At 71.5% G+C, this 442,730-nt stretch carries 354 protein-coding genes, 1 tRNA gene, 1 rRNA gene and 6 pseudogenes (1 of these 362 only partly in view); 162 read left to right on the top strand and 200 right to left on the bottom strand.

Going from position 1 to position 442,730, the window contains the following annotated elements:
• Positions 1–284 (bottom strand): 16S ribosomal RNA (locus ACIP4Z_RS08410); the annotation flags it as partial.
• Between the two features lie 585 nt (positions 285–869).
• Entirely contained in the window at positions 870–1,430 is a 561-nt protein-coding gene (locus tag ACIP4Z_RS08405; RefSeq protein WP_355346088.1) for a MarR family transcriptional regulator, read from the bottom strand.
• 116 nt (positions 1,431–1,546) lie between these two features.
• On the opposite strand from ACIP4Z_RS08405, the gene ACIP4Z_RS08400 reads away from it, so the two are divergent.
• Positions 1,547–2,998, top strand: coding sequence for an MFS transporter (locus ACIP4Z_RS08400; RefSeq protein ID WP_401306035.1), 1,452 nt, complete (start codon positions 1,547–1,549; stop codon positions 2,996–2,998).
• Positions 2,999–3,179: 181 nt separating this feature from the next.
• On the opposite strand, the gene ACIP4Z_RS08395 is transcribed toward ACIP4Z_RS08400, so the two are convergent.
• Both ACIP4Z_RS08395 and ACIP4Z_RS08390 read right to left on the bottom strand, forming a co-directional pair.
• Positions 3,180–4,940 (bottom strand): SpoIIE family protein phosphatase, encoded by a 1,761-nt coding sequence (locus ACIP4Z_RS08395; RefSeq protein WP_401305969.1) that lies wholly within the window; start codon positions 4,938–4,940, stop codon positions 3,180–3,182.
• Positions 4,941–5,053: 113 nt separating this feature from the next.
• Positions 5,054–6,421, bottom strand: a complete 1,368-nt coding sequence (locus ACIP4Z_RS08390) for an NAD(P)/FAD-dependent oxidoreductase (RefSeq protein ID WP_401305967.1) — start codon at positions 6,419–6,421, stop codon at positions 5,054–5,056.
• A 309-nt stretch (positions 6,422–6,730) separates the two neighbouring features.
• Between ACIP4Z_RS08390 and ACIP4Z_RS08385 the strand changes: the two genes are divergently transcribed.
• On the top strand, positions 6,731–7,657 hold the full coding sequence (locus tag ACIP4Z_RS08385) for a TetR/AcrR family transcriptional regulator (protein ID WP_401305965.1): 927 nt from the start codon (positions 6,731–6,733) through the stop codon (positions 7,655–7,657).
• A gap of 292 nt (positions 7,658–7,949) precedes the next feature.
• Positions 7,950–10,106, top strand: coding sequence for a sigma-70 family RNA polymerase sigma factor (locus tag ACIP4Z_RS08380; RefSeq protein ID WP_401305963.1), 2,157 nt, complete (start codon positions 7,950–7,952; stop codon positions 10,104–10,106).
• 150 nt (positions 10,107–10,256) lie between these two features.
• Here the strand turns inward: ACIP4Z_RS08380 and ACIP4Z_RS08375 are convergent, their stop codons facing one another.
• The 5 genes from ACIP4Z_RS08375 to ACIP4Z_RS08355 all read right to left on the bottom strand — a co-directional run bounded on the left by ACIP4Z_RS08375 (position 10,257) and on the right by ACIP4Z_RS08355 (position 22,146).
• Complete coding sequence (locus tag ACIP4Z_RS08375) at positions 10,257–11,006, bottom strand: DsbA family protein (protein ID WP_391041504.1); 750 nt, start codon at positions 11,004–11,006, stop codon at positions 10,257–10,259.
• Positions 11,007–11,128: 122 nt separating this feature from the next.
• A complete protein-coding gene (locus ACIP4Z_RS08370) occupies positions 11,129–14,383 on the bottom strand; it encodes a BTAD domain-containing putative transcriptional regulator (protein ID WP_401305960.1) in 3,255 nt (1,084 codons plus the stop codon).
• An 866-nt stretch (positions 14,384–15,249) separates the two neighbouring features.
• Positions 15,250–18,567: a dTMP kinase gene (gene tmk, locus ACIP4Z_RS08365; protein WP_401305958.1), complete on the bottom strand. Its 3,318-nt coding sequence runs from the start codon at positions 18,565–18,567 to the stop codon at positions 15,250–15,252.
• Positions 18,568–18,881: 314 nt separating this feature from the next.
• Positions 18,882–21,716, bottom strand: a complete 2,835-nt coding sequence (gene topA / locus ACIP4Z_RS08360; RefSeq protein ID WP_391130041.1) for a type I DNA topoisomerase — start codon at positions 21,714–21,716, stop codon at positions 18,882–18,884.
• A 235-nt stretch (positions 21,717–21,951) separates the two neighbouring features.
• A complete protein-coding gene (locus ACIP4Z_RS08355) occupies positions 21,952–22,146 on the bottom strand; it encodes a hypothetical protein (RefSeq protein WP_355346115.1) in 195 nt (64 codons plus the stop codon).
• Between the two features lie 203 nt (positions 22,147–22,349).
• On the opposite strand from ACIP4Z_RS08355, the gene ACIP4Z_RS08350 reads away from it, so the two are divergent.
• Together ACIP4Z_RS08350 and ACIP4Z_RS08345 are read left to right on the top strand one after the other, a co-directional pair.
• Entirely contained in the window at positions 22,350–22,832 is a 483-nt protein-coding gene (locus ACIP4Z_RS08350) for a TM2 domain-containing protein (protein ID WP_355346118.1), read from the top strand.
• Entirely contained in the window at positions 22,825–23,274 is a 450-nt protein-coding gene (locus tag ACIP4Z_RS08345; protein ID WP_401305955.1) for a DUF2752 domain-containing protein, read from the top strand. The genes ACIP4Z_RS08350 and ACIP4Z_RS08345 overlap by 8 nt, the downstream gene beginning before the upstream one ends.
• 133 nt (positions 23,275–23,407) lie before the next feature.
• On the opposite strand, the gene ACIP4Z_RS08340 is transcribed toward ACIP4Z_RS08345, so the two are convergent.
• The 5 genes from ACIP4Z_RS08340 to bldG form a co-directional block, all read right to left on the bottom strand.
• Entirely contained in the window at positions 23,408–24,952 is a 1,545-nt protein-coding gene (locus ACIP4Z_RS08340; RefSeq protein ID WP_401305953.1) for a methyltransferase, read from the bottom strand.
• 201 nt (positions 24,953–25,153) lie between these two features.
• Positions 25,154–25,729, bottom strand: coding sequence for a small secreted protein (locus ACIP4Z_RS08335; protein ID WP_355346124.1), 576 nt, complete (start codon positions 25,727–25,729; stop codon positions 25,154–25,156).
• A gap of 212 nt (positions 25,730–25,941) precedes the next feature.
• Positions 25,942–28,329 (bottom strand): sodium-translocating pyrophosphatase, encoded by a 2,388-nt coding sequence (locus tag ACIP4Z_RS08330; RefSeq protein WP_355346127.1) that lies wholly within the window; start codon positions 28,327–28,329, stop codon positions 25,942–25,944.
• 349 nt (positions 28,330–28,678) lie between these two features.
• A complete protein-coding gene (locus tag ACIP4Z_RS08325; protein WP_355346130.1) occupies positions 28,679–29,092 on the bottom strand; it encodes an ATP-binding protein in 414 nt (137 codons plus the stop codon).
• A gap of 79 nt (positions 29,093–29,171) precedes the next feature.
• The gene (gene bldG, locus ACIP4Z_RS08320; protein WP_031520166.1) at positions 29,172–29,513 is read right to left on the bottom strand and encodes an anti-sigma factor antagonist BldG; all 342 of its coding nucleotides are present in this window, start codon (positions 29,511–29,513) and stop codon (positions 29,172–29,174) included.
• Positions 29,514–29,673: 160 nt separating this feature from the next.
• Here bldG and ACIP4Z_RS08315 point away from each other — a divergent pair, with 160 nt between their 5' ends.
• On the top strand, positions 29,674–32,172 hold the full coding sequence (locus ACIP4Z_RS08315) for a DEAD/DEAH box helicase (protein ID WP_401305950.1): 2,499 nt from the start codon (positions 29,674–29,676) through the stop codon (positions 32,170–32,172).
• Positions 32,173–32,244: 72 nt separating this feature from the next.
• On the opposite strand, the pseudogene ACIP4Z_RS08310 reads toward ACIP4Z_RS08315, so the two are convergent.
• From ACIP4Z_RS08310 to ssd, 7 genes and pseudogenes are all read right to left on the bottom strand, one after another.
• A pseudogene (locus ACIP4Z_RS08310) lies at positions 32,245–32,430 on the bottom strand (Rv3654c family TadE-like protein); the annotation flags it as partial.
• A 62-nt stretch (positions 32,431–32,492) separates the two neighbouring features.
• Positions 32,493–32,864: a TadE family type IV pilus minor pilin gene (locus tag ACIP4Z_RS08305; protein WP_401305948.1), complete on the bottom strand. Its 372-nt coding sequence runs from the start codon at positions 32,862–32,864 to the stop codon at positions 32,493–32,495.
• Complete coding sequence (locus ACIP4Z_RS08300) at positions 32,851–33,234, bottom strand: DUF4244 domain-containing protein (RefSeq protein ID WP_401305946.1); 384 nt, start codon at positions 33,232–33,234, stop codon at positions 32,851–32,853. Before ACIP4Z_RS08300 ends, ACIP4Z_RS08305 begins: the two co-directional genes overlap by 14 nt.
• A 108-nt stretch (positions 33,235–33,342) precedes the next feature.
• On the bottom strand, positions 33,343–34,107 hold the full coding sequence (locus ACIP4Z_RS08295) for a type II secretion system F family protein (protein ID WP_401305944.1): 765 nt from the start codon (positions 34,105–34,107) through the stop codon (positions 33,343–33,345).
• Between the two features lie 35 nt (positions 34,108–34,142).
• A complete protein-coding gene (locus ACIP4Z_RS08290; protein ID WP_401305942.1) occupies positions 34,143–35,363 on the bottom strand; it encodes a type II secretion system F family protein in 1,221 nt (406 codons plus the stop codon).
• Positions 35,364–35,640: 277 nt separating this feature from the next.
• On the bottom strand, positions 35,641–36,795 hold the full coding sequence (locus ACIP4Z_RS08285) for a TadA family conjugal transfer-associated ATPase (protein WP_401305940.1): 1,155 nt from the start codon (positions 36,793–36,795) through the stop codon (positions 35,641–35,643).
• Positions 36,792–37,901, bottom strand: a complete 1,110-nt coding sequence (ssd, locus tag ACIP4Z_RS08280; protein WP_401305938.1) for a septum site-determining protein Ssd — start codon at positions 37,899–37,901, stop codon at positions 36,792–36,794. Before ssd ends, ACIP4Z_RS08285 begins: the two co-directional genes overlap by 4 nt.
• Positions 37,902–38,340: 439 nt before the next feature.
• Here ssd and ACIP4Z_RS08275 point away from each other — a divergent pair, with 439 nt between their 5' ends.
• Positions 38,341–39,186 (top strand): HAD family hydrolase, encoded by an 846-nt coding sequence (locus ACIP4Z_RS08275; protein WP_401305936.1) that lies wholly within the window; start codon positions 38,341–38,343, stop codon positions 39,184–39,186.
• Between the two features lie 327 nt (positions 39,187–39,513).
• Here ACIP4Z_RS08275 and ACIP4Z_RS08270 read toward each other — a convergent pair whose 3' ends face one another.
• Positions 39,514–40,371, bottom strand: coding sequence for an oxidoreductase (locus ACIP4Z_RS08270; RefSeq protein WP_355346152.1), 858 nt, complete (start codon positions 40,369–40,371; stop codon positions 39,514–39,516).
• A gap of 106 nt (positions 40,372–40,477) precedes the next feature.
• Here ACIP4Z_RS08270 and ACIP4Z_RS08265 point away from each other — a divergent pair, with 106 nt between their 5' ends.
• The gene (locus ACIP4Z_RS08265; RefSeq protein WP_401305933.1) at positions 40,478–41,551 is read left to right on the top strand and encodes an ATP-binding protein; all 1,074 of its coding nucleotides are present in this window, start codon (positions 40,478–40,480) and stop codon (positions 41,549–41,551) included.
• Here ACIP4Z_RS08265 and ACIP4Z_RS08260 read toward each other — a convergent pair.
• On the bottom strand, positions 41,532–42,854 hold the full coding sequence (locus tag ACIP4Z_RS08260; protein ID WP_401305931.1) for a hypothetical protein: 1,323 nt from the start codon (positions 42,852–42,854) through the stop codon (positions 41,532–41,534). The genes ACIP4Z_RS08265 and ACIP4Z_RS08260 overlap by 20 nt on opposite strands.
• Before the next feature lie 242 nt (positions 42,855–43,096).
• On the opposite strand from ACIP4Z_RS08260, the gene ACIP4Z_RS08255 reads away from it, so the two are divergent.
• The 6 genes from ACIP4Z_RS08255 to ACIP4Z_RS08230 all read left to right on the top strand — a co-directional run bounded on the left by ACIP4Z_RS08255 (position 43,097) and on the right by ACIP4Z_RS08230 (position 51,069).
• Complete coding sequence (locus tag ACIP4Z_RS08255) at positions 43,097–45,325, top strand: SulP family inorganic anion transporter (RefSeq protein ID WP_355346161.1); 2,229 nt, start codon at positions 43,097–43,099, stop codon at positions 45,323–45,325.
• A gap of 87 nt (positions 45,326–45,412) precedes the next feature.
• Positions 45,413–47,371: an acetate--CoA ligase gene (acs, locus tag ACIP4Z_RS08250; RefSeq protein ID WP_355346164.1), complete on the top strand. Its 1,959-nt coding sequence runs from the start codon at positions 45,413–45,415 to the stop codon at positions 47,369–47,371.
• 238 nt (positions 47,372–47,609) lie between these two features.
• Positions 47,610–49,001, top strand: a complete 1,392-nt coding sequence (nhaA, locus tag ACIP4Z_RS08245; protein WP_401305928.1) for a Na+/H+ antiporter NhaA — start codon at positions 47,610–47,612, stop codon at positions 48,999–49,001.
• 45 nt (positions 49,002–49,046) lie between these two features.
• Positions 49,047–49,610 (top strand): phage holin family protein, encoded by a 564-nt coding sequence (locus ACIP4Z_RS08240; protein WP_355346170.1) that lies wholly within the window; start codon positions 49,047–49,049, stop codon positions 49,608–49,610.
• Positions 49,611–49,623: 13 nt separating this feature from the next.
• Positions 49,624–50,652: an alpha/beta fold hydrolase gene (locus ACIP4Z_RS08235; protein WP_391158230.1), complete on the top strand. Its 1,029-nt coding sequence runs from the start codon at positions 49,624–49,626 to the stop codon at positions 50,650–50,652.
• Positions 50,653–50,886: 234 nt separating this feature from the next.
• Entirely contained in the window at positions 50,887–51,069 is a 183-nt protein-coding gene (locus tag ACIP4Z_RS08230) for a hypothetical protein (protein ID WP_223187240.1), read from the top strand.
• A 57-nt stretch (positions 51,070–51,126) separates the two neighbouring features.
• On the opposite strand, the gene ACIP4Z_RS08225 is transcribed toward ACIP4Z_RS08230, so the two are convergent.
• The 4 genes from ACIP4Z_RS08225 to ACIP4Z_RS08210 all read right to left on the bottom strand — a co-directional run bounded on the left by ACIP4Z_RS08225 (position 51,127) and on the right by ACIP4Z_RS08210 (position 56,621).
• On the bottom strand, positions 51,127–52,326 hold the full coding sequence (locus tag ACIP4Z_RS08225) for a MarP family serine protease (RefSeq protein WP_401305924.1): 1,200 nt from the start codon (positions 52,324–52,326) through the stop codon (positions 51,127–51,129).
• 197 nt (positions 52,327–52,523) lie between these two features.
• Positions 52,524–53,306 (bottom strand): NUDIX hydrolase, encoded by a 783-nt coding sequence (locus ACIP4Z_RS08220; RefSeq protein ID WP_401305922.1) that lies wholly within the window; start codon positions 53,304–53,306, stop codon positions 52,524–52,526.
• Positions 53,303–54,115, bottom strand: a complete 813-nt coding sequence (gene nth, locus ACIP4Z_RS08215) for an endonuclease III (RefSeq protein ID WP_355346183.1) — start codon at positions 54,113–54,115, stop codon at positions 53,303–53,305. The genes ACIP4Z_RS08220 and nth overlap by 4 nt, the downstream gene beginning before the upstream one ends.
• Positions 54,116–54,194: 79 nt before the next feature.
• The gene (locus ACIP4Z_RS08210; protein ID WP_401305920.1) at positions 54,195–56,621 is read right to left on the bottom strand and encodes an FUSC family protein; all 2,427 of its coding nucleotides are present in this window, start codon (positions 56,619–56,621) and stop codon (positions 54,195–54,197) included.
• 190 nt (positions 56,622–56,811) lie between these two features.
• Here ACIP4Z_RS08210 and ACIP4Z_RS08205 point away from each other — a divergent pair, with 190 nt between their 5' ends.
• Both ACIP4Z_RS08205 and ACIP4Z_RS08200 read left to right on the top strand, forming a co-directional pair.
• Entirely contained in the window at positions 56,812–57,375 is a 564-nt protein-coding gene (locus ACIP4Z_RS08205; RefSeq protein ID WP_401305918.1) for a MarR family winged helix-turn-helix transcriptional regulator, read from the top strand.
• Positions 57,376–57,697: 322 nt separating this feature from the next.
• Positions 57,698–58,372 (top strand): Crp/Fnr family transcriptional regulator, encoded by a 675-nt coding sequence (locus tag ACIP4Z_RS08200; protein ID WP_033174884.1) that lies wholly within the window; start codon positions 57,698–57,700, stop codon positions 58,370–58,372.
• 80 nt (positions 58,373–58,452) lie between these two features.
• Here the strand turns inward: ACIP4Z_RS08200 and ACIP4Z_RS08195 are convergent, their stop codons facing one another.
• The 11 genes from ACIP4Z_RS08195 to ACIP4Z_RS08145 form a co-directional block, all read right to left on the bottom strand.
• Positions 58,453–59,412, bottom strand: coding sequence for an alpha/beta hydrolase fold domain-containing protein (locus tag ACIP4Z_RS08195; RefSeq protein ID WP_391041556.1), 960 nt, complete (start codon positions 59,410–59,412; stop codon positions 58,453–58,455).
• 3 nt (positions 59,413–59,415) lie between these two features.
• A complete protein-coding gene (gene kynU, locus ACIP4Z_RS08190) occupies positions 59,416–60,708 on the bottom strand; it encodes a kynureninase (protein WP_401305917.1) in 1,293 nt (430 codons plus the stop codon).
• Positions 60,701–61,537 carry a tryptophan 2,3-dioxygenase family protein gene (locus ACIP4Z_RS08185; protein ID WP_401305915.1) on the bottom strand — a complete coding sequence of 279 codons (837 nt, stop codon included), beginning with the start codon at positions 61,535–61,537 and terminating at the stop codon, positions 60,701–60,703. Before ACIP4Z_RS08185 ends, kynU begins: the two co-directional genes overlap by 8 nt.
• Positions 61,538–62,012: 475 nt before the next feature.
• Entirely contained in the window at positions 62,013–62,771 is a 759-nt protein-coding gene (locus tag ACIP4Z_RS08180) for a DUF3152 domain-containing protein (protein ID WP_401305913.1), read from the bottom strand.
• A 290-nt stretch (positions 62,772–63,061) separates the two neighbouring features.
• Positions 63,062–63,475 (bottom strand): DUF3151 domain-containing protein, encoded by a 414-nt coding sequence (locus tag ACIP4Z_RS08175; RefSeq protein WP_355346204.1) that lies wholly within the window; start codon positions 63,473–63,475, stop codon positions 63,062–63,064.
• A 281-nt stretch (positions 63,476–63,756) separates the two neighbouring features.
• The gene (gene fbaA, locus ACIP4Z_RS08170) at positions 63,757–64,779 is read right to left on the bottom strand and encodes a class II fructose-bisphosphate aldolase (RefSeq protein WP_355346207.1); all 1,023 of its coding nucleotides are present in this window, start codon (positions 64,777–64,779) and stop codon (positions 63,757–63,759) included.
• Between the two features lie 318 nt (positions 64,780–65,097).
• Entirely contained in the window at positions 65,098–65,640 is a 543-nt protein-coding gene (gene pyrE / locus ACIP4Z_RS08165) for an orotate phosphoribosyltransferase (RefSeq protein ID WP_391041562.1), read from the bottom strand.
• Between the two features lie 29 nt (positions 65,641–65,669).
• Positions 65,670–66,473: an aldose 1-epimerase gene (locus tag ACIP4Z_RS08160; protein ID WP_401305910.1), complete on the bottom strand. Its 804-nt coding sequence runs from the start codon at positions 66,471–66,473 to the stop codon at positions 65,670–65,672.
• Positions 66,474–66,496: 23 nt separating this feature from the next.
• Complete coding sequence (locus tag ACIP4Z_RS08155) at positions 66,497–67,609, bottom strand: CoxG family protein (RefSeq protein ID WP_401305909.1); 1,113 nt, start codon at positions 67,607–67,609, stop codon at positions 66,497–66,499.
• Between the two features lie 385 nt (positions 67,610–67,994).
• Positions 67,995–69,599, bottom strand: coding sequence for a polyamine aminopropyltransferase (locus ACIP4Z_RS08150; protein ID WP_401305907.1), 1,605 nt, complete (start codon positions 69,597–69,599; stop codon positions 67,995–67,997).
• A 312-nt stretch (positions 69,600–69,911) separates the two neighbouring features.
• On the bottom strand, positions 69,912–70,436 hold the full coding sequence (locus ACIP4Z_RS08145) for a DUF2617 family protein (protein WP_355346222.1): 525 nt from the start codon (positions 70,434–70,436) through the stop codon (positions 69,912–69,914).
• Positions 70,437–70,802: 366 nt separating this feature from the next.
• Between ACIP4Z_RS08145 and ACIP4Z_RS08140 the strand changes: the two genes are divergently transcribed.
• From ACIP4Z_RS08140 to ACIP4Z_RS08095, 10 genes and pseudogenes are all read left to right on the top strand, one after another.
• A complete protein-coding gene (locus tag ACIP4Z_RS08140) occupies positions 70,803–71,975 on the top strand; it encodes a pyridoxal phosphate-dependent aminotransferase (protein ID WP_401305904.1) in 1,173 nt (390 codons plus the stop codon).
• A 324-nt stretch (positions 71,976–72,299) separates the two neighbouring features.
• Positions 72,300–72,560, top strand: a complete 261-nt coding sequence (locus tag ACIP4Z_RS08135) for a ribbon-helix-helix protein, CopG family (RefSeq protein WP_391041569.1) — start codon at positions 72,300–72,302, stop codon at positions 72,558–72,560.
• Complete coding sequence (locus ACIP4Z_RS08130; protein WP_401305902.1) at positions 72,557–73,003, top strand: type II toxin-antitoxin system VapC family toxin; 447 nt, start codon at positions 72,557–72,559, stop codon at positions 73,001–73,003. Before ACIP4Z_RS08135 ends, ACIP4Z_RS08130 begins: the two co-directional genes overlap by 4 nt.
• A gap of 15 nt (positions 73,004–73,018) precedes the next feature.
• Positions 73,019–73,321 (top strand): annotated as a pseudogene (locus ACIP4Z_RS08125) (aminotransferase); the annotation flags it as partial.
• Between the two features lie 96 nt (positions 73,322–73,417).
• On the top strand, positions 73,418–74,332 hold the full coding sequence (locus ACIP4Z_RS08120) for an ABC transporter ATP-binding protein (protein WP_401306033.1): 915 nt from the start codon (positions 73,418–73,420) through the stop codon (positions 74,330–74,332).
• On the top strand, positions 74,329–75,333 hold the full coding sequence (locus ACIP4Z_RS08115) for an iron-siderophore ABC transporter substrate-binding protein (protein ID WP_401305900.1): 1,005 nt from the start codon (positions 74,329–74,331) through the stop codon (positions 75,331–75,333). Before ACIP4Z_RS08120 ends, ACIP4Z_RS08115 begins: the two co-directional genes overlap by 4 nt.
• A gap of 20 nt (positions 75,334–75,353) precedes the next feature.
• Positions 75,354–77,444, top strand: coding sequence for an iron ABC transporter permease (locus ACIP4Z_RS08110; RefSeq protein ID WP_401305898.1), 2,091 nt, complete (start codon positions 75,354–75,356; stop codon positions 77,442–77,444).
• A gap of 96 nt (positions 77,445–77,540) precedes the next feature.
• Complete coding sequence (locus tag ACIP4Z_RS08105) at positions 77,541–77,807, top strand: type II toxin-antitoxin system prevent-host-death family antitoxin (RefSeq protein ID WP_391041576.1); 267 nt, start codon at positions 77,541–77,543, stop codon at positions 77,805–77,807.
• A gap of 9 nt (positions 77,808–77,816) precedes the next feature.
• The gene (locus ACIP4Z_RS08100; protein ID WP_355346234.1) at positions 77,817–78,077 is read left to right on the top strand and encodes a Txe/YoeB family addiction module toxin; all 261 of its coding nucleotides are present in this window, start codon (positions 77,817–77,819) and stop codon (positions 78,075–78,077) included.
• Between the two features lie 102 nt (positions 78,078–78,179).
• Positions 78,180–78,557 carry a VOC family protein gene (locus ACIP4Z_RS08095; RefSeq protein WP_355346237.1) on the top strand — a complete coding sequence of 126 codons (378 nt, stop codon included), beginning with the start codon at positions 78,180–78,182 and terminating at the stop codon, positions 78,555–78,557.
• A 12-nt stretch (positions 78,558–78,569) separates the two neighbouring features.
• Here ACIP4Z_RS08095 and ACIP4Z_RS08090 read toward each other — a convergent pair whose 3' ends face one another.
• Positions 78,570–79,169, bottom strand: coding sequence for a GNAT family N-acetyltransferase (locus tag ACIP4Z_RS08090; RefSeq protein WP_391158257.1), 600 nt, complete (start codon positions 79,167–79,169; stop codon positions 78,570–78,572).
• 468 nt (positions 79,170–79,637) lie between these two features.
• Between ACIP4Z_RS08090 and ACIP4Z_RS08085 the strand changes: the two genes are divergently transcribed.
• A complete protein-coding gene (locus ACIP4Z_RS08085) occupies positions 79,638–80,792 on the top strand; it encodes a hypothetical protein (protein WP_355346243.1) in 1,155 nt (384 codons plus the stop codon).
• A gap of 34 nt (positions 80,793–80,826) precedes the next feature.
• Here the strand turns inward: ACIP4Z_RS08085 and ACIP4Z_RS08080 are convergent, their stop codons facing one another.
• Positions 80,827–81,372: a YbjN domain-containing protein gene (locus ACIP4Z_RS08080; protein WP_355346246.1), complete on the bottom strand. Its 546-nt coding sequence runs from the start codon at positions 81,370–81,372 to the stop codon at positions 80,827–80,829.
• 207 nt (positions 81,373–81,579) lie between these two features.
• A complete protein-coding gene (gene clpB, locus ACIP4Z_RS08075) occupies positions 81,580–84,195 on the bottom strand; it encodes an ATP-dependent chaperone ClpB (protein ID WP_401305894.1) in 2,616 nt (871 codons plus the stop codon).
• Between the two features lie 365 nt (positions 84,196–84,560).
• Here clpB and ACIP4Z_RS08070 point away from each other — a divergent pair, with 365 nt between their 5' ends.
• The 3 genes from ACIP4Z_RS08070 (at position 84,561) to ACIP4Z_RS08060 (ending at position 88,242) form a co-directional block, all read left to right on the top strand.
• Positions 84,561–85,829 carry a cytochrome P450 gene (locus ACIP4Z_RS08070; RefSeq protein ID WP_401305892.1) on the top strand — a complete coding sequence of 423 codons (1,269 nt, stop codon included), beginning with the start codon at positions 84,561–84,563 and terminating at the stop codon, positions 85,827–85,829.
• 148 nt (positions 85,830–85,977) lie between these two features.
• Entirely contained in the window at positions 85,978–86,382 is a 405-nt protein-coding gene (locus tag ACIP4Z_RS08065; protein WP_355346252.1) for a TIGR03618 family F420-dependent PPOX class oxidoreductase, read from the top strand.
• 213 nt (positions 86,383–86,595) lie between these two features.
• Positions 86,596–88,242 (top strand): phosphodiester glycosidase family protein, encoded by a 1,647-nt coding sequence (locus ACIP4Z_RS08060; protein WP_401305889.1) that lies wholly within the window; start codon positions 86,596–86,598, stop codon positions 88,240–88,242.
• 106 nt (positions 88,243–88,348) lie between these two features.
• Here ACIP4Z_RS08060 and ACIP4Z_RS08055 read toward each other — a convergent pair whose 3' ends face one another.
• The 5 genes from ACIP4Z_RS08055 to ACIP4Z_RS08035 form a co-directional block, all read right to left on the bottom strand.
• Complete coding sequence (locus tag ACIP4Z_RS08055) at positions 88,349–88,816, bottom strand: heat shock protein transcriptional repressor HspR (protein ID WP_391041587.1); 468 nt, start codon at positions 88,814–88,816, stop codon at positions 88,349–88,351.
• A 5-nt stretch (positions 88,817–88,821) separates the two neighbouring features.
• On the bottom strand, positions 88,822–90,021 hold the full coding sequence (gene dnaJ, locus ACIP4Z_RS08050) for a molecular chaperone DnaJ (RefSeq protein ID WP_355346258.1): 1,200 nt from the start codon (positions 90,019–90,021) through the stop codon (positions 88,822–88,824).
• Between the two features lie 81 nt (positions 90,022–90,102).
• Positions 90,103–90,774 carry a nucleotide exchange factor GrpE gene (gene grpE / locus ACIP4Z_RS08045; protein ID WP_355346261.1) on the bottom strand — a complete coding sequence of 224 codons (672 nt, stop codon included), beginning with the start codon at positions 90,772–90,774 and terminating at the stop codon, positions 90,103–90,105.
• Complete coding sequence (gene dnaK / locus ACIP4Z_RS08040) at positions 90,771–92,648, bottom strand: molecular chaperone DnaK (RefSeq protein ID WP_355346264.1); 1,878 nt, start codon at positions 92,646–92,648, stop codon at positions 90,771–90,773. Before dnaK ends, grpE begins: the two co-directional genes overlap by 4 nt.
• A 170-nt stretch (positions 92,649–92,818) precedes the next feature.
• Complete coding sequence (locus ACIP4Z_RS08035) at positions 92,819–93,703, bottom strand: LCP family protein (protein WP_401305886.1); 885 nt, start codon at positions 93,701–93,703, stop codon at positions 92,819–92,821.
• 126 nt (positions 93,704–93,829) lie between these two features.
• Here ACIP4Z_RS08035 and ACIP4Z_RS08030 point away from each other — a divergent pair, with 126 nt between their 5' ends.
• The 3 genes from ACIP4Z_RS08030 to ACIP4Z_RS08020 all read left to right on the top strand — a co-directional run bounded on the left by ACIP4Z_RS08030 (position 93,830) and on the right by ACIP4Z_RS08020 (position 98,757).
• On the top strand, positions 93,830–95,068 hold the full coding sequence (locus ACIP4Z_RS08030) for a nucleotide sugar dehydrogenase (protein WP_391041592.1): 1,239 nt from the start codon (positions 93,830–93,832) through the stop codon (positions 95,066–95,068).
• A 289-nt stretch (positions 95,069–95,357) separates the two neighbouring features.
• Positions 95,358–97,628 carry a heterodisulfide reductase-related iron-sulfur binding cluster gene (locus ACIP4Z_RS08025; protein WP_391041594.1) on the top strand — a complete coding sequence of 757 codons (2,271 nt, stop codon included), beginning with the start codon at positions 95,358–95,360 and terminating at the stop codon, positions 97,626–97,628.
• A gap of 154 nt (positions 97,629–97,782) precedes the next feature.
• Entirely contained in the window at positions 97,783–98,757 is a 975-nt protein-coding gene (locus tag ACIP4Z_RS08020; RefSeq protein WP_401305883.1) for a YIP1 family protein, read from the top strand.
• Between the two features lie 14 nt (positions 98,758–98,771).
• Here the strand turns inward: ACIP4Z_RS08020 and dcd (ACIP4Z_RS08015) are convergent, their stop codons facing one another.
• Positions 98,772–99,347: a dCTP deaminase gene (gene dcd / locus ACIP4Z_RS08015; protein WP_355346279.1), complete on the bottom strand. Its 576-nt coding sequence runs from the start codon at positions 99,345–99,347 to the stop codon at positions 98,772–98,774.
• 406 nt (positions 99,348–99,753) lie between these two features.
• On the opposite strand from dcd (ACIP4Z_RS08015), the gene ACIP4Z_RS08010 reads away from it, so the two are divergent.
• Positions 99,754–99,827: transfer RNA gene (locus ACIP4Z_RS08010), tRNA-Gly, on the top strand.
• 52 nt (positions 99,828–99,879) lie between these two features.
• Here ACIP4Z_RS08010 and ACIP4Z_RS08005 read toward each other — a convergent pair.
• From ACIP4Z_RS08005 to ACIP4Z_RS07990, 4 genes are all read right to left on the bottom strand, one after another.
• Positions 99,880–100,152, bottom strand: coding sequence for a DUF6907 domain-containing protein (locus tag ACIP4Z_RS08005; protein ID WP_401305881.1), 273 nt, complete (start codon positions 100,150–100,152; stop codon positions 99,880–99,882).
• 195 nt (positions 100,153–100,347) lie between these two features.
• Positions 100,348–100,794 (bottom strand): ATP-binding protein, encoded by a 447-nt coding sequence (locus ACIP4Z_RS08000; RefSeq protein ID WP_401305879.1) that lies wholly within the window; start codon positions 100,792–100,794, stop codon positions 100,348–100,350.
• Between the two features lie 141 nt (positions 100,795–100,935).
• Positions 100,936–101,481, bottom strand: a complete 546-nt coding sequence (locus ACIP4Z_RS07995; RefSeq protein ID WP_401305877.1) for a flavoprotein — start codon at positions 101,479–101,481, stop codon at positions 100,936–100,938.
• Positions 101,478–102,746 carry a helix-turn-helix domain-containing protein gene (locus ACIP4Z_RS07990; RefSeq protein ID WP_401305875.1) on the bottom strand — a complete coding sequence of 423 codons (1,269 nt, stop codon included), beginning with the start codon at positions 102,744–102,746 and terminating at the stop codon, positions 101,478–101,480. The genes ACIP4Z_RS07995 and ACIP4Z_RS07990 overlap by 4 nt, the downstream gene beginning before the upstream one ends.
• A 172-nt stretch (positions 102,747–102,918) precedes the next feature.
• On the opposite strand from ACIP4Z_RS07990, the gene ACIP4Z_RS07985 reads away from it, so the two are divergent.
• The 9 genes and pseudogenes from ACIP4Z_RS07985 to ACIP4Z_RS07945 all read left to right on the top strand — a co-directional run bounded on the left by ACIP4Z_RS07985 (position 102,919) and on the right by ACIP4Z_RS07945 (position 115,076).
• Positions 102,919–104,265, top strand: coding sequence for a UDP-N-acetylglucosamine 1-carboxyvinyltransferase (locus ACIP4Z_RS07985; RefSeq protein WP_401305873.1), 1,347 nt, complete (start codon positions 102,919–102,921; stop codon positions 104,263–104,265).
• Positions 104,262–105,452: a metallophosphoesterase gene (locus tag ACIP4Z_RS07980; RefSeq protein ID WP_401305871.1), complete on the top strand. Its 1,191-nt coding sequence runs from the start codon at positions 104,262–104,264 to the stop codon at positions 105,450–105,452. Before ACIP4Z_RS07985 ends, ACIP4Z_RS07980 begins: the two co-directional genes overlap by 4 nt.
• On the top strand, positions 105,449–105,991 hold the full coding sequence (gene dcd / locus ACIP4Z_RS07975) for a dCTP deaminase (protein ID WP_391158291.1): 543 nt from the start codon (positions 105,449–105,451) through the stop codon (positions 105,989–105,991). Before ACIP4Z_RS07980 ends, dcd (ACIP4Z_RS07975) begins: the two co-directional genes overlap by 4 nt.
• A complete protein-coding gene (locus ACIP4Z_RS07970; RefSeq protein ID WP_401305869.1) occupies positions 105,988–106,512 on the top strand; it encodes a dCTP deaminase domain-containing protein in 525 nt (174 codons plus the stop codon). Before dcd (ACIP4Z_RS07975) ends, ACIP4Z_RS07970 begins: the two co-directional genes overlap by 4 nt.
• Complete coding sequence (locus ACIP4Z_RS07965; protein WP_401305867.1) at positions 106,509–107,603, top strand: glycosyltransferase family 4 protein; 1,095 nt, start codon at positions 106,509–106,511, stop codon at positions 107,601–107,603. The genes ACIP4Z_RS07970 and ACIP4Z_RS07965 overlap by 4 nt, the downstream gene beginning before the upstream one ends.
• An 82-nt stretch (positions 107,604–107,685) precedes the next feature.
• A complete protein-coding gene (locus tag ACIP4Z_RS07960) occupies positions 107,686–108,726 on the top strand; it encodes a serine hydrolase domain-containing protein (RefSeq protein ID WP_401305865.1) in 1,041 nt (346 codons plus the stop codon).
• A 4-nt stretch (positions 108,727–108,730) separates the two neighbouring features.
• Positions 108,731–108,853, top strand: a pseudogene (locus ACIP4Z_RS07955) (IS5/IS1182 family transposase); the annotation flags it as partial.
• Positions 108,854–108,969: 116 nt separating this feature from the next.
• Positions 108,970–110,661, top strand: a complete 1,692-nt coding sequence (locus ACIP4Z_RS07950; RefSeq protein WP_401305863.1) for an ISAzo13 family transposase — start codon at positions 108,970–108,972, stop codon at positions 110,659–110,661.
• A gap of 746 nt (positions 110,662–111,407) precedes the next feature.
• A complete protein-coding gene (locus tag ACIP4Z_RS07945) occupies positions 111,408–115,076 on the top strand; it encodes a hypothetical protein (RefSeq protein WP_401305861.1) in 3,669 nt (1,222 codons plus the stop codon).
• Between the two features lie 155 nt (positions 115,077–115,231).
• On the opposite strand, the pseudogene ACIP4Z_RS07940 reads toward ACIP4Z_RS07945, so the two are convergent.
• Positions 115,232–115,470: pseudogene (locus ACIP4Z_RS07940) on the bottom strand (ADP-ribosylglycohydrolase family protein); the annotation flags it as partial.
• Positions 115,471–115,638: 168 nt separating this feature from the next.
• On the opposite strand from ACIP4Z_RS07940, the gene ACIP4Z_RS07935 reads away from it, so the two are divergent.
• On the top strand, positions 115,639–116,643 hold the full coding sequence (locus ACIP4Z_RS07935; RefSeq protein WP_401305859.1) for an exonuclease domain-containing protein: 1,005 nt from the start codon (positions 115,639–115,641) through the stop codon (positions 116,641–116,643).
• Between the two features lie 737 nt (positions 116,644–117,380).
• On the opposite strand, the gene ACIP4Z_RS07930 is transcribed toward ACIP4Z_RS07935, so the two are convergent.
• The 3 genes from ACIP4Z_RS07930 to ACIP4Z_RS07920 form a co-directional block, all read right to left on the bottom strand.
• A complete protein-coding gene (locus ACIP4Z_RS07930) occupies positions 117,381–120,077 on the bottom strand; it encodes a tetratricopeptide repeat protein (RefSeq protein ID WP_401305857.1) in 2,697 nt (898 codons plus the stop codon).
• A gap of 556 nt (positions 120,078–120,633) precedes the next feature.
• On the bottom strand, positions 120,634–121,839 hold the full coding sequence (locus ACIP4Z_RS07925; protein WP_401305855.1) for a tyrosine-type recombinase/integrase: 1,206 nt from the start codon (positions 121,837–121,839) through the stop codon (positions 120,634–120,636).
• Positions 121,839–122,057: a helix-turn-helix domain-containing protein gene (locus ACIP4Z_RS07920; RefSeq protein ID WP_401305853.1), complete on the bottom strand. Its 219-nt coding sequence runs from the start codon at positions 122,055–122,057 to the stop codon at positions 121,839–121,841. The genes ACIP4Z_RS07925 and ACIP4Z_RS07920 overlap by 1 nt, the downstream gene beginning before the upstream one ends.
• A gap of 690 nt (positions 122,058–122,747) precedes the next feature.
• Here ACIP4Z_RS07920 and ACIP4Z_RS07915 point away from each other — a divergent pair.
• The 6 genes from ACIP4Z_RS07915 (at position 122,748) to ACIP4Z_RS07890 (ending at position 128,887) form a co-directional block, all read left to right on the top strand.
• The gene (locus tag ACIP4Z_RS07915) at positions 122,748–123,677 is read left to right on the top strand and encodes a hypothetical protein (protein WP_401305851.1); all 930 of its coding nucleotides are present in this window, start codon (positions 122,748–122,750) and stop codon (positions 123,675–123,677) included.
• Entirely contained in the window at positions 123,674–124,366 is a 693-nt protein-coding gene (locus ACIP4Z_RS07910) for an ATP-binding protein (RefSeq protein WP_401305849.1), read from the top strand. The genes ACIP4Z_RS07915 and ACIP4Z_RS07910 overlap by 4 nt, the downstream gene beginning before the upstream one ends.
• A gap of 102 nt (positions 124,367–124,468) precedes the next feature.
• The gene (locus tag ACIP4Z_RS07905) at positions 124,469–125,278 is read left to right on the top strand and encodes a DUF2637 domain-containing protein (RefSeq protein ID WP_401305847.1); all 810 of its coding nucleotides are present in this window, start codon (positions 124,469–124,471) and stop codon (positions 125,276–125,278) included.
• 261 nt (positions 125,279–125,539) lie between these two features.
• On the top strand, positions 125,540–126,148 hold the full coding sequence (locus tag ACIP4Z_RS07900) for a plasmid mobilization protein (protein ID WP_401305845.1): 609 nt from the start codon (positions 125,540–125,542) through the stop codon (positions 126,146–126,148).
• Complete coding sequence (locus ACIP4Z_RS07895) at positions 126,066–127,850, top strand: relaxase/mobilization nuclease domain-containing protein (RefSeq protein ID WP_401305843.1); 1,785 nt, start codon at positions 126,066–126,068, stop codon at positions 127,848–127,850. Before ACIP4Z_RS07900 ends, ACIP4Z_RS07895 begins: the two co-directional genes overlap by 83 nt.
• Positions 127,851–127,957: 107 nt before the next feature.
• The gene (locus ACIP4Z_RS07890) at positions 127,958–128,887 is read left to right on the top strand and encodes an HNH endonuclease (RefSeq protein ID WP_401305841.1); all 930 of its coding nucleotides are present in this window, start codon (positions 127,958–127,960) and stop codon (positions 128,885–128,887) included.
• A 397-nt stretch (positions 128,888–129,284) separates the two neighbouring features.
• On the opposite strand, the gene ACIP4Z_RS07885 is transcribed toward ACIP4Z_RS07890, so the two are convergent.
• Positions 129,285–130,037, bottom strand: a complete 753-nt coding sequence (locus tag ACIP4Z_RS07885; RefSeq protein WP_401305839.1) for a hypothetical protein — start codon at positions 130,035–130,037, stop codon at positions 129,285–129,287.
• A 295-nt stretch (positions 130,038–130,332) separates the two neighbouring features.
• Here ACIP4Z_RS07885 and ACIP4Z_RS07880 point away from each other — a divergent pair, with 295 nt between their 5' ends.
• Positions 130,333–131,496, top strand: a complete 1,164-nt coding sequence (locus ACIP4Z_RS07880; protein ID WP_401305837.1) for a hypothetical protein — start codon at positions 130,333–130,335, stop codon at positions 131,494–131,496.
• 126 nt (positions 131,497–131,622) lie between these two features.
• Here the strand turns inward: ACIP4Z_RS07880 and ACIP4Z_RS07875 are convergent, their stop codons facing one another.
• The 5 genes from ACIP4Z_RS07875 to ACIP4Z_RS07855 form a co-directional block, all read right to left on the bottom strand.
• Entirely contained in the window at positions 131,623–132,180 is a 558-nt protein-coding gene (locus ACIP4Z_RS07875) for a DUF6907 domain-containing protein (RefSeq protein ID WP_401305835.1), read from the bottom strand.
• Positions 132,177–132,572, bottom strand: coding sequence for a hypothetical protein (locus ACIP4Z_RS07870; protein ID WP_401305833.1), 396 nt, complete (start codon positions 132,570–132,572; stop codon positions 132,177–132,179). The genes ACIP4Z_RS07875 and ACIP4Z_RS07870 overlap by 4 nt, the downstream gene beginning before the upstream one ends.
• A 52-nt stretch (positions 132,573–132,624) precedes the next feature.
• A complete protein-coding gene (locus ACIP4Z_RS07865; RefSeq protein ID WP_401305831.1) occupies positions 132,625–133,113 on the bottom strand; it encodes an ATP-binding protein in 489 nt (162 codons plus the stop codon).
• 161 nt (positions 133,114–133,274) lie between these two features.
• A complete protein-coding gene (locus ACIP4Z_RS07860; RefSeq protein ID WP_360710911.1) occupies positions 133,275–133,514 on the bottom strand; it encodes a hypothetical protein in 240 nt (79 codons plus the stop codon).
• An 80-nt stretch (positions 133,515–133,594) separates the two neighbouring features.
• The gene (locus tag ACIP4Z_RS07855) at positions 133,595–134,821 is read right to left on the bottom strand and encodes a helix-turn-helix domain-containing protein (protein WP_401305829.1); all 1,227 of its coding nucleotides are present in this window, start codon (positions 134,819–134,821) and stop codon (positions 133,595–133,597) included.
• A 155-nt stretch (positions 134,822–134,976) separates the two neighbouring features.
• Between ACIP4Z_RS07855 and ACIP4Z_RS07850 the strand changes: the two genes are divergently transcribed.
• Positions 134,977–135,603, top strand: coding sequence for an HAD-IA family hydrolase (locus ACIP4Z_RS07850; protein ID WP_401305827.1), 627 nt, complete (start codon positions 134,977–134,979; stop codon positions 135,601–135,603).
• Positions 135,604–135,630: 27 nt separating this feature from the next.
• Here the strand turns inward: ACIP4Z_RS07850 and ACIP4Z_RS07845 are convergent, their stop codons facing one another.
• Positions 135,631–136,344: a TIGR02391 family protein gene (locus ACIP4Z_RS07845; protein ID WP_401305825.1), complete on the bottom strand. Its 714-nt coding sequence runs from the start codon at positions 136,342–136,344 to the stop codon at positions 135,631–135,633.
• Positions 136,345–136,584: 240 nt separating this feature from the next.
• On the opposite strand from ACIP4Z_RS07845, the gene ACIP4Z_RS07840 reads away from it, so the two are divergent.
• Complete coding sequence (locus ACIP4Z_RS07840) at positions 136,585–137,754, top strand: restriction endonuclease (protein WP_401305823.1); 1,170 nt, start codon at positions 136,585–136,587, stop codon at positions 137,752–137,754.
• Positions 137,755–138,217: 463 nt separating this feature from the next.
• On the top strand, positions 138,218–139,279 hold the full coding sequence (locus tag ACIP4Z_RS07835; RefSeq protein ID WP_401305821.1) for a hypothetical protein: 1,062 nt from the start codon (positions 138,218–138,220) through the stop codon (positions 139,277–139,279).
• Positions 139,280–139,708: 429 nt separating this feature from the next.
• On the opposite strand, the gene ACIP4Z_RS07830 is transcribed toward ACIP4Z_RS07835, so the two are convergent.
• Together ACIP4Z_RS07830 and ACIP4Z_RS07825 are read right to left on the bottom strand one after the other, a co-directional pair.
• Positions 139,709–140,176 carry a hypothetical protein gene (locus tag ACIP4Z_RS07830; protein WP_391041598.1) on the bottom strand — a complete coding sequence of 156 codons (468 nt, stop codon included), beginning with the start codon at positions 140,174–140,176 and terminating at the stop codon, positions 139,709–139,711.
• Positions 140,177–140,268: 92 nt separating this feature from the next.
• Positions 140,269–147,903 carry a ricin-type beta-trefoil lectin domain protein gene (locus ACIP4Z_RS07825; protein WP_401305819.1) on the bottom strand — a complete coding sequence of 2,545 codons (7,635 nt, stop codon included), beginning with the start codon at positions 147,901–147,903 and terminating at the stop codon, positions 140,269–140,271.
• A 755-nt stretch (positions 147,904–148,658) separates the two neighbouring features.
• Here ACIP4Z_RS07825 and ACIP4Z_RS07820 point away from each other — a divergent pair.
• Positions 148,659–152,630, top strand: coding sequence for a LamG domain-containing protein (locus tag ACIP4Z_RS07820; protein ID WP_401305817.1), 3,972 nt, complete (start codon positions 148,659–148,661; stop codon positions 152,628–152,630).
• Positions 152,631–153,198: 568 nt separating this feature from the next.
• On the opposite strand, the gene ACIP4Z_RS07815 is transcribed toward ACIP4Z_RS07820, so the two are convergent.
• The 7 genes from ACIP4Z_RS07815 to ACIP4Z_RS07785 all read right to left on the bottom strand — a co-directional run bounded on the left by ACIP4Z_RS07815 (position 153,199) and on the right by ACIP4Z_RS07785 (position 163,378).
• On the bottom strand, positions 153,199–153,606 hold the full coding sequence (locus tag ACIP4Z_RS07815) for a hypothetical protein (protein ID WP_391041602.1): 408 nt from the start codon (positions 153,604–153,606) through the stop codon (positions 153,199–153,201).
• Between the two features lie 77 nt (positions 153,607–153,683).
• A complete protein-coding gene (locus ACIP4Z_RS07810; protein WP_401305815.1) occupies positions 153,684–158,288 on the bottom strand; it encodes an RHS repeat-associated core domain-containing protein in 4,605 nt (1,534 codons plus the stop codon).
• Positions 158,289–158,513: 225 nt separating this feature from the next.
• Positions 158,514–159,083, bottom strand: coding sequence for a hypothetical protein (locus tag ACIP4Z_RS07805; protein WP_391041606.1), 570 nt, complete (start codon positions 159,081–159,083; stop codon positions 158,514–158,516).
• Positions 159,084–159,139: 56 nt separating this feature from the next.
• Positions 159,140–159,892 carry a hypothetical protein gene (locus tag ACIP4Z_RS07800; protein ID WP_401305813.1) on the bottom strand — a complete coding sequence of 251 codons (753 nt, stop codon included), beginning with the start codon at positions 159,890–159,892 and terminating at the stop codon, positions 159,140–159,142.
• A 26-nt stretch (positions 159,893–159,918) separates the two neighbouring features.
• Positions 159,919–160,533, bottom strand: coding sequence for a polymorphic toxin-type HINT domain-containing protein (locus tag ACIP4Z_RS07795; RefSeq protein ID WP_401305811.1), 615 nt, complete (start codon positions 160,531–160,533; stop codon positions 159,919–159,921).
• A 68-nt stretch (positions 160,534–160,601) separates the two neighbouring features.
• Positions 160,602–161,489: a hypothetical protein gene (locus ACIP4Z_RS07790; protein WP_401305809.1), complete on the bottom strand. Its 888-nt coding sequence runs from the start codon at positions 161,487–161,489 to the stop codon at positions 160,602–160,604.
• Between the two features lie 374 nt (positions 161,490–161,863).
• Entirely contained in the window at positions 161,864–163,378 is a 1,515-nt protein-coding gene (locus ACIP4Z_RS07785) for a cryptochrome/photolyase family protein (RefSeq protein WP_401305807.1), read from the bottom strand.
• Between the two features lie 592 nt (positions 163,379–163,970).
• Between ACIP4Z_RS07785 and ACIP4Z_RS07780 the strand changes: the two genes are divergently transcribed.
• Positions 163,971–165,152, top strand: a complete 1,182-nt coding sequence (locus tag ACIP4Z_RS07780; RefSeq protein ID WP_401306031.1) for a spore photoproduct lyase family protein — start codon at positions 163,971–163,973, stop codon at positions 165,150–165,152.
• Here ACIP4Z_RS07780 and ACIP4Z_RS07775 read toward each other — a convergent pair.
• Positions 165,136–165,285, bottom strand: coding sequence for a hypothetical protein (locus ACIP4Z_RS07775; protein ID WP_401305806.1), 150 nt, complete (start codon positions 165,283–165,285; stop codon positions 165,136–165,138). The two genes, ACIP4Z_RS07780 and ACIP4Z_RS07775, sit on opposite strands and share 17 nt — an antisense overlap.
• A gap of 552 nt (positions 165,286–165,837) precedes the next feature.
• On the opposite strand from ACIP4Z_RS07775, the gene ACIP4Z_RS07770 reads away from it, so the two are divergent.
• The gene (locus ACIP4Z_RS07770) at positions 165,838–166,602 is read left to right on the top strand and encodes an MBL fold metallo-hydrolase (RefSeq protein ID WP_401305804.1); all 765 of its coding nucleotides are present in this window, start codon (positions 165,838–165,840) and stop codon (positions 166,600–166,602) included.
• Here ACIP4Z_RS07770 and ACIP4Z_RS07765 read toward each other — a convergent pair.
• On the bottom strand, positions 166,566–167,624 hold the full coding sequence (locus tag ACIP4Z_RS07765; RefSeq protein WP_401305802.1) for a hypothetical protein: 1,059 nt from the start codon (positions 167,622–167,624) through the stop codon (positions 166,566–166,568). The two genes, ACIP4Z_RS07770 and ACIP4Z_RS07765, sit on opposite strands and share 37 nt — an antisense overlap.
• Before the next feature lie 161 nt (positions 167,625–167,785).
• On the opposite strand from ACIP4Z_RS07765, the gene ACIP4Z_RS07760 reads away from it, so the two are divergent.
• On the top strand, positions 167,786–169,699 hold the full coding sequence (locus tag ACIP4Z_RS07760; RefSeq protein ID WP_401305800.1) for a hypothetical protein: 1,914 nt from the start codon (positions 167,786–167,788) through the stop codon (positions 169,697–169,699).
• Positions 169,700–169,869: 170 nt separating this feature from the next.
• Here the strand turns inward: ACIP4Z_RS07760 and ACIP4Z_RS07755 are convergent, their stop codons facing one another.
• The 4 genes from ACIP4Z_RS07755 to ACIP4Z_RS07740 all read right to left on the bottom strand — a co-directional run bounded on the left by ACIP4Z_RS07755 (position 169,870) and on the right by ACIP4Z_RS07740 (position 175,819).
• Positions 169,870–171,270 (bottom strand): PLP-dependent cysteine synthase family protein, encoded by a 1,401-nt coding sequence (locus tag ACIP4Z_RS07755; RefSeq protein WP_401305798.1) that lies wholly within the window; start codon positions 171,268–171,270, stop codon positions 169,870–169,872.
• Positions 171,271–171,465: 195 nt separating this feature from the next.
• Positions 171,466–172,581: an LLM class flavin-dependent oxidoreductase gene (locus ACIP4Z_RS07750; RefSeq protein WP_401305796.1), complete on the bottom strand. Its 1,116-nt coding sequence runs from the start codon at positions 172,579–172,581 to the stop codon at positions 171,466–171,468.
• Between the two features lie 97 nt (positions 172,582–172,678).
• Complete coding sequence (locus ACIP4Z_RS07745; protein ID WP_401305795.1) at positions 172,679–173,935, bottom strand: NtaA/DmoA family FMN-dependent monooxygenase; 1,257 nt, start codon at positions 173,933–173,935, stop codon at positions 172,679–172,681.
• Positions 173,936–174,661: 726 nt separating this feature from the next.
• The gene (locus ACIP4Z_RS07740; RefSeq protein WP_355340097.1) at positions 174,662–175,819 is read right to left on the bottom strand and encodes a beta-propeller fold lactonase family protein; all 1,158 of its coding nucleotides are present in this window, start codon (positions 175,817–175,819) and stop codon (positions 174,662–174,664) included.
• A gap of 288 nt (positions 175,820–176,107) precedes the next feature.
• Here ACIP4Z_RS07740 and ACIP4Z_RS07735 point away from each other — a divergent pair, with 288 nt between their 5' ends.
• Positions 176,108–176,737, top strand: a complete 630-nt coding sequence (locus tag ACIP4Z_RS07735) for a class I SAM-dependent methyltransferase (protein ID WP_355340094.1) — start codon at positions 176,108–176,110, stop codon at positions 176,735–176,737.
• 72 nt (positions 176,738–176,809) lie between these two features.
• On the opposite strand, the gene ACIP4Z_RS07730 is transcribed toward ACIP4Z_RS07735, so the two are convergent.
• Entirely contained in the window at positions 176,810–178,273 is a 1,464-nt protein-coding gene (locus tag ACIP4Z_RS07730) for a hypothetical protein (RefSeq protein ID WP_401305792.1), read from the bottom strand.
• A gap of 153 nt (positions 178,274–178,426) precedes the next feature.
• On the bottom strand, positions 178,427–178,852 hold the full coding sequence (locus tag ACIP4Z_RS07725; protein ID WP_355340088.1) for a hypothetical protein: 426 nt from the start codon (positions 178,850–178,852) through the stop codon (positions 178,427–178,429).
• A 209-nt stretch (positions 178,853–179,061) separates the two neighbouring features.
• Here ACIP4Z_RS07725 and ACIP4Z_RS07720 point away from each other — a divergent pair, with 209 nt between their 5' ends.
• Genes ACIP4Z_RS07720 through ACIP4Z_RS07710 form a run of 3 tightly spaced genes read left to right on the top strand, consistent with a single transcriptional unit; the run spans position 179,062 to position 184,892 of the window.
• Positions 179,062–180,465: a hypothetical protein gene (locus ACIP4Z_RS07720; RefSeq protein WP_401305790.1), complete on the top strand. Its 1,404-nt coding sequence runs from the start codon at positions 179,062–179,064 to the stop codon at positions 180,463–180,465.
• Complete coding sequence (locus ACIP4Z_RS07715; protein WP_401305788.1) at positions 180,465–181,886, top strand: hypothetical protein; 1,422 nt, start codon at positions 180,465–180,467, stop codon at positions 181,884–181,886. The genes ACIP4Z_RS07720 and ACIP4Z_RS07715 overlap by 1 nt, the downstream gene beginning before the upstream one ends.
• Positions 181,887–181,889: 3 nt before the next feature.
• A complete protein-coding gene (locus ACIP4Z_RS07710) occupies positions 181,890–184,892 on the top strand; it encodes a hypothetical protein (protein WP_401305786.1) in 3,003 nt (1,000 codons plus the stop codon).
• A 38-nt stretch (positions 184,893–184,930) separates the two neighbouring features.
• Here the strand turns inward: ACIP4Z_RS07710 and ACIP4Z_RS07705 are convergent, their stop codons facing one another.
• On the bottom strand, positions 184,931–185,299 hold the full coding sequence (locus ACIP4Z_RS07705) for an ArsR/SmtB family transcription factor (protein WP_401305784.1): 369 nt from the start codon (positions 185,297–185,299) through the stop codon (positions 184,931–184,933).
• A gap of 256 nt (positions 185,300–185,555) precedes the next feature.
• Between ACIP4Z_RS07705 and ACIP4Z_RS07700 the strand changes: the two genes are divergently transcribed.
• Together ACIP4Z_RS07700 and ACIP4Z_RS07695 are read left to right on the top strand one after the other, a co-directional pair.
• Complete coding sequence (locus tag ACIP4Z_RS07700; protein ID WP_401305782.1) at positions 185,556–186,962, top strand: NAD(P)-binding domain-containing protein; 1,407 nt, start codon at positions 185,556–185,558, stop codon at positions 186,960–186,962.
• Positions 186,963–187,130: 168 nt separating this feature from the next.
• Positions 187,131–188,351, top strand: a complete 1,221-nt coding sequence (locus ACIP4Z_RS07695; protein ID WP_401305780.1) for an MFS transporter — start codon at positions 187,131–187,133, stop codon at positions 188,349–188,351.
• 22 nt (positions 188,352–188,373) lie between these two features.
• Here the strand turns inward: ACIP4Z_RS07695 and ACIP4Z_RS07690 are convergent, their stop codons facing one another.
• Both ACIP4Z_RS07690 and ACIP4Z_RS07685 read right to left on the bottom strand, forming a co-directional pair.
• Complete coding sequence (locus ACIP4Z_RS07690) at positions 188,374–189,210, bottom strand: helix-turn-helix transcriptional regulator (protein ID WP_401305778.1); 837 nt, start codon at positions 189,208–189,210, stop codon at positions 188,374–188,376.
• A gap of 78 nt (positions 189,211–189,288) precedes the next feature.
• On the bottom strand, positions 189,289–190,533 hold the full coding sequence (locus tag ACIP4Z_RS07685) for an acyltransferase family protein (RefSeq protein ID WP_401305776.1): 1,245 nt from the start codon (positions 190,531–190,533) through the stop codon (positions 189,289–189,291).
• Positions 190,534–190,868: 335 nt separating this feature from the next.
• Here ACIP4Z_RS07685 and ACIP4Z_RS07680 point away from each other — a divergent pair, with 335 nt between their 5' ends.
• Entirely contained in the window at positions 190,869–191,567 is a 699-nt protein-coding gene (locus tag ACIP4Z_RS07680; RefSeq protein ID WP_355340061.1) for an alpha/beta hydrolase, read from the top strand.
• A 39-nt stretch (positions 191,568–191,606) separates the two neighbouring features.
• On the opposite strand, the gene ACIP4Z_RS07675 is transcribed toward ACIP4Z_RS07680, so the two are convergent.
• Positions 191,607–193,838: an NB-ARC domain-containing protein gene (locus ACIP4Z_RS07675; protein WP_391158375.1), complete on the bottom strand. Its 2,232-nt coding sequence runs from the start codon at positions 193,836–193,838 to the stop codon at positions 191,607–191,609.
• Between the two features lie 269 nt (positions 193,839–194,107).
• On the opposite strand from ACIP4Z_RS07675, the gene ACIP4Z_RS07670 reads away from it, so the two are divergent.
• The 3 genes from ACIP4Z_RS07670 to ACIP4Z_RS07660 all read left to right on the top strand — a co-directional run bounded on the left by ACIP4Z_RS07670 (position 194,108) and on the right by ACIP4Z_RS07660 (position 198,311).
• Positions 194,108–196,882, top strand: coding sequence for an AAA family ATPase (locus ACIP4Z_RS07670; protein WP_401305773.1), 2,775 nt, complete (start codon positions 194,108–194,110; stop codon positions 196,880–196,882).
• Positions 196,883–196,965: 83 nt separating this feature from the next.
• Positions 196,966–197,382, top strand: coding sequence for an STAS domain-containing protein (locus tag ACIP4Z_RS07665; protein WP_401305771.1), 417 nt, complete (start codon positions 196,966–196,968; stop codon positions 197,380–197,382).
• A gap of 47 nt (positions 197,383–197,429) precedes the next feature.
• The gene (locus ACIP4Z_RS07660; protein WP_355340050.1) at positions 197,430–198,311 is read left to right on the top strand and encodes a SigB/SigF/SigG family RNA polymerase sigma factor; all 882 of its coding nucleotides are present in this window, start codon (positions 197,430–197,432) and stop codon (positions 198,309–198,311) included.
• 117 nt (positions 198,312–198,428) lie between these two features.
• Here ACIP4Z_RS07660 and ACIP4Z_RS07655 read toward each other — a convergent pair whose 3' ends face one another.
• Positions 198,429–199,076 (bottom strand): sigma factor, encoded by a 648-nt coding sequence (locus ACIP4Z_RS07655; protein WP_401305769.1) that lies wholly within the window; start codon positions 199,074–199,076, stop codon positions 198,429–198,431.
• A 267-nt stretch (positions 199,077–199,343) separates the two neighbouring features.
• On the opposite strand from ACIP4Z_RS07655, the gene ACIP4Z_RS07650 reads away from it, so the two are divergent.
• The 3 genes from ACIP4Z_RS07650 (at position 199,344) to ACIP4Z_RS07640 (ending at position 202,661) form a co-directional block, all read left to right on the top strand.
• Positions 199,344–200,690: a PP2C family protein-serine/threonine phosphatase gene (locus ACIP4Z_RS07650; protein WP_401305767.1), complete on the top strand. Its 1,347-nt coding sequence runs from the start codon at positions 199,344–199,346 to the stop codon at positions 200,688–200,690.
• Positions 200,691–201,063: 373 nt separating this feature from the next.
• A complete protein-coding gene (locus tag ACIP4Z_RS07645) occupies positions 201,064–201,897 on the top strand; it encodes a GAF and ANTAR domain-containing protein (protein ID WP_401305765.1) in 834 nt (277 codons plus the stop codon).
• Between the two features lie 5 nt (positions 201,898–201,902).
• Entirely contained in the window at positions 201,903–202,661 is a 759-nt protein-coding gene (locus tag ACIP4Z_RS07640) for an ANTAR domain-containing protein (protein ID WP_391158389.1), read from the top strand.
• 92 nt (positions 202,662–202,753) lie between these two features.
• On the opposite strand, the gene ACIP4Z_RS07635 is transcribed toward ACIP4Z_RS07640, so the two are convergent.
• From ACIP4Z_RS07635 to ACIP4Z_RS07625, 3 genes are all read right to left on the bottom strand, one after another.
• A complete protein-coding gene (locus ACIP4Z_RS07635) occupies positions 202,754–203,569 on the bottom strand; it encodes a PIG-L deacetylase family protein (RefSeq protein WP_401305763.1) in 816 nt (271 codons plus the stop codon).
• Positions 203,569–204,564: an ANTAR domain-containing protein gene (locus ACIP4Z_RS07630; protein ID WP_401305761.1), complete on the bottom strand. Its 996-nt coding sequence runs from the start codon at positions 204,562–204,564 to the stop codon at positions 203,569–203,571. Before ACIP4Z_RS07630 ends, ACIP4Z_RS07635 begins: the two co-directional genes overlap by 1 nt.
• 629 nt (positions 204,565–205,193) lie before the next feature.
• Entirely contained in the window at positions 205,194–206,369 is a 1,176-nt protein-coding gene (locus tag ACIP4Z_RS07625; protein WP_401305759.1) for a glycoside hydrolase family 43 protein, read from the bottom strand.
• Positions 206,370–206,811: 442 nt separating this feature from the next.
• Here ACIP4Z_RS07625 and ACIP4Z_RS07620 point away from each other — a divergent pair, with 442 nt between their 5' ends.
• The gene (locus ACIP4Z_RS07620; protein ID WP_391041672.1) at positions 206,812–208,875 is read left to right on the top strand and encodes a phosphocholine-specific phospholipase C; all 2,064 of its coding nucleotides are present in this window, start codon (positions 206,812–206,814) and stop codon (positions 208,873–208,875) included.
• 101 nt (positions 208,876–208,976) lie between these two features.
• Here ACIP4Z_RS07620 and ACIP4Z_RS07615 read toward each other — a convergent pair whose 3' ends face one another.
• From ACIP4Z_RS07615 to ACIP4Z_RS07600, 4 genes are all read right to left on the bottom strand, one after another.
• Positions 208,977–210,062, bottom strand: a complete 1,086-nt coding sequence (locus tag ACIP4Z_RS07615; protein WP_401305756.1) for a hypothetical protein — start codon at positions 210,060–210,062, stop codon at positions 208,977–208,979.
• On the bottom strand, positions 210,059–210,556 hold the full coding sequence (locus ACIP4Z_RS07610) for a hypothetical protein (RefSeq protein WP_401305754.1): 498 nt from the start codon (positions 210,554–210,556) through the stop codon (positions 210,059–210,061). Before ACIP4Z_RS07610 ends, ACIP4Z_RS07615 begins: the two co-directional genes overlap by 4 nt.
• Before the next feature lie 383 nt (positions 210,557–210,939).
• On the bottom strand, positions 210,940–211,335 hold the full coding sequence (locus ACIP4Z_RS07605; RefSeq protein WP_355340012.1) for a GNAT family N-acetyltransferase: 396 nt from the start codon (positions 211,333–211,335) through the stop codon (positions 210,940–210,942).
• Complete coding sequence (locus ACIP4Z_RS07600) at positions 211,332–211,637, bottom strand: ATP-binding protein (protein ID WP_401305752.1); 306 nt, start codon at positions 211,635–211,637, stop codon at positions 211,332–211,334. The genes ACIP4Z_RS07605 and ACIP4Z_RS07600 overlap by 4 nt, the downstream gene beginning before the upstream one ends.
• On the opposite strand from ACIP4Z_RS07600, the gene ACIP4Z_RS07595 reads away from it, so the two are divergent.
• The 3 genes from ACIP4Z_RS07595 to ACIP4Z_RS07585 all read left to right on the top strand — a co-directional run bounded on the left by ACIP4Z_RS07595 (position 211,638) and on the right by ACIP4Z_RS07585 (position 214,367).
• Positions 211,638–212,450 (top strand): ABC transporter ATP-binding protein, encoded by an 813-nt coding sequence (locus ACIP4Z_RS07595; RefSeq protein ID WP_401305750.1) that lies wholly within the window; start codon positions 211,638–211,640, stop codon positions 212,448–212,450.
• Between the two features lie 31 nt (positions 212,451–212,481).
• Positions 212,482–212,838: an immunity 51 family protein gene (locus ACIP4Z_RS07590; protein ID WP_401305748.1), complete on the top strand. Its 357-nt coding sequence runs from the start codon at positions 212,482–212,484 to the stop codon at positions 212,836–212,838.
• A 230-nt stretch (positions 212,839–213,068) separates the two neighbouring features.
• On the top strand, positions 213,069–214,367 hold the full coding sequence (locus ACIP4Z_RS07585; protein WP_391041689.1) for an SLC13 family permease: 1,299 nt from the start codon (positions 213,069–213,071) through the stop codon (positions 214,365–214,367).
• Positions 214,368–214,416: 49 nt separating this feature from the next.
• On the opposite strand, the gene ACIP4Z_RS07580 is transcribed toward ACIP4Z_RS07585, so the two are convergent.
• Entirely contained in the window at positions 214,417–216,510 is a 2,094-nt protein-coding gene (locus ACIP4Z_RS07580; RefSeq protein ID WP_401305746.1) for a cellulose binding domain-containing protein, read from the bottom strand.
• Positions 216,511–217,167: 657 nt separating this feature from the next.
• Between ACIP4Z_RS07580 and ACIP4Z_RS07575 the strand changes: the two genes are divergently transcribed.
• The 7 genes from ACIP4Z_RS07575 to ACIP4Z_RS07545 all read left to right on the top strand — a co-directional run bounded on the left by ACIP4Z_RS07575 (position 217,168) and on the right by ACIP4Z_RS07545 (position 226,160).
• Complete coding sequence (locus ACIP4Z_RS07575) at positions 217,168–217,434, top strand: GlsB/YeaQ/YmgE family stress response membrane protein (protein ID WP_355339983.1); 267 nt, start codon at positions 217,168–217,170, stop codon at positions 217,432–217,434.
• Between the two features lie 77 nt (positions 217,435–217,511).
• Positions 217,512–217,682 carry a hydrophobic protein gene (locus ACIP4Z_RS07570; protein WP_355339981.1) on the top strand — a complete coding sequence of 57 codons (171 nt, stop codon included), beginning with the start codon at positions 217,512–217,514 and terminating at the stop codon, positions 217,680–217,682.
• Between the two features lie 79 nt (positions 217,683–217,761).
• Positions 217,762–217,962, top strand: a complete 201-nt coding sequence (locus ACIP4Z_RS07565; RefSeq protein WP_355339978.1) for a CsbD family protein — start codon at positions 217,762–217,764, stop codon at positions 217,960–217,962.
• Between the two features lie 504 nt (positions 217,963–218,466).
• Positions 218,467–219,468 carry a trypsin-like serine peptidase gene (locus ACIP4Z_RS07560; protein WP_401305743.1) on the top strand — a complete coding sequence of 334 codons (1,002 nt, stop codon included), beginning with the start codon at positions 218,467–218,469 and terminating at the stop codon, positions 219,466–219,468.
• 251 nt (positions 219,469–219,719) lie between these two features.
• Entirely contained in the window at positions 219,720–221,402 is a 1,683-nt protein-coding gene (locus ACIP4Z_RS07555; protein WP_401305741.1) for an esterase-like activity of phytase family protein, read from the top strand.
• A 278-nt stretch (positions 221,403–221,680) separates the two neighbouring features.
• The gene (locus ACIP4Z_RS07550; protein WP_391041696.1) at positions 221,681–222,055 is read left to right on the top strand and encodes a hypothetical protein; all 375 of its coding nucleotides are present in this window, start codon (positions 221,681–221,683) and stop codon (positions 222,053–222,055) included.
• Positions 222,039–226,160, top strand: a complete 4,122-nt coding sequence (locus ACIP4Z_RS07545; protein WP_401305739.1) for an AAA family ATPase — start codon at positions 222,039–222,041, stop codon at positions 226,158–226,160. Before ACIP4Z_RS07550 ends, ACIP4Z_RS07545 begins: the two co-directional genes overlap by 17 nt.
• Positions 226,161–226,239: 79 nt before the next feature.
• Here ACIP4Z_RS07545 and ACIP4Z_RS07540 read toward each other — a convergent pair whose 3' ends face one another.
• The 6 genes from ACIP4Z_RS07540 to ACIP4Z_RS07515 all read right to left on the bottom strand — a co-directional run bounded on the left by ACIP4Z_RS07540 (position 226,240) and on the right by ACIP4Z_RS07515 (position 232,328).
• Complete coding sequence (locus ACIP4Z_RS07540; RefSeq protein ID WP_401305737.1) at positions 226,240–226,980, bottom strand: type I-E CRISPR-associated protein Cas6/Cse3/CasE; 741 nt, start codon at positions 226,978–226,980, stop codon at positions 226,240–226,242.
• On the bottom strand, positions 226,977–227,876 hold the full coding sequence (cas5e, locus tag ACIP4Z_RS07535) for a type I-E CRISPR-associated protein Cas5/CasD (protein ID WP_401305735.1): 900 nt from the start codon (positions 227,874–227,876) through the stop codon (positions 226,977–226,979). The genes ACIP4Z_RS07540 and cas5e overlap by 4 nt, the downstream gene beginning before the upstream one ends.
• Positions 227,873–229,216: a type I-E CRISPR-associated protein Cas7/Cse4/CasC gene (locus ACIP4Z_RS07530; protein WP_401305733.1), complete on the bottom strand. Its 1,344-nt coding sequence runs from the start codon at positions 229,214–229,216 to the stop codon at positions 227,873–227,875. Before ACIP4Z_RS07530 ends, cas5e begins: the two co-directional genes overlap by 4 nt.
• Positions 229,213–229,797, bottom strand: a complete 585-nt coding sequence (gene casB, locus ACIP4Z_RS07525; RefSeq protein ID WP_401305731.1) for a type I-E CRISPR-associated protein Cse2/CasB — start codon at positions 229,795–229,797, stop codon at positions 229,213–229,215. Before casB ends, ACIP4Z_RS07530 begins: the two co-directional genes overlap by 4 nt.
• Positions 229,790–231,319 carry a type I-E CRISPR-associated protein Cse1/CasA gene (locus ACIP4Z_RS07520; RefSeq protein WP_401305729.1) on the bottom strand — a complete coding sequence of 510 codons (1,530 nt, stop codon included), beginning with the start codon at positions 231,317–231,319 and terminating at the stop codon, positions 229,790–229,792. The genes casB and ACIP4Z_RS07520 overlap by 8 nt, the downstream gene beginning before the upstream one ends.
• 820 nt (positions 231,320–232,139) lie before the next feature.
• Positions 232,140–232,328 carry a hypothetical protein gene (locus ACIP4Z_RS07515; protein WP_401305727.1) on the bottom strand — a complete coding sequence of 63 codons (189 nt, stop codon included), beginning with the start codon at positions 232,326–232,328 and terminating at the stop codon, positions 232,140–232,142.
• A gap of 556 nt (positions 232,329–232,884) precedes the next feature.
• On the opposite strand from ACIP4Z_RS07515, the gene ACIP4Z_RS07510 reads away from it, so the two are divergent.
• Positions 232,885–236,493 carry a hypothetical protein gene (locus ACIP4Z_RS07510; protein WP_401305725.1) on the top strand — a complete coding sequence of 1,203 codons (3,609 nt, stop codon included), beginning with the start codon at positions 232,885–232,887 and terminating at the stop codon, positions 236,491–236,493.
• 229 nt (positions 236,494–236,722) lie between these two features.
• Here the strand turns inward: ACIP4Z_RS07510 and ACIP4Z_RS07505 are convergent, their stop codons facing one another.
• The 3 genes from ACIP4Z_RS07505 to ACIP4Z_RS07495 form a co-directional block, all read right to left on the bottom strand.
• On the bottom strand, positions 236,723–237,154 hold the full coding sequence (locus ACIP4Z_RS07505; RefSeq protein WP_401305723.1) for a VOC family protein: 432 nt from the start codon (positions 237,152–237,154) through the stop codon (positions 236,723–236,725).
• Positions 237,155–237,254: 100 nt separating this feature from the next.
• The gene (locus tag ACIP4Z_RS07500) at positions 237,255–238,247 is read right to left on the bottom strand and encodes a hypothetical protein (protein WP_401305721.1); all 993 of its coding nucleotides are present in this window, start codon (positions 238,245–238,247) and stop codon (positions 237,255–237,257) included.
• Positions 238,248–238,490: 243 nt separating this feature from the next.
• The gene (locus ACIP4Z_RS07495; RefSeq protein WP_401306029.1) at positions 238,491–239,903 is read right to left on the bottom strand and encodes an MFS transporter; all 1,413 of its coding nucleotides are present in this window, start codon (positions 239,901–239,903) and stop codon (positions 238,491–238,493) included.
• 419 nt (positions 239,904–240,322) lie between these two features.
• Between ACIP4Z_RS07495 and ACIP4Z_RS07490 the strand changes: the two genes are divergently transcribed.
• The 3 genes from ACIP4Z_RS07490 (at position 240,323) to ACIP4Z_RS07480 (ending at position 243,104) form a co-directional block, all read left to right on the top strand.
• On the top strand, positions 240,323–241,117 hold the full coding sequence (locus ACIP4Z_RS07490; RefSeq protein WP_401305719.1) for a TetR family transcriptional regulator: 795 nt from the start codon (positions 240,323–240,325) through the stop codon (positions 241,115–241,117).
• Positions 241,118–241,301: 184 nt separating this feature from the next.
• Complete coding sequence (locus ACIP4Z_RS07485; RefSeq protein WP_401305717.1) at positions 241,302–242,228, top strand: cysteine/serine endopeptidase inhibitor; 927 nt, start codon at positions 241,302–241,304, stop codon at positions 242,226–242,228.
• Between the two features lie 285 nt (positions 242,229–242,513).
• Positions 242,514–243,104, top strand: coding sequence for an exonuclease domain-containing protein (locus ACIP4Z_RS07480; RefSeq protein WP_401305715.1), 591 nt, complete (start codon positions 242,514–242,516; stop codon positions 243,102–243,104).
• 24 nt (positions 243,105–243,128) lie between these two features.
• On the opposite strand, the gene ACIP4Z_RS07475 is transcribed toward ACIP4Z_RS07480, so the two are convergent.
• Together ACIP4Z_RS07475 and ACIP4Z_RS07470 are read right to left on the bottom strand one after the other, a co-directional pair.
• Positions 243,129–244,247 carry a winged helix DNA-binding domain-containing protein gene (locus ACIP4Z_RS07475; protein ID WP_401305713.1) on the bottom strand — a complete coding sequence of 373 codons (1,119 nt, stop codon included), beginning with the start codon at positions 244,245–244,247 and terminating at the stop codon, positions 243,129–243,131.
• Between the two features lie 9 nt (positions 244,248–244,256).
• On the bottom strand, positions 244,257–244,679 hold the full coding sequence (locus ACIP4Z_RS07470; protein WP_355339918.1) for a VOC family protein: 423 nt from the start codon (positions 244,677–244,679) through the stop codon (positions 244,257–244,259).
• Positions 244,680–244,799: 120 nt separating this feature from the next.
• Here ACIP4Z_RS07470 and ACIP4Z_RS07465 point away from each other — a divergent pair, with 120 nt between their 5' ends.
• The 6 genes from ACIP4Z_RS07465 to ACIP4Z_RS07440 all read left to right on the top strand — a co-directional run bounded on the left by ACIP4Z_RS07465 (position 244,800) and on the right by ACIP4Z_RS07440 (position 254,308).
• Positions 244,800–245,849, top strand: coding sequence for a helix-turn-helix transcriptional regulator (locus ACIP4Z_RS07465; RefSeq protein WP_401305711.1), 1,050 nt, complete (start codon positions 244,800–244,802; stop codon positions 245,847–245,849).
• Between the two features lie 337 nt (positions 245,850–246,186).
• Positions 246,187–246,807, top strand: a complete 621-nt coding sequence (locus tag ACIP4Z_RS07460) for a hypothetical protein (RefSeq protein WP_401305709.1) — start codon at positions 246,187–246,189, stop codon at positions 246,805–246,807.
• Positions 246,804–247,496, top strand: a complete 693-nt coding sequence (locus tag ACIP4Z_RS07455) for a Fic family protein (RefSeq protein WP_401305707.1) — start codon at positions 246,804–246,806, stop codon at positions 247,494–247,496. The genes ACIP4Z_RS07460 and ACIP4Z_RS07455 overlap by 4 nt, the downstream gene beginning before the upstream one ends.
• 318 nt (positions 247,497–247,814) lie before the next feature.
• The gene (locus tag ACIP4Z_RS07450) at positions 247,815–251,891 is read left to right on the top strand and encodes a Pls/PosA family non-ribosomal peptide synthetase (protein ID WP_401305705.1); all 4,077 of its coding nucleotides are present in this window, start codon (positions 247,815–247,817) and stop codon (positions 251,889–251,891) included.
• A gap of 133 nt (positions 251,892–252,024) precedes the next feature.
• Positions 252,025–253,380 carry a M1 family metallopeptidase gene (locus ACIP4Z_RS07445; RefSeq protein ID WP_401305703.1) on the top strand — a complete coding sequence of 452 codons (1,356 nt, stop codon included), beginning with the start codon at positions 252,025–252,027 and terminating at the stop codon, positions 253,378–253,380.
• A gap of 115 nt (positions 253,381–253,495) precedes the next feature.
• A complete protein-coding gene (locus ACIP4Z_RS07440) occupies positions 253,496–254,308 on the top strand; it encodes a maleylpyruvate isomerase family mycothiol-dependent enzyme (RefSeq protein ID WP_401305701.1) in 813 nt (270 codons plus the stop codon).
• Between the two features lie 115 nt (positions 254,309–254,423).
• Here the strand turns inward: ACIP4Z_RS07440 and ACIP4Z_RS07435 are convergent, their stop codons facing one another.
• Together ACIP4Z_RS07435 and ACIP4Z_RS07430 are read right to left on the bottom strand one after the other, a co-directional pair.
• Entirely contained in the window at positions 254,424–255,131 is a 708-nt protein-coding gene (locus tag ACIP4Z_RS07435) for a response regulator (protein WP_401305699.1), read from the bottom strand.
• A complete protein-coding gene (locus ACIP4Z_RS07430; RefSeq protein ID WP_401305697.1) occupies positions 255,128–256,540 on the bottom strand; it encodes a sensor histidine kinase in 1,413 nt (470 codons plus the stop codon). The genes ACIP4Z_RS07435 and ACIP4Z_RS07430 overlap by 4 nt, the downstream gene beginning before the upstream one ends.
• A gap of 155 nt (positions 256,541–256,695) precedes the next feature.
• Here ACIP4Z_RS07430 and ACIP4Z_RS07425 point away from each other — a divergent pair, with 155 nt between their 5' ends.
• Both ACIP4Z_RS07425 and ACIP4Z_RS07420 read left to right on the top strand, forming a co-directional pair.
• Positions 256,696–257,637, top strand: coding sequence for an ABC transporter ATP-binding protein (locus ACIP4Z_RS07425; protein WP_401305695.1), 942 nt, complete (start codon positions 256,696–256,698; stop codon positions 257,635–257,637).
• Positions 257,634–258,449 carry an ABC transporter permease gene (locus tag ACIP4Z_RS07420; RefSeq protein ID WP_391041743.1) on the top strand — a complete coding sequence of 272 codons (816 nt, stop codon included), beginning with the start codon at positions 257,634–257,636 and terminating at the stop codon, positions 258,447–258,449. Before ACIP4Z_RS07425 ends, ACIP4Z_RS07420 begins: the two co-directional genes overlap by 4 nt.
• Before the next feature lie 428 nt (positions 258,450–258,877).
• Here the strand turns inward: ACIP4Z_RS07420 and ACIP4Z_RS07415 are convergent, their stop codons facing one another.
• Positions 258,878–259,378, bottom strand: coding sequence for a GNAT family N-acetyltransferase (locus ACIP4Z_RS07415; RefSeq protein WP_401305693.1), 501 nt, complete (start codon positions 259,376–259,378; stop codon positions 258,878–258,880).
• A gap of 480 nt (positions 259,379–259,858) precedes the next feature.
• A complete protein-coding gene (locus tag ACIP4Z_RS07410) occupies positions 259,859–260,365 on the bottom strand; it encodes an ATP-binding protein (RefSeq protein WP_401305691.1) in 507 nt (168 codons plus the stop codon).
• Positions 260,366–260,594: 229 nt separating this feature from the next.
• Here ACIP4Z_RS07410 and ACIP4Z_RS07405 point away from each other — a divergent pair, with 229 nt between their 5' ends.
• The 3 genes from ACIP4Z_RS07405 to ACIP4Z_RS07395 are packed head-to-tail and all read left to right on the top strand — an operon-like array spanning position 260,595 to position 261,873.
• On the top strand, positions 260,595–261,407 hold the full coding sequence (locus ACIP4Z_RS07405) for a helix-turn-helix domain-containing protein (RefSeq protein ID WP_401305689.1): 813 nt from the start codon (positions 260,595–260,597) through the stop codon (positions 261,405–261,407).
• A gap of 2 nt (positions 261,408–261,409) precedes the next feature.
• Positions 261,410–261,631, top strand: coding sequence for a DUF397 domain-containing protein (locus ACIP4Z_RS07400; protein WP_401305687.1), 222 nt, complete (start codon positions 261,410–261,412; stop codon positions 261,629–261,631).
• Positions 261,632–261,651: 20 nt separating this feature from the next.
• On the top strand, positions 261,652–261,873 hold the full coding sequence (locus tag ACIP4Z_RS07395) for a DUF397 domain-containing protein (RefSeq protein ID WP_401305685.1): 222 nt from the start codon (positions 261,652–261,654) through the stop codon (positions 261,871–261,873).
• Positions 261,874–261,912: 39 nt separating this feature from the next.
• Here ACIP4Z_RS07395 and ACIP4Z_RS07390 read toward each other — a convergent pair whose 3' ends face one another.
• Entirely contained in the window at positions 261,913–262,491 is a 579-nt protein-coding gene (locus ACIP4Z_RS07390; RefSeq protein ID WP_391041751.1) for a WHG domain-containing protein, read from the bottom strand.
• Positions 262,492–262,588: 97 nt separating this feature from the next.
• Between ACIP4Z_RS07390 and ACIP4Z_RS07385 the strand changes: the two genes are divergently transcribed.
• Positions 262,589–263,035, top strand: a complete 447-nt coding sequence (locus ACIP4Z_RS07385; protein WP_355339867.1) for a DUF1772 domain-containing protein — start codon at positions 262,589–262,591, stop codon at positions 263,033–263,035.
• Between the two features lie 175 nt (positions 263,036–263,210).
• Here ACIP4Z_RS07385 and ACIP4Z_RS07380 read toward each other — a convergent pair whose 3' ends face one another.
• Positions 263,211–263,621, bottom strand: coding sequence for a winged helix-turn-helix transcriptional regulator (locus ACIP4Z_RS07380; RefSeq protein WP_401305682.1), 411 nt, complete (start codon positions 263,619–263,621; stop codon positions 263,211–263,213).
• 105 nt (positions 263,622–263,726) lie between these two features.
• Here ACIP4Z_RS07380 and ACIP4Z_RS07375 point away from each other — a divergent pair, with 105 nt between their 5' ends.
• Entirely contained in the window at positions 263,727–264,578 is an 852-nt protein-coding gene (locus tag ACIP4Z_RS07375) for an SDR family oxidoreductase (protein ID WP_401305680.1), read from the top strand.
• Positions 264,579–264,593: 15 nt separating this feature from the next.
• On the opposite strand, the gene ACIP4Z_RS07370 is transcribed toward ACIP4Z_RS07375, so the two are convergent.
• Complete coding sequence (locus tag ACIP4Z_RS07370) at positions 264,594–265,316, bottom strand: cytidylate kinase family protein (protein ID WP_401305678.1); 723 nt, start codon at positions 265,314–265,316, stop codon at positions 264,594–264,596.
• Between the two features lie 44 nt (positions 265,317–265,360).
• Positions 265,361–265,801, bottom strand: coding sequence for a VOC family protein (locus ACIP4Z_RS07365; protein ID WP_391041758.1), 441 nt, complete (start codon positions 265,799–265,801; stop codon positions 265,361–265,363).
• 267 nt (positions 265,802–266,068) lie between these two features.
• Here ACIP4Z_RS07365 and ACIP4Z_RS07360 point away from each other — a divergent pair, with 267 nt between their 5' ends.
• A complete protein-coding gene (locus ACIP4Z_RS07360; protein WP_401306027.1) occupies positions 266,069–266,737 on the top strand; it encodes a formylglycine-generating enzyme family protein in 669 nt (222 codons plus the stop codon).
• A 647-nt stretch (positions 266,738–267,384) separates the two neighbouring features.
• Here ACIP4Z_RS07360 and ACIP4Z_RS07355 read toward each other — a convergent pair.
• Positions 267,385–268,020 carry a TetR family transcriptional regulator gene (locus ACIP4Z_RS07355; protein WP_401305676.1) on the bottom strand — a complete coding sequence of 212 codons (636 nt, stop codon included), beginning with the start codon at positions 268,018–268,020 and terminating at the stop codon, positions 267,385–267,387.
• Positions 268,021–268,154: 134 nt separating this feature from the next.
• Between ACIP4Z_RS07355 and ACIP4Z_RS07350 the strand changes: the two genes are divergently transcribed.
• Positions 268,155–268,820 carry a redoxin domain-containing protein gene (locus ACIP4Z_RS07350; RefSeq protein WP_391041760.1) on the top strand — a complete coding sequence of 222 codons (666 nt, stop codon included), beginning with the start codon at positions 268,155–268,157 and terminating at the stop codon, positions 268,818–268,820.
• Between the two features lie 494 nt (positions 268,821–269,314).
• Here the strand turns inward: ACIP4Z_RS07350 and ACIP4Z_RS07345 are convergent, their stop codons facing one another.
• A complete protein-coding gene (locus tag ACIP4Z_RS07345) occupies positions 269,315–271,747 on the bottom strand; it encodes a lamin tail domain-containing protein (protein ID WP_401305673.1) in 2,433 nt (810 codons plus the stop codon).
• On the opposite strand from ACIP4Z_RS07345, the gene ACIP4Z_RS07340 reads away from it, so the two are divergent.
• Positions 271,748–272,215 carry a hypothetical protein gene (locus ACIP4Z_RS07340; RefSeq protein WP_401305671.1) on the top strand — a complete coding sequence of 156 codons (468 nt, stop codon included), beginning with the start codon at positions 271,748–271,750 and terminating at the stop codon, positions 272,213–272,215.
• Between the two features lie 54 nt (positions 272,216–272,269).
• On the top strand, positions 272,270–273,403 hold the full coding sequence (locus tag ACIP4Z_RS07335) for an N-acetylmuramoyl-L-alanine amidase (protein ID WP_355339846.1): 1,134 nt from the start codon (positions 272,270–272,272) through the stop codon (positions 273,401–273,403).
• A gap of 100 nt (positions 273,404–273,503) precedes the next feature.
• Here ACIP4Z_RS07335 and ACIP4Z_RS07330 read toward each other — a convergent pair whose 3' ends face one another.
• Positions 273,504–274,355, bottom strand: coding sequence for a hypothetical protein (locus tag ACIP4Z_RS07330; protein ID WP_401305669.1), 852 nt, complete (start codon positions 274,353–274,355; stop codon positions 273,504–273,506).
• 340 nt (positions 274,356–274,695) lie between these two features.
• On the opposite strand from ACIP4Z_RS07330, the gene ACIP4Z_RS07325 reads away from it, so the two are divergent.
• Positions 274,696–278,187, top strand: coding sequence for a phosphodiester glycosidase family protein (locus ACIP4Z_RS07325; protein WP_401305667.1), 3,492 nt, complete (start codon positions 274,696–274,698; stop codon positions 278,185–278,187).
• Between the two features lie 76 nt (positions 278,188–278,263).
• Here the strand turns inward: ACIP4Z_RS07325 and ACIP4Z_RS07320 are convergent, their stop codons facing one another.
• Positions 278,264–278,584 (bottom strand): SCO0607 family lipoprotein, encoded by a 321-nt coding sequence (locus tag ACIP4Z_RS07320; protein ID WP_391041766.1) that lies wholly within the window; start codon positions 278,582–278,584, stop codon positions 278,264–278,266.
• Positions 278,585–278,742: 158 nt separating this feature from the next.
• Between ACIP4Z_RS07320 and ACIP4Z_RS07315 the strand changes: the two genes are divergently transcribed.
• Positions 278,743–279,855, top strand: coding sequence for an LLM class flavin-dependent oxidoreductase (locus ACIP4Z_RS07315; protein ID WP_401305664.1), 1,113 nt, complete (start codon positions 278,743–278,745; stop codon positions 279,853–279,855).
• A 218-nt stretch (positions 279,856–280,073) separates the two neighbouring features.
• Here ACIP4Z_RS07315 and ACIP4Z_RS07310 read toward each other — a convergent pair whose 3' ends face one another.
• Complete coding sequence (locus ACIP4Z_RS07310) at positions 280,074–280,808, bottom strand: peptidoglycan recognition family protein (RefSeq protein ID WP_401305662.1); 735 nt, start codon at positions 280,806–280,808, stop codon at positions 280,074–280,076.
• 340 nt (positions 280,809–281,148) lie between these two features.
• Here ACIP4Z_RS07310 and ACIP4Z_RS07305 point away from each other — a divergent pair, with 340 nt between their 5' ends.
• Entirely contained in the window at positions 281,149–284,220 is a 3,072-nt protein-coding gene (locus tag ACIP4Z_RS07305) for a glycosyl hydrolase (RefSeq protein ID WP_401305660.1), read from the top strand.
• Positions 284,221–284,275: 55 nt separating this feature from the next.
• On the opposite strand, the gene ACIP4Z_RS07300 is transcribed toward ACIP4Z_RS07305, so the two are convergent.
• The 4 genes from ACIP4Z_RS07300 to ACIP4Z_RS07285 all read right to left on the bottom strand — a co-directional run bounded on the left by ACIP4Z_RS07300 (position 284,276) and on the right by ACIP4Z_RS07285 (position 288,046).
• Complete coding sequence (locus ACIP4Z_RS07300) at positions 284,276–285,097, bottom strand: hypothetical protein (protein ID WP_401305658.1); 822 nt, start codon at positions 285,095–285,097, stop codon at positions 284,276–284,278.
• Positions 285,098–285,131: 34 nt separating this feature from the next.
• On the bottom strand, positions 285,132–287,006 hold the full coding sequence (locus ACIP4Z_RS07295) for a protein kinase (protein ID WP_401305656.1): 1,875 nt from the start codon (positions 287,004–287,006) through the stop codon (positions 285,132–285,134).
• Between the two features lie 222 nt (positions 287,007–287,228).
• Entirely contained in the window at positions 287,229–287,765 is a 537-nt protein-coding gene (locus tag ACIP4Z_RS07290; protein WP_391158532.1) for an NUDIX domain-containing protein, read from the bottom strand.
• Between the two features lie 59 nt (positions 287,766–287,824).
• On the bottom strand, positions 287,825–288,046 hold the full coding sequence (locus ACIP4Z_RS07285) for a hypothetical protein (protein WP_401305653.1): 222 nt from the start codon (positions 288,044–288,046) through the stop codon (positions 287,825–287,827).
• A 407-nt stretch (positions 288,047–288,453) separates the two neighbouring features.
• Between ACIP4Z_RS07285 and ACIP4Z_RS07280 the strand changes: the two genes are divergently transcribed.
• Positions 288,454–289,278 (top strand): phosphotransferase, encoded by an 825-nt coding sequence (locus ACIP4Z_RS07280; protein ID WP_391041775.1) that lies wholly within the window; start codon positions 288,454–288,456, stop codon positions 289,276–289,278.
• Positions 289,279–289,348: 70 nt separating this feature from the next.
• Here ACIP4Z_RS07280 and ACIP4Z_RS07275 read toward each other — a convergent pair whose 3' ends face one another.
• Positions 289,349–291,535 (bottom strand): MMPL family transporter, encoded by a 2,187-nt coding sequence (locus tag ACIP4Z_RS07275; protein ID WP_355339819.1) that lies wholly within the window; start codon positions 291,533–291,535, stop codon positions 289,349–289,351.
• Positions 291,536–291,870: 335 nt separating this feature from the next.
• Here ACIP4Z_RS07275 and ACIP4Z_RS07270 point away from each other — a divergent pair, with 335 nt between their 5' ends.
• Positions 291,871–292,449 carry a TetR family transcriptional regulator gene (locus ACIP4Z_RS07270; RefSeq protein ID WP_391041776.1) on the top strand — a complete coding sequence of 193 codons (579 nt, stop codon included), beginning with the start codon at positions 291,871–291,873 and terminating at the stop codon, positions 292,447–292,449.
• A gap of 119 nt (positions 292,450–292,568) precedes the next feature.
• Here the strand turns inward: ACIP4Z_RS07270 and ACIP4Z_RS07265 are convergent, their stop codons facing one another.
• The 8 genes from ACIP4Z_RS07265 to ACIP4Z_RS07230 form a co-directional block, all read right to left on the bottom strand.
• Entirely contained in the window at positions 292,569–293,324 is a 756-nt protein-coding gene (locus ACIP4Z_RS07265; protein ID WP_401305651.1) for a spermidine synthase, read from the bottom strand.
• A gap of 153 nt (positions 293,325–293,477) precedes the next feature.
• Positions 293,478–294,335 (bottom strand): NAD-dependent epimerase/dehydratase family protein, encoded by an 858-nt coding sequence (locus ACIP4Z_RS07260; protein ID WP_391121886.1) that lies wholly within the window; start codon positions 294,333–294,335, stop codon positions 293,478–293,480.
• A gap of 11 nt (positions 294,336–294,346) precedes the next feature.
• Positions 294,347–296,572: an FAD-dependent oxidoreductase gene (locus tag ACIP4Z_RS07255; protein WP_401305648.1), complete on the bottom strand. Its 2,226-nt coding sequence runs from the start codon at positions 296,570–296,572 to the stop codon at positions 294,347–294,349.
• A gap of 38 nt (positions 296,573–296,610) precedes the next feature.
• A complete protein-coding gene (locus tag ACIP4Z_RS07250; RefSeq protein WP_401305646.1) occupies positions 296,611–298,908 on the bottom strand; it encodes a hypothetical protein in 2,298 nt (765 codons plus the stop codon).
• Positions 298,909–298,970: 62 nt separating this feature from the next.
• A complete protein-coding gene (locus tag ACIP4Z_RS07245) occupies positions 298,971–299,861 on the bottom strand; it encodes a carbohydrate ABC transporter permease (RefSeq protein WP_355339801.1) in 891 nt (296 codons plus the stop codon).
• Positions 299,858–300,808 carry a carbohydrate ABC transporter permease gene (locus ACIP4Z_RS07240; RefSeq protein ID WP_401305644.1) on the bottom strand — a complete coding sequence of 317 codons (951 nt, stop codon included), beginning with the start codon at positions 300,806–300,808 and terminating at the stop codon, positions 299,858–299,860. Before ACIP4Z_RS07240 ends, ACIP4Z_RS07245 begins: the two co-directional genes overlap by 4 nt.
• A gap of 6 nt (positions 300,809–300,814) precedes the next feature.
• Complete coding sequence (locus ACIP4Z_RS07235; protein WP_401305642.1) at positions 300,815–302,218, bottom strand: ABC transporter substrate-binding protein; 1,404 nt, start codon at positions 302,216–302,218, stop codon at positions 300,815–300,817.
• Between the two features lie 130 nt (positions 302,219–302,348).
• Positions 302,349–303,356 (bottom strand): LacI family DNA-binding transcriptional regulator, encoded by a 1,008-nt coding sequence (locus ACIP4Z_RS07230; RefSeq protein WP_355339792.1) that lies wholly within the window; start codon positions 303,354–303,356, stop codon positions 302,349–302,351.
• 251 nt (positions 303,357–303,607) lie between these two features.
• Here ACIP4Z_RS07230 and ACIP4Z_RS07225 point away from each other — a divergent pair, with 251 nt between their 5' ends.
• Entirely contained in the window at positions 303,608–304,750 is a 1,143-nt protein-coding gene (locus tag ACIP4Z_RS07225; protein ID WP_401305639.1) for a mandelate racemase/muconate lactonizing enzyme family protein, read from the top strand.
• A gap of 37 nt (positions 304,751–304,787) precedes the next feature.
• Here the strand turns inward: ACIP4Z_RS07225 and ACIP4Z_RS07220 are convergent, their stop codons facing one another.
• Positions 304,788–305,426 (bottom strand): NAD(P)-binding domain-containing protein, encoded by a 639-nt coding sequence (locus ACIP4Z_RS07220; protein WP_391158557.1) that lies wholly within the window; start codon positions 305,424–305,426, stop codon positions 304,788–304,790.
• Positions 305,427–305,589: 163 nt separating this feature from the next.
• Between ACIP4Z_RS07220 and ACIP4Z_RS07215 the strand changes: the two are divergent.
• A pseudogene (locus ACIP4Z_RS07215) lies at positions 305,590–306,082 on the top strand (winged helix-turn-helix transcriptional regulator).
• Between the two features lie 103 nt (positions 306,083–306,185).
• Here the strand turns inward: ACIP4Z_RS07215 and ACIP4Z_RS07210 are convergent.
• From ACIP4Z_RS07210 to ACIP4Z_RS07200, 3 genes are all read right to left on the bottom strand, one after another.
• Positions 306,186–307,160, bottom strand: coding sequence for an aldo/keto reductase (locus ACIP4Z_RS07210; RefSeq protein WP_391041793.1), 975 nt, complete (start codon positions 307,158–307,160; stop codon positions 306,186–306,188).
• Positions 307,161–307,208: 48 nt separating this feature from the next.
• Positions 307,209–308,072, bottom strand: a complete 864-nt coding sequence (locus tag ACIP4Z_RS07205; RefSeq protein WP_355339778.1) for an aldo/keto reductase — start codon at positions 308,070–308,072, stop codon at positions 307,209–307,211.
• 128 nt (positions 308,073–308,200) lie between these two features.
• Positions 308,201–311,164 carry a glycoside hydrolase family 3 C-terminal domain-containing protein gene (locus ACIP4Z_RS07200; RefSeq protein WP_401305636.1) on the bottom strand — a complete coding sequence of 988 codons (2,964 nt, stop codon included), beginning with the start codon at positions 311,162–311,164 and terminating at the stop codon, positions 308,201–308,203.
• Positions 311,165–311,551: 387 nt separating this feature from the next.
• Here ACIP4Z_RS07200 and ACIP4Z_RS07195 point away from each other — a divergent pair, with 387 nt between their 5' ends.
• From ACIP4Z_RS07195 to ACIP4Z_RS07160, 8 genes are all read left to right on the top strand, one after another.
• Positions 311,552–313,231 (top strand): ABC transporter substrate-binding protein, encoded by a 1,680-nt coding sequence (locus ACIP4Z_RS07195; RefSeq protein WP_401305634.1) that lies wholly within the window; start codon positions 311,552–311,554, stop codon positions 313,229–313,231.
• Positions 313,232–313,234: 3 nt separating this feature from the next.
• A complete protein-coding gene (locus tag ACIP4Z_RS07190) occupies positions 313,235–314,272 on the top strand; it encodes an ABC transporter permease (protein WP_401305632.1) in 1,038 nt (345 codons plus the stop codon).
• Positions 314,269–315,234, top strand: coding sequence for a carbohydrate ABC transporter permease (locus ACIP4Z_RS07185; RefSeq protein WP_401305630.1), 966 nt, complete (start codon positions 314,269–314,271; stop codon positions 315,232–315,234). The genes ACIP4Z_RS07190 and ACIP4Z_RS07185 overlap by 4 nt, the downstream gene beginning before the upstream one ends.
• A 113-nt stretch (positions 315,235–315,347) precedes the next feature.
• On the top strand, positions 315,348–316,379 hold the full coding sequence (locus ACIP4Z_RS07180) for a LacI family DNA-binding transcriptional regulator (RefSeq protein ID WP_355339763.1): 1,032 nt from the start codon (positions 315,348–315,350) through the stop codon (positions 316,377–316,379).
• A gap of 151 nt (positions 316,380–316,530) precedes the next feature.
• Positions 316,531–318,564: a TIM-barrel domain-containing protein gene (locus ACIP4Z_RS07175; protein WP_401305628.1), complete on the top strand. Its 2,034-nt coding sequence runs from the start codon at positions 316,531–316,533 to the stop codon at positions 318,562–318,564.
• Positions 318,561–320,603, top strand: coding sequence for a beta-galactosidase (locus ACIP4Z_RS07170; protein ID WP_401305626.1), 2,043 nt, complete (start codon positions 318,561–318,563; stop codon positions 320,601–320,603). The genes ACIP4Z_RS07175 and ACIP4Z_RS07170 overlap by 4 nt, the downstream gene beginning before the upstream one ends.
• A 727-nt stretch (positions 320,604–321,330) precedes the next feature.
• The gene (locus tag ACIP4Z_RS07165; RefSeq protein WP_401305624.1) at positions 321,331–323,346 is read left to right on the top strand and encodes a protease pro-enzyme activation domain-containing protein; all 2,016 of its coding nucleotides are present in this window, start codon (positions 321,331–321,333) and stop codon (positions 323,344–323,346) included.
• Positions 323,347–323,541: 195 nt separating this feature from the next.
• Positions 323,542–324,867, top strand: coding sequence for a hypothetical protein (locus tag ACIP4Z_RS07160; RefSeq protein ID WP_401305622.1), 1,326 nt, complete (start codon positions 323,542–323,544; stop codon positions 324,865–324,867).
• A 63-nt stretch (positions 324,868–324,930) separates the two neighbouring features.
• Here ACIP4Z_RS07160 and ACIP4Z_RS07155 read toward each other — a convergent pair whose 3' ends face one another.
• From ACIP4Z_RS07155 to ACIP4Z_RS07145, 3 genes are all read right to left on the bottom strand, one after another.
• Entirely contained in the window at positions 324,931–326,865 is a 1,935-nt protein-coding gene (locus tag ACIP4Z_RS07155) for a transglycosylase domain-containing protein (RefSeq protein ID WP_401305620.1), read from the bottom strand.
• Positions 326,866–327,092: 227 nt separating this feature from the next.
• Positions 327,093–328,334 carry a PP2C family protein-serine/threonine phosphatase gene (locus tag ACIP4Z_RS07150; RefSeq protein ID WP_401305618.1) on the bottom strand — a complete coding sequence of 414 codons (1,242 nt, stop codon included), beginning with the start codon at positions 328,332–328,334 and terminating at the stop codon, positions 327,093–327,095.
• Positions 328,335–328,540: 206 nt separating this feature from the next.
• Positions 328,541–329,050 (bottom strand): MarR family winged helix-turn-helix transcriptional regulator, encoded by a 510-nt coding sequence (locus tag ACIP4Z_RS07145; RefSeq protein WP_355339742.1) that lies wholly within the window; start codon positions 329,048–329,050, stop codon positions 328,541–328,543.
• A gap of 280 nt (positions 329,051–329,330) precedes the next feature.
• Between ACIP4Z_RS07145 and ACIP4Z_RS07140 the strand changes: the two genes are divergently transcribed.
• Complete coding sequence (locus ACIP4Z_RS07140) at positions 329,331–330,320, top strand: phosphatase PAP2 family protein (protein ID WP_391041815.1); 990 nt, start codon at positions 329,331–329,333, stop codon at positions 330,318–330,320.
• 164 nt (positions 330,321–330,484) lie between these two features.
• On the opposite strand, the gene ACIP4Z_RS07135 is transcribed toward ACIP4Z_RS07140, so the two are convergent.
• Both ACIP4Z_RS07135 and ACIP4Z_RS07130 read right to left on the bottom strand, forming a co-directional pair.
• Positions 330,485–331,987 (bottom strand): DEAD/DEAH box helicase, encoded by a 1,503-nt coding sequence (locus ACIP4Z_RS07135; RefSeq protein WP_391041817.1) that lies wholly within the window; start codon positions 331,985–331,987, stop codon positions 330,485–330,487.
• A 267-nt stretch (positions 331,988–332,254) separates the two neighbouring features.
• Positions 332,255–332,458: a cold-shock protein gene (locus ACIP4Z_RS07130; protein ID WP_161307368.1), complete on the bottom strand. Its 204-nt coding sequence runs from the start codon at positions 332,456–332,458 to the stop codon at positions 332,255–332,257.
• 405 nt (positions 332,459–332,863) lie between these two features.
• On the opposite strand from ACIP4Z_RS07130, the gene ACIP4Z_RS07125 reads away from it, so the two are divergent.
• From ACIP4Z_RS07125 to ACIP4Z_RS07115, 3 genes are all read left to right on the top strand, one after another.
• Positions 332,864–333,544: a hypothetical protein gene (locus ACIP4Z_RS07125; protein WP_401305615.1), complete on the top strand. Its 681-nt coding sequence runs from the start codon at positions 332,864–332,866 to the stop codon at positions 333,542–333,544.
• A 670-nt stretch (positions 333,545–334,214) separates the two neighbouring features.
• On the top strand, positions 334,215–336,296 hold the full coding sequence (locus ACIP4Z_RS07120) for a glycosyl hydrolase family 28-related protein (RefSeq protein ID WP_391158589.1): 2,082 nt from the start codon (positions 334,215–334,217) through the stop codon (positions 336,294–336,296).
• 321 nt (positions 336,297–336,617) lie between these two features.
• The gene (locus ACIP4Z_RS07115; RefSeq protein ID WP_355339728.1) at positions 336,618–338,597 is read left to right on the top strand and encodes an amino acid transporter; all 1,980 of its coding nucleotides are present in this window, start codon (positions 336,618–336,620) and stop codon (positions 338,595–338,597) included.
• Between the two features lie 65 nt (positions 338,598–338,662).
• Here the strand turns inward: ACIP4Z_RS07115 and ACIP4Z_RS07110 are convergent, their stop codons facing one another.
• The gene (locus tag ACIP4Z_RS07110; RefSeq protein ID WP_401305612.1) at positions 338,663–339,538 is read right to left on the bottom strand and encodes a helix-turn-helix transcriptional regulator; all 876 of its coding nucleotides are present in this window, start codon (positions 339,536–339,538) and stop codon (positions 338,663–338,665) included.
• 174 nt (positions 339,539–339,712) lie between these two features.
• Between ACIP4Z_RS07110 and ACIP4Z_RS07105 the strand changes: the two genes are divergently transcribed.
• On the top strand, positions 339,713–340,693 hold the full coding sequence (locus ACIP4Z_RS07105) for an aldo/keto reductase (protein ID WP_401305610.1): 981 nt from the start codon (positions 339,713–339,715) through the stop codon (positions 340,691–340,693).
• Positions 340,694–340,705: 12 nt separating this feature from the next.
• Here the strand turns inward: ACIP4Z_RS07105 and rpmG are convergent, their stop codons facing one another.
• Together rpmG and ACIP4Z_RS07095 are read right to left on the bottom strand one after the other, a co-directional pair.
• Complete coding sequence (gene rpmG / locus ACIP4Z_RS07100; RefSeq protein ID WP_355339719.1) at positions 340,706–340,870, bottom strand: 50S ribosomal protein L33; 165 nt, start codon at positions 340,868–340,870, stop codon at positions 340,706–340,708.
• A gap of 110 nt (positions 340,871–340,980) precedes the next feature.
• A complete protein-coding gene (locus ACIP4Z_RS07095; protein ID WP_401305608.1) occupies positions 340,981–342,462 on the bottom strand; it encodes an alpha/beta fold hydrolase in 1,482 nt (493 codons plus the stop codon).
• Positions 342,463–342,545: 83 nt separating this feature from the next.
• On the opposite strand from ACIP4Z_RS07095, the gene ACIP4Z_RS07090 reads away from it, so the two are divergent.
• Entirely contained in the window at positions 342,546–343,535 is a 990-nt protein-coding gene (locus tag ACIP4Z_RS07090) for a MerR family transcriptional regulator (protein ID WP_401305606.1), read from the top strand.
• Between the two features lie 145 nt (positions 343,536–343,680).
• Positions 343,681–343,872 carry an antitoxin gene (locus ACIP4Z_RS07085; protein WP_355339710.1) on the top strand — a complete coding sequence of 64 codons (192 nt, stop codon included), beginning with the start codon at positions 343,681–343,683 and terminating at the stop codon, positions 343,870–343,872.
• Positions 343,873–343,996: 124 nt separating this feature from the next.
• Here ACIP4Z_RS07085 and ACIP4Z_RS07080 read toward each other — a convergent pair whose 3' ends face one another.
• The 3 genes from ACIP4Z_RS07080 to ACIP4Z_RS07070 all read right to left on the bottom strand — a co-directional run bounded on the left by ACIP4Z_RS07080 (position 343,997) and on the right by ACIP4Z_RS07070 (position 346,391).
• Entirely contained in the window at positions 343,997–344,446 is a 450-nt protein-coding gene (locus tag ACIP4Z_RS07080; RefSeq protein WP_355339707.1) for a type II toxin-antitoxin system PemK/MazF family toxin, read from the bottom strand.
• A gap of 109 nt (positions 344,447–344,555) precedes the next feature.
• Positions 344,556–345,539, bottom strand: coding sequence for an aldo/keto reductase (locus ACIP4Z_RS07075; RefSeq protein ID WP_391158602.1), 984 nt, complete (start codon positions 345,537–345,539; stop codon positions 344,556–344,558).
• A 9-nt stretch (positions 345,540–345,548) separates the two neighbouring features.
• On the bottom strand, positions 345,549–346,391 hold the full coding sequence (locus ACIP4Z_RS07070; protein ID WP_401305603.1) for a hypothetical protein: 843 nt from the start codon (positions 346,389–346,391) through the stop codon (positions 345,549–345,551).
• 165 nt (positions 346,392–346,556) lie between these two features.
• Here ACIP4Z_RS07070 and ACIP4Z_RS07065 point away from each other — a divergent pair, with 165 nt between their 5' ends.
• The 3 genes from ACIP4Z_RS07065 (at position 346,557) to ACIP4Z_RS07055 (ending at position 349,024) form a co-directional block, all read left to right on the top strand.
• On the top strand, positions 346,557–346,910 hold the full coding sequence (locus ACIP4Z_RS07065) for a hypothetical protein (protein ID WP_355339698.1): 354 nt from the start codon (positions 346,557–346,559) through the stop codon (positions 346,908–346,910).
• Between the two features lie 180 nt (positions 346,911–347,090).
• The gene (locus tag ACIP4Z_RS07060) at positions 347,091–347,963 is read left to right on the top strand and encodes a slipin family protein (RefSeq protein WP_355339695.1); all 873 of its coding nucleotides are present in this window, start codon (positions 347,091–347,093) and stop codon (positions 347,961–347,963) included.
• A gap of 53 nt (positions 347,964–348,016) precedes the next feature.
• The gene (locus ACIP4Z_RS07055) at positions 348,017–349,024 is read left to right on the top strand and encodes an aldo/keto reductase (protein WP_355339692.1); all 1,008 of its coding nucleotides are present in this window, start codon (positions 348,017–348,019) and stop codon (positions 349,022–349,024) included.
• Positions 349,025–349,566: 542 nt separating this feature from the next.
• Here the strand turns inward: ACIP4Z_RS07055 and ACIP4Z_RS07050 are convergent.
• From ACIP4Z_RS07050 to ACIP4Z_RS07025, 6 genes are all read right to left on the bottom strand, one after another.
• On the bottom strand, positions 349,567–351,180 hold the full coding sequence (locus ACIP4Z_RS07050) for a sensor histidine kinase (RefSeq protein ID WP_401305600.1): 1,614 nt from the start codon (positions 351,178–351,180) through the stop codon (positions 349,567–349,569).
• Between the two features lie 13 nt (positions 351,181–351,193).
• Positions 351,194–351,931, bottom strand: a complete 738-nt coding sequence (locus ACIP4Z_RS07045) for a response regulator transcription factor (RefSeq protein WP_355339686.1) — start codon at positions 351,929–351,931, stop codon at positions 351,194–351,196.
• A 68-nt stretch (positions 351,932–351,999) separates the two neighbouring features.
• Entirely contained in the window at positions 352,000–352,842 is an 843-nt protein-coding gene (locus ACIP4Z_RS07040; protein WP_401305598.1) for a hypothetical protein, read from the bottom strand.
• Positions 352,843–352,893: 51 nt separating this feature from the next.
• Positions 352,894–354,114 carry an ABC transporter permease gene (locus ACIP4Z_RS07035; RefSeq protein WP_391041839.1) on the bottom strand — a complete coding sequence of 407 codons (1,221 nt, stop codon included), beginning with the start codon at positions 354,112–354,114 and terminating at the stop codon, positions 352,894–352,896.
• A complete protein-coding gene (locus ACIP4Z_RS07030) occupies positions 354,111–355,202 on the bottom strand; it encodes an ABC transporter ATP-binding protein (protein WP_401305596.1) in 1,092 nt (363 codons plus the stop codon). The genes ACIP4Z_RS07035 and ACIP4Z_RS07030 overlap by 4 nt, the downstream gene beginning before the upstream one ends.
• On the bottom strand, positions 355,199–356,554 hold the full coding sequence (locus ACIP4Z_RS07025) for an efflux RND transporter periplasmic adaptor subunit (protein WP_401305594.1): 1,356 nt from the start codon (positions 356,552–356,554) through the stop codon (positions 355,199–355,201). The genes ACIP4Z_RS07030 and ACIP4Z_RS07025 overlap by 4 nt, the downstream gene beginning before the upstream one ends.
• A gap of 319 nt (positions 356,555–356,873) precedes the next feature.
• Between ACIP4Z_RS07025 and ACIP4Z_RS07020 the strand changes: the two genes are divergently transcribed.
• On the top strand, positions 356,874–357,524 hold the full coding sequence (locus tag ACIP4Z_RS07020) for a hypothetical protein (protein ID WP_401305592.1): 651 nt from the start codon (positions 356,874–356,876) through the stop codon (positions 357,522–357,524).
• A 163-nt stretch (positions 357,525–357,687) separates the two neighbouring features.
• Positions 357,688–358,161, top strand: a complete 474-nt coding sequence (locus ACIP4Z_RS07015) for a carboxymuconolactone decarboxylase family protein (RefSeq protein WP_355339668.1) — start codon at positions 357,688–357,690, stop codon at positions 358,159–358,161.
• Positions 358,162–358,233: 72 nt separating this feature from the next.
• Here the strand turns inward: ACIP4Z_RS07015 and ACIP4Z_RS07010 are convergent, their stop codons facing one another.
• The gene (locus tag ACIP4Z_RS07010) at positions 358,234–358,947 is read right to left on the bottom strand and encodes an SDR family NAD(P)-dependent oxidoreductase (RefSeq protein WP_355339665.1); all 714 of its coding nucleotides are present in this window, start codon (positions 358,945–358,947) and stop codon (positions 358,234–358,236) included.
• A 101-nt stretch (positions 358,948–359,048) separates the two neighbouring features.
• Between ACIP4Z_RS07010 and ACIP4Z_RS07005 the strand changes: the two genes are divergently transcribed.
• The 3 genes from ACIP4Z_RS07005 (at position 359,049) to ACIP4Z_RS06995 (ending at position 361,212) form a co-directional block, all read left to right on the top strand.
• Positions 359,049–359,897 carry a helix-turn-helix domain-containing protein gene (locus tag ACIP4Z_RS07005; RefSeq protein ID WP_391158623.1) on the top strand — a complete coding sequence of 283 codons (849 nt, stop codon included), beginning with the start codon at positions 359,049–359,051 and terminating at the stop codon, positions 359,895–359,897.
• 148 nt (positions 359,898–360,045) lie between these two features.
• Positions 360,046–360,531, top strand: coding sequence for a GNAT family N-acetyltransferase (locus tag ACIP4Z_RS07000; RefSeq protein ID WP_401305589.1), 486 nt, complete (start codon positions 360,046–360,048; stop codon positions 360,529–360,531).
• A 45-nt stretch (positions 360,532–360,576) separates the two neighbouring features.
• A complete protein-coding gene (locus ACIP4Z_RS06995; protein ID WP_401305587.1) occupies positions 360,577–361,212 on the top strand; it encodes a TetR/AcrR family transcriptional regulator in 636 nt (211 codons plus the stop codon).
• Positions 361,213–361,382: 170 nt separating this feature from the next.
• On the opposite strand, the gene ACIP4Z_RS06990 is transcribed toward ACIP4Z_RS06995, so the two are convergent.
• Positions 361,383–361,844: an RbsD/FucU domain-containing protein gene (locus tag ACIP4Z_RS06990; protein WP_401305585.1), complete on the bottom strand. Its 462-nt coding sequence runs from the start codon at positions 361,842–361,844 to the stop codon at positions 361,383–361,385.
• 105 nt (positions 361,845–361,949) lie between these two features.
• Entirely contained in the window at positions 361,950–362,786 is an 837-nt protein-coding gene (locus ACIP4Z_RS06985) for a chitosanase (RefSeq protein ID WP_355340133.1), read from the bottom strand.
• A gap of 231 nt (positions 362,787–363,017) precedes the next feature.
• On the opposite strand from ACIP4Z_RS06985, the gene ACIP4Z_RS06980 reads away from it, so the two are divergent.
• Positions 363,018–363,254 carry a DUF2277 domain-containing protein gene (locus ACIP4Z_RS06980; RefSeq protein ID WP_355339648.1) on the top strand — a complete coding sequence of 79 codons (237 nt, stop codon included), beginning with the start codon at positions 363,018–363,020 and terminating at the stop codon, positions 363,252–363,254.
• A gap of 32 nt (positions 363,255–363,286) precedes the next feature.
• Entirely contained in the window at positions 363,287–363,727 is a 441-nt protein-coding gene (locus tag ACIP4Z_RS06975; RefSeq protein ID WP_355339645.1) for a PPOX class F420-dependent oxidoreductase, read from the top strand.
• 525 nt (positions 363,728–364,252) lie between these two features.
• Here ACIP4Z_RS06975 and ACIP4Z_RS06970 read toward each other — a convergent pair.
• Complete coding sequence (locus ACIP4Z_RS06970; protein ID WP_391041857.1) at positions 364,253–365,716, bottom strand: LCP family protein; 1,464 nt, start codon at positions 365,714–365,716, stop codon at positions 364,253–364,255.
• A gap of 376 nt (positions 365,717–366,092) precedes the next feature.
• The gene (locus ACIP4Z_RS06965) at positions 366,093–366,959 is read right to left on the bottom strand and encodes a helix-turn-helix transcriptional regulator (RefSeq protein WP_355339639.1); all 867 of its coding nucleotides are present in this window, start codon (positions 366,957–366,959) and stop codon (positions 366,093–366,095) included.
• Between the two features lie 181 nt (positions 366,960–367,140).
• On the opposite strand from ACIP4Z_RS06965, the gene ACIP4Z_RS06960 reads away from it, so the two are divergent.
• A complete protein-coding gene (locus ACIP4Z_RS06960) occupies positions 367,141–367,617 on the top strand; it encodes an ATP-binding protein (RefSeq protein ID WP_355339636.1) in 477 nt (158 codons plus the stop codon).
• A 39-nt stretch (positions 367,618–367,656) separates the two neighbouring features.
• On the opposite strand, the gene ACIP4Z_RS06955 is transcribed toward ACIP4Z_RS06960, so the two are convergent.
• Complete coding sequence (locus tag ACIP4Z_RS06955) at positions 367,657–367,893, bottom strand: DUF397 domain-containing protein (RefSeq protein WP_355339633.1); 237 nt, start codon at positions 367,891–367,893, stop codon at positions 367,657–367,659.
• A gap of 256 nt (positions 367,894–368,149) precedes the next feature.
• Here ACIP4Z_RS06955 and metG point away from each other — a divergent pair, with 256 nt between their 5' ends.
• Positions 368,150–369,883 carry a methionine--tRNA ligase gene (metG, locus tag ACIP4Z_RS06950; protein WP_355339630.1) on the top strand — a complete coding sequence of 578 codons (1,734 nt, stop codon included), beginning with the start codon at positions 368,150–368,152 and terminating at the stop codon, positions 369,881–369,883.
• 31 nt (positions 369,884–369,914) lie between these two features.
• On the opposite strand, the gene ACIP4Z_RS06945 is transcribed toward metG, so the two are convergent.
• The 4 genes from ACIP4Z_RS06945 to aspS form a co-directional block, all read right to left on the bottom strand.
• On the bottom strand, positions 369,915–370,724 hold the full coding sequence (locus tag ACIP4Z_RS06945; protein ID WP_355339627.1) for a L,D-transpeptidase family protein: 810 nt from the start codon (positions 370,722–370,724) through the stop codon (positions 369,915–369,917).
• Positions 370,725–370,753: 29 nt separating this feature from the next.
• Positions 370,754–371,578, bottom strand: a complete 825-nt coding sequence (locus ACIP4Z_RS06940) for a hypothetical protein (protein ID WP_401305580.1) — start codon at positions 371,576–371,578, stop codon at positions 370,754–370,756.
• Positions 371,568–372,083 (bottom strand): SigE family RNA polymerase sigma factor, encoded by a 516-nt coding sequence (locus tag ACIP4Z_RS06935; protein ID WP_355339621.1) that lies wholly within the window; start codon positions 372,081–372,083, stop codon positions 371,568–371,570. Before ACIP4Z_RS06935 ends, ACIP4Z_RS06940 begins: the two co-directional genes overlap by 11 nt.
• A gap of 81 nt (positions 372,084–372,164) precedes the next feature.
• The gene (gene aspS, locus ACIP4Z_RS06930; RefSeq protein ID WP_355339618.1) at positions 372,165–373,943 is read right to left on the bottom strand and encodes an aspartate--tRNA ligase; all 1,779 of its coding nucleotides are present in this window, start codon (positions 373,941–373,943) and stop codon (positions 372,165–372,167) included.
• A 161-nt stretch (positions 373,944–374,104) separates the two neighbouring features.
• Between aspS and ACIP4Z_RS06925 the strand changes: the two genes are divergently transcribed.
• Together ACIP4Z_RS06925 and ACIP4Z_RS06920 are read left to right on the top strand one after the other, a co-directional pair.
• Entirely contained in the window at positions 374,105–376,222 is a 2,118-nt protein-coding gene (locus ACIP4Z_RS06925; protein WP_355339615.1) for a SpoIIE family protein phosphatase, read from the top strand.
• 222 nt (positions 376,223–376,444) lie between these two features.
• Complete coding sequence (locus tag ACIP4Z_RS06920; RefSeq protein ID WP_355339612.1) at positions 376,445–377,650, top strand: acyltransferase; 1,206 nt, start codon at positions 376,445–376,447, stop codon at positions 377,648–377,650.
• On the opposite strand, the gene ACIP4Z_RS06915 is transcribed toward ACIP4Z_RS06920, so the two are convergent.
• Positions 377,598–378,050 (bottom strand): ATP-binding protein, encoded by a 453-nt coding sequence (locus ACIP4Z_RS06915; RefSeq protein WP_391041866.1) that lies wholly within the window; start codon positions 378,048–378,050, stop codon positions 377,598–377,600. The two genes, ACIP4Z_RS06920 and ACIP4Z_RS06915, sit on opposite strands and share 53 nt — an antisense overlap.
• A gap of 215 nt (positions 378,051–378,265) precedes the next feature.
• Between ACIP4Z_RS06915 and ACIP4Z_RS06910 the strand changes: the two genes are divergently transcribed.
• Entirely contained in the window at positions 378,266–379,117 is an 852-nt protein-coding gene (locus ACIP4Z_RS06910; RefSeq protein ID WP_391158644.1) for a Scr1 family TA system antitoxin-like transcriptional regulator, read from the top strand.
• A 12-nt stretch (positions 379,118–379,129) separates the two neighbouring features.
• Positions 379,130–379,321 (top strand): hypothetical protein, encoded by a 192-nt coding sequence (locus ACIP4Z_RS06905; RefSeq protein ID WP_391121693.1) that lies wholly within the window; start codon positions 379,130–379,132, stop codon positions 379,319–379,321.
• A gap of 54 nt (positions 379,322–379,375) precedes the next feature.
• Here ACIP4Z_RS06905 and ACIP4Z_RS06900 read toward each other — a convergent pair whose 3' ends face one another.
• Positions 379,376–379,546, bottom strand: coding sequence for a hypothetical protein (locus ACIP4Z_RS06900; protein ID WP_355339598.1), 171 nt, complete (start codon positions 379,544–379,546; stop codon positions 379,376–379,378).
• 183 nt (positions 379,547–379,729) lie between these two features.
• Between ACIP4Z_RS06900 and ACIP4Z_RS06895 the strand changes: the two genes are divergently transcribed.
• From ACIP4Z_RS06895 to ACIP4Z_RS06880, 4 genes are read left to right on the top strand one after another with little or no spacing between them, the layout of a single operon-like run.
• Positions 379,730–380,251, top strand: coding sequence for a hypothetical protein (locus tag ACIP4Z_RS06895; protein WP_355339595.1), 522 nt, complete (start codon positions 379,730–379,732; stop codon positions 380,249–380,251).
• A gap of 2 nt (positions 380,252–380,253) precedes the next feature.
• Positions 380,254–380,640, top strand: coding sequence for a tail fiber domain-containing protein (locus ACIP4Z_RS06890; RefSeq protein ID WP_401305575.1), 387 nt, complete (start codon positions 380,254–380,256; stop codon positions 380,638–380,640).
• Positions 380,637–382,193, top strand: coding sequence for a glycosyltransferase (locus ACIP4Z_RS06885; protein WP_355339590.1), 1,557 nt, complete (start codon positions 380,637–380,639; stop codon positions 382,191–382,193). Before ACIP4Z_RS06890 ends, ACIP4Z_RS06885 begins: the two co-directional genes overlap by 4 nt.
• A gap of 38 nt (positions 382,194–382,231) precedes the next feature.
• The gene (locus ACIP4Z_RS06880; RefSeq protein WP_401305573.1) at positions 382,232–382,552 is read left to right on the top strand and encodes a hypothetical protein; all 321 of its coding nucleotides are present in this window, start codon (positions 382,232–382,234) and stop codon (positions 382,550–382,552) included.
• Here the strand turns inward: ACIP4Z_RS06880 and ACIP4Z_RS06875 are convergent.
• Both ACIP4Z_RS06875 and ACIP4Z_RS06870 read right to left on the bottom strand, forming a co-directional pair.
• Positions 382,549–383,511, bottom strand: a complete 963-nt coding sequence (locus tag ACIP4Z_RS06875) for a pirin family protein (RefSeq protein ID WP_355339584.1) — start codon at positions 383,509–383,511, stop codon at positions 382,549–382,551. The genes ACIP4Z_RS06880 and ACIP4Z_RS06875 overlap by 4 nt on opposite strands.
• Before the next feature lie 181 nt (positions 383,512–383,692).
• A complete protein-coding gene (locus ACIP4Z_RS06870; RefSeq protein ID WP_391041886.1) occupies positions 383,693–384,136 on the bottom strand; it encodes an SseB family protein in 444 nt (147 codons plus the stop codon).
• 136 nt (positions 384,137–384,272) lie between these two features.
• Between ACIP4Z_RS06870 and ACIP4Z_RS06865 the strand changes: the two genes are divergently transcribed.
• The 3 genes from ACIP4Z_RS06865 to ACIP4Z_RS06855 all read left to right on the top strand — a co-directional run bounded on the left by ACIP4Z_RS06865 (position 384,273) and on the right by ACIP4Z_RS06855 (position 387,941).
• Positions 384,273–386,099, top strand: a complete 1,827-nt coding sequence (locus ACIP4Z_RS06865) for an acyl-CoA dehydrogenase C-terminal domain-containing protein (protein ID WP_391041888.1) — start codon at positions 384,273–384,275, stop codon at positions 386,097–386,099.
• 141 nt (positions 386,100–386,240) lie between these two features.
• Positions 386,241–387,533 carry a M18 family aminopeptidase gene (locus ACIP4Z_RS06860; protein WP_355339578.1) on the top strand — a complete coding sequence of 431 codons (1,293 nt, stop codon included), beginning with the start codon at positions 386,241–386,243 and terminating at the stop codon, positions 387,531–387,533.
• A 171-nt stretch (positions 387,534–387,704) separates the two neighbouring features.
• Positions 387,705–387,941 (top strand): hypothetical protein, encoded by a 237-nt coding sequence (locus tag ACIP4Z_RS06855; protein ID WP_188282515.1) that lies wholly within the window; start codon positions 387,705–387,707, stop codon positions 387,939–387,941.
• A gap of 48 nt (positions 387,942–387,989) precedes the next feature.
• Here ACIP4Z_RS06855 and ACIP4Z_RS06850 read toward each other — a convergent pair whose 3' ends face one another.
• Positions 387,990–391,064: a hypothetical protein gene (locus tag ACIP4Z_RS06850; RefSeq protein ID WP_401305569.1), complete on the bottom strand. Its 3,075-nt coding sequence runs from the start codon at positions 391,062–391,064 to the stop codon at positions 387,990–387,992.
• A gap of 99 nt (positions 391,065–391,163) precedes the next feature.
• Positions 391,164–393,065: a thioredoxin-like domain-containing protein gene (locus tag ACIP4Z_RS06845; protein ID WP_391041892.1), complete on the bottom strand. Its 1,902-nt coding sequence runs from the start codon at positions 393,063–393,065 to the stop codon at positions 391,164–391,166.
• Between the two features lie 39 nt (positions 393,066–393,104).
• Here ACIP4Z_RS06845 and ACIP4Z_RS06840 point away from each other — a divergent pair, with 39 nt between their 5' ends.
• The gene (locus ACIP4Z_RS06840; RefSeq protein ID WP_355339569.1) at positions 393,105–393,599 is read left to right on the top strand and encodes an LURP-one-related family protein; all 495 of its coding nucleotides are present in this window, start codon (positions 393,105–393,107) and stop codon (positions 393,597–393,599) included.
• Positions 393,600–393,720: 121 nt separating this feature from the next.
• Here ACIP4Z_RS06840 and ACIP4Z_RS06835 read toward each other — a convergent pair whose 3' ends face one another.
• Positions 393,721–394,524 (bottom strand): carbon-nitrogen family hydrolase, encoded by an 804-nt coding sequence (locus tag ACIP4Z_RS06835; protein WP_355339566.1) that lies wholly within the window; start codon positions 394,522–394,524, stop codon positions 393,721–393,723.
• Between the two features lie 133 nt (positions 394,525–394,657).
• Here ACIP4Z_RS06835 and ACIP4Z_RS06830 point away from each other — a divergent pair, with 133 nt between their 5' ends.
• Positions 394,658–395,482, top strand: a complete 825-nt coding sequence (locus ACIP4Z_RS06830) for a maleylpyruvate isomerase family mycothiol-dependent enzyme (RefSeq protein ID WP_355339563.1) — start codon at positions 394,658–394,660, stop codon at positions 395,480–395,482.
• 168 nt (positions 395,483–395,650) lie between these two features.
• Here ACIP4Z_RS06830 and ACIP4Z_RS06825 read toward each other — a convergent pair whose 3' ends face one another.
• From ACIP4Z_RS06825 to ACIP4Z_RS06810, 4 genes are all read right to left on the bottom strand, one after another.
• The gene (locus tag ACIP4Z_RS06825; protein WP_391158667.1) at positions 395,651–396,985 is read right to left on the bottom strand and encodes an MFS transporter; all 1,335 of its coding nucleotides are present in this window, start codon (positions 396,983–396,985) and stop codon (positions 395,651–395,653) included.
• Entirely contained in the window at positions 396,982–397,662 is a 681-nt protein-coding gene (locus ACIP4Z_RS06820) for a GntR family transcriptional regulator (protein ID WP_355339557.1), read from the bottom strand. Before ACIP4Z_RS06820 ends, ACIP4Z_RS06825 begins: the two co-directional genes overlap by 4 nt.
• A 261-nt stretch (positions 397,663–397,923) precedes the next feature.
• Entirely contained in the window at positions 397,924–398,223 is a 300-nt protein-coding gene (locus ACIP4Z_RS06815; RefSeq protein ID WP_401305565.1) for a hypothetical protein, read from the bottom strand.
• 77 nt (positions 398,224–398,300) lie between these two features.
• Positions 398,301–398,942, bottom strand: coding sequence for a TetR family transcriptional regulator (locus ACIP4Z_RS06810; RefSeq protein ID WP_401305563.1), 642 nt, complete (start codon positions 398,940–398,942; stop codon positions 398,301–398,303).
• A 110-nt stretch (positions 398,943–399,052) separates the two neighbouring features.
• On the opposite strand from ACIP4Z_RS06810, the gene ACIP4Z_RS06805 reads away from it, so the two are divergent.
• Positions 399,053–399,991 (top strand): zinc-binding dehydrogenase, encoded by a 939-nt coding sequence (locus ACIP4Z_RS06805; RefSeq protein WP_401305561.1) that lies wholly within the window; start codon positions 399,053–399,055, stop codon positions 399,989–399,991.
• A 120-nt stretch (positions 399,992–400,111) separates the two neighbouring features.
• On the opposite strand, the gene ACIP4Z_RS06800 is transcribed toward ACIP4Z_RS06805, so the two are convergent.
• Together ACIP4Z_RS06800 and ACIP4Z_RS06795 are read right to left on the bottom strand one after the other, a co-directional pair.
• The gene (locus ACIP4Z_RS06800; RefSeq protein ID WP_401305559.1) at positions 400,112–401,197 is read right to left on the bottom strand and encodes a hypothetical protein; all 1,086 of its coding nucleotides are present in this window, start codon (positions 401,195–401,197) and stop codon (positions 400,112–400,114) included.
• A gap of 159 nt (positions 401,198–401,356) precedes the next feature.
• Positions 401,357–402,151, bottom strand: a complete 795-nt coding sequence (locus tag ACIP4Z_RS06795; protein ID WP_391041900.1) for an MHYT domain-containing protein — start codon at positions 402,149–402,151, stop codon at positions 401,357–401,359.
• A gap of 777 nt (positions 402,152–402,928) precedes the next feature.
• Between ACIP4Z_RS06795 and ACIP4Z_RS06790 the strand changes: the two genes are divergently transcribed.
• A complete protein-coding gene (locus tag ACIP4Z_RS06790) occupies positions 402,929–403,729 on the top strand; it encodes a CPBP family intramembrane glutamic endopeptidase (RefSeq protein WP_355336741.1) in 801 nt (266 codons plus the stop codon).
• A gap of 56 nt (positions 403,730–403,785) precedes the next feature.
• Here ACIP4Z_RS06790 and ACIP4Z_RS06785 read toward each other — a convergent pair whose 3' ends face one another.
• The 4 genes from ACIP4Z_RS06785 to ACIP4Z_RS06770 form a co-directional block, all read right to left on the bottom strand.
• Positions 403,786–404,166: a DUF6086 family protein gene (locus tag ACIP4Z_RS06785; RefSeq protein WP_401305556.1), complete on the bottom strand. Its 381-nt coding sequence runs from the start codon at positions 404,164–404,166 to the stop codon at positions 403,786–403,788.
• 324 nt (positions 404,167–404,490) lie between these two features.
• Positions 404,491–404,646: a DUF397 domain-containing protein gene (locus tag ACIP4Z_RS06780; RefSeq protein ID WP_401305554.1), complete on the bottom strand. Its 156-nt coding sequence runs from the start codon at positions 404,644–404,646 to the stop codon at positions 404,491–404,493.
• A gap of 11 nt (positions 404,647–404,657) precedes the next feature.
• On the bottom strand, positions 404,658–404,849 hold the full coding sequence (locus ACIP4Z_RS06775; protein WP_401305552.1) for a DUF397 domain-containing protein: 192 nt from the start codon (positions 404,847–404,849) through the stop codon (positions 404,658–404,660).
• On the bottom strand, positions 404,846–405,748 hold the full coding sequence (locus ACIP4Z_RS06770; RefSeq protein ID WP_401305550.1) for a helix-turn-helix domain-containing protein: 903 nt from the start codon (positions 405,746–405,748) through the stop codon (positions 404,846–404,848). Before ACIP4Z_RS06770 ends, ACIP4Z_RS06775 begins: the two co-directional genes overlap by 4 nt.
• A gap of 256 nt (positions 405,749–406,004) precedes the next feature.
• Between ACIP4Z_RS06770 and ACIP4Z_RS06765 the strand changes: the two genes are divergently transcribed.
• A complete protein-coding gene (locus ACIP4Z_RS06765; RefSeq protein ID WP_401305548.1) occupies positions 406,005–406,427 on the top strand; it encodes an ATP-binding protein in 423 nt (140 codons plus the stop codon).
• Between the two features lie 17 nt (positions 406,428–406,444).
• Positions 406,445–407,149, top strand: a complete 705-nt coding sequence (locus ACIP4Z_RS06760) for a 2-phosphosulfolactate phosphatase (protein ID WP_355336738.1) — start codon at positions 406,445–406,447, stop codon at positions 407,147–407,149.
• Here the strand turns inward: ACIP4Z_RS06760 and ACIP4Z_RS06755 are convergent.
• The 4 genes from ACIP4Z_RS06755 to pdhA (ACIP4Z_RS06740) all read right to left on the bottom strand — a co-directional run bounded on the left by ACIP4Z_RS06755 (position 407,130) and on the right by pdhA (ACIP4Z_RS06740) (position 411,079).
• Positions 407,130–407,324: a hypothetical protein gene (locus tag ACIP4Z_RS06755; RefSeq protein ID WP_355336737.1), complete on the bottom strand. Its 195-nt coding sequence runs from the start codon at positions 407,322–407,324 to the stop codon at positions 407,130–407,132. The genes ACIP4Z_RS06760 and ACIP4Z_RS06755 overlap by 20 nt on opposite strands.
• A 99-nt stretch (positions 407,325–407,423) precedes the next feature.
• The gene (locus ACIP4Z_RS06750) at positions 407,424–408,884 is read right to left on the bottom strand and encodes a dihydrolipoamide acetyltransferase family protein (RefSeq protein WP_401305546.1); all 1,461 of its coding nucleotides are present in this window, start codon (positions 408,882–408,884) and stop codon (positions 407,424–407,426) included.
• A gap of 10 nt (positions 408,885–408,894) precedes the next feature.
• Entirely contained in the window at positions 408,895–409,869 is a 975-nt protein-coding gene (locus ACIP4Z_RS06745) for an alpha-ketoacid dehydrogenase subunit beta (protein WP_355336735.1), read from the bottom strand.
• 1 nt (position 409,870) lies between these two features.
• Positions 409,871–411,079 (bottom strand): pyruvate dehydrogenase (acetyl-transferring) E1 component subunit alpha, encoded by a 1,209-nt coding sequence (gene pdhA, locus ACIP4Z_RS06740; RefSeq protein WP_355336734.1) that lies wholly within the window; start codon positions 411,077–411,079, stop codon positions 409,871–409,873.
• Positions 411,080–411,460: 381 nt separating this feature from the next.
• Here pdhA (ACIP4Z_RS06740) and ACIP4Z_RS06735 point away from each other — a divergent pair, with 381 nt between their 5' ends.
• Complete coding sequence (locus ACIP4Z_RS06735) at positions 411,461–412,120, top strand: response regulator (RefSeq protein ID WP_401306025.1); 660 nt, start codon at positions 411,461–411,463, stop codon at positions 412,118–412,120.
• Positions 412,121–412,185: 65 nt separating this feature from the next.
• A complete protein-coding gene (locus ACIP4Z_RS06730; RefSeq protein WP_401305543.1) occupies positions 412,186–413,220 on the top strand; it encodes a phosphotransferase in 1,035 nt (344 codons plus the stop codon).
• Between the two features lie 210 nt (positions 413,221–413,430).
• On the opposite strand, the gene ACIP4Z_RS06725 is transcribed toward ACIP4Z_RS06730, so the two are convergent.
• Positions 413,431–414,945 (bottom strand): protein kinase, encoded by a 1,515-nt coding sequence (locus ACIP4Z_RS06725; RefSeq protein WP_401305541.1) that lies wholly within the window; start codon positions 414,943–414,945, stop codon positions 413,431–413,433.
• 336 nt (positions 414,946–415,281) lie between these two features.
• Here ACIP4Z_RS06725 and ACIP4Z_RS06720 point away from each other — a divergent pair, with 336 nt between their 5' ends.
• Entirely contained in the window at positions 415,282–417,036 is a 1,755-nt protein-coding gene (locus ACIP4Z_RS06720) for a protein kinase (RefSeq protein ID WP_401305539.1), read from the top strand.
• 81 nt (positions 417,037–417,117) lie between these two features.
• On the opposite strand, the gene ACIP4Z_RS06715 is transcribed toward ACIP4Z_RS06720, so the two are convergent.
• The 12 genes and pseudogenes from ACIP4Z_RS06715 to pdhA (ACIP4Z_RS06660) all read right to left on the bottom strand — a co-directional run bounded on the left by ACIP4Z_RS06715 (position 417,118) and on the right by pdhA (ACIP4Z_RS06660) (position 432,309).
• Complete coding sequence (locus ACIP4Z_RS06715) at positions 417,118–417,690, bottom strand: proteasome activator (RefSeq protein ID WP_391043469.1); 573 nt, start codon at positions 417,688–417,690, stop codon at positions 417,118–417,120.
• Between the two features lie 121 nt (positions 417,691–417,811).
• On the bottom strand, positions 417,812–420,607 hold the full coding sequence (locus ACIP4Z_RS06710; protein ID WP_401306022.1) for an FtsX-like permease family protein: 2,796 nt from the start codon (positions 420,605–420,607) through the stop codon (positions 417,812–417,814).
• Positions 420,608–420,771: 164 nt separating this feature from the next.
• The gene (locus ACIP4Z_RS06705; protein WP_355336729.1) at positions 420,772–421,530 is read right to left on the bottom strand and encodes an ABC transporter ATP-binding protein; all 759 of its coding nucleotides are present in this window, start codon (positions 421,528–421,530) and stop codon (positions 420,772–420,774) included.
• A 252-nt stretch (positions 421,531–421,782) separates the two neighbouring features.
• A complete protein-coding gene (locus tag ACIP4Z_RS06700) occupies positions 421,783–422,505 on the bottom strand; it encodes a PadR family transcriptional regulator (protein WP_401305536.1) in 723 nt (240 codons plus the stop codon).
• A 101-nt stretch (positions 422,506–422,606) separates the two neighbouring features.
• Complete coding sequence (locus ACIP4Z_RS06695) at positions 422,607–423,359, bottom strand: hypothetical protein (RefSeq protein ID WP_401305535.1); 753 nt, start codon at positions 423,357–423,359, stop codon at positions 422,607–422,609.
• Between the two features lie 159 nt (positions 423,360–423,518).
• Positions 423,519–424,478, bottom strand: a complete 960-nt coding sequence (locus ACIP4Z_RS06690; RefSeq protein ID WP_355336726.1) for an NAD(P)H-quinone oxidoreductase — start codon at positions 424,476–424,478, stop codon at positions 423,519–423,521.
• A 428-nt stretch (positions 424,479–424,906) separates the two neighbouring features.
• Positions 424,907–426,046 (bottom strand): TrkA family potassium uptake protein, encoded by a 1,140-nt coding sequence (locus ACIP4Z_RS06685; protein ID WP_188279870.1) that lies wholly within the window; start codon positions 426,044–426,046, stop codon positions 424,907–424,909.
• Between the two features lie 170 nt (positions 426,047–426,216).
• Positions 426,217–427,758: a molybdopterin molybdotransferase MoeA gene (locus ACIP4Z_RS06680; RefSeq protein WP_401305532.1), complete on the bottom strand. Its 1,542-nt coding sequence runs from the start codon at positions 427,756–427,758 to the stop codon at positions 426,217–426,219.
• A pseudogene (locus ACIP4Z_RS06675) lies at positions 427,755–428,716 on the bottom strand (DUF6457 domain-containing protein). Before ACIP4Z_RS06675 ends, ACIP4Z_RS06680 begins: the two are co-directional and overlap by 4 nt.
• A gap of 136 nt (positions 428,717–428,852) precedes the next feature.
• A complete protein-coding gene (locus tag ACIP4Z_RS06670) occupies positions 428,853–430,184 on the bottom strand; it encodes a dihydrolipoamide acetyltransferase family protein (protein WP_401305530.1) in 1,332 nt (443 codons plus the stop codon).
• The gene (locus ACIP4Z_RS06665; protein ID WP_391041923.1) at positions 430,184–431,212 is read right to left on the bottom strand and encodes a transketolase C-terminal domain-containing protein; all 1,029 of its coding nucleotides are present in this window, start codon (positions 431,210–431,212) and stop codon (positions 430,184–430,186) included. Before ACIP4Z_RS06665 ends, ACIP4Z_RS06670 begins: the two co-directional genes overlap by 1 nt.
• Positions 431,209–432,309 (bottom strand): pyruvate dehydrogenase (acetyl-transferring) E1 component subunit alpha, encoded by a 1,101-nt coding sequence (gene pdhA, locus ACIP4Z_RS06660; protein ID WP_401305528.1) that lies wholly within the window; start codon positions 432,307–432,309, stop codon positions 431,209–431,211. The genes ACIP4Z_RS06665 and pdhA (ACIP4Z_RS06660) overlap by 4 nt, the downstream gene beginning before the upstream one ends.
• 180 nt (positions 432,310–432,489) lie before the next feature.
• Between pdhA (ACIP4Z_RS06660) and ACIP4Z_RS06655 the strand changes: the two genes are divergently transcribed.
• Positions 432,490–432,972: an Lrp/AsnC family transcriptional regulator gene (locus ACIP4Z_RS06655; protein WP_401305526.1), complete on the top strand. Its 483-nt coding sequence runs from the start codon at positions 432,490–432,492 to the stop codon at positions 432,970–432,972.
• Between the two features lie 38 nt (positions 432,973–433,010).
• Here the strand turns inward: ACIP4Z_RS06655 and ACIP4Z_RS06650 are convergent, their stop codons facing one another.
• From ACIP4Z_RS06650 to ACIP4Z_RS06640, 3 genes are all read right to left on the bottom strand, one after another.
• A complete protein-coding gene (locus ACIP4Z_RS06650; protein WP_391041927.1) occupies positions 433,011–433,793 on the bottom strand; it encodes an alpha/beta hydrolase family protein in 783 nt (260 codons plus the stop codon).
• Positions 433,794–433,872: 79 nt separating this feature from the next.
• On the bottom strand, positions 433,873–434,460 hold the full coding sequence (locus tag ACIP4Z_RS06645) for a TetR/AcrR family transcriptional regulator (RefSeq protein ID WP_401305523.1): 588 nt from the start codon (positions 434,458–434,460) through the stop codon (positions 433,873–433,875).
• A 7-nt stretch (positions 434,461–434,467) separates the two neighbouring features.
• The gene (locus ACIP4Z_RS06640) at positions 434,468–435,955 is read right to left on the bottom strand and encodes a 3-hydroxyacyl-CoA dehydrogenase (protein WP_401305521.1); all 1,488 of its coding nucleotides are present in this window, start codon (positions 435,953–435,955) and stop codon (positions 434,468–434,470) included.
• 155 nt (positions 435,956–436,110) lie between these two features.
• Between ACIP4Z_RS06640 and paaN the strand changes: the two genes are divergently transcribed.
• Entirely contained in the window at positions 436,111–437,787 is a 1,677-nt protein-coding gene (gene paaN / locus ACIP4Z_RS06635) for a phenylacetic acid degradation protein PaaN (protein WP_391041931.1), read from the top strand.
• A 9-nt stretch (positions 437,788–437,796) separates the two neighbouring features.
• Here paaN and ACIP4Z_RS06630 read toward each other — a convergent pair whose 3' ends face one another.
• Genes ACIP4Z_RS06630 through ACIP4Z_RS06620 form a run of 3 tightly spaced genes read right to left on the bottom strand, consistent with a single transcriptional unit; the run spans position 437,797 to position 440,686 of the window.
• Entirely contained in the window at positions 437,797–438,681 is an 885-nt protein-coding gene (locus ACIP4Z_RS06630) for a TrmH family RNA methyltransferase (RefSeq protein ID WP_401305519.1), read from the bottom strand.
• 38 nt (positions 438,682–438,719) lie between these two features.
• Positions 438,720–440,024, bottom strand: coding sequence for an HTTM domain-containing protein (locus ACIP4Z_RS06625; RefSeq protein ID WP_401305517.1), 1,305 nt, complete (start codon positions 440,022–440,024; stop codon positions 438,720–438,722).
• Positions 440,021–440,686: a DUF5819 family protein gene (locus ACIP4Z_RS06620; protein ID WP_355336715.1), complete on the bottom strand. Its 666-nt coding sequence runs from the start codon at positions 440,684–440,686 to the stop codon at positions 440,021–440,023. The genes ACIP4Z_RS06625 and ACIP4Z_RS06620 overlap by 4 nt, the downstream gene beginning before the upstream one ends.
• A gap of 299 nt (positions 440,687–440,985) precedes the next feature.
• On the opposite strand from ACIP4Z_RS06620, the gene paaA reads away from it, so the two are divergent.
• The 3 genes in view from paaA to paaC are tightly spaced (each overlapping or abutting the next) and all read left to right on the top strand, a layout consistent with a single transcriptional unit that may run on beyond the window.
• Positions 440,986–441,969 carry a 1,2-phenylacetyl-CoA epoxidase subunit PaaA gene (paaA, locus tag ACIP4Z_RS06615; protein WP_391041937.1) on the top strand — a complete coding sequence of 328 codons (984 nt, stop codon included), beginning with the start codon at positions 440,986–440,988 and terminating at the stop codon, positions 441,967–441,969.
• Positions 441,966–442,262, top strand: a complete 297-nt coding sequence (gene paaB / locus ACIP4Z_RS06610; protein ID WP_188279883.1) for a 1,2-phenylacetyl-CoA epoxidase subunit PaaB — start codon at positions 441,966–441,968, stop codon at positions 442,260–442,262. The genes paaA and paaB overlap by 4 nt, the downstream gene beginning before the upstream one ends.
• On the top strand, positions 442,259–442,730 hold the 5' portion of the coding sequence (gene paaC / locus ACIP4Z_RS06605; RefSeq protein ID WP_401305514.1) for a 1,2-phenylacetyl-CoA epoxidase subunit PaaC. The gene runs 347 nt beyond the window's last position; the window shows 472 of its 819 coding nt (coding positions 1–472); its start codon is at positions 442,259–442,261; its stop codon lies off the right edge, out of view. Before paaB ends, paaC begins: the two co-directional genes overlap by 4 nt.

Genomic DNA, 442,730 nt, shown 5'->3' with positions numbered 1-442,730 from the left:
GCCGGCTACCCGTCGTCGCCTTGGTAGGCCATCACCCCACCAACAAGCTGATAGGCCGCGGGCTCATCCTGCACCGCCGGAGCTTTCAACCCACTCCCATGCGAGAGAAGGTATTATCCGGTATTAGACCCCGTTTCCAGGGCTTGTCCCAGAGTGCAGGGCAGATTGCCCACGTGTTACTCACCCGTTCGCCACTAATCCACCCGAAGGCTTCATCGTTCGACTTGCATGTGTTAAGCACGCCGCCAGCGTTCGTCCTGAGCCAGGATCAAACTCTCCGTGAATGTCACCGGGATATCCCGGAACAACACGCAAGAGCGGCGCGACCGGGAGGAATAATCCCCGTCGCGCACAGCGTCCTCGCTGTGTTTTGTTCTTCAAAGGAACCACGCCCCACGAACCACAATCGGTCCGCGAAGACGGGGTATCAACATATCTGGCGTTGACTTTTGGCACGCTGTTGAGTTCTCAAGGAACGGAAGCTTCCTTCAGACCGTTTCACCGGCCCTCCGGGCTTTCCCTTCGTCGTGTCTCCGACTCTATCAGACGCTTTCCAGTGCCTGACCCCCAGTCAGCGGGGCTTGTCTTTCCGGCTGTTCGGCCGTTCCGACGAGTGAGACATTAGCTGATCCCGTACCGCCCGGCCAAATCGGCCCGGTCGAACGAAACACCGCCTGCATTCCGCGGAAACACACAAACGCACGACGACAACGCGACAACACAAGGCTGTCGGTCATGGTCGAAAGGTTCCTGCGGAATGGCTGTCCGGGGACCGACCGGAGTCGGCGCTCACGTCGGACAACTCGGAGAACACTACGGACGAGGACCACCCATGTCAACTCGGGGCAAGGTGGTCCCGATCACACGGGTCAGTCCAGGTCTTCGAGCCGGCCGCCGGCGTCCGGCTGGCTGTACTCGACGCGGCGCAGAAGGCGGGTGAGGATCTCGCCGAGGGCGGCGCGTTCCACCGTCGTGAGGTCCTGGAGGAGCTCGTCCTCGAAGACGGCGGCCAGGCGCATGGTCTGGAGCCACTTGTCACGGCCCTCGTCGGTCAGCTCGACGATGACGCGGACGCGGTTGGCCTCGTCGCGCTCGCGGGTGACCAAGCCCTCGGCGACCATGCGGTCGATCCGGTGGGTCATGGCGGCCGGGGTGAGGCCGAGGCGCTTGGCGAGGTCGCCGGGGCCGAGACGGTAGGGCTTGCCGACGACGACGAGTGCTTTGAGGACTTCCCACTCGGCGCTGCTGATGCCGAGGTCGACGAGCTGGCGGCCGTACGCCACGTTCATCCGGCGGTTGAGGCGGCCCAGGGCGGTGACGACCTTCTCCACCTGGGGGTCGACCTCAGGGAATTCGCGCTGGTAGGCGGCGATCTGGGCGTCGAGGTCCAGCTCCTGCGGCGCCCCCGGTGAACCTGCGGCTGCGGTCATCCTTCGAGTATGGCACGGAACCCTTTGCGCTAAAGCCCTTCGCGATGTACTCTTTAGCTTCGAACTTTAGTGCTGAAGTCTTCAAGGCGAAGACTCAATGGTCAAGTGGGGTGAGTGTGACAACGGCGATGGGCGCGGCGCTGCGCCGGATCCAGGTGGGGACAGCGCTGAGCGCGTTCGGGAACGGCTTCACGGTCCCGTTCACCTTTATTTACGTCTCGCAGGTGCGGGGGCTGGGCGCGGGTATCGCAGGTGTGGTGCTCGCGACGTTCGCCGTGGCGGCGCTCTTCGTGCTGCCCTTCACCGGTGGGGTCATCGATCAGCGCGGGCCGGTGCCGGTCGCGGTGGTCGGTACGGTGCTGGCCGCCGCAGGGTCACTGGGGCTCGGGCTGTCCGGCAGTGAGCCGGTGGTCATCGCGGCGGCCGGTGCGCTCGGCGCCGGTATAGCGGTGGTGCAGCCCGCGCTGGCGACGATGATCGTGTGGTGCTCGACGACCGCGACGCGGTCGCGCGCCTTCGCCACGCAGTTCTTCCTCAACAACCTGGGGCTCGGCCTCGGCGGTCTGCTCGGCGGTCTGCTGGTCGACACCGCGCATCCGGCGTCGTTCATCCGGCTCTTCGCCATCGAGGCGGCAATGTTCCTGGTGCTCGGCGCGGTCATAGCGACCGTGCGCATGCCGCACGCGCCGCAGGTCGACGGGGCGGTGCGGTCCGACGGCGCTGCCTCCGGCGGCTGGCGGCTGCTGCTCGGGGACCGGGCGATGGTCATGGTGTCCGTGCTGGGCTTCGTGATGTTCTTCGCCTGCTACGGGCAGTTCGAGTCGGGGCTCTCGGCGTTCGCCGTCGAGGTCACCCGGATTTCGCCGACCACGCTGGGCGTGGCGCTCGCGGCCAACACCGCCGTGATCGTGCTGGCGCAGTTCGTGGTGCTGCGGCTGGTCGAGCAGCGCAGGCGCAGCCGGGTCATCGCGGCGGTCGGTCTGGTCTGGACGGTCGCCTGGCTGGTGGCCGGGGCGTCCGGGCTGGTGCACGGCAGTCACGCGATGGCGGTCGCGGCGATCATCTCGACGTACGCGCTGTTCGGGCTCGGCGAGGCGATGCTGGCGCCGACCGTGGCTCCGCTGGTCGCCGATCTGGCGCCCGCGCGGATGGTCGGTCAGTACAACTCGGCGTTCGCGCTGGTCAAGCAGTTGGCCCTCGCCCTCGGTCCCGCCGTCGGCGGCCTGATGGCGGGTGCGGGCGCGTACGGGGCGTACATCGTGATGCTGGTGCTCTGCTCGCTGGCGATCTCGGTGACCGCGCTGCGGATGGGGCGGCACCTCACGCTCTTGCAGGACAGTCCGCATCTGGCGGCGGCCCGCGTGGTCGCCCGTTCCGCGCCGCGGGTCCCTGCCGGGACGGACACGGACACGACCGTGGACGTGGTCCTCGACTCGGCTCAAGCCAAGGACCTGGACCTGGACTCGCGGGTGACCGCGGAAGCCGACCCGGCCGCCCGAATACCGGCCGCGCCCGTCGGCGCCACGGCGGAAGCGCGACCGGAACCGGCCGCGACCGTCTCCCGGTAGTCGCCGCCCCCGCCCCTCCGGCCCGAGGGCCTTCCCGGCCCTCGGCCAGGCGGTCGGCCCCGGACCCGAACGGACTCGGACCCGAACGGATCCGGACCCCCAACGGCCCCGGCCACGGCCCAGCGGCGGGGCACCGTCACCCCGCCCGCCTCACCCCGCCCGCCTCACCCCGCCGGCACCCTCAGCCCGGCAGGGCGAATTCGCACCAGACGGCCTTGCCGCCGCCCGGCGTGCGGCGGGAGCCCCAGGACGAGGCGACGGTGGCGATGATCGAGATGCCGCGGCCGGCCTCGTCGCCGGGTTCCGCGCGGCGGCGGCGCGGCAGGTGGTCGTCGCCGTCGGTGACCTCGATGATCAGCCGCCGGTCGGTGCGGCGCAGCCGCAGCCGCATAGGCGGGGTGCCGTGCTTGAGGGAGTTGGCGACGAGTTCGCTGGCCGCGAGGACGCCGAGGTCGCGCAGTTCGACGGGGAAGCGCCAGGAGGCGAGCACCCCGGAGGCGAAGGCGCGGGCGCGGGGTGCGGCCTCGACGCCGCCGAGGAGTTCGAGCGAGGCGTTGCGGAAGAGCTCGGCCTCGCTGCCGGTGTGGTCCGGGTACTGGAGGACGAGGACGGCCACGTCGTCGTCGTGTTCCGAGGTGACGCCGAGGGCGCGCATCAGGCGGTCGCAGATCACCTGGGGCGCGCCGGTGGCGCCGGACAGGGCCGACATCAGGGCGTCCACACCGACATCGATGTCCTCGCCACGCCGCTCGATCAGGCCGTCAGTGTACAGGACGGCGGTGCAGCCGGGGCCGAGGGCGACCGAGCCCGAGGTGTGGATCCAACCGCCGGTGCCGAGCGGCGGTCCGGTGGGTTCGTCGGCGCGGCGGACGGTGCCGTCCGGGTCGCGGATCAGGATCGGCAGGTGTCCCGCGGTGGCGTACGACAGGCGGCCCTCGCTGGGGTCGTGCACGGCGTAGACGCAGGTGGCGATCTGGGTGGCGTCGATCTCCGAGGCGAGGCCGTCCAGGAGCTGGATGACCTCGTGCGGCGGCAGGTCGAGCCGGGCGTAGGCGCGTACGGCGGTACGGAGCTGGCCCATGACGGCCGCGGCACGGACGCCCCGGCCCATCACGTCGCCGATGACCAGGGCGGTGCGGCCCGCGCCGAGGGTGATCACGTCGTACCAGTCGCCGCCGACGGCCGCGTCGGTGCCGCCGGGCTGGTAGGTGGCGGCGACGCGGAGGTCGTCGGGCTGTTCGAGCTCCTGCGGGAGGAGGCTGCGCTGGAGGGTGACGGCGGTCTCGTGGAGGCGGCGTTCGCTCTCGCGCAGGCGCTCGGCGGAGTGCACCTGGTCGGTGACGTCGGCGGCGAAGACCAGGACGCCGCGGCGCTCGGGGTCGGGGTCGCCCGCCCTGACGGGGGTGCAGGTGAAGGTGAAGTAGCCGGGCTTGGCGGGTGAGCGGTCGTCGCCGCCGACCACCTTGCGGGCCTTGACGGTGCGTGGTTTGCCGCTGCGGTGGACCTGGTCCATGAGCGGGAGCAGGCCGAGCTCGTCGAGCTCGGGCAGCGCGTCGCGGGCCGGGGCGCCGGTGGTGCGGGCGCCGAAGACCTCCGTGTAGGCGTCGTTGACGAAGTCCACGCGGTGGGCGGGGCCGTGTGTGACGGCGATGAGGGCCGGAAGGCGGCTGAGGACGCCGGTGACTGACGGTTCGTCGGTGACGGCGCCGGCGCCGGCGGCGGCGGGGACGGGACCCGTGGCCCGACCGGCCGGTGGGCCGGGGGCCTGGCGGGTGCCTTCGGGGTCGGCGTCAGGGGCGATGCCGCTGCCCGCGTCCTGCGGTGCCGTCGCGGGGTCGGCCGCGTCGGCGCGCACGGGGTCGCCGACTTTGGCGCGCGCCGCGGGTACGGCACTGCGTCGCTGTGTTCCGGGGAGCCGGGCGCTCCAACGCGTAAGGTTCAAACGTCCGATTCCTCGTATTTGTCACTCTTTGCAGGTGCTGGCGCACGCGTGGTCACACCACCAGTGTGGCCGACCGGCGGCCCGGGGGGGAATCGCGCGCCGTCCGGGGCGGGTCAGGGGGCGTCGGGATCGCGGTGCGATCCGGCGGCCAGTTCGAATTCGGCGCGCGGGTGTTCCAGTGAGCCGAGCGAGACGATCTCGCGCTTGAAGAGCCCCGCGAGCAGCCATTCCGCCAGGACACGGGCCTTGCGGTTGAAGGTGGGGACGCGGCTGAGGTGGTAGGCGCGGTGCATGAACCAGGCCGGGTAACCCTTGAGTTTGCGCCCGTAGATGAAGGCGACACCCTCGTGCAGCCCGAGCGAGGCGACCGACCCCGCGTACTTGTGGCGGTATTCGGTCAGCGGCCGGCCGCGCAGGGTCGCCAGGACGTTGTCGGCCAGGACGCGGGCCTGCCGCAGGGCGTGCTGGGCGTTGGGGGCGCAGTCGGTGCCGGGCTCCCTCGCCGTCAGGTCGGGCACGGCCGCCGCGTCGCCCGCCGCCCACGCCGTCTCCGAACCGGCGATCCGCAAGGTGGCCTCGGCGCGCAGCCGTCCGCGGTCGGTGAGCGGCAGGTCCGTCGCGGCCAGCACCGGGTGCGGTTTGACGCCCGCCGTCCAGACCACCGTCCTGGTGGGCAGCCGTTCGCCGTCGGACAGTACGGCGATCCGGTTCTCGCACGACTCCAGCCGCGTCTCCAGCCGGATGTCGACGTTACGCCCGCGCAGCTCGCGGATCGCGTACTTGCCCATCTCCTCGCCGACCTCGGGCAGGATCCGGCCGGTCGCCTCGACCAGGACCCATCTCATGTCCTCGGGGCGGATGTTGTGGTAGTACCGCACGGCGTAACGCGCCATGTTCTCCAGCTCGCCGAGCGCTTCGACGCCCGCGTATCCGCCGCCGACGAAGACGAAGGTCAGCGCGGCCTCGCGGACGTCGACGTCACGGGTGGAGGAGGCGATGTCGAGCTGTTCCAGCACGTGGTTGCGCAGCCCGATCGCCTCCTCGACGGTCTTGAAACCGATGCCGTGCTCGGCGAGTCCGGGGACCGGGAGGGTGCGGGAGACCGAGCCCGGCGCGATCACGAGCTGGTCGTACGCCAGCTCCAGCAGGTCGCCGCCCTCCTCTTCGGTGACCGGGGTGGCGATGCTCGCGACGCGCTTGGCGTGATCGATGCCGCGCGCCTCGCCCACCACGATCCGGCACTTGCCGAGCACCCGCCGCAGCGGTACGACGACATGGCGAGGGGAGATGGATCCGGCGGCGGCCTCGGGCAGGAAGGGCTGGTACGTCATGTACGGCTGCGGTTCGACGACGACGACTTCGGCCTCGTCGCGCTTGAGCTTCCGCTGCAACCGCAGTGCGGTGTACATCCCGACATAGCCACCGCCCACCACGAGAATGCGCGGGATGCCTGCTCTGTTCCTCGCTGCCGACTCCGTCATTGCTCCATGACGCAATGGACCATAGCCGTTTGTCCACAGCGCGGACGTGATGATTCCCCGGTTTCTTCGACGGGTTCGGCGACGCAGCAGGTCAGCGGTGCACCCATCACCGGGCAAAGGCCGCGCGGAAGTGCACGGTGCCCGTTGCTCCGATCGGGGGCGCGCGCCGGTCGGATCACAACCCCCTTCTTTCTTGACGTGGGCTCAACTATGTTCGTATCTCGTAGTACTGCGGGGGACGCGTACTGATGATCGCCCATGAGCGGGGAGTCTCCGGGGGGAGACGCGAATTTTCCGGGGGATACGTATATGCACATTCAGGACTCTCAGTGGACGACGGCCGCGGCCGGTTCGGACGGCGCCGTCGGCGGAAACCGTCCGGCACCGCTGCGCGTCGACGCGCAGCGCAATCTGGAACACGTACTGCGGGCCGCGCGTGAAGTCTTCGGCGAGTCGGGGTACGGGGCTCCGATGGAGGACGTCGCCCGCCGCGCGCGGGTCGGCGTGGGTACGGTCTACCGCCGTTTCCCGAGCAAGGACGTGCTGGTCAGGCGGATCGCCGAGGAGGAGACGGCGCGGCTGACCGAGCAGGCGCGTACGGCGCTCGGCCAGGAGAACGAGGCGTGGTCGGCGCTGGCGCGCTTCCTGCGCACCTCGGTCGCCTCGGGCGCCGGGCGGCTGCTGCCGCCGCAGGTGCTGCGGGTGCAGAGCCCGTCGACGGGCGCCGGTACGGAGCACAGCGGTACGTCGCCGCTGGGCGTCGAGCCGAACCGGGTGCCGCAGCAGCGCAATCCGTTCGCGACGGCGGCCGGGAGCGTCGCGGCGACGACGTCAGCGGGCGCGGGTCCGGTTGCGGGCACGGTCACGGGAACGGCCGGTGAGGTCGCGGACCACGCGGGCCGTGACGACATCGGCGGAAGCGACGGCGGCGCCGACCGGAGCAGCGACCAGGACGGCATACGGGCACTGCTCGACGTCGTCGGACGGCTCGTGGACCGGGCGCGCGAGGCGGGCGAGTTGCGCCTCGACGTGTCGGTGGCCGACGTCCTGCTGGTCATCGCCACCTCGGCGCCTTCGCTGCCCGATCCCGAGCAGCAGGCGGCGGCCTCGGCGCGGCTGTTGGACATCCTGCTGGACGGGCTGCGCTCGCGGCCCGGCGAGCGGGCGGCCGACACCCCGTCAGGGGGCGCGGCGGCGCAGGGCGAGGGCGTGACGGACGGTCAGGAGCCGGCGTAACGCGGCGCGGCTCACCCCGCGGGGCCGGGGCGCTACGACAGCGCCGGGCTCAGCGACTCAGATCAGCCGAGCAACACGGCTCGGCTCAAGGACCCGGCTCGATATAAACGGCTCGGCACCGGGCGCTCGGAGTCACGCGGCGGGACGTCGCGCGACCCGGCGCCGCTCGGGTCGTCGTCACGCGCTCCACCGATCGGGTGAACGTAGAGGAATCGTGAACGATCTCTCCACGGATGAGTGGTTCCCCGGTATCCCGTGACCCCGGCCCGCCCTCCTGTGCCACGCTTGCCCCGTGGAAGAGGCAAACGGCGAGTCCGGCGCTCCCGCCGCGGGCCCGGAGACCGGCGACGGGCTGCCCTCGCGCAGGGTGCCGGGGCAGCGCGAAGTGCCGGGGCAGCGCGACCCGGCCGCACGCGACGACGTCCGCGAGGAAGCCCGCGAGGGGACCGGCGACGGCGCGCGTGAGACCGACTGGGGCACGGACCGCGAGCCGGGCCGTACCGCCGACCCGGAGCCCGGCCGCGTACCCGCCCCCGCCGCGCCGCCGTCCGCCGGGACACCGGGCACCGAGGCGCCGGCCACCGAGGCGCCGGCCACCGAGGCGCCGGCCGACGACGACCTGCTCTCCGTACAGGGCCATCCCGCGCACACCGCCTCCGCCGAGGCCGACGCCCTCGAATCCGCGCTGTCCGACGCCGAGTTGGTGGCCCGGGTGCGCGGCGGGCAGGACAGCGCCTACGAGGAGCTGTACCGGCGGCATGCCGAATCGGTTCGCCGCTACGCACGCACCTGCTGCCGGGACGCGCACACCGCGGAGGATCTGACCGGCGAGGTCTTCGCCCGTACGCTCCAGGCGATCCGCGGCGGCAGCGGCCCCGAGTCGGCGGTCCGCGCGTATCTGCTCACCACGGTGCGCCGGGTCGCCGCGTCCTGGGGCAACACCGCCAAGCGTGAGCACCTGGTCGAGGACTTCGCCGTCTTCGCCGTCTCCGCGGCGGGCTCGACGGCCACCGAGGACACCAACGAACTCGGCGCGGACGTACGGGCCATGCAGGAGGCCGAGCAGACGCTGGCCATCCAGGCGTTCCGTACCCTCCCCGAGCGCTGGCAGACCGTGCTGTGGCACACCGCAGTCGAGGACGAGTCGCCGTCCGCCATCGCGCCGCTGCTCGGCCTCACGCCCAACGCCACGGCCGTCCTGGCCCACCGGGCCCGCGAGGGCCTGCGCCAGGCGTATCTCCAGGCGCACGTCAGCTCCACGCTGACCGCCGAGGGCGAGTGCGCGCGGTACGCCGACCGGCTCGGCGCGCACGCGCGCGGGGGCCTGCGGATGCGCGCGGACCGCGAGTTGAGCAGGCACCTGAAGGAGTGCGAGCGGTGCACGGCCGCCTCGCTGGAGCTGGCCGACCTCAACTCGGCGCTCAAGGGGCTGTTGCCGGTCGCGTACATCGGCTGGTTCGCCGCCGTCTACGCCGCCAAGGCCGCCGGAATCGTCGCGGTCGGCGGAGCGGTCGGCGCGGCGGGGGCCGGAGGCGTGGCCGCCGCCGCTGCCGGGTCGGGTACGACGTCGAGCGCGGGCGGCGCGGCCGCGGGAGGCGCCGCGTCCGAAGGGCTCGGCGCGCCCGCCAAGGTCGGCATCGCCGCGGCCGTGGTGGTCGCCGCCGCGGCGGCGGCGTTCGCGCTGGCCCTCACCGGGGGCCACGAGAAGGCGCCGCCGAAGGCCCAGCCCAAGCCGCCGCCGGTCGCGGTGGTGACCACTCCCCCGCCGCCCGCGCCGAAACCCGCGCCGAAGCCGAAGCCGGTCGTCCCTCCGCCGCCCGTCCAGCCGGTCGAGAAGACGACTCCGCCGCCGAAGCCGAAGCCGACCCCGGCGAAGGCGAGTCCCAAGCCCGCGCCGAAGCCGAAGCCGGTGGTCCCTCCGCCGCCCAAGCCGGCCCCGACGACCCCCACGCCGACCCCGACACCGACGCCGACACCGACCCCTCCGCCGCCCGCGCCGACCGCGTACAAGGTCAATTCGCTGGGCATCAGCGGTTTCGGCGACACCTCCGGGCCGACGATCCGGCCGTCGGTCACGAGCTGGTGGTGGAACCGCTGGGGCCTGACGATCGGCGGTACGCAGTACGAGCACGGCATCACCGTCCACGCGCCCTCGTCGCTGACCATCGACCTGAACCAGGCATGCGTCACCTATGACGCGCGGGCCGGGATCGACGGCCTGACCGGGCGCTTCGGCGCGGCCAGCTTCTCGGTGTACGGCGACGACACCCGGCTGTGGCAGTCGGGTGTCGTACGCGGCGGCGACGCGGCCGTGCCCGTGCACGTCGGGATCACCGGGTACAAGACGATCCGGCTGGTGGTCGATCCCGAGGGGCGGCACGGCGGCGGGCCCGGTCTCGGGCTGGCGAATCTGGCCGACTGGGCGGATTCGGTGATCAGCTGCTCGTAGGCGGCCGGTCCGCGGGCGGCCGGTCCGCGGGCGGCCGGTCCGCGGGCGGCCGGTCCGCGGGCTCCGGGCGTTTTCGTACAGAGAGCGCCCGGGCCATGGGTTCTGCGGCCAGGAGCGCTCTCGGCGATGAGCGCTCTGCGGTTATACCGATTAGCTGTTCGCGGCCGGTGCGTCCGCGGTGGTGGCCGGCGGGACCGCGCACACGCCGTCGGCGCAGGCGGCGTCCGCAGCCGCGTCCTCCGTACCGGCGAGGGCAGCGGCCTCGGCGGCCGAGTCCTTGGCGACCTGTTCGAGCGCCTGGAGGAAGACGGACGTCTCCTGGCCGCCCTGCACCGCCCACTTGCCCTCGAAGACGAAGGTCGGCACGGCCGTGATGCCGATCTGCCGGGCCTGGTCGATCTCCGCCACGACCTCGTCGCGCAGGTCGTCACCGGCGAGGAAGGCGGCGACCGCGTCCCGGTCGAGGCCGGCCGCGACGGCCGCGTCCGTCAGGGCCGTACGGTCGCCGATGTCCAGGCCCTCGCCGAAGTGCCCGGTCATCAGGCGGCCCTTGAGCCGGTTCTGGGTCTCGGGGCCGTACGTGTCCAGGGCGAAGCGCAGCAGGCGGTGGGCGAGCAGCGAGTTGTTCTCCACGACCGTGTCGAAGTCGAAGGTCAGCCCTTCGGCGGCGCCCATCGAGGCGAGCCGGTCGTCCATGGCCACGGCCTGCGGCCCGAATTTCCTCGCCAGCACCTCACGGTGCGGCTGCGGGCTCTCGGGCGCGGTCGGGTCGAGCTGGAATGGCCGGTAGACCACCTCGACCGAATCTCCCTGCGGGAAAGCGGCGAGGGCGCGCTCGAAGCGGGATTTTCCGAGGTAGCACCAGGGGCAGGCGATATCGGAGTAGATCTCAACTTTCAAGGCTTTTCACTTCCGGGCGTAGGCGGGCGCTGGCTATTCCTTGAATGCTCAATCAAGGCTTCCCTCGTCAACGAGGACGCGCGCGGGACCTATTCCCGTACGGCCGTACGCCCCCGCTCCGCCTACGAGGCCGCCGTCATCGCGTGCGCCGTCTCCAGCAGGACCGCCACCGCCTCTGAAGCATCCAGCACCGCGCCCTCCGCGCAGGCCGCCGCCCATTCGCCGTCGCCGAGGCCCGCCCTGGCCCGCTCCTCCACGGCGTCGGCGGTGACCAGCTCGGGCACCGTACGCGGCAGCGGCCCGCGTACGGCCGAGGACGCCGCCGACATCCGGACCGCCGACCGCAGGTCGCCCAGCTCGACCAGCACCTCGGCCGCCGAGTCGAGCTGCGCGCCCACCACCGGCTCCGTGCAGCCCTCCGCCAGCGCCAGGCTCGCCGACTCAGCGAGACCGAGCAGCGCCGCCACCGGGTCGCCCTCGGCCGCCGTGATCCGCGCGCCCAGGCTCGCGAGCAGCACCTTGAACGTCGGCGGCGGCGTACCGTCCGCCAGGTGCCCGACCGCCGTCTCGCACAGCTCCCTGGCCTGCCGCGGCTCGCCCCGGCGCAGGAGCAGCAGCGCCTTGAGGTAGCGGATGTACGTGCGGGCGTCCCACACGCTGTACAGCTCCGCTTCCTCCCCGGCCTGCTCGACCAGCTTGCGCGCCTCCTCGTCGTCCCCGCGGCGATGCGCCAACTCCCCCATCCGGGCCAGCAGGAAGGCCCCTTCGCCGTCCGCGCCCAGCTCCCGGCCGAGCCGGTGCGCGGCCTCGAAGTCGGCGTGCGCCGCCGCGTACTGCCCGCGGACGACCTCGATCTCGGCGCTCGCGCCGTGCACCTGGGCGCGGATCCAGCGGTCGCCGAGCCGTTCCCTGCGCTCCTGGAGCTCCGCCCAGTCGGCGTCGATCCGCGCGAGCCCGCCCGGCGTGTCCACGGCGATGTGCGTACGGAGCATCAGCGCCACCGCGATCTCCCACTCGCCGCCGTGCTCACGGCAGTTGGCGACGACGGTGTCGGCGTGCCGGCCGATCTCCTCGTCCCTGCCGAGCAGATACGTGGTGAACGGCCACAGCATGCCGGGGAAGCGCGCCGCGGGCGGGCCGCCCTGGCTGTACGCCGCCGCCAGCAGCGCGGCCATCGCCCGCGAGTCGGCCGAGGACCACTGCGCCTCCGAGGCGTGGTCGCTCTTCACGAAGAAGTGCAGCATCCGCAGGTCCAGGCGTGGCCAGAACATCCGGTCCGCCGGGTCGGGCGGGGGTTCGCCGCCCAGCTCCGTCACCCTTTCCAGCCAGGCGTCCGCTTCGTCGCGGTAATTGCGCAGCCACCAGAACCAGCCCATGGACAGCGCGATCGTGATCGCGTCCAGCTCCGCGTCCTGGCTCCCGGTGTCCTCTTTCCCGCCTGAGGGCGGCTCGACCAGCCGATTCAGCGCGGCGCGGACGTTGTCCAGCTCCGTCTCCAGCACTTCCAGCCAGTGGAGTTGGTCGGCGCCGCGCAGTTCGGAGTCGGCCGTGCGGGCCAGTTCGCGGAAGTACGCGGTGTGCCGCCGCTCGGCCGCGGCCAGTTCCTCGGGCCGCTCGGCGGCGCGCTCGCCGGCGTACTCGTGGATCGTCTCCAGCAGGCGGTAGCGGACGTCCTGGCCGGGAGTGGGCGCGTGGACCGCCACCACCAGGGATTTGTCCACCAGTTGGGCCACCGTCTCCAGCGCGTCGGGACCGCACACCGCCTCGGCGGCCGACAGCGTGCAGCCGCCGGAGAAGACGCTCAGCCCGCGCAGCGTCGTACGCTCCCGCTCGGTCAGCAGCTCCCAGCTCCAGTCGACCACCGCCCGCAGCGTCTGCTGGCGCGGCAGCACCGTACGGCTGCCGCTGGTCAGCAGCCGGAACCGGTCGTCCAGCCGGTCCGCGATCTGCCGCGGCGACAGGGCCCGCAGCCGGGCCGCGGCCAGCTCGATGGCCAGCGGCAGGCCGTCGAGACGGCGGCAGATCTCGCGTACGGCAGCGTCGTTCTCCGCCGTGGTGAGGCGGGCGTCCGCGCGTACGGTCGCCGCGCGGTCGGCGAACAGCCGGTACGCGGTCGCGGGCGGCAGCGGCTCCACCGGGCGTACGACCTCGCCCGGTACGCCCAACGGCTCGCGGCTCGTGGCCAGTACGGCCACGCCGGGGCAGGCCGCCAGCAGTTCGGCGGCGAGGGAGGCGGCGGCGCCGATCAGGTGCTCGCAGTTGTCGAGCACCAGCAACAGGCGGCGCTGCGCGCAGTGTTCGAGCAGCCGGGCCAGCGGGTCCTCGCCGTGCGACGCCTCGGACAGGAACTGGTCGCGGCCCGCGCCGCCGAGCAGCAGCGTGTCGCGGCGACCGAGGGCGCTCAGCACGGCGTGCGGGACCGCCGAGGGGTCGTCCAGCGGGGCGAGTTCGACCAGCCACACGCCGTCCGGGTGGCGGCGCGCCGCCGCGTCGCCCGCCTCCTGCGCCAGGCGCGTCTTGCCCGACCCGCCGGGGCCGGTCAGCGTCACCAGCCGGGCCGCGGCCAAGTCGCTTCTGATGTCGTCGAGTTCGGCCTCGCGGCCGACGAAGCTGGTGAGGCGGGCGCGGATGTTGCCCTGCGCGGGGGGCGGCGGCCTGCGCCGCAACAACTCGCCGTGCAGCGCCCGCAGTTCCGGGCCGGGATCGGTGCCGAGCGCTTCCGCGAGTACGGTCCTGGTCTCCTCGTACGCCGCCAGGGCGTCGGCCGTCCTGCCCTCGGCGTGCAACGCCCGCATCAACTGGGCCCTGAACGACTCGTCCAGCGGGTGCTCTGCCACGGCCGCGCGCAGGCCGGGGAGGGTGTCCGCCGCCCTGCCGAGGCGGAGGTCGGCTTCCACCCTGTTCCGCAGGGCGGCCAGCTTCAGGGCTTCGGGGCGGGCCGCGGCGGACGTACGGTCCGGGAGGTCGGCCAGGGCCGGGCCGCGCCACAGGGTGAGGGCGCGGGTCAGGGTGTCGGCCGCCGTGGCGGCGTCTCCGGCCGCCAGGGCGGTATCGCCCTCGCGGGCGAGGCGTTCGAACTCGTACAGGTCCACCGAGTCGCGGGGGGTGGCCAGGCGGTAGCCGCCGGGTTCCGAGACGACGGCGTCCCGGCCCAGGGCTCGTCGCAGCCGCGACATCAGGGCTTGCAGGGCGCCGGCGGCGTCGGCCGGGGGGTCGGCCGCCCAGACCTGTTCGATGAGGGCTTCGGGGGGTACGGGGCGGCCCACGTTGAGGGCCAGCACCGCGAGGACGGCTCGCAGGCGGCTGCCGCCCAGGCCGATTTCGGGCCCGTCGTCGGAGGGGCGGGCCTCCGTGACCCCAAGAATCCGATACCGCACGGGGTCATCTTCGCGGACGGCGCCCCAAAAGAGCGAACCTTCGCCCTTGGGTGGGGGTGGGGGTTCTGCCCGCCCGCCCACCCGTGCGGGTGCTTTTTCGTCTGCGGGTGCCGCTTGTGCCTGGTCGGTGCCGGTCCGGGGCACCTCCTCGAAATGCGGCTACCTGGTCTCCTGTATCCGGTGCCCTTCTTGTCACCGCATTTCTGCGGGGGCACCCCGGCCCGTCCCCTCCCGGTACGTCGGCGTCCGCCCGCCGGTGGGGGTGGTGCAGGGGGGTGGGTGGGGGGCAGGCCCCTGCGCCCCCCGACCTCCCGGCGGAGTGGGCGAAAGGGGGTGGGTGGGGATCCGGGACCTGCGCCACCCGGACGCCCGCCCGGGTCGGCGGAACGGCGTGGGTGGGGTGCGGGAGCTGCGTCACCCGGGTGGGCGGAGGGTGGGGGCTGGGGCCTGCCGCGCCTGGCGTTCGGCCGGGGTGGGGGGCCGGGATTTGCGCGGGCCGAGGGGCTGGCGGGTGCTGGCGGGGAGTCGGAGGGGGCGTGACCGGAGGGGTCTGTTGGGCGGTTGGGCGGTTGGGGAAGGGCCCGAGCTCTCCGATCCGCTCGGAGGGGGCACCGGCGCAGGGCGGCACGTCGAAAAGACCCCCTACCCTCCCCGGCAACCCCCACCGGACCGCCGGACGCCGACGTACCGGGAGGGGACGGGCCGGGGTGCCCCCGCAGAAATACGTTGACGGCCGGGTACCGAATGCGCAAAGGCCAGGTGATACGGATTTCGAGGAGGTACCCCGGACCGGCACCGACCAGGCACAAGCGGCACCCGCAGACGACAACACACCCGCACGGGTGGGCGGGCGGGAAAGACAAAGGTCAAGAACGCCCCGGCGGCCGACGGTCGTCGTCGTGAGGGCCGAGGAGTTCGTCGGCGAGAGTGGGCAGGTCGTCGAGGGGGGTCTCCTCGGCCCAGTTGGGGCGAGGACGGCGCGGAGCGGCCGAGGGCGTCTCTGCGGTGGGGAATTCGCGGGTGCGCTCGTTGCCCGGCTGATCCTCGGGGCGGAAGAGCCACGGCGGGACCCGGTCGGTCGGGTCGTCCGAGGCCGGGGACCCGACCGGGGGTACGACCGGCGGGAGCACCGTCGTGGTCTCGGAACTGTCCTCACGAGGGCTGTCCTCACGAGGGCTGTCTCCGCGAGAGCGAGAACCGTCCTCGCGAGAACCGGCCACATCCGAAGCCGACTCGTCAGAAGTGGTGCCGTCAGCCGACGAGGCGCCCTCCGCGGGAGCATCCTCCGGCTCGGCCGGAACGACCGGGAGAACCGCCGTCTCATCGGCACCCGGACCAGCGGGCACGTCCGGCTCGGCCGGAACGGCCGGAACGGCCGGGAGAACCGTCGTCTCGTCCTCGGCGGGAGCCGAGGAAGGCGGCGGAGGCACGACATTGACCGTCGTGGTTTCGGCCGAGTCCGAAGTCTGCGGCAGCTCGGTGGTCTTCTCGGAGTCGGAGGAGCCGGAGGAGCCGACCGAACCGGCCGAACCGGCACTCGCGGCGGCGGCAGCCGCAGCCGCAGCGGTGCGGGCCTCCTCGGCGCGGAGAAGGGCCTCCTCCGCCTTGCGCTGCTTTTCGAGGCGGCGCGCGTCGGCCTCGGAGCGCAGGCGTGCCTGCTCCTCGGCGAGGCGGCGGAGCCGTTCCTGCTCGGCCGCGCGGGCGGCCTCCTCGGCCTCGCGGCGAGCCGTCTCCTCGGCGGCGATGCGCGCGGCCTCCTCGGCGCGGAGGCGTTCGGCCTCGGCCTCACGGGCGGCGGCGCGCTCGGCGATCTCGCGGCGGGTGGCCTCCTCGGCGGCGAGGCGGCGCTCCTCTTCCTCGCGGCGGAGCCGTTCGAGCTGGGCCTGGCGCTCGCGCTCCTGGCGCTCTTCCTCGGCCTTGCGGGCGGCCTCTTCGGCGGCGAGGCGCGCGGCCTCGGCGGCGGCCTGGCGCTCGGCCTCGGCGCGGGCCTCGATCTCCTGGGCGGAGAGCGGGAGAAGCTGGTCGAGGCGGTGGCGTACGACCGTGGTGACGGCGGCGGGGTCCTGGGCGCCGTCGACGACGAGGTAGCGGCCGGGGTCGGCGGCGGCGAGGGTGAGGAAGCCCGCGCGGACGCGCTGGTGGAAGGCGGCGGGTTCGGATTCGAGGCGGTCGGGCGCTTCGGTGAAGCGTTCGCGGGCGGCATCGGGGCTGACGTCGAGGAGCACGGTGAGGTGCGGGACGAGTCCGTCGGTGGCCCAGCGGGAGATGCGCGCGATCTCGGTGGGGGCGAGGTCGCGTCCGGCGCCCTGGTAGGCGACGGAGGAGTCGATGTAGCGGTCGGAGATGACGACGGCGCCGCGTTCGAGGGCGGGGCGGACGACGGAGTCGACGTGCTCGGCGCGGTCGGCGGCGTAGAGCAGCGCCTCGGCGCGGTGCGAGATCCCGCCGGAGGAGACGTCGAGGAGGATGGAGCGCAGGCGCTTGCCGATGGCGGTGGCGCCGGGCTCGCGGGTGACGACGACCTCGTGGCCCTTGGTGCGGATCCAGTCGGCGAGGGCTTCGACCTGGGTGGACTTGCCCGCGCCGTCACCGCCCTCTATGGCGATGAAGAATCCGGTGGCGGCGGGGGCGACGGCCGGTTCCGCACCGGTCAGGGCCTCGCGCAGGTCACGCCGGAGCGGTACGCCGCTGCGGTCGTCGGTCTTGCCGAGGACGAGCGCGGCGACCGGCAGCAGCAGGGCGCCGATCAGCATCAGCGTGTACGCGGCACCGCCGTGGTCGAAGGTGAAGTGACCCTTCTGGATGCGGTGCGGGCCGATCGCGGCGGCGACCAGCGGCGCGACGATCACGGCGAGGGCGAGGACGGCGCGCGAGACCGCGTGCAGGTGCTCGGTGGTGCGGCCGCGCCGTCCCGCCTCGGCTTCCTGCTCGATCAGGATGTGCCCGGTGTTGGCGGTGACGCCCGCCGCGGCGCCGGCCAGCAGCGCGAGCAGCAGGACGGTGGTCTGGTCGGCGACGATGCCGGTGAGGAGCAGGCCGAGCCCGGTGACGCCGATGGACAGCGCGAGCAGCCGGCGCCTGGACAGCGCCGGGAGCGTACGGGGGGCGAGGCGGATGCCGATGACCGTACCGGCGGTGAGGGCCAGGACGAGCAGGCCGAAGCCGGTCGGGCCGAAGCCGAGGGCGAGCGCGTGCAGGACGGCCACGGCCACGGCCGCGCCGATCGCGCCGACGACCGCGGCGGTCGCCAGCACCAGCAGCGGCAGTACGCCGGTCCTGCCGCGCTCGGCGCCCGCGGGGCCCTTGGGCAGCCGCAGCCCTTCGAGCGGGGAGCGCGGACGCGCCACCGTGCCCGAGGGCAGTTCGAGGAGGTAGAGCACCGACATGGAGGACGAGAAGAGCCCGGCCGCCACGTACGAGGCGAGCGCCACCTGGTGCTGGTCGAACCAGGTGACGCCGACCGCGATCAGCGTGTTCACCAGCGTGACGACGACGAGACCGGCCGCTGCCAGCGGCAGTGCGACGAAGCTCGTCCGCAGGTCCAGCCGGTGCAGCGTCGCCAGGTGGTCGGGCGCGGGCCGCACGGAGGTGTCGCCGGGCGGCGGCAGGAGCAGCGGAGCGGCGCCGTCCTTGGCGACGGCCCACAGCCGCTCGGCCACCCCGGTGACGAAGGCGGTCACCAGCAGCCAGGTCAGCGCGGTGTGCTGCGACCAGGTGATCCACAGCGGCGCGACGATGAACAGCCCGAGTCGTACGGCGTCCGCGCCGATCATCGTCCACCGGCGGTCCAGCCGGCCGCTCTCGGACGTCAGCGCCGACAGCGGGCCGAGCAGAACGGCGCCGAACAACAGCGTCGAGACCAGGCGCGCCCCGAAGACGGCCGCGGTGGCGAAGGCGATACCCCGGTAGCCGCCGCCGTACGCGTGGTCGGCCACCGCCGCCTGCACGGCGAGCCACAGCAGGACGAGCAGACCCAGTCGGTCCGCCACCGCCCCGGTGAGCTGCGCGCTCCACAATTTGCGCAGCGCCGGGATTTTCAGCAGCGCACCGACCGCTCGCTCACGGCTGTCAGCGGCGAGGTCGGTGGCGAACGCGTCGGTCACGTCCCCCTCGACGTCCTCGGCCCTGACATCTGCGGCCGTGACGTCTGCGGCGGGCGGCTTGGGCTGCTCGGATGGCGTCATCCCAACAGCCTATCCGCCTTACGACGCCCTACACGGAGCCGGTCCCACTCCCGGGCGGACCACCCCTCAAGGAGGGCGGGGAAGCGCACTCACCTGGGCGAAGACGGCCCTTCGAGGGGCCCTTCCGCGGGCCCTTCAAGGGGGAGGAAGGGGAGGCAGGAGAGGCGGAAGGTACGGCGCGCTGACGCATGGCCAGTTCCTCAGGGGCGCGGGAAACCGCGCGACCGGCCCATGACCGGCGCGCGGTTCACCACCGGCCCGGTGGGGCAGGCGCTGTCTTCGCCCGCCCACCGCCCCGGTGTGCCGGACAGGCCCTAGTCGGCTGAGGCCGTCGACTTCTTCGCCGCCGCGGAGGCAGCCGCCTTCTTGGCCGGCGCCTTCTTCGCGGCAGTCTTCTTCGCGGTGCCGGAAGCCGCCGTCTTCTTGGCGGGAGCCTTCTTGGCCGGTGCCTTCTTGGCGGCGGTCTTCTTCTTCACGGGCCCCTTCGCCCGCTTCTCCGCGAGGAGTTCGTACCCGCGCTCGGGCGTGATCGACTCCACCTCGTCGTCACGGCGCAGCGTCGCGTTGGTCTCGCCGTCGGTGACGTAGGGACCGAAGCGGCCGTCCTTGACGACGACGGGACGCTCGCTGACCGGGTCGGTGCCCAGTTCCTTGAGCGGCGGCTTGGCGGCGGCGCGACCGCGCTGCTTGGGCTGGGCGTAGATGGCGAGCGCTTCGTCGAGGGTGATCGAGAAGAGCTGGTCCTCGGTCTCCAGCGAGCGCGAGTCGGTGCCCTTCTTCAGGTAGGGCCCGTAGCGCCCGTTCTGCGCGGTGATCTCGACGCCCTCGGCGTCCTTGCCGACGACGCGCGGCAGGGACATCAGCTTGAGGGCGTCCTCAAGGGTGACGGTGTCGATGGACATCGACTTGAAGAGCGAGGCGGTACGCGGCTTGACCGCGTTCTTCCCCGTCTTCGGGGTGTCCTCGGGCAGGACTTCGGTGACGTAGGGACCGTAGCGCCCGTCCTTGGCGATGATCGGGCGGCCGGTCGCCGGGTCGTCGCCGAGCGCGAAGTCGCCGCTGGGCTTGGCGAACAGCTCCTCGGCGTACTCGACGGACAGCTCGTCCGGCGGCAGGTCCTCGGGTACGTCGGCGCGGCGGTGGTCGTCCTCGCCGCGCTCGCCCTTCTCGATGTAGGGGCCGTAGCGGCCGACGCGCAGCATGATGCCGTCGCCGATCGGGAAGGAGGAGATCTCCCGGGCGTCGATCGCGCCCAGGTCCTCGACGAGTTCCTTGAGGCCGCCGAGGTGGTCGCCGTCCCCGTTGCCCGCGTCGGCGGCGGAGCCGACGGTGGCGCTGCCGTCGTCGGAGCCGAAGTAGAAGCGGCGCAGCCACGGCACGGCCTGGGCCTCGCCGCGGGCGATGCGGTCGAGGTCGTCCTCCATGGAGGCGGTGAAGTCGTAGTCGACCAGACGGCCGAAGTGCTTCTCCAGCAGGTTGACGACCGCGAAGGAGAGGAAGGTCGGGACGAGCGCGGTGCCCTTCTTGAAGACGTAGCCGCGGTCGAGGATCGTGCCCAGGATCGTGGCGTACGTCGACGGGCGGCCGATCTCCCGCTCCTCCAGCTCCTTGACCAGCGACGCCTCGGTGTAGCGGGCGGGCGGCTTGGTCGAGTGGCCGTCGGCGGTGATCTCCTCGGCGCTCAGCGCGTCGCCCTCGGTGACCTGCGGCAGCCTGCGCTCGCGGTCGTCCAGCTCGGCGTTGGGGTCGTCGGCGCCTTCGACGTACGCCTTCAGGAAGCCGTGGAAGGTGATGATCTTGCCGGAGGCGCTGAACTCGGCGTCGCGGCCGTCGGCGGAGGCGCCGCCGACCTTGACGGTGACGGACTGGCCGACCGCGTCCTTCATCTGGGACGCGACCGTACGCATCCAGATCAGCTCGTAGAGCCGGAACTGGTCGCCGGTCAGACGGGTCTCGGCCGGGGTGCGGAAGCGGTCGCCCGAGGGGCGGATCGCCTCGTGCGCCTCCTGCGCGTTCTTGACCTTGCCCGCGTAGACGCGCGGCTTGTCCGGCAGGTAGTCCGCCCCGTAGAGCTGTGTGACCTGGGCGCGGGCGGCGCGGACGGCGGTCTCCGAGAGCGTGGTGGAGTCCGTACGCATGTAGGTGATGAAGCCGTTCTCGTACAGCTTCTGCGCGACCTGCATGGTGGCCTTCGCGCCGAAGCCCAGCTTGCGCGACGCCTCCTGCTGGAGGGTGGTGGTGCGGAAGGGGGCGTACGGCGAGCGGCGGTACGGCTTGGACTCGACGCTGCGTACGGCGAACTGGGTGTCGGCGAGCGCGGCGGCCAGGGCGCGGGCGGCGCTCTCGTCGAGCTGGAGCACCTGCGAGCCGGACTTGAGCTGGCCGGTGGCCGCGTCGAAGTCCCGGCCCTGCGCGACCCGGCGGCCGTCGACGGTGGTGAGCCGGGCGACGAGCGTGGAGGGGTCGGAGGCGTCACCGGTGCGGCCGGTGGCGAAGGTGCCGGTCAGGTCCCAGTAGTCGGCGGTACGGAACGCCATCCGCTCGCGTTCGCGCTCGACGACGAGCCGGGTGGCGACGGACTGCACGCGGCCGGCCGACAGCCGCGGCATGACCTTCTTCCACAGCACCGGCGAGACCTCGTAGCCGTACAGCCGGTCGAGGATGCGGCGGGTCTCCTGGGCGTCGACCAGGCGCTGGTTCAGCTCGCGCGGATTGCGGACGGCCTCCTGGATGGCGTCCTTGGTGATCTCGTGGAACACCATCCGGTGAACGGGCACCTTGGGCTTGAGGATTTCCTGCAAATGCCAGGCGATGGCCTCGCCCTCGCGGTCCTCATCGGTGGCGAGGAAGAGTTCAGTGGAGTCCTTGAGGAGGTCCTTGAGCTTCTTGACCTGTGCCTTTTTATCGGCATTGACCACATAGATGGGTTGGAAATCACTGTCCACATTGACGCCGAGCCGCGCCCAGGGCTGGCCCTTGAACTCCGCCGGCACTTCGGCGGCCCCGTTGGGGAGGTCGCGGATGTGCCCGACGCTGGCCTCGACGACGTATCCAGGGCCCAGATATCCCTTGATCGTTTTCGCCTTGGCAGGCGACTCGACAATGACGAGTCGCTGGCCGCTGTGTGCGGTCTCGCGGGTCGGGGACAACGTCGCTCTTCTCTCCCGGTCGAAGGTGTGTCGCTGCGGAGTGTGACCGTACCTCCCTGTCCCGTGTCAAACGGGAAAAGTCCACAACGCCACTGGAACGGTAACCCGACAACCGGTCTGTCTGCCGCATGGACGGCCGCTCCGGTCGGTTTCCCGGAGGGGCGCGGGGGCGCGTTCCCGGGGGCGCGTGCGTGATTTCACGCACGTCAGGAGGGTCGGGGAAGGGCGGTGGCGGTCAGACCTGTGTGAGACACCAGACGCCGGTGAGGAGCGCGACCGCGCCGAAGAAAATGGACATGACAGTTGCGGCGGTGGATCCCGCGGCCGTCACGGGCTGCCGGGCGCGCAGCCGGGCGGCCGTCCAGAGCAGGAGCGCGGCCCCGAAGACGGCGAAGACCGTTCCGGCGAAGAGTGCGGGCACCCGCTCCATGCGTCCCCTCGTCCCGTCTCGTCCTGTCCAGGTGTGTGCTCCCGGACGCTGCCACGCCAGGGCGTCCGGCACGCGAACCACGGGTGAACACAGGTCTCCGCTCCCAGGGGGTGGGACGCGGCGGGGGCCGTCCTGCAAAGATGTCCGGCAACGACCGGTACACAACAAGACGTTCAACGACGTTCAGCACAGGGGGACGGGGCATGTCCGACCAGAATCCGTACGGCCAGAATCCGTACGGTGACAAGCCGCAGGGCGACAATCCGTACGGGGAGCAGCAGCCCGGGGGCCAGCCCGGATACGGATACCCGCAGCAGCCCGGGGGCCAGGCACCCGGTTACGGCTACCCGCCCCAGGGCGGCGGCCAGGCACCCGGTTACGGCTACCCGCCGCAAGGCGGCGGGTACGCGCCGCCCGGTGCCGCGTACGCCGCGGACCCGTCCGCGCCGTACGGCTACGACCCCTACGGGCGGCCGTACTCGGACAAGTCCAAGGTGGTCGCGGGAGTGCTTCAGCTCTTCCTCGGCAGCTTCGGCGTGGGCCGTTTCTACACCGGGCACACCGGCATGGCGCTGGGGCAGCTCTTCACGTGCGGCGGCTGCGGCATCTGGGCGCTGATCGACGGCATCATGCTGCTGGCCGGGGACAACCCGACCGACGCGCAGGGCCGGGTGCTGCGTGGCTGACGAAGTCCGTCGGCCACAGGTCGGCGCTCCCCCGGTCTCCCCGGGGGCGCGCCGCCCGTCGGCGGTTCTCGGCCACCCGGCCACCGCTCCCCTGGCGACGCTCGCCGCCGGGGTGGCGGGCGCCGTCTATCTCTACGGCACCGACCCGCACCAGCCGGGCCACTGGCTGCCGCGCTGCCCGTTCAACTGGGCGACCGGGCTGCTCTGCCCGGCCTGCGGCGGTACGCGCATGGTGTACGACCTGATGCACGGCGACGTGGGGCGCGCCTTCCACGACAACGCCGTCCTGCTGCTGGCCGCGCCCCTGGCGCTGTGGCTGTGCGGGCGCTGGATGGTCGAGGGGCTGCGCGGCCGTCGCCGACGGCTGGTGGTGAGCCCGCGGGTGTCACTGGCCGTGCTGTGCGTGGCCGTGACGTGGACGGTTGTCCGCAACGTGTTCTGACGCGTCGTCCACTCCACCGCGCGTCAGTCCGCCGGGCCCCTTCTCCGAGGCGTCCCCGGGCCGCTCGTCAGGCCGCTCGCCAGGCCACTCGTCAAGCCGCTCGCCAGGCCGCTCCCCGCGTCACTCCGCCGCGTCACTCCACCGGGTCGAGGAATCCCTGTTCCACCAGCAGCCGGATCGACTCCGGCGTGCGGTCGCGCAGCACCACCGGGTCCTCGCCGAGCAGCTGCGCGATGGCGTCCACGATCCGCCCCGCAGTCAGCGTCCCGTCGCAGACGCCCGCGAAGCCCGCGCCCACCGTGTCGACCTTCGTCGCGCGCCGCATACCGCGGGCCGCGCGCAGCACCACGTGCTCCGGGTCCTCGGCGCCCGGCAGCCCCACCTGCTCCTGCACCACCCCGTCGCCGAGCGCGAAACGGGAGCTGAGCAGCGCCGCGTCGTCATGGGTGCGCAGGAAGTCCTGGCGGTCGAACCACCCGGCGATGTGCGGGCCGAGCGGCTGCTCCACGGGGTGCGGCCACTCCTCCGCGGTGATCACGGGCTGGTCCGCGTCGGACTTGCGCAGCGTGATCCAGCCGAAGCCGACGCCGTTCACCTTGCGCTGCTCGAACTCGTCGAGCCACGCGTCGTAGCGGGCGGCGTACGTGGCCGGATCCGTACGGTGGTCGCCGCCGTCGCGCAGCCACAGCTCGGCGTACTGCGTGACGTCCTGGACCTCGCGCTGCACGATCCAGGCGTCGCAGCCGCGCGGGATCCACGAGACCAGGCGCTCGCGCCAGTCCTGGCCCTCGGTGTGCTGCCAGTTGGCGAGGAGCTGGCAGTAGCCGCCGTCGTTGAGATGGTCTGCCGACTGCTGCACCAGGGTGCGGCACAGGTCGTCGCCCGCCATACCGCCGTCCCGGTAGGTGAAGCGCCCGCTCGGGGAGATCACGAAGGGCGGGTTGGACACGATCAGGTCGAAGCGCTCGTCGCGGACCGGCTCGAAGAGGCTGCCCTCGCGCAGGTCGGGTTCGCGGGCGCCGGACAGCGCGAGGGTGAGCCGGGCGAAGTGCAGGGCGCGCGGATTGACGTCGGTCGCCGTGACGCGGGTGGCGTGCCGGGAGGCGTGCAGCGCCTGGATGCCGGAGCCGGTGCCGAGGTCCAGGGCGCTGCCGACCGGCTCGCGCACGGTCAGCCCGGCCAGCGTCGTGGAGGCGCCGCCGACGCCGAGCACCAGGTCGGCCCGGTCGACGCCGGGCGTGCTCTCCCCGTCGGTCCCGGTACCGGTGCCGATACCGCCCGCGCCGCCGACCGCGCAGCCGAGGTCGGAGACGATCCACCAGTCCGCGCCCTCCTCACCGGCGTACGGGCGTACGTCCACGGTGGCGCGTACGTCGTCGCCGTCGCGCGCCAGCCAGCCGCCGGCGACGTAGTCGTCGATCCGGGGCAGGGCGGCGCGGGCCCGCGCGTAGGACACGGGGCGTTGCAGGAGGAAGAGCCTGACCAGGGTCTCCAGGGGGCTGCCGCCACGGGTGGCGCGCAGGGCGGGGACGGTCTCGGCCCGGGAGAGGGCCGCGTAGGCGGCGGCTCCGAGGAGGTCGAGACAGCCGTCCGCGGTGAAGGCTGCGGCGCGCAGGTCGTCGCGCAGGGACGGGGCGTTCCGGGCGGCGGGGAGGAGGGGCGTACTCACACCGGCCATTGTCGCGGAATCGCCGCGGCCCGGCGCCCCTTGTGCGGGGCGGCGGGCCGTGGCGTATCGGACAGCGGGGGTGCTAAGGGGGTGCTACGGGGGCGCGGTCGTGGGCGCGGGGCCTTCGTGGGCGCGGTCCGGTGGCCACGGGCCGGGGGCCCGGGGCCGGGGGCCCGGGGCCCGGGGCCGGGGCCTGAGGGGGCCGGGGGCCTACGACGCCGACGGTGAGGCCGAGGAGGAGCCGGACGCCTGCTTGCAGCCGGGCTGCTTGGCCATGGCCTTGCCGACGTCGCCCTGGCGGAGCGAGTCGAGGGCCTGCTCACCGTTCTGGCTGACCTTGCCCAGCGAGTTGGAGACGCCCTTGAGGCCGTCCGCGAACTTCGCCTGGTCGCTGGTGTCGAGCCCGTCGACCTGCTTCTTGAGCGTCCCGTACTGGGTGGACAGGCCGTTGAGGTCGTTCACCGCGTCCTGCTGGATCTTCGCACCGTCCTTGACCGGCGGGGCGCCGGCCTTGCTGACGATGTCGGCGAGCGACTTGTACGCCTCGGAGATCGACTGGAAGGCGGCGGAGTCGGCGGACTTGACGTCCTGGGGCTTGCCGTTGCTGTTCACCTGGGTGATCGCCGTGTTGGCGTCGTTGATCTTCTTGGTCTGGGCCGCGGCCTGGTCGCAGACGCCCTTCGCCCAGTTGTCCAGCTTCTTGTTGGAGTCGTCGCTGCACCCCGACAGCGCGAGCAGCATGACCGCACCGGAGAGCGCGGCCAGGAGCTTCTTGTTCACCTTCACCGGATGGGTCCCTTCCGTGGCCTTACGGCCCCGGAACATACACGGCTGACGGGTGGTCACCGTGAATCCGTGAGGTGATTCGTCCGACATTCAAGCCATTCGCACTAAGGTGCGGTGGGCGACCGCACACGTACCGGATCACGTACGGTCGCCCACCGGGCCCTAGACGGACCGGAACCCTTGACGGGCCCGCCCCTTGACGGTGCGTCGGATCAGGCCACGGCGGCCGTGTCCGGGGTGCGGGTCCCGGTGTCCCCGCCGTCGCCGTCGTCGTCGCCCTCCATCGCGATGCCGCGCCGCTTGGAGATGTAGACCGCGATGACGATGACGGCGATCGAGACCACCGCGACGGTGACGCGTACGCCGAGATTCGCGTCCACGCCGTAGCTGAACTTGACCACCGCGGGGGCGATCAGCAGCGCCACCAGGTTCATCACCTTCAGCAGCGGGTTGATGGCCGGGCCCGCGGTGTCCTTGAACGGGTCGCCGACCGTGTCGCCGATGACGGTCGCGGCGTGGGCCTCGCTGCCCTTGCCGCCGTAGTGGCCGTCCTCGACCAGTTTCTTGGCGTTGTCCCAGGCGCCGCCGGAGTTGGCCAGGAACACCGCCATCAGGGTGCCCGCGCCGATCGCGCCCGCCAGGTACGAGGCGAGCGAGCCGACGCCGAAGGTGAAGCCGACCGCCACGGGCGCGAGGACGGCGAGCAGGCCGGGGGTGGCCAGTTCGCGCAGCGCGTCCTTGGTGCAGATGTCGACCACCCGTCCGTATTCGGGCAGTTCGGTGCCGTCCATGATCCCCGGGTGTTCGCGGAACTGCCTGCGCACCTCGTAGACCACCGAACCCGCGGACCGGGAGACGGCGTTGATGGCGAGGCCGGAGAAGAGGAAGACGACGGCCGCGCCGAGCAGCAGCCCGACCAGGTTGTTGGGCTGGGAGATGTCCAGGGACAGCCAGCGGGCGTCGGAGGCCGCTGGATGGGCCTTGGCGACGGCGGTGTCGATGGCCTCCTTGAACGAGCCGAACAGGGCGGTGGCGGCCAGTACCGCGGTGGCGATGGCGATGCCCTTGGTGATGGCCTTGGTGGTGTTGCCGACGGCGTCGAGGTCGGTGAGCACCTGGGCGCCCTCGCCGTGCACGTCGCCGGACATCTCGGCGATGCCCTGCGCGTTGTCGGAGACGGGTCCGAAGGTGTCCATGGCGACGATGACGCCGACGGTGGTCAGCAGGCCGGTGCCCGCCAGCGCGACCGCGAACAGCGCGAGCCAGACGGAGGTCCCGCCGAGCAGGAAGGCGCCGTAGACGGACAGGCCGATCAGCACCGCCGAGTAGACCGCGGACTCCAGTCCGAGTGAGATCCCGGACAGGATGACGGTGGCGGGGCCGGTCAGCGAGGTCTTGCCGATGTCGCGGACCGGCCGCCTGGTGGTCTCGGTGAAGTAGCCGGTGAGCTGCTGGATCACCGCGGCCAGCACGATGCCGATGGCGACGGCGACCATCGCCAGGGTGCGCGGGTCGCCTGCGTGGCCGGAGATGTCGCTGTCGACGCCCTTGAGGTCGGCGTAGGAGGACGGCAGGTAGGTGTAGACGGCGATGGCGACGCCGATCAGGGAGATGACCGCGGAGATGAAGAAGCCGCGGTTGATGGCCGTCATGCCGCTGCGGTCGCTGCGGCGGGGGGAGACCGCGAAGATGCCGACCATGGCGGTGAGGACGCCGATCGCCGGGATGAGCAGCGGGAAGGCGAGGCCGGAGTCGCCGAAGGTCACCTTGCCGAGGATCAGCGCGGCGACCAGGGTGACGGCGTACGACTCGAAGAGGTCGGCCGCCATGCCCGCGCAGTCGCCGACGTTGTCACCGACGTTGTCGGCGATGGTCGCGGCGTTGCGCGGGTCGTCCTCGGGGATGCCCTTCTCGACCTTGCCGACCAGGTCGGCGCCGACGTCGGCCGCCTTGGTGAAGATGCCGCCGCCGACGCGCATGAACATCGCCAGCAGCGCCGCGCCGAATCCGAATCCTTCGAGCACCTTGGGCGCGTCGGCCTTGTAGATCAGGACGACGGCGGACGCGCCGAGCAGGCCGAGGCCCACGGTGAACATGCCGACGACGCCGCCGGTCCTGAACGCGATCCGCATCGCCCGGTGCGACACGTCGGTCAGGTCGGCCGGGGGTTCGCCGGGTGCCGGTGTCGCCGATCTGGCCGCGGCGGCGACCCGCACATTGCTGCGGACCGCCAGCCACATTCCGACATATCCGGTGACCGCGGAGAACACGGCGCCCACGAGAAAGAAGATCGACCGGCCGATCCGCTGTGAAGTGGTGTCCGAGGGCAGCAGCATGAGCAGGAAGAACGCCACCACGGCGAAAATTCCCAGGGTACGGAACTGCCGTGCGAGGTAGGCGTTGGCGCCTTCCTGCACGGCAGCCGCGATTTTCTTCATGCTGTCGGTGCCCTCGTCCGCTGCGAGCACTTGACGTACCAACACCGCGGCGAGCGCGAGTGCGCCCAGTGCGACGACGGCGATGATCCATACGAGGAGACGATTTCCGTCGGTCAGTACCGGTGTCGCGGCAAGCGTGTGAGGGGTAAGTGGCCCCGCCATTCGTCCTCCTTGACGTTTGGCGCATGGGCGTGCGGCTTCACGGCTCGACAAGCCGCAACGCTCAGGCGAGCTGAGCAAGATGGACGGATTGTAGGGAGCCGCAGCACTTCAAAACAGGGTGCCGCGTCGAAAAAGGATATTCGTGAACGCGGCGTTCGCCTGTGAACAGGAGTGAGTGTCGCCTGTGATCAGGCGAGAAAGATGATCTGAGGGGCGGCCGGGGGCCGCGTCGCGCTCAGAACGGTGTGCCGGTCTGGGGCCGGGCCGCCGGTCGAGCCGGTGCGCCGGTCAAGGGGCCGCCGGTCCACGGTCGGACGGGCGGGGCGGTCTACGGTCAGACGGGCTACGGTCAGACGGGCGGGACGATCGGCCAGCTCATGCGGATCACACCGCCGGTGGCGGTCTCGGTGACCTCGACGTCGTCGACCAGGCCACTGATCACGGCGAGGCCCATCTCGCCCTCGTCGCTCAGCTCGTCACCCGCGGCGTCGGACGCGGAGCCCGAGGCGTTGCCCGGGACCTCGTCGGCGACCTCGATGGAGAACTTCTTCTCCTCCTCGGTCAGCATCACCCGGACCGGTTCTTCCACACCATTGCCACGGTGCAGACCCACCGCGCGGCTGCACGCCTCGCCCACCGCGAGCCGTACTTCGTCCAGAACCGCCTCGTCCACCCCCGCCCGGCGCGCCACCGCCGCCGCTACGAGCCGTGCTGTTCGCACATGCTCCGGCTGGGCGCTGAAGAGCAGTTCTACGGTGGGCATGGCCTCCCCTTCGGTCCTTTGGGTGGGCATCACGGGGGCCCGGACGGTGATCCCGTCCGGTACCCCTCGACGGCGATCGTCAGTCGGTCGCCGCGACAGCCTCGTCGACCGAGGTGTGAATCGGGAACACCTTGGTCAGACCGGTGATACGGAAAATCTTCAGGATGCGCTCCTGGTTGCACACCAGTCGCAGCGATCCTTCATGAGCACGCACCCGCTTCAGCCCGCCGACGAGCACACCCAGGCCGGTGGAGTCGAGGAAGTCCACTCCCTCCATGTCCACGACCAGGTGGTAACTCCCGTCGTTCACAAGCTCCACAAGCTGTTCCCGCAGCTTGGGCGCGGTGTACACATCAATCTCGCCGCCGACTTCGACGATCGTACGATCGCCGACGGTTCGGGTCGACAGGGACAGGTCCACGGATCCTCCAGCACCTTGCATCGACGCGGCGCCCCCCTGGGGCCCCCACCAGAAGGTAGGGGACGGATCGACGGCCGCGATGGCATTCAATCACTTCGCAGCGGGCGAGCACGACGCCTTACTGCGATTGTCCGTCACGCCGGTGACACACTGAGTGCCGATGGCCCAGGATCATCTTCCGCAGTCGGCGCACGGCCGCCCGTCCCCCCGAACCGCTTTGGAGCGGCTCGCCAGGGGGGCAGACCGAGCCGCGCGCATCACCCATACGGAGCACCTGCCCCCGCGGGTCGGCCGCCATGCCTCCTGGCCCGACACGATCAGAAGCGAGGTCGTGGACGCGATCCGCGCGGCCGGAATCGACCGTCCCTGGGAGCACCAGGCGCTGGCCGCGGGCCACGCGGCGCGCGGCGAGTCGGTGGTGGTGGCCACCGGAACCGCCTCCGGGAAGTCGCTGGCGTATCTGGCACCGGTGCTCAGCGCCCTGCTGGACGGCTCCGAGGCGCCGAACGGCCGGGGCGCCACCGCGCTCTACCTGTCCCCCACCAAGGCCCTGGCCGCCGACCAGCGCCGCGCCGTCACCCGCCTCGCCGCGCCCCTGGGCACCGCGATCCGCCCCGCGGTCTACGACGGCGACACCCCCGTCGAGGAACGCGAGTGGGTCCGGCAGTACGCCACCTACGTGCTCACCAACCCCGACATGCTGCACCGCGGCATCCTGCCCGGCCACGCCCGCTGGGCCTCCTTCCTGCGCCAGCTGCGCTACGTGGTGATCGACGAGTGCCACACCTACCGGGGTGTCTTCGGCTCGCACGTCGCCCAGGTGCTGCGCCGCCTGCGCCGGGTCTGCGCGCGGTACGGGGCCGAGCCGGTGTTCGTGCTCGCCTCCGCGACGGCCGCGGACCCGGCGCGGGCCGCCTCCCGGCTCACCGGGGTGCCGGTGGCCGAAGTGACCGAGGACACGTCGCCGCGCGGCGGCCTGGCCTTCGCGCTGTGGGAGCCGCCGCTGACCGAGCTGTCCGGCGAGCACGGCGCTCCCGTGCGCCGCACCGCGACCGCCGAGACCGCGGAACTCCTCACCGACCTGGTCGTCCAAGGCGTGCGCAGCGTGGCCTTCGTCCGCTCCCGGCGCGGCGCGGAACTGGTCGCCCTGATCGCCCAGGAGCGCCTGGCCGAGATCGACCCCTCGCTTCCCGGGCGAGTCGCCGCCTACCGCGGCGGCTACCTCGCCGACGAGCGCCGGGCCCTGGAACGCGACCTGCACTCCGGCCGCCTGCTCGGCCTCGCCTCCACCTCCGCCCTCGAACTGGGCGTGGACATCTCCGGCCTCGACGCGGTCCTGCTGGCCGGCTACCCGGGCACGCGGGCCTCGCTGTGGCAGCAGGCGGGCCGCGCCGGACGGACCGGGCAGGGCGCGCTGGCGATCATGGTCGGCCGGGACGACCCGCTGGACACGTATCTCGTCCACCACCCCGAGGCGATCTTCGAGCAGCCCGTCGAGAGCACCGTCCTGGACCCGGACAATCCCTACGTGCTGGCCCCGCACCTGTGCGCCGCCGCGGCCGAGCTGCCGCTCACCGACGACGACCTCGTCCTGTTCGGCCCCGAGGCGGCGTCGCTGATGCCGCAGCTGGAGAAGCGCGGGCTGCTGCGCCGGCGCGCCTCCGGCTGGTACTGGACCCGCCGGGAGCGGGCCGCGGACCTCACCGACATCCGCGGCGAGGGCGGCAGTCCCGTGCAGGTCGTGGAGACGGCGACCGGACGGCTGCTGGGCACGGTGGACGCCTCCTCGGCGCACACCGCCGTCCACGACGGCGCCGTCCATCTCCACCAGGGCCGCACCTACCTGGTCAAGCGGCTCGACCTGGAGGACGGCGTGGCGCTGGTCGAGCCCGCCGACCCGTCCTACTCCACGATGGCCCGCGACACCACCGACATCCGGGTGCTCAGCGGCGACCTGGAGGAGCCGTGGGGCGAGGCGCGGATCCACTTCGGCTCCGTCGAGGTGACCCACCAGGTGGTGTCCTTCCTGCGCCGCAAGCTGATCACCGGTGAGATCCTCGGCGAGACCAAGCTCGACCTGCCCCCGCGCACCCTGCGCACCCGGGCGGTGTGGTGGACCGTCACGGACGCGCAACTGGACGCCGCCCGGATCCACCCCGAGGAACTGCCCGGCGCCCTGCACGCCGCCGAGCACGCCGCGATCGGTCTCCTCCCGCTCTTCGCGACCTGCGACCGCTGGGACATCGGCGGGGTCTCCATACCCCTGCACGCCGACACCGGCCTGCCCACCGTCTTCGTCTACGACGGCCACCCCGGCGGCGCGGGCTTCGCCGAACGCGCCTTCCACACCGCCCGCACCTGGCTCACCGCCACCCGCGAGGCCATCGCCTCCTGCGAGTGCGAATTCGGCTGCCCCTCCTGCGTCCAGTCCCCCAAGTGCGGCAACGGCAACGACCCCCTGGACAAGGCCGCCGCCGTCCGCCTCCTGGACTGCCTGCTGACGGCGGGCGCCGCCGAGGACGGTGATGGGGCCGGGGCCGGTCCCGGGGCCGGTCCTGAGGCGGGGCACAGGGCCGGGTCCGGGGCCGAGACCGGTCCCGGGGCCGCGCCCGGTGCCGCCGACGGCGGCCGGGCCGGGGTCGGGACCGGGGTCGAGTGACGGTCCCGCGCGGGACCGCACACGGGCGCCGTCGACCTCCGCCGTGACATCGGAGATCTCGCCCGCCACCACGCAGCTCACCAGCCGGGCGCCCTGTGCCGCCGCCACCTCGGCCGCCAGCCCGCAGGCCCGCGTACGGCCCTCCAGCGCGTGGTCGGCCGCGGCGAGCGCCGCCAAATCCGCGGCGCCGCCCGCCCGGTGCCGGGCGATGACCGCCTCGTCCATGAAGAGCACAGCGGCGAAGACCGCGCCCAGCACGGCGATCAGCCCCAGTGACCACACGGTGGCGGAGCCCCGGTCCCCGCGGGGCGCGGGGGCCTTCACGGTTGCCCACCCCCGCCCACGGCGTCCTCGGCGAGCGCGACGGCCTCGGCCCGCAAGGTGACGGGGAAGCGCGGCGCCGGAACGGTGACCCGGACCCGGATCAGGTCGCCCGACCGCTCCACGCCGACCCGCGCTCCGGACGGCGCGGCCTCCCGCGCCACCCGCAGCACCTCGCCCGGCGCTTCGGAGCGCGCCGCGGCACGCGCCCCCGCCCGCGCCGCGTCCACGCACCGCACCTGCGCCGCGGCCGCCATCAGGCCCCAGATCAGGGCGGCGGTGAACGCCACGAGCATCGGGATCACCATGGCGGCCTCCGCCGTCACATACCCCTGGTCGCGCGGCAGGCGGCCCCGCTCAGAACGGCACATGGAGTGCCTTCACGATCACGCCGGTCAACGCCGAGCGCACCGGCCCGCTCGTCACGATCTTGTAGAGCACCGCCGCGAACCCGCACGCCGCGATCGTCCCCACCGCGTACTCGGCCGTGCTCATCCCCGCCTCCGCCGCCGTACGGCTCACGTCCCTGTACCGCGCCGCCCTCCGCCGCATCCGGGCGACCCACCGCCGCCGCTCGGCCCGCGCCAGACGAACCGCGCGCGGCACCGGCGGCACCCGGAGCGCTGGCGGAGCCGAGGCCCTCGCACCGGGCGGGTTCTTCGAGTTGATCGAGTTGATCGAGTTCGCCAGGGCCGGCTGGGCCGTCCGGGCGAGGTGCTGGTCCATCGTCTGATGCGTCATCGGGATCTCCTGGTGTCGTGGATGTGCGTGTGGGTGTGCGTGTGGACATAGGTGTTCGAGTCGTTCGCTTCGGGTGGTGCGTCGGGCGCGGGCGGTCCGGGCGGCGTGTCAGCCCGTGCGGCCGAGGACGGTGCCCGCCAGGCCCATCACCACGGGGGCGACGCCGACCAGCAGGAAGGCCGGGAGGAAGCAGACCCCCAGGGGCGCGGTGGCGTGCACCGCGGCCCGCCGGGCCCTGGCGAGTGCCGAACGGGCGTACGCGGCCCGGTAGTCCGCGGCCAGCCGGGACATCTCCGCGACCGGTGCGCTGCCCGTCGTGGAGGCGCGGGCCAGGCAGCGCCCCATCTCGCGGGCGGCGGGCAGCCGTCCGAACCGCTGCCAGCACTCCGCCGGGTCGCCGCCCAGCCGCAGCTCGGCCCTGACCCGTATCAGCGCGGTCCCGAGTGGCCCGGCCAACGACCGGCCCACGGCGCCCGCCGCTTCTCCGGGTGACGCCCCGGCGGCGAGGCAGGCGGCCATCAGGTCCGCGCAGAGCGGGAGTTCCGACGGATCGGGCTTCTCGTCCGCCTCGGAGCTCTCTGTGGCGTTCTGCCGCCCCCGGAGTGATCTCCTGACCCCGAGGGCCGTGAGGACCCCCACCAGGCCGCCCAGCACCCCGCTGATCAACGTCGCGGCCCCCAGCCCGGCCGCGACCGGCGGACCCCAGTCGCGCAGCGGTCCCCTGAGCCGCCGCAGCGCCCGCCGAGGGGACTTCCGCGACCGCCCGGTCCCCAGCGCCGCGCGCAGCCGTCGCGTCGCCGCTTTCTCCCTCCGCGCCGCGGCCAGCGCCCCGCCGACCGCGGCCACCGCAGCCGCCACCAACGCGAACGCCACGAGGGCTGTCCCCAGGCTGTGGACACTCCCGGCGGTCACGGCCGCCCCCGGTCCCGCGACCCCGCCGGGGTCGCCGCCTTTCCCCGGCCGACCGTCGCGGTCTCAAGCACCGCGCCACCGGCCGCTGGAGAGCCGCCCCCCGAGGAACCGTCCCTCACGGAAACGGCGGCCGTCGAAGCGCCCTTCGCAGGACCGGAGGGCCGAGTTCTGGCCGCCGTCGGTCCGCCCTCCGCCGCGCGGATGATCCGCGCCGTCCACGCGAGCCCCGCCCATTCCAGGCAGCCGCCCGCGACCAGGCAGAGCAGTCCCGCCGGGGTGTGCAGGAGCACCGTCGAGGGGTCGGCGCCCAGGCCCGCGCCGAGCACGACGCCGAACAGCGGCAGCAGCGCGAGCAGCACCGACGTGGACCTCGGACCTGCCAACTGGGCGCGCAGGTCGTCGCGTTGATCGGCGTCCGCCCGTAGCGCCGCGGCGACCCGGTCGAGCGCGGCGGCCAGTCCGGCACCGCCGTCCACCGCGACCTGCCAGCAGGCGGCGACCGCGGCGAGCCCGTGCGTCCCCGCGCCGAGCCGGGACGCCTCCCGCAGCGCGTGCGGCACGTCGCCGCCGAATCTGGCCGCCGACAGCACCATTCGTGCCGCGTCGGCGAGGTCGGGCGAGGCGGGCCAGCCCGCCGACTCGACCGCGTCGGTCAGCGCCGCGTGCGGTGGCCGTCCGGCCCTGAGGTCTCCGGCCACGGTGCCGCACAGCGCGCTCACCGCGACCGCCCGGCGCTCGGCCGCCGCCCGCTCGCCCCGCCGTCGCAACGCCCGCCCCACCAGCGGCACCGCCACGGCGCCCGCGACCACCGGCAGTACCGATCCCGTCAGCAGCCCCAGCCCACCGCCCACCGGCAGGCACACCGCCTCGGGCCCGACCCGGCCGCGCCGACCGGCGAACCGTGCGGCGATCCGCAGCGGCTCCCACGCCCGGCGACGGCCCGCCGTCCGTCCGTCGCGCCACCGCGCAAGCCGGATCGCCCACTCGCGGCGAGCCGTCTCCCCCGCCTTCCTCAGCCGTGCCAGCGGATTCGCCCGCTGCTCGCCGGTAACCGGCCCCCGCTCGCCCTCCCCCGCCTCTTCAGGTCCTGCTCCGATGAGCAGATCGCGCGCCCGGCGGCGGGGATCGGAGGTGCGGCAGCGCGTCACGAGGAGGGCCAGGGCAGCACAGAGGGCAGCGGCCCACACGACCGAGGGCTGAAAGGCCGCCGCGCTCATGACGCACCTGCCCGGCGATGTCCGATCCCCGGCTCACGGCCCGGACCGCGGCACCAGCGAACCCCCGCCCCCGCCAGAACAGCACGCCAGGTGGCAGCCCGCATGACCGAGGGTGGACAGACCGGGGCGCTCATGACGCACCCGCCCAGCGATGCCCGACCCGCAGCTCGCAGCCCAGGCCAGGAGGATTCGAGGCGCGCCAGCGAAGCCCCGCGAGCAACAGAAACACCACGCCGGGCGGCAGCCCGCACGACATCAGGTTGAGAAAGCAGGGCGCTCATGACGCACCCGCCGAGCACAGTGCCGCCAACCGGTCCCAGCCGGGGCCGCGTTCGTGGTGGCCGCGGGCGTCGCGGAGCAGGGCGGGCACGGTGGCGACCAGGCCGTCGGAGCCGCGCTTGAGTACGTGGATCTCGGCGAGGCGGCGCAGGCCGGAGTTGTCGCGGACGAGGTGGATGACGACGGCGAGTGCGGCGGCCAACTGGCTGTGCAGGGCGGCCCGGTCGAGGCCCGCGGTGGAGCCGAGGGCTTCGAGGCGGGCCGGGACGTCGGCGGCGGCGTTGGCGTGGACGGTGCCGCAGCCGCCTTCGTGGCCGGTGTTCAGCGCGCTCAGCAGGTCGGTGACCTCGGCGCCGCGGACCTCGCCGACCACGAGCCGGTCGGGGCGCATGCGCAGCGCCTGGCGGACGAGGTCCCGCAGGGTGACGTGTCCCGCGCCCTCCTGGTTGGCGGGGCGGGTCTCCAGGCGGACGACGTGCGGGTGGTCGGGGCGCAACTCGGCGGAGTCCTCGGCCAGGACGATGCGGGCCGCGGGGTCGACGAGGCCGAGCAGGCAGCTCAGGAGTGTGGTCTTGCCCGACCCGGTGCCGCCGCTGATCATGAACGACAGCCGGGCGTCGAGGACCGCGCGCAGCAGCCGGGCGGTCTCGGTGTCGAGCGTTCCGGCCGCGCCGAGTTCGGCGAGGGTGAAGGCGCGGGCCCGCACCACGCGCAGCGACAGGCACGGCGAGCCGACCACGACCGGCGGCAGGACGGCGTGCAGCCGGGTGCCGTCGGGCAGTCGGGCGTCGACCCACGGGTGGGCGTCGTCCAGGCGGCGGCCGGCGGTGGTCGCGAGGCGCTGGGCGAGCCTGCGCACGGCCGTGGTGTCGGTGAAGCGGACGGCGGCGCGTTCGAGACCGCTGCCGCGGTCGATCCACACCTGGTCGGGTGCGTTGACGAGGATGTCGGTGACGGCGGGGTCGGCGAGCAGCGGCTCCAGCGGGCCCACGCCGACGAGTTCGGAACGCAGTGCCGCGACCACGTCGAGGACTTCGCTGTCGCCGAGCAGGCGTCCACGGGCGCGCAGTGCCGCGGCCACGCGTGCCGGGGTGGGTTCGCCGCCGTGTTCCGCCAGGTGCAGCCGTACGGCGTCGAGGAGTTCGGCGTTCATACCGTCACGCTCCCGCCACTGGGCTGGGCCTGGGCGAGGAAGGCGGCGCAGAAGCGGGCGAGCGGGCCGCGGCTCGCGGAGCCCGGTGGTCCGCTGCCGGACAGGGCGTCCGACAAGCCTGGTTCCGGAGGGAGTTGGCCCGCCAGCGGCAGGCCGACGAGACGGGCGATCTCGTCGTCGGCGAGGCCGGAGGCGAAGGGGCCGCGGGCGACGACGCGCAGGTCCTTGAGGACCATGCCGACCGCCGCGGCGACGCGGGTGGCCGCGGCGACCGCCCGCAACTCTGCGGGTACGACGAGGAGTCCGACGTCGATCTGCGCGAGGGTCTCGGCGACCGCGTCGTCCACGCGCCGTGGCAGGTCGACCACGACGACTCCGCCGCGGCGGCGGGCCGCGCCGAGCACGGACCGCATGGCCTGGGGCGGGATGAGCACGGAGTCGCCGCGGTCCCAGCTCAGGACGCTCAACGCGTCGAGCCTGGGCAGGGATTCCTCCAGTGCCCCGCTGTTGACGCGGCCCCGTGAGTCGGCGAGGTCGGGCCAGCGCAGGCCGCCGACGCGCTCGGCGCCGAGCAGGATGTCGAGGCCGCCGCCGAGCGGATCGCCGTCGATGAGCATGGTGCGCCTGCCCGTACCGGCCGCGGTGACGGCGAGCGCGCAGGCCAACGTGCTGGCGCCCGCGCCGCCCCGGCCGCCCACCACCCCTACGGTCAGGGCGGGTTCGCTCACGCCTTCGGCGATGTCGGCGATGCGGTCGACCAGCCAGCTCTCGGCGTCGGGCAGGAAGAGGACATGGTCGGCGCCGATCGCGACGGCTCTGCGCCACACGTCGTGGTCGTGCAGATCACGCCCGACGACCAGAACTCCCTTGCGGCGGACGGTGTCCTGGACCCGTGAGGTGGCCTCGGCGCCGACCAGGACGAGGGGCGCGGTGTCCCAACTCGTCGCGCGCGGGGGCGCGGTGAAGACCACCTCCGGTTCCGTACCGGCCGCGGCGCACAGCCGCAGCAGGTCGTCGAGGAGCGTTTCGTCCTCGGTGACAATCAGCGGCCCGGCCGGCCCTTCGATGGCGGTCGGCCGCTGGTCGGGTGTCGTCGATCCCGTCATTTCCTGTCCCCCGTCGCTTCTGACGCGAGCACCGGTGTGCATCGCCTGCGATCAGGTTGGGGCAGACAGGAGAATTGAGATGATCTTGGTCGGAATCTGTGGACAACTCAGCGATTGTGGATAACTCCACCACTCTCACGGGTGAGTTCGCCGACGCCTGGCAACGATTACGGACCGTCACACGTCGTACGCATCACAGCCGTGCCGCACGCGAGGGGGAACGACATGAGGATGCGAGTGGAAGGACGTCGCGAGAACCGGGAAAAGGCATCCGGACATGCGACGACCCCCGCCGGGGGGGAGAGCGGGGGTCGTCCCCACGGTCCGACTCGGGGGGGGAGGAGCCAGACCGGGTTAGCACGGTCGCGAACGATCCGTGACTTCCATGGTGTACCCGAAGCCCTTCTCAGGCAAACCCACACGCCCGAGCTTACGCCGAATGGTGGTTGCCTATGCTCGTCACGTGGAAAACCACCTGCCACCGCGCACCGCGGCGTTCTTCGATCTCGACAAGACCGTGATCGCCAAGTCCAGCACGCTCGCCTTCGGGCGCTCCTTCTACCAGGGCGGTCTCATCAACAGACGTGCGGTATTGCGTACCGCATATGCCCAGTTCGTGTACTTGGTCGGTGGCGCGGATCACGACCAGATGGAAGGTATGCGCAAATACCTCTCCGAGCTGTGCCGGGGCTGGAATGTCCAGCAGGTGCGGGAGATCGTGGCGGAGACGCTGCATGACCTGATCGACCCGATCATCTACGACGAGGCGGCCTCGCTGATCGAGGAGCACCACGCCGCGGGCCGCGACGTGGTGATCGTCAGCGCCTCCGGCTCCGAGGTGGTCCAGCCGATCGGCGCGATGCTGGGTGCCGACCATGTCGTAGCCACACGGATGGTCGTGGAGGACGGCGCGTACAACGGGGAGATCGAGCACTACGTCTACGGTCCCGCAAAAGCGGACGCCATCGCCGAGCTGGCGAAGTCGGAGGGCTACGACCTGGAGCGGTCCTTCGCGTACAGCGATTCGGTGACCGACATCCCGATGCTGGAGTCGGTCGGTCATCCGTACGCGGTCAATCCCGACCGGGCGCTGCGCAGGGAGGCCGTCTCACGTGACTGGCCAGTGCTGACTTTCAGCCGTCCCGTGCGGCTGAGGCAGCGGATTCCGTCGCTGTCGATGCCGCCCCGGCCGGTGCTCGCGGCGGCGGCCGTGGGGGCGGCGGCTGCGACGGCCGGGCTGGTGTGGCTGGCGTCCCGACGCCGTCGGCCCGCCCTTATGTCCTGATTGATCCCAAAAGTAAAGAAGTCGGGCGAGGGGTTCCCCTGCGCCTCCCACGGCGGTACAAAGGACGTAGCGGCCCGCGAGACCACGGAGTTCCGAGAGGAAGACCGCAGTTCACAGCACCAGGCCCCACGGACCGAGCATGGAAGTCAGGCACCCACGCGGAGCCGACCCGCTTATCGGGCCAGCCGCACCAGGTGACGGGCGAAGATCCCGGCCTGATCGGCAATTACCGTGCACGCACTGGTAACTTGACGGACATGGCAGCGGCGGCACCTCAAGGTGCCGCCGCATCTCTTTTCAGCCACCACACATCCGGCGGTCGACCGCTCAGGCGGCGCCCCGCTGAAGCGCTTCGCACACCGCGACACTTTCGCGGACCCCGAGTTCCAGTGCGCGCCCGCAATGGCTGATCCACTGGACCATGCCTTCCGGAGTACCGGACGCGTATCCCTCCAGCGCCTTGAGATAACCGGCCCGGCCCAACTCCGCGTGACCGACCTCGGCCGGACAGATCGACTTCGGGTCGAGACCGCTGCCGACCAGCACGATCCGCTCAGCGGCCCGCGCGACCGGCCCGTTGAAGGAGCCGAAGGGCCGCAGGCACAGCAATTCGCCGTGCACGACCGCGCCGACGACCAGCGCGGGCGCGTCGGTGCCCGCCCGCAGCAGGCCGGTCAGACCGTCCAGCCGGGCGGCGACCTCGGCGGGGTCGGGCAGCGGGATCTCGGCGATCTCGACCAGCGGCTCGTCCACCGGCTCCCCCGCCCGCCGCGGGCGGCCCACCGTCGGCTCGTCCGCCACTCCGCCCGCCGCCACCAGGTGCAGCCGGGCGAGCGCCTGCACGGGCGACTGCCGCCAGACACTGAGCAGTTGACCGGCCTCGGCGGTCAGCCGCAGCGCCGCGCCGACCGTACGCGCCTGCTCGTCGGCCGAGAAGTCGCTGCGCCTGCGCACCTCCTCCAGCGGCCAGTCGGCGCCGGCCAGCGCCGCGGACCCGCGGGCACCGCGCAGCGCCGCCTCCGATGTGACCTCGGTGGAGCGGCGCCGCATGACCCGGTGCCCGTAGACCTTGTCCACCGCCTGTCGTACGGCGTCCACCGATTCGGGTACGCCCGGCAGCGCGCCGAGGACAGCCATCGGGTCCGTCCGACCGGCGGCGGGAGCGGGATCAGCGTTCGTAGCCATAGTTCCGACCCTAGCCACCCCCCAACCCGCGGAACGACCCCGAAAGAGTGGCCTTCCCCACTCCAAACGCTCACGATCCGTATCCATGCCACTACTCTTGGCGAGCATGAAGATCGCTTTCGTCGGGAAGGGCGGCAGCGGCAAGACCACGCTGTCCTCCCTCTTCATCCGCCATCTCGCCGCCTCCCGCGTACCGGTCGTCGCGATCGACGCGGACATCAACCAGCACCTCGGCCCGGCGCTCGGGCTGGCGGAGGACGACGCCGCCGCGCTGCCCGCGCTCGGCGCGCACCTGCCGGAGATCAAGGAATACCTGCGCGGTGCCAACCCCCGGATCGCCTCCGCCGAGACCATGATCAAGACCACCCCGCCCGGCCACGGATCCCGGCTGCTGCGGCTGGTCGAGGACAACCCCGTCTACGCGGCCTGCGCGCGCACCGTGCACCTGGACCGAGGCCACCGAGACGACGGGGACACAGAGAGCGCGGGGAACACCGGGGGCGACACCGCGCGGCTGATGGTCACCGGCCCCTTCAACGAGTCCGATCTCGGCGTCGCCTGCTACCACTCCAAGGTCGGCGCGGTCGAACTCTGCCTGAACCACCTGGTGGACGGCCGCGACGAATACCTGGTCGTGGACATGACGGCGGGCAGCGACTCCTTCGCCTCCGGGATGTTCACCCGCTTCGACATGACGTTCCTGGTCGCCGAGCCGACCCGCAAGGGTGTGGCCGTCTACCGCCAGTACAAGGAGTACGCCCGCGACTTCGGCGTCGATCTCGCGGTCGTCGGCAACAAGGTGCGGGACGCGGACGACCTGGCCTTCCTGCGCGCCGAGGTCGGCGACGACCTGCTGGTCACCGTCGGGCACTCGGACTGGGTGCGCGCGATGGAGAAGGGCAGGCCGCCGCGGTTCGCGCGGCTGGAGGAGGACAACCGCCGCGCGCTGCGCACGCTGCACGAACGGGCGGACGCCACGTATGAGCGCAGGGACTGGGCGCGCTACACCCAGCAGATGGTGCACTTCCACCTCAAGAACGCGGAGAGCTGGGGAAACGCGAAGACGGGCGCCGACCTGGCGGCGCAGGTCGACCCCGACTTCGTACTCGGCGAACGGGAACGGGAACAGCACGAGCAGTTGCCCCGCCCCGCTGCGGCCGCTAGCGCACAGCCGGCCTGATCCGCTCGGGACCGCCCGCCGTCGCGGCGGCGGGCGCTCCGCCCATGAAGGTGTTCCAGCCGTCCTTGGGCGCCTGGCCGACGTCCAGCGTCCGCAGCCGCGCGAGCACCGCAGGGTCCTGCGCGTCCATCCAGTCCGCGACCTGCTTGAAGCTGACGCAGCGCACGCCTTCCTTGCCGCAGACCTCCTTGACGGTGTCCTCGACGGCCTTCATGTAGACGCCGCCGTTCCAGGACTCGAAGTGGTCGCCGATGAAGAGCGGGGCGCGGTTGCCGTTGTAGGCGCGCGCGAAGGCGGCGGCCAGTCCGTCGTGCATCTGCTTGCCCCAGGCGGCCTGCTTGGCGGGGTCGCCGTGCACGGTGCCCGACTGGTTGGCGAGGAAGTTGTAGTCCATGGAGAGCGTCTCGAAGGCGCGTCCCGGCACCGGGATGTCCTGGAGCGGGAAGTCCCAGACGCCGTCGATCTTGGAGGGCCAGGTCTGCCGGCCGCCGATCGAGCTGGCGTCGTAGCGGAAGCCCGCGGCCTTGGCGGCCGGGATGAGATTGTGCTGGCCCTCCAGGCACGGGGCGCGCCCGCCGACCAGTTCCTTGCTGTAGTCGAAGGGCAGCGGGTCGAGCTTGGTGAGGCCGGAGTTGGTCTTCCAGTTCTTCACGAAGCCCTCGGCCTGCTGGATCTCGCTGGACCACTCGTCGCTCGACCAGGTGCCGACGCCGCCGTTGGGACCGCAGAAGTGGCCGTTGAAGTGGGTGCCGATCTCGCTGCCGTTCTGCCAGGCGAGGCGCAGTTCGCGCAGGGTGTCGGTGATGCCCTGGCGGTCGTTGAAGCCGATGTCGGAGGCGCCGCGCGGGTGCTTGGGCGGGGCGTAGACGTCCTTGTGGTCGCCGGGCAGCAGGTAGACGCCGCTGAGGAAGTACGTCATCGCCGCGTTGTAGCGCTCGCCGACCTCGCGGAAGTGCGAGAAGAGCTTCTGGCTGTCCTCGCCCGCGCCGTCCCAGGAGAACACGACGAGCTGCGGCGGTCGCTCCCCCGGCTTGAGGCGCGTGAAGACCGGCTGATGGGGCTGCGGGCCGGTGTCGGCGGTCGAGCCGTCGCCGATGAGCCGGACGGCGTGGGGCGCCGCGGCTTCGGGGCGGGTGCCCGCGTTGCCGGGCTCGGCGCGGCCGACGGCCGGGGCGGCGCCGGGGCCGGACCCGGCGGCTGATCCGGTGCCGGAGCCCGAGCCGCCGGCGGCGGAGCACGCGACCGCGCCCGCGGCCAGCGCGGCTACGGCGAGTAGCGCCGGTGCCTTGCGCAGGGAGTGCATTCGTACCTCACATCACAGAAAAAGGGATTTGCCCAAAAAGTGACATGCGACCTTGTCGTGACCGCAACGACCTGGCCGTTTATCTGCCAATTCACTCGATAGCAGTAAATAAAGCCCCGATCAGACCTCTGGACTTCACTCTCCGCAATCAGTCGATTACTCTCCATTTACTGACGCTTGAGAGTAGCGAGCGATAACGCTCCGCAATCACGTCCCGCCGCCCAGCGAAGGAGACGGGAATTATGCAGAGAATCCACCGGTCCGATCTGTCCGCTTCGATCACGGTCTTCCTGATCGCCGTCCCGCTGTCGCTCGGCCTCGCGCTGGCGACCGGGGCGCCTCTCCAGTCCGGCCTCGTCGCCGCGGTCGTCGGCGGCATCGTCGCCGGGCTGCTCGGCGGGGCGCCCCTCCAGGTCAGCGGCGCCGCGACCAGCCTGGTCGTGGTCACCGCCGATCTCGTCCACCGCTACGGATGGCGCAGCACCTGCGCCATCACCGTGCTCGCCGGGCTCGCGCAGCTCGTGCTCGGCATGGCGCGGGTGGCCAGATCCGCGCTCGCGGTCAGTCCCGCCATCGTCCACGGCATGCTCGCGGGCATCGGTACGGTCATCGCCCTCGGCCAGCTCCATGTGGTCCTCGGCGGCAGCCCGCAGAGCTCCGCCCTCGACAACATCACCGCGCTGCCCGGCCAGTTGGCGGTCACCAACCCGGCCACACCCGCCATCGGCGCGATCACCGTCGCCGTACTGCTCGGCTGGCGACGGCTGCGAGGCAGGGCGGGACGGCTGCTCGGCGCGATCCCCGCGCCGCTGGCCGCGGTCGTCCTGGCCACCGCCGTAAGCGCGGGGCTGTCGCTGCCGCGGGTGAATCTGCCCGCGTGGAGCGCGCCCGTGCTGCCCACCCTGCCCACGGGGCCGGTCCTCGGAGTGGTCGCCGCCGTGCTCACCGTCACCCTGGTCGCGAGCATGGAGTCGCTGCTGTCCGCGGTCGCCATCGACACCCTCCAGGGCCGGCGGCCGGGACCGCACGCCCCGCCGGCCAAGCTCGACCGCGAACTGCTCGGCCAGGGCGCGGCCAACATGGTGTCGGGCCTGCTCGGTGGCCTGCCGGTGGCCGGCGGCGCGATCCGCGGCTCGGCCAATGTCGAAGCGGGCGCCGTGACGCGCCGCGCCACCGTGATGCACGGTGTGTGGGTGCTGCTCTGCGCCGGGCTCGCCTCCTGGGCGCTGGAGCTGATCCCGCTGGCCGCGCTCGCCGCCCTGGTGATGCTGGTCGGCGTCCGCATGGTGAGCTTCGCGCACATCAGACACGTCCAGCGGCACCGCGAATTCCCGGTGTACGCGGCCACGCTCGGCTCCGTGGTGCTGTTCGGTGTGCTCCAGGGTGTGATCGTGGGGATCGTGGTCGCGCTGTGCCTGTCGCTGCGCCGCCTGACGCACACGCGGATCACCGTCACCGAGGAGCCGGAGTGCCACCGGGTGCGGGTCACCGGCCAGTTGACGTTCCTGGCGGTGCCCCGGCTGACCCGGGCCTTCGCCCAGGTCCCCGACGGGGCCAACGCGGTGGTGGAGCTGGACGGCTCCTTCATGGACCACGCGGCCTACGAGGCGCTGAACGCCTGGTGCGCCAGGCACCGTTCGCGCGGCGGACACGCGACGCTCGGCGACGCGGTCGGACGGACCGTCAGCGAACCGGTGAGCGCGCACGCCTGCCGCCCCTGGACGCCGTGGCGCAACCACCACTGCACCCGCTCCGGCACCGTGCCCGCCACCAGCGGCGGTCAACTGCTCGGCGGCGTCAGCGCCTTCCAGCGCAACACCGCGCCGCTGGTCCGCGAGGAGCTGGCGCGGCTGGCCCGCGAAGGACAGCGGCCCGGCCAGCTCTTCCTCACCTGCGCGGACTCCCGGCTGGTCACCAGCATGATCACCTCAAGCGGTCCCGGTGACCTCTTCACGGTGCGCAATGTGGGCAATCTGATGCCGCCGCCCGGCTCCGACGCCTCCTGCGACTCGGTGGCCGCCGCCGTCGAGTACGCGGTCGACGTGCTCCAGGTCTCCAGCATCACGGTGTGCGGACACTCCGGGTGCGGCGCGATGCAGGCGCTGCTGGGCTCCGACCACGAGCCGGGCGCGCAGACCCCGCTGGCCCGGTGGCTGCGGCACGGCCGCCCCAGCCTGGCGCGGCTCAACCGGATCGGCAGACTCGGCCGCGGCGAGGTGGCGCTGGCGGACCGGCCGGTCGCCGACGACCTCGAAAGGCTGAGCCTGGTCAATGTCATGCAGCAGCTCGAACACCTGATGGCGCACCCCTGCGTGGCGCGTCGGGTCAGCGAGGGCACGCTCCAACTGCACGGCATGTACTTCCATGTCGCGGAGGCGCAGGCGTACATCCTGGACGGTTCGACGAGTGTGTTCGCGGCGGTGGGGCCCGACGCCGCACCGGACACCGCCCGGGAGGCCGCAAAGGTCTAAACCATTTTTCGGGTAGCTATTGTCAGGGTGGCCCAGGACTGGTGAGGTAGTGCTGGGACATGTGGGACACCCTGACAAGGAGCTGGCGTGAGCAGCAACGAGAGCCTGGCCAACCTGCTGAAGGAGGAGCGGCGGTTCGCTCCCCCGGCCGAACTGGCGGCGTCCGCCAACGTCACGGCGGACGCGTACGAACAGGCGGCGGCCGACCGGCTGGGGTTCTGGGCCGAGCAGGCCCGCCGTCTGACCTGGGCCACCGAGCCCACGCAGACCCTGGACTGGTCGAACCCGCCGTTCGCGAAGTGGTTCGCCGACGGTGAGCTGAATGTCGCGTACAACTGCGTCGACCGCCATGTGGAAGCCGGGAACGGCGACCGGGTCGCCATCCACTTCGAGGGCGAGCCCGGCGACAGCCGCAGCATCACCTACGCGGAGCTGAAGGACGAGGTCTCCCGCGCCGCCAACGCGCTGACCGAGCTGGGCGTCGAGAAGGGCGACCGGGTCGCGGTCTACCTGCCGATGATCCCCGAGGCCGTCATCGCGATGCTGGCCTGCGCCCGGATCGGCGCCGCGCACTCGGTGGTCTTCGGCGGCTTCTCCGCCGACGCCGTCGCGTCCCGGATCGCCGACGCCGACGCCAAGCTCGTCATCACCTCCGACGGCGGCTACCGGCGCGGCAAGCCGTCCGCGCTCAAGCCCGCCATCGACGACGCCGTCTCCCGCTCCCCGCAGGTCACCAACGTCCTGGTGGTGCGCCGCACCGGCCAGGACGTGGAGTGGACCGAGGGCCGGGACGTGTGGTGGCACGAGATCACCGCGCGCCAGTCCGCGGAGCACACCGCGCAGCCCTTCGACGCCGAGCACCCGCTGTTCATCCTCTACACCTCCGGCACCACCGGTAAGCCCAAGGGCATCCTGCACACCTCGGGCGGCTACCTGACCCAGGCCAGCTACACCCACCACGCGGTCTTCGACCTCAAGCCGGAGACCGACGTCTACTGGTGCACCGCCGACATCGGCTGGGTCACCGGCCACTCGTACATCGTCTACGGCCCGCTCTCCAACGGCGCCACCCAGGTGATCTACGAGGGCACGCCGGACACCCCGCACCAGGGCCGGTTCTGGGAGATCGTGCAGAAGTACGGCGTCACGCTGCTCTACACCGCGCCCACCGCGATCCGTACGTTCATGAAGTGGGGCGACGACATCCCCGCGAAGTTCGACCTCACGAGCCTGCGCGTGCTGGGCAGCGTCGGCGAGCCGATCAACCCCGAGGCGTGGGTCTGGTACCGCGAGCACATCGGCGGCGGCAGGACCCCGATCGTGGACACCTGGTGGCAGACCGAGACCGGCGCCATGATGATCTCCCCGCTGCCCGGCGTCACCGAGACCAAGCCCGGCTCGGCGCAGCGCGCGCTGCCCGGCATCGCCGCGACCGTGGTGGACGACGAGGCCAACGAGGTGCCGGACGGCTCCGGAGGCTACCTGGTCCTCACCGAGCCGTGGCCGTCGATGCTCCGCACCATCTGGGGCGACGACCAGCGCTACATCGACACCTACTGGTCCCGTTTCCCCGGCCGCTACTTCGCGGGCGACGGCGCCAAGAAGGACGAGGACGGCGACATCTGGCTGCTCGGCCGGGTCGACGACGTCATGCTCGTCTCGGGCCACAACATCTCCACCACCGAGGTCGAGTCGGCGCTGGTCTCGCACCCGAAGGTCGCCGAGTCCGCCGTCGTCGGCGCCGCCGACGCCACCACCGGGCAGGCCATCGTGGCGTTCGTCATCCTGCGCGGCACCGCGGAGGACAGCGCGGACCTCGCGGGCGCGCTGCGCGACCACGTCGGCAAGGCGCTCGGCCCGATCGCCAAGCCCAAGCGGATCCTCATCGTCAACGAGCTGCCCAAGACCCGCTCCGGCAAGATCATGCGCCGCCTGCTGCGCGACGTCGCGGAGAACCGCGAGCTGGGCGACGTCACCACCCTCACCGACTCCACGGTGATGGACCTCATCCAGAGCAAGCTGCCGAGCGCGCCCAGCGAGGACTGACACCCCCGGCCCCCGGCACACACCCGGCGCGGCCACACCCGCGCGACCACACCCGTGAGGGGCGCCCCGGCAACCACCGGGACGCCCCTCACACGTTCGGGTTAGGCTGACACCACATCGCGGCAGGATCGCGACAAAACTTAAGGGCGCGCCGGGAAGTCTGGTCGGCACACGGGACACCTGTGTCCGCAGCCAGCCGCACCCGCCCAGGAGGCCGCCCCCATGACCGAGTACCCGCGTGACTGAGCAACCGCGCCGTCGCGCCGACACCGTCCTCGGACGGCTGCCGCTCCCGGAACGCACCTTCGTCCTGGACGCGCTGCGCGCGGAGACCGTCGGCGGAGTCCTGCTCCTGGTGGCCGCCGTGGTCGCGCTGATCTGGGCGAACACCCTGCACCACAGCTACGAGAGCGTCAGCCACTTCCACTTCGGCGTCTCCACGCTCGGCCTCGACCTGTCCGTCGCGCACTGGGCGGCGGACGGCCTGCTCGCCGTCTTCTTCTTCGTGGCGGGCATCGAGCTGAAGCGCGAACTGGTCGCGGGCGAGCTGCGCACCCCCTCGGCCGCCGCGCTCCCGGTGATCGCGGCCGTGTGCGGCATGGCGGTCCCCGCGATCTTCTACACCGTCGTCAGCGCCACCGGCGGCGGCTCCCTCAAGGGCTGGGCCGTCCCCACCGCCACCGACATCGCCTTCGCGCTCGCGGTCCTCGCCGTCATCGGCACCGCCCTGCCCGCCGCGCTGCGCGCCTTCCTGCTCACCCTCGCCGTCGTCGACGACCTCTTCGCCATCCTGATCATCGCCGTCTTCTTCACCTCCTCGATCAACTACGCCGCGCTCGGCGGAGCGGCGGCCGGGCTGGTCGTCTTCTGGCTGCTGCTGCGCACGGGAGTACGCGGCTGGTACGTGTACGTGCCGCTGGCGCTGGTCATCTGGGGCCTGATGTACAACAGCGGCGTGCACGCCACCATCGCGGGCGTCGCCATGGGCCTGATGCTGCGCTGCACCAGGCGCGAGGGTGAGCGCGAATCTCCCGGCGAGCACATCGAGCACCTGGTGCGGCCGATCTCGGCGGGCCTTGCCGTACCGCTGTTCGCCCTGTTCTCTGCCGGGGTCGCGGTCTCGGGCGGCTCGCTGCGCGATGTGTTCACCAAGCCCGAGACGCTCGGTGTACTGATCGGACTGGTGGTCGGAAAGATCGTCGGCGTGTTCGGCGGCACCTGGCTGGCGGCCCGCTTCACCCGGGCGCGGCTCAACGCCGACCTCAAATGGCCCGACGTCCTGGCGGTCGCCTCGCTCGCCGGGATCGGCTTCACCGTCTCCCTGCTGATCGGCGAACTCGCCTTCAAGGACGACGCGCTGCTCGCCGACGAGGCGAAGGCCGCCGTCCTGGTCGGCTCGCTGCTCTCCGCGGTGCTGGCGACGATTCTGCTGAAGCTGCGGAACAACAAATACCGCGCCTTGTGCGACGAGGAGGAGCGCGACGAGGACGGCGACGGGGTCCCCGACGTGTACGAGCAGGACCAGCCCGCCTACCACCTGCGGATGGCCGAGATCCTGGAACGGAAGGCCGCGGAACACCGCAGGCTCGCCCGTCTGGCCGGGGGCGACGGCGGAGATGACTCCGGCTGAGGCATGATCTGACGGAACGACAACGATTTGACGACGGAGGACGCAATGAGCGCAGCCCACGACGACGACGGGCGCAGCCTCGGCCAGTTGTTCGCCTCCGCCACGGCGGATGTCTCCGCCCTGGTGCACGACGAGATCGCCCTCGTCAAGGTGGAACTGCGGCAGGACGTGAAGCGGGCGCTGTTCGGCAGCGGCGCGATCGGTGTCGCCCTGACCCTGGCCTTCTTCGCCATGCCGATGTTCAGCATGGCCGCCGCGTACGGCATCCACGCGCTCGGGATCACCCTGGGGTGGTCGTTCCTGATCGTCGCCGGGGCGTACGTGCTGATCGCCGCGCTCCTCGGCCTGATCGCGTACGGCCGGTTCAAGAAGGTGAAGAAGCCGGAGCGCTCCATCGAGTCGGCCAAGCAGACCGCCGCGGTGATGAAGAACGCGAAGCCGCACCCGCGTCCGCAGGACACGGCCACGAGTCTGGACAAGGCCGCCGCCAAGCCCGCGCTGCCCCGCGCGGACAGGGACGCGGGACGCGGCGGCGTCCGGGATTCGGTGTCCGGCGCCGGGCCGGATTCGATGGCCGGTTCGACCAGAGCACCCGACCTGAAGATGTGACACTCTCTCCACCATGAGGGTCGTCGGCAGGTCGGGCAGTGCCACGGGAAACGACAGCGGAAGCGGTTCGGGAGAAGAGTCGCGGAACGGCTCGGGGAACGGGCCGGGAACCGGGCCGTCAGGTGCGGGCGGCGGCGGTTCCGTCCCCCGCCTCGAAGGGCCGTGGACCCACCGTGACGTGGCCGCGAACGGCGCCCGCTTCCACATCGCCGAGATGGGCGACGGCCCGCTCGTCCTCCTGCTGCACGGCTTCCCGCAGTTCTGGTGGACTTGGCGGCACCAACTGCCCGCACTCGCCGAGGCCGGTTTCCGCGCGGTGGCGATGGACCTGCGCGGGGTGGGCGGCAGCGACCGTACGCCCCGCGGTTACGACGCGGGCAACCTCGCGCTCGACGTCACCGGGGTGATCCGGTCGCTGGGCGAGCCGGACGCCGCGCTGGTCGGCCACGACCTCGGCGGCTACCTGGCGTGGACGGCCGCGACGATGCGGCCCAAGCTCGTACGCCGCCTCGCGGTCGAGTCGATGCCGCACCCGCGCCGCTGGCGCAACGCGATGCTGACCGATCTGCGGCACAGCAAGTCGGGCGCGTACATCTGGGGCTTCCAGTCGCCCTGGCTGCCGGAGCGTCACCTGGTGGCGGACCACGCGGAGTTGGTCGGCCGGCTGATCCACCAGTGGTCGGGGCCGCGGCTGCCGGACGACGAGGCCGTGGACGTCTACCGGCGCGCGATGCAGATCCCCTCGACGGCGCATTGCGCGGTCGAGCCGTACCGCTGGATGGTGCGGTCGATGGCGCGGCCCGACGGCATCCAGTTCAACCGGCGGATGAAGCGGCCGGTCCGGGTGCCGACACTGCACCTGCACGGCTCGCTCGATCCGGCGATCCGCAGCCGCAGCGCGGCGGGCAGCGGGGAGTACGTCGAGGCGCCGTACCGCTGGCGGCTCTTCGACGGCCTGGGGCACTTCCCGCACGAGGAGGACCCGGCCGCGTTCTCGACCGAGCTGATCAACTGGCTGAAGGACCCGGAGCCGGACCGCTGAGCCGTACGCTCCCGACGGGCCCAAGCCGCCGCCTCCGCACGGCCTCGCGCCGTAACTGACTCACCCTCAGCGAGGCTCTGACCCGCCATCAGGTGTCCCTCTGCCAGCGCGCCCGCCCCGTACGCATCAGGCGTCCGCGTGTCGGTCATATGATCCGCAAAATGCCGGACGCATACGCCAACCGGGCGACCGAAGGGCGATTACCGACCAAGGGCTGCGGGCACTTAGCTTCGTATGGGTTGGACGCACGACTACCGTGACGTATCACGCAATCGCCGTAACACTTCCGTCTCCGTCAACAGCGGGGCGCCCTTGGCCGTGCTCCCGCCGGGGGAGCCCCAGATCGGAATCCCGCGCATCCTGCGGCGCCGGGCCCGCTGGGTCGGCGCCCGGCTGCGGCACGCCAGGGCGCAGTGACCGCCCGGCCGACGGACGGCCCGGCCGACAGGTACGCCGGGCCGGCCGTCGGTCACCTCACAGCGCGCAGTTCTCCGTGTCGACCTGCCGGCTCGCCGCCGTGCCCGCCGCGATGTCCGGGCGGATCTCGTCGGCGGTGAGCGCGTAACCGGTGTTCGAGTCGTCGAGTGACTTGGCGAAGACGACGCCCGCCACCTGCCCGTTCGTGGTGAGCAGCGGGCCGCCGGAGTTGCCCTGGCGGACGGTCGCGTACAGCGAGTAGACGTCGCGGTGGACGGTGCCGCGGTGGTAGATGTCCGGGCCGTTGGCCTCGATACGGCCGCGGACGCGGGCGGCGCGTACGTCGAAGGCGCCGTTCTCCGGGAAACCGGCCACGATGGCGTCGTCGCGGGACTGTACGTCGCCGCTGGTGAACGTGAGCGCCGGCGCGTTCAGGCGCGGCACGTCCAGGACGGCGATGTCGCGCTGCCAGTCGTAGAGGACCACGCGGGCGTCGTACAGGCGGCCCTTGCCGCCGATCTGCACGGTGGGCTCGGAGACGCCGCCGACGACGTGCGCGTTGGTCATCACGCGGTCCTTGGCGAAGACGAAGCCGGACCCTTCGAGGACCTTCCCGCAGCCCGACGCGGTGCCGACGATCTTGACGATGCTGCGGCGGGCGTCGGTGACGACGGCGCTGTGCACGAGGTTCGGGTCGGGAGGAGGCACCGAGGTGATCGGCTCGGACCCGAAGGGCCCGAAGACCTGCGGCAGGCCGTTCTGCGCGAGGGTGGAGCTGAAGTCGGTGAACCAGGTGTCGGCTTCCTGCGGCACCACCCTGGAGACGCCGAGCAGCACCTTGGACGAGCGCACCTCGCGGCCTATCGTCGGCAGCGCCGTGGTGGCCAGCGCGCTGCCGATCAGCCAGGCCACCAGCAGCATGGCGAGCACATTGACCAGCGCGCCGCCGCCCGCGTCGATGGCGCGGGCGGGCGACCACGTGATGCGAGTCCTGAGCTTGTTGCCCAGGTGCGTGGTGAACGCCTGCCCCACCGACGCGCACACGATGACGACCACCACGGCGGTGATCACCGCGACCGAGCCCGGCGAGGAGTGGTCCGTCGCCTTGTCCCAGAACAGCGGCAGCAGATAGATCGCGGCGAGACCGCCGCCGAGGAAGCCGACCACCGACATGACTCCGACGACGAAGCCCTGCCGGTAACCGACCACGGCGAACCAGACGGCGGCGAGGATGAGCAGAAAGTCCAGCACGTTCACCTGGACACGGTCTCATGGCCGCCCCGCCCGACGGCACCGTACGGCCCAGGTGACCTGCGCGGTACGGCCGATGACCGGCACCAGGGGGCCGAACTCGCCCCGGACACGCCCTGGACACCCCTCGGAGGAGCCCCGGCACGCGCCCCCGAGGACCGCCGTACGAGCCCCGCAGAGGCCGGGTACGGCGCGGACACGCTCTAGGCGAGCGGCACCTTGCGGTCGCGGTCCCAGGGCCGCTCCCAGCCCGCGAACTGCACGATTCTGTCGATCAGCCCCGCGGTGAAACCCCAGACCAGCGCGCCTTCGACCAGGAAGGCCGGGCCGAGGAAGCCGCTGGGGTGGGTCAGGGTCGCGCGGTTGGCGGGGTCGGTGAGATCGGCCACAGGCACCCGGAAGACGCGCGCGGTCTCGGCCGGGTCGACCACGCCGACCGGGGTGGGCCTGCGCCACCAGCCGAGCACGGGGGTCACGACGAAGCCGCTGACCGGGATGTAGAGCCGCGGCAGCACGCCGAAGACCTGGACGCCCGTCGGGTCGAGGCCGGTCTCCTCCTCGGCCTCGCGCAGCGCGGCGCGCACCGGCCCGTCGCCGTCCGGGTCGCCGTCCTCGGGGTCGAGGGCGCCGCCGGGGAAGGAGGGCTGGCCCGCGTGCGAACGCAGCGCCCTCGACCGCTCGATGAGCAGCATCTCGGGGCCCCGGTCGCCGTCGCCGAACAGGATCAGGACGGCGGACTGCCGCCCGCCGCCTTCGGGCGGCAGAAAGCTGCTGAGCTGTTCCGGCCGGACCCCGGCGACGGCGTCGGCCACCGGTTCGAGCCACCGCGGCAGCCCGGCCGTGCTGATCTCGACCCCGGTGCCTTCTCCGGCATCGGCGCCGAAGCCGGCTCGCGCGTCGGCGCCGAGGCCCGCTCGCGGGTCCGTGCCGAAGCCCGCGCCCGTCTCCGGCCCGGCACCCGTGTCCGCCCCCCGCGCGTGGGTCATGAGGCCGCCAGCGGGGGCGCGGGCTGGCCCGGGTAGTCCGGCGGGGGCTTCAGGCGCTGTCCGGGGGCGCCGCCCTTCTCGTACTTGAGCAGCTTCTCCGCCTTCTCCGGGTCCGTCTCGCCCTCGCCGTAGGCCGGGCAGAGCGGGGCGATCGGGCAGGCGCCGCAGGCGGGTTTGCGGGCGTGGCAGATACGGCGGCCGTGGAAGACGACGCGGTGCGACAGCATCGTCCAGTCCGACTTCGGGAAGAGCCCGGCGACGTCCTCCTCGACCTTCTCCGGGTCCTGCGACTCGGTCCAGCCGAAGCGGCGGGCGAGGCGGCCGAAGTGGGTGTCCACGGTGATGCCGGGGACGCCGAAGGCGTTGCCGAGTACGACATTGGCCGTCTTGCGGCCGACGCCCGGCAGGGTCACCAGGTCCTCGAGACGGCCGGGCACCTCACCGCCGAACCGGTCCCGCAGCGCCGCCGAGAGCCCCTGCACGGACTTCGCCTTGGCGCGGAAGAAGCCCGTCGGGCGCAGGATCTGCTCCAGCGTCTCGGGGTCGGCCACCGCCATGTCCTCGGGCGTCGGGTACTTCGCGAACAGCGCGGGCGTCGTCTGGTTCACCCGCAGGTCCGTGGTCTGCGCGGACAGCACCGTGGCGACCAGGAGCTGGAAGGGATTCTCGAAGTCCAGCTCTGGATGCGCGTACGGATAAACCTCCGCCAGCTCGCGGTTGATCCGCCGCGCCTGCCGTACCAGTCCCGCATGCGTCTGCGCGACCTTCGCCTTCTTGATCTTCTTGACCACCGCACCACTCGTCGCCATGCCGCCAGCCTACGGGCCGCCGCCGACACAGGGCGCCACAACGATCGGGGCGCGGTGTCGCGCGGCCGGGACCGGCGGCTCAGGGGCGGCGGGGCGCGCCGTCACCGGCCGCGCCGGACGCGTGCGGGAGGTCGTCCCCCGGTCCGGGGCACTCCCCCGCGGCACCCGCCGTCACGCCGTGCGGCCTGTCCGGTACGGGCCCGGCGGCATGCGAGCCGGTGACGATCCGCGAAGTGTCGGCGGGGCCCGCGCCGCGCCCGGTGAAGCCGCGGCCGACGCCGTGTCCCGGCGGGAGTACGGCCAGTTCGTGCAGGAGCTGCCGCAGCCGCAGCAACGGCCTGGTGACCGGCGGCAGCACCGTACCGGCGGCGGGGAGCCTGGTCAGGAGCGCCGCGTCGGCGGTACGCAGGGCGCGGGCGACCTCGGCGGCGGGCCGGCCCTGCGGGGCGGGCGCGAGCGCCAGGGCGGTGGCCGCGTGGCCGAGCGCGCGGCTGGCCTGCGCCAGGTGCGGCGCGGGCGCGAGGCCGGGTGAGCGGCGCGGGCCGAGCGCCAGGGCCCTGGTCTGCCGCGTGACGGCCGCGTAGAGGGTGAGCCGGTGCCGTACGAGGCGCGGGTCGTTGCCCCACACCAGGGGGCGGGTCAGCGGGCGCGCCACCAGGGCGAGCTGCTGGAGGCGGTGGTCCACCACGCGCACCAGGGCGTCGAGGTCGGCGCCGTCGGGGCTTGCGGACCCGTCCTCGCGATCGGGGCGGCCGTCGTGCTCCAGGCGCGCGGCGGCGGCGTGCATCAGCTCGCCCACGGCAGCGAAGTAGCTGCCGCGCGCGCTGCTGACGGTGTCGCGCGTGCTGGTCGGCAGGACGACCAGGGCGACCGCTATGCCGATGGCGGCGCCTATGGCGGTCTCTTCGAGACGCAGCATCAGCAGACCGGCGGAGAACTCGTGGAGCTGGGTGTAGAGCTGCGACACCATGATCGTGACGAAGAAGATCATGGCCGCGTAGGAGAGGCTGACCAGGTAGAAGCCGCAGGACATGCTGAGCACGATGACCGCGATCACCCACAGGGTGTGGCCCGCGGTCAGGTGCGCGAGGCCGATGCCCGCGCCGAGGCCGAGCAGGGTGCCGACGACGCGGTTGGTCGCCTTGATGAAGGTCTCCGAGCGGGTGGCGGTGCCGGTGAAGGCGATGAAGGCGGCGATCACCGCCCAGTAGTAGCGGGCCTCCGACAGCTCGCGGCCGATGACGATGGCCAGGGTGCCCGCGACGGCCACCTGGATCGCCTGCCGGGTGGTCAGCGAGAGGCCGCTGAGCCGCCGCCAGCCGCCGCGCGCCGAGACACCGCCCGCGACCGCGGCGGAGCCGGGCAGCCCGCCCATGGCCAGGGTCACGGCGGGAGCGAAGTCGGCCGGGGCGTCGAGAGCGTCGTCGTGGGTGCCGTGAGCGGGACGGGGGTCGCGGCCGGGGCCGTCTGCCGCGCCTTGTGCCGCCTTCGGGCGCCGCACCTTGTGCCCGCTTCCGTTGTGGGATCGTCCGACGTCCGCCTCCGCGGCGCGCCTGACCTCCCTGACCAGCACCGTGAACTCCCAGGCGGCGGTGGCCAGGTGATAGGCGAAGCAATCTGTGGCGGGTTCGGCGCGCGCGGCCGTCACCGGGTCGTCGGAGTCGACGAGGGCGAGTACGTCCCTGGCCCGCCGCTCGGCCGCCGCGTATTCGCTGCGCGCCAGGTGCGCGGCGATGGCCGCGGCCTCGGGCGCGAGGCGCCCTCCGGTGCCCGCGAGCGCGTCGGCCGCGGTCGCCACGGCGTCCACCGCCAGATGTGCGTCCAGCGTCCTGCGGCGTACTCCGGCCGCGGACCGGCCCGGCGGCAGGGTGCCGGGGTGGGCCGACCAGCCCTCGATGACCAGCGCGGTCTCGGCGAGCCTGAGCTGGCGCGAGTGCAGCTCGCGGCGGAGCCGGGCCAGCCGCCGCACGTCCTCGGGGTCGGTCTCCAGCAGGTCGGCGCAGACCCGGGCGACGGCCCCGGCACGTGCGCCGAAGGCGCGGCGGACGCGGGTCAGCGTCCGCTGGGGGTGGGCGCGCAGCACGGTGGTGGACAGCAGCAGGACCCAGCCGGTGGCGATGCCGACCGCGGCGAGCAGGTCGGGGAGCTGCGCGAGGCGGGCGTCGAGGAAGGCGGCGAAGAAGTAGCCCATCCAGATCATGAAGCCGTAGAAGAAGTACGGCAGTCCGAAGCGGCGGATGAAGACGGCCACGAACATGACGGCGACGAAGACCGCGAGCATCGCGTCGGTGTGCCCGGCCACCGAGACGCCGATGACCATGCCGGTGCCGATGGCGACCGGGAAGAACACGGCCGTGCGGATCTTCGGCAGCACCTGGGTGCCGTCCAGCGCCATCGAGCCCATCATCGCCATGACGGTGCCCAGCAGCATGCCGACGAGGGTGCCCTGGGGACCCGCGTGCGTGGCGCGCCCGTAGCCGTACTCGATCGCCAGGGTGGTGCTCATGGCGACCGCCGCGCCGAACGCCGTGCGGAGTCTTTGCAGGCCCGGGTCCGATCCGACTATCCGGTCCCAGACCTCGCGCGTCCAGCCGCTCGACCCCACCGCGTCCCCTCCCGCTCGGCCTCGCCGAATTCATCGGTATGATGCCGATATTAACACGTGCATCGTACCGATATCTGGATCTGGAGTGGCCGTGGCAGGGACCGAGAAGGCAGAGGCGACCGAGGGGACCTCCGCCGCGCTCGATGTGATCGAGCATCAGACCGCCGTGCTCGTCAGGAATTTCGAGCTGTTCTACCGGCGCACCGACATCCACGACACCCTGGACCGGGCCGAGTACCTGCTGCTGCGCACCCTGGCCGGGGGCGGCCCGCAGGACATCAACTCGCTCGCCGCCGCGCTCGGCCTCGACCCCTCGACGGCCGGCCGCCAGGTGGCAGCGCTCCGGGCCCAGGGCCTGGTCGCCCGCTCCCCCGCCCCCACCGACCGGCGGCGCAGCATCGTCACGCCGACCGCCGAGGGGCTGCGGCGGATGGAGGAGGTACGCGCCCGGCGCGCGGAGAGCCTGGCCGGACTGCTCGACGGCTGGACCGAGGAGGAACGGCGCACGCTGGGTGCGATGTTCACCAAATACAACCGGTCGGTGGCCGCGCGCTTCCTGACGACGGCGCCGGGGACGGCCGCACCGGAGGCCGCCCACGAGGGAGCGTCCACCGCGGCGCAGGCACCGGCACCTGAGCCGGTGCCGGTGCCGTAAATCCGCGAAGGTCCGGTAAACCCGCGCCGACGCGGGCGTTCGAGCCGTCCGGCGCGCAGGAATTCGTACGAAATTCGTACGGCCGTGCGCGAAGGGCCCACTCCGACGCCCCAGCCGTTATGTTGTTCGCTCATAGCGGAATCCGGCTCAGGGGCCACCCGTTCGGCCCTTCCTGAGCCGTTTACGGACCCCGATCGGACCCCCAATCGGACCCCCGGAGCACGGCTACGGGCCTGGATAAGACATCCTTGTGATTGATCGCACTGTTTGAGACGTCATGCATCATGGGGAAATCCCAGCGATGTCGACAAGGAGAGAGCTCGTGGACGACGTTCTGCGCCGTGCCCCGCTTTTCGCGGCGCTCGACGACGAGCAGGCCGCTGAACTGCGCGCCTCCATGACGGAGGTCACGCTCGCGCGTGGCGACTCGCTGTTCCACGAGGGTGACCCCGGGGACCGGCTGTACGTCGTCACCGAAGGCAAGGTCAAGCTGCACCGCACCTCGCCCGACGGCCGCGAGAACATGCTCGCCGTGGTCGGCCCCGGTGAGCTGATCGGCGAGCTGTCGCTCTTCGACCCCGGCCCGCGCACCGCCACCGCCACCGCGCTGACCGAGCTGAAGCTGCTCGGCCTGGGCCACGGCGACCTCCAGCCCTGGCTGAACGTACGGCCCGAGGTCTCCACCGCCCTGCTGCGCGCCGTCGCCCGCCGCCTGCGCCGCACCAACGACGTCATGTCCGACCTGGTCTTCTCCGACGTCCCCGGCCGCGTCGCCAAGGCGCTGCTCGACCTCTCCCGCCGCTTCGGCGTGCAGTCGGAAGAGGGCATCCACGTCGTCCACGACCTCACGCAGGAAGAGCTGGCCCAGCTCGTCGGCGCCTCGCGCGAGACCGTCAACAAGGCCCTCGCGGACTTCGCGGGCCGCGGCTGGCTCCGCCTGGAGGCCCGCGCCGTGATCCTCCTGGACGTCGAGCGGCTGGCCAAGCGCTCCCGCTGACCCCCTCGGCACCGCACGCACACGAAGGCCCCCGCCCGGTCGAACCGGGCGGGGGCCTTCGCGCTGCCGGGCAGCCCCGGCTACCAGGCGAGTTGGGCGATCTCGTCCGCGACGGCCGCGCAGGCCGCCGTGGACGGGTCGATCAGCGGGAAGTGGCCGGTGCCGGGCAGCCACGCGGCGACGACCTCCTCGCCCGCGACCGCCGCGGCACGGGCGAAAGCCTGGCTGACCTGCGACGGAACCTCATTGTCAGTGGTGCCGTGCACGATGGTTGTGGCGATACCGGTGGGCAGCAGCGCGGCGGGGTCGGCGTCGGGCAGACGTGCCGTCAGGTGCTCGGGTCCGCCCAGCAGGTCGACGACCGCGCCGGAGCAGACACCCAGCCGGATCGCCGAGGTGAGGTCGGCGATCGGGGCGAGGGCCACGACGCCGCGTACGGGGGGAGGTGAGGGGCGGTGCCAGGGGGATTCAGGGGGCAGGACATGACGGGCGGCGGCCCACAGCGCGAGGTGGCCGCCCGCGCTGTGGCCGGTCAGGACGGTGCGGCGGGGGTCGACCACGTCGGCGCCGAGCGCCCGCACGGCGAGCGCGGGCAGCGCGTCGAGGGCGGCGGCCACGTCGTCGAAGGTGTCGGGCCAGCGCCCGGCCGGTGGCAGCGCGTCGGGCGCGGGGTCCGAGCCGTCGCGGCCTTCCTGCGGCGCCTCAAGGGCCGGGCCGCGGCGGTATTCGACCGACGCGACGGCGTAGCCGTGGGTGGTGAGGTGGGCCGCGAGCGGCGAGACGTGGGCGCGGTCGTGGGCGGCGCGCCAGGCACCGCCGTGGAAGAGGGCCACCAGCGGGGCCGGACGGCCGGTGGGGGCGCCCTCGGCGGGGGCGGGCCGGTAGAAGTCGACCACCTGGTCGGGGTGGTCGCCGTAGGACGCGGTGGCGTCCGGCGGCACCGGAGCGTGGCCGAACGCCGACGCCTCCTCGGCCGCCGCCCGTCGCCCGGAGGCGGCATCGGCGGCGGGCGGGGACGTGGAGGGGTCGGCAGCGGACATCGGTTACGTGGTCCCTTCGGGTACGTCGAGCGGGTCGGTTTCCTGCGGTACGGCGGTGGGTCGGGCCGCGACGGGCGTGCCCGGTCCGCCGGCCAGGACGTCGGCCAGTACGCGGGCGGCGCGCAAGGCGTCGGCGTACCGGGTGTAGAGCGGTGTGAAGCCGAAGCGCAGCACGTCGGGGCGCCGGTAGTCGCCGACGATGCCGCGCGCGGTCAGCTCGCGCATCACCTCGGCCGCCCCCGCGCAGCGCAGCGAGACCTGGCTGCCGCGCTCCGCGTGGTCGGCGGGTGTGATCGGCTCGGCGCGCCCGTACGGCACCAGCGCGGCCACGCAGTCAAGGAAGAAGTCGGTCAGCGCCAGGCTCTTGGCCCGCACGTCCGCGACGGCGACACCGTCCCAGACGTCGAGCGCCGCGTCCAACGCGAGCAGCGACAGGATCTCCGGCGTGCCGACCCGCCCGCGGGGCGCGCCGTCCGCCGGGGCGTACTCCGGGGCCATGCCGAACGGGTCGGCGTGCGAGTTCCAGCCCGGCAGCGGCGAGTCGAAGCGCGGCTGAAGCTCACGCCGCACATAGAGGTACGCGGGTGCGCCGGGCCCGCCGTTGAGGTACTTATACGTGCAGCCGACCGCGAGGTCCACGCCGTCCGCGTCGAGCGCGACGGGCAGCGCGCCCGCGCTGTGGCACAGGTCCCAGACCGCGAGGGCGCCCGCCGCGTGCAGGGCCGCCGTGACGGCGGACAGGTCGTGCAGCCGCCCGGTGCGGTAGTCCACGTGGTTGACCAGCGCCACGGCGGTACGGTCACCGGCCGCGTCCGCGATCTCGGCCGCGTCCACCGCGCGCACGGTGTGACCGGTCAGCCGGGCCGCCGACGCGGCGATGTAGCCGTCCGTGGGGAAGGTCGCCGCGTCCACCAGGATCTCGGTGCGGTCGGCGGCCGCCATCCGCACGGCGGCGACCAGCGCCTTGAAGACGTTCACGCTGGTCGAGTCCCCGACCACGACCTGCCCCGGCGCGGCGCCCACCAGCGGCGCGATCCGGTCGCCGATCCGCTCGGGTGCGGTCCACCAGCCGCTCTCCTCCCAGGACCGGATGCGCAGCTCGCCCCACTCCCGGGTGACGACGTCGCTCAGCCGGGGCAGCACGGCGGTGGACAGCGCGCCCAGCGAGTTGCCGTCCAGATAGACGGTGTCGTCCAGCACGAAGCGGTCCCGCACCGCGGCCAGCGGATCGGCGGCGTCCAGCGCGTCCGCGCGGTCCTGAAGGGCGGCATCCCGTGCCGCGACGGCCTCAGACATGGCTGCGCGCCGTCCACAGCTCGGGAAAGACGTTCTTCGTGGCGCGCTTCTCCAGCCAGGCCACCCCCGCCGAACCGCCCGTACCCGACTTGGCGCCCATCGCCCTGCGCGTGGCCACCAGGTGGTCGTTGCGCCAGCGCCAGACCAGCTCGGCGACATCCGTCAGGGCCTCGCCGAGCCTGATCAGCTCGGTGTCCTGGTCGGCGTCCGCGTACACGCTCTGCCACGCCCGCTCGACCTCCGCGTGCGGCTCGTACCGCAGCGCCGGGTCGCGCTCCAGCACCTCGGCGGGCACCGCATAGCCGCGGCGGCTGAGCAGCCGCAGCACCTCGTCGTACAGGCTCGGCTCGGTCAGCGCCTTCTCCAGCTCCGCGTGCGCGCTGGGGGTGCCCCGGTGCGGCACCAGCATCGACGCGGACTTGTCCCCGAGCAGGAACTCCAGCCGCCGGTACATCGCCGACTGGAACCCGGAGCCCTCACCGAGGGCCGACCGGTACGCGTTGAACTGCGCGGGGGTGAGATTGGCGATCGGTTTCCACGAGGCGTTCAGCGACTCCAGCTCCGGCAGGCTGCGCCTGAGCGCCGCCATCGCCGTCGGCAGGTCGTCCTCCCTGAGCGCCGCCGCCGCGGTGGTCCATTCGTGGACCAGCAACGTGAACCACAGCTCCATCACCTGCGTGGTGACCAGAAAGGCCATCTCGCCGGGCTCGTCGGACAACGGGTGCTGCAAGTGGGTCAGTATGGACGCCTGCACGTAGTCCTCGTACGGCGTGCTGCCCTCGAACGAGAGGTTCGGGGTCGCCGCCTCATCGGTCGGTGCGTCGGACATGGTCTTACCTCCAGAAGCGGACCCGGGATCACCGGGCTACGCCGAGATCATCTGCGGTGCGGCCCAATCCGGCAAGGCCCGGCTCCCCCCAGGGTGCCCCTGCGCAAGGGCCACCGCCCCCGGGGTGCGCTCGCGCGAGGGGCTGCGCCCCTCCGGCACCGCTGCGCGAGGTGGGTTCGCCGGTAGCCATGGAGCCGAAGGGCGCGCCGGTGTCGAAAGCGACGATGAGCAGGGAGCGAGGAACGAGCGACCGTCGAAGAGGACCGTCGACACCGGATTTAAGCGCCCGGAGGCGGAAGGGCGGCAAAAAAAGGGGGAAGGACGGTGAGCCTGCGCAAGGCGGCTCCCCCGCACGTTCCGCCGCCACCCTGACCTCGCCCCCCCCCGCACGTCCCACCGCCGCCCCGACCTCACCCACGACGGCTCCCCCGCACGTTCCACCGCCACCCTGAGCCAACGCGAGAGGGCTCACCCCTCACTCCACCCCCGGACCTCCCACGTACGTCCCCTTCGGGTCGTACGGCCACTCATTCGCTCGGCACCCGTTCAAGCCCTTGATCTGCTGCATCATCACCGGGGCCGGCTTTCCCGGGCCCGGGCAGCCCTCGTGGCCGTGGCCGATGCGGTGGCCGACCTCGTGGTTGATGATCAGGGCGCGGTAGCCCTCGATGGGGCCCTTGAATTCGGGGGAGCCGAGCAGCCAGCGCTTGAGGTTGACGACGACGGTGGAGCCGACGTCGCAGTTGACCTCGCCGCGGGTGAGGAGACCGGCGGCGCCGCAGATGTCGTCGACGGTGTCGGGGGTGGCGATCTTGACGACGAAGTCGGCGCGGCCGGAGGAGACGAGCTGGAAGCCGTCGTGGCCGTCGGCGGTCCAGCCGCGGGGGTTGGCGAGGATGGCGGCGATCTCGTGGGCGGCGTCGGCGGCGGACAGGTCGATACCGCCTTCGACCTCGACCTTGTAGCGGCGGATGGTGCCGTGTCCCGTGGCCTTGCCGCTGGCGTCGGCGGTGCTGAAGCGGCCGGTGCCGGAGACGGGGACCTTCGGCGGCTCCGCCTTGTCCCTCGCGGACGGCGGAGTGCCGCCCCCGGTGTCACCGTCACTGCCGCTGGCATCGCGGGCCGGTGCCGTGGTGGCGCCGAGGCCGTGGTCGATGGCGGCGGCGGAGTCGACGTTCCTGCCGTGGTTCCAGGTGGCGTACCCGACGCCCGCGGTCACCATGATCAGTCCCACGGCCAGGGCGGAGCCGACTATCGCGGCGCGGCCCCTCGTCCGACGTCGGCCCGGTTGACGGCGTGGCTGTGCCAAGACTCCCCCTGCGCTGGCGCAGCGGTCGTCGAGGCCCCGGCTCCCCGGCCGGTCGCACCCCGTGCTGCGTGTGGACAACCGGATCAGAATCGCACATTGATACGGGGGCTGAGGCGTCGGTCCGCCCTTGTGGCACGACTGCGACAAAGCACGTTCCCCCTGGTGAGACCCAGGGGGAACGCGGGGGAAACAGGAAGAGAAGGGCGGGCCGGCCGTCAGGTCAGGGTGTCGGCGGCGGTCGGCGAGCTGTCCCGCAGGAAGACCGTGCAGCGCTCGTACTCGTCCTGCTCGCCGATCGCCTGGGCGGCGCGGGCCAGCGCGTGCAGGGCGCGGAGGAAGCCGCGGTTCGGCTCGTGCTCGAAGGGCACGGGACCGTGGCCCTTCCACCCGGCGCGGCGCAGCGAGTCGAGGCCGCGGTGGTAGCCGGTACGGGCGTAGGCGTACGACTCCACGACGCTGCCGGCCTCGAAGGCGTCGTCGGCGAGCTGCGCCCAGACCAGCGAGGAGGCCGGGTATTTCGCCGCGACCTCGGCGGGCGCGGTACCGGAGGCGAGCAGTTCGCGCGGCTCCGGGTCTTCGGGCAGATGGGTCGGGGCGGGTCCCCCGAGCAGGTTCTCGTTGATGGCCATGCGTTCCAGTCTGCCCGAGCCCCCACCGTAAAGGCCCCCGGCAGATGCCAGGGGCCTTCGGCGGCGAGCCCGAAACCGCGCGGGGAGGCCCGGAGGCCGCCCGCACATCCAGCCGTACGAGGGCCGCCGACGTCATGCGGTCCGTCCCGGAACCCGTCCGGAAGCCGGCCCTGTGCAGTACGCCGTCCCGGAACCCGTCCGGAAGCCGGTCCCGTCCGGAAGCCGGTCCCGTCCGGAAGCTGGCCCTGTGCGGAACGCCGTCCCGGAAACCGTCCGGAGGACTACTTGCGCTTGTTGCCCGCCGACCGCAGGTTCTCGGCGGCGACGACCACGCGGGCGGCCATGCCGGCCTCGGCGGCCTTGCCCCAGACGCGGGGGTCGTAGGTCTTCTTGTTGCCGACCTCGCCGTCGACCTTCAGGACGCCGTCGTAGTTGCGGAACATGTGGTCCGCGACGGGCCGGGTGAAGGCGTACTGGAGGTCGGTGTCGATGTTCATCTTGACGACGCCGTTCTCCAGCGCCTCGTTGATCTCCTCGAGCGTGGAGCCCGAGCCGCCGTGGAAGACGAAGTCGAAGGCGTTGGCCTTGCCGTACTTCTGGGCGACCGCGTCCTGGAGCTCCTTGAGGATGCCCGGACGCAGGACGACGTTGCCCGGCTTGTAGACGCCGTGGACGTTGCCGAAGGAGGCGGCCAGCAGGTAGCGGCCCTGCTCGCCCAGGCCGACGGCCTCAACGGTGCGGTAGGCGTCGTCGACGGTGGTGTAGAGGTTGTCGTTGATCTCGTGCGAGACGCCGTCCTCCTCACCGCCGGTCGGGGTGATCTCCATCTCCAGGATGATCTTGGCCTTGACGGCCTCGGCCAGCAGCTCCTTGGCGATGGCGAGGTTGTCGTCCAGGTTCTCCGCCGAGCCGTCCCACATGTGGGACTGGAACAGCGGGTCGCGGCCCGCGGCCACTCGCTCCTGCGAGACCTTCAGCAGCGGACGCACGTACGCGTCCAGCTTGTCCTTGGGACAGTGGTCGGTGTGCAGCGCGACCGTGATCGGGTACTTCTCGGCCACGATGTGCGCGAACTCGGCGAGCGCGACCGAGCCGGTCACCATGTCCTTGTTGTACTGACCGCCCAGGAACTCCGCGCCGCCCGTGGAGATCTGGATGATGCCGTCGCTCTCCGCCTCGGCGAGGCCGCGCAGCGCGGCGTGCAGGGTCTGCGACGAGGTGACATTGATGGCCGGGTAGGCGAACTTGCCTGCCTTCGCCCGGTCGAGCATCTCGCTGTAGACCTCGGGGGTTGCGATGGGCATCGTGTCCGCTCCTCATGATCTGCGGGTGGTCCTGCTGTGGCCTTACTGGCGTGGCGACGTCTTTGTCGCCCCCATCTTCCCAGACTCGAACGGATACACCACCTCCGTGCACACCCAGTGGACGACGGCCTCTGGAGTGTTTCACGTGAAACACTCCAGAGGCCGGAAAAACGCAGGTCAGAGCCGGTCGAAAGCGCTCAGGACCCGGTCGGGGCAAGCTCGGAGCCCGCTCCGCGCCGACTCAGGACCGACTCAGGATTGACTCAGGACCGGCTCAGGACCGCGACACGGCTGCGCGACTCAGGCGGCTCACGCGACTCAGGCGAGGCCCAGGTCGTCCAGCGAGTACGCGGCCAGGTACGGCAGTCCCGCGTCCGCGATCGCCCCGGCCGCGCCGCGGTCCACGATGACGGCGACGGCCACCACCTCGCCGCCCGCCTCCCGTACCGCCTCGACCGCGGTCAGCGGCGAACCGCCCGTGGTCGAGGTGTCCTCGACCACCAGCACGCGGCGGCCCTTGACCTCGGCGCCCTCGATACGGCGCTGCAAGCCGTGCGCCTTGTTGGCCTTGCGGACCACGAACGCGTCGAGCCGCTGCCCGCGCGCCGCGGCGGCGTGCAGCATCGAGGTGGCCACCGGGTCGGCGCCGAGCGTCAGCCCGCCCACCGCGTCGAAGTCCAGTTCGGCGGTGAGGTCGAGCATCACCTGTCCGGCGAGCGGCGCGGCCTCGCCGTCCAGGGTGATCCGGCGCAGGTCGACGTAGAAGTCGGCCTCGAGCCCCGAGGAGAGGGTCACCTTGCCGTGCACCACGGCCTTGTCCTTGATCTGCCGCAGCAGCGCGTCTCGCGTCTGGTCACTCATGCCGACCAGTATCCCGGCAGGCCGGGGGCTCAGCCGATCCGGTGCCAGGTCCACTCCGTGCTGATCTCCAGCGGGTCGATCGGGGTGACCAGGCGGGGCAGGGTGTTGAGGCCGTTCGGCGGGCCGGACTGGGGCTCGACGCAGACCGCCTCGGTCGGCTCGGTGTAGACGACCGCCCATTCGGAGGGGCTGGTCACCCGGACCGTCATCTCGCCGGGCCAGGTGAGGGCGATGTCCACGCCGTCGGGCATGCCGAAGCAGTCGTCCCAGGGGCCGGGCCTGGGGTCGACGCGGTTGCCGTTCGGCAGGTGGTTGTCGCCGCGCTCCTCCTGCCAGGCGGCGGTGAAGGCCAGTTCGACGTCCTGGCCGCCCTGGCCGAGGTTGCGCAGCCACCACGGGTGCCAGCCCGCCTGCGCGGGGAAGGAGTCGCCGGACGCGTCGGCCTCGACGCTGAGCGTCAGCTTCACCGAGTGCGGGGCCAACTCGACGGTGTGCGTCACCCGTCCGGGGTACGGCCACGGCTCGGCGAGGTCGAAGTAGTACGCGGCGGTGGTCTCGGTCGCGGGCGCGGCCTCCTGCCAGGCGGTGTGGCGCCCGGTGCCGTGGATGGCGTGCGGGGGCGCGTCGACGGGGAGTTGATGGGTGACGCCGCCGTTGCGGAACACCCCGTTCTCCGTACGGCCGCACCACGGCACCATCAGGAAGGCGCCGAATTTGTCTCCCTGGCGCAGGAGTTCGGTCCCGCCGACCTTCAATGAGGCGATCCGGCAGCCGTCGTGGGGCCGCAGGATCAGTTCGGCGTCGCCCGCCGTCAGCTTCGTCTCGTTCGACACGGAACGAGAGTAACCGGGCTGTGTTACCTGCGGCGTCGCAGCACCCGGCCGACGACCACGGCGGACGCGACGAGAGCCGCGGCGGCGGGTGCCGCCCAGCGCAGGGTCGCCGCCGCGGAGGTGGCGTCCGGCGCGGGTACGGGCGCGTAGCGTCCGCGCGGCGGCGCGTGGTCGACCTCCTCGGCGCTGCGGCCGATCATCGTGCGGCGGGCGTGCGCGGCCTCGGCGGGCGGCACCAGGTCGTCCAGCGCGGCGGCGCTCTCCGGGACCTCCACCTCGACCTCGACCAGCTCGAAGTCGTCCAGGTCGGACGGCGGGGCGGGCTCGCCGAGGTCGTCCACGACGTCCGCCTCGGGCTCGGCGGGCTCGGCGTCCTCATCGGAGTCGGCCTCGTCGGCGGCGGTGTGGGTGTCGGAGGTGTCGGACTCCGTGGTGATCCGGGGGTCCCCGGCGGGCGTGTCGGCGGCGTCCTCCGCGGTGTCATCAGCGGTGTCAGCCGTATCGCCAGCGGTGTCGGCGGCTTCCTCGGCCACGGCGTCCGCCGCTCCCGCCTCGGCGCCCGGCTCGTCCGGCCGCTCCGAGGCCGCCCCTGCCTCCACGACCGGCACGATCGTTTCTTCGACGGTCACGTCCGAGGACGCCGGGTCCGGGGCCGGGTCCTCCTCCGGCGCGTGCGCCGCCAGGTCCGCGGAGAAACGGTCCAGCAGCCGCCGTACCGCCGCTTCCACGACGTCCGGCTCGTACGACGCCAGGCGGCCCTCGGCCTGGGCCGCGCCGCGGAAGATCAGCAGAGCGCCCGGCTCCGGGTGCGTGGCCTCGGCCACGACGATCTCCAGCGTGGCCTTGACCGTGCCCGTACCGCGCACCTCCGTACCGCTCGCCTCCGCCGCGAAGGGCGACGAGGCGCCGGTGACGCGGACCGTGCCGCGGTAGGTGATCGTGGAGCCGCCCACGCGCAGGCGGAGGCGGCCCGCGGCGCCGCCTTCCGGCGCGGACCCGTCAGCCCCGTCGGCGCCGTCCGCGGCGCCGGACGCGTCCGGCTGCCAGCCGGGCAGGCTCGCGGTCACGCGCGCGGGGCTGCGCAGGGCGTGGCCGATGCGGGTGGGGCTGACCGGGACGAAGACCTCGTGCTCCATGCGGCGGAGCCTACCCACCGGGACGGTGCCACGCGGCTTCGCGGGCGGAACTTTTTACGGGCATACGTGGCACGCGGCCCCGGCCCGTACGGACGCGCCCGCCGCCGTACGCCACCGCCGTACACCCGCAGGCCCAGGCCCGTACGGACGCGCCCGCCGCCGTACGCCACCGCCGTACACCCTCCCCCTTGTGCACCCGCCCGCCGCCGTACACCCGCCCCCTTGTGCACACGCCCGCCGCCGTACACCCGCCCCCTTGTGCACACGCCCGGCGCCGTACGCCCGTCCCCCTGTCGACGCGCCCGCCGCCGTACGCCCGCCCCCGCACCCGTACGCGGGCGTCCCGTCCCCTTACGCCACCCGGCGTCCCCGCTGGCCGGCCGTCTCACCGCACCCTCGGGCGCAGCAACGTCGAGGCCGGGAGGGACTCGGTGGGGCGGCCGGCCAGCGGGGCGGCGGCGGCCTTGCGCAGCAGCGCGGGGGTCAGCCAGAGGTCAGGGGGGTGGCGGGGCGGGAGGGCGATGGCGGGGGTGGTGAGGCCGGACAGCACGAAGCCCCAGTTCGTGGCGGACGGCGGCACCGAGCCCGACCAGCGGTCGGGCCCCGCCTGCGCCCCGCACGTGCGGCCGGTGATCCAGTACGGCGCCGTCCGCAGCCCCACCGCCCGCAAGGTGGCCTCGATGGTCCAGAAGGTGTGCGTGGAGGCGCTGGGCGTGCCCGCGTGGACGGCGAGCCGCCCGCCGGGGGCCAGCGTGCGCGCGGCGAGCCCGTAGAACTCCTCCGAGTACAGCTTCGCGCTGCGCGAGATCCCCGGGTCCGGCAGGTCGGCGATGATCACGTCGAACGGTCCGCGCCGCTCCTCGCGCAGCCAGTCGAAGGCGTCGGCCGTGACGGCGGTGACGCGCGGGTCGTCGTACGCGTGCCGGTTGAGCGCGGACAGGCCGGGGTCGGTACGGGCGAGGCGGACGAGTTCGTCGTCGAGGTCCACGACGGTGACGGCGCGGACCCCGCTGTAGCGCAGCGTCTCGCGCAGGGCGAGGCCGTCGCCGCCGCCGAGGATGAGGACGCGGCCGTGCGGGCCGTTCATCGCGGGGTGCACCAGGGCCTGGTGGTAACGGAATTCGTCCGTGCCGCAGACCCGTAGCCGTCCGTCCAGGAAGAGTTGGAGCGGGGCTCCGGTCCTGCCGCCGCCGGTGAGGACGACCTCCTGCACGGCGGTCTGTTCCGCGACGCGCACCTGTCCCCCGTACACCGCGTGCCGCGCCGCCGCTTCGAAGGGCCCGGCGGCAGCGGCGGCGGCGCCGAGCACCGCGAGCACGGAGACGTTCGCGGCCAGCAGCCACCAGCGGGTGCGGGCGGACAGGTCGCCGCGGAAGAGCCACAGCACGGTCGCGCCGCCCGCCACCGCGTTGACCACGCCGGTGGCCAGCGCGCCGGTCAACTGCCCGAAGTGCGGCAGGAGAAGGAAGGGGAAGGCGAGGCCGCCGACGAGCGCGCCCACGTAGTCCGCGGCGAAGAGGTCGGCGACGGCGCCGCCCGCGTCCTGCCGCCGGATCCGCTGGACGAGCGTCATCAGCAGCGGTACCTCGGCGCCGATCAGCACGCCGATCGCGAACGCGCAGCCGATCATGGCCAGTCGGGCCTGTCCCGCCCACGCGAAGCAGGCGTAGAGCGCCATCACCGACAGCCCGCCGACCAGCGCGAGCGCCGTCTCGACGGCGGCGAAACCGGCCGCGGCCCGTATCCGCAGCCGCTTGGCGAGCAGCGAGCCGCAGCCCATCGCGAAGACCATCACGGAGAGGATGACCGACGCCTGGGTGACGGAGTCGCCGACCAAGTAGGAGGCGAGCGCGACGAGTTCGAGCTCGTAGACCAGACCGCAGGCGGCGCAGACGAAGACGGCGGCCAGGACCAGCGCGCGTGCGGCGCCCGCAGCCACGGGAAGCCGCAGGTCGAGTGGTGCCGCGGTGCGGCCTGGCTGGTCGATCATGAATGCACGCTATGTCAGTCCGGTGGCGGCACAAGTCACCCACAGGGGTGTAATCAGGGGCGGTTGACGGCGCTTTCGCGGACCGCACCGGCGCACGGGGGTACGGGTGCGGCGCACGGTGTGGACGTATGTACCGTCGGCCGTACGGGCGTTCGTCCGCCGGTGCGTACGGAGGTACGGTTCGCGCGCCGGACCGCCCGCGCGCGGGTGCCGCCGACGTGCGTCCGTACCGCACGGGTCGGGAGGCGCGGCTTCGCACGGGTCGGGAGGCGCGGCTCCGCGCGGACCGGCGCCGTACGCCCCAACACCCCTTCAAGGAAGGGCGTTCACCCGGGTCCTGGTGGTCACCAGCCGTCCCTCCTGCGGGTACGCGTGCCAGGTGCGCCACCGCACACTGCCCTCCGCGCACTGCACGAGCATCGCGGTGAAGGCGTGCGGGTCGCCGGGGAAGGTGCCCGCGAGGCCGTTGGGGTGGTCGGCGACCAGCGCGAGCAACTCCTGGGCGCGGCCCGCGAAGGAGCCCTGCGACAGCGTCTCGATCCGGGCCGCGAACTCGTAGTCCCAGCCGCCGACCCTGCGTGCCACGCCGAACGGCAGCGGCGCCTGGCTGCCCGGCATGCACGCGACGGTCTCCGAACACCCGCCGTCACGACCGGTGTCGACCAGTACCTGGTGGGACGCGCCGAGCAGCCGCATCTGGACCTTGGCCCGCAGCCCGCGCGTGTCGCCGACTTCGAGGTCGAGCACGGCGAGCGCGGGCAGCGGGTCCTTCCCGAGACACCACGCGAGGTCTCCGGCACGGGTGTCGGTGTAGGCGGTCTGGAGGGTGGTGAGCATGGGTCGGCTCCGCAAGCACGCAGTGGATGATGGGCCGACCCGCGTCTGACGGAGAGACGCGGCGGCTCGGTGCCCACGTGGGGTCCGGTAGATCCGAGAGCTACGGAATCATGAAACTCGCGCCGTCCTCAGCGTTTTTACCCATCTGTGCGTACTTTCCATCCCTTGGAGCGCTTAAGGGCTCACGTGTTCACTACGTCGTTCCCACACCGCTTCCGGGCGCGCCCGGCGCACACCCCCGGCGGCGGACGCCGTACGGTACGGAACCCGGGACGCGTCCCGGTACGGTCCCCGTACGGTTCCGACGGAGAGTGGGTGCGGGAAATGGGCGGGCGGGAAGCGGACGGGCTGGAAGCAGGTGGGCGCATGCGGGACAGGCCGCTGCTGAACCGCCGCCTCGACGGCCTCGGTACGACGATCTTCGCCGAGATGTCGGCGCTGGCCCTCTCGACCGGCGCGATCAACCTCGGCCAGGGCTTCCCCGACACCGACGGTCCCGAGTCCGTACGGGAGGCGGCCGTCCGCGCCCTGCGCGGCGGCCGCGGCAACCAGTACCCGCCGGGCCCCGGCGTCCCCGAGCTGCGGCGCGCCGTCGCCGACCACCAACGCCGTTTCTACGGGCTCGACTTCGACCCCGACACCGAGGTCCTGGTCACCGCGGGCGCCACCGAGGCCATCGCCGCCGCGATGCTCGCCCTGCTCGAACCGGGCGACGAGGTCATCGCGTTCGAGCCGTTCTACGACTCCTACGCCGCCTGCATCGCCATGGCGGGCGCCGTCCGCGTCCCCCTGACCCTGCGCGCCCCCGACTTCCGCCCCGACCTCGCCGCCCTGCGCGCCGCCGTCACGCCTCGTACGCGGCTGCTCCTCCTCAACTCCCCGCACAACCCGACGGGCATGGTCCTCACCCCCGCCGAACTCACCGAGATCGCCGCCATCGCCGTCGACCACGACCTCCTCGTGGTCACCGACGAGGTCTACGAACACCTCGTCTTCGACGGCGTCCACACCCCCCTGATCTCCCTCCCCGGCATGCGCGACCGGACGGTCTCCATCTCCTCAGCGGGCAAGACCTTCTCGTTCACGGGTTGGAAGGTCGGCTGGGTGACGGGGTCGCGGGAGCTGGTGGCCGCCGTCCGCACCACCAAGCAGTTCCTCACCTACGTCGCCTCCGGGCCCTTCCAGTACGCCGTCGCCGAGGCCCTCGCCCTGCCCGACGCCTACTACGCCGACTTCGCCGCCGACCTCCGCGCCAAGCGCGACCTGCTGACGGCGGGCCTGCGCGACGCCGGCTTCCGGACCTACGAGCCCCAGGGCACGTACTTCATCACCACCGACATCACCGAACTCGCCCCCGGCACCGACGCCCTGACCTTCTGCCGCGCCCTCCCCGAACGCTGCGGCGTCGTCGCCGTCCCCAACTCCGTCTTCTACGACCACCCCACCGCCGGCCGCACCCAAGTCCGCTTCGCCTTCTGCAAACGCCCCGAAGTCCTCACCGACGCCGCCGACCGCCTCCGCACGGCATTCAACGGCTGAGAGCCGCCCCATTGGCCGTGCCTGCCAGGAGCCGCAGCCCATCGAAGAACAGGCACGTGATTGCGCCGTGCAGTGCCATGTGACTGACCCGTTCCCGGGCGGCGTGCCCACGAGGTCCGCCGCTCCGCGGCCACCAGCGGCCCGTCCAGCAGCCCGGGTATGTGTTCCCGCCCGGGTGGAACCTCCTCCAGCACGTGCCAGAGCACCCCGGCCCCCAGTCATCCATGGCCCGGAGGCCAGGGGACGCGTTTCGCAGCCAGGCGCTGCTTAACTGTGCCGCCATACGACGTGCACCATTTGTAGTACATGGACTAATATTGGTACATGCCTATGAAGCGCACCAACGTCTACGCCGACCCGGAAGATCTGGCGATCATCAAGGAAGCCGCCGCCCGGCGCGGGGTCAGTGAAGCCGAGATCATCCGGCAGGGCATCCATCTCGCAGCCATGGCGAACCGCGTCTGGGACGAACCGCTTTTCTCCCGCACCTTTGAAGGTTCGGGGCGCACTCCTTCCAAGGACGACGTCCGCAACGCGGTCGCCGACGGCGTCCTGCGCGAGGGCGATTCCGAGGTCACGGCGTGATCATCGTCGTCGCCGACACATCGGGCCTGCTGGCCGCGCTCGACTCCACGCACCCGGAACACCAGGGGGCCAACGAGGCGATCATGGCTGCCGGACTCCTCGTGATGTCCCCACTGCTGCTCGCCGAGATCGATCATGTCGCGACCCGCGAGCTGGGACGGGAAGCGGCTGTCAGCGCGATCGACGACATCCGGCGGTGGATGCGGACAAGCCGGATCGTCGTGCCGGAAATCACCGAGGCTCACCTCTCAGCCGCACAAACGCTGCGCGCCCGGTATACCGCGCTCAGCCTCGATCTCGCCGACGCCGTGAACGTCGCACTCGCTGCCGAGTACGACACTGACGCCGTTCTCACGCTCGACTGCCGGGACTTCCGTGCCGTCCGCCCATTGAGCCGGCACAAATCCTTCCGCATCCTGCCCGACGACCTACCGCTGCAATGAGTGCGTGAAAACGGAGTGGCCTGGGTGACGGGGTCGCGGGAGCTGGTGGCCGCCGTCCGCACCACGAAGCAATTCCTCACCTACGAGCCCCAGGGCACGTACTTCATCACCGCCGACATCACCGAACTCGCCCCCGGCACCGACGCCCTGACCTTCTGCCGCGCCCTCCCCGAACGCTGCGGCGTCGTCGCCGTCCCCAACTCCGTCTTCTACGACCACCCCACCGCCGGCCGCACCCAAGTCCGCTTCGCCTTCTGCAAACGCCCCGAAGTCCTCCGCGACGCCGCCGACCGCCTCCGCAAGGCGTTCAACGGCTGAGGGTCCCGGAGGGGCAGAGGTGACCCCGGCGGGAAGGGGGGATTAGGTTAGGCTAACCTAAGCGGTGTGAGAGCTGGGGAGAGTGCTGGCGGCGGGATGCCCTCGCGGGGGCATGAGTTGGCGGCCACAGGGATGACGGTCGCGTACGACCGGGTGGATGTCGTGCATGACGCCGCCGTGTCGCTGCGGCCGGGCGAGGTGACGGCGCTGGTGGGGCCGAACGGCAGTGGGAAGTCGACGCTGCTGCGGACGCTGGCGCGGTTGCAGCGGGCCCGGGAGGGCGCGTTGACGCTGGACGCGGGGACGGACGGATTCCAGCTCACGTCACGGGAGTTCGCGCGGCAGGTGGCGCTGCTGACCCAGGGGCGGCCGACGCCGAGCGGGCTGAGCGTGCGGGACGTCGTGGAGTTCGGCCGGTATCCGCACCGGGGGCGCTGGGGCCGGCCGGACCCCGGCGGGACCGGCGCGGTGGAGCGGGCTCTGACACTGACCGGGGTCGAGCACCTGGCCGCGCGGGGCGTCGAGCACCTGTCGGGGGGACAGCTCCAGCGGGTCTGGCTCGCGAGCTGCCTCGCGCAGGAGACCGGCGTGCTGCTGCTCGACGAGCCGACGACGTATCTCGACCTGCGGTACCAGATCGAACTGCTCGACCTGATCCGCGACCTCGCCGACGACCACGGGATCGCGGTCGGCGTCGTCCTGCACGACCTCGACCAGGCCGCGGCCGTCGCCGACCGCGTCGCGCTGCTCCACGACGGCCGGATCGTCGCCGACGGCCTCCCCGAGGACGTCCTGACCCCCGAACGCCTCACCGAGGTCTACGGCATCCGGGTCGACGTCGACACCGACCCCTCGACCGGCCGGCTGCGGACCCGTGCCGTCGGCCGCCACCACAGCAGAAGCCAGACCGAGAACCGGACCACAAGCGACCGGAACACAAACGACCCGACCACAAGCGACCGGACCAGAAGCGACCGGACCAGAAGCGAAAGGCTCCACCCCACCTCATGAGACGCCTCCCCGTACCCGCCGCCGCAGCCACCGTCGCCGCCGTCGCGGCCCTCGCCCTGACCGGATGCGGAACGACGCACTCCGCCGCCGACGAGTCGGTCAAGACCACGGAGTCCGCCTCCGCTTCGGCCCCGGGGCCGATCACCCTCACCGACGCCAGCGGTACGGAGGTACGCCTCGACGCGCCCGCCACCAAGGTCATCGGCACCGAGTGGAACGTCGTCGAGGACCTGGTCGCGCTCGGCGTCGACCCGGTCGGCGTCGCCGATGTGAAGGGGTACACGGACTGGGACAAGGCCGCCCCGCTGAAGAACTCCCCCAAGGACATCGGCACCCGCGGCGAGCCGAGCATGGACACGATCGCGGCCCTGTCGCCCGACCTCATCGTCGCGACCACCGACCTCACCTCGTCCGCCGTGACCCAACTGCGGAAGATCGCCCCCGTCCTCCAGATCAGGTCCGCCGACTCCACCGACCAGATCGGCCTGATGACGAAGTCCCTCGACCTCATCGCGCAGGCGACCGGCACCACGCGGAAGGCGACCGAGGTCAAGCAGGCGTTCGACGCGAAGCTCGCGGAGGGCAAGAAGGCCCTCGCGGACGCCGGTCTCGCCGGGACCCCGTACGCCTTCGGGGACGGGTACGTGCAGGCCAACCAGGTCTCGATACGCCCATTCACCAGCGGCTCCCTGATCGGGAACGTCAACGAGCGGATCGGCCTCACGAACGCCTGGAAGGTCAAGGGCGACAAGGACTACGGCCTGGCCACCACCGACGTCGAGGGCCTCACCGGGCTCGGCGACATCCGCTTCACCTACATCGCGAACGCCTCCGACGGCGACCCCTTCGCCGACACCCTCGCCAAGAACGCCGTCTGGAAGTCGCTGCCCTTCGTCAAGGCGGGCCACGTGAGCCGACTGCCCGACGGCGTCTGGATGTTCGGCGGTCCCGCGTCGATGGAGGCGTACGTGGACGCCGTCGTCGCCGCCCTCACGAAGTAGCGAAAGGGCGAAGCAGCGCCGTGAGCGTCACGACTCCCCCGCGCACCACCGAGCCCGCGTCCGACGCACGGACGCCCGCGCCCGCCCAGGGCGCGGCCGCGGTGACGGCCGGACTGGTCCTCGTCCTCGTCCTCGCGGTCGCCGTCCTCGCCGTCGTCGACATCACGCAGGGCACCGCCGACGTCGGCGCGGGCGAGGTGTGGAAGGCGCTGACCGGACGCGCGGAGCACGGCGACGCCTCCGTGGTCATCGCCTCGCGGCTGCCCCGCATGGTCGCGGGCCTCGTCGTCGGCGTCGCGCTCGGCGCGGCCGGCGCCGCGCTCCAGGCGGTCAGCCGGAACGTACTCGCCGCGCCCGACACGCTCGCGGTCAACGCGGGCTCGTACCTGGCGCTCGGCATCCTCACCGTCACCGGCGCCTCGCTGCCGCTGCTCGCCTCCTCGGGCGTCGCGTTCGTCGGCGGTCTCGCGGCGGCGGCGCTGGTGCTCGCGCTGTCCGGGCTCGGGGCCGGGACCGTACGGCTGGTGCTGGCGGGCAGCGCCCTCGCGCTCGGCCTCGGCTCGGTCACCGACGCGCTGCTCCTGCTCTTCCCCGAGCAGACCAACGGCCTCTACCAATGGAGCCAGGGCAGCATCAGCCAGAACGGCTTCGACGGCGTGAACCAGATGGCGCCGATCGCCCTGCTCGCCCTGCTCGGGCTGCTGCTGGCCGGCCGCCGCATCGACGCGCTCGCGCTCGGCGACGACGCGGCCCGCGGGCTCGGCGTGCCGGTCCTGGGCACCCGCGTCACGGTCGTCCTGCTCACGACGCTGCTGTCCGCGGCGGCGGTGACACTGGCCGGGCCGATCGGCTTCGTCGGCCTGTGCGCGCCCGCGCTCGTCCGCCCGCTGGCCCGGCGGTTCCGCGGTCTGGTCAGGGCGCGGGCGGCCGTTCCGGTCGCCGGGCTCGCCGGCGCGGCGCTGGTCCTCGGCTCCGACGTGCTGCTGCGGGCCACGGTCGGCGCCGAGTCGGCGGTCGCCGTGCCCACCGGGGTCATCACGAGCGTCGCGGGCTCCGTGTTCCTCGTCGTGATCGCGCTGCGCACCCGCGGCTCCGGCGCGTCCGCCGCGCCGGACCGGCTGCGTATCCCCAGCCGGGCGGCGTTCGTCGCCGTCCTGGCCGTACTCGTGGCCGTGTTCGTCGCCGCGGCCGTCGCGGCGGTGCTTCTCGGCGACACCAAGCTGCTGCTCGGCGACGTCGTGAACTGGGCGCAGGGCAGGGCCGACCACGTCGTCACCTTCGTCCTCGACACCCGCGTGCCCCGCGTGCTGGCCGCGCTCCTGGCGGGCGCCGCGCTCGCCCTGTCCGGGACGCTCGTCCAGGCCGTCACCCGCAATCCGCTCGCCGAGCCCGGCATCCTCGGCGTCTCGGGCGGCGCCGGTCTCGGCGCCGTGCTGCTGGTCACCACCGTGCCGACCGCCGGGTCGTGGAGCGTGGCGGGCGCGGCCTTCGCGGGCGCGGCGGCCACCGCCGCGGTCGTCTTCGGGCTCTGCGCCCGGGGCGGTTTCCAGCAGAACCGGCTCGTCCTGGTCGGTGTCGGCGCCGCCGCCGGGACCTCGGCCCTGATCAGCCTGCTCATCGTCCTCACCGACCCGTTCAACGCGACGAAGGCGCTGATCTGGCTGTCCGGTTCGACGTACGGCAGGACCATGCCCGATGTGCTGCCGGTCGCGGCCGTCCTCGTCGTCGGCGCCGCCGTGGCCTTCTCCCGCCGCGCCGAACTCGACCTCGTCTCGCTCGACGACGACACCCCGCGCCTGCTTGGCCTCGCCCTCGGGCCGACCCGCCTCGGCCTGCTCGGCGTCAGCGTCCTGCTCAGCGCCACCGCGGTCGCCGCCGCGGGCACGATCGGCTTCGTCGGCCTCGTCGCCCCGCACGCCGCCCGCGCCCTCGCCGGCCGCCGCCACATCCGCGTCATCCCCGTCGCCGTCCTCCTCGGCGCCACCCTCGTCTCCGTCGCCGACCTCCTCGGCCGCACGGTCATCGCCCCCGCCCAGCTCGGCGCGGGCCTGATGACAGCGGTCATCGGGGCGCCGTACTTCGTGTATCTGCTGGTCAGGACGCGGCGGTGACACGGTCACGACGGTGACAGTCGCGCCGGGCGCTCCGGCGCTTGTCACACCCCAGGAGGTCGACGTACAATTTCCTGTACGTAAAGGAGGCCGACTGTGAAGACCATGACGTACTCGGAGTCGCGCGCGCGGTACGCCGAAGTGCTCAACTCCGTCAACGACGACCGCGAAGAGGTCGTCATCACCCGGGCCGGACACGACCCGGTCGTCATCGTCTCCCTCGAGGACTACGAGTCCCTGAAGGAGACGGCCTACCTGCTGCGCAGCCCGGCGAATGCCCGGCGCCTCCTCGCGTCCATCGACGAGTTGGAGAACGGCGGCGGCACGGTACGCGAACTCGTGACGGACACGACGGACGAATAAGGGCCGCACGTGAAGATCACCTTCTCCTCCCGCGCCTGGGAGGACTACCTGTGGTGGCAGCTTCAGGACCGGAAGATCCTGAAGCGCATCAACACCCTCATCGCGGATATCGCCCGGAACGGGAACGAGGGGATCGGCAAACCGGAACCCCTCAAGCACGGATTCCAGGGCTACTGGTCACGCCGCGTCAATGACGAGCACCGCCTGATCTACCGCGTCACCGAGGACAGCGTCCTGATCGCACAGTGCCGGTACCACTACGAGAGCTGACCTCGAGGACCGACAGGACGGACCGATTCCCGGGGAGCGATGAGTTTTCCGTGCCCCGGCGGTCGTAGGGGGAGGTGTACCTACGAGGAACAGGGAGCGGTCATGTTCGGACAGACGCAGGCGTTCAGCGGATTCTCGGTGGACGACGTGGAAGCGGCGAGGAAGTTCTACGGGGAGACGCTCGGAATCCGGGTGTCCGAGGCGAACGGGCTGCTGACGCTGCACCTCGCCGGGGACCGCAATGTGCTGGTGTACCCGAAGGGGGCGGACCACCGGCCCGCGACCTTCACGATTCTCAACTTCCCCGTGCCGGACATCGACGCGGCCGTGGACGAGCTGGGCCGCCGGGGCGTGCGGTTCGAGCGGTACGAGGGGATGCCGACGGACGAGAAGGGGATCTTCCGCGGCGGCGGCCCGCTGATCGCGTGGTTCACCGACCCGGCCGGGAATGTGCTGTCCGTGCTGGAGCAGGACGCGTAGGGCCCGACGGCCTCACGCGGGCGGCACGACCGCGTCCGTCGCGAGGCGCGCGTGCAGATGGGAGTCGTGGCGCGCGCCCGCCGGGTCGAGGAAGAAGGCCCGCATCAGGCCCTCCTCACGGAAGCCCGCGCGGGCGGCGACCCGGCAGGAGCCGGGGTTGGCCAGCGAGTGGTCGAGGCTGATGCGGTACACGCCGAGGCCGCCCGCGGCGGGGACGGCGAAGGCCCAGCCGGCGGCGGCGTGCAGGGCGCGGGCGGCGACGCCGCGGCCACGGGCGGCCGGGGTGACCCAGTACGCGGCCTCGGCCTGCCCGGGGACGCGGTGGACGTCGCGGATGGTGACGTAGCCGAGCAGGTCGTCCGAGGCGGCGTCGGTGACGGCGAGCGCGGCCGAACCGTTCTGCCAGGAGACCAGCCGCGGCGCGAGCCATATGGCGGCGCGGTCCGCGACCGGCGCGGCGTTGACGGCCAGGCCACCGGCCCAGCGCAGGATCTCCGGGTCCTCCATGGCGCGGGCGACGGCGGGCTCGTCGGACTCGGCGAAGGGGCGCAGACGCAGGTCACCTGCGGTGAGCTCGTGCGGGGTGAGGCTGCGGGCGAATGCGGAAGTCATGTCCGCACCCTAAGCCGGGGGCCGGGGCGGCCCGACGATCACCCGGCGACGGCCCGAGGCGGTCGCCCCGGGACCGCTCGGCGACGGTCGGGTCGGCACCCACCGGCGCCCCAGCAACCGCCCACGCCGGTCACCCGCCACCACCCAGCAACCGCCCGCGCCGGTCACCCGCCACCACCCGGCGACCTCACACCGGTCACCCGCCGGCCCCCCAGCAACCGCCCATGCCGGTCACCCGCCACCACCCGGCGACCGTCACGCCGGTCACCCCCAACCGCCCCGGCGACCGCCCGCGCCGGTCACCCCGCCACCACCCGGTGACCGCAAAAGCGACCCCCCGGCACCCCCGACCGTGGGTGAACGTGCGGCCTCCTCGGGCGTGTCAGACCCGGACCACGGGGCGCGGAGCGCGATAGTCGGTTTGTCCGACTAAGAGAAGTTCGCGAGCCCCCCGAGGAGCCGGGTCCATTGGTCGTCGTCGAACCGGTGACGTCGTCGCCGAAAGCACTGGCCGTGCGGGCGGCGACGGGGGCCGGCCCCGCGGTGGCGGGCTTCGTCGTGGCCCGGATGGCGGGCCTGGTGGTGCTGACGCTGTGGGCGCACCGCACCCACCGCCACCCGCGCGATCTGCTCGGCCTGAGCTGGGACGGCCTCTGGTACCACCGGATCGCGGAGTGGGGCTACGGCACCTTCATCCCGGCCTGGGAGGCGCCGGGCCTGCGGTACGACGATCTGGCCTTCTTCCCGCTCTACCCGATGACGGTGCGCGCCGCCGACGCGGTGCTCCCGGTCGGCTCGGTGGCGTGCGCGCTGCTCGTGGCGTGGGCGGGCGCGGTGGCCGCCGCGTGGGGGATCTACGCGGTGACCGAGCACCGCTACGGCCGCAGGACGGCGACCGCGCTGGTCCTCGTATGGGGGCTGCTGCCGCACTCGGTGGTGCTGTCGATGGCGTACACCGAGTCGCTGATGACGGCCTTCGCCGCCTGGGCGCTGTACGCGGCCGTCACGCGCCGCTGGCTGACCGCCGGGCTGCTGGCCGTACTCGCCGGGCTGACCCGGCCGAACGCCGTCGCCGTGGCCGCCGCCGTCTCGATCGCGGCCCTCGCGCACTGCCGCAGGGACCCGCGCGACTGGCGGGCCTGGGCCGCGGCCGTCGCCGCGCCGCTCGGCTGGTGCGGCTACCTCGGGTGGGTGGGCCTGCGGACCGGGGCCGTCCGCGGCTACTTCGACGTGCAGACCCGCTGGGGCTCGCGGTTCGACTTCGGCCACTACGCGCTGCACTACGTCAAGCACATGGTGCTCGAACCCGAGACGCTCTCCGCCTACATGGCGACGGCGGTGTGCGCGGCGGCGGCCGTCCTGCTCGTACTGGCGCTGCTGGACCGGATGCCGCTGCCGCTGCTGGTGTACGCGGCGGTGCTGGTGGTGATCGCGCTGGGCGGCGCGGGCTTCTTCTCCTGCAAGCCCCGCTTCCTGCTGCCCGCCTTCCCGCTGCTGGTGCCGTGCGCCGCGGCGCTCGCGAAAGCCCGGCCGCGCACCGCCGCCGTGACGGTGGCGGCGCTGGCCGGGATCTCACTCGGCTACGGGACGTACCTGCTGACGGTCGTCCCCGTGCCCCTCTGACGGACCCGTGCCCCTCCGAAGCGAGGGGACCGCGTCAGTCGTCGCTGCCGCCGTCGCCCTCGGCGCCGCCGTCCGTACCGCCCTCGACGTCCTTCTCCAGGCCGAGCGTCTCGCCGACCCACTTGTCGAATTCGATGGACGCGCGCACCCAGCTCACCGTGCTGGACACGAAGTGCTCGAGGCCGACGCCGAGGCCGATCAGGAGCTGGGCCTCGCCGATCAGACGGACGGAGCCGTCGTCGTGCGTGTGCGTGTAGACCTTGGGCCACAGGGTGCGGCGGTTCCAGTCGTCGATGACCTCGTGGAGCTGAGGCTTGTCGTCGACCGAGTACGCGTGGTCGTAGAAGGTCCGGACGGCGAAGACCGCCTGCTCACCCTCGCCGCGGAACATGAAGTACGTGCGGAATTCCTCCCACGGCGCGGCGAGGTCGCCCTCCTCGTCGACGAGGTACTTCAGCTCCATCTGTTCGAGCAACTGCTTGACCAGTTCCTGGTCAGGGATGACCACGCTGCCGGCGGGTCCGTTCGGCTCGGGGTCCTGGCCCCCGAAATTGGGGATCGAGGACGGGTCGATGCTCACGGTGAAGGTTCCCTTCGAGACGTTTCTCCTCCATCCTCCCCCATTCCCGCCGGGCGGTGGCAACCCCCGGCGATACGCGTTGGGCGTACCGCCGGGGGCCCGCCGGTGAAAGGCGTCACCACCCGCCGGTGAAGGGCGTCACCGCCCGCCCGCGAAGGGGGTCACCACCTGCCCCCGAAGGGCGTCACCACCTGCCCGTCGGGCACCTCATTTGCTGAGGTCGGGCCCCGTCGTCGGCCCCACGATCAGGCCGTCGGCCGCCCGGTCCACCCGTACGTTCTGCCCGTCGATCACCTCGCCCGACAGGATCGCGCGGGCCAGCGGGTCGCCGATCGCGGTCTGCACGAGGCGGCGCAGCGGCCGGGCGCCGTACGCCGGGTCGTTGCCCTCCTCGGCGAGCCAGTCGAGGGCGCCGTCGGTGACTTCGAGGGTGAGGCGGCGGTCGCGCAGCCGGTCCGCGAGCCGGTCGGTCTGGAGCCGGGCGATCTGCCGCAGCTCGGTCGGGTCGAGCGCGGAGAAGACCACGGTGTCGTCCAGCCGGTTCAGGAACTCCGGCTTGAAGGACGCGCGGACCGTCTCCAGCACCCGCTCCTTCTTCTGCGCCGGGTCCAGCGCCGGGTCGACCAGGTAGTGGCTGCCCAGGTTGGAGGTGAGGATCAGGATGACGTTGCGGAAGTCGACCGTACGGCCCTGCCCGTCGGTCAGCCGTCCGTCGTCCAGCACCTGGAGCAGGATGTCGAAGACCTCGGGGTGCGCCTTCTCCACCTCGTCCAGCAGCACGACGCTGTACGGGCGGCGCCGTACCGCCTCGGTGAGCTGGCCGCCCTCCTCGTACCCGACGTAGCCGGGAGGCGCGCCGACCAGCCGGGCGACCGAGTGCTTCTCGCCGTACTCGCTCATGTCGATCCGGACCATGGCCCGCTCGTCGTCGAAGAGGAAGTCGGCGAGCGCCTTGGCCAGCTCGGTCTTGCCGACGCCGGTGGGGCCGAGGAAGAGGAAGGAGCCGGTGGGGCGGTCGGGGTCGGCGATGCCGGAGCGCGAGCGGCGTACGGCGTCGGAGACGGCGCGTACGGCCTCGGTCTGGCCGATCAGCCGCTTGCCCAGCTCCTCCTCCATGCGCAGCAGCTTCTGCGTCTCGCCCTCCAGCAGGCGGCCCGCGGGGATGCCGGTCCAGGCGGCGACGACGTCGGCGATGTCGTCGGGGCCGACCTCCTCCTTGACCATGTTCGTCGAGGGACCCTGGGCCGCGGCCTCTTCCTCCTCCCTGGTGGCCTCCTCCAGCTCGGCCTCCAGCTTGGGCTTCTCGGCGTAGAGCAGCTTGGACGCGGTCTCGAAGTCGCCGTCGCGCTGGGCGCGTTCGATCCGCGTACCGATGTCGTCCAGCCGCTCCTTCAGCTCACCGACCCGGTTGAGGCCCTGCTTCTCCTTCTCCCAGCGCGCGTTGAGCCCGCGCAGCTCCTCCTCGCGGTCGGCGAGGTCCTTGCGGAGCTTTTCCAGCCGCTGTACGGAGCCGGGGTCTGTCTCGTTCTTGAGCGCCATCTCCTCCATGCGCAGCCGGTCCACGGCCCGCTGGAGCTCGTCGATCTCGACGGGCGAGGAGTCGATCTCCATGCGCAGCCGGGACGCGGCCTCGTCCACCAGGTCGATGGCCTTGTCGGGCAGGAAGCGGGAGGTGATGTAGCGGTCGGAGAGGGTGGCGGCGGCGACCAGCGCGGAGTCGGCGATCTGCACCTTGTGGTGCGCCTCGTAGCGGCCCTTGAGGCCGCGCAGGATCGCCACGGTGTCCTCGACGGACGGCTCGGCGACCAGCACCTGCTGGAAGCGGCGCTCCAGCGCCGGGTCCTTCTCGATCCGCTCGCGGTACTCGTCCAGCGTCGTCGCGCCGACCATCCGCAGCTCGCCGCGGGCCAGCATCGGCTTGAGCATGTTGCCCGCGTCCATGGCGGAGTCGCCGCCCGCGCCCGCGCCGACGACGGTGTGCAGCTCATCGATGAAGGTGATGACCTGGCCGTCGCTGTCCTTGATCTCGGCCAGGACGGACTTCAGCCGCTCCTCGAACTCGCCGCGGTACTTCGCGCCCGCGACCATCGCGCCGAGGTCGAGCGAGACCAGCCGCTTGTCGCGCAGCGACTCGGGCACGTCGCCCTTGACGATCCGCTGGGCCAGGCCCTCGACGACGGCGGTCTTGCCGACGCCGGGCTCGCCGATCAGCACCGGATTGTTCTTCGTACGGCGGGACAGCACCTGGACGACGCGGCGGATCTCCTGATCGCGGCCGATCACCGGGTCGAGCTTGCCCTCGCGGGCGGCGGCGGTGAAGTCGGTGCCGTACTTCTCCAGGGCTTTGTACGTGCCCTCGGGGTCCTGGGTGGTCACGCGCTGCCCTCCGCGGGCGGTCTCGAAGGCGTCGAGCAGGCTCTTGGCCTTGGCGCCCTGGGCGGCGAGCAGCTCACCGGCGGGTCCGCCCTTGACGGCGGTCCCGATCAGCAGGTGCTCGGTGGACAAGTAGGCGTCGCCCAGCTCCTTGGCGCGTTGCGAGGCGTCCGCGATGACGGCCAGCAGGTCGCGGTTGGCCTGCGGGGGCGCGACGGTGGAGCCCTGCACCTTCGGCAGAGCCGCGACCAGCCGCTCCGCGCCCGCCCGCAGCGTATCGGGGTTGGCGCCGGTGGCGGCCAGCAGGTCGAGGATGTTCTCGTTGTCCGTGCCGCTCAACAGGGCGAGCAGCAGATGCGCGGGCGTCAGGTCCGGGTTGCCCTCGGAGACGGCCCGGGTGTTGGCGGCGTTCAGCGCTTCCCGGCTCTTGTTGGTCAGCTCGGCGTCCACTGGCGTCGGCTCCTCCTCTTGATCGACGTGTCCGATGCTCCGATGCGATCGGCGTAAACCTGCCTTGAGCAACATAAGGCAAGTTGAGTCTATTCCACTCAAGGTGACTTTGGGGCGACTTCGGGAACGGTCACACGGAGTCGGGAACGGGGCGGAGAGTCCGTGCGCCGGACCCCGCGGCGAGCAGATGTGTTTTTGTATGAACGTTGAGTAAATCCCGGCGGCGGTGCGACAATGCCTGCTTCAACTCCGCTGGAAGGCAGCGGAGTTGGGGTCCGCTCCAGCCGTTTTGGCCGCATCTGCGCTTGTCCGTACGGCCGCATGTCCGCTTGACTCCTCCATACCCGCCGTCCGTGAGGACTCCCATGAGCGACGCGCACTCCATGGACCCGACCGGCGCCGCGCTGCACGCGGACGCCGCCGCACTGCGCGAGGCGGGGGCCGTCTGCCCCGTGACACTGCCGGACGGCGTCCCCGGGATGATCGTCTCCCGTTACCAGGAGCTGCGCGATTTCTTGGCCGACCCCAAGGTGGCCAAGAACGCCGCGCACTTCGCCGCCCTCCAGCGGGGCGAGGTCCCCGAACAGTGGCAGCTCAACGCCTTCGCGCTGGTCAACGGCATGACGACGGCGGACGGCGACGACCACAGGCGGCTGCGCGGCCTGGCCACCAAGGCGTTCACCCCGCGCCGGGTGGCCGCGATGCGCCCCCGGATCGAGGCGCAGGCCGCCGAGCTGCTGGCCGCGCTCCCCGGCCGCGCGGACGCCGACGGCGTGGTCGACCTGCGCGAGTGCTACGCCTATCCGCTGCCGATGGGCGTGATCTGCGAGCTGCTGGGCATCGCCCCCGCCCACCGGGACCGGCTGCACGCCCTCAGCCGCCTGATCGTCAGCACCAGCAGCTCCGCGGCCGACGCGATGGCCGCGCAGCGCGAGACGTACGCGATCCTCGGCCAGGTCGTCGCGGAGCGGCGCGCGGCACCCGGCGACGACCTGACGAGCGCGCTGATCGCGGCGCGCGGCGAGGAGAGCGGTGACGGCGACGGCTCGGGCGGCTCCCGCGACGGCTCCCGCGCTGCCTCCGGCGGGCGCCTCAGTGACGCCGAGCTGACCGGCACCCTGCTGCTGATGATCGTCGCCGGGCACGAGACGACCCTCAATCTGATCGTCAACGCGGTACGCGCCCTGTGCGGCCACCCCGACCAGCTCGCGCTCGTGCTGGCGGGCGAGGTGTCCTGGGACGCGGTGGTCGAGGAGACGCTGCGCTGGGACGGCCCGGTGGCGAATTTCCCGTTCCGCTACCCGATCACCGATCTGGTGGTTGACGGCACCTCTGTGCCGCGTGGTACAGCCGTCCTCGCCGGATACGCCGCCGCCGGACGCGACCCGCGCGAGTACGGCCCCGACGCCGACCGCTTCGACATCACCCGCCCCGCCAACCGGCACCTCGCCTTCGGCCACGGCAGCCACTACTGCCTGGGCGCGCCGTTGGCCCGCCTCGAAGCGGTGATCGCCCTGCGCGGCCTGTACGCCGCGTACCCCGGCCTCGCCCTCGCCGTCCCCGACGCCGAACTCCCGCCGCTGCCGGGCTTCGTGGGCAACAGCACCGCCGCGCTCCCGGTCCGCCTGACCTGACCCGTACGAGCCCGCGCCTGACCCGTACGAGCCCGCGCCTGACCTGTACGAGCCCGCGCCTGACCTGTACGAGCCCGCGCCCGGCCCGTACGAGCCCGAGGCCGCCCCCTGCGCACCCGCCCGCGCGCCTCCGCGTACCGTCCCGTCCATGGCATCCGATCCCCGCTCCCCCGCACCCGGCTACCTCGCCTTCTGGCGCGAGCGGCACCTGTGCACCCTCACCACCCCGCGCCCCGACGGCTCCCCGCACGTCGTCCCGGTCGGCGTCACGTACGACCCCGAGGCGGGGCTCGCCCGCGTCATCGCCAACGGCAGGAGCACCAAGGCCCTGAACGTCCTGGCGGCGGGCCCCGGCGGCGCGCGGGTCGCGGTCTGCCAGGTCGAGCGGCGGATCTGGGCCACCCTCGAAGGCGTGGCCACCGTCTCCGCCGACCCGGACCGCGTCGCCGAGGCCGTGCGCCGCTACACCGAGCGCTACGGCCGCACCCCCTCCCCCAACCCGGACCGCGTCGTGATCGAGATCGCCCTGACCCGGGCGATGGGCAACGCGTGAGGGGGTATCACGGCACGCCGTCGGCGTAACGCCCACAACACGCGTAACAGCCGCAACGCCCGTACGGCGTACGGCGGATGACGGCATTCGTCGGCTGTTCGCCCGGAACTCACCCCCACAAGGCGGGGTCTTCGCGTAGGACGGCTCTCATCGGGCGCGGAAGCCGCCCGCCCGCAGTCGTCAGCCGTCAGCCGTCGTACGTGAGGGGTCTTCATGGAGCACACCAAGGGTGCCGCGCGGGTACGCGTCCGCACCGTCGTGGCCGCCGTCGCCGTACTCGCCGCCGTCGTACCGCTCGCCCTCGACTCGACGGCCCAGGCCGCCGTGCCCGGTCACGGGCCGGACCCCTCGGCTGCCACCGGCCACCGCAACCCCGTCTCGTCGCGGTGGACGACACGGGACCTCGCCCCCGGCCTCCAGGTCCGCACCGGGACGATCCGGCGCGCGGACGCGGCGCCGTCCTGGACCGTCACCGTCCAGCGGCCGGCCACCAGCAGGCTGACCGGCGCGCCGACCGGGCTCGAAGTGAGCGACAGGGCGTGGGCGGACGACACGGCGGCGCGGCTGCGCGCGGCGGGCTTCGCGCCGCGCGTCGAGACCGTCCAGTGGCCCGCCTACAGCGACACCCCGCACGGCACGATGGGCCTGCGGGTACGGATCGGCGGGTACGCCACGCAGGCCGCCGCCACGGCCGCCGCGCAGCCCGTCACCGCGGCGGGCTTCCTCACCGCCGTCGAGTGGACCGGCTACGACGCCGACCAGCCCGCCGACGTGCAGAACATCCACATCGCGACCGTGGACCCGCGCGTGTTCCGCGGCACGGTCGCGGGCACCCACGACGGCGACGTCGCGCGCCGTGAGACCCCGTCGTCGGTCGCCAGGAAGCTGGGCTCCCTGGTCGCCGTCAACGGCGGCTTCTTCGTCATCACCAACGCCGGCGGCATCCAGGGCACCCAGTCGGGACTCGGCGCCTACGACGGGCGGCTGGAGTCGATGTCGGCCGGCGCGCGCGCCGCCCTGGTGCTCGCCGACGGCGGGCGGCACTTCCGTATCGCCGACCTGAACAGCACGGCCACCGCCCGCGCGGGCGGCGCGTCCTACGCCGTGCAGGGCGTCAACCGGCTTCCCGGCACGGTCCGCGACTGCGGGCGCCCCGGCGGCACCCCGAGCGAGCTGCCCTGGCAGGACGTCACCTGCTACGAGAAGGACGACTTGGTGGTGTTCACCCCCGCCTTCGGCGCCGCCCTGCCCACCGGCACCGGCGTCCAGGCCGTGCTCGACGCCCGGGGCGACGTGGTGTCCGTCGGCGCGCGCGGCGGCCGGGTCCCCGCCGACGGCTCGGTGCTCCAGGGCATCGGCTCGGCCGCCGACTGGCTGACCGCGTACGCCCGTACGGGTGAGCGCGTATCGGTCGGGACGACCATCCGGGACACCGCGGGCGAGGTCCTCGCCCTCGGCCCCGACGACAGCCTCGTCAGCGCCGCCCCCACCCTCGTCCAGGACGGCCGGATCGCCGTGGACGCCGCCGCCGAGGGCGTCGTCGACCCGCTCGACCTGTCCTTCGGCTACGTCTGGGCCAACGGCCGCCAGCCCCGCACCCTGGCCGGGATCGACGACCGGGGCCGCCTGCTGCTGGTCACCGTCGACGGCCGCCAGACCGGCGGCGGCAGCGAGGGCTTCACGCTTATGGAGGCCGCCGCCTTCATGCGCTCCCTGGGCGCCGTCCAGGCCCTCAACCTCGACGGCGGCGGCTCCACCACCTTCGCCGTCGACGGCACCCTCGCCAACAACCCCTCGGACGCGACGGGCGAGCGCGCCGTGGGCGACTCCGTCCAGGTCGTCCCGGCCGCGCTCCACTGACCGGCGCCGCCGACCGGACGCACGACGACGGACGGTCCGTCTCCCCCGCGTGGGGAAGACGGACCGTCCGTCGTAAGGAGCCCTGGGCCGTACGGGTGAGCGGGCGTCAGCCGTCGCGCTTGGGCCGCCAGACCACCAGCGCGCTGGTGTGCTGGACGTCCTGGTAGGGAACCAGGTCGCGGCGGTACGAGGCGTGCACGGCGGCCTCGCGCTGCTGGATGACGGCGGCGGCGCCCTCGACGGCGGCGGAGAGTTCGGCCACGCGCGCCTGGAGGGCGGCGACCTGGTTCTCCAGCTCGATGATCCGCTTGATGCCCGCGAGGTTGATGCCCTCGTCCTGCGAGAGCCGCTGCACCTCGCGGAGCTGCTCGATGTCACGGGTGGAGTAGCGACGGCCGCGCCCGGCGGTACGGTCGGGCGAGACCAGCCCGAGGCGGTCGTACTGACGCAGGGTCTGCGGGTGCAGCCCGGACAGCTCGGCCGCCACCGAGATGACGTAGACCGGGGACTCCTCGGTCAGTTGGTAGGGATTACGGCCGCGCGGGCCTCTCATACCGCTTCCGTCGACGCTCATTCAGGTCACGCTCCCTTTGCGGCCTTGAACAGCTCCGCCCGCGGGTCGTGCCCCGCGGTCGCTTCCCGGTAGGACTCCAGCGCGTCCAGCGCCTTGCCCTCGGTCTTCTCCGGCACCGCCACCTCGATGGTGACGAGCAGATCGCCCCGTGAACCGTCCTTGCGCATGGCGCCCTTGCCGCGGGCGCGCAGCGTACGGCCGTTCGGCGTACCGGCCGGAAGCTTGAGGGTGACCGGCGGGCCGCCCAGGGTGGGCACCTTGATCTCGCCGCCGAGCGCCGCCTCGGCGAAGGTCACCGGCACGGTGACCGTGAGATTGGACTCGCGGCGCCCGAAGACCGGGTGCGCTCCGACGTGCACGACCACGTACAGGTCGCCGCCGGGGCCGCCGCGCTCGCCGGGCGCGCCCTTGCCGCGCAGCCGGATCCGCTGCCCGTCGGTGACACCGGCCGGGATACGGACCTGCATGGTGCGCGAGGAACGGGCCCGCCCGCTGCCCTTGCAGACGTCGCAAGGGGTCTCGGCGATCAGGCCGCGGCCCTTGCAGTCCACGCACGGGTCGGTGAGCGAGAAGCCGCCACCGCCGCCGCGCGAGACCTGCCCGGTGCCGACGCAGGTCGGGCACACCCGGGGCGTGCCGTTCTTGTCGCCGGTGCCGGAGCACGCCTTGCAGGGCGCCTGCGAGGACATCCGCAGCGGGACCGTGGCCCCGTCGACCGCCTCGGTGAAGCTCAGCGTCACCTCGGACTCGATGTCCTGGCCGCGGCGCGGCTGCACCCGCGTGCCCGCGCCGCCCCGGTTGAACAGACCGCCGAAGACGTCGCCCAGGCCGCCGCCGAAGCCACCGCCCTGCCCGCCGGTGGTCTGCCCGCCGGGCTGGCCGCCCGTGCCGCCGAACAGGTCGCCGAGGTCGAAGTTGAAGCCGCCGGCGCCGCCCGCGCCGGGACCGGGGCGGAAGCCGCCGTTCCCGAACAGCGCGCGGCCCTCGTCGTACTCCTTGCGACGCTTGGCGTCGGACAGCACGTCGTTGGCCTCGGAGATCTCCTTGAAGCGCTCCTCGGCCTTCGCGTCGCCCTTGTTGGCGTCCGGGTGGAACTCGCGGGCGAGCTTCCGGTACGCCTTCTTGATCTCGGCGTCCGTGGCGTCCTTGGGCACGCCGAGGACCTTGTACAGGTCCTTCTCCAACAGGTCCCTACTGACGCTCATCCCCGACGTCCCTCCTCTCCACCACTTCCAGGCGCGCCGCCGGTGACCGGCACACTCCTACGCCCACTTACTTCTACGCCGTCAGCCCTCGTCCGGGCCACCGGTCTCCTCTTCGTCGGCCTTCTTCTCCGCCGCCGACTCGTCCTTGCCCTGGCTGCCCGGCTGCGGTTCGGCGACCGCGACCCTGGCGGGCCGCAGATTGCGCTCCCCGATGCGGTACCCGGGCTGGAGGATCTGCACGCATGTGGTCTGCGTGACATCCGGCGAATAGCTGTGCATCAGGGCCTCGTGCACCAGCGGGTCGAAGGGCTCGCCCTCCTTGCCGAACTGTTGCAGCCCCAGCTTCGCCGCCACCGTCTCCAGCGACTCGGCGACCGACTTGAAGCCGCCGACCAGCTCGCCGTGTTCCCGCGCCCGGCCGATGTCGTCGAGCACCGGGAGCAGTTCGGTGAGCAGATTGGCGACCGCGACCTCCTTGACGGCGACCCGGTCCCGCTCCACCCTGCGGCGGTAGTTCTGATACTCGGCCTGGAGCCGCTGGAGGTCCGCGGTGCGCTCGTTGAGCGCGGTGCGCACCTGGTCCAGCTGTGCCCGCAGGGCCGTCAGCTCCTTCGCGTCCCCGTCCGGGGCCGGGGCCGCCGGGCCCGCCTCATCGGCGGACCCGGCGGCCTTCGCGGCGGCGTCCGGCTGCTCCTCGCCGGCCTCTGAAGGGACGTCGGGCTCCGACTCGAAGCCCTTCGGCTCCTCCGTCACGCGGCACCGTCCCTCTTGTTGGCGTTCTCGTCGTCGACGATCTCGGCGTCGACCACGTCGTCGTCCGCGGCGGCGTCGGCCTGACCGTCGGAGGGGGCGTCGGCGGTCGCGCTGCCGGAGGCGCCGTCGGTCTGCGCGTACAGCGCCTGGCCCAGCTTCTGGCTGGTGGCCGCGACCTTCTCGGTGGCCTCGCGGATCGCGGCGGTGTTGCCGTCGTCCGTCGACTCGTTCTTCAGCTTCTCCTTGAGGTCCGCGACCGCGGTCTCGACCTCGGACCTGACGTCCTCGGGGAGCTTGTCCTTGTTGTCCGCGATGAACTTCTCGGTCTGGTAGACGAGCTGCTCACCCTGGTTGCGGGTCTCGGCGGACTCGCGGCGCTTGTGGTCCTCGTCCGCGTACTGCTCGGCCTCCTGGCGCATGCGGTCGACCTCGTCCTTGGGCAGCGAGGAGCCGCCGGTGACGGTCATCCGCTGCTCCTTGCCGGTGCCGAGGTCCTTCGCGCCGACGTGCATGATGCCGTTGGCGTCGATGTCGAAGGTGACCTCGATCTGCGGCATCCCGCGGGGGGCGGGCGGCAGGCCGGTCAGCTCGAACATGCCGAGCTTCTTGTTGTACGCCGCGATCTCGCGCTCGCCCTGGTAGACCTGGATCTGGACCGACGGCTGGTTGTCCTCGGCCGTGGTGAAGATCTCGGAGCGCTTGGTCGGGATGGTCGTGTTGCGCTCGATCAGCTTGGTCATGATGCCGCCCTTGGTCTCGATACCGAGGGACAGCGGGGTGACGTCGAGCAGCAGGACGTCCTTGACCTCGCCCTTGAGCACACCGGCCTGGAGGGACGCGCCGATGGCGACGACCTCGTCCGGGTTGACGCCCTTGTTGGCGTCCTTGCCGCCGGTCAGCTCGCGCACCAGCTCCGCGACGGCGGGCATACGCGTCGAGCCGCCGACCAGGACGACGTGGTCGATCTCCGAGAGCTGGATCCCGGCGTCCTTGATGACGTTGTGGAACGGCGTCTTGCAGCGCTCCAGCAGGTCGGTGGTGAGCTGCTGGAACTGGGCGCGGGTGAGCTTCTCGTCCAGGTGCAGCGGGCCCTCGGCGGACGCCGTGATGTACGGCAGGTTGATCGAGGTCTCGGTGGACGAGGACAGCTCGATCTTCGCCTTCTCCGCCGCCTCGCGCAGGCGCTGGAGGGCCATCTTGTCCTTGCCCAGGTCCACGCCGTGGCCGGACTGGAACTGCTTCACCAGGTAGTCGACGACGCGCTGGTCCCAGTCGTCACCACCGAGGTGGTTGTCGCCGTTGGTGGCCTTCACCTCGACGACGCCGTCGCCGATCTCCAGCAGCGAGACGTCGAAGGTGCCGCCACCGAGGTCGAAGACCAGGATGGTCTGGTCGTCCTTGTCGAGGCCGTAGGCCAGCGCGGCGGCGGTCGGCTCGTTGACGATGCGCAGCACGTTGAGGCCCGCGATCTCACCGGCCTCCTTGGTGGCCTGGCGCTCGGAGTCGTTGAAGTACGCGGGGACGGTGATCACCGCGTCGGTGACCTTCTCGCCCAGGTACGACTCCGCGTCCCGCTTGAGCTTCTGCAGGATGAAGGCGCTCATCTGCTGCGGGTTGAAGTCCTTGCCGTCCAGGTTGATCTTCCAGTCGGTGCCCATGTGGCGCTTGACCGACCGGACGGTCCTGTCGACGTTGGTGACAGCCTGGCGCTTGGCGACCTCGCCGACGAGCACCTCGCCGTTCTTGGCGAAGGCGACGACGGACGGCGTGGTCCTGGCGCCCTCTGCGTTGGTGATGACGGTGGGCTCGCCGCCTTCGAGAACGCTGACGACGGAATTAGTCGTGCCCAGGTCGATGCCGACCGCACGTGCCATGGTGAAATCCTCCTGCTGACTTGAGTGGAACTGACTCAAGACTGCACGACCCGGGATCTTCTGTCAACAGATGTGAGTCGACCTCACTCAACTTATCTCTGCTTTATGTGCGCAGGGTGGATGTTCTCACAGGTCGGACGGGGTGCGGCGAGGTGCGGCGAGGTGCCGCGTCAGCGGCTTGGAGAGGCCGGCACCGGGCGGTCCGCGCGCAGCGCCGCCAGCAGCGGACCGGACTCGGCCGGCCGGGCCGTCAGCGTACGGAAGGCGAGGGCGCCGTCCGGCACCTTGCGCAGGCTTCCCGCCAGTTCGTACAGCGCGGGCAGCGTACTGAGTCCGGGATCGGCCGTGAGGGACGAGGTGGCCGTGTCGACCAGGCCGAAGAACCGGGCCGGATGGCGCAGCGTGTCCGCCCCGCGCGCCTCACGGGTCAGCGTACGCAACAGCTCGCGGCGGCGCTCACCGGTGTGGGCGCCGACCGCGGCCTCGATCCGGTCGAACCCGGCGAGGTCCACCACCATGTGGTGGTCGACGCGGATGCCGCTGAGCCGTTCGAAGGCGCGGATCGAGCAGGCCGCCCCGCCGCCGCTGAAGGCGCGGCCGAAGGGTTCGTACGCGGCCGGGCTCGTACCGCCGTCCGGGCGGGGACAGCTCGGCACGCCGACCTTCAGGGAGCGCGGTACGCCGACGGCGGCGGCGTGGCGGCGGTCGGCGGACAGGTGCAGCAGGACGGCGGCGTCGGAGGTGTCCTCACCCGGGGGCGCGCCGGAGCCCGGGCCGCGCTCGGCGTTCTGGCCGCCGTGGGCTCCGCTGCCGCTCGGGGCGCCCTGGCCGCTCGGGCCGCCCTGGCCGCTTTCGGAGCCCAGCATCAGGATGTTGCGCGCCTGCGGCACCAGCGCGCGGGGCCGCTCCTTCGCGTACCGGGCGAGCACCTTCTCCGCGGCCCGGTCGGTGTGGATGTTGCCGCTGAACTTCCGGTAGGACGCCCAGCCCAGACCCGCCGTCACCACGAGGAGGAGCCCGGCGCCGATCGCGACCCAGCGCAGCACGGCCCGCATGCCCGCCTCCTCCCGCGTGATCGTGGCGCCTCGTCCGTCATGGCCCGCTCGCGCGGTGGCCCGACATCCGATGAACTTAATGTCGCCTTTGCCATACTTGTCACGATTAGAGCTAATTTAAGCGTCATGGAACCCACCGAAGACAGCCGGCACGTCGTCGTCGTAGGCCAGGGCCAGGTCGGGCTGCCGCTGGCACTGCGGGCGGCGGAGGCCGGTTTCACGGTCACCGGGATCGACATCGACGAACAGCTGGTCAAACGGCTGACGGCCGGGGACTCCCGCGTCGGCGACGTCCCCGCGGAGCGGCTGGCCGAGGCCCTCGCCTCCGGCCGCTATCGGGCCAGTACGGACTACGCCGACGCCCGCGACTTCGACGTCTGCGTGATCACCGTCCCCGTACCGGTCCACGACGGCGTCCCCGACCGCGGCGCGATCGTGGACGCGGGCCGGGCCGTGGCCCCGCACCTGCGCCCGCGCGCCACCGTCGTCCTGGAGTCCACGACCGCGCCCGGCACCACCGAGGAGCTGCTGCGGCCGGTCCTGGAGGAGATCAGCGGCCTGACCGCGGGCAGCGCCTTCCACCTGGGTTACAGCCCCGGGCGCACCGACCCCGGCAACCCCCGGTGGCGGCTGGAGAACACCCCCAAGGTCGTCTCCGGTGTGAACGTACGATCGCTCCTCGCCGTCGACGGCTTCTACTCCCGAATCGTGCGCAATACGGTGCCGGTTTCGTCGCCGCGCACCGCCGAGCTGACCAAGCTCATCGAGGACGCCTTCCGCCAGGTGAACATCGCCCTGGTCAACGAACTGGCCACCGTCACCGGGCCGATGGGCACCGACATCCGCGAGGCGATCGACGCGGCGGCCACCAAGCCGTACGGCTTCCTGCCCTTCCACCCCGGCCCCGGCGTCGGCGGTCACCGGCTGCCGGTCCCCCGCGGTCTGCTGCGTTTCGCGGCGCTCGCCGAGGAGATCAACGGGCTGATGCCCACCCAGGTAGTGGACAGGATCGCGGCGGGCCTCGACGCCAGGCAGCGGCCGGTCGAGGGAAGCCGCGTCCTTCTGCTGGGTCTCGCTTATAAACGCGACAGCGGCGACCTTCGCGAATCGCCCGCGCTCGCCATCGCGGCCGGGCTGACGGCGCTCGGCGCCCGGGTGCGCGCGGTCGAGCCGTACGCGGACCCGGCCCGGCTGCCCGCCGACCTGCTGTGCGTGGAGCTGACCGAGGAGGAGGCCGCGGCGGCGGACGTGGTGGTCGTCGCGACCGACCACGACGTCTTCGACTACACGATGGTCGCGCGGGCGGCGACGTACGTCTTCGACACGCGGAACCGGTGCCGGGGTGAGAGCGTGGAGCGGCTCTGAGCCGGTCACGGCAGGGCGCGACAGGCCGCACCGCGACGCAGATCACGAGTTGCACGGCTGTATGCGCCCGCGGATCGCGGGTAATCTCAGCGGAGACCGGATTAAGTTACCGCTTAGTACGACCTTGCTCGTACGACTCGTACGGGACCTTGCTCGTACGACTCGTCCGACTCGTACGACCCTGTACAAGCGTTGCCCGTACGACCTTGCCCAGCACGAAGCCTTCCCGCCCGATCCTGAACCCACGGCCCCCTCCCACTGAACCGCCGCGCAGGCCCGAGGAGCCCACATGCAACTCGCCGCGATCATCGTGTCGCTGGTCCTCACCGCGGTCGGCGTCGCCCTGATCAGCCTCGCCGTCGCGCAGATCTTCCGGTTCGTCACGCTCGGCCAGCCCGTGCCCGCGGGCTCCCGCACGAACGACTGGGTGGCCAGGTCCACGACCCTGGCCAGGGAATTCGTCGGCCACACCCGGATGAACAAGTGGGGCGTCGTCGGCGTCGCGCACTGGTTCGTGGCGGTCGGCTTCCTCACCCTCGGCCTGACGATCGTCAACGCGTACGGCCAGCTCTTCAAGGCCGACTGGATCCTGCCGTGGATCGGCACCTGGCTGCCGTACGAGGTGTACACCGAGTTCATCGCGGCGCTCACCACCCTCGGCATCCTCACCCTGATCGTGATCCGGCTGCTGAATCTGCCCTCGCGCGCCGGCCGCAAGTCCCGCTTCACCGGTTCGACGGCCTGGCAGGCGTACTTCGTGGAGTACGTCGTTCTGATCATCGGCCTGGCGATCCTGACGCTGCGCGGCCTGGAGGGCGCCCTGCACGGCGTCGACCACTACGAGGCCGCGTACTTCGTCTCGTACCCGCTGGTCGCCGCCTTCCGGAAGATGAGCACCGGCAGCCTCCAGAACACCGTCTACGCCGTCGCCATGGTCAAGCTGGGCGTCACGATGATCTGGGCGATCGTGCTCGGCCTGCACACCAACATGAGCGTGGCCTGGCACCGCTTCCTCGCCTTCCCCAACATCTGGTTCAAGCGGAACGCGGACGGTCCGGTCGCGCTCGGCGCACTCCAGCCGATGGTCTCCGCGGGCAAGCCCATCGACTTCGAGGACCCGGGCGAGGACGACCAGTTCGGCGTCTCCCAGATCGAGCACTTCTCCTGGAAGGGCATCCTCGACTTCTCCACCTGCACCGAGTGCGGGCGCTGCCAGTCGCAGTGCCCCGCCTGGAACACCGGCAAGCCGCTCTCCCCCAAGCTGCTGATCATGTCGCTGCGCGACCACGCGCACGCCAAGGCGCCGTATCTGCTGGCCGGCGGCGGCAAGAACGCCGAGGGCGAGGAGACCGGTACGCCCGAGCAGCTCGCGGGCGTCCCCGCCGCCGCGCTCGCCGAGGCCGAGCGCCCGCTGATCGGCACGGCGGAGGAGAACGGGGTCATCGACCCCGACGTGCTGTGGTCCTGCACCACCTGCGGCGCCTGCGTCGAGCAGTGCCCGGTCGACATCGAGCACATCGACCACATCGTCGACATGCGCCGCTACCAGGTGATGATCGAGTCGTCGTTCCCGAGCGAGGCGGGCACGATGCTCAAGAACCTGGAGAAGAAGGGCAACCCGTGGGGCCTGCCGAAGAAGCAGCGCCTGGCCTGGGTCAAGGAAGTCGACTTCGAGGTGCCGGTCGTCGGCGAGGACGTCGAGGACCTGACCGAGGTCGAGTACCTGTACTGGGTCGGCTGCGCGGGCTCCCTGGAGGACCGCGCGAAGAAGACCACCAAGGCTTTCGCCGAGCTCCTGCACATCGCGGGCGTCAAGTTCGCGATCATGGGCGGCGACGAGAACTGCACCGGTGACTCCGCCCGCCGCCTGGGCAACGAATTCCTCTTCCAGCAGCTCGGCCAGGAGAACGTGGCCATGCTCAACATGGCCTTCGGCGAGTCCCTCGACGAGGACGGCGCGGTGGACCCCTCCACGCGCAAGCCGCGCGCCTCGAAGAAGATCGTCGCCACCTGCCCGCACTGCTTCAACACCATCGCCAACGAATACCCGCAGCTCGGCGGCGAGTATGAGGTCGTCCACCACACCCAGCTCCTCCAGCACCTCGTGGACGAGGGCAAGTTGGTGCCGGTCACGCCGGTCGAGGGCCTGATCACGTACCACGACCCCTGCTACCTAGGGCGGCACAACAAGGTCTACACACCGCCGCGCGAGATCATCGCGTCCGTGCCCGGTCTGCGGAACGAGGAGATGCACCGCCACAAGGAGCGCGGCTTCTGCTGCGGCGCGGGCGGCGCCCGGATGTGGATGGAGGAGCGGATCGGCAAGCGCGTCAACAACGAGCGCGTCGACGAGGCGCTTTCCCTCAACCCGGACATCATCTCCACCGCGTGCCCGTTCTGCCTGGTCATGCTCTCCGACTCCGTCAACGGCAAGAAGAACGACGGCCAGGCGAAGGAGGCCCTCCAGGTCGTGGACGTCTCGCAGCTCCTCCTCCAGTCGGTGAAGGCGCCGGCGGACGCGGCCGAGCTGAGCGAGGAAGCGCCGGCCGGGACGGCCTGATCCGGGGCCTCACCAGCCCTTACGGGTTCCCCTAGGGGTTTGCCCGGGGGTCCGTCGACGGGTTCGCCGCCGCGTGTCACAGGTTGGCAGCAATGGGCGGCGGCGGACCGGCCGACAGGAGCGGTGCGGCGGCTTACCGGGTACGTTCGATGACGTGGCTGGATTCAGGAATCGACACGGTGAGGGCGGTGGCCGGGGCGGCCGTCCCGGCCAGGGGCCGGGATACGGCTCGGGTCACGGCCAGGGCGCGGCTCAGGGACACGGCGCGGGGTACGGGCAGGGTGCCGGTTACGGGCAGGGCGCGGGTCACGGGCAGGGCTCGTACGGAACGCCTCCTGGCGAGCCGGAGTACTACGCGCCCGCGGCGGGGCAGCCCGGCGGGTACGACGAGTCGCCCGGCCAGACGAAGGCGTTCACGCTGGGCGCCGGGTTCGCGGGCCAGGGCCAGGAGCCGTACGTCGATCCGTACGCCGGGCAGCAGCCGTACGCGCAGCCTTCGCACGCACAGGCCCCGTACACCCAGCCCCCGTACTCGGGCGACAACGTGGCGACGTACCGCGCGGGTCAGTCCGCCGCGCCGCCGGTCGGTCCGCGGCTGCACTGGAAGGAGTTGCTGAGCGGCGTCGTGCTGCGCCCCGGCCGTACCTTCTGGCAGATGCGCGACCACACGGTCTGGGGCCCGGCCCTGACCGTGACCTTCCTCTACGGGCTGCTCGCCGTCTTCGGCTTCGACGCCGCCCGCAGCGACGTCCTGGACGCGACGCTCACCACCAGCATCCCGTGGGTGCTCACCACGGCCGTCGCCGTCGTCATCTCCGCGGTCACGCTCGGCGCGGTCACCAACACCCTCGCGCGGCAGTTCGGCGGCGACGGCGCCTGGGCGCCGACGATCGGGCTCTCGCTCCTGATCACGACGCTCACCGACGCCCCGCGTCTGTTCTTCGCGCTCTTCCTCGGCGGCGCCAACAGCTTCGTCCAACTCCTGGGCTGGCTCACCTGGCTGGGCTGCGCGGCGCTGCTCACCTCGATGGTCAGCAAGTCGCACGACCTGCCGTGGCCGAAGGCGCTCGGGGCGGCGTCGATCCAACTGATCGCGCTTCTCTGCCTGTTCAAGCTGCCGCTGATCTGACCCGCCCCGGGGTCTCAGACCTTGGTGCGGTGGAAGTTCATGAAGGACCGTGAAGGCGTCGGCCCGCGCTGCCCCTGGTAGCGGGAGCCGTACTGCTGCGATCCGTAAGGGAATTCGGCGGGCGAGGTCAGCCGGAAGAGGCAGAGCTGCCCGATCTTCATTCCGGGCCAGAGCTTGATCGGGAGCGTCGCGACATTCGACAGCTCCAACGTCACATGCCCGGAGAAACCGGGGTCGATGAACCCCGCGGTCGAGTGCGTCAGCAGCCCCAGCCGCCCCAGGCTCGACTTCCCCTCCAGCCGCGACGCCATGTCGTCGGGCAACGAGATGACCTCGTACGTCGACCCGAGCACGAATTCCCCCGGATGCAGGATGAACGGCTCGTCACCCTCCGGCTCCACCAGCCGCGTCAGATCCGGCTGTTCCACCGCCGGGTCGATGTGCGGATACCGGTGGTTCTCGAACACCCGGAAGAACCGGTCCAGCCGCACATCAATACTCGACGGCTGCACCATCGACGGCTCGAACGGGTCCACGCGCACGCGTCCGTTGTCGATTTCGGCTCGAATGTCCTTGTCAGAGAGAAGCACGCCCCGAAGGTTACGCGCCCGGAGCGGCCCCGACCCAATCCTCCGGCCCGGAGCCGCCACCTCACCGGCCTCCGACTACCGCTTCTCCCCGCCCCCGGCCACCGGCACCGCGTGCCTCAGCCGCGCGCACTTGGGACACCTCAACAACCGCCCGGGCCCCAACCGCTCGGCCCCCAAATGCTGCATCGGGAACGAAGCCGTACTGAACACATGCCCCTCGGCACAACGAACAACGGTGCGCTCCATCAAGTCCCTTCCCCAACCAACCGGCGTGGACGACAAACCCACACATTAGGGGATCAACCCACCGCGCACCCACTCACCACTCCGCCCCCAACCTACGCCCCACCCCACCCCCCACATGCGGTAGACTCCCCCACGAAGCCACCCCCACCAGGGCCTTCACGCGGATGTAGTTTAATGGTAGAACATGAGCTTCCCAAGCTCAGAGCGCGGGTTCGATTCCCGTCATCCGCTCCATTACTAAAGCCCCGGGTTTACCGCCTGGGGCTTATGTATTTCCTATACCGGATTAGTCGTTCCGTACCCGGTGCCTCCCCAAGGGGAGATTCGACTGCCGCGCCTTAGCTGTCGTGGCACATTGATGTTCAGCCCAGTCGGCGCGGGCCGCGACGAGTCGGGGCCGAATCTCGTGATCGAGACGATCGGCTTGGGCTCGCAGCTTGGCCGCGATCTGTGCGAGACCCGCAGGGTCAAGGCCGTCTATCCAGAAGTCCTCGACGATCGCGAGGTTGACGACGGGTGCGCGGGCCTCGGGCTCTTCCGCGAAGGGCCGGCACTCCATGACACCCCAGAGGATCTGGCTCTCGCCGGATCGCTCACTCGACCGAGAAACCCGCGCAGGTGACAATCTTCCACTTCGGCTTCTCACCTTCGGAACTGGCGGCGTTGCCTGCGGTCGAGTCGACAGGAGTCTGTTCGACAGCGGAGCTGCCACGAGCACGGCGTGTCACCGTCACACCCGCTGCTTGAGCGCCCGTCATTCCCGCGTCCCGGAATATCCATCGACACCGTCATCGGCAACGACCGCCCACACCAGCTTGCCGACGCCAGCATGCTCGCTCACGCCCCAGCAGCCGCCCGTGATGGAGTCGACCAGCGCGAGGCCGCGTCCGGACTCCTCCTCGGGCGACGGCTCGGGCACCGCCTTCCAGGAGGAGGCATCCGCGTCGTGCACTTCGATCCGTACGCCGCCGACCAGCCGCTCGTACCGGGTTTCGACGAGCCGGTCGCGAGGCGCCTTCACATGACGCACAGCATTCGTGAAGAGCTCCGAGACGACGATCTCCGCAGAATCGGCAAGCGACGCCAGTTCCCATTCGTCGAGCAGCCGTCGTAATTCATGCCGGGCAGGTCCGACGCATCGGGCTGCGCGCGTCCATCTCCGCACCGACACGGACGCCTCGCCGTCGTTCTCCGTACGCACGATCGTGGTCTCCCCACTGAGTTGCACCTGACGTGTCCTGGGGAAGACCAAACCGCGCGGCACTGGGCGCGAACCACACGTCATGCACATGGAGCAGCAGTCCATGCACATCGTGCATGCGCGCCGAATTCCGGCGCGACTTCAGCCGCGTGGGTTCACCTCTGGCGCAAGCAACTCCAGCGCCTCTTCCCATCGGAAGGCGTCGGCGCCGCCGCCGGACTTCGGTGGATGCGGCTTCAGGCCGCTGACCAAAACCCCCATATCGCGCAGCCGCGCCAAGCTCGCCGCATACGCCGGATGCGCGGCCATCGCGCTGTTCACGTACGGCAGCACCGCCGTCGGAATGCCGAACCCGTACGCCTCGCACAGGATGCCCAGCGCCAGCGTGTCCGCGATCCCGGCCGCCCACTTGTTGACCGTGTTGAACGTCGCCGGCGCCACCGCGATGGCGTCCGCCGGAGGCAACGGCCGGACGTCACCCGGCTTCCGCCATGCCGAACGCACCGGGTAACCCGTCTGCGCCTCGACAGCCGCCTGGTCGATGAAACCCAAGCCCAGAGGCGTGGCCACCACCCCCACACCCCAGCCCCGCCCCTGCGCAGCCGAGATGAGCACCCCCACGTCCTTCGCAACTCCGGCCGCGCATACCACGACGTACAGGAACGGCTTCCCAGGCTCACCGCTCACGCGGACACTCCCAACTGTCGGGCGAAGTGATGCAACTGCGGCAGCGTACGACGCCGGTCGCGGGCCGCCATGTCGGCCACCAGCGCGCGGACCGCCGGGCGCCCCACGTCCTGCGGCGCGCAGCTCTCGGCGATCCGCAGCGCCTGGTACCCATCGGCCAGACGTCCCTGTTGGCTGTAGGCGTGCGCGGCATCGGTCCACAAGGCGGCGCGGCGCTCGGGGACGGGAATGTGCCGGCGCATGAGCGGACGCGCGGCGTCGAGGGCCAGGCCGGCGTCGCCCAGGACGACGGAGGCGTTCACGGCGTGCAGCTCGACGTTGACACGACCGAAGTTGGACCAGGTGTCCTGTGTGCTGTCCGGCATTCTCGCCGCTACGTCACGAGCCTCGGTGAGGAAGTCGCGGACGGAATTCCGGCTTCCGGCCAGTGCGGAGGCCGTCACTCCCCGAAGGAGAAGCATTCCGAGGACCGCGAGATGGCGCGGGGACTTGAGGTCGTACGCGCCCGACATTTGGTCCACGACATGACGGATGAGCGTCACCGCCTGAGCGGCGTGGTTTTCCCGCGCCAGCAGATGCGCGTGCACGCGGACGCTGGACGCGACGACGACCGGGTCGCCGGACCGTTCGGCTTCGCCCATGGCGCGGCCGACAGCGAGCCACGCGTGTCCATGGTCACCGTGTTTGAGCAGCAGACTTGCCGAGGTCTGGTAGGCGGCGGCAAGCAGCCCGGCCGCGTCGCAAGACGTGCCCGCGACTTGGCGGAGGTCGGCGATCAGAGCGGGGAGTTCGAGCTCGAGCCGGGCGTAGTCGCAGGAGGTGAACAGCGTGCGCAGCCTGTTCATCCTGATCTCCAGCCGACGCAGATCCTCTTCGCCCGTACCCGCAGCGGAGTCGGCGCCCGGAAGCAGCGACCGTACGAGGTCACCGGACGGGCGGGTCGGCTGAGCTGAGGGCCCTACCAGCGGGACTACGCCTGCGGCTAGGAAGGTTCGACGGTGCATGTCCTCTGGTGTTTCCCGTTCCGGACGGTCGACGGTGGGCGGGGGCGCCAGCCCCAGAGTGTGGAGGGGAATGCGGAGTTCGTCGGCCACCGCTCGCAGAACGCGTAAGTCCTGTGTGCCCCTGCCCTGTTCAAGTCGGCTGACCTTGGACTGGTGGTAACCCAATGCGGACGCCACCTCGGTCTGGGAGCGGCGGGCGAGGACCCGCGCCCGCCGAAAGATCTCCCCGACCCTCTTTGCCTCGTCCTGCTCCGCAGCCATACGCGCCGGCTCCTTCCGCCGTCGCCGATCCTGCCCCGGCCTTCCAGGCTAGAAGCCCTTCCGCCGTACGTCATGCGGAGTCTGCATAACCCATGCGGCACCCGCAGACGGAGCAGGGCAGCCCATGAATCCGGCGCTTTCGTTGTGAAGAGCAGCCGCGAGGAGGCCCAGCATGAGACACGCCAACCCCAGGGACATCGTCCCGGACGACACCGCACCACCGGCCGAGGTGATCGCCATCCGGCCCGGACGGCCGCTCGAAGGAACCGTGATCGTCGACGGCTCGAAGAACGCCGCTCTTCCGCTTCTCTCCGCCGCGGCGGTCGTCGGCGCCCCCGTACGCGTGACCAACATCCCGGACAGTACGGATGTCCACACCTTGCTCGGACTGCTGCTCGGAGCCGGTTTCGACGTCGTGCACGTCCCGGGTGAGGCAGGGTCCATGGTGATCACGCCCAGTCGTAGGCATCGCGTCGAAGCCGAACTCCTCACCGCCGCGAGCACGATCCGTGCCTCGTACTACCTGGCGCCGACACTTCTCGGACGGTTCGGAAGGGCCCGTCTGCCGTGGCCGGGCGGTTGCCGGATCGGCGACCGCGGCATGGAGCAGCACTTCCGCGTGTACGAGGCATTCGGTGACCGCTGCTCGACGCACCGCTACGGCTACGAGATCCAGAGGTCGCGGGCGAAGCAGGGAACGGTGAGCGTCGCCCTGCCGTTCCGGTCCCGAGGAGCCACGATCGTGGCGATCCTCCGCGCCGTCGTCTCCCGACAGGAGTTACGGCTGAGTACGCCCAATCTGTCACCGGAGACCCTCGGCGTGGTCGAAGCTCTCGGATCGATCGGTTGGATGAGAGCTGTTGAACGTGACCTTCTCGTGCTCACACCGCCGACCGAGACTCCGGCCGTCCACGACCTGACCTGGACCGTGCCAGGCGACAAGATCGAGGCCGGCACCCTCGCCTGCGCGGTCGCGGCCACACGGGGAACAGCGCGCATCGAGGGTGTATGCGCCGGTGACTTCACCCCGGCCCTGGAACATCTGCGCCGGACAGGCGTCGTCATCACGGAGCACGTGAACGGCATCGAAATCGACGCGCGGCACATCGCGCGTGGTGAACTCCCGATCCACGCTTCGGCTTCGCTCTCCCCGAGCGGACTCGACGCCGACTTCGAGCCTTCGCTCCTGGCATTCGCTCTAGGAATCCCGGGCCGCCACGCGTTCGCGGACACGATCAACCCCGGCCGCCACGCGAATCTCATCCCTCAACTGCGCTGTATGGGAGCGGAGATCGAGGAGGTGTCACCCACGCAGTGCCGGTTCGCCGGGCCGCAGCGGCTGACCGGTGCCGGAGTGGAGACCACCGACATCCGTACGGGCGCCGCCCTCCTCATCGCAGGGTTGACCGCCCGGGGCATCACGACGCTGGGCGGTCTGGAACAGCTCCGCCGGGGCCACGCCGATCTGCCGGGCAAACTCCGAGCCCTCGGGGCGGACATCTGCGAGGTCACACCGTGAGATCGGACCTCCAACAGATCCTCGCCACAACCGACTTCCACTCCTCCTTCGACAACGCCGTGCCATTGATGACCCACTTATCGGCTGCCCGACCCAACACCCTCATCGCGGACTGCGGCGACTTCTTCGAGGGCACGGGCTACTACCGTCTCGGCCGCGGCGTCCTCGAACGAGACACGCTGCTCGCCCTGTACGACGTCGTCGCTCCTGGCAACCACGGATGGCCGCACTACCTCGAATCCGAGCTGCACCGCATCACCGTCTGCGCCAACGCGTACGGCCGCGACGGTCGTCGGCTCTTCCGGCCGGTCGACGTACGGAGCATCGCCGGGCGGACGGTCGCGGTCACGGGCGTCATCGGCGTCCAGGCGTTCAACGCCGTCCCGTACGGGCAGCGCGTCGGGCAGCAAGTGACCGACCCGGCTCTGGCGCTGCGTGAATTGAAGCGTGCCTATGGCCAGGTGGACGCATGGGTGGTCCTCAGCCACTCCGGTTTCGAGGAGGATCTGCGGCTCGCCGAAGCCTGCCCTTTCCTCGACATCGTCTTCGCCGGCCACTGCCACAGTGACGCGGACGGACCCGTTCGGATCGGCGGCGTGCAGGTACTCAAGGGCTACGAGCAAGGTGCCGGGTTCGCGCAGGCGCGTCCGTCCGAGAGCGGCTGGGAATCCGGAGCAGCCCGCTTCGCCGATGCTTCATCGCTGTCCCTCCCAAGCACCTTGGAAGCGGTGCGCGCACGGATCACCGCGATCGCCCGCGATCTTCGGGAGCCGATCGACAAGCTGAGGGCGCCGTACCGCCACACCGTCCTGGACAGACGGCTGCTGCTTGAGGACATCGCCACGACCGTGTACTCGGAGACCTCCAGCGCTGTTCTTCTCAATGAGACCGCACTACGCGCCGTGCAGCTTCACGGGACGCTGACGCGAGGCGATGTCCTCGCCGTCGAGCCCTTCGACAACCAGCTCGTACGCGTCAATTGCCCGGAAAGGGCAGCAACATCTCTGCTGTCCGATCTCTCGGAACTCGCGGGTCCGATGGTGGCCGTGCCGTCCCCGTTGCCGTCACCACTCGAAGCGTTCATCACCACCGACTACCTCGCCGGGACTTCGCGCCATCCAGCCGTACCCACCGGCCGTTCCCTCGCGCAGTCCGTCCATCAGGCTCTCACCGGAGGCACCCGTTGATCCTCACCGGCCCCGAAATCACGGCGGCGGCCGACGACGGCCGCTTACGCATCACCCCCTTCGACCAGTCCCAGGTAAATCCAAACAGCTACAACGTCCGTCTCGGCTCGACGCTTCTCGTCTACACCGACGGCGTGCTGGACGCACGCTTCCGCAACCCCACTGAGCAGGTCGACATCGGCCCGGAGGGGTATGTGCTGCAGCCGGGCCAGCTCTACCTCGGCCACACCGTCGAGCATGTCGGCTCGGACACCTTCGTTCCGCTGCTCTTCGGACGGTCGTCCGTCGGCCGCCTCGGCCTCTTCGTGGAGATCACCGCCCCCATCGGTGACATCGGTTTCCACGGGCAGTGGACGCTGATGCTGTCCCCGATCCGCCCGCTACGGGTCTACGCCGAGATGAAGATCGGGCAGATCATGTTCTTCGTCTCGGTCGGCCCGATCGCGCACTACGCCGGCAAGTACCAAGCAGCCAACGGTCCGAGAGCTTCCGCCTCCTGGCGCGACGACCACCGTCCCGTACAGGTGGTGGCGTCGTGATCCTCACCGGCCCCGCCATCGCAGCCGCCCGTGCCGCTGGGGAGATCAGCATCGAGCCGTACGACCCCGGCCGCGTCTCCCCGAACGCCTACGACTGGCGGCTCGGCGAGACGCTGTACGTCTGTGACGGCCAGCTCGACGCCGCACGACCCACGACGGCCACCGAACTCGCCATTCCCTCCGACGGATTCGTACTGCGGCCCGGGGTGCTCTACCTCGGCAGCACCTACGAGAAGACCAGCTCCGAGCGGTACGTCCAACTCCTCAACGGCTCACGCACTATCGGAGCACTTGGGATCTGGGTCCATGTCTCCGCGCCCCTCGGGCATCAAGGTCACGCGATTCACTGGACGTTGGAAATCCGAGCCGCCGTCGAGGTGCGGATCTATCCGCGGATGACCTTCGGCAAGTTGACCTTCCTCCACCCCTTCGGGGCTGCCGCGAGCTACCAGAGCGACGGCCTGAAGTACGCCACCAGCAAAGGCGTTGAAGCCTCCCGGCTGTATGAGGAGCTGACGTGAAGGCTTCCGTCGCCACCGCGCTCGACCTGCCGTATCCCAGCCCTGGCGGGAGTGTCGAGCTCTTCCTCGACCTCTACACCGGGCACCGTCCTCTGATCCCGGCGCGGGCATTCATGCTGGCGGCCGGGTCCGGGGAGACACCGTTCCCGCAAGGACTGCGGAATCTGAACGTATCCGGCAAGTGCGTCGAAGGACCTGGCTTTCCCCCGTACGTCCGGGCACTGAGTCGCGCGCTCGAAGACGCCGTCAACCCTGCGGACATCAGTACGCTCCACCTGCACCATCTCGCCTTCGGCGCCTCGCCGGCCCTGCTTGCCGCGCTGCCGAAGGCCCGGCGCATAGCCCTGGTGCACGGCACTGACCTCCTGTACGCGGAGATGTACGCCGACCAACGCGCGGTTCTCCGGCACTGTGCCGATGCGGCGGACGTGATCGTTGTCCCGACGAGCGCGATGGCCGATCGGCTGCTCGCTCTCGCCCCGCCCGCCCGGCCGAAGATCGAACACATCCCGTGGGGTGTCCCGGACGCTCTCCTCGCCACGCCGCCGGAGCCATCGCGAACACCTCGTGCGAGCCATTTACGCCTGCTCTACGCGGGGCGCCTCACGCCGGAGAAGGGCGTGGAGAACCTGCTCCATGCTCTCGTCGTGATCCCCGACGTCGAACTGAGCGTTGCGGCACCACCCTCGCAGTTCAGCGCCTTGGCGCCGCTCCTCCACGAACTCGGCGTACACGTCACCTACCTCGGCTGGCTCCGCCGTCCCCAACTGTGGAAAACCTTCCCCGACTACGACGCCCTGGTCATGCCCTCCTCCACGCTCGAAGCGATGGGCCTCGTAGCGCTGGAGGCCCAAGCCTGCGGCCTTCCCGTCATCTACCAGCCTGTGCCCGGCCTCAACGAGTCGCTGGCGGCATCGGGACTGGCCACCGACTTCACGAATCCGACCGCACTCGCCCGCGACATCAACCGGCTCCGTACGACCTCGGGCATGCTCGACGCCTTGCGCGAGGCCGGCTATGCGAACGCCGCCCGCTACCCGCTGAGCACGACCGCTACCGCCCTGACCGCACTCGGCGGCCGGCTCGACTGACCACCGCCGTGGCACATCATCCGCCGGCGACCGCCTCACTACGCTGGCCGGAGGGCAACCACCGGCACTCGACGGGGAGACCATGACGCTCGACACCGACCGCATCCACCAGCTCCTGGACGACGGCGTACGGGACAAGGTCTACCCGGGAGCCGTCTGGGCCGTCGGTGACCCACATGGCACCACGGCAAGCGGAGCCGTCGGCCTACTCGACCCCAGCGAGCCGGACCAGCCGATGCGGGTCGACACGGTCTTCGACATCGCCAGCCTCACCAAGATCCTCGCCGTCTGGTCCACCACCGGCATCCTCGTCGAGAGCGGCAAACTCCAGCTCGACGCCCCGCTCGGCACCTTCTGGCCCGAGGTCGTCGGCCGTCCGCTCGGTGACGCCACCGCCCACCACCTGCTCACCCACACCGCGGGGCTTCCCCTGCGCGCCAACCTGCGCAACCTCTACGGCACCGACCCGCAGGACATTCGCGACGGCGTCCTCCACGAGGCCCTCCACCGTCGGCCCGGCGAAGCCGTGGAATACACCGACCGCGCCGCGCTCGTCCTCGGCTACCTCGCCGAATATCTCAGCGGCCAACCCCTGGACCAGCTCGCAGCCAATCGCGTCTGGCAACCGCTGGGCATGACCGAGACCACCTTCGGACCGCTCACCCCCGAGAACGTCGCCCGCAGCGCCCCAACCGAGCTGGACGACGAGACCGGCCGCCACCTCAAGGGCACCGCCCACGACTTCTCCGCCCGCCTCCTCGGCGGCACCTGCGGCATCGCCGGCGTCTTCTCCACCGCCGACGACATCTCGACCTTCGCCCGCCACATGCTCAACCCCGCCCAGGCCGCCTTCGGCCCCACCTGGACCGCCGACTCCCTCCGCCTCCACACGGGCGCCCTCACCCCCGCCCGCGGCCTCTTCTGGCACCCCGCCCCCGGCACCCTCCCCACCGACGACACCTGGGTCCACTACGGCTTCACGGGCACCGCCCTGTGGATCTCCCCCACCCACGAACGCTGGGCCACCCTCCTCACCAACAAGCTCTACTACACCCGCCACCGCGGCCCCTTGACGGAGATCCGCGACACCTTCCGGAAGATGGCGTTCGATTACAATGGCTAGCGTCACCTGGCACGGCACTGGCCTGGGCAGCTATCGCTGGGTCGTTGAGCGAACCTTCGCCTGACTCCACGGCTTCAAACGACTCCGCACCAGCAGGGAACACCGAACCGACGTCCACGAAGCCTTCTCAAGCTCACCTTCTGGTCGATCCCCCTGGGACAGACCAACTCATTGCGTTAGCCGTTGTCAGGGCGTGCAGATCTTTAACTCGTGGCTTTCCGTTCGGTGGTTCGTTGGTCTGGCATGAGCGGGTTGGATGGGCAACGGGCCGTGCTGGCAGCCAAGTTCGAGGTGATTCTGCCGCACCTTGACGAGCGGCAGCGTCGCCTGCTGATAGGGGCGGAGGCACAGTCGCTGGGCCACGGCGGGATCAGAGCTGTCGCCCGTGCCGCCGGTGTCCGTGAGGCCACTGTGTCAGTCGGAGTGCGGGAGCTGGATTCTGGACAGGCCCCGCTGGGACGCATCCGCCGGCCCGGCGCCGGCCGCAAACGGGTCGTCGACCGGAACCCAGCCGTTCGGGTGGCACTCCTCACGCTGGTCGAGCCCGACGTCCGCGGAGATCCCATGTCGCCCCTGCGCTGGACCACCAAATCCACCCGCAAGCTCGCCGCCCAGCTGACCCGGCAGGGCCACAGGATCTGTGCGGACACGGTGGGCGACCTCCTGCGCGAGGAGGGCTTCAGCCTGCAGAGCAACGCCAAGACGCTGGAGGGCAAGCAGCACCCCGACCGGGACGCACAGTTCAGCTACCTCAACGAACAGGCCCGCGACCATCGGGACGACGGGGCTCCGGTGATCAGCGTGGACACGAAGAAGAAGGAACTGGTCGGCCCCTTCAAGAACAACGGCCGTGAATGGGAGCCGAAAGGCGAGCCGGTGCGGGTCGACACCCACGACTTCCCCGACCGGGAGCTGGGAAGAGCGGTTCCCTATGGCATCTACGACGTCGCCGCGAACACCGGCTGGGTCAACGTGGGCACCGATCACGACACAGCCGCGTTCGCCGTCGAATCCATCCGCCGCTGGTGGAACAGTGCCGGGCGGGCCGCCTACCCGACGGCCGGGCGGCTGCTGATCACCGCCGACGCGGGTGGCTCCAACGGGTACCGCACCCGGACCTGGAAGACCGAACTCGCCCGATTCGCGGCCGAAACCGGCCTGGCGGTCACCGTGTGCCACCTGCCTCCCGGAACATCGAAGTGGAACCGGATCGAGCACCGGCTGTTCTCCCACATCACCATGAACTGGCGCGGCAGGCCCCTGACCAGCCACGAAGTCATCGTTGAGAGCATGGCCGCGACCACCACCAAATCCGGCCTGACCGTGCACGCCGAACTCGACACCAGCCTCTACCCCACCGGCATCCAGGTCACTGACGACGAGATCGCCGCCCTGCCCATCACCCGCCACCGCTTCCACGGCGACTGGAACTACACCCTCCACCCCCAGCACCCGCCGGACGCGGCGACGACCGACAGCACGTCAGACCAGGACCTGGCGATCAGACCGGCCCGCCTCACGCAATTTTCACTGCAGGACCCGGAACTGACCGGTATGCCCCGCCAACAGCTCAGCCAGTTGATCGACACGCTGACTCCAGAGCTGGAGGTCCGACACGAGCAAGTGCTCCGCACCCGCCGCGGTCACGAGCGCCTGGTGGCCCCTGGCACAGGTGCCAAAGCCAAACTCACCCCAGCAGACCGAGTCCTGGTCACCGTGCTCCACCTGCGCAAACTCGCAACCATGGACCTCCTCGGCCAGCTCTTCGGCGTCACCGCCATGACCATCAGCCGCGCGAAACAGGAAATCCGCCCACTCCTGGAAGCACACGGCCAACACATCAACACCTCAACCGCCCGCCTTCGTACCCCAGCCGACGTCGCGACGTTCCTCGCTCCCGACCCCACCCAGACCAAGGTCAAAAAGACGAGTTAAAGATCTGCACGCCCTCAGACACCTCGTGGGGTGGCGCCAGCGCGCTGGCGCCACTTGTCACAGCCCCGTCACAACGCCCACGGCCGTCCTCAACGGTCTGCCATGCTCGGCTTTCAGCACCCACCCAAGGGAACATATTGCTCAGTCGCACCCTCGCTACTGCTGGTTTCGTCCTCACAGCCGGGCTGCTCCTCAGCGCATGCGGCGGCGGTGAGGACACGGGGCCCCCTGCCGCGCCCACCACCAGCGCCGCAACGGCCTCTGCACCGATTAACACGCCGGTGGCTCCGACCGTCACAACGAACTCACAACCTGCAACCATCACCGCGGACCCCGCCTCTACGAAGCCGAAGTCAACCAAGATGACCTGCCAGCCAGGTAAGGACGTCATAGTCTGGACGCGAGCCAATGGCGTTCCGGACAACGCGGCAGTGCTAGGCAGCCATAACCTGGCAACGTGCGAGACCACGTTCGAGATGCTCAAGAACACGTCGCCAGTCGAACCCGGTGACTGCACCGAAGCGGCTTGGGCAAGCGACAACCCCGGCTACGAAGCTGACGTTTCGCCTGCGGCGCGTCTCAAGCATGTCCAGGTCTCGGTCGGCCCATCCTGTTAGACGAAGCAACGGTTGCAACCGACTCGCGTCTAGTCACCGGTGGAGCGCCGGAACTGTGCCCCAATGTCGGTTACCGAATCTATGGTCGGGTTAGCGGACGGTCGCGTCCCAGCATTGTAGGAAGGGCTCATGGATCCGGTTATTACTCCGGCGTTGCTGGCCAAAGCGGCAGCTCCGGCTGCTAGTAGATTCGCAGTGAACAATGCAGGCAAGCTCACGCGTGTGCGCAGAGCAGCGGCAGCCGCTGCCAAAAAGGCGACTGCAGCGGGTGCACCGGTGGCCGCGAAGACTTTGCGGAAGTGGCTTTCGCGTGCAGACACGGCTCATCTGCTGCGGCAGTGCACCGAGCGCTCACTCGAACAGGCCGCCAGCCAGTTGGCATACGTCATGCCAGGCAGAGACGTTGAGGAACGCGGAAAAAACGCGCTTGTCGTGCTCCGGTTGGTGATGGATGAGTATGTACGGTTCGGAACGCCAACGGAGGCAGCCCTAATCACCGGCGAATGGGGCCGTCAGACCACAGTTGAGGATGGGGCCAAGACGCGGAAGGAGTTCGGAGCACTGCGTGGCGAGGTCGTGAGCCGCCTTGACGCCCGCTCGGACTTTGGTGAATCGCTTCGCTCGCTAAGCCCTTGGAGCGCGCAGGAGGCGCGGCACCTGCTGAATGTATGGCCGCCCGTTGACAAAGCAGTGGGCATTCTCACCTCCGTGAACGGTCCGCGCAGCTCAGTGCTGCAGCAATGGGCTGAGCAAGAACCGGCATGGATGCAAGACGCGCCAGCAGAAGCATTTAGCTGGCTTGGTCAGCTCGCCGCCGAGTACCAAGCCCGGCCTGCAGCGCAGGAATTTATCGAGCGATGCATCCGCGAAGGCGGCTTTCCCCGCGATTTCTTGCTGGTCCGAGCTGCAATGCAAACTGGTACTGATACCGATGCAGATGAGGCTGCGCAATCCTATCTAGTGGTACATCAGGACGGCACCTCCCCAGTACTGAACGCTCTCCGGGCTCTGTGGGATCGGAACTGGGCGGATGGGTTAGAGCAACTGGGCCGATGGGATCCGCATGACGCTCTGGCCCGGACATTCAAAGCACAACTCGAGGCGCAGGCACTCGTGGGCGCGAACCGATACGGTGAGGCTCTAGCCCGTCTGCGTACCGTAGACGAGGCGGGTGTGTTCTCGGGCATTACGCTTCGCCTGGCCAGCACACTTCTGCAGCGCGCTGTCCATGGTCCGATTTCGAGCCGAGTGGCAGACGCGCAGGAAGCGCTAGCAGTGGCAATCCGCGCCAGAAATAGCCGTCGCCCCTGGCACGGGGACAGCGCCGAACCGGTCGTCCTGGCTGTACAGGCGGCAGTGCTTTGCGGCGACCTCTCCACAGCATGGAGTCTGACCCAGCCCTCCCCCGAGGGGCAGGCAACGCCACGCGAGGCGGAGGACAGCAGACTGCAGGAGCAGACCGCTCTGGTAGCGGCCCTGTCCGGCAGGACACATGTAGCTGAGTCGTTGTTGCCCGGTATCACATCTACATTCGCCCGCACTCGCATCAAAGCCTTGATCGCCGAACTGCGCGGCGAAGGAAACAGTGAGACTCAGCAGGTCCAGAATCTATGGCAGGAGGCATGGGAGGCCGCCAGCAACGATCAGGAGCAATTGGCCGCAGCCATGGGCCTCGCAGAATCAGAGGCAGAAATACCAGATCTTGGTCATCTCCGTGCCGCTTTTCCGGACGCGGTCAATGAAATCGAACTTCTGTCTCGAGCCCTACGGGATGGTTCAGGCGACGCGCTGGCGCTATTGCGAGCCAACGTCACTCAGAGTCCGGGAATTGTGGTGAAGCTAGCCGAGCGCTACCACCGCGGCGGCGACGGCACGCTGGCCGCGCAGACCCTCAAGGACGGCGCAGATCGCTGGCACGATGTCCGCTTGATGACGATGGCCGCAGGATTGTTCCAGGAGGCCGGAGAGCACGCCCGAGCGCAGGAATGCGCGGAAGCGGCGCTGAGGATGGCTGGGGCCAAGTGGCCAGGCCAGAGCCGCATGTACGCACTGCTCGTCGAGGTCGAGTGGGCTCAAGGTCGTATTGATCGCGCCACGGATGCCGCTACGACTCTGCTCGACCTTGATCCCCTAGACTCAGATGCCCGCTGGGCCTTGATCAAGTGCTTCACAGCCCGCGCCCAGGCGGAAAGCGCTTGGCAAACCCTCACCGACCTCGGCGACCCGTTAGATCCCCGAAGCCGCGACGAGGCGGCGCTGTGGGTGGGACTGGGCGCACGCTTCTCTTCCGATCCGCAGTTCACCGGGCGTGCACTTGCCCTGATGCAACGATGGCCCGAAGATGAGGAGCTTCTCGGCCGACTCCTCAGCGCGCTTCACATGCGTGCCTCCAAGGAGATCCTGTCCGGTGAGGACGGAATTCGGCTTCGCTCAGCCACAGACGACTACATTCAGCGGTTTCCCGACAGCACGGTCTTCCGGGCCGTTGCACTGGGGCCTCCGGACGACCCACTGCAAAATGTCGCCGACGAGCTGCGCCGCGCGCACGAGTCTGCCCCACAGGCCAAGGACATTGTGGACAAAGTTGCCCAGGGGGTGCTTCCTGCAGGAATGCTTACTCTGGCTGCAGGCGTCACTTACGCTGAGGTCTGCCTTCGCCGAGCCGCAGAGCGGCCTGTGGTGCATGCTGTTGACATTCCACAGGTCCCAGCAGAGGTACAGGCAGTGCAGGTCGCGCGGACCAGCCGGACCGTCCTGGACACTACTGCTGCAGCCGCATTGGCGTTGCTGGACGCCAAGGTGGCCGAACAGCTCATCGGCTACTCGCAATCGGTCGTCACTACTGATCAGTTGCTGGCCGATGCTCTGGAAGCGAAAGAGTCTATTGTGCTGCGGTCGGATCTTTCCCTGGTTTGGGACGAGAATCGTGCCGACGTCGCTGTGCATTCCTCAACACCCGAACAGCTAGCCGCTCTACGGACCACGGCGACGCGCCTTGCGGAGATTATGCAGTCAACGGCACGAGTGTCGCGTCCAGAACTTCGTGCTCTTCCGTCCCTTCGCAATGATGGCCACGCCACGACGTGGTTGACAGCCCTCGACTACGCCAAGGAAAACAATCTGGTCCTGTGGTGTGACGACCGAATTTTGCGTGCCCTGGCACATTCGGAGGGCGTGGCCACGTTCGGTACGGTGACACTGCTTGATGTCTGCCTCCAAAGTGGCCTCCTCCGGGCACAGGAACACGTGGTCATCAAAGCCGAACTGCTCCGGAACTACTTCGTGGACTTCCCGTTCTCCGCCGACTTGTACCGGGCAGCAGCGCAGGCCGACGGCTGGCGCGCCAAAGGTGTCAGCTCGGCGATTTCGCGGCCCAGCGCATGGTCCGCCCCGGATGCAGCAACAGCCTTCGTTCTGGACGCAGCCGCAAAGACAATCGGCACCCAGCCTGATGAGGCATCGATGTGGCTCAGTTGCGCCTACGCGGGGCTGCACCGCGCAACGCTCCCTTCCCACCAGTCACGCAACCTAGAGGTCTTCTCCTGGCAGGTCCTGACCCAGCCCTGGTTGTCTACCTCTACCCTTCCGTTCGTTTTGACGGGTTTGCGCGGTGGGATTACCGCTGTCGCCGGCACTGACGCCCCACTGCGGGCCGCTCTTGCCCAGTACTACGGTGTTCTGGTCAGCCAATTGGGCCACATTGCTGCAGCGAGTGCCTTGATGGCCCTTTTCGCGCTCACAGACGAGAATGACAAGAGTATCGCCGCACGCATCGTGCTTACCCATCCTGATCAATAATCCCGGCATAATACGGACATTATGTGCCACACGAATGTGCGACCCATGACGCCTCAGTCATTCCTCGGGCGAATGCGGAGAACGGCTCGTATGCAATCGAATTACGAGGGGGAGAGTATAGAAGGGGCGCGTACGGGATCGGCATGCCGGGCGGCATCCGGCGAATTTAGTCCACCCCGCTCCAGCAATGATTCGGCCACGCAGACGGCCATCTGCGTGTCATCTGTGGCCTCACCAGGCTCCCAACCACCACCCCCGCACATCCCCCACCACCGCCCTGCTCGGGGAACCGGGCCGAAAACACTCCCGCAGCACCAAACTCAAACGGCGCACCCAGCGCGTCCCCCACAGCCGAACCCACCACGGTGCCGCCTGCGCGGTCCACACCATCCATCCCCGCAGCGTAGAAGCCTGGACGTCCAGGAAGAAAGGGAATTAACTCCCTGTGGCACGCCCTCACCGCAGCGTGTCGACTCCAAGCCGAGTACCCGTTTCCGCGGAAGAGACGTATCCGTGTGGCTGCCTATGCCAGGATCTGGCAGGGCAAGTCAGGGGGATACCTATGGTGGATTGGGTCACGATCGACTTCGAGACCGCCAACTACTCGCGCAGCAGCATCTGCTCCGTCGGCATGGCCGCGGTCAAGGACTGTGAGATCAGCGACCGCTTCACCAGCTTCGTTCGGCCTCCGGACGAAAACGGGTTCGCCTCGTTCGACATCGGACTCCATGGCATCACCCCCGCGATGGTCCGGGAAGCATCCACCTGGCCAGAGACCCTGACCCGGATTCTCGCCTTCGCCGACGGGCGCCCCATGGTCGCGCACAACGCGGCCTTCGACTTCGGTGCCTTGCGGGACGCCTGCACAAGAACTTCTACGACGTGGCCCGACCTCCAGTACGCCTGTTCTCTGGTCGTCGCCCGTCGTACTTGGAGGCTTCTGTCCTACCGCCTCCCGTTCGTCGCCGAAGCCGCCGGCATGCCGATGCAGGGTTTCCATCACGATGCACAAGAGGACGCGGACACCGCCGCCCGAGTGGTTGTCGCGGCCATGCGTACACACGGCGTGGAGAACCTCGACGGCCTTCTCAAGAAACTCCAAATCCAGTACGGGAGGCAGTACTCCACATCGGACTCGTGGAATAACTGCCGCCACCGCGCCCCTGAACCTCCCGCACCCATTCCGCAGGCGGACCCGAACGCCGACCCCAGCGGCCCGCTCTACGGACTCAGTGTCTGCCTGACCGGCACTCTGGGCTCCATGACCCGGGCTGCAGCGCAGGATCATTTGGCGGCAGTCGGCGCACAGGCCACACAATCAGTCGGCCGTAAGACCGATCTCCTCGTCGTCGGAAGCCCTGACCCCTCGCGCTTCGCCCCCGGAATGACGCTCAGCAACAAGCACCGCAGAGCGCAAGAACTCCTCGACGCAGGGCACAGCATCGAGGTCATCACGGAACCGGAACTCCTGGAACTGCTGTCCCTCTCCAGCCCGGTCTCAGCCGAACCGCACGACCGTGCCGTTGTGCGCGAGACCTCCCTGGACGCAGCACGCGACCGTTACTGAGGTTGAACTCGTGATGTCGTCATGAGTTCAACGTCGGTAACCACGTCGGGCGCCTCCGTGCCTCTTGCCCGCACGCACTCATCTGGCGGCCGACCCCGCACCACTTCCGCACCACGCAGAGTGGTAAGGGACGGTCAGCCACGGTCACCAACGGCGTCTACCCTTGGGACACTTCAGGACCAAACACATCGCTGACCAGCACGGATGCCGATGAGGCACCTGTGATTCCCAAGCTCAGAGCGCGGGTTCGATTCCCGTCATCCGCTCCATTAATAAAGCCCCGGGTCGAAGACCTGGGGCTTTATTGTTGTCCAGACCAATTAATGGGCCGCGCACCACTTGTGCACCACATCTGGCGGTTAATTGGGGCTGGGGAGCGGGGACGAATGGCGCGTCGAATATTGACGCGGTGCAATTCTCGAATCCTGAGACGGGCTTTGAGTGACTTGCGTCACATAGTGAAGTCACCTTCGGTCACGCCCGGTTGACGGCCGCGCGGCGGCACCGACGTACAACGCCGCTGTTCAGGGACTGGATCGCGGCTGGCAGGGTGCAGCGTATGACCGATGGGTTCCGGCACGAAGCGTGGCAACAGGCATGGTTCGGGGGCCGACGAGGTGTCGCGTCGGCCCCCGAACAGGCGGTCAGACCGCCGTCAGGCCGGCCGCACCACTTCCGCACCAGATGGGTCGTCGGCCAAGCGCCCACCAGCATGCAACCTACCTGGCATCCAGAGATCACCGGGCGGAGATCACGCCTTCTTGGCGCCCGATAGGCGCGATACTCCACGGGGCGCTGACGCCACCATCGGGTTCCCAGCCGTATTCCTTGAGCCGCTCTGCTTCATCGTGGCGACCCATTGATTCCAGTACCGACGCCCCGCACTCAATTCGATCGCGGGAAGTGTCAGGGTCGTTGATCATGCGCAGCCAAGCAAGAGCCTCATGCCCACGCTGGGCACGCAACAACAGTCTCACCGCGCCGAATGCCGCATTGGACTGACCGTCTTCAGCACTCTTCTGATACCAGTCGAGAGCTTCATCGATGCGCCCCGCCTTCTCAAGCACGCCGGCCAATTGATGCTGAGCCCGAGAATCGCCAACTGTCGCCAACGGGAAGAGAAGGGAAACCGCCTCACCAACCCTGGACTCTCGCTCCAGAATCGCTGCAAGTTCGTACGCCAGGCCAGCATTGCTCTCAGAGTGGGGGTAGAGAAAATCGATGACCTCATCACTGCGCCCCATGCGACACATGAGTTCAGCTAAATCGTCAGCAGCCGAATTATTCCCGCTTTCAACCATTTCTTTCAAGATTTCTACGCACTCCTCCTCTCGCCTCTCCGAAATCATTATATTCTTTAGCGCCATCGGAGCAAAGAGGCGACCCATTCGATCATCGTGCCCTAATTTCTTGAGATATGAGATCACGGAATCGATCCCGCTGCATGAGCGCTTCTCGTCAATGATCGCGTACATCGCCATGAAGTTTCCCTCAGCCACTGAACGCTCAAGTACATCGAAGCCTCTGTCAGTCTCTCCTACGCTGATCAGTAGCCTACCGTACTTATGCCGCCCACCGAAATGCTCATACCAAGCCATAACTTGTTCCACAGATACGTGCTCCCAGATATAAGTTATTGATTCATGAAACCACTCCTCCACATCTCCGTCGTACCCCCTTTCTTTCATGTGGTCACGACAGTCGCCAAGTGCAAAAATGTCACCTTTTTGAGCGGCCTGTAAATAGTAAGACTTTACGGAATCCCAATCTACTTCCTCGCAGTTAGCCAGCGTTTCTCCGGCGAAACGCAGTGCATTGGAGGCTCCGCGATGATCCGCCTCTTCGTACCATTCGACGGCCTCCTTCCCTCTGTCCGCCAGGGTAAGGATATTAGCAATGTCGAGAGCAGCTTCGCTGCTTCCGGAGCCGGAAGATTTCTTATAGAAAGCAACAGCTTCTCGGTACAGGCCCCAGCCTTCCGCTGATCGTCCGATGCTCATCGCCTCGGCAGGCGTTGAGTGGGATTGCAAAAGTTCCCAGAGCCCTGGTGGTGGCAGTAATCGACGTCGCTCCTCTCGGCCAAGTTGGTCGAGGGGATCTGCAAGGCGATATCGAATCGCCCCCTCTGCTGCCTTTCTGCTGCGTGGTCGAACACGAGTCAATGGTCCGCGAACCCCTCGTTGAGGTTTTGCCGCATAAGCCAAAGCGTCTTCTAGCCAGTCTGCTGGCAGATAATCGAACTCTAGGTCCGTTAGATATTCATAGGCCGCAGCTTCGAGCAGTTCGAGTGGTATGTTTTCGCCGAACCCAATCCGGCGGAGGTCCATCGCTGCGTCTATCAAGGCTCTGACCGGGCGCGGGGCCGTCTGGTAACGCTGAATCAGCGCTGGCACGCCAGCCAGATACTGTGCCACCTGGCGCTGCTCCGCACGTTCCATGGCTTGGGCGAGCCGGGCATCGTGCGCAGCGGCCTCTTTCAGGTTGTCGAGGTCCCTCTCCTCGAAAGTGACAGGAACGCGGATGGAACTTCCGTTGAGAACATGGCGCGCGTTCGGATGCAGGTCCCTCTGCCCGTCACGTGGTTCCGATGTTAACTGATCCCAGTATTCGGGCCAGAGAGTCACCAGGATCAGCACGGGGCGTCGCTCGGGTGTGTACATAATCCGTCGAAGTGCGGCCGCTAATTGCTCGCCTTCCGCAGGGTCAGCTGTAAGGAGGAACCGCTGGGCCTCGTTCAGCCACACCACCGTGTACGGACCGATCTTCTCAAGTTCTGCTGCCAGATCAGCATGCGGGGCGGAGTCCGAACCTTGCCATAGGCGCCACTTCGGGGGCAGTTGCTGAATCGCCTCCCAGAAGGTTCGGGTCTTCCCCGTCGAGGATTCTCCGACGAGCGTGACGACCAAGCTCTCTTCCGAAATCGCGCGGTCGACCCTCTCATGTACACGTCGGTCGTGCTCACGTACCACATAGGCCGGCAACGTTGGCTTTTGCTCGTCTTCGGCGACAGTGATGGACTGGTGGACTTCGAGGGCATAAGGGTCGAGTTCGCTCAGCGGCTTACCCGGCAGTTCTGCAAGGAGCGCACTGACCCAAGCTGCTCGGACGCGCTCCATCGCGTCCACGACGTCCCAGCGGGCCTCGCGGGCAAGTATTCCCGCAACGGAGACGACATTCGCCTGTTGTGCAGGGAACTCGGCTGAACCGATGATCCTGTGCACTGTGTCCTTCGAGGGAGACCCCGGCAGCAGATCATCGGGGTCGGCGGCAATTAGGTCGGCTATCCGTGCCACAGGAGGAGTCTTGGCCTCCAAGTAAAGCCGGTAGAGAAGCAACTTCAGATCACGCAACGGACCCGGAGCGACTCGTGGTGGAGGAATGCGGCGCTGACCGCTGCCACCCAATGCCCCGTACTCTCCCTTGTCTCGACTCATCGCAACATCATCTCGCCTGTGTCTCACCGCCGTCAGACCTTCTCCAGGTTGGAGCGCCGCTGATGTTCCCGGCGTCGCAACTCATCGTCTGCCCCGCGCAGCCCCGCAGCGTAGTCACGTGAACGAGCAAGAGGCATGCCGACCGGACGCTGAACGGGAGACGAACGTGTGTGAGAAGAACCATGGCAAACTCACGATCCGCCGCAGGCCACGGCTGACCCGTGCCGGACAAAACACTGTGCTGACAGCGGCAGTCGGAGGCTTGTCGACCGCCCTCGCGAACGGACTTCTCGGGTTTGTCTTCGAAGCCTTGCGGGCCATGCTGGGACGATGAGCACGGAGCGACAGCAGTAGCGCTTGCCAGGCCCAAGCTCAGATGGCGACTGATCTTCCTTGGGACACATTGGGGAGTTGGGCTGTGGTCACCCTTACCCGCGCAGGATAGTGGGCGAGCCTCTCCACTCCGCAGACCGCCCTTGCTGTCGCTCTATCGGTACACAGGTTCGGGGGCCGACGAGCTGTCGCGTCGGCCCCCGGACAGGCGGTCAGACCGCCGTCAGGCCAGCCGCACCACTTCCGCACCAGATGGGTCGCCGGCCGCCGCGTCAAGGCGCTCGGCGCGGACCCGTTCGTCGAGGCCGGCCGCGACTTCCTTCTGCCGCTCCAGCGTGGAGTGCTGGTAGATGAGGGCCGCGCGCTCCGAGGATTGGCCGGCGCGGACCATGGCGTCCTTCAGCGTGCCGCCGGACTGGGTGACGAGGGTGTTGCCGGTGTGCCGGAGGTCGTAGAAGCGGAAATTTTCGGGCAGGCCGACTTTCGTACGGGCTTTCCGCCATTTGCGGCCGAAGGTGGACCGGCGGAACGGTGCGCCGCGTTCTCCGACGAAGAGCAGACCGTCGGCTTCCTTTGCCGCGAACCAGTCGAGGTGCCGTCGTACGTCAACGGTCAGGAATGCGGGAAGGACGATGACGCGCTTTCCGGCGCGCGATTTCGGGTCGCCGGTGGCACGGCGGCCGGTGGTGAGTTCCGGTGACGCCCGGGTGATCCGGAGCAGCACGGGCTCGCGCGGCACGTCGCGCCGCCGCTTCGTCTCCTCCGGCTCGTCGGGCAGAGTCACATCGGGGCGGCGCAACTCCGCCTGCTCCTCCGGACGGAGGCTGCCATATGCGGCGAGGTAGACCATCAGCCGCCAGCGCGGACCCATGGCCTCGGCCACCGCGTCGACCTGTTCGACGGTGGCGATCGGGCGCTCTTCGGCCTCCTCCTTGCCTGCGCCCTTGATCCGGCAGGGATTGCGGCGGATCAGCTCGTCGTCGGCCGCCGTCTCCAGTACGGCCTTCAGCAGGCGGTAGGACTTGGCGACGGTTGTCGCCCCTGTGGCCTCCAGCCGATCGGCCCGCCAGGCACGGACCCGGCCGGGCGTGATCTCGTCCAGGTCGTACGAGCCGAACGCCGGCAGGAGGTGGAGGCGCAGCAGCCTGCGGTACAGCTCGTCGGTGGTCGCGGCGAGCCCGCGCTCCTCGACCCAGCGCAGCGCGTACTCCTCGAAGTTGACCGCTCCGGCGTCCGGGTCCGTCCAGTCGCCGCGCGTGAGGTCGGCCTCGATCTGCGACAGCCAGACCTCGGCGTCGGTCTTCGTCGCGAACGTGTCGGGAGTGAACCGGCGCAGGCCGGTGGGGTCGACGTAGCTGGCGGTCCAGCGGCCGGAGCGGTACTGCCGGATGGACCCGAAGCGGCGCTTGACGCCCTTCGCCTTTCCCATCAGGCCGCCCTCCGGTAGTGCGCGCGGGCGCGGCGAGGGGCGACGGGGTTCACGGTGTTCGCCTCGACGTAGGCGTCGAGGACCGCTTCGGTGATCCGGACGTGGCGGCCAACCTTGACGAAGGCGATCCGCCGCTCGGAAATGAGCCGGCGGATGAAGCGCTCGCCGGTGCCGAGGCGTTCGGCGGCGTCGGGGATCTTCAGCAGGCGTTCAGGCATGGGCGGCCCCCTCCGTCGCGGCGTGCGGCGCAGAAAGGCGATGCGGGGATGAAGCGGGTGGGCGCAAAGCAGGGCTCCTTCTCCGACCGACGAGGGGTGGCAGCCCCGGTGGTGCCGGCCGGTGGTTCAGGGATGGGCGGAAGCCGCGGAGGGCTTTTGGAAGGACGTCATGTTGTACCTCGGAAAATGCGGTTTGGGAAACCGCATTTTCGGTTGTACAACGCGGGCTGCGTAAATGCCGGAGCAGGTCGCAGGCCGGACGGTAGCACCGAATCCCGGACGCGCCCTGAATCAGCACAGAACGGACAACGCGGACTCTGTGGCAGGACGTTGACCTGGCCGGACCTCGGTTTGGACAATCCTTGATCTACGGCTACGGTGCGGCCCATACACCGCAAGGCTTTTCACTCCGAATTCCACAGAAAAGCAGAGCTATGTATGGACTGTTCGACCGGGGTGTGGTTTAACTGTCGGTCCCACCGTCCATAACGAGAAAGGCCCCCGGCGCTGAGAACGCCGGAGGCCGAAGCAGAAACCCCGTCCGCCCATCCCTGAACGGTCCGCCAGCACGCCGGGGCTGCCACCCCGTATGGCCACTGACAAAGGAGCTCTGTGCCCCACAGTACGACCTCGACGACCCGCACCGCACCCCCGTTCACCCGCCTCGTCCCGACGGCGGGGTGGTGAGCGGTGGCCCGGATACGCACCATCAAGCCCGAAGCGTTCGCCTCGGAGTCCTTGGCCGCGGTGTCCCTGTCCGCCGAGCGGACCTTCTTCGGCCTGCTCACCCAGGCCGACGACCACGGCCGCTTCCGCGACCAGCCCGCCGTCATCGCCGGCCTGCTGTGGTCCCTGCGCCCCGACCACGGACCGCTGGGCGTCGAGGACGACCTCACCCAGCTCGCCGCCGCGGATCTCGTCTGCCGCTACGAGGGCGAGGACGGTAAGCGGTACCTGCACGTGGTCACCTGGCACCGGCACCAGAAGATCAACCGGCCCAGCGGGGTGCGTGCACCCGCCTGTCCGCGCCACGACGCTGCCGGAAGCAGTGCGTCGTCACGGCAGACGCAGGGAGTCCTCCGTGAGGATGCGGTGAGCCCTCACGGAGGGTTCGGCGAGGAATCGCGCGAGGTCGGTAAGCCTTCGCCGAATCGAGTAGCCGCAGGTCAGGATGGATTCGGTGAGGCTTCACCGAGGGCTCGCGGAGCACTCAGTGAGGGTGCGGTGAGCCCTCGGCGTCCGGATCTAGGACCTAGGATCCTGGACCTAGGATCTGTTCCTTCGAGGGGCGCGAGCGCCCCCGCACCCACCCCTTCCGTCACGGTCTCGGCGAAGCAGCTCCTCGGCGAGTACGTCGCCGGGTGCGCGCACCGCCCGCCGGAGAGGTTCCTCGGGCACCTTGGCCGCGAGGTCCAGCAGTTGCTCGCCGAGGGCATCGCAGCCGATCACGTACGGGCCGGGCTGGAGCGGCTCCGCGTCAAGGGCCTGAGCCCGAGCGTGCTGCCGAGCCTGGTCAACGAGGCGATGAACGCCAGTCCGTCGCAGGGCAACGCCCGTACGCCGCACCGGGCGTGGACGAATCCCGCCGACGTCGAGGCCGCCTACGGGGGTGACCTGTGACCACCGCGACCCGCGAACCCCGCACCGTTGGCGGCGCGGTGGGCCGTCTCGCCGCGATCCTCTCCGCCCGGGGCATTGACCCGCACACACGCGTCCTGGCGCCCGAGCCGGAACCGGTGACCGCGCTGGAGCTGGCCGACGCCCGTATCCCGCCCCGCTACCGCCGTGCCCTCGCCGACCACCCGCGCGTCACCGCATGGGTCACCGCGATCACCGCCGCGGGCAGGCCGGGGCCGGGCGGAGCGCCGGGCATCGCCACGGGCCCGTCGCTGCTGATCGCCGGCCCCACCGGCACCGGCAAAACCCACCAGGCATACGGCGCGATACGGAGCCTGCTCGCCGCCGGAGTCCGGCTGCGCTGGGAGTCGACGACCGCCGCCGACCTCTACGCAGCCCAACGCCCTCGGCAGGGCCACGATCCCGAGCGGCAGCTCCTGGCGCTGGCGCGGTGTCCGCTCCTGCTGCTGGACGACCTCGGCGCGGCCAAGCAGTCGCAGTGGACCGAAGAGCTGACGTACCGACTGGTCAACCACCGCTACAACCACATGCTGCCGACGCTGGTCACCACCAACCTGCCCGTCGTCGAACTCCGCGACGCCGTCGGCGACCGCGTCGCCTCCCGCCTGGCCGAGATGACCGACCGCGTCATCCTCACCGGCCGAGACCGTAGACGGCACGCCGCCTCGTAACGCATCCCGCTCCCGAAAAAGAGGCCCACCGACCGCCTGTCACAACCACCTCCGCCGACGCGTGCCAGCGCGCGGAAGCCACCCTTCACCGGAGATCCCCGCATGCCTTCGAACGCCCATGTCCCCGTGCCCCGGGCCACCACCTGGGACCGCGCCGCCATCACCGTCCTCGGCGGCGCGGGCTGCGCACTCTCCTACGACGCGCTGCAGCAGATGGCCGTCGCGATCCACGTCCGCCCAGCTCTGACGTACCTCTTCCCCGCCGTCATCGACGGTTTCATCGCCTACGGCATCCGCGCCCTGCTCGTCCTGCGCACCGCGCCCTTCCGCGCCCGCCTCTACGTCTGGACCCTCTTCACCACCGCCACAGCCGCCAGCATCTGGGCCAACGCCCTCCACGCCATCCGCCTCAACCAGCAGACCCACACCACCGGACTGCACCTCGGCGACACCACCGTCGGCATCCTGTCCACCCTCGCCCCACTCGCCCTCGCCGGAGCCGTCCACCTCCACATCCTCATCACCCGCCACGAACCGCCCACAGCCCAAGTACCAGCGCCCCGGCCGACGGAGACCCCGCCGTCTTCGGACTCGGCACCCGAGACCGAAGAACCGCCCACACAGGACGCGGAGGCCGAGGCGGACCCGTCGTCCGGCCAGCCGCCTGTCGAGCACGCGCGCGCCGAAGAGCACCCCGCCGCGATACCCGACGAGTCGGTCCGCCGGATCGGCCGGCCGCCCAGCGCCGGACTCAATGAACTCCTTGCCCTGGCCCATCCCGTCTTCGTGGCGCACGAGAACCCCACCCGGGCCCTGGTCCGCGACCACGTCCACGCGGCCGGCCACACCATCGCCGAGGACCGGCTCACCCAGATCATGACCGCCCTGCGCCGCGAGCAACACGGCCGCTGACCGGAAATCCCCGCAGCTCAAAGGGCGGACCGGCCAATGCTGGTCCGCCCATCCGGTCACACCGACGACCGGGCACGGACCGGCCACGGAACACAGCCGTGTGCGCACGGAATCGAGTATCAGGACCGGCTGCCAGGGCCTCCCATCCGCCCGCCATGACCGCGAATCCCACACGATCTCCGTCCGGCCCAACACCGCGCGCCGGAACCGCCACCACCGACAACACCCCGACACCGACCCAACCCCGAATGGAGACCCACCGTGCACGACCCGCACCACAAAGCTCCCGCCCGTCCCGGACGGATACCAACCAACCCGGCCCCGGGCGGAGCAAGTTGTGCGTTGGGACACTCCCCCGTCGGGGAAGCGTCCTGCACGCGGTCCTGCGCCCCAGGGGTAGCACAGGACACCGGCCGCCAGGGGGCGACCGAGCCGGGGTGCGGGACCGAGGGCGGCCCCGCACCAAGGACAAGCTCGCCGCATACGCGCCCGCAGCGCCGCACCCGTACGCGTCAGAACAAACAGCGCGCTGCCGTCAGCGTCCGCCTCAGCACGAATGAGCGCGCCCAGGTGAAGGCCGCCGCCGACCACACCGGAGCAAGCCTCGCCAAATTTATGGCCCAGGCATCCCTGGCCGCCGCCCACGACATCAACCGCGTCGCAGCGAACCTCCTCGACCTGCGCGGCACTATCCGCGAACTCCTCGCCGCTCGCACCGACCTGGCCCGCATCGGCAACAACGTCAACCAGATCACCCGTACCTTCAACTCCGGCGGCGATCCGGTCGGTGCAGAAGCCGCTCTCGCCGACGTCCGCCGCGCCGCCGCCCGACTCGAAGCCGCCGCCCAAGCCCTGGCGGAGCGGGCGTGATCCCTTCCATCCACAAAGCCGGCACCCGCACCGCGGGCGCGATCGCCTACCTCTACCGCACGGCCGCGGCCACGAAGCCCACACAGACCCCCACCTCATCGCCTCGCTCGACGACCTGGCCCCCGACCCCGCCCGCGACCCAGACGCCACCTTCAAGCAGCTCGCCGCCTACCTCGACCTGCCCGTCCAGGCCGTCGACCCTGACGAACGCCCCGCCAAGCCCGTCTGGCACTGCTCGGTCCGCGCAGCCCCGGAAGACCCCGTCCTCACCGACAGCCAGTGGGGCGACATCGCCCGCCGTATCGTCCACGCCACCGGCATCGCACCCGCGGGCGACGACGCCGCGTGCCGCTGGATCGCGGTGCGGCATGCCGACGACCACATCCACATCCTCGCCACCAAGGTCCGCCAGGACGGCGCCAAGCCCCGCGACTCCTTCTCCTACAAACACGCCCAGGCCGAGGCCCGCAAGATCGAGGTCGACTACGGCCTGCGGGCCGTCACCCCCGGCGACGGCACCGCCGCCAAACGCCCCACCCGCGCCGAAACCGAAAAAGCCCACCGCACCGGCCGCCCCCGCACACCCCGCGAGCAGCTCCGTACGATCGCCCGCACCGTCGTCGCCGTCTCCACCAGCCCCGAGGAATACCTGCACCTGCTCACCCGAAGCGGCGTCCTCGTCGAAACCCTGCGCTACCCGTCAGGCGACATCCGCGGGTACAAAGTCGCGCTCGAGGGAGACACCAACGCCGCTGACCAGCCCGTCTGGTTCTCCGGCTCCACCCTCGCCCCCGACCTGTCCTACCCCCAGATGCACCAGCGCCTGGCCGCCACCGACCCAGCCCTTGCAACCGGCCGGCGCCGACCCAACCCCTGGCACCAGGCCACCGCCGCCATGGAACAGATCCCCTGGCGCCTCCACAAAGAAGACGACCCGACCGCCCAGGCCCACATCGCCGCGTTCGCCGAAGCCCTCGACGCACTCCCCCTCCAAGCGCCCCAGCACCTACGACCTCAGCTCCGGCAAGCAGCCCTGGCGTTCGAACGTGCCAGCCGCTCCCGCATCCGAGCCGACCACCAGCACGCCCGCGCCCTCCGCAACGCCATCCACGCCATCGCCCGCCAACCCACCACCACCGACGGCACCGGTCTGGCGATGTTCCTCGACGCCGCGATCCTCGCCGTGATCGCAATCCGCCGCTGGTCCGCCACCCGCCACCACAACCAGCAAGTCGAAGCAGCCCGCCAAACGCTCACCCACCTCCAAACCGCCTACGGCCAGGCCGCCGCAGCCCCACTCGCAGCCCTGACCCAGCGCACCCCACCCCGGCCGATCATCCAGCGACACGCCGAACAACTACGCCAGACGATCCCGGACCACGCCGAGCAAATCCTGACCGACCCCGCCTGGCCCGCCCTCGCCACCGCCCTCACCGACGCCGAAGCCGCCGGTCACAACCCGGCCGACCTCCTCCGCCAAACCGCCAACCAACGGACCCTGAACGACGCCCACTCCCCCGCCCAAGTCCTCACCTGGCGCCTCCAGCGCCTGGCAGCACGCCCGGCCCCCAGCCCCCGCGCGCAAGCTGCCCAAGCCCGGAGCGCGACGCTTCCCGAAGACGGACGGCGGCTGGTCCCACCGCCGTCGAGCAGGGCCCCCGCCCGCGATCAGGGCGGCGGGCAACCGAACAGGCGCCGATAAATAAGGCCACTCCAGATCCGCTGCCGCCCTGGCTGCCTGTTGGTCGGTGCGCCGCAGCGGTGTCCTTTTCGCGGGCGCCACCTTCATATGCGGGCTTAGGCTGGACCATGGCCAAGAAGGAATCATCGTCGCCAACACCGCCAGGCTGGCCGCCCCGACGAGTAGTTGAGGACGTCCGCGGGCGTGGCTCATCCACGGAGAAGGGGCTGGCCACGGCACACTCGATGAACCTGCGTGGCCCGGACGGCTCGGACTTTCGCGTCGGTCGCCTCTCCCACAACGATGACTCTGGCATCGGTATCGAGTTCATTGCTTATGCCAAGCCGATGAGATTCGAGCGCTGTCCAATCTGCCTGGCGCCCGATCCGTCGAGCGATGAGCACGTTCCGCCCAAGTCGCTGGGCGGCTCGGTGATGACATCAACCTGCGAGGACTGCAACAACAAGTTTGGATCGCTGTTCGAACGAACGCTCGCCGACTGGTGGGAGGACGCGCTCGGCTTCGTGTCCTTCGGCCATCAGGAAGTGCGAGGGGCACGGAAGATGCCCCGGATCCTCATGCGCCAGAAGGACAGCGGTGAGCCCGTATTTTTCGTCGCGGGCGGGCGGATCGATCCAGACATAGCCGAGCAAATGGTCCCGGAGTCCACACTTGAGGTGATGTTCACGCCCCCCGACCCCAACCGCTACCGGCTCGCAGCGTTGAAGAGCGCCTATCTCGGTGCATGCCTACTGACCAGATCGATCCCGGAGACTCCCGAAGCAGACAGCATCCGAGCCGAGTTGATGCACGCTCGCAACCTGCGGACGCGAGAGCGCCCGGAGATCAGTCCGCTCTGCGCCAACCTTACTGTCGCCAAGACAGATGGCCCCGCTGCGCCCGGAGAGATTGCCCTAGTGCGCACCAGGCCGTCGGACGGAGCAGCTCCCGAGGTCGCCATCTCGCTGGCGCGAACGCTTCTGGTGTCCTGGCCAATTGGTGGTTACCTGGTACCAATCGACGGCGACGGCAACCCACAACATGCTGAGCGCCTGTGACAAAGCCTCAGTGAGGCGTGTAAGACCATCGTTCCCGTCGCCCGAGCCGCCCTCGCCAGGTGACTGTGACCGCAAAATCCTCGCGGCTCCCGTAGCTCGGGCTGACCACGACGCGTACCACCTCGCCAGGCGCGACTGTCGGTCGCTGTGCTTCCGCTTCAATGTCCGTCGCGTCCGACGCGGATCCCGCGCGTACATGCACAGCCTTGGCCACGGCGGTACCCACATTCAGGACTGCGGATCGTTCCTGCTGCTCATAGTTGAACTCCCACCTAACCGCAGGGCGGCTCTGACGCCAGACGGCGACTGATGCGACTGCGGCCACCACTGCGGCGGCTGAACCAATCCACGTCGCCCAGTCACCTGCTTCCATGACGAGACCGTAGCGCGCCGTTCCCTATGAGTCGCTGGAAATCCCCGAGCTTGCGGCTCGGAGCAACTGCAGACTGTCCTTGCCGAAATCCGTCAAGATCCACATCTCACGAAAGCCGTCATCGGCTCCGACGCGCCCGATGCCATCATCCAAGGCAAGCCCCTCAGAGGTGAGACGAGCGATAGAGGCATCGAGAACAGCGGCAAAACCTGGCAGCTCGGTCAGAAGTTCCGGTCTCCGCCATCCGGGCCACCTTCGCCCCTCGGAACCGCCCCCCCTCGCCGGCATCGCAGGCGGCTCCTGCTCGAGGAGTTCCATAAGCTTCACTTCGGGCTCATCGACACGCGCAAGCCCACGGACCCTCAGCCGTTCCTCATCGACCTTCGTCTCATCCCGTACACCGCGGCCGAGGCAACCTCCCAAAGCGCGAATCTTCGCCTCAAGCGGCGTGTCCATGGCGGCTTGGACGCTCTCGGCCATCAGCGCAAGAAGCTGGGGACTCGACTCGATGGAGGACACGAACCTGTCGAGCTCAATGTCCGCTGCTACTGACCCGGTCACCAGAACGCGAGAAGCTCGTTCCTCGCGGTGCCGCATAATTAGGCCGATCAGTCGCCCGCTGGCGACATCAACAGCTTCCTTGGCCGCAAGTGCGGCGGCACCTGCGTCGAGCCCGATCGTCGCTCCCGCGACCGCCGCGCCCACGCTAGTGGCCGCACGCACGACAATCCCAGCTCCATCAGCCGCTCGATTCGGGCCCTTCGAGTCCTCTGCCATGCTTCGAGGCTAGTAGCCAGGGCTCTGCTGAGCGTCGGAAACGAATTGGTTAGTAGCGACCGGAACCTCCGCCCTCATGGGTTCCGGAACCACGGCTGCGTATGTCAAGGGTCGACGATGGCGTCGCCGAGGTGCTGCCGCTCGTCGAGACCTCCGACGTGGACCCCCCTGATTCTGCGCCTCACAGAGGTTGCCCATGCGATGTCGTGAAGGCTTCTCGCATGGCTACGCGGTCCTCGACGCGCAGCCAGAAAAGCTGGATGCTCTGTCTGCAGGTCGGCCTACGCTACTGCCCATGGTCGTATACACGAGCCGAAAGCGGACGGACACGTCGCCGAAGCGAGCGACAGAGTCAGATGCTGAGTTCTTCGAGAGGATCGCTGGTCCGTTCTGGGATCAGGTTCGAGATGAGATCAACGAATGGTGGTCCCACCTCCCGGACCATGCCCAGCCTGGCGTGCGTAGCCGACTGATGGACCGAAACTCTGACGCAAACGTCTTCTCCGCACTGTGGGAGCTGTACCTGCACGAGATGCTGATCGGCTCAGGGTGCAGTGTGGAGGTCGAGTTGGGCTTGGGGACCCGAGGTAAGAATCCCGATTTCCTGGTCGCGTCCGACGGCCAGGAGTTCGTTGTCGAGGCGATCTGGACAGCCCAGCGGCTCGACGATGCTGGCCGTCACGCAGTTCCGGCGCAGCTGATCGATGCCATCGATCGAGTACCAAGCCCAAATTTCTTCCTGTCGTACAGGCTTGACACGGCTGGGGCGGCTACGCCACCGCAGAGGCGGCTCAAATCGGGGCTGTTCCGATGGCTTGAAGGCTTGGATCCCGATCAAGTCATCGCGAGCTATGAGCGAGGTGCGCCACTGCCGATGTGTACCTGGCGAGAGGCCGGCTGGTGCCTCACTTTTGAGGCGATCCCCCGCAGCCCCGGCAGACGACGCGCTCCCACGGGCGGAACGATCGGCGTCCACCCGTCGCATTGGCTCGACGACCAGTCGAATCGGGTACTAGCCGCTGTCAAGAAGAAGGGTGGAAAGTACGGTGACTTGGGCCTGCCGTTCATCGTTGCGGTAGGCCACGCGGCCTTCTTCCCCGAAGACAATGAGACCGAGGCCGGGCTGTACGGTACCTCCGTCACGTACACCCGCGAGGACGCTTCAGCTTTCGGCCGCTCGTCTGATGGCTACTGGACTGATGCCCGCGTCCATACGCACAGCCGGGTCAGCGGCGTACTTACTGTCGACAATCCAGCACCGTGGACGTGGACGAGGAATCCTCCTGTTCTATGGCGGAGCCCCGACCTGAAGTCTCTTCCAGCTCCTGTCCTACCCACTTGGGAGTCCGCACGGCTGCTCGACGCGCGGGTAGAACGACGTCCAGCCGCACAGCCTCCCCACACTGCGCTTGGGCTGCCAGCTCAGTGGCCGGTCGGCGACGCCTTCCCTCGACGCTGACCGTCACGACGCCCTTGTTTCCTCGCCAGGAGCCGAGCGAGGAGGTGGCCAGAATCGCGGTGCGAGTTGCCTGGGCAAGGGCGCTTGAGGTGCCGAGGGAAAGGCCGGTGCAGCTCCAGTGAATGATCACGCGGTTAGTCGGGGCGGTATCGCCGTGCCAGTGGGCTCTTCGTGTGCGGTGAACCAGTCGTTGCGGGCTTCTTCGAGCATCGGTACGAGTTCCGTCTCGAGGCGGTCGGCTTGTGCCCGGAGCCGGGCGGCGAGGTCGGTGAGGTCTTCGGGCGTGAGGTTGCTCAGCCAGAAGTCCTCCACCACCCGGACGTCGGCGTACGGTGCCCGCTCCTTGGGGTTCTCGCTGTAGGGGTAGCAGGTGATGTGTCCGTCGAAGAGGCTCTCTTCGGTCCCGCCGGCCTGTCCGTCGACCCCGGTGCGTGCGGGGTGGTGGACGCGCATCCGCTGCCCGGCGAATGGCCGGCGGTGCGCGAGGTCGATCAGTGTGACGGACAGCCGTTCCAGCGGGACGTTCGTGTCGCTGGGGTCCTCGTCGGCCCACGGCGGTAGGTATCCGGTGAGCGTGAAGCCGCCCGTGGTGCTGATGGACCACGTACGGCCCGGCGAGGCGGCGGCGGATTGGATGGGCGGTGCGGCGACGGCCGCGCTCTGGGCCAGGGAAGTTGCCGTCAAGACACGCTCGCTTTCGCCGACGCCGAGAATTCCACCGGCGTATCGGTGAGCTGATAGGTGTGGGCGCCCGGGTGGGACGCGAATTCGCAGCAGGCTTCCTGCGATTCGGGGTCGACGAAGGAGCAGTCCGGTCGGACGTCCAGCGCCGCGACCGGCTTGCCGTCCGCCCAACGGGCCCAGACGGCTCCGGTGTCCACACCCGCCAGGTCAAGGACGAGGGCGAAGTGGTCGCCGTCGTCGTGGATTTGGAGGTGGCACCGTAAGTTCCGCTCGACGTCCGTCTCGTCCGCCGACCCGTACGGGGTCGCGGCGCGCAGCGTCTGCTGGAGGAGATGTTCGGGGAGCCGGGCGGTCCGGCCGCAGACCGGGAACAGGATCTTCGCGTTCTTCATCGCGCGTTGCTTTCTGCGTGGATGCGGAAGAAAGGTGGACATGCCCGTGCCGTCACCGGCACGCCGGGGCGGTGCGCAAGGTGCACCACGTGGTCGTGCCGTCGGGGCTCACTCCCCAGTCGTCGGCTATCGCGGCGACGAGGAACAGGCCGCGGCCGGTCTCGCTCTCCTCGTCGACGACGCTCAGCCGCGGGCGGCGGCCGGACCCGTCGTTCACCGCGATCAGCACCCCCTGGAGGGTGATCACGAGGCGGAACCCGATCTCGCCGTCCTCGCCGTACCGCAGCGCATTGGTGATCAGCTCACTCACCAGCAACTGGACGTCGTCCATGACTGGGTCCAGGCCCCAGGCACGCAACTTGGCGGCGCTGATACGACGAAGCCGCCCCACCCACTGGCCGTCCACGTCCCGTTCAAGGGTGCCGTCGATGTTGGCGGCACCGGAGACCCGTATCGCGAACTCGTCGCAGACGGGCTCGGCGGGCGTCGGCACGGGGGCCGTAGGCGTGGCATCCGTCGCAGCGTGCGCGGCGCAAGCCATGGGACCGGCTCCTCTCGACGGGCGCGGAGGAGACGCGACGTCTTCACAGCCGGGATCCGGGTACGCATCGGCGACGGTTGTGCTCGCCGGATGCAGGCCGGCGGCAGCCGAGAAGAGGTCCCGGCGGCGTTCGCGGTCGGCGGTGGTGCGCCGTGGCCGGGTCATGACGCGGCCTCCTGGCCGCCGGAGTGCAGCAACGCCACCAGTTCACCGCAGAGCGCCTCGGCTTCTTCGGCAGTGAGCACCAGCACCGTCGCGGTGGCGGCGACACGCTTGCCGATTCGGCGGAGACAGACGGGGACGGCGACGCGGCCGGCCTGGGTCAGCTCGGCCGCGCCCGGGGCGCGTTCGATGCGCCAGGCTCGTAACGTCCCGCTCAGTGGTAAGTGACGTCTGGTCATGTCACTCACCGTAGGAGCACGGTTGCGGAGTGACCCTGAGAAAAAATCAGGGCTGACCGGCGGTCAGGGCGTACAGATCTCTACGCGGTCATCCCGATGTGGTGCGCCACGTCCCTCAAATCCTGCCGCCACATGGGCTTTTCCCGCTTGAGCAGGTCCGCGACCGCCTCCCGGACCAGCGGCGAGAAACCCACCTCTTCGGGGGACTGGCTGGTGATTCGCTTGAGCATGTAGACGGTGGCGAAGTCGTCACGCTGGATGCGGTTGCAGTTCATGACCTCGATCAAGTACCTGGTGCGCCGCTCAAGCGGCAGCTCGGGGTTGTCCTCCACGCTGTCGGCCACGCGCAGCGCCTCCACCGTGTCGCCTTCCTCAGCCCGCAGGTGCACGGCGTGCATGGCCACGTTCGTCGGCCCGAAGCTGGTGTGCCAGTCGTTGCGGTCGTGCCCGAGTCGAGCGGCGACCCGCTCGGCACCGTGGTACAGATCCCACGCCACCGGGCCCTGGTGATCGCGTACGGCGGCCACGGCCGCCGACAGGTGAAGCGCTCCGTACGCCGACAGATACTCGGCCGAAGCACCTTCGCCCGGCCGGCAGTTGGCGATGGTTTCCCGCGCCAGGGCCACGCTGTCGGCCACATTTCCCGAAGCGGTAAGTACGCACGCCAGGCTCCATGTGGCCGCCGCGAGTAGCGCCGGGTCTCCGACCTGGTCGGCCAGGGCCACGCCCCGGTCTGCCGCTACGCGAGCCTGAACCGGCTCGCCGACGCGCCGCAGCCAGACCTGCGCCATGCCGTACACGGAGATCAGCAGCGCCACCGCCTGCCGTTCCTCTTCCTCGCCCTCCGCATCGCGCACGGCCGCGTAGCCCTGCCGCAGAAGGTCCGGCAGCCGGCCGCCGATGTCGGCATACCGGTCCCGGGTCTGCGTCTCGTACACGCGCCACGCGTCGTCTACAGCAACCCGGTAGTCGTCCACAGGCAGCTCGCCGACCCCGGACGGCAGCAAGGACGAGGGCATGGACAGGACCCGGCGGATCGCGGGCACGGCGTCGTGCTCGGACGGCGACCCCGATACGGCACCCGTCAGGACGCCGCCGGTCAGGTCGGTGAGGTCGCGGACGTGCAGCACCCGCGCGAGATCGATCAGCACCGAAAGGCGGTCGATGGGCAGCATGCCCTTCTCGACCTTGTAGGCCCAGTTCTCCGTCTTGCCGACGAGCTCGGCCATGGCCTTCTGCGACAGGCCCCGGCGCTCGCGGTAGTACCGGATGCGAGCACCGATACCGAAGTCCTGCTCGACAGTCATGGACCGACGTCCCCTCGCCCGTGCGGCAGTTGCTGCGCCTTCCCTCGCCAGCGTACGACTTCGGCCGGGACGGCGAGGAGGATCGGCCGACGGCTACCATCCGAGCTACAGCGTGCCCGCGTCCTTCGGGGCGAGTGACATCGATGGAGCCAGCAATGACCTACCGCGGCCTGATCCTCGACTTCGGCGGAGTCCTCACCATCCGGATGCGGCTCAACGGCGAAGCCTTCGAACGCAGCGAAGGTCTCGCCCCCGGCACCTACACCCGAGCCCTGAACGAACACCCCGACGGCGTCGCGATCTACAAGGCGCTGGAAGTCGGCGAGGCCACCCAGGAACAGTGGAACCAGGTCATCGGCGGCATCCTCGGCATCGACCCCACCGACCTCATGCGCCGCGCCCTGGCCAACCTCCACCTCGAACCCCGCATGGTCGACGCTGCCCGCCGCGCCCGCGCCGCCGGCATCAAAGTTGCCATGCTCTCCAACAGCTTCGGCCTGACCCCCTTCAACCCCTACGAAGCCCTGGGTATGTGGGAGGGGGAATGGGACGCGATCGTCCTGTCCGAACAACTCGGCGTACGCAAACCCGACCCCAGCATCTACCTCCACACCCTCGAGCTGCTGCAACTGCAGGGCGAGGAGTGCGTGTTCGTGGACGACCACGCGGTCAATCTGCCGCCGGCCGCTGCCTTGGGGATCCATACGATCCACCACACGGACGCCGCTGAGACAGTGATGCAGTTGGACGCGCTCCTGGACTATGCCGCGCCAGCGACGTGATCACACGGAAGTCCCAATTCTTTCCATTTACGCTTCGGTCAGCGTCGCGGAATCAACCCAACGCGCGATCATGCTCAGGGCGCCAAGCTGCTCAAGAGCTTCCTGCTCAGACAACTCGGGCAGTCCGTCCTCGTGACTATTGGGATTGCGGACTGCGCCGAAGAAGCCCACAGCAAATGACATCGCACCACGATGCACGCTCCTGTAGGTGTCACTACCGTCGTCAGGAACTAACCTCAGCCGCGGCTGGCCTTGCTTAGCGGGATCCATGGAAAACGCACTCTGGAAAAGCGCAGCTTCGCTGACGTCACGGCGTCCGACCTTGTTTTGTGTCTCAGCGTTGACCTTTCGTGCAGCTGCGGTGACCGCCTCGCGGTAATGCCCACTGGCCCATAGGGCGCGGGCCCCGTCCCAGACCCATGTGTGAAACTGATCGGCGGTGAGCGTGGGCGCGTCAGGCGTCAGCCGAACTGCCCACTCGTCCCGGTCGGCCAGGATGCCGAGGCCACGCTGTACATCGCTGCGAGCCATGGCCGAGCCGGCCATCTGATCGACGTCGATGCCTTCAGCAAGCGCCGGATCGAGCACGCGCAAGATTTGCTTGATAGTTGGTTCCGCCCGGTGCAGTTGCGCGTACAGGACTTCATTGCCGATGTACGACCCCGGTGTCTCGCTACGCTCGTACCGCAGCGCCAGATCGTCGAACGCTTCCAACTGCTGGCGCATCCACTCCAGATCCACGTCGACATCCTAATGCGCCGTGTCGGCACTCAACTGTCGGTCGGAGGCATGCCGTTCAGTCACTTGGTCGAGCAACTTCCACGTATCCGGATCCCCAGCCGTCGAGCGAACCCAACATCCGGGCGCGCACCCGTCGGTCTCGCCCTCTCCCACCGGCCCAGTAGTGATACGCCTACGATGTGGCCTGCGCCACGCCGCCCACTTGCTCGCCGTGGTAGCTCCTGAGGGGGAGGGATAAGCGTGGAACTAGACGTGTTGCTGAACTCGTTGGACCGAGCCGCGGCCAACCTCGCCAAGCTGAAGAGGGTCTGGGAGCGGGCCGAACCGTTCATCCCGGACAGGCCAGCAGCAGGCTCACACCCTGAGTACGACGACTTGCGCCGAGCGTGGGACGACCTTCTCCCTGGGCTGCCGAAGATCGATGGTTGGACCATCACCGATCAACTTCCCGACATTGATGAACTTGGTCAGTCATTTCTTGCCTACGCCGACATCGGCGAACTCCCCATCGCCGTCCACGCGGCAGCAGAGCAGCCGGGGAAGGATGTCGCCGAGTACCAGTACAGGCTGAACAGGGCCCGCCGACGCGCCGCTCGCGGGCGCCTTGAGCAGCTCATAGCGATCGTGGACGGGGCGCTACTCGCGCTACTCAACGGGGTACCGCCGAGTTCACTCGCCAGGGTTGAGGGTCCTGAGGTCGAGCAAGTGACCGCTGCCGTGGGTGAGATCGAGCGGTTGATGGGCGATACAGCCGAACGTCGTGGACGCTGGAGCGATCTACACCGGCACCTGCGCTTCGGCCAGGGGCAGGACTGGCGCGACATCGCCGAGATGGACTGGCCCAGCGTCCTTGCCGACATCGAAGCGAGCACACTGGCCGACACCGACCCGCTGCCCGTTCCAGACATGGATCTCGGCCAAGCCGCCGCCGGCCAGCTCACCGGTAGCGCAACGATCGCCCTGCCTTGGAAGAGCCTCAATGACGACGGCTTCGAGAGACTGCTTTATGACCTTCTCCGAAACGTCACCGAATACCAGAACGTCCAGTGGCTGATGCAGACCCGCGCCCCCGACCGCGGCCGAGACCTTTCCCTCGAACGAATCCTCCGCGACAGCACCGGCGGTGTGCGCACCGAGCGAGTCATCGTCCAGGCCAAACACTGGCTAAGCCGCTCGGTAGGGCCCACGGCAGTCGCAGACACAGTCGCGCAGGTCAGGCTTTGGGAGCCGCCAGTCGTACGCGGCCTGATCATCGCAACAAGCGGGCGCTTCAGCGCGGACGCCGTCGCCTGGGCTGAACGCCACAACGAGGCCGGCACCGCGCCGTACATCGACCTGTGGCCGGACAGCAAGCTCGAGACCTTGCTCGCCCAGAAGCCACATCTAGCGGCAGCCCACGGCCTCCGCTGAAAGCGGATCACTACTTCCAGCGGTTCAGCACGCGCGGACGCAACCCACGCTGCTCTGCACGGCGAACGTAACTGGCTCAACAGGGCGATGTGGTGCCCTTCAAAGGACAAACGCTGATGCAACTGGAGGATCTAGCCTCCTTCTTCCCCTGCCACGGGAATCCAGCACCGCGTATGAACGGAGGGCCAGGTGGCCGCGCTGGGCAAGCCCTACGTCCTGTCAGTGGTCGACCGTAGGCTCGTCGATGACCAAGATGATGTCAGGGAGGGCTGCTATGGCGACCGTGCGCGCGTGCTCTAGATGCGGTCGCAATGAGTGCGCCAACCGTATGGGAAAGCCTGGCCATTGTCATGAGTGCATTGATGAGCGATTCAGACGCGTCGGCGTCCGACCTCTCGACCATTACGAGTCCCCAACAGCCCTGCGCAAGTACCAATGCCTGACGTGCGGGCAGATAGGGTCCGTGGCCTACAATAGAATTCGCAATTCCAAATATCCGGCCTGCGAGTCGTGTTCCACGAAGGAAATCTACGAAGCCCGCCTGAGAAACGAACCAGAAGGCTGGCCGATAACAAAACAGGAGGCTCTAAGGGTGCTGTGCGATGCCGGCTACGAAATCCTAGGAGTAGTCGGCAAAACAGAAGGAGAGGGAGCGGCTGAGGCCGTCCTCACGAACGTTTGGGAAATTATAGATGTGCGCTGCAATACCTGTGGCAAGGAGTCTCGGCGGAGCGTCGTTCACGTACTGGCCAGTTCATGGCGCGGCGGGGAACACTGCCCTCATCTGGACATGGAGGCCACCATACGCGAGCATACCGAATTCTTCGCCGCCCATGGCCTAGCGAGAAACTTCAACGGCTACGCGAAGCTCACACAGCCCGTCCCAGCCATCTGCCTGGTCTGCGGGACGGAGCGGAGGGTATCCCTGTCGACGCTCGCCCAAAAAAAGCAACCATGCCTAAAGTGCGCCGATACAGTCGATCCCGATCTCCCCCACCTCGTGTACCTCATCCACTTCTCCGAGCTTGAGCTGATCAAGGTGGGGATCACCAACACCGAAGGACGTGACTATAGCAGGATCAAAGCGCACCTAGCTCAGGGAGGTGCCTTGATCGACACAGTAACCGTTCCCAACCGCGAGGCTGCCTTTACCGTCGAGCGGCATGTTCTGAATAAAATGTCCGGCTACCGGCAAGGAGCTACCGCCAGACATCTCCCGCAGGGCGGTTGGACCGAAACCTGGCACGACTCTGCGCCGGAAGTTGACCTGACTGCGATCGTTCGCTTGCTAGACCAGAGGAACGCTCCGGGGTTCGACCGCTTGCAGCGATTGGAGATGTACTTCGAAGGTGAACCGATCACCGTCGATGAAGCCGCAGGCTTCGTGACCGTCCAGGAGGTGCCCGTGGGCGACGAAACTGTCCATGTCGTCGAACTAACGGCAACTCGCGAAGAGATTCTCCAGGAAGTACGACGCCAGCGGATGGGCCGCCGAACCGGTGATAGAGCGCCGTCCAGGAACTGAGAAATGACCGTCCACGGCTGCCGGCACGGGGAGTCCAGTCACCCACCGAACCACTCGACCAGTAGTCACGTAGGTCAGAACTTTCACCAAAGAAGCTGTTCCCACCAGCTCAGCTGTGCAGTAGGTCGGTACGTCAAGCCGACAATACGGTTGCCCAGTTGCGCGCCCGCACCACATCCGAACCACGCGCAGCGGTACGGTGCGGTCAACCGCGGTCACCAAGGGCACTGTTCTCGTGGGTACTTCAGAGCGGTACGTGTCACTGACCAGTACGGATGCCGCCAAGGACCCTGTGATTCCCAAGCTCAGAGCGCGGGTTCGATTCCCGTCATCCGCTCCATTACTAAAGCCCCGGGTCGAAGACCCGGGGCTTTTTTTGTCAAGACCGATTCTGGGAACGCGCGGTCAAGGACGACCGATGGTAGATATTCAAGGCCGGCTTCGATAGTGCGCTAGACGCGAGGCGTCCCATTCCATAATCTCAAGAATGTCATCGAGATATCCACCGGTTTCGTAACTGTGCTCCCTCAAAAACTCCTGATACAGCAACAAAAGACCATCGCGAATAGTCTCAAAGCAGCGCCAATAGTAGCCCGACTCGATCGAATCGCCATCTTCCTCTCCGGCAGCAAACCCGAGAACAGCCCATGTGGCTTCTTCCACTTGGGCCGGCGGCAGCCCGTCGGCGAACATCGCCATGACAACCGTGCACACCGCAGGCGCAGGGGGCATCAGGATCGACTGGATGAACACATGCCCGTCCAAAGCGCGCAGCACACCCGGGTTCCCGTCGATCGCGGATTCCAGCAGCGCGATCAGATGTACCGCCGATTCTCCGCAACCACACTCCACCGCATCCCAGTCCTGCCGACCTAGTTCTCTTCGCGCAAGGCTCAATTAATTCAGCTCCTCGAACTAGGATGGGAGCAAGCCGTACTGGAGCACCCGACTTACTTTCCTGTTTACTTTACTATTTACTCAAGGCCACATCACCATACTCCACCCGGCTCGCCCTCGACACCCGGACCGAAGGCACTGGGTGGATAATCAAGTTGACACTTTATGCAGACGCTCTTCGCAGCCGGCTCATATTCTCTGGGATCCGACCCTGTCACAGCCTTCGTTGTGTAGGCGATGCCAAGACGCACCTTCGTCCAGTCCCCGCCCAGTGCGCGGACCACATTCCCTTCTGCGCAATAGGTGGCTTCGCAGCCCAAGACATCCGGACCGGACGAGGCAACTGCCATCTCGCCAGTCTCGGTGTGATAACCCGAGACATACGATCGAGTGGCGAGTTTCGAGACGCGGTTGTCGACGGCCGCGGAACGGGCGAGATTATCACCTCGGTCGGTTCGCTCGGCCGGTGACCAGTCTGCGGGGGCTGCTTCCTTGTGCAGGTACGCGGGACGAGACTTCGCGCCGCGCGGTCCCCGTGAGGTGGTTCCGCGTGGGCTGGGCTTTTCAGTGCCCGTAGCCGGATCGCTCGGCTCGGCTACGGCCCTGTTCTGGGCGGGGTCCGCTTCCCAGTTGTCGGCGGGGGCCGGGTGGCCATCACCAGCTGCGTCCTCGAAGGCCTTCGTGCCGGCCGTGGGCGTTTTGGCCTTGCCGCCGTCGGTCTCCGCGGACTTGGCCGCGCCTGAATCCTCGCCGGAGTCCTCGCTGGTGGGGTCGCCTCCCACACCGGGGCCGCAGTCGCCCATGAGGGCGGCACATGAGGAAACGACCGCTGCGGTTCCGGCCTCAGCACAAGCTGGTCCAGCAACACCGAGAGACTCCCCGGTACAAACCCCGACAGCCGTCACTGCGACAACTGCGACCGTGGCCACGGCCACGTATGGTGCGGCCTTCTCAACGACGTGGCCTGCACAGCTCCAGAAGCTGTGGCAACCGCCACCACCGCTCTTCTTGCCAGTACTCGAAGTGCTCCCGCTGGAGGAGGTGGAGGTGCTACCCGCGTCAGGATTGCCGGGGGGCGGGCCGCAATCGATGGCGCACGTGTTCATCGACGGGTCGTTGTACCAGTCGTCGTATCCGGTGGGGTCGGAACCACTGGCCGGGTTGTCGGCGGCGTAGGCGTAGCCGCCCATCTGGTTGGGGTCGCCCGCCTGGAAGAGCGGGTCCGCTGTCAGGAAACGGCCCTGAGCGGAGTCGTAGTTGCGGGCGCCGAGCAGGTCGAGTCCGGTGGCCGCGTCCGTGGGTTGTCCCAGGAAACCGCGATTCTCGTCCGGAGCCACCCAGGTCGTCGGCTTGGCGCCGCGCGGATTGCCGTAGGGGTCGTAGAAACGGCGGGTGACCGCCAGTGTGGTGGCGTCGACGGCGGTGGTGGCGGTGCCCTGAACGGTGGCGACCTGGTAGGTGACCGTGCCGGTGCTGGAACGGGTGACGGTGGTGCCGTCGGGTCCGGTGATGTTGCGCAGGCCGGTCAGTGTGCTGTTGGCGACGTTCAGGGTGATCTGCTCGGTGCCACCGAAGAGGTAGAGGACCCGGGTGGTGTCGGTGCTGTCGACTGCCGCGGTCTGCTCCAGCAGGCTGCCGTCAGCGTCGTAGAGGTACTTGCTCGTGTTGGTGTGTGCTCCGTTACCGGTGGCTACGCTCGCGGTACGACCCTCGGCGTCATAGGTGAAGGTCTGCGTCTGGCCGGCGGACACGGCTCCGACCGCGGCGTTGGTCCAGGTCTGTCCACTGCTTCCGCAGGCCGCCAGCGTCAGCTGGGTGGCGTTGGTGGCACTGGCCGCCGGGTCGGTGAGGCACATCGTGGTGGCAGCTGCGCTGACAACCGTGTTGGCACTGGTGATCTTCCACTTCTGGGTGACATCTGCAGAGCAGCTGTCGATGACGATCTTTGTGCCCGACGTGGTGGCGTTACCGGTGGTGTCCAGGCACAGACCCATCACCCGGATGGTGCCGTCGGTGCCGACCGACAACTTCTGGGCGTTGGCGGTACCGCAGGTGTTGATCTGTACCTTGGCGCCGGGCGTGGTGGAGGACGCGGCGTCCTCGACGCATTTCCTGCCGCCGCCGCTCAGAGCGAATCCGCTGATCAGCGGTCCGGTCGAGGCCACCTTGCGATTGGTCGTGTCGCCCGCGTTGACACCGCCGTGCGTCGGGTCGGTGTACGCGGGCGTCGAGGTCGCGGTGCCGGTGGTCGGGTTTGTCGTAGTGGTGGCGCCCGCCTGGTCGGGCAATGCCACGCTGGTCGTGCCGTTGGCGCCGGTGTAGGAGGTGGCTTGAGTGGAGTCGCCGGCTGCGTTGCCGGTGGAGTCGTGGTCGACCATGCCCGTACGGTCGCCGAGCAGGTCGTAGCTGTAGCTCTGCCAGTACGGTGCCGGGCCGCCGACGGTCGTCGTCTTGACGGGTGTGGTGGTACTCGTCTGCACGGAAGCGGTATTGCAGCGGCCGACGCTGCCGACCGGGGCGCTGCTCGGGTTCGTGATTCCCGCGGTGTCGGTCCAAGCAGCGGTCAGCCGCTGGAACGAGTCGTAGCTGAAGCACTGGGTGTCGTGCGTGGTGTTGTTCTGCAGGTCGTCGGCAGCGGTGAGCTGACCCGACTGGTCGTAGCGGTAGTTGACGACATCAAGGGCGGTGACTGAGGTCTGCACCATCGTTGATGTCTGTGTGGTGCGGCCGGTGGTGACGTCGTACTGGGCAAAGGTCGCCAATTCCTTGCCGGTGGGGCCGTAGTTGGTCTGCAGCACTCGCCCGAACGGGTCGTGGACCGCGGTGTCGAGGTAGGACGGCGTGTTGGAACTGCTGATGAACCCGCCGATGCCGTCGAGGTTTCCCTGCTGCGTATATCCGAAGTCGATGTCCTCGGCCGGGAGCTTGCCGTCTGCCTGGTATTTAACGGTCGACAGCAGACCGACGGTCGGCGTGTACGCGTTGGTGGTGCTGTACGTGACAGTGCCGCTCGCGGGAGGCTGGCTCTGCCCGGCGGCGGCAAACCCGTCCGCGGCGGGCACGGTCACCGTGGAACCTGACGGCTGATAGGCGGCGTTGTAGCCGGTCACAGCCTGGGTGTACGCCTTGCTCGTCGTCCCCGTGGCACCGTTGAGGTAGCGGGTAGCGGAGGTCGGGTACCCCTTGGCCAGCGTGTCGTAGACCCAGGACGCCTGTTCCTTCGTGGCGTCGGGCGTGGCCGACCAGGCGCCGCTGTACTCGGCTGTGACGCGGTTGTCCCAGTCGTAGCTGTACGACATGACCTGGCCGCGGGAATCCGTGCTTTGCAACAGATTTCCGGCGATGTCGTATTTGTCGAGACTGCTCTGCCCGACGTTGGGGTCGGTCCGGGTCGTCGGGCGGCCAAGGAAGTCGTATCCGTAGGACCAGGTGTTGCCGGCGGTGTCCTTGACGGACTCGACCTGGCCGTCGGGGGTGTAGGTGTAGCGGGTGGTGGCGTCGGCAGCCCGGACGGCGTCCGCGGTTCCCTGGTGCCAGAGCGTGCCGCCTGCGCTGGAGACGACGGCCGCAGTGGAGTCGTTGCGCACCTGGAAGGTTGCGCCAGTGGTGGCGGTGAGACCGGTGGTCCACTTGGACGTGCCCGCCGTGGTGCGGACGACGAGGTTTCCGTCAGTGCCGAACTGAGCGAAGGCGCCGGGGTTGCCGCTCGTGCCGCTGGACCAGATGGTCGTCCCGGTGGCCAATGCGCTGAGGACCAGGTTTCCGTCCGCCTGCATCGTCAGCCGTACGCTGTCGGAGGTGAGCGAGGTGCCGGACGGGATGGTCTGGCCGGCGGCGAGAGTGACGGTCGCACCGGTGTTCTTCACCACGTTGCTGGTGATCTGCCCCAGCGCGTTGGTGAAGCTGGCTGTGGTGCGGCCGCCCACGGGTGCGGTGGTGTCGGTCTCGTCGGCACCGCGATAGGCGGTGGTGGTGTGCCACTGCTGGACGGCCTGGTGCCACAGCGTGCTGGTGACCGCGCGGCCTTCGCCGTCGTATTCGGTGGTGGTCTCCGAAGGGACTTCGTTCTCGTTGGCGGCCCACAGTGTGGTGCCGGGGACCGCGGTGGGTTCGGAGTACGGGGCGTACGACACCGTCGGCCAGCCGTGGGAGTCGTAGAAGGTGTCGGAGATGATCCGGCCGGAGTTGCTGTCTCCGGCAGCGGTGCTCTGCGTCTGGCGGGACTGGAGCATCCCGTCGTAGATCGCGATGGACGTTGCGTAGGTGCCGTCCTCGCGCAGCGTTTTCGTGGTCACCGTGGACGGGGCACCCGGAGAGGTGATCGTGCCCCCCGGGGCGGCCACCGCGCCCGGGTTGATCGAGTAGGCGAACGTCATGTCCGCGCTCTGTCCGCCGTCCTTGTCACGGCCTGGTAGCCAGACCGCAGTGCGTCGGCCAAGTGCGTCGTAACTGATGTCCGTGACGCGGTTGTTGGCGTCGATGTCCTCGGTCGGCACACCGCGCAGCGGATCGAGTGTGGAGACCTCCTTCCACCGTTGCGCGTTGTAGGTGGTGATGCCGACGGCGTTGGTGTTTCCGCCTGCGGAGGTCCAGGCCGGTGTGAAGTCGGTATGAGTGTCCTGGCCGGTGATGTCGAGCGCATCGACGGCGCGGCCGGCGCCGTCGTACACCGTCGCCATGTCCGTCTGCCAGTTCTCGGTACTGCCGTTGTATCCGGTGGAACTACGCACGGCCGAGATCCGGCCGACAGCCGAGGTGCCGCTCTGGTCGAGCTGACCGAAGGTCCCCAGGTTCGTCAGGGTGCCGTCGCCGTCGTAGTAGATCTTCCTGTCCGACAGCAGCGTGGACGCGTCGGCCGCGGTGCCGCACGGACCACTGACCACCGTGACCTGGTCCGGATAGGACGTCGTCGCGGTGTTGGACGCCGCGGCCGCCGCGTAGGTGGTGGTGGCGCACTTCTCCTGCGCCGGCACCGAGACATCCCCGTGGGTATCGACAGTCCACAGCCTGCCCTGGCTGTCGTTGGTGGTGTCAGTCTCGGTGTGGCGCCAGGTCCCGTCGGCCAGCAGGGAATATCCGCTACTGCGGACGGTCTTGGCCCGGTAGGCGATCAGGTCGGGGAGAGTGGAACGCACCGGCTGGGACTCCCCCGGATTGGCCTCCTGGGTCCACCCGGTCCACGACGACTGCGTGACGCTCGCAGTAGTGGTGGAGGTGAAGGGACCGTTCACCGTCTCGGCGGAGATACTGCCGCCGGCGGACGTATAGGTGTCGGTCTCCAGGGCAGTGCCGGCCAGTTGGTCGGAGTCGGTGACGGTCTCCACAGAGGAAGTGCCCACCGTGGCGTTCAACGACACCGAGCGGCGAGTGCCGTCCGCCTTGTAATCGCCGTTCATCCCCTGGAAGTACGTGGTAGCCGTTCTGGTCACCGGCTCGGGTGCGACGCCGGTCTCAACAGTGACCTGGTGGAAGCCGCGGAACTGGTCCCACGTCCGGTACTGGTCGTCGGTGAGTGCCGAGTCGTCGCGGTGCCAAGCAGGACCGCTGTAGCTGTACGTGGAGACCTGTGCCTCCGAGCCCGCGAGGATCTTCTGGGAGTCCGGTCGGTACTGAGCGGCGATCGTCAGGTCCGAACCCGTCACCTGGTGCACGGTGATCTTGTTGAACCAGTCCGCGATGGGCTTCGAGGCCCCTGGCACCGTCCAGTAGGCGGGGTAACAGGAGTTTGTGTTGACGTCGGCCGCGGAGATCGACAGCGTCTTGCCCGCGCATGGGTCGAAGTTGTATTCGACCGAGATCGACTCACCCGTCTCCGTCTGGATCGACGAGATGCGGGGGTGGTAGAGCGGCGGAGCTGACGGCGAGGAGTCGTTGACCCGGTTGTCGATCTCCTTGCCGGTGAAGGAGAGCTGATTCAGCGAGATGTCGCTGTTGCCGTTGCCGTAGGTGCCCTTGCCGGTGTGCCGGATGGACTGGAGCCACATCACAGCCTGCAGCGAGCCCGCGTCTGCCGGGTCGACGGTGGTCCCGGTGACCGGATCCACCGTGCCACCGGCATCGGAGTAGACCTGGCCGAGTTGGTAGCCGTCGACGGCCACAAGCTTGTCGGTGGAGCTGTCCTTGACATGGACCTTGGTGGTGATGCTGTCCAGCCGGGTGGTGGAGAAGAACGTCGGTGACGAAGTGATGCACACGTTCGTGGGGACTGTGGTGGAGCCGGTCGGCAGATGAGTGCTGTCGCTCGAGTCGCAGTGCAGGTCCCATGGCACGTCCGGCCAGTGCGGAGCGGTGGAATCATTGAGATTGCCGGCCGAGCAGTCGGTGAAAGTGGATGTCGTCTGGCAGCGCTGCCGCGCGTCGAAGTCCACCTGTGCCGCGGGGGTCCGACCGGCTCGCTCATCGGCCAGCGTGTAACCGTAGGAAATGGCGGTCAGTGAGCCGCCGCGGGTGTACGGCACCAGAGTGCCGTCCTTGTCGGGGGCGGCTTGGCCACCGCCGAGGTCGTAGTAGTTGGTTTCGGCCGAGTAGTCGTACCGCTGCACGAACCCGCTGGGCGTGACGACGAAGTCCAGGTTCCAGCGCCAGCCTTCCGGCTTGTCGCAGCGGGATGCCTTGCCCTTGGCGGAGTCGTAGCAGGGGTCGCCCGAGACGGGGTGGAGGACGGGCAGGCCCCAGGCCGAGTCGGTGGAGTCGTCGGCCGGCGTTCCGGACTGCATGGCCCCTGAGGTGCCTGCCGCGGTCGGTGAGTGGTCGGCGCCGAAGTAGGCGGCGGTGCCATCGGTCGTCAGGACGCGGAAGTAGGCGCCGTCGTTGAGCCCGTTGGCCGCCCCGGACAGTTCTTGGACGACGGTGCCGTCGTCGCCCTGCAGCTTCCATGCCTTCAGCTCACCGGACACGCCGGGATCGAGCGAGGTGGGGACGAGCGTTCCGGAATGCGACCCGAAAGCCAGCGTTGCGTTGTCCCCCTCCCAGCAACTGTCTCCCGAGCCTTTGAGGATCTTGTTGCCGTCACTGTCCAGCAGAGAGCCGCAGCCTCGATAGGAACGCGTGACGTAGCCGGGCTGGTATCCCCAACCGTCTCCGATCGACGACGACTGAGAGTTGCGTGCGGAGGTCTCGCCGTCCTGGGACTGGGAGTCGTAGTCCAGGCCGACCGACGGCGCGTTGCCGCCGACCGCGGTGGGCACGTCGATCGGGTACGAGTAAGTGAACGATCCGGTGGCTGACGCCTGCCACGTACCGGAGGCGCTGAGTGACGTCGCCGTGTAGTCACCTTGCGAGCCGGAGCTGCCCGAGGTCACGGCGATGGCAGCGGTGGCCGTGCGCGGCGTGACGGAACCCTGCGCGGTCGCGGCGGCCGGTGCGACGGCTTTGAGGTCCAGGTCGGCGGTCAGCTGCTCCGCGCCCACTCGGTTGGTGAAGGCGAGGGGCGCCTGGGCGTGGCAGGCCTGGGCCTGGGGGGTGGTCAGGGCGCATGAGGGCAGGCTGACCAGCTTGAGCCGAGAGCCGAAGCCGCCGCCGTACGCCTTGGCGAGAGCGGAGTAGTCAACGACGACCTGGAACTTGGAGGACGTGCTGCTCGTGGCGTCCCGGCTGACGCCGATCAGCATGCCGTCGGCACCGGCCCGGAGCGTGCTGTCGTGGGAGGCGACCTGGACGCGGACCGAGGGGCGGCGCCGTTGCCCGTGGATCGTGTGCCCTTCCCCTCGGCGGTTGACGTTACCCATACCGGCAGCTTGCCGGCCTTCGTCGGCTTGCTCGCCGAACCGTTCAGGGTGACGGTGACGGCGCCCGCAGCGGGCCAAGACGGTGCCTTCGCCTGATAGTCACGGAGCGCGTTGCGGCTCTTGACTCCCGCAGGAACCGGGGCGGTGAGCTGATGCCCGCCGACCGCCGGAGTCTCAGGCAGCGCCTTCGGATTCCAGACGGTTCCCTTGAAGTGGTACGGCCCCACACCCTCAGCGGCAGCCATCGGCACGAGGAGGACCAGCGCCCCGACAAGTGCTGTGCCGAACGTCAGCGTCCTTGTCCAGATCCGGTTCTGCACTTGCGCATGCCAACGACGTCTGCCGCTCAAACCAACCCCCCCGGGTCTCCGCCACCTAACTGGTGATCGACCGGAGGCTATTGATGGGCGAGATGCAATTCAATAGCCTGTGCCGGCGCCGAGAAATGGCGTGCGATGAATGAATGTCCGATGCGCCCGTTCCATGGAGGGGTAAATGGGAGCAGGCGTCAGCAAATCGGACACCACATAACCTCGCGAAGCACCGAAGAAATCCGCAGATGTGGCGCACATCACAGACCTAAATGACAATTCCACCAGGGGGGACTTTACTCAATGCCGCCTGAATGCAAACGGAAAAATAGACACTCCTTTAGATTGACGCACCGTCATCTATTGGCGATAGAAACGGAATATGATGCTCCTCTCTCACTCAAGCGCCGCCGACGTCGCGCCCCCTCGGTAACCCGTCTGACCGTGCTCGCCATCGTGGCCGGGCTTTTCGCCGTCGTGCCGGCCGGTCAGGCCTCCGCTGACACGCCCTCGGACACCGACTCGATGTCGGTCGCGCAGAACCAGGCCATCGCCACTGGGGTGTCCGTACCGGTGGACGATCTGACCACCGAGATCTCCACGGTGCAGGCCGACCCCGATGGCACCTTCACCTCCACCACCAGTCTTCTGCCGGTGCGGGTGAAGAAGTACGGCGCGTGGACGCCGGTGGACGCGAGCCTGGCCGTCAACGCCGACGGAACCCTGTCGCCTCAGGCAACGCCGAACGCCGTGCGGCTGTCGGGAGGCGGCTCGGGACCACTCGTCACCCTCACCCACGCCGACGGCACCAGCATGGCTCTGACCATGCCGTTCGCGCTGCCCACGCCGAGCATCAGCGATGACACAGCTCTGTACACATCGGTTCTGCCGGGGGTCGACCTCTCGGTGTCCGTCACCGACCAGGGCGGATTCAGCGATGTCCTGATCATTCATGACGCCGCTGCCGCAGCCGATCCCCGGTTGCACCAACTGACGCTGGCGACCGACACCCAGGGTCTGGCGCTATGGGCCAACGCGTCCGGCGGCATGGACGCCACCACCAGCGACGGCACGCTCGCCTACACCAGTCCGGGGCCGCTGATGTGGGACTCCACTCCCCTGCCCGTGCCGCTCACCGAGTTCGCCGGATCCGCCGACGCCGGAGACTCCCAGGGCAGCGGCTCAGGCATCGGCGACGCCGTCTCCTCCGCCGATGGGCCGGGTTCAGGCGCACGGGTGGAAACCGTGCCGATGGCCACCAGCGCCGACGGACTGACGCTCACTCCGGACGCGTCGGTGCTCAGCGACCCGGCCACCCGGTATCCGCTGTTCATCGACCCGTACATGAACCCCGTGACGGGCACCGCCGGCCACTACGACGAGCTCTACTCGAACAGCCAATGCTCCAACGCTCCGCAGTACGACAAGCCGCAGAGCAAGGGCGAGGGCGTGGGCTACCAGCAGGAAGGGGGCACCTGCGGCAGCGGCCTGGAACGGTCGTACTACAGCATCTCAACCGGAAACCTGCACAGTTCGTTCGTGGTGTACGACGCGAAGCTGAGCATCAGCACCACGTACGCGGCCAGTTGGGACTGTTCGCGGAACCAGCCGATCACCCTCCACACCACGAACGCCATCGACGCCAACACGGATTGGCAGAACAAGCCAGGCGCCCATGACACCGAGTTCCCCCCGGTGACCACGAGCGTGCCAAGCGGTGCGAATTCCAACAGCTCGTGCAGCAACCACACCGCCACGTTCACCGTCACCGGGCTCGCCCAGAAACTGGCCGACCACGACGGAGACGGTTACGACGGGAGCGGCGGCATCTGGAGTGAGCCCAACACCTGGACCATCGGCCTCTACGGCAACGAGTCGGAGACATCGGGCAACGTCGATTATCTGCGTATGTCGGAATCGCTCACGCTCACAACGAAGTTCGACATCCCGCCCTCCATCTCGCAGAGCAGCCTGCACACCGTCCCCGCACCGGTCCAAGCGGGAGGCTCCTGCGTGACCTCCGATGACGGCTGGATAGGCGCCACCACATACTCGGAGTCCGGCAGCAACATCCAGCTCCACTCGACCGTCACCAGCCAGATCTCCGGCGGGCACATCGCCGCTCACTACGACGTCTGGGACCGCAGCGTCTCGGACTCCAGCGGCAACGGCCTCGACAAGTCCACGCCCGACACCACGTACCTGGCATCCGGCACCGACGCCTCCGTCCCGATCGGGTTCAGACTCCTGGACGGACACGAGTACGGCTGGGACGTATACGCCAAGGACGACTCCCCCCTGCACCTGGACTCTCCCATGAGCGACCGTTGCTGGTTCAAGGCGGACTTCACTCCGCCGGACACGCCCGTCGTCGCCACCAACACGTCGTTCCCACCGGTGGGGGCGGGAGCCGCCACCCCGGTGGTCTACGCCGGCCCCGGCAAGACGACCCGCTTCACGGTGGCTGATGCCGACGGCGACCCAGCGGATGACAGCTGCACCCCGCACGCCTGCCTTTCGAGCGGCATCGACCACTTCATCTGGAAACTGGACAGCCAGCCGACCGCTCAGAACGGCATCGTCGCGGCGGTGAGCAGTACCGCCTCCGACGGCACCGCTACGAGCGCCCTCACTGTCCCGATCGTCGACTGGGGTGTGCACACGCTGTACGTCGCCGGCGTCGACGCGGCCGGCAACATCTCCACCTCGCCTTCCAGCTATACGTATACCGTCCCATGGAACCCCGCCACCAAGATCACCCCCGGTGACATCTCGGGTGACGGAGTGCCCGACTTGCTCGCCACGACAAAGACCGGCGACCTGGACCTCATTCCGGGCGACACCGATCCGGCCCTGACCGCCGCACCGGCCCAGTCCGGCCCGGTCAGTGGCACACCGCCCGCCGTCACCGGCCCCGTCACCGTCTCGACCAAGGCCGACTCCCCCGACGGCAGCGGCTGGAACAACTACCTGATCGCCCACCGCGGCAACCTGCATGGCGCGGACGTCGACGACCTGTTCGCCTACAACAAGACCGGCGCGGACAAACAGCTCTATGTCATCAAGAACGACCTGGACCCGGGCAGCGACACAGCCTTCCCTCCCGTCGCCTGGTCCACCGTCGGAGGCTTCGTCGGACGACGCTTCGACGCCGTTCCCAAGGACCCCTGTGAAACCGCCCAGTTCGAGCCCGACGACTCGCGCTGCCGGAGCACCGACTACAACAGCACGGCCTGGGACATCACCCAACTCATCACGCCGGGAAACGTCTACGGCAACACCAGCGGCTACCCAGCCGTCATCACCGTGGAGCACAAGGAACTGTGGCTCTACCAGTCGGACGGCGGGTACCACCTGAAGAACCCGATCCTGCTCGGCGACGGCGACTGGACCGGCCAGACCCTCATCGCCCCCGGCACTGTCAAGGGCAATCCGGTGATGTGGTCGCGTGACAACGCGACCGGCGCGCTCTACAGCTACCCCCTGACCGTGGACCAGGGCACCGGCTTGCCGCCCCTGCTGCACCCGGACAGCCACGGCACGCTCCCACTGACGCTGCCGCCGGCGACCTATCCGATCGTGGCCTCTCCCGGCGATGTCAACAGCCCCGACGGCGCGGCGGACGGGGTGCCCGACCTCTACGCGGCCGACACCCACGGCCAGCTGATCGAGTATCCGTACATCCAGAGCGGGCAGATGATCTTTCCCCCGATCTACATCTTCGACACCCCCCGGTCCCTCGGTACGGTGACCGATACCGCCAACCACAAGTGGAGCCTCGCCGAGGGCAGCGGAGCCACCGCATCCGACACCGCCAGCGGTCTCAACGCCACTCTGAGCGGTGCCTATACGTGGGCGACCGACGGCACTCGCGGCAAGGTGATCAGCCTCAGCGGCACGACCGGCTACGGGTCGGTCGGCGGACCCGCCGTCGACAACTCGAAGAGCTTCACCGTCTCGGCATGGGCCAAACTCTCCTCTCTGACAGCCAATTCGACCATCGTCTCCCAGTCCGGCACCGCCGGGAACGCCAACGGATTCCAGCTCTACTACTCCTCGGGGGCACAGGCCTGGGCCTTCGGCCGCCATAACGACGACACCACCAGTGCCGACTACAGCACCGCGTACGGCACTCGCGCCGCCGCCGGGCAATGGACCCATCTGGTGGGCGTCTACGACGCGGCCGGCAAGCAGCTCAGCCTCTACGTCAACGGACGCCTCGCCGCCACCAAGGCGTACGGCGGCACCGTCTGGAACGCGGTCGGCCCGCTCCAGATCGGCCGACGCCTCTACCAAGGCGCCTACGGCGAATACGCCAACGCACAGATAAGCAACGTCCGCACCTACCCCAGCGCCCTGCCTCCGGCGGACGCAGCCGCAGGAGGTGACGCCCCCGCAGCCGTCCAGCTCGACTGACCCACCGGTCGACGGTGACGCGATGAGCCCGCGGATCGGTGCCGACAGAGGTCGTCGGCGCCGACCCGCGGGCCGGCGCCGCGCACCACATCGCGCCAGACGCACAGGTACGGCTCGGCCAACCACGGTCAGGCTCCGCACACCCGACAAGCAACCGCCCGCCCGCCGATAGGTCGCGACCTGCAGCTTCACCGACCGCGCGCCCCTGTGATTCCCAAGCTCAGAGCGCGGGTTCGATTCCCGTCATCCGCTCCATTAATAAAGCCCCGGGTTTACCGCCTGGGGCTTTTTCTCGTTGTCCTTCATTCCACGTCCGACCCCGGACCGCGTAGCGCGCCCTGATGAACAAGCCGCTGTTCCAGGCCGCCCATTGCATGTGCGATTCCCTCGATGAGGTCGGTGACCTCCCACATGGGCCGACCATCGCTCACTCCGAATGCCAGCAACGCCTCGTGAGCGCGCTCGACCGCGACGCGCTCCGTCGTCGGCCACTGCGTCAATTGCGCCCCAGAAGCGTGTCCGGAGGCGACGTCATGGCGGGGGCGCCGAAGTGATCCGCAGGGTGTTTTCAGTGGGATGGCGGCCAGGTGAGGGTGTAGCCGGTGGCGCGGTCGAAGGTCACTTCGACGGCCGGGGGCGGAAAGCCGAATTCGCGGGCGCTCCATTCGGCGACGGCCGCGGCGGCGGCCTCCGGCTGGTAGTCGGTCGGCATGTAGTCGAGCGTGTTGACCTCGATGACGACGAGGTCGCTCTGGTGCGAGCCCTCGATTTGCGCGGCCACCTGACGGAGGCCGAACTCAAGCTGGGTCACGTCCTCTTCGGTGGCCGCGTCGTCGAGGACGTGCAGCCACACGTGATCGGTGACCCGGCGTGCGCCGTCGGGCGGCGTCGGCGGCGTCGAGACGGCGGCGGAGAGTTCGGCGTACAGCGCCCAGGGACCGAGGATCTTGCGGTAGACGAAGGGGCTGGGACTCAACGGAACTCCAGGCTTGTCGGATGTGCTGGTCATGACTGGTCACACGGCTGGTCGCAGCTCGTCAAGGCGGTCGGCCCCTAGTCGAATGTGAGGTGGCCGAAGACGGATTTGTCGAAGAAGTGCTCGGGGCCCATGCCGGTCGGCCGGGTGATGTACTCCAGCCCGTGGTCCGTTTTCCCGGTGTCGGACATCAGGCTGTAGCGGTCGAGGAACGCCTGCGCCTCGTCGTCGGTCATCTGTGAGATGTCGACCTTCTTGAGCTTGGCGAAGTCCTTCTCGTGGATGGTAAACCGCATGAGTTCGAGATCGGCGTTCTCCGACCTCCGGAGTTTGAGCGCCAGGTACTTCTCCGCTTCGGCACGCGACCCCCAGGAGTAGACGCCCGGACCGAAGTGAGCGCGATGCATTTCCAGCGGCCAGGGCTCACCCGTGCCGCGCAGCCGCGCCGCGTCGTCGAGTCCCTGGACGGAGAAGAACTCCAGGCATTTCAGCCCCAGGGGATCGCACCATGACAGGGGATTCGGCACGTACGCGTAATGGTTGGGTCCGGGATCGAGCCCGAGCGGATCCGGGCTGAAGTAACCGCCCACTTCCGGGTCGTAGTAGCGGAAGACGTTGTAATGGAGACCCGTCTCCGCGTCGAAGTACTGGCCGGGGAAGCGCAACGGGCACTGGACACCGTCGGCGGCGTCGGGCGGGCGGACGCCGTAGAGCGTGCCGCGGGCCCGCCAGACCACATCGCCGTCCGGGTCGACCAATTCGGTCGGTGAACCGACCAGATCGGTGACGATCGCGTAGAAACGTGCGTCGATGTCGCTCTGCGGCGAGTCGGCGGTCAGAACCCGCTCGGTCTGGCAGACCGGTTGATGACTGCCGGGCAGGGCGTCCCAGGTCGTGACGGCGACCGTGCCGTCGCCAGAGCCGGAGCCGGAGCCGGAGCCGGAGGCGGTGGAGACGATCTGCTCGGCCAGCTGCATACCGTCCCAGACGAAGTCAGTCCTGCTGACGACCGTGCCGTCCTCGCCGATCCCGAGCTTCGCCGTACGGCGCCCCAGGGGGTCGTACAGATACCTCCAGCGGATCCCGTCGGGCGTGCGCACCTCGACGAGCCGGTCCTCGGCGTTCCAGAGGAACCGCCAGGCGGTCGTGGTCCCCGAGAGCGTCCTGCGCACGCGGCGGATCACCCGGCCCTGCGCGTCGTGCGCGTACGAGGTCCGGCCCGCGCGCCTGATCAGCGTGCCGTCGTACACACGGTCGCCGGTCACGGCGGAGGCTTCCGCGGCATCGTTCGGGCTGCTGTCCCCGAGCCGCCCGGTGTCCCACTGACCGACCACGACGTTGCCCAGCGCGTCGTACGCGTATCGCTCGGTCCAGCTCTCGGCGGACACCGCGGTGACCCGGCCCATCGCGTCGAGGGTGAATCCGCGTCCGCCCGCCGCGTCCGTGACGCGGATGACGTGGTCGTCCGCCCCGTATGCGTACGTACGCCGGGCGGCCGGCGTCCCTGGCCCATCCGACGAGCCCCCGCGGCTCACAGTCAGGGAGGCGAGGCGACGGTTGCTGTCCCACTCCTGCCGGATCCTCACCAGGCCGCCGTCGAGGACCCGTTCGGTCTCCACGCCGCCCACGTCGTATCCGAACGTTATGTGCCGGCCGGAGGCGCGCAGGGACGTGGGACGCATCCCCGTGTCCCACTCCCACGTGCTCACCGCGCCGCTCGGGGTGCGGCGCTCGGTCCGACGGCCGAGCCGGTCGTACGTGTTGGTCAGCGTGCGGCCGTTGACGGTCTGCCGAACCGCCCGTCCAAGGGCGTCGTGTTCGAGCAGCAGTTCCGTGTCCGCGTTGACGGCGCGAGTGAGCCGGTCGGTCGGGTCGTACTCCATGTACGTGACGCTGTCGCCGTCGTGCCACTCGACGGCGCGTCCGGCGGCATCCCTGACGTAACGCGTAGCCTCACCGGCGCCGTTGATCCGCTCGACGAGCTGGCCCGCGGCATCGTGGACGTACCGGACCGTCCGGCCGTTGAAGTCCGTTTCGCCGCGGAGTACACCGCGCGGATCGTAGTCGTAGGTCCACTGCCGGCCGGTGGCGTTTGTGACCGAGGTCAGCCGCAGTTCGGTGTCGTAGGCGAAACGCAGGGTCGTGCCGTCGGCGAGGGTCTTCGTCATCAGACGGTCGAAGGACCCGACGTCGAAGCGCGTCACAGTCCCCTGCGGATCGGTGTGCCGGACGAGATTGCCGTCGGCGTCGTGAATCCACTCTTCCGTCGTCCCGTCGGGACGCGTCCGGCCGCGAAGCTTGCCTTCCGGCGTCCAGTTGAGCGTCGATTCCGCGCCGAGGGCGTCGACGATCCCGATGATCCGGCCGAACGCGTCGTAGCTGTAGCCCGTCACCGCGCCGTCGACGTCGGTGGTGGCCGTCGGCAGGCCCGCGCCGTTCGGCGTCATCTCGCGAACGCCCCCCAGGGCGTCGGTGATCCGGACGAGCCGACCGCGCGTGTCGTAGTCGCGTCCGGTGACAGCGCCCAGCGGGTCGACCGTACGGATCAGATTGCCGCGCTCGTCGTATTCGTGGCGCCACTCGGCGCCGTCAGGCAGCGTGACCGTCTCCGGCAGCCCCAGCGGGCTGTACCTGACCGTGGTGACGGCGCCGTCGGGGCGGGTGAAGCGGGTCAGGCGGCCGGCCTCGTCGTGGGCGTAGCCGGTGCTGCGGCCCAGAGCGTCGGTGCGGGACAGCAGATTGTCCCGGCGGTCCCACGTCCGGACGGTGGCGTTGCCGAGGGGATCGGTCGTACGGACGAGCTGGCCCAGCTCGTTGAACTCGTACGTCGTGGTGTGCCCGAGCGAATCGGAGACGCGTGTGGTGCGGTTCGCGGTGTCGTAGGCGTAGTCGTAGGCGAGGACGTTTTCCGAGCCGGCCGTACGGACACAGCGGCCTTCCGTGTCGTACTCGTACCGGTACCGCGTGCCGCCGCGGTCCTCCCAGCCGGTGACACGATGATGGTCGTCGTAGCTCAGGCGGAACGGCAGAGTGGAGGAGTCGATGATCTCGGTGAGGTCGCCACGCTCGTCGTATCCATAGCGGAGCACAACCGGCCGGTCGGCGTCGCTCAGCAGCCTGAGCTCGGTTATTCGCCGGTCCTGCGTCGTCAGACCGACGCGATAGCCAGCGCTGTGCCGGATCTCGTGGGGGACGCCTTCCGCCGTGTGGAGGACATCGATGACGTTCCCATTGCGGTCCGCGACGGACGTGAGCGCGAGTTCCGCCGGGGGGCCGCCCGGCAGCGCCCGGAAGCCAAGGATCTGGCCCTGACCCGGGCGCGTGATGCGCATCTCCCCGCCCGGAACACCGTCCCAACGCAGAGGCCAGCGAGGCCCCTCGGCCGGGAAGACGTCCCAATCCGGGTTCGGAATCGGGTAATAGAGGACCATTCCGTCCTCAGATGTGTACTGCGCTCCCTGATCGTCCAGGACGAGACGCTGATCCAGGCCGGAAGCCCACGACGTGCCGAACCAACGGCCCGCACGATAGGACGACACATGGTGCCGTTCCAGCACCAGCGGAAGAACTCCGGGCAACTGCATGTCCACCGCGGACATGACCATTTCGCCGGTCGCGATGTCGATCGGATCGCCGCACCTGAAGCGCCTGAACATGCGGACTGCGGTCTCGCGCATGTCCCGCAGGGCGGCGCCGCCTTTGCGGACGCTGTTGGCGATGTTCTCCAGGGCCTTGCCGGATTTGAGGAGGGCGGGGAGTTCGCGGGCCATCTTCAACAGGCCGCCGGCGGTGGTGAGGCCCTTGAACATCGGGATGCAGTCCAGGGCCGCGAACAGCACGTCCCAGAGGCTGGCTTTGCCTTGTAGGTATTTCATGACGGTGTCGGCCAGGACGAGGACGGCGGCGGCCAGGACCAGCCAGGCCAGGGGGCCGCCGATGATCAGGACGACGATGCCCAGGACCGCGACGATCACCTTGCAGACCGCGATGATGTCGTCCCAGTGGTCCGCGACCCAGTCGACCGCCTTCTCCCACCAGTGCTTGTTCCTGATCCCCGCGTCCGACGCCTCATGCAGCGCGTGCTGCGCCGTCGAGGCCGCGTCGTCCCTGAGCTGGGCCGCGTCGGCGGCCAGTTGCTTGGCCGCGTCGAGCTTGGCCTGCGCATTGTGGACGGCGGTGGAGGCGGTGGTGTGGGCGCTGTTAGCGTCCGTGGCATTACGGGCCGCCGCCCGGACCTCCTCCGCTGACGGCGGCGGCACGTCCGGCTTCGGGTCCTCCTGGTAGGACTTCGACTTGTCCTGCGCCCGCTTCACCCACGCATCAGCGTTCGTCAACTGGCTTTGCGCGGTGTCCAGTTCCTGCCGCGCCGTGCGCCCCTGCGCCAGCGCCCGGTCCGCGTCCCCCTGCGCGGTCTCCAGCTTCGGCCAGTAATCATCCAGAGCACCCGACGCCAGACGGTAGGACCGCTCCAGCTTGTCCAGCTCACCCGGCAGATCCCCGAACTGCTGCCGGTACGCGTCACCCGACAGCCCCGCCCACTCCTGGACGACGGTGTCACCGCTCAGACCCCGCACCGACCGCAGCGCCGAGGCGACATCATCAGCGAAATCCCCCAGCTTCCGCGCGAGTTCCTTCACCTCGAACGGATCACCCGGCACCGGATCCCGGTCCAGATCCAGCACATCCCAATCCGTCGGACGCCCCGTCACCCCGCCAGCACCCCCATCGTCGGCTTCGGCGAACAGCCATTGTTCCACCCGATGTCTGTGACAGCAGAGGTACGTGAGCAACCCGCCTACGATCTGGTCCCATGCGGACCGGACCCGCAACATCTCAACCGTTCTCGCGAACAGCGATCGCCACACATCCCCTTCGCACCGAACTGGGCCATGTTCGAGATCGCTCCCTCAGAGCGCGGGTTCGATTCCCGTCATCCGCTCCATTGATAGGGCCCCAGGTCCGAATTCTGGCACGATGCGTCGGAAGCGGTCTTGTTGGAGAAGCCGGATGATCTCGGTCGCGGTGCCAGCGGCATCGAAATCTTCAAGGCCTCTTCGGCCAGCCTGTACGATCCGTTCTTCTGTCGAAGTCCTGACATTAAGAAGGGTGCTGGGCGAAGCCCATGGAGCTTGCCCGTGCAGCCATTGGACGAGTCGGGTAAGGCGTGCGGACCTCAGCGCTCCCGCTCGAGGTGACGCACCGCTCAAACTGCTCACCGACTCTCTGAGGATGAGATCGAGAGCGTTGGCCAGTCGGTGAAGGGGGAGGCCGTGCTCGCTCAACATCAGATGAAGCGCAGCATCGGGATCGACGGTACCCGTGACACCGCCGGTCCGAGGAATCGGCAACTCCGCCACGGTGCCGATCTCGATTTCGTCGCCGCCTCCGTCGAGCACCAGGTCAACACGGGAGGCTCGCTTGGGGTCATCGATTGGAACGGCAGCATAGTCTTCGATCCCGCTCTTCGAGAGCGCCAAACGGGACGTTCTCCAATCGACCACGCAGCGGCCGACTTCAAATCGGCGAGTTGCCCCTACCGGTGAGCCAAAACCAACTCATTAATGGTAATACCGATGGCGGTCGAAATACTCATCATGACAGCTCGCGCGCCCGCCTCCACGCTTTTCGTCCCGGTGACGGTGTCTTCAATGATCTCTGGAACCCCACCGAAGGAGTTCGCGGAAATGGCCGGGTGCAGCCACTTCATCCATTCTTTGACGGATTCAACTCCATATCGAATACGCGCCGCCGAGACGTCTTCCGACGATGCCATGGACAGAATTCTCAACGCCGCCGCGAGGCGCTCCTCCGGGTAATTATGCCCGTCAAGTACCCGGTCGATCTGCGAAATGGAGGAAACCTCGGCTGATGAAGCCACGAATCCCTCTCGACTTCTCAGGTCCGGCCAGCTCTCCTGGCTCGGATCGATGACGACCGTCACGTCCGTTGCCGCGTCCCACGCGTCGGTACCGACCGACACCAGGGTCGAGGACCCCGAGCTCACGGCCGGCCATGCGAAAAACGGCTGTTCCGAGCTCTCTCTGAACGTCAGATATCCGGTAGCGAGGAGCAGTCGACCGGTGAAGACCGGTCGGGGTGCGACTGGTGAAGTCCCACGCCACACTCCTACCCTCACCGGTGCGATCTGAGCACGAGTAGCGACCATGACATGCTTTTGATCACTCACCGGAGGAGAGTCCACCAATAGGTCAAACTCCGGATCCTCGCCTGACCCAATCACCAGAAGGCCATGATTCAGGACCACCTCGATTTCGCCGATTTTCATATTCTTCTCCCAGTCAATTCCTCCGCCTATCCACCCGAAACGTGTGAACGCGCAAGCTCCATCAACTCTTCGTAGTTCCCCTTCGGTTCGTAGATCTGGTGGTTTCTTCCGATGCGAGCCAGAACTTGCACCGCCCTGCTCTGGATTCCGCTGCACACAGAGCAATGACTGAAAACGCGGTAGCTGAAGCCGATGGGACTGACACTGACAGGCGGCTGGTGATCGCCGATCTTCACCGGACCGGCACCGGGCTGCGTATCGCCGCAGGTGTGGCAGACATCATCTTGAACTGCGTCCCGAATTTCTTGGGGCAAGGGGTCCGGTTCCGTCGTAGAAATTCCTTCGCCGCTCGCATGGGGTCCGACGGAAAGGGTATCCAATTGCTCCTGAGTGATCTCTACGTCGCAGTTGTGGACCAGGACTGATGTGGCCCCCGCCAGCACATAGTACGAGTGCAGGTTCGCGACCGTGAGGTCGTACGTCACTGCCGTCGTGTGGTAATTGCGGACCGCGGTGACGACGGCGGTGGTGCCGTCGGACTGGCGGAGGTGGGTGCCGGGGGTGAGGTGGGAGGCGTCGGTCCACTGGGAGGTGGTGACGTTCCAGAAGGGGTGGTGCCAGGTGGTGGTGAGGACGGCCACCGCCGCGGTCTTCCGGGCCGCCCCCGACGCCGACTTCGCCGCGGCCGCCGGCTTCGACGGCGCGATCGTCAGGGCCGTGAAGTCGTGGTCCGTGGTCGTTTCAGCGTCCGGCCGTATTCGTCGACGGTGCTGCTGGACATGGTGACGAACGACGGCGTGGAGCCGCTGTACGAGGCGGCGTTCTGCTTCATCGTCACGGAGCCCGCCGTCGGCGCCGTGCCGAAGGCGGTTGAACCGTCGTAGTAGGTACGGGTGTCGGAGACGGCGTCGCGCGGGAGGACGGGCGTCGTGGCGCACTTGACGGCGACGGTGGTGTTCTCGTCCGGGGCGTCGAGGATCCAGGCACTGGTGCTGTCGGCGTATGTCGTGGTGGCGCACTGGTCGTCGGCCGCCGTGGTCACGTCACCGAGGTCGTCGGTCCTGGTGACCCGGCCGTACGAGTCGTGGGTGTAGTCGGTCTCGGTCTCGCCGGTTCGGCCGTCGGAGTAGGGGGTGTAGACGCGTTCCCTGCTCTGACCGGTGAGATAGGAGTTCTGGGCGGGCAGCGTGTCGCCCAGGCTGTGGGTCGCCCGGGAGGCCGAGGTCCACGGGTCGGTGACGGTGTCGGTGATCACCTTGCCGCTGCCGGCGCCGTCGTACTGGACGGTTTCGTACGCCATGCCGGCGTACTGGTCGAGATCGGTGACCGCGGGGTCGCCGCGCGAGTCGGTGATCGTGGCCGAGCGGGTGCCCTTGTTCGGCAGGGTGTCGCCGTCCATGCCGCGGAAGTACGTGTAGTCGCTCTCGGTCACCGGGTCGGGCGCGTTGCCGGTGGTGACCTTCATGCCCTGGAAGCCGCGGAACTGGTTCCAGGTCCGCTCGTTGGCGAGCGTCAGCGGTCCGTCGTCGTAATACCAGGTCAGGGAGAGCAGAACGCCGTTGACGCCCGCGGCCTCGGCGTCGCTGCGCGGCAGCACCCGTACACCGACAGAGACCGGTGCCGCGGAGTCCGCTCGGTCGGCCGCGGACCCGGCACCGGTCGCCGCTCGCTCGCCGTTTCGGCTGTCGTGTCCGCCGGGGTCGATTCACGCGGAAGGCACCCGGCGCGCCTGGCGACGGGCCTGGGAAACCGCGCACCTCGCGCGCGGCGGCCAGACGGTACGGTCCGTCGGCGGTGCCCTCTCCACCGTGCTCGCCGGACCGGGCGCCGCTCTCATCGGCATCACCGCGGCCCTGGTTGTCCGGGGCGGACCTGCCGCACGTGAGGTGTCGGGTCCGTCGAGCCGCCGGCGGAGTCGGAGATGTCGGCTGTGTCGGAGGAGTCGGAGGGGTCGGAGGGGTCCGGGGGGGGTCACGGTGCCTGGGGGCCGCGGGCGGCGGCTTGGTCCAGGAGTTCGGGAAGGTCTTTGAGGCGGTCGAGGCCCTGGACGGCGCGGGCCGTGCGGTGATTGGCGGACAGCCGGGCCCGGTGGCGGTGGAGGAAGGCCCAGTAGCCGGTGCTGTAGGGGCAGGCGTGGTCGCCCACGCGGTCGGTGGGGCGGTAGGCGCACGGCCCGCACAGGTCGCTCATCCTGTGGAGGTACGCGCCGCCGGAGGTGTACGGCTTGGTGGTCATCAGGCCGCCGTCGGCGTACTGCGACATGCCGACGACGTTGGGCAGCATGACCCAGTCGTAACCGTCGACGAAGCAGCGGTGGAACCAGTCGGTGACGGCCGCCGGATCCCAGCCGTCCTGGAGGGCGCGGCTGCCGAGCACCATGAGCCGGGGGATGTGGTGGGTCCAGCCGGTGTCCCGGACCTGGGCGAGGACGGTGGACAGGCAGTTGGCGGTGACGGCGTCGGCGTCCAGTTCGAGGAACCAGTCGGGGAGCGGGGCGTGGTGGCGCAGCGCGTTGCGGTGCCGGTAGTCCTCGCCGAAGTGCCAGTACAGCTGCCATACGTACTCCCGCCAGCCGGCGATCTGCCGGACGAAGCCCTCGACGCTGTTGAGCGGCGCGTCACCCGCGCGGTACGCGGCCTCGGCCCGCTCGACGCACTCGGCCGGGTCGAGGAGTCCGAGGTTGAGCGGTGCGGACAGCAGGCTGTGGCTCATCACCGGATCGGCGGCCAGCATGGCGTCCTCGTACCGTCCGAAGTCCGGCAGCCGGTGCGAGAGAAAGCGGCGCAGCGCCGACAGGGCTTCGCGGCGGGTGGCGGGGAAGAGCCGGGGGCTGTCGCGTCCGACGAAGGACACCTGGCCGTCGCGCTCCCACCGGTCGAGGTCGTGGCGGACCTCGTCGTCGATCTCGTCCTCCTCCGGCCGCGAGGGACCGGCCACCGTCAGGGTGTCCTGGCCGCGCGGCGGCGGCTCACGGTTGTCGTGGTCGAGATTCCACCGGCCGCCCGCCGGCCCGTCCCCGTCCATGAGGAGGTCGTGCCGCTCGCGCACCCAGCGGTAGAAGCCCTCCATCCGCAGGCTGCGACCGCCTCGGCGTCCGGCCCACTCCGCGAATTCGGCCCGAGGCACCAGGAAGCCCTTCGCGGGCAGCACGTCCACCCGCTCCAGCGACGTGACCAGGGCCAGCGCGGCGCGCGAGGTGGGGTGGCAGACCGTGAGCCGATCCCTGCCGCCGCCCGGCACCTGGGCCAGCGCCTCCGTATACGTCTCGGCGCGTACGTACGTCACCCGGTCGCCCAGTTCGGCCGCGCGGTGCCGCATCGCGGACAGCACCAGATGCGCCTTGGCGCGGTGGAACCGGCGGCGGCGCAGCACCGAACGGGCCTCGATCATGATCACCGGCGCCTGGGCGTCGGGGCCGCCGTGCCGGGGATCGAGGAAGTGGGGGCCGAGCTGGTCGCCGAACAGCCAGTGGGGTCGCGGTTCCATGGGGGTCTCCTCTCGAGGCGCCCGGGTGCTCCGCGCGGCGGGTCGGTGCTCCACAGGTCGGTGCTCCACGGGTCTGCGCTTCCCGCGGCGGGCCGGTGCTCCACGCCGGCCGGCGGGCCGGTGCTGCACGCCGGACCGACGCGGAGCCGACGGGCGCGGAACCTTCGTACGCCCGGGCCGGTTCCCACGACAGCGAGCTCGGGTCAATGAGGCCGCGCCGACGCACGGACCGTCCCTTCGGCCGATGCTGCCAGCCTCCGCGCGGGTCCTGCGCGCCGACACTCCGGCGCGGCCGGACTCCGGAGGGCCGAGACGTACGCCACCGGGTCGCTCCTCACCGCCCCGCCGGACTCGGCCCTGACGACCGCCCCTGGACTCGGGCCCGTAGGCTCGGACGTGTCCGTCCGCCGCGATGTCCGCCGGACGCGCCGCCGACCACATGCGGCGCGGGCCCGCCCCCGCGCGTACCGTTCGAACGGCCGACACGGATACGGACACGGACACGGACACAGATACGGATACGGATCAGGCCGAGGGCAGGAGGAGCGCCGTGCCACAGCCCCCGGCCGACTCGTCCCACCACCGGCCGGACCTGCCGGACCGGCCCGATACGGCCGGCCCTCCCGGCCCTCCCGAGCAGCAGACCCTCTTCGGGTGGGAGGACACACCGTCCGCCGCCCCGCCCGACGACGGCGGATTCCGGGACAGCCCGCAGGCCCGACGAATGCTGGACGTACGGCAGGTGTACGCCGAGCCGGCCGCGCTCGCCTCCCCGCGTGGCCAGCAGATCATGGCGCGGCTCCCCGGCGTCCCCGTCACCGAGGTGGCGAGCCACTGGCGCATCCCCTCCCTGCACGGCAACGAGGGAAACGTCTCCCGCTGGGTGCGCGTCAAGACAGAGACACTCGTCCTGGGCGTGAAGCGCACCCTGGAGACGCGCCCCAACGGCAGATCGGCCGACTGGATCGCCCCCGGCGCCTCCAACGGGTGCGCGATGGCCTGCGCCTACTGCTATGTACCGCGCCGCAAGGGATACTCCAACCCGATCACGCTGTTCACCAACGTCGAGGCGATCATCGCCCACGTCCGGCGGCATGTGCGGACACAGGGCCCCAAGCGGGAGCCGAACCAGTGCGACGCCCACTCGTGGGTCTACGACATCGGCGAGAACGGCGACTGCTCGGTCGATGCCCTGGTCTGCGACAACACCGCCGACTTCATCGCCGCTTTCCGCGCCCTGCCCACCGCCAAGGCGTCATTCGCCACGAAGTTCGTCAACCCCGACCTCCTGGCGCTGGACCCGCGGGGCCGTACCCGGGTGCGTTTCTCGCTGATGCCCGAACGCGACTCGCGCCTGTTGGACATCCGCACCAGCCCGGTCGCGGAACGCGTCGCCGCGGCCGCGGACTTCCTCGACGCGGGCTACGAGGTCCACTTCAACCTCTCACCGGTCGTACTGCGGCCCGGCTGGCAGCGGGACTGGGCCGATCTGCTCGCCCACCTCGACGATGTCCTGCCCGTCCGGGTGAAGCGGCAGGCTGCCGCCGAGGTCATCATGCTGACCCACAACCAGCAGTTGCACGAGGTCAACCTCGGCTGGCACCCGCGCGCGGAGGACCTCCTGTGGCAGCCGGACGCCCAGGAGGTCAAACGCTCGGAGAACGGCGCGCTCAATGTCCGCTACGCGCGCGACGTCAAGCACGGCGCCGTCGTCCGGCTCCGGGAGCTGATCGCGACGCACGCCCCTTGGCTACGGGTCAGATACGCGTTCTGAACGCCGGCCCCTCCGCCGCCGGCCCCTCCCGGTGGAAGGTCACTTCGACGGCCGGGGGCGGAAAGCCGCATTCGCGGGCGCTCCATTCGGCGACGACCGCGGCGGCGGCCTCCGGCTGGTAGTCGGTCGGCATGTAGCCGAGCGTGCCTCTTCGGTGACCGCGTCGTCGAGGACGTGCAGCCATACGTGATCGGTGACCCGGCGTGCGTGAGCGCGACGCATTTCCAAGCGGCCAGGGCTCACCGGTGCCGCGCAGCCGCGCCGCGCCGTCGAGTCCCTGGACACGGTCGGTCTGGCCGACCGGTCGATGACTGCCGGGCAGGGCGTCCCAGGTCGTGACGGCGACCGTGCCGTAGCCGGAGCCGGAGCCGGAGCCGGAGCCGTGGCCGTAGCCGTAGCCGTAGCCGGTGGAGACGATCTGCTCGGCCAGTCGCGTACGTACCGCCCCAGACGAAGTCCGTCCTGCTGACGACCGTGCCGTCCTCGCCGATCCCGAGCTTCGCCGTACGGCGCATGACCGGCGTGGCGGTCAGCCAGGACGAGGAGCAGTCCGCTCCTTTGATAAGCGCCAGGTCGAGGAGCTGGGGCCATCCGCGCTGAATCCGTCGCGGCGGGCGGCGATGGGAGCGATGAGTTCGGCCGCGGGCAGCAGTCTCAGTGGTGCAGGCAAGCGATGGGAGCAGAGATGGGCAAGCTGAAGCAGGTGGCCGACGGTGTCTGGGTGCGGCAGAGCGACTGGGTCTGGTCCAATTCGATCGTGGTGCGCGGCGAGGACGGGCTGGTCCTGATCGATCCCGGCATCGACGGTTCCGAGTTGGACCAGCTCGCCGATGATGTGGACGGGCTCGGCATTCCGGTGGTGGCCGGGTTCTGCACCCATCCGCACTGGGACCATCTGCTGTGGCATTCCCGGTTCGGCGATGTGCCGCGCTACGCGACCGCCGCCGCCGCCCGCGTTGCCGGTCAGGCCCGGGAGCGGGCGCAGGCGATGGCGGCGGAGAGCGCGTCCGGCGTACCCCTCGACCTCGTCGCGCTCGTCGCCCCGCTGCCCGCCGACGGCGGAGCGGTGCCGGGCCAGGTCATCGAGCACCAGGCGCACGCTGTCGGCCACGCCTCGGTCCTGCTGGCGGACCGCGGCGTCCTGCTCGTCGGCGACATGCTCTCCGACGTCCTGATCCCGCTCTTCGACGCTCGCCAGGACGATCAGGTGGGAGCCTACGAAAGCGCTCTCGACCGGCTGGCCGAGGCTGCCGGGCAGGCCGACGTCGTGGTCCCGGGCCACGGCTCCGTTGCCGAAGGCCGCGAGGTGGCGGCCCGCTTCGCCGCCGAGCGTGCCTACATCGACGCGCTCCGGCGAGGAGACGACCCGGTCGACGCGCGCCTGGGCCCGCACGCGGACTGGCTCTCCCGTCCTCACCGGGCCAACATGGAACAGGCCCGAGGCCGGTAGGACCCGAACCCCCGGCGAGCCGACCGGATCGGCACCCTGGCCAAGCGGTCGGCGCGGAACTCCCCGCCGACGTCGCCATCGCCATCGCCCCGTCCGTACCCCGCGCAGTTGTACGCCTGCCACCCGCCGCTGATCTTGAGGCGGGGCTTGAAGGGGGCGGCGGGGTTGCCGGTGCCTTCGTAGTACCAAAGGCCGGTGCGACCGGTGGCGATGAGGTCGTCGTGGCCGTCGAGGCGGAGGTCGCCGGTGCCCAGGAGGTGGGTGTAGGCGTTCCAGCCGGGGCCGACCAGACTGCGGGCGTCGTAGTACGCGGACGAACGGGCCCCCCTGGCACCGGGGATGAGCCACAGATCGCCCTTGGCGTCCCGCCCGAAGACGCTGGGGACGAGTTCCGCGGGCCGCACGTCGGCAGTGGGGCGCAGGGTCTGCGTGGCGCCGACGCACTGCCACCCTTGCGGGTCGCGGACCTCGATCGTGCCGACGGGCCTGCCCGCGGGCAGGCCCCAGGCCGCCTTGAAGCTCAGGTACTGCGACTGGGCGATGCCGGCGCGCCAGTCGACCGGCGGAAGGTCGATGCTCAACGACCCGTCGGCACCCGGCATCCAGGGCTTGACCGCGTAGTTCTGTCCGTCGGCGCTGAACCGGACCGCAACGGCGCTCTCGAGCTGCTCGGGCGGGTATCCGGCTGCGGCGATCTGGGCTGCCGTAAAGACCACTTGGGTGCTCGTCGTATGCGCGGACGCCGGGCTCAACCAGACGATCCGGATGTTCAGCCGCTCGGTCACGGCGTGCGGCGCCCCGGTGGCGATCTGCGGGCTCGCGCTGTACGAGGTGACGCCCCCATCGGTCCAACTGGGCGTGAAATACGGCTGATTCATGATCAGGTCGCTCGTCGAGCGGTTGGTGGAGGAGTCCGCGATGTCCTTGCCGGTCGCACCGTCCACCAACTGCGCCTGCACCATGATCTGTCCGTACACCGGGTACGCGGCGTTGATGTGCAGATGCGTCGTGCCCGCCGTCATCGGCGTGCCCCGGCCCCAGTGCGCGGCGGTGCCGGGGGCCGGCTCTAGGATTGGCTGACCCGTACATGTCCGCTATCGGCGCCGTGATGGCGCGGGCGGCAGGGGTACTCGTTTTCCTTGGGGGGATACACCGAGTGAGACTTCGCGCTCTTCTGCCTGCCGTGACGGCCGGCGCACTGCTGACGGCCGCGCTCGCGCTTCCGGCGACCGCCGCCGACTCCGGGACGGCGGCGCCGTACGACGCGGTGCCGGGTGCCACCGCGAGCCCGTCCGGCGCGGCGAGCCCCGGTCCGACGGACACGCCGACCGCCACCGCGACCGGCACGCCCACCGGCACCGCCACGCCCACCGGCACCGTCGGCGACACGCCCACGGACCCGCCTGCGCCTACGGACCCGCCCACGGACGCGCCCACACCCACGCCCACGGACACCGCGAGTCCGGAGCCGTCAGGGAGCGGGACGCCCGACCCGGCCGAGACCACCCCGCCCCCGCACCGCTTCCAGGTGTACAGAGTCGGCAACTCCTGGTCCGACCACTGGAAACTCTCGGTGTCCGTGTACAGCGACACCTCGGCGGTCGCGGGCATCACCGCGCACTACCGTCCGCACGGTGCGCCCGCGGACGCGCCGGACGCCGGTACGACATCGGCCTTCGTGACCAGTCCGTACCTCTACAACGACCGGACGGCGGCGCAGCGCATCGCCCTTCCCGCGATGGGCGTCTACGACATCTCCGTGGACATCACGGACAGCCGGGGAGAGGTCGAACACTTCCCGGACGCGGGCCAGTTCACGTACGCGGCGCAGGTGTCCGTCGGGAAGCTCTCGGCCGACCGCGGCTCGGTGGACTACGAGCACCGCTCGTACGCCGTCTCGGCCCCGGTCACCGTCACCGACCCCAGCACGGGCGCGGCGCTCGACCCGGCCGGTGTGTCGGTCGACCTGACCAACCCGGACCTCGGGGGCGGTGTGGATACGGTCGCCGTCGCCACCGCGCGGGCGGACGGGCGGGTCAGCGCGCCGGTCACGGTGAAGGGCGACGTCACCTACCGGACGGCGGGCGCCGACGGCACCGCCACCGCGGGCTACCCGTACTTCCTCGACGGCAGCGACCAGACCCCGCTCACCGTGCGGGCGAAGGCGGAGACCACCCGGATCCGCGTCCTGAGCAAGACCGACGTCAACGTCCCCCGGGGCGGCCGGACCACGATCACGGGCGTGTACGAGCGGAAGGCCGGGTCCGCGTGGGTGGGCACGCCGGGCCAGAAGATCTACACCCAGGGACCGGCGTACTTCGACGCCACGGCCAGGACCAGGGCCGACGGCACCTTCACCGTCACGACCGGCACCGCGGGCTCGTACTACTTCTGCAACTACTGGAACTACGACCCCTTCCTCCTGCCCACCGACAACAGCACGACGCCGGTCCACGTGCACATCCCGACGCCCAGCCGCGTCACCCCGTTCCGCGTCAGCGAGGACGAGTACGGCGAGGCGGTGATCGACGGCCATCTCGACCTGTACGGATCGGAGTTCGCGAACAACACGCACTCCATGACGATCCAGTACTCGTCCAACGGCAAGTCCTGGCACACCGTCGGCACCACCCGGATCGGCCGCCAGGGCCTCCCCGGCGACGAGTTCATGACCTACGCGACCTACGGCGGCCAGGCGAACGGCTACTGGCGGGCGTACTTCCCCGGCACCCCGGACTTCTCGCCCTCCTACAGCGCGGCCGTCAAGATCTACCGCACCCCGACCCGCGTCACCGGCGGCAAGCCCAGCCGCACCACGGTGCGCAAGAACACCTACGTCACCTTCGGCGGCCACCTCCAGCAGCGGAGCACCTCCGGCAAGTGGTCCGGAATCTCCCGCAGTTACGCGTACCTGGAATTCCGGCCCGCGGGCAGCAAGACCTGGCACTACGTCACCCGCGTGAAGACCGACTCCAAAGGCGCCTACCACCTGCGCGGCAAGTCGACTCGCAGCGGCACCTGGGTCGTCGTGTGGTTCACCTCCGACAGCCGCCACATCGACTCCAACGGCCCGGAGACCTACGTCCGCGTGAAGTAGGCGGCTCCGGTCCGAGCAGTTACCGCGACGGCGGCAACTGGGGGCGGCCCGCCGCGGTCCCGTACCGGTCCGCTCGATGCACCCGCATCGGTCGCGGGACGGACCGGGCCCGCTCGGACCGGCCGCGTCAGCCCAGCGGTTGGAGAACACCTGTGGTGGCGACTCCTCACTCATCCGCTCAGATCAAATGACGGGGCGGGTTCGGATGGGGTGCGCAGAGAGTGCCGGGGGACGGTGTGGGTGGCGCGGCCTTGGGTGAGGACGGGGGCGATGGGGGCGGCGGAGGGGGGCCAGTCGGTGACGGCGGGGGCGGTGAGGGGGAGGGCGGCGCCGAGGCGGGGGGCGAGGGGTTGGGCGGATTCGGCGACGGTCGGGGCGGTGCGGAGGCGGGCGGGGGTGGTCCAGCCGAGGAGGTCGGTGGGGTGGGGGGCCAGCAGGCGGCGGTCGCGGCGGTACGCGACCAGCACCACGTCGTCGTCGCCGAGGCCGTCCGCGGTGAGCCGCCGTACGGCGTCGGCCGGGTCCTCGTCCCGCTCCACCACCGGCGCCGGGGTGGCGTGGTCGCCGACGGTCGGGCCGTCGGCCGGGGCCGGGCCTCGGAAGCCGTTGGCGGTGAGCCAGTCGTCGTTGAAGTACGTCGACAGGTAGGCCCGGCCCGAGTCCGGCAGCAGGGCCACCACGGTGTCGTCCTCGGTGAGGTGTTCGGCCACCCGCAGGGCCGCCGCGAGCGCGACGCCCGACGAGCCGCCCGCGAGGATGCCCTCGGTACGGGCCAGCCGCCGCACGGCGTCGATCGCGTCCTGGTCCCCGACGGCGAGGTAGCGGTCGATCACGGCGGAGTCGAGGGCGAGCGGCCAGACGTCGGCCGTGGCCTCGGGGTGCAGGAAGTGGCCCGCGCCCTCGATGTACTTCTGGCTGCCGTCGCCGCCCGCGTACATCGAGGTGACGGGGTCCGCGCCGATCACCCGGACCCGGCCTCCGCTCACTTCCCTGAGGTAACGGCCGGTCCCGGAGATCGTGCCGCCGGTGCCGACGGTGGCGACGAAGTGGGTGACCGCGCCCTCGGTGTCCGTCCAGATCTCGGGGCCGGTGGTGGCGTAATGGGCGGCCGGATTGGCCGGGTTGTCGTACTGGTCGACGAACCAGGCGCCCGGCGTCTCGGCGGCGAACCGCGTGCCCTGCGAGCGCATGCTGTCCGGGTGGTCGCGCGGGACGAAGGCGTCGACCAGCCGCACCTCGGCTCCGTAGGCGGCGAGTTGGTCCCGCTTCTCGCGCGAGGTCGCGGAGCCGGTGAAGACCACCGTCCGGTAGCCGAGGTGGGCGGCGGCCAGCGCCAGGCCGATGCCGGTGTTGCCGCTGGTCACCTCCACCACGGTGCCTCCCGGACGCAACGAGCCGTCGGCCTCCGCCCTGCGGAGCATCGACAGCGCCGCCCGGTCCTTCACGCTGCCGCCGGGGTTGTGCCACTCCGGTTTGACGTACACGCGCGGGCGCAGTCCTTCGGCGGCGCGGGTGAGGCGGATCAACGGTGTCCCGCCGATGGCGTCGAGCACCGACTCGTATCTGGCCATGCGATCTCCTTGAGTGGTGGGCGCCGGGAGCGGGGTCGGCGGTACGGACCGCGCACCCCGGGAGCGGGGTCAGCGGCACGGCCCGCACACCCGTACGCCGATCCGCTCGTACGTCGTCCCGCTCGTACGCCGATCCGCCGATCCGCCGATCCGCCCGGTGCCTGCCGTCACCGCCTTGCCGTCACAGCCGTGCCGTCACCGCCCCGCCGGCACCGGCCCCGCCGCCCGCTCGGCGTCGCGCCGGGCGACCTCCGCCCGTACCAGCGGAATGACGTGGCGGCCGAAGTCGATGGCGTCGCCCAGCAGGTCGTAGCCGCGCGCGGAGATGATATCGACGCCGAGGTCGATGTAGTCGAGCAGCGCCCGCGCGACGGTCTCCGGCGTGCCGACCAGGGCGTTGGAGTTGCCCGCTCCCCCGGTGACAGCCGCGGTGCGGGTCCACAGCGCGCGGTCGTAGCGCTCGCCCTGCTCCGCGATGCCGATCAGCCGCTGCGAACCGGTGTTCTGCGGGGCGTCGCCGCCGCGCCGCCGCCACGCGCCCGCCGCCCGGCGCTGCTCGATGGCGGCGACCGTGCGGTGCGCCTTCTCCCAGGCCAGTTCCTCGGTGGGCGCGATGATCGGCCGGAAGGCGACCTGGATACGCGGCGGGGTGCCGCGGCCTGCGGCCAGCGCGGCGGCCTTCACCGCCTCGATCTGCTGGGCGGTCTCGGCCAGCGGCTCGCCCCACAGCGCGTAGATGTCGGCGACGGCGCCACCGGTGGCGTACGCGGCGGGCGACGAACCGCCGAAGGAGACGTCCGGGTGCGGCTGTCGCACCGGGAACACGTCGGAGACGTAGTCGCGGAAGCGGTAGTGCGCGCCCTCGTGGTCGAACGCCTCGTGCTCGGTCCACACGCGTTTGACGATCTCGATGTACTCACGGGTGCGCGCGTACCGCTCGTCCTTGCTCAGGACGTCGCCCTCGCGCTGCTGCTCGTGGTCGCTGCCCCCGGTGATGAAGTGCACGGCGAGCCGGCCGTCGCTGATCGCGTCGAGGGTCGCGAACTCCCGTGCGGCGAAGGTCGGATACGACACGTTGGGGCGGTGCGCGAGCAGGATCTCCAGGCGTTCGGTGCGCGCGGCGATGTACGCCGCGGCCGTACCGGGCTCCGGCGAGGCGGAGCTGTACGCGAACAGCACCCGGTCCCAGCCGTGGTCCTCGTGGGCGCGGGCGAGTCGCAGCGTGTAGTCCTTGTCGAAGGACGCGCCGCTGCGCGGTGTGGTCTCGGAGCCGTCGTTCGTGGCGGCGATACCGAGGAATTCGACGGGCACGGCAGGGCCTTTCGTCGGGGTGGACGGGCGGTGGCAGATGGTCAAATTCGGTGACAAGCGGTGACAGTCGGTGGGAGCGGAAGGCGAACCGGGCTTCTCACGAGGGCAGTTCGAGCCCCAAGTTCTCGCGCAGCGTCCTCCCGGCGTAGTCCTCGGCGACGACCTTCCGCTTGCGCAGCTCGTGCAGCAGGCCGTTGACGACGAAGTCGTGCTCGCGCGGGTCGGCGAGGCCGCCGAGCGTGATGACGTCCAGCACTCCGGCCCGGAAGCGCTCCTCGACCGCGTCGGCCAGTTGCTCCGGCGTGCCCGCGGCGGCCCAGTGGCCGGTGTCCTGCGCGGCGACGATCAACTCCCGCAGCGTGTAGCCCTGTCGGGCGTATCCGACGAAGATGTCGACCCGGCCGCGCCGCCGGTTCACCGACGTGACGTCCGGCAGCAGGCTGTCCGGCAGCTTCGCGTCCAGGGGCAGTTCCGAGAGGTCGACGCCGCCGCCGAGCATGTCGGCCACCTGCGCCCGGCCGCGCTCGAAGTCGATCGACTCGCGCCGCTCGCGCACCAGTCGGCGCGCTTCCTCCTCCGTCGCGCCGTAGGTGGCGTGGAAGGAGCTGAAGATCAGCGGCAGTCCGCCGGGGCGGCCGAACTCCGCCGCCTGGGCGCGGATGCGGCGGGTGAAGTCCAGCGCGACGTCCAGCGTGGGCAGCGAGGTGAACACCACCTCGGCGTACCGCGCGCCCAGTGCCCGGCCCGCTTCGGACTGTCCGGCCTGGAACTGCACCGGGCGGCGCTGCGGCAGCGGCGGGATGTTCAGCGGACCGGCCACCGAGAAGTACGGGCCGCGGTGGTCGACGGGCCGGACCTTGGCGGGGTCCAGCACTGCCGCGCCGTCCGGCCCGCGGGTCAGCGCGCCCGGTTTCCAGCTGTCCCACAGCGCGTTGACGACCTCGAGCGTCTCCGCGGCGCGCGCGTAACGCTCCTCGGGGCTGGGCAGCGCGCCGGGGCCGAAGTTCTCCTCGCCGAGCGAGGAGGTCACCAGATTCCACGCGGCCCGCCCGTTGCTGACGTGGTCGAGCGTGCCGAACAGGCGCGCCAGGTTGTACGGGTGGTGGAAGGTGCTCGACACGGTCGCGATCAGGCCGATCCGCGACGTGACCTGGCTCAGGGCCGACACGAACACCAGCGGCTCCTGCGAGCCGATCGCGCCCTGCGCGCCGAAGCTCAGCAGGTCGGCGGTGAACAGCGCGTCGATCCGCGCCGCCTCGGCGAGCGCCGCGACCCGCACGGCGGTGTCCAGGGTGGACCGCTCCGGATCGACGGCCAGGTCGTACGTCTCCGACACACCGCCGGCCCCGGTCACGGTCTTCAGCGTCCTCGGAGGCTGCGCGCTCACAGGTCGTCCCTTCTCACCGGCGGCGACGGCACCGGTGCGTCATGTGGCTGAGGATCGGGGTCTTCTCCGGCGCGGGCCTACGGGCAGCGCGGGTGCCCGCCCCTGTGCGCGGACGTGCTGCCGCGGGGTGCGGACGTGCTGCCGCGAGGTGCGGAGGCGCGCGAAAACGCGCGGCGGTACCCGGAGAAGAGGGGGAGAAAGCCGTCGTGGACGGCGGATCGTCAGCGACAGAGCGTGGTGTGGATCCGGCACAGATCGACGTGCCGACGCTTCGTCCGGCCGGGCCGCAGGAGGGCGGCCCCGACCGATACGGCGCGCGATCCCTTCACGACGACTCCGATCGGCCCGGCCGTGAAAGCCGGGCACAGCGACGCGGCCGGGAGAACGCTCCGGCCGCGTGATGCGGGTTGACGGTGCGGAATGAACGTACGTGCCAGGTGGCGGGCCTTGTCAAGACCCCCCCCGGGCGGCGGCGGGCGGTCGTCACCGCCGAGAACGCCGTGGGGCCCGCCGAAAAGCCGCTTCGGCGGGCCCGTGCCGCGCGGCGCGCTCCGGTTCGGGTGCCGCCCGGCGGTGACTCTCCGGGCGGTCCCGGGCTCTACAGCCGGTGCCAGGCTTTACAGGCGGTCCTGGGCTTTACAGCCGGTGCCAGGCTTTACAGCCGGTCCCGGGCTCTACGAGCGGTCCTGGCCTCTACAGGGCGACGATTCCCTCGCCGCCGACGGCGTCCGGGACGATGACGGTGCCGACCTTGTGGAGCGAGCCGTCCCGCTCGACGCGGAAGGCGTCGACACCGCCCGTACCGCCGGTCTGGACGTACAGGAAGTGCTCGTCGGGGGTGACGGCGGAGTCCGTGGAACCCGCGCCGGTCGCGGTGGTGCCGAGCGGTTCGAGCGTCGCCCGGCGGGTCTGCCGGAAGCCGGAGACCGCGTTGCTGCCGGCGTTGGAGGCGTAGAAGCGGTCCCCGGCGCGGGAGATCCAGCAGGTGGCCTGCTCGCCGGTGAGCACCTTGTCGAGCCGGACGACGTGGCCGTCCTCGCGGACCGCGAAGGTCAGCACGGCGTTGGTCCCCGCGTCGGTGACGACCAGGCGGCCACGGCTGTCGAAGGTGAAGCCGAAGGGGACCGCCCCGTTCTCCACGTTCACGACGGGACGGGCGGACGGGGCGCCGGACGGGCTCACGCGGAAGACGTCGACGCTGCTGCCGCCGGCCTTCGTGGTGACGATCAGTCGGGACCCGTCGGGGGTGAAGGACACCTGGCCGGGGGTGTGGGTGAACTCCGGCGCCGTCGTGGTGTCGAGGTGGAGCTCCCGCCTCCACCCGCCGACGCGCTCCAGCCTCTTGCCCCCGGCGATCCGGTAGCCCTGGACGGAGCCGCCGTCGCGGGCGTTGAGGACGTAGACCCGGTCGTCGTGGACGGTGAGGCTGACGGGGAAACGTCCGCCGGAGGTGATGACCTGCTCGCGGTGGAGCCTCTCGCCGTCGACCGAGAAGACGGTGACGGTGTCGCTGCCCGCGTTGACGGCGAAGAGCAGGTGGTGCGCGCAGTCGTGGACGAGCGAGCCCTGCGAGGCGAGGTGGTCGACCACCGAGCCGTCGAGGACACCGCCCTTGCCGCCGGTGGCGAAGGTGCCGCGTCGGCTGAGGGAGCCGTCGGGGGCGCGGTGGTAGGCGACGATCTCGTTGTGGGCGGTGTTGTCCGTCTGGACGAACACCGGACCCTCGGAACCGCTGGGATACGGGGCGGGCGACGCCGCCGCCGACGCGGACGGGAGGGCGAACACCGCCATGGAGCCCGCCACTGCTGCGGCGGTCCAGGCGGCGTGAGTGAGCGAGAGAATGCGCTTCATCGTTCCCCTTCGGGAGCTGGGTCGGCGAGATGGCCCCCTGCCCACGGCCTGGGCAGATGCGGTCCGCCGCCAGGATCGGGCCGGCGGCGGACACGAACCGTGACCGACGGGGCCAGGTTCGGCCGTTGTGGTGAGCGGCCCAGTCGAACGGCCCCAGGCCCGTAAAAGTCCAGGTGGACGGGGTGGGGCGGGGCCGCCCCTGAGGCCCGGGCGGGGCCGTCCGTGAGCGCCGGGCGGGGCCTGTCACACGGGGGCGGCGGCGGTGGCGGAGGTGTTAGCTTCCTTCGCGTGGCGGAACACCAGGACGGGACCAGGGCGGCCTACGACGGGGTCGTCGAGCTGTACGCGTCGCTGTTCGCCGACCGGCTGGAGACGCAGCCGTTCGCGCGGGGCATGCTCGGCACCTTCGCCGAGTTGGTGCGCGGGACGGGGAACGTGCGGACGGCCGACCTCGGCTGCGGGCCGGGGCACATGACGGCCATGCTGCACGACCTGGGGCTGGACGCCTTCGGACTCGACCTCTCACCCGGCATGGTCGGCCACGCCCGGCGCGCTCATCCGGCGCTGCGGTTCGACGAGGCGCGGATGGAGGCGCTGCCGGTCGAGGACGGGGCACTGGGCGGCGTGCTGGCGCACTACTCGATGATCCACACCCCGCCGGAGGAAGTGCCCGCGCTCCTCGCGGAACAGGTACGCGTCCTGGCCCCGGGCGGCCTGCTCATGGCCTCCTTCTTCGCCACCGAAGGGCCGGAGCCGGTCCGCTTCGACCACAAGGTCACGCCCGCCTACAGCTGGCCGGTGGACCGCTTCGCCGAACTCCTCGCCGGGGCGGGGCTGTTCAACCTCGCCCGCCTGGTCCACGACCCGGCCTCCGAACGGGGCTTCCTCGACGCCCACTTGCTGGGCCGCCGCCTCTAACGGCTGTTTCCGGCAAGGGCGGTTGCCCCGGCGGAGGCGGCGCGGTGGGAGGCCCGCGCCGACTTCGCCGGGTCAGCGGGGAGGTGCCGAGTCCAGGATCCGCAGGGCGAACGGCGCGATGGGGGCCATACGGCGGCGGCGGAGGTCGAGGGTGGGTGCGGGGGCGGACAGGCCGTGGGCGGCGAGGAGGGTCATCAGGGGCCAGATGAGGTCGGGGCGGCCGGTGAGGGGGAGTTCGGCCGAGTCGGGGGTGATGACCTTGGCGGGGGTGACGCCCGCGAGGAGGTTGGTGCGGGGCCAGTCGACGACGTAGGACGTGCCGCGCGGGGCGACGCACAGGACGACGTCCCGGGTGCGGTGGAGGACGGCGAGGTAGTTCATCGGGAGGGTCAGGCGGCGGGCGGCGTCGAACGGCGGTGTGCCGTCCTCCGGTTGGACGCGGACGACGGTGTCGAGGACCGGGCCGTGGTCCTGGAAGGTGGTCGTGCCGCGCAGTTCGACGAAGCGGGCGCGGATCAGGTGGCCGCCACGGCGGGACCAGCGGCGGCCCGAGGAGCCGAACTCGCCCGTGGGGCCGGGCAGTTCGTCCACGATCCAGCGGGACTCCTCCCCCGGTTCCGTGACCGGTGCGCGGTCCTCGGGGTGGGCGCGGATTCGCTCGGCCAGGGCGGTGTAGCGTCCGGCCGTGTGCGGGTCCAGTCGTCGCAGGTCGATGGTGTCGCCGGTCATCACGACTCCTCCGGCCGCCCGTGAGATCCGCATCTGCTCCAGCAGGCGGCCGGGGCGCCGGGTGACGTCGGTGCGGTGGCCGTCGAGGTCGAGCAGCCGACTGGTCCTCGTCCCCGCGAGCAGCAGGCTGCGCGGCCATTGGGCGGTGATCTCGCCGGGGGTGGCCGGGGCGGCGTCCGAGGCTGTGCCGGGGACGGCGTCCGAGGAGCCGGGAGGCCCGGCGAAAGGCCCGGTGGAAGGCCCGGCGGCAGGGGCCGGGTGGATGAGGACGACCAGGCGCCCGGCCGTCACGGCGGACAGGCACATGGACGGCACCCGCCACTCCCGCGTGACCTCGAACGGGTCGGCGCCCTCGACGCCGTGCACCCGCAGCCTCAGCCGGATCAGCGGCGTGAACTCGTCGGGCGTGTAGTTGCCGAAGTGCTTCGTGAAGGTGGCCTCGCCGTCGGGGCTGTAGCGCACCAATGACGCCTCCAGGACGTCGGCCCGCGCCAGCCACGCCCGCGCCGGGCCCTTGGGGGACTCCGGCGTCAGCATCACGAGAGTGTCGTCGTCGTAGCGGACACTCGCGTCCTTCGCCCGGTCCCGGCGCGTGATCCGGGGGAACCCCTGCCGCGTGGACGTGTAGGCCGCGACGGGAATCGTGACCGTGCCGGCCAGGCCGACGCCGAGGCAGACCAGCGCGGCGCCCCGGTCGGTCCCGCTGTGCCATATCTGGAGCCCCATCAGCAGGAAGAACGGGCCCGCGATGCAGCAGATCGCGGTGAAGAGGAGATTGCCGATGAACGCACCGGCGTAGCTCCGCATGTGACCCTCCCCGGAGAGTTTCCTACGCGGACGCGGACGCGGACGCGGACGTCGGCGGGCGCGACGGCGTCGGCGGGCGCGTCGGCATCGGCGGGCGCGTCGGCATCGGCGTCGGGACCGGGACGGGGCACGGCGCCGGAGTACGGGCGGCCCTCACGGCGTGACCCCGTCCCCGGCGTACAGGTAGCCGCCGGGCCGGGCGGGGTCCGCCACCAGCAGCACCTGGTCCCCGGCGCGCGGAATCCGCAGCTTGGAGACGATGGTCTGGAGCGCGATCCGGTCGGCGGTCCCGTTCGGCTGGAGGACCAGGTCGACCACCGGGTCGAAGTTGACGAGCCTGCCGGTGTCGGTGATCGACACGACCACGGCGGGGGTGGTCGGCGCCCCGGCCGCGAGCAACTGCTGTACGTCGAGGCCGGAGTTGTACGCCCCGATGGACTGCTGGACCCGGCTGAAGTCCTCCTCGCCGAGGAACGCGCGGGTGGTACGGCCGTAGAAGCCCTTGCCGCTGGCCACCTTGCCGGCGATCTCGGCCGCCCGCTCCTCGCGGCTCTGGCGGCGCTTCCTGAAGATTCCCATGACGGCTGCTCCTTCTGGTGATGCCCGGTCCCGTGCCGCCCGGCGCACGCCCTGTGCACGGTCTGTGCACGTCCTGTGCACGCCCGACGCGCACCCGGTGCGGTACGGAGACGGGGGTCGACGGGCTGACGACAGGGACGCTAGGGGGCCGGGAACACCTACCGATCCCAGGTTCGCCAGCCCGATTCCGTACGACGTACGCTCCTCACATGCCGCCTGCCAGCCAGCCGACCGGCGCCCCGGCCCGAGCGCGCGCCATGGTCATCGACCGGGCGTGGCGTGCCCTCGGGCCCGGGCTGGAATCGCTGAGCGGCCCCGGCGGGGCGCCGTTGACCAGGACGGTCAAGCTGATCGTGCTGCCGCTGATCGTCCGGCCGGCGCTGCACCCCGAATTCGCGGCGGACTTCCTCGTGCCGGAGCAGGCCGCGCGGCTGGAGGCGCTGATCCGGGAGTCCGGCGGGCGGCTGGAGGCGACGGCGCGGTGGTTCACGCTGCTCAAGAGGACCCGCAGAGCGCTGGGCGTCGTGGCCGGCAACCCCCAGGACCTGTACTTCCAGCGCTGCTTCGAACTGGCCACGGAACATGGGCCGCCCTCGGCCGGTGCGGACGCGGTGGCCAGGGACGTCGTGGAGGACGTGGCCGACACGGCCGGCGGACGCACGGTGGAGGCGCTGAAGGAGCACCTGGCGGACGGCGTCCGACGCGCCCGGCTCGAACGGGAGTTGGCCGCCCGCTGGAAGAGCCGTCAACCGGCCCCCGCCGCCGACGCGTTCACGGCGGCCGTCGCGGCGGCCGAGGTGCTGGAGTCCTGCGGCATCGGCAACGGCGGCAGCAACGCCCCTGACCGGTCGCGGAATTCGGCGCGGTACGCGGCCATGGTCGAGGCGGGCCACGGCGCGTCCTTCGGCCGGGCGCTGTGGGCGGCGGACGCGGGCGACGGGGTGTGGGGCCGGGCCGATCTGCCGCCTCATCTCGGGCTCACCGCACGGCAGTCGCCGCCGTGTCCCGAGGTGGGACGGGGCGCTTCGACGGCCACGCTTCCCGCGCCCCTGGACCGTACGCTCTTCGAACGGCTCTTCGTCGTCCTCCAGTCGTCGGCCCGGCGCGACGAACTGCCCGCTGTGCCGGACCTCGTGGACCGGGAGGTCGGCCGCGGTTGCGCCCCGCTCGGTCTGTACGACGAGAGCCTGCGGGTCGCCGCGGTCCTCGGCGGGCGGCTCGCCGTCGGCCTCGACCCGCTGGGCAGCGGCGAATCCGCGCTGGGGCGGACGGCCGCGCACCGGGCCGTCAACAGCCGCTGGCGGCGCGAGGCTTCGGTCCTGCGCGCCCGCAGGATGACGGTCTCCCCCCGGCCCGACCCGGACGGCGGGGTCCTGGACGCCCTCGCGCACGACCTCCGCGCGCCGTGGGCCGCGTACATGCGGCGGCTGTGGGTGCGGCTGCACGGCCGGGACGTCCACGGGGCGCCGCTGGCGGACGCCGGGGCGGCCTGGGCGGTGCTCGACGGGGTCGCGCGCTCGGTGATGATGGACCACCGCGCGAGGGTGAGGTCGGCGCTGCGGAGCCTGTCGGCGGGCACCGCCGCGGAAGCGGCCGAGCCGAGGAGCGCGTGATGGCGGGCGCGGACCTCTACGTCACGCGGGGCGAGGACGGGACGGTACGGATCACCGCCGGTCCCGGCCCTTCCCCCGGCTCCCCTGCCGACAACGGCGGCGACCCGCTCGTCCCAGACCCCAGCCCCAGCCCTGGCCCCGGCTCCGGCCCCGGCTTCACCGAAGCCGTCCTCGACGTCGCGGGCGCGGTCCTGCTCTGGCCCGTCCTCGGGGACCCGGTCCTGCCGGTGGCCGAGGTGGACGACGTGGAGCGCGCGCAGCAATGGCTCTGGGCGGTGTACGGCGAGCGCGCCGCCGCTGCCGTGCGGTCCTGCGCGGGCGGAGAGGGGGCCGGGGAGACGACAGGCGAGGCGGCCGGGGACACGGTCGCGGGCCCGGCACCAGCGCGGGTGACCGGCGACGGAACCGCTCTGGCGGACGCCGCCGCCCGCCTCGCCTTCGGGCACTGGGCCTCCCGGTGGTGGCCGGCGTCGTACGCGGACGGGATTCCGGCGCTCGAACCGGACGTCCTCGGGCTGGAGTTGGCCGCGCTCACCCACCGGTGCCAGGAGCTGTTCGACGACCGCGGGGACCAGCCGGACGACTGCGTGGCGGAACTGATCGAGGACCATCAGGCCGCTCTCGACCCGCTCGTCCGGTGGTGGCGCGCGGAGCCGCGGTCCGGGCACACCGCGCGTCACCTGGAGAGCGTGCTGCGGCTGATCGACGGCGCGGCCGACGCCGCCGGTCTCGACGGACCGGAGCTGCGCCGCCTCCGCGCGGAGCTGGACGCGGACCAGGACGCGGACCAGGACGCGGACCTGGACGCGGACCGTACGGCACCCGCGCCCCTCACCCCCGGCGCGCTCTTCGCCTCCCGCCTCGGCTACACCCTCGCGGCGGGCGAACCCCTCGCCGTCGGCGGCCGGGTGATCGCCCGGGGCACGGGGACCAATGACTGGCGCCGCTACCCGCCCGGGTTCGTGGACGCCGCCGAGTCGGCGGTGTCCTGGACGGCGCGCGCGCTCGGCGGGCGGCGCCGGATCGAGGTCGAGGTCGTCGCGCACATCGCGGCGCCCGTCGGCGGCGCGCCCCTCGTCGCGGAGGTACGGGTCAACGGCGGGCTCCCGGTCCGCGCGCCCCTCACAAGGCGGGACGACGTGTGGACCGGCCGCGCGGATCTGGAACCGGGCCTGTCCGCAGGGGAGTTGACGCCGCGCTTCGAGGTCGCCGTACTGCTGCCGGGCTTCGACCCCGGTCCAGGCCCGGAAGGCCACGCCGACCGTGAGGCGGTCCGCGCGCTGGTCCGGGACCGCCTCGTGAGCGCGGCGGCCCGACCGGCCGAGGGCACGGCGCCGTACGACGCGTCGGCCCGCGCCACGCCCTCGGCCCCCTTCCTCGCCGAGATCGTCGCCGCCACCACCACGGGTGAGGACTACTGACGCATGACGACAGGTGACGAGGGGAGCGCCGGGCCGGACGCGGAGGTGATACAGCTCTACGGGGAGCCGTTCGACTCCGGCTTCGCGCTGGCGCAGGAGCACCAGCTGGCGGCGGATCACGGGGCCGCGTCCGCCGTGTACGAGCAACTGCTCGCGCTGGCCGAGTCGGTCGAGGACTCGCCCGACGTGCGCTTCCTCCGGGCGCATCTGCTCTCCGACCTCGCGAGCGTCCGGCTCACCGCCACCGACCTGACCGGTGCGGAGGACGCCGTCGAACGGTCCCGCCGCCTTCTGGACGGCATCGCGTCCGAGCCGATGGGACCGCGCGGCCGTCAACTGTGGCTGGAGGTGCTGCTGAAGACGCTGCTCTGCGGGGCCGACCTGCTGCGCAGGTCCGGGCGCCTGGACGAGGCGCTGGCGTCTCTGGACGAAGCGGCGCTCCGGCTGCCCGAATTCGAGGACGTCGAGGGGCTGCGCGCGTCCGAACTCGGCCTGAACCGGGTCCACTTGCTGATGGAGCGCGGCGAGTGGGGAAGAGCCGAGGAGCACGCCTCGGCCCTGCTGTCCACGATGCCGGAGACCGTGGCGGAACCCGGTGTGGAACCCGGAGCGCAGGCCGCCGCACGTCCCGTACTGGAAACCGTGCCCCGCCTCCTGACCGCCCTCGGTCTGATCTGCTCGTCGACCGGGCGGTACGACCTGGCCGAGGACTACTTCACCCGCGCCGAGGACGGTTTCCGCGCGCTGGGGGACGTCGGCGAGCAGCAAACGCTGGTCGTCCACCGCGCGTACACCGCGATGCACCGGGGCGAACCGGACCTCGCGGAGCGGCTGTTCGCCGAGGCGGCGGCGGTCTTCGCCCAACAGGAGCGCTTCGGTGACCTGGCGGTCTGCGAACAGGCCCGCGGGTACCTCGCCGGTCTGCGGGGCGACGCCACCCGCGCCGCCGGCCTGCTGGAGTCGAGCCTGGCCCGCTTCGAACGCCTCGGCGCCGTCATCGCCGCCGCCGACACCATGCTGCTGGGCGCCCAACAGGCGTACGACCGGGGCGACATCACCGAGATGAAGCGGCTGGCCCAGCAGGCCCGCGACGCGTACCAGGCGCGGGAGGTGTACGAGCGGTGCGCGCAGGTCGACCTCCTGCTCGCGAAGACCCTGGAGCACAATCTGAACGTCGCGGACCACGGCGCCCGCGAGCCGGAGTCCGTCGGCACCGCGCTCTCCCTCGCGCTTCCCGCCGCACTCGCCCTGGAGGCCGCGCGCTACGACTTCGCCACCGCCCACGCCCGCAGCCAGTGGCTCCAACTCGCCGACGATGCCATGGCGTTGGCCTTCCGGCTCGCCGTACGACGCCAGGACCAGGGGCTCCTGTTCGAGCTGGTGGAGCACCGCTGCGCGGGCGCCTCCCTGGCCCTGGACCGTACGACGGTGTCGGCCACGCGCACCGGGGCCGCCGGGCCCGCCGTCTTCCCCGGCGCGGCCGTGAAGGTCTACGGGCCCGGCGGGCGCGACGGCTCCGCGCCCACGCTCGGCGGTGTGGCGGCGGACGCCGCCGCCTCCGCGGGACTGCGCGTCGCGCCGCCGCCGAAGGTGCGGATGTCGGCGGAGTCCGGCCGCGTCGCGCTCCAGGAGTACGTCGCCGCGGCCGAGTTCCGCTATCAGCGGCGGATCGTGGACGAGGAGGAGGTGCCGTTCTGGGTCACCGACGACCTCACGGCCCGCCCGGTGGTCCAGATCCGGCTGGCCGACGCCGACGACCTGTTCATGGCCTGGACGTGGGCCGGCGGAGTGCGCGGTTTCGGCACGGGCCACGGGCCCGCCGACGAAGTCGACCGCGCGGTGGGCGCGTTGGCCGCCGCGCTACCGGGGGCGGGCGACGGGGCGGAGGGAATGCGGCGCGCCTTCGCCACGGGCGCGCTGACCGACTGCGAGGCCGAGCACCGGCTCGCGCGGGAGCTGGCCCGGGCGCTGTGGCCCGAGGGGCTGACGGAGCAGATCCGGCAGGTCGCGGCGCGGGCGGGCCGTCCGCTGATCCGTATCCAGCCGTCGCCGAGGGTGGCACAGGTCCCCTGGGAACTGCTGGCCGTCGACGACACCGGCGACGTACGGCTCATCGAGCTGGCGGACGTCGTGACGACCGCACCGGCGTCGTTGCGGCGGACGCGGGTCACCGACGCGGGCGCCGACGCTCGGGAGGCCGACGCCGTCGCCGTGCCCCACGGCGAAACCGGCGCCGTCGTCCTCGTCCTCGACCCCCGCGTGCCCGGCTTCCGGGCCGACTCCCCGCTCGGCTCGGTCCTCGGACCGCCCGGCTCCGACCCGGAGTTGCTGTCCCTCGTCCGGCGCCGCCTCGACGCGGGCGCGGTCGTACCGTCCGTGGCCGCGCCCGCCGAGGCGTTCCGCCGTACCGACCTCGACCGGGACTGGCTGAGCGGGGCGCTGCGGAAGCGGCCACGGCGGCTGATGTACGTCGGGCACGTGAGCGGCGCGCCGGTCGAGGGCGGCCAGAGCGAGGACGGCACCCTGCATCTGTGCTGCGGGCCCGGCACCGACGGCCTCGCCGAGCCGGTCCGCACCCACCGGCCGCTGTCCGCCAAGGACCTGCTGCTCGGCACGCTCCCCCTGCGCGCGGACGGCGAGCCGGGCGCCCGCATCTGGCCCGCGCCGCCGCGCGTCGCCCTCATCGGCTGCGAGAGCGGCGGCGACCTGCGCTTCGCCGAGTCGTTCGGGCTGGCGACCGCGATGCTCCACAACGGCGCGGAGCTGGTCACCGCCGCGCGCTGGCCGCTCCCGACCAGCTTCGCCTTCCACCGCCTCGGCGGCCTGCCGGAGGCCGTACGTCCCCTGACCGACGCGGTCCTCGCCGTGGACGCCGCCCACGAAGACCCGGACCCCGTACGCCACTTCACCGGCTGGCAGCGCGAACGGCTCAGCCGCTGGCGTGCCACCGGCCGTGTCGAGCACTCGCCCCTGCTGTGGGCCGCCCTGACCTCCATCGTCGTCTGACCGCCGCTGCGGCCCGGCGCGGGCCGCGGCCGTAGCGCTTACCGGCGCGTGGCACCGGGCGGGCCGAGGAGACTGCCCATGCCCGCCACGACGGACGGCGCGATTTTGTAGTAGACCCAGGTCCCGCGCCGCTCGGAGGTGAGCAGTCCGGCCTCGCGGAGCTTCTTGAGGTGGTGGGAGACCGTGGGCTGGGAGACGCCGACGTCGGAGATGTCGCACACGCACGCCTCGCCGCCGTCGTGCGAGGCGATGAGCGAGAAGAGCCGCAGCCGTACGGGGTCGCCGAGCGCCTTGAACATCGCCGCGGTCCGCTCGGCCTCCTCGGCCGTCAGGGCGCGCTCGCTCAGCGGCGGGCAGCAGGGCGCGGTGTCCGCCGCAGGCGCGGGGAGCGGCTCGGTTTTCGACATGCGTCTATGTTGACACATGTCGAATCAGGGCGGCGGCCCGGACGTCGGGAGCGACGGATTCGACGGACATCTAATTTGACGGTCATCGATTCAGGTGCCACGCTGGCGGCACAGGACATCGACAGATGTCGAATCAGAGAGTCCGGGCGTCCGAGACTCCCGAGCGTCCGGGACTCCGGAACTCCGGAACTCCGGAACTCCGGAACTCCCGAGCGTCCGGGACTCCGGGAGCCAGAGACCTCAGAGGGGAAGCACCGTGAGCGCGTCCACCACCGCCCCGCCCGCCGTCGTGATCGGAGCCGGTCCGACCGGCCTCGCCGCCGCCGCCCACCTGACCGCGCGCGGTCAGGCCGTCCTGGTGCTGGAGACCGGGCCACGCGCCGCCCACGCCGTACGCGGCTGGGCGCACGTACGGCTCTTCTCCACCTGGGCCGAGCTGACCGACCCCGCCGCCGAGGAGCTGCTCGCCCCCACCGGCTGGACCAGGCCCGACCCGGCGGCGTACCCGACCGGCGGCGACTGGGCCGAGCGCTACCTCCAGCCGCTCGCCGACGTCCTCGGCGACGCCGTCCGCTACGGCGCCACGGTGACCGGCGTGTCCCGCGTCGGCCGGGACCGGATCGTGGACGCCGACCGCGAGCGGCAGCCCTTCACCGTCGACTACGTCCTCGCCGACGGACGTGAGGAACGCGTCCTCGCCTCCGCCGTCATCGACGCCTCCGGCACCTGGACCCTGCCCTCCCCCGCGGGCGCCAACGGGCTCCCGGCCCTCGGCGAGCGCGCGGCGCGCGACCGTATCGCCTACCGCGTACCGGACCTCGACGACCCTTCCGTACGGGCCCGTTACGCGGGGAAACGCACCGCCGTCATCGGCTCCGGCGCCTCCGCCTTCACCGCGCTCGCCGCACTGGCCGACCTGGCCGAGGCCGACGGCGGTACGGGCACGCACGCGGTGTGGGTGCTGCGCCGCGGCCTGTCCGGCTCGACCTTCGGCGGCGGGACCGCCGACCAGCTCCCCGCGCGCGGCGCCCTCGGCCTCGCCGCGAAGGCCGCCGTGGACGACGGGCACGCGGACGCCGTCACCGGTTTCCGCACCGACGCCGTCGAGCGCGCCGCCGACGGCCGCGTCGTCCTGGTCGGCGACGACGGCCGCCGCCTGGACCCGGTGGACGAGGTCGTCGTGCTCACCGGCCTGCGCCCCGACCTGTCGTTCCTGTCCGAACTCCGCCTCGGCCTGGACGAACGCCTCCAGGCCCCGGTCGCGCTCGCCCCGCTCATCGACCCCAACCAGCACTCCTGCGGCACGATCTACCCCCACGGGCACCGCGAACTGGCCCACCCCGAGAGCGGCGTCTACCTCGTCGGCATGAAGTCCTACGGCCGCGCGCCCACCTTCCTCGCCATGACCGGTTACGAGCAGGTCCGCTCGGTGGCCGCCGCCGTCGCCGGAGACCTCGAAGCCGCCGACCGCGTCGAACTCACCCTCCCCGACACCGGAGTCTGCGGCGGCGCGGGCCTCTACGACGAAGCCGACATCGACGCCGACGCCAACGCCAACGCCGGTCAGGGCGGCGGCTGTTGCGCCCCGACGCCGCGACTCGTCCAGCTCGGCGTCGGGGCACCGGCGGCAGTGGCGCAGGAGGGCCCGGCGGGCTGCTGCTGAGCGGGCCGCGCCACGGGTCGGGCCACGGGGGGGTCCGGGCGCGGGGTCCGGTCGCGGGTCCAGCCACACGTCCGGCCGCGGGTTCCGGTCGCGGGGGTCCGGCCGCGCCATCAAGGAGTGCGGCCGAACGGTCAAGCCGCGGCGGGCCGCGCCCGTGAGACTGGGCGCATGACCTCAGAGAGCTATGCGACCAGTACCGAGCCTGCGGCGGTCCGCGGCACGGACGACCCGTCCGTGGAGGCCGCCGCGGGCGGCGGACCCGGCGCGGCCTCCTGGGCCCCGGTCGCGGCGCTCACGCTGGGGATCGGGGCCCTGGTCGGCAGCGAATTCCTGCCCGCGAGCGTGCTGCCCGCCATGGCGTCGGACGTCGGCGTCAGCGAGGGCACGGCGGGGCTGGCCGTCGCGGCCACGGCGATCGCGGGCGCGCTCACCGCGCCCACCATCGCCGTGCTGCTGCCGCGCACCGACCGCAGGACCGTACTGATCGGCCTGCTCGCCGCCGCCGTGCTGTCCAACGCGGTGGTGTCGGTGACGCCGAACTTCCCGCTGCTGCTCGCGGGCCGCCTGCTGCTGGGCGTGGCCATCGCGGGCTTCTGGTCGTTCGCGCTCGGGGCGGGGACGAGCGCGGCGCCGGGGCGCGACCACGTCGTGTCCACCAGCCTGGCGCTGGGCGTGAGCGCGGCCACCATCGTCGGCGTACCGCTCTCCTCGGTCCTCGGCGACGCGGTGGGCTGGCGGCCGGTGTTCTGGGCAGCCGCGGGCCTGAGCCTGCTGGCGCTGGCCGCCGTGGTGGCGACGCTGCCGCCGGTGCCCGCCCAGCCGGGGGCGGGGCTCGGCATGCTCCGGCAGGCGCTGGCCAACCGGCGGCTGATGGCCGGGGTGGGCTGCATCGTGCTGCTGGCCTTCGGCAACTTCGCCGCCTACCCGTACATCCGGCTCGCGATCGAACGGGTCACCTCGGGTACGACGGTCTGGCTGCTGCTCGGCTGGGGTGTGGGCGGCCTCGCGGGCAACCTCGCCGCCGGAGCGCTCTCCCGGCGCCTCGGGCTCGCCGTCGTCGTCGCGCCCGTCCTGCTCGGCGCGAGCCTGCTCGTGCTGGGCACGACCTCCGGGCTCCCCGTCGCGGTCGTGGCGATCGTCGTCTGGGGCTTCGGCTTCAACATGGTCCCGGTCGCCACCCAGTTGTGGGTCACCCGCGCCGAGCCGAAGCGCGTCGAATCCGCCCTCTCCTTGCAGGTGACCGCCTTCCAGGTGGCCATCACGGCCGGCTCCGCGATCGGCGGCGCCGTGGTCGACAACGGCGGCGTACGCGGCGCCCTCCTGGTCGGAGCCGCCGCCGCACTCGCGGGCAGCATCGGCTTCGGCCTCCTCGCCAGGCCCCGGGCCTGAACAGCCGGTACGCGGCCCCCCGCTACTCCACGGACCCGCCGCCGCAGACGGCATCGGCTTCGGGGGGCCGCCCGGACCCCGGGTGGGAGCGCCAGGACTGGGGCGATCGGCCGTGGTCGGCGGAGAAGGCGCGGCTGAAGGCGGCGGCGGAGCCGTAGCCCACGGTGAGGGCGATCCGTTCGACCGGCTTGTCCGTACCGGCGAGGAGTTCGCGGGCGTGCCGCATGCGTACCTCGCGGAGCACCTGCGCGGGGCTGCGGCCCAGCTCGCGGCGGAAGCGCTCGCTCAGGGACGAGCGGGACAGGTGCGCGAAGCGCGCCATGCTGTCCACCGTCCAGGCCCGCCCGGGATGCGCGTCGAGCGCCGACACCAGCGCGGTCAGGCGCGGGTCCGACCGCTGCCGCGCGCTCTCCTCGACGGCCTGCACCATGGCGGCCTGGATCAGCCCGCCGTAGCTCGCGGCGAAGAGCGGATGCCCGTGCCTCGGGTCCAGCGGGCACATCCGCACCAGCTCCACGATGCCGCGGTTGCGCCCCGCGAAGTCCCGCGCCACCAGCGGGCTCGGCATCGGCGGCACCGCCCGCAGAGTGCCGACGGCCACCTCCGCGCGGGTCGGCGCGACGAGCCGGTACGTGGTCCTGGCGTCCACGTGGAAGGCGTCCCCGGCACACAGCGCCTCGGCGCCCGCCGCCGTCTCCAGCCGCGCGTCGCCGTCCAGGACCAGCGCCCAGATCGCGCCGTCGCCGCCGTCCAGCCGCTCTCCCGGGCCCAGTCGGCGGACCGTCACGGCCACCATGTCCCACGTCGGCACACCGCGCACACCGCCGAGGGGCGCGGCCGACCCATCCACCAGCGTCATGCACCGGCAAGCGCTCGGGCCGCCCGCCCTATTCCTCGGCGGCCCGGTACGGCTACGGGGTCCGGCGGACCGGTACGGCTACGGGGTCCGGCGGACCGGCGGCGGTCCGAGGCGGGCGAAGGAGCGGGTGAGGCCGCGCTTGAGGAGCGTGGACAGCGGGCGTTCCACCAGCCGGTGCACGAGGTAGCTCAGCAGCAGCATCGCGCCGATGAGCGCGGCGACCAGCAGGCGCGGGTCGGCGCGGTCGCGCAGGTAGTGGATGGCGGTGGTGCCCGCGGCGTAGTGGACCAGGTAGAAGGGGTAGGTCAGGGAGCCCGCGGTGGCGAGCCACCTCCACTGGAGGCGGTCGGTGAGACCGACGGCGACGCCGACCATGAAGAGCAGGAAGACGGTGTAGAGCAGGAGCGCGCCGCGCCAACTGGAGACGTGCTCGACGGTGTCGACGCGCTGGGCGATCTCGCTCTGGGCCATCAGCCAGGACATCCCGAGGATGCCCCACAGCAGCAGGTCCTGGCCGAAGCGGTGCATCAGGTACAGGGCGAGGCCCGCGATGAAGTACCAGGCGGCGTCCGGGTTGGCGAGCAGCGTCAGCGCGGGCGTCCCGGCGACGGGGGCGAGGGCGGCGGCGACGCCCCACACGCAGCAGAAGACGACGACCTTGCGGTAGGTCAGACCGGTGGCCACGACGAGCAGGAAGATCAGGTAGAAGCGCAGCTCCGACCAGAGGGTCCAGTAGACGCCGTCGACGTCGGCGATGCGCGAACCCTGTTGCAGCATCGAGAGGTTGAAGAGCGTGTCGCGCGCGGAGGCGGGCGCCTTGAAGACCGCGGGCCACAGCGTGAGCACGGCGGCGGTGAACAGCACGCCGAACCAGTACGCGGGGTAGAGCCGGATCACCCGGGAGACGAAGAAGTCCCGCGGTCCGCGCCCCCAGCACGACATGCAGATCACGAATCCGCTGATGACGAAGAAGATCTCGACGCCGATCCAGCCGTAGGACGACACGCGGAAGACGGCCGGGAAGACGTGGGAGGCCGGGCGGTCCCAGACCGGATTGTGCGGCTGGTTCACGCGGTTGGTGCCCACGTAGTGGTGGAGCGCGACCATCAGCGCGGCGCACAGCCGCAGCGCGTCGATCACGTACAGCCGCGGGCGGCGCGCGGGCGGGGCCGGTGCGGCCAGGGGTCCCGGCGCGGGCAGCGCCTCGGCGGCGGGGCGTTCCTCGGTCCGCAGCACCCCGCCGGCCGCCGGGCCGCCGCCGCCCGCCGGGCCGCCGCGGCCCCCCGGCCAGTCGTCGCCGGAGCCGCCGCCCGCATGCCTCATGTGCTGATTCCGCCAGTTCGGGTCCGTGGTCAGGGCTTCCGTCCGCGCTCTGTCGCGCGCTCCGGAGCACTTCAACGTAGGGCGGTCGCTCGGCGCGAAACCAGGCCCGCGGGCCGGGATCGGGAACGGTTCAGCAGGTTGTCGTCCAGCGCTGGGCAGCCCGCAAGGAGATGACCGTATGAAATTCACCCCGGCTGCATCAGGGCCCCTCGGCCGACACCCGCGCCGCCGTACTTCTGCGTGCTGTTCTGCGTGGTCCCGGCCGGTGCCGAGGACTTGACTCGGCGGTGGGGCAGCGGCCGTCGGGGCCGCGGACCACCAGGTCAGGAGAGGTCATGACGGCGATCGGGAATGTCGTGCTGGTGCACGGCGGATTCGTGGACGGGGCGGGCTGGCAGGGGGTGTACGACCATCTGACGGCCGACGGCTACCGGGTGGCGGTCGTGCAGAATCCGACGCTGTCGCTCGCCGACGACGTGGCGGTCACGCGGCGGGTGCTGGACGGTCTGGACGGTCCCGCGGTGCTCGTGGGGCACTCGTACGGCGGCGCCGTCATCACCGAGGCGGGCAACCACCCCAACGTGGCCGCGCTCGCGTACATCACGGCCTTCGCGCCGGACGCGGGTGAGTCCGTCAACACGCTGATCGCCGACCCGCCGCCCGGTGCGCCGGTGCCGCCGATCCTGCCGCCGCAGGACGGGTTCCTCTTCCTCGACCGGGAGAAGTTCGCGGCGTCCTTCGCGGCCGACGTGCCCGCGAACGTGGCCGCCTTCATGGCCGACGCGCAGGTCCCGTGGGGCGTGGAGGCCCTGGCCGGTACGGTCTCCGAGCCCGCGTGGCGGACGAAGCCGTCGTGGTACCTGGTCGCGACCGACGACCGGATGATCCCGCCGCCCGCGCAGCGCGCCATGTCCGAGCGGGCCAAGGCCACCGTCTCCGAGACGCCCGGCAGCCACGCCGTGTACGTGTCCCGGCCCGCCGTCGTGGCCGCCGTCATCGCGCAGGCCGCCCAGGGCGCCAACGGCGGCTTCTGACCCCGGCCCGCCCCGCCGCCCGGCCCGCCGTGAGGCGGGTCAGGGCTGCGCGGACAGCGGGCGGCAGCGGTCGGCCGCCTCCGTGTCCCCGACCTCCGCGAACACCTCGGCGGCCCGTGCGTAGGCGCGCCGGCTCCCGTCGGTCCTGCCCTCGTCGGCCAGCAGGGCGCCCAGCGTCTCCAGTCCCTCGGCGAGCCGGAAGCCGGTCAGGCGCTGCGCGTCCAGGGAGGCGATCGCCGCGGTGAGCGCGGCGATCGCCTCAGGACGGCGGCCGAGGTGCCCCAGGCACTGGCCGATGCGGATCAGGCCCAGCGGGCGGCAGTGCGCCACGACGGTCGGCGCCATCCGCGGCTCCTCGTCGTCGATGACGGCGAGAGCGGTACGGAACTGCCGCAGCGCCTCGGTGTAACGGCCCTCCTCCCGCAGCGAGTTGCCGATCGAGGCGAGGGACTGCACATAGGAGTCCATGTCGCCGAGGGCCCGGAACGTCTCCGCCGCCCGGGACGCGGACGCGATCGCCTCGCCGGGGCGGCCGAGCAGGCGCGCCGCCCCGGCGGCGTACTGGTGGGACCAGGCGATCTGCGCGGTGGCGCCGCCGCGTTCGGCCAGCTCCAGCGCCTCACGCGCGTACCGCAGCACCGCCCGCGGGTCGCGGGACGGCACCCAGTGGACCCAGGCCAGATAGTTGAGCTGGGCCGCCTGCTGGGCCAGGTCGCCGAGGGCCGCGGCGGCCTCGGCGCCGAGCGTGAACACCTCGCGCCAGTGCGGGCCGTGCGCCCACCGGTCGGAGAACCAGTGCATGGACTCGGCGCAGTCCAGCACGGGCGCGTACCGGCCGCGGGCCGCGGCGGCCCGCATCGCGCCGAGCCAGTTGTCCACGTTCGCCCGCAGCCAGCGTTCGGCCTCTTCTTCCGAGGCCAGGCTCGGCAGTTCGGGGTCGGGCCGGTCGGGACGGCCGTAGCCGGGTTCGAACCACCGCCCGGCCAGGGTGGCCGTCCGCAGCAGCCAGGCCGTCACCCGGTCCGCCAACTCCGCGCGCCGCGCCGGGCTCTCCTCCTCCCGCAGCCGCTCGCGCGCGAAGAGGCGGACCAGGTCGTGGAAGCGGTAGCGCCCGGCGGTGCTGTCCTGGAGCAGGCCGAGGTCGACGAGGTCGTCGAGCGCGTCCCAGGTCTCCTTGACCGGCATCCGGCCCGCGACGGCCGCCAGGTCCGCGTCGACGTCCGGCCCCGGCACGGCGGCCAGCCGCCGGAACAACGCCCTTGCGGGCGCGGCGAGTTGTTCGTACGACATCCCGAAGGCGTTGGCGATCTTGAGGTCACCGGCCGTGAGCTGGTCCAGCCGCCGCTCCTCGTCCGCGAGCCGGGCGGCGAGTTCACCGGCCGCCCAACCGGGCCTGCTGGCAAGCCGGTTCCCGATGATCCGCAGTGCGAGCGGGAGACCGCCGCACAGCTCGGCGAGCCTGGTCAGGTCGGACTCCTCGTCGGTGGCCGCGCGTTCGCCGATGATCCCGGTCAGCAGGTGCGTGGCCTCCGGGAGCGGCAGCGGGCCGAGCACCAGCCTGCGGACGCCTTCGAGTCCTGCCAGCAGCCGCCGGGTGGTGATCATGGCCCGGCCCGCTCCCCCGGCCGGGAGCAGCGGGCGCACCTGCTCCTCCGACGCGGCGTTGTCGAGGACGACCAGGACGCGCCGGTCGCGCAGGACCGACCGGTACAGGGAGGCGCGGCCCTCGGTGGCGGCCGGGATGTCCTGGTCGCCGACGCCCAGCGCGCGCAGGACGTGCCGCAGCGCCTCGTCCGCGGTCACGGGCCGCTGCGACATGCCGAGCAGGTCCAGGAAGTACACCCCTTCGGGGAAGCTCGGCCGTACGGCGTGGGCGGCCCGGACGGCGAAGGTGGTCTTGCCCAGACCCGCGGCGCCGGTGACGAGACCGACCACCCCGACGCCCGGCGCGCTCTCGGCGTACACCAGCTCGCTCATCCAGACCAGTTCGGCGGCGCGGCCGGTGAAGTCCGGTACGGCGCCCGGCAGTTCGCACAGGCCGCTCGGACGCGTCCAGTGGCCGCGCAGGCGGCCGTCCCGCGCCAGGTCGAGCAACTCCGCGCGCGCGGCGCCTTCCAGGGCGAGCGCGTCGGCCAGCGCGGTCACGGTCCGCTGCTGGGGCCCGCGGCTCCGGCCGCGCTCCATGTCCGACAGCGTCCGGGCACTGACACCGGACGCCTCGGCCAGTCGCTCGAGGGTCAGCCGCGCCGCGCGGCGATGGCCGCGCAGCACCTCGCCGAAACCCGTACGTCCGGTGATGGCGCACCACTCCCCTCAGCTGCGGAGCCGAGGTGTCCCTCCCCGGCCGCCGGCCGGCGTCGTCCGAGGGTGCGGCGTTCCGCGTGCTCCCCGTCACCCGGCGGGTTTCCCCCGCCACCTGCCGGTTCCCTCGGACGGACGAGGTCGTGGGATGCACACTAGGAGCCTGGCGGGCCTGCCCGATTCCGTCATATGACGTAGTCGGGTGACGGCGGTCGGCCGGGGCGCGGCAGGGGGCAGTGATGAGCGACGGAGCCGGCGACGCGAGGGACGGGCTGCTGGTCGGCAGGGACGCCGACCTCGGCAGGCTCGGCGCGTTCCTGGCCGAAGTCCCGCGCCGCGGAGGGTCGTTGGCGCTGGTGGGCGAGCCGGGCGTCGGCAAGTCGGCGCTGCTCGCCGCCGTCGCCGGGAGCGCCGAGGCCGCCGGGATGCGGGTGCTGCGCGCGGACGGTGTGCAGTACCGGGCGCAGTTGAGTTACGGCGCGCTGCGGCAGTTGCTGACGTCGGTGCCCGAGGTCCGCGCCCGCGCCGCCGAACTGCCGCCCCTGGCCGGTGTCCTGGGCCTGGAGCACGACGCGGCACCCGGCCACCGGGCGGTCGTGGAGGCCGCGGCGGCGCTGGCCGCCGCGCTGTCCCGCGACCGCCCCGCCCTGCTGGTGCTGGACGACGCGCAGTGGCTTGACCGGTCGAGTGCCGTCGTCCTGGGGCACGTCGCCCGTCGCCTGCCGGGCACGGCCACCGGTCTGGTGTGCGCGGTCAGGCTCGGCGAGGAGAGCTTCTTCGACCACAACGGCCTTCCCCTGCACGAGTTGGGGCCGCTCCCGGAGGCCGCCGCCGACGAGCTGCTGCGCCGCCGCTTCCCGACGCTCGCCTCGCGGGTGCGGCGGCGCGTGATCGCCGAGGCCGAGGGCAACCCCCTGGCGCTGCTGGAGCTGCCCGCCGCCCTGACCGAGCCCCAGCGGCGCGCCTCCCAGGCCCTGCCCAAGCGGCTGCCGCTGCCGCAGCGGCTCCAGTCGACCTTCGCCTCGCGCATCAGGACGCTGCCACCGGCCACCCGGCACCTGCTGCTCGTCGCCGCGCTGGAGGGCAGCGGCACCATGATGATCGTGCGCCGCGCGGTGGCCGGCCGGTGCGATCCGAAGCACCTGGCCCCGGCGGAGCGCCTGCGACTCGTGCGCGTGGACGACGACATGGGGCGCGTGCACTTCCGGCACTCCCTCATCCGCTCCGCCGTCGTGGAGCTGTCGACCAGCGACCAGCGCCGGGGCGTCCACCGCGCGCTCGCGGCGGCGTGGGCCGCGGTCCCCGAACGGCGCGCCTGGCACCTGGCCCAGGCCGCCGACGAGCCGGACGAGTCGATCGCCGCGCTCCTGGAGGAGGCCGCCGACGTCGGCACACGCCGCGGCGACGGGCCCAACGCCGTTGCCGCGCTGGTCCGTTCGGCCGAGCTGAGCCCCGCGGGCGACGCGTACGCCCGGCGGCTGGCCAAGGCGGCGTACGTCGGCGCGAATCTCACCGGCGACGTACGCGACGTACCGCGCCTCCTGCACGACGCGCGGCAGGCGTCGCCGGACGCGGACTCCCCGGCCGTCGCGGTGGCCGCCGCGCTGTACCTGCTCAACAGCTACGGGGACATCGACACCGCGCACCGCCTGCTGTCCGGCGCCGTCGCGCTCCAGCCCGAGCCGTACGACCTCACGGACGCCACGCTCGTGGAGGCCCTGACCACGCTGCTGATGGTGTGCGTGCACGGCGGCCGGCGCGAGCTGTGGTCGGAGCTCGACGCGGCGCTGGCGAAGTGCGCCGCCGTCCCCGACACCCTGTACCTGCTGCGGACCACCTTCGGCGACCCGGCCCGCGCCCGCCCGGCCGACTGGGCGCGGCTCGACACCGCGATCCGGACCCTGCCCGGCACGGCGGACCCGGTGCGGATCGTCCGGATCGCCACCGCCGCCGCGTACGGCGACCGCCTGCACGCGATGGAGGCGCCGCTGCGGCTCACCGCCCGCGGCGGCCTGGACGGGCAGAACATCTTCCCCGCCATCCAGGCGTCGTTCCTGTGGAGCAGCCACGCCTGGTTCACCGGCCAGTGGGCCGAGGCGCGGCAGGTCGCGGAACAGGGTCTGCGGTGGTGCGAGGAGATGGCCTATCCGCTGCGCTCCTGGACCGGCACATTCGTCCTCGCCTGCCTGCACGCGGCCTGCGGCGAGTACGCGCGGGCCCGGCGGCTCGCGGACCGGATGGACCAGTGGGCGGGTTCCCGCAGGGGCTACGCCGTCGGCTGCTACGCCGCCCACGCGCGGACGCTGACCGCCCTGTCGCTCGGCGACTTCGACGAGGCGTACCGCCACGCCTCCCGGATCACGCCGCCCGGGACCTTCGCGCCGTTCGCCGGGCACGCGGTGTGGGCGGTCCTCGACCAGGTCGAGGCGACGGTACGGACCGGGCGGCGGGACGAGGCCGCCGCGCACGTACGGGCCGCGCGCGAGGCCGGACTGGACGCGGTGTCACCGCGGTTGGCGATGGTGCTGCTCGCGTCGGCCGCGCTGACGGCGGACCGCGACGACGAGGCCGTACGGGGTTTCGGCCAGGCGCTGGCCGTCGAGGGCGCCGAGCGCTGGCCCTTCGACCACGCCCGCGTCCAGCTCTACCTGGGTGAACGCCTGCGCCGGAGCAAGGCACCCGGCCGGGCCGGGCACCTGCTCGGCGCCGCCGCGGCCGGCTTCGAACGGCTCGGCGCCCGCCCCTGGGCGGACCGGGCCAACAAGGAGCTGCGCGCCTGCGGCATCCCGGTTGCCGCGCGCTTCCCGCCCGAGGGCCCCGCCCTGACACCGCAGCAGTGGGAGGTCGCCCGGCTGGCCGCCACCGGCCTGACCAACAAGCAGATCGGGGAGCGGCTACTGCTGTCGCCGCGGACCGTCTCGACCCATCTCCACCAGCTCTTCCCGAAGTTGGGCATCACCTCGCGGGCGGCGCTGCGGGACGCGCTGGACCGGACGGAAGAGCGGCGCGCCTGAACTTTTATCGTACGAACACCAATCCGCGGGCACCTCGGCTCCGAACTACCTCACGTATGAGGCCAGTCCGCGAGAGGAGTGCCATGGGACTCCTGACCGTCGACGTCCGCGCCACCCCCGCGGGCGCGGTCGTCGCACTCGCCGGAGCGCTCGACTACTCCACCGCGCCGCAGGTCCGCGAGGCCGTCGAACGCCTCACCCTCGCGCCCGGCCGACAGCTCGTCGTGGACATGGGCGGGCTGGACTTCATCGACTCCAGCGGTCTCAGCACGCTGCTCGCCGCCCACCACCGGGCGGAAGAGGCCCACGCCCACACCGTCCTGGCCGCGGTCCCCGAGCGGTTCGACCGGGTCTTCCGCGTCACGGGACTCGACCAGGTCTTCACCGCGGCGCCGAGCGCGGACGCGGCGGTCGAGGCGTGGACGGCGGAGCGCGGGACCGCGGGTGACGGGTGGGGGACGGAAAAGAAATTCCTGAGTCTTCGTGCGTGCGACGCGTGAGAGGGGGTACGTGCCTGGGGTCACAGCCGACGACGTTGGGCGAACACATGACGGCGATCACGCACGACGCGGGAACCACCGCACTGCCGACCGGAGTCGGCCGGAGCGTTCCGGCCGTGGGTGAGGTGCCGCAGGTCGCGGACCCGGCGAAGGTCTCGCCGAAGGACGCCCGCGAGCTGTCGAAGCTGTACTTCGACCGCCTCCAGTCGCTGGAGGAGGGCACCGAGGAGTACAGCCGCGCGCGCGGCACGCTGATCGAGATGAACATGTCCCTCGTCCGCTTCTCCGCCCGCAGGTTCCGCAGCCGCGGCCCGCAGGAGTGGGAGGACATCGTCCAGGTCGGCACGATCGGCCTGATCAAGGCGATAGACCGGTTCGACCTGTCGCGGGAGACGGAGTTCACCACCTTCGCCATCCCGTACATCGTCGGCGAGATGAAGCGGTTCTTCCGCGACACGTCCTGGGCCGTCCACGTACCGCGCCGCCTCCAGGAGCTGCGGGTCGAGCTGGCCAAGGCCCGCGACCACCTGACCGCCGTCCTGGACGCGCCGCCGACCCTCGCCGAGCTGGCCGCCTACCTGGAGATCACCGAGGACGAGGTCGTCGAGGGCCTGGTGGCCGCCAACGGCTACACCGCGGGCTCCATCGACCTGCCCGCCGGTGACGACGGCGAGGACGCCGGACGCTCGTACGCCGACACCATCGGCGCGGCCGACCCGGCGATGGAACTCGTCGAGGACTTCCAGGCGCTGGCTCCGCTGCTGGCGAAGCTGGACGACCGCGAGCGCAGCATCCTGCGGATGCGCTTCGGCCAGGAGCTGACCCAGGCCGACATCGGCGCGGAGCTGGGCTACTCCCAGATGCACGTGTCCCGGCTGCTCAGCCGGACCCTGGCCAAGCTGCGGGCCGGGATGCTCACCGACAAGTAGCCGCCGACCGGACAGCAGGACAGCCCCGCGACTCAGAGCACCACGGCCGCCGACCGGACAGCGATCCGCTCGGCGGCCGAGCTGTGCGCGGCTCGGCTCTGCCCGGCTCAGCCCGGCTCAGCGCCCGGGCAGCCAGTCCCGCAGCCGGATCAGGCCGTCGCGCAGATCGACCGGCCGTCTCGTGGCCGCCGGATCGGCGTGGTCGACGGCCGTCGCGGGACAGGCGTGTCCGCCGAGGCCCGCCAGGACCACCGCCTCGCGCTGCCGGGGCGTCAGCCGCTTGAGGTCCGTCCGTACCCGCGGGTCGGCGCGGATCTCCCGCAGCCGCCCGAGGATCGCGTCCAGGGTCGGGCCGACGTCGGTCCGTACGGCCTCCGCGTCCCGCCCGGACCTGAGCAGGCCGACCAGGCTTCGGTGGACGCGGGTGACCGCCCAGGTCAGGGCGTCGGCGTGGGCGGGGTCGAAGCGGGGCGCCGTGCGCCAGACGTCGACCAGCGCCTCGCGGGACAGCTCCTCGGCCCGCGCCGCGTCGCCCGTCATGCAGTGCGCCAGGCCGTAGGCGGCGGGGGCCAGCAGCGGATAGAGCCGGTCGAAGGCGTCGCGGTCGCCCTTGCCCGCGCGGATGAGGAGTTCCCGCACGTCCGCGCCTTGACCCGGGTCACCGCTCGTATCGCCGCCACCCGTACCGCCGACCGCGCTGCCGCTCGTACCGCCGACCGCGCTGCCACCCGTACCGCCGCTCGTACCGCCACCCGTACCGTTCATAAATGGTGAGCTTCCCTCGCAGACCGTTCCCATACGCGGCCAAGGCTCCCACGCCACCGCGGACCGCACCCACGAAAGCCGCCGGGACGCGGTCGTCGGCGCCGTGGCCCGCCGTTCGCCCGCGCGACCCGGGGGGCGGGCCCTCATACTGGTTCGGGGACAGGTGTTCGGATCGTTGTGGCGGGAAGCTGACAGGGGCCGGAACGCGTGGTTGGCTGGCGCGCGAAAACGCCGTCTGACGGAACGGGCAAGGTTGTGGCGGGAGCGATGGAGTACCCGGGCGGCGTACGGGCGGACGGGCTGCCGGCCGTACTGTCCGACCCCGACCGGCTGGCGGCGCTCGACGCCAGCGGCATGGTCGGCTCCGCTCCGGAACGGGTCTTCGACGATCTGACCAGGCTGGCGGTGTCGGTGACCGGTGCCGCGATCTCCGCGATCACCTTCGTCGGCGAGTCCCGTACGTACTGGAAGTCGGTACCGCACCTGCCCTACGGGGACGTGGAGAGCTGGCAGAACGCGGTGGGCGACAGCTTCTGCTACTTCGCCGTCGGTGAGAACGGGCCGTTCGTGGTGGAGGACGCGGAGAAGGACCCGCGGACGGCGGGCCATCCGGCGATCGGGCCGTGGAGCGTGGGCGCGTGGGCCGGATTCCCGATCGTGACCACCGACGGCCAGCCGATCGGCACCATGTGCGTGATCGACGCCAACCCTCGGGTGTGGACACCGCAGGAGCTGGAGACGATGTCGGTCCTGGCGCGCGCGGTGTCGAACGAGATCAACGTGCGGATGTCGCTCGACCGCGTGCACACCGCGCTCCAGACCGCCGAGAACGCGCTGTCGACCGCGCAGGGCGCGCTGGCCGCCTCCCGCGAACTGGCCCGCAGCCTCCAGGACAGCCTGCTGCCCCCGGCCCTGCGCCCGGTGCCGGGCGTGGACACCGCCGCGCTGTACATCCCGGCGAGCGGCGGCATCAGCGTGGTGGGCGACTTCTACGACCTGTTCCAGGCCCGCGGGGCGTGGTGGACCGCGGTCATGGGCGATGTGTGCGGCAAGGGCACCGAGGCGGCCAAGGTGACCGCGCTGGCCCGCTACACGCTGCGCGCCGACGCCGGTGAGCACCTGTCGCCCGCGGTGGTGCTCGACCGGCTGAACACCGCCATGCTCGCGCAGGGCGCCCCCCGCTTCCTGACCGCCGTCCAGACCACCTTCCGTACCACCGGGTCCGGGGTGTCGGGGCGGCTGTGCCTGGCCGGACACCCGCCCGCTCTGATCCGCCGCGCCGACGGCCGCGTCCGGCAGACTGGCGCCTCCGGCACCCTCCTCGGCGTGGTCGACCCCGTACGCCTGACCAACGTCCGCTTCCGGCTGGCCCCCGGCGACCTGCTGCTGCTCTACACCGACGGCGCGTGCGAGGCGCGGCCCGACCCGCGCGGCGCGGGGCCGCGGCGGCCGATGTTCGACGAGGCCGCCCTCGCCCGTACCCTCGGCGACACCCACGCCATGGGCGCCGCCGAGACCATCGAGCACATCGCCGACACGCTCAGCGACTACCACGGCGGCTGGGCCAGCGACGACACCGCGCTGCTCGCGCTGCGGGTCCCGCCGCGCGCCTGACCCGGCCGGGTCTCGTTCCGCGTACGCGTACGCGTACGCCTTCCGGTGCGGTGACGTGCCGCCGTGGTGACGTGCCCGTGCGGTGACGTTTCCGTGCGGTGACGTTTCCGTGCGGTGGCGTGCCGGGCGTTCCCCAGCGGTGTCCACAGCCTGTGGACCGGCCGCGGCGGGGTTCGGGGAAGCGCGGGGCGCGGGGCGGGGTGTGCGGCGTGCGTACGGGGAAGCGCGGGGCAGGCGTGGGGGGTGTGCGTACGATGATGCCGTTCCGGTGCGACATCCGGGCGGCCGTCTGCTGGGAGGGCGAGATCGACCTCTACGCGGTTCCCCCTGCCCGTGGGGCGCCGGTCGTACGACGGCCGTCGAGCGGTGCCGCGTGATCAGCGACCGCATGGCGGAGATCCTGCGGGCGCTCCAGACCTCGGACTGGCCGGACGTCGCCGGTGAGGTCGCCGAGACGCTCGGCGTGGACGGCATCGCGATCAGCGCGGGCAGCCGGCCCGGCGCGTCGGAGGTCCTGTGGTCCTCCGGTGCCGGAGCGCGCGCCTTCGAGGATCTCCAGCTCACGGTCGGTCAGGGCCCGGGACCCGACTGCCTGGTCGGCGGCACCGCGGTACGCGTCCCCGACCTGGGGCTCACGCCGGCCGGCCGCTGGCCCGCCCTGCTGCGGGAGACGCCCGCGCTCAGCGTACGGGCGGTGTTCTGTTTCGCGCTGCGCGTCGGCGCGATCACGCTGGGCGTGCTGACGCTGGTCAGGGACGCGCCCGGCCGCCTGACCCCCGAACAGGACGGTGACGCGGGTGTCCTCGCGGGCCTGCTGACCCGGCGTTTCCTCGGCCTCGGGGACGCGTGGACGCCGTCGGCCGGTCGTCCCGGGGCGCCTTCCGATCCCGCTCTGCCCGCCCCCGCGCTGCACCAGGCCGTGCTGCACCAGGCGACCGGCATGGTCAGCGTCCAGCTCGCCGTGCCGCTGGCGGAAGCGCTGCTGCGGCTGCGCGCCTACGCGTACGGCAACGACCGTCCTCTGGCCGACGTCGCCCGGGACGTCGTGGCCAGACGGCTGAGGATGGGCCCCGACCCGAGCCCCGGTCAGAGCCCAGGTACGAGCAACGATCCGGGCACCGATCAGAGCCCCGGTACGAGCACCGAACCGAGCCGCGGCCCGAGCCCCGATCCGAACCCGCCTTCACCCGCAGCAGACGAGGACTGATCTCCATGACGACCCGCGAACAGCAAGTCACCGAGGTCTTCGTCGAGGTGACCGACTTCCTGATCGACGACTTCGACGTGATCGACTTCCTCCAGAAGCTGTCGGTGCGCTGCATGGAGCTGCTGGACGTCGCCGCCGTCGGCGTCCTGCTCGCCGACGAGAACGGTGTCCTGCACGTACTCGCGGCCTCCGACGAACACACCAGGCTGCTGGAGCTGTTCGCGCTCCAGCACGACCAGGGTCCCTGCGTCGACTGCTACCACGACGGCGAGCCGCGGACCAACGTCGACCTCGGCGCTCCCGAAGTGGCCGCCGCCTGGCCCCAGTTCACCGCCGGGGCCGAGGCCACCGGATTCGTCGCCACCAACGCGCTGCCGCTGCGGCTGCGCGGCCGGGTGATCGGCGCGCTCAGCCTCTTCCAGACCGACCCGGAGCCGCTGACGGACCAGGACGTGACCCTCGCCCAGGCCCTCGCCGATGTCGCCACCATCGCGATCCTCCAACAGCGCACGCTCGCCCACGCCGAGGCCGAACGCGACCAGCTCCAGTACGCCCTCAACGCCCGCATCACCATCGAACAGGTCAAAGGCATCCTCGCCGAGCGCTGGCACCTGGGCGTCGACGAGGCGTTCAGCGTCTTCCGCTCCTACGCCCACGCCCACGGCCGCAAACTCTCCGACCTGGCCCGCGAGATCGCCGACGGCACGCAGGCCACGGAGACCATCCGCACCTTTCCGACGCGGGCGCCGCGGACGGGCGCGTAGGAGCGGGACACTCAGGCGCCGGGACGCCCGGGCCCTGGGGCGACCCAGGCACCGGGACGCCCAAGCTCTGGGGCGCTCAGGCCCTGGGGTGCTCAGGCCGGTGTGAACACGACCTCGAAGTCCCGAACGTGGTGGGCGATTTCGCCGGGCGGCAGGACCGCCGCGTCATCCGGCGAGCTGCCGAGGGACCTGGCCTGGCTGACGAACCGCTGGACAGCGGCCCGCTTACGGGCGGCCACCTCTTCCGGCAGCCGGACGAGGGACGCCGACGCCCACGGCACGCGGGGGTCGCCGGGGCGGGCCCAGTGCCACATCCACACGGGATAGAGCAGGCAGGGCACCGACGCCTTACGGGCGGCGGTCAGCGCGGCGCGGCCCGCGGCCTCGTGGTCGCTGTGGACGTCACCGGTCCACGGCGCCAGGCACAGGTCGGCGTCGGACAGCAGCGGCACCAGGGCCGCGGCGACCTCGTCCTCATGGCCCGCCACCTCGGTGTCCGCCACTCTCAGCCGGACGATGTCCTGTGCGTCGGCGCCGAGTTCGGCCAGGGCCTCGCGCAATTCCGCAGCCCGGATGCCGACGAGCTGATGGGACGTGATGGCCGTGCTGTCGGCGTGGGACAGTTCGCCGTCGGTCACCGACACGACGGTGACCGCCACACCGGCCGCGGCGAGCAGCGCGATGCTGCCGCCCACCCCCAGCACCTCGTCGTCGGGGTGCGCGGCCACGACCACCACCCGTCCGGCGGTGGGCAGTTCGGTGTCGGCCAGGTGCGCCCAGCCGTCCCAGGCGCGCCACTGCTCCTCGTCGGTGCCGGGCGCCTGGAGCGGATCGGCGTGCTCGGGAAGTTCGGTGTGCGGGGTGTCGGTGTGCTGCTCGGGGTTGTGCGGGGTGTCGTGCTGGTCCATCAGGATGTCTCCCTACCGGCCACGGGGCCGCCCGGTTCCGCGCGATTGGTTTCCTTGACGCCGTGCGCGATGACGTCGGTGTCGAAGCCGCCCTCGGTGATCAGGCGGGCCAGGTGCGAGATCTTGTGCTGACGCGCTCGGGCGAAGGAGCGCAAAGTGGCGAAGGCCAGGTCGAGGGACATGTTCCAGCGCTCGGCGAGGATGCCCTTGGCCTGTTCGACGATGATCCGGCTGTTGAGCGCGTACTGGAGCTGGTCGCGTTCCGCCTCGGCGTGCGCGAGGGTCCGCCGCTGGAGGATCGCGATGGTGGCCACGACGTCGTGGGACACGTCCGTCACGGTGCGCCCGCTGCCGTACGCGTGGGCCCGCAGCCGCAGCAGGGCGTCGGCGAGGGAGACGGCGAGCTGGACGCTGACCATGCCGGTCGCCTGGTGGACCGCGGCGTGATGGAGGAAGGGGAGGGAAGCCGGCGGGTTCATCGGGCCCCGCGGGTTCACAGGGTCCGCCTCTTGGCGTGCCCGACCGGCACCCTCCAGGAAGTACCTGGTCAGGGCGGCGGCCAGGATCGCCGCGTCGGCGCTCTGCCCGCTGGTCAACGGCCCCGGCGCGCGCCGTACCGCGGTCAGCACCCCGAGTCCGATCCCGCCCATGCGCAGCGGGAAGCAGAAGACCGCGCGCGCCGCCAGGCCGGGCGCCTCCATGACCAGCTCGGGCCAGCGGTCGTGGCGGACGCGGGCCAGATCCGGCACCCGCACCGTCGTACCGCCCACCATGCAGTCGGGTCCCGGGCCCTGCCCCAGTGTGAGCTGGAGGTCTTCGAAGCCGCGCGACACGTCGTCGGAACACCACAGCACCTCGGTCCTGCCCGGCTCGTTCCCCAGCGAGACGGCGACGCCGTCCACCTCAAGGGCCGCGGCGCCCGCCACGGCCACCGCGGGCGACCCCTGGCCGTCCTGGAGCAGACGCAGTGCCTCCGCCAGGCGCTCAGCCGCCATCGGGCACCACCGCATACGGCCTCACATGGCCTCGATTCCCCGAGCGCGGAAGGAACGACGGACGGAGACCGGTCACGCGGTCATCGCGTTCGCGTAAGGGTGAACGGTCATCCGTTCAGCGGTTGTGGGTTCCGCCCGTCACGGCGAGGTGGTCCGCGGGAGATCCGCGGCCCCGGTGGCGGCATCGCACTCAACCGACTGCGCCAGGGGCAGGGACGCTCCTTCCACCCTACCTCCCGGGTGTCCGCGGGCACCCTGACGTCAGACCGTGCGCCCGGCCGGGAGGTCGGCGGCACGGCGCAGTACCGACCGCAGTTCCCTGTCCGCCACGGGCGCCGGCACCCCGATACGACAGCGCCACCGCCGCCGCCACCGCGTCGACCGCCCGCTCCGGATCGCGGCACAGCAACAGCGCCAGCGAGAACAGCGCGTCCGCGTGCCGTTCGTACCCGCCCAGGTCGTACGCGCCCAGCGCGCCGCTCGCCGGATTCCGCCCATGGGGGTGCTGCGTCAAAGCCCTCACCTGCTCAAACCGTACGTTCGGACAACCGCCGGGGGCAGGGGCGCACCCCGTACGCCATCCCCCTCCCCACGCCCCCGCCAGCACCCCGAACCGGGACCGGTGGGGGTTATTCGAAGAACTTCAGGCTGAAGCCGGTGTCGGAGGTGGGGCCGGGGACGTTGGCGCGGGAGTAGGTGGTGTTGCCCCACCAGCAGAAGGTGCCGGTGAACCAGTAGCGGTTGGACCAGGAGTAGGGGGTGCCCTTGGGGACGGCGGTGAACATGAGGGGGAAGCGGGGGCCGGCGGGCGGGCTGGTGCCGATGTCGCCGTTGAGGAGGACGAAGCTGTGGGAGCCGGGGCCGTTGACGTAGAGGGTGGGGTCCCAGCCGGACATCATGGTGGCGGCGTGCGCGCCGAACAGGCAGCCGTTGGACTTGTACCAGTCCCAGACGTACGTCGGGTCACCGCCGGAGCGCAGCCGCAGATCGGCCATGCAGTACTGGTCGCTCCAGCTCCCGTTGGCCGAATAGACGATGTGGAGCTGCCCGTTGGGGTCCTTGACGGCGGCGGGCGCCTCGTTGATGTACGGGTTGCCGACGACGCGCTCCCAGCTCTCGCGCGGCTGGGAGATGATGTAGCGCGCGCCGGTCGGCGCGGTGGGGCTGCTCATCCGGACGATATACAGGTTCTGTTCGACGTTCGTATCGCCCGCCCAGCCCGACCAGACGAACCAGCGCTGCCCGTTGAAGGTGAAGAGGTTCCCGTCGATGGCCCATTTGTCGTTGGGCAGGGCCAGTTGGGTCTCGGCGCCGTAGCCGCTGTCGGCGGTCGCCGAGCTGATGACGTACATCCGGTGCGCGGCTCCGGCGCCCGACGTGAAGTAGATGTAGTACCGGCCGCCGTCCACCACGATCTCCGGGGCCCACACCTCACCGCGGCCCTTGGTGTCCGACCAGACCTTGCGGGAGGCCGCCGCGCCGAGGGCGTCGGGCGACGACGCCTTCCGTACGGCGATGCCGCCGCCCGACGTCTCGGCCGAGATGTACGTGCCGCCGACCCGGATCACGCTCGGGTCGGCGTTGTGGATGGTGGTCTGGGACGCCTGGGCGGGCGCGGAACACAGCACGGCCAGCAGGGCGAGTACGGCCGCGAGGGCTGCGCACACGGTGCCGGCCAGGGCACCCCGGCCGGTGCCGGACGAACCGCCCAGACCGGTGCCGGACAAACCGCCCGGGCCGGTGCCGGACGAACCGCCCCGGCCGCCGCCTGCCAAGGCACTGTGGAGACTTCGCAGAAGCTTCATAGTCCCGTTCCATGGTCGGGCCTCCGCTTCGACGCCGGGCGGGCGGTGGAGCGCCCGCCGAGGGACGACGTCCGGTCAGAACCGCATCGGAGGGGGGAACTTGGCGCTCTGACCGCTTGAATCCCACCGTTTCCACCGCTCCCGCACAAGGGTCAACACCGGTGGTAGCACGTTCCAACAGCATCGCGAGTGACCGTGGGCATGTCAATCACCCAAGGCGGTACGACTCGGCCGGTCAACCCGTACTCCCCCGCGCCCCATTGACACCATCCGCCCCGGATCACCATCATGTGCACGCCACACGTGTTCGCGTATGCCGCAAATGCCCCCTCCGCACGCACCACCGCGCAGCCGGACCCGCCCTGCCGGGGCACCGCCAGAGCACGCTCAGAGCGCCACCGGCAGCACGGCCCGCCCCCACCGGACCGTCAGGAGAAGCCCCGTGCCCAACGTCGACCGCCGAAGGTTCCTGCAACTCGCCGGAGCCACCGCCGCCGCGTCCGTCCTCACCGGCGGCATCGCCAAGGCCGCCTCGATCCCGGCCGCCGCGGGAACCGGCACCCTCCAGGACGTCGAGCACATCGTCGTCCTGATGCAGGAGAACCGCTCCTTCGACCACTACTTCGGCACCCTGCGCGGCGTGCGCGGCTTCGGCGACCCCCGCCCGGCCACCCTCCCCAGCGGCAAGTCCGTCTTCCACCAGGCGGACGCCGCCGGGCACGAGACGCTCCCCTTCCGGCCGAACATCGACAACCTCGGCCTCCAGTTCCTCCGCGACCTCGACCACAGTTGGTACGGCACCCACCAGGCGTGGAACGGCGGCAACTACGACCGCTGGATCCCGGCCAAGACCACCACGACGATGGCGCACCTCACCCGCCAGGACATCCCGTACCACTACGCGCTCGCCGACGCGTTCACCATCTGCGACGCCTACCACTGCTCGATGCTCAGCTCCACCGACCCCAACCGGTACTACATGTACACGGGTTACTCGGGCAACGACGGCAAGGGCGGCGGCCCGGTGCTGGGCAACGAGGAGGCCGGGTACGGCTGGACCACCTTCCCCGAGATCCTGGAGCGGGCGGGCGTCTCCTGGAAGGTCTACCAGGACACCGGCACCGGCCTGAACTCCGGCGGCGGCTGGGGCTGGACGAGCGACCCCTTCATCGGCAACTACGGCGACAACTCCCTGCTGTACTTCAACCAGTACCGCAACGCCCAGTCCGGCAGCGCCCTGTACGACAAGGCCCGCACCGGCACCTCGGCCCGCAACGGCGACGGCTACTTCGACCGGCTCAGGGCCGACGTCGTGGGCGGCAAACTCCCCCAGGTCTCCTGGATCGCCGCCCCTGAGGCGTTCTGCGAACACCCCAACTGGCCTGCCAATTACGGCGCTTGGTACATCTCCCAGGTGCTGGACGCGCTCACCGCCGACCCCGACGTGTGGAGCCGTACCGCCGTCTTCCTCACGTACGACGAGAACGACGGCTTCTTCGACCACGTCGTGCCGCCCTTCCCGCCCGCCTCCGCCGCGCGCGGGCTGTCCACCGCCGACGTCACCCAGGACCTCTACACAGGCGGGCTCTCCGGTTACGCGGCCGGGCCGTACGGGCTCGGGCCGCGCGTGCCGATGCTGGTGCTCTCGCCCTGGAGCACGGGCGGCTGGGTCTGCTCGCAGACCTTCGACCACACCTCGATCGTGCAGTTCATCGAGAAGCGCTTCGGTGTGCGCAACCCGAACGTCTCACCCTGGCGCCGCGCGGTCTGCGGCGACCTCACCGCCGCCTTCGACTTCACCCGCAGCAACGCCGCCGCGCCCGCGCTCCCCGGCACCGGCGGCTACGTACCGCCGAACCACAACAACCCCGGCGACTACGTCCCCACCCCGCCCGCCACCGGCGCCGTCCCGCGCCAGGAACCGGGCCTGCGCAACGCCCGCCCGCTGCCGTACGACCTGGCCGCCGACACCCAACCCGCGGGCGGACGCTTCCAGTTCACCTTCCGCAACTTCGGCACGGCGGGCGCCGCCTTCCTCGTCACCTCCGCGGTCCGCTCCGACGGCCCCTGGCCGTACACCGTCGAGGCGGGCAAATCCCTGGTCGACACCTGGCTGATGCCCGCCGCCTCCGACCGCTACGACTTCTCCGTCCACGGCCCCAACGGCTTCCTGCGCCGCATGGCCGGCACCGCGGGCTCCATCGGCCCCGAGGTGACCGCCCGCCACACCCCCGCCACCGGCCAGGTCACCCTCGTCTTCAGCAACCCCACCGGCGCCCCCGTCACCTTCAACGCCACCGACGCCTACGCCCCCACCGCCCACTACACCTACACCGTGGCCGCCGGCGCCTCCCGCACCGTCCCCGCCTGGGGCGTCCCGGCCGGCAACCACTGGTACGACATCACCGTCACCACCACCACCGACCCCGCCTACCTCCGCCGCTTCGCCGCCCACGTGGAAACCGGCACCCCCAGCACCAGCGACCCGGCAACATCAACAACCTGAGGACCCCGCGGCGGCGCGAGTCCGTCCGGATCCCGCGCATCCCGGTCCGCCGGACGAGCCATGGATCTGGTCCGCCCGGCTGAACCGCCCGCCGCGGACGGTCAGTTGTTGATGGTCTGGATCTCCCGGACCGTCACCTCTCGCGGGTCGCCGACCCTGCCGTCGGGCAGGGCGTAGGGGCCGCCGCTCGAACCCGTCCAGCTCACATGCCAGTTGACGGAGACATCGAGCTGGTACGGCGGGGTGTTCTGCGTCGAGCGCAGGTACGTCACGCCGCAGGGAGGGGCTGCCTTCGGGTCGCCGTTGTAGGCGGCGCCGACCTTGCCGTCGGGTCCGATCGGGCAGTCGCCGGAGGACGGGAAGACGGTGGCGTCGGAGGTGCCGGGGGTGATGTGCACGGCGGACGGCTCCGCGGTGGTCTCGGCCCAGATCTCCCGGCCGCCGCCCAGGTCCACCGACGCCCGCACCTTCACCGGCGTGTACGCCTGTCGCAGGGTCACCCAGGTGGGGATGTTGACCGTCTGCGGGCCCGCGGGATTGGTCACGATCCTCACGCCGGGTACGTGGGTGTGGGCGAAGGCGAGCTTGGAGAGCATTTCCGGGGTGATCACATGCCCGGTCCCGGCAGGCGGCATCTGGCCGTTGGGCACCCACCTCGGCGTCTGGTCGTTGCAGCCCATCTGCGCCGACGGGTCGGCGTCCGGATTGACAGTCACCAGCCACCACATTCCCTTGCCGGCCTCGGCGCTGTTGAAGTCCTTGTAGCCCTTGTCCCCGCCGGGGTAGTCCAGCCCGTTCTGGTAGTGGTCCCGGTCCATCCCCATGGCGGTACGGAAAGTGCCGTGCACCTGGGGCAGTTCGTCGTTGAAGTTCTTCGTGTACTCCGCCTTGAACTGCTCGGGGGTGTACTTCGGCCCGAACCAGCAAGGCGGCGGCGCCCAGTTGACGTTGACCGACGCCAACGGTCGGCTCGCGCCGCTCGGCCTGCCCGTGGGATACGTCAGCCGGTACCCCTGGGCGATGGCCTCCAGGTTTCCGCCGCTGTCACCCGATCCCTTTCCACCCGAACCCTTTCCACCCGACGGCGGCAAACCGGTGTCGTCGAAGGCGTAACCCGGTGCCGCCGCGAGTAACACGATGAGCGCCGCGAGGGGCAGCGCGCGGCGGAGTGACCCCGTACCCGTCATTGCTTGCACTCCAACGCCCTTTCCTTGGTGGTGATCGACTGTGCTCGCCAGAGCTGCGTGCCGGGCCGGAACAGGCTGAGCACCAGTTGGTACGACACGTAGTTGCGGTCGTCAGCGCCGGTGACGTGCACCTTCCCGGTCCCGATCTCCTTGCTGAACAGCTTCGACTGGTCCTCGCAGAAGGTGACTTCGGCCGCCGAGTTCTTGGCGAGGAGCTTGACGGCGGGCCGGAAGAAGCGGTCGGTACCGGTCACCGTCTTCTTCGCGTCGATGTGCATCTGGACGTACTGCTTCGCGTAGCTGTACGCGTCGCCTTCCGCGTACGTGTTCAGGGCCCCGCCCTTCACGCTCTGCTCGACCACGCCGTGCGTCATCGACTGCATGAAGTCGGCCGACGCGGTCAGGACCCCGGCCTCGGCGTCGTCCGCCGGAAGCCGCCAGTCGAAGTCGAGCTTCAGGTCCGCGGGGAGCGCGAGCGCCGGGTCGACGGTCAACACCCCACCCGTCGCCGTCGGTTGCGCCGATGTCGCGGTCGCCGTCGCTGTGGCCGGGGGCGCCGTGGTCGGGGAAATCTTGCTGTCGCCGCCACCTGAGCCGCCGCCGCAGGCGGAGAGCGTCAACGCGGCGGTCGCCGCGAGAGCCGCGACGGGAAATGCTGAGCGGGCTCGCATGGTCGAAGTCTCCCGATCGGTTGTCCGTGGGCACCGTTCGGGGCGTCGGCGAAAAGGCCCCCTCGGACCCCGCACGCCTGACCCCCCGTATCCGCCACCCACGGTAGCGAAGAGAACGCGTGAGGTTCGAGAGTGCTCCCGCGCTCAGCGCGTCACGATCGCGTCACTGCGCGGGGACACGACGGCTGCGGTGCCGGCATCCGGAGTCACAGGGCGATCAGGCCCGCTGGGGTGGGGCGGAAGCCGCAGGTGTCGAGGTAGAAGGGGCGGAGGTGGGGCTCGAAGTCGACGTGGAGCCATTCGCAGTGGGCGGCGCGGGCGTGGTGGGCGGCGGTGGCGACGAGGTGGGCGCCGACGCCCTTCGAGCGGTGGGGCCGGGAGACGACGGTGTCCAGGAGGAAGGCGTGGGCGCCGCCGTCCCAGATGACGTTGACGAAGCCGATGAGGCGGGTGTCGTCGTGGGCGCAGACCCAGCCGAGGCTGTGGCGTTCGAGGCGGGCGCGCCAGTCGGTGCGGGCGGGCGGGCCGCCGAAGCCGTCGGCGTGAAGGGAGTTGAGGGCTTCGTTGTCGACGTGGCCGCGCCACTCGTAGGTGATCGTCACGCCGCGATCGTACGGTCGGCGGCGCGGGCGAAGGTGACGGTGACGGCCAGGCCGCCGGGGTGAGTGGGGCGGGCGGTGAGCGTGGCGTGGTGGGCGGTGGCGATGGAGCGGACGATCGCGAGGCCGAGTCCGTGGCCGGACGCGGGTGAGGCGCTGGTGCGGTCGGGGGCGAGACGGCGGAAGGGCTCGAAGAGGCCGGGCACGCGGTCGGCGGGCACCGGATCGCCGCCACCGCCGTCCCCGGCGCCGCCGTACTCCGGCTCACCCCGCGCACGATCCTCACGAAGGGCAAGTGACCTCATATGAAACGGAATTCGGGCACCTCACGGACTCCGCGCGAGTCCCGGGCCGCCGCTACGGCGGCAGGCGCGACCCCCGACGCCGCCCCCGAGGCCGCCTCCGGCGCCACCTCCGACGCCGTCCCCGCCGCTCCCCCCGTCCTCCAACTCTCCGCCGTCAGCCACACCTACCAGAGCCAGCGGCGCAAGACCACCGTGCTCCGGCAGATCGACGTGTCCTTCGAGCGGGGCACGTTCTCCACCATCCTCGGCCCCTCGGGCAGCGGCAAGACCACCCTGCTCAGCCTGGCCAGCGGCCTGGACAGCCCCACCACGGGCACCTTCCGCTTCGACGGGCGGGACATCGCGTCCATCGGCCTCGGCCGCTACCGCAACAAGCACGCCGCCACGGTCTTCCAGCAGTACAACCTGCTGCCGTACATGACGGCCCTTCAGAACGTCGTCACCGCGATGGAGATCACCGGCGCCAGGCCCGCCACCGGGCGGCGCAAAGCCCGCGCGCTCGACATCCTGGCCGGCGTCGGCCTCGACCCCGACGCCGCGCACCGCAATGTGCTCAAGCTCTCCGGCGGGCAGCAGCAGCGCGTCGCCATCGCCCGGGCCCTGGCCTGCGACGTCGACATCCTCTTCGCCGACGAACCCACGGGCAACCTCGACGAGGACACCGCCGACAGCATCATCGACATCTTCCGCGACCTGGCGCACATCCAGCACAAGTGCGTCATCGTCGTGACCCACAGCCAGACCCTCGCCGCCCGCTCCGACCGCACCCTCACCCTCCGCAAGGGCAAAGTCACGACGACGCGGGCCGCCTGAGCCTGTCAGTGGCTCCCTATAGCGTCAGCCCATGACCGAAACCTCGACGCTGGACCCGCTCACGTTCTTCGAGTACGACCACGACCCGGGCAACTACTGCCTGCTGCTCAGCGACACCGACATGGTCCCCTTCATGGACGTCTTCGAGGAGTGCGAGCAGCACGGCAGCGGCTACGGCTGGACGGGCGTCGCCCGCTCGGCCATCCGCTCCCGCGCGCCCGAACTCCTCGACCGCGTCTCCTTCGACCCCGAAGCGGGCATGTTCGTCGCCTACGGCACGGACCCCGAAGCGCTCCAGGCCCTGGGCGCCCTGCTCAAGGAGGCCCTGACCGACAAGGCGGTCCTCAAGCACCTGATAGAGACCGGCGATCCGGCCTGGTTCGACTGAACTAGGCCGCCGCGGGACCCCGTTCCCCCGCCCTCCGCCCGTGACGGACCCCCGAACCCCCGGACCCCCGGAATCACCGCATCCGCGTCAAGAAGTCGTATGAGACGTGTAAATTGGTCGCTGGTGTGCCGGGAAGTCTGGTCGGCGAATACGAGAGAACTCTCTTCGCTGATCGGGGGCACCGTCCGTGGTAGTCGTGACGTGGATACGGGCGGAACACGCGGTGCCGGATGAGTGACTGGCACGCGTGGGCGGCCGTCGCCGTCTTCTTCGGGACCTACGCGCTGATCATCAGCGAACGCGTCCACCGGGTGGCTGCGGCGCTCGGCGGCGCCGGACTGATGCTCGCGATCGGCGCGACCGACGACGTCTCCGCCTTCTACTCCGAAGACTCCGGCATCGACTGGAACGTCATCTTCCTGCTGCTGGGCATGATGATGATCGTCGGCGTGCTCAAGCGCACCGGCCTCTTCGAGTACCTCGCGATCTGGTCGGTGAAGCGGGCGCGGGCCAAACCGTTCCGCGTGATGGTGATGCTCATCGTCGTCACCGCCACCGCCTCCGCGCTGCTGGACAACGTGACGACGGTGCTGCTCGTCGCGCCCGTCACCCTGCTGGTCTGCGAACGCCTCGCCCTGCCGTCCGCGCCGTTCCTGATCGCGGAGGTCTTCGCCGCGAACATCGGCGGGGTCGCGACGCTCGTCGGCGACCCGCCCAACATCATCATCGCCAGCCGCGCGGGACTGACCTTCAACGACTTCCTCGTCCATCTGGCACCGCTGGCCGTGGTGTTGGTGCTCGTGCTGATCGGCCTGTCACGCGTGATGTTCCGCTCGGCGTTCGACGGGGACGCCGACCGCGCGCTGGCGGTCATGGCGCTGGACGAGCGCGAGGCGATACGCGACCCGCGGATGCTCCGGCAGGGCCTGGCCGTACTCGCCCTCGTCATCGCCGGTTTCGTCCTGCACCCGGTGCTGCACCTCGAACCGAGCGTCGTGGCCCTGCTCGGCGCGGGACTGCTCGTCGCGGTGTCCCGGGCGAACACCGGCGAGGTGCTGACCGAGGTCGAGTGGCCCACCCTCGCCTTCTTCGCCGGGCTGTTCGTCATGATCGGCGGCCTGATCGACACCGGTGTCATCGGCGAGGTCTCCGACGCCCTCGCCAACGCCGTCGGCGACCGGGAACTCGGCGGCTCCATGCTGATGCTCGGCGCGTCCGCCGTCCTGTCCGGCGTCGTCGACAACATCCCGTACGTCGCCACGATGGCGCCCGTCGCCGCCGACCTCGTCCGTCACCTGGGCGGCGACCCCGACCACGTCATGTGGTGGGCGCTGACCCTCGGCGCCGACCTCGGCGGCAATGCCACCGCGATCGGCGCCTCGGCCAACGTCGTCGTGCTCGGCATCGCCGAACGCGCCCGACAGCCCATCTCGTTCTGGCAGTTCACCCGCTACGGCCTGGTCGTCACCGCCGCCACCGTCGCCGTATCGGCCCTCTATCTGTGGCTGCGCTACTTCGCGCTGGCGTGACCGCAAGCTGTACCGGAAGCCGTAGCGGAAGCCGTACGGGACCGGGAGCTCACGTCGTCGTGCAGACCGTGCCGTTGAGGGTGAAGACGGTCGGCGGGGGCGCCGCGCCGTCGTTGGCCCCGGTGAAGCCGAAGGAGGCGGAGTTGCCGCCGTTGGCGGCGAGCGTCGCGTTCCAGTCGACCGGGGTGGCCACGACCTGCCTGCCGGTCTGCGTGACCTTGGAGTTCCAGAAGCCGGACACGGACTCGCCCGCGCTGGGGAAGGCGAAGGCGAGCGTCCAGCCGGTGATCGGGCTCGGGCCGGTGTTGGTGACGGTCACCTCGGCGTTGAAGCCGTTGCCCCAGCCCGCGGTGGTGCGGTAGCCGACCTGGCAGGTCGAGTGCGCGGGGGTGCCGGTGCGTACGGTCACCGGGTCGGACGGCGGCGACAGCCGGCCGTTGGCGTCCCGCGCCAGGACGTTCCAGGTGAAGGTCGTACCGGGCGTGAGGTTGTGGACGGTCGCGGAGGTGCCCGTGCTGTCGGCCAGCAGCTCGCTGACCGTGCCGACCTGCCGGTAGACCTCGTAACGGGTCACCGCGCCGCCGGTCGACGGCGTCCAGCTCACGGTGGCGGTGGTGTCCCCGGCCGCGGTCACCTTCGGCGCGCCGGGCGCGGTCAGGGCCGAGCCCGTACCGGCCTTGGGGTGCAGGGTGACGGTGGTCAACGAGTAGGGCGGCAGCGTCTGTTGGGCGCTGTAGGCCGACGTGACGGTGTCGATCGCGGCGGCCTGGTCGCGGTAGGTGTCCACGGTCACCCCTGCCGACGTGTCGGGGGTGAAGCCGGTGTAGTGCAGGGCCACGGTCCGCGCCGCCGACGGGTCCTTGTTGATCAGCAGCACGCTCAGGTCGCCGTTCGCGCGGCGCACGGCGTGCGCCGCGACCGTCGCGGCACCGCTGCCCGCGCCGACCATCCGGTCCCCCGGCCGCCCGAGCCGGCTCAGCATCTGGATCGCGTAGTACGGCGGGAACGGCGTGTTGAGCGCGGGCTCGCACACCGTGCCGACGCAGTTCGCGCTGGACAGCACTCCCCAATCGCCGTAATCGGTCGCGCCGTTGGGCGACGTCGAGATCTGCTGGGCGCCGTTGTGCGTGTCCCACCAGTCGACGGTGAACACCCCGTTCTGAAGGGCGGTCAGATACGCGTCCGCGCCGAACAGCGCGTTCGGCTGCGTGTCCACGTCCCGGCCGCCGTTGACCTCGGTGAGCGCGATGGGGGTGTCGCCCGCGCCCGCCGCGGTCAACTGGTCCTTCAACTGGCCGAGTTCACCGGCAAGCTGCGAGGGCGTGTTGAGCATCTGCGCGGTGTCCGACGTGCTCGGGTACCAGTGGACGATCACGAAGTCGGCCTTGCCCGCGATCAGCGGGATGACCGTGTGGTTCCAGTCGGCGCTCTCGCCGTCGGCCATCACGCCGTCCGGCCAGTTGCCCGGCATGGTCAGCACCGCCCCGACCTTCACCGTCGGATCCACGGCCTTCATCGCCGACACGTACTGGAGCACGTTGTTCGCGTACGCGGCGGGCGACTTGTCGGCGTGATCGTCCTGCTCCCAGCCGGAGCCGTAATGCCCGTTCCCGTACAGCTCGTTGCCCACCTCCCAGAACTTCGCGCCGTACCCCTTGGTGACGTTGGCGTACCGCACCCAGTCCGCGGCCTCCTGCGGTGTGCCGGAGCCGTAGTTGGCGATGAGCATCGGCTGGGCGCCGATCTTCTTGACCGTGCCCATGAACGCGTCGAAGTCCGTGCCGGGCGCCACGTATCCGCCGGGCGCGGTGTTCGTCCGCCAATGGTAGATGTCGCCGTACGAGCCGCCGGGGTAGCGCAGCATTCCGACGTCGGCGGCCTGGAGCAGGTCCTGGACCTGCGGCTCGTTCATCTGCGCGTCCCACACGGCGCTGTTGAGGCCGTACGCCGTGCCGGGGATCGTCCCCAGGCCCTCGTTGGCGTTGACGGTGACGTCCGCGGGCGCCGCGGGCGGGTCGTCGGCCCGCGCGGTGGCGCCGCCGAGCAGCAGTGTGCCGAGGAGCGCGGCGGCGGAGGCCGCGGCCACGAGCGGGCGGCGGCGCCCGCGTAAGGGCTGGGGGCCGGGGGGCATGACAAGACGCACGGCGTACTCACCTTCGGGAGGCGGGATGTGGGGGGTCGTGCCGCGTACGCGTGGGAGCGCTCCCACAATGCGGGCGACCGCCCCCACTGTCAATGGTTCGCACGCCCCCGTCCGGGGCGGTGGCCGGGCGCGACGCGGGTCGCGCGGCGGTTCATGCACGCGGGGAAGTTCGTCTCGCACGGCGACCGGCGCGTCGAGCACCTCAGCGGCGACGGCACCGTCCGCGCCACGGTCGCCTTCGCGCCGGGCGAGGCGCCCGTCACGCTCCACGGCTACGCCCCCCCCCCGCAAGCCCGCCGTGGCCGCCACCACCGGCTCCGTCGGCTCCGTCGGCTCCGTCGGCTACGTCAGCGCAGTCGGCTACGACACCGGCACCGAGCTCTTCCGCTTCACCGCCACCGCCGACCCTGGCGCGTCGGGCAGCAACCGCGCGGCGCTCTCCGTCACGGCTCTCCATCACGGCTCTCCATCACGCCCTGATTCCCGGGGACCGACCCGCCCGGACAAGGCGTATTCAGCGGGGCCGACCGGCCGGTCGGCCCCGCTCTCACGTCCGCGCGCGAGATCTTCCGTGGGTACGCATGTTTGAAAGGCGCGGGCCGGTAAAGGCGGTTGTCGACAGGGACTATCCGGGGGACAGAAGGGGAAGAGGGCGTCGTGGGAATTCTCGCATGGATCATCATCGGATTGCTGGCCGGGGCTATCGCCAAGGCACTGATGCCGGGGCGCGACCCGGGCGGTGTCATCGTGACGATGGTCATCGGCATTCTCGGAGGACTGCTCGGCGGCTGGCTGGGCAAGGTCATCTTCCACGTCCACTCGATCAAGGGCTTCTTCCATCTGTCCACGTGGATCGCGGCCATCGTCGGCTCGCTGATCCTGCTGGTGATCTACCGCGTCGTGACGGATCGACGCCGCGCCTGAGCCCCAGGCGCTCGCGGCCCGCTGACTGATTGGCCGCTGAATCCGGGGGCAGAAGACACTTCAGGAGGTTGATCGTCATGGCAGCGTTGCTCATCGTTCTTCTACTGGCGCTGGTTCTCATCGGCGCAGGCTTCGCCGTGAAACTGCTTTTGTGGATCGGTATCGTGGTACTGGTCCTGTGGGCGCTGGGATTCCTGCTGCGCTCGACCGGCCCGAGCGGCACTCGTGGCCGCTGGTACCGCTGGTAAACGGCCAGGAAGCCAAGCGAAACAGGAAAAGCACTCAGAAATAACGGCACGGCACAGAGCCAGGAAAGAGGAATTCATCATGAGCGACAGCGACAAGGCGAAGGCCAAGGTCGACCAGGTGAAGGGCAAGGCCAAGGAGACCGTCGGTCACGCCGTCGGCAACGAGAGCCTTGAGGCCGAGGGCCGTGCCGACCAGGCCAAGGGCGATGTCCGTCAGGCCGGCGAGAAGGTCAAGGACGCCGCCAAGGACGTCTTCCACAGCAACAAGAGCGACGACTGAGGGCTGAAGCCCCCGCCTCGCCCCTCGCGCCCCCCAGGAGGATCACCTCCCGGGGGGCGCGCGTGTGTCCGCGTACACCCGTCCGCGTACACCCGTCCGCGTACACCCGTCCACGTACACCCGTCCGTGTACGCCCACCCGGGTGGTCTCCGTACGCGCGCGGGCAGGTCGGCGCACACCCCCCTCGCGGCTCCCCCGCGCACCCCTCCGCACGCACTCCCTCGCTTGGCCCCGCGCACGCTCCTTCGCACGGCGCACGGCGCACGGCGCACGGCGCACGGTCACGGCCCGTCGCCCCACGCGCACCACCAGCCACTCACATTCGGCTGAAGATGCCATGGACACGACACTCCAGTGGAGTTAGCGTGGCACCCGCTCACGTTTCGGCGACGTTACGCAGGCGCAGTTGGACAACGTTGTCGAGGCGGGATTCGGGTCGATTCCGGCACCACCGGCCCCACCACGCACTCCCCCCTTCCCCCAAAAGGACTTGGAGTTGTCGCTATGAAGCGATCGGCTGCTCTCCTCGGCGCGTTAGCACTCGCCGCGACCGCCTGGACGGCGGGCGCGGCGCACGCCGCGCCGGCCTCGCCCGCGGGCGTCCGTCAGACGTCCGTCTCCGCCGCGCAGCAGAGCGCGGCGGAGCGTTTCTGGACACCCGAGCGCCTGCGCGGCGCGAAGGACGTGACCGATCTGCCCGCCGCCACGGGCACGGCCGCCGCCCGTACGACGGCGGCGCCCGCCGCCTCGGGTTCCCGCGTGGCGGTCCCGCCGGTCGCGGGGCCGCGCACGACGGCGGGCGGCCGGGTCACCCCGATGTCCTCGCCCACCGCGTGGAACGGCGGCGGCCTGATCAGCACGACCGCGGGCAAGGTGTTCTTCCAGAACTCCTCGGGCGGCACCTTCGCCTGTTCCGCGACCGTCGCCAACGCCGACAACAAGTCGGTGGTCCTCACCGCGGGCCACTGCATCGTCAACGCGGGCACCGGCGAGTCCTACCAGAACTGGGTCTTCATCCCCGGCTACAACCACGGCAACCGCCCGTTCGGCACCTTCTCCGCCCGCGTCCTGTACTGGTGGTCCGGCTACGTCTCGACGGCGGGCAACGCCAACTGGGACTTCGCCTACGCGGTGGTGAACACCGTCAACGGCCGTTCGCTGGTGGACACCGTGGGCGCCGAGGGCATCGCCTTCAACTCGCCGACCGGCCAGCACGTGCACTCCTTCGGCTACGGCGGCTCGGACGCCGAGGGCAACGGCGAGCAGCTCAACCACTGCGAGGGCACGGAGTATCCGGACGCAGGGCGCGGCGACTCCACGATGTGGGGCATCGACTGCGTGCAGACCGGCGGCTCCAGCGGCGGCGGTTTCCTGTCCAACTTCGACACGGGCGCGGGCACGGGGTACCTGGTCGGCAACATCAGCGTCAGCTCGGGCAACAACGAGTACCACCCGTACCTGGGCGAGGAGGCCCTGACGACGTATCAGGCGGCGGGCGCGGCGTGACGCTGCCGCGGCACGGTCCCCGCGCGGCCTGACGCCCGGGGCGGCCTGACGCCGGGGCGGTCTGATGCCGGGGCGGTCTGTCTCTGGTACCGCCTGACGCGGGCGCGGCCCGGCACGGAAGTGGCTCCTGATGTGCGGGCGTTCGCGCCGGGCGGGGACCTCCCGTCCGGCGCGAGCGCGCACCGAGGCGTGAACCCGGCATTCACCTGACGTCGGCGCGCAGTTCACCGGTGACCGACAGGTTCAGGACCATGACATCACGCACTTCAGGACGCTTCTCCCGCAAGCGCACCCGGATCGTCGTCGCGATCGGCGCCACGCTCGTCGTGGTGGGTACGGGCACGGCCGCCGCCCACACCGCGGGCTGGATCTCGGCCCCCTCGCACGACTTCGGCGCGACCGCCGACACCTTCTCCGGCCACGGCGAGGTCACCGGCAATGTGCTGCGGAACGACGTCGGCGCGACCGCGGTCGTACGGCACACGGACCCGAAGGACGGTACGGCGACGGTCGACGCGGACGGCTCGTTCACGTACACCCCGCGCCCCGGCTTCACGGGCACGGACACCTTCACGTACACGACGACCGACGCCGTGCGGCTCTTCAAGGACACGCGGCGCGACGGGTCGGCGCTGCCGCCGCTCGCCACGGTCGCGGGGCCCGGCGGCACGACCACGCGCATCTCCGGTGAGGGCTACGGCTCCTCGCTCGCGCCGGTGCCGGGCAGGCCCGGGCACTTCTACGGCCTGACCGACCGCGGTCCGAACGCCGACGCCCCCGACGGCAACAAGTCCGAGATGCTGCTCGACTTCACGCCGCAGATCGGCGAGTTCCAGCTCGTGGACGGCAAGGCGAAGCTCCTCAAGCAGGTCACGCTGAAGGGCCCGAAGAGCCGGGGCGGCGTCCCCTACAGCGGGCGTCCGCCGCACGACACGAGCGAGACGATCGACGACGTCAACGCGACGAACGCCAACGGCGGCAAGCCCGTTCCCGTCGCCAGGGACCCGTACGGCTACGACTCCGAGGGCCTGGTCGCGCTGCGCGACGGCACCTTCTGGGTCTCCGACGAGTACGGCCCGTACATCACCCACTTCGACGCCGACGGTTACGAGTTGGGGCGGCTGACCCCGTACCGCGACAGCGCCGACAACGCCTTCCACAAGATCGTCGGCTACCTGCCGGCCGAACTCGCGTACCGCGTCAAGAACAAGGGCATGGAGGGGCTGACGGTCACGCCGGACGGCTCGACGCTGGTGGGCGTCATGCAGTCCGCGCTCCAGCAGCCCGACCTCGGCGGTACCAAGGCCGGGAATGTGGCGGCGACCCGGATCATCACCGTCGACCTCCGTAACTACAAGGCCAAGCAGTACCTCTACCTGCTCGACAACCCGGCGACGACCGGCGCCGCGAACAGCGAGATCACCGCGCTGTCGAACACCACGTTCCTCGTCGACGAACGGGACGGCAACTACGAGCCGTTCGCCTCCAAGACGCTCTTCCAGGTCGACATCAACGGGGCCACCGACGTCAGCGGCCTGACCCTCGGCGGCAAGTCCCCCGAGGCGCTGGTCGGTACGGGCGGCACCAATGCGGCCCTCACCGCGCTCACGGCCGCGGGCGTCAACGTCGCCCAGAAGCAGCCCTATCTCAACGTCGGCACTCTGGTCAGCCAACTCGACCCCACCGGTGCCTTCTTCGCCCACGACAAGGTCGAGGGCGTCGCCACCGCCGACGCCGGCCGGACCCTCTACCTCTCCAACGACGACGACTTCGGCATCGACACCATCGCCGTGGACCCGGACGGCACCTGGACCGTCCACCAGAAGGTCCTCCCGCCCACGTCCAAGCCCGACAACGGCGAGATCCTGAGAGTCGACACCACCAAGCTCCCCGCGGTCCTCAAGACCGTGACGGTGACCGTCCGCGTGCGCTGACCCGCACCGGCATACGCCATACGCCCTCGGGCCGCCCGCTCGGGCAGAGCGGGCGGCCCGGCGGCCCGGCGGCCGGACGAACGGCTGGCGGTCGGCGGTCGGCGGTCGGCGGTCGGCGGTCGGCGGTCGGACGAACGGCCCAAGCGGAGCCCGGCGTTCTCCCTTGGCCGAACGGGATGTGCCGATACGATGACGGTCCGTGAGGCAGCCGGGGTCGGTGGGGGGCGGGCGGGGTGGATCCGTTGGTGTTGGCGGCGGGAACGACGCTGGTGAGTGCGATGGCCAGTGACGCCTGGGAGGACGCGCGGGCGACCGCGCTGGCGCTGTGGCGGCGCGTGCATCCCGAGCGAGTGGCCACCGTGGAGGCCGAGTTGGCCGAGGTCCGGACGGATGTGCTGGCCGCGCGGGACAGCGGGGACGCCGAGACGGAGACGCAGCTCGCCGCGGACTGGCAACGCAGATTGCAGCGCATGCTGGACGCGGACCCGGCGCTGGCCGCCGAACTGCGCCGCGTGCTGGACGAGTTGAGCCCGGCCGCGGCCCCGACGACGCCCGGGACGACGGTCACCCAGCGCGCCACCGTCTCCGGCCGCGGCAACCGCGTCTTCCAGGCGGGCGGCAGCATCCACCTCACCGATGCCCCCGACGCCTGACCCGGCCGGACCGGCCGGCACTCCCGCCACCGGCGGCCGAGCGGACGCCCGTTCGCTGGAGCAGACCGCGACGGCGTCCGGCGACAGCCGGATCAACCAGGCGGGCGGCGATATCTACTATGCCGCCCGCGACTTGTTCATGTACGGCGCCCGCGGCCGGACCGACCGGCGCGCCGACGGGCCCGCGGGCGACGACGACCGGTGCCCGTACCCCGGCCTGGCCCCCTTCGGCGTCGACCAGGCGCAGTGGTACTTCGGGCGCGATCCCCTGATCACCGAGGTCGTCGCGCAACTGGAGGCGGGCGGACCGCTGGCGGTGGTCGGCCCTTCGGGGTCGGGCAAGTCGTCGCTGCTCATGGCGGGTCTACGGCCCGCGCTGAGCGGCAACCGCTTTCCGGTGGAGGGTTCGCGGGACTGGCCGCAGCTCGTCCTGACGCCCACGGCGCACCCGCTCGCGGCACTGGCCGGACAGCTGGCCGCCGCGACCGGCGAAGAGGCCGCCGCCGTACAACAGGCGTTACGGACCGACCCCGGCGGCTACACCGACCGGCTCAGCGTCGCCCTGGCCGCGCGGGCCGGGGCGACCGGCGCACCGGCGCCCCGCCTCGTCGTGATCGTGGACCAGCTCGAAGAGCTGTTCACCCTCTGCACCGACGACACCGAGCGCCGCGCCTTCATCGACGCCGTCAGCCGTATGGCGCAGGAGCCCGCGCCTGGCCCCGCACCTGGCCCCACCCCTGGCCCCGCGCCCCACGGGACCCCGCCCCCGGTCCTGCTCGTCCTCGGCCTCCGCGCCGATTTCTACGGCCACGCCATCGCCCACCCGCGACTGCGCGCGGTGCTCAGGGGCCGCCAGGTCCTGGTCGGGCCGATGACCGAGGACGAGTTGCGCGCCGCGATCGTCGCGCCCGCCGAGGCGACCGGGCTGACGATGGAACCGGGCCTGGAAGAGCTGCTGTTGCGGGACCTCGGCGTCTTCCCCGACGACCCGACGGTCGGCGACCCCGACCCCGACGCGTGGTTCACCGCGGGCCGACTGCCGCTGCTGGCCCACGCGTTGCACATGACGTGGATACGGCGCAGCCGCAGTGCGCTGACCGTGGCGGACTACCAGGCCACCGGCGGAATCCGGCAGGCGATCTCCACGTCGGCCGAACGCGCCTACGCCGGACTGGACATGGCCGCCCGACAGGCGGCGGAGGCGCTGTTCCTGCGGCTCGTGCGCATCGGGCACGGCGCCGAGGACACCCGGCGGCGCGCGTCACTGGGCGAGTTGGCCACCGACGGCTCCGCGGCCTCGGCGACGGCCGCCGCGCTGACCGCGTTCAGCCGGGCCCGGCTGCTCACCCTGGACGGCGCCCCGGAAGGCGGCGAGCCGCACGGCGACGGGCCGCACGGCCACGGGCCCGAGGACGAGAGCCGCGCCGCGGCCCGCGTCACCGTCCAGATCACCCACGAGGCGCTGATCCGCGCGTGGCCCCGCCTGCGCCGCTGGATCGACCGCGGCCGGGCGGACATCCTGGTGCGCCAGGAGCTGGAGGAGGCGGCACGGGCGTGGAGCGAGCACGGCGGCTCCGACCACGCCCTGCTGTTCCGGGGCAGTCGGCTGGAGCGCGCGACCACCGCCGCGACCTCCGCCCCCGACCATCTGAGCCCGGCGGCACGGAACTTCCTCGCCGCCTCGACCCAACAGGCCGCGCGGGCCGCGCGATTACGGCGCAATGTCATCGCCGTGCTCACCGCCCTGGTGCTGATCGCCTCCGGCACCGCCGTCTTCGCCTTCCAGCAGCGCGCGACCGCGCAGACGCAGCGGGACACCGCGCGCAAGGAGCGGGACACCGCCATCGCGGGCCAGGTCGCGATCGAGGCCGACCGCGTCCGCACCAGCGACCCGTCGCTCGCCGCCCTGCTCGACCTGGCCTCGTACCGGATGCGGCCGGACGACGACAAGTACACCAACCTCCTGTCCTGGGCGAACGACCCGCTGGCGGCCCTGGTGCCGGGCGCGACGGGCGCGCCGGCCTTCAGCGGGGACGGCAGGCGGATGGCGACCAGGGCCGCGGACGGCTCGGTGACGGTGTGGGACAGCCGCGACCCGTCGCACCCGCGCCGCGTCGGGCGGGCCGTACCGGGCCTGAAGAGCGCCGCCGACGTGCGGTTGAGCCGGGACGGGCGACGGCTGGCGGTGTACGCGCCGCTCGCCCGCGACGCGTCCGAGGGCTCGGACGGGACGACGTCCGACAGCTCCGCCCCGCACCCCGTACTCGACCTGTGGGACGTGTCCGACCCGGCGCACTTCCGCCGCACCGGCAGCATGACGGGCACCGAGGACACCCGCATGGTCGCTTTCACCCCGGACGGACGGGAGTTCATCACCGCCGACGTGGGCGTCGACGGCGGGACCACGACGCTGTGGAGCCTCACCGACCCCGCCCGCCCGCGGCCCGGCGCCGAACGGCCGGGCGCGGCCGTCGCGTTGAGCCACGACGGACGCACCCTCGCGGTGTGGGAGGACGGCAACACCCTGCAACTCGTCGACGTCTCCGCGCCCGGCCGCTTCGAGGAGCTGCTGCCGCAGGGCCTGCAAGTGGGCGCCACGCTGACGCCCGACGTCGCCTTCTCCGCGGACGGCCGGTGGCTGGCCACCGCGGGCGACCCCGGCGGCAACGGGGAGCCGAGCACCCTGTCCCCGGAGACGCTGCGCGTCTGGGACCTGACCGTCCGGACCCGGCCCGCCCTGCACAACGAGCACCAACTCCCGCGCGGGGCGGCTCTGTCCATGGCCATGCGGCCGGACGGCCAGGTGCTCGCGACCGCAGGGGACGACCGTACGGTCACGCTCTGGCGCGTCGCCGACACCGGCCTGGCGTCGTCCTCGCTGGAGGAGGAGTTCCCGCATCCGCTCGTCGCGATGTACGCGCCGCTGGGCGGACACACCGAGACCGTGGACGCCTTGGCGTTCTCCCCGGACGGGTCCGCCCTGGCCAGCGGCGACGGCTCCACCGTCCGGGTCTGGGACCTTCCGCCCGCGGTCGCGACCCCGGGCGGCGCCGTCGACTCGATCACCGTCCTGCCCGGCGACAGGACGCTCGTCGCCGGAGTCGACGACAACTCCTCCGTCCCGCACTCCGCCGTCGGGCTGTGGAATCTGACGAACGCCCGCGGTCCGACGCCGACCGGCCGGCCGACGCCCGGACCCGACGGCCGGACCTCGGTCTTCGCCGTCAGCCCCGACGGGCGCACCCTGGCGACGGCCGTGGGCGACATGGACGTCGCCGCGGACGGGACCACGATCGCGCTGTGGAGCCTCGCCGACCCGGCCCGCCCCGCGCCGCTGGGCGAGCCCTTCGGCGAGCCCTCCGGAGCGTCGATCCGCAAGCTGTCGTTCACGGCGGACGGCAAGCGCCTGTGGTCCACCACCGCGCTCCACAGCAGCCTCTGGGACATCTCGGGCCCGGCCGGCCCCCGCCCCCTGGTCGCCGACTCACCGCTCCGGGGGAACCTGCTGGCCCTCGGCGCCGACGGGCGCCTCACCCTGACCGAGAACACCCCCGAGCCGTACCAGCTCTGGGACACCCGCGACGCCACCCGCCCGGCCGCGCTCGCCGCCATCCCCACCAGCGCCTACGGGGACTCCCGCTACGGCGCGTCGGCCGCCGCCTTCTCCGCCGACGGCCGCACGCTCGCCCTCTCCCACGACCGCACCCTGCGCCTGTGGGACGTCTCCGACCCGCACAGGCCCGCCGCCCTCGGCGGCCCGATGACCGGACACGGCGACCGGATCGAGTCCCTGGCCTTCGTCCCCCACACCTCGCTGCTGGCCAGCGCGAGCGCCGACAACACCGTCCGCCTCTGGGACGTCTCCGACCTCCACCACCCCGCGCCCAAGGGCCGCCCCCTGCCCGCCCCCGGCGCGGGCCCCCTCGCCCCCACCCACGACGGCCGCACCCTCATCACCTCCTCCGTCGCGGGCACCCTCCGCCTCTGGCCCCTCGCCCCCGACACCGCCGCCGCCCGCGTCTGCGCCGCCACCGCCAACGTCCTCACCGACGCGGTGTGGACCGCCCACTTCCCCGGCATTCCCTACCAACGGCCGTGCTCCTGACGCTCGTTCAGGGACCCGTTGCCCGCGGCGACGGAGGGCGGCTCGCGGTGGGCGACGGCAGCGCGGTGCCCGATCGACTTCAGCGGACCAGGATCAGTCCGCAACTGTAGGCGCGGGCGTGGCCGATGCCGCGGGTGAGCGCGGTGACGAAGACCTGGGGATCGGTGACAGTGAAGGTCCCCTTGATCTCGGCGCGGGCGATGCGGAGACCCTTGTGGGCCGCCGTGCTGGAGACCTTCGGGAGGATGCGCAGGGACAGGCGGTCGGTGTCGGTGTCGGCGCCGATCCTGGCCACGCCGTCAGGGGCGAGGGCTGGTTCACCGGCCGGCTGGAGGCGACGGGCGAACCACGCCTTCACGTGTTCGGGTCGGGTGTGGGCGACGCGGGTGCCACGCGTCTTCTCGGGTGCCCCGGAGGCGGGCGGACGACTGCGGACGGGATTGACGACCGTACGGAAAGCGACGTGCTCGCCGACCCGGAAGGTGCGGTCGATGGTGAGGGTGTGCGGTGGCTCGGCCAGCGCGCCCCGGGGGATGCGGCCCCAGTCGCCGGCGATGCCCGACTGCACCACGAGGGAGAGCTGGGCGGCGCGGAGGTCGACGGTCCAGGTCGACAGGATGCCCATCTGGGAACGGGCGTCGAGGCTGCCGTTCTCCACCCATCCCGTGAAACCGCTCATGACGGTCCTGTGCATGTCCTGCGCGTCGATCAGCGACTTGGCGGTGAAGGGATGCCGGGCGTCCAGCGTCAGGAGGGTGTGCGAGGTGACGAAGCGGGCGGCCGTGCCTGGCACGGCGGGTACGTCGGGCTTGGTGTTCACGGGATGATGTCCCATTCGCTGGCGTGCGGGGCGATGGTGATGCGGTGGCGGGTCTCCCACCGAAGGCCGTGCACAGGGCCGTCCGCGTCGAACCGTACGGGCTGGTCGTGGACGGGCGCGACGCCCGGAAGGGGGCGCGGACTCTCGATCCACGCCCAGGTACGTTCACCGGTCGCCGACGCGGTCGCATCACCGGACGCAGGAAGCAGGGATGTTGTCCCGAACACGCCCTTCAGGTCGCCGAGGACGACGCCCAACGCCAGATCCCCCGAAGGCGGGCAGGATTTGCGGCCGAGCCACAGCAGACGCTTCGGGTGTTCCAAGGCGTGCGCGACCCGCTCCAGCAACGCGCGGTCGTCGTGCTCCAGACCTACGAGGAAGGCCGCGTCGGCGAGGTACCAGCGCTCGGTGATCATGGCGTTGCGGCGGACCTGCCCCGGCACGAGAGCGCCCGAGACCGGGTCCGCGGCGATCAACTTCGGTGCCCCGTACCAGCTTTCCAGTCCGTGACGTCCGAAGGGCTCTGGGGTACGGGCCGCGGCGGCCGTGGCCGTACCCTCGGCGGTCCCCGCAGCCGCTTCCCTGGCCGCCTCCACAGCCGCCGCCCGGCGGTGGTCGGTCGCGAGGTCGCGCGGACGGATCGGGAACTTTCCTCCGCCGACCGTGTGGTAGTCGCGGAGCGGCGTGCCGGGGCGGTCCGCGCGGACGCCGAAGAGGACCGTGGCGAGTTCACCGAGAGGCTCTCCCCGCTCCAGGCCGAGGGCCGCCGCGCAGAGCCCGATGACACCGGACTTGGTGGGCCGCGTGTGGGTGTCACGACGCGCGAACCTGCTGGAAAGGCCCCAGGACTGCAAGGGCGCGGCCAGCCGGATGAGCAGGACGTGCGGCCGCGTCATCGAGTGAGGTCCTCGATCTTCTCCACCACGGTCACGGACACCGCCGGATCCCGTTCCGTCAGCAGATCGTCGATCCGGGGATCGTAGGTGAGGACCCGCGCGGTGCGCAGATCGTCGCGGCGACGGCTGACGAAGGCGTGGTGCCGCAGGAGCCGCCGGACCGCCGCGGGACCCGCGGGGCCTTCGCCACCGGCGCTCTCGGGTGACTCGTCGACGGGCAGTTGGAAGGCCGCCGCGTAGTTGTAGGGACGCTCGCCCTCGAACGCGAGGACCAGCGCCGGAAGCGAGCCGGTGGACGCGGTGGAGTTCTTCTTGGCCTCGGGAAACGCCTCCACGAAGGCGTTCACGAATTCCTTCTCGGCGTCGACCGCCGCTTCCTCCGCTTCGCCCTCCGTCATCCCCGCCACCCGCAGATTGAGCCGGAGTTGGGTGCGGTCGAGGACCGCGTGCCGGTAGAAGGTGCCGGAGATCAGCGACTGGTACCCGGTCATACCGGCGCCCGCGTCGTCCGCCGCATCGAGGAAGCTCAGGGCGTTCCGCTTACGGTCCAGCTTCGCGTCGTCGGCCGCCGCGTAGAAGTCCTCGATCTGCTCCGCCTCGTGAACGGTGAAGGCGTGGCCGCTCTGCACTGCCCCGTCGACATTCGGTGAGTCCGCGATCTCGGCGAGGAAACGTCCGTAGAGGGCGATGTCCACCGCGTCGCGAGGAGCGATGGCGAGCAGGACGGCGTCGCGGGTCGGTTTGGGGAGGGGCGGAAGCGAGTGGGACGCGGGCTCGGCCGCGGACTGTTCCTCGGCGGGCGGAGTGTCGGCCTGCTGCTTGGTCCCCCGGCGGGGCTTCTTGGCCGCCGCCTGCTGAGCCAGCAGGTAACTGTCGCGCCACGCCCGGAGATCGTCCGCGTTGTCGGCGATGTGGGCGGCGATCCGCGTGCCGGCGTCGGCGGGAGCGAAGATCAGCACCCTCGTCAGGTTGGCCACGGTCTTCTTGCTGAGGTCACCGAACTTCAGGCCGCTCGCCTCGATGATCGCGCGCGCCGTGACCAGCGCCTCCTGCTTCTCCCAGCCGTGCTCGGACTCCAGCACCCGGCCGGTGAGGATCGCCCACTCCCGCGTCCGGATACCCATGCTCCGGCCGGCGAGCGCGCCGAGGCCGGCGTTGGCACGGTTGCGGGCGTGGACGCGCTCGGCACGCCTGCGGGCCTGGCTGGTGATCATGTGCCGTTCGGCCCCGCCGTAGACCAGGCTCTTGGGCTGTCCGTTCTCGTCCCTTACGGGCAGAACCGCGACGAGTGTCTCGAGGAGGTGGAGGGAGAGGAACTGGCTTCGAGCGTCCTCGGTCACGTGGTCGCGTCCTTCCGCGTCGTCTGCTTGCTCTGCTGCTCCACCCGGCTGCGCGTCGGCGGAGTGTGGAACTCGACCGACCACTGGTAGGCGATACGCGCCTTGCGGTCGTTCCATCGGATCAGGTCCTCGGTGAGCTGGGTCCAGGAGGGCGGGGCCTGTTCACAGGCCCGGAGCCGAGTGACCGCGTGCTGGAGGTGTCGCCATGGGACGCGACGGCTGGCCACGATCCGGTCGAGGAGGCGTTGCGCCCCCGGATTGTCCGGCCCGCGTTCGGCACCGTCGCCGATCCGCCGGGCCGCGGCACCGAGGCTGCCGTAACCGTACGAGGGCGCCGGGCGGCCCTGGTGGTAGACCGCGAAGAGAAAGGCCACCCGCTCGAACAGCTCGCGGTGGTCGTCGCCGCCGTACCAGCCCGCCCTGATATGGGCGTTGGTCGGCTCCTTGGCGCGGCGCAGGTCGGCGAGCGTGCCGTACTCGCGGTTGCGTACGAGGGTGGTCAGCCAGTTGGTGAGGGCCGTGCTGTCGTGCGGGAAGGTGGTGGGGACGGCGAGTTCTTCGAGACCTTCGTCGTCAGTCATGCGCGCTCTCCCCTCGGAGTTCGGCGGGGGCCCTGTCGCCGGTCATGTCGTCCTCGAAGCGCTGCTCGGCGCGCGCCCGCGCGATGTGGCCCCGGCGGTTGGGCGGGAGGGAGTCGAGACGGTGGACGAGGAAGTCGCGGGCCGCGTCCAGCAGCGTGTCCGCGTAGACGATCAGGGGCTCGGAGACCGGGTCGTCGTCCTCCGCGTCCGCCGCGGCCACCTCCTCCAGGAGGTGATCGAAGGGCTGGGCGGCCGCGGGCCAGAATTCCCACCGGGCGTCGAACCGTGCCAACTGCCCGCTCTCATCGGCCGCGCGCACCGCCGGGAAGGCGTTCTCCAGGGCCACGACAGCCGCGCGCTTCAGGCTGAACGCCACGTACTCGGCGATGACCGATCCACGGCGGGACGCGCGGTACAGGTGCCGGGCCATGCCCGGGGCGTAGGGATAGCTGCCCTGTGTCCACGCCATCGGCAGCGACTTGTTGGCGAGCAGTCCCACCGCCCACATGTAGTAGGGAGCGCCTCGGCCCGTCTTCTCGTACGGCAACGCACGCAGACGCGCGTACAGCCCGGTCTCGGCGTCTTTCACCGCGCTGTACAGCGCGTGGGCATCCAGCCAGAGCGCCCTGGTCGGGGACGGCCACAAAGGCTTGACCTCCCCGTTCAAGGCCACAATGGGAACCGCGTCCTGGAGATGGCGCTCCACGTCCAGTTCAAGGACCTCTCCGGCGCCGATGAGGACGCGGTCCACCACGGTCTGACCGCCGGGGCCGCGACTGGGGTGCAGGAGGATGGAACGGCCGAGCGCGCTGTGAAGGTCGGCGGAACTCCTCGGCACCCGGGGCTCGGCCTTCTTGTCGAAGCCCCGGCGCTCGATCGCGCCGCCCGTCCACGACATGTTCATGGGCTCGCCCGGGCCCTCGGGCGGATAGAGGTTGAGCCGGAGCGTCTCGCCGAGAGTGCTGCCGAGGGCGACCACGCGGATACGTCCTTGCAGGCGGCCGGTGGACAGGTTGGTGACCGTCGGCCCAAGTCCTTCCCCCTTGCCCGAAATACGGCCACGGCCGTACGGGGCGTACGCGTGCTGGGTGAGCATGGCGCGGAACGCCTCAGCGGCGGGGAGGGGATCACCACGTTCGAGGTGGTGGTGATCGAAGAACTGGTTGTAGTCACCGACGCGTTCGATGAGCAACTGGGCGGTTCCCGTACCGCTTTCGCCCATGGACGCGGCAAGCATGCTGTTCTGCCCCAACGGCGTCGCCGGACCGAACAGGTCCCATGCGTCGTCCGGTTGCCCCACCAGCCACTTCGCCGCCTTCGCGAGACCACGCTTCTCGGTGATCCACGTACCCCACTCCTCGTCCGAGGCGGGGCAGACGCTCGCGGCGAAGCAGATGGCCATCAAGTACTCGATGACGGCGACGGTTTCACCCGGCGTGGCGCAGTTGACCGCACTCAGCTCATCGGCCCCGGCCAGCAGAGCGCACAACGAGTGATGAGCGGTGGCACCGTCGAGTGCCACGGCGGGAACGCATGGCTGATACCGAGGGTCCCAACTGAGCCGCGGCTCAGCGGACCCGCTGCTGCGCACTTCTGACAATGGCCGGCTACCGCTTTCTGCTTCATGGCCAGCGGGGGCACGATGGTGACGTTCCGGAACGACAAGGACACTAACAGTTGATCTTTCGAACGGTGTGGGTTTGAGATGGCTCGCCGCCTCCGGCGGGGGGAGGCGGCGGAAATCCCCGCACTCGCGGGGAGGAGCCCAAGCAGGGCCGCTGAGGCCGTCGACGGGCCATTCCCGCCGTGTACGGGAGTCTTATTCGCCGATTGCCGAGATCGGCCGTCCGGGCTTCCGACCCCTAGCCAGATCCGAGTCGATACGACCGCATACACTATGAGAACGCCGATTTACTCGGCTCCCTCGGCGGGTCCCCTGAAGCACACGGACGATCCCTGTTGGGTTCCGCCCCGCGGACACGGGACGGAACCCAACAGCGCAGCCGGGGACGGCCGCTCTTGGCGGTAGCCCCGCCAAGAAAAACGGCCTACTGCATGACGTAGCGCAGCAGCCCGGTCATCAGCGCGCTGATGACTGCGGAGACGCAGACGAACACAAGCGCGTCCGTATGTGCTCGTAGCCAGTCACGTAGATCTCGCGGCATGAAACTCCTTCCGTATCGACAACCCTCATTCCGTAACGGCATTGAGGCAGGGGGGGCGAGACGGCTGGACCACGAGGTCCGCGCGTGAGGCGAGCTTGGCATAGATCGGGCGCTATTGTCACTCGCTGTCCCTCATGTGAGTGACACAGCGTCAGCAGGGCTGCCGATGCAGTCGAGTTACCCGTCGAGTCGACCACCCCGCCCCCTGACGAGGATCCTGAGCGTGGAGCGGGCGTCGCGGCGGCGTTCCGGGGTGCGGGCGAGGACCGAGGCGAGGGCGACAATGGACAGGACGCTTGCGTAGAGCAGGCCGACCGTGGTGGTCAGGGCGGCGGCGCTGTGGAGTGGTTCGGGGAGCACGGGCATGGCGGCGACCTTCCGTCCGGAGCCGGGGCGGGCTGGTGTGGCGAGGGGTCCAGCGTCGGACAGCAAGGCTGTGCGCAGGAAGATCCCGAACTTCGCAATTTCACGATCACCGCAGGTCAGAACAGCCATCTTTTACGGGCACGCAGGGGGCGGAGCAGCAGTGACGAACGACAGCGGAGCAACTCCGCATGAGCGCTTCGGCGCGATGGTGCAAGAACTGCTGACGGCTTCCGGACTGAGCGAGCGCGAGGCGGTGCGCGTTCAGGGAGGGGAGGCGCCGAGCCCAACCGCCCTCAGGCAGTGGCGCAAGGGCGAGTCGGCCCCCGCGGCCACGGCGGAGGCAGAAGCCCGTTTCTGGTGCCTGGTCAGGAAGTTGCGGTCGGCAGCCGGTACCGCCGTCTCCAGCGATGCGGACTTGGAGGCTGCGCTCCGTGCAGCCCAGCAGGAAGGTGCCAGGAAACAGCGCGAAGCACATACCCGTTCGGATCGTCCCGTCCCGAAGGGCGGCCCCTTCGTGCGGCCCCACCTTTCGGGCCACGGAGCACCGGGCGCCCTGGTGGGACGGCAGGAGGAGCGGGCGGCGACGCTCGCCTTCGTACGCGCTTCAGAGCCGGACGCGCCGTCGTACCTGTGGTGGCACGCGCGCGCCAGGGTGGGGAAGACCGCGCTGCTGGCCGACTGCGTGACGAGGCCCCCGCCGAACACCGATGTTCTGAACTTCTTCGTCGCCGAGGCGCGGCGCACCGACACCCGCACCGCCTTCGTCGCCGAAACAGCCGCGCAGATCCGGGCGTTCCTGCGCCGGAGCCGGGCGTCGGCGCCAGACCCCAGTGACGCGCAGGCATGGGCAGACCTCCTCAGCGCCGCCGCCGCGAAGAGTGCCCGGCACGGGCGGAAACTCCTTCTCGTCGTCGACGGCCTCGACGAGGACGCCGCCTGGACTCCTCAACGGCGGACGAACGGCGAGAGCATCGCCGCGCTACTTCCCGCCCGCCCCGACGTCAACGTGCGAATCGTCGTCTCCAGCAGAGGGGTTGCGCGCCTTCCCGATGATCTCCCGGCAGGGCACCCGCTCCGACTGCGGGAGTGCCTGCGGGAGTTGAGGCCCCGCGAACACATCGTGGAGAACGACCAGGCGCCGAGAGCGGAGGCGGCCCGGCTGCGCGCGAGCGGCCTGGGCAGGGCGGTCACGAATCTGCTCGCGGTGGCGGGCGGGGGCCTGCGCCCGGTAGATCTCGCGGAGCTGGCCGGAGCGCCGGTTGACGCGGTACACGGCCTCCTCTGGAGCGCGGACGGCCGGTGCGTCGTATCGAGCGAGCCGGTGACCGATCCGGCGGCCGAGACGTACGCGCTGAGCCACCCGGACATCCTCCGGTCGGTCCGGCAGGAACTCGGGGACACCGGTGTGGCACGCCAGGCCGGGCTGTTGCGCACCTGGGCCGGGCATTGGCGGGCTGCGGGCTGGCCCGACGGAACGCCGCCGTATCTGCTGACGGATTACCTCCGGCTGTTGGACGACGCCGACGCGCGTAGGGAGTACGTTCTCGACGCCCGTCGACAGGTACGGCTCGCCTCGGTGGTCGGTCACGACGTCGCCCTCGCGCAGATGGACGCGCTCGGCCCGGAGCAGGGTGAGGGGGGCGGGAACCCGGAACACCTCGGCCAGGCCCTGCGGTTCGCCGCCTCTCGCGCCTCGATACTCCGCGAAGCACGTCACGTGCCGTACCGGGCCCCGGTTCTCCACGTCCGGCTCGGCGACCCGGCGCGCGCCCGCGCGTTGGCGCATTCGGCGTCGAATCCCCTGGTCAGAGCGGCGCGACTGGCCCAAGTCGCGGCGGAGTTGAGCCGTACGGGCTCGGAAGGTGCCGCCGCGACCGCGCGGGAGGCGGTGGATTGGGTGGCGCGCGCCAGCCGCGGCCGCACCCGCCCGCCCGAAGAAGCCGACGCGTACGCGGAGATCGCCGAGGCCGCTCAAGAACTCCACGCGCGCGGAGAGACCGGCACCGCGCGCGCCCTTCTGCGGGCGGTGGTCCTGAGCGGGGAGGCCGATGTCGAGACGATGATCGCGGCGGTGAACGCCCTGGGCGAGGAGGACGAACCGAGCTGGCTGGACGCGGTGGAGGCGCGGGCCGACGAGCTGAGTACGGGTGGCCCGAATGCAGTGGCCGCAGCCGTGGACATCCTCGCGACCATCGCCGGCACGTTTCCCGCCCGCGCTCCTGACGCCAGGAACCGGATCAAGGCGATCTGCGCCGACGTCGACTCGTCGTACGGACTGATGGCGGTCGACATCCTCGCGCTCGGCGCCTCGGCGTTGAAGAGCCGCAAGAGGGAGGCGCCCCCTTTGGTGACGCGGGCGCTGGACCATCTCACCGCCGCGCTGACCGCCCCGGAAGCGCTCTCCGCCGCCGACCGGGCCCACCTGCGGCGCGAGGTCTCGACCACGCTCGTCCGCCTGCATCAGGCCGTTGTCGACAACCGGATCGACCGGGATTCCCTCGCCCGGATCGAGGAGTTGGTGGCGGAGCACCGCGAGCGACTGCGTACCGGCGTGCTGGGCGACGACCTCGCGGAGCGGATGGCGGTGGACAACGCGCTGGCCAGGGAGCGCGGGGCCGCGCAAGAGGCCGCGTTCCGGATGATGGCGGAGGAGGACCGGAGGGCGACGAGGAGGTGGAAGGACGCCGACAGGAGAGCGAGCGACGCGGAGGCGGAGAAGATCAAACGGGAGTGGGAAGAGAGGAAGAGCCAGGCTCGCGGGGAGTCGAGGCGGCAGGAACGGGCGGGGCGAACGGCCGATTCCTCGGAATGGGCCGACACCACCCGGCGAACCAATAACGCCAAGCGGCGCGGCACGCCCCTACGGCGTCGCCCGCGCCCCTCCGACCTCCCGAAGCCCCGTGACGGCCAGTCCGATGACGGCATCGAGCTGCCGCACCACGTGATCCTGCTCCGCCAGGCCGAGAGGCTGCTGGCGGACGGCAACCTCGTACTCGGTCGTGAGCGTCTGGAGGAGGCGCTGCGTCGCTCGCCCCTGCCCGCGGGACAGGTCGCCCGCGACGACGGTTGGACGCTGGCCCTGGCCCAAGCGCTCGGTGTCGTGGGGCAGTCGCCTGTGGCCGACCGGTTGCTGTCGTCCCTGCCGGGGCCGGAGAGTCGGGCTCGGCATCTGGCGGCAGTGTCGCTGGGGTGCTCCCAGGGCGGGCACGACACCGCGGCGGGCGCATACGCGAAGGAGGCGGCGCGACTCGGTGGTGACCTGCACGATCCCACGCTGCGTGGCGCGATCGCCCAGGCCCTGGCCCACGCCGGCGAGGCGACCGCCGCCGTGGAGATGGCAGAGGGGAAGGGGCCTGAGGACGCCGGTCCTCGCGGGCACCGGGAACAGCGATGGGCACAGACCAGCCGGTCGCTGACCGCGGTCGCGGCCGGGCTCGCCCGGCGCACCCCCGACACGGCCGCGGGTCTGGTCGTACGCCAGGCGGAGAGCACGGGCGGCCGCCACCCGCTCATCCGGTCGGCGGAACTCCTGCTCGGCTTCCCGGACGTGCGGCGGCCCGGACCGGAGTGGTGCGAGGCGATGCGGCAGGTCCTCGACGAATTCGCGCAAGAGCCCCGGCAGCAATGGCACGCCCCGTCGTTGGCGGTCCTGGACCTGCTCGTACGGCTCGGCTGCTGTACGGCACCGCGCGCCCTGACCGACGCGACGGCGTACCTGCGGAATACGCTGTCGCCGGACCGGCTCCCCTATGCGGAGCTGGCCGTCCTCGACGCGGTGGCGGGCGACGTCGCCGAGGCCGGGCGGCTCGCCGGGGCGGCGCCGGATCCGACGGTACGGGTCGGGGCGCTGGCCGCCGTCGCGACGTATCTCGCGGGCGTCCCCGTTGCGCTCTCCGTCGATCCGTCGTCGCGGGACTCCGCGGTCCGCGTCTGCCTGGCGCTCGCTCATGCGGCGGGTGACGGCACCGCACCGGACGAAACGGCGGCCCGCGCGCTCGTCGGTGAACTGGTCGCGGGCGGGAACTGGCCGTACGCGATTGCGCTGCTCCCCCGGCTGGCGCCCGAAGCGCTGGAGCCGTTGGCGGAGCTGGCCGGAGCCCACAGCCTCTTCGCTGCGGGAGTGGGTGGCCAAGGTATTTGGATGGGTGCGCAAGTGAGAGCTTGAGACGCCGTTGGGGCCGAGCGGGCCGTGGCGGTGTTGAGGGCGGTGGCGGATCCGTCGCGGTATCGGCTGCTGTGGGCGCTGAGCGGGCGGGAGTTGCCGGGGAGTGCGGAGTGCGCTCGCGGAGCTGTGGGGGCGCATGTGGCGGCGACGCCGCGGCATTTTGGCGTGGCTGCGGGCGGCGGGGCTGGTCACGTCGCGGCGGGAGGGGACCCGTATGTACTACCGCGCGTCAGTCGAGGCAGAACTCGTTGCCCTCGATGTCCTGCATCACGATGCAGGAGTCGCTGCCGCCGTCGTACAGCAGCCGTACGCGCACCGCGCCGAGCGGTATCAGCCGCGCGCACTCGGCCTCCAGGGCGGCCAGCCGCTCCTCCCCCGCCAGGCCGGTGCCCACCCGTACGTCGAGGTGCACCCGGTTCTTGACGGCCTTCCCCTCGGGGACGCGCTGGAAGTACAGCCGGGGCCCCGCCCCCGAGGGGTCCACGCACGCGAACCACGACCCCCGCTCCTCCGGAGGCTGCGCGGCGTCGTACTCCCCCCACGTCCCGAATCCCTCCGGCGGCGCCGGCACCGTGTACCCCAACACCTCGCACCAGAACCGCGCGACCCGCTCGGGCTCCGCGCAGTCGAAGGTCACCTGGATCTGCCGAATCGCCGCCATCACCCCACCCTAGCCGGACCCCGCGCGACCCCTGGCCGGCCCGCCCGCCCGGCGCGGCAGGCCAGGGCCCTTGGGGCCGGAGCCACCCGGGGACGGGAGGTCAGCCGGTGGCTTTCCAGTGGGTGTAAGGGGTGAGCATCTGGAAGGTGCGGGTGGGGCAGTAGAAGGAGCCGGCGGGGGAGTCGTAGTGGGTGTCGGCGTTGGCGGTGGAGGCGGGGGACCACGTGCCGTTGGTGCGGACGGCGATGTTGGCGGACTCGAAGGTGAGGTTGGCCATGTCGGCGCAGGAGGACGCCTGTCCGGAGGTGCCGACCGTGGAGTAGAGCTCTTCGATGTCCCAGCCGTCGGTGCGGCCGGACTGGTTGGTGCCGGACTGGGCGAAGAGGGTGTCCCACTGGCCGGTCGAGTAGTTGTAGAGGTCCGCGGACCAGGTGTTGGAGGCGGCGGAGGTCTTGACGACGCGGCCGGTGTAGGAGCCGGTGCCGCCGGTGTAGGTGGTGAGGAAGGAGCTGTTGATGGTGACGGAGGCGGCGAAGTTGACGCTGCGGCACCAGTCCCAGGCGGAGACCGAGCGGACGGTCCGCGTGTAGACGGTGACGAGTTCGACGCAGGAGCCGCCCGCCGGGTACATCGTCGGGGTGTAGATGGTGGTGCCGCTGTCGTGCACCGTGAGCTGGGTCGAGACGGACTGGGTGGCGCACGAACCGTCCGAGCCGGACAGCGACTTGAATGCCGTGCCCTGCGCCGGGTGGATGTCGAGCAGCGGCCGTACGACGGTGCCCGTGGCCGGGGAGGCCGTACCGAGCGGGCCCTTGGCCGCGATCCCGGACGGCGTCCCGTACTGCGAACGGTGCTGCCGCGTCAGTGAGTCGAGCTGGCGGTGGACCTCGGCCGCGGGCAGCGCCCCGCTGACGGTACGGCCGGAGACCGTCGCCGAGCCGCACGCGGGGGCGGCGGCGGCCACGGGGGACGGCGCGGGGGACGGCGCGGGCGACGAAGGGGCCGCCGCGGCCGTGCCCAGGCCGCAGCCCAGGGCCAGTGCCGCCGCGGTCACGAAAACGGTCGCCGTCGATTTCGGCTTCAGACTGCTCACGAGGCTTCTCGGACTTCTCACGCTGATGCGATCCTCTCGGAGGGCCGGGTGGTGCATGGGGCTCGCGTTACGCATGAGGTCATGCCCATGACAACCTGACCCGACCCGAAAGAGCCGTCTTCGGCCGGTAGTTGACCGTACGGTGGCGGGAAAGAGCCCGCCCCCGTACAGCCGAGCCACCGCGTGGCCGTACCCGTACGACCGGACCCGTACGACCCGCCCCCGTCCGGCCGTACCGCCTCCTCAGTCCCCCGTCGGCACCAAGTCCCGCTCCACGGACGGGGTTTCACGCCCCGGCACCGCGGTCCGCCGCAGCACCGTCAGGGCGACGGCCACGGCCGCGACCAGCAGCGCCGCGCCCAGCGTCAGGCCGAACCCGTAACCGTCGGAGAGCGCACCGAGCGTCGCGCGCCCGCCCGTGCGGTGCTGCGCGGCGGTGCCCAGGGCGGCGAGGCCGAGGGAGGCGCCGATCTGGCGGGAGCTGTTGAGCAGGCCGGAGGCGGTGCCGGTCTCGTGGGGCGCGACGGCCGCCGTGGCGGTGGAGACGACCGGGCCGAGGCAGAGGCCGAAGCCGACGCTGGCGACGATCGAGGGGCCGAGGATGTCGGCGGCGAAGGACCCGTCGGCGCTGATCATGCCGAACCAGCCGAGCCCGACGGCCGTCAGGATGCCGCCGGTGACGAGCAGGGTGCGCGGCGGGAAGCGGTAGCCCAACTTGATGGCGAGCACGGAGCCGCCGATCAGGCCGAAGGTGAAGGGCAGGAACATCGCGCCGGTCAGCGCGGGCCCCTTGCCGAGGATGTCCTGGAGGTAGAGGGAGACGAAGTAGAAGGACGGCGTCATGGCGGCGCCGACCAGGAGGTTGAACGCGTTCGCGCCGGAGACCGAGCGGTTGGCGAACAGGCCGAGCCGGATGAGGGGTTCGCGGGCCGTGGTCCGCTCGACGGAGAGGAAGGCGGCCAGCAGGACGACGGCGACGGCGAGCGTCGAGAGGGTGGCGCCCGAGGTCCAGCCGTGCCGGTCGGTGCGGACGACGCCGAAGACCAGGAGCGTCATGCCCGCGGTGGCGAGTACGGCGCCGAGCACGTCGGGGCGGCCGGCGCGCGCGTTCGGCGCGGTCGCGGTGACCCCGCGCCAGGCAAGTGCCAGCGCGCACGCGGCCATTGGCACGTTGACCAGCATGACCCAGCGCCAGCTCGCGTACTGCGTGAGGACACCGCCGATCACGACGCCGAAGGCGCCGCCCGCCGCGTTGACCGCGCTCCAGATGCCGAACGCCCTGACGCGCGCCCGGCCTTCGGGGAACGTCCCGGTCAGCAGCGCCAGCGCGGCGGGGGCGAGGGCGGCGGCGCCGATGCCCTGGACCGTGCGGGCGGCGACGAGTTGGGCGGGGTTCTGGGCGAGGCCGCCGCCGAGGGAGGCCAGGCCGAACAGGGCGAGCCCGAGCAGCAGCACCCGCTTGCGGCCGTAGCGGTCGGCCGCCTTGCCGCCGAGCAGGAGCAGACCGCCGTACGTGAGGGCGTACGCGTGGATCACCCAGGTCAGGCCGACCGGGCCGAAGCCGAGGCCGGACGCGATCTGGGGCAGTCCGACGTTCACGACGGACACGTCGAGCGACACCATGAACTGGACGACGGCGACGACCGCGAGGGTCAGCCCCGGGCGGACGGCCGCCGGGGCCCCGCTCGGCGGGGTTGTCGGGGGCGCCGGGATGCCGGTGCCTCCGCCGGTGCCCCCGCCCGGACCCCCTGCCGGACCTCCGCCCGGACCCCGGCCCGGACCCCCCGGTTCGATCGGGCTGCTGCTCGGACTCTTCCTCAGCCTCTTCCGCATCGCGGACTCCCCGTTCTCGGCGCCGGCGCGCGCCGCCGCTCTCTGCCGTCCCGACTTTAGGAACGTGTTCCGAAAGTAGCACCGGATGTACCGGATGGGAATCGGGAGGGGGGCGGGGGTACGCGGGGCGGGCACGGCGGCCGTACGCGGCCGGGGCGCGCTTCACGGGGACGGACGGACCCTCGCGCAGGTCACGGCGTACGTCGTACGGCCCGCGCGCGGCGGCGCGGCATGATGGGCCCATGCCCCGACCGCCCACACAGCCCGCGTCGCCCCAGCCGTCCGAGCAGCCCGCGCCGTCCAAGGCGTCCAAGCCGTCCAAGCGCGCAAGCGCCGCCCCCGCGCCGAACGGCCGCACCGGCCGCCCGCCCGTGACCTCCCGCGCGGAGATCCTCACGGCGACCCGTCGGCTCATCGACCGCGACGGCTGGGAGAAGCTGACGATCCGGCGGCTGGCCGCCGAGCTGGGCATCGGGCCGACGACGCTCTACCACCACATCCGGGACAAGGAAGACCTGCTCGTCCAGTTGCTCGAACACCACATCAGCCAGCTCGAACGCCCCGAACTCCCCGCCGATCCGCGCGACCGCGTCATCGCGTCCGCCACCGCGCTGCACGACGCGCTCGCCGCGTGGCCGTGGGCGGCGGAGGTGCTGACCACGGACGGTTTCGTCGGGCTGCTCGACGAATCGGCGCTGTGGATGGTCGAGGGCATCGTGTCCGGGGCGGACGAACACGGCTGTACGCAGGAGCAGTCCGTGCACGTCTTCCGCAGCATCTGGTACTACACGGTCGGCGAGATCCTGGTGCGCGCGCACTCCGTACGGTGGCCGAGCGGCGGCGAACCGCCCGTGTTCCGCGAGACGTTCGACGCGGAGAAGGTGCCGCACCTGGCGGCCGTCAGCGGCCGGTGGCACGAACTGGCCCTACGGGACACGTATCGCGACGGGCTGCGGACGTTCGTGGACGGCTTGCTCGCGGCGGGCGCGCCGGGGGCTCGGGGGCCGGGGGCTCGGGGGCCGGGCGGGGGCGCGTGACCCGTGCCCGGTGGGAGGGCATGACAACGACGTCCCGAACCGTTCGGTGTGCCGCCGCCTCGCCACCGTACGGCGGCTTGTTCGCGTACTGTCAGCTCCGTACGCCCCGTACGCCAAGTACGCACCGTGCTCAACGCCTTGCTCAGGCTCCCCCCACTCTGAACAGACGTAGAGGAGAGGTACATTGCGCGCTCCGCGAGGTGTCAGGCGAGGTATCAGGCGAAGCGTCAGGCGACGGATCGGCCGACGGGGCACGCGCCGCGTCACGCCCTGGCTCGGCGCCCTGGCGGGTGCCTCGGCGCTCGTGCTGCTCGCCGGCGGACCGGCCGTGGCCGCCGTGCCGGTCGGGCAGCCGATGAGCGGGTCGATGACGTACTACAACGACGTCGGGTACGGCGCGTGCGGGACGCGGATCGACGCGTCCACGCAGTATCTGGTCGCGGTGTCGTACCAGTGGTGGACCTCGGCCAACCCCAACAACGACCCTCTGTGCGGCGGGATTTCGGTCCAGGTCACGTATAACGGCAAGACGCTCACGGTGCCGGTGGCCGACAAGTGCCCGACGTGCGACGCGACGCACATCGACCTGAGCCAGCCCGCGTTCGCGGAGTTCGCGCCGCTCGGGACGGGTGTCGTCACCGGCATCACCTGGCAGTTCGTCTCCTCGAACGGCACTCCCCCGCCGCTCGCCGCGCCCACCGGCCTGCACGCGACGGCCACCACCGACACCTCGGTCGCCCTGTCCTGGACCGGCGTCTCCGGCGCGGCCTCGTACACCGTCTACCGCGGCGGCGCCCAGGTCGGCACCACCGGCGGCACGTCCTTCACCGACACCGGCCTCACCGCGGGCACCGCCTACACCTACACGGTCGCTGCCGCCACCGCCTCCGGCACCGTCAGCCCCGCCTCGGCCCCCCTGTCCGCCACCACCACCGGCGGCGGCAGCGGCACCCCCGCCTGCCCCGCCCCCTGGAGCCCGTCCGCCTCCTACGTCCCCGGCAACGCCGTCTCCTACAACGGCCACAAATTCACGGCGACTTACTACTCCACCAACGCCGTCCCCACCGACCCCTCCTCCTGGGCCGTCTGGACCGACAACGGCTCCTGCTGACATCCCAGTTGCCAGGCCCCTACGCCAGACGCCCGGCCAACCCCCCCGGATCCGCCGCCCGAAGCACCCTCCCGGGAACGTCCGCCTTGGGGTCAGTCCTGGATCAGGCCCCCGGTCAGGACCGGGGGCACGTGGCCTGTTGGGGGCGGAGGCGGCCGCCGGTGACGCGGACGCGGTAGAAGACGCCAACGCGGTAGAAGACGCCGACGCGTCCCCGTATCTCCGGGCCGAAGGCTGGTCGGGAAATGGTTCGGCGTCCGGCGGCTGGCTTCCTATGCTCGACGGATGAATTGGGGCGGGGAGTTGCTGAATGTCGTGGATGTCGAGGCGACGTGCTGGGACGGGCAGCCGCCGCCGGGGGCGGTGAGCGAGATCATCGAGATCGGGCTGACCGTGGTGGACCTGGCGGCCGGGGAGCGGGTGGGGCGGCACCGGTGGGTGGTGCGGCCGGTGCGGTCGCGGGTGAGCGCGTTCTGCACGGAGTTGACGGGGCTGACGCAGGCGGAGGCGGACCGCGGGGTGTCGTTCGCCGACGCCTGCGGGGAGTTGGCACGGGAGCACCTGGCGGGGGCGCGGGTGTGGGCGAGTTGGGGGGACTACGACCGGCACCAGTTCACGCGGCAGTGCCGGGCGACGCAGGTCACGTACCCCTTCGGCAGGTCGCATGTGAACGCGAAGGCGGTGTTCACGCAAGGGTACGGGCTGCGCAAGCGGCCGGGGATGGCGGAGGCGCTGCGCGTGGCCGGGCTGCCGCTCGAAGGGCGGCACCACCGGGGCGAGGACGACGCCTGGAACATCGCCGCCCTCGTCCTCGACCTCGCGCGCGCCGACGCGTGGCCGACGCGCGAGGAGTCGTACGGACCCCAACAGCCGTAGACAAAGGGCGCGTTCAAGCCGCGCCTACACGGTGCGGACCAGGTCGCTCTCCCCGTCCGTGAGGAAGGCCGCCAGGGCCCGGCCCTCGTCCATGACCGCGTCGCGCTCCGCCCGCCGCAGCGGCCGGAGCGGGGTGACGGCGACGCCCCGCGCCTCCGCCGTCCACGTGGCGGCGACGCGGCCGTCGACCAGGACGACGCGCTGACCGGCGACGGACAGGCCGCGGTGGGCGTCGTCCACGATCCTGGTCCGGTCGGCGTAGCCGAGAAGGGCGTTGTCGAAGGCGGGCAGGAAGCGTACGGGCGCGGGGGTGCCGGGGTCGGGGCGCGGGGCGTCGGGGAGGTCGAGCAGTTCACGGCCCTGGGTGTCGCGGAAGGCGACGAGTTCGGGGCGTACGGCGGCGACCGCGGCGGGGAGCCCCGCGAGGCCGGACCAGGCGCGCAGGTCGGCGGTGGCGGCGGGGCCGTACGCGGCGAGGTAGCGGCGTACGAGCGCCTGTCCGACGAGGTCCTCCGCCGCGTCGTCGGCGGGCGGCGGGTCGATGTCGCGGCCCAGCCACGACGAGAGCAGGACGTTGCGGACGCCCGCCTTCGTACGCCACAGGCCGCGCGGGGGCCGCTGCGCCATGGGGAGCAGGGCGGCGACGACGAGTTCGCCGAGGACGCGCCGGGGCGGGCCCGGCCAGCGGTCCGCGAGCGCCGCGACGATCTCGGCCATCGTGCGGGCCTCGCCGTCGGCCACGACGGCGCGGGCCGCCGCCGCCAGCGCGGCCAGGTCGATCCCGGCCAACTCGTCGCGGTACGTGCCCAGGACGCGCTGCCGCAGCATCGGATCGTGGCGGGCCCGCCAGGCGAGCGCGTCCTCGGCGGTGACGAGATGGACGGTACGGCGCATCAGATGGGTGCGCACCACCTCGCGCCCGGTCAACAGGCAGTCCAGCGCGGCGGGTTGGAAGCCGCGCAGCCGTGACCAGAGCCCGGTGAACGGCTCCTGCGGTTCCTGCGCCTGGACGCCGCCGAGGTGCGCGACGGCGTCCAGGACCGGCAGGTCCGAGCGCTCCAGCAGGAGTTGGCGGGCCAGGGTCGCCCGGTTCAGGGCGCGGCTGTCGAGCGGCGGCGTCACGTACGGCGTCACGTGCGGCATGACGCGGCGTCAGCCGCCGTACGGGGCAGTGACGTCCAGGACCCACACGACCCCGAAGCGGTCGGTGAGCATGCCGTACAGCGGTGCCCACTGCGCGGGCGCGAGCGGCTGCGCGACCGTCGAGCCGTCCGCCAGCTTCTCCCAGAGCGCGGTGATCTCCTCGGCGCTGTCGCCGCGCACCGAGACGAAGAAGGCGTTACGGCCCTGGTCCCAGGGCAGGTGCGACGGGACGTCGTACGCCATGACGTGGAAGCCGTCGTCGGACACGACCTCGCCCCACATGATCCAGTCGGCCTCGCTCTCGGCCTGTACGGCGCCGGCGTCCTTGTACGTGACGGCGGTGAGGCGCCCGCCGAAGACGGACGCGTAGAAGTCGAGCGCCGCGCGGGCCTCGCCCCGGAAATTCAGGTGGGTGGCGGTCGTGACGGACATGGGTGGCTCCTTGCGCTGTCGGGTTCGAACCTTCGTGACCTGCGTGTTTCCCGGTCTGCGACCCACCCTCGCACCCGTACAGGACAGTTTCTGTCCTGTACTCGGGAGAGAATCGGACGTATGCAGAAAACGTCGGCCCGGCTGCTCTCCCTCCTGTCCCTGCTCCAGACCCGCAGGGACTGGCCGGGCGGCGAGCTGGCGGAACGCCTGGACGTCAGCGCCCGTACGGTCCGCCGGGACGTGGACCGGCTGCGCGAGCTGGGCTATCCCATCGCGGCCTCCAAGGGCCCCGACGGCGGCTACCGGCTCGACGCCGGGGCGCGGCTGCCGCCGCTGCTCTTCGACGACGACCAGGCCGTGGCCCTGGCCATCGCCCTGCGGATGGCCACGGGGGCGGGCGCGGGCATCGAGGAGGCAGCCGCCCGCGCGCTGACGACCGTACGGCAGGTGATGCCGGCGCGGCTGCGGCACCGGATCGACGCCCTGGAGGTGACGGCCGTCCCGCCGCCCGGCGCCGCGACCGCCGACAGCGACGTCCTGACCGCGCTGGGCGCCGCCGTCCACGCCCGCGAGGTGCTGCGCTTCGACTACGCGGGCCCGCCGGAGCCCGAGGCCGGAGCCCCTGCGGCTCCCGCCGCGCAGGAGCCCGATTCCGTCGCGGAGCCCCGCCGCGTCGAGCCCGATTCCCCCGCCGCTCCCCGCCGCGTCGAGCCCCACCACCTCGTCGCGCGCGGCGGGCGCTGGTACCTCCTGGCCTGGGACCTCGACCGCGCCGACTGGCGCACCTTCCGGGCCGACCGGATTCGCCCCCGCACCCCCACGGGACCCCGCTTCACCCCCCGCGACCTGCCCGGCGGCGACGTGGCCGCCTTCGTCACCGCCCGTTTCCGCGGCGCCGAGGCCCCCGCGCGGGGCGCGGCCGACTGGCCCTGCCGCGGTGTCGTCGTGCTCGACCTGCCCGCCTCCGCCGTGGCCCCCTACGCCCGCGACGGCCTCGTCGAACCCCTCACCGCCGACCGCTGCCGCCTCACCCTCGGCTCCTGGTCCTGGCCCGCGCTGGCCGCCGCCCTCGCCCAGTTCGACACCGCCGTCGAGGTCATCGGCCCGCCCGCGCTCAAGGACGCCTTCGCGACCCTCGCCCGGCGCTTCGCCGCCACCGCCGGTCAGTAGGCCCCCGGCGGCCGGAAAACCGGAGGCGGACACGGGCGCGGGCCGCGACACTGGACGGCTGTCCGCATCCCCGCCCGCACCCGCACCCCCGGAGCCCGCCACGTCAGCCGAGCAACCCGCCACGCCCGCCGAGCAGCCCGCCGCACCGGCCGAGCAACCCGCCACGCCCGCCGAGCAGCCCGCCGCACCGGCCGAGCAACCCGCCACGCCCGCCGAGCAGCCCGCGCCACCGCCCCCGTACCGCGTCCCCACCTGGCCAGAACTCGACCCGGAGCGCCACCCGTTCGCCTGGGACGACGCCGAGAAGGCGCGAGTCGAGGCGCTGGTCAGGGAGTTGGTGCCGCAGGTGCGGTCCGGCATGGCGGGCAAGTGGGCGCGGGAGCGCCGCTGCGTGCCGCGGATCACCGCGCTCTTCGTCGAGCGGTACGGCTCCTGGGCGCGGGAGTGGAACTGGAGCGTCGGCGAGGGCGACAACGACGGCGGTGTGGTCGGCAGTTGGTGCTGCGGGGCGCACTCGGTGACGACACCGGACGCGACCGCGGCCAAGGCCGTCGCCGCGCTGGCCGAGTGGCGGGATTGGCTGGAAGAACTGGCTGAGCGCTTCCGGGAGTTGGCCCCGGCACCGGACGCCTCCCCCGAGCAGCGCAGTTGGCACCTGGAACGCGCGGCGGTCCGGCTGGTCACGCGCGTCGTGGACCGTACGCAGGCGGAGAGCGGCTGGTACGGAACGTGCCGACTGGTGCTGGGGTGGTACCTCACCTCCTGCGGAATGGGTGACGCCGAGGCCACGGCCGTGGTCGACAGCGCCATCGGCGGACGCTTCACGAGCTGGGTCGCCCCGCCGTCCACGCTCGTCGATTCGGTCGGCGAGGATCTGGCCGTCGCCCTGACCGGCAGCCTCCCCTACCGCGACCACCGCGAGTACAGCCACCTCGAAGAGCGGCACGACGGCGGATGACGTCCACCGCGCCGCAGCCGCCCGGGGACTCGGCCGTTCCCGCGAGCGCGTACGGGACCGGCCCCGACGCGCTGGCGGCCTGGTGCGCGGCACGGCGGCGGGTCGACTGGACGGCCACCGGCGCCGACGACGTGACGGCAGGCCGGACCACCCCGGCCGTCGACGGCTTCGCCGCCTGGTGCGTGGGTCCCGTCCGGCGCCGCGACCCCGTCCGCGCCCGCCGCCTGCTGGCCGCGTACGAGGCGGCCCGCGCCGACGCCGTACGCGAAGTGCCCCTGACGTTCGGCCTGTTGGCCGGGTGGCAGCGGACCGTGCTCGGTGCGGACGAGGCGGCGTTCAGGACCGGGGACGCGTACGCGAAGGGCGGCCGGGAACGGTACGGGCTGAACTCGCGCACCCCGGCGGACTTCGCGGAGTGCCTGGCCCAAAGCGCGGACGCCGCCGTGCCGTTGGCCGCGCGCGCCGCCCGGACGTATCTGGACGTGGCCTTCTTCCACCCCTTCGCCGACGGCAACGCCCGTTCCGCGCTGCTGGCGTTGACGTATGTGCTCGCCCGCGAAGGCGTCGTCCTGCGCGAGGTGGGTCCGCTCACGATCGCGCGTTACGCGGACGACGCGGCGGGAGCCGCCGATCTCGCCGTGCTCGTCGCGGTTCTCGCGCGACCGTCGGCGAGCCGGAGAACGGTCTGACCCCAGCCGTACATCTCCCGTACACCGCACGTTCGCCGCGATGACATCGCGCGGCCATCTCTTCGCGGCTCCTCGTGTGTGTTGCGGCACGTTCGGCCGCGCCGGCCGGGCGTCGGCGGGCGGGGTGGAAGGGACGGTCGCCGCGCAGGTCAGAGGGGGCGCGAGAGGGGGCGGAAACGCGTTCGAAACGCGGGTGGGCGCGGGGTCGCTCGGGAGGCGGCGCGGAAAGGCCGCCCGTAAGATTGGTCGGCTTGTCTTGCTTTGTACGCCTGAGCAGGGTGCCGGGCCCCCGGACGGGGGACGAGGGACGAGGAGCGCATGGATCTGAGCGTGGAGAGCGACCCGCTGCGGGATGTGGACCTGCTGCTGGGAGTGCTGGACACGGCCGAACGGCCGAGCGTTCCGCACGCCCACTTCGCGGGAGGTACGGCCGCCGGGGCGCGGACGCTGCTGGACGTGCTCGACGCGACCGTCCTCGCGCACCCGCAGGAGCCCGCGCTGGACGACGGGCGCACCGCGCTGACGTACCGCGCGCTGGCCGCCGAGGTCGACACGCTGCGGCGCGGGCTCGCTGCGGCCGGGATCAGGCCGGGCGACCGGGTCGGCGTGCGGGTGCCCTCGGGCAGCAACGACCTGTACGTCAGCATCCTGGCCGTGCTCGCGGCGGGCGCCGCCTACGTCCCGGTGGACGCCGAGGACCCGGACGAGCGGGCCGAGCTGGTCTTCGGCGAGGCGCGGGTGGCCGCCGTACTGGGCGCGGACCGCGCCCTCACCCTGACCGGCGCACCTCACGCGCCGACCGGCACCCCTCACGCCACCGCCCGCCCCGGCACTCCTCACGCCACCACCGTGACCGGCACCCGTCACGCCACCACCCTGACCGGCACCCGTCACGCGCCGAACGACACGCCCGCGTCGAAAGCCCCGCGCCGCCCCTCCCCCGACGACGACGCCTGGATCATCTTCACCTCGGGCTCGACCGGCCGCCCCAAGGGCGTCGCGGTCACGCACCGCAACGCGGCGGCGTTCGTGGACGCCGAGGCCGCGCTGTTCCTCCAGGACGAGCCGATCGGTCCCGGCGACCGCGTGATGGCGAGCCTGTCGGTGGCCTTCGACGCCTCGTGCGAGGAGATGTGGCTGGCATGGCGCAACGGCGCCTGCCTGGTCCCGGTCCCCCGCTCGCAGGTGCGCGGCGGCAGCGACCTCGGGCCGTGGCTGGCCGAGCAGGAGATCACGGTGGTCTCGACGGTGCCGACGCTGGCCGCGCTGTGGCCCGCCGGGGCGCTGAACGAGGTGCGGCTGCTGATCTTCGGCGGCGAGGCGTGCCCGCCGGAGCTGGTCGAGCGGCTGGTCACCGAGGGGCGCGAGGTCTGGAACACCTACGGCCCGACCGAGGCCACCGTCGTCGCCTGCGCGGCGCTGCTGACGGGCGAGGGCCCGGTACGGATCGGGCTGCCGCTGGACGGCTGGGAGCTGGCCGTGGTGGACGAGGCGGGCGAGCCGGTGCCGATGGGCGGCAGCGGCCAGCTCATCATCGGCGGCGTCGGCCTGGCCCGGTATCTCGACGCCGAGAAGGACGCGGAGAAGTACGCGCCGCTGGAGTCGATGGGCTGGGCGCGCGCGTACCGCAGCGGCGACCTCGTACGCGCCGAGCCCGAGGGGCTGCTGTTCCTGGGCCGCGCCGACGAGCAGGTCAAGCTCGGCGGGCGCCGGATCGAGCTGGGCGAGGTGGACGCGGCGCTCCAGGCGCTGCCTGGCGTGGCGGGGGCAGCCGCCGCCGTACGCACGACCAGGCGCGGCAATCAGCTGCTGGTCGGTTACGTGGTGGCGGGCGAGGGCTGGGACCGGGCCGCGGCCGTCGCGGAGCTGTCCACGAAGCTGCCCGCCGCCCTCGTACCGCTGCTGGCGACCGTCCCCGGCCTGCCGACCCGCACCTCGGGGAAGGTGGACAGGGCCGCGCTGCCCTGGCCGCTGCCGGAGTCGGCGGGCCCCGCGCCCGGCGAGGAGGCCGCCGAGCCGCTGCGCGGCACCGAGGCGTGGGTCGCCGAGCAGTGGACCGAAGTCCTCGGTGTGCCGGTGGTCGAGGCGCGCGACGACTTCTTCGCGATCGGCGGCGGCAGTCTGGCCGCGGCCCAGCTCACGACGCTGCTGCGGACCCGCTTCCCGTCGGTGGCCGTCGTCGACATCTACCAGGCGCCGACCGTGCGCAAACTGGCCAGGATGCTGGACCGTTCCGTACGGGACGACCGCCCGGCCCGCGAGATCGCGCCGGTGCCCGGCCGCGCCAAGGCCGTCCAACTGCTCGCGCTGCTGCCGCTGTTCGCGCTGACCGGGCTGCGCTGGACGACCGGGCTGCTGGCGTTGGGCAACACCCTTGCCTGGACCGGCCACTACCCGTGGGCGCCCACCGCGTCCTGGTGGCTGGTCGCCGCCGGGGCCGTCCTGCTCTTCAGCCCGCCCGGCCGCCTCGCGCTGGCCGCGGCCGGTGCCCGGCTGCTGCTGCGCGGGCTGACCCCCGGCAGCTATCCGCGCGGCGGCGGCGTCCACCTGCGGCTGTGGGCGGCCGAGCGGCTGGCCGAGGCGACCGGCGCGACCTCGCTGTCCGGGGCCTGGCTGATCCGGTACGGCCGGGCGCTCGGCGCGCGGATCGGCCCGGACGTGGACCTGCACTCGCTGCCGCCGGTCACCGGCATGCTCAAGCTCGGCCGGGGCTGCGCGGTCGAGGCCGAGGTCGACCTCGCCGGGTACTGGCTGGACGGCGACCGGCTCGAGGTCGGCCCGGTGAAGGTCGGCTCCGGCGCCGTCGTCGGCACCCGCAGCACACTCCTGCCGGGCGCCAGGATCGGCAAGCGCGCGCAGATCACGGCCGGGTCCAGCGTCACCGGGCAGGTGCCGACCGGGCAGAGCTGGGCGGGCGCGCCCGCCGTCAAGGTCGGCAAGGCCGAGCGGCGCTGGCCCAAGCAGCGGCCCGCGCGCCGGGCCCGCTGGGCGGCGGCGTACGGCGCGAGCGGCGTCGGCGTGACGCTGCTGCCGCTGATCGCCGGGCTCGCGGCGCTGGCCGTCGCGGCCTGCCTGGTGCCCGCCCACAGCGGTCTCGGCGCCGCCGCGCGGGGCGCGCTCATCGCGCTCGTCCCCGCCACCCTCGCCTTCGCGCTGGTGTACGCGGCGCTGCTGATCGCCGCCGTCCGGCTGCTGAGCCTGGGCCTGCGGCCCGGCTGGCACCCGCTGCACAGCCGCGTCGGCTGGCAGTCCTGGACGGTCATCCAGCTCATGGACGCCGCCCGCGACAAGCTCTTCCCGCTGTACGCGGGCCTGATCACGCCCGTGTGGCTGCGGGCGCTCGGCATGAAGGTCGGCAGCGGCGCCGAGGTCTCCACGGTTCTGGCGATGCCGAGCCTCACCACCGTCGGCGACGGCGCGTTCCTCGCCGACGACGTCCTCGTCGCCCCTTACCAGCTCGGCGGCGGCTGGCTGCGGATCGGCGCGGCCGAGATCGGCGAGCGCGCGTTCCTCGGCAATTCGGGGATGACGGCGCCGGGGCGCGCCGTCCCGGACCGCGGCCTGGTCGGGGTGCTGTCGGCGACGCCGAAGAAGGCCAAGGAGGGCCGCTCGTACCTGGGCATGCCGCCGGTACGGCTGCCGCGCACGGCTGACGACGCCGACCAGAGTCTGACGTACGCGCCGCCGGTACGGCTGGTGTGGGCGCGCGGGCTGGTCGAGGTCTGCCGCCTGGTGCCGGTGCTGGCCTCCGCCGCGCTGGCCGTACTCGTCCTGGCCGTGCTGGCCCGGCTGGCCCGCGACGCGGGCGTCCTGGCGGTCGCACTGCTGTCGGGGCCGGTGCTGCTGGCCGCGGGCGGCGCCGCCGCGCTGGTGTCGATCGCCGCGAAGTGGCTGCTCGTGGGCCGCTTCCGGGCGGTCGAGCGCCCGCTGTGGAGCGGTTTCGTGTGGCGCAACGAGCTGGCCGACACCTTCGTGGAGGTGCTGGCCGTGCCGTGGCTGGTCGGCGCGGTGCCCGGCACCGCCGTGATGAGCCTGTGGCTGCGCGGCCTCGGCGCGCACATCGGCCGGGGCGTGTGGTGCGAGAGCTACTGGCTGCCCGAGGCCGACCTCGTCACCCTGGAGGACGGCGTCAGCGTCAACCGCGGCTGCGTCCTTCAGACCCACCTCTTCCACGACCGGATCATGCGCATGGATACGGTGGTGCTCCGCACGGGCGCGACCCTCGGTCCCGGTGGCATCGTGCTGCCCGGCAGCGAGATCGGCGCCCGCAGCACCCTGGGGCCCGCGTCCCTGGTGATGCGCGCCGAGTCCATCCCCGCGGACAGCCGCTGGCTGGGGAATCCGGCCGAGGTGTGGTTCGAGGAGGAGCCGCCCGCGCGGCGGGGCGAGGCGTGAGAGGTCGTCCGCGGCCGGCCGGGGGCGGACGCGGTCCGTCGGGCGGCGCGCCACGTGCCGGCGCGCCGGCACGTGTGCCCGGCCCGTCCGGGGGAACGACCAGGCCGTACGGGGGTGCGGCCCGGTGGGAACGATGAGCGAGGAACCGTTGAGCCAGAAGCGAGCAGCCGGGCCGGGGGCGGCGGACCCGTACTTCCCCGCGCACGGCGACAGCCGTTACGGCGTCCACCGGTACGAACTGGCCCTGGACTACCGGCCCGCGTCCAACCGGCTGCGCGGCACGGCGCGGCTCAGCGCGGTCGCGGGCGGCGCGCCGCTGCGTGAATTCGCCCTGGACCTGGCCGACTTCAGGCTCCAGCGGGTCGTGGTCGACGGTCGGCCCGCGCACTACACGCACCGGGCGGGACGGCTGCGCGTACGGCCCGCGAAGCCGGTCGAGGCGGGCGCGGCCTTCACCGTCGAGGTGGCCTACACCGGCAACCCGCAGCCCATCAACAGCCAGTGGGGCGGCCTGGGCTGGGAGGAGCTGACCGACGGCGCGCTGGTGGCGAGCCAGCCGGTCGGCGCGCCGTCCTGGTACCCGTGCAACGACCGGCCCGCGGACAAGGCGTCGTACCAGATCGCGGTCACCGCGCCGTCCGCGTACACCGTGGTCGTCGGCGGGCGGCTGCTGTCCAGGACCACCAAGGCCAGCAGCACCACGTGGGTCTACGAGCAGGCGGCGCCCACGTCCAGCTATCTGGTGACGGTGTCGATCGGCCGCTACGAGACGGTCCAGCTCACCGGCGGCGCCTCGCTGTTCGCACCGCGCCGCCCGGTACCGCAGACCGGTTACGTACCGGCGGGGCTGCGCGGCGAATTCGCCGTCGACTTCGAGCGGCAGACCCGCATGATGGACTTCTTCGAGGACGTCTTCGGTCCGTATCCGTTCGGCGAGTACGCGGTGGTCGTCGCCGACGAGGAGCTGGACGTGCCGGTGGAGGCGCAGGGCATGGCCACCTTCGGCACCAACCACCTGGGCGGCAGGCGGCATTGGGAACGGCTGGTCTCCCACGAGCTGGCCCACCAGTGGTTCGGCAACAGCCTGTCCATCGGGGACTGGCGGCACATCTGGCTCAATGAGGGCTTCGCCAAATACGCCGAGTGGCTGTGGTCGGAGCACACCGGCGGCCCGCTCGCCGCCGCGCACGCCGCCACCGCCCACGACCGCCTCTCCCGGCTCCCGCAGGATCTGCGCCTGGGCGACCCGGGACGCCGTCTGATGTTCGACGACCGCCTCTACCAGCGCGGCGGCCTCACCGTCCACGCCCTGCGACTGGCCCTCGGCGAGGGCGCGTTCTTCCGGATGCTCAAGGCGTGGACGACCATAAACCGCCACTCGACGGTGGTCACGGCCGACCTCGCCGCGCACGCGGCGCGCTACAGCGCCGACTCGCTCGACCCGCTCTTCACGGCCTGGGTCCACCGCACGCCGCTGCCCCGGCTCTAGGGCGTGTCCGCCCGGGGGCCGGGCGCGGGCGGGGAGCAGGGAGCCGCGGTCGTGGGCCGCGTCGCGCGACGCGCACCCTGGACAGAAGCGGCGGGCTCGGTCACTCTTCTGCACCATGACGGTACCCAGCCCCCTGGTCAGCGCGGACTCGCCGCTGTCCGTGGCCGTCCCGGCCGTCGCCGAGCGGATCGCGGCGCTGCTGCGGTCGCCCTCGGACATGGCCGTGCCGATTCCCGGCGCGCGGTGGACGGTTGGGGAGGCGGCGGCGCATCTGATGCTGGCCAACGCCCTGATGGCGGACCTCGCCGCCGGGCGCGAGCGGTCGTACGGCGACGGGACGCCGGGCGGCCTGGCCGCTGCCAACACCGCGTCCCTGGAAGCCTTTACCGAGCGCGACCCGGCGATCCTGGCGGCCGGGATCGTCCGGCACGCGCGGGCGTTCACGGACACGGCGCCGTCCAGGGAGCCGGGCGCCCAACTGGCCACCCCGATGGGCCCCATGGACCTCGGCCACCTCGGCGCGTATCTGCTCGCCCACATGCTCGGACACGGCTACGACATCGCCGTGGCCCTTCGCCGCCCCCACATGGTCAGCCCCCAACGGGCCCTGCTCACCGTCCCGTTCCTCATGACGGCCATGCCCCGCGTCGTCGAACCCCGCACCGCCGCCGGGCACACCGCCTGCTACGACCTCCGCCTGCGCGGCGGCCCCCGCTTCACGGCCACCTTCACCGACGGGGCCCTCGCCGTGACCGACGCCCCGCCGCGCCGCCCCGACTGCACGATCGTCACCGAGCCCGTCACCTTCCTCCTCATCGCCCTCGGCCGCCGCACCGCCACGAGCGCGCTCGCGCGCGGCGCGATCCTGGCCTGGGGCCGCAGGCCCTGGCTCGCGCCGCGCTTCCCGACGCTGTTCACGGCGCCCTGAGCCGGGGGCGCTGAGCCGGGGCCTTGAACCGGGGTCTTTGAACCGGAGTCTTTGGGCCGGGGTCTTTGAGCCGGGGTCTTTGAGCCGGGGTGCCGACTCCGTGTTCAGGCAGCGCTCAGGCCGTGCCGACGAGGCCCGACTCGTACGCGATGATGACCAGCTGGACCCGGTCGCGGGCGTCCAGCTTCGTGAGCAGGCGGGAGATGTACGTCTTGACGGTCGCGCCGCTGATGAAGAGCTCGGCGGCGATCTCGGCGTTGGCGCGGCCGAGGCCCACGAGGGTGAGGATCTGGCGTTCGCGGTCGGTGACGGCGGCCAGCCGCGCGGGAGCGTGTGCGTCCACCGGCCCCGCGGGCGGCGGCTGTTGGGCGAAGTGCGCGATCAGGCGGCGCGTGACGGCCGGGGCGATGAGGCCGTCGCCCGCCGCCACGACGCGGATCGCGGCCAGGATGTCGTCCAGCGCCATGTCCTTGACCAGGAACCCGGACGCGCCCGCGCGCAACGCCCCGTAGACGTGGTCGTCCTGGTCGAAGGTCGTCAGCACGAGGACGCGCGGGACCGCGGTCGCGTACACCGGGTCCTCGGTGATCCGGCGCGTCGCCTCGATGCCGTCCATGCCGGGCATGCGGATGTCCATGACGACGACGTCCGGCCGCAGTTCGGCGCTCAGCCGTACGGCGTCCGCGCCCGTACCCGCCTCGCCGACCACCGCGAGGTCCGGCGCGTCGGTGATGATCATGTCGAGGGAGGCGCGGACGAGGGGCTGGTCGTCGACGAGGAGGACGCGCACGGGGACCGCAGGTCCGGCGGCGTCGACGGTCATCGGACGGGCTCCGTGACCGGCATACACGTGAACGTCCCCGCTTCGGAAGCTGGTTGGGCCTCCTGGGGTGGCACCGGCAGCCGGGCCGTCACGCGGAAGCCGCCGTCCGGGCGCGGCTGCGCCGAGAAGTCGCCGTGCAGCAGTCCGACGCGCTCGCGCATGCCGACGATGCCGTAGCCGCCGCGGGTCGGGGCCCGTACGCCGTGCGTCGTCGTACGCGCCGGGTGCGGCTCCGGGTCCGCGCCCGGGTTGCTGACCTCGACGGCCAGCTCCGCCGCGCGGAAGTCGATGGTCACCGCGCAGGACCGCGCGCCCGCGTGCCGTACGACGTTCGTCACCGCCTCCTGGACGATGCGGTACGCCGACAGCTCGATCTCCGGCGGGAGTTGGCGCCGTACGCCGGACCAGGTCACGTCCACGCGTACGCCCGCGGCGGTCGTGGTCTCGGCGAGCCGGGGCACGTCGGCGATTCCCGGCGCGGGGGCGGCCCGTACGGCCTCGCGCGTACCGTCTCCGCCCGCGTGTGCGCCGCGCCCGGTCGCGCCCGTCCCGGCAGAGCCGTTCCCCTGCGCGCTGTTCGCGTCCGCGCCGTTCGCGTCCGCGCCGTTCCCGTCCGCGCCGTTCCCGTCCGCCTCGCGCAGGGCGCCGAGCATGCGGCGCAGCCCGGTCAGCGTCTCCCGCCCCGCCGTCTCGATCTCGCCGAGCGCGGCGCGGGCGCGGTCCGGCTGAGTGTCGAAGACCTGCCGCGCCGCACCGGCCTGGAGCGCGACGATCCCGATGGTGTGCGCGACCATGTCGTGCAACTCCCGTGCGATCCGCAGGCGTTCGGACGTGATGGCCCGTCCCGTCGCCTCCGCGCGCAACGCCTCCGCGTGCGCGTGGCGCTGCCACACCGCGTTGCCGACCAGCCACACGATCGCCGTCGTGAGCGCGGCCGTCAGCGTCGTCGTCGCGTCGGTCTCGTAGCCGAGCAGCGCGCGACCGCCCGAGTAGCCGACCAGCGTGGCCAGCGCCAGCACGCCCGCCGTCGCCGACGTGCGCAGCGGCTGCGTCGCCGCCAGATAGCAGACCGCCACGTCCACCGCGAGGAACTGCAACAGCGGGATGTCCCCCACCGCCATGGCCAACACCGAGCAGACGGTCCCGGTGAGCAGCAGGCACAGGGCGGGGAGCGGGCGGCGCTCGCGGCGCGCGGCGGCCAGGACGAGGACGGCCGCGAGGACTTCGTCCAACTGGTTGCCGAGGCTCAGGTCGAGCACGCTGAGGCCGCGGGTCTGCGTCTGCTCGAAGACGGTGTACGCGGTGACCGCGAACCAGATCAGCGCCATCCACGTACCCGGCCGTACGCGGGAGAGGCGTTTGAGCGGTGAGTGGGTGAAGTCCATGCTCAGCTCCCTGCCCAGGTCCATGCTCCGAGCGTAACGACCGTCCCCCACCTGGGCATTCACCCGGGGACGTAAGCCCGTGGGCGTACGGCGGGGCGGACCGTTCCGCGACCGGCGGACCGGGGGACGTCCTCCGGCGGCCGATGACCCCGCGCCGCTCCGGACGGCAGCGTGGTCCCGTGATCGAAGTCAGCCATCTCACCAAGCGCTACGGCCGGACCACCGCCGTCAACGACCTGTCCTTCACCGTCCGCCCCGGCCACGTCACCGGCTTCCTCGGCCCCAACGGCTCGGGCAAGAGCACCACTTTGCGGATGCTCGTCGGCCTGCACGCCCCCACTGGCGGCACCGCGACGATCAACGGCCACGACTTCCGTACCCGCCGCCGGGGCCTGCGCCACGTCGGCGCGCTGCTCGACGCGGGCGACGCGCACGGCGGGCGCACCGCGTACGACCATCTCCGCTTCCTGGCCCGCAGCAACGCCGTTCCCCGCGGCCGGATCGACACCGTCCTGCGCGAGGTCGGGCTCGGCGACGCCGCCGGCCGGCGCATCGGCGGTTTCTCGCTCGGCATGCGGCAACGGCTCGGCATCGCGGGCGCGTTGCTCGGCGATCCGCCCGTGCTGCTCTTCGACGAGCCGCTGAACGGGCTCGACCCCGAGGGCGTGCTCTTCGTCCGGGCGCTGTTCAGACGGCTGGCCGCCGAGGGCCGCACCGTCTTCGTCAGCAGCCACCTCATGACGGAGATGGAGCACACCGCCGACCGGCTCGTCGTCCTCGGCCGGGGTCGACTCCTCGCCGACGAGAGCGTTTCCGCCTTCGCCGCGCGCGGCGCGCGGCAGCGCGGGCAGGTCGTCGAGGTCCGCGCCGACGACCCGGCGGGGCTGGTGACCGCGCTCACGCGAGCGGGCGCCCGGGTGACGCAGGCGCCGGACGGCCTGCTCACGGTGACGGCTGCCGAAGGCTCCGGGATGGACGCCGTACGGATCGCGGGGATCGCCGTGGAGCGCGGCATCCTCGTCCACCAACTGACGACGCGGAACGGCTCGTTGGAGCAGGCGTTCATGGAACTGACAGGTACGAGCGTGGAGTACGCGGCGGAGTCGGGAGAGCGGTCATGAGTACGGAATCCGGCCTTCTCGAACCCGCGCCCCGCTTCTGGGACTTGCTGGCGGCGGAGTGGATCAAACTGTGGTCGCTGCGGTCCATCCCGTGGTTCGTGCTGCTCAGCGCCCTGGCCGCGGTCGGCGTGAACGCCAACGCCGCGCGCGCCGCCCGCGCGCACTGGCACTCAGGGCCGCCCCCGTTCACCGCGCACGGCGCCCTGCAAGAGGCGTTCAGCCGTCCCGCCGCCGCCTGGGTCCTGCTGGCCATGGGCGCGGTGGGCGCCATCGCGATCCTCAGCGAACAGACCACCGGCCTGCTCCGTACGACATTCTGCGCCGTCCCCGCCCGCCGGGAGGTCATGACCGCCAAGGTCCTGGTCGTCACGGCGGTCGCCGCCGTCTTCGGCGTCCTCACCGTCGCCGCCTCCGTCTGGTGCGACGCGGCCATTTTGTACGGCCGTTACACCGGCGTCCCCCTCACCGACCCCGTCGCCCTCCGCATCACCGCCGCCTCCGCCGTCCTCGCCCCGCTCGGCGCCCTCATCGGCCTCGGCCTCGGCGCCGTCATCCGCCACAGCGTCGCCACCATGGTCACGCTGTTCCTTCTCGCCTTCATCCTCCCCGTCTCCATCACCGACCGCACCCACCTCAGCGCCACCCTCACCCACGCGCTCCCCTTCAACGCCTGGTACCGCCTCACCCTCCCCATCGCCATCCTCCACGCCCCCTACCCCTCCACCATCCCCGGCGCCTGGCTCACCTTCGCCGCCTGGGCCGCCGCCCCCGCCCTCCTCGTCCTCCTGACGGTCCCCCGCCGCGACCAATAACGCCGCCCCGGCGGGGGCTGCGCTTCGCCTTGCCCTCGCCGTCGGGGGGCGCGCCCGGACGGGGGCGCGGGCCGGGGCGGGGGGCGCGCCGGGGCGGCGGGGCGAGGTCGGCGACGGTGGGCCGTCGCGGCGGCGCCCGGGGTCATCCCCGCGTGCGCGGGGGCAGCACCAGACTGTCTACGACGTGCGGTCACAGCAGGGGTCATCCCCGCGTGGTCCGCGTACAGCGTAGAGCTGAGGCGAGTGACCCGCCCCTACGGCGTGGGCGGGGAGCGGCTGAGGTCGTCACGAGGTTCGTGGAGCGGGCGGGGGCCCTGGGCGACGCGCGCCTCGGCAGCCGCCGTCCCGGCTGACGCGGGGTCACGACGCGCCGTGCCGTCGCCGCGCGATACGCGATGGCGCGGCCGTCAGTAGATGACGGCGACCGTTCACAAGGCGCGCCGCATGCAGACCAGTTGCTCCCGCTCGTCCCACGAGTCGGTGACGGTGAAGCCGAGCCGTTCGTACAGCGCGATGGCCCCGGTCCGCCACTTCCACACCGAGAGCCGGACCGTATCCGCGCCGTTCTCCGCCGCCTGCGCGAACGCCGCGCCGAGCAGGGCGGACGCGACGCCCCGGCCACGGAACTCGGCTTCGGTCCAGAGCCTCTTGACCTCGGAGTGCCCGTGGTCCGGACGCGTCACCACCACGCAGCCCACGGCGGCGTCCCGCACGAGCGCCACCAGCACGACATCGTCGGCGAACGCGCTCCGAGGGTCGGTGATCTCCGCCCGGTACCGATCCGGCAGCCCCTCCACCCCCGCGACCGGCTCCCCCTTCTCGGCCTCGGTCCGCAGGTGGTAGGCCGCCAGCAGCCCGGCCAGCCCGTCACCGGCCGAAGGTGCCTGATCCGGCCACCGGACGACGGCGACCTCAGGTTGATCACTCATGCCGCCAGCATCACACGGGGCGCCCTTTCGTCCGCACCCACCCCGTATCGAACGTCAGCGGCCTCGACGCACGCAGTCGAGCCTTCCGACGTGCCCCCGCTCCGTCCGCGACCGCAGCTCCCGCCGTACGCCCCGCACCGCCCGGTCGGAGAAACGGGAGGCCCTACGCCCCCTCCAGCGTCGGTGAGTCCCGACGAGCGGTCATCCCCGCGTACGCGGGGAGCGGCAGGACGCGCCCCGGCCGCTGGCCCGCGTGCGGGGGTCATCCCCGCGTACGCGGGGAACTGTATGGGTTTCCTCCCAGTGTCGGCTGCTAGCTGGGGTCATCCCCGCGTACGCGGGGAACTGGCTCGCTGACGTGCGGAGTTGCCGGGCGCAGAGCCCGGGTTGAATCAGGTGCAGAGGGTCGGGCAGAGGCGGCGCACCGCGTCGCGAGGAGGCCGCCCGCGTACAGGGTAGGGCCGAGGATGCGGCGGGGACTCAGCGGGCGGGGCCCGGCACCGCAGAGTCGCCCCACGGCGCAGGCGCAGGGGCGGGGACGAGGGCCCAGACGACCTTGCCGGGGGCGCCGACGCGCGGGGCGACACCCCAGCGGCCGTGGGTGACGGCGTCCACGAGGAGGAGCCCGCGCCCGCGTTCGGCGGCAAGATCAGGGGTGGGGGCGTCGAGGAGGACGGGTAAGGAACCGCCGGCGGCGTCGTGGACTTCGAGGAGCAGGCCGTCGGCGAGCCGATGGGCGCTGACGCCGAACTGCTTGCCGGGAACGTGCCCGTGGCGCTGTGCGTTGGCGGCGAGTTCGGCGAGGACGAGGCAGGCGGCCTCGGCCACGTCGCGTTCGGCCCGCCACGCGGCAAGGGTTCGCATCAGCGAGTGACGGGCGCGCCGTACTCCCAACGCCGTTGGGGGCCACAGCTCTTGTGGATCGGTGTACGGCTGCGGGGGCGGCGGCGCGCCACCGCCCTTCGCCTCTACGGCAACTCCCGACATAGCGCCTTACCGTCTCTCCGTGCGTGATCGAATTCTCACTTTCCGTACACAAGCGTGAGGCGGGAGCCATACGATCGCCAGGGGTCGGCCGTTGACCCCGCGAACAGCAAGGGGTACGGGCCCGGGTACGTGGCCGCCGCCGCGAAACCCGCAGGCGGAGCCGCCAATCGGCGCTGGCCACAGGCTCGTTGCCCACGACGGAGGCAAGGCGAAAGGAACGGGCGCTCGGATGATCGACGGAGCCGAGGACGAACTCAGCCCACGCGCGATGCTCGCGGCCGAACTCACCAGACAGCGGGAGCGCGCCGGTTGGACGCTGGCCGAACTCGCCGATCGTTCCAAGTACGACCCGTCGTATCTCCAACGCCTGGAGAAGGGCGTCCGGCTCGGCTCCCTCGACGCCATCGACGCGCTCGACCGGCTGTACGGAACCGGTGACCTGCTCAGCAAGTTGTGGCGTGCCGCCAAGCGCGAGGCGGGGCAGAGCCGGTTCCAGGGCTTTGTGGACTTGGAGGCGGAGGCGACGAGCATCCAGGAGTTCGCCGTCAGCACGGTTCCCGGACTCCTACAGACCCCTGGATACGCCGAGGCGCTGCTGCGCACGCGCGGGCCGAAGAGCGAAGAGTTGCTGACGCAACAGGTCACCGCCCGCATCGCCCGGCAGGACCGTCTCATCGATGCGAAGCCACTGAACTACCGGGGCTTGCTTGACGAGTCGGTCCTTCGAAGGCCACCCCGTGACGCGGGCGTGTGGACCGAGCAGTTGGAGCGTCTGCTGTCGGCCGCCGAACAGCCGAACATCGTTCTGCAAGTGGTGCCGTTCTCCGTCGGACTGCACAACCTCCTGACCAGTCCGCTTCAGCTTCTCTGGCTCCCCAGCGGGCGGACGGTCGCCTACGTGGAGAGCAGTTGGACCGGCCACCTCGTAGAGGAAACGGAGGAGGTGGACCACCTGCGCTTGTCCTACGATCGACTTCGGGACTCCGCGCTGTCGCCCACCGAGTCCTTGGACATACTCCGATCCGCACTGGAGGACCACTAGTCATGCAGAGCACCGGACTGAATCTGAGCGCCGCCGCGTGGCGCAAGTCGTCCTACAGCGGCGGGGCGGAGCCGGACAGTTGCGTCGAGGTCGCCGACAACTTCCCCGGCACCGTCCCCGTACGCGACTCCAAAGACCCCCACGGCCCCGCCCTCACCTTCTCCCCCGACGCCTGGTCCGCCTTCATCGACGCCGTGAAGTCCGGCCAACTCCCCACCGCCTGAACGTCCGAGGACCAGTGATCATGCCAAGCACCGGACTGAATCTCAGCGCCGCCGCGTGGCGCAAGTCGTCCTACAGCGGCAACTCGGACCCGAACAGTTGCGTCGAGGTCGCCGACAACTTCCCCGGCACCGTCCCCGTACGCGACAGCAAAGACCCCCACGGCCCCGCCCTCACCTTCCCCACCGCCTCCTGGTCCGCCTTCATCGACGCCGTGAAGTCCGGCCAACTCCCCACCGTCTAGCGGTCCGCCCCGACGCGGGGTGGGGGCGGGGCCGGGGCGTCAGAGGACGGCGAGGCGGTCGACCAGCAGCTCGGTTCTGCGTTCGGTGTCCCCCGGCGGGAGCCGCCCGGCACGGGTCAGGGTGGCGAGTCCGTGCAGGGACGCCCAGAACAGCTCGGTGAACAGCCCCGGGTGGACGCCGTCCCCGGCCACCTCGCCAAGGGTCTCCAGCAGAGCGGCGAAGGCGTCCTTCAGCGGCTCCGGCGTGTCCTCGTGCGCGAAGGCGAGGCCGCCGTCGAGGTTGAACATGGCGTCGTAGACCGCCGGGTTGCGTTCGGCGAAGTCCAGGTAGGTGCGGGCGAGGGTGGTGACCCGGGCGCGCGGGTCGTCCACGGCGGAGGTCGCGGCCCGTATCGCCACGGCCATCTCGGCGGCGCCCTGGAGGGCGACGGCGCCGATGATCTCGCGCTTCCCCCGGAAGTGGCTGTAGAGGACGGGCTGGCTGTACTCGATGCGCTCGGCGAGGCGGCGCGTGGTGACCGCGTCCCAGCCCTGGCGCTCGGCGAGTTCGCGGGCCGTGGCCACGATGAGGCGTTCGCGGCCCGCCCGTTCGCGCTCCTTGCGTTCCTGTACCGACATGACTCGATTCTAGCACCGCTAGACAATCGAGCGGTAGCAGGTCTAGCGTTGAACCAACGGCTAGCAACGCTAGATCCTGATCTCCGGGAGGGTCACCATGCTCAACGCACTTGAGGTCATCACCACCGTGGTCGTCGGCGTGATGGTGGGGGTGGAGTTCTCCGTCGCCTTCGTCATGAACCCGATCTTCAACGCGCTGCCCGACGACAGCGGCCAGCTCGCCCGCGCCCACGGGGGTCGCATGCTCGGCGCCGTGATGCCGTTCTGGTACATCGGCTCGCTCGTCCTCGCCGCCGTCTGGGCCGTCGCCGGACGGCACCACGACGGTGTCGGCCTCGTCATCACCGGTGCCGCGCTGCTGATCGTCAGCGTGATCATGTCGATCCTGCTGCTCGTCCCCATCAACAACCAGAGCAAGACCTGGACCCCCGAGAATCGGCCCGCCGACTGGAAGCAGCAGATGAATCGCTGGGACCGCTTTCACTACGTCCGCGTCGCCGTCATCATCGCCGCCTTCGCCTTCCTGGCCGCCGCCCTCCTCTGACCGGGCCGCCCCGCCCCCGCCCGGGCGCTTGCGCGCGCCGAATCCCGCCCGTCCCCGCGTGCGCGGGGAGCAGCGGACGCCGCCGTTGGCGTACGACAGGCCCTTGGGGGCATCCCCGCAGACGCGGGGGGCGGCCGTAGGGCGTCGTGGGGGCCGCTCGCAGAGGTGTCGGCGGTCAGTGGCGAGGGGACCAGGACGGGGTGGAACCGCCTTCGGGGACGGGCGAGGGCGGCGGGAGGCGGCGGGTGATGCGGTCGAAGAGGTCGGTGAGAGGCTCGCCGATGTCGCGGCCGAAGTCGGTGAGGCCGTAGGTGACTTGGGGAGGAGTCGTCGGCTCGACCGCACGCCAGATCAGGCCGTCCTGGACCAGGGCGCGCAAGGTCTGCGCCAGCATCTTCTCGCTGATGCCCCGGATGCTGTCGCGCAGCTCGTAGAACCGCAGATCGTTGGTCCGCAAGGAGATCAGCACCCAGATGCCCCACCGGCTGGTCACGTGGTCGACCATGTCGCGCGCGGGGCAGTCGGTGTGAAACACCTCATACCGAGGGTCCGCCGCGACCGGCTTCAGCTGCACGCCTTCCTCCATGCCCGGAGCTTACCTCGGGGTATGTCCTTACGGAAAGTAAGCCCGGCTCCTAGCGTCAATCCCCGTAGCCACAACGGATAACGCAGCAGGAACGAGGAGCCGAACATGATCGTGGTGACCGGTGCGACCGGAAACGTGGGCCGGCCTTTGACGCAGGCGCTGGCCGAGGCGGGCGAGCAGGTGACGGCGGTGTCGCGGCGCCCCCCGACCGGCTCGGCGCAACTGCCGGACGGCGTACGCCACTTGTCGGCCGACCTGGCCGAACCGGCGAGCCTGGCAGCGGCGTTGGACGGAGCGAAGGCGCTGTTCCTGCTCCTGTCCGGCGACTTGCACGCCCCCGAAGCCAGGCCCGCCGACCTCATCGCCCTCGCCGCGGCCCACGGCGTACGCCGGGTCGTCCTGCTGTCCTCGCAGGGCGTGTCGACCAGGCCGCTCGACCCGTCGCGGGTCGCGGTGCGCGCGGTGGAGGACGCGTTGCGGGGCTCCGGCCTGGACTGGGCGATCGTACGACCGGGCGGCTTCGCGTCCAACGCCCTGGCCTGGGCGGAGTCCGTGCGTACGGAGCGGACGGTCGCCGCGCCCTTCGGCGACGTGGGGGTTCCGGTCGTCGACCCGGCCGACATCGCCGAGGTCGCGGCGGCCTGCCTCCTGGACGACCGGCACAACGGCGGGGTGTACGAACTGACCGGGCCCGAGGTCATCACGCCACGTCAGCAGGCCGCTGCCATCGCCGCCGCGCTCGACTCGCCCGTACGGTTCCACGAACTCACCCGCGACGAGGCCCGGTTGGCGATGACCCGCTTCGTACCGGCCGAACTCGCCGACGACACCCTCGACATCCTCTCCGCCCCGCGTCCGGCCGAGTTGGCCATCAGCCCGGACGTCCAGCGTGTCCTCGGCCGCCCCCCGCGCCCCTTCCGCGACTGGGTCACCCGTAACATCGCCGCCTTCCGCTGAGGCGCCGAGTCCCGGTCAGCCCGGCCTGACCTCCCAAGTCGGGTTCTGGAGGCGGGTGTTGTGGACGGTGATGTCGGCGTGGTCGGCGGGGTGGGCCGTGGCGGCGTAGAGCCGCTGGGCGGGGAGGTAGCGGTCGTGCCAGGACCGTTCGATCTCGGCGGCGGCCGTCAGCGCCGCGTCCCGGCTCCGGGCCCGGTCCACCGTCTGCTCGAAGGGGACGGACACGAGGACGCGCAGGTCCCACCGGTCGAGGAGTTCGGGGCGGAGGAGGAAGACGCCGTCGAAGAGGAGTACGGCGTCCGCCGGGGCGGTCGCGGCCGGTGGCGACAGCGCGGTGTCGGTCTGCGCGTCGTAGGCCGTCGTTCGGAACCTCCGGTCTCCGCCAGGTCCCAGCGGGTCGAGCAGGAACCGGCACAGCGCGGCGCGGTCGTGGGCGTCGAAGTAGCAGCCTTCGGCGGTGTACCGGCCGCGCCGGTAGCGCTGTGCGCGCGGGACGAGGAAGTCGTCCACCGTCGCCCGGATGACCTCGCGGCCCCGCGCCCGCAGCACGACGGCGAGTTCGTCGGCCAGGGTCGTCTTCCCCGCGGCCGGCGGCCCGTCGACCGCGACCCGCACCGGGTGCCCTGTGGTGACCGCCCCGGCCGTGACCGCCCCGGCTGCCCCGGCCGTGACCGCCCCGGCCGCCCCGACCGCCTCCGCCAGCCGATCGATGAGCTCCCCGCGGGTGCCCTGCTCCATCGCCGCCCCTCCCCACGTGAGGGGCGGGCGGATGCCGTCCCCGGTCAGCCTCCCGCCGAGGCCGCGGCAACGCAGAACTCATTGCCCTCGGGGTCGGCCATCACCACATGGTGCCCCTCGAACTCCTCCAGGACGACCCCGCCCGCCTTCACCAGCCGCTCGGACTCCGCCTCGATCCGTGCCCACCGCTCGTCGGGGCTGCCGTGTCCCGGCACCCGGACGTCGATGTGGAGCCGGTTCTTGGCGGTCTTCGGCTCGGGGACCTTGAGGATGCAGAACCGGGGGCCGACGCCGTCGGGATCGCAGAGCCACGCGCCGTCGTCCGCGGAGTCGTCCTCCGGAAGGTCGAACTGCGCCAGCCACTCCTCACGGGTCGTGAAGGGAGCGGGCGGCGGCTCGTCCACATACCCCAGGGCCGTCTTCCAGAACGTGGCGAGGAGTTTCGCGTCCGCGCAATCAAGGGTCAGATCGATTCTTGCTGCCATGACAGGACCGTAACGCGCACCTCGGACAATCGCGGCCGACGCGGACGAGGGCCGACCGCGAATACCTCGACTTCCGCGGAGGGGGTCTTCCCCGCATTACGCGGGGGCGGCGGAGGGGCTGACCTCGGGATTGTCGGCGGGTGGGGGTGGGTTCGGCAAGGTCGCGGGGCGGGCGAATGGGGCAGGTGGCCGCCTGGTGGGGGACGGTGCCGGCGGGCCGTGGGGGCGTATTCGGGGTGGTCGGTAGGGTGGCCGGCTGTGGAGGACATGGTGGGGGTCCCGGCGGGACGGGTGACGGTGTCGGACCGGCGGACGCAGAAGAGCTGGCAGGTCGAGGTCGCGGCGTTCGAGATGGCGGCGGTGCCGGTGACGCAGGAGGCGTACGCGGAGGTCACCGGCCGGAGGCCGAGCAGTGTGGAGGGCGGGCGGCTGCCGGTGGAGGGGGTTTCGTGGTGGGACGCGGCGGAGTTCTGCGACGCCCTGTCGCGGCGGGAGGGGCTGACGCCCGCGTACGCGTTGGACCGTGAGGCCGAGCGGGCGGAGTGGGACGCGGCGGCGGACGGTTACCGGCTGCCGACCGAGGCCGAGTGGGAGTACGCCTGCCGGGCGGGGACGACGGGGCCGAGGTACGGGCAGCTCGACGCCGTCGCCTGGCACCAGGGGAACTCGGACGGGCGTACGCACCCCGTCGGCGGCAAGGAGCCCAACGCCTTCGGCCTGTACGACATGTTGGGCAACGTGTGGAACTGGTGCTGGGACGTCTACGACGCCGAGGTGTACGGGACCTACCGGGTGCTGCGCGGCGGCGGCTGGGCCGACGCGCACTGGAGCTGCCGCGCGTCCGTGCGGCGCCGCAGCCATCCGACGTTCGGAATCGACGACGTGGGGTTCCGCGTCGCACGTTCTACGGCGCCGCCGTCGCCGCCCCGGCCGTAAGGACCGTAAGGACCGTAAGGGTCGCAGGACGATCGACCTCCACGGTCGCCCACGTCCGGACACGCATCGCCGTTCCCCCAACGCACGGCCTTGGGGCCGGGGTTATCCCCGCTCGCGCGGGGAGCAGACCGCCGTGCTCTTCGACACCGTGCCGGACGAGGGGTCATCCCCGCTTGCCCGGGGAGCAGCAGTACGGGCACGTGCTGTCGTTCGAGTAGGTGGGGTCATCCTCGCTTGCGCGGGGAGCAGCTGGCTGCCCCCGGCGTCCCGGTCATCCGCTGGGGGTCATCCCCGCTTGCGCGGGGAGCAGCTCCAGGCGCTGCCGCACCGCAAGTACCAGCAGGGGTCATCCCCGCTTGCGCGGGGAGCAGGCTCGCTGACGTGCGGGGTTATCAGGGGGCAGGGGCCGATTGAACCAACTGTCGAGGATCGGGCGAATAGGGCAAGCGGCTCCTGAAGGCGGGCCGCACGGCCCCGAGCGCAGGATATGGCCACGGCAGGCGGCCGCAGGGGCCAAGGCTGGACCGAGCGCCAAGACGTGGGTGCGGGCGACTCACGGGGGCTGGGCCCAAGCAACCAGCTTGCGGTGAGCCGCAGTTCGTTCCGCCGCACCGAGGGGGCGGCGGCGCCCGGAGTTCCGTCGGACGTCATCCGGCGCGCTGGCCGAAGGTGACGCCAGGGCTGAGGCTCAGGGCCAGGACGGTGTCGAGTGCGGTCTCCAGCGGAAGGCTGTCCCGCTGGATCTGGGCGAGCAGGAGTGCTCCCTGCAAGGCGCAGAGGAGGGTGACCGCCAGGTCGTCCGGATCGATGCCGGGCCGGAGGCGCCCGGCGACGTGCAGGGCGGCCAGCCCTTGGCCGATGACGGTGGACCAGCGGCCGAACCCGACCGAGACCCGAGCGCGGGCCCGCGCGTCGCTCTCGGCGAGCTGACCGCCGAGGGACCCGAGCGGGCAGCCGCCCCGGCCGTCGAGGCGTCCGGCCTCGGCGACGACCAGGTCGCGCCAGGCGCGCAGCCCCTCGACCGTGTCGAGCCCCGCCTGCTCGGTGGTGGTGACGATGGCGTCGGCCTGGCGGTCGATCACCGCCTGCACGAGCGCTTCCTTGTCGGCGAAGTAGTGGTAGAGCTGCGAGCCGCTGACCTGGGCCGCGGCCTTGACGTCTTCGAGGGTGGCGCCCGCGACGCCGCGTTCGTGAACGAGTTCGGCGGCGGCGTCGACGATACGGGCCCGGGTCCGCAACCCCTTGGGCGTCAGCTTGGCCGTCGGGCGCGTATCGGTAGCCATGACGCCACGCTAACACCGTTTTGGACTTGAGAACCCATTTTTTGGACGCGAGAGTGGAATCGGCGACCCAGAAATCACTGGGCCCATCGCAGCACGAATCGCAGCACGCATCGCAGCACGCAAGGGGCGCTCTCATGAACGACATCGCAACCCCGGTCGCCGACCGGGCCGCCGAGGTCCAGGCGCAAGCCGCCGGGCGGCTGCCCGCCGAGGTCGGAACCGCCTTCGAGAACGAGAGGCGGCGGCTGATGGCGGCCGGTGTCCCGGACGGCGTCGCCGGTCCGGGCACCGCCATGCCCGACGGCGACCTTCTGGACGCGACCGGTCGGCCGACGAGCCTTTCGGCCGTACGGGCGGGGCGCCCGGCCGTCGTCGTCTTCTACCGGGGAGCCTGGTGCCCGTACTGCAACCTGACCTTGCGCACCTACCAGGAGGCCCTGGTCGACCAACTCCGAGCGCGGGGCGTCGCCCTGATCGCGCTCAGCCCGCAGAAGCCGGACGGCTCGCTGACGATGACCGAGAAGCTCGGCCTGTCGTACGCCGTACTGTCGGACCCGGGGAACCGGATCGCCGCGCAGCTCGGCATCGTCTTCACCCTCGCCGACAGCGCGCAGGACGCGCAGGCGTCCCTCGGCGTCCGCCTCACCGACGTCAACGCCGACGGGTCCGCCGCTCTCCCGCTCGCCACGACCGTCCTCGTCGGCGCCGACGGCTCCATCCGCTGGATCGACGTCCACCCCGATTACACGACGCGGTCGGAACCCGCCGAGATCCTTGCCGCCGTCGCGGCCCTCGAATAGCCCTCGGCGGAGCCGCGCCCTGAGCAAACACGTCATCCCCGCACGCGCGGGGGGCCGCCATGCGCGGGGCACAGCGCCAAGTAGCCCCCGGGGCCATCCCCGCACGCGCGGGGTGCACGACGCCCTGGAGAAGACCGTCACCAAGCACATGGGCTCATCCCCGCACGCGCGGGGGGGGCAGTTCGGTGACGGCATCGGCGAACTGCTGGGACCGGGGGTCATCCCCGCACGCGCGGGGGGGGCAGATGCTGTGGCCCGCGTAGCTGGCACGGGCTGGGGGGTCATCCCCGCACGCGCGGGTGGGCGGTCTCGCTGACGTGCATGTTCAGCAGTGGGGGGAGGCGGATGGAACCAACCGTCAAGGATCGGGCAGATGGGGCGAACCGTCGCGCGGTGGGAGTGCGGCCGGGGCTGGGTACAGGGTACGGCGGGGTGGCGCCGCGTGTGGGGGGACGGGAGAGGCCGGGCGGGGGCCCGGCCTCTCTTGGCGGGGGTCAGGACAGGAAGGTCTCGCAACGGCCGCCGACGTTGGTGTTGTTGCCGGTGCCGGGGTGGGCGGTGTCGAGGCCGGGGCCGCAGTCGAGGGCGTCGTTGCCGGTGGTGGAGCGGACGGTGTCGGAACCGCCGCCCGCCGAGACGACGTTGTTGCCGCCGCCCGCGTCCACGCGGTCGTCGCCCCCACCCGTCGTGATCTGGTCGTTGCCGCTGCCCGCGAGGACCACATTGGCGCCGTCGCCCGTGGAGACGACGTTGTTGCCGCCGCCCGCGTCGGTGTACGAAGGGCCGGTGCCCGGCAGGGAGATGCGGTCGTTGCCCGCGCCGGTCAGGACGCAGTCGCTTCCGCCGCCGCCGTCGACGGTGTCGTTGCCGCCGCGGCCGAGGATGAGGTCGTTGCCGGGGGTGCCGGTGAGGCGGTCGTTGCCGGGGGTGCCGAGGATGACGTTCTGGATGTCGACGCCGGTGCAGGGGCCGAAGGTGACGGAGCCGGTGTGGCGGATGCCGGTGAGGCCGGTGGGGGTCTCGGTGTAGGTGAGGGAGGCGCCGCGGGCGACGGTCGCGGGGACCGGGGCGAGGACGGCGGGCTCGCCGTCGACCGTACGCACGGTGGTCGTGCGGCCGGAGCCGGTGATCTCGTAGGAGCCGCGCCCGAGGGAGAGCGTGGCAGCGCCGCCGGTCAACTGGACCTGGGCGGGGGCGGATCCGGGGCCGACGTACACCAGCACGCCCGCGGGGTCGCGGGCGTCGGAGACCAGGACCGTACGGCCGCCGGTGGCGACGACACGGCCGGAGGTGGTGCCGCCGAGGGCCGCGTCGGAGAAGCCGTTCAGGGGCAGGAAGGCGCCGCCCGCCGCGCAGGCGATCGTGCCGCCGCGCAACGCGTGCCCGCCGTCGTCGCTGTCGTCGGACCAGAAGACCGGCTTGCGGCCGTCGACGCACTCGGAGCGCGGGGCGAAGGCGAAGCCTTCGTTGTTGAGGTTGGGCATCGCGGCCGGGCGCTCGTAGAGGCCGGTGGCGGCGAAGTCACCGTTGGCGCCCACGGCGAAGGTCGCCGTACGGCCGTTGCAGGTGTCGTCGCACACGGCCCACAACTGGTCGGCCTCGGCGTCGAACTGGATCTCCATGATGCTCGGGAAGCCGCTGGCGAAGGCGGCGACGCGGGTGAAGCCGCTGCCGGACTGGTCGAGGGCGTACGCGTAGACGCTGCCGTTGCCTTCGAGGCCGACGAAGAAGAGGCCGTCACCGTGGTCGGGGTAGGCGGCCGGGGAGTACGCGGCGCCCGTGTGCTGGTCGCGGAAGCCGTGCGAGGTCAGGTAGCTGTCGGGGACCCAAGTGATGCCCTCAAGGCCGCTGTTGGCGCCGACCGGCGGCAGGTCCGCGGTCAGATTCCACTCGCGGGTGGCGCGCAGCGCGCCGGACCCCGTGCCGGGCGGGTCGAAGCGCAGCACCTCGGGACGGCTCACGCCGCTGACCGCGTTGTCGCGCTCGGTCGAGACGAAGACGCCGCCGGAAGGGCCCGCGCCCGTCAGGGCGACCCCCTCGGCGTCGGGGTCACCGGTCCCGTCCGGGTAGCGCAGCGCCTTGCCCGCGCTCCACCCGTCGGCGGTGTCCGGCGCCCACTTGGCGCCGTCCCACTCCAGCCGGTACAGCGTGGAGGGGCCGTTCCTGACCGCCCACAGCACACCGGGGGTCGGCCCGCCTGAGCCCTCGTACGCCAGACCGCTCAGGTTCGTACCGAAGACGTTCGCGTCGTCGACCGTGGTCACCGAGGAGCCGCCCGGCCACGGGGAGGCCGCGACCTGACCGGCGCACGCGTTGGCCGCGCCCTTCGTGGAGGCGGCCGTCGTCGCGAAGTCGCCCGTGCCGTCGGGGCAACGCCCGTACGTGGTCGCCGCGTGGGCGGTCCAGGAGTACGCGTCGATCAGCGTCGTGCCGTCCGGCAGGAAGAGGCGGGCGGAGTCGGCGCCGCCGAGACCGAAGGCCGACTCGACGTCGAGGGCGAGGAAACCGCCCGGCGCGACCGACGTACCGGCGGGGACCGCGAAGACGTGGGAGTCGTCGTTGTCCTTGACGAGCCAGCCCGATATGTCCACGGACACGGGACTTGTGTTGGTCAACTCGACCCAGTCGCCGGGCGTTCCGCCATTGGACTCGACCTCATTGATTCGCACGGCCGACGAGGGCGCTCCGCAGTCGTTCGCGGCGCCCTTGGTGGAGGCGGTCGTGGTGACGAAAGCGCCGGTGCCGTCGGGGCAACGGCCGTACGTGGTCGCCGCGTGGGCGGTCCAGGAGTACGCGTCCACCAAGGTCACGCCGTCGGGCAGGAAAAGCCGCGCGGAATCCGCGCTTCCCAGCCCGAAGACGGGGTCGACGTCGAGCGCGAGAAAACCGCCGGGCGCGATCGACGTACCGGCGGCGATCGTGAACACATGGGAGTCGTCATTGTCCTTGACGAGCCAACCCGACACATCAACAGCAATCGCATCCGAATTGACCAACTCGACCAGTCGCCCGGCGTTCCGCCATTGGACTCGACCTCATTGATTTTCACGGCGGAAGGCGCCGCGTCGGCCGCCGGCGAAACAGTCGGTGAAACGGTCGGCGAACCGGCCGGCGAAACCGCCGAGGCGGCGGGCGAGGACGCGAGGAAAAAGGGAATCGCGGTCAGGAACGCGACGCCCAGAGTGATTGACGCACGCCATCTCTTATGCAAGGTTTGCAAGGCTGTGGGTCCCTCTTCGGTCGGCACGGCGGGAAATGAGCAGGGGTCCCGCGAAGCCTCCGGCAGCCCGGCGAATGGCGGGCGAACCGCGGGCGAACGCCAGGTGAGCCTTCGGTTCCACACCGAGCATCACGATCTTGAAACAATTCTGGTCAGACATCAGAAGGCTCAATAGTCTCCGGGTGCACGGCAGTTAACAGTGACTGCCACGTTCCTCGGGGAGCATGCATTGGCCATACACGAGCACGAGGTCGACCGTCGCACGTTGTTCAGAGTCGGCCTGGGCGGAGCGGTCGCCGCCGTCGTCGGTACCGAACTGGCCTTGCCCGGAGCGGCCGTTGCCGCGCCGTCGCCCCAATTCCCGTGGATCATCGACTGCGACACGTGGGGCGCCCGGCCGCCGTCCAGCCCGATCCAGATCACGGGCAACACCACGAACAAGATCATCCTGCACCACATGGCGTTCCCCAACGTCACGGACTACTCGCGCGCCCACGCGGTCCAGCTCGCCAAGGACTGCCAGGACCTGCACATGGACACCAACGGCTGGGCCGACACCGGCCAGCACTTCACCGTCAGCCGCGGCGGCTACGTCATGGAGGGCAGGCACCGAAGCCTGGAGACGCTGGTCACCGGGGAACACCAGGTCACGGCCGCGCACTGCCCCGGTGAGAACGGCAACGCGATCGGCATCGAGAACGAGGGCACGTACATCACGGAGACGCCGCCGCGCGCGCTGCTCGACTCCCTGGTGGAGCTGTGCGTCGCCGTGTGCCGGCAGTTCGACCTGCACGCCTGGGACATCTTCGGGCACTGGGACTTCCGGCTCGGCACCGAGTGTCCCGGCGCCGCCTTCTACGCGCAGTTCCCGACGATCCGCTCGCGCGTCCTGACCCAGATGCGCACGCCCCGGCGGGACATCCCCGCGCGCCGCTGGCCGGACATCTGGCGGTTCGTGGACAGCCAGGTCGTCGGGGTCGCGCAGTACCTGCTCAACAACGCCGGGTACACCGCGCTGACGCCCAACGGCGTCTTCGGCACCGACATGAACGCCGTGGTCGCCGACTTCCAGACCACGCACGGCATTCCGGTCACGCCCGACGCCACCTTCGACACCGCCACGTGGGAAGCGCTGGCGCCCGTACTCGACAAGCACGCCACCGGGCTGCCGGTGAGCGGCCTCCAGTCGATCCTGGCCCTCAAGGGCTTCGCCGGTGTCACGGTCAACGGCACCTTCGACCACGCCACCCAGAAGGCCGTCCAGGACCTCCAGCGGCTGCACGGCCTGCGCCCCAACGGCAAGGTCGACCTGAGCACGTGGTGCGCCGCGGTCGGCGGGTCCGTCCGCGAGGCCTTCTGTTAACCCGCGCCATACGGGTGCGGTGCACCTGATCTTTTAGGGGCGTTGGGGCCGCCGTTGGGGCGGAGCCAACGCCCCTACGGGGCACGTCCCGGCCGGGGTCTTACGGCAGGCAGAGGATCAGGATGCACAGGCCCTGGTGCGCGGGCGGCGTCGTCGGGGACGTGCTCGGCGACGCGGGGTCGGCGGGGGTGGTGGCCGGGGGCGCCGTCGTCGTCGTGCCGGGGTCCGCGGGGGTGTCGGCGGCGGTGCCGGTGCCGGTGTTCACGGCTTGCGTGCCGGTCGACGGGGGCGTCGAAGGAGCCGTCGAGGCGGACGGGGCCGGGCCGGTGGCCGGGGAAGTGGCGGGCAGCGGGGCCGTACCGGCGTTGGTGGCGGCCGGGTGGGTCGCCTCGGCCGTGGGGAGCGCCGGGGTACGGGTGTGCCGCTGGGTGGCGGGCGCGGCGGCGTGCGGGCCCGACGTCGGGTCCGTGGCCTGCGCGTTGTCGGTGCGCAGCGTCACCGGCGTCACGGTGTCGTACGACGAGGACGCCGTCGTGCCCCGGCCGGAGCCGTGGTTCTGCGTGGACGCGACGGTCACGCCGCCGCCGAAGAGGGCCACCGCCGTGGCGACGCCCGCACGGCGCCGGTTCTTCTTCCACCGCTCCAACTGCCGCCGCCGGGCGGCGCGTCCGCCCTGCAAGCGGGGCACGAGCGAGGAGGGCCCGAGGACGGACGCCGTCCTCTCCTCGTCAGCCGAAGCCGCAGGGGTGGCCGGGAAGACGGAGGGCTCCGGTATGTACGCGGCGGGCTCGTACGGAGCCGGGTCCGCGTACGAGACCGGAGCCGGGTCCGCGTACGACGCCGGGTCCGCGTACGAGACCGGTGCCGCGTCCGTCTCCGGCGCGTAGGCGCCGCAACCCGGGCACACCAGCGCCCCGTTGACGGAGCGGCGGCACGTGTAGCAGTAATCCATTCGTGGTCTTTCTCCGCTGGCTTCGCGGCCGAGGGTGGGCCGCAGGGATGTCCACGTCCCCCGCGAAGGGGCAGCCCGACCGAAACTAACAGCTGTAACGGGAGGGGTTGCAAGCGACCTGTGTGTTTTTTGAAAAGCCGCGCCGCCTCCTGGGCGGCAATATCCCGACGTGCCCGCCAAATGCGGACGTTCCGCACCCGCGTCAACGACGTGAAGTGCGGCAGGCCGCGCCGCCCACGGTGCCGTTCGGGCGCAATCCGCCCGCGCACCGGCAACCCGATGTCCTCACCTACGTTTTCGTTCATCTCATCGACGGCAAAAACCCATAGCGTGATGCGCCATGGAGAATCAGCAAACCAGCGCCGCCTCGGGGATAACGCGACGCGGCCTCATCGTCGGCGCCGTCGCCGCCGGACTCACCGCGACCGCCGGAACCGCGAGCGCGCAAACGAGCCGACAGGGCACATCGGGACAGGCCGGGAGCACACCGGCGTTCACTCCGCCGGAATCGGCGAAATACCCCGGTTACGCCGAATACAAGCCGCCGAATTACCAGTTGGCCGTGCCAGGGGAATCCCTCGTGGCGGGCCGCGCGGACTACCCGGTCGCTCCGGGTATCGTCCTCACCTCCTTCGACACATTCGGCCGCACCGGCTGGACGCGGGTCCATGTGCTCAACGCCGATCTCGGCAACGCGTCGGTCGGCGTGGACCTCGTCGCGGACAAGGTGAGCGATCCGCGTCCGCTCGCCCAGGCGGCGAACGCGCAGCACGCCGTGGCCGCCGTCAACGGCGACTATTTCGACATCACCGAGACCTTCGCGGCCGAGGGTCCGGAAATCCAGGACGGCACGCTTCGCAAGGGCACGAACAAGACGGCGACCGTCGCGGCGATCGGTGCCGACCGGGTGGCCCGGCTGGCCGACCTGGTGCTCACCGGTACGGTCACGGTCGCCGGGACGCGACGGCCGCTCACCGCCCTCAACTCGCCCTCGGTGCCCGCCGACGGCGTCGCCGCGTACACCCCGGAGTGGGGCACCGGGCGCCGCACGCTCATCCAGGACGCGGGCCCGTACACCGAACTCGTCGTCGCGGGCGGGAAGATCACCGCCGTCAACGCCCGACTCACCGACACCGCGGTGCCGGACGGCGGTCTCGTCGTGCTCGGCCGGGGCGCGGCGGCGGCCCAACTGGCCGCCGCCGAGCCCGGTGACGCCGTCACCGTCGACTTCGCGCCGCGGACGAACGCGCCCGTCGCGCTGCGCACCGCGCTCGGCAGCGGCGAGGTGCTGGTGCGCGGCGGCACGGCGATCGACTTCCCGCCGAGCACCGGCAACGACGCGGCCAAGCCGCGCACCGCCATCGCGTGGCTGGACGGCGGCCACCGCCTGCTGCTCGTCGCGATCGACGGCTCGGCCAACTTCTCCGCCGGGCTCAGCTTCGACGACACCGCCAAGCTGCTGGTGCGGCTCGGCGCCACCGAGGCGTTCATGCTCGACGGCGGCGGCTCCACCGAGATCGTCGCCCGCAGGCCCGGCGACACCGGGGCCGGAGTCGTCAACACCCCCTCGGACGGCGGCGAGCGGCCCGTGCCCAACGGCGTCGGCCTCTTCGCCGCCCGCAAGGGCTCGGGCCGGCTGCGCGGCCTCGACGTACGCCCGCGCGCCGACCGCGTCGTGCCGGGGCTGACCGTGGACGTCGCGGCGGCGGGCTACGACGAGACGTGGGCGCCGGTGCCGATCGACGAACACCGCGACCCCGTACGGTGGTCGGCCTCCCCCGGCTCCCTCGGCACCGCGCGCGACGGCGTCTTCCGCGCCAGGAAGCCCGGCGCGGGAACGCTGCGCGCCCGTACCGGGGACGCGGACGGCGCGCACGAACTGCGGGTCCTCGGCGACCTGCACCGGCTGGCGTTCACCGAGCGGGCCGTCACCATCGACCCCGGCGCGACCGCGTCGGTCAGCCTGACCGGGTACGACGCGGACGGTTTCGACGCGCCCGTCGCGCCGCGTGACGTCCGACTCGCCTACGACAAGGCCCTGATCACGGTGGCCGCGCAGCCGGACGGCAGCCTCCGGATCACCGGTGACGCGGGCGCGGTCGGCAAGGCCACCGTCCTGACGGCGACCGTGGGGGATGTGACGGCCCGGCTGCCGGTGACGGTCGGCCTGGTCGACGTGTCGCTGGCCGAGTTCGAGCCGGCCGAGAACTGGACGGCGCTGGCCGCGCGGGGCACGGCGTCGGTCGCCTTCGTCGCCGCCCCCGACCGGCCGGGCGCGGCGGCCGACAACCACGCGCTGCGGCTCACGTACGACTTCACCGGGCAGACGAGTACGTCGGCCGCGTACGCGGTGGCCGGCGGCGGTCCGATCACGCTGCCCACGGGCACGAAGCGGATCGCGCTGTGGGTCAACGGCGACGGCAACAACCACTGGCTGCGCTGCATGATGTACTCGCAGGGCACCACCAATGTGCCGTTCACGCTCGCGCTGACCGTGGACTGGACGGGGTGGCGGCGGGTCGTCGGGGACCTCCCCGCCGGGTACTCGGAGCCGGTCACGCTGCTGCGGATCTACATCGCGGAGACGTCGCAGACCAACAAGAACGCGGGGCGGCTCGACTTCGACGGGCTCGCCGCGCAGGTCGGGCAGCAGCCGGACACCTCGCAGGCCCCGCAGCCCGACCCGTACGTGGTCGAGCAGGGCGGACTGCCGGACCGGCGGTGGACCTTCGCGGTCCTGTCCGACCTGCACGTCAGCGCGGCGGCCGGGCTCGACTCCTTCTCCGGGCGGCAGGCGGTGACCGCGCTCGGCCAGGCCGTCGCGACCCGGCCGGACTTCCTGCTGATCAACGGCGACTTCGTGGACAACAACAACCCCGAGGACTTCGCACTCGCCAACGGGCTGCTGCGCGACCACGTACCCGCCGGGCTGCCGGTGTACTGGACGCCCGGCAACCACGAGGCGGGGCTGTCCGCGACCGGCGGCCTCGACGCGTTCCTCGCCGTGACCGGCCGCCCCAACCGGCAGGTCTTCGACCACAAGGGGACCCGTTTCATCCTGCTGGACTCGCACACCGGCGACATGCGGACCTCGGACTGGGACCAAGTGCCGCTGCTCCAGGCCGAGTTGGCGAAGGCGGCCAGGGACCGGTCGGTGACCGGTGTCGTGCTGTCCTTCCACCACCCCTTGCGGGACCCCTCGGGCGCGGGCGCCTCACAGCTCGCCGACCAGCTGGAGGCCGGGCTCCTCCAGAAGTGGCTGGCCGACTTCCGGGAGACCTCCGGCAAACCGGTCGCGCTCTTCACCGGCCACGCGCACACCGCGTCGGTCACGCGGACCGACGGCGTCCTGGAGGTCACCACCCCGGCCGTGGGCAAGACGCCCTACAGCTCGCCCGACCAGGGCGGCTTCTTCGGCTGGATGCACGTCGGCGTCGACCCCAGGCCCGCGCGCGTCCGGGCCGGGCAGCCGAGCCCGCGGACCCGCGAGTGGCTGCGGGCCGAGAGCCGCCCGGTCATCGACGGGATCGAGCTGACGGCGGACGGTCCCGTGCCCGTCGGCACGTCGGCCGCTCTGGCGGCCACCGGCATCACCAGCGAGTTCGGGCTGCGCTTCCCGCTGCGCTACCCCGCCACGGTGGTCTGGTCGGGGTCCGCGGGCGTCCTGGTCACCGACTCGCCCTCCGAGGCCAAGGCCGCCAAGCGCCGTCCCGGGACCCTCGCGGTCCTGGACCCGACGACCGCCACGCTCACCGCGCTGCGGCGCGGCACGGTCACGGTGACGGTCGCCTCGGGCGGCCTGACGGCGTCGGCGACGGTGACGCTGAAGTAGCCGCTACGTACCCGCGTACGCCGATCCGTACGCGGGCCCGGCACGCCTTGTGAGGTCCCGCCCCCGCGGCGGGGCCTCACTTCACCTCGTTGCCTTCGGCGTCCAGGGAGTGCTCCTGCCAGTACTTGTCCCACTTGTCGTCCACGTGCCGGGGGACCTTGCCCTTCGGGTAGCGCACGAAGCCCTTCGGCGGCTCCTCCTTGTCCGACACGCAGGCCCCGCCGCCCGCCGGGGGCCCGACCGACGCCACCGGGTACTCCCCGCCCGAGCACATCGCGTCCTGCATGCTGCACGCAGAGCCGAGCCCCATGAAGGCGACGCCCGCGAGGGACAGTCCGATCAGGGTGAGCCGGGGGCCGGCGGGAATCCGGGGCCGACGGGGATGGTTGGTCTGCACGGCGCTGCCGCCTCTCGCGTAGGTGATCTTCGCTCCTGGACCAGTGTGGCCGCGCGGATGTGTCCGAATCATCCGTGCTCGTACTCAGGTCGCGGTGGGTACGGAGTGCGGGGGCGGCGGGCGGGCGTGAGTATGGACGGAAACGTGGGAGGCGTGCTGTGCCGCTGGAATCCGAGCCGTTGCGGAAGCTGGGCTTCCTGACCATCGGTCTGTTCGACGAGGCCGATCCCCGGCGGGGGCACGAGTCGACGCTGGAGATCATCGAGCTGGGCGAACGGCTCGGCTTCGACAGCGCGTGGGTGCGGCACCGGCACCTCCAGTACGGGATCTCCTCGCCGGTCGCCGTGCTGGCGGCGGCGAGCCAGCGCACCCGCAGGATCGAGCTGGGCACCGCCGTCATCCCGCTGGGCTGGGAGAATCCGCTGCGGCTGGCCGAGGATCTGGCGACGGTCGACATCCTGTCCGGCGGACGGCTCAACCCCGGCGTCAGCGTCGGGCCGCCCACGCACTTCGAGCAGGTCGGGCCCGCGCTCTACCCGGACACCGCCGACGCCGAGGACTTCGGCTACCCGCGCGTCCGGCGGCTGCTGGACTTCGTACGCGGCGAGCGCGCCACCGACTTCAGCGGCGTCGAGGGCATCGAGGTCTTCTCCGACCGCGTCCAGCCGCACTCCCCCGGCCTCGGCGGCCGTCTCTGGTACGGCGGCGCGAGCCTGCGGTCGGCGCGGTGGGCGGGCGAGAACGGCATGAATTTCCTGACGAGCAGCGTCGTCAAGGCGGAGGAGCCGGAGAAGGACGCGGAGTCGGCGAAGGCTGCGAAGGCGGCGGAGTCGGAGAATCCGGCGGCGGCAGAGGCGGCGGTGACGGGCCCGGCGCCGGACTTCGCCGACATCCAGCTCTCCCACATCAGGACCTTCCGCGCCCACCACCCCGACGGCGACCGCGCCCGCGTCTCACAGGGCCTCGTCGTCATCCCGACCGACAGCGCCACGCCCGCGCAGCGCGCCCGCTACGAGGAGTACGCCCGCAAGCGCCTCCCGCGCACCACGGCTCCGCAGGGCCCGGCGCGCATGCTCTTCTCCCCCGACTTCGTCGGCCCCTCGGCCCAGCTCGCCGAACGCCTCCACGCCCACGCCGCCTTCCGCGAGATCGACGAGGTCGCCTTCGCCCTGCCTTTCACCTTCGCCCACGAGGACTACGTCCAGATCCTCACCGACCTCGCCGGCGCCCTGGGCCCGGCCCTGGGCTGGCGCCCGGTTCAGTCCTCGTAGCCGTGCCTCGACAGCCGTGCTTCGACAGCGGGGCCGCGGTACGGGACGCGTGGGCGCCCTGCCAGATGTCGAGGGACTCGGCGGCCTCCTTGGCGTCCGCGCGGGCCCGGCGCGGCGCCGAACCCGGAGGTCCGCACGGCGCGGCGCCGAACCCGGAGGTCCGCACGGCGCGGCGCCGAACCCGCGCGGGCCCGGCGCCGCACCGGGCGGACCCGCCGCTACATCCGGGACGCCACGTCCGACCGGAGCTGCGGCAGCATCGCGTAGAGCTTGTCGCCGGGGCACTCGGTGACGTTGAAGTCCCGGTGCCCGAAGATCTGCGTCGGCGCGAGGCCGTACTTGTAGCAGATGTACGAGCAGAGGCTGACGAGGCTGGCGTAGAGGATCGACGGCGGCGCGACCGAGGTGTACGTGCCGTTGTTCTCGATGCCGATGCCCTGCGTGTTCTGGCCGACGGTGTGGGCGCCGACGACCATGTTGCTGCCCGCGAGCAGCCGTTCCAGGCTGCGGTGGCGGCCCTCCATGATGATGCCGGTCCGGCTGATGGTGAAGTGGTTGCCGGTGTCGATCCAGCCGTTGGTGTCCATGTGCAGGTCCTGGATCTCGTGCGCGATGGCGAACGAGCCGGACGTGCCGGAGTCGGCGGTGTTCGCGAACGCGGTGTGGTGCACGACGATCTTGTTGGGGTTGTTCCCGGCCAGGCTGACCGGGGAGGACGGCGGGCGGGCGCCCCACGCCGTGGTGTCGAACATGTTGGGCTCGGGGACGATCCGCGCGGCGGAGGCGGAGGCGGGCGCGGCGCCGACGATCACGGCTCCCGCGCTCGCGCCGAGCACGGCGGCCGAGGCGAGGAAGCGGCGGCGGGACAGGGCGGCGCGGGACTTGTCCGTGCCGGACTGGGCGGCGCGGGACTGGGCGGCGCGGGGCATGGCGAAGTGCTCAGGGACCGACATGTGTGCTCCCGTGGTGGGGGTGAGGGAGAGCGTCAAATTCCGTGCGGGCAGCTGTCGTTGGAACTTAATGCCAAGTAACCACCGCAGAACAGAGTGCGGATGAAACTTTCCTCCATACGGCGGAGCGTGACGCGGCGCCGGGCGCGGGGCGGACACGGGGCGGGGCGCGCGGCGGACGGGCGCGCGCCACGGGTGCCGCCCTCGGCCCCGCGGCATGTATTTCCCCGCTCGATTGAATCTGTTCAATGGATCCGGCAAGTCCACCCCCTTGACGTCTGACGATTCTCGGCCATAGCGTCCGCCCGGAACTTAAAACGTTTCATACGAGGAGACGCGCACCATGACCGACGACGCCAGCCACGCCGACGACAGCCGCCCGGACACCGGTGTCGCCCGCCGCCGCGTCCTCCAGGCCGGAGCCGCCGCGGGCGCGGCCCTCACGTGGGGCGCGGCCACCGGCACCGCGCACGCGGCCGAAGGGGCGAGAGCGGCGGGCAGCGCCTCCGCGCACCCGGCCCCGTGCCGACCCGGCGCCCCCGGCTCCGCCTCCTGGTTCAGCGCCCCGCCCGCCCCCGTCCGGCCCAAATTCCGCTGGTGGTGGCCGGACGGGCTGGTCGAGCCCGCCGAGATCCGCCGCGAGATCGACCAGATCGCGGACGCCGGTTTCGGCGGCGTCGAGATCGCCGCGGTCCACCACAGCGTGGACGACCCGGCCGTCCTGGACACCGCGCACCACGGCTGGGGCAGCGCGAGCTGGGTCGCCGGGATGGAGGCCGCGCTGGAGCAGGCCGACCGCCGCGGCCTGACCGTCGACCTCACCGCGGGCCCCGCCTGGCCGACCGCCGTCCCCACGATCACCCCGGACAGCCCCGCCGCCGTACAGGAACTCGCCTACGGTGTCGCCGCGTTGGCCGCCGGGGCCCGTTACGAGGGACCCGTCCCCGCCCCCGTCGTCGCCGCCGACCCGGCCGCCGCGAAGGCCACGCTGCTCGCCGTGCAGGCGGTCCGCGTCGACACCGCCAACAGCACCCGCAAGGAGACCGGCCTCGACCCGGCCACCCTGGTGGACCTCACGCGCACGGTCACCAACGGCGCCGTCACCTGGACCGCGCCCGACGACGGCGGGTCCTGGCTGCTGTTCGCCCACTGGCTGCGCGGCACCGGCCAGACCCCCGAGGCGGGGCCGCACACCGCGCCGACCGCGTACGTCGTGGACCACTTCAGCCCCGCCGGCACCCGCGCGATCACCGACTTCTGGGAGTCGGACCTGCTGACCCGCCCGGTGCGCCGGCTGATCGCCCGCGCGGGCGGCGCCCTCTTCGAGGACTCCATCGAGCTGGAGTCGCGCGCCCTGCTGTGGACCCCGGCGCTGCCCGCCGAATTCGCCCGCCGCCGCGGCTACGACCTGCTGCCGTACCTGCCCGCGCTGCTGCTCAACAAGAGCAACCAGGTCTACGCGTACGGCGCCGCGCTGACCGTCCGCGTACGCCACGACTTCTGGCAGACGGTCTCGGAGCTGTACAACACCCACCACGTCACCGCGATCAAGAAGTGGGCGAGCACCTTCGGACTGAAGCTGCGCGCGCAGCCGTACGGGCTCCAGACCGACGCCATCGCGACCGCCGCGCTCCTGGACATCCCCGAGGGCGAGTCGCTGGGCTTCAAGAACCTGGACGACTACCGGTGCCTGGCCGGCGGGCGGGACATGGCGGGCAGCACCATTCTGTCCTGCGAGTCGGGCGCGTACACCGGCGGCGCGTACAGCACCACCTGGCAGAAGTTCCTGCGCACGATGGGCGGCGCGTACGCGGCCGGGGTCAACCAGACGGTGATCCACGGCTTCTCGTACGCGGCCCTGCCCGGTGTGGCCTGGCCGGGATACGCGGCCTTCACCCCGTACCACGGCGGTGTCGGCTACGGGGAGTCGTGGGGACCGCGGCATCCGACGTGGCGTCACATCGCCGACATGTCGGGCTACTTGGCCCGTGTGCACCAGGTCCTGCAAGCGGGGAAGCCGCGCCAGGACGTGGCGATCTTCCGGCAGACCGGCTACACCGCGACCGGCATCGGCGCGTCCTGGTTCACCTCGACCGGCATACCGCTGGGCTGGAACCACCAGTTCATCAGCGAGCCGCTGCTGAGCCTGCCGTCGGCGCGGGTGACCAACGGGGTGCTGGCGGCGGGCGGACCCGCGTACCGCGCCCTGTTCGTGGAGGCCGACTTCTTCGCCGGGTCCACCTGCACGCTGCCGGTCGAAGTCGCCGAGAAATTCCTGGCGTTCACCAAGGCCGGGCTGCCGATCGTGCTGCTCGGCGACTGGAGCACCGCGACCGTCCCCGGCCTGGACGCCGGCGGGCAGGACGCCCGACTGCGCGCGGTGCTGGCCCAGTTGCTGGCCCAGCCGCGCGTCCGGCAGATCACCGACAAGACCGCGGTGGGCGCCGCGCTCGCCGACCTCGGCGTGACACCGCTCGTCTCGTACGCGACCAGTTCCACGCTGCTCAACGCCCACCGGTACGCGGACGGCGTCGACTACTTCTACTTCTGCAACGGCAAGCACGCCGAGACGGTCAAGCCGCCGGTCGCCGCCGTCGACCACGAGGTGACCCTGCGCCGGGGCAGCACCCGCCACGTCCCGTACCTGCTGGACCTGTGGACCGGACGCGTGCGGCGGATCGGCACGTACACCGAGACCGGCGACACGGTCACGCTGCGCGTCGCGCTCCAGCCCGGCGAGACCATGGTCGTCGCGCTCGGCGTGCCCGGCCTGTTCGGCGACCGCACGGGCAGCGGCCCGCACGCGGTGTCCACCACCGCGGACACCGTGCTCTTCGCCGACGGGCGGCTGACCGTACGCGGCTCCGCCGACGGCGAGTACGTCACCGAGCTGTCCCAAGGCCGCCGCACGGTGCGCAGCCGGATCTCCGGCGTGCCGCAGCCCACCCAGCTCACGGGCTGGCGGCTGGACGTCGAGGACTGGCAGCCGGGCGCCACCGCCACCGAGACGAGGGTCGTGCGCCGCGCGCTCACCCTCGACGCGCTCGCCGCCTGGCCCGACATCCCCGCGCTCGCCGACGTCTCCGGCATCGGCCGCTACCGCACCACCGTCCGCCTCGGCCGCGCCTGGACCGGCGGCCACGGCGCGCTGCTCGACCTCGGCACGGTCTACGACACCTGCCGCGTGACGGTCAACGGCCACCGCCTCGACCCCGTCGACCACATCAACCCCGTGGTGGACCTGGGCGGTTGGCTGCGCCAGGGCGACAACACCATCGAGGTCGAGGTGGCCACCACCCTCGGCAACCGGCTGCGCGTCAGCGATCCGGGCGTCTACGGCGGATCGCCGCGCCAGCCGTACGGCCTGGTCGGTCCGGTGCGGCTGCTCCCGTACGGGGAGGCGCGGATCGGCTGACCGCGCCCTCCCGTACGGGGAGGCGCGGATCGGCTGACCGCGCGCGTCAACGGCCTCAGGAGCAGCGGTAGGTGAAGGTGTACGACCCCGACTGCCGCTGCGGGGAGAGCACTTCGAGGGTCGCGGTCGCCTGGAGCGTGCCGCGGCCGTCGAAGGACCACAGCAGCACGACGTCGGTGCTGCGCCGCCCCTTCGCCACCCGCTGCCGCAACTCGTCGGACAGCGTGCCGTCGCTGCGCCGCCACCGGTAGCGCACGGTCCCCGCGTCCCCGGTGGTCCGCAGCGTGCCCACCACCTTCGCCGTACTGTGGCAGCCCTGGACGGCGGTGTCGTTGCGGACACTGACGCCGTCGACCTTCACCGAGCCCGGCCAGTGCTGCCACAGCAGATACGCCACCACCCCGAGCAGCACCAGCAGCGCGAGCAGCCAGCCGCCCAACGCCCGTTTCCCGCGCGGCTCTTCGGGCGGCAGCACCGGCTCCCCCGGCCGCACGGTGCCGTGCCACACGGCGGCGGTCCGCTCCGTACCGACCGACGGCTCGGGCCCTTCGGGCACCCCGGGCCCGAAGCGGCGCAGCCCGGGCGCGAAGGTCTCCGCCTCCGGGACCTCGCTGGACCAGGAGTCGGGGTCGAGTACGGTCGCGCCGTCCGGCTCCTCGGCGCCGCCCGCACCGCCCCCGGCGCGCGCGCCGCCCGTGTCGCCCGTACCGCGCGCGCCGTCCGTATCGCTCGCGCCGCCGAAGCCGAGGTCGCTGAGCCGGAAGGTGCCGTCGTCCGGCGCGGCGGGGGCGGGGGCGGGGGCGGGGGCAGCCTGCGGCCGGGTGCTGAAGTGCAGGCGTGGGTCACGGCTCTGGTCGCGGTCACGGTCGTGCGGCATGGGCGGGTTCCTTGGCGGAGGGCCGAAGTGCGGGTCAGCAGGCGTCGATCGTCTGTGAGGAGCCGTTCCCCTTGCCCGCGGCGGGCGTCGAGGAGACGGTGAGCGTCCAGCCGGGGAAGCGGCTGACGCCGAACGCGTGAGTGTAGGACTGGGTGGAGGACGTCTCGCCCTTGGGGATCGGGTACGACTCGGTGACCGCTCCCGACACGAGTCCCGACGCCGTGGTGTGCGCCCAGGTGAGGACCAAGGTGCCGTCGTCGGCTCCGTTGCCCTGCACGGTGACCGCCGCGACCGCCGTGTGTCCGGCGCCCGCGCTACAGATGAACCGCACGATGGCGACCGAGTCCACGACCAGCGCGGGTGGCGTCGTCGTGGTCGGCGGTGTCGTCGGCGGCGTCGTGAGCGCCGTGGTGGGGGGCGTCGATGTCGGCGCCGACGTCGTCGGGGGATCGACCGGCGCCGTCGTCGTCGTACCGCTCGGTGAGGCGCTGTCCGAGGCGGACGGGGACGGGGACGCGGACCCCGATGCCGAGGGGGACGCGGACGGGGAACCGGACGCCGGGGTGCCGGTCGCGGGGGCGACGGGCTGGCCGGAGACCAGGGAGGTCAGGGCCGAGGGGGTCGAGGCGGCGGTGACCTCGTCGGAGGGACCGTCGCCGCCGGTGGCCACCGCGGTCACGACGAGCCCGGTGGATATCAGGACGGCCGCGACCGCGCCCGCCACCAGTTTGGCGCGCCGCCCGAAGCGGGCCGGGCGTACCGGGCGGTGCCGCTCCAGCGCGACCAGGGCGTCGCCCGGTGCCGCCGCGCCCGGAGTCGGCGCGGGGGCCGCGCCGGAGGCGACGCCCGCCCCCTGCCCGAGCTGCGTGTGCGCGAAGGCCGTCGTCCCCGAGGCGGCGCTGCCGCCGCCGAACGGCAGCAGCAGCGGCAACAGGGCCACGAGCGCGGCGAGTTTGCGCTGCCCGCGCTCCTCCCAGTCCTCGCCGTACGCGGCGCCCGCCACCGCCTGGAGCTCCGCGACGAATTCGGCCGCGCTCTGCGGGCGTTCCTGCGGGGTCTTGCCCAGACCGCGGGTGACCAGACCGCGCACCGGCTCCGGCACCCGCTCGTCGGGGATGGGCGCTTCGGCGTGCTGCACGGCCAGTTCGAACATCGTCGAGCCGGAGTACGGCTTGCTGCCGGTCAGGCACTCGTAGAAGGTCGCGGTGGCCGCGTACACGTCGGTCGCCGGGGTGGCGGGGCCGCCCGCCCACTGCTCGGGCGCCATGTACGACGGCGTGCCCGCGACCGCGCCCGTCTCGCCGCTGCGCACCGCGACGCCAAAGTCCACCAGTTTGGACACGCCGTCCGTGGTGACCAGCACGTTCGCGGGCTTGTAGTCGCGGTGCACCACCCCCGCCGCGTGCGCGGCGGCCAGGCCGAGCAGCGAGCCCTTCAGCACCGCGAGCGCCGGTTCCGGATCGGTCGCGCCCTCCTGCCGCAGCAGCGCGTGCAGCGCGATGCCGTCGACCAGCTCCATCACGATCGCGGCGTTCCCGCCGTCCTCCACGTACTCGTAGAAGCGCGCGATGTACGGCGAGTGCAGGCCGCCGAGGAGTTCCGCCTCGGCGCGGAAGGCGGTGCGAAAGCGCGGGTCGCCGCCGAGGGGTCCCGCGAGGTACTTGACCGCCACCGCCGTTCCCGTGGCGATGTGCGTGGCCAGCACGACCCGGCCGGACGCGCCCGCGCCGAGGTCACGTTCGTGTCTGTACCCGGGCACGCTCCACAGCCCGTCCCCGCCCGCGCCGCCCTGACCCGTACCGCTGTGGCCCGTACCGCCGTAGCCCGTGCCGCCGCCGCTCGCGGGCGTGCCGCCGTAGCCCGTGGCCGGGTCGTACGCCGGTCTGCCGGAGCCGTCGTTTCCGTCCATCGTGTGCCGTCCCCCTCATCCGCCCCTGCCCGCCCCCCGGCGGCCGTCGCGCTCACGCGCGCTCGTAGGCGTCGACGCAGATTACTGCGGCCGGGGTTCCCCGGCACCCCCTGGCGGGACCGGAGGGTCGAACAGACCACCGTGTTCACCGGCACCGTGAAGGCCGTGGTCCCCTTCGCCGCGGAGATCGACCTCGGCTCGGTCTGACCGGCGGTGCCGGACTCACGTGGTGGCGTGCATGTGGTGGAGCAGAAGGAGAGCGGCGACGGCGTTCGCCGAGTGGATCTCGCCGCGCTCGATCAGGGTCGGGACCGAGGACAGGGGGACCCATTCGCGGCGCTCGGACTCGAAGTCGTCCTCGGGGTGGCCGATGTGTTCCGCGGTGGTGGACCAGTAGACGTGGTGGCGGCCGTCGGTGAGGCCGTTGGAGGGCTCGACGGTCAGCAGGTGGCGGAGAGGGCCGGGGCGCCAGCCGGTTTCCTCGAGCATTTCGCGGGCGGCCGCGGCTTCGACGTCCTCACCGTGCTCGACGACACCGGCGGCCAGTTCCCAGCCCCAACTGTCGGTGATGAAGCGGTGGCGCCACAGCAGGAGGGCTTCACCGGCTTCGTTGACGGTGGTGGCCAGGGCGACCGGCCGCTGGCGGATGAGGTAATGATCGAGATGACGGCCGTCGGGCAGCTCGACATCGGCGAGGTTCAGGGTCAGCCAGGGGTTCTCGTAGACGGTCCTCTCACCGTGGTTCTTCCACACCGACACGCGCGTACTCCGTCCCTGGACACCGGCTCAGCGTCTCGGACGCTACCGCACCCGCCCGGTCACAGCGGCAGTGAGAGCGAGGCGTCGATCTGCTCGACAGCGTCCCGTGCGGTGGCTGAGCCGTGGTCGGCGAGCAGGCCGCGCAGGCGGACGAAGCGGTCGCGCAGGCGCTGTGATTCCTGGCCCTGGGCGAGGGTGAGGGCGGTGAGGCTGTGGGCGGCGGCCTGCTCGGGGTTGCCGCGACCGAGGTCGGCGGTGGCGAGCGTGGCCAGACGGTGCACGGAACCGCGCGCGTGCGCCTGGGCGCGTACGGCTTCGGCAGCGTAGGTCCGGGCCGGGGTCCAGTCGCGCAGGCTGATGAGGCTGCCTGGTCGCCCATGCGGGAGAACGCCTTGGCCTGCATCGCGTACAGGTCGGTCGCCAGCGCGGGCGACATGTCGGCGCCGTCACCGGAGGCTTTTGCGAGGCGGAGCGCTTGGTGGAAGTACCGCTGCGCGAGGCCCTGCGCGTCGGAGTCGTACGCGCAGATCCCGGCGACCGCGACCAGGCCGCCCACCGTCGTGCCGAATTGCGATCACGAGTGGGTCGGATGGTCGGGCAAGATTCGCTGCCGGAAGTGCGGGGCGACGCAGTAGCGTGTTCGGCCCCGAAGCGGTCGCCTCGGGGACCTTTCGTCGGAGGTGCCCGGATGCCACGTACCGAATGGGACGCGCTGCCGTCCGCCGTACGGGTAGCGGTGGGCGGGTACGTGGGGGCGGTGACGGGTTGGGTGCCGGTGGCGGAGGGGCTGACGTGCCAGACCGCCGCCGTACTGGCCACCGCGGACGGGCGGGTGTTCGTCAAGGGCGTTCCGGTCTCGGACACGGACGGGGTTGTCGGCCAGGACTGGGAAGTCGCGGCGAACCCGCTGGTCGCCGGGGTGGCACCGTTGTTGCTGGCCCGGGTGACGGTCGCCGGGTGGGATGTGCTGGTATTCGAGTACATCGACGGTCGGCACGCCGACCTCACCCCGGGCTCCGCCGACACGGCACTGGTCGCGCGGGCGCTGGCGCGTATGCAGGAGGTGACCGCCGACGGCTTGGCGCCGCGGTTGGGTGACCGCTACGCGCACGTTCTGTCGGATGACGAGCAACTGCTGCTGGCCGGGGACGCGTTGCTGCACACGGATACCAATCCCCACAATCTGCTGATCGGCGCGAGCGGCGCGCGCGTCGTGGACTGGGCCATGGTCGCTTCCGGGCCCGCCTGGGTGGACGTGGCGCTCACCGCGGTGCGGTTGATGGAAGCCGGTTGGCCGGACGAGGCCGCTGTGGCCTGGGCCGGGCGGTTCCCGTCCTGGCGGAGCGCCGACCCCGTGGCCGTGGCCGCGCTCGTCGCGGGCGTCTGCCGGGACTGGGAAGCACGTCTCGGACCCGACGCCGCGCGGCCGAGCAACTTGCGGTATCAGGCGCTGCTCGGCACTGCGGCGGGAACGCGGGCTCGGCGTTTCGCTCGGGACGACGGTGTGGGGTGAGCCGGCCGTCGGCTCGGTCTGAACCGCAGAGCGGCCGGGGTCAGGGCGGGTCAGGTCAGGGCAGGGCGGGTCAGGTCAGGCGGCCGGATTTCAGTTCGTGTTCGAGGCGTTGGCCCTCGATGTCGGGGTCGGGGATGTATGTGGAGAACCACTGGGGGTGGTACCAGACCTTGGAGCGGACGATGGCGAGGACGGCGGGGACGAGGGTGAGGCGGACGACGAAGGCGTCGAGGAAGACGCCGGCGGCGAAGCTGAAGCCGATGGCCTTGATGGTGGGGTCGTCGGTGAACATGAAGGCGACGAAGATGAAGAACATGATGAGGGCCGCGGCGGTGACGACGCGGGCGGACAGGCCGGTGCCGCGCTGCACGGCCCGGCGGGCGTCGCCGTTCTTCGTGTACTCCTCCTTGATGCGGGAGACGACGAAGACCTCGTAGTCGCTGGACAGGCCGAAGATGATGGCCAGCATGATGATCGGCAGGAAGCTGATCGTCTCGGTCGGCGTGATGCCGAAGATCCGCTGGCCCCAGCCCCATTGGAAGGTCGCCACCTGGGCGCCGAGGGCCGCGGCCATCGACAGCAGGAAGCCGAGGATGGACTTGATCGGCACCAGGATGGTGCGGAAGGCGAAGGTCAGCAGGATGAAGGCCAGGCCGACCACGACGATCAGGAAGACCGGCAGCGCGCTGGACAGTTTGGCCGAGACGTCGATGTTGGAGGCCGTGGTGCCGCCGACGAGGATGTCGGTGCCGGTCTGACCTTCGAGCTGCTGCCGGTCGTCGCGCAGGGTGTGCACGAGGTCGGCGGTGGCGGGGTCGTTCGGCCCGGTCTTGGGGATCACGCGGATCAGCGAGACCCCGTTCTTGGAGGCCAGCGGCGTCACCTTGACGACGCCCGGCACCTTGGTCAGCCGCGCCGCGATGGCCGCGGTGTCCGCCGGGCTGCTGGTGTTCTGCGCGACGATCAGCAGCGCGCCGTTGAAACCGGCGCCGAAGCCCTCGGTGGTGAGGTCGTACGCCTTGCGCTGGGTGGTGCTCTTCGGCTGGGAGGCGCTGCTGGGCAGGCCGAGCCGGATGTCGAGGGCGGGGATGGCCAGCACGCCGAGCAGGGCGACGCCGCCGATGAGTACGAGGATGCGGTGGCGTACGACGAAGCGGGCCCAGCGGGCGCCGTTGGGGCTGTCCGGGTCGGCGGCCGAACGGCGGGCGACCCGCTCCGCGCGGGCGCCGAGCCAGGGCAGCCGGGTGAATGTGGCGACCTTGGTCCCGGCGAAGCCGAGCATCGCGGGCAGCAGGGTCAGCGCGATGAGCAGCGCGACGGCGACCGAGGCCGCGGCGGCCAGACCCATGACGGTGAGGAACGGGATGCCGACGACGGTGAGCCCGCACAGCGCGATGATCACGGTGAGCGCGGCGAAGACGACGGAGCTGCCCGCCGTGCCCATGGCCAGCGGCACGGACTCCTCGGGCGTCATGCCGTTGAGCAGGTTCGTACGGTGCCGGGACAGGATGAACAGGCCGTAGTCGATGCCGCAGGAGAGCCCGAGCATCAGCGCGACGGTGGTGGAGGCCGAGGCGATGGTGACCACGGACGCGACGGCCGTGATGGCCATCAGCGTGGTGACGACGCCGATGATCGCGCCCAGGATCGGCATGCCCGCGGCGGCGAACGCCCCGAAGGTGATCATCAGGATGAAGAAGGCGACGATCAGGCCGATGAGTTCGGGCAGCTCGGAGATCACCTGCCGCCAGCCCGGATAGACGCTGCCGTTGTACTCGACCTGGACGCCGTCCGCCCGTACGGGCTTCATCGCGTCGTTGAACAGGTCGAGGTTGGCGTCCTTGACGTCGGTGGCCGCCGCCGACCACTGCACCTGGCCGAGCGCGATCTTGTCGTCCTGCGAGACGAGCTTGCCCTGGAACGGGTCGACGACGTTGGAGACCTGAGGGACCGTCCGCAGCTTGGTCATGGCCGACTCGATCACCTTCATGGTGGCCGGGTCGGTGACCTTCCTGCTGCCCTGGGTCGTCGCGAAGACGATCGTGCTCTGGCCGCCGCTGAAGGCGGGCAGCTTGGCGGACAGGACGTCGGACGCGTTCTGCGCCTCGGTGCCGGGGATCGTGAAGTTGTCGTTGGTCTTCCCGCCGCTGATCTGGGCGGCGGCGATGGCGACCACGGCCGCCACCAGCCACAACGCCAGGACCAGCCGTCGGCGCCGGAAGGCGAGCCGGGCGAGTCGGTACAAATAGCTTGACATGGGTACATATCTCCACGGCCGGTTCGGGTAGCGCACGCCGAGCCTGACGTTAAGCATTCACTAGCCGCAGGTCAAGTAAATCGCTTGCCAACGTAAGGTGAGTCGCTGGACATCAGCAGGTGAGTGACTAGTCTTTGGCTGGCGAGTGACCGGGCCTCGGCCGGTGATACGGCACGCCCGCGACCAGCCCCCGGCCGGTGAGACGGGCCGCCCGCGACCGGCCCGCGACGGGCCCGCGAGGGGGCCGTGACCCGCCGGACGACCGGCTTCCGGGCCCCCGGCGGCTTGTATGCTGCGGTGCGGTCCTCGCGGCCCACGAAGGAGGAGCAAGAACCATGCCGACGCCTGCCAAGGGCATGTCCACCCGTGCGGCGCAGGCCGAGCAGACCAGGCAGCAGATCCTGGACACCGCCCAGCGGCTCTTCCTCGAACTCGGCTACAACGCCACCTCGCTCCAGATGATCGCCGACGAGCTGGGCCTGACGAAGGCCGCCGTCTACTACCACTTCCGCGCGAAGGGCGACATCCTGCACGCGGCGATGCAGCCCGGCATGCGCCGGATGGAGACGCTGCTGGACGACGCCGACGCGATGCGCGGCCGGCGGGCGCGCATCGAGCACGTGGTCAACGGCTTCGCCGAATTCCTCGTCACCAACCGGCACTACGCCGTGATGGCCTCCACCGATCCGGACGCGCGGCACACCACCAAGAACCACGAAGAGGTGGCCGCACTGCACCGGCGCGGCCTCACCCTCTTCTACGGCGAGCAGCCGACACCCGCCGAACGCATCGCCTACAGCACCGCCCTCCTCGCCCCGGAGACCCTGCCGCTCCTCGCCGACCTCTCCGACGAGGAGCTGGGGGAAGCGCTACGGACGACGATGCTGCGGATTCTGCGGGTGCCGAGGTCGTAGCGCCCGCACGTGGGACCGCGCGGGTGCGCGAGCCGGAGTTCCAGGACCGTGTGGTCGCCGAGACCCGCGTCTTTTTGACCACGGCGCCCGCCTGACGGTCCGTCATTACGGCGCCGACGTCAGGACGCCGTGCGCGCCACGTAGATCGTGTTGGTCGCCTCGCCGTCCTGGAGCGGGTTGGGGAAGGTGACGACGTGGGCCTCGGCCGTGGCGAAGGTCTCGCGGAGGGTGGCGGTGAAGGGGTCGTCCGGCGGGTCGTTGGACCACAGGGCGAAGACGCCGCCGGGGTGGAGGTGGGCGGCCAGCCGCCGCAGGCCGTCCGGGCGGTAGAGGGCGGCGTGCCGGGGGTGGAGGACGTGGGCGGGCGAGTGGTCGACGTCCAGGAGCACGGCGTGGAAGCGGCGGCCGGGCGTCTCGGGGTCGAGCCCGTCGGCGTCGGCGGCCAGGGCGAAGAAGTCGCCGTGCACGAAGCGGCAGCGCGGGTCGGCCGTCAACTCCGCGCCCAGCGGGACCAGATGCTCCCGGTGCCAGCCGATCACCTCGGCGAGCGCGTCGATGACGACCAGCGACCGTACGCGCGCGTCCTCCAGCGCCGCGCGCGCGGTGTAGCCGAGGCCGAGCCCGCCGACGGCGACATCCGCGTACGAGTCCCCTCCATCGTCCCCGTCCCCGTCCCCGTCCCCGTCCGGGAGTTCGGCCAGGCCGAGCCGGGACAGCGCGATCTCACCGGCGGTGAACAGGCTCGACATCAGGAACTCGTCGCCGAGTTTGACCTCGTGCACGTCCTCGCCGGTCGCCACGTCCCGCCGTCGCCGCAGGCTGATCTCGCCCATCGGCGTCGGACGCCAGTCGATCTCCTCGAAGCGACGGCTCACGTGCTTTTCCTCCGGCCCGACGGCAGCGTTGTACGGGCCAAGGTAGCGGCCCGCGCGGCCTCCGCCTCACCAGCCGTCAACCGCCAGCCCGACCGCGCGGCCGACCGGGCGCCGTCCGGGCACCGACCGGCCGGTGTCACCTCACCCGTCGATTCACCCGTCGATCAGGCGTTCCGCCGTGAACCCGAACAGCCGCCGCGCCGCCGCCGTGTCGACCGGTGCCGTACGGCCGGGCAGCGGACGCAGTACGCGGGTCGTCGGGTGGAAGCGGCGCATCAACTCCTCGGTGGGGAAGGGCACCAGGATCTCGGGCGCGCACACGTGCACGACATGCGCGCCGGGTTCCGTCACCCGCAGGGCCAGCAGCGCGGCCCGCGCCGCGTCGCCGACCTCCAGATACGTCCACAAGTCCCGCGCGCCGTACGCCGGTTGCTCGGTGACCAGCGCCGCGTGCGCCCGCAGCCGCTCCTCGAAGCCGCCGACGTACGGGTAGCGCAGGCAGACCACGCTCATGGCGTGCCGACGCGCCATCATGGCGGCGGTCACCTCGTCCACCTGCTTGGACAGCCCGTACGGGTCCTCGACCTGGCCGGGCATGGCGGCGTCCACGGGGACGTACGGCGGGTGCGGGGCCGGGTCGCCGGTCCAGGGCAGTCCCGTGACCCCCCACGAACTGGCCAGTGCCACGTGTCGCACCCCGGCCCGCCCGGCCTCCTCCAGTACGGAGAAGGTGGCGAGCGTGTTGCCGCTGAACACCTCCTGCGGCGTGTTGCGTTCGGGCGTCGGGATCGCCGCCAGGTGGACGACCGCGTCAGCGCCGTCCAGGGACCTGCGGACGGTCTCCGGGTCGGCCGCGTCGCCGGTCACGACCAGCCGCGCGCCGAGCCGGCCCAGGTCGCCGGGGTCGTCGAGGACCAGCGCGTTCGCCTCGACGCCGCGCTCGGCGAGCAGCGCGAGGACCGCCCGTCCGATCCGCCCGGCCGCCCCGGTGACCAGCACCCTTGTGACCACCGCCAACTCCCTTACCTGTAGGCCCGTACGGCGACGACGTGCGCGGACGCGGCGCCGTTGGTCGCCTCGACGACGATCCGTACCGCGCGGGCGGTGACCGGCTCCTCCAGGACGTGGACCCGACGGCGGCGCCGGTTGGCCGTCACGCGGTCCACCACCCGCCAGTCGGCCCCGGCCGCGTCGCGCACCTCCACCCGATAGTCCCGTACCAGCGTCGGGAGCGTGTCGAAGGGGGTCCTGTGGTGGTGCAGATTGATCAGGTCCTCGTTGACGTCGTCGTCCGCGACGACCTCGATCCGGCGCAGTGCGACCGGCTCGGGCCACGCCAACTCCAGCCATTCCGGCGTGCCTTCGCGCACCGGCTCCGAGACCCACAGGTGCGGGCCCGCGTACGGCCGGGCGTATCCGTCGACCGCCTTGGCGGGCGCGAACGCGGCCGTCTCCCCCGCCCGCAGGCAGAAGGTCCGCCGCAGCAGGCCGGAGTCCGTCCACTCGCGCAGCGGCTGCGGCGACTCGTCCTGCGGTCGCAGCGGCACCCGCGTGAAGCACAGCACGCCGGGCGTCGGCCGGTCGGCGACGCGCAGCGCGAGCGCCGGGTCGGCGCGGACGACGACGAAGGCGTTGCGCGGGGTGTCCGGCGCCCACTCCAGTCCGGTCTTGACCCACTGCCCGTGCCCTGCGGCGACCGGGACCGACACCGAGCCGACCAGGCGGCGCGGCACATAGTTCTGCCCCAGCTCCGGGTCGTACAGCTCGACGGTCAGCACGGTGTCGCGCGCGGCGTCCAGCAGCAGTTCGAGGCCGGTGAGCGCGGGGTCGGCCGGGAGGACGAGGCCCGCGTCGGCGGTCAGCGGCCAGGTGGCGTCGGAGGTCTCGACGGTCAGGTCCGCCAGGGTGCTGGACGCCGTCGCCGTCGCCCGCAGCGCCAGGTCGTCCGGGTCGTCGGAGGCCAGCCCGATCACCGAGGCGTCCTCGCGGAGCAACGCCCGGTGCAGCGACGCCACTTCCAGCTCGCGCGGGGAGATCCCGGCGTCCGCGCACAGCGCCGCCGCCGTGCCCGCCGCCTGCCCGATCGTCGCGCAGGTGGCCATCACCCGCGTCGAGCCGAAGGCCACGTGGCTGGCGGAGATGTTCCGCCCGGCGAAGAGCAGATTGGCGGTGTTCACCGAGTACAGGCTGCGGTACGGAATGTGGTAAATGCCGTCCGCGTAGCGCTGTTTGGCGCCCGCCTCGGTGGCGTACATGCCCTGCGGCGGGTGCAGGTCGATGGACCAGCCGCCGAAGGCGACGCGGTCGGCGAATTCGGTCTGGCCGAGGATGTCGCCCTGGTGGAGGACGTAGTCGCCGAGGAAGCGGCGGTATTCGCGCTTGCCGGGCAGCGAGCCGACCCACTCCAGCGTCATGGTCTCGGCGTCGAACTCGCCGGAGTTCTTGATGTGGTCCCAGATGCCGTAGATGACCGACCACAGCTCGTCGCGGATGCGCTCGTTGTCGTGGACGGTGTCCAGTTCGCCGCCGAACTCGATCCACCAGTACGCGCAGCCGTTGTCGCCCGCCTTGATGATGCGGCGCTGCGGGATGGACGTCGTGGTGATGTCCTTGGCGAAGTCCGGCGGCACGTACTTGACGGGGCGGCCGGCGTCCTTGGTGTAGAACAGCAGCGTCGAGCCGAGCGTGATGTCGTCGGCGGTCTCGGGCGCCCACGGCTCGTCGTACTCCGCGCGCGCCTCGCGGCCGATGCGGTGCCTGGCCCCGGCCAGGTAGCCGATCAGACCGTCGCCCGTGCAGTCGAGGAACACCTCGCTCTCGAAGCGGACGCGCCGCTCGGAGCCCATGGTCCAGCCGGTCAGCGCGGTGATCCGGCGCGCGTCGTCGGGACCTTCGGCGTCGACCTCGCGCACATCGGTGTTGAGGTACAGCGTGATGTTGGGCTCGGCGCGCACGGCGTCGAGCACCACGGTGTCCCAGTAGTACGGGTTCCCGTCCGGGTTGCGGTACTGGTTCTCGACGAACAGCTCGCCCATGATGCCGCCCTCGCGGGCGTGGTGGTTCTTGCCGTGCCCGGTGGCACCGCAGACCCACACGCGGACCTCGCTGCTCGAATTGCCGCCGAGCACCGGCCTGTTGTTGACCAGCGCCACGGTCCGGCCCAGCCGGGCGGCGGCGACGGCCGCGCAGACCCCGGCCAGGCCGCCGCCGACGACGGTGATGTCGTGCCGTGCGGTGTCGTTCCTCATGACGTCCTCATGACTCTTCTCGGCCCCTCATGACGTGCTTACTTCCAGTCGGGGTTGGCGGCGAGGCCGTAGTAGACGCGCGGCGCTCCGTCCAGGGTGAGCGTGACCTTCCCGCCGGCCGCGTTCAACGTCCGCTCCTCGCCGACGCAGTTGAGTTCCCGCACCGTCCCGGCCACGGTCCCGGAGTGCGCGACGACCTGCGTCTTCGTCGGCCACGGGTCGGTCCACGGCTCGGGCGAGGCGTACCAGGAGTCGGCGCCGTGGTCGGCGTTGAGGACGTAGCCGTCCTTGCGGGTCCACAGGATCGACACCGGGCCCGAGGGCGTGGTGAACAGCAGCCCCTTCACGTCCGCGTCGGCGAAGACCAACGGCCGTACGTACGTGGCCTGGTCGAGGACGCGCGCGGCCGTCGCGTACGCCAGCAGCGACGGCTTGGCGCTGGTGTCGCGGTGCATCATGCCGCAGTGGAACTCGACGTTGTCCGGGTCGGCCTCCTGCGGGTGGTGGATCGTCGAGTCGTGCAACTGGTACCAGTTGACGCCGCGTACGCCCTCGGACTTGGCCAGCGCCAGGCTCAGCAGCACGTTCTCGGCGGCGTGCCGGTAGGTGTCCTGCCACCAGGAGTTGGGCTTGGTGGGGGCGTACGCCTCGGACATCCACAGCTCCTTCGGCCCGTACTCGGCGATGATCTCCTTGGCCTTGCGCAGCGCGCCGAGGAAGTTCCAGTAGGTGCCGGTGGTGCCCTCCACCCAGTCGTCGGGCGAAGGGGCGTAGTCGGGGGTGAAGTTGCCGCGCCCCGGGTGGAAGGCGAAGGCGTCGATGAGGTCCCAGCCGCCCGCCTGCTGGAACTTCTCGGTCCACACGTAGTCCATGCCGCCGAGGCCCGCGTTCATGACCTTCATCGTGGAACCGGCCGCCGTCAGCCGGTCGGTGACCTGCTTCAGCCCGTCGCTGACGTACGCCCCGACGCCCCGGCCCTCCATCCAGGGGGCGTTCACCTCGTTGCCGACCTCGAAGTACTCCGCGGCGGCGGCGGTCGCCTTCGCGGTGTTGGTGTCGGCCCAGGCGGCGATCTGGTCCGCGCTGCCGCCGATCGGGATGCCGCTCAGCTCCACGTTGTGGTGGATGCCGTGGGCGTCGAGGGTCGCGGTGTCGATGCCGGGCGCGCCCGCGTAGGCGATCCTGATCCGCTTCACACCGATCAGCTTCAGCAGCGCCAGCACGTCGGCCTGGCTCGGCTTGAGCAGCCAGGGGTAGTTGGCGAGGCCGAACATCGACTCGCCGCCCGCCTGGTAGGCGAAGTCGGGCAGCACCGACAGGTTGGTCCTGGCGAGCGCGGAGTCGGCGCCGCTCACGGCGCTGACCTCGGTGAAGACGATGCCGTGCGCGGGGGCGGCGACCGGGAAGGAGGCGTCCCAGGCGGTGCCCGCGGCGACGGTCTGCGAGACGGTGCCGCCCGCGATCTGCGTGCCCGCGAAGTCCCGCGCCCACCACGTCACGGTGACCGGCTTGGCCGCCGAACCGCCGTTGACCACCTGCGCCTTGAGCGTCATCGTCTGCCCGGCGGTCTTGTAGAGGTTGAACGGCTGGTCGGTCCACACCTCCACGCCCAGCGGCCTGCCCGCCGCCAGCACCCCGGCGCCGCGCGGGCGCAGCCCGCCGAGGACGAAGTCCACCGTCGTGGCGGCGGTGTCCGTGCCCGTAGACGCGCCGGGGGTGTGCAGCCATGTGGCCGTCGTATAGGTGGAGTTGCTGGCGGCCAGGCAGAAGGAGCCCCGGGTGTCGGACCAGGTCTCGGTGTACGCGGCGCCCGCGTCGACCTCGTACGGGATGCCGCCGCGCGGGTCCTTCGTCCAGGTGGTCAGCGCCTCGTACGACTCGGCCGCGCTCGGCGTCTGGACGGTGCGGGCGACCATGAAGCCGGTGGGCGTCAGGGTGGTGGAGCCGCCGACCTCCCAGGACATGTGGGCCTTGTGCGCGGTGACGTCGAAGGTGCCGCGCACCGTGACGCCGGACGCGCCGCTGCCCATGGTGTACGTGATCCGCACGGCGGGGCGGCCGTCGGGCAGCGTGACCTGCGTCGGCGTGCCGCCGTAGGTGCGCTGCTGGCCGAGGACGCTGTCCTTGATCATGAAGTGGCTGATCAGGACGCGGGCGGTGCCCGAGCCGTCGCTGATCAGGACGCTGCCGTCGCTCTGGCCGACGAGCGTGATGCCGTCGGCGGAGACGGTGACCGCGCCCGCGGCGTGCGCGGTCTGGGCGGAGACGGCCGGGAGCAGCGCGGCCCCGGTGGCGACGGCCGTGCCCTGGAGGAATGTGCGGCGTGCGACTGGCATGGAGGTGCCTCTCTCTTGTCCCGAAGAGAAGGTGCGTGGATGAAGCGGGGGTGCGGGCGTACTCAGCCCTTGACGCCGGTGAAGCCGAGCCCGGCGACGATGTACTTCTGGCCGACGGCGAAGAACAGGATCGGCGGCGCGACGGCGAGCACCATGGCCGCGATGAGCTGGTCCTGCGGTGCCTGGGTGGCAAGTTGGGCGAGGGCGACGCTGATCGGCTGCTTCTCCGGATCGGTGAGCGCGACCAGCGGCCAGATGAAGTCCTTCCAACTGTGCATGACCGCGAGGAGGCTGATCACGGCGAGCACCGGCCTGCTCATCGGCAGCACGATCCTGGTGAGCAGTTGCCAGGTGTTCGCCCCGTCGACCCGTGCCGCGTCGAAGAGTTCCTTCGGCAGCGCGTCGAAGAACTGCTTGGCGAGCAGCACCGTGAAGCCGTTGGTCCCGGCGGGCAGCCAGATCGCCCAGTACGTGTCGCCGAGGTTGAGGTGCAGCAGCGGCAGGTCGATGACGGTCATGAAGAGGCTGACCATGTTCACCGTGTACGGCACGAACATCGTGGCCAGGATCGCGCCGTAGACGGCCTTGCCGAAGCGCGGCTTGAGGACCGACAGCGCGAAGCCCGCCGTCGCGGAGACGAAGAGCTGCACGAACCACGATCCGCCGACCACCAGGAAGGTGTTCATCAGATAGCGGCCGACGCTCAGGTCGGTGTACGCGGTGGCGAAGTTGCCCGGCCGCGGCCGGTCGGGCCACAACGCCAGCGGGTGGTTGGTGAGTTCGGTGGGCGCGGACACCGCGCCCTTGACCATCCAGTACAGCGGTCCGATGCCGATGAGCAGCAGCAGGATCAGCGTCAGCGCCTGGACGGAGCGGACGGCCGCCCGTACGCCGGGCCGCCGCCGGTCGTGGGCGGAGACGAAGGTGGTGAGGGATTCGCTCAGCAGGGTCATGACGTGCTCCAGCCGCGGGTGGCGCGCAGATACACCCCGGACAGCAGGCCCAGCGCGAGCACCATCAGGAAGGAGAGCGCGGCGGCCTGGCCGTACTCGCCGTCCTGGAAGGCGTAGCGGAAGATCAGCAGCAGTACGGTCAGCGTCGCGTTGTCGGGGCCGCCGCCGGTGAAGACGTACGGCTCGGTGAAGACCTGCACGGTGTTGATGAGCTGGACCAGCAGCAACAGGCCGATGACCGAGCGCAGTTGGGGCAGCATGATGTGCCAGATCCGGCGCCAGACGCCCGCGCCGTCCACCTCGGCGGCCTCGTACAGCTCGCCGGGGATGCCGACCATCGCGGCCAGGTAGATCAGCACGGCGCCGCCCATCCCGGCCCAGGTGGCCTCCAGGACCAGCGAGAGCATCGCGGTGTCGGAGGACTCCAGCCAGGTGTACGGGCCGAGGCCGACCTTGCCGAGCGCGGTGTTGAACAGGCCGCTGCCCGGGTCGTAGAACCACTTCCACAGCAGGATCGCGACCACGGGCGGGATGACGACCGGCAGATAGACCAGGAAGCGGTACACCCCCGCGCCGCGCCGTACCGTCGACATCACCGCGGCCAGGATCAGCGGCGCGGGGAACCCGATCAGCAGACCGAGGCCGACGAAGAACAGGGTGTTGCCGACGGCGGTGCCGAGCAGCGGATCGTCGAAGACCGCGCGGAAGTTGTCGAAGCCGACCCAGACGGCGGGATCGACGAGGTTGGTCCGCTGGAAGCTCAGCAGCAGGCTGCGGACGATCGGCCACCAGGCGAACAGCCCGAAGACCAGCACGGCCGGGAGCAGGAACAGCCAGGCCGTGATCTGCTTGCGCGCGGCGGTCCCGCCGCGGCGGCGGCCCGCGCTCCCCTTGGCGGGGGCGACGGGTGCGGGCGCGGCGTGCCGGGAGTGGGTGAGCAGGCTCATGAACGGCTACTTCTGGGTGGACTGGTCGGTGGCGAGCTTGGCGTTGACGTCCTTCTCCGCCTTCGCGAGCAGGGCGTCGACGTCCGCGCCGCGGTCGGTGAGCACCGCCTGCACGACCGGGTCGAGCGCGGTGTACAGCGTCTGCGCCTCGTACGGCGGCTCGGGCTTGAGGTCGAGCTTGCCCAGCCCCTGGGTGTACGGCGCGAAGTTGTCGAGCTTGACGTTCACGTACGGCTTGATCGCCGCGTTGATCTCGGTCTGCCGCGCGGTGTCGAAGACCGGCAACGTCGGTACGCCGACCGCCGACTTGGGGTCGGCCGCCAGCGCCTTGGCCTGGCCCGCGGCGGCTTCCGTGCTGTACTGCGGCTCGGCGTAGGCGAAGGTCAGCCACTTCACGGCGGCCGCCGCGTGCTTGGTGTCGGCGGACTTCGGCACCATGTAGATGTCGCCGCCGGTCAGGGTCGCGTTGCCGCCGGACTGCGGCATCGAGGCGACGCCGAAGTCGTCGGTGTTCTCCATGCCGAACTGCGTCTTGGCCAGCCGGTAGGTGCCGGGGCTGCCCATGAACATCCCGACCTGTCCGGCCGCGAACTGCTTGATGACGTCGTTCTGGTTGTTCAGCAGATTCCGGCCGAGCGATTTGTCGCTCCAGCGCATGTCCTTGAGCAGGCCGAGCGCCTTCTTCGTGGCCTCGCCGGTGAGGGTCGCGGTGTACGTGTCGCCCTGCCGCTGTTCGAGGTCGCCGCCGAACGCGTAGGAGAGCATGGCGAGTTGCCAGCCGCCCTGGTTGTCCTTGGACTCCTGGACGAAGCCCGCCCTGCCGGTCTTCGCGGCGATCGCCTTGGCGTCGGCGCGGACCTCGTCCCACGTCGTGGGCGGCTTGTCGGGGTCGAGCCCGGCGGCCTTGAACAGCGCGCGGTTGTAGACCAGGCCCTGGGCGTAAGGATTCTGCGGGACGCCGTAGACCTGGCCCGCGCTGTCGCTCAGCGGCTTGAGGACCTGCGGGTTGAACTCCTTGAAGTGGTCCCACGACTGGAGCTGGCCGCTGATCGACTGCACCTGCTTCTGCTGGATCAGCCGCTGCGGCTCGGTGAGCGGGACCTTGATGACGTCCTCGACGTTGCCGCCGGCGAGCTTGGCGGAGAAGGTCAGCGGGTCGAAGACGGTGGTGGAGCCCTTGACCTTGATACCGGGGTTGGCCTTCTCGAAGTCGGCGACCTGCTGCTTGAAGAGGGTCAGCGCGGCCTTGTCGGTGGCGGGCGGCATGCCCTGGACGCGGAGGGTGAGGTCGCCGCCGCCGTCGCCGCCGCCGGACTTGCTCGGGGTGACGGCGGAACAGGCCGTGAGGGCCACGGACACGGCTATGGCGGTGCAGCCGAGAAGGGCCGCATTACGGGTTTGTCTGGACATTTCGTCTCCACGGAGGGCAGGGTGAGGTCGGTGCGGGGTGCCTTGCTGTGAATGGGGGGACGCGGTTCCCGGGGCGGGTCGCGCCGATGTGCGCCGTGGCGGCCGGTGGGCCGCGGGTACGGCGGGTGACTCAGCGGCCCGGCGCGGGCCCGGTGGAGGCGCGGGGGACCAGCCGGGAGCCGATCTCCACGAAGGGGGTGGCCCGCGGGTCGGCGGGCGCGTCGGCACGCGCCGCGCCGTGGCCCGCGATCGTCTCCAGGAGCAGGTCGGCCGCCCGGGTGGCGACCTCCTCCGGGTCGATCCTGATGGTGGTGAGGCTGGGGGTGGATACGGACGCGAGCAGGGTGTCGTCGATGCCGATGACGCTGACGTCACCGGGCACGCTCACGCCGAGGCTCGCCATCTGGTGCAGGACGCCGAGGGCGACGAGGTCGTTGTGGGCGAGCACGGCCGTCGCGCCGTGCGCGGCGACCAGCGTGGCGGCCAGCACGCCCGTCTCGAACCGCGGCTCGTAGGGCCCGAGTTCGACGAAGGAGACGTCCTGCGCCTCGAAGGACTCGTGGATGGACTTGCCGCGGCTCAGCTCGTCCCGTGAGGCGTTGATGAACACGCACCGGCGGTGGCCGTACGCGCGCAGGTGCTCCACGGCCTGCGCGATCCCGGCCGACAGCGAGATCCGTACCTCGGGGATGCCGGGCACATGGCGGTTGACGACCACCAGCGGCATCTGGTCGGCCAGTTCGCCCAGCCGGTCCTCGGTGAGCGTGGACGCCCACAGCACCAGGCCGTCGACCCGCTTGGAGACCGCCGCGATCGTCTCCAGCTCGTCGGCCTCGCGCTCGTCGCTGTCGGCGACCAGCACGGTGTAGCCGAGCCGCCGGGCGCGGGCCTGCATCGCCTTGACGATCGGCGGGAAGAACGGGTTGGCGATGTCGGGGATGATCAGCCCGAGCGTGCCCGTGCCGCCGCCGCGCAGGCTGCGCGCCGCCGGGTTCGGCGCGTAACCGAGCTTCGCCGCGGCCTCCAGGATGCGCTGCCGGGTCTTCGGCTGCACCTGGTCGGGCGCCGTGAAGGCGCGGGAGACCGTCGACACCGATACGCCCGCGGCGCTCGCCACCTCCCGGATCGTGATTGCCACGGACCGCCTCCTCGCGTCGCTGCTGCCGGATGCCGTGGATCTTTGCGAACGTTCCCGGAGGTGTCAAGAGTGTTACCGCAATGAAAATCTCCAGTGCAGCAGGGTCTTGCGGATCAGGGCGGTCCTTGCGGATGATGCGTTCTCAGCAAGCATGATGAAGTTGCGGGAACGTTTTCATAGCGGCTCACCGGCCGCGGACGGCACCGCGCACAGTGCCTCACTCGCGGGGGCCTCACTCACGGAGGAGCGGGATGAAGATCACCGGCCTGGAAGTGCTGACCCTCCCCGACCACGGCGACAGCATGATGCTGGTGGTGGTCGACACCGACGAGGGCATCCACGGCCTGGGCGAGGTCGGCATCAGATCCCGGCAGCGGGCGGTCGCGGGCGGCCTCGAACACCTCGCGGAGCTGATCGTCGGCGAGGACCCGCGGCGCATAGAGCACCTGTGGCAGGTGATGTTCCGCCGCGGCTTCTTCCCCGCCGACCGCATCATCGGCGCCGCCATCGCCGCCGTGGACGTCGCCCTGTGGGACATCCGCGGCAAGGCGCTCGGCGTACCGGTGCACGACCTGCTCGGCGGACGCGTACGGGACTGGGTCCCGGCGTACGTGCACGTCGGCGACGACTACCACGACCGCGAGCGATTCCTCGACCGCTGCCGGGAGTTGGTCGCCGACGGCTGGCGGCATGTGCGCTTCTCCGCGCCGCACGACGTGGACGACGTCCTCGACGCCCGGCGCTGCCTGCGCGATTCGGTGAGCCTGTTCCACGCGGTGCGGGACGCGCTCGGCGACGAGATCGAGCTGATCCTGGACGTGCACACCCGGCTCGACCCGCCGGAGGCGGTCACCCTGTGCCGCGAGATCGAGGCGGCCCGCCCGTACTTCGTCGAGGACCCGCTGCGCAGCGAGAACCCCGAGAGCTACCGGATGCTGCGCGCGCGGACCGGCGTACCGCTGGCGGCGGGCGAACAGTACGGCTCCAAATGGGAGTTCAGGACCCTGATCGAGGAGGAGCTGATCGACTACGCCCGCGTCGACATCGGGGTCGCGGCCGGGCTGACCGAGGCGAAGAAGATCGCCGCGATGGCGGAGACCCACCACATCAAGCTCGCCACCCACAATCCGCTGGGCCCGGTCACCGCCGCGTCCTCGCTCCAACTCAACCTGGCCTGCCCGAATGTGGCGATCCAGGAGCACCAGACGGACCCCGAGCCCGCCATCGCCGCGCTCTTCCCCACCCGCCCGGCCATCTCCCCCGGCCGCGTCACCCCGACCGACGCGCCGGGCCTCGGCGTCACCCTCGACCGCGACGCCGCCCGCGCCCACCGCGCCACGACGACCGAACGGCCCCATCTGCGCACGCCGGACGGCGCCTTCACCAACTGGTAGACGGATCAGGGCACGTCGGACGCGGATTCGGCGGGCGTTACGCGACCGGGGACGGGACGACCGGGACGGCCGCGTTGGGGTCGTGGCCCGCGAAGGCCAGGGTGATGACGAAGCCCGCGACCTCCTCGACCTGGCGGGCGCGGTCCAGTCCGCCGAGGACGGCCGGGGTCGCGGCCACGTCCCGGACGAGGCGGGCGACCACGTCCAGCGCGGCCGGGTCGTCGCCGCAGATCGGGACGGTGACGGTGGGCCCGACGGGGTCGGTCCACTGGGTGGAGGGGAAGAGGTGGAACGCCTTGACCACATGGGCGCCGGGGGCGCGGGCGGCGACGCGCCCGGCCATGGACTCGGCGGGCCCCGTGAGCAGGACTCCGGCGCCGTGCGCCACCGCGTTCGTGGGGTCGATCAGCGGCGTCCCGGCCAGCAGTCCCTCGGCCGCGCCCGCCGCGCCCAGCATGTCCTCCGCGCCGTCCCAGGCGACGGCGAGCAGCACCGCGTCCCGCCCGCTGACGGCCGTCCGCGGCGCGACGGCCCGCGTGCCGCGGCCCAGCGCCTCGGCGAGCGCCGCCGCCTTGGCCGTCGAGCGCCCCGCGACCACCACCTCGTGCCCGGCGCGCAGCCAGCCCTCGCCCAGCGCCCGCGCCAGCGTTCCCGTACCGAGAATCCCGATCCGCATCCTTCGCTCCCTCGACCGTGCCCCTGTGCCGTGGCCCGCGCCGCGCCCGTGGCCTGTGCCGTGACCAGCGCCTTGACCCGCGCTGCGACCAGTCCCCGCCCGGCGCCGTGACCAGCGGCGATCGTCTGACGGATACGGTAGGGAAGCCGATACGCACCGGCCGGTGCGCGAGGGACGGACCATGATGGGTGGCGCGATGAGCCCTCACGAGAGCCCCGACGAGACGCGCGAGAGCCCCGGCGCGCACTGCTACGAACGGGTCGCCGACTGCCCGGCTGCGCGCGGCCACCGACCTGTTCGCCCACACCTGGGACCCGGTCGTGCTCGCGGCGCTGCGCACGGGCCCGCGCCGCCGCCGCGCGCTGCGCGCCGCGATCGGCGGGATCAGCGACAAGGTCCTGACCGAGACGCTGCACCGACTGCTCGGGAACGGCCTGGTGGGCCGCCGGGCGTACGCGGAGGCGCCGCCGCGCGTCGAGTACGGGCTGACCGCGCTGGGCGAGAGCCTGGTCGACGGCCCGATGCGGGCGCTCGGCCGCTGGGCCCTCGACCACGGCGACGAACTCCTCGACGCCCAGGAGGCGGCGCATACGGCGGCGGATGCAGCGGCGCATACGGCGGCGCGCGAAGCGGCGCGGGGCGCCGAGGAGTGGTGAGCAGTCGGTGAGCGGTGATGAGCGGTGCGTCGCGGTGGCTCGCCGTGGTTCACGGTGGCTCGCCGTGGCTCGCCGTGCCTCGCGGTGGTGGGGCGACAGCCCGCTACGACGCGTAGAAGTTCCGCTGCCAGCGGTGCTTGGCGAGGATCGCGAGCTGCTCGTCGGTCAGCGGCGTCCCGTCGCTGACCGCGGTGTTGCGCTCGACATTGCGCACCGACCGCATGCCGGGGATGACGGTGGAGACGGCCGGCGCGCTGAGGACGTAGCGCAGGGCGGTCTCGGCGATGGCGTCGGGGGCGATGCCCAGGTCGTCCACGATCGCCCGGACGCGCTGCTCGACCTGGGCCGGGCGGTCGCCGCGGAAGTAGCGGTTGCGGAAGTCGCCCTCGGGGAAGGTCGTACCGGCCGTGACCGCGCCGGTCAGACCGCCCTCGTCGAGCGCGACGCGGACGATCACGCCGACGCCGTGCTCCTGGCAGGCGGGCAGCAGCGACTCGGCGGGCGTCTGCTCGAAGATGTTGTAGATGACCTGGACGGTGTCCACGACACCGCTGCGGACCAGCGCCAGCGAGTTGTCCGTCTCGTGGTCGTTGATCGAGACGCCGAACAGCCGGATCTTGCCCTGCTGCTTGAGGTCGGCGACGGTCTCCAGCCAGTCGCCCCTGCCGACCCACTCGTCCCGCCAGACGTGGAACTGGAGCACGTCGAAGTGGTCGAGGCCGCTGGCGCGCAGGCTGGTCTCCAGGCTGGCGCGGATGTGCTCGCCGGAGAACGCCTCTTCCGCGGTCACCCCGGCGGGCGCGGGCCATGTGCCGTTGCCCGGCGGGACCTTGGTGGCGACCAGGATCTCGTCACCGGCCGCCGCCCGCTCGCGGACGACCCGGCCGACGATGCGCTCGCTCTCGCCGTAGCCGCGGGCGGTGTCGATGAGGTTCACGCCGAGGTCGACGGCCCGGTGCAGGGCGCGCACCGACTCGTCCTCGGTCGCGCCCACCCACGCCCCCTCGCCGATGCCCCAGGCGCCGTAGCCGATCTCCGACACGGACAGGCCGCTGCGGCCCAGTTCGCGGTAACGCACAGACTTCCTCTTCTCGGGGTTGCGGAATGCGAAGGCGCGGGCGGACCGTCAGCCGGCGGCGCTGAGCCGGGCGATCTCGTCGGCGTCCAGGGTGAGTTCGGCGGCGGCGACCGAGTCGCGGATGGTCTCGGGGCGGCTGGAGCCGGGGATCGGGACGACGACCGGGGACAGCGCGAGCAGCCAGGCCAGGCAGACCTGCTGCGGGCTGACGCCGTGCGCGGCGGCGACCTTGGCGAACTCCCCGTAGGAGGAGCCGAGTTCACCGGCGTGGGCGATACCGCCGAGCGGGCTCCACGGCAGGAAGGCGATGCCCAGCTCGTCGCAGAGCGTCAACTCCGGCTCGCTGGAGCGATACGCGGGCGAGAACTGGTTCTGCACCGACACCAGGCGCCCGCCCAGGATCTCCTGGGACAGCCGGATACGGTCCGGGCTCGCGTTGGAGATGCCCGCCATCCGGATCTTGCCCGCGTCCAGCAGCTCGGCGAGCGCGCCCACCGACTCCTCGTACGGCACGGCGGGGTCGGGCCGGTGGAACTGGTAGAGGCCGATCGCCTCGACCCCGAGCCGCCGCAGCGACGCCTCGCAGGCCGCCTTGATGTGCTCGGGCCTGCCGTCCAGCGTCCACGAACCGTCGCCCGGCCGCAGGTGGCCGCCCTTGGTCGCGACCAGCACGCCGTCGCTGTCGCCGCCGTACGAGGCCAGCGCCTTCGCGATCAGCGACTCGTTGTGCCCGACCTCGTCGGCGTGCCAGTGGTACGCGTCCGCGGTGTCGATCAGGGTCACCCCGGCGTCGAGCGCCGCGTGGATCGTCGCGACGGAACGTGCCTCCTCCGGGCGCCCCTCGATCGACATGGGCATCCCGCCCAGCCCGATCGCGCTGACCTCGACGGCACCGATACGACGGCTCTGCATGGTTTCGCGCCTCTCTCATTCCACCTACGACGACAACGGACCTCCAGCTTCACCCGTGGGGCGGGCAGTCGTCCAATAGAAGAAAGCGAACGAATTAAGAAGCGCGGCCGTTCAATGCGCGCCGTGGCTCATTCCGCGAAGGTGAACCCGGCCAGCAGCGCGTCTCCGGTCAGTGTCCAGCTCAGCGTGTGCGGGCCGGGGCCGGGCGGGGCGGACAGCGGCGCGGTCAGCTCCGTCCAGGTGTGCCGGTCGGCGGTCGGCGGCGGGGTGAAGGCGGCCAGCGGCGCGCCGTCGCAGCGCAGCTCGATCCGGGACGGTACGGCGCAGGACCCGCCCTCGGCCGTCGGACGGCTGACCTCGACCGCGACCGTACGCGCCCCGGTCAGGCCGACGTCCCGGAAGACGGCGGTGGCCGGTTCCCCCGGCGCCGCGGGGCCGACCGCGTCACCGGAGACGGGGCCCGCGTCCAGCAGCCGCAGCCCCGTACAGGCGTCGAAGTCCACGGCCGCCACGCGCACTCCAACCGCCTCACGGGGAGCGGGAGTCGGGCCGGTGACCTCCAGCCGGGCGGTCGCGGCGACGTCCTGGACCCCGCGCGCCACGAGGACGTCGTACGCGCCCGGGTCCACGGTGAAGGCGCCGGTCCCGACGTCCCAGTGCGCGAGCGCGTCGGCAGGCACCTCGACGCTCACCTCGCGCCGCTCGCCCGGCGCGAGCCGCACCTTGCGGAAGGCGGCGAGCCGCAGCAGCGGCGCGTCGTAACGGGCGTCCACCGCACGGGTGTAGAGCTGCACGGTCTCGGTGCCCGCGCGCTCCCCGGTGTTGACGACGGTCACCGTCGCCGTCACCGGCTCGCCCGGCGCGATCCGCGCCGCCGACAGCCGCAGGTCCTCGTAGCCGAACGTGGTGTACGACAGGCCGTGTCCGAACCCGTAGAGCGCGGGCGCGCGGTGGTACTGGTACGTCCAGCCCGCCGTGATGATGTCGTAGTCCAGCGGCGGCGGGAGCGGGTCGCCGCCGCGGTACCAGGTCTGCGGCAGCCGCCCGGTCGGCTCGCTCGCGCCGAGCAGCACCGCCGCCAGCGCCCGGCCGCTCTCCTGCCCGCCGTGCGCGGTCCACAGCACCGCGGGCACCCGCTCCTGCGCCCAGTCGAGCGCGTACGGATAACTGCTGGTCACGACCAGGACGGTGCGCGGCTGCGCGGCGGCGACCGCCCGCAGCAGCGCGTCCTGCGCGGGCGGCAGGTCGGTGTCGGGGCGGTCCTGCGTCTCACGGCCGTTGATCAGCGGGTCGTTGCCGAGGACGACGACGGCGGTGTCGGCCGCGGCGGCGGCGGCCCGCGCCTGCGCGATCCCGTCGCGTACGACCGTACGGCGCCAACTCTCGGCCTCCGCGGGGGTGTCGGCGCTCACCGTCACGCGCCCGGTCGCCCCGTCCACGGCCGCGTACCGGCCGCTGTGCACATGCCGCAGCAGCTCCGTACCGTCCGCCCGCTCCTCAAGGCGGAAGGTCTCCTGGACGTCCCAGCCGTTGGGCAGCGTCTGATCCGCCGTCAGCACCCATTGCCCGGAAGCGTTTTCGTCGCCGCCGCTGGGAACACCTCCGTCGCGCGCGGTCAGATAGCGGCCGGTGCGGGCGCTGCGCAGGGTCAGCACACCGCCGCCCCAGTCGAAGACGTCGAAGCAGAAGTCGTCGGCCGGGACTTCGGCCGCCGGGGCCGCGAGCAGCAGCGGGCCCGCCGGGTCGGCGGCGGGCACCGACAGCGCGCCGTCCGACGAGGTGGCGTGCAGGGCGATCCGGTCGACGCCCTCGACCACGACGGTCACCTCGTCGCCGCGCGCGGCCAGCGCGGCCGTCAGCCCGTCGGCGGCCGTGATCCGGTACGGCATCGTGCCGCTGTACCAGTCCTCGAAGAGGGTGTCCGCGAGCGGCCCGATCACCGCGACCTTGTGCGATGCCCCCGCGACCGGCTCCAGCGGCAGCGTCCCGTCGTTCTTCAGCAGCACCACCGCCTCCGTGGCGGCGCGCAGGGCGAGTTCGCGGTGCGCGGGCGAGTCGACGGCGTCCCAGCCGATGGCCGCGTACGGGTCGCGCTCCGGGTCGAACTCGCCGAGCCGGAAGCGGATCGCGAGCTGCCGCCGTACCGCGCGCGTCACGTCGTCCTCGTCGATCAGCCCGCGCCGCAGCGCGTCCTGGAGGCGGCCGACGGTGACGGCGGAGTCCTCGCCGTGGTCGGTGAAGCTGTCGACCCCGGCGCGCAGCGCCGCCGCGTGCGACTCGGCGTGGTCGGTGAAGTAGTGCTCGGGGTCGACCAGATTGCTCGGCGCCTCGGCGTCGCTGACCACGAACAGCTCGTGCCCGGTGGGCGCGGCCCAGCGCCGCAGCTCCGACTCGATCAGCGGACTGACGTGGCAAGGACGGCCGTTGACCAGGTTGTACGCGAGCATCGCGCCGGTCGCGGCGCCCGAGGCCACGGCCGGGCGGAAGGCGGCGAGGTCGTACTCGTGCAGCACGCGCGGGCGCAGCCCCGAGGAGGTGACGCAGCGGTCGTCCTCGTTGTTGTAGGCGAGGAAGTGCTTGAGGATCGGCGCCGTGCGCAGGTGCTCGGGGTCGTCGCCCGCCATGCCCCGGCAGTAGGCGTCGCCCAGGCGCGCGGTGAGCAGCGGGTCCTCCGCGTAGCCCTCCTCGTTGCGCCCCCAGCGCGGGTCGCGGAGCAGATTCACCACCGGCGCCCACGCCTGGAGGCTGATCGGCCCGGCGCCGATGGGCGCGGCCCTGTGGTGGTGGAAGGCGCGCTGCTCGACGGAGACGGCCGTCGCGACCGCGTGCGTCAGCTCCTCGTCCCAGGTGGCGCCCAGGCCCACGGCCTGCGGAAAGGTGGTGGCGGTGCCGAGCCACGCGACGCCGTGCAGCGCCTCGGTGCCGGTGCGGAAGGCGGCGATGCCCAGCCGGGGCACGGCCGGGGCGTACTGGTGCAGCAGCGCCACGCGTTCGTCGGGGGTGAGCCTGCCGAGCAGGTCCTCGACCCGTTCGCGCAGCGGCAGTTCCGCGTCGCGGAAGGGCGGCCGGTCGTGCACGGGCGTCGTACTCACTGAGGCAAACCCCTTGGGCCGGTGACGTGGTGAAGCGCTTCGCCGAAGCTGACACGCCGCCGACGAGGGTGTCAACGGGTCGCGCACAACCTCCGTCCGGCGCACCGCTGTCGAATTCATCGAACGCCCTGACCAGGGCGGTGATGATGTCCGCAGGACCGTACGGGGCCGGAATCCGCCCGCCGGACAGTCGCGTCAGAACTCTTGTCGGAACCGAAACACGTGGTTACTGTCGCCGACACATCGAAGCGCTTCGACAGTCCTCTTCGACACGCTCCCCGGCACCTCGCCCCCTCCACGCGGCACCGGCACGGCAAAACGGCACCCACGGCACGCACCCTCGGCGTCCCCCCGGATCGGACCACCCCACACGGCGAAGGACCCACCATGACCAGCCAGTTGAACCGCAGAACCTTTGTGAGCGCGGCGGCGGCGACAGCCGGAGCCGCGGCGCTGTCCCCGCTGCTGACCGCCTGCGGAAGCGGGTCGAGCAGCAAGGGTGGCACCAGCAGCAAGAGCGGACTGAAGGCGGCGCTGCCGCAGTTCACCGCGAGCCGCTCGGTCACGGCGGACATCCCGGCGGTGCCGGGCGCCGCGGGCACCGCCACCGACCCCGGCTTCCTGACCTACCCGGCGAACCCGGTGAAGACGGTCGACGGCGTGCCGGGCAAGGGCGGCAGCTACACCGCCGTCACCCCGCTGTGGGGCACCATCCCGGAGCCGGGCAACTCCTTCTACCAGGCCATGAGCAAGGCCCTCGGCGTGACGCTGACGATGAAGCCCGCCGACGGCAACCACTACGACACCGCCATCCCCACCATGACGGCGGCCAAGAAGCTGCCGGACTGGATCCAGCTCCCCACCTGGTGGAACGCCAACTTCAACGTCGGCAAGCTGGCCGGCACCCAACTGGCCGACCTCACGCCGTACCTGGCGGGCGACGCGGTCAAGGACTACCCGAACCTCGCCGCGATCCCGACCGGCGCCTGGCAGGCCGGGGTGTGGGAGGACAAGCTCTACGGCATCCCGTCCTTCTCCAGCGGCTTCGTCGTCGCGGGCACCACCTACCACCGCGCCGACATCCTCCAGTCCAAGGGCATCAACCCGGACGAGATCTCCTCGGCCGCCGATCTCCTCGCGCTCGGCAAGGAGTTGACGAACGCCAAGGGCGGCGTGTGGGCCTTCGACGACCTGTGGACGTATCTCTCCCCGTTCTGGGGCGTGCCCAACAAGTGGACGGTCAAGGACGGCAAGCTGGTCCACAAGTACGAGGGCCAGGAGCTGCTGGAGGCGCTGGACTGGCACTACAAGCTCGCCAAGTCCGGCTACATGCACCCGGACGCGCTCGCGGGCAACACCAACGACGGCAAGAACCGCTTCTACGCGGGCAAGGTCGTCGTCACCGGCGACGGCACCGGCGCGTGGAACCTCGCCGACGCGCAGGCGGGCACGGCGGCCGATCCGAGGTACCGGCGCGGCGCGTTCAAGGTCTTCGCCGCCGACGGCACGTCGAAGCCCGGCATCTTCCTCGGCAACTCCACCAGCCTGATGAGCTATCTGAACATCAAGCTGTCGAAGGACCGGATCAAGGAGCTGCTGGCGGTCGCCAACTACCTGGCCGCGCCGTTCGGTTCCGCCGAGTACACGATGGTCAACTACGGCGCCGAGGGCATCCACTACACGATGGACAACGGCACGCCGACCTTCACCGACGAGGGCAAGAAGGACGTCCAGCAGCAGACGTACCCGTTCCTGGCCACCTGCTCCGCGGTAATCAGCAATCCGGGCGCCCCGCAGGTGACCAAGGACTACGCGGCCTGGCAGGCGGCAGCGGCGGCGACCGCGTACAAGCCGGTGTTCTGGAACATGAACATCACCGTGCCGCAGCGCTTCGCGACCGCCGACGCGGGCCAGGCCGTCGAGGACACCATCAAGGACTGCTACCACGGCAAGAAGAAGGTCTCCGACGTGCAGGCCGCGATCTCCTCGTGGAAGAGCAGCGGCGGCACGCGGTTGACGACGTGGATGCAGACGAACGTGCTCGACAAGTACGGCTCGGGGCAGTAGGCGGTGGCCGCGATCATCACCGGGAAGGCGGACGGGACACCGGGGAAGCCGGAGGCCGCGGACGGGGACACCGGCAAGGGCGCACGCGACGGCAAGAAGGGCTCACGCGACGCCGAGAGCACGGCGCACGGCGGCCTGACCTGGCGCGTGCGGCTGCGCCGCGACAAGTCGCTGCTGCTGATGACCCTCCCGGCCGTCGCGCTGCTGCTGGTCTTCAACTACGCGCCGCTGTTCGGCCTGGTCACCGCCTTCGAGTACTACGACCCGCTGGTCGGCGTCCGCAACAGCGACTTCGCGGGCCTGGAGCAGTTCCGGCAGCTCTTCCACGACCCGCTGTTCTGGGGCGCGTTGCGCAACACGCTCTTCCTCAGCTCCGTCCAGATCGTCCTCTTCTTCCCGGTGCCGATCGCGCTCGCCCTGATGCTCAACACCGTGATCAGCGAACGGCTGCGGAATTTCGTGCAGTCCATCGTCTATCTGCCGCACTTCTTCTCCTGGGTGCTGACGATCACCGTCTTCCAGCAGATGCTCGGCGGCGCGGGCGTGCTCAACCAGTTCCTGCGCAGGCACTCGATCGGCACCTGGGACGTGATGACCGACCCGCACACCTTCGCGCTGCTCATCACCTCGCAGGCGGTGTGGAAGGAGGCGGGCTGGGGCATCATCGTCTTCCTCGCGGCGCTCGCGGCCATCGACCAGAACCAGTACGAGGCCGCGGCCGTCGACGGCGCGGGCCGGTGGCGCCGGATGTGGCACATCACGCTGCCCGGCATGCGCGGGGTGATCGTGCTGATGCTCGTGCTGCGGCTCGGCAACGCGCTGACCGTCGGCTTCGAGCAGTTCCTGATCCAGCGCGGCGCGGTCGGCCACGACGCGGCCGACGTCCTGGACACCTTCTCCTTCTATTACGGCATCGCCACCAACAACTACAGCTACGGCGCCGCCGCCGGTCTGTTCAAGAGCGTCATCTCGCTGCTGCTGATCTGGGGCGCGAACCGGCTGGCGCACTCCTTCGGCGAGGACGGGTTGTACCGCAGATGACCGACACACTGACCGTGGGCGGCGACCGCGCCGGCCGTACGCGGAACCCCGGTGCGCGCAAGGGCCCGCAGCGCCCGTCGTGGGAGGAGGCGCCGGGCGTCGCCGGGCAGACCTTCAAGGGCGCCACCTTGGCCCTGGTCGTGGCGGCCGTCCTGGTGCCGCTGTGGATCGTGGCGCTGACCAGCCTCTCCACGCCGGGCGCGATCGGCCGCGCGGGCGGCCTGGTGATCTGGCCGGACGGGGTGACGCTCAACGCCTACCGGCTGATGCTGGAGAACGGCGCGGTCACCCGCGCCCTGCTGGTCAGCCTCGGCGTCACGGGCGTCGGCACCGCGATCTCGATGGTGGTCTCCGTGCTGTGCGCGTACGGCCTGTCGCGCTCCGGGTCGCTCGGCCACCGGGCGATCCTGATGGTGCTGATCGTCACCATGTTCGTCAGCGGCGGCCTGATCCCGACGTACCTCGTCGTCACCGGCCTCGGCGGCTACGGCCAGTACTGGGCGCTGATCCTGCCCAGCGCGATCTCCGTGTTCAACATCCTCGTACTGCGCGCCTTCTACTCCGGCACCTCCGCGGAGCTCATCGACGCGGCGCGGATGGACGGCGCGAACGACTGGCGCATCCTGTGGTCGGTCGTGCTGCCCACCTCGCGGGCCGTGACCGCCGTCGTCACGCTCTTCTACGCGGTCGGATACTGGAACTCCTTCTTCAATGTCATGCTCTACATGCCCACGGACAGCCCCAAGTGGCCGTTGCAGTACGTGCTGCTGGAGTACGTCAACTACGGGATGAACATGCCGGGTTCGGTGAACAGCGGCTTCGGCACCGCGCACGCGCAGACCGCGCCGCTGTCGCTCCAGATGGCCGTCGTGGTGCTCACCCTCGTACCGATCCTGATGGTCTACCCCTTCATGCAGAAGCACTTCAAGACCGGCGTGCTGACCGGAGCGGTCAAGGGATGAGCGGTCAGGGGACGGACGGTCACGGGATGAGCGGGCACGGAATGAGCGGTCGGGGCACGGGTGAACGTACGCAGGGGACCGCGGGGCCGCCACCACGACAGGAGCAGCACAGCATGATGGGAAGCACCTCCGCCGTGACCATCGCCGAAGTGGCCAAGCACGCCGGGGTGTCGTCGAGCACGGTCAGCTATGTCATCAGCGGCAAGCGCTCGATCTCCGAGGCGACCAGGCGCCGGGTCGAGGCGGCCATCAGGGAGTTGGGCTACCACCCCAACGCGGGCGCGCGGGCGCTGGCGGGCAAGCGGTCGCACATCATCGCGCTGATGGTGCCGCTGCACACCGACGTCTACGTGCCGATCATGATGGAGATCGCCATCGCGGTGACCATGGCCGCGCGCGGCTTCGGCTACGACGTGCTGCTGATCACCAACGACGAGGGCCCGGACGGGGTGCGGCGGGTCGCGGCCAGCGGCCTGGCCGACGGCGTGATTCTGATGGACGTCGAGCTGGACGACGACCGCATCCCCGTCCTGCGGGCGCAGAACACGCACGCCGCGCTGATCGGACTGCCCGCCGACGCCACCGGACTGTCGTGCGTGGACCACGACTTCGCGGCGGCGGGCGCGCTGTGCGCCGACCACCTGGCCGACCTCGGCCACCGCGACGTGGCCTTCATCGGCTACAGCCCGGCGGTCTACCGGCGGCACGCCGGTTACGCGGAGCGGACGCTGACCGGCTTCCGTACGAGGTCGGCCGAGCGCGGGCTGCGGATCGTGCACCGGCCGTGCGACGGGACGTACGAGAGCACGGCGGGCGCCTTCACCCGCGTCCTCGCCGACCGGCCGGAGACCACCGGCTTCGTCGTGCAGAACGAGGGCGCGATCGGGCCGCTGCTGAGCCTGCTGCGGGCGGCCGGGCGGATCGTGCCCGAGGACGCCTCGGTGGTGGCGCTGTGCCCCGAGCCGCTGGCCGACCAGTACTCGCCGCGGCTGACCGCCGTCACCGGGCCCGCGCAGGATCTGGGGCGGCGCGCGGTGGAGCTGGTCATGCGGCGGATCGAGGGCGCGGACGCCGACGAAGTCGCCCTGCTCACGCCTCTGTTGACCACACGCGAGAGCACGGGCCCGGCCCCGCACCGCGACTGAGCCCCGCTTCCCCCCGGTAGCGCCGCTTCCCTACCCCCCGCTTCCCCCAATAGCGCCGCTTCCCGACCCCCCGTTTCCCCCAATAGCGCCGCTTCCCTACCCCCGCACGCCCGTTTCCGCCCTCGCACAGACACGTCAGGAGAGCCACCGCATGGCAGAGCACTTCCGCATCCGCGAGCACGCCCTCGAATGGCGGGCCAGGGGTGAGACGTTGCGGGTCGAGGCGTGGGGCCCGGACGCGGTCCGGGTGCGGTCCGCGCCCGCCGGGGAGATCGTCGAGGATCTGCCCGGCGCGCTGGACGCGCCGCCGCCCGGCGCCACCACCGCGATCACCGTGCACGGCGACTCGGCGACCCTCGTCAACGGCGCGCTGACCGTACGGATCGACGCCTGCGCCGAGGGCCGGCTGACCCCGGAACTGCCCGCCGCGGCGGGCCGGTTGACCTTTGTGCGCACCGACGACGGCGCAGAGCTGCTGGCCGAGGAGCCGCCGCACTTCTGGTGGCCGGGCCCGCGCCTCTACACCGCCACCGGCAACGGCTACCACCGCCTGGAGCAGCGCTTCCGCGCGTACGCGGACGAGCGCTGCTACGGCCTGGGCCAGCACGGACACGGACTCTTCGACCAGAAGGGCGCGGTCCTCGACCTCGTGCAGCGCAACGGCGAGGTGACCGTGCCGCTGCTGATCTCCAGCCGCGGCTACGGCCTGCTGTGGAACTCCCCGGCGGTCGGCCGGGTCGAGCTGGGCGTCACCGGCACCCGCTGGGTCGCCGACAGCGCCCGGCAGATCGACTACTGGTTCACCGCGGGCGACCCCGGCGCGATCCTGCGCCGGTACGCCGACGCCACCGGCCACAGTCCCGAACTCCCGGACTGGGCAACGGGTTTCTGGCAGTGCAAGCTGCGCTACCGCACACAGGAGGAGCTGCTGGAGGTCGCCCGCGAGTACCGCCGCCGCGAGCTGCCGCTGTCCGTCATCGTCTGCGACTTCTTCCACTGGACGCACCTGGGCGACTGGCGCTTCGACCCGGCGGAGTGGCCGGACCCGGCCGCGATGGTCCGCGAACTCGACTCCATGGGCGTGAAGTTGATGGTCTCGGTGTGGCCGTCGGTCAGCCCGGCCAGCGAGAACCACGCGCCGATGTGGGACCGCGGGCTGCTGATCGGCACCGAGTACGGCCCGCTCGCGCACGCCGACTGGCCGGACAAGGGCCTCGGCGCGTACGCGGCGCAGGTCGCCTTCTACGACGCCACGCACCCCGAGGCCCGCGCGTACGTGTGGGAGAAGCTGGCCGCCCACTACCTGGCGCACGGCGTCTCGGTGTTCTGGCTGGACGCCGACGAACCGGAGCTGAAGCCCAACTACCCCGCCAATCTGCGCTTCCACGCGGGGCCCGGGCTCGAAGTCGCCAACCTCTACCCGCGCGAGCACGCGCGCATGGTGCACGACGGGCTGCGCGCGGCCGGGCACAGCGAGGTGCTGACCCTCAACCGCTCGTCGTGGGCGGGCGCCCAGCGCTACGGCGCCGCTCTGTGGTCGGGCGACATCGGCACCGACTTCGCGTCGCTGCGCGCCCAGATCACCGCCGGGCTCAATGTGATGCTCTCCGGCATCCCCTGGTGGACCACAGACATCGGCGGCTTCCACGGCGGCGACCCCGACGACCCCGCCTACCGCGAGGTGCTGGTCCGCTGGTTCCAGTACGGCGCCTTCTGCCCGCTGTTCCGCCTGCACGGCTTCCGCGGGCCGGAACAGGTCCTGGAGCCGGGCATGACCGGCCTGCCCAACGAGGTCTGGTCCTACGGCGGGCGGGCGTACGCGGTCCTGGCGTCGTATCTGCGGCTGCGCGAGCGGCTGCGGCCGTACATCGCCGAGCAGATGCGGGTGACGGCCCGCAGCGGGGTGCCGCCGATGCGGCCGCTGCTGCTGGAGTTCCCCGACGACCAGGACGCGTGGGGCATCCGCGACGCCTTCCTGCTCGGGCCCGACCTGCTGGTGGCGCCGGTCACCGAGGCGGGCGCGGTCACGCGGGAGGTCTACCTCCCGGCGGGCGCGCGGTGGACGGACGCGTGGACGGGCGAGGAGCACGACGGCGGCCGTACGGTGACGGCCGCGGCGCCGCTCGACCGCATTCCGCTGTTCCTGCGGGACGGCGCGCGGCTGCCGATCGCGGAGCCGAGGTGAGCCCTTCCCAGGACGCCGTCCCCGACTCCCGCCCCGATCCGGCCGGTTGGCTGACCGCCCGGCTCGGCGGCCCCGCCTTCGGCGGCGACTACAACCCCGAGCAGTTCGCCGACGACCCGGCCGTACGGCGCGAGGACGAGGAGCTGATGCGGCGGGCCGGGGTGAATCTGGTGACGCTGAACGTCTTCGGCTGGGCGGAGCTCGAACCGGAGCCGGGGCGCTACGACTTCGCGCCGCTGGACGCCCGGCTGGAGCGGCTGCACGCCGCGGGCGTGGCCGTGGACCTGGCCACGCCCACCGCGCAGCCGCCGCCGTGGTTCGGCCTCGCGCACCCCGACGCGCTGCCCGTCACCCCCGACGGCACCCGGCTGACCCACGGCAGCCGCGACACGTACTGCCTGGCCGCGCCCGCCTACCGGCAGGCCGCCCGCGCCGTCGCCGAGGCGCTGGCGGCCCGGTACGGCGAGCACCCGGCGGTCGCGCTGTGGCACGTGCACAACGAGTACGCGACCGTCTGCCACTGCGAGCACGCCGCCGACGCCTTCCGGCGCTGGCTGCGCGAGCGGTACGGCACCCTGGAAGCCGTCAACCGGGCCTGGGGCACCGCCTTTTGGAGCCAGCGCTACGGCGCGTGGGAGCAGATCCAGCCGCCGCGCGCCACGCAGTGGCGGCCCAACCCCGGCCAGGTGCTGGACTTCCGGCGCTTCTGGTCGGACCTCGCGCTGACCGCCTACCGCGAGCAGCGCGACGCGATCCGGGCGCACAGCCGGGTGCCGGTCACCACCAACGTGATGCTGCCCGGCTACCAGGTGCTCGACCTGTGGGCGTTCGGCCGCGAGGTCGACCTGGTGGGCGTGGACCACTACCCGGACGCGCCGGGCCTGGACGCCGCCGCCGACACCGCCTTCGGCGCGGACCGGGCGCGCTCCTTCGGCGGCGGCAGGCCGTGGCTGCTGATCGAGCAGGCCACCAGCACCGTCTACGCGGGCGACCTCGTCCTGCCCAAGGAGCCGGGCGACATCCTGCGGCACTCGCTGAGCCACATCGCGCGCGGCTCGGAGGGCGTGCTGTTCTTCCAGTGGCGGCAGTCACCGGCCGGGGCCGAGATCTGGCACTCCGCGATGGTCCCGCACACGGGGCCGGACACCCGGATCTTCCGCGAGACCGTCGAAACCGGCCGCGCCGTGGCCGCGCTGGCCGAGGTGACCGGCTCGACCGTACGGGCGCGGGCGGCCGTCCTGCACGACCCGGACGTGTGGTGGGCGCTGGACACCCCCGTCCTGCCCACGCCGGAACTCCCGTACCTGCCCGCGCTCAAGCGCGCCCACCGCGCCCTGTGGGACGCCGGGATCACCACCGACTTCGCGCACCCGTCCGCCGACCTGTCCGCGTACCGGCTCGTTCTCGCCCCCAGCCTGCACCTGGTCTCCGAGGAGTCCGCCGCCGCGCTCACCGCCTACGTCGAGGGCGGCGGCACCCTGCTGGTCGAGTGCTTCAGCGGCGCCGTCGACCCCCACTACCGCGCGTGGCCCGGCGGGGCGCCGGGCCCGCTGCGGCCACTGCTCGGCCTGCGCGCCGAGGAGTTCCGCCCCCTGCCGTCCGGCGCCGCCGTCCCCCTGACCGACGGCGGCGCCGGCACCACCTGGACCGAGGCGCTGCTGCTGGAGGGCGCGACGGCCGAAATCGGTTACGCGGAAGGGCCGTTGACCGACCGGGCCGCCGTCACCCGGCACGCCCACGGCCGGGGCACCGCCTGGTACGCCTCCACCCGGCTGTCCCCCGCCTCGTACACCGCGCTGATCGGCGGCTTGATACGGGCCTGCGGCGCGGAGCCCGAACTCCCCGGTCTTCCGGCGGGCGTCGAGGCGGTCCGCCGCCACAGCGACGACGGCCGCGCGTACCTCTTCCTCCTCAACCACTCCCCGGCCGAGGTCCGCGTCCCCGTGCGGGGCCACGATCTCCTGGCGTCCCGCGCCCTTCCTTCCGAGGGCGCCGTCCTGCCGCCCGCGAGCGCCGTGGTCGTCCGCGAGGAGGGCTGAGGAGACCGCCCCGCCGGCTCGCGGGACGGGCACGGAACGTGACCCCGGCATCACCCGAACGAGTGAACGCTTCTCGGTCATCCTGGGGTGGTCACGCAACCGGCTCTTCCCGAAGGGCGTCCCCTCCTGCGCAACAGGTGTGACGCTTGGGGTGGGAAGGGGGTCGGGCGTGGACACGGTGATTGTGCAGTTGCCCGAGGAATCCGAGGCACGGTGGGGAGAGGAACCGGCCGGGCGGCGCCCGAGGCTGCTGCGGCTCGGCCCCGGCGAGACGGCCGAGTTCGGGCGCGGGGGCTCCCCCGTGCGGACCGGTCCGGCCGGACACCCACCACCGTAGGCACGGCCCGGCGGGCCCGCTCCTGACAGATGACAGGGACGGCGGAACGCACCCGCGCCGCACCGGGACCCGCGGGGCCGCGGGCCGGACGCGCGTATACCCCGGCCGTCCGACGTGATCGCGCCAGCCCTTATGCGGTCCGAGACCCGGCATATGACCTAAGCCTGCCGAAATCCCCGCCCGGTGGTTAAAGGTCCAGCTAAGGACGGCTGTTCGGCATTCCCAGCGTCCGGAAGTGGCGTGCACACTACAGCCGTCGCCCGTCAAAAGCGTGCAACACGCAACTATCGCACCACGATCCAGGTCTCGTCCTTGTCCTGTTCCTGACCTCACGTTGGAGTCGTCATCAACGACATACAAAAACCCCGTGTCGCACGGGCCCGCGCAGCGGTGGTCGCGGCGGCCTCGCTGGCCATGGTGTCCGGGTCCCTGATCCTCGCCATGCCCTCGCAGGCCAGCGGCCCCGCGCCCGCGGCCAAGACCATCGCGCAGAGCCACCCGGACTGGGCCACCGCCTCCGCCGACCAGGGCTCGGTCGCGGCGAACACCGAGATCACCGGCACCGTGTACCTGGCGGGCCAGGACGCCGCGGGCCTGACGAAGTACGCGACGGCCGTGTCCGACCCGAGCAACGCGAGCTACGGCGAGTTCCTGAGCCCGGCCGCGTACAAGGCGCGCTTCGGCGCCACCAAGGCGCAGGTCTCCGCGGTCCGGAAGTGGGCGGCCGACTCCGGCCTGAAGGTCGTGAGCACCTCCGACCACGCGATCACCGTCAAGGGCACCAACGCGGCGGTCACCAAGGCGTTCGGCACCGGCATCCACCAGTACCGCGTCTCGGGCACGCTGCGGCACGCCCCGGCCCGTGACGTCGTGGTCCCCGCGTCCGTCTCCTCCGCGATCCTCGGCGTGACGGGCTTCACCACGCCCGGCGCCAACGTCGCCAAGCCGAACTCGCACCGCGTGGACGACACCACGGCCCGCTCCGCCGCGACCCCGGCCAGGAGTGGCAAGCCCGACGCCGGACTGCCGACCACCGCGACCTGCTCCGACTACTGGGGCCAGAAGATCGCCAAGGGCGCGCCGGCCGGATACACCACGTCCGACGTGCCGTTCGACCAGTGCTCGTTCTACCCCTCGCAGCTCCGCAAGGCGTACGGCATCACCGCCTCGGGACTGACCGGCAAGGGCGCGACGATCGCGATCGTGGACGCGTACGGCAGCTCCACCATGCTGGCGGACGCCAACCAGTACGCGACCGCGCACGGTGACAAGGCGTTCAGGTCCGGCCAGTACAGCGAGGTCGTCGACCCGTCGCAGTGGACCAACCAGGACCTGTGCGGCGGCCCCGAGGGCTGGGCGCCGGAAGAGGCGCTGGACGTCGAGATGGCGCACGGCCTCGCGCCCGACGCCAAGGTCGTCTACGTGGGCGCCAACTCCTGCGACGACAACGACCTTCTGGGCGCCATCAGCACCATCGTCGACAACCACCTGGCCGATGTCGTCTCCAACTCGTGGGGCGAGATCATGCACACCACGGACGACGCCGACGTCACCTCGTCGCTGATCGCCGCCTACGAGCAGGTCTTCAAGCAGGCCGCCGTCGAGGGCATCACCATCGGCTTCTCCGCGGGCGACTGCGGCGACAGCAGCCCGCTGGCCGCCGCGACCGGCGTCAACTGCCAGCCCGACACCTCGCGCGCGCAGGCCAACTGGCCCGACTCCGACCCGTGGGTGACCTCGGTCGGCGGCACCGCGCTCGGTCTGAAGGACAAGAGCGGCTCGTACGGCTTCGAGACCGACATGGGCACGCTGCGCTCCAACCTGTCGGCCGACGGCAAGAGCTGGACCCCCGCTCCCCCGGCCCCGTTCTACTTCGGCGGTGGCGGCGGCACCAGCGAGGACTTCGCACAGCCCGCGTACCAGCGCGGCGTCGTGCCCGGCTCGCTGTCGCACACGCTGATGACCGGCGCGAAGAGCCGTACGGCCCAGCGCGTCACGCCGGACGTCTCGATGAACGGTGACCTGTACACCTCGGTCCTCGTCGGCATCTCCGACGGCGCCCCGTACAGCGAGGGCGGCTACGGCGGCACCAGCGTCTCGGCGCCGGAATTCGCCGCGGTCCAGGCCGACGCCATCCAGGCCAGGCACCACGCCATCGGCTTCGCCAACCCGGCGATCTACGCCCGCGCCGGGCTGTTCAAGGACGTCGTGGACCAGAACGCCGCCCACCACCACAAGGCCCCGCTGAGCAACGTCGCCGACTTCGGCCTGGTCAACGGCACCCTCGCCGTGCGCCTCGCCGCCTTCGGCGAGGACACCTCGCTCAACGCGGTCCGCGGCTTCGACAACGCGACCGGTGTCGGCTCCCCGACCCTGTCCTACCTCCGCTCCTTCGGCCGCCGCTGACCGATCTCCCGAAGGGCCCGGCGGAGCGACCCTCCGCCGGGCCCTTCGGCATTCCCCGCCGCCGCCGATTCCGCCGTATCGGCTGTGACAGGACGCCCCGAACGCGCGTCTGCATACACAGCAAGGCGGTCAATACTGGCGCCGGACGTGTGCGGTGCCGGTGGGGAGCAAGGGGCGACGGTGAAATTAGCGGCGATGCGGTCGTGGGTCAGGCAGCGGCCGAAGGCGGCGGTGGCGGGGGCGTCGGCGGTGGGCGCCGCGGGAGTGGCGGTCGCGCTGGTCGCGACGCTGACCGGCGGAGGCGCAGGCGCAGGCGGGGACGGCGGCGGCAAGGCGGACGACGCGGCGGCGCGGTCACGGGCGACGCCGACCAGCCGCGCGCCGAGCCCGAGGACGGCACGGCCATCGACGGGGACGCCGACACCGACGCCGACCGTCACCGAGACGAAGGGTCCGATCGGCGACGGGTCCACCGCGTACACCGGCCCGCAGCCGCACCAGCCGAAGCCGGAGAAGCTCAAGCCGGGCGAGAAACCGCCGCAGTTCGTGGTGTTCTCCTGGGACGGCGCGCTGGAGAACGACGACCATCTGTTCTCGCGCTTCCGGGAGTTGGCCAAGGAGAACAACGCGAACATGACGTTCTTCCTGTCCGGCATCTACCTGGTCCCGGACGCGAAGCGGTCGCTCTACCACCCGCCCCGGCACGCGGCCGGGACGTCCGCGATCGACTTCCCGACCGACGCGCACATCAAGGAGACGCTGGAGCAACTGCGGCTGGCCTGGCAGGACGGGGACGAGATCGGGACGCACTTCAACGGGCACTTCTGCGCGCCCGACGCGGGCGGCGGCGGCACGTGGAGCACCGCGGACTGGCGCAAGGAGATCGCCCAGGCGTACTCGTTCGTGGAGCACTGGAAGACGAACACCGGCTTCACCGACCTCCCGCCGCTGCCCTTCGACTACGGCCGTGAGCTGGTCGGCGGGCGCGCGCCGTGCCTGGAGGGGCAGAAGAATCTGCTGCCCGCAGCCAAGGCGCTGGGCTGGCGGTACGACGCCAGTTCGCCCGGCGACTTCCAGCTCTGGCCCGCCAAGTCGGGCGGGGTGTGGAACTTCCCGCTGGAGCTGATGCCCTACCCCGGCAAGGACTTCCAGGTCCTGTCGATGGACTTCAACTTCCTCTACAACCAGTCGGGCGGCGAGCAGACCCAGGGCGACCCGGCGAAGTTCCCGGCCTGGGAGCGCGAGACCCGGCAGGGCTATCTGAACGGCTTCGAGCGCGTCTACAACGGCAACCGGGCGCCGCTGTTCATCGGCAACCACTTCGAGACGTGGAACGGCGGCATCTACATGCAGGCCGTCGAGGACGTGGTGAAGGACGTCTGCCACCGGGACGGGGTGCGCTGCGTGTCGTTCAAGGAGCTGTCCGACTGGCTGGACGTCCAGGACCCGGCGGTGCTGGCCGAATTGCGCGGCCTCGACCCGAGCGAGTCGCCGGACTGGACGACGTTTCCCGCCAAGTAACCGGGCCTGGCGGAGAGATCAGGGAACCGGCGGCCGGGCCCCGCGCCGAGGGGCCCGGCCCGCTCAGCCGGCCGCCGCCACGTACCGCGTCCAGATGTCGACGGGATACGTGCTGCCGAACTCCTTCGTGGCCTTCGACGGCCCGCCGGTCCCGGTCAGCGGCAGCAACTCCTGTGTCTTCGGGTCGAGTCGGAAGACGGCGACCGACGTCGCCACCGCGGCGGCCCGCGCCCCCCTCGGCGGGTAGCCGACGTACCAGGCCGACAGGTCCCCGGCCGCCGTGCCCGTCTTGCCCGCCAGCTCCGTCCTGCCCGCGAGCCCGCCGCCCGCCCTCACCGCGCGGCGTGCGGTCCCGCCGGTCACCGCGTCCTTGAGCGCGTCGTCCACCTCGCCCGCGACCTTCGGCGTGAACGGGTGCGTGACAGCGGGCTGTTCGATGTCCACGCGCTGCCCGTCGCGGGTGACCTTGAGCACGGAGTACGGATCGGTGTGCGCGCCGGCGGCGGCGAAGGTGCCGTACGCGCTCGCCACCCGGATCGGGCTCGGGGTGACGCCGGTGCCGGTGGCGAAGGCGGGCACCTGCTCGCCGAAACCGCGCGGCAGCAGCCCGGCGTCGACGGACGCCTTCCGCACCCGGTCCAGGCCGACGTCCATGCCGAGTTGGGTGATCGGGCCGTTGACGGAGTCCGCCACCGCCTGCCGCAGGCTGATCCGCCCCCAGGACTTCCCGCCGTCGTTGCGGCTCTTCACGATCGTGCCGTCCCGGCTCCAGTACGGCCCCTCGGGCGTCCGTATCGGCACCTTGTCGTCGCCGTCGTAGACCGAGTCGGGGGTGACGGGCGTACGCGGCGCGCCGCGGGTGAGCAGCGCGCCGTCCCGCAGTCCGGCCGCGTAGACGAACGGCGCGTAGGCCGTACCGACCGGCACGATCGCGATGTTGGCGTCGTCGAAGCCCTGCTCGATGTAGTCGGGGCCGCCGTAGAGCGCGACGATCCGGCCGTCGGTGGCGACGGACGCGGCGCCGACGCGGACGTTCCGGTCGGCGGTCCTCGCCTTCGGTGCGAGGCCCGCGGTCTCGTGCCGCACGGCCTCGGCCAGGGCGTCGACGCGCGGGCGCTCGAAGGTCGTGTAGATCTGGTAGCCGCCCAGGTCGAAGCGCGCGTCGGAGATGTCGCCGTGCGCGGACACGTACGCCCGCGCGGTGTCGACGAGATAGCCGGTCTGCCCGCTCAGCCCCGCGGGTTTCGGCGGCGCCTTGGGCTCGGGGAAGACGGTGTACGCGGCGCGCTCGGCGCGCGAGAGCTGACCGGTCTTCACCATCCGGTCCAGCACCCACTTCCAACGGGCCACCGCCCGTTGGTGGTTGGCCGGGCTGATCGCGGGGTCGTAGAGCGCGGCGCCCTTGAGCAGCGTGGCGAGGAAGGCCCCCTCGCCGGCGTTGAGCTGGGAGACGTCCTTGCCGTAGTACGCCTTGGCGGCGCGCTGCACGCCGTACGTACCGCGCCCGAACCAGGCGGTGTTGAGGTAGCCGTCGAGGATCTGCCTCTTGCTCATCTTCTGGTCCAGCTTCACCGAGATGAACATCTCGGTGATCTTGCGGGAGAGCGTCTGGTTCTGGTTGAGGTAGACGTTCTTCACGTACTGCTGGGTGATGGTGGAGCCGCCCTGGGTGTCGCCGCCGGTCACCATGGTGGCGACGGCCCGGCCGATGCCCTTCGGCGAGACGCCGTGGTCGGAGTAGAAGGAGGCGTTCTCGGCGGCCAGCACCGCCCACTGCACGCTCGTGGGTATCCGGTCCAGCGGCATCGCCTGCCGGTCCACCGGGCCCACCCGCGCCATCTCGGTGCCGTCGGCCCAGTAGTAGACGTTGTCCTGCTGCGTGGCGAATTCATTGAGGTCGGTGGGTATCCGGGTCCGCGCGTACGCCACTCCCACCACGGCGGTCAGCGTCACCAGCACCCACAGCGCCAGCAGCGACGCCTGGCGAAGCGACGGCACCCACCGCCGTATGCCGCGCCGCCCCGGCCGTGGATAGCGCGGCCGCAACACACGGGCCACGCGTTTCGCACGGGTCACGCGTATCGCGCGTACCGCGCCTCGGCCCAACCGCCTTAACTTCAGCCACTTTTTCCCCAACACCCCCGGAAGCTAAGGCCGGTTGTGGACCGCCCGAGGGCGGGACCGCCACAGTTCTGTAACAGCGGCGGGGCCCGGGGGCCACCGGATCAGGAGGGCAGGCGGCGCGCGCGGGGGTGGAGGCGGGCGGCGAGCACGGCGACGTCGTCCTCGGCGCGGGTGGCGTCCAGCCGGGTGAGGACTTCGTCCAGGACGGCCTGGATCGCGGCGCCCGGCGGGAGCCGCAGATCGGCGAGGCGGGCCAGGGAGACGTCGATGTCCTCCTTGCGCCGCTCGACCAGGCCGTCGGTGAACATCACCAGCGTCTGGTCGGGGGTGATGTCACGGGTGGTCAGCTCGTAGCCGCCGACGCCCGTGCCCAGCGGCGGCCCCACGGGCAGGTGCAGCAGGCTGCCCGCGCCGTCCGCCGAGAACAGCACCGGCGGCAGGTGTCCCGCGCTGACCAGTGCCACGCTGCCCCGCGCCGGGTCGACCCGGACCAGCAGGCATGTCGCGGGGCGGCGGGTGCCGTCCTCGGCCACGGCCGCGTCGAGCTGGCGCAGCACGCGGTGCGGCGGCAGATCCGCCGAGGCCACGTACCGCAGCATCGAGCGGTACGCGTTCATGTCCACGGCCGCGTCCAGGCCGTGGCCCATCACGTCACCGATCACCAGCAGCGTCCGGCCGAAGCTGAGCCGTACCGTCTCGAACCAGTCGCCGCCCACCAGGCTCCCGCCGCCCGCCGGGAGATAGCGGGTCGCGATGTCCAGGTTCGGGTGCGGGCGCCGGGGCTCGGCCAGCAGCGCCCGCTGGAGATTCAGCGCCGTGCTGTGCGCCGCCGTGTGCTGCCGCGCGTGGCTCAGGTGCACTGCCGCCAGGCGCGCCGCGTAGTGCATGGCCGCCGTCTCCTCCACCGTGAACCCCCGCCGGCCCGCCCGTACCGCCAACAGCGCGCCGTACAGCCGCCCGTGCGCCAGCAGCGGCATCGACACCGCCGTACGCGGCAGACTCCCGTCCGCGTCCGCCGTCGCCGTGATCGGATGCCCCTCGTCCAGCGCCCGCACCGACAGGGACCGCGCGCTCAGCGGCGTCCTCGGCTCCAGCAGCTCCGACCTGCCCGCCGCCGCCGTCCGCGTCAGCGCCGGCTCCTCCGGCCGCCGGTCCGCCGGTACGTCCTCGGGCAGCAGGTCCACGGCCGCCGCGTCGCTCACCCGGCGGCACAGGAAGCCGACCAGCTCCGCGCAGGTCGTCTGCTCGTCCAGGGTGCTTCCGATGGCCTCGACCGCCTCCTCCGCCACCCCGAACCGGCCCCCGTCCGTGCCCTCCGCCTCCCCCTCGACCGGTCCGCTCACCACTCCACGCCGCCTCTCCCACCGTTCGCCCTGGCGGGCACCCCCTGATCCTTCCAGGGCCCCCGCCGCTGCCCCCGTTCCCACGTGCCCGTCCCCCGGTCTTTTCCGGGCCGGGCCCCCTGTGCGTCGGCTCCAGGCGGGTGGGTGAGCCCGGCGGTCCTCAAAAGCGCCCGCCCGCGCACGGTGAACGGACCGGGCCCGGGGCCCTACAGGGGCGAGCCGTCCCGGGCGGGGGCGGGGCCGTCGAGGAATTCGGCGAGCCGGAAGAGGGCGGGAAGGGCCGCGCGCACCGCCCGAAGGTCAGCATCGGGCAAAGCTTCAAGCGCGGCGTCCATCCGCCGCTCGTGCGCCAGTGTCCACGCGGCGAGCCGCTCCCGCCCGGCAGCGGTGAGCGTGACGACCGAGGCGCGCCGGTCGGCGGGATCGGTCTGCCGGGCGACGAGCCCGGCGGCGATCATGGGCCCGATGAGCCCGCTGACGGTGCTGGCGGCGAGCCGTCGCCGGACGGCCAGATCACCGATGCGGGCGGGCGAGTGCTCGCCCAGGACCTGCAACAATTCCACCTGGGCCATGGGCAGCGCCTCCCACGGGTCGTCGCCGCCGACGGACACCCGAAGGGCACGGCGGAGCCGGGTGACGGCCTCGGTGAGCAGCCGGGCGTCGGCGGACTTGCTGAGCGGTCGCGGCGGGGAAACCGCGGGGTGGTGCGGGGACATGCCCTTGAGCGTAGGCCCTGGCATGTCACGGACCACCTGTCCGCGGCCTCTCAGGAGCGGGACGGGACCCCGTCGCGGCGGGCGGTGACTCGTCACTTCGGCGCCACCCGGACGACGGAAACTTCGGTGTCCGATGTAATCTCGTCCGAGTCCGCCGGCCACGGCCGGACCGTACGGCGAGAGTGAAAACCTTCATGCTGCTGGCGTATCCCCCGAGTCCCGCACAAGGTGCCCGGCACCCGGGACGGGTCCTGCCCGCAGCCGCGCCGGAGGGCGGCCGATGACGTCCCCGACGCGCAACGCGCCGCGTACGGACGGCGCGCGGACGGACGGACCCCGTGCGGACGGACCCCGTGGCGACGAGCCCCGCACCGACATCCTCCGCAAGGACGCGGCCCCGGAGCCCGAGGCCGGGCCCGAGTCCGGGTCCGCGCCCGCCGAGGCCCCCAGGAGCAGATTCCGCCGCCTCGGCCCGCTCCTGCCCGCCCGGCTGCGCCGCCTCGGCCGCCCGCACCTGCTGGTCGAACTGGTCTTCAGCGTGGTGCTGTACAAGACGTACTCGCTGACCCGCCGCGCCGCGCCCGAGCACCACGAGGCCGCGCTGCACCGCGCCACGGACATCCTCAACGCCGAGCGCAAGCTGCACGTGAACATCGAGCTGACGATCAACCACGCGATCGACAAGATCGACTGGCTGATCGTCGGCATGAACTACTACTACGCGACGCTGCACTTCATCGTGACCCTCGGCGTCCTGATCTGGCTCTACGCCCGCCACCCCGCCAGCTACCGCAGCGCGCGCACCGCGCTGTACGCGGCGACCTTCGTGGCCCTGATCGGCTTCACCTTCTTCGCGCTGGCGCCGCCGCGCCTGATGGAGGGCCAGGGCTTCATCGACACGGTGGTCACGCACCATACGTGGGGCTCGTGGGACAACGACGACGTGTCGTCGCTGTCGAACCAGTACGCGGCGATGCCGTCCGTCCACATCGTGTGGTCGGCCTGGAGCGGTCTGACGGTCGCGGCGCTGGCCCGCAGAACGTGGGTCAGGGTCCTGGGCTTCCTGTACCCCTTCTTCACCTTCACCGTCATCCTCGCCACCGGCAACCACTTCCTCGCCGACGCCGTGGCGGGCGCCCTCACCCTGGCCCTGGGCTTCCTCATCCAGCGCCTGCTGCTCGGCCGCCCCGCCTACCTCTACCCGGCCCCCGACCCGCTCCCGCCGGGCCCCCTGGGTCCGGTGGGCGCCCGCACGGGCACCAGGCAGTAGTCCGCGCGCCGCCGACGAACGCGCGCGCACCGCGGGCCGCGAGGACGAACGCGGCCAGGACGCACGAGGGCCCGAGCCGTGTCGAACGGCTCGGGCCCTCGTCGTGCGTGTGCTGCCGGTCGTGCTGGTGGCGCCGGTCGTGCTGGTCGCGCGCCCCTGAGGGGTTACGCGGCGCCGCGCATCGGGGACGAGCGGCGGCGGGACTGCGACGTCGGACGGCCGCGGCGGGCGCGGGAGGACGGCGCGCCGGAGCGCTGCGGGCGGTCGGCGACCGGGTTGGTGATGGTGACCGGGATGCCGGACGGCGCCTGGGCGCCGGTGATCCGGGTCAGCTCGGCCTCGCCCGACCGCACCTGGGCCACCTGCGGCGCGATCCCCGCGTTGGCCATCAGACGGGTCATCTCACGGCGCTGGCTGGGCACCACGAGCGTGACGACCCGGCCGGACTCGCCCGCCCGCGCGGTACGCCCGCCGCGGTGCAGATAGTCCTTGTGGTCGCTCGGCGGGTCGACGTTCACGACGAGGTCGAGGTTGTCGACGTGGATGCCGCGGGCCGCCACGTTCGTGGCGACCAGCACCGTCACGTGCCCGGTCTTGAACTGCGCGAGGGTACGGGTGCGCTGCGGCTGCGACTTGCCGCCGTGCAGCGCCGCCGCCCGTACACCGCTCTTGAGCAGGTGCTGGGTGAGCTTGTCGACGGCGTGCTTGGTGTCGAGGAACATCAGCACCCGGCCGTCGCGCGCCGCGATCTCGGTGACGGTCGCGTACTTGTCGGCGTCGTGGACGTGCAGCACGTGGTGCTCCATCGCGGTGACCGTGCCCGCCGACGGGTCGACGGAGTGGACCACCGGGTCGGAGAGGTAGCGCCGCACGAGCTGGTCGATGTTCCGGTCGAGCGTGGCGGAGAACAGCATCCGCTGGCCGCCGGGCCGCACCTGGTCGAGGAGCTCGGTGACCTGCGGCATGAAGCCCATGTCGGCCATCTGGTCGGCCTCGTCCAGCACGGTGATCGCGACCCGGTCCAGCCGGCACTCGCCGCGGTCGATGAGGTCCTTGAGCCGTCCGGGCGTCGCCACGACGATCTCCGCGCCGCCGCGCAGCGCGCTGGCCTGGCGGCCGATGGACATGCCGCCCACGACGGTGGCCAGCCGCAGCCGCAGCGTGCGGGCGTACGGGGTGAGGGCGTCGGTGACCTGCTGGGCGAGTTCCCTGGTCGGGACCAGGACCAGCGCGAGCGGCTGCCGGGACTCGGCGCGCTGCCCCGCGGTACGGGCCAGCATCGCCAGGCCGAAGGCGAGCGTCTTGCCGGAGCCGGTGCGCCCGCGGCCCAACACGTCACGTCCCGCGAGGGTGTTGGGCAGCGTGGCGGCCTGGATCGGGAACGGTACGGTGACGCCCTGTACGGTCAGCGCGTTCAACACGGCGTCGGGCAGGTCGAGTTCGGCGAAGGACTCGACGGCGGGCAGCGGCGGGGTGACCGTCACCGGCAGGGCGAACTCGCCCTGCGGCGCGGAGGGCCGCCGTCCGTAGCCGCCGGAGCGGGAGCCGCCGCCGCTACGGGACTGGCCGCCGGAGCGGCCGGAGCCCGAGCCGGAGCCGCCCGTACGGGAGGAACCACCCGTTCGGGTGCGGCTGAAACGGTCGTTCGTGCGAGATGTGCGGTTCAAAGGAACCCTTCCTCGATGCGACACGTATCGAGGATTTCCCGGCGGCCGTGAGGCGGCGGGGACAATCGCAAGAACGAGCCGGATAAAAAGCGAAACGAAGCCGGTCGGGACATTTCCTCCCGTGGCTTCGACATTTCCGCGCCATGAAAAAGCCGTGGAAAACGGCGGAACGCGGTGGAAATCCGTACAACGCAACAAGCCGGGACCCGCACCCCAAGGCGCGGGCCCCAGCTATATCGCTGAACGTGTCAGGCGTATTCAGACGCGTCAGGCGGGAACGATGTTCTCGGCCTGCGGGCCCTTCTGGCCCTGGGTGACGTCGAAGGTCACCTTCTGGCCTTCCTGGAGCTCACGGAAGCCCTGGGCGGCGATGTTCGAGTAGTGGGCGAAGACGTCGGCGCCGCCGCCGTCCTGCTCGATGAAGCCGAAGCCCTTTTCAGCGTTGAACCACTTCACGGTACCGGAAGCCATATTAATCTCCTTCAGGGGCAGTACATCGAAGCCCGCGGATTACGGACCCCGTGTCGCCGCAATGATTGCCCCGTTCAGGAAAGAACAGCGGAAATACAAAAGTGCACCTATCGGCACGTATGCCGATGAAGGAGCACTTGTAAGTCTTTGGGAACCACAACTGCAACTGAAAACAACGGTACCACGGAACCAGATTTTCGCCGGGTAAAACGCGTCACACCCCGCCCCGGCGCGCCCCACGGGGTGTCGTCGGGGTGCCGACGGGGGTGTCGTCGGGGTGTCGTCGGCCCCTCGCCCGGCCGCGGGGGCGGCCGGGCGAGCGCGCATCACGATCGCGCCCGTATCCCGGTCCCAGGGGCCGTTACGGCTGTCGCGGGCACAGGTTCATCGGCCATACTTCGCGCCGTGGAGCAGAAAACAGGTCCGAACACCCCGCCGATACCGCCCGCCGGAGTCGACCCGGCGTACATACCCGGCCTGACGCCCCCCGCGCGGTCCGCCGCCGAGGCGCCCGCGCCCGTGGTGGACGACGACGCCCCGGACGACGCGCCCCCGGCCGCGCCCGAGGCCGAGCCGGAACCGGCGGCCGAGGCCGTGCCCGAAGCCGCCGTCGAGGCCGTGGCCGAGGACACGGGCGCGGCGGACGACGAGGACGCGACGGAGGAGGACACCGGCCCGGTGTTCTCGGTCTCCGACCGCCGCGGCTCGATCACCGCCGACCGCACCGGCATCACCTTCAAACTGGACGGCGAGACCGCCGACTTCGGCTGGGACGAGATCGGCGCCGTCGAGATCGACACCCCGCGCTTCGGCCGCCGCTTCTCCGTCACCGTCTACACCTCGACCCGGCGCTGGTTCGACACCGACGTCGAGGCGCCCTCCAAGCCGCTGCTCAAGACCTGGGCGGCCGAGCTGGACGCGGTGCTGGACACGTACTTCGAGGACGACAAGCCGGACGCGGCCGACGCGACGGACGACGTGGAAGAGGTCGAGGAGGCCGAAGAGGCCGACACGACCGACACGGCCGACGCCACGGAGAAGGCCGACGAGAAGAAGGCCAAGGCCACCGAGGACGCCGAGGCGTAGCCGTACCGTCGTGGACGGCGCCGGTTCCCACCCTCCGGCGCCGGTTCTCACCCTCCGGCGCGGGGCACCGCATACCGCCGACGTACCCGGCGCCGTACGCCACCGCGGGCGACGCGTTGAGCGAGGTGCCGACGGAGACGCGCCACCGGCAGGGCTCTGGTCGCGGCGGATGTCGACCGTCGCCAGGCGCAGCCGTCCGGCGTCGTCCGTGAGGCCGTGGCCGGTGAAGTAGAGCAGGACGAGGGCTTCCGCGTCGTGCCCCGGCGCGGTCAACTGCCGCAGCCCCGCGCCCTCGTGCTCGTGCTCGCGCTCGTGCTCGTGCTCGTGCTCGTACGGAGCGATCAGCGGAGCAAGTCGCCGTCCCACGCCTCGTCGCCTCCCCCGGGTACCGCTCTTCGTGCCTGCGCGCCCGCGCGTCCGCGCGGCGCCGAAGTCCCCCCCGATTCTGCCCCTGTTGGCACCCCCGCCGGGGCCGCTTCCCGGCAATCGCTCCGGCGCGGAGGCGGGGACGCCTGCAACAGGTGTTGCAGGTGATTGCAAGAAGTCAACCAACAGACGTAGTTCGACAGCAGGGTTACGAAATCATTTCGCATGAGCCTTGTGGAACCGGACGCGCGCGCCCTAATGTCACCTCACCCTCTCGGCAGGTCTCGACAGAAACGAGCTTTCGATGTCACGGAGCAGCACAGGCGCTGTGGTGGAGTGGTCGGGCAGACCGCGGCGAAGAGCCGCGGTCGTGGTCGCGACGGCGACCGCGGTAGCCGTCGGGTTCAGCATCATGGCCGGTGGTACGACCGCCCTGGCGGGTACGGGATCGGGCGGAACAGGCGGCGGTACGGCCCCGGTGGTGACGCGGGCCGCGCTCGACCCCTCGCTCGTCGCCGGCCGCGGCGCGAACGTCGGCTTCGCGGAGCAGGAGGCGGAGAACGCCGCGACGAACGGCACGGTCATCGGCCCCGGCCGGGACGCGTACACGCTGCCCGCCGAGGCGTCGGGCCGCAAGGCGGTGTCGCTGAAGCCGGGCCAGTACGTCGAGTTCACCCTTCCGAGTGCCGCCAACGCGATCAACGTGCGGTACAGCATCCCGGACGCGCCGACCGGCGGCGGCATCACCTCGCCGCTCGACGTGACGGTGAACGGCAAGGACCGCAAGGCCCTGACGCTCACCTCGCAGTACGCGTGGCTCTACAACCTGTACCCGTTCTCGAACGACCCGGGCGCCGACGTCCTGCACCCCGACTACTGGGTGACCGAGTGCGCCTGCGTGCCCCAGGACACCACGCCCGCACCGGTGTTCGCCAAGCCGTTCCGCCCCAACCACTTCTACGACGAGCAGCGGCTGTCGCTGGGGAAGACGTACCGCGCGGGCGACAAGGTGCGGCTCCAGGTCCCGGCGGGCGCCACCGCCGCGACCACCACGATCGACCTGCTGGACTCGCAGCTCGTCGCGCCGCCGAAGATCGACCTGATCGCGGCCAACGTCCTCGCGTTCGGCGCCGATCCGACCGGCCGCCGCGACTCGGCGAACGCCATCGACAAGGCCATCGCCTTCGCGAAGCTCACGCACCTGAAGGTGTACATCCCGCCGGGCACGTACCAGGTGAACCGGCACATCGTCGTCGACAACGTGACGATCGAGGGCGCGGGTAGCTGGTACACGATCATCAAGGGCCGCCAGGTCGACCTCGCCACCCCGGCGCCCGACGGAAGCGTCCACACCGGTGTCGGCTTCTACGGCAAGGACGCCTCGAAGGGCGGGAGTTCGAACGTCCACCTGTCCGGCTTCGCGATCCAGGGCGACGTCCGGGAGCGCATCGACACCGACCAGGTCAACGGCATCGGCGGCTCGCTGAGCAACTCGACCATCGACGGCCTGTACATCCAGCACACCAAGGTCGGCATGTGGTTCGACGGGCCGATGAGCAACCTGAGGATCACCAACAACGTGATCGTCGACCAGATCGCCGACGGCATCAACTTCCACACCGGCGTGACGAATTCGACGGTCTCCAACAACTTCCTGCGCAACACCGGTGACGACGCGCTCGCGCTGTGGTCGGAGAAGACCGAGGACGCGCGCAACACCATCGACCACAACACCGTGCAGACGCCGGTGCTCGCCAACGGCATCGCGCTCTACGGCGGCACGGACAACACCGTCTCCAACAACCTGATCGCCGACCCGATCCGCGAGGGCAGCGCCATCCAGGTCGGCTCCCGCTTCGGCTCCGAGGCGTTCACCGGCCACCTGTGGATCACGGACAACACCACGGTCAGGGCGGGCACGTACGAACTGAACTGGAACATCGGGCTCGGCGCGATCTGGTTCTACGCGCTGGAGAAGAACATCGACGCGGACATCCGGGTGACCGGGGACAACTTCCTCGACAACACGTACAACGCGATCATGCTCGTCGCCGACTGGCCGGTGAAGGACCTGTACTCGGTCACCAACGTCCACTTCAAGGACATCAAGGTCGACGGCACCGGTACCTCGGTGGTCAGCGGCCGGGTGGCGGGCTCCGCGTCCTTCGAGAACGTGGTAGCGCGCAATGTCGGCGCCGTCGGCGTCAACAACTGCGGTTCCTTCAACTTCACGCCCGCGGGCTCGGAGTTCTCCCTGACCGACCTCGGCGGCAACACCGGCGGCGGTACGACCGGGCCGTGGTTCGCGTCGTGGGAGCTGCCGAACACGATCACCTGCGACGACCGCCCGCCGGTCGTGGCACCGCCGGCTCCGTCGGCGTGGTGACGGCTGCCCTTTGAGGAGCGCGCGGTGAGAAGCGCGCGCTGAGCGACACCTCGTGACAAGCGCCTCGCGCGAAGTCCATACGGAGATCCGTACAGGTTTCGCGCGGGGCCGCTAAGAAAGCGTTAAGACTCGCGGGCCGCGGTGGCCAGCGCGCCGGGACAGACCCCGGCAAAGCCCCCACCGTCCCGATGAAATGCCTGGTCGGCCGCCCGGAACACCCCGGGCGGCCGATCATGTGTCAGCGGGGCAGGGGTGCGTACGCTGGCCGGGCCGTCATCCGCGATGGCCCGACCGATCCGCCGCACCCCAGGAGCCCTCCGGATGACCACGACCGTCCCGCCCGAGCGGTCCTCGACGCCCCCGCGCAGCCGCTTCAGGGCCTGGCTGCTCGAAGGTCTCTCCGACATGGGCAAGCACCAGTCGGGCGGCGGCGGGGCGGCGGAGCGGGAAGCCGCGCCCGCCCACAAGGGCCAGCGCTGGTGGCGGGTGATGTGCCTGACCGGCGTGGACTACTTCTCCACCCTCGGCTACCAGCCCGGCATCGCGGCGCTCGCGGCCGGGCTGCTGTCGCCGATCGCGACGGTCGTGCTGGTCCTGGTCACGCTGGCGGGCGCGCTGCCCGTCTACCGGCGGGTCGCCGAGGAGAGCCCGCACGGCGCGGGCTCCATCGCGATGCTGGAGCGGCTGCTGTCGTTCTGGAAGGGCAAGCTCTTCGTCCTGACGCTGCTGGGCTTCGCCGCCACCGACTTCCTGATCACCATCACCCTTTCGGCCGCCGACGCCTCCACCCACCTGGTGGAGAATCCGCACTTCGCCACGGCGCTGCACAGCCACCAGATGGTGATCACGCTGGTCCTGGTCGCGCTGTTGGGCGCGGTGTTCCTCAAGGGCTTCCTGGAGGCCATCGGGATCGCCGTCGTCCTGGTCGGGCTCTATCTGGCGCTCAACGTGGTGGTCGTCATCGCCGGCTTCTGGCACGTCGCGACCGCCGGGCACGTCGTCACCGACTGGTCGCACGCGCTGACCGCCGAGCGGGGCAACGTCTTCGTCATGATCGGCGTGTCCCTGCTGATCTTCCCCAAGCTCGCGCTCGGCATGTCCGGCTTCGAGACCGGCGTCGCCGTCATGCCGAACGTCGCGGGCGACCCCGGTGACACCGAGGAGCGGCCGGTCGGCCGGATCCGCGACACCAAGAAGCTGCTCACGACGGCCGCGCTGATCATGAGCGTCTTCCTGATCTGCACCAGTTTCATCACCACCGTGCTGATCCCGAAGAAGGAGTTCGAGACCGGCGGCAAGGCCAACGGCCGCGCGCTGGCGTATCTCGCCCACGAGTACCTGGGGTCGGTCTTCGGCACGGTCTACGACTTCTCCACCATCGCCATCCTCTGGTTCGCGGGCGCCTCCGCAATGGCGGGCCTGCTCAACCTGATGCCGCGCTACCTTCCGCGGTACGGCATGGCCCCGCACTGGGCGCGCGCGGTGCGGCCGATGGTGCTGGTCTTCACGCTCGTCGCCTTCCTCGTCACCTGGATCTTCGACGCCAGCGTCGACAAGCAGGGCGGCGCGTACGCGACCGGCGTCCTCGTCCTGATGAGCTCGGCCGCGCTGGCCGTCACGATCGCCGCCCGCAAGGCCGGGCAGCGGCGCTGGACGGTCGTCTTCGCCGTGATCTCGGTGGTCTTCCTCTACACGACGGTCGTCAACGTCGTGGAGCGGCCCGACGGCGTCAAGATCGGCGCCTGCTTCATCGCCGGGATCATCCTCGTCTCGCTGCTGTCCCGGCTCGCCCGCGCCTTCGAACTGCGCGTCACCAGCGTGGAGTTGGACGACATGGCCACGCGGTTCGTCCGCGACATCGCCAGCCGCCGCATTCGCTTCATCGCCAACGAGCCGGGGCTGCGCGACGCGGCCGAGTACCGCGACAAGGTGCACCAGATCCGCGCCGACAACGACATCCCGCCCGAGGACGACCTCGTCTTCGTCGAGGTCACCGTCCTCGACGCCTCCGAGTTCGAGTCCGCCCTGCGCGTCACCGGGCATGTCCTGCACGGCCGTTACCGCGTGCTGTCCCTGGAGAGCTCGTCCGTCCCCAACGCGCTGGCCGCCCTCCTCCTCCACGTCCGCGACACCACCGGCACCAAGCCGCACATCTACTTCGAGTGGACCGAGGGCAGCCCCTTCACCAACTTCCTCCGCTTCTTCCTCTTCGGCCACGGCGAGGTCGCCCCGGTCACCCGCGAGGTCCTGCGCGAAGCCGAGCCCGACCGCTCCCGCCGCCCCCGCGTCCACGTGGGTTAGTCCGCGCGGGCAGACCGCGCGGGTTTGTCAGCGCGCCTCAGACCGCGTGCGTCAGCCCGCGTGCCTCAGACCGCGTGATCGGCGGCCTCGCGGTCGTTGGTCGCGGCCCAACTGGCCAGCAGATCAAGGGCGTCACGCGCGGGCGTGCCGGGTTCCGCGCTGTAGGCCATGATGGTCAGCCCGGTGTCGGCGGGCAGCTCCAAGGCGTCGTAGGCGAGGGTGAGTTCGCCGACGACGGGGTGGTTGAGGCGTTTGACTCCGCCGCGGTGCAGGTGGACGTCGTGGGTGGCCCAGCGGGTGCGGAACAGGGCGCTCCGGGTGGCGAGTTCTCCGACCAGGTCGCTCAGGGCCCTGTCGTGGGGGTCGCGCCCGGCTTCGGCGCGCAGGATCGCGACGGTGCCCGCCGCCATCCGCTCCCAGTCGCGGTAGAAGTCGGTGGCCGCGGGGTCCAGGAACATGAAGCGGGCCACGTTGGGCGGTCGCCCCGGGGTCGCGAGGACCGGGCCGAGGAGCGCCCTGCCGAGTCGGTTCGTGGCCAGGATGTCCAGGCGGCGGTCGCGTACGTAGGCCGGGATCGTCGTGGACATGGAGTCCAGGATGCGCTGGATGCTGGGGCGCACATGAGGCTTCGGGGCGCGGGCGGGTGTCCGCGCCCCGGAACCGGCGGCGCGGGCCAGGTCGAACAGGTGGGCGCGTTCGGCCTCGTCGAGGCGGAGGGCGCGCGCGAGGGCTTCCAGGACGCCGTCGGAGACGCCGCGGGCGTTGCCGCGCTCCAGCTTGATGTAGTAGTCGGCGCTGACGCCCGCCAGCAGCGCGACCTCCTCGCGGCGCAGCCCGGTCACCCGGCGGAATCCGCCGCCGACCGGCAGGCCGGCTTGTTCCGGGGTGATCCCGGCGCGGCGCGAGGTGAGGAAGTCGCGGAATTCGGTGCGGGCGTCCATGCGTCCAACCGTACGGCCGTTTTCGCCTGCCTGACAGGCTCCGTCAGTACCTGTAACAGCAGGAATCCCCTGGTGAGAGGCCATGGGCAGCGGTTCGTGCCACGGTGGGAAGGGAAGGCGATCCGCCGTCCCGGAGCGGGCGAGCGGCTCCGCGTCACCGAGGAGGAACAGGCCATGGAGTACACGCGACTGGGAACGTCAGGGCTCAGGGTCAGCCGGATCGCCCTGGGCTGTATGAGCTTCGGCGACCCCGCCACCAGACTGACCTGGTCCCTCGACGACGACGCGGCCGAGCCGGTCTTCCGCCGGGCCGTCGAGCTCGGCATCACCTTCTGGGACACCGCGAACATCTACGGCCTGGGCACCTCGGAGGAGATCGTCGGGCGGGCGCTGCGCAAGTACACCCGGCGTGACGACATCGTCCTGGCCACCAAGCTGTGGGCGCCGATGCACCAGGGCCCGGGCGGTTCCGGTCTGTCCCGCAGGGCCGTCATGGAGCAGATCGACGCCTCGCTGCGGCGGCTGGACACCGACTACGTCGACCTGTACCAGATCCACCGGTTCGACCCCCAGACGCCGGTCGAGGAGACGATGGAGGCGCTGCACGACGTGGTCAAGGCGGGCAAGGTCCGCTACATCGGCGCCTCGTCGATGTGGGCCTGGCAGTTCGCCACAATGCAGCACACCGCGCAGTTCCACGGCTGGACCCGGTTCGTGTCCATGCAGGACCAGTACAGCCTGCTCCACCGCGAGGAGGAGCGCGAGATGTTCGGCCTGCTCGCCCACCAGGGCGTGGGAAGCATCCCCTGGAGTCCCCTGTCCGGCGGGCTGGTCACCCGGCCCTGGGGCGAGCGCTCCACGCCGCGCGCGGCCGTCAACCGGACCGTCGACCCGCAGGACCGCCCGATCTTCCTCGACGCCGACCGGGCCATCGTCGACGCCGTCCAGGAGATCGCCCGGAACCGAGGCGTCCCCATGGCCCAGGTCGCGATGGCCTGGGTGCTGAAGAACCCGGTCGTCTCCGCCCCCATCGTCGGCGCGACCAAGCCCCACCACCTCGCCGACGCCGCCGCCGCGCTCGACCTCACGCTCGCCCGGGAGGAGGTCGACTCCCTCGAGGCCCCCTACACCCCTCGCGAGCCGACCTTCTTCTGACCCCGTCAGGGCCTAGCGCTCCTCGCGGAACTCCACGTGCCGGCCCGCCGCCGGGTCGTACTTGCGCAGCACCATGCGGTCGGGGTCGTTGCGACGGTTCTTGCGGGTGACGTAGGTGAATCCGGTACCGGCGGTGGACCGGAGCTTGATCACGGGACGTACTTCGTTGCGTGCCATGACGCCCACTATACGAAAACGGTTGTCGTTGTCAATAGACCGGCTGGGGGCCGTCCCGGCGACCGCCACTGCGATGCCCCGCGTCCGGCGTCCGGGATTCCGAGCCGCGCTCACGCCGTGAGGTGGCCGAGGACGGCGGAGACGGCGGCGCGCAGGGGCGGGGTGGAGACGCGGGCGGGGTCGCGGGATTCGAAGGCGTGGTGGGCCTCGGGGGCTTCGACGACCTCCAGGGGCGCGCCGGAGGAGGCGGCCGAGGCGATGAACCGGTCGACCGTGGCGGCGATTTCGGGGACTTCGAGAGCCACGCGGGTGAGGACGGTGGGGAGGGCGGCGGGGGCGGGGTGGAAGCGGGTGGCGGACAGGCCCCAGTTGGGGAGGGGGGCGAGGACGGGGTAGGTCAGGGCGACGCAGCGCAGCCACGGCGGCGGGGCCGCGAGCCAGTCGGCGCAGAGCAGGCCGCCCGCCGAGAAGAACCAGAGGGCGACACGGTCGGGGTCCACGCGCGGGTCGGCCCGGACGAGGGCGACGGCCTCGGCCACGTCGTGGGCCGCGCGGTCGAAGTCGGTGAGGTCGTGGAAGCGGTGGTCGACGGTGGCGGCCACCACGCCCTGGGAGGCCAGGAGTTGGGCGTAGCCCAGGAAGGCCGGCCAGTCGCGCGGAGTCGGGCGGACGTCCGGCGATACGGGGCCGCCGTGGACGAACACGACGGCGGGGGACGGGCGTTCGGCACGGGGAAGGTGGAGGTCGACGCGGCCGTGCCGCTCGCGGGGGAGTTCGGGGACGGGGAGGGGGAACGGCCGTTGCTGGGGGGCCTGTTCACCCCTGGGCGCGAGCCGCCGCCCCTCCCCCGCGACCGCCCGCAGCAGGACGTCCGCCAGCCCGCGCGGAGCGGACAGCATCGGCCAGTGCCCGGTGCCGAGGTCGAAGAAGGTCACCCGCGGTTCGGTGAGCACGGCGAGCCGGGGGTCGCCGAGCCCGACCAGCGTCTCGACCAGCGCGATGCTCGAACCGTTCGCCGTACAGAAGACACCCGTCACCGGCAGCGCCGCGACCGCGCCCGTCAGGCGCAGCGGCCGGGTGAGGGTGGCGCGCGGCTGCGGTACGGCGCGGTCGGTCAGCCGGGCCAGCGCGTCCGCCGGGACCCCGGCCGTACTGCCGTGCCGTGCCCACTCCTCCGGGCCGGACGGCGGCGGGACCGGCCCGTCACCGTCCTGCGCGCGGTCCCGCAGCTCCTGGTCGCGGTAGAGCGCGAACGGCGGATCGCCGTCCTGCGGGATACCGGTGTCCAGATGGACGACGCGGGCGGTACGCGCCGGGCGGCGGTCGGCGGCGCCGACCACCGGGTGGATGCCGTAGTCGTGCCCGACGAGCGCCACCGGCCCCTCGGCGGCGGCCACCGCGTCGATCACCTCCAGCACGTCCCGGATGTGCGTCTCCAGATCGGTGTCGGGCCCCGCCGGACGGCCGCCGTCGCCCATGCCGGTGAGCGTCACCGGATACGCCCGCGCGCCCGCTTCCCGCAGCGCCCGCGCGGTCTCCTGCCAGATCCAGCCGCCGGTGTGAGCGCCTGCCACCAGTACGTACGCCGTCATGAGATCTCCTCGGTCACCCTGCGGAACGGCCGCTTTCCCGGCCGCGGGTACCGTAGGAACTCCCCCTGAGGGAGGTTCAAGCCGTGCCGCCTGACCGTTTGTGGACCATCGGGGAACTCGCCGAGCGCGCGGGCGTCACCGTCAAGACCGTCCGCTACTACTCCGACCGCGGCCTGCTCCCCGAGGCGCGCCGCAGCAGCGGGGGCCACCGCAGGTACGGCCCCGCCGCGCTCGACCGGCTCCGCACGATCCGCTCGCTGCGCGGCATCGGCCTCGCGGTCCCCGACGTCCACCGGGTCCTCGACGAGGACGACCGCGCGAGCGCGGCCGGGGCCGACGCGGCGGCCGACGTGCTCGACGGCCTGATCGCCGGGCAACTGCGCGAGGTCGGCGCGGGCCTGGCCGCCCTGCGCTGGCGCGAGGCCGCGCTCCAGGCGCTCCAGGACTGCGGCCCCGGGGAGCGCGCCGAGCGGCTGCTGCTGGTCGGCGCGCTGCCGAGCCCGCCCAGCACCGCCGCCATGGCCCGCTTCTGGCGGCGCTGGCTGCCGCCGCGGATGCCCGCCCGGCTGGTCTCGGCCATCCTCGACGGGACGATTCCGCAGCTCCCCGAGGCGCCGACCCCGGCGCAGGCCCTGGCCTTCGCGCGCCTGCACGCGCTGGTGTCGGGGAGCTGCGACGGTGCGGGAAAGATCTCCGGAAAAGCCTCCGGCGCGAGCCCCGGCGACGGCCGCGACCCCACCCAGCCCGCCGCGCACCGGCCCGAGGAGGGCTACCGCCCGGCCGTCCTGTACGACGGCCTCATCGAGGCGTACGGGCTCGCCGCCCCGCACCTGCGGGCCGGGCGGCGACCGCACGAGGGCGAGGCGCTGGACTGCTTCGTCGCCGCGTACGCCCGCTCGCGCGGTGCCCGCGACACCCCGGCCTTCCGCCGCCGCCTCGGCGGGGTGCTCGGCGCGGACCCCCGGATCGACCGCTACTGGCAGCTCGCCGGGGAGCTGTTCGGCCCGGCGGACCCGACCCCGGGCAGCACACACGACTGGCTGCTGGCCGCCCTGGACGGCGCGACCGCCTGAGCCGTACGCCGCGGAAACGTTCCGGAAGGCGTCCCCGGAGAACGTACGAACTCGTCCGGACCTGTCCGGAATGCGAAAACCTTCGGGGGCCCCGATGCTGGGAGGGCAACGGGGAGAGCAAGGCGTTCCCCCAAGGAGGGCAGCCATGTCCATGCTCGACAAGCTCAAGGGCCTGCTGAAGGGTCACGAGGACCAGGCGCACCAAGGCGTCGAAAAGGCCGGTGACATGGTCGACAAGAAGACCGGCGACAAGTACAGCGGCCAGGTCGACCAGGTCCAGGACAAGCTGAACGACCAGCTCGGCGGCGGCACCCGTCCGTCGAACGAGCAGCCGTAACCGTACGACGCGGCCGGCATTCGTACGGCGTACGCGTCGACGTACGGGCAGCCGCGTCCACCTCCGCGGAGGCGGACGCGGCTGCCCGACGCGTCAGCCCGACGCGTCATGCGGGACCGGGGGCTCACGCCCAGCCGTACAGCTCCTTGAGCCGGTTCACGACGAGGTTGAACCTGCCCCGGTCCAGGGCGCACGCCTCGCGCCGCATGCCCTGGTCGTGCAGACGCAGGACGCGGTCGACGGCGACCCAGGACTCGCGGCCCTCACGGTCCCAGGGCCCGGTGCCGATCGGCACCCACTCGTGGTCGTTGTCGTGGCGCTTGCTGGAGAGCTGGACGGCGAGCACCGTGCCGCCCGCCTCGCGCGCCACGACCAGCACCGGCCGGTCCTTGCCGCGCCCGTCGTTCTCCTCGAACGGCACCCAGGTCCAGACGATTTCCCCGGGGTCGGGGTCACCGTCGTGATCCGGCGCGTACGACGTCCGCACCCGGCCCACCTCGCGCGGCTCCGCCTCGGTGGTGGCGTACGGCCCGCTGGCGCCGGGGAATTCAGCATTGGCAGCATTCGCAGTCATCCGCAAGACGGTAGGCCCTGCGGGCGGCGGCCCGGCGAGCGGGTCGGAACCCGTCGGTCACGAACCGCCCGGCGGCGCACCCGTGCCTCAGCCGCGCCTCAGCCGTGCCTCACCAACGGCCGTGCACCTGCGCCCTGATGCGGCGGTCGTACAGCTCGCGCACCGCGTCCAGCGTGGCGTCGGTCAGCGGCGGCAGCGCGGCAGCGGCGGCGTTGGCCCGCGCCTGGGCGACATCGCGCGCGCCGGGAATGACGCTGCTGACGCCCGGCTGCTGGATGATCCAGCGCAGCGCGGTCTGCGCGGGCGTGGCGCCCTCGGGCGCGAGCGCGGCGAATTCGGCGGCGGCGTCGAGGCCGGTCTCGAAGTCCACGCCGGAGAAGGTCTCGCCCTGGTCGAACGCCTCGCCGTGCCGGTTGTACGTACGGTGGTCGTCGGCGGCGAAGACGGTGTCGCGGGTGTACTTGCCGGTGAGCAGCCCCGAGGCCAGCGGCACCCGCGCGACGATGCCGACGCCCGCCTCGGCCGCCGCGGGCAGCACCGCCTCAAGCGGCTTGAGGCGGAAGGGGTTCAGGATGATCTGCACGCTCGCGACGCCGGGCCGCGCGATGGCGGTCAGCGCCTGCTCGCACGTCTCGACGCTCACCGCGTACGCCGCGACGCGCCCCCGCGCCACCAGCGTGTCCAGGGCGTCGTACATCTCGTCCGAGGAGTAGACGGCCGTGGGCGGGCAGTGGAGCTGCACCAGGTCGAGGGTGTCGACGCCGAGGTTCGCGCGCGAACGGTCGTTCCAGGCGAGGAAGTTGGCCAGTACGTAGTTCTCGGGCACCTGCTCGGCCCTGCGGCCCATCTTGGTGGCCACGAACACCCCGGCGTCCGGGCGCTCCTTGAGATACCGCCCGATGAACTGCTCGCTGCGGCCGTCCCCGTACACGTCGGCCGTGTCGAAGAAGGTCACGCCCGAGGCGACGGCCGCGTCGAGCACGGCGAAGGCGTCCGCTTCGCGCACCTCGCCCCAGTCGGCACCCAACTGCCATGTCCCGAGCCCGACGACGGACACCTTCCGGCCCGTCCTGCCAAGAATCCGCTGCTCCATGCGGCGATGCTACGTCGCCGGTGTCCGGTCCCCGCTCGTGGCGTCCGCCGGTCGCCCGGCCGGTCGCCCGGCCGGTCGCCCGGCCGGTCGCCCGGTCCGGCGCTCCGCGCTCCTGCGGCGGCACGCGAGGAAGAACCCGAGCCCCGCCAGGAGCGCGGGGGCGATCATCTCGGCCGTCAGCGAGGCCAGCCAGTCGGGGTTGATCCGGTCGGTCATGCCGCTGGTGTACTGGCAGGTGGCCTGCGGCGGAAAGAAGCTGTACGTCACGGTGCGCGGCGGGCCGCTGCCCCAGTCGGCGCCCGCCGAGCACGCGGAGGACGGCCCGGCCAGCAGTTTCCAGCCCGCCAGCGCGTAGATCATCAGGAAGAAGGAGCCGGTGACGAAGAACGCCGCCCCCGTACGGCGGACCTTCTCGTCCCGCGACATCGGCACGACCAGCTCGCTGGCGAAGGCTCCGCGAAGCGGCGGCTCGAAGCACTCGGCGAGCAGCGCGAGGAACACGCACGCGGTCATGAACAGCAAGGCGGCCCAGAGCAGTCCGGTGAGCAGCGCGCCGCCGCCGACGGAGGTCACGTCGCCGTCGCGGAACTCGCAGACGGTGGCGGGCGGAAACGCCTGGTTCCGGGTGCGCACCAGCGGGCCGGGGCCCTTCGTCATCCCCTGCGCGCACCGCTCGTCGAACTCCATCATGCCGAACAGCGCGACCGCGAGGCCCAGTGCGAGCACCGCGAAGGCCGCGCCCGCGCCCAGCCACAGCAGGCCCGTCCGATAGCCGCCGTACGCGCCGTATCCGCCCTGCCCGGCGGGGCCGCCCCGCGCGCTCCGCCCGCCGTCCATCCGCGCGTAAGACATTCGCGCACAGTAACCGACGGCCGCCGCCGGTGACCCGGCCTTGGGAAAACCCACGCAGGGGCCCGGCACGGTCACGGGGAGTGAGCCGTTTGCGGGGCGGGGGGACGGGCGTACGCTCGTCCGGGGAGAGGGATAAAAGGGACTAAAGGGAGCGAGGTGGTGGCCATGACGATCATGGGGTCGCGTCACCGTGGGACCACGGACCCTGAGGATTGGGAGGCCAGTCACCGCAGGGCCCTGGTGCTGAGCGAGGTGGCGGCGGAGGGGATGGTGGGGCTGTCGCGAGTGCTGCGCAGGGCGGCGGCGGGCGACGAGGACGCGGCGGGCATCCGGGTGGAGGCGCTGCTGCGGGCGCTGCCGGGCATGGGGATGTTCGACAGCCACTACCTGCTGGTGCGGGCGCACATCCGCGAGTCGGGGCTCGCGGGGGAGCTGAGCCCGGGGCAGCGCGTGGCGCTGGTGGAATTCGTCGAGCGGGCGCGGCACCTGCACGACCCGGTACCGCCGTGGGCGGCCTGACCGCACGGCTCACGTCCTGGCCCCAGAAGTTCGAGTCGGCCGAGGAGTCGGCCCGCGACCGGTGACAGCCCCCGGGAGCGGCTGCCGGAGTAGGCTGAAAGTGCAGGTGAGCGTGGCGGTGCGGCACGTGCCTGTGCGGCGCGCGCCTGTCTTCGGCCACGCCGAAAGGTCGTGAGATCGATGGTTGCTCTGATCACTGTGCTGGTGGTGGTCGTCCTGATCGGACTGATCCTGCTCGCCATGAGCCTGCACGATGTGCAGCAGTACGAGCGGGGCGTCGTCTTCCGCTTCGGACGTCTGCTGCCGAACCTGCGGCAGCCGGGCCTGCGGACGATCCGCCCGATCGTCGACCGGATGCGCAAGGTCTCCATCCAGACCGAGGTGCTCGGCGTCCCGGCGCAGGGCGCCATCACCGGCGACAACGTGACCGTGACCGTCGACGCCGTCGTCTACTTCCGGGTCCTGGACCCGGTCAAGGCCCTGGTCAACGTGCACGACTACCCCAGCGCCGTCTCCCAGATCGCGCAGACCTCGCTCCGGTCGGTCATCGGCCGCGCCGACCTCGACACGCTGCTGTCCGACCGCGACCACGTCAACGCCGAGCTGAAGACGGTGATGGACGAGCCGACCGAGGAGCCCTGGGGCCTGCGGATCGAGCGCGTGGAGATCAAGGACATCGCGCTGCCGGAGTCGATGATGCGGTCGATGTCCAAGCAGGCGGAGGCCGAACGTGAACGGCGGGCCCGTGTCATCGCGGCCGAGGGCGAATTCCAGGCGTCGCAGCGCCTGACCGACGCCGCCGCCACGATGGCCAACACTCCGGGCGCCCTCCAACTGCGGCTGCTGCAAACCGTGGTGGACGTCTCCGCCGAGAAGAACAGCACCCTCGTGATGCCGTTCCCGGTCGAGATCCTGCGCTTCTTCGACCGCGTGGCCGGGGACACGGCCACCGACGGCGCGGGCCACGCGGAACCGGACACCGGCCCCGACGCCCGTACGGGCCCGGTCGACGAGAACGTCCCGCCGGACCGGCCGAGGCTCGTCCATCACTGAGACCCACCCGCCCCTTGCGATAGAGCGCACTCCAAGGTGTTGGCTGTGGAGCCATGAAGTACACCCAGCTCGGCCGCACCGGCCTCAAAGTCAGCCGCCTCGTCCTCGGCACCATGAACTTCGGCGGGCAGACCGACGAGCCCGGCAGCCACGCGATCATGGACACCGCGCTGGACGCGGGCATCAACTTCTTCGACACGGCGAACATCTACGGCGTGGACGAGCGCAAGGGCCGCACCGAGGAGATCCTCGGAAGCTGGTTCGCCCAGGGCGGCGACCGCCGCGACAAGGTGGTGCTGGCCACCAAGCTGTACGGGAACATGACGCAGGGCAACCCCTGGCAGGAGGAGCCCTGGCCGAACCACCAGCGGCTGAGCGCCCTCAACATCCGCCGCGAGGTGGAGGCCAGCCTGAAGCGGCTGGGCACCGACCACATCGACGTCTACCAGTTCCACCACATCGACCGGGCCACGCCCTGGGACGAGATCTGGCAGGCGATCGACGTCCTGATCCAGCAGGGCAAGGTGCTCTACGCCGCCTCCAGCAACTTCGCCGGCTGGCACATCGCGCAGGCCAACGAGGCGGCGGCGCGGCGCGGTTCGCTCGGGCTCGTCAGCGAGCAGTGCCTGTACAACCTCTTCGAGCGCACCGCCGAGATGGACGTCCTCCCGGCCGCCGAGGCGTACGGGCTCGGTGTCGTGCCCTGGTCCCCGCTGCACCAGGGGCTGTTGGGCGGCGCCATCCGCAAGTCCCGTGAGGGGGGCGGCTCCCGCACCCACGCCGGGCGCTCGGCGCGGGGGCTGGCCGATCCGGTGGTCCGCGACCAGGTTCAGCGCTACGAGGATCTGCTCGCCGAGCACGAGCTCGACCCCGGGGAGGTGGCCCTCGCCTGGCTCCTCACCCGGCCCGCCGTGACCGGGCCCATCATCGGGCCCCGCACCCCCGCCCACCTCGACGGCGCCCTCCGCGCCCTCGATCTCCACCTCTCCGTCGACCTTCTCGCCGCCCTCGACGCCATCTTCCCGGGCCCCGGCCCTTCCCCCGAAGCCTTCGCCTGGTAGCCCCGGCCGCCGCCGCCCGGGCGGCTCAGCCACGTGCCTTTAGGGGCGCACCGTCTTTCGTCCGGGCGGTGGGCCGATCTTTTTAGGGGCGCGGGGAACTGCGCCACCAGCCACCACGCTCCCGCACCTCACCACCCGCCCCAGCGGGGCAGACCGGTTGCCGCCGGACCACCGGGCCGGTGGGGGCTGGCCGCGCAGTTCCCCGCGCCCCTGACGGGGCGCACCGTCTTTCGCCCGGGCGGCGAGCCGATCCTTTAAGGGGCGCGGGACTGTTCCTGATCTGCGGCTGCCGCCGCGTGGGCGCGCTCAGCCACGTGCCTTTAGGGGCGCACCGTCTTTCGTCCGGGCGGCGAGCCGATCTTTTAAGGGGCGCGGGGAACTGCGCCACCAGCCACGACGCTCCCGCACCTCACCACCCGCCCCAGCGGGGCAAATCGGTTGTCCCCGGACCACCGGCCGGTGGGGGCTTGTCGCGCAGTTCCCCGCGCCCCTGACGGGGCGCACCGTCTTTCGCCTGGGCGGCGAGCCGACGCTGCCGCAGGTCACCGCCCGCCCCGGAGGGGCAGTTGGGTGGTGTCCGGGCCACCGGCCGGTGGGGGCGGGGAAGCGGAGGGGAGGCGGAGGCGGAAGAGGGCGCCTTGGCCGGGAGCCGTGTCGAGCTCGATGTACCCACCGTGAGCGGCAGCGAACGCGGCACAGATGGAGAGCCCGAGACCGGCGCCGCCCCCGGCGCCCCGGCTGCGGGAGGCGTCCACGCGGTAGAAGCGTTCGAAGACCCGCGCGGCCTGGTCGGGCCCGAGCCCGGGCCCGGCGTCGGCGACTTCGAGGACCCCGTGTCCGCCGACGGTGCCGACGCCGATCCGGACGGGCGTGCCGGGAGGCGTATGGGCGACGGCGTTGCCGACGAGATTGGCGACGACCTGCCGCAGCCGGGCCTCGTCACCGAGCACGGGTGCGGGACCGGGACCGGTGCCGGGACCGGGACCGGGGCCGGGACCGGGGCCGGGGCCGGAGCCGGACCCGCCCGGCCCGGTGAGGGAGACCGGCCGGGACGGATCGAGGGCGGTCGTGTCGTGCAGGGCGTCCACGGCCAGGGTGCGCAGGTCCATCGGAGCGAGCTGCACGGGCCGCTGCTCGTCCATCCGCACCAGCGTCAGCAGATCCTCGACCAGGCCGCCGAGCCGTACGGCCTCGCTCTCGATCCGCGTCATCGTCCGCTTCACGTCGGCCTCGTCGGGCAGCGCGCCCATCCGGTACAGCTCCGCGAAGCCCCGGATACCGGCCAGCGGGGTGCGCAGTTCGTGGCTGGCGTCGGCGACGAACCGGCGCATCTGCTTCTCGGACTCCGCGCGCGCCGCGAAGGCCGACTCGATCTGCGCGAGCATCCCGTTGAGCGCGGCGGACAGCCGCCCGGCCTCGGTGCGCGGGGACGCGGCGGGCATACGGTGCGACAGCGGGCGCCCGGCGGCTATCTCGGCGGCGGTGGCCTCGATCTGCCGCAGCGGCCGCAGCCCGGCCCGTACCGCGAACCAGCCCGCCACCCCGAGCAGCGCCGCGACCACCGCGCCGATCAGCAGGAACGCGGTGCGCAGGTGGGAGGCCGTGGAGGACACCTCGTCCAGGGACGCGGCGACCACGACGCCCGCGGGCAGGTCGGCGGAGGGGGCGGCCGTGCCCGCGGCGACCGGTTCGATCAGCACCCGCCACCGCCCGCCGCCGTGGTCGCTGGCGACGTCGAACGGCTTGCCCAGCCGCTCGCGCAGCGACCCCGCGTCCATCGTCGGCCACAGCGGGCGCGGGTCCCCGGCCGAGACCGGCAGCCGGAACTGGTCGGAGACCCGCCCGTCCGCCGCGGCGAAGGCCACCACGAACTGGCTGGGCAGCCACGGCCGCGGCGCGCCGGGCCCCGGCCGTACGTAGCGCGGCGCGGGCACCCCGTCGGTGCCGAGCCGCCGCGCGAGCGGTTCGCCGTACCGCTGGAGCTGCTGGTCGACGCGCCGCACCTGCTGGCCGCGGACCGTGCCGAGGACGACGGTGTCGCTGACGGCGAGGCCGAGCAGGACGAGGACCAGGCAGAGCAGCACCAGCCGGGAGCGCAGCGAGAGCGCGGAGAGCCGCAACGAGCGGAGGGACCTGAGGGAGCTGAGAGACCGCACGGTGCGCACGGCGTCAGCCCTGCGGTCGGCGCAGCACGTACCCGACGCCGCGCACCGTATGGATCAGCTTGACCGTGCCGTCGGCGCCGGAGTCGACCTTGCGGCGCACGTACGAGATGTACGACTCGACGATGCTCAGGTCGCCGCCGAAGTCGTACGCCCACACGTGGTCGAGGATCTGGAGCTTGGACACGACGCGGTCGGCGTTGGCCATGAGGTAGGCGAGCAGCTTGAACTCGGTGGGTGAGAGGGAGACCGGGCGGCCGGCGCGCAGCACCTGGTGGCCGACCGGGTCCAGCTCCAGGTCGCCCGCGACCAGCCGCCCCTCGTCGGTGGGACCGCCGGTGCGGCGCAGGATCGCGCGGATGCGGGCGATCAGCTCCTCCAGGCTGAACGGCTTGGTGACGTAGTCGTCGCCGCCCGCCGTCAGGCCGCTGATCTTGTCGTCCACGCCGTCCTTGGCGGTCAGGAACAGCACGGGGAGCCGGTCGGCGGCGCCGCTGCCGGGGCGCGCGTGCGGCCCCGACTCCTCGCGCAGGTGCCGGACGACCGCGAAACCGGTCATGTCGGGCAGCATCACGTCGAGGACGACCAGGTCGGGGCGCTCACGGGCGACGGCGGCCAGCGCGTCGGCGCCCGAGGCGGCGGAGACCACCTTGAAGCCGACGAAGCGCAGGGACGCGGAGAGCAGTTCCCTGATGTTGGGCTCGTCGTCGACGACCAGCAGGCTGGCCTCGGGCGTCGTGTCCATGGAGTCCTCCTGGCCCCCGTCGTACGGTTCGGTTTCGCACCGTACGCTCCCGTCCTGTGAAGGCGGGGTCAGTTGCCCGTACCGCCGCCCGAGCCGCCCGCCGTACCCGTACCGCCGCCCGCACCTCCGGCACCTCCGGCACCTCCGGCACCTCCGGCGCCGCCACGGCCGCCGAAGCCTCCGAAGCCGCCGCCGAAGCCGCCCGCGGTGGCCGCGCCCTCGGTGACGGTGGTGGCGGCGATGTCGCCTGAGGAGTTCGCGCTGCCGCGTACGGTCACGCTCTGGCCGGGCTGGAGATCCGAGGTCTTGCCGTCCTTGGTGACGGTGACCTTCGTGGAGCCGCCGGTGGTGACCTTGACGATGCTGCCCTGGGCGTCGGTGACGTAGATGGTGTCGCCGTCCACCAGCTTGACGGTGCCGACGGTGACGCCGGAGCCGGTGCCGCCGGTGCCTGTGCCGCCGCCCGCGCCGGGAGCCGCGCCAGGCGCCGTACCGGAGCCCGTGCCCGTGCCCGTACCGGAGCCCGTGCCCGTACCCGAGCCCGTGCCCGTACGGCCGTTGGCGCCCGCGAAGGCCGAGGCGAAGTCGCGGGCCGCTGCCGAACCGCCGCCGGACGAACGGCCGTTGAGGTGGTTCTTCTCCACCAGCGCGCCGCCCGCGAAGGCCGCCGCGGCGACGACGCCCGCGGACAGCAGCAGCGTCAGCCAGGGCAGTTTGCGGCGCGGCGGGGCGGCCAGCTCGGCCGAGATGTCACGGGCGTCCGGCGGCTCGGACAGGACGTCCTCCGGCCGTTCGGTGAGCACCGCCTCGCCGGGCCGCTCGACGATCTCCACCTCGCCGAACGTGTCGGTGAGCGGCAGCAGCTCCGTGTCGGCGTCGGCCTTCACGAGTTCGGTGCGGCGTCGCGCCATGTCCGGTTCTCCCTCGTCCCTCGTACGTCGTGCGGTGTGGTGGTGGACGGCCTACTCATGGCGCAGGGCCTCGATCGGGCGCAGGGCGGCGGCCCGGTTGGCGGGGTAGCCGCCGAAGAACAGGCCGATGGCGACCGCGATGGCGAAGGCGCCCCACACCGACTCCGGGATGATCACCGGTTTGATGCCGACGATCGTGAAGCGCGAGCCGATCAGTCCCGCCACCACCCCGAGCCCGCCGCCGACCAGCGACAGCAGGGTCGACTCGGCGAGGAACTGCCCGAGGATGACGCCCTTGGGCGCGCCGATCGCCTTGCGGATGCCGATCTCGCGGGTCCGCTCGGTGACCGTCACCAGCATGATGTTGGTGATGCCGATCCCGCCGACCAGCAGCGAGATCGCCGCGACCGCGCCGAGCAGCACCGTGAACGTCCTGTTGGTGTCGGACTGGGTGCTGAGCAGCGACTGCTGGCTGCTGACCCGGAAGTCCAGCGCGTTGGCGTCCTTGATGCCGTGCGTGCCCATCAGGATCGTGGTGATCTCGTTCTGCGCCGGGGTCGTCGCGTCGGCCGACGTGGCCTCCACCAGGATCTGGTTGACCGAGCCGAAGCCGGTGAAGGCGTTCTGCACGGTCGGCAGCGGCGCGACCAGGATGTCGTCCGGGTCCTGGAAGCCGGTGCCGCCCTTGGTCTCCAGCACGCCGACGACCGTGAACGGCGTCCCGCCGAGCACCACCTTCTTGCCGACCGGGTCGGCCGTGCCGAACAGGTCGGTGGCCGTGGTCGAGCCGATCACCGCCACCTTGCGGGAGTTGAGGACGTCGTCGGCGCTGAAGTAGTCGCCCTTGGCGACCTTGCTGTTGGACGCCTTGAAGTACGCGGGGTAGGTGCCGACGACCTGCGCGACGTCGTGCGAGGTGCCCTCGTACAGCGCGGTCTGCGAGGACGTGGTCACCTCGGGGGCGACGGACTCGATGCTGGGCGCGGCCGTCGGGTCGGCGAGCGCCCGCGCGTCGTCCACGGTCAGCGGCTTGACGGTGGTCGCCGACGAGGACGAACCGCCGCCGAATCCGGCGCCGGAGGAGATGGTCAGCGAGTTGGTGCCCAGCTTCTCGATGGAGTCCTTGACGGACTGCGAGGAGCCGTTGCCGACCGCGAGCAGGATGATGACGGCGGCGACGCCGATCAGGACGCCGAGCATGGTCAGTCCGGAGCGGACCTTGTTGGCGGCGAGGCCGCCGAAGGCGAAGCGGAGGGTCTCGAAGGGGTTCACGCGGTGCCCCCGCTTCCGAAGCCGTTGCCCGTATTGCCTACGCCCGTACCACCTTTGCCCGTACCGCCGTTGCCCGTACGGCCGTTGCCGCCGTTGCCGTGGCGGCTTCCGGTGAGGGCCTGACGCCGGCCGCCGGTTACCGGGTCCTGCGGGTGGTGCGCGGCGAAGGACGCAGGGTCGCGCAGCGCGGGCGGCGGGCCGTCGGCCGGTGCCTGGCGCCGGTCCTCGACCACCTGGCCGTCGACCAGCGTGATCACCCGCTTGGCGTGCCGGGCGACCTCGTCCTCGTGCGTGATCAGTACGACGGTGCGCCCGGAGGCGTTGAGCCGGTCGACGATGGCGAGCACTTCCTCGGTGCTGTGGCTGTCCAGGTTTCCGGTCGGCTCGTCGGCGAGCAGCATGGCCGGTGCGGTGACCAACGCCCTTGCCACAGCGACGCGTTGCTGCTGGCCGCCGGAGAGTTCGTTCGGCCGGTGGTCGACGCGGTCGGCGAGGCCGACCAGCGCGAGCGCCGCCAGCGCGCGCCTCCTGCGCTCGGCGGACCGCACGCCCGCGTAGGCCAGGGGGAGTTCGACCTGCGCGAGCGCGGGGGTGCGCGGCACGAGGTTGAACGACTGGAAGACGAAGCCGATCTTACGGTTGCGGACGAGCGAGAGCTGGTGCTCGTCCAGGCCGCCGACGTCGATGCCGTCGAGCAGATAACGGCCCTCGGTGGGGATGTCGAGGCAGCCGAGGATGTTCATCAGGGTCGACTTGCCGGACCCGGAACTGCCCATCACGGCCACCATGTCGCCCTGTTCGACCAGCAGATTCACGCCGGGCGAGACGCCGGTGACGGGGTCAGGGTCGCCGCCGAGCGCGCGCACGGCGGCGTCGCCGTGCCCGTACGTCTTCAGCAGCGACCGCACCTCGATGACCGGCGGGCGGCCCCAGGGGCTGTCGTCGTCCTCTCCGGAACCCGCGGTTTCCTCGCGGCCCGAGATCTGCTCGACGCCCGAGGTCTCTTCCGCGCCCGGACTCTCTTCGGCGTCACCGGTACGGGCGCCGGGCCGCAGGCCGCCGAGGCGCTGCCGCAGGGCGGGCCTCATCCGCGGCCACCGCCGGCACCGCCGCCACCGCCGGTACGGAAGCCACCGCCGCCGCCGATCCGGTTCGCGCCGCCGCCGAGGCCGCCGGGGAACGCGCCGCTCGGGAAACCGCCGTTGCCGGAGGACGCGACCGTGGCGATCTGCACCTGCTGGCCCTCCTTCAGACCGCTGGTGATCTGGTCGGCGGTGTCGCCCTCGACACCGACGGTCACGGACGTACGGGTCGTGCTGCCGTCGGAGTTGACCACCGTGACCGTACGGTTGGCGCCGGTACCGGAGACCGCGGCGGTCGGCACGTTCAGCGCGCCGGACGCCGAGCCGGTGATCACCTGGATACTGGCGCTCAGGCCGGTCCGCAGATCCGCGGTGGGGCTGGTGATGGCGAGCGTGGCCGCGTACTGCACGGCGCTGCCGCTCCCGCCGCCGCTGCCGCTTCCGCTGCTCACCGGGAGCGAACTGACCGACAGCACCTTGGCGTTGAGCACCGTGCTCGACTGCGCGTTGAGGGTGACGGTGGCGGGCTGGCCCGCCTTGACCTTCAGCGAGTCGGCCTCGGAGAAGTTCGCCGTCACCTGCATGCCGGTGGGGTTGGTCAGGACGACGAAGCCGGACGGGGTGCTGGAACCGCTGCTGCTCGACGTGGAGTTGGAGCTGCTGGAGTTCGAGCCCTGGCCGCCCGAGCCGCTGCCGGTGCCACCGGTGCCCGACACCGTCTGGCCCTTGGCGGCCGAGACCGAGGCGACCGTGCCGGACACCGGGGCCTTGAGCGTGGTGCCGTCCACCGCGCGCTGGTCGGCGTCCACGGCGTTCTGGGCCTGGGTCAACTGAGCCTGTGCCTGGGCGAGTTGGGCCGGGTCGACGGTGTAGGTGGGGGACGGCGTGGGCGTCGGGGCGGCGTCCCGCGAGCCGCCGGAGCCGGTGTTGGAGCCCGTGCCGGAGCCCGTGGTGGAGGTGACCAGCTCGCCCGCCTCGACCTTGGTGAGGTTGGCCCGCGCCGCCGTCAGCGTCGCCTGGTCCTGCTGCAACGTCTCCTTGGCGTCGGTCGGATCGACCTTCGCCAGCACCTGGCCCTTGGTGACCTTGTCGCCCGGCTTCACGTCGACCTCGGTGAGTGTGCCGCCCGTGGTGAAGTCCACACCGGCGTCGCTGGGCGAGGCGAGCGTGCCGGAGCCGGACACCGTCGCCAGCACCGTGCCCTTGGACACGGTCACCACGCGCGCGCCCGTACCACGGGTGTTGCCGCTGTCACCGTTGTTGACCGCCGCGTAGGCGCCGCCTGCGCCCGCGAGGACCACCACGCCGAGCACCGAGTTGATCAGGACGGCCCTGCGCCGCCGTGGGAGCACCTTCATGGCGCGCATCCTGGCCGCCGACGCCTTTGATGGCCTGGGAGAAGGCTGGGAGTTTCCTGGGACCGGCGCCGTGCGCGAGGCCGCCCCGCCACGGCACGAAGCGGTCGCTTTACGTCCCAACCGGACCGTACGGCGGGCCCGTACGGGTCGCGGCGGCCGATTCGCGCGCCCCGGCTCCCCGGGAACTCACAGCTCGCGCCCTGGCTGTGCCTAACTCGCGGCGGTTCACTCATGCGCCGCCACTCATGGGTGCTCGTGTCCCGCGCGTGCGCGTGGGTGAGCGGCGCCCGCCGCCCCCGCATCCGAGGAGACCACGGTCATGACCCTGACCACCACCCGGCAGTCCGCGCGCCGCTCCGCGCTGCGGGCGGGCGCGTGCGTCGCCGTCCTCGCCTCGGGCGCGCTGCTGCTCACCGCCTGCTCGTCGTCGGGCTCCTCTGGCTCGGCGTCCGCCGACGCGAAGGCGTCGTCCTCGTCCTCGCCGTCGTCCTCCGCCAAGGGCGCCTCCGGCGGCGCGCAGGACATGGCGGCCTACCGCGACTGCCTCTCCCAGCACGGCGTGAAGCTGCCGTCCTTCTCCGGCCGCCCCTCCGACCGCGCGTCCGGCCGCCCCTCGGGCCGCCCGAGCGGCGGATTCGGCGGGGGCTCAGGCGGCTTCGGCGGTTTCGGCGGCGAGTCCGCCGACCCGGCCACCCAGAAGGCCATGGAGGCATGCGCCTCGCTGCGCCCCCAGTTCAACGGCCAGCGCGGCGGCGGCCCCGGCGGCGACAGCTCCGCCTTCCAGGCGTTCACGAGCTGCCTCAAGGACCACGGCGTCACCCTCCCCACCCCCTCCCCCACCACCCGCCGCGGCGGCTTCGGCTTCGGCTTCGGCGACCTCAACACCTCCGACCCGAAGACGGCCAAGGCCTACACCACCTGCAAACCCCTCCTCCCCACCCGCCCGCCCGCCTCCCCCTCAGCGACATAACCGCCCTCCCGGCCTTCCGCCCCCCCCGGAGGGGAGACGGGGGTCACTTCGGGGGGCGGTCACATCGGGGTGGGGCGGGGCGTCAGGGAGGTGCGTGCGCCGGGGACGTCGTGGAAGGGCGGCGGCGGCGCGGAAACGCACGAGCGCGAGGAGTAGTAACGCCATGGAAGCCCGTCTGAACCTTTTCGAGAGCCCGCTCGCCGCGAAGTCGCTGCGGCACCTCACCGCGGCCGGCAAAGTGCTGGCGGACTCGACGGTGCCGCTCGCGACCCAGGAGCTGGTACGGCTGCGCGCCAGCCAGATCAACGGCTGCGGATTCTGCACCGACATGCACACCAAGGACGCGGCGGCGGCCGGGGAGACGCAGCAGCGGCTCAATCTGGTGGCCGCCTGGCGCGAGGCCAAGGTCTTCACCGACGCCGAGCGCGCGGCCCTGGAGCTGGCCGAGCAGGGCACCCGTATCGCCGACGCGGCCGGGGGCGTCGCGGACGAGGTGTGGGCGAACGCCGCCAAGCACTACAACGAGGAGGAGCTGGCCGCCCTCGTCACCGGCATCGCCCTGATCAACGCCTTCAACCGGCTGAACGTGATCATTCAGCAGCCCGCGGGGGACTACGAGCCGGGCATGTTCGGCTGAGAGCCAGGGGCGGGCGGCACCCGCGGCCCCGGCGTACAGGGGCCGTCGGGGCCGCCCCGTCAGGGGCCGCGGCTACCAGGGCAGCGGCCCCTCGGCGTCGAAGTACCCGCCGGTCGGGCCGTCGGCCGGCACCTGCGCCATCCGGACGATGATCTCGGCGCCCTGCTCGACCGTCTGGACCCCGGTGTTCCCGTTCAGATCGGTCTTGGTGAAACCGGGCTCGACGGCGTTGATCCGCATCTCGGGGAACGCCTTCGCGTACTGCACGGTGATCATGTTCACGGTGGTCTTCGACGCCGGGTACGCGACGCCCGGATACGCGTAGGCGGGGGTGCCGGGGGCGCTGAGCCGGGACAGCGAGGCCAGCCCGCTGCTGAGGTTGACCACAACCGGCGCGGCCGAGCGGCGCAGCAGCGGCAGGAACGCGTGGGTGACGCGCACCAGGCCGAAGACGTTCGTCTCGAACGTCTCCCGCATGACGTCGGCGGTCAGGTCGGCGGCGCCGACGACGCCGTTGTCGGCGGTCCTGCTCTCGATGCCCGCGTTGTTGACCAGGACGTCGAGGCCGCCGTCCGCCGCGATCGCCTCGGCCGCGGCCCCGACGGACGCGTCGTCGGTGACGTCGAGCCGGACCGCCCGCGCGCCCGCGCCCAGCCGCTCGACGGCCTCCCGCCCGCGGTCGGCGTCCCGGCTGCCCACGTAGACGGTGTGCCCCGCGGCCAGCAGGCGGCGGGCGGTCTCGAAGCCGAGGCCCTTGTTCGCTCCGGTGATCAGTGTCGTTGTCATACGTCCACGGTGCGGCAGGCCCGCCGGGGCAGCCAGTGGCCCGGTCTTCCTGGGACTGCCGGTACCAGGACGGCGCGGGCCGCACGGTGCACAGTGGAACCATGGCGACCACGGAGTTCGGGCACACGGTACGGCGCTGGCGCGACCGGGTCTCCCCCGAGGCGGCCGGGCTGCCCGCCGGGGGCCACCGGCGGGCGGCCGGGCTGCGCCGCGAGGAGCTGGCCCTGCTCGCCGGGATCTCCGTCGACTACGTCACCCGGCTCGAACAGGGCCGCGCGGCCAACCCCTCCGAGCAGGTCGTCGAAGCGCTCGGCCGCGCGCTGCGGCTGACCACCGCCGAGCGCGAGCACCTCTTCCACGTCGCCGGACTCGTCCCGCCGGGGCAGGGCACCGTCCCCGCGTACATCACGCCGAGCGTGCAGCGCATGCTCGACCGGCTGACCGGGACGCCGGTCGCCGTCAGCGACGCCGCGTGGACGCTGCTGCTGGCCAACCCCCTGTACGTGGCCCTGATGGGGCAGCAGCAGGGCAACGACCGCAACGCGATCTGGCGCAATTTCCTCGGCTCCGGCTCCCGGGTCCGCCACACCCCCGAGTCGCTGCGGCTGCTGGAGATCTCCCAGGTCGCCCAGTTGCGCGCCACCGCCAACCGCTACCCCGCCGACCAGCGCCTGCGCCGCCTGGTCGCCGAGCTGCGCGCCCGCAGCCCGCGCTTCGCCGAGCTGTGGGAATCCGGCGAGGTCACCCGGCACGACGCCTCCCGCAAGACGATCGACCACCCGGTGGTCGGCCCGCTGACCCTGGACTGCGACATCCTCAGCGTCGCCGGAAGCGATCTGCGGATCATGGTCTACACCGCCGAGCCCGGCACCGAGGACGCCGAACGCCTCACCCTGCTCGGCGTCGTCGGCACCCAGGCGCTCAGCCCCGCCGGGACCCCCGGCACCTGACCCGCGCCTCCGTACGCCTCGCGGAAGACGGCGCGGACGACTCTCCCGAGCCCTGCTGCCGGGGCGGTGGCTCCGCGGTCTGCCGCCGGGGCGGTGGCGCGAGGGGGGCCGGGGCGAGGCGGCGCGGGCGCTCGCGGATACTTGGGGGATGCGGACGAATGGGGCGGTACAGAGCGCTGACCTGCGGTGGGCGCTGCGCGCGGCCGTCGCGGGGGACGTGGAGCCGATAGCCGAGCTGCGGGCCGTCGTGATGCGGGCGGATCTGGAACGGCTCGGGCGGTACGACGGGCACCGGGTACGGCAGCGGCTGCGGGACTCGTTCTCGACGCGGTACACCTCGGTCGTCACCGTCGAAGGGGACTTCGCCGGGTGCGTGACGCTGCGGCCCGCCGAGACCGGCGGCGCTCTGCTCGAACACTTCTATCTGGAACCCCGTTACCAGGGGCGCGGGTTGGGCTCGGCCGTGCTGCGGGAACTGCTGGGCCGCGCCGACGCGCGCGGCGAGGACGTACGGCTGAACGTCCTCCAGGGCAGCGCCGCCCGGCGGCTCTACGAACGGTGGGGCTTCGTCCTGGAGACGGAGGACGCGGTCGACGTGTTCATGGTGCGCCCCTCGCCGGTCGGGAACGCCTGAGGTTACGGTGATTCACCTTGTGGTGACGGGTGTTAACCTGCGGATATGACGCCTCCCGCCGAGCGCACCGCACCGGCCCGCCGCAGTGGACAGCACCACGGCGACCTCCGCAACGCCCTGGAGCGGGCCGCCCTCGGCCTCGTCGCCGAGCGCGGGCCGCACGGCTTCACGCTCGCGGAGGCCAGTCGGCGGGCGGGGGTCAGCGCGGCGGCGCCGTACAAGCACTTCGCCGACCGGGACGCGCTGCTGGCGGCGCTGGCCGAGCGCGGGTACCGCGAGCAGCACCGCCGGTTCTCGGCCGCCGTCCGTCAATCCGCGGACCCGGTCGAGCAGTTGGCGGACTTCGCCGCCGCCTATGTCCGGTTCGCGGTGGAGGAACGGGCCCTGTTCGACATCACGTTCAGCGCGGGACTCGACAAGTCCCGCTATTCGAGCCTGGCTTCGGCGGGCGACCAGGTGCTGACCGCCGTGCTCCCGACGGCCCGCCGCCTCACCTCGGGCGACCGCGCGGTGGAGTTGATACTCGACGTCTCCTCGGCCGCGCACGGCATGGTCCTCTTCCTCGCGGAGGGTCTGCTCGGCCCGGCGCCGGACGCCGTCGCCCGCGCGGAGTCCCGCGCCGCGCGCACCGCCCGCGCCCTGGCCCGCGCGCTGCCGACCGTCACGCGTGAGCCGCGCTGACGCGTCGTCAGAGGTCGGTGATCTCCTGGGCGTAGAGCGTGGTGAGCGGCTGCGGGCCCACGTACTGCCGACAGTTGCACGTGCCCGTCGCGGCGCTCCGTGCGGTCCGCCTCAAGGCGCTCCATCGTGCGCTCGTGCCGGGTGCGCAGCGCGGTAAGGGTGTCCGCCGCTCAGCGGTCCTCCGACCGCACTCCGATCGTGAGCAGCAGATTGGCGTACGTACGCCGGTCGCCGGTGGCCACCACGAGGGCGGTGTCGGGGCCGCGGGCCGCGTCGTAGAAGGCGAAGCGGTCGAGGCCGTCGAGGGTGAGGCCGGGGAGGGCGGCACGGAACTCCGCGAAGATCTCCGGCGCGGAAAGGTCGGAAGTGTCGGACGTCTCGGAAGTGTCGTCACGGTCAGGCGGCGGGGTCATGACGGCCGCCGCCTCGATCGGGACCGCGTCGACCAGGGCGTCCAGTACCTCGGTGACCAGCAGCCGGTCGGGGCTGAGGTTGAGGTAGACGCGCTCGGCGGCCGGGTTGGCGCCCGTGGTGTGCGGATAGTGGCCGTCGCTGATCAGGACGCGGGAGCCGTGGCCCGCGGCGGCGAGCGCGGCGAGGATCGCGGGGTGGGTCAGTCCGTAACGCAGCATGGGCGGCGGCTCCTTCGATACATCCGATCTCTGCATCCGACCCCGGGAGCGTACCCGGCCCGCCGACACAAGGGTCGGCGGGCCGGGGGCGGGAAGCGTCGGGCGCTACGGAAGCGTCAGGATCTGGTACGAGTCCCCGTACGTCTTCCACTTCAGCGGCGGGTCCAGGTTGAGGTTGCCCGCGTTGAGGAAGACGCGCTGCTCGGTGTCGACGCGGCTGGTGTCGTCGTGGGCGTCCTCGGTCTTCATCGCGGCCTTGCGGGCGTCGAGGAAGGCGTTGAGGTACGTGGTCTCGTTGCCGCCCTGGGCCGGGGTCTTGGCCTTCTTCATGGCGGTCTTGCGGATTCCGCCGAAGCTGACGGAGTCGTCGCCGGGGCCGTGCATCACGATGGCGTCGTAGTAGATGAACTGGCCGAGGGTGCCGAGGCCGTCCGTCTTGGCCTGGTTGACCGACGGGTTGAAGTAGACGCGGTCGCGCTCGTCGTTCTGCGCGGTCTGGAAGACGGTGTCCTTGGCGGCGGTCTTCCACGCGCTCACGAAGGCCGAGCCGAGGCCGGAGTGCGAGTCGGAGCCGTTGACGCTCTCCAGCGCGGGGAGGTACTTGGCCAGGACGTTGCCGGGCTTGAGGTCGTTGTAGTGCTTGACCAGGTCCAGCATGTCGCCGGTGCCGGAACAGAAGCCGATGATGCCCGCGGTGTAGCCGCGGCCGTCGCCGATGTCCTCGATGTACTTGTACTGGGCCTTCCAGTCCAGCGAGGAGTTCTCCGCGCTGGAGACCAGCTCCATCGCGATTTCCTTCTTGTGCGGGTCGGCGAGACCGGCTGCCGCCGCCTTGGGCGCGACGGCGGCGGCGTGCGCGCCGGGCGCGGTGGCCGCGTTGCCCGCCGTGGCCAGGGCCAGCGAGGCGCCGCCGCCCGCCAGTACGCCGACGGCGGCGATCATGGCTATCCGGCGGCTGGGGCGCCGGTTCGAGCGGTGCGAGTGGGGGGATCGGTGCACGTGCGTCTCCGTTTCCGGCCGTCGGAGGAACGGCCAACTGCGGGGGCCTGCTGTGCAGTTAGGAAAGGTTCCTAACCAATGGAGAGCATTGAAGCACTGCGACGGCCGCACGCCAAGGGGCCGCCGCGACCGAGTTCGGGTCGCGATGTCGTACCCCCGCGCGACACTGGAGGCATGTGCAGAAGCATCAAGACCCTGCGACCGCCGATGACGCCCGATCCGGACGAGGACGACATCGAAGCGGCGGCGCTCCAGTACGTCCGCAAGATCTCCGGTTTCCGCGCGCCCGCCGCGCACAACCGGGAGGTCTTCGACGCCGCCGTGGCCGCCGTCGCCGCGGCCACCGCCGACCTCCTCGACGGCCTGGAGGTACGCGGCGCCGCCGCCCGCGCCCACGGCGGGGCGGCCTGACCCCCGGACCCGCCCGGCCCTAACCTGACCCCATGCAGCACATGACCGAGGCCGAATGGCGCGCCTTCGCCTCCACCGGTACCCGCACGGGGAAGCTCGCCGTCCAGCGCAAGGACGGCGGTCCCCACGTCACGCCCGTCTGGTTCCTGCTCGACGACACCGACCCCTCCGACATCCGCGTCGTCTTCAACACCGGCAGCGACTCCCTCAAGGGCAAGGCCCTGCGCCGGGACGCCCGCTTCGCGCTCTGCGTGGACGATCAGGAGCCGCCCTACTCCTACGTCCTCTTCGAGTGCACCGCCGAGCTCGTCGAGGACCCCGCCGCCCTGCTTCACTGGTCCACCAAGATCGGTTCCCGCTACATGGGCTCCGCCCGGGGGGCCGAATTCGGTGCCCGCAACGCCGTTCCCGGTGAATATCTCGTCCGTGGCCGCATCAACCGTGTCACGGCCCAAGCCGCCGTAGCCGACTAGCCCCCGGCCCCGCCCCCACCCAGGACGGTAAGCCGATCTTTCCCGGGCCCCGCCCCGGTCCCCGCACCTGGCCCGGACGGTGGGCCGATCTTTTTAGGGGCGCGGGGAACTGCGCGACCAGCCCCCACCGGGCTTTCAGCCCGAAAACAACCGCATCTGCCCCGCTGGGGCCGGTTCTCACGGCGCACCACCGCCGTGGCTGAGCGCGCAGTTCCCCGCGCCCCTAAAAACACGTGGCTGGCCCCCCGGCAAAAGAACCGCACCAGGGCCGCGCCCCAAAAAACACGTGGCTGCCGCCCCGGCAGAAGAACCGCCCAGGGCCGCGCCCCTAAAAAATCGGCGTGCCGACCAGCGCAAGGAAACCGCCCAGGGACCGCGCCCCCAAAAAACGCGTGGCTGCCGCCCCAGCAGAAGAACCGCCCAGGCCCGCGCCCCAAAAAATCGGCGTGCCGCCCAGCGCAAAGGAACCGCCCTGGGGTCGGGCCTCTGGAAGAGGGCCCTGGCCGGGAGGGCCCCGGCGGGGGGCTAGCCGTAGGAGAGTTTTTTGCAGGGGTCGGTGTCCGCGGCGCGAGCCTGCTGCGTGAGATTGGTCGGCAACGGCTTCGGCTTGCTCGCCGCCGAGGCGAAATCCTGGCCGACGACGAGATTGATGCCCGAGATGGCGAGCGGAGCGAGCTCCGCGCCGGGAAAGAGCTTGGCGAGCTCGGTGGCGTGCGCCTTGTCGGCGGGCCCGTACTCGATACGGGTGGTGGCGTGGTCCTGGGACTTGGCGGTGGAGGTCCCGGTGACGGTGTAGCCGGAGCCCTTGAGCTTGTCGGCGGCCTTGCCGCCGAGCCCGTCCACGGTGGTGCCGTTGAAGACGCCGACCGAGACGCCGGTGCCGTCGACCGTGGCGGCGGGCGTCGGGGAGGCCGTCGACTTCGGCTTGCCCGAGGCGTCGACGCCTTCCAGGGTCCGGTTGGCCCGCAGCTCCGCGAAGAGGTCGTCCACGTCGGGGTGGACGAGGTCGATGCGCGGCCCGTCGTACTTCCACGGCGCGGTGATGAACTGGATGTTCTTGAGGTCGATGTTCTTCAGCGACAGCCCGAAGGACATCAGCTTGGTGGCGCTGCCGAGCCCCGGGTCCACGGTGAGCGACTTGGTGGCGGCGTCGGCCAGCGGCAGCAGCGTCGTCGGGTTCATGCCCTGCCCCTTGATCTTGGCGATCAGGGCGGACAGGAACGCCTGCTGCCGCAGCATGCGGCCGACGTCGGAGTTGTCGCCGACCCCGTGCCGTACGCGGACGTAGTCCAGTGCCTGCTGGCCCTGGAGGTTCTGCATGCCCGCGTCGAGGACGACCTTGCCCTTGCTGCCGCGGTTGGGGTTCATGTCCCCCTGGTAGATCTTGTTCGGCACGCAGACCTCGACGCCGTGCACGGCGGAGGTCATGGACGCGAAGCCCTCGAAGTCGACCACCATGGTGTGGTCCACGCGCAGCCCGGACAGCTTCTCGATGGTGTTCTGCGTACACGCCGGATTGCCCTTGGCCGTGTCGCCCATCGAGAACGCCGAGTTGAACTGCGCCCTGGGCTGGTCCGGCGACCACTTGCCGTCGGGCAGCAGGCACGGGGGTATGTCGACCATCGAGTCACGCGGTACGGAGATGCCCACCGCGTGTTTGTGGTCGGGGTAGACGTGCAGCAGGATCGTGGTGTCCGAGCGGCCGATGTCGCCGGAGGCGGAGCCGCCGAGCTTGCCGTTCGCGCCGGAGCGGGTGTCGGAGCCGATCAGCAGGACGTTGACGGCGGTGTGGCCGTTGGCGTCCGCGGGCCCGGCCTTGGGCCGGTTCTTGCTCAGCCCCGCCGAGTCGAACGTCGAGATATTGGCGTTGAGCTTCAGGTAGATCGCGCCGGCGCCGCCGGCCAGCAGCACCACGAAGGCGACGGATATCGCGATGATCCAGCGCTTGCGACTGCGCTTGGGTTCTCGCTTGCGCCCACGAACGCCCATTCCCACACCTTCAGTCCGGTGGCTCGCACGCACACGACGAAGCCCCAACGTTTACCACTTGAACCATCCCGCTCGTATGACGCGCGTCACACCGGCTCCGCCTCGGGGGAATTGCCCGGCGAGACACTGTACGTGGTGCGCATTTCGGTAATCGTCAATGCGGGGAGGGTGACGGAATCGGGAGCGGAAGCTCCGCATCCGCGGCTGTCCGTGGCGCGGCGCGCACGCGAAGGGCCGGGACGCACGCGAAGGGCTCGGGGCGCACGCAAAGGGCCGGGGCGCACGCAAAGGCCCGGGGTGCACGCGAAGGGCGCGGGGCGCACACGAAGGGCCGGCTCCCGCCGTCATCGGCGGAAGTCGGCCCCGGGCGCACGGCTCACAGTTCGCGCTGGAAGGAGTTCAGCCAGTCCAGGGAAGCGGTGGGCGTCAGCGCGACATCACTCAGCGCGTTCATCGCCTTCTGGTACTCGACCACTTCGTCGGGCTTGTCGATGTAGAGCGCCCCGGTGAGCTGCTCCAGGTAGACCAGGTCCGGCAGATCGGACTCCGGGAAGCTCAGCAGCGTGAAGGCGCCGCCGCCCGCCGCGTGCCCGCCCGTGGCGAACGGCAGGATGCGGACGTCGACGTTGGGCCGCTCGGCGGCTTCCAGGATGTGCCGCACCTGGTCGATCATCACCTGCCGGCCGCCGAACGGACGGCGCAGCGCGCCCTCGTCCATGACGGCGACGAAGTGGGGCGCCTGCTCGGAGACGAGAAGCTTTTGCCGCTCCAGGCGTAGACCGACTCGTCTTTCCACCCAGGGCACGGCTGCCTCGGGGTGACCAAGCCGGATCACCGATCTTATGTAGTCCTCGGTCTGCAACAGGCCGTGCACGAACTGCACTTCGAAGGTGCGGATCAGCGCGGCCGACTCCTCCAGGCCCACGTACGTCTGGAACCACGTCGGCATGACCTCGCCGTATCCGTGCCACCAGCCGGCCGCGTTGGCCTCGCGGACCAGGCCCAGCATGGCCGCCCGCTCGGCTTCGTCCGTGACCTCGTAGAGGGTCAGCAGATCGGCGACGTCACGCTCCTTGAAACTGACTCTTCCCAGCTCCATGCGGCTGATCTTCGATTCGGAGGCCCGGATCGAGTAGCCCGCCAGCTCGCGGGTGATGCCCTTGGACTCACGCAGCCGCCGCAGCTGCGCTCCGAGCAGCATTCGTCGCACGATGGACCCGCCTCCCGGCTGCCCTGCGCTCATAGGTCACGCTCCGCCCTTGGTTCATCAGCAGTCTGCCACTAACGGACTGCGCGGTGTACCCGTTCGGTCACTCTCCACCGACACGTGCATCAATTCCTTGCAGATGCACGTGCAGACGCTCTTGCATCGGAGGGTGCTGATCCATGAGCATGGTGGACGTGCAGATACCCCGGGGGCACGTATGAAGGCAGAGGCAGTCGCCGTGCTGGAGCCGTTATGGCAGGGAGTGCTCGCGCCTGAGCGCGTGGCCTCGGGTAACGGAGCCACCTGTGAGCTGCCCGCCGCCCTGGAGTCAGTGGGTGAGGCACGTCACTTCACGCGCGCGACGCTCCAACGATGGGATCTGTCCACGCTCCGCGACTCGGTCGAACTGGTCGCGTCCGAGCTGGTGACCAACGCGCTGCGGTACGCGGTGCCGATCGGCGCGCCCGGCGCCCCGGTACGGCTGAGCCTGGTGCGCTGGACCTCGCGCGTGGTGTGTGCGGTGCGTGACCCCAGCGGGGTGGCGCCCGTCGCCAAGGACCCTGATTTCGTGGCCGAGACCGGCCGCGGACTTCATCTGGTGGACTCGTTCAGCGAGAACTGGGGATGGCACCCGCTGAGCGGCACGGGAAAGGTCGTCTGGGCGCTTTTTCTCACACCGGGCGGACCCTGTTAGTTCCGCCGGTTCCACGCGGGTCGCGGCGCAACCGGCGCATTACGGGACCAGGTGGTCGAATTCACCGGCTTTCACGCCGATGATCATCGATTCGATCTCCGCACGTGTGTATATCAGCGCCGGTCCCTCGGGGAAGCGCGAATTCCGTACGGCGACCTCGCCGTCGGGCAGGGCGGCGAACTCGACGCACGTTCCATTGGCATTACTGTGACGGCTCTTCTGCCAGACCACTCCACGTAGGTCTTCTGCAGCCATTCCGTTGTGCGTCCGGCGCATCAGCCACTCCCCATAAGTGCCATGTCTGGTACGGCAGATCATAACTCGTTGGGCAGGCACGTGCATGTGCACGTGCATGTGCACGTGCAGTCACTCGCTGTGATCTTCAGGGCTCGACCCCCCGGGGCTGTTCACAGCCCTTCACAGCCCGGCTACCCGGAAAAGGGGCGGCGGATGCCCCCCGGTCGTCCGATACGATATTGACCGTCCGTAGAGGAATTACTCACTCCCCGCAACGAATTGGGAGCAGCCCGCAATGGCGCGTCACCTCATCACCTCAGCCCTCCCCTATATCAACGGGATCAAGCATCTGGGCAACATGGTGGGGTCCATGCTCCCGGCCGACGTCTACTCGCGGTATCTGCGGCAGCGCGGCCACGACGTCCTCTACATCTGCGCCACCGACGAGCACGGCACCCCCGCCGAGCTGGCCGCCAAGGAGGCGGGCCTGCCGGTCGACGTCTTCTGCGGCCAGGCACACCTCGCGCAGAAGGCGATCTACGACGGCTTCGAGCTGTCCTTCGACCACTTCGGCCGCAGCTCCTCGGCGGAGAATCGCGACATCACCCAGCACTTCGCGCGCAGGCTCAACGAGAACGGCTTCATCGAGGAGCGGGCCGTCCGGCAGGTCTACTCGCTCGCCGACGAACGCTTCCTGCCCGACCGCTACATCGTCGGCACGTGCCCGTACTGCGGGTACGACAAGGCCCGCGGCGACCAGTGCGAGAACTGCACGCGGGTGCTCGACCCGACCGACCTCATCGACGCGCGCTCCGCGATCAGCGGCAGCAGCGCGCTGGAGGTCCGCGAGACCAAGCACCTGTTCCTCCTCCAGTCCAAGCTCGCCGGCGAGGTCGAGGCGTGGATCGACGCGAACGGCGCCGACTGGCCCACCCTGGCCTCGTCCATCGCGCGGAAATGGCTCACCGAGGGACTCCAGGACCGGGCGATCACCCGTGACCTGGATTGGGGCGTTCCCGTACCGGCCGACACCTGGCCGGAGCTGGCCGCGGACGGAAAGGTGTTCTACGTCTGGTTCGACGCACCCATCGAGTACATCGGTTCCACCAAGGAGTGGGCCGACGCCGCGTCCGAGGGTGAAGTACGGGACTGGAAGTCGTGGTGGTACGAGGCCGACGACACGGTCCGTTACACCGAGTTCATGGCCAAGGACAATGTGCCCTTCCACACCGTGATGTTCCCGGCGACCCAACTGGGCACCCGTGAACCGTGGAAGAAGGTCGACTACGTCAAGGCTTTCAACTGGCTGAACTACTACGGCGGCAAGTTCTCCACCTCGCAGCGCCGCGGTGTCTTCACCGACGCCGCCCTCGAGTTGCTGCCCGCCGACTACTGGCGCTACTTCCTCATCGCGAACGCGCCGGAGTCCGACGACACCTCCTTCACCTGGGAGCTGTTCGCGGCGGGCGTCAACAAGGACCTCGCCGACACCCTCGGCAATTTCGTCAACCGCGTCCTGTCCTTCTCGCGCAAGCGATTCGGCGACGAAGTGCCCGCGGGTTCGGCGGCCGGCGCCGCCGAGGCGAAGCTCGGCGAGCAGATCGCCGCGCTGCTCGCCGAATACGAGGGCCACATGGAGACGCTGCAATTCCGCAAGGCCGCGCAGTCGTTGCGGGCGCTGTGGAGTGCGGGCAACTCCTACCTGGAGGAGAAGGCCCCCTGGATGGAGATCAAGACCGACCAGGACGGCGCCGCGCTCACGCTGCGTACCGCGATGAATCTCATCCACCTCTACGCGGTGGTGTCCGAGCCGTTCATCCCGGCCTCGGCCGCCGCCATGCGGGCCGCCTTCGCGCTGCCCGCCGACGACGCCCGCTGGGTCACCGCCGACGAGGCCCGCGCGCTGGACTCGGTGCCCGCGGGCACCCCCTTCACGGTGCCGCCGGTGCTCTTCGCGAAGATCTCCGACGAGGACCTGGCGTCGTACATCGAGCGGTTCGGCGGCGACCCGGACGCACCGGCCGCCTGAGGAACGCGATCGGGGCCGTGCGTACGGCCGTTCAGCGCGCCAGCGCGGCCCCGTCGCCCATCACCACCACCGGGTGCAGCTTCGGGTCCAGGGTGCGCAGCAGCGTCCGCATGGCCTGCTGCGGCAGCGAGACACAGCCCTGGGTCGGGCCGCCGTGGTCCACGTGCAGCCAGATGCCGCCGCCGCGCGAGGCGCCCAGCGGACGCGTCCAGTCGCGCGGTGACGTGCCGGGCAGGTGGTTGTAGTTGATGGCGATGACGTAGTCGAAGGAGCCCGCCAGCGGCTCGCCCCTGAAGCCGGTGCCGGAGACGCTGAAGCCGATCGGCGCGTGGTCGTAGGGGAGTTCGGTGCCGGGGTCGGGGAGGTGGCCGCCCGCGTCGGTGAGGCCGAAGACGCCGATCGGTGAGCGCAGATCGCCGGTGCGGTGCGTGTCGGTCCAGCCGCGCAGCGCGTTGTGCGCGGCCCACACCGGACCCGACGGCCGCCAACCGGCCGTGTTCTCGCGGGTGTAGAAGGTGACCTTCGCGTCCGGCGAGTCGGGGCCCGCGCCGGTGACCAGGACGGCCTGCCGCGCGTCGGCGGGGATCTGCGAGCGCGTCTTCGGCCCGAGGCCCGGCAGTTGGGCGGGCGGCGCGGGTGTCGTGCGCACCGGCTCGGGCGCGGACCTGCCCGCCCGGCCCGCGGGACCGCTCACCACCGTGCTCAGCGGCCCCTCGTCGCCGACCTTCGACGCCCGCACGCCCGTGCCACCGGCCACGCAGCCGGACATCAGCGGGGCGGCGGCCAGCGCGGTCAGGACGGCGGCGGCCAGGAGACGGCGGGGGCGGCGGGTTGTGCGCATGACGTGGCGGGGGCCTTTCACGGGAGCCTTCACGAGAAGACGGCGTTCTTCAGCGCGTCGTTGATCTGGGACTGCTGCGCGTCGGTGGCGTCGGCCAGGCACACCGAGACCTCGATCAGGACGTCGGAGCCGGACGCGTCGGTGAGCAGGGCCTTGGTCTGCGCGGTGCCGCCGACCGCCCGGCAGGCGCTGACGACGACGGACGAGGTCACCGGGTGGCCGTCGGCGTTGAGCTTGTCCACCGTCGTCTTGCTGTGCCGGAGCGTCAGCATCATCAGCGCCCCGCCGCGGGTCAGGGTGCGGACCAGCGGGGTGCAGAAGCCGTCCAGCGGCTTGACGCAGCCGTCGGTGGGCAGGCCGAGCGCCTGCGAGGAGGCGAAGACGTCACCCGTCTTGGGCGCGACGACCGTCGTCCAGCCGGGCGGCAACCGCAGGTCGAGACCGGCCAGTTCGGGGAAGTGGTACGTGACCGCCGCCGACGCGGCGGACGCCGACTCGGTCGCGCGGGTGGTCTGTCCGGGGCTCGGGGTCGGGCTCGGACCGCTGTCCACCGGGCCGGTCGCCGTCGGAGCGCTCGCCGTCGGGCCGCCGCTGCCGGACGCGGGCGGCGCGAGCGAGGTGACGACGGCGGGCGGCGCCGGGGCGCTCGCCGCGCCGCCGAGACCGGGCAGCACCGTCCCGGCCGCCGCGACCGCCACCACGACGGCGGCGGACATCCCGACCGCGCGGCGCCTGCGACGGCGCAGCGCACGCTCCTTGACCCGCTCCAACCGCTGTACGGGTGCGGGCAGTTGGGGCACCGCGCGCTCCAGCAGGTCGCGCAGCTCGTCCTCCGCGAAACGCTCATCCGGCATGGTGTTCACCTCCGACGCCCGTGTCGACCGCTTCGGGCAGCCGTCCGCGCAGCGCCCGCAGCGCCTTGGACGCCTGGCTCTTGACGGTGCCCTCCGTGCAGCCGAGGACATCCGCGGTGTCGGCCACGCTCAGGTCCTCGAAGTAGCGCAGCACGACCACCGCGCGCTGGCGTACCGGCAGTTCCCGTATCGCCGCGGCCAGCGCCTGCTCCAGGTCCACGTCCCCGTACGGGTCCGCCGGCTGCGGGCGGTCGGGCAGCTCGCCGTGCGGCACCTCGCCGCGCCAGCGCCGCCGCCACCACGAGGCGTGGGTGTGCACCAGCGCCTTGCGTACGTACGCCTCCGGGCTGTCGCCCGCGATCCGGTGCCACTTCGGCCACACCCTGGCCAGCACCGTCTGGAGCAGGTCCTCTGCGAGGTGCGGGTCGCCGGTCAGCAGCCACGCGACCCGCAGCAGTCTGGGGCCGCGGGCCGCCACGAACTCCTCGAAACCGGGGTGCGACACCGTTGTTCCTCTCCACACCCCTTCAACGCGGTGACCCGCCTCCGGGGTTGCCCCCCGGCTCACCCCTCCCGAGACGCCGTCCTAGCGCCCCGCGGAAGGGCGCCCTGCCGAAGGGCGGAGCTGGATGTGGAGCTCGCGCAGCCGCGCCTCCTCGACCTCGGAGGGCGCGCCCATGAGCAGGTCCTGGGCGTTCTGGTTGAGCGGAAACGCGATCGTCTCGCGGATGTTGGGCTCATCGGCGAGGAGCATGACCATACGGTCGACGCCCGGCGCGATGCCACCGTGCGGCGGCGCGCCGAAGTGGAAGGCGCGGAGCATGCCGCCGAACTCGGCCTCCACCGTCTCGCGGGTGTAGCCCGCGATCTCGAACGCGCGGTACATGACGGCGGGTTCGTGGTTACGGATGGCTCCGGAGGACAGCTCGATGCCGTTGCAGACGATGTCGTACTGCCAGGCCAGGATGTCCAGCGGGTCCTTGGTGTTGAGGGCTTCGAGGCCGCCCTGCGGCATGGAGAAGGGGTTGTGCGAGAACTCCACGGCCCCGGTGTCCTCGTTGCGCTCGAACATCGGGAAGTCGACGATCCAGCAGAAGCGGAAGACGTTCTCCTCGAACTGGCCGGTGCGCTTGGCGGCCTCGACCCGGACCGGGCCCATGATCTTGGAGACCTCGTCGAACTCACCGGCGCCGAAGAAGATCGCGGTGCCGGGCTTCGCGCCGACGGCGGCGAGCAGCGCGGTGACGTCCTCGGGGGTGAGGAATTTGGCGATCGGGCCGGTCAACGCGTTGCCGTCGCCGACCCGGACCCAGGCCAGGCCCTTGGCGCCGAGCGAGACCGCGTACTCGCCGAGCTGGTCGAAGAACTTGCGCGGCTGCTCGGCGGTGTCGGGCACGGCCAGCGCGCGTACGTGCTTGCCGGCGAACGCCTTGAAGCCGCTCCCGGCGAACACGTCGGAGACGTCGACCAGTTCGAGCGTGGTGCGCAGGTCCGGCTTGTCGTTGCCGTACTTGAGCATCGACTCGCGGAAGGGGATGCGCGGGAACGGCGAGGTGACCGTGCGTCCGCCGCCCAGCTCGGTGAAGAGGTCGGTCATGACCTTCTCGATGACGCCGAAGACGTCCTCCTGCTCGACGAAGCTCATCTCGACGTCGAGCTGGTAGAACTCGCCGGGCGAGCGGTCGGCGCGCGAGTCCTCGTCGCGGAAGCAGGGCGCGATCTGGAAGTAGCGGTCGAAGCCGGAGATCATCAGGAGCTGCTTGAACTGCTGCGGGGCCTGCGGCAGCGCGTAGAACTTCCCGGCGTGCACGCGGGAGGGCACCAGGAAGTCACGGGCGCCCTCGGGGGAGGTGGCCGACAGGATCGGGGTGGCCATCTCGTTGAAGCCGAGCGCGGTCATCTCGCGGCGCAGGAAGGAGATGACCTGGGTGCGCAGCATGATGTTGCGGTGCATGCGCTGGCGGCGCAGGTCGAGGAAGCGGTTGGTGAGCCGCATCTCCTCGTTCGCGTTGTCCTCGGGGAAGACCGGGAAGGGCAGCGGGTCGGCCGCGCCCAGCACCTCCAGGGCGGTCACGTCGACCTCGACCTCGCCGGTCGGCAGCTCCGGGTTGACGTTCTCCGCGGAGCGGGCCAGGACGCGGCCGTCGACGCGGACGACGGACTCCTTGGACTGGCCGCTGAGCTGGTCGTACACCGGGGAGCCGGGGCGGACGACGAGCTGGGTGAAGCCGTAGTGGTCGCGCAGGTCGACGAAGAGGATGCCGCCCAGGTCGCGGCGATTGTGCAGCCAGCCGGACAGGCGGACGTCGGTGTCGACGTCGGTGGCGCGCAGCTCGCCGCAGGTGTGGGACCGGTACCGGTGCATCATTCGTCCTCGACGCTGGATGTTGGGTGGGTGGCCGGGCCAGCGGCCCAGCACAGCTTACCGGCGCCCGCACACCGGCCTCACTCCGGATTCGGTGGGGCGTAAGGCCACGAAGGCCGCCCTACTGGGCCATAACGCCCCAATTCTCATAAACTGACACAATGCGCACCGAGGACGTCCTGGCCGCAGTCGGTACCGGGCTGTGGCAGTGGCACGAGGCCACCGGCACCGTGACGGTCGACGCCCGCGCCGCGCGCCTGCTCGGGCTGTCCGGCGGCCCGGCCGAGCACCGGACGTCCGCCGTTCGGGCGTGCCTGCACGCCGCCGATTACGTGTCGCTGGCCGGCGCGGTCTCGCTGGCCTACTCGGAGGGCACGGTCGCCGAGGCGCTGGTGCGGGTGGTGGGCGACGACGGCGCGACCCTGCGGACGGTACGGGCCAGGGTGCGCCCGCAGGGCACGGTGATGGCGGGCACGCTGCACGAGGTGCGCGGCGGCCCCTCACGGGCGGCGGCGCAGGCGGGCGGCGGCTGGCGGCGGGCCAGGGAGGCGTTCCTACTGGACGCGGGGCGCGCGCTGGCCGAGGCCGACTCCACCGCCGAGGTGCTGCGGGTGGCGGCCACCTTGTCGATGCCGGGTTTCTCACCCGACGGCCTCGCCGTCTTCGGCACGGACGGCGACCGGCTGTCGGTGATCGGGCACCACGGGCAGGCGGCGGGCACCGAGGACCCCTTCCTCGACATGCCGCTGGACACCGACTACCCGGCCGCGCTGGTGGTCCGTACCGGCCAGGCGGTCTATCTGCCGTCGCCGGCCGCGTACGAGGACCGCTTCCCGGTCACCTGGCCGCTGGTGAAACCGTTCGGCCGCTCCTCCTGGGCGTATCTCCCGCTGGTCGTGGCCGGGTCCACGATCGGCGCCTGGATGGCGGCCTTCCGCGACCCGGTGGCCTTCACGCCCGACGAGCGCTCGGTGCTCACCACGGTGGCCCGGATGCTCGCGCAGGCGCTGTCCCGCGCGCATCTGCACGAGTCGGAGCGCGCCCTGACCGACGGCCTCCAGCGCACGATGCTGCCCGCGCGCAGGCCCGGCATCGAGGGCATGGCGGTGGCCGCCCGGTACGTGCCGACCGGCGGCGGCCTCCAGGTCGGCGGCGACTGGTACGACGTGATCGGGCTGCCGTCGGGCCGTACCGCGATCGTCATCGGCGACGTCCAGGGCCATGACGTACGGGCCGCGGGGATCATGGGCCAGCTGCGGATCGCGCTGCGCGCCTACGCGGCCGAGGGCCACCACCCGGACGCGGTGCTCTCGCGCACCTCCCGCTTTCTGGCCGGGCTGCACGACGGGCTCCCCGACGGGCCGGCGGACGGGCTGCGCGACGGCCTGCACGAGGGGCTGAGCGCCGACGAGTCCGCCGACGTACGCTTCGCGACCTGCCTCTATCTGGAGGCCGACCCGCTGACCGGCACGCTCGACGTGGTGCGCGCCGGGCACCCGGAGCCCGCGATCCGGCTCGGCGACGGTACGACGATCGTCCGGCGTACGGCGGGCGGCCTGCCGCTGGGCATCGAGCCGGACACCGACTACCCGACGACCCGGCTGGTCCTGGAGCCCGGCGAGGTGCTGCTGCTGTGCACCGACGGCCTGATCGAGACCGGCGGCCACGACCTGGAGACCGGCTGGCAGCGGCTGCGCGATGTGCTGGAGGCCGGGCCCGCGGGCGATCTGGAGGAGCTGGCCGACTCCCTGATCCGCGCGGTGCACGGGCCCGCCTCCCACCACACCACCGGGCCGCTGGCCGACCGCCGCGAGGACGACATCGCGCTGGTCCTGCTGCGCCGCGACCCCGACGGCCCGACCTGCGCGGTCCCGGTCCGCCGCGCGGTGCTGACCGTCTCGCAGACCGACCCGGGCCGCATCCGCGCCACCCGCGACGACATCCGCGCCCTGCTGCACGACTGGACCTCGGCCGACCAGGTCGAGTCCGCCGTCCTGCTCGTCTCCGAACTGGTCACCAACGTGCTGGTGCACACCGACGAGGACGCCGTACTGACCGCCATGGTCACCGGCATGCCCGGCACCCGCCGCCTCCACGTCGAGGTCGGCGACCGCTCCGACGACATGCCGCACCGCCGCTCCCCCGGCGAGATGGCCTCCTCCGGCCGCGGCCTGATGCTCATCGAGGAGCTCGCCGACGCCTGGGGCGTCGACCCGCGCGGCGACGGCAAGTCCATCTGGTTCGAGCTGTACGAGGCGACGAGCCCGTCGATCGGGTGACCGCCCGGCGGGGGGGGCGGGGTCGGCCGCGGACGCGAATCCGTCACGGTCGTGTGAACCGGCCGTGAAACGGAGGAAAACACTGGTCGCACAGAGCGGTTGGGCCCGCTCCAACGCCCCGTGGGGCCGGTGCCTCCACCTAGCCTGAACGCCTACGTGACGGGCGATCGTACGGCCGACCGCGCGCCCTGACACTCACGCCGGCGAAAAGGCAGCACTGGGATGAGCCTGAAACTCCCCGCACCCACGGACGATCCGACGTCGCCCGGCGACCCGACCGCGCCCGGCGACCCGACGTCGCCCGGCCACGTACCGGCGGCGTCCGCCGCACCGGCACCGCGTGGCGGCGGGAAGGGCCGGTTGCGGGCGCTGGACGGGCTGCGGCTGGTGGCCGCGCTCATGGTGGCGATCTACCACCTGGCCTTCCGGGGCAGCGGAGCCTGGCGCGGACAGCCGCTGGAGATCTTCCCGCACCTGTCGCACGCCGCCGCGTACGGACCGCTGGGCGTGCAGTTCTTCTTCATCATCAGCGGCTTCGTGATCTGCATGAGCGGCTGGGGCCGCAGCGTCAAGGCGTTCGCGATCTCCCGGATCAGCCGCCTGTACCCGGCCTACTGGGCGGCGCTGATCCTGGTGACCGTCGTCCTGTTCGTCCTCGGCTACAAGACCGTCTCGCGCACCGACCTGCTCACCAACTTCACGATGCTCCAGACCCCGGCGGGCTCCGAGCGCGTCCTGGGCGTGTCCTGGACGCTGTGGGCCGAGATGCGCTTCTACGTGCTCTTCGCCGTCACCGTCCTGTGGCGCGGCGCCACCCGCAAGCGCGTCCTGGCCTTCTGCGCCCTGTGGACGATCGGCGCCCTGTACGCGGACTCCTCCGGCCAGGAGTTCCTCAAGCTGGCCCTGATGCCCGAGTACGCGCCCTTCTTCATCGGCGGCATCGGCCTCTACCTGCTGCGCCGCTTCGGCCACGACCTGCTGACCTGGGGCGTCGTCGCGACCGGCTTCCTGCTCGGCCAGCACTACGCGGTCCTGGGCCTCGTCCCCAAGCCCGGTGTGGCCGTCACCTTCCACCGCTCGCCGACCGTCGTCATCGCCCTGGTCGCCGCGGGCTTCGCCGCCATCGCCGCGGTGACGCTCGTGCGCCGCGTCGCCGACGTCGACTGGCGCTGGCTGACCACGGCGGGCGCCCTGACGTACCCCTTCTACCTGGTGCACGAGATCCTGGGCACGCTCGTCATCGAGAAGCTGAAGGCCCACACCGGCATACCGAACTACGGCGTGCTCGCCCTCGCGATCGGCTCGATGCTGCTGCTCGCCTACCTCATCTACCGCCTGGTCGAACGCCCCCTGACGCCGATCCTGCGCCGCGCGCTCACCCACCAGGCCAACCGCCTGTCCGAACCCCGCCCGGCCTCGACCGGCTGACGTCGCTGAGCCCGGCGACCACCGACTTCCCGCGCACCGGGCGCGGCACGACTCCCCAGACCTCGGCGAGGGCGTCGATGAGCACCAACCCCCTTCCGCCCTCGCTCTCCGGCCCGGCCTCGGCCAGCTCCGGCTTCTCCGGCCCGCCGTCGGACACCGCCACCCAGTAGTGCCCGTCGGCGGGCCACAGCACCAGCTCGATGACCGCGTCCTCCTCGCACCGGTCCCCGTGCCGCACGGCGTTCGTGACCAGCTCACTGGTCACCAGCCCCAGATCCGCGGCCAGTTGGGGCTCCACTCCACGAGGGAGCGCCTCCGCGACGGCGTGCCGCGCCCGGCGCACGGACTCCGGCCGCGCCGGGAAGCGCCAGAGTGCTGGTAAGCGGGGGATTTCAGGCATGACGAACTCCGTTGCGTCGAAGGGGTCTTGTGGCGTCTTGAGGGTTCGCCGGTGGCATGCCGCCGTCACTCGCGGTGCGCTTCCGACGTAGTTGTGCGTAGCTGCGCGCTACTACGGTAGGGCATCGGGGGTACGTGTGCTACCTATTCGCCGATGACCCGTTGGACCGGGCTTCTCACCGCAAGGCAGACTGGGCCACGGAGGGGAGGGAGCCCATGCCGCCGAGAAGCAACCCGACAGCACGCCAGCAGCGTCTGGGTGCGGAGCTCCGCAAGCTACGGGAGGACGCGGGACTGTCCACCGAGCAGGCGGCCGCCCTGCTGGACACGAAGCGGACCGTCATCTCCAGCACCGAGGCCGGTCGGCACGGGACGAGTCCCGAACGGGTGCGCCGGATCGCCTTCGTCTACGAGTGCACCGACCAAGCGCTGATCGACGCGCTGGTGGCGATGTGCGGCGACCGCGTGCGCGGCTGGTGGGAGGCGTACGAGGACGTCCTGCCGTCGACCTTCCTCGACATCGCCGAACTGGAGTGGCACGCCCAGGGCTTGCGCGTCAGCACGATGACCCACATGCCCGGCCAGTTCCAGACCGAGGCTTACGCCCGCGCCCTCTTCGACGCCGCCATCCCGGCGTTGCCCCCGGCCGAGTACGAGGCCAGGGTCGCCCACCGCGTCCAACGCCACGAGGCGATCGACCGGCAGGACGCCCCGGCGTACGAACTCGTCGTCCACGAGGGTGTCCTCCGTACCGAGGTGGGCGGGCGCGCGGTCCTGCGCGACCAGCTCAACCACCTGATGACCGCCGCCGAACGCGACAACGTCACGGTCCAGGCCATCCCGTTCTCCGCCGGCGCCTTTCCCGGCTCGGGCCAGTCCATCCTCTACGCCCGCGGCCAGGTCGCCCGCTTGGACACGGCCCTGCTGGACCGCGCCACGGTCGGCGAATTCCTGCACACCGAGGCGCACTTGTGCAAGTACCGACTGCACCTCGACGAGATGCAACGCATAGCCCTTCCGCCCGAAAAGACGCGCGACCTCGTGCACTCCATCACGTCCCAGCTCTAGGAGAGTCCCCCCGTGCCCGACATCACCTGGGAAGCCCCCTTCTGCCAAGACGCAAGCAACTGCTTCCGCCTCGGCACCGACGCCGACGGCAATGGCTACATAGCCGTCAACGGCCGCGAGGACGAATACCTCACCGACACCCGCGAAGCCCTCCGCACCCTGATCACCGACATCAAGGCCGGCAAGGCCGACCACCTGCTGTAGGCCGGCCACTCGCGGTCCAGGAGCCCCCGACGGCCGTCGGCCGTCACCGTCGGGTCAGGTCACGACCCGCAGTTCGGGGCTGCCCGCCAGGTCGATGCCGTAACGGGCGTAGACGGCCGTGGTGTTCTCGCTCGTGAGGGCGTCCCGGTCGAGCGAGAGCCGGTCGGCCGTCTTCGCGGAGCCCTTCGACGGCGAGGCCCTGCTGGTCAGCCACTCCTCCGGCACCGGCGACACCCTTCTCGTACAGGCGGACCAGGGGGCGAACGTAGGTCGGGGCGGAGGGGTCACTCGATGGGGCGAAAAATGCGATCGTCGTCCCCTATGTACCGATGGGTGGAGAGCGGCGGATGGGCCGTTGGGGTCGAATGACCCGGACCAACCGTCGCCGCAGCACCCGTCGGAGAAGACATGAAGGTCTCAGGAACCAGGTTCGCCGGACTCGCGGCGGTCGCCGTGAGCACGCTGTCGCTCGGCGCCATCGTCGCGTCGGCCGCGCCTGCCGTGGCCCAGCCGCCGATCTGCGGCACCACCGACTGTCCCAGTCTGTCGCCGGCCAACCTGTCGGCCACCCAGGGATCGCTGAACGTCACGCAGATGCAGTTGGAGAACATCTCGGCCACGGCGACCGACGCGGTCACCGGCCGGCCGCTGGCGGGCGCGCTGGTCCAGTTCTCCACCAGCAACGGCCGCGCGCTGGGCTCGGCGTACACCAACTACCAGGGCGTCGCCGCCATCAGCGCCTCGGAGAACTTCGGCCCCGGCACCGTCCAGGAACTGCTCAACGGCTACACCGCCGTGCTGGTCGGCGACGGCATCCACGCCCCCGCCTCGGCGCACGCGGCGATCACCATCGGCACGGACTGCACCATGGCCGCCAGCAGCGACCGCGGGCTGAAGTGCGCCGTCGTCCCGGTCGACTGGAGCCGCTGAGCGTGTGGCCTTTCCGCCGTTCCGGCGCGGCCACACCGGTAGCAGCCACACCAGCAGCGGACGCCGCCGTAACGACCGCTTCCGCCGAGGTCACCTCGACGGGAGCCGTCAACGGCTACCACGTGCTGGCGACCGTCGCGGCCCTGCCGGTCAGCACCTGGCGCTACCTCTGGGAGCCGGAGCACGTACGCCACATCGGTCCGATGTCCCAGGACTGGCACGCCGCCTTCGACTTCCAGCACGCCAACACCAGCGTGATCCCGCTCGTCGACGCCAACGGCGTCGCCATGGTCTGCATCCAGGCCCTGAACCGGCGCATCGACGAACTGACCGCCGAAGTGCGCGGCCTGCGCGAGATCACCGCGCAGCACGCACGGTCGGGCCGATGAGCGAGCCCGCGGACGAGGCGGGCCTGGCGGCCCTGCGCGAGTTGGTGGCGGCCCCCGCCGACCGCTTCCGTCAGCGCCCCGCCCCGGGACCCGAACAGGAACCGCGCACCCTCACCGTGGGCATGGCGACCTACGACGACTACGACGGCGTGTACTTCACCGTCATGAGCCTGCTGCTCTACCACGCGGAGGCGATGGACCGGGTCAGCGTCCTGGTCGTCGACAACCACCCCTCCGGGCCGCACGCCTGGGCGCTCAAGCGCCTGGAGCAGCAGATCCCCCAACTGCGTTACGTCCCCTACGACCGCCGCGTGGGCACCGCCGCCCGCGACCGGATCTTCCGCGAGGCCGTCTCGGACTGGGTGCTGTGCGTGGACTCCCACGTCCAGCTGCTGCCCGGGGCGCTGGCCGCCCTGCTGGACCATATCGACGAGCACCCCGACAGCGGCGACCTGCTCCAGGGACCCCTTGTCTCCACCGACGGGCACACGGTGTCCACCCACTGGGAACCGCGCTGGGAACGGTTCATGTACGGGGTCTGGGCCACCGACCCGCGCGGCACCGACCCCGACGCTCCCGCCTTCGAGATCGGGATGCAGGGCCTCGGCCTGTTCGCCTGCCGGACGAAAGCCTGGCCAGGGCTCAACCCCGCCTTCACCGGCCACGGCGGCGAAGAGGGCCACCTGCACGAGAAGTTCCGCCGCTCCGGCCACACCACCTTGTGCCTGCCCGCCCTGCGCTGGACGCACCGCTTCGACGCGCCGCGCCCCGGCCACATCACCCAGGACTGGTACCAGCGCCTGCGCAACTACCTGATCGGCTTCGACGAACTCGGCCAGAGCGCCGACGAGGCCGTCGGCCACTTCACCTCGATCCTGGGCGAAACAGCCGTCCGCCAGGGCCTGGCCGACTACCGGACCGAGACGCGCAGCCCCTTCACCGCCTTCGACGGCATCACCTGCATCAACCTCGACGACCGGCCCGACCGCTGGGAGACCGTGCGACGGCGGCTCGGCGCGCTGGAGATCCCCGCCGCGCGCGTCCACCGCCTGTCGGCCACGGCGACCCCCGTCAACCACCACATCGGCTGCGCCCTCTCCCACCGCCGGGCCATCCAGCAGGCCCACATTGACGGCCTGGAGTCCCTGCTGGTCCTGGAGGACGACGCGGTCTTCCTGCACGGCACCACGTGGGTCCTGCGCCGCGCCCTGGCCGAACTCGGTTCACGGCCCTGGTCGTTGCTCTACCTCGGCGGCGCCGACTGGGGCCGGACCTTCCCGCGCGCGGAGAACTGCGGACACATCGAGCCCGTCACCGGGATCACCACCGCCCACGCCATCGCGTACCACCGCGATGTCTTCACCGACCTGCTCGACGAACTCCCCGACACCGTCGACGGCATGACCGCCTGGATCCGGCGCCACACCGCGATCGACCAGTACCTCGCCGCCTGGGACCGGCCCGACTGCTACCGGACCGTCCCCGTCGTCGCCGCCCAGACCGACCAGATCCACCTGGTGGCGGAGGACCTGCGCGACCAGTTCGCCCTCTGAACCGTCCCCGCGAAGGCACCCGAAGGAGCGCCCGCCCGGTGAACTCGCCCCAGGCCCGCCGTGACGGGCTGCGCGTCAAGTCCCTCGCGGACGGCCGCCTGGCCGTCTACGACGAGCGGGCCGAGCAGGGACACCTTCTCGGCCCGCAGTCCGCCGCGGTCTACCTCCTCGCGGACGGCACCCGCACGCTCACCGACCTCACCGCGGCCGTCGCGCGCGTCCGGCCCCCGGCCGACACCGCGGCCGTCCGGCTGGCGCTCGGCGAGCTGACCGCCGCGGGCCTGCTCGACACACCCCTCGAAACACCGCCCGGCGCGCGGCCCGGCGCACCGTCCGGGCCGCCGGGGCGGACCGGCTAGCGGCCGAGGACCGTGTCGGCCGGGATGGTGCCCAGGCGGCCGGCCTGGAAGTCGTCGAACGCCTGGGCCAGTTCGGCGTGGGTGTTCATGACGAAGGGGCCGTACTGCATCATCGGCTCGCGGATCGGGAGGCCGCCGAGCAGGACGACCTCGAAGTTGGGCGAGCGGGACTCCTGGGTCTCGTCCGCGCGGATGGTGAGGGAGTCTCCCTTGCCGAAGACGACGGCCTGGCCCATACGGAAGGGGCGGGCGTCGGGGCCCGCGAAGCCGCGGCCGGCGAGGCCGTAGGCGAGGGCGTTGAAGTCGGCGCGCCAGGGCAGGGTCACCGAGGCGCCGGGGTTCACCGAGACGTGGATCATCGTGATCGGGGTGTGGGTGGCGCCGGGGCCCTCGTGGCCCGCGAGGTCACCGGCGATCAGCCGGATCAGCGCGCCGCCGTCACCGGAGGTGAGCAGCTTCAGGCCGCCCGCCCGGATGTCCTGGTACTTGGGCGGCATCATCTTGTCGGCCTTCGGCAGGTTCACCCAGAGCTGGAGGCCGTGGAAGAGGCCGCCGCTGGTGACCAGCGACTCCGGCGGGGTCTCGATGTGCAGCAGGCCGGACCCGGCGGTCATCCACTGGGTGTCGCCGTTGGTGATCGTGCCGCCACCGCCGTGCGAGTCCTGGTGGATGAAGGTGCCGTCCATGATGTACGTGACGGTCTCGAAGCCGCGGTGCGGGTGCCAGGGGGTGCCCTTGGGCTCTCCCGGCGCGTACTCCACCTCACCCATCTGGTCCATCATGATGAACGGGTCGAGGTTGCGGTAGTCGATGCCCGCGAAGGCGCGGCGCACGGGGAAGCCCTCCCCCTCGAAACCGCTCGGGGCGGTGGACACCTGTAGCGCCTTGCGGGGCTGGGCGTCGTCGGGCGCGCTCACACGCGGCAGGGTCAGCGGGTTCTCTACGGTCACGGCGGGCATGACTGCCTCCTTCGGGATGCTCCGGTTCCAAAGTAGTTGAACACTGAACATCTCGCAAGGCGTGACTATTCCAGCACTCACCGGAGGGGAAGATCGAAAGCGCGGGCGTACGAGCCGGGACGTGTGCCCGTACGGTCTCAGGCGCGCCGCCGTACGGCCTCAGGCGTGCCGCCGGGCAGCCTCAGCCGTACATCCGGCGCATCGTGAAGTCGACCATCTGCTCGACCGCCTTGGCGTCGAAGACCATGCGATGCTGGCCGTCGATGTCCAGCACGAAGCCGTAGCCGGTGGGCAGCAGGTCCAGCACCTCGGCGCCGGTGATCACGAAGAACTTGGACTCCTTGCCCGCGTACCGCCGCAGCTCCTTCAGGGAGGTGAACATCGGGATGACCGGCTGCTGGGTGTCGTGCAGCGCCAGGAAGCCCGGATTATCGCCGCGCGGGCAGTACACCTTGGACGTGGCGAAGATCGCCTGGAAGTCCTCGGCGGCCATCGAACCCGTGGTGAAGGCGCGGACCGCGTCGGCCAGGGACGGCGGGGAGGGCTCCGGATAGCCACCGGGCATGGGTGCGGCGCCCTGGACCGGGCCGGGTCCGGGATTCACGCTCTGCTCGTAGCCGTACACGGCCTCAAGAGTAACGGCCCCCGGGACGAGGAAACGGTCACATCCGACCCTTCCGGGGTTGCTTCTTATTACCGACGGGTAGCATTATTTTCCACGAGTGCCACGACCACCCCACTTGCGATACGGAGCCGACGTCATGGGCCACTACAAGTCGAACCTCCGCGACATCGAGTTCAACCTCTTCGAGGTGCTCGGCCGCGACCAGCTCTACGGCACGGGTCCGTTCGCCGAGATGGACGTGGAGACCGCGAAGGACGTCCTCGCCGAGCTGGCGCGCATGGCGGAGAACGAGCTGGCGGAGTCCTTCGCCGACGCCGACCGCAACCCGCCGGTCTTCGACCCGAAGACCAACACCGCCCCGGTGCCCGAGACCTTCAAGAAGAGCTACCAGGCCTTCATGGACGCCGAGTACTGGCGGCTCGGCCTGCCCGAGGAGATCGGCGGCACCACCGCGCCGCGCTCCCTGATCTGGTCCTACGCGGAGCTGGTGCTGGGCGCCAACCCCGCCGTGTGGATGTACTCCTCTGGCCCGGCCTTCGCCGGAATCCTCTACGAGGAGGGCACCGAGGAGCAGAAGAAGATCGCCGCGCTCATGGTCGACAAGCAGTGGGGCTCCACCATGGTCCTCACCGAGCCCGACGCGGGCTCCGACGTCGGCGCGGGCCGCACGAAGGCGGTCAAGCAGGACGACGGCACCTGGCACATCGAGGGCGTCAAGCGCTTCATCACCTCGGGCGAGCACGACATGTCCGAGAACATCATCCACTACGTGCTGGCCCGCCCCGAGGGCGCGGGACCCGGCACCAAGGGCCTGTCGCTGTTCATGGTCCCGAAGTACGAGTTCGACTTCGAGACCGGCGAGCTGGGCGAGCGCAACGGCGTCTACGCCACCAACGTCGAGCACAAGATGGGCCTGAAGGCGTCCAACACCTGCGAGATGACCTTCGGCGACGGGCTCCCCGCCAAGGGCTGGCTGATCGGCGAGAAGCACGACGGCATCCGGCAGATGTTCCGGATCATCGAATTCGCCCGCATGATGGTCGGCACGAAGGCCATCGCGACGCTCTCCACCGGCTACCTGAACGCGCTGGAGTACGCCAAGGAGCGCGTGCAGGGCCCGGACCTCGCGCAGTTCATGGACAAGACCGCGCCCAAGGTCACCATCACCCACCACCCCGACGTCCGCCGCTCGCTCATGACGCAGAAGGCGTACGCCGAGGGCATGCGGGCGCTGGTGCTCTACACCGCCTCCGTGCAGGACGCCATCCAGGTCGCGGAGGCGGCCGGTGAGGACGCCACGAGGCTGCACGGGCTCAACGACCTGCTGCTGCCGATCGTCAAGGGCTACGGCTCCGAGAAGTCGTACGAGCAGCTCGCCCAGTCCCTCCAGACCTTCGGCGGCTCCGGGTACCTCCAGGAGTACCCGATCGAGCAGTACATCCGGGACGCCAAGATCGACACGCTCTACGAGGGCACCACCGCCATCCAGGGCCAGGACTACTTCTTCCGGAAGATCGTCCGCGACCAGGGGCAGGCCATGACGGCGCTCAGCGAGGAGATCAAGAAGTTCCTCGCCGAGGCCACGGGCGGGGAGGACCTGGCCGCCGCCCGCGACCAGCTCGCCAAGGCGGCGGTGGACCTGGAGGCGATCGTCGGCGCCATGCTCACGGACCTTTCGGCCACCGAGCAGGACGTCCGCTCGATCTACAAGGTGGGGCTCAACACCACGCGTCTGCTGCTCGCCTCCGGTGACGTGGTCATCGGGTACCTGCTCCTGCGCGGGGCCGGCGTGGCCGCCGAGAAGCTCTCCGGGGCCTCCGCCAAGGACGCCGCCTTCTACGCGGGGAAGGTCGCCGCCGCGAAGTTCTTCGCCGCCAATGTCCTTCCCGGCGTGGGGACGGCTCGGTCCCTGGCCGAATCCGTCGACCTCGGCCTCATGGACCTCCCGGAGGACTCCTTCTGACCCGCCCCCGGAGGACTCCTTCTCACCCGCCCCGGCGGGCAGTCCGGTGGTCGCCGGACTGCCCGCCGGTGGTGGGTTGCTCGCGCAGCTCCCCGCGCCCCTAACGGGGCGAGCCATATGGCCGAAAACTAAGCTGAGGGCATGAGCTCTCAGCGTCCGGCGTTTGGCCGTAAGCACACCGAAGATCTGGCCGCCTTCGTGCAGGCGAGTCCGACGCCGTACCACGCGGTGGCGACCGTGGCGGAGCGGCTGGAGGGGGCCGGGTTCCGGCGGGTGACGGAGACGGAGAAGTGGGGGGCCGAGCCGGGCGGGCGGTATGTGCTGCGCGGGGGCGCGGTGGTGGCGTGGTTCGTGCCGGACGGCGCACGGCCGGAGACACCGTTCAGGATCGTCGGCGCGCACACGGACTCGCCGAATCTGCGGGTGAAGCCGCGCCCGGACATGGGGTCGCAGGGCTGGCGCCAGGTGGCGGTGGAGATCTACGGCGGCCCGCTGCTGAACAGCTGGCTGGACCGGGACCTGGGCCTGGCGGGCCGGCTGACGCTGCGCGACGGCAGTACGCGGCTGGTCGCGACCGACCGCCCGCTGCTGCGGGTGCCGCAGCTCGCGATCCACCTGGACCGGGGCGTGAACGACGGGCTGACGCTGGACAAGCAGCGCCACCTCCAGCCGGTGTGGGGCCTGGGCGACGCGCAGGACGGCGACCTGATCGGCTACCTCGCCGAGCGGGCGGACCTCGACCCGGAGGACGTCGTCGGCTGGGACCTGATGACGCACGACACGCAGCCGCCCGCCTTCCTCGGGCGCGACGAGGAGCTGTTCGCCTGCCCCCGGCTGGACAATCTGCTGTCGGTGCACGCGGGCGCCGCCGCGCTGGCCGCCGCGGCGGGCGGCCAGGACCTCACGTACATCCCGGTGCTCGCCGCCTTCGACCACGAGGAGAACGGCAGCCAGTCCGACACCGGCGCCCAGGGCCCGCTGCTCGGCAACGTCCTCAGCCGCTCGGTGCACGCGCGCGGCGGCGGTTTCGAGGAGCGGCAGCGCGCGCTGGCCGCGAGCGTCTGCGTCTCGTCGGACTCCGGCCACGCCGTGCACCCCAACTACGCCGAGCGGCACGACCCGACGCACCACCCGCGCGCCAACGGCGGCCCGATCCTGAAGACCAACGTCAACCAGCGGTACGCCACCGACGGCACCGGCCGCGGCGTCTTCGCGGCGGCCTGCGACACCGCGGGCGTCCCCTACCAGCACTTCGTGTCGAACAACTCGATGCCCTGCGGGACGACGATCGGCCCGATCACCTCCGCCCGGCACGGCATCACCACGGTCGACGTCGGGGTGCCGATCCTCTCGATGCACTCGGCCCGCGAGATGTCCGGCGCCGACGACCCGCATCTGCTGGCCAGCGCCCTGACGGCCTTCCTGGCGGCCTGACTCGGGGGACTGCTTCCGGGGACTGCTTCCGGGGCCTTCCGGGGCCTGCTTGCGGGCCGGGGCCGCGCCCCGGCCCGCCCGCGACCCGATGCGCCTGCTTGTGCCCCGAGGTCCGGGGTAGGCGCTGCTTCAGAACGCCGGAGCACAACTAGGCCAAAGGAAGCGGTAATTGTGGGCATCGGAGGCTGCATCATTCTGATCGCGGTCGGTGCGATCATCACGTTCGCCACCGACTGGCACGCCAAGGGCGTCAACATGGATCTGCTCGGCCTGATCATGATGGCCGTCGGCATCATCGGACTCGCCGCTTACGTCAGCATCTTCAAGCGCCGCCGGATTCCCCCGACGGCCGACGGCGACATCCCGCCCGTCGAGGAGCGCTACTACCCGGGTGACCGGCGGTACTGACACCAGGCCAGTACCACCGGCGTTCTGACGTGAGGTCAGCCCCGGATCTCAGAACAGCGACTTGTACATCTGCCAGCCCGCGCCGAGCCTGACGCGGGCGGCAAAGCCCGGCTCGCTGTCGCGGCCGTCGTAGCGCCACAGGTCGCCCGCCGCGTCACGGGCGACCAGTCCGGTGAGGTACGCCCCCCGGACCGGCCGGATTTCGCCGACGCCCACGATCGAGTTGTAGATGTTCCAGCCGGACCCGATCTTCACGCGCGGCCCGAAGTGCCCCTTGCCGTCGCCGTCATAGGCCCACAGCACCCCGGACTTGTCCCGGGCCAGAAGCTGACGGCCGTAGCCGACGGATTCGGAGTGCTGCGAGCCGATCAGCAGGTTGTACGTGTTCCAGCCGCCGCCGATGAGGGTGCGCGGCCCGAACCTGCCGTTCCGGTCGGCGGCGTAGAGGTACAGGCTGCCGGACGGCGTACGCGCCACGAGGTCGGCGCGGCCGTCACCGGTCAGGTCGCCGACCGAGGCCAGCGCGTCGTACGCGTTCCAGCCGGGGCCGATGAGCGTGCGCGGCTGGGACGGGGTGAAGTTCGTGCCCGCCTTGCCGTCGTAGCGCCACAGTTGGCCCGAGGCGTCCCTGACCAGCAGGTCGTTGACCCGGTCGCCGCCGAGGTCGCCGTAGGGCACGTACAGCGAGGACGTCGGCCAACCGGACGTGGAGCGCGCCGCGTTGACGTTGCCCTTGCCGTTGCCCGCGCGCAGGTCCAGGCGGCCGGACGGGGTGAGGCCGAAGAAGTCGCCGGTCCCGTCACCGGTGAAGTCGTGCACGCCCGCGGCGCCCTTGACGACGATCAGGCCGGTGAGGGAGAGCCCGCCGGGGCCGCCGTCGGCCGGGGGCGCGGTCAGCGTCCAGGTGTAGCGGCCGTTCCTGACCCACGCCCCGTCGGCGCCCTTGAGATTCCAACTCGCCGACACCTGCGCGCCCTTGGAGCCGCGGCGGGTGGCGACCGTCCTGCCCGCCTCGTCCGTGACCGTCAGGCTCCAGCCCGCGACGGGCCGGGACAGCGTCCACCTGCCGTACCAGTCCTCGGGGTTGTCCAGGACGTCGACGACGGCCGGGCCGACGTCGCTGCTCAGCACCGACACCGCGCTGCGCGGTATCGAGGTCAACGGCTGCACGTGGAAGCGGTGTTGCGCATCGACGTACGCGACACCGCCGCCGTACTTGTCCACCGTCCACGTCACGCCTCGGTCGTCGGCCAGGTCGCTCGCTGCCAGTTCCGCGAGGTTGCTGCCGACGGCCGAGCCCGTGTGCACGTCGGTGAGCATCAGACGGCCCGCCGTCGTGTCGTGCCGGACGACGTAACCGTCGCCCAGCAGCGCGGTCCCGGTCGGCACCGGCACGTTCTTGCCGGTCGTACGGTCGTGCACCCCGGCGCTGGTGCCGCACGACCAGTACAGCCAACGCCCGTCCGCCTGAAGCTCCTTGGGCACGCACGGCGCGCCCGTCTGGACCGTGGCGCCGTACGTCCGCCGCTCCAGGTCGTACGGGCGGACGGTGCCGGTGGCGCTGCCGGGCACCCACAGGGTGCGGCCCCACAGCGCGGAGGCCGTGACCGGGCCGTCGAACAGGGTGCCGTCGTAGCGGAGGTCGAAGACCTTCTGCCGCGCGGGGGTGCCGGTGTGCACCACGACGTACGGTCCCGCGGCGTCGGTGACCGTGCCGGGCGCGCCGAGGAAGACGGCGCGCGAATCGGTCGGGGACGGCGGCTGGGGCACGGTGATGATGTTGGCGGCGGAGAAGGCCACGGTGCCGGTGCCGGTGCCCTGGAGGTGCACGCAGGAGACGCCGGAGCCGCAGTCGGCGGGCTTCGGACCGTAGCTCCACAGCAGTTCGGGTTCCGACACGGCGGGCGCCGGGCCCGCGGCCACATCGCGCCGTACCAGGGCCGGGTAGGGCCGGGTGGTGTCGGAGTACGCCAGCCGCCCGGCGCTGTAGGACAGTCCGTAGACCGTGGCCGCGACCGGCGGCAGCGTCTTGAGGTCGGTGACGGTCGCGTCGGCGCCGTCGGCCGCGGTGATCCGGCGGACCGCCCAGTCGTCGGGTCCTGTGCCGCCCTCGACCAGCACCGAGCCGTCGGGCGCGGTCGCCATGTCCGTGGCCACCTTGGCCAGCAGGGTCCGCGCGGGGCCGCCGCCGACCGGGACGGCCCGCAGCGGAAGTCCCGCGGACTGGCTGTCCGTCGACCGCTCCAGCACCAGGACGCGGTCCCCGGTGACGGTGAGCTTCGGCGTACCGTCCCGGCCGTCGGTGGGCAGCGGCGTCTTCTCGACGGGGGCCGTCGGGTCGTCGAGCCGTACGGTGTACGCCGTCGTGGCCGCGCCGCCGTACGCCAGCACCCGGTCCCTGCCGAGGACGACGGTGGTCTGCTCGGCGGCGGGCACGTCGGCGAGGATCGCGCGCAGCGTGCCGGTGCGGTAGTCCAGCAGGTAATTGCGCGCGGTGCCGGGCGCGGCGCCCGAGGTCAGCCGCAGGACGGCGTGGTCGCGGTTCTGCGCGAGCAGGTCGGGCCAGTCGGGCACGGCGGTCCCCGGGGGCAGCCCGGTGACGGTCAGGTCGGCGGAACCGTCCTTGCCGTCGCCGATCACGTGCAGCGCGGCGAGCGTGCCGTCGGCGGCGGTCTCGCTGGTGAGGACGCGGTCGAGGCTGAAGCCGAACGGCACCCAGCGCTGGCCCGCCGGCGCGGTGACCGTGCGGAAGGTGTTGGTGTCGTAGTCGGTGATCGTCACCGACTGGGACGGGAAGTTGCGGATGAGGTGCGCGGACAGGCCGGTGTTGGCCAGGGGCGTGGGATCCGGCAGTACCGGGCCCTCGTTGCCGTCCGCCGGATTCACCCAGTGGGCGCCGTTGGCCCCCCTGACCAGGTATCCGTCGTTCCCGGCGGTGATCAGCGGCTCGCTCTGCGGCAGCCACCGCGAACCGGCGGGTATGACGGTCTCCTGCGACGCGGTACCGGACGGCGTACCGTCCGCGTACGCCGTGCCGCCGGTGGCGGCCGGGGCGAGCCCGGCGGCCATGACGACGACGGTGGCCGCCGCGACGGAGCCGCGTGTGAGAGCGCGACGAGGCACTCGGTCCCTCCCCAGGTGACGCTCCGCCCCCCGGCGGATCAAGAGTGATGGCCGGAGCTTACTCACCGCCCGGGCACGCCCGTACGGCGCCTGTACGCCTTACGCGTCCAGGCCCGCCAGGACCAGCGCCAGCCGGGAGTCGCCGTCGGCGCCGACGCGGACCGGGACGCCCCAGTCCTGCTGGTGCACGTGACAGGCGGGGTAGGGGTTGGCCGGATCGTCGTCGCAGGACGCGGCCATCGCGGAGACGTGCAGGACGCCCTCGGTGACGGACGGGTCGAGGACCAGGTCGCGGAAGAGGTCGGTGCCCTTGCCCGCACCCTCCGCCAGGAGTTCCGGCGGGGTGGCGCTGACCAGCAGCCGCGTCGAGGGCCCGTAGCGCTCGTCGAGCTTCTGCCCGTCGGGCGCGGTGAACACCACGTCGAGCCGGAAGGCACCGGCCGCCACGTCGGTCGCGTCCCGCTGCGTACGGTGGGCGACGGCCTCCACGCGGACGGCCTCCTCCGGCAGGTGCATCCGGGTCAGCCGGTGCCCGGCGGACTCCACCACGACGATGTCGCCGTCCACGACCACCGCGTCCGAGGGCTCGCGCAGGCCGGTCGCGAGCGTGGTGACCTCGCCGGTCACCGGGTCGTAGCGGCGCAGCGCGTTGTTGTACGTGTCGCTGACCGCGACCGAGCCGTCCGGCAGCGCGGTGACGCCCAGCGGGTGCTGGAGCAGCGCCTGCCCGGCGGGGCCGTCGCGGTGGCCGAAGTCGAACAGGCCGGTGCCGACGGCCGTACGGATGATGTAGCGGCGCGGCTCACCGCCGTCACCGCCTGCCGCGTCCGCGTCCGGGTCGTCGTCGGCGCGCTCGACCCAGCGCAGCGCCGAGGTCTCGGAGTCGGCGATCCACAGCCTTCCCCAGCCGTCGGCCGGGGGCGCCCCCGCCTCGCCGCGCTCCGGCGCCGCCGCGAGGCCGGACGGCTGGGCGAACCACGCCTGCGCCGCGTGCCCGTCCACCAGCCCTTCGTTGGTCGTGCCCGCCGCGACCCGTACGGTCTCCGTCGCCGGGTCGTACGTCCAGAGCTGGTGCACGCCCGCCATCGCGATCCACACCCGGTCGTCGAACCAGGCCACGTCCCACGGCGAGGACAGGTCCACCTCGCGGGCCGGGCCGGACGTCGGGGAGCCCTGCCACCACTGCTTTCCGGTGCCCGCGACCGTCGTCACGTGCCCGGTGCCCAGGTCGACGCGGCGCAGCGCGTGATTGACGGTGTCGGCGACGATCACGCTGCCGTCGGGCAGCAGCGTCAGCCCCTGCGGCTCGCTGAAGCGGGCCGTCTCCGCGTTGCCGTCGGCCAGCCCGCGCGTGCCGGTGCCGATCCGCCGCACCACGCTCTCGGCGTCCGCCGCCAGCTCCACCAGGGCGTGCCGGGTCGAGTCCGACACCAGGAAGTGCCCGGAGCCGGGCAGCGCGAGCGCCTTGCCGGGGAAGCGGAGGTCGGTCGCGACCGGCTCGGGCGGTACGTACGGGCCGTCGCCCCTGCGCAGGGTGCCCTTGGCCGCGTGCTCCTTCTCCAGCGCCGTCACGAGCTGCTCCAGCGCGTGCGCGTGCCCCTCGCCCGCGTGCTGCGCGACCACGTACCCCTCGGGGTCGATCACCACCAGCGTCGGCCAGGCCCGTACGGCGTACTGCTTCCACGTCGAGAGCTGCGGGTCGTCCAGCACCGGGTGGTGCACCTCGTACCGCTCCACCGCGTCCACGACCGCCTGGTGCTCGGCCTCGTGCACGAATTTCGGCGAGTGCACGCCGACGATCACCACCGTGTCCCTGTGCCGCTCCTCCAGGGCCCGCAGCTCGTCCAGGACATGCAGACAGTTCACACAGCAGAACGTCCAGAAATCCAGAATGACGATGCTGCCCCGCAGGTCAGCGAGGGTCGGATGCTTGTCGCCGGTGTTCAGCCAGCCGCCCTCGCCGGTCAGCTCGGGCGCCCGGACACGTGCACGTGCAGTCATATCCCCATCCAACAGCATCCGCCGGGGTAGGCATTCCCTATGAAATACGTGGTGCGAGAGAAGATGTTCGCCATCGGTGACGACTACTGGATCGAGGACGAGCACGGCCGCAGGGCCTTCTACGTCGACGGGAAGGTCCTCCGGATCCGCGACACCCTCGAACTCCAGGACCCGGACGGCAACGAGGTCGCCGTCATCCGCAAGAAGCTGGTGTCCCTGCGGGACGCCATGACCATCGAGCGCGACGGCGACGTCCTCGTCACCGTCCGCAAGAAGCGCCTCCACCTGCTCCGCGACGTCTTCCGCGCCGAGCTCGCCTCCGGCGAGGAACTCGAAGTGCGCGGCGACATCATCGACAAGGAGTTCGACATCGAGTACGAGGGGGAGCGCCTCGCGCGCATCTCCCGCAAGTGGTTCACCCTCCGTGACGCCTACGCCATCGACATCGAGCGCGAGGACGCCGATGCCGCGATGCTGATCGCGGTGGCGGTGTGCGTCGACCGCATGGTCGACAAGGAGCACGAGGACGAATAGCCCTGCGCAGGGCGGCGACCCGGTCCTTCCGGGGCGCCGCCCCTGTGCCCGAACCTCGCGCGGGTGGGTGCCCGCAGCGCCCCTGAAAGACCGGCGGGCCCTTCTCGCGGCCGGACAGGCCCTAGCGGGGCTTCGGGGTGGGGACTCCGAGGACGCGGTCGCGGAGGACGGGGAAATCGGCGCGGGTGACGTCCACGCGGAAGACGTCGACCTCGGCGGAGAGCGCCTGCTCGGCGGGCCCGGCCTCGGCGACGATCTCACCCCAGGGATCGACGATCATGCTGTGCCCGGCCTGCTCCACCCCGGCGTGGGTGCCGGCGGTCCCGCAGGCGAGGACGTACGCCTGGGACTCGACGGCGCGGGCGCGCACCAGCAGCCGCCAGTGGGCGAGCCGCCGCGCGGGCCAGCCCGCCGGAACGACCAGCGTCTGCGCCCCGGCGTCGAGCAGCAGCCGGAACTGCTCGGGAAAGCGCAGGTCGTAGCAGGTGGCGAGGCCGAGGACGGTGCCGGGGACGCGGGCGGTGACGATGTCGTGCCCGGAGGACATGAGGACGGCCTCGCCCTGGTCGAAGCCGAAGCGGTGGATCTTGCGGTAGACGGCCGCGAGAGCGCCGTCGGGGGAGAAGAGCAGCGAGGTGTTGAACAATTCGCCGCCGACGACGTCGCGTTCGACGATCGACCCGGCGTGCAGCCACACCCCGGCGTCGCGCGCCGCCGCGCTCATCACCTCGGCGGTCGGGCCGCCGTCCGCCGTCTCGGCCTCGGCCGCGAAGTCCTCCGCGGCGAAGGCGCCGACCGGCCACAGTTCGGGCAGCACGACAAGATCCGCGTCCGCGTGGGCACGTACCATCGCTGCCACACGGTCGCGCCGCGAGGCGACCGATTCCCTCTGGTCCACGTCGATCTGAAGAAGCGTTGCGCGCACTCGGACACCGCCCATACGTTGGGTCGTCAAGCCGGGCCTACCATCGTCACTCGAAAGCACTGCGTGGGCGCCCGCGCGCAGCGTAACTTAGGCGCCAACCGCCACGACCGCGCACCGACCGTCGAGGGGTCCCGTGACCGTCCACAGCAAGCTCCAGCCGTATATCGACGCCTGGACCCACTCCATAGAATCCGTCAACGAACTGGTGACGCCGCTGCCCGACGGCGCGTGGAACCGCCACACCGAGTGCCCGTACTGGTCGGTCCGCGATGTCGTGTCCCACATCATCGGCTTCGAGTGCGAGCTGCTGGGCGACCCGCGCCCCATCCACACACTTCCCAGCGACCTCCGGCACATCACCAGCGAGACGGCCCGCTACACGGAGGTCCCGGTCGACATCCGCCGCCACCACACGGCGCCGGAGATGACGTCCGAGCTGGAGTACACGATCATCCGCCGCTCGCGGCAGCTCAGGAACGAGTCGCGGCAGCCGGACGCCGAGGTCCGCGCGATCGGCGGCGGCGAGGTCACCCTGGAGGAACAGCTCTGGGGCCGCGTCTTCGACGTGTGGGTGCACGAGCAGGATCTGCGCCGGGCCCTCGACGCCCCGGGCAACCTCGCCTCCCCCGCGGCCGTACTGGCCCGTGACTACCTCCTGCGCTCGCTGCCGAAGCTGGTCGCCGAGGACGCGGGCGCCAAGCCGGGCTCCGCGGTCGTCTTCGACGTGCACGGACCGCTGGAGTTCATGCGGACCGTACGGGTGAACGCCGAGGGTCACGGCAGCATCGACTCGGCCGTCTCGCTCGGCCCGGCCGTCACCTTCGTCGTGGACTGGGAGACGTTCCTGCGGCTGCTCACCGGCCGGGCGCGTCCGGCCGCGCTCGCCGACCAGCTCAAGATCGAGGGCGACCGGCAACTGGCGGACGCGATCCTGTCGCACATCGCGGTCACGAAGTAGCGCCCGGCGCCTCGGGCGCCGTTCCCGGATCGCACCGTTCCCGGATCATGGCGTTCCCGGATCGCGCCGTTCCCGGATCACCGCGCGCCCGGATCACCGCGCGCCCGAATCACGGCGCGCCCGCCATGAACCCCGCCGCCGTACAGCGTCGTACGGCCGCGCCGGGCGTCAGTCGGAGGTGACCGCCGCCGGCAGGCGGTGCACGCTCTCGACGCGGCTGACCGCGATCCGCTCCCGCTCCAGCCGTTCCGCACGGCGGCGGAGCCGTAGGATCTGGGCGGTGCCGACCGCCTGGAGCACGAAGACGCTGCTCCAGGCGATCCGGTAGTCGTCGCCGGTCGCGTCGAGGAGCAGGCCGACGGCGAGCAGGGTGAGGACGGAGGCGGTGAAGCCGCCGATGTTGACGATCCCGGAGGCGGTGCCGAACCGCTCGGGCGGGTTGGCGGGGCGGGCGAAGTCGAAGCCGATCATCGAGGCGGGCCCGCAGGCGCCGAGGACGACGCACAGGGCGACCAGCAGCCACATCGGGTCCTGGCCGTGGCCGCCGCCCCAGGCGAGCGTCGTGGCCCAGGCGGCGGCGGTGGCCGCGATCACGCCGAGGGTGAGCGGCATGCGGGCGCCGTGGTGGCGGGAGATGAGCTGCCCGAAGACCATGCCGAAGAACATGTTGGCGACGACGACGAGCGTGAGCAGCCCGCCCGCCGCGCCGCGCGAGAGCCCCTGGTCCTCGACGAGGTACGGCAGCCCCCACAGCAGCAGGAACACCATGCCGGAGAACTGGGTGGTGAAGTGCGTCCACATGCCCAGGCGCGTGCCGGGTTCGGCCCAGGAGGCGGCGATCTGGCGGCGTACGTACGTCAGGCCCGCGTGTTCGGCGGGCGCGGGTTCGTATCCCTCGGGGTGGTCCTTGAGGAAGAGGGCGACCAGGACGAGGACGAGCGCGCCGACCAGGGCGGTGCCGAGGAAGGTCGGGGTCCAGCCCGCCGAGTGCAGGACGCGGGAGAGGACGACGGTCGAAACGAGGTTGCCCGCGACGCCGAACAGGGCGGCGCCCTGGGCGATCATCGGGCCGCGTCTGGCGGGGAACCAGCGCGAGCCGAGCCGCAGCACGCTCACGAAGGTCATGGCGTCGCCGCAGCCCAGCACGGCGCGGGCGCCGAGGGCCATGCCGTACGAGTGGGACAGCGCGAACGCCCCCTGGCCGAGGGTGAACAGCACGGCGCCGAGCAGCAGGACCTTCTTCGTGCCGAGCCGGTCCACCATCAGCCCGACCGGTATCTGCATGCCCGCGTAGACCAGCACCTGGAGGATCGAGAAGCTGGAGAGCGCGGAGGCGCCGATGTGAAAGCGGTCGGCGGCGTCGATGCCCGCGACGCCGAGGCTGGTGCGGTGGACGACGGCGACGAGGTAGACGGAGGTGCCGACGCCCCAGACGAGGGCGGCACGGCGTCCGCCGGGCGGGTCGCCCGGCAGGACCTTCTCCGGGGCCGGGCTCCGGCTCACGACTCGCCCCTGGCGAGCACCTTCACCCACGAGACGTGCCGGTCCACGACGTCGGCGGCCGTGTCGGCCGCGCCGTCCCTGAGCGCGTCCAGGATCTCGGTGTGCTCCGCGATGTTCTTCGCCACCCGGCTCGGCTCGGCGTGCATGGTGGCCACCCCCATCCGCAACTGACGGTCCCTGAGCTGGTCGTAGAGGTGCGCGAGGATACGGTTGCCCGCCGCGCGGACGATCTCCGCGTGGAAGCAGCGGTCCGCGACGGCGAAGGCCGCCAGGTCGCCGGTCTCCGCGTGCCCGCGCTGCTCGGCCAGGGACTCCTCCAGCCGCGCGATGAGCCGCGGCGGCACCGCCCCGACCACCTTGGCCACGGCGTGCTGTTCCACCAGCAGCCGGGTCTCCACCACGTCGGCGATCTCCTGCGCCGACACCGGCAGCACCAGCGCGCCCTTCTTCGGGTAGAGCTTGATCAGCCCCTCCGCCTCCAGCCGCAGCAGCGCCTCGCGCACCGGCGTGCGCGAGACCCCCACCGCGTCGGCGAGATCCCCCTCGGTGAGCAGCGTGCCGCCCTCGTAACTCCGGTCCAGGACACCGGACTTGACGTGCAGATAGACCCGCTCGGCGGCGGGCGGCGCCTTGACGGCGGGGCCGGGCGCGGCGACGGTGAGAGTGCTGGCATCCATGATGCACGCATCATAGATACAACAGTTGAGGGGACGGTACGGCCGTCCGGGATATGGACATGCCAGGAGCCCCTTGCGCAGGGGCGCTTCGGCGGCGGCGGGCCGCGGGACTACCGTCTCGGAGCATGACTGCGGACGACTGGCTGGCGGACACCCGAACCTCGTACGACACGGTCGCGGTGAGCTACGCGGACTTCGTACGGGAGGCCCTGGACGGCGCGCCGGCCCTGCGTACGGCGCTCGCTCTGTTCGCCGCCGAGGTCACCGGCGCCGGGGGCGGTCCCGTGGCGGACGTGGGCTGCGGCCCCGGCCGAGGGTCAAGTCGGCTTCGCGGAGGGCCTGTTCGAAGGGGGCGGGGGTGAGGGGGCGGGAGAGGAAGGTCTGGGTCCAGCGGCCCTCGGGGAACTCGTAGGCGACGTGGACGGAGCGGACGCCGTCGCCGACGGGTTCGGAGGAGACGACACGGATCAGGCCGCTGCCCGACCGCGCATCGCGGGGCAGGTTCTCTCCCCGATCGACGCCTGTACGGTCCTGATGTCCCTCGCGCTTCGGCTGGCTCACGCCCACCGTCGCAACACGGCCGCCGCCGCGGGACAAGGGGACCGAAGGAGGTCGCCAAGCGGCGGCGGAGCCTCCGTTCAGCCTCGCGTCACGCCGTCCAGGACGGCCTGGAAGGCGTCGGTGACCGGGCGCAGGTCCCGGTCGAGCTCGTCGATGTCGACCGTTTCGGCCCCGGCGTCGTCCCCGCGCGCCTCCGCCGCCCCGGCCCACCGCCTGAGCACCGCGACGTAGGCCGCCTGTACGGCGCCGCCGATCGCCGCCGGGACGGGGTCGCCCGCGTCGAGGCCGGTGCGCCCGGCCGCGTACCCGCTCACCGTCTCGCCCCAGACGCGCCAGTGCGCGGCGGCCTCCGCGACGAGCGCGGGGTCCCGGTCGAGCACGCGGAAGCGGTCGAGCCACGAGTCCGGCGCCGCCGCCTGCGAAAGCCGCGTGGACCGGACGACCGCCGCCCGTACGGCCGTCATGACGGGTACGTCGTCGGCGTCACGAAGGGCGGCCCGCAGCCGCTCGACCGCGCGGTCGAACTCGCCCCACACGATCCCCGCCTTCGACCCGAAGTAGCGGAAGAGCGTCGAGCGCCCGACACCGCCCGCGGCCATGATCGCCTGGAGCGTCGTCGCCTCGTAGCCGTCGCGAAGCAGCAGGTCGAAGGCGACTTCCTCCAGGGCTTCGCGGGTCGAGGCGGGCGGTCGGCCGCGGCTCCTTCGGGAGGTGGTCATCGCCCGAGCGTAGTGGAGGAGTATTTTTGGGATGAGGTACCAATATTCTTCCGGGTGACCGCCGACATCAGCGCGGCCCCGCCGGGAGCTCACCGTCCAAGGAGCGGAAAATGCGCGCATGGCAGTTCACCGACATCGGCAAGCCCCTCACCCTCAGTGAGGTCCCGGCCCCGGCACCGGGCGCGGACGAACTCGTCGTGCACGTCCGCGCGGCCGGGCTGTGCCACAGCGACGTCGGGTTTCTCGACGGCACGCTGACGCCGCTGCTCCCGTTCCGGCCGATCACACTGGGCCACGAGATCGCCGGTGTCGTCTCCGCCGTGGGCTCGGGCGTGACGCGGTTCACCGTGGGCCAGAAGGTCGTCATCCCGGCCGCCATCGAGGGGCCCGGCACATCGAAGAACGGCGGATTCGCGGACGAGGTCGTCGTCCTCGAACGGCTCGTCGTCGCGCTGCCGGACGGGGTGCCGTTCGACCAGGCGGCAGCCGCCACCGACGCCGGGCTCACCTCGTACCACGCGGTCTCCGTGCAGGGGAGGGTCACCGCCGGCTCCCGCGTCGGGATCATCGGCCTCGGCGGGCTCGGCTCGCTAGGCGCCCAGACCGCGCTGGCGCTCGGCGCGACGGTGTTCGTCGCCGAGAAGAACGAGCGCGTGCACGACTTCGCCCGCTCGCTCGGCGCGGAGAAGGTCGCGGGCGACATCACCGACTTCGCGGGCGAGAACCTCGACGTGGTCGTCGACTTCGCCGGGTTCGGGACGACCACCGACGGCGCGATCCACTCCGTACGCCGGGGCGGCCGTATCGTCCAGGTAGGCCTCGGCCGCGCGCGCGGCGAGATCGACCTTCAGGCGCTCACCCTGAACGAGGTCGAACTCGTCGGCTCCCAGGCCGGATCGAAGGAGGACTGCGCGGCGGTGCTCGACCTCGTCGCCGAGGGGAAGCTGTCGTCGCGGGTCACCGAGATCGGATTCGAGGAGATCGGCGAGGGTGTCGGGCGGCTGGAGCGCGGCGAGGTGGTCGGACGGCTGGTCGCCGTCTTCGGGTGATGTCGTCCCGGACGGACGGGCGCGAGGCGGCGGGCGGCGGGCGGACGGACGCGAGGCGGCAGGCGGCGGGCGGCTCAACGGCCGCCGCCCGCCGTACTGCCGGGGCGGACGCACCGTCCGTCAGACGGTGCTCATCGGGGTCGCGTCCACGCTCGTCGTCTGCTGTTCGAGGCCGTAGACGGTGGGGGTGCCGCTCGGGGCGATCACGCCCACTTCCATCTGCATCTCGTGGTTCACGACCTGGTACATGTGGTCGCTCGCGCCCTTCTTGACGAACGGCTTGAGCCGCTTGCCGAGGGTGATGTACGAGGTCAGGTCCTTGGCCAGTGACGTCTCGTCGACGGCGCTGTCGTTGAGCACGAGGGCCCCGCCGTCCTTCGTGCGCAGCGCGTACGTGGTGCCGACGCGCGGGGCGGCCTTCTTGTAGTCGTTGTACGCGTGGCCGTCGAGGCCGTTGAGACGGTTGTTGTACGCGGAGATCGCGTTCTCGCGCGCCGTGGTCCGCGCCAGCGGGGTGTCGGCGCCGCCGGTCACGTAGAGGTCCGCCACCAGGTCGGCCAGGTCCGCGGGCGCGGTGCCGCCGATCTTCGCCGTTGGCTCGGCGACCCGCGCCAGCCCGTCCGCGTCCAGCGCGATCTCCGGGATCTTTTTCTGCTCGTCGCCCGAGAAGTCCTGGGAGTTGACCGCGCGCCAGCCGTCGGCCGTGTGCTTGAAGACGATGAAGCGGGTGCCGGTCGTCCACGGCGCGCCCGGCTTGCCGTCCTTCAGCTCCGCGCCCTGCGCCCTCACCATGAACCAGTCCGTGTTGGCCGCGGCCGGAGGGATGTAGAACGCGCGGTTGACGTACACGAAGCCCGCCAGATTCGCCTTGACGTTCTTCTGGTCGAGGCCGGACGCCTGCGTGAAGTAGCCCTTGTCGAAGGCGAGCATGGCCCCTGCCTCGGCCTTGGCGATCAGCGCCGGGCTGAGCTTCGCGTTCGCCTCGTTGTTGAGCGCCTGATACGTGTCCACGATCTTGTTCGCCTCGGCCACGGTCAGCAGCGGCGCCGCCTTCTTCCCGCCCTTGCCCTTGCCCGCGTCCCCGCTCTTCTCCGTGGACGTGTCCGACGTCTCGTCCGACGACGAGCCGCCGCACCCGGCGGTCAGGACGAGACACGTCGCCGCGAGGCCCGCCGCCAGCGCGACGCGGTGCTTTCGGTTAACCATGAGTCCCTGCTTCCCCGTGAACAACACTTCCCCGTAACGGCCTCGGGCCGCCGGAACCCGGTCCACGCTACCGAGCGGGCCGCGTCGGCCCGCTGGTGGGGCTGCCGGGACGACCGGGGAGGGCGGTTCGTACGCGTCCGGGCGTCCGGGCGTCCGGGCTCAGGACGGCCAGTCGCCGTGGGTCGTCGCGGGCTGGGGCGGAGCCTGGCGGACGGGGGCCGGATTGTCCGCGGCCAGCTCCTCGGTCGGGTTCATCAGGACCGCGAAGGCGACCACGAAGACGATCAGGCTCAGGCCCGCGATCAGGGGCAGGACGAAGGCGGAGGCCGAGACGCCCGTGGTCGGGTCGGTGTGGTCGGTGATCGTGGAACTGACCGCCGCCATGCCCGTGTAGTGCATGCCGCTGATCGCGAAGGCCATGACGAGCGCGGCCCCGGTGATGAAGAGCGGGCCGCGCGCGCGGAGCGTCGCCCACAGCGCCGCCGTGGCGGCCACGATGGCGATGACGATCGACAGGGCGACGGTGGAGCCGTCGTAGCTCATCGTGCCCGGCATGATGATCGCCGCCATGCCGAGGTAGTGCATACCCGCCACGCCGACCCCGGCGAGCAGGCCGCCCGCCAGCAGCGACGGCCAGGACGAGTCCCGGCCCGCCACGTAGATCCCGACGCCGACGACGCCCACCGCGAGCACCCAACTCAGCACGGTCAGCGTCACGTTGTAGCGCAGCGTCACGCCCTGGACGTCGTAGCCGAGCATCGCGACGAAGTGCATGCCCCAGATTCCGGTGCCCAGCGCGACGGCTCCCGATCCGAGCCAGCTCTTTCCCCGCCCGAATCCCACGAGGTGCAGCCGGGACGAGCAGGCCAGGCCGAGCACGGAGCCGACAAAGGCGATCACGTAAGCGAACGTCGGATAAAGGGAGTTGGACCAGAGCGGTTCGTGGTGTTGCATTTGAGCGGCCCTCTCAGGATTTTCCTGCCTGCTGAGTGAAGTGACGACAGCGCAGGCCGGAGAGGCACGCGCGCACAGGTGTACGACCTTGTATCACCTATACGGCCATTCGGCGATATTGATCTTCAAAATTGGTACACAGCGGGGACGCGTGGGGCTTGATATCACTCATGCGCAATTCGAGGCACCCCGAGGCCGCCTCACCGAGGCAAGTTTTCGCCCCTTCCGGCCAAGATCAACTTTCTCTCGCCACAACCCGCCGCCGTCCCGTCGTTTCCCGCCCTGACCAGCCCGTCCCCCGCCCTGCCGACCGGCCGCCCCGCCCAACTCACCTTCCTTGCGCACCACTTCACGGCACCCGAGCCTGTCCGGTTCCCACCGGTCCGGGCCCCATCGCCCCTCCCGAATAGCCGATTTACCCCCATGCGCGGTCACATGGATGATGCGCCTCCCGCCCCGAGACGATTCCCGGCATATTCGTTTTGCCATATCCTCGACGTCATATGCCCGTTCGGCATCACCGGCACGGTGAAGTGTCAGCGGCGCGGTGAAGTGTCAGGAGCGCGGAGTAGCCGAATCCCCGATCGCTTGTCGGCTTTCGCGGCCCACCGGGACGGCCACCGCGGACGGGCGGCCGGTCCTCGGGGTGGTGCCGCCGGTTCGGGGAAGGGGCACGAGGGGTGTTCATTCCGGTATGAGAGTCTGCTGGGGAACCGCGGCGATGTGTGACGGTGCCCGTCGGGCGGCGGTCCTCGCCGCCACTGAAAGGGCTGCACGATGCGCGACACGGCGGAAGCGATACCGGAGGCCGGGGCGGGACGCAGGCTGTCGTGGCCCTGGTTCCTCGTCGTGGTGGTCGTGTACGTGGGCATCATCCAGGGCCTGGGCCTGCTGATCGGCGTGGACACCGGTGACTCCGACAGCCAGTTCCCCACGACCGCGTCCCTGGTGCGCAACGCGCTGATCCCGATCGGGGCGTCGATCGCGTTCGGCGCCGCGGTCGTCTCCTGGCTGGGCTGGTGGGGCGAGGTCCTGCGCTACCGCGCGCCGGTGCGGCGCTGGGTGCGCTGGGTACCGATCTCGATGATCGCCGCCGCGGTGATCGGGCTGAACTACCCGCACCTGGCGGACCAGAGCCTGTCTCTCGTGGCCTGCCTGCTGCTGCTCGGGCTGTTCGTCGGCGTCGGCGAGGAACTCATGTTCCGGGGCATCGGCGTCCATGTCTTCCGCCGCGCGGGATTCACCGAGGGCAAGGTCGCGCTCTGCTCCTCCGTCGTCTTCGGCCTCGTCCACATCAGCAACGCCATCAGCCAGGGACCACAAGCGCTCGGGCAGGCCGCCGTCGTCTCCACCTCGGGCTACTTCTTCTACCTGTGCCTGCGCGCCGGCGGCGTCCTCGTGCTGCCGATGCTCGTCCACGGTCTGTGGGACACCAGCCTGATCTCCAACCTCGTGGGCGACAAGCCCCAGGTGTCGCTGGGCACCCTCCTGATCATCCTGCTCCAGGTCGCCCTGATCATCGTGCTGCTCGTCAGGCGCCGCGCGATCCAGCCCGCCTCCCCGGCCGTCCCGGCCTGACCAGCGGTACGGCCCCCGCCCGTCAGGTTGCCTGGCTACGACGCGCGCGTACGCCCTCAGGGGCGGTCGCCCGGCATGGCCTGTTCCAGTTCGCGCGCCAGTCGCCGCAGCCGGGCGCCGCGTCCGAGGTCCGGCGGGGACGGCCAGGTGAGCGTGACGCCCGCGCGGGAGGCGAGGGCCAGGACAGTCCCGACGAAGCCTTCGGCCAGCGCCCGGTTGATCGAATGGCCGACCCGTAGGTCCCAGTCCAGCAGCGCCTGCGCGAAGACGGCCAGCGCGGCCGGGTCGACCCGGCAGTCGTCGTTCACCATCGGCCCGATGCCCGACGCCACCCCGACCCGCTCCTCGAACACCGGCACCTGCCCGTGGAAGAGGCGGCTGACGCCCGTCGAGGGGTTCCACAGGACGCGGTCGCCGACCTCGTAGTACTGACTCATCTCAACGCCGCTCTCGTTGATGGGGGCTGGGGCGAACGGCCCGGTGGGGCCATGGCGGGTTCGTCTCGCGCCCTGCGGGCGCACTGCCGCTGGCTGCGGTGGGGAGGGGGGCCGGCCGGGGCTGTCGGGCGGGCCCGGGCCCGGGGTGGGCGCGGTGACGGGCGGCCTTGACGGGGCCGGTGCCGTACGGGTGCCGGTTTGTACGCCGACCGCTGACACCGTAGGGCGCGCACGCCGAGGCGGTTCCGTGGTGCGGGCGCCGTAACCGGCGGATGCCGGTCAGTTGACGAAGTCGCCTGCGGCGAGCGCCCGTTGGAAGTGCGTTCACTCGACGGGGGTGAAGGCGAGGGCCGGGCCCTCGGGGTTCTTCGAGTCGCGGACACGTACGGTGCCGGGCACGTTGACGGCGACCTCAACGCATTCCTGACCCGCAGGGTCCGGGCCGCTGTAGCTGGACTTCTTGAACTCGAAGTGCCTCATCGCGCATCCCCTCACGTTGCGAATGTGCCTGTCGTCAGGGCCTGTTGGAAGTGGGTCCACTCCGAGGGAGTGAAGGCCAGGGCCGGACCGTCCGGGTCCTTGGAGTCGCGGACACGTATGGTGCCGGGCACGTTGATGGCGACCTCAACGCATTCGCCGTTCGCAGTGCTGTAGCTCGACTTGTGGAACTGGTACCTGGTCACGCTTGCATCCCCTTGGCGATGTCATCGATCAGCTTCGCGGAGGCGTGCGGAGACAGGGCCAGCCGGGCAGCCTGCTCGAAGTACCTGTCGTACGGGGTGCCTTGGCCTGTGTCCTCCACCCACCTGGTGGAAGCAATCGTATCGACGTGGACGACATCGAGCGCCGCGCTGTCCTCGAAGGAGACGATGTTGAAGGCCCCGCCCATCGAGACGTGGGCCCCCGCGCGGAACGGCAGCACCTGGACGTGCACGTTCGGCAGCTCCGCCAAGTCCACCAGGCGTGCCAGTTGCTCGCGCATCACCTCGTGGCCACCCACCACCTGCCGGAGCGCCGCCTCCCAGATCACGGCGTGCACCTTCAACGGTCGTTCGTCCGTGAGACGCGCCTGCCGCTTTCGCCGCACATCGACAACACGCTCGATGCTGTCGAGGTCTTCCAGCGCGCCTTCGACGACGCACAGTGCGCGGACGTAGTCGGGCGTTTGGAACAGCCCCGGAACCAGGGCCAGTTGCCACGTGCGGATACGTTGAGCCGCGTCTTCCAGGGCGATGTATTCGGCGTACTCGGCGAGTACGCGCGTCTCCGGATCGTGCCGCCACCAGCCCTTCGCCCGGCGGCGCTCCCGGTCCAGCCGGGCGATTTGCAGCAGGCCCTGCACGACGGCCTCGTCGTCAACGCCGTAGAGGTGGCACAGCGCGCGGATGTCGGGGTCGCGCATGGGGACGAGGCCGCGTTCCATTTTGGCGACCTTGGGGACCGAGGCGGTCAGGGCCTGAGCCGCATGGGACTGCTTGAGGCCGCAGGTCTCGCGCATGCGGAGGAGGTCGCCGCCGAGCTTGCGGCCCAGGACGGTGGAGATCGAAGTCCCCCGGTTCGCACGGTCGTTCATGGTGGTCATCCCCTCCCAGAGCGTGAGCACAGTCTGTGGCGCGGTCCCGGAGAGGCACAACTCAATTCGAGTAGAATTTTCTGCTCATTCGTGTTGCTGCACAAGAGACTCACCCTCTACCGTCGGTGACGACCCGCTCGCACAGCGGCGCCGCATGGCGGAAGTGCACCGCTGCGTCATGCCCGGGTGGGGCGGAGGGCGTGGGGGCGACGCCACCGCCAGGGACCGTGCGCGGGCTGACGCGCGAGGCTGGGAGGTCGCCGGGATGGGCGACGCGGAGACGACGTATGACACATGCCTGTACGCACCGACGGCGCGGAGTGTGAGCAGGGCGCGGGTGCGGACCGCCGAGCTGGTGGAGAAGTGGGGGCACCCCGAAGTGGCCCGGGACGCCGGGCTGTTGGTGAGCGAGCTGGCGACCAACGCGGTCCGGTACGGGCGGGTGGCCGGGCGGCTGTTCCGGGTCGAGGTGCGGCTGGCCGAAGACGTGCTGCGGGTGGGCGTCACCGACGCGCGCGGGGAGCGGCGGCCCCAGGTGCCCGAGGCCGTGAGCGACGACGACGAGTCCGGCCGGGGCTTACTGATCGTCGCGGCCGTCGCCGCCCGCTGGGCCGTCGTCCCCCTGGACGTGGGCAAAACGGTCTGGGCCGAGTTGGATCTGACGCCCCTGGGGCGACGGCGAGGGTGAGGGGGAGCATGGGCGGTATGGAGACTTCATTTCTCGGGATCGCTGAACTCGGCGAGCGGGGCCGGGCACCGGCCGTGGCGGTGGTCGTGGACGTCATGCGGGCGTTCACCGTGGCGGCTTGGGCGCTCGGGCGCGGGGCGGAGAAGGTGGTGCTGGCCGGGTCGTTGGACGAGGCGCTGGCGCTCAAGGCCCGGCATCCGGACTGGGTGACGGTCAAGGACGGTGCGCCCGCGCCGGGGTTCGACACCGTCAACTCACCGGGCCTGATGCGGTCGCTCGCCCTGGAGGGACGGACCGTCGTACAGAAGACCACGGCGGGGACGGTCGGCGCGCTCGCGGTGAAGGACGCGCCGCTGGTGCTGTGCGCCGCGTTCGTGGTGGCGGAGGCGACGGCCGACCACCTGCGGGCGCACGCGGGCGACGGCGTCACCTTCGTGGTCACCGGCGAGGACGGGCAGGCCGACGAGGACCTGGCGTGCGCTCAGTACATCGCCGGGCGGGCCGCCGGGGCCGGAACGGACGCCGCCGAGTTCCTGCGCCGCGCCGCCACGTCGCGCGCCGCCGCCGAGCTGGCGGAGGGGGTGCGCGAAGGAGTGCACCCCGACGACATCGCGCTCTGCCTCGAACTCGACCGGTTCCCCTTCGCCATGGTGGCGGCCGTGGAGGGGCCGCTCATGGTCCTGCGGGCGTCAGCGGCGCTCGTCAGGGACGGATCGTGCTGACCAGGGAGGCGGTGGAGTTCATCGTGGACTGGATGGTGGGGGCGAGGCTGGTGGAGGAGAGGCAGAAGCCGAGGAGGACGCAGATGACGGCGTGGCTGGGCTTGAGGGACTTGTTGCGCATCATCATGGCGGCGAGGACGAGGAGCAGCAGGACGACGGAGACGGAGACGGCCATGGGGTGATGGCAGCATAAAAGGGGACGAATGGGTGGGACGCACGCACGACGGAGGGCCCGGACGTTTGTACGTCCGGGCCCTCCGTGCGGGTGACGGCGTCAGCCCCAGGTGAGCAGCCGCTTGGGCTGTTCGAGGATGGCGGCCACGTCGGCCAGCACGCGGGAGCCGAGTTCGCCGTCGACCAGGCGGTGGTCGAAGGAGAGGGCGAGCGTGGTGACCTGACGCGGCTTCACCTTGCCCTTGTGGACCCAGGGCTGGAGCTTGATCGCGCCGAAGGCGAGAATCGCCGACTCGCCCGGGTTGAGGATGGGCGTGCCGGTGTCCACGCCGAAGACGCCGACGTTGGTGATGGTCACCGTGCCGCCCTGCATCGCGGCCGGCGAGGTCTTGCCGTCACGGGCGGTGGCGACCAGTTCGCCGAGTGCGGCGGCCAGTTCGGGGAGCGTCTTGTCGTGCGCGTCCTTGATGTTGGGGACGATCAGACCGCGCGGGGTGGCGGCGGCGATCCCCAGGTTGACGTACGACTTGTGGACGATCTCCTGCGCGGCCTCGTCCCACGCGGCGTTCGCCTCGGGGTGCCGCTTGAGGGCGACCAGCAGGGCCTTCGCGACCAGCAGCAGCGGGCCGACCCGTACGCCCGTGAAGGCGCGGTCCTCCTTCAGCTCCTGGACCAGCTTCATCGTCCGCGTGATGTCGAACGTCACGAATTCCGTGACGTGCGGCGCGGTGAAGGCGCTGGTGACCATCGCCTGGGCGGTGGCCTTGCGGACGCCCTTGATCGGGATACGCGTCTCCCGGGCGCCGGCGGTCGCCGCGAGCGGCTCGGGCGCGGCCGTCACCGGCGGCAGCGCGGCAGGCGGGGCCGCCGCCGCGCGGATGTCCTCGCGGGTCACCACGCCGTTCGGCCCGGTCGGCACCACGGTCGCCAGGTCGATGCCCAGCTCCTTGGCCAGCTTCCGTACCGGCGGCTTGGCCAGCGGCCGGTCCACCGCCGCCGCACGGTCGTGACCGTTCAGCTCGGCGGCCTGAGCCGGTACGGAGGGGGCCGGTACGGCAGCGGTCGGTACGTCAGCGGTCGGTACGTCAGGGGCTGGTACGTCAGGGGCCGCCTGCTTGCGCGGACGGCGCGTCGTGGCCGACGGCGCGACGCCGTATCCGACGAGCACCGCCTGCCGCTTGGGCTCGGCGGGCGGGGCCTCGGGGGCGGGAGTCTGCACGGCGGGCGGCTCCGAAGCCGCGACCCCGGCGGACCCTGCGGAACCGCCCGAATCGGCGGAACCGGCGGCCCCGTCCCCCCCGGCGTCCACCACGATGATCGGCGTACCGACATCCACCGTCGTGCCCTCGCCGAAGCGGATCTCGCTCACCACCCCGTCGTACGGAATGGGCAGCTCGACGGCGGCCTTCGCCGTCTCCACCTCGCAGATGACCTGCCCGTCGGTGACGGTGTCACCGACGGCCACGTACCACTTGAGGATCTCCGCCTCGGTCAGGCCCTCGCCGACATCCGGCATCCGGAATTCGCGGAAGCGCTGTGCAGGTGCGGTCATGGTCGTCACAACCCTCTCCTCAGAACGCCAGCGCGCGGTCGACGGCGTCGAGTACGCGGTCCAGGCCGGGCAGGTACTCCTCCTCCAGGCGGGCCGGCGGGTACGGGGCGTGGAAACCGCCCACCCGCAGTACCGGGGCCTCGAGGTGGTAGAAGCAGCGCTCGGTGATCCGGGCCGCGATCTCCGCGCCCGTGCCGTAGAAGACCGGGGCCTCGTGCACGACGACCAGGCGGCGGGTCTTCTCCACGGACGTCTGGAGAGTGTCGAAGTCGAGGGGCGAGAGCGAGCGCAGGTCCACGACCTCCAGGCTACGGCCCTCGTTCGAGGCGGCCGCGGCAGCCTCCAGGCAGACCTTCACCATCGGACCGTACGCGGCGAGCGTGAGGTCGGTGCCCTCCTGGGCCACGACCGCCTTGTGCGGGGAGCCGGGCACGGCCGAGGTGTCGACCTCGCCCTTGTCCCAGTAGCGCCGCTTCGGCTCGAAGAAGATCACCGGGTCGTCGCACTCGATGGCCTGCTGGAGCATCCAGTACGCGTCGGAGGCGTTCGAAGGCGTGATCACCTTCAGGCCGGGGACGTGCGCGAACAGCACCTCGGGCGACTCGCTGTGGTGCTCGACCGCGCCGATGCCGCCCGCGTACGGGATACGGATGACGACCGGCAGCTTGATCTTGCCGAGCGCACGGGCGTGCATCTTCGCGAGCTGCGTGACGATCTGGTCGTAGGCCGGGAAGACGAAGCCGTCGAACTGGATCTCGACCACCGGGCGGTAGCCGCGCAGCGCGAGGCCGATCGCGGTGCCGACGATGCCGGACTCGGCGAGCGGGGTGTCGATGACGCGCCCCTCCCCGAAGTCCTTCTGGAGACCGTCGGTGATCCGGAAGACGCCGCCGAGCTTGCCGACGTCCTCACCCATGACGAGGACCTTCGGGTCGTTGTCGAGCGCCGTGCGCAGCGACTCGTTCAGGGCCTTGGCGATGGACATCTGGGTCATGTCAGCGTCCCTCTCCGGAAGCGGCGCCCTCGGACTCGAACGAGGCGAGGTACGCGGCGAACTGCGCGCGCTCCTCGTCGACGAGCGCGTGCCCGTCGGCGTAGACGTTCTCGAAGATCGCCATGGTGTCCGGGTTCTCCATCGTGCGTACGCCGTCGCGCACCCGCTTGGCCAGTACGTCGCTCTCCTGCTCGATCGACGCGTAGTACGCCTCGTCGGCCAGGCCCTGCTTGTCCAGATACGTCTTCAGCCGCAGGATCGGGTCCTTCGACTCCCACTGCTCGCGCTCCTCGTCGGCGCGGTAGCGGGTCGGGTCGTCGGTCGTGGTGTGGGCGCCCATGCGGTACGTGAACGCCTCGACCAGCATCGGGCCCTGGCCGCTGCGCGCGTGCTCCAGGGCCGCACGGGTGACGGCGAGCACCGCGAGGACGTCGTTGCCATCCACGCGGACGCCCGGGAAGCCGTATCCGGCGGCGCGCTGGTAGATCGGCACGCGGGACTGCTTCTCGGTCGGCTCGGAGATCGCCCACTGGTTGTTCTGGCAGAAGAAGACGACCGGCGCGTTGTAGACGGCGGCGAAGGTGAACGCCTCCGCCACGTCGCCCTGGCTGGAGGCGCCGTCGCCGAAGTACGCGATGACGGCCGAATCCGCGCCGTCCTTGGCCACGCCCATGGCGTAGCCGGTGGCGTGCAGCGTCTGCGAGCCGATGACGATCGTGTAGAGGTGGAAGTTGTTCTCGTTGGGGTCCCAGCCGCCGTGGTTCACACCACGGAACATGCCGAGCAGGTTGAGCGGGTCCACGTCACGGGTCCAGGCCACACCGTGCTCGCGGTAGGTCGGGAAGACGTAGTCGTCCGGGCGGGTGGCCCGCCCCGAACCGATCTGCGCGGCCTCCTGGCCGAGCAGCGAGGCCCACAGGCCCAGCTCGCCCTGGCGTTGCAGGGTGATCGCCTCGGCGTCGAAACGGCGGGTCAGCACCATGTCGCGGTACAGGCCACGCAACTCTTCCGGCGTCAGGTCGATGGAGTATTCGCCGTGCTCGACGCGCTCGCCCTCGGGCGTCAGCAACTGTACGAGTTCGGGCTCGGTGCCACGGCGCTTGGCGCCTGCTGCGCGGGTGGTCCGTCCCCTGCCCTTGGCGGGAGTGGCGGTGCTTCGCCCCCCGCTCCTGGCGGGGGTGGCCCCAGCGGCAGTGCTCTTCACGCTCACGTTCGCTCCTCCGTCTGTCCGGCCCCCGGGATCCGCCGGGCAGCCAGTGTGCGGCTCACCTGGTACGACGCGGCGCACGGGGTGTGTGCGGCATGGCCGAGCCAGGCGTGACAGTGCCCCGGCCACGTGGCCTGCAACAGAGACGTTACCTATAACCCACGCCATCGCGCGAAGCCGTCCGACCTGCGGTTTTGCTTGGAGTTCCTAGTAAATACGCGTTACCGCAGGCCACCGGGACAACCGCACCGTATCCCGGATACGGAAAGTGCGTAAGAGGCGGCGCTGTCGTCCGTAAGAGGCGCGGGCTGTCGTCCGTAAGAGGCGGGGAGCTCCCGGCGGTGCGACGCTGGGCAGGTGCCTGTAGAAGGAAATAGCCCCACAATCCGCGTGTTCCTGCTCGACGACCACGAGGTGGTCAGGCGCGGGGTGCACGAACTCCTCTCGGCCGAGCCGGGAATCGAGATCGTCGGCGAGGCCGGGAACGCCGCGGAGGCGGTGGCGCGCATTCCGGCCACCCGCCCGGACGTCGCGGTGCTCGACGTACGGCTGCCCGACGGCAGCGGCGTCGAGGTGTGCCGCGAGGTCCGCTCGCACGACCCGTCGATCAAGTGCCTGATGCTGACGTCCTTCGCGGACGACGAGGCGCTCTTCGACGCGATCATGGCGGGCGCCGCCGGATACGTGCTCAAGGTGATCCGCGGCAACGACCTGATCGACGCCATCCGCGACGTGGCCGCGGGAAAGTCGCTGCTGGACCCGGTCGCGACCGCCAAGGTCCTGGACCGGCTCCGGCACGGCGGCGCGCGCTCCGAGGGCGACGACCGTACGGCCGACCTGACCGCCCAGGAGCGCCGCATCCTCGACCTGATCGGCGAGGGCCTCACCAACCGCCAGATCGGCGAGCGCCTGCACCTGGCGGAGAAGACGGTGAAGAACTACGTGTCCTCGATGCTCGCCAAGCTCGGCATGGAGCGGCGCACCCAGGCCGCCGCGTACGTGGCCCGCATGCATGCCGAGGGTGACCGGAGGCATATGCCTTAGCACGTCCCAGGGGGTCGGCGCCAGTCCGCGCGGGCGGGGTGTCGCGGTGATCTACGCTTCTGCACGTGACGGGCACGGCGAAGGTGCCGCCGGCGCGGGCTTCGCTGACCGCTCTGCTGCGCCGCTACGAGGACGCGGGTACCCCGCTGACCTGCGTACCCGTTCCCCGGGGACTGCTCAACAAGGGCTACGAGGTGACCACCACCCGCGGCCGGTTCTTCCTCAAGCAGTACGTCGCCCGGGACACCGCGGACCCCGGCGTGATCGCCCGGCAGCACCGCGCGACGCGGGGTCTGGTCGGCCTCGGACTGCCCGTCGCCGCGCCCCTGCCGGACTCCCGCGGGCGTACGGTCGCGCGGCTCGGCGGCCACGGATACGCGCTCTTCCCCTGGATCGAGGGCAGGCACCGAGAGGGCACCGAGCTGACCGCCACGCAGTCGCGGCGGCTCGGCACGCTGCTCGGCATGGTGCACGCCGGGCTCGCCCGCGTGCAGCCGCCCCCGCCGGAGGACCAACGCCACCACCCGAGCGCCGACCCGGACCGTACGTACGCGCAGATCGACGAACTGCTCGCGCTGGTACGCCGGCACCGGCCGCGCGACGCCTTCGACGAACTCGCCGAGCACCGGTTGCTGGAGCGCCGCGCCCTGCTGCGCCGCCACGCCCACCGCCGGCCGCCGGACGCCGACGGGACGGTCAGCGGCTGGGTGCACGGCGACTTCCACCCGCTCAACCTGCTCTACCGCGGTGAGGAGCCCGCCGCCATCGTCGACTGGGACCGGCTCGGTGTGCAGCCGCGTGCCGAGGAGGCGGTACGCGCCGCCGCCATCTTCTTCGTCCACCCGCTGGACGGGCGTCTCGACCTGCGGAAGATCCGCTCCTACGCCCGTGCCTACCGCTCCGCGGCGGGGGTTCCCGTCGCCGAGCTGGCCGCCGCCGTCCACCGCGTCTGGTGGGAACGCCTCAACGACTTCTGGATGCTCCAGTGGCGTTATCAGCGGCGTGACCCCCGCAGTGATCCGCTTTTCCCGCCCGCCTCCGCCCTGGCCGTCTGGTGGACGGCCGAATACGGCGCCGTCATCGACGCCTTCACGTCCTAACGGCCCCCCCCGACAAGGGTGCCCTTACGCAGGGCGGTACCCCGAGTTTTTAGGGGCGCGGGGAACTGCGCGACCAGCCCCCACCGGGCTGTCAGCCCGAAAACAACAGCATCTGCCCCACTGGGGCCGGTTTTTAAAGCTCGCCACCGCCGTGGCTGAGCGCGCAGTTCCCCGCGCCCCTACGGGGCTCCGACCCGCCGTGCGGGTGGGCTACTCCGCCGGGGTGGCCGCGTCCGACGTCGGCGGGGTCGTCGGCGGGGTGGTGGGGGGCGTGGTCGGGGGGGTGGTGGGGGGCGTGGTCGGCGGAGTCGTCGGCGGAGTCGTCGGGGGCTTGGTGGTCGGAGTCGTCGGCGGGGTCGTGGTCGGAGTCGTCGGCGGGGTCGTCGCCGGAGTCGTGGTCGGGTCGGTCTGGTCGGACCCGGTTTCCGTCGGCTCCGTGGACGGCGGGTCGGACGGGGTGCCCGTGTCCTGGGTCACCGACGGCGACGGGGAGTTGGCGGGCGCGCCGCCGTCCCCGCCGGTACCGCGCGTGGCGAAGTAGACGCCCAGCGCGATGGCCAGCACCGCGGCGATGGCGAAGAGCACCGGCTTGAGCCAGCGGTTGCCGCCGCCGCCCGGCGGCCGCTCGCCGTAGCCCTGACCGCCGTCGTCGTCACCGGTGCCGGAGATGCCGGCGAGCAGCGGGGCGCCGAATTCGGCGGTGGTGCTGTTGCCGGGCCGCCCCTGTGCCACGACGGTCGGCGACATGCCGCCGGTCCGGGGGCCCGCGAGGGGGGTGATGACGCCGGTGTTCCACATGCCGCCGGTCCAGCCGCCCTGCTGGACGAGCGCCTGGTGCGCGTACTGGACGACACCGCGCATCTCCTCGGCGCTCTGGAAGCGGTCGTCCGGCTGCTTGGCGAGCGCGCGCAGCACGAGCCCGTCCAGCTCGGGCGGCACCCGGTCGCTGATCTGCGACGGGACCTGCGGCTCGTCCTGGACGTGCTGGTAGACCACCGAAAGCGGCGTCTCGCCGGTGAAGGGCGGACGCAGCGCCAGCAGCTCGTAGAGGAGACAGCCGGTCGCGTACAGGTCGCTGCGGTGGTCGACGGCCTTGCCGAGCGCCTGCTCGGGCGAGAGGTACTGCGGGGTGCCCATGACCATGCCGGTCTGCGTCATCGTGCTCTGGGCGCCGTGCAGCGCCCGCGCGATGCCGAAGTCCATGACCTTGACCGCGCCGTTCGTGGTGATGATCACGTTGGCGGGCTTGATGTCGCGGTGCACGATGCCGTGCTGGTGGCTGTAGGCCAGCGCTTCGAGGACGCCGGAGACGATCAGCAGCGCCTGGTCGACGGGCGGCGGCTCGGCGCTGGAGAGCAGGTCCCTGATGGTGTGGCCCTCGACCAGCTCCATCACGATGTAGGGGACGGTGCCGGTGGGCGTACGGTCCTCGCCGGAGTCGTAGACCGCGACCACCGCGTGGTGGTTCAGACCCGCGACGGCCTGGGCCTCGCGGGTGAAGCGGGCCTTGGAGACCGGGTCCTCGGCGAGGTCGGTGCGCAGCAGCTTCACCGCCACGATCCGGCCCAGGCGTACGTCCTCCGCCGCGAAGACCTCGGCCATGCCGCCGCGGCCGAGCCGCCCGGTCAGCCGGTAGCGGCCCTCGCCGACGACGGTGCCCACGCCCCACTGGCCGGAAGTCTCCGACGCTCCGGGGCCCGGGGCCGTCTCTTTGGGGTCGACCATCAGTCCTCGCCGTCGTTCGTACGCGGTCATCGTCCGGGCGGGCGCGCGCGGACGCCCGTATCGTACGGATGCCCCGGAGCGGCCACCGTACCGCTTTCGCGTGCCCCGCCGGGCACACGTCCGCGTCACAGCACCTCAATACGGCGGTCCCGCGGGGATACACAGCATGTGCGTGCCCGATGTGCGTCAGGTGACGAGATGGTCAACGAACTTGACGTGTCCGTGCGATGGGCCAGACTTGGCGGGCAAGCTCGGGGACGAATATCGCCACAGGCAACCGCACAGGTACCGGCGCGACCCTCTCCCCGGTGGACTTTCCAGGGGGTAGCGGTACAGATGAGCGGGGACGCCACGCAGGGCGAGTACACGGGGCGCTCGGTCGGCGGCGGGCGGTACGTGCTGCGCGACCTGCTGGGCGAGGGCGGCATGGCGTCTGTGCACCTGGCGCACGACACCGTGCTCGACCGGCCGGTGGCCGTCAAGACCCTCCACACCAACCTGGGCAACGAGCAGTCCTTCCGCGAGCGCTTCCGCCGCGAGGCGCAGTCCGTCGCGAAGCTGAACCACACCAACATCGTCTCCGTCTTCGACTCCGGCGAGGACACCATCGACGGCCAGCTCGTGCCGTACATCGTCATGGAGTACGTCGAGGGCAGCCCGCTCGGCGACGTGCTGGCCGCCGATGTGGCGCAGCACGGCGCGATGCCCGCCGACAAGGCGCTGAAGATCACCGGGGACGTGCTGGCGGCGCTCGCGGTCAGCCACGAGATGGGCCTGGTCCACCGGGACATCAAGCCCGGCAATGTGATGATCACCAAGCGCGGTGTGGTCAAGGTCATGGACTTCGGCATCGCGCGCGCCATGCAGTCCGGTGTCACCTCGATGACGCAGACCGGCATGGTGGTCGGCACCCCGCAGTACCTGTCGCCGGAGCAGGCGCTGGGGCGCGGTGTGGACGAGCGCTCCGACCTGTACTCGGTCGGCTGCATGCTCTTCGAGCTGCTGACCGCGCGGCTGCCCTTCGACGCGGACTCGCCGCTGGCGATGGCGTACCAGCACGTACAGGAGATCCCGCCCGCGCCGTCGACGTTCAACCGCGCGCTGGGCCCGGCCGTGGACGCGCTGGTGGCGCGCGCGCTGCGCAAGAACCCCGCGGAGCGCTTCCCGACCGCGGACGCGATGCACGACGAGTCGGACCGGGTCCTGGCGGCCACGCGGCGCGACACGATGCCGCTGATGTCCGGCTCCGCGCCGCCCACCGGCAACCGCGGCCAGGACGTGGCGGCGTCGGTCTTCCCGTACGCGCAGGGCCCGCTCCAGACCCCGCCGCCGCAGATGCGGACGCCGTACGCGCCGGGCAATCCGCAGCAGGGCGGTTACGGGCAGCCCGCGCCGGCCCCGTCGCTGCCCTCGGCGTACGGCTACCCGCAGCAGTCCCCGACGCCGCCGCCGACCCCGGCGTACACCATGGCGCCCCAGATGCAGCACCAGCAGCACCAGCAGCAGATGCCGCAGCAGCGCGCGGGCGGTCACCCGGGCGGCGGCATAGGCGGCCCCGGCGGTCACGGCGGGGTCGGCGGCGGCACCGGTGGCGGCGGGAAGTCCAACACAGCGCTGATCGCGGGCGCGGCCGTCGTGGTCGTGGCCATCGCGGTGATCGTCGCGATCGTCCTGGCCAACAGCGGCGGCGGCAAGGGCAGCCCCAGCGCGGACGACCAGTCGGGCGGCCCGACGACCTCGTCCTCGACCCAGGCGTCCGACGACCCGACCACGGGCACCGGCGCGGGCGACGTCGTGAACGGCGACCAGAGCCGCACGATCGACCCCGACAAGTGCACCAAGGCGCACAACGACCTGATCTCGAACGACCCGGACGTCATGACGATGCCGGACTTCACGTCGATCTACGTGGACTCGGTCGTCGCCTGCATCAAGGCGGCGGGCTGGCAGTACACGATCAAGCAGACCGACGAGCAGCAGTGGGGCAAGGGCGCGGTGACCAGCCAGACCCCGAAGTATCTGGAGGACTACAACCCGAAGAAGGGCGGCAAGGTCACCATCTGGGTGTCCACCGGCAAGAGCTCGAACTGACCGGGCCCCCGCCGGTGCGACACCTCACCGGCTCGGATGCGGATTAAAGGCCGGACGAGAGATCCGGACGAGAGATCCGGACTAGAGATACGGGCCCGAGCGGGCGCCCTGGTTGCCGCCGTCGTCCTCCTCGTGGCCGCCGGCGCCGGGCGGCAGGGCGCGCCGCATCTGTTCGAGCTGGGCGCGGGCCGCCATCTGCTGGGCGAACAGCGCGGTCTGGATGCCGTGGAAGAGCCCTTCGAGCCAGCCGACGAGCTGGGCCTGGGCGATCCGCAGCTCCGCCTCGCTGGGCACGCTGTCGTTGGTGAAGGGCAGCGAGAGCCGGTCCAGCTCCTCCACCAGCTCGGGCGCGAGCCCGGCCTCCAGCTCCTTCACCGAGCTGGCGTGGATCTCCTTCAGGCGTACGCGGCTGGCCTCGTCGAGCGGCGCCTGGCGCACTTCCTCCAGCAACTGCTTGATCATGCTGCCGATGCGCATGACCTTCGCGGGCTGCTCGACCATCTCCGTCACCGGGATCTCGCCGTGCTCGCCGCCGTCACCGGTCGGCGCGCCTCCCAGGGCCATTCCGTCGGAACCGACGATCAGGACCTGCTGATTCGGTGAGTGCTGCGGATTCTGCGGATTCTGCGAGCTTTCCGGCGAGCGTTCGTTCATCGCGTTCATCGGCATCTCCATACCGCCATTGTCCCTTAGGACGCGCGGCGGCGTCGGCCAGGTCCCGTCTCCCGTACGGGGCCCGGCCGACGCCGCCGCCTTCCTCCGCGCGCGCCCCGGTTTACGGCTCCGCGCGGCGGGCGAGCTGGGTGCGCGAGCGGGTGACCAGGGCCGCGAGCAGAGCGGCGCCGAGCGGCACGGCGACGATCAGCAGGGCCAGCGTGCTCCACGGGACGACGATCGGCACGTGCGGCAGCCTGCTCGTGCCGCCCCAGCCCCCGTCCAGCGCCTGGTGGTAGTACTTCCACTGCTCGCGCCGCTCGGTGTGCCGCAGCCCCACCGCGGGCAGCACGCCCGCCGCCGAGCCGAGCACCACGCCCATCGTGGCGATCACCCCGCACTGGAGGCCGGAGAGCGTGCGCCGCACCCGCGGCGGCGCGCCGATCGCGGCGAGCGTCTTCAGATCGGGCTCGGCGTCGGCCTGCGCGAGGCCGGTGGCGATGCCCGCGGCGCCGATGGTGACCAGGCCCGCGAAGAGCGTCAGGGCGAGCAGCACCAGGCTGTTGTCCCTGGTGTAGCCGCGCTCCAGATAGACCTCCGTGTCGGTGCCGATCTTGGCGAGGTCGCTGTCCAGCGCCTGCCGCTCGGGGCCGTTGGGCATCCGGGCGTTGGTGTAGAAGGAGCCCAGCGGCATCGTGTCGATCCCGACGCCGTCGGCGGCCTGCTGCGGCATCACGGCCAGCAGCCCGTACGTCCGGTCACGGCCCTCGGCCGCCAGGTGCACCGGCACCGACTTGACCGGGCCGACCGGCTCCTGTCCGTCGGGCACCGCCTTGCTCGTGTCCAGGGTGATCTTCAGCTTGAGCGTGCCGCGGTCGAGGTACCCCTTGTCGAACAGCACGGTCTCGCCGCGCGCCAGCGCCTGTTCCGCGTCCCCGTCCCGGATGCCGAGGGCGTGCAGGACGGCCGGGCCGCCGATCAGGACGGCGCTGCTGGTGGGCATGGCGGTCAGGCCCTCCACGTACGCGCAGCGCCAGTCGTGGGCCAGGGCACGGCGCTCGGCCAGGGTGAGCGCGGTCGCGCCCTCCGGCCGGTCGGTCGGGCACACGTTGGCGGCCGGCTTCACCGGCTGGACGTCGCCGCAGCCGTCGCCGCCACCGCCGCCCGCCTGGCAGTTCTTGCCGCCGACGACCATCGCGGACACGTCGGCGCGGCCGGAGACCGGGTAGCGCTTCTCGACCGCCGCGCGCACCGCGGTCAGGTCCCGCCCGCGGTCGCTGTAGGCCGCCACCGCCACGACGCCGCGCGGCAGTTGGGCCTCGTACGCGTCCCTGTCCTGCCGGTCGGCGCTCGCGGAGTACGTGGCGACCGCCACCGTACCGGCGACGGCGGCCAGCACGGCCGCGACCGCGGGCGCCGTACGGCCCCGGTTGCGCACCGCGTCGCGCAGCGCGAGCCGCGGGGACAGCGGCAGCCACTTGCCGGTCCTGCCGAACATGCCGACCAGAGTGGGGGTGAGCGCGACGATGCCCAGCTCCGCGATGCCGGAGCCGCCGCCGACCGCGAGGGTGCTGTCGGTGCGCAGCGAGCCGAAGACCGCGATGCCGACGCCGAGGCAGATCGCGCCGATGCCGAGGACCGGCAGCACGCGGTTGGCGTGCCGCACACCGCGCCGCCCGGTCAGCGACGCCAGCACGCTCTGCCGGGACGCGGTGACCGCGGGCACGACGGCGGCCAGCAGACCGGTGAGTACGGCCAGGCCCGCGATGCCGAGCAGTTCGAGCGGGCGCAGCGTCAGACCGCCGAAGCGGCGGCCGACGAAGTCCTCCAGCGGGGAGCGGAGCAGGACGGTGAGCAGCAGGCCCAGCAGGGTGCCGACGACGGCCGCGGCGACGCCGATCACCAGGCCGCCGGAGAGCACGATCGCCCGGATGTGGCGGCGGTCGCCGCCGTTGGCGCCGACCAGGCCGAGCTGGCGGCGCGAGCGCCGCGCGCCGACGGCGAAGGCGGGACCGGCCAGCAGGCAGATCTCCAGCATCGACAGGCCGACGATGGTCGCCGCCACGGCGACGGCCGTGGCCTTCCCCGTGTCGCCGGTGCGGTAGGGGGCGCTGCCGTTGCGCGACTTCGTGTAGAGCGGCACTTCGGAGTCGGCGGGCGGGTGCAGCACCACCGCGCGGGACTTGACGTAGATGCCCCGGGTGTTGGCTTGCTGCACCATCTGCCAGGAGTAGTCGCCGCTCGGCAACCCCACCAGGTAGGTGGTGTAGGCCGAGTCGTCCTCGCCGTTCAGCGCCTTGCGCGCCGCGGTGTAGGGCGCGATGAAAGCGCCCGGCCGCGCGATGACCTGCTCGGTGCCGAGCGTGTCCGGCAGGTCGTACGCGCCGACGATCTTGTACGTACGGTCCACGTCGCGGACGACGAGCTTCGAACCGACCTTCAGACCGGCGGACTTGAGGAACGCGGTGGTGGCGATGACCTCGTGGTCGGCCGCCGGGTAGCGCCCGCGGTCCAGGTGGGTGATGCCGCGCGCCAGCGGGTCGCCCGCCTCCAACTCCCGCACGGGGGCGGCGAGCAGACCGTACTTCGTCTTGAAGCGGGCGTAGGTCTGGGAGTCGGAGATCCAGCGCGCGCCCCGGGGCAGCGCGGTCAGCGGGTCGGTCGGCTTCGGGGTCTCCTGCTGTTCCGCCAGGTCCGCCGCCGACGGCGTGGCGTCCGGGTCCGCGGTGGCGTCCTTCACCGAGGTCCAGATGTCCGCGGGCGGGTCCTGGTAGATCGGCCGCCCGTTGGCGTCGGCGTCCGCAAGGCGCGCGTCGGCGGCGCCGATGTCTCGGCTCAGCTTCTGCTCCGGGCTCAACTGGGAGCTGCGGATGGTGATGTCGGCGGCGCTCACGCCGATGATCGGCAGCGCGATCATCGCCAGCACCATCGCGCTGCGGCCCTTGGAGCGCCAGGCGTCACGGCGGGCGATGCGGATGGCGGCGCGCCACGAGTTGAGGTTCCCCGCGCGGGCGCTCGGGCCGCGGTCCTGCGAGGCGGCGGGGTCCTGCGAGGGGCCGCGGTCCTGCGAGGCGGCGCCGCTCACTGGGCCGCACCGCCGGTCAGCAGCGACTCGGCGGAGGAGCGCAGCGTCATGTCCACGACGGAGCCGTCCCGCAGGAAGACCACCCGGTCCGCCCACGCGGCGAACCGCGGCTCATGCGTCACCAGGATGCCCGCGGCGCCCGCGTCACAGCGCGAGCGCAGCAGCGCCAGTACGGTGTCGCCGGTCTCCGAGTCCAGCGCGCCGGTGGGCTCGTCCGCCAGGACGAGGCGGCGGTCGCCGACCAGCGCGCGGGCGATGGCCACCCGCTGCTGCTGGCCGCCGGACATCTCGTCGGGGAAGCGGTCGGCCAGCTCGCCCAGGCCCATCTCCTCCAGCGCGGCGACCGCCTCGCGGCGCGCCTTGCGGGCGCCGGTGCCGTCCAGCTCGCGGGGGAGTGCCACGTTCTCGGCGGCCGTCAGCGCCGGTATCAGGTTGTAGTCCTGGAAGACGTAGCCGATGCTGCGGCGGCGCAGGGCCGCGATCTCCTTGCGGCTGGCCGTGGTCAGGTCCGTGCCCTCCACGATCACCCGGCCGGACGTCGGCAGGTCGAGGCCGCCCGCGATGGTCAGCAGCGTGGACTTGCCCGAGCCCGAGGGGCCCATCACGGCGACCAGTTCCCCCGGACGCACGTCCAGGTCTATCCCGCGCAGCGCGTGCACCTCGGTCGCTCCGGTGCCGTGCACGCGGGTGAGGGCTTCCAGGCGGAGGACGGGCGCTTCCGGCGGCGCGGCTTCGGTGTGCGGCTTTACGGACATGGGCGGTGCGTCCCCCAGGGTCGTGGAGTGCTCGTGCGGCGAAGTGCTCGGGTGCTGGTGTGCTCGGGTTTCGGCGTGCTCGGGTGGCGGTGGTCCGGCCGCTGGTCGGGCGGGCCGGTCCTGGCCGGGAGGTGGCCGCGCGACGCGGCCGGGCGCAGGGGTGGGGCGTACGGGGTCGGGCTTAGGTGCCGGACGTACGGGCCGGGCGTACGCGGTCAGGCGTACGGGGCCGGGTGCCGGTCGGCGCGCGGCTCAGCGGCGGGCCCGTGTCCGCCTCAGCGCGCCGCGCAGCACCCCGTCCGGCGCGGCGTCCTTCTCGTCGTTCTTCCCGTCGTCCAGGCCGCCGCCGTCGGCGGGGTCGGCGGAACCGGCGGAACCGGCGGGATCGGGAGTCGGGGCCGGTGCGGCGGGCTCGGCCGCCGGGGCCAGCGCCGTCAGCCGTACGAGCCGGGTCTCGCAGTGGTCGAGCCACCGCGCCTCGGCCTCCGCCTGGAAGATGAGCTGGTCGAGAACGAGCTGCCAGGCCACGTCGTCGCGGTCCGGCGCCCCGCTCTGCGCGGGCGCCGCCTCCAGCGCCTGGCCCTTCAGCCGGGTGTAGTCCTGCATCGCCCGGATGGTGTGCGCGCGCTGCGCCTGGATGACGGCCCGCACGTCCACCTCCGGCGATCCGACCGCCATGGCCAGCTTGATCGCCAGCTCGTTCCGCGGCGGATTCGCCCGGTCCACGGGCCGGGCGAACCACTCCCGCAGCTCACCCCGCCCGCCCTCCGTGATGGCGTACAGCGCGTGTCCGGCGTCGTCCTCGCCCGCCGGCACCACCAGCCCGTCGCGCTCCAGCCGCGCCAGCGTCGTGTACACCTGCCCCACGTTCAGCGGCCAGGTGGAACCGGTGCGGGACTCGAACTCTGTTCTGAGCTGGAAGCCGTATCGCGGCCCCCGCTCCAGGAGGGCCAGCAGGCCGTGGCGGATCGACATACTGAGTATGTATACCGAGTATGGACCCGCCTTTCAAGGCCGCGGCGACCCGTCCGACCGGGCACAACGGGACATGAGGGGCGCGTGCGACCGCCTCGGGGTCAGTCGCGGCGCAGGCGCAGGCCCAGGAAGCCGAGACCCAGGCCGACCAGGGCGAGGCCGGCGCCGAAGGGGAGGATGCGCAGGACGCGGCGGCCGGGCTCGTAGACGGCGGGAGTCTGCGCGCGGGCCTGGGTGCGGGCGGCGTCGGGTCCTGCGGGCGCCGAAGGGCGCGGCGGGGCCTGGGCGGGCCCGCCGTCGGGGACCAGGAAGGGCGCGGAGCGCGCGGCGCCGTAGGTGGACCGTACGGGCGGGGTGAGCGGCGGCCTGGCGGCCCCGTCGCCCGGTACGGACGTCGGTGTCGGCGTCGGGACCGGTGGCCGCAGCGGGCCCGCCGGGGTGGCGGGAACGGCGGGGGAGGCCGGGGGCCGGACGCCGACCGTGGGGTCGGGGGCCGGCTTGGCGGCCGGAGCGGTGGGGGTGGGGGTGGGGGTGGGGGTGGGGGTGGGGGTGGCCGGAGCGGTCGGCTCGGTGGTGGGCTCCTCCGTCACCGGCGGCCCGCTGGGCCCGGTGGTCGGCGCGGCGTCCTGGCGTCCCCCGAGTCCGGGGCCGCCGACCGTCTCGTGCCGGCCGACGAGGCCGGGGACCAGCCCGGTGAGCACCTCGGTGACGATGTCCGCGCCCGGCGCCGGGAGCGGACGGACCGCCGGGGCCGTGGGCTCGTCGGGCCCGGGCGCGACCGCCCACGCGGAGCCCGTCGCCATCACCGTCGCCGTCGCCGTCGCCGGAACGAGCAGCGCCCCCGCGAGCAGCACGGGCGCCGCCCTCCGTATCGCGCATCGCCTGTCGGGTGCCCGCCGCACACGTCCGCCTCTCCACCGAACCCTGTGTGGATTCAGCGTCACACGCGGCAACATTTCCGGCATCCCGGACGGCCGGCTCCGTATCGGACCGTTATCCGCGAGAGGGCGTGTTCATGCCGTGGTCAGGAGCACTTTTCCGATGTGGGTGCTGCCGTCCACCACGCGGTGCGCCTCGGCCGCGTCCCGCAGCGGGAGCGTACGGTCCACGACCGGCCGTACGGTTCCGGCCTCGATCAGCGGCCACACGTGCTCGCGTACCGCCGCCACGATCGTGGCCTTCTCGTCCAGCGGCCGGGGCCGGAGCGAGGTCGCGGCGACGGCGGCGCGCTTGCTCAGCAGCGTGGCCAGATTCAGCTCGCCCACGAGGCCGCCCTGGAGGCCGATGACGACCAGGCGGCCGTTGACCGCGAGCGCGTCCACGTTCCGCCCGAGGTACTTCGCGCCCATGATGTCGAGGATCACGTCGGCCGTGACGGCCTTCTCGAACTCCTGCTCGCGGTAGTTGATCAGGATGTCCGCGCCCAACTCCCGGCAGGCCGCCAGCTTCTCGGCGCTCCCCGCCGTGACGGCGACCGTCGCCCCCACCGCCTTGCCGAGCTGGACCGCCATCGTGCCGATCCCGCTGGAGCCGCCGTGCACCAGCAGCGTCTCACCGGGGCGCAGGTGCGCGGTGAGGAACACGTTCGACCACACCGTGGCCGTCACCTCGGGCAGCGCCGCCGCCGTCACCAGGTCGATCCCCTTGGGCACCGGCAGCAGTTGGCCCGCCGGCACCGCCACCTTCTGCGCGTATCCGCCGCCCGCGAGCAGCGCGCACACCTCGTCCCCGACCCGCCACCCCGCGACCCCGGAGCCCACCTCGACGATCCGCCCCGAACACTCGAGACCCGGATACGGCGACGCCCCCGGCGGCGGCTCGTAGAACCCCTGCCGCTGCAACAGATCCGCCCGGTTCACCGCCGTCGCCGCCACCTCGACGACGACCTCGCCCTCCCCCGCGACCGGATCCCCCACCTCCGCCCACGTCAGCACCTCGGGCCCGCCCGGCTCCGGAATCGTCATCGCATACATCCCCCGAGGCTACCGCTGCGCTCAGCCCCCCAGCCCGCCACGACCCCACCCCGCCGTTTCCCTTGCGCCGGACGGCCCGCCGAGTCTCTCCGGGGGCACGGCCCCCGCCGGTTCCTTTGCGCCGGACGGCCAGCCGATCTTTTAAGGGGCGCGGCCCCGCCGGTTCCATTGCGCCGGACGGCCAGCCGATCTTTCAAGGGGCGCGGGGAACTGCGCGACCAGCCCCCACCGTGGCGCGGCCGAAAAAACCGGCCCCAGCGGGGCAGATGCCGTCGTTCCCGGGCTGACAGCCCGGCGGGGGCTGAGCGCGCAGTTCCCCGCGCCCCTAAAAAAACACGCCCTGCGCGCCTGGCGCACCGGCCGAGGCGAAGGAGACGCGAGGGGCCGCGCCCCTGAAAAGGGGGTTCTGCGCACGTGCGGGTGGGGGCCTAGGCGAGGGGCGGGCCGGCGGGCCCGGCACGGTGGATGGCGATCACGCGGTCGGTGAGAAGCAGAGGCGCAGCCTCCGGATCGTCGTGGTCGAGAAGCCGATGCCCCCGCTTGACCGACACGACGAGGTCGTGGAGGTCACGCGGCGCCTGCCCCGCCTCGGCCTTGGTCACCGGCCGTTCGATGAGATCGAGCCCGCTCCCGTAAGTGATGAGGTCGTCCATGACGACCCCGACGCTGGGGCTGAGCATGGACAGCCCGAGAAGCCGCCCGGCGGCACTGGAGCTGGTGATGACGGCGTTGGCCCCGGACTGCCGCAGCAGCGGCGCATTCTCCTCCTCGCGGACGGACGCGACGATATGGGCGCGCTTGTTGAGCTGACGCGCGGTCAACGTGACGAGCACGGCGGTGTCGTCGCGCTGCGCGGCGATGACGATCTCCTTGGCGACCTGGGCCTCGGCCCGCAGCAGCACGTCGTTGCGGGTGGCGTCGCCGACGACGGCGACGTACCCCTCGTCCGTCGCGGCCTGCACGACCTTGGGGCTCGGGTCGACGATCACGATCCGGCTCTGCGGGATGCCGCGGCCGATCAACGTCTGGGCCGCCGACCGGCCCTTGGTCCCGTATCCGACGATGACCACATGATCGCGCAAGGTTCTCCTCCAGCGCTTGAGGCGGAACTGCTCGCGGGTCCGCTCGGTCAGCACTTCCAGGGTCGTCCCGACCAGGATGATCAGGAAGATCACGCGCAACGGCGTCACCAGGAAGGTGTTCGCGAGCCGGGCGCCCGTACTGTACGGGACGATGTCGCCGTAGCCGGTCGTCGACAGCGTCACCGTCGCGTAGTAGAGCGAATCCAGGAACGACACCGAGCCGTTGGCGTTGTCGTGGTAGCCGCCGCGGTCGAAGTAGACGATCAGGACGGTGGCGAGCAGGACCAGCAGCGCCATCAGCAGGCGGCGCGAGACCTGGAGCAGCGGGCCCGCGGCGGGACGCGGGAAGGCCACCCGGCGGTACCCCGCCGTACCGGCGGAGATCGCCGCCGAGGCGCTGCCGTCGCCCGTGCCGTCGGCGCCGTCCGCGCCGCCGGGGGGAGGATCGGCGCGACCGGCCGCCGCGTCGTACCGGGGCAGTTTCATATCCCGCTCCCCATCATGTGCCGCTCACCTTCATATACCGGTGTCGTCCACCGGTCCGACGACGTATCGCTTCGCGTACGGGATCACGTACCACGTGACATGGGCTGACGGCGGTCACGTACCCCGTACCTTCACGTATCGAGCACCACCGCGTACGCACCGGGGTGCCCTCACGTGCCGCTCCCCCACGCCAGCGCGAGCGCCCCGGTGTCGAGTACGGCCGTGTCGTCGCCCGCGCGGGCGCCGCCGGGCGGGATCACGGCCATGCCGTCGGCGGCGGCGAGGCCGCGGAGCATGGCGGGGCCGGAGTAGGTGAGCGGGCGCGCGGCGGAGTCGTCGTCGAAGACCACCGGGACGAGCCGGGTGTCGACCGGGTGACCCGGCACGTCGGCGGTGAGCGGCGCCGCGTACGGGGCCGGTACGGGGCGGCCCGCGAGAGTCCGCAGCAGGGGGGCGGCGAGGGTCAGGACGCCGGACACGGCGGCCAGCGGGTTGCCGGGCAGCCCGATGAGGTGGGTGCCCGAGGGGAGTTCGGCCAGCACCATGGGGTGTCCCGGGCGGACGGCGACGCCGTCGACCAGCAGTTTCGCGCCGAGCGCGGCGAGGACCGGGTGCAGGTGGTCGACCGGTCCGCCCGCGGTGCCGCCGGTGGTGACCACGAGGTCGGCGGTGCTCTCGCGGACCGCCCTGCGCAGGAGGTCGGCGTCGTCCACCAGCCGCCGTACCGCCACCACTTCGGCGCCGAGCGCGCGCAGCGACGACGGGAGCATCGGGCCGAGCGCGTCCCGTACCCGCCCCGACCTGGGCAGGCCGTGGTCCAGCAACTCGTCGCCGAGGACCAGGACTTCGACGCGCGGCCGTACGGTGACGGTCAGCTCGTCGTAGCCCGCGGCGGCGGCCAGACCGAGTACGGCGGGCGTCACGACGGTGCCCGCGGGCAGCAACTCCTCGCCGCCCCTGCACTCCTGGCCGCGCATTCTGACCTCCTGGCCCGGCGCGGGCGCGGGGTGCGGCGACCGCACCTGCAACCACTCGCCGTCCGTGCGGCGCTGCGTCCAGCCGTGTTCGCTGCGCAGCACCGCGGTGGTGCCGGTCGGCACGGCGGCGCCGGTCGCGATGGGGGCGGCGTGGCCGACGAGCAGCGGCTCCGCCGGGCGCTGCTGTCCGGCGAGCACCGAGGCGCCGCGCAGCCGCCACGGGCCCGGGCCCGCCACCGCCCAGCCGTCCATCGCGGAGGAGTCGAACGACGGCAGGTCCGTCAGCGCCGTCAGCGCCCTGGCCAGCGTCATGCCCAGCAGGTCCTCTCCCAACTCCCGTGTTTCGGAGCCGAGTCGGCGGCCGACGCGGCGCGCGATCCGCCGTGCCTCGGGCCACGGCACGGCGTCGGCGGGGGAGGGGAGCGGGGTTTGGGGCTGGGGTTGGGGCTGGCGCTGGGGTTGGGCGGGTGCCTGCGCGGGGGCCGGGCCCTGGACGGGGGGCCGGGGCGCGGGGCCCTCCGGGGTGGGGGCGGTGTCGTCCCGGCCGTGGCGGAGGGCGACGGACAGCGGGTCGTTACGGTCCTGGCCTCCGTAACCGGCCGCGCTGGCGGCGGTACGGCGCGACTCGTTGGCCAGGGCGAGGGCGTCGTCGAGCGCGCGGTCGGCCGCGTCGGAGGCGCGCGGGTCGAAGGCGCCCGCGTCGAAGGCGCCCGCGCCGGGACGGGTGCCGCTCATTCCGCCGGTTCCGGGTCGGTGCCGGGGGTGCCTGGTTTCCGCGCGTCGGCCTCTTGCGCGTCGGCCTCCTGCGCCCAGCGCACGGCCAGGGCGGCTGCCTTGTCGGCCGCCTCCCGTACGGCCTCGGGGCCGCCGCCCGCGCGCGCCGCCGCGTAACCCACCAGGAAGGTGGTCAGCGGCGCGGCCGGACGAGCGACGCCGTGCGCCGCGTCGCGGGCCAGATCGAGCAGGACGCCGGTGTCCACGTCCAGCTCGATACCCAGTTCGGTCTTGGCTGCTGCGATCCATTCGTCCAACACAGGGCCATGGTCCCTGAAACCTGGCTCGCTGTGGGACAGGCTCACCCCTCGGACACCCCGTCCAGCCGTGCCCGCGCCACCGCCACGTCCTCCCACGTATCGCAGTCGAACGACGCGTCCCCCGTCGGATCGGCCCGCCTGCGCACCACCAGCTCCCGTGTCAGCAACCGCAACGGCAGCCCCGCCAGCCCGCCGTGCTCCCCCTTCAGCAGCGCCACCTCCCGGCGCAGCGCCTCCCCCCAATACGCCCCCGCCAACGGCTGATCCCGCCCTCCCGCGTCGGTGAGCAGCACCCCTTCCGTCACGGTGCCGAGCGCGCCCAGCGCCTCCACCAGGCCGGTCACGGCGCCGACCGTCAAGAACGGCAGATCGGCCGCCAGCACGACGACGATTTCCGGCGCGGGAAGCGGCGGCCCGGATGGGGCCAAGTGGGCCAACGCGGTCAGCCCGGCGTCGAGCGCGGGCAGCGGCCCGCCCCCCGGCGGCTCCTCCCGCGCCCAGCTCACCGGCCGTACGGTCCCGCGGCGCGGCCCCACGACCACCGTCCGCTCCGCCCCCTCGCACGCCGCCAGCACCCGGTCGAGCAGCATCCGCCCCCCGACCTCCACCGCCGCCTTGTCCACCCCCCCGAGCCGCCTCGCCCCACCCCCGGCCAACACCACCGCATCAAACCCAGTCGCCACCCCCCGAGTATCCCCGGCCCCGGCGCACCCCGATCTTTTTGGGCGCGCCCCCGCGCTGGACGCTGCACCGATCTTCCAAGGGGCGCGGGGGGACCTCCCAGCGCCCGGGGGGTCAGACGGCGGCGAGAAGAACGGCCGGGCTCTCGACGCAGTCAGCGACAAAGCGAAGGAACCCCCCTGCGATCCCACCGTCGCAGACCCGGTGATCGAAGGTGAAGGAGAGCTGCACGACGTGACGCACGGCCAACTCGCCCTGGTGAACCCACGGCTTGGGGGCGATACGGCCGACACCGAGCATGGCGGCCTCGGGATGGTTGAGGATCGGGGTGGAACCGTCCACCCCGAAGACCCCGTAGTTGTTGAGCGTGACGGTGCCGCCGGTCAGGTCCCGCGGCGTCAGCGCCCCCGTCCGAGCGGCCTCGGTCAGGCGGCCGATCTCCGCGGAGAGCCCGGCCGTGGACCTGGTGTGGGCGTCGCGCACGACAGGCACGACCAGGCCGCGTTCGGTCTGCGCCGCGAAGCCGAGGTGGACGGCCGGCAGCCGTACGATCTCGCGCCGCTCGGTGTCGACCGTGGCGTTCAGCTCCGGGTAACGGGCCAGCCCGGCCGTCACGATCCTGGCGAAGAGGGCCAGCACCGAGATCCGCTCGCCGCCCGAGGCGTTCATCGCCGCCCGCGCGGCCACCAGTTCGGTGGCGTCGGCGTCCACCCAGCACGTGGCGTCCGGTATCTCCCGCCGACTGCGGGCCAGCTTGTCCGCGACCATGCCGCGTACCCCGCGCAGCGGCACCCGCTCCTCCCCCGCCGGCACGGGAGCGGGGGCCGGAGCCACGGCAGGTGCCGCCGGAGCCGCCACCGCGCGCTCGACGTCCGCCCGCAGGATCAGCCCGTCGGGCCCCGTACCGGCCAGGGCCCGCAGGTCCAGCCCGTGTTCCCTGGCCAGCCGCCGGACCAGCGGCGATATGACGGCCACCGGGCCGTCGGCGACAGGCGCCCCGGCGACAGGCACCTCGGTGACCGAAACCGCCGCCTGCACCGAACCGTCCACCGCCCGCACCCGTCCGCGGCGCCGCGTCACCGCCGTACCGGTGCCGTAACCGACCAGCACATTGCCCGAGCCCTCATCGGCCGCGCCGCCCGAGGCGTCCGAGGCGCCTGAGGCGTCCGGGCCATCCGGGTTCCCTGCCGCGTCGGAGTGCGAACCCACCGCGACCGTGACCAGGGGGCGGCCCACGTCGAGGGTGTCGCCCTCGGCGCCGAAGCGGGCGGTCACGACACCGCCGTAGGGGCAGGGGACCTCGACGACGGCCTTCGCGGTCTCGACCTCGACCACCGGCTGGTCGATGGCGACGACCTCGCCGACCTCCACCAGCCAGCGCACGATCTCCGCCTCTGTGAGCCCTTCGCCCAGGTCGGGGAGCGTGAATTCCTTGACGACGGCCATCAGCCCTCCCACTGCAAGCGGCCGACGGCGTCGAGAATCCGGTCGACGCCGGGCAGATGGTGCCGTTCCAGCATCGGCGGCGGGTAGGGGATGTCGAATCCGGCGACGCGCAGGACCGGCGCCTCCAGGTGGTGGAAGCAGCGCTCGGTGATCCGGGCCGCTATCTCGGCGCCCATGCCGCCGAAACCGGACGACTCGTGCACGACGACCGCCCGCCCGGTGCCGCGTACGGCCGCCGCGACCGTCTCCTCGTCGAAGGGCACGAGGCTGCGCAGATCGACCACGCCCAGGTCCCAGCCCTCCTCCTTGGCGGCCTCCGCGGCCTCCAGGCAGACCGGGAGCGAGGGGCCGTAGGTGACCAGCGTCGCGGTGCGCCCGGTGCGCCGCACCACGGCGCGGCCGATCGGCGGAACCTCGGCCGGCGCGGCCGGCGACCAGTCGGACTTGGACCAGTAGAGCCGCTTCGGCTCCAGGAAGACCACCGGGTCGTCGGAGGCGATGGCCGCCCGCAGCAGCCCGTAGGCGTCCTCGACGGTGGCCGGGGTGACCACGTGGAGGCCGGGGGTGTGCGCGTAGTACGCCTCGGAGGAGTCGCTGTGGTGCTCGACGCCGCCGATTCCGCCGCCGTACGGGATGCGGATGGTGATCGGCAGCGGCAGCGCGCCACGCGTGCGGTTGCGCATCTTCGCCACATGGCTGACGAGTTGCTCGAACGACGGGTAGGCGAAGGCGTCGAACTGCATCTCGACCACCGGGCGGAGCCCGTACATCGCCATGCCGACCGCCGCGCCGAGGATGCCCGCCTCGGCGAGCGGAGTGTCGGTGCAGCGGCTGTCGCCGAATTCGGCGGCGAGCCCGTCGGTGATCCGGAAGACGCCGCCCAGGGTGCCGATGTCCTCGCCGAGGACGTGGACGGAGTCGTCGGCCGTGAGCGCGTCACGCAGCGCCTGGTTGAGGGCCTGCGCCATGGTGGCGGGTCTGCGGGTGGGCGCGGCGGCGCGGCCCGCGGTCGGTGCGACGGTGGTCATGACTGCCGCTCCGCTTCCAGCTCGGCCCGCAACTGGGCCTCCTGCTGCCGCAGTTGCTGGGTGGGCTCGGCGTAGACGTGGGCGAACAGCTCCATCGGGTCGAGCCGCGGATCGGCGTTCATCCGCTCCCGCAGGTCCGCCGCCATGGTCTCGGCCTCGTCGGCCGCGCTCCGCCTGACGTCGTCGTCGAGCAGTCCGCGACCGGTCAGCTCCCGTTCCAGCAGGGCGATCGGGTCGTGCGCGCGCCAGGCGGCGACCTCGTCGTCGTCGCGGTAGCGGGTGGCGTCGTCGGCGTTGGTGTGCGCGTCCATCCGGTAGGTGACGGCCTCCACGAGCGTGGGGCCGCCGCCGTCCCTGGCCCGCCCGACGGCCTCGGTCAGCACCTCGTGCACGGCGGCCGCGTCGTTGCCGTCGACCAGCCGTCCCGGCATCCCGTAGCCGACCGCCTTGTGGGCGAAGGAAGGGGCCGCGGTCTGCTTGGCGAGCGGCACGGAGATCGCGAAGCCGTTGTTCTGCACGAGGAAGACCACCGGGGCCTGCCAGACGGCCGCGAAGTTCAGCGCCTCGTGGAAGTCGCCCTCGCTGGTGCCGCCGTCGCCGACCATGGCGAGCGCCACGACGTCGTCGCCGGTCAGCCGGGCGGCGCGGGCCAGCCCGACCGCGTGCGGGAGCTGCGTGGCCAGCGGGGTGCTGAGCGGCGCCACCCGGTGTTCGTGCGGGTCGTAACCGGTGTGCCAGTCGCCGCGCAGCAGTGTCAGCGCCTCGACCGGGTCCACGCCTCTGGCGACCACCGCGAGGGTGTCGCGGTAGCTGGGGAACAGCCAGTCACGGGGCCGCAGCGCGAGAGCGGCGGCGATCTCGCAGGCCTCCTGACCGGTGCTCGACGGGTAGACGGCGAGCCTGCCCTGCTTGGTGAGGGCGGTGGCCTGCCGGTTGTAGCGCCGGCCGCGGACGAGCTGCCCGTACAGCGTGCGGAGCAGGGCGGGGTCGAGCTCCGCGGCGGCGGGGGTGCCGAGCAGCCGGTACGGCTCCGGGTCGGGCAGCAGCGGCGCGGCTTCGGTGCGGGGGCGCCAGGCAGGGGTGTCCAGCACGGTCATCGCGAGCACCTCCTTGTGGTCGGTGACCGAAAAAGCGATCGGGCGTGAGCGGGTGTCGCTCCCTACCGATTGTTCGGTCGCCGGAGGCATTTTGGCTACAGGGTGGTTTCGCCTGTGGACAAACGGTTCTGCACAGCCTGAGATGGAGCCAGTACGTCCATGGTAAGGAGGCACGGGGGGATGGCGAGAGAACAGATGGCCGCACAGGACCCGGAGGTCCGACCGCTGGACCCGATCGACCGCACGATCCTGCGGCTGCTCCAGGAGGACGGAAGGGCCTCGATACGCTCCGTCGCCGAGCGCGTGCATGTCTCACGGGCGAACGCGTACGCCCGGATCAACCGGCTCATCGAGGACGGGGTCATCCGAGGTTTCACCGCTCGCGTCGACCACGAACGCGCGGGCCAGGGCGCGTCCGCGTACATCACGCTCAAGATCGTCCAGAATTCCTGGCGGACCGTCCGTGAACAACTCATCACTCTTCCGGGTGTTGCCCACATTGCCCTGGTAAGTGGTGATTTCGATGTTTTGCTGCTGGTCCACACCGCCGACAACCGGACCCTGCGCGAGCTGGTCCTGACCCGGCTCCAGGCCATCGAGGAAGTCCTCAGCAGCCGCACCCTGCTGGTCTTCGAGGAGACCGACCAGGTCGTCGGCGGCTGAGGACCGGCACCGGCCGCGACCGCGACCAGTGCCTCCGGTCAGCCGCCGTACTTCTTGAGGAACGCCTTGACCTTCGCGTAGTTCGCCTCGTCGGACAGCATGCTCACGCCGTGGTTGAAGCCGCCGACGATCGTCAGGTCGTTCTCCTTCGCCTTCTTCGTCAGCTTGCTCAGCTCCTTCGTGGAGTCCTGGAAGGGGCTGTCCAATTCGGCGGCCATGTAGAAGACGGGCATCGTCAGATTCGGTACGACCATCGAGGCGTCCATGCCGGAGTACGTCGAGGGCGCGGACAGCGAGACGACCGCGTCGACCGGCGGCGTGATGGTGCCCGCGGCGGACAGCACCGCCGTACCGCCCTTGGACGCGCCGACCAGCAGCAGCTTCGTCACGCCCTTGGACCGCAGGTAGGCAGCCGCCGCGGTGAGTTCCCGCACCTCGCTGCCCGCGGAGTTCACGGCCAGCACGCGGTAGCCGTCCGCGGCCAGGTCCTGCGCGTGCGGCACCCACTGGCAGACGTCCCCGTCCGCCTGGTGGGCCAGCACCAGCCCGGTGCCGCCGGTGCCGGTCAGATAGCCCTCGACGTCCTGGCCATCCCCGCCCGGGAAACTCACCGAGCCCGCCTTGGCCTGTTCGGGTGACAGGCAGCCGAAGCCGTTCGCCGTGGCGGTGGGCGTGGGGGCGGGCGCGGCCCTGTCCTTGTCCTTGGCGCCCCCGCCTCCTCCGCACCCGGCCAGCAGCAGGAGGGAGACGGCCAGCGCGGAGGCGGCCGCCGCCCGCACCGGCGGCCCGAATCGCGCGACAGATCGCTCAGCGGAGAACATGGCTGGATCGTGCCGGGGCCACCCCCGGTGGGTCAATGGTCTGGACCATCCGGCCGCACGGTCGCCCGGCTCGCCGTCGCTACGTACGCAGCCCGTCGAACGCCATCCGCACCACCGCGTCCGCCACCTGCTGCCGGTCGAGCGCGCCCTTGGCCTCCGGCCGGTACCACTCCACGATCGAGTTGATCATCCCGAAAAGCAGCCTGGTCGCCAGCCTGACGTCCACGTCGCCGCGCAGATCGCCGTCCGCGACCGCCGCCTTCAACAGATCCGCCACCCGCTGGTCGAACTCCCTGCGCCGCTCCATCGCCCAGCGCTCGGTGTCGGTGTTCCCGCGCACCCGCAGCAGAAGGGTGACGTAGGGAAGTTCCGCCATCAGCACCTCTGTCGTACGCCGGGTGACGTACTCCAGGCGCCGCACCGCGCGGCCGTCGACCGCTCCGGGCTCCTCCAGGATGCCGAAAAGCCCCTCAAGGGCGCGGCCCACCGCCCTGTTCAGCAGTTCTTCCTTGCCGCGCACATGGTGGTAGATCGACGACTTCGAGATGCCCGCGGCGCGCGAGAGATGCTCCATGGACGTGCCGTCGTAACCGCGCTCGTTGAAGACCTCGACGGCGACGGCGAGCAGCGAATCCGGCGTATAGGTGTCGCGCTTGGGCATGGTCATGAGGAGATCATTCTTCCTCCGCCCTCGCGCGCCACAGCACTTCGACCGAAGGCGCGTAACGGCCGTTGGGGTAGTACGAGTGCAGCGACTCCAGCGTTTCGCGCACCCAGGACAGGGAGAGCCGCTCGCCCCATTGCAGCGGGCCCAGCGGGTAGTTCACACCGAGGCGCATGGCGGTGTCGACGTCGGCGGCGGACGCCACTTCCTTTGCGACGGCGTCGGCCGCGAGGTCCACCAGCATCGCGACCGTCCGCGCCACGATCAGTCCGGGGACCAGCCGGATGACGCTGACCTGCTTGCCGAGAGCCTGGAAGAGCCCGACGGCCTCCGCGAGCGCCGCGTCCGGCACCTCCGGGGTCCGCGCGAGCGCCATCCTGGTGGCCGTCGTGTAATCGGCCGCCAGGTCGAACTGGATACCCGGCTCCAGGGTGCCGTCCGCCGGGTAGAGATACGTTCCGTCACTCAGCTCGAAGCCCTGGACGCCGTCGTCCTCGGTGACCTCGATCCCGGACGCGCGCACCAGGCCGACGAGGGCCTCCGCGGGACCCAGCTCGCCGTGCGCCACGCGCCGCGGCGCGTCCGCGGGCTCCGCGGTGTGCGGTCCGGGCGCGGCACCGGGCTCCGGCGCGGGTTCGTACACGAACCAGCCGCGGCCCGTCTTGCGGCCGAGGCGGCCGGACTCCACCAGGCGGCGCTGGGCGAGCGACGGCGTGAATTTGGGGTCGTGGAAGAACGACTCCCACACCGATCTGGTGACCGCCTCGTTCACGTCCTGGCCGATCAGGTCGGTGAGCGCGAAGGGGCCCATGGCGAAGCCGCCGCATTCGCGCAGCACCGCGTCGATGGTGGCGGGGTCCGCGGCCCGCTCCTCGTGGACGCGCAGGGCCTCGGCGTAGAAGGGACGGGCGATCCGGTTGACGATGAAGCCCGGGGTGTCGGCGCAGCGCACCGGGGTCTTTCCCCAGGCGGCGGCCGTGTCGTAGGCGGTGTCGACGGCTGCGGGGTCCGAGGCGGCGCCCGCGACGACCTCGACCAGCGGGAGCAGCGGGGCCGGATTGAAGAAGTGCAGGCCGACGAGGCGGCCGGGCAGCCGCAGGGCGCCCGCGACGGCGGTCACCGACAGGGAGGAGGTGTTGGTCGCCAACAGGCAGCCGTCGCCGACGGTCTCCTCCAGTTCGGCGAAGAGCCGCCGCTTGACGGCCAGATCCTCCACGACGGCCTCGACGACGAGCGCGGCCGGTGCCAGGTCCGCGATGCCGTCGGCGGGGACGAGCCGGTCCAGCGCGGCCCGGTGTTCGGCCGTGTCGAGGCGGCCCTTCTCGGCCAGCCGGGCCAGCCGCGCCCCGACGCCCGCCGCGGCCTTCGCGGCCAGTCCCGGCGCGGCGTCGTACAGCAGCACGCGGTGCCCCGCGAGCAGCGCGACCTGCGCGATTCCCTGGCCCATGGTGCCTGCGCCGACGACGGCGACGACACCGCCGCGGTCAAGTGCGGTCACGGTGGCACAGCTCCTTCCCGAGGTACTGCCGAGATCCTGCCGGGTCTTTCCGAGTTATCCACAGGCCGGGACGTCCCTCTTGTCCCGACCGAACATTCGGTTAATCTAGCGTTGTCTCTGCTACTCAGCCCAGCTCGACGAGGAGTTGGTCCGCCATGTCCGCCACTGTCTCCGCCGTGACCTTGATCGAACGCCATCGTGACACGCTTGACAAGGCGCTCGATGCCGTCAGGACCCGGGCGTACTGGTCGCCCTACCCCGAGCACCCCAAGGCGTACGCCGACGCCGACGAGGGCAAGGCCGCCTTCGACGCGCTGCTCGGCCACCGCTTCGAGCTGGACCAGCCCGGCACGGACGGCTGGACGGGCACCGAGCGCTCCCCGTACGGCCCGGACCTCGGCGTGGAGTACCCGCACCCCGATCCGGACGTGCTGCTGCCCGCGATGCGCGCCGCGATGCCCGCCTGGCGGGACGCGGGACCCGAGGCGCGCGCCATGGTGTGCCTGGAGATCCTGGCGCGGATCAACGCGCGGACGCACGAGTTCGCGCACGCCGTGATGCACACCTCCGGGCAGGCGTTCACGATGTCCTTCCAGGCCGGCGGCCCGCACGCGCAGGACCGCGGCCTCGAAGCGGTGGCGTACGCGTACGTGGAGCAGGTCCGCACCCCGGAGACCGCGGAGTGGATCAAGCCGCAGGGCAAGCGCGACCCGCTCAATCTGCGGAAGTCCTTCACCGCGGTGCCGCGCGGCATCGGCCTGGTGATCGGCTGCAACACCTTCCCGACGTGGAACGGCTATCCGGGGCTCTTCGCCTCCCTGGCCACCGGCAACGCGGTGCTGGTCAAGCCGCACCCGCGCGCGGTGCTGCCGCTGGCCCTGACCGTACGGGTGGCGCGCGAGGTGCTGGCCGAGGCGGGCTTCTCGCCCGACCTGGTGTGCCTGGCCGTCGAGCGGCCCGGCGAGGGCCTGGCCAAGACCCTGGCGCTGCGCCCCGAGGTCCGGGTCATCGACTACACCGGCTCCACCGCCTTCGGCGACTGGCTGGAGGCCAACGCCCGCCAGGCGCAGGTCTTCACCGAGAAGGCCGGCGTCAACACCGTGGTGATCGACTCCACCGACGACTACCGCGGCATGCTCTCCAACCTCGCCTTCTCGCTGTCCCTCTACAGCGGCCAGATGTGCACCACCCCGCAGAATCTGCTGATCCCGCGCGACGGCATCGACACCGACGCGGGACGGCGGAGCTACGACGAGGTGGTCGCCGACATCGCGGGCGCGGTCGACGGGCTGCTCGGCGACGACGCGCGGGCCAACGCGCTGCTCGGCGCCCTGGTGAATCCGGACGTCAAGGCACGGCTCGAAGCGGCCCCCGGGCTGGGCGAAGTCGCCCTCGCCTCCCGCTCGGTGACCCACCCGGACTTCCCCGACGCGGTCGTCCGCACCCCGGTGCTGGTCAAGCTCGACGGCGCCAAGCCGGACGCCGAGGCGGCGTATCTGTCGGAGTGCTTCGGCCCGGTCGCCTTCGCCGTGGCCGTGGACTCGACCGCCGACGCGCTCGAGCTGCTGCGCCGTACCGTCCGCGACAAGGGCGCGATGACGGTCGGCGGCTACACCACCTCCGCCGAGGTGGAGCGCGGCCTGGAGGAGGTCTGCTGGGAGGAGTGCGCGCAGCTCTCGCTCAATCTGACCGGCGGTGTGTACGTCAACCAGACGGCCGCCTTCTCCGACTTCCACGGCTCCGGCGGCAATCCGGCGGCCAACGCGGCGCTGTGCGACGGCGCGTTCGTCGCGAGCCGCTTCCGGATGGTGGAGGTGCGGCGGCCCGCCTGATCGCGGGGTTCAGGGGCGGCCGGGTACCCGCGGCGAGCGGGACGTGGCCGCCCAGTGGAAGAGCGCCATGCCGACGCTGGTGGCCAGGTTGTAGCTGGAGACCTGCGGACGCATCGGCAGGGCGACCAACTCGGCGGCGCGTCCGCGCAGTTCGTCGGAGACGCCGTGGCGCTCCGAGCCGAAGACGATGAGCGCGTCGTCGGGGAGTTCGACGGAGCGGATGTCCTTGCCCTCCGGGTCGAGGACGTACAGCGGTCCCGGCGGCAGCGCGTCGGCGGCCGTACGTTCCACCGCGGTCGCGTAGTGCAGTCCGGCGCCCGCGCGCAGGGCGTTGGGGTGCCAGGGGTCGAGATCTCCGGTGCTGACCACGCCGGTGACGCCGAATCCGGCCGCCAGCCGGATCACCGCCCCGACGTTGCCGAGATTGCGCGGGCTGTCCAGGACGACGACCGGTGCCTGCCGGGGCCGTTCGGCCAGCAGCGCCAGATTGGCCGCCCGGTCGCGCCGGTCGGCGAGCGCGGCCACCGCGGTGGGGTGCACCCGCGTCACCAGCCCGCGCAGCGCCGCGGCGGGGATCTCGGTGACGCGCGCCGCCAGCTCCTCGGCCAGGTCGGGGGCCAGCTCCGCCGCGAGGCGCAGCGCGGCCGCCTTGTCGCTGCTGACCGCGGTGCGCACGCGGGCGCCGAAGCGCAGCGCGTGCTTGAGGGCGTGGAAGCCGTCGAGCAGCACCGCGTCCGGCGCGGCGGCCTGCCAGGCGAGGACGGCGGCCGTGGCGCTTGCGGTGGCCACGTCGGCCCCGGGGGCCTGGGCGGGTTCGGTCGCCGGGTCGGGTTCGGTCGCCGGGTCGGCTTCGGCTGCGGCGCCGGGTCGGTGGGCGGCCTCGTCCTCGGTCATGGCCTCAGCGTACGGTGCGGCCCGCCTGCCCGATCACGTCATGTCACGGCGCTGGGCGGCGGTGGTCCCACGGCCGGTTCCCCCGGCCCGGCGGACGCGTCGTCGGGGGCGGTGCGCTGCCCGTGGACCACCGGCCGCGGGCGCGCGGCACCCGGCCGCAGCCGCCGTACGAGCCGGTCCCCGGCCCAGACCAGGAAGGCCGTCGGCAGGAACACCGCGTCGGCGGCGATCATCGCGAGGGAGAAGAAGGGCAGGCCGAGCACGACGGCGATCGAGGCGTGCTCCAGCATCATCGCGACCAGCAGCACGTTCTTCACCCGGCGGTTGAACAGGGTGAAGGGGAAGGCGACCTGGACGATGACCGTGCCGTAGGTGATGAGCATGACCATCAGCTCATTGCCCGCCAGGGCGTGCGACAGGGCGGGCCAGGGGGTGAAGTCGTCCAGATGGAGCGGGTAGTAGAGCGCGGTGCCGTCCTGCCAGCGGCTGCCCTGGATCTTGTACCAGCCCGCGGTGGAGTAGATCAGGCAGACCTCGGCGACGATCACGAGCATCGCGCCGTTGTGGATGACGTTGGCGATGATGTCGAGCACGGTGCGCGGCTCGCCGGGCGCGACCCGCCGCACCGCCCACCACAGCGCCTGGACCAGCCAGAAGAGCCAGAACAGCACCGCCCATCCGGTGCTGAGCTTGCCGAACAGCGTCGCCGCCACGAGCGCGAAGCCGAACACCGCCCACAGGGCGACGCCGACCGGATCGGCGCCCGGCTCCGCGTCGGACGCGGAAACGGCCGTCGGTCCGGCACCCGCCTCGGCCGCCTCCCCGCGGGCCGCGCGGCGCCGGTCGAGCGACCAGACCTGGCCGCAGCGGGTGAAGACGAGGTAGATCGCCATCAGGTGGATGACGTTGTCGCCGCCGTCGCCCTCGAAGACGCTGCGGTTCTGGAGCGACAGCACGCCGATCATGAAGAACACCGACGCGGTACGGGTCCGCCAGCCCAGGAGCAGCATCGCGCTGGCGACGATCGCGAAGGCGTAGACGCACTCGAACCAGGCGCGGCCGTCGTTCCACAGCAGCACGGTGAAGGCGTGGTTCCCGGCGACCAGCCGCTTGGCGAGGTCCCAGCTCCAGGGCGCGTCGGGGCCGTACAGCTCGGCGCGGTGCGGGAATTCGCGCAGCAGGAACAGCAGCCAGGTCAGCGAGAAGCCGATCCGGATGATCGCGCTCTGGTACGGGCCGATGGCCCGGCCGGTGATGGCGTTGATCCCCCGCGCGACGGCGCGGTCGAGTCCTTTGCCGAGTCCGGCGAACGGCGAGGGGACGAAGGAGTCGCGCGCGCTCACGATGCGTTCTCCTGACCGGCGGGCGCGGTGGTGACCGGCCACCAGGGCAGTTCCCGGTAGTAGGGCTGGGTGCCGGTCTGCTGCCCGTTGCCCGACGGCGGCGGGACCGCGGTGGTGGCGGAACGTGCCTGCACGCGGACGACGTCACCGCCGTTGAGCCGCGGGCCGAAACGCTCCTGCAAAATCCGCTGGAGATACGTACGGCTCATGTCGCTGCGGTCGCCGCCGGTGGGCTGCTCCTTGTCGTCGTGGGTGTCGGTGTAGAAGCTCCAGGCGCGGCGCAGCTCGTTCTGCTGGGTGTGGCTGGGGGCGGGGTTGTGCCGCATCGCGGCGACGTCCATCGCGGTGAGGTCGACCCAGCCGGTGGTGGAGAGGCTGCCGTCGGGCTTGCGGACCTCGGCGCGGGCCTGCACATGGATGTTCTGTTGCAGCGGGTCGGGCGCGAACAGCTTCCAGTTCTGCTCGAACTCCGGATAGACGTAGTCGTCGACCGCCGCGCCGTGCTCCCTGCTGAGCGTGTTCGAGGGCGCGACGTGCAGGAACACCATGCCGAGGTGGTACAGCGCGCCCACGACGACCGCGCCGATCGCCAGGGCGACGGCTATGCGCGCGGGCGTGGACAGCGCCGCGGTCCGGGGCGGCGGCCCCTCGAATGACTCCATCGTCTCTCCGCTCTCACCCGTGCCGGGCACGCACGCCTGCCGGGCAGCACGCTACCCACCGCAGGTCCCGGCGGGGACCATACCGAGTTATCCACAGGCGTGGGAGGTGGCCTTGACACCCTTCGGCCCGCCACCGACCATGGAATGAACCGAACGATCGGTCGGTCGGTTGAGGAGTCGGCCGGCCGGTCGTCCGATGGAGCCGGTGACGGTGACGGGACGGGTGGTCGAGCCCGCGCCGAAGCCCGAGTGGCACGCCTGATGGCACCGATGACGGTGATGACGAAGGAGGGGTCCGCATGACGACGACGGCAGAGCCGGCGGCGACCGCAGGGGAGGCGGTGGCGGCAGGGCAGGACGCCTTCCTGGCCGCGTTCGACGCCGCGGTGGCCGAGGACGCCAGGATCGAGCCGCGGGACTGGATGCCGGACGCCTACCGCGCCACCCTCGTCCGCCAGATGGCCCAGCACGCGCACTCCGAAATCATCGGGATGCAGCCGGAGGCCAACTGGATCAGCCGCGCGCCCTCGCTGCGCCGCAAGGCGATCCTGATGGCCAAGGTGCAGGACGAGGCCGGGCACGGGCTCTATCTGTACAGCGCCGCGGAAACCCTCGGGGTCAGCCGCGAGGAGCTGCTCGACAAGCTGCACGCGGGCCGCCAGCGCTACTCCTCGATCTTCAACTACCCCACCCTGAGCTGGGCGGACGTCGGCGCCATCGGCTGGCTGGTGGACGGCGCCGCGATCACCAACCAGGTGCCGCTGTGCCGCTGCTCCTACGGTCCCTACGCCCGCGCGATGGTGCGGATCTGCAAGGAGGAGTCCTTCCACCAGCGGCAGGGCTACGAGCTGCTGCTGACGCTCAGCCGCGGCACCCCGGCGCAGCACGCGATGGCGCAGGACGCGGTGGACCGCTGGTGGTGGCCCTCGCTGATGATGTTCGGCCCGCCCGACGACGAGTCCGCGCACTCCGCCCAGTCCATGGCCTGGAAGATCAAGCGGCACTCCAACGACGAGCTGCGGCAGCGCTTCGTGGACATCTGCGTCCCGCAGGCCGAGGTGCTGGGGCTCACCCTCCCCGACCCCGACCTGCGGTGGAACGAGTCGCGGGGCGGCTACGACTACGGGGCGATCGACTGGACGGAGTTCCAGGAGGTGCTGCGCGGCAACGGGCCGTGCAATGAGGAGCGGATCGACCGGCGCCGCGCCGCACACGACAACGGCGCCTGGGTCCGGGAGGCGGCCACCGCATACGCGGCCAAGCACGGGGAGGCACGGGCATGACCGAGCAGACGGGCGGCGACTGGCCGCTGTGGGAGGTCTTCGTCCGCAGCCGCCGCGGCCTGAGCCACAGCCACGCGGGCAGCCTGCACGCGCCCGACGCGGAGATGGCGCTGCGCAACGCGCGGGATCTCTACACCCGGCGGGCCGAGGGCGTCTCGATCTGGGTGGTGCCGTCGTCCGCGGTCACCGCCTCCTCCCCCGACGAGAAGGACCCGTTCTTCGAATCGGCCTCCGACAAGCCGTACCGGCACCCGACGTTCTACGAGATCCCGGAAGGGGTGAAGCACCTGTGAACACGGCACCGAACCCCGCACCGGGCCCGGCCACGGCTGCGGCTGCGGCTACGGCTACGGCCTCTTCTACGACCACGGCATCGGCCACCGCGGCGCGCCCCGCACGGGCCTCCGCCCCCGCCGCGCTCGCGCTGGGCGACGACGCGCTCGTGCTCGCCCAGCGGCTGGGGGAGTGGGCGGGGAACGCGCCGGTCCTTGAGGAGGACGTCGCCCTTACCAATATCGCGCTCGACCTGCTGGGGCAGGCCCGCACCCTGCTGTCGCTGGTCGGCGACGAGGACGAGCTGGCGTTCGGCCGCGAGGAGCACGAATTCCGCAATGTGCAGCTCGTGGAGCGGCCCAACGGGGACTTCGCCGAGACGATCGTGCGGCAGCTCTTCTTCTCCGTCCACCAGGAGCTGCTGTTCACCGCCCTGGCGGCCGGGGACGGCGAGCTGGCGCCGCTGGCCGCGAAAGCGGTGAAGGAGG

Origin of the sequence: Streptomyces sp. NPDC088910 (assembly GCF_044749865.1) — a bacterium.
Lineage (GTDB): Bacteria > Actinomycetota > Actinomycetes > Streptomycetales > Streptomycetaceae > Actinacidiphila.
The sequence above is the reverse complement of the archived record's forward strand: the minus strand, read 5'-3'. Positions and strand labels throughout refer to the sequence as shown.

Bases quoted from the DNA above. Each gene is read 5' to 3' on its own strand.
- ACIP4Z_RS07440 (WP_401305701.1), top strand. From the start codon at position 253,496: ATGACGGTACCCAGCCCCCTGGTCAGCGCGGACTCGCCGCTGTCCGTG.
- ACIP4Z_RS07880 (WP_401305837.1), top strand. From the start codon at position 130,333: ATGGTCGTATACACGAGCCGAAAGCGGACGGACACGTCGCCGAAGCGA.
- ACIP4Z_RS08260 (WP_401305931.1), bottom strand. From the start codon at position 42,854: ATGCACTCCCTGCGCAAGGCACCGGCGCTACTCGCCGTAGCCGCGCTG.
- ACIP4Z_RS07115 (WP_355339728.1), top strand. From the start codon at position 336,618: ATGACCACGACCGTCCCGCCCGAGCGGTCCTCGACGCCCCCGCGCAGC.
- ACIP4Z_RS07615 (WP_401305756.1), bottom strand. From the start codon at position 210,062: ATGACGGGTACGGGGTCACTCCGCCGCGCGCTGCCCCTCGCGGCGCTC.
- ACIP4Z_RS06780 (WP_401305554.1), bottom strand. From the start codon at position 404,646: ATGAGGCACTTCGAGTTCAAGAAGTCCAGCTACAGCGGCCCGGACCCT.
- ACIP4Z_RS06965 (WP_355339639.1), bottom strand. From the start codon at position 366,959: ATGAGCGCAGGGCAGCCGGGAGGCGGGTCCATCGTGCGACGAATGCTG.
- ACIP4Z_RS08240 (WP_355346170.1), top strand. From the start codon at position 49,047: ATGAGCGCAGCCCACGACGACGACGGGCGCAGCCTCGGCCAGTTGTTC.
- ACIP4Z_RS07080 (WP_355339707.1), bottom strand. From the start codon at position 344,446: ATGACTGCGAATGCTGCCAATGCTGAATTCCCCGGCGCCAGCGGGCCG.
- ACIP4Z_RS07085 (WP_355339710.1), top strand. From the start codon at position 343,681: ATGTCCATGCTCGACAAGCTCAAGGGCCTGCTGAAGGGTCACGAGGAC.
- ACIP4Z_RS08140 (WP_401305904.1), top strand. From the start codon at position 70,803: ATGCGGGACAGGCCGCTGCTGAACCGCCGCCTCGACGGCCTCGGTACG.
- ACIP4Z_RS07595 (WP_401305750.1), top strand. From the start codon at position 211,638: ATGAAACGGAATTCGGGCACCTCACGGACTCCGCGCGAGTCCCGGGCC.
- ACIP4Z_RS07270 (WP_391041776.1), top strand. From the start codon at position 291,871: ATGCCGACGCCTGCCAAGGGCATGTCCACCCGTGCGGCGCAGGCCGAG.
- ACIP4Z_RS07490 (WP_401305719.1), top strand. From the start codon at position 240,323: ATGCCCCGACCGCCCACACAGCCCGCGTCGCCCCAGCCGTCCGAGCAG.
- ACIP4Z_RS07660 (WP_355340050.1), top strand. From the start codon at position 197,430: ATGACGGCGATCACGCACGACGCGGGAACCACCGCACTGCCGACCGGA.
- ACIP4Z_RS06760 (WP_355336738.1), top strand. From the start codon at position 406,445: ATGGAGACTTCATTTCTCGGGATCGCTGAACTCGGCGAGCGGGGCCGG.
- ACIP4Z_RS08355 (WP_355346115.1), bottom strand. From the start codon at position 22,146: ATGGAGCGGGTGCCCGCACTCTTCGCCGGAACGGTCTTCGCCGTCTTC.
- ACIP4Z_RS08005 (WP_401305881.1), bottom strand. From the start codon at position 100,152: ATGGAGTGCCGGCCCTTCGCGGAAGAGCCCGAGGCCCGCGCACCCGTC.
- ACIP4Z_RS08235 (WP_391158230.1), top strand. From the start codon at position 49,624: ATGAGGGTCGTCGGCAGGTCGGGCAGTGCCACGGGAAACGACAGCGGA.
- ACIP4Z_RS07095 (WP_401305608.1), bottom strand. From the start codon at position 342,462: ATGACGGCGTACGTACTGGTGGCAGGCGCTCACACCGGCGGCTGGATC.
- pyrE (WP_391041562.1), bottom strand. From the start codon at position 65,640: ATGAGTGACCAGACGCGAGACGCGCTGCTGCGGCAGATCAAGGACAAG.
- ACIP4Z_RS07180 (WP_355339763.1), top strand. From the start codon at position 315,348: ATGATGGGAAGCACCTCCGCCGTGACCATCGCCGAAGTGGCCAAGCAC.
- ACIP4Z_RS07330 (WP_401305669.1), bottom strand. From the start codon at position 274,355: ATGGATTACTGCTACACGTGCCGCCGCTCCGTCAACGGGGCGCTGGTG.
- ACIP4Z_RS07375 (WP_401305680.1), top strand. From the start codon at position 263,727: ATGATCGTGGTGACCGGTGCGACCGGAAACGTGGGCCGGCCTTTGACG.
- ACIP4Z_RS06840 (WP_355339569.1), top strand. From the start codon at position 393,105: ATGAAATACGTGGTGCGAGAGAAGATGTTCGCCATCGGTGACGACTAC.
- ACIP4Z_RS07295 (WP_401305656.1), bottom strand. From the start codon at position 287,006: ATGGACGGAAACGACGGCTCCGGCAGACCGGCGTACGACCCGGCCACG.
- ACIP4Z_RS08030 (WP_391041592.1), top strand. From the start codon at position 93,830: ATGGAACCCACCGAAGACAGCCGGCACGTCGTCGTCGTAGGCCAGGGC.
- ACIP4Z_RS07140 (WP_391041815.1), top strand. From the start codon at position 329,331: ATGACGTCCCCGACGCGCAACGCGCCGCGTACGGACGGCGCGCGGACG.
- ACIP4Z_RS07865 (WP_401305831.1), bottom strand. From the start codon at position 133,113: ATGGCTTGCGCCGCGCACGCTGCGACGGATGCCACGCCTACGGCCCCC.
- ACIP4Z_RS07045 (WP_355339686.1), bottom strand. From the start codon at position 351,931: ATGGACACGACGCCCGAGGCCAGCCTGCTGGTCGTCGACGACGAGCCC.
- ACIP4Z_RS07360 (WP_401306027.1), top strand. From the start codon at position 266,069: ATGGTGGGGGTCCCGGCGGGACGGGTGACGGTGTCGGACCGGCGGACG.
- ACIP4Z_RS07710 (WP_401305786.1), top strand. From the start codon at position 181,890: ATGACGACAGGTGACGAGGGGAGCGCCGGGCCGGACGCGGAGGTGATA.
- cas5e (WP_401305735.1), bottom strand. From the start codon at position 227,876: ATGACGCGGCCGCACGTCCTGCTCATCCGGCTGGCCGCGCCCTTGCAG.
- ACIP4Z_RS06805 (WP_401305561.1), top strand. From the start codon at position 399,053: ATGCGCGCATGGCAGTTCACCGACATCGGCAAGCCCCTCACCCTCAGT.
- ACIP4Z_RS07280 (WP_391041775.1), top strand. From the start codon at position 288,454: ATGCCACGTACCGAATGGGACGCGCTGCCGTCCGCCGTACGGGTAGCG.
- ACIP4Z_RS07340 (WP_401305671.1), top strand. From the start codon at position 271,748: ATGGGAGTCGTCATTGTCCTTGACGAGCCAACCCGACACATCAACAGC.
- ACIP4Z_RS08265 (WP_401305933.1), top strand. From the start codon at position 40,478: ATGAAGATCGCTTTCGTCGGGAAGGGCGGCAGCGGCAAGACCACGCTG.
- ACIP4Z_RS07945 (WP_401305861.1), top strand. From the start codon at position 111,408: ATGGATCCGGTTATTACTCCGGCGTTGCTGGCCAAAGCGGCAGCTCCG.
- ACIP4Z_RS07395 (WP_401305685.1), top strand. From the start codon at position 261,652: ATGCCAAGCACCGGACTGAATCTCAGCGCCGCCGCGTGGCGCAAGTCG.
- aspS (WP_355339618.1), bottom strand. From the start codon at position 373,943: ATGCACCGGTACCGGTCCCACACCTGCGGCGAGCTGCGCGCCACCGAC.
- ACIP4Z_RS07350 (WP_391041760.1), top strand. From the start codon at position 268,155: ATGAACGACATCGCAACCCCGGTCGCCGACCGGGCCGCCGAGGTCCAG.
- ACIP4Z_RS07985 (WP_401305873.1), top strand. From the start codon at position 102,919: ATGAGACACGCCAACCCCAGGGACATCGTCCCGGACGACACCGCACCA.
- ACIP4Z_RS07550 (WP_391041696.1), top strand. From the start codon at position 221,681: ATGGCCAGTGACGCCTGGGAGGACGCGCGGGCGACCGCGCTGGCGCTG.
- ACIP4Z_RS06770 (WP_401305550.1), bottom strand. From the start codon at position 405,748: ATGACCACCATGAACGACCGTGCGAACCGGGGGACTTCGATCTCCACC.
- ACIP4Z_RS07640 (WP_391158389.1), top strand. From the start codon at position 201,903: ATGACGACCCGCGAACAGCAAGTCACCGAGGTCTTCGTCGAGGTGACC.
- ACIP4Z_RS07370 (WP_401305678.1), bottom strand. From the start codon at position 265,316: ATGGAGCAGGGCACCCGCGGGGAGCTCATCGATCGGCTGGCGGAGGCG.
- ACIP4Z_RS06970 (WP_391041857.1), bottom strand. From the start codon at position 365,716: ATGGGCGTTCGTGGGCGCAAGCGAGAACCCAAGCGCAGTCGCAAGCGC.
- ACIP4Z_RS06715 (WP_391043469.1), bottom strand. From the start codon at position 417,690: ATGAACGAACGCTCGCCGGAAAGCTCGCAGAATCCGCAGAATCCGCAG.
- tmk (WP_401305958.1), bottom strand. From the start codon at position 18,567: ATGACGCCATCCGAGCAGCCCAAGCCGCCCGCCGCAGACGTCACGGCC.
- ACIP4Z_RS07225 (WP_401305639.1), top strand. From the start codon at position 303,608: ATGAAGATCACCGGCCTGGAAGTGCTGACCCTCCCCGACCACGGCGAC.
- ACIP4Z_RS07300 (WP_401305658.1), bottom strand. From the start codon at position 285,097: ATGCCGCACGACCGTGACCGCGACCAGAGCCGTGACCCACGCCTGCAC.
- ACIP4Z_RS06955 (WP_355339633.1), bottom strand. From the start codon at position 367,893: ATGCGCCGGACGCACAACGGAATGGCTGCAGAAGACCTACGTGGAGTG.
- ACIP4Z_RS07925 (WP_401305855.1), bottom strand. From the start codon at position 121,839: ATGGGAAAGGCGAAGGGCGTCAAGCGCCGCTTCGGGTCCATCCGGCAG.
- ssd (WP_401305938.1), bottom strand. From the start codon at position 37,901: ATGACGGGATCGACGACACCCGACCAGCGGCCGACCGCCATCGAAGGG.
- ACIP4Z_RS06800 (WP_401305559.1), bottom strand. From the start codon at position 401,197: ATGGTTAACCGAAAGCACCGCGTCGCGCTGGCGGCGGGCCTCGCGGCG.
- ACIP4Z_RS06990 (WP_401305585.1), bottom strand. From the start codon at position 361,844: ATGCTGCGTTACGGACTGACCCACCCCGCGATCCTCGCCGCGCTCGCC.
- ACIP4Z_RS08220 (WP_401305922.1), bottom strand. From the start codon at position 53,306: ATGACCCACGCGCGGGGGGCGGACACGGGTGCCGGGCCGGAGACGGGC.
- ACIP4Z_RS07505 (WP_401305723.1), bottom strand. From the start codon at position 237,154: ATGGCGGCGATTCGGCAGATCCAGGTGACCTTCGACTGCGCGGAGCCC.
- ACIP4Z_RS08035 (WP_401305886.1), bottom strand. From the start codon at position 93,703: ATGCGGGCCGTGCTGCGCTGGGTCGCGATCGGCGCCGGGCTCCTCCTC.
- ACIP4Z_RS07935 (WP_401305859.1), top strand. From the start codon at position 115,639: ATGGTGGATTGGGTCACGATCGACTTCGAGACCGCCAACTACTCGCGC.
- ACIP4Z_RS07515 (WP_401305727.1), bottom strand. From the start codon at position 232,328: ATGCCCGTGCTCCCCGAACCACTCCACAGCGCCGCCGCCCTGACCACC.
- ACIP4Z_RS07430 (WP_401305697.1), bottom strand. From the start codon at position 256,540: ATGGACCTGGGCAGGGAGCTGAGCATGGACTTCACCCACTCACCGCTC.
- ACIP4Z_RS07015 (WP_355339668.1), top strand. From the start codon at position 357,688: ATGGAAGCCCGTCTGAACCTTTTCGAGAGCCCGCTCGCCGCGAAGTCG.
- paaN (WP_391041931.1), top strand. From the start codon at position 436,111: ATGTCCGCCACTGTCTCCGCCGTGACCTTGATCGAACGCCATCGTGAC.
- ACIP4Z_RS07445 (WP_401305703.1), top strand. From the start codon at position 252,025: ATGAGCGAGGAACCGTTGAGCCAGAAGCGAGCAGCCGGGCCGGGGGCG.
- ACIP4Z_RS08115 (WP_401305900.1), top strand. From the start codon at position 74,329: ATGAGACGCCTCCCCGTACCCGCCGCCGCAGCCACCGTCGCCGCCGTC.
- ACIP4Z_RS08230 (WP_223187240.1), top strand. From the start codon at position 50,887: ATGGGTTGGACGCACGACTACCGTGACGTATCACGCAATCGCCGTAAC.
- ACIP4Z_RS07825 (WP_401305819.1), bottom strand. From the start codon at position 147,903: ATGGGTAACGTCAACCGCCGAGGGGAAGGGCACACGATCCACGGGCAA.
- ACIP4Z_RS07385 (WP_355339867.1), top strand. From the start codon at position 262,589: ATGCTCAACGCACTTGAGGTCATCACCACCGTGGTCGTCGGCGTGATG.
- ACIP4Z_RS08060 (WP_401305889.1), top strand. From the start codon at position 86,596: ATGGAGCACACCAAGGGTGCCGCGCGGGTACGCGTCCGCACCGTCGTG.
- ACIP4Z_RS07740 (WP_355340097.1), bottom strand. From the start codon at position 175,819: ATGAAGCGCATTCTCTCGCTCACTCACGCCGCCTGGACCGCCGCAGCA.
- ACIP4Z_RS07405 (WP_401305689.1), top strand. From the start codon at position 260,595: ATGATCGACGGAGCCGAGGACGAACTCAGCCCACGCGCGATGCTCGCG.
- ACIP4Z_RS06915 (WP_391041866.1), bottom strand. From the start codon at position 378,050: ATGCCTGAAATCCCCCGCTTACCAGCACTCTGGCGCTTCCCGGCGCGG.
- ACIP4Z_RS07390 (WP_391041751.1), bottom strand. From the start codon at position 262,491: ATGTCGGTACAGGAACGCAAGGAGCGCGAACGGGCGGGCCGCGAACGC.
- ACIP4Z_RS07185 (WP_401305630.1), top strand. From the start codon at position 314,269: ATGACCGACACACTGACCGTGGGCGGCGACCGCGCCGGCCGTACGCGG.
- ACIP4Z_RS06765 (WP_401305548.1), top strand. From the start codon at position 406,005: ATGGGCGACGCGGAGACGACGTATGACACATGCCTGTACGCACCGACG.
- ACIP4Z_RS07310 (WP_401305662.1), bottom strand. From the start codon at position 280,808: ATGTCGGTCCCTGAGCACTTCGCCATGCCCCGCGCCGCCCAGTCCCGC.
- ACIP4Z_RS07860 (WP_360710911.1), bottom strand. From the start codon at position 133,514: ATGACCAGACGTCACTTACCACTGAGCGGGACGTTACGAGCCTGGCGC.
- ACIP4Z_RS07175 (WP_401305628.1), top strand. From the start codon at position 316,531: ATGGCAGAGCACTTCCGCATCCGCGAGCACGCCCTCGAATGGCGGGCC.
- ACIP4Z_RS07730 (WP_401305792.1), bottom strand. From the start codon at position 178,273: ATGCGGAGCTACGCCGGTGCGTTCATCGGCAATCTCCTCTTCACCGCG.
- ACIP4Z_RS06860 (WP_355339578.1), top strand. From the start codon at position 386,241: ATGAGCTCTCAGCGTCCGGCGTTTGGCCGTAAGCACACCGAAGATCTG.
- ACIP4Z_RS07000 (WP_401305589.1), top strand. From the start codon at position 360,046: ATGCGGACGAATGGGGCGGTACAGAGCGCTGACCTGCGGTGGGCGCTG.
- ACIP4Z_RS07630 (WP_401305761.1), bottom strand. From the start codon at position 204,564: ATGGCGGCTGAGCGCCTGGCGGAGGCACTGCGTCTGCTCCAGGACGGC.
- ACIP4Z_RS06790 (WP_355336741.1), top strand. From the start codon at position 402,929: ATGCGCGACACGGCGGAAGCGATACCGGAGGCCGGGGCGGGACGCAGG.
- ACIP4Z_RS06720 (WP_401305539.1), top strand. From the start codon at position 415,282: ATGAGCGGGGACGCCACGCAGGGCGAGTACACGGGGCGCTCGGTCGGC.
- ACIP4Z_RS07475 (WP_401305713.1), bottom strand. From the start codon at position 244,247: ATGCCGCACGTGACGCCGTACGTGACGCCGCCGCTCGACAGCCGCGCC.
- dnaJ (WP_355346258.1), bottom strand. From the start codon at position 90,021: ATGAGCGTCAGTAGGGACCTGTTGGAGAAGGACCTGTACAAGGTCCTC.
- ACIP4Z_RS07055 (WP_355339692.1), top strand. From the start codon at position 348,017: ATGAAGTACACCCAGCTCGGCCGCACCGGCCTCAAAGTCAGCCGCCTC.
- ACIP4Z_RS07005 (WP_391158623.1), top strand. From the start codon at position 359,049: ATGGCGACCACGGAGTTCGGGCACACGGTACGGCGCTGGCGCGACCGG.
- ACIP4Z_RS07145 (WP_355339742.1), bottom strand. From the start codon at position 329,050: ATGTCCCCGCACCACCCCGCGGTTTCCCCGCCGCGACCGCTCAGCAAG.
- ACIP4Z_RS07275 (WP_355339819.1), bottom strand. From the start codon at position 291,535: ATGTCAAGCTATTTGTACCGACTCGCCCGGCTCGCCTTCCGGCGCCGA.
- ACIP4Z_RS07650 (WP_401305767.1), top strand. From the start codon at position 199,344: ATGGAGTACCCGGGCGGCGTACGGGCGGACGGGCTGCCGGCCGTACTG.
- ACIP4Z_RS08150 (WP_401305907.1), bottom strand. From the start codon at position 69,599: ATGATCGACCAGCCAGGCCGCACCGCGGCACCACTCGACCTGCGGCTT.
- fbaA (WP_355346207.1), bottom strand. From the start codon at position 64,779: ATGCCCATCGCAACCCCCGAGGTCTACAGCGAGATGCTCGACCGGGCG.
- pdhA (WP_401305528.1), bottom strand. From the start codon at position 432,309: ATGACCGTGCTGGACACCCCTGCCTGGCGCCCCCGCACCGAAGCCGCG.
- ACIP4Z_RS08330 (WP_355346127.1), bottom strand. From the start codon at position 28,329: ATGGCGGGGCCACTTACCCCTCACACGCTTGCCGCGACACCGGTACTG.
- ACIP4Z_RS06960 (WP_355339636.1), top strand. From the start codon at position 367,141: ATGAAGGCAGAGGCAGTCGCCGTGCTGGAGCCGTTATGGCAGGGAGTG.
- ACIP4Z_RS07235 (WP_401305642.1), bottom strand. From the start codon at position 302,218: ATGTCCAGACAAACCCGTAATGCGGCCCTTCTCGGCTGCACCGCCATA.
- ACIP4Z_RS08255 (WP_355346161.1), top strand. From the start codon at position 43,097: ATGCAGAGAATCCACCGGTCCGATCTGTCCGCTTCGATCACGGTCTTC.
- ACIP4Z_RS06670 (WP_401305530.1), bottom strand. From the start codon at position 430,184: ATGGCCGTCGTCAAGGAATTCACGCTCCCCGACCTGGGCGAAGGGCTC.
- paaA (WP_391041937.1), top strand. From the start codon at position 440,986: ATGACGACGACGGCAGAGCCGGCGGCGACCGCAGGGGAGGCGGTGGCG.
- ACIP4Z_RS07775 (WP_401305806.1), bottom strand. From the start codon at position 165,285: ATGCCGACCGACTACCAGCCGGAGGCCGCCGCCGCGGTCGTCGCCGAA.
- ACIP4Z_RS07885 (WP_401305839.1), bottom strand. From the start codon at position 130,037: ATGGCAGAGGACTCGAAGGGCCCGAATCGAGCGGCTGATGGAGCTGGG.
- ACIP4Z_RS06945 (WP_355339627.1), bottom strand. From the start codon at position 370,724: ATGCGCACAACCCGCCGCCCCCGCCGTCTCCTGGCCGCCGCCGTCCTG.
- ACIP4Z_RS08390 (WP_401305967.1), bottom strand. From the start codon at position 6,421: ATGACGGAGTCGGCAGCGAGGAACAGAGCAGGCATCCCGCGCATTCTC.
- ACIP4Z_RS06910 (WP_391158644.1), top strand. From the start codon at position 378,266: ATGCCGCCGAGAAGCAACCCGACAGCACGCCAGCAGCGTCTGGGTGCG.
- ACIP4Z_RS07415 (WP_401305693.1), bottom strand. From the start codon at position 259,378: ATGAGTGATCAACCTGAGGTCGCCGTCGTCCGGTGGCCGGATCAGGCA.
- ACIP4Z_RS06845 (WP_391041892.1), bottom strand. From the start codon at position 393,065: ATGACTGCACGTGCACGTGTCCGGGCGCCCGAGCTGACCGGCGAGGGC.
- ACIP4Z_RS07565 (WP_355339978.1), top strand. From the start codon at position 217,762: ATGAGCGACAGCGACAAGGCGAAGGCCAAGGTCGACCAGGTGAAGGGC.
- ACIP4Z_RS06645 (WP_401305523.1), bottom strand. From the start codon at position 434,460: ATGACCATGCCCAAGCGCGACACCTATACGCCGGATTCGCTGCTCGCC.
- ACIP4Z_RS08120 (WP_401306033.1), top strand. From the start codon at position 73,418: ATGCCCTCGCGGGGGCATGAGTTGGCGGCCACAGGGATGACGGTCGCG.
- ACIP4Z_RS07435 (WP_401305699.1), bottom strand. From the start codon at position 255,131: ATGACCGTCGACGCCGCCGGACCTGCGGTCCCCGTGCGCGTCCTCCTC.
- paaB (WP_188279883.1), top strand. From the start codon at position 441,966: ATGACCGAGCAGACGGGCGGCGACTGGCCGCTGTGGGAGGTCTTCGTC.
- ACIP4Z_RS07755 (WP_401305798.1), bottom strand. From the start codon at position 171,270: ATGGCCAGATACGAGTCGGTGCTCGACGCCATCGGCGGGACACCGTTG.
- ACIP4Z_RS08155 (WP_401305909.1), bottom strand. From the start codon at position 67,609: ATGGAGCACGAGGTCTTCGTCCCGGTCAGCCCCACCCGCATCGGCCAC.
- ACIP4Z_RS07635 (WP_401305763.1), bottom strand. From the start codon at position 203,569: ATGGACCAGCACGACACCCCGCACAACCCCGAGCAGCACACCGACACC.
- ACIP4Z_RS07130 (WP_161307368.1), bottom strand. From the start codon at position 332,458: ATGGCTTCCGGTACCGTGAAGTGGTTCAACGCTGAAAAGGGCTTCGGC.
- ACIP4Z_RS07465 (WP_401305711.1), top strand. From the start codon at position 244,800: ATGCAGAAAACGTCGGCCCGGCTGCTCTCCCTCCTGTCCCTGCTCCAG.
- rpmG (WP_355339719.1), bottom strand. From the start codon at position 340,870: ATGGCACGCAACGAAGTACGTCCCGTGATCAAGCTCCGGTCCACCGCC.
- ACIP4Z_RS06690 (WP_355336726.1), bottom strand. From the start codon at position 424,478: ATGTATGCGATGACGATTCCGGAGCCGGGCGGGCCCGAGGTGCTGACG.
- ACIP4Z_RS07600 (WP_401305752.1), bottom strand. From the start codon at position 211,637: ATGAGGTCACTTGCCCTTCGTGAGGATCGTGCGCGGGGTGAGCCGGAG.
- ACIP4Z_RS07455 (WP_401305707.1), top strand. From the start codon at position 246,804: ATGACGTCCACCGCGCCGCAGCCGCCCGGGGACTCGGCCGTTCCCGCG.
- ACIP4Z_RS07585 (WP_391041689.1), top strand. From the start codon at position 213,069: ATGAGTGACTGGCACGCGTGGGCGGCCGTCGCCGTCTTCTTCGGGACC.
- ACIP4Z_RS08315 (WP_401305950.1), top strand. From the start codon at position 29,674: ATGGCCCAGGATCATCTTCCGCAGTCGGCGCACGGCCGCCCGTCCCCC.
- ACIP4Z_RS08300 (WP_401305946.1), bottom strand. From the start codon at position 33,234: ATGACGCATCAGACGATGGACCAGCACCTCGCCCGGACGGCCCAGCCG.
- ACIP4Z_RS08285 (WP_401305940.1), bottom strand. From the start codon at position 36,795: ATGAACGCCGAACTCCTCGACGCCGTACGGCTGCACCTGGCGGAACAC.
- ACIP4Z_RS07655 (WP_401305769.1), bottom strand. From the start codon at position 199,076: ATGAACGGTACGGGTGGCGGTACGAGCGGCGGTACGGGTGGCAGCGCG.
- ACIP4Z_RS07450 (WP_401305705.1), top strand. From the start codon at position 247,815: ATGGATCTGAGCGTGGAGAGCGACCCGCTGCGGGATGTGGACCTGCTG.
- ACIP4Z_RS08135 (WP_391041569.1), top strand. From the start codon at position 72,300: ATGCCTATGAAGCGCACCAACGTCTACGCCGACCCGGAAGATCTGGCG.
- ACIP4Z_RS07070 (WP_401305603.1), bottom strand. From the start codon at position 346,391: ATGTCTTACGCGCGGATGGACGGCGGGCGGAGCGCGCGGGGCGGCCCC.
- ACIP4Z_RS07195 (WP_401305634.1), top strand. From the start codon at position 311,552: ATGACCAGCCAGTTGAACCGCAGAACCTTTGTGAGCGCGGCGGCGGCG.
- ACIP4Z_RS06820 (WP_355339557.1), bottom strand. From the start codon at position 397,662: ATGGATGCCAGCACTCTCACCGTCGCCGCGCCCGGCCCCGCCGTCAAG.
- ACIP4Z_RS06680 (WP_401305532.1), bottom strand. From the start codon at position 427,758: ATGAGCGGCACCCGTCCCGGCGCGGGCGCCTTCGACGCGGGCGCCTTC.
- ACIP4Z_RS07240 (WP_401305644.1), bottom strand. From the start codon at position 300,808: ATGAGCCTGCTCACCCACTCCCGGCACGCCGCGCCCGCACCCGTCGCC.
- ACIP4Z_RS06885 (WP_355339590.1), top strand. From the start codon at position 380,637: ATGAGCGAGCCCGCGGACGAGGCGGGCCTGGCGGCCCTGCGCGAGTTG.
- ACIP4Z_RS06995 (WP_401305587.1), top strand. From the start codon at position 360,577: ATGACGCCTCCCGCCGAGCGCACCGCACCGGCCCGCCGCAGTGGACAG.
- ACIP4Z_RS06755 (WP_355336737.1), bottom strand. From the start codon at position 407,324: ATGGCCGTCTCCGTCTCCGTCGTCCTGCTGCTCCTCGTCCTCGCCGCC.
- ACIP4Z_RS07250 (WP_401305646.1), bottom strand. From the start codon at position 298,908: ATGCCAGTCGCACGCCGCACATTCCTCCAGGGCACGGCCGTCGCCACC.
- ACIP4Z_RS07220 (WP_391158557.1), bottom strand. From the start codon at position 305,426: ATGCGGATCGGGATTCTCGGTACGGGAACGCTGGCGCGGGCGCTGGGC.
- ACIP4Z_RS07765 (WP_401305802.1), bottom strand. From the start codon at position 167,624: ATGACGGCGGGCACGACGCATCTGCACATCAACGCCGCGTACCCGGTG.
- ACIP4Z_RS07160 (WP_401305622.1), top strand. From the start codon at position 323,542: ATGCGGTCGTGGGTCAGGCAGCGGCCGAAGGCGGCGGTGGCGGGGGCG.
- ACIP4Z_RS07905 (WP_401305847.1), top strand. From the start codon at position 124,469: ATGCCTTCGAACGCCCATGTCCCCGTGCCCCGGGCCACCACCTGGGAC.
- ACIP4Z_RS07690 (WP_401305778.1), bottom strand. From the start codon at position 189,210: ATGACGCTGGTGGATGGGTCGGCCGCGCCCCTCGGCGGTGTGCGCGGT.
- ACIP4Z_RS07665 (WP_401305771.1), top strand. From the start codon at position 196,966: ATGGGACTCCTGACCGTCGACGTCCGCGCCACCCCCGCGGGCGCGGTC.
- ACIP4Z_RS08325 (WP_355346130.1), bottom strand. From the start codon at position 29,092: ATGCCCACCGTAGAACTGCTCTTCAGCGCCCAGCCGGAGCATGTGCGA.
- ACIP4Z_RS07020 (WP_401305592.1), top strand. From the start codon at position 356,874: ATGACCCTGACCACCACCCGGCAGTCCGCGCGCCGCTCCGCGCTGCGG.
- ACIP4Z_RS07075 (WP_391158602.1), bottom strand. From the start codon at position 345,539: ATGGAGCAGCGGATTCTTGGCAGGACGGGCCGGAAGGTGTCCGTCGTC.
- ACIP4Z_RS08340 (WP_401305953.1), bottom strand. From the start codon at position 24,952: ATGGCCGGTGTGAGTACGCCCCTCCTCCCCGCCGCCCGGAACGCCCCG.
- ACIP4Z_RS07030 (WP_401305596.1), bottom strand. From the start codon at position 355,202: ATGAGGCCCGCCCTGCGGCAGCGCCTCGGCGGCCTGCGGCCCGGCGCC.
- ACIP4Z_RS08185 (WP_401305915.1), bottom strand. From the start codon at position 61,537: ATGTCCGACGCACCGACCGATGAGGCGGCGACCCCGAACCTCTCGTTC.
- ACIP4Z_RS06980 (WP_355339648.1), top strand. From the start codon at position 363,018: ATGTGCAGAAGCATCAAGACCCTGCGACCGCCGATGACGCCCGATCCG.
- ACIP4Z_RS08290 (WP_401305942.1), bottom strand. From the start codon at position 35,363: ATGAGCGCGGCGGCCTTTCAGCCCTCGGTCGTGTGGGCCGCTGCCCTC.
- ACIP4Z_RS06895 (WP_355339595.1), top strand. From the start codon at position 379,730: ATGAAGGTCTCAGGAACCAGGTTCGCCGGACTCGCGGCGGTCGCCGTG.
- ACIP4Z_RS06985 (WP_355340133.1), bottom strand. From the start codon at position 362,786: ATGATCGCCGCCGTCGGCGTACTGGCGGGCGGCGGCGCCTCGCTGGCC.
- ACIP4Z_RS07990 (WP_401305875.1), bottom strand. From the start codon at position 102,746: ATGGCTGCGGAGCAGGACGAGGCAAAGAGGGTCGGGGAGATCTTTCGG.
- ACIP4Z_RS06650 (WP_391041927.1), bottom strand. From the start codon at position 433,793: ATGTTCTCCGCTGAGCGATCTGTCGCGCGATTCGGGCCGCCGGTGCGG.
- ACIP4Z_RS07850 (WP_401305827.1), top strand. From the start codon at position 134,977: ATGACCTACCGCGGCCTGATCCTCGACTTCGGCGGAGTCCTCACCATC.
- ACIP4Z_RS07785 (WP_401305807.1), bottom strand. From the start codon at position 163,378: ATGGAACCGCGACCCCACTGGCTGTTCGGCGACCAGCTCGGCCCCCAC.
- ACIP4Z_RS07065 (WP_355339698.1), top strand. From the start codon at position 346,557: ATGACGATCATGGGGTCGCGTCACCGTGGGACCACGGACCCTGAGGAT.
- ACIP4Z_RS08025 (WP_391041594.1), top strand. From the start codon at position 95,358: ATGCAACTCGCCGCGATCATCGTGTCGCTGGTCCTCACCGCGGTCGGC.
- ACIP4Z_RS08270 (WP_355346152.1), bottom strand. From the start codon at position 40,371: ATGGCTACGAACGCTGATCCCGCTCCCGCCGCCGGTCGGACGGACCCG.
- ACIP4Z_RS07570 (WP_355339981.1), top strand. From the start codon at position 217,512: ATGGCAGCGTTGCTCATCGTTCTTCTACTGGCGCTGGTTCTCATCGGC.
- ACIP4Z_RS08195 (WP_391041556.1), bottom strand. From the start codon at position 59,412: ATGTCCGCTGCCGACCCCTCCACGTCCCCGCCCGCCGCCGATGCCGCC.
- ACIP4Z_RS06745 (WP_355336735.1), bottom strand. From the start codon at position 409,869: ATGACCCAGATGTCCATCGCCAAGGCCCTGAACGAGTCGCTGCGCACG.
- ACIP4Z_RS06810 (WP_401305563.1), bottom strand. From the start codon at position 398,942: ATGACCACCTCCCGAAGGAGCCGCGGCCGACCGCCCGCCTCGACCCGC.
- ACIP4Z_RS07255 (WP_401305648.1), bottom strand. From the start codon at position 296,572: ATGAGGAACGACACCGCACGGCACGACATCACCGTCGTCGGCGGCGGC.
- ACIP4Z_RS07010 (WP_355339665.1), bottom strand. From the start codon at position 358,947: ATGACAACGACACTGATCACCGGAGCGAACAAGGGCCTCGGCTTCGAG.
- ACIP4Z_RS07695 (WP_401305780.1), top strand. From the start codon at position 187,131: ATGACCTCAGAGAGCTATGCGACCAGTACCGAGCCTGCGGCGGTCCGC.
- ACIP4Z_RS07365 (WP_391041758.1), bottom strand. From the start codon at position 265,801: ATGGCAGCAAGAATCGATCTGACCCTTGATTGCGCGGACGCGAAACTC.
- ACIP4Z_RS06785 (WP_401305556.1), bottom strand. From the start codon at position 404,166: ATGAGTCAGTACTACGAGGTCGGCGACCGCGTCCTGTGGAACCCCTCG.
- ACIP4Z_RS06865 (WP_391041888.1), top strand. From the start codon at position 384,273: ATGGGCCACTACAAGTCGAACCTCCGCGACATCGAGTTCAACCTCTTC.
- ACIP4Z_RS07930 (WP_401305857.1), bottom strand. From the start codon at position 120,077: ATGAGTCGAGACAAGGGAGAGTACGGGGCATTGGGTGGCAGCGGTCAG.
- ACIP4Z_RS07920 (WP_401305853.1), bottom strand. From the start codon at position 122,057: ATGCCTGAACGCCTGCTGAAGATCCCCGACGCCGCCGAACGCCTCGGC.
- ACIP4Z_RS07325 (WP_401305667.1), top strand. From the start codon at position 274,696: ATGGAGAATCAGCAAACCAGCGCCGCCTCGGGGATAACGCGACGCGGC.
- ACIP4Z_RS07410 (WP_401305691.1), bottom strand. From the start codon at position 260,365: ATGTCGGGAGTTGCCGTAGAGGCGAAGGGCGGTGGCGCGCCGCCGCCC.
- ACIP4Z_RS07305 (WP_401305660.1), top strand. From the start codon at position 281,149: ATGACCGACGACGCCAGCCACGCCGACGACAGCCGCCCGGACACCGGT.
- ACIP4Z_RS07545 (WP_401305739.1), top strand. From the start codon at position 222,039: ATGCCCCCGACGCCTGACCCGGCCGGACCGGCCGGCACTCCCGCCACC.
- ACIP4Z_RS08070 (WP_401305892.1), top strand. From the start codon at position 84,561: ATGAGCGACGCGCACTCCATGGACCCGACCGGCGCCGCGCTGCACGCG.
- ACIP4Z_RS07110 (WP_401305612.1), bottom strand. From the start codon at position 339,538: ATGGACGCCCGCACCGAATTCCGCGACTTCCTCACCTCGCGCCGCGCC.
- ACIP4Z_RS08405 (WP_355346088.1), bottom strand. From the start codon at position 1,430: ATGACCGCAGCCGCAGGTTCACCGGGGGCGCCGCAGGAGCTGGACCTC.
- ACIP4Z_RS08145 (WP_355346222.1), bottom strand. From the start codon at position 70,436: ATGCTCACCACCCTCCAGACCGCCTACACCGACACCCGTGCCGGAGAC.
- ACIP4Z_RS07715 (WP_401305788.1), top strand. From the start codon at position 180,465: ATGGCGGGCGCGGACCTCTACGTCACGCGGGGCGAGGACGGGACGGTA.
- ACIP4Z_RS07890 (WP_401305841.1), top strand. From the start codon at position 127,958: ATGGCCAAGAAGGAATCATCGTCGCCAACACCGCCAGGCTGGCCGCCC.
- ACIP4Z_RS07105 (WP_401305610.1), top strand. From the start codon at position 339,713: ATGGAGTACACGCGACTGGGAACGTCAGGGCTCAGGGTCAGCCGGATC.
- ACIP4Z_RS07870 (WP_401305833.1), bottom strand. From the start codon at position 132,572: ATGAAGAACGCGAAGATCCTGTTCCCGGTCTGCGGCCGGACCGCCCGG.
- ACIP4Z_RS07025 (WP_401305594.1), bottom strand. From the start codon at position 356,554: ATGAAGGTGCTCCCACGGCGGCGCAGGGCCGTCCTGATCAACTCGGTG.
- ACIP4Z_RS08055 (WP_391041587.1), bottom strand. From the start codon at position 88,816: ATGAGCGTCGACGGAAGCGGTATGAGAGGCCCGCGCGGCCGTAATCCC.
- ACIP4Z_RS07040 (WP_401305598.1), bottom strand. From the start codon at position 352,842: ATGGCGCGACGCCGCACCGAACTCGTGAAGGCCGACGCCGACACGGAG.
- ACIP4Z_RS08090 (WP_391158257.1), bottom strand. From the start codon at position 79,169: ATGACTTCCGCATTCGCCCGCAGCCTCACCCCGCACGAGCTCACCGCA.
- kynU (WP_401305917.1), bottom strand. From the start codon at position 60,708: ATGTCTGAGGCCGTCGCGGCACGGGATGCCGCCCTTCAGGACCGCGCG.
- ACIP4Z_RS07960 (WP_401305865.1), top strand. From the start codon at position 107,686: ATGACGCTCGACACCGACCGCATCCACCAGCTCCTGGACGACGGCGTA.
- ACIP4Z_RS08095 (WP_355346237.1), top strand. From the start codon at position 78,180: ATGTTCGGACAGACGCAGGCGTTCAGCGGATTCTCGGTGGACGACGTG.
- ACIP4Z_RS08350 (WP_355346118.1), top strand. From the start codon at position 22,350: ATGTCCGACCAGAATCCGTACGGCCAGAATCCGTACGGTGACAAGCCG.
- ACIP4Z_RS07855 (WP_401305829.1), bottom strand. From the start codon at position 134,821: ATGACTGTCGAGCAGGACTTCGGTATCGGTGCTCGCATCCGGTACTAC.
- ACIP4Z_RS06655 (WP_401305526.1), top strand. From the start codon at position 432,490: ATGGCGAGAGAACAGATGGCCGCACAGGACCCGGAGGTCCGACCGCTG.
- ACIP4Z_RS06630 (WP_401305519.1), bottom strand. From the start codon at position 438,681: ATGACCGAGGACGAGGCCGCCCACCGACCCGGCGCCGCAGCCGAAGCC.
- ACIP4Z_RS06875 (WP_355339584.1), bottom strand. From the start codon at position 383,511: ATGCCCGCCGTGACCGTAGAGAACCCGCTGACCCTGCCGCGTGTGAGC.
- ACIP4Z_RS06920 (WP_355339612.1), top strand. From the start codon at position 376,445: ATGAGCCTGAAACTCCCCGCACCCACGGACGATCCGACGTCGCCCGGC.
- ACIP4Z_RS07400 (WP_401305687.1), top strand. From the start codon at position 261,410: ATGCAGAGCACCGGACTGAATCTGAGCGCCGCCGCGTGGCGCAAGTCG.
- ACIP4Z_RS07555 (WP_401305741.1), top strand. From the start codon at position 219,720: ATGACATCACGCACTTCAGGACGCTTCTCCCGCAAGCGCACCCGGATC.
- ACIP4Z_RS06685 (WP_188279870.1), bottom strand. From the start codon at position 426,046: ATGAAACTGCCCCGGTACGACGCGGCGGCCGGTCGCGCCGATCCTCCC.
- ACIP4Z_RS08065 (WP_355346252.1), top strand. From the start codon at position 85,978: ATGGCATCCGATCCCCGCTCCCCCGCACCCGGCTACCTCGCCTTCTGG.
- ACIP4Z_RS07725 (WP_355340088.1), bottom strand. From the start codon at position 178,852: ATGGGAATCTTCAGGAAGCGCCGCCAGAGCCGCGAGGAGCGGGCGGCC.
- nth (WP_355346183.1), bottom strand. From the start codon at position 54,115: ATGGCGACGAGTGGTGCGGTGGTCAAGAAGATCAAGAAGGCGAAGGTC.
- ACIP4Z_RS07355 (WP_401305676.1), bottom strand. From the start codon at position 268,020: ATGGCTACCGATACGCGCCCGACGGCCAAGCTGACGCCCAAGGGGTTG.
- ACIP4Z_RS08210 (WP_401305920.1), bottom strand. From the start codon at position 56,621: ATGAGCACCACCCTGGCGATCGAGTACGGCTACGGGCGCGCCACGCAC.
- ACIP4Z_RS07685 (WP_401305776.1), bottom strand. From the start codon at position 190,533: ATGAGGCATGCGGGCGGCGGCTCCGGCGACGACTGGCCGGGGGGCCGC.
- ACIP4Z_RS07245 (WP_355339801.1), bottom strand. From the start codon at position 299,861: ATGACCCTGCTGAGCGAATCCCTCACCACCTTCGTCTCCGCCCACGAC.
- casB (WP_401305731.1), bottom strand. From the start codon at position 229,797: ATGACTGACGACGAAGGTCTCGAAGAACTCGCCGTCCCCACCACCTTC.
- ACIP4Z_RS07720 (WP_401305790.1), top strand. From the start codon at position 179,062: ATGCCGCCTGCCAGCCAGCCGACCGGCGCCCCGGCCCGAGCGCGCGCC.
- ACIP4Z_RS08305 (WP_401305948.1), bottom strand. From the start codon at position 32,864: ATGTGCCGTTCTGAGCGGGGCCGCCTGCCGCGCGACCAGGGGTATGTG.
- ACIP4Z_RS07120 (WP_391158589.1), top strand. From the start codon at position 334,215: ATGTCACGGAGCAGCACAGGCGCTGTGGTGGAGTGGTCGGGCAGACCG.
- metG (WP_355339630.1), top strand. From the start codon at position 368,150: ATGGCGCGTCACCTCATCACCTCAGCCCTCCCCTATATCAACGGGATC.
- ACIP4Z_RS07590 (WP_401305748.1), top strand. From the start codon at position 212,482: ATGACCGAAACCTCGACGCTGGACCCGCTCACGTTCTTCGAGTACGAC.
- ACIP4Z_RS07205 (WP_355339778.1), bottom strand. From the start codon at position 308,072: ATGCAGAGCCGTCGTATCGGTGCCGTCGAGGTCAGCGCGATCGGGCTG.
- ACIP4Z_RS07705 (WP_401305784.1), bottom strand. From the start codon at position 185,299: ATGTCGAAAACCGAGCCGCTCCCCGCGCCTGCGGCGGACACCGCGCCC.
- ACIP4Z_RS06620 (WP_355336715.1), bottom strand. From the start codon at position 440,686: ATGGAGTCATTCGAGGGGCCGCCGCCCCGGACCGCGGCGCTGTCCACG.
- ACIP4Z_RS07420 (WP_391041743.1), top strand. From the start codon at position 257,634: ATGAGTACGGAATCCGGCCTTCTCGAACCCGCGCCCCGCTTCTGGGAC.
- ACIP4Z_RS07950 (WP_401305863.1), top strand. From the start codon at position 108,970: ATGAGCGGGTTGGATGGGCAACGGGCCGTGCTGGCAGCCAAGTTCGAG.
- ACIP4Z_RS06975 (WP_355339645.1), top strand. From the start codon at position 363,287: ATGCAGCACATGACCGAGGCCGAATGGCGCGCCTTCGCCTCCACCGGT.
- ACIP4Z_RS08275 (WP_401305936.1), top strand. From the start codon at position 38,341: ATGGTGGTTGCCTATGCTCGTCACGTGGAAAACCACCTGCCACCGCGC.
- ACIP4Z_RS06665 (WP_391041923.1), bottom strand. From the start codon at position 431,212: ATGACCACCGTCGCACCGACCGCGGGCCGCGCCGCCGCGCCCACCCGC.
- ACIP4Z_RS07670 (WP_401305773.1), top strand. From the start codon at position 194,108: ATGAGCGACGGAGCCGGCGACGCGAGGGACGGGCTGCTGGTCGGCAGG.
- ACIP4Z_RS07470 (WP_355339918.1), bottom strand. From the start codon at position 244,679: ATGTCCGTCACGACCGCCACCCACCTGAATTTCCGGGGCGAGGCCCGC.
- ACIP4Z_RS07060 (WP_355339695.1), top strand. From the start codon at position 347,091: ATGGTTGCTCTGATCACTGTGCTGGTGGTGGTCGTCCTGATCGGACTG.
- ACIP4Z_RS06700 (WP_401305536.1), bottom strand. From the start codon at position 422,505: ATGTCGATCCGCCACGGCCTGCTGGCCCTCCTGGAGCGGGGGCCGCGA.
- ACIP4Z_RS06925 (WP_355339615.1), top strand. From the start codon at position 374,105: ATGCGCACCGAGGACGTCCTGGCCGCAGTCGGTACCGGGCTGTGGCAG.
- ACIP4Z_RS07380 (WP_401305682.1), bottom strand. From the start codon at position 263,621: ATGGAGGAAGGCGTGCAGCTGAAGCCGGTCGCGGCGGACCCTCGGTAT.
- ACIP4Z_RS06705 (WP_355336729.1), bottom strand. From the start codon at position 421,530: ATGTCCGTAAAGCCGCACACCGAAGCCGCGCCGCCGGAAGCGCCCGTC.
- ACIP4Z_RS07800 (WP_401305813.1), bottom strand. From the start codon at position 159,892: ATGAAAATCGGCGAAATCGAGGTGGTCCTGAATCATGGCCTTCTGGTG.
- ACIP4Z_RS06710 (WP_401306022.1), bottom strand. From the start codon at position 420,607: ATGATCGCGCTGCCGATCATCGGCGTGAGCGCCGCCGACATCACCATC.
- ACIP4Z_RS06725 (WP_401305541.1), bottom strand. From the start codon at position 414,945: ATGGTCGACCCCAAAGAGACGGCCCCGGGCCCCGGAGCGTCGGAGACT.
- ACIP4Z_RS08385 (WP_401305965.1), top strand. From the start codon at position 6,731: ATGCACATTCAGGACTCTCAGTGGACGACGGCCGCGGCCGGTTCGGAC.
- ACIP4Z_RS07560 (WP_401305743.1), top strand. From the start codon at position 218,467: ATGAAGCGATCGGCTGCTCTCCTCGGCGCGTTAGCACTCGCCGCGACC.
- dnaK (WP_355346264.1), bottom strand. From the start codon at position 92,648: ATGGCACGTGCGGTCGGCATCGACCTGGGCACGACTAATTCCGTCGTC.
- ACIP4Z_RS07480 (WP_401305715.1), top strand. From the start codon at position 242,514: ATGAATTGGGGCGGGGAGTTGCTGAATGTCGTGGATGTCGAGGCGACG.
- ACIP4Z_RS06940 (WP_401305580.1), bottom strand. From the start codon at position 371,578: ATGCCGGATGAGCGTTTCGCGGAGGACGAGCTGCGCGACCTGCTGGAG.
- ACIP4Z_RS06795 (WP_391041900.1), bottom strand. From the start codon at position 402,151: ATGCAACACCACGAACCGCTCTGGTCCAACTCCCTTTATCCGACGTTC.
- ACIP4Z_RS07770 (WP_401305804.1), top strand. From the start codon at position 165,838: ATGGGCAAGCTGAAGCAGGTGGCCGACGGTGTCTGGGTGCGGCAGAGC.
- ACIP4Z_RS08175 (WP_355346204.1), bottom strand. From the start codon at position 63,475: ATGGCCATCAACGAGAACCTGCTCGGGGGACCCGCCCCGACCCATCTG.
- ACIP4Z_RS07625 (WP_401305759.1), bottom strand. From the start codon at position 206,369: ATGAAGCTTCTGCGAAGTCTCCACAGTGCCTTGGCAGGCGGCGGCCGG.
- ACIP4Z_RS07680 (WP_355340061.1), top strand. From the start codon at position 190,869: ATGACGGCGATCGGGAATGTCGTGCTGGTGCACGGCGGATTCGTGGAC.